The 461,373-nt window shown below is 44.4% G+C and carries 412 protein-coding genes, 5 tRNA genes, 4 rRNA genes, 1 other RNA gene, 2 pseudogenes and 1 riboswitch (2 of these 425 only partly in view); of the genes and pseudogenes, 251 read left to right on the forward strand and 173 right to left on the reverse strand.

Annotated features, from left to right (window positions below):
* Together nfuA and AAGA51_RS00795 are read right to left on the reverse strand one after the other, a co-directional pair.
* Positions 1-551, reverse strand: partial view of a Fe-S biogenesis protein NfuA gene (nfuA, locus tag AAGA51_RS00790; RefSeq protein WP_042485419.1) — the 5' portion only. It extends 34 nt beyond the left edge of the window; the window shows 551 of its 585 coding nt (coding positions 1-551); the start codon lies at positions 549-551; its stop codon lies beyond the left edge, outside the window.
* A 101-nt stretch (positions 552-652) separates the two neighbouring features.
* On the reverse strand, positions 653-1,384 hold the full coding sequence (locus AAGA51_RS00795; protein ID WP_042484852.1) for a ComF family protein: 732 nt from the start codon (positions 1,382-1,384) through the stop codon (positions 653-655).
* A gap of 84 nt (positions 1,385-1,468) precedes the next feature.
* On the opposite strand from AAGA51_RS00795, the gene bioH reads away from it, so the two are divergent.
* Together bioH and AAGA51_RS00805 are read left to right on the forward strand one after the other, a co-directional pair.
* Positions 1,469-2,236 (forward strand): pimeloyl-ACP methyl ester esterase BioH, encoded by a 768-nt coding sequence (bioH, locus tag AAGA51_RS00800; RefSeq protein WP_042484855.1) that lies wholly within the window; start codon positions 1,469-1,471, stop codon positions 2,234-2,236.
* Between the two features lie 148 nt (positions 2,237-2,384).
* Complete coding sequence (locus AAGA51_RS00805; protein WP_042484858.1) at positions 2,385-2,855, forward strand: hypothetical protein; 471 nt, start codon at positions 2,385-2,387, stop codon at positions 2,853-2,855.
* A gap of 117 nt (positions 2,856-2,972) precedes the next feature.
* On the opposite strand, the gene AAGA51_RS00810 is transcribed toward AAGA51_RS00805, so the two are convergent.
* Positions 2,973-5,348, reverse strand: a complete 2,376-nt coding sequence (locus AAGA51_RS00810) for a Tex family protein (RefSeq protein WP_042484862.1) — start codon at positions 5,346-5,348, stop codon at positions 2,973-2,975.
* Positions 5,349-5,449: 101 nt separating this feature from the next.
* Positions 5,450-5,926 (reverse strand): transcription elongation factor GreB, encoded by a 477-nt coding sequence (gene greB / locus AAGA51_RS00815; RefSeq protein WP_042484864.1) that lies wholly within the window; start codon positions 5,924-5,926, stop codon positions 5,450-5,452.
* Positions 5,927-6,078: 152 nt separating this feature from the next.
* Between greB and ompR the strand changes: the two genes are divergently transcribed.
* Together ompR and envZ are read left to right on the forward strand one after the other, a co-directional pair.
* Positions 6,079-6,798: a two-component system response regulator OmpR gene (gene ompR / locus AAGA51_RS00820; RefSeq protein ID WP_042484867.1), complete on the forward strand. Its 720-nt coding sequence runs from the start codon at positions 6,079-6,081 to the stop codon at positions 6,796-6,798.
* A gap of 193 nt (positions 6,799-6,991) precedes the next feature.
* Positions 6,992-8,296, forward strand: coding sequence for a two-component system sensor histidine kinase EnvZ (envZ, locus tag AAGA51_RS00825; protein ID WP_042484870.1), 1,305 nt, complete (start codon positions 6,992-6,994; stop codon positions 8,294-8,296).
* Between the two features lie 70 nt (positions 8,297-8,366).
* On the opposite strand, the gene AAGA51_RS00830 is transcribed toward envZ, so the two are convergent.
* The 6 genes from AAGA51_RS00830 to gmk all read right to left on the reverse strand — a co-directional run bounded on the left by AAGA51_RS00830 (position 8,367) and on the right by gmk (position 16,099).
* Positions 8,367-9,773, reverse strand: coding sequence for a uracil-xanthine permease family protein (locus AAGA51_RS00830; protein WP_042484872.1), 1,407 nt, complete (start codon positions 9,771-9,773; stop codon positions 8,367-8,369).
* A 221-nt stretch (positions 9,774-9,994) separates the two neighbouring features.
* Positions 9,995-12,073 carry an ATP-dependent DNA helicase RecG gene (recG, locus tag AAGA51_RS00835; protein ID WP_042484876.1) on the reverse strand — a complete coding sequence of 693 codons (2,079 nt, stop codon included), beginning with the start codon at positions 12,071-12,073 and terminating at the stop codon, positions 9,995-9,997.
* A 67-nt stretch (positions 12,074-12,140) separates the two neighbouring features.
* Positions 12,141-12,827, reverse strand: coding sequence for a tRNA (guanosine(18)-2'-O)-methyltransferase TrmH (gene trmH, locus AAGA51_RS00840; protein ID WP_042484880.1), 687 nt, complete (start codon positions 12,825-12,827; stop codon positions 12,141-12,143).
* A 116-nt stretch (positions 12,828-12,943) separates the two neighbouring features.
* On the reverse strand, positions 12,944-15,064 hold the full coding sequence (gene spoT, locus AAGA51_RS00845; protein WP_042484881.1) for a bifunctional GTP diphosphokinase/guanosine-3',5'-bis pyrophosphate 3'-pyrophosphohydrolase: 2,121 nt from the start codon (positions 15,062-15,064) through the stop codon (positions 12,944-12,946).
* 41 nt (positions 15,065-15,105) lie between these two features.
* Positions 15,106-15,378 carry a DNA-directed RNA polymerase subunit omega gene (gene rpoZ / locus AAGA51_RS00850; RefSeq protein WP_004728487.1) on the reverse strand — a complete coding sequence of 91 codons (273 nt, stop codon included), beginning with the start codon at positions 15,376-15,378 and terminating at the stop codon, positions 15,106-15,108.
* Positions 15,379-15,475: 97 nt separating this feature from the next.
* Positions 15,476-16,099 (reverse strand): guanylate kinase, encoded by a 624-nt coding sequence (gmk, locus tag AAGA51_RS00855; protein WP_042484885.1) that lies wholly within the window; start codon positions 16,097-16,099, stop codon positions 15,476-15,478.
* A gap of 397 nt (positions 16,100-16,496) precedes the next feature.
* Between gmk and AAGA51_RS00860 the strand changes: the two genes are divergently transcribed.
* The gene (locus tag AAGA51_RS00860; RefSeq protein ID WP_042484887.1) at positions 16,497-17,168 is read left to right on the forward strand and encodes a 7-cyano-7-deazaguanine/7-aminomethyl-7-deazaguanine transporter; all 672 of its coding nucleotides are present in this window, start codon (positions 16,497-16,499) and stop codon (positions 17,166-17,168) included.
* A 95-nt stretch (positions 17,169-17,263) separates the two neighbouring features.
* Here the strand turns inward: AAGA51_RS00860 and AAGA51_RS00865 are convergent.
* A pseudogene (locus AAGA51_RS00865) lies at positions 17,264-18,927 on the reverse strand (sodium:solute symporter family protein).
* Positions 18,928-18,939: 12 nt separating this feature from the next.
* Entirely contained in the window at positions 18,940-19,206 is a 267-nt protein-coding gene (locus AAGA51_RS00870) for a DUF4212 domain-containing protein (RefSeq protein ID WP_020329362.1), read from the reverse strand.
* 378 nt (positions 19,207-19,584) lie between these two features.
* Here AAGA51_RS00870 and AAGA51_RS00875 point away from each other — a divergent pair, with 378 nt between their 5' ends.
* Entirely contained in the window at positions 19,585-21,330 is a 1,746-nt protein-coding gene (locus AAGA51_RS00875) for a potassium/proton antiporter (RefSeq protein WP_042484891.1), read from the forward strand.
* A gap of 14 nt (positions 21,331-21,344) precedes the next feature.
* On the opposite strand, the gene AAGA51_RS00880 is transcribed toward AAGA51_RS00875, so the two are convergent.
* The 12 genes from AAGA51_RS00880 to AAGA51_RS00935 form a co-directional block, all read right to left on the reverse strand.
* Positions 21,345-21,974 carry a response regulator gene (locus AAGA51_RS00880; RefSeq protein WP_042484894.1) on the reverse strand — a complete coding sequence of 210 codons (630 nt, stop codon included), beginning with the start codon at positions 21,972-21,974 and terminating at the stop codon, positions 21,345-21,347.
* 175 nt (positions 21,975-22,149) lie between these two features.
* The gene (locus tag AAGA51_RS00885) at positions 22,150-23,952 is read right to left on the reverse strand and encodes a protein-disulfide reductase DsbD (RefSeq protein WP_415679601.1); all 1,803 of its coding nucleotides are present in this window, start codon (positions 23,950-23,952) and stop codon (positions 22,150-22,152) included.
* A gap of 191 nt (positions 23,953-24,143) precedes the next feature.
* Complete coding sequence (locus AAGA51_RS00890; protein WP_042484899.1) at positions 24,144-25,451, reverse strand: anaerobic C4-dicarboxylate transporter; 1,308 nt, start codon at positions 25,449-25,451, stop codon at positions 24,144-24,146.
* A 287-nt stretch (positions 25,452-25,738) separates the two neighbouring features.
* Positions 25,739-26,233 (reverse strand): arginine repressor, encoded by a 495-nt coding sequence (locus AAGA51_RS00895; protein ID WP_042484903.1) that lies wholly within the window; start codon positions 26,231-26,233, stop codon positions 25,739-25,741.
* Positions 26,234-26,582: 349 nt separating this feature from the next.
* Positions 26,583-27,047, reverse strand: coding sequence for an aspartate carbamoyltransferase regulatory subunit (gene pyrI, locus AAGA51_RS00900; protein ID WP_042484905.1), 465 nt, complete (start codon positions 27,045-27,047; stop codon positions 26,583-26,585).
* Between the two features lie 17 nt (positions 27,048-27,064).
* On the reverse strand, positions 27,065-27,994 hold the full coding sequence (gene pyrB, locus AAGA51_RS00905; RefSeq protein WP_042484909.1) for an aspartate carbamoyltransferase: 930 nt from the start codon (positions 27,992-27,994) through the stop codon (positions 27,065-27,067).
* A gap of 409 nt (positions 27,995-28,403) precedes the next feature.
* Positions 28,404-29,414 (reverse strand): ornithine carbamoyltransferase, encoded by a 1,011-nt coding sequence (locus AAGA51_RS00910; RefSeq protein ID WP_042484912.1) that lies wholly within the window; start codon positions 29,412-29,414, stop codon positions 28,404-28,406.
* Between the two features lie 79 nt (positions 29,415-29,493).
* The gene (gene arcC / locus AAGA51_RS00915) at positions 29,494-30,405 is read right to left on the reverse strand and encodes a carbamate kinase (RefSeq protein ID WP_042484915.1); all 912 of its coding nucleotides are present in this window, start codon (positions 30,403-30,405) and stop codon (positions 29,494-29,496) included.
* A gap of 63 nt (positions 30,406-30,468) precedes the next feature.
* Positions 30,469-31,689 carry an arginine deiminase gene (gene arcA, locus AAGA51_RS00920; RefSeq protein WP_042484918.1) on the reverse strand — a complete coding sequence of 407 codons (1,221 nt, stop codon included), beginning with the start codon at positions 31,687-31,689 and terminating at the stop codon, positions 30,469-30,471.
* An 868-nt stretch (positions 31,690-32,557) separates the two neighbouring features.
* Complete coding sequence (locus AAGA51_RS00925; protein ID WP_042484920.1) at positions 32,558-34,003, reverse strand: YfcC family protein; 1,446 nt, start codon at positions 34,001-34,003, stop codon at positions 32,558-32,560.
* Positions 34,004-34,509: 506 nt separating this feature from the next.
* A complete protein-coding gene (gene aspA, locus AAGA51_RS00930) occupies positions 34,510-35,961 on the reverse strand; it encodes an aspartate ammonia-lyase (RefSeq protein ID WP_042484923.1) in 1,452 nt (483 codons plus the stop codon).
* Between the two features lie 178 nt (positions 35,962-36,139).
* On the reverse strand, positions 36,140-38,050 hold the full coding sequence (locus tag AAGA51_RS00935; RefSeq protein WP_042484924.1) for a sensor domain-containing diguanylate cyclase: 1,911 nt from the start codon (positions 38,048-38,050) through the stop codon (positions 36,140-36,142).
* 109 nt (positions 38,051-38,159) lie between these two features.
* Here AAGA51_RS00935 and AAGA51_RS00940 point away from each other — a divergent pair, with 109 nt between their 5' ends.
* Positions 38,160-38,660, forward strand: coding sequence for an FxsA family protein (locus AAGA51_RS00940; RefSeq protein WP_042484927.1), 501 nt, complete (start codon positions 38,160-38,162; stop codon positions 38,658-38,660).
* A gap of 89 nt (positions 38,661-38,749) precedes the next feature.
* Here AAGA51_RS00940 and AAGA51_RS00945 read toward each other — a convergent pair whose 3' ends face one another.
* From AAGA51_RS00945 to AAGA51_RS00955, 3 genes are all read right to left on the reverse strand, one after another.
* Positions 38,750-39,223, reverse strand: coding sequence for a tRNA (cytidine(34)-2'-O)-methyltransferase (locus tag AAGA51_RS00945; protein WP_042484930.1), 474 nt, complete (start codon positions 39,221-39,223; stop codon positions 38,750-38,752).
* A gap of 123 nt (positions 39,224-39,346) precedes the next feature.
* The gene (gene cpxA, locus AAGA51_RS00950) at positions 39,347-40,747 is read right to left on the reverse strand and encodes an envelope stress sensor histidine kinase CpxA (protein ID WP_042484934.1); all 1,401 of its coding nucleotides are present in this window, start codon (positions 40,745-40,747) and stop codon (positions 39,347-39,349) included.
* Positions 40,747-41,430, reverse strand: a complete 684-nt coding sequence (locus AAGA51_RS00955) for a response regulator (protein WP_042484937.1) — start codon at positions 41,428-41,430, stop codon at positions 40,747-40,749. The genes cpxA and AAGA51_RS00955 overlap by 1 nt, the downstream gene beginning before the upstream one ends.
* Positions 41,431-41,677: 247 nt before the next feature.
* Here AAGA51_RS00955 and AAGA51_RS00960 point away from each other — a divergent pair, with 247 nt between their 5' ends.
* The 3 genes from AAGA51_RS00960 (at position 41,678) to pfkA (ending at position 44,528) form a co-directional block, all read left to right on the forward strand.
* Positions 41,678-42,262, forward strand: a complete 585-nt coding sequence (locus tag AAGA51_RS00960) for a CpxP family protein (protein ID WP_042484940.1) — start codon at positions 41,678-41,680, stop codon at positions 42,260-42,262.
* Positions 42,263-42,409: 147 nt separating this feature from the next.
* Positions 42,410-43,318 carry a CDF family cation-efflux transporter FieF gene (gene fieF / locus AAGA51_RS00965; RefSeq protein ID WP_042484942.1) on the forward strand — a complete coding sequence of 303 codons (909 nt, stop codon included), beginning with the start codon at positions 42,410-42,412 and terminating at the stop codon, positions 43,316-43,318.
* Between the two features lie 247 nt (positions 43,319-43,565).
* Positions 43,566-44,528: a 6-phosphofructokinase gene (gene pfkA / locus AAGA51_RS00970; RefSeq protein WP_042484945.1), complete on the forward strand. Its 963-nt coding sequence runs from the start codon at positions 43,566-43,568 to the stop codon at positions 44,526-44,528.
* Between the two features lie 67 nt (positions 44,529-44,595).
* On the opposite strand, the gene glpX is transcribed toward pfkA, so the two are convergent.
* The gene (gene glpX, locus AAGA51_RS00975; protein WP_042484947.1) at positions 44,596-45,603 is read right to left on the reverse strand and encodes a class II fructose-bisphosphatase; all 1,008 of its coding nucleotides are present in this window, start codon (positions 45,601-45,603) and stop codon (positions 44,596-44,598) included.
* Positions 45,604-45,924: 321 nt separating this feature from the next.
* Between glpX and zapB the strand changes: the two genes are divergently transcribed.
* The gene (gene zapB, locus AAGA51_RS00980) at positions 45,925-46,167 is read left to right on the forward strand and encodes a cell division protein ZapB (RefSeq protein WP_042484949.1); all 243 of its coding nucleotides are present in this window, start codon (positions 45,925-45,927) and stop codon (positions 46,165-46,167) included.
* An 89-nt stretch (positions 46,168-46,256) separates the two neighbouring features.
* Here the strand turns inward: zapB and metF are convergent, their stop codons facing one another.
* The 3 genes from metF to AAGA51_RS00995 all read right to left on the reverse strand — a co-directional run bounded on the left by metF (position 46,257) and on the right by AAGA51_RS00995 (position 50,998).
* The gene (gene metF, locus AAGA51_RS00985; RefSeq protein WP_042484951.1) at positions 46,257-47,144 is read right to left on the reverse strand and encodes a methylenetetrahydrofolate reductase; all 888 of its coding nucleotides are present in this window, start codon (positions 47,142-47,144) and stop codon (positions 46,257-46,259) included.
* 276 nt (positions 47,145-47,420) lie between these two features.
* Positions 47,421-49,832: a bifunctional aspartate kinase/homoserine dehydrogenase II gene (locus tag AAGA51_RS00990; protein ID WP_042484956.1), complete on the reverse strand. Its 2,412-nt coding sequence runs from the start codon at positions 49,830-49,832 to the stop codon at positions 47,421-47,423.
* Entirely contained in the window at positions 49,832-50,998 is a 1,167-nt protein-coding gene (locus AAGA51_RS00995; protein WP_042484959.1) for an O-succinylhomoserine (thiol)-lyase, read from the reverse strand. The genes AAGA51_RS00990 and AAGA51_RS00995 overlap by 1 nt, the downstream gene beginning before the upstream one ends.
* Positions 50,999-51,288: 290 nt before the next feature.
* Between AAGA51_RS00995 and metJ the strand changes: the two genes are divergently transcribed.
* Positions 51,289-51,606, forward strand: coding sequence for a met regulon transcriptional regulator MetJ (gene metJ / locus AAGA51_RS01000; RefSeq protein ID WP_042484962.1), 318 nt, complete (start codon positions 51,289-51,291; stop codon positions 51,604-51,606).
* A gap of 132 nt (positions 51,607-51,738) precedes the next feature.
* On the opposite strand, the gene AAGA51_RS01005 is transcribed toward metJ, so the two are convergent.
* Positions 51,739-53,016, reverse strand: coding sequence for a malic enzyme-like NAD(P)-binding protein (locus AAGA51_RS01005; protein WP_042484965.1), 1,278 nt, complete (start codon positions 53,014-53,016; stop codon positions 51,739-51,741).
* 191 nt (positions 53,017-53,207) lie between these two features.
* Positions 53,208-53,426 (reverse strand): 50S ribosomal protein L31, encoded by a 219-nt coding sequence (gene rpmE, locus AAGA51_RS01010; RefSeq protein WP_042484967.1) that lies wholly within the window; start codon positions 53,424-53,426, stop codon positions 53,208-53,210.
* Between the two features lie 246 nt (positions 53,427-53,672).
* Between rpmE and priA the strand changes: the two genes are divergently transcribed.
* From priA to rraA, 7 genes are all read left to right on the forward strand, one after another.
* Positions 53,673-55,874 carry a primosomal protein N' gene (gene priA / locus AAGA51_RS01015; protein WP_042484972.1) on the forward strand — a complete coding sequence of 734 codons (2,202 nt, stop codon included), beginning with the start codon at positions 53,673-53,675 and terminating at the stop codon, positions 55,872-55,874.
* A gap of 310 nt (positions 55,875-56,184) precedes the next feature.
* Positions 56,185-57,192, forward strand: coding sequence for a DNA-binding transcriptional regulator CytR (gene cytR / locus AAGA51_RS01020; protein WP_042484975.1), 1,008 nt, complete (start codon positions 56,185-56,187; stop codon positions 57,190-57,192).
* A gap of 112 nt (positions 57,193-57,304) precedes the next feature.
* Positions 57,305-57,847, forward strand: coding sequence for a cell division protein FtsN (gene ftsN / locus AAGA51_RS01025; RefSeq protein WP_042484977.1), 543 nt, complete (start codon positions 57,305-57,307; stop codon positions 57,845-57,847).
* Positions 57,848-58,015: 168 nt separating this feature from the next.
* Positions 58,016-58,570, forward strand: a complete 555-nt coding sequence (hslV, locus tag AAGA51_RS01030; RefSeq protein ID WP_042484980.1) for an ATP-dependent protease subunit HslV — start codon at positions 58,016-58,018, stop codon at positions 58,568-58,570.
* Between the two features lie 31 nt (positions 58,571-58,601).
* Entirely contained in the window at positions 58,602-59,933 is a 1,332-nt protein-coding gene (gene hslU / locus AAGA51_RS01035; protein WP_042484984.1) for an HslU--HslV peptidase ATPase subunit, read from the forward strand.
* 141 nt (positions 59,934-60,074) lie between these two features.
* Positions 60,075-60,992 carry a 1,4-dihydroxy-2-naphthoate polyprenyltransferase gene (locus AAGA51_RS01040; RefSeq protein WP_042485422.1) on the forward strand — a complete coding sequence of 306 codons (918 nt, stop codon included), beginning with the start codon at positions 60,075-60,077 and terminating at the stop codon, positions 60,990-60,992.
* Positions 60,993-61,067: 75 nt separating this feature from the next.
* Positions 61,068-61,595 (forward strand): ribonuclease E activity regulator RraA, encoded by a 528-nt coding sequence (rraA, locus tag AAGA51_RS01045; protein WP_042484987.1) that lies wholly within the window; start codon positions 61,068-61,070, stop codon positions 61,593-61,595.
* An 83-nt stretch (positions 61,596-61,678) separates the two neighbouring features.
* Here rraA and AAGA51_RS01050 read toward each other — a convergent pair whose 3' ends face one another.
* Both AAGA51_RS01050 and tpiA read right to left on the reverse strand, forming a co-directional pair.
* Complete coding sequence (locus AAGA51_RS01050) at positions 61,679-63,043, reverse strand: MATE family efflux transporter (RefSeq protein ID WP_042484990.1); 1,365 nt, start codon at positions 63,041-63,043, stop codon at positions 61,679-61,681.
* 135 nt (positions 63,044-63,178) lie between these two features.
* Positions 63,179-63,949: a triose-phosphate isomerase gene (gene tpiA / locus AAGA51_RS01055; RefSeq protein WP_042484993.1), complete on the reverse strand. Its 771-nt coding sequence runs from the start codon at positions 63,947-63,949 to the stop codon at positions 63,179-63,181.
* A gap of 250 nt (positions 63,950-64,199) precedes the next feature.
* Here tpiA and AAGA51_RS01060 point away from each other — a divergent pair, with 250 nt between their 5' ends.
* Positions 64,200-64,550 carry a 5-carboxymethyl-2-hydroxymuconate Delta-isomerase gene (locus AAGA51_RS01060; RefSeq protein ID WP_042484995.1) on the forward strand — a complete coding sequence of 117 codons (351 nt, stop codon included), beginning with the start codon at positions 64,200-64,202 and terminating at the stop codon, positions 64,548-64,550.
* Positions 64,551-64,555: 5 nt separating this feature from the next.
* Positions 64,556-64,984 (forward strand): DUF805 domain-containing protein, encoded by a 429-nt coding sequence (locus AAGA51_RS01065; RefSeq protein ID WP_042484998.1) that lies wholly within the window; start codon positions 64,556-64,558, stop codon positions 64,982-64,984.
* Positions 64,985-65,048: 64 nt separating this feature from the next.
* Here AAGA51_RS01065 and AAGA51_RS01070 read toward each other — a convergent pair whose 3' ends face one another.
* Complete coding sequence (locus tag AAGA51_RS01070; RefSeq protein WP_042485000.1) at positions 65,049-65,396, reverse strand: DUF3135 domain-containing protein; 348 nt, start codon at positions 65,394-65,396, stop codon at positions 65,049-65,051.
* A gap of 178 nt (positions 65,397-65,574) precedes the next feature.
* Complete coding sequence (locus AAGA51_RS01075; protein ID WP_042485003.1) at positions 65,575-66,192, reverse strand: helix-turn-helix transcriptional regulator; 618 nt, start codon at positions 66,190-66,192, stop codon at positions 65,575-65,577.
* A gap of 356 nt (positions 66,193-66,548) precedes the next feature.
* Here AAGA51_RS01075 and AAGA51_RS01080 point away from each other — a divergent pair, with 356 nt between their 5' ends.
* From AAGA51_RS01080 to modF, 3 genes are all read left to right on the forward strand, one after another.
* Complete coding sequence (locus AAGA51_RS01080; RefSeq protein WP_042485006.1) at positions 66,549-66,839, forward strand: co-chaperone GroES; 291 nt, start codon at positions 66,549-66,551, stop codon at positions 66,837-66,839.
* An 85-nt stretch (positions 66,840-66,924) separates the two neighbouring features.
* Positions 66,925-68,562, forward strand: a complete 1,638-nt coding sequence (groL, locus tag AAGA51_RS01085; protein WP_042485008.1) for a chaperonin GroEL — start codon at positions 66,925-66,927, stop codon at positions 68,560-68,562.
* Positions 68,563-68,783: 221 nt separating this feature from the next.
* A complete protein-coding gene (gene modF, locus AAGA51_RS01090; protein WP_042485010.1) occupies positions 68,784-70,235 on the forward strand; it encodes a molybdate ABC transporter ATP-binding protein ModF in 1,452 nt (483 codons plus the stop codon).
* A gap of 42 nt (positions 70,236-70,277) precedes the next feature.
* Here modF and AAGA51_RS01095 read toward each other — a convergent pair whose 3' ends face one another.
* Both AAGA51_RS01095 and epmB read right to left on the reverse strand, forming a co-directional pair.
* Positions 70,278-70,751, reverse strand: a complete 474-nt coding sequence (locus AAGA51_RS01095) for an MgtC/SapB family protein (protein WP_042485014.1) — start codon at positions 70,749-70,751, stop codon at positions 70,278-70,280.
* A gap of 101 nt (positions 70,752-70,852) precedes the next feature.
* On the reverse strand, positions 70,853-71,875 hold the full coding sequence (gene epmB / locus AAGA51_RS01100; RefSeq protein WP_042485017.1) for an EF-P beta-lysylation protein EpmB: 1,023 nt from the start codon (positions 71,873-71,875) through the stop codon (positions 70,853-70,855).
* 31 nt (positions 71,876-71,906) lie between these two features.
* Here epmB and efp point away from each other — a divergent pair, with 31 nt between their 5' ends.
* Positions 71,907-72,473 (forward strand): elongation factor P, encoded by a 567-nt coding sequence (gene efp, locus AAGA51_RS01105; RefSeq protein WP_042485020.1) that lies wholly within the window; start codon positions 71,907-71,909, stop codon positions 72,471-72,473.
* Between the two features lie 130 nt (positions 72,474-72,603).
* Here the strand turns inward: efp and frdD are convergent, their stop codons facing one another.
* From frdD to frdA, 4 genes are read right to left on the reverse strand one after another with little or no spacing between them, the layout of a single operon-like run.
* Complete coding sequence (gene frdD / locus AAGA51_RS01110) at positions 72,604-72,972, reverse strand: fumarate reductase subunit FrdD (protein WP_042485024.1); 369 nt, start codon at positions 72,970-72,972, stop codon at positions 72,604-72,606.
* A gap of 10 nt (positions 72,973-72,982) precedes the next feature.
* A complete protein-coding gene (frdC, locus tag AAGA51_RS01115; RefSeq protein ID WP_042485027.1) occupies positions 72,983-73,366 on the reverse strand; it encodes a fumarate reductase subunit FrdC in 384 nt (127 codons plus the stop codon).
* Positions 73,367-73,368: 2 nt separating this feature from the next.
* Positions 73,369-74,127, reverse strand: coding sequence for a succinate dehydrogenase/fumarate reductase iron-sulfur subunit (locus AAGA51_RS01120; RefSeq protein WP_042485030.1), 759 nt, complete (start codon positions 74,125-74,127; stop codon positions 73,369-73,371).
* Positions 74,124-75,941, reverse strand: a complete 1,818-nt coding sequence (frdA, locus tag AAGA51_RS01125; RefSeq protein WP_042485032.1) for a fumarate reductase (quinol) flavoprotein subunit — start codon at positions 75,939-75,941, stop codon at positions 74,124-74,126. The genes AAGA51_RS01120 and frdA overlap by 4 nt, the downstream gene beginning before the upstream one ends.
* Positions 75,942-76,246: 305 nt before the next feature.
* Here frdA and epmA point away from each other — a divergent pair, with 305 nt between their 5' ends.
* The 5 genes from epmA (at position 76,247) to cysE (ending at position 80,582) form a co-directional block, all read left to right on the forward strand.
* The gene (gene epmA / locus AAGA51_RS01130) at positions 76,247-77,221 is read left to right on the forward strand and encodes an elongation factor P--(R)-beta-lysine ligase (protein WP_042485035.1); all 975 of its coding nucleotides are present in this window, start codon (positions 76,247-76,249) and stop codon (positions 77,219-77,221) included.
* Positions 77,222-77,382: 161 nt separating this feature from the next.
* Positions 77,383-77,817 (forward strand): rhodanese-like domain-containing protein, encoded by a 435-nt coding sequence (locus AAGA51_RS01135; protein WP_042485040.1) that lies wholly within the window; start codon positions 77,383-77,385, stop codon positions 77,815-77,817.
* A 163-nt stretch (positions 77,818-77,980) separates the two neighbouring features.
* Entirely contained in the window at positions 77,981-78,454 is a 474-nt protein-coding gene (gene secB, locus AAGA51_RS01140; RefSeq protein ID WP_042485043.1) for a protein-export chaperone SecB, read from the forward strand.
* A 187-nt stretch (positions 78,455-78,641) separates the two neighbouring features.
* Positions 78,642-79,676, forward strand: a complete 1,035-nt coding sequence (gene gpsA, locus AAGA51_RS01145) for an NAD(P)H-dependent glycerol-3-phosphate dehydrogenase (protein WP_042485046.1) — start codon at positions 78,642-78,644, stop codon at positions 79,674-79,676.
* Positions 79,677-79,760: 84 nt separating this feature from the next.
* On the forward strand, positions 79,761-80,582 hold the full coding sequence (gene cysE, locus AAGA51_RS01150; protein WP_042485048.1) for a serine O-acetyltransferase: 822 nt from the start codon (positions 79,761-79,763) through the stop codon (positions 80,580-80,582).
* Positions 80,583-80,675: 93 nt separating this feature from the next.
* Here the strand turns inward: cysE and AAGA51_RS01155 are convergent, their stop codons facing one another.
* From AAGA51_RS01155 to argE, 3 genes are all read right to left on the reverse strand, one after another.
* Complete coding sequence (locus tag AAGA51_RS01155; RefSeq protein ID WP_042485053.1) at positions 80,676-81,215, reverse strand: PadR family transcriptional regulator; 540 nt, start codon at positions 81,213-81,215, stop codon at positions 80,676-80,678.
* Positions 81,216-81,604: 389 nt separating this feature from the next.
* Entirely contained in the window at positions 81,605-84,238 is a 2,634-nt protein-coding gene (gene ppc, locus AAGA51_RS01160; protein ID WP_042485424.1) for a phosphoenolpyruvate carboxylase, read from the reverse strand.
* Positions 84,239-84,481: 243 nt separating this feature from the next.
* Positions 84,482-85,618 carry an acetylornithine deacetylase gene (gene argE / locus AAGA51_RS01165; RefSeq protein WP_042485055.1) on the reverse strand — a complete coding sequence of 379 codons (1,137 nt, stop codon included), beginning with the start codon at positions 85,616-85,618 and terminating at the stop codon, positions 84,482-84,484.
* Between the two features lie 156 nt (positions 85,619-85,774).
* Between argE and argC the strand changes: the two genes are divergently transcribed.
* From argC to argH, 4 genes are all read left to right on the forward strand, one after another.
* The gene (argC, locus tag AAGA51_RS01170; protein ID WP_042485058.1) at positions 85,775-86,779 is read left to right on the forward strand and encodes an N-acetyl-gamma-glutamyl-phosphate reductase; all 1,005 of its coding nucleotides are present in this window, start codon (positions 85,775-85,777) and stop codon (positions 86,777-86,779) included.
* A gap of 9 nt (positions 86,780-86,788) precedes the next feature.
* A complete protein-coding gene (gene argB, locus AAGA51_RS01175; RefSeq protein WP_042485062.1) occupies positions 86,789-87,580 on the forward strand; it encodes an acetylglutamate kinase in 792 nt (263 codons plus the stop codon).
* A 131-nt stretch (positions 87,581-87,711) separates the two neighbouring features.
* Positions 87,712-88,926 (forward strand): argininosuccinate synthase, encoded by a 1,215-nt coding sequence (locus AAGA51_RS01180; protein WP_042485065.1) that lies wholly within the window; start codon positions 87,712-87,714, stop codon positions 88,924-88,926.
* A gap of 149 nt (positions 88,927-89,075) precedes the next feature.
* A complete protein-coding gene (argH, locus tag AAGA51_RS01185) occupies positions 89,076-90,950 on the forward strand; it encodes an argininosuccinate lyase (protein WP_042485068.1) in 1,875 nt (624 codons plus the stop codon).
* 236 nt (positions 90,951-91,186) lie between these two features.
* On the opposite strand, the gene AAGA51_RS01190 is transcribed toward argH, so the two are convergent.
* On the reverse strand, positions 91,187-91,441 hold the full coding sequence (locus AAGA51_RS01190; protein ID WP_042485071.1) for a DUF3624 domain-containing protein: 255 nt from the start codon (positions 91,439-91,441) through the stop codon (positions 91,187-91,189).
* A gap of 137 nt (positions 91,442-91,578) precedes the next feature.
* Here AAGA51_RS01190 and oxyR point away from each other — a divergent pair, with 137 nt between their 5' ends.
* Positions 91,579-92,472, forward strand: a complete 894-nt coding sequence (gene oxyR / locus AAGA51_RS01195; RefSeq protein ID WP_042485075.1) for a DNA-binding transcriptional regulator OxyR — start codon at positions 91,579-91,581, stop codon at positions 92,470-92,472.
* Between the two features lie 64 nt (positions 92,473-92,536).
* Here oxyR and AAGA51_RS01200 read toward each other — a convergent pair whose 3' ends face one another.
* Positions 92,537-95,014, reverse strand: a complete 2,478-nt coding sequence (locus AAGA51_RS01200; protein WP_042485078.1) for a penicillin-binding protein 1A — start codon at positions 95,012-95,014, stop codon at positions 92,537-92,539.
* Between the two features lie 142 nt (positions 95,015-95,156).
* Between AAGA51_RS01200 and pilM the strand changes: the two genes are divergently transcribed.
* The 12 genes from pilM to trpS all read left to right on the forward strand — a co-directional run bounded on the left by pilM (position 95,157) and on the right by trpS (position 106,623).
* Entirely contained in the window at positions 95,157-96,167 is a 1,011-nt protein-coding gene (pilM, locus tag AAGA51_RS01205) for a type IV pilus assembly protein PilM (RefSeq protein ID WP_042485081.1), read from the forward strand.
* Positions 96,157-96,744, forward strand: coding sequence for a PilN domain-containing protein (locus tag AAGA51_RS01210; protein ID WP_042485084.1), 588 nt, complete (start codon positions 96,157-96,159; stop codon positions 96,742-96,744). Before pilM ends, AAGA51_RS01210 begins: the two co-directional genes overlap by 11 nt.
* A complete protein-coding gene (locus AAGA51_RS01215) occupies positions 96,737-97,336 on the forward strand; it encodes a type 4a pilus biogenesis protein PilO (protein WP_342291518.1) in 600 nt (199 codons plus the stop codon). Before AAGA51_RS01210 ends, AAGA51_RS01215 begins: the two co-directional genes overlap by 8 nt.
* Positions 97,333-97,848 (forward strand): pilus assembly protein PilP, encoded by a 516-nt coding sequence (locus AAGA51_RS01220; RefSeq protein WP_042485090.1) that lies wholly within the window; start codon positions 97,333-97,335, stop codon positions 97,846-97,848. Before AAGA51_RS01215 ends, AAGA51_RS01220 begins: the two co-directional genes overlap by 4 nt.
* Positions 97,849-97,866: 18 nt before the next feature.
* Entirely contained in the window at positions 97,867-99,612 is a 1,746-nt protein-coding gene (locus AAGA51_RS01225) for a type IV pilus secretin PilQ (protein WP_042485093.1), read from the forward strand.
* Between the two features lie 186 nt (positions 99,613-99,798).
* The gene (gene aroK / locus AAGA51_RS01230; RefSeq protein WP_042485096.1) at positions 99,799-100,317 is read left to right on the forward strand and encodes a shikimate kinase AroK; all 519 of its coding nucleotides are present in this window, start codon (positions 99,799-99,801) and stop codon (positions 100,315-100,317) included.
* A 27-nt stretch (positions 100,318-100,344) separates the two neighbouring features.
* Entirely contained in the window at positions 100,345-101,430 is a 1,086-nt protein-coding gene (gene aroB, locus AAGA51_RS01235; protein WP_042485100.1) for a 3-dehydroquinate synthase, read from the forward strand.
* Between the two features lie 46 nt (positions 101,431-101,476).
* Complete coding sequence (locus AAGA51_RS01240) at positions 101,477-103,000, forward strand: AAA family ATPase (protein ID WP_042485103.1); 1,524 nt, start codon at positions 101,477-101,479, stop codon at positions 102,998-103,000.
* Positions 103,001-103,070: 70 nt separating this feature from the next.
* On the forward strand, positions 103,071-103,892 hold the full coding sequence (locus AAGA51_RS01245) for a Dam family site-specific DNA-(adenine-N6)-methyltransferase (RefSeq protein WP_042485105.1): 822 nt from the start codon (positions 103,071-103,073) through the stop codon (positions 103,890-103,892).
* 184 nt (positions 103,893-104,076) lie between these two features.
* On the forward strand, positions 104,077-104,751 hold the full coding sequence (rpe, locus tag AAGA51_RS01250) for a ribulose-phosphate 3-epimerase (RefSeq protein ID WP_042485107.1): 675 nt from the start codon (positions 104,077-104,079) through the stop codon (positions 104,749-104,751).
* 35 nt (positions 104,752-104,786) lie between these two features.
* The gene (locus tag AAGA51_RS01255; protein ID WP_042485109.1) at positions 104,787-105,467 is read left to right on the forward strand and encodes a phosphoglycolate phosphatase; all 681 of its coding nucleotides are present in this window, start codon (positions 104,787-104,789) and stop codon (positions 105,465-105,467) included.
* A 136-nt stretch (positions 105,468-105,603) separates the two neighbouring features.
* Positions 105,604-106,623 (forward strand): tryptophan--tRNA ligase, encoded by a 1,020-nt coding sequence (gene trpS, locus AAGA51_RS01260; RefSeq protein WP_042485112.1) that lies wholly within the window; start codon positions 105,604-105,606, stop codon positions 106,621-106,623.
* 79 nt (positions 106,624-106,702) lie between these two features.
* On the opposite strand, the gene AAGA51_RS01265 is transcribed toward trpS, so the two are convergent.
* Positions 106,703-107,977, reverse strand: coding sequence for an NAD(P)/FAD-dependent oxidoreductase (locus tag AAGA51_RS01265; protein ID WP_042485116.1), 1,275 nt, complete (start codon positions 107,975-107,977; stop codon positions 106,703-106,705).
* Between the two features lie 193 nt (positions 107,978-108,170).
* Between AAGA51_RS01265 and AAGA51_RS01270 the strand changes: the two genes are divergently transcribed.
* From AAGA51_RS01270 to AAGA51_RS01290, 5 genes are all read left to right on the forward strand, one after another.
* Positions 108,171-108,749 carry an aminodeoxychorismate/anthranilate synthase component II gene (locus AAGA51_RS01270; RefSeq protein ID WP_042485426.1) on the forward strand — a complete coding sequence of 193 codons (579 nt, stop codon included), beginning with the start codon at positions 108,171-108,173 and terminating at the stop codon, positions 108,747-108,749.
* Between the two features lie 502 nt (positions 108,750-109,251).
* Complete coding sequence (locus AAGA51_RS01275) at positions 109,252-110,463, forward strand: aspartate aminotransferase family protein (RefSeq protein WP_042485119.1); 1,212 nt, start codon at positions 109,252-109,254, stop codon at positions 110,461-110,463.
* Positions 110,464-110,548: 85 nt separating this feature from the next.
* The gene (astA, locus tag AAGA51_RS01280; protein ID WP_042485122.1) at positions 110,549-111,568 is read left to right on the forward strand and encodes an arginine N-succinyltransferase; all 1,020 of its coding nucleotides are present in this window, start codon (positions 110,549-110,551) and stop codon (positions 111,566-111,568) included.
* A 20-nt stretch (positions 111,569-111,588) separates the two neighbouring features.
* Positions 111,589-113,046: a succinylglutamate-semialdehyde dehydrogenase gene (astD, locus tag AAGA51_RS01285; protein WP_042485125.1), complete on the forward strand. Its 1,458-nt coding sequence runs from the start codon at positions 111,589-111,591 to the stop codon at positions 113,044-113,046.
* A 150-nt stretch (positions 113,047-113,196) separates the two neighbouring features.
* A complete protein-coding gene (locus tag AAGA51_RS01290; RefSeq protein ID WP_042485128.1) occupies positions 113,197-114,000 on the forward strand; it encodes a DUF1338 domain-containing protein in 804 nt (267 codons plus the stop codon).
* A 102-nt stretch (positions 114,001-114,102) separates the two neighbouring features.
* On the opposite strand, the gene crp is transcribed toward AAGA51_RS01290, so the two are convergent.
* The 6 genes from crp to AAGA51_RS01320 form a co-directional block, all read right to left on the reverse strand.
* Complete coding sequence (gene crp, locus AAGA51_RS01295) at positions 114,103-114,735, reverse strand: cAMP-activated global transcriptional regulator CRP (RefSeq protein ID WP_004728582.1); 633 nt, start codon at positions 114,733-114,735, stop codon at positions 114,103-114,105.
* Between the two features lie 240 nt (positions 114,736-114,975).
* Positions 114,976-115,845, reverse strand: a complete 870-nt coding sequence (locus tag AAGA51_RS01300) for a phosphoribulokinase (protein WP_042485131.1) — start codon at positions 115,843-115,845, stop codon at positions 114,976-114,978.
* A 95-nt stretch (positions 115,846-115,940) separates the two neighbouring features.
* Positions 115,941-116,150, reverse strand: coding sequence for a YheU family protein (locus tag AAGA51_RS01305; protein ID WP_042485134.1), 210 nt, complete (start codon positions 116,148-116,150; stop codon positions 115,941-115,943).
* Between the two features lie 93 nt (positions 116,151-116,243).
* Positions 116,244-117,224 (reverse strand): hydrolase, encoded by a 981-nt coding sequence (locus tag AAGA51_RS01310; protein WP_042485137.1) that lies wholly within the window; start codon positions 117,222-117,224, stop codon positions 116,244-116,246.
* A 119-nt stretch (positions 117,225-117,343) separates the two neighbouring features.
* The gene (locus AAGA51_RS01315) at positions 117,344-117,814 is read right to left on the reverse strand and encodes a TIGR02444 family protein (protein ID WP_042485140.1); all 471 of its coding nucleotides are present in this window, start codon (positions 117,812-117,814) and stop codon (positions 117,344-117,346) included.
* Positions 117,811-119,733 (reverse strand): ABC transporter ATP-binding protein, encoded by a 1,923-nt coding sequence (locus AAGA51_RS01320; protein ID WP_042485143.1) that lies wholly within the window; start codon positions 119,731-119,733, stop codon positions 117,811-117,813. Before AAGA51_RS01320 ends, AAGA51_RS01315 begins: the two co-directional genes overlap by 4 nt.
* Before the next feature lie 275 nt (positions 119,734-120,008).
* Here AAGA51_RS01320 and kefG point away from each other — a divergent pair, with 275 nt between their 5' ends.
* The 37 genes from kefG (at position 120,009) to rplQ (ending at position 144,195) form a co-directional block, all read left to right on the forward strand.
* Positions 120,009-120,587 (forward strand): glutathione-regulated potassium-efflux system ancillary protein KefG, encoded by a 579-nt coding sequence (kefG, locus tag AAGA51_RS01325; protein WP_042485146.1) that lies wholly within the window; start codon positions 120,009-120,011, stop codon positions 120,585-120,587.
* Positions 120,580-122,385, forward strand: a complete 1,806-nt coding sequence (gene kefB / locus AAGA51_RS01330; protein ID WP_042485149.1) for a glutathione-regulated potassium-efflux system protein KefB — start codon at positions 120,580-120,582, stop codon at positions 122,383-122,385. The genes kefG and kefB overlap by 8 nt, the downstream gene beginning before the upstream one ends.
* 29 nt (positions 122,386-122,414) lie before the next feature.
* A complete protein-coding gene (locus AAGA51_RS01335) occupies positions 122,415-122,615 on the forward strand; it encodes a YheV family putative zinc ribbon protein (protein WP_102962870.1) in 201 nt (66 codons plus the stop codon).
* Between the two features lie 98 nt (positions 122,616-122,713).
* Positions 122,714-123,295, forward strand: a complete 582-nt coding sequence (gene slyD / locus AAGA51_RS01340; RefSeq protein WP_042485154.1) for a peptidylprolyl isomerase — start codon at positions 122,714-122,716, stop codon at positions 123,293-123,295.
* 113 nt (positions 123,296-123,408) lie between these two features.
* Positions 123,409-124,368 (forward strand): isoaspartyl peptidase/L-asparaginase family protein, encoded by a 960-nt coding sequence (locus AAGA51_RS01345; RefSeq protein ID WP_042485157.1) that lies wholly within the window; start codon positions 123,409-123,411, stop codon positions 124,366-124,368.
* 127 nt (positions 124,369-124,495) lie between these two features.
* Positions 124,496-125,812: an adenylosuccinate synthase gene (locus tag AAGA51_RS01350; protein ID WP_042485160.1), complete on the forward strand. Its 1,317-nt coding sequence runs from the start codon at positions 124,496-124,498 to the stop codon at positions 125,810-125,812.
* A gap of 223 nt (positions 125,813-126,035) precedes the next feature.
* Entirely contained in the window at positions 126,036-126,671 is a 636-nt protein-coding gene (gene motX, locus AAGA51_RS01355) for a flagellar protein MotX (RefSeq protein ID WP_042485162.1), read from the forward strand.
* A 217-nt stretch (positions 126,672-126,888) separates the two neighbouring features.
* Positions 126,889-129,336, forward strand: coding sequence for a ribonuclease R (gene rnr, locus AAGA51_RS01360; protein ID WP_042485166.1), 2,448 nt, complete (start codon positions 126,889-126,891; stop codon positions 129,334-129,336).
* Between the two features lie 7 nt (positions 129,337-129,343).
* A complete protein-coding gene (gene rlmB / locus AAGA51_RS01365; RefSeq protein WP_042485169.1) occupies positions 129,344-130,087 on the forward strand; it encodes a 23S rRNA (guanosine(2251)-2'-O)-methyltransferase RlmB in 744 nt (247 codons plus the stop codon).
* A 439-nt stretch (positions 130,088-130,526) separates the two neighbouring features.
* The gene (gene rpsJ, locus AAGA51_RS01370; protein WP_001181007.1) at positions 130,527-130,838 is read left to right on the forward strand and encodes a 30S ribosomal protein S10; all 312 of its coding nucleotides are present in this window, start codon (positions 130,527-130,529) and stop codon (positions 130,836-130,838) included.
* 14 nt (positions 130,839-130,852) lie between these two features.
* A complete protein-coding gene (gene rplC / locus AAGA51_RS01375) occupies positions 130,853-131,482 on the forward strand; it encodes a 50S ribosomal protein L3 (RefSeq protein WP_042485177.1) in 630 nt (209 codons plus the stop codon).
* Between the two features lie 16 nt (positions 131,483-131,498).
* The gene (gene rplD, locus AAGA51_RS01380; protein ID WP_042485179.1) at positions 131,499-132,101 is read left to right on the forward strand and encodes a 50S ribosomal protein L4; all 603 of its coding nucleotides are present in this window, start codon (positions 131,499-131,501) and stop codon (positions 132,099-132,101) included.
* Complete coding sequence (rplW, locus tag AAGA51_RS01385; protein ID WP_042485182.1) at positions 132,098-132,400, forward strand: 50S ribosomal protein L23; 303 nt, start codon at positions 132,098-132,100, stop codon at positions 132,398-132,400. Before rplD ends, rplW begins: the two co-directional genes overlap by 4 nt.
* A gap of 16 nt (positions 132,401-132,416) precedes the next feature.
* Complete coding sequence (gene rplB / locus AAGA51_RS01390) at positions 132,417-133,241, forward strand: 50S ribosomal protein L2 (protein WP_042485185.1); 825 nt, start codon at positions 132,417-132,419, stop codon at positions 133,239-133,241.
* A gap of 20 nt (positions 133,242-133,261) precedes the next feature.
* Complete coding sequence (gene rpsS / locus AAGA51_RS01395) at positions 133,262-133,540, forward strand: 30S ribosomal protein S19 (protein WP_042485188.1); 279 nt, start codon at positions 133,262-133,264, stop codon at positions 133,538-133,540.
* 10 nt (positions 133,541-133,550) lie between these two features.
* Positions 133,551-133,883: a 50S ribosomal protein L22 gene (gene rplV, locus AAGA51_RS01400; protein WP_042485189.1), complete on the forward strand. Its 333-nt coding sequence runs from the start codon at positions 133,551-133,553 to the stop codon at positions 133,881-133,883.
* Positions 133,884-133,902: 19 nt separating this feature from the next.
* Positions 133,903-134,604 (forward strand): 30S ribosomal protein S3, encoded by a 702-nt coding sequence (gene rpsC / locus AAGA51_RS01405; RefSeq protein WP_042485192.1) that lies wholly within the window; start codon positions 133,903-133,905, stop codon positions 134,602-134,604.
* 11 nt (positions 134,605-134,615) lie between these two features.
* On the forward strand, positions 134,616-135,026 hold the full coding sequence (gene rplP / locus AAGA51_RS01410; protein WP_004728605.1) for a 50S ribosomal protein L16: 411 nt from the start codon (positions 134,616-134,618) through the stop codon (positions 135,024-135,026).
* Positions 135,026-135,217, forward strand: a complete 192-nt coding sequence (gene rpmC, locus AAGA51_RS01415; RefSeq protein ID WP_042485196.1) for a 50S ribosomal protein L29 — start codon at positions 135,026-135,028, stop codon at positions 135,215-135,217. The genes rplP and rpmC overlap by 1 nt, the downstream gene beginning before the upstream one ends.
* On the forward strand, positions 135,217-135,471 hold the full coding sequence (gene rpsQ, locus AAGA51_RS01420) for a 30S ribosomal protein S17 (protein WP_042485199.1): 255 nt from the start codon (positions 135,217-135,219) through the stop codon (positions 135,469-135,471). The genes rpmC and rpsQ overlap by 1 nt, the downstream gene beginning before the upstream one ends.
* Positions 135,472-135,632: 161 nt before the next feature.
* Entirely contained in the window at positions 135,633-136,004 is a 372-nt protein-coding gene (gene rplN / locus AAGA51_RS01425) for a 50S ribosomal protein L14 (RefSeq protein WP_042485201.1), read from the forward strand.
* A 15-nt stretch (positions 136,005-136,019) separates the two neighbouring features.
* On the forward strand, positions 136,020-136,337 hold the full coding sequence (gene rplX, locus AAGA51_RS01430; protein ID WP_042485205.1) for a 50S ribosomal protein L24: 318 nt from the start codon (positions 136,020-136,022) through the stop codon (positions 136,335-136,337).
* 23 nt (positions 136,338-136,360) lie between these two features.
* Positions 136,361-136,900 carry a 50S ribosomal protein L5 gene (rplE, locus tag AAGA51_RS01435; RefSeq protein ID WP_042485207.1) on the forward strand — a complete coding sequence of 180 codons (540 nt, stop codon included), beginning with the start codon at positions 136,361-136,363 and terminating at the stop codon, positions 136,898-136,900.
* 17 nt (positions 136,901-136,917) lie between these two features.
* Positions 136,918-137,223: a 30S ribosomal protein S14 gene (rpsN, locus tag AAGA51_RS01440; RefSeq protein ID WP_042485209.1), complete on the forward strand. Its 306-nt coding sequence runs from the start codon at positions 136,918-136,920 to the stop codon at positions 137,221-137,223.
* 29 nt (positions 137,224-137,252) lie between these two features.
* Positions 137,253-137,645 carry a 30S ribosomal protein S8 gene (gene rpsH, locus AAGA51_RS01445; protein WP_042485211.1) on the forward strand — a complete coding sequence of 131 codons (393 nt, stop codon included), beginning with the start codon at positions 137,253-137,255 and terminating at the stop codon, positions 137,643-137,645.
* 14 nt (positions 137,646-137,659) lie between these two features.
* The gene (gene rplF, locus AAGA51_RS01450) at positions 137,660-138,193 is read left to right on the forward strand and encodes a 50S ribosomal protein L6 (RefSeq protein WP_042485213.1); all 534 of its coding nucleotides are present in this window, start codon (positions 137,660-137,662) and stop codon (positions 138,191-138,193) included.
* Positions 138,194-138,202: 9 nt separating this feature from the next.
* Positions 138,203-138,556, forward strand: coding sequence for a 50S ribosomal protein L18 (rplR, locus tag AAGA51_RS01455; protein WP_005435088.1), 354 nt, complete (start codon positions 138,203-138,205; stop codon positions 138,554-138,556).
* 14 nt (positions 138,557-138,570) lie between these two features.
* Positions 138,571-139,074, forward strand: coding sequence for a 30S ribosomal protein S5 (gene rpsE / locus AAGA51_RS01460; RefSeq protein ID WP_004728614.1), 504 nt, complete (start codon positions 138,571-138,573; stop codon positions 139,072-139,074).
* Between the two features lie 7 nt (positions 139,075-139,081).
* Complete coding sequence (gene rpmD, locus AAGA51_RS01465; protein ID WP_000201159.1) at positions 139,082-139,258, forward strand: 50S ribosomal protein L30; 177 nt, start codon at positions 139,082-139,084, stop codon at positions 139,256-139,258.
* Positions 139,259-139,263: 5 nt separating this feature from the next.
* On the forward strand, positions 139,264-139,698 hold the full coding sequence (gene rplO / locus AAGA51_RS01470) for a 50S ribosomal protein L15 (RefSeq protein WP_042485219.1): 435 nt from the start codon (positions 139,264-139,266) through the stop codon (positions 139,696-139,698).
* A 20-nt stretch (positions 139,699-139,718) separates the two neighbouring features.
* Entirely contained in the window at positions 139,719-141,053 is a 1,335-nt protein-coding gene (gene secY, locus AAGA51_RS01475) for a preprotein translocase subunit SecY (protein ID WP_042485221.1), read from the forward strand.
* A gap of 42 nt (positions 141,054-141,095) precedes the next feature.
* The gene (gene rpmJ / locus AAGA51_RS01480; RefSeq protein ID WP_000868186.1) at positions 141,096-141,209 is read left to right on the forward strand and encodes a 50S ribosomal protein L36; all 114 of its coding nucleotides are present in this window, start codon (positions 141,096-141,098) and stop codon (positions 141,207-141,209) included.
* A gap of 149 nt (positions 141,210-141,358) precedes the next feature.
* Positions 141,359-141,715, forward strand: a complete 357-nt coding sequence (rpsM, locus tag AAGA51_RS01485; protein WP_005450559.1) for a 30S ribosomal protein S13 — start codon at positions 141,359-141,361, stop codon at positions 141,713-141,715.
* 18 nt (positions 141,716-141,733) lie between these two features.
* On the forward strand, positions 141,734-142,123 hold the full coding sequence (gene rpsK, locus AAGA51_RS01490) for a 30S ribosomal protein S11 (RefSeq protein ID WP_001118870.1): 390 nt from the start codon (positions 141,734-141,736) through the stop codon (positions 142,121-142,123).
* 27 nt (positions 142,124-142,150) lie between these two features.
* Positions 142,151-142,771 (forward strand): 30S ribosomal protein S4, encoded by a 621-nt coding sequence (gene rpsD / locus AAGA51_RS01495; RefSeq protein WP_042485224.1) that lies wholly within the window; start codon positions 142,151-142,153, stop codon positions 142,769-142,771.
* Positions 142,772-142,795: 24 nt separating this feature from the next.
* Positions 142,796-143,788 (forward strand): DNA-directed RNA polymerase subunit alpha, encoded by a 993-nt coding sequence (locus AAGA51_RS01500; protein ID WP_042485227.1) that lies wholly within the window; start codon positions 142,796-142,798, stop codon positions 143,786-143,788.
* Positions 143,789-143,814: 26 nt separating this feature from the next.
* Positions 143,815-144,195, forward strand: coding sequence for a 50S ribosomal protein L17 (gene rplQ / locus AAGA51_RS01505; RefSeq protein ID WP_042485229.1), 381 nt, complete (start codon positions 143,815-143,817; stop codon positions 144,193-144,195).
* Between the two features lie 225 nt (positions 144,196-144,420).
* Here the strand turns inward: rplQ and AAGA51_RS01510 are convergent, their stop codons facing one another.
* The 3 genes from AAGA51_RS01510 to AAGA51_RS01520 all read right to left on the reverse strand — a co-directional run bounded on the left by AAGA51_RS01510 (position 144,421) and on the right by AAGA51_RS01520 (position 147,025).
* Positions 144,421-145,689, reverse strand: coding sequence for an O-acetylhomoserine aminocarboxypropyltransferase/cysteine synthase family protein (locus AAGA51_RS01510; RefSeq protein WP_042485232.1), 1,269 nt, complete (start codon positions 145,687-145,689; stop codon positions 144,421-144,423).
* Between the two features lie 136 nt (positions 145,690-145,825).
* Positions 145,826-146,305 carry a DUF2780 domain-containing protein gene (locus tag AAGA51_RS01515; protein WP_042485234.1) on the reverse strand — a complete coding sequence of 160 codons (480 nt, stop codon included), beginning with the start codon at positions 146,303-146,305 and terminating at the stop codon, positions 145,826-145,828.
* Positions 146,306-146,404: 99 nt separating this feature from the next.
* The gene (locus tag AAGA51_RS01520) at positions 146,405-147,025 is read right to left on the reverse strand and encodes an FKBP-type peptidyl-prolyl cis-trans isomerase (protein WP_042485236.1); all 621 of its coding nucleotides are present in this window, start codon (positions 147,023-147,025) and stop codon (positions 146,405-146,407) included.
* A gap of 233 nt (positions 147,026-147,258) precedes the next feature.
* Between AAGA51_RS01520 and AAGA51_RS01525 the strand changes: the two genes are divergently transcribed.
* Entirely contained in the window at positions 147,259-147,822 is a 564-nt protein-coding gene (locus AAGA51_RS01525) for a LysM-like peptidoglycan-binding domain-containing protein (protein ID WP_042485240.1), read from the forward strand.
* Between the two features lie 23 nt (positions 147,823-147,845).
* On the opposite strand, the gene AAGA51_RS01530 is transcribed toward AAGA51_RS01525, so the two are convergent.
* Positions 147,846-148,715 (reverse strand): DMT family transporter, encoded by an 870-nt coding sequence (locus AAGA51_RS01530; protein WP_042485242.1) that lies wholly within the window; start codon positions 148,713-148,715, stop codon positions 147,846-147,848.
* A complete protein-coding gene (locus tag AAGA51_RS01535; protein WP_042485245.1) occupies positions 148,715-149,167 on the reverse strand; it encodes a GNAT family N-acetyltransferase in 453 nt (150 codons plus the stop codon). The genes AAGA51_RS01530 and AAGA51_RS01535 overlap by 1 nt, the downstream gene beginning before the upstream one ends.
* A gap of 170 nt (positions 149,168-149,337) precedes the next feature.
* On the opposite strand from AAGA51_RS01535, the gene dbpA reads away from it, so the two are divergent.
* Entirely contained in the window at positions 149,338-150,741 is a 1,404-nt protein-coding gene (gene dbpA / locus AAGA51_RS01540; RefSeq protein WP_415679589.1) for an ATP-dependent RNA helicase DbpA, read from the forward strand.
* 70 nt (positions 150,742-150,811) lie between these two features.
* On the opposite strand, the gene AAGA51_RS01545 is transcribed toward dbpA, so the two are convergent.
* Positions 150,812-151,378, reverse strand: a complete 567-nt coding sequence (locus AAGA51_RS01545; RefSeq protein ID WP_174435416.1) for a Crp/Fnr family transcriptional regulator — start codon at positions 151,376-151,378, stop codon at positions 150,812-150,814.
* An 87-nt stretch (positions 151,379-151,465) separates the two neighbouring features.
* On the reverse strand, positions 151,466-153,373 hold the full coding sequence (gene cpdB, locus AAGA51_RS01550) for a 2',3'-cyclic-nucleotide 2'-phosphodiesterase (protein ID WP_255209379.1): 1,908 nt from the start codon (positions 153,371-153,373) through the stop codon (positions 151,466-151,468).
* Between the two features lie 361 nt (positions 153,374-153,734).
* On the opposite strand from cpdB, the gene cobA reads away from it, so the two are divergent.
* The 4 genes from cobA (at position 153,735) to cysC (ending at position 157,700) form a co-directional block, all read left to right on the forward strand.
* Positions 153,735-154,616 carry a uroporphyrinogen-III C-methyltransferase gene (cobA, locus tag AAGA51_RS01555; RefSeq protein WP_042485254.1) on the forward strand — a complete coding sequence of 294 codons (882 nt, stop codon included), beginning with the start codon at positions 153,735-153,737 and terminating at the stop codon, positions 154,614-154,616.
* Between the two features lie 81 nt (positions 154,617-154,697).
* Positions 154,698-155,606 carry a sulfate adenylyltransferase subunit CysD gene (gene cysD / locus AAGA51_RS01560; RefSeq protein WP_042485256.1) on the forward strand — a complete coding sequence of 303 codons (909 nt, stop codon included), beginning with the start codon at positions 154,698-154,700 and terminating at the stop codon, positions 155,604-155,606.
* 17 nt (positions 155,607-155,623) lie between these two features.
* A complete protein-coding gene (gene cysN, locus AAGA51_RS01565; RefSeq protein WP_042485257.1) occupies positions 155,624-157,054 on the forward strand; it encodes a sulfate adenylyltransferase subunit CysN in 1,431 nt (476 codons plus the stop codon).
* 25 nt (positions 157,055-157,079) lie between these two features.
* Positions 157,080-157,700, forward strand: a complete 621-nt coding sequence (gene cysC / locus AAGA51_RS01570; protein WP_042485261.1) for an adenylyl-sulfate kinase — start codon at positions 157,080-157,082, stop codon at positions 157,698-157,700.
* 46 nt (positions 157,701-157,746) lie between these two features.
* On the opposite strand, the gene AAGA51_RS01575 is transcribed toward cysC, so the two are convergent.
* The 8 genes from AAGA51_RS01575 to msrA form a co-directional block, all read right to left on the reverse strand.
* Positions 157,747-158,643, reverse strand: coding sequence for a TIGR03899 family protein (locus tag AAGA51_RS01575; RefSeq protein WP_042485265.1), 897 nt, complete (start codon positions 158,641-158,643; stop codon positions 157,747-157,749).
* Positions 158,644-158,941: 298 nt separating this feature from the next.
* A complete protein-coding gene (locus AAGA51_RS01580; protein ID WP_042485268.1) occupies positions 158,942-159,442 on the reverse strand; it encodes a DUF3299 domain-containing protein in 501 nt (166 codons plus the stop codon).
* A gap of 13 nt (positions 159,443-159,455) precedes the next feature.
* Entirely contained in the window at positions 159,456-160,715 is a 1,260-nt protein-coding gene (locus tag AAGA51_RS01585; RefSeq protein ID WP_042485270.1) for an ABC transporter permease, read from the reverse strand.
* Positions 160,712-161,428: an ABC transporter ATP-binding protein gene (locus AAGA51_RS01590; RefSeq protein WP_042485273.1), complete on the reverse strand. Its 717-nt coding sequence runs from the start codon at positions 161,426-161,428 to the stop codon at positions 160,712-160,714. The genes AAGA51_RS01585 and AAGA51_RS01590 overlap by 4 nt, the downstream gene beginning before the upstream one ends.
* A gap of 65 nt (positions 161,429-161,493) precedes the next feature.
* The gene (zrgA, locus tag AAGA51_RS01595) at positions 161,494-162,126 is read right to left on the reverse strand and encodes a zinc uptake protein ZrgA (RefSeq protein ID WP_042485275.1); all 633 of its coding nucleotides are present in this window, start codon (positions 162,124-162,126) and stop codon (positions 161,494-161,496) included.
* Positions 162,127-162,183: 57 nt separating this feature from the next.
* On the reverse strand, positions 162,184-162,480 hold the full coding sequence (locus AAGA51_RS01600) for a DUF2607 family protein (RefSeq protein ID WP_042485278.1): 297 nt from the start codon (positions 162,478-162,480) through the stop codon (positions 162,184-162,186).
* Between the two features lie 126 nt (positions 162,481-162,606).
* The gene (locus AAGA51_RS01605) at positions 162,607-163,158 is read right to left on the reverse strand and encodes a YtfJ family protein (protein ID WP_042485280.1); all 552 of its coding nucleotides are present in this window, start codon (positions 163,156-163,158) and stop codon (positions 162,607-162,609) included.
* 116 nt (positions 163,159-163,274) lie between these two features.
* Entirely contained in the window at positions 163,275-163,913 is a 639-nt protein-coding gene (msrA, locus tag AAGA51_RS01610) for a peptide-methionine (S)-S-oxide reductase MsrA (protein WP_042485283.1), read from the reverse strand.
* A 178-nt stretch (positions 163,914-164,091) separates the two neighbouring features.
* Between msrA and AAGA51_RS01615 the strand changes: the two genes are divergently transcribed.
* Genes AAGA51_RS01615 through AAGA51_RS01625 form a run of 3 tightly spaced genes read left to right on the forward strand, consistent with a single transcriptional unit; the run spans position 164,092 to position 169,991 of the window.
* Positions 164,092-165,807, forward strand: a complete 1,716-nt coding sequence (locus AAGA51_RS01615; RefSeq protein ID WP_042485285.1) for an autotransporter assembly complex protein TamA — start codon at positions 164,092-164,094, stop codon at positions 165,805-165,807.
* Entirely contained in the window at positions 165,804-169,586 is a 3,783-nt protein-coding gene (locus tag AAGA51_RS01620; protein WP_042485289.1) for an autotransporter assembly complex protein TamB, read from the forward strand. The genes AAGA51_RS01615 and AAGA51_RS01620 overlap by 4 nt, the downstream gene beginning before the upstream one ends.
* A 57-nt stretch (positions 169,587-169,643) precedes the next feature.
* Positions 169,644-169,991, forward strand: coding sequence for a gamma-glutamylcyclotransferase family protein (locus tag AAGA51_RS01625; RefSeq protein ID WP_042485292.1), 348 nt, complete (start codon positions 169,644-169,646; stop codon positions 169,989-169,991).
* A gap of 91 nt (positions 169,992-170,082) precedes the next feature.
* Here the strand turns inward: AAGA51_RS01625 and ppa are convergent, their stop codons facing one another.
* Both ppa and fbp read right to left on the reverse strand, forming a co-directional pair.
* A complete protein-coding gene (gene ppa / locus AAGA51_RS01630; RefSeq protein WP_042485295.1) occupies positions 170,083-170,613 on the reverse strand; it encodes an inorganic diphosphatase in 531 nt (176 codons plus the stop codon).
* Between the two features lie 251 nt (positions 170,614-170,864).
* Positions 170,865-171,875: a class 1 fructose-bisphosphatase gene (fbp, locus tag AAGA51_RS01635; protein ID WP_042485297.1), complete on the reverse strand. Its 1,011-nt coding sequence runs from the start codon at positions 171,873-171,875 to the stop codon at positions 170,865-170,867.
* A gap of 260 nt (positions 171,876-172,135) precedes the next feature.
* On the opposite strand from fbp, the gene mpl reads away from it, so the two are divergent.
* The 5 genes from mpl (at position 172,136) to thiQ (ending at position 177,825) form a co-directional block, all read left to right on the forward strand.
* Positions 172,136-173,494, forward strand: a complete 1,359-nt coding sequence (mpl, locus tag AAGA51_RS01640; RefSeq protein WP_042485300.1) for a UDP-N-acetylmuramate:L-alanyl-gamma-D-glutamyl-meso-diaminopimelate ligase — start codon at positions 172,136-172,138, stop codon at positions 173,492-173,494.
* 14 nt (positions 173,495-173,508) lie between these two features.
* Positions 173,509-174,129, forward strand: coding sequence for a flavin prenyltransferase UbiX (locus AAGA51_RS01645; protein ID WP_042485303.1), 621 nt, complete (start codon positions 173,509-173,511; stop codon positions 174,127-174,129).
* 371 nt (positions 174,130-174,500) lie between these two features.
* Positions 174,501-175,508 (forward strand): thiamine ABC transporter substrate binding subunit, encoded by a 1,008-nt coding sequence (gene thiB / locus AAGA51_RS01650; RefSeq protein WP_042485305.1) that lies wholly within the window; start codon positions 174,501-174,503, stop codon positions 175,506-175,508.
* A gap of 20 nt (positions 175,509-175,528) precedes the next feature.
* The gene (gene thiP / locus AAGA51_RS01655; protein ID WP_042485429.1) at positions 175,529-177,127 is read left to right on the forward strand and encodes a thiamine/thiamine pyrophosphate ABC transporter permease ThiP; all 1,599 of its coding nucleotides are present in this window, start codon (positions 175,529-175,531) and stop codon (positions 177,125-177,127) included.
* Positions 177,121-177,825, forward strand: a complete 705-nt coding sequence (thiQ, locus tag AAGA51_RS01660; protein ID WP_042485307.1) for a thiamine ABC transporter ATP-binding protein — start codon at positions 177,121-177,123, stop codon at positions 177,823-177,825. The genes thiP and thiQ overlap by 7 nt, the downstream gene beginning before the upstream one ends.
* A 48-nt stretch (positions 177,826-177,873) precedes the next feature.
* Here the strand turns inward: thiQ and yjgA are convergent, their stop codons facing one another.
* Positions 177,874-178,404 carry a ribosome biogenesis factor YjgA gene (gene yjgA, locus AAGA51_RS01665; protein ID WP_042485309.1) on the reverse strand — a complete coding sequence of 177 codons (531 nt, stop codon included), beginning with the start codon at positions 178,402-178,404 and terminating at the stop codon, positions 177,874-177,876.
* Between the two features lie 383 nt (positions 178,405-178,787).
* Here yjgA and pmbA point away from each other — a divergent pair, with 383 nt between their 5' ends.
* The gene (gene pmbA, locus AAGA51_RS01670) at positions 178,788-180,131 is read left to right on the forward strand and encodes a metalloprotease PmbA (RefSeq protein WP_042485313.1); all 1,344 of its coding nucleotides are present in this window, start codon (positions 178,788-178,790) and stop codon (positions 180,129-180,131) included.
* Between the two features lie 89 nt (positions 180,132-180,220).
* On the opposite strand, the gene mgtE is transcribed toward pmbA, so the two are convergent.
* The 12 genes from mgtE to AAGA51_RS01730 all read right to left on the reverse strand — a co-directional run bounded on the left by mgtE (position 180,221) and on the right by AAGA51_RS01730 (position 189,526).
* Positions 180,221-181,576, reverse strand: a complete 1,356-nt coding sequence (gene mgtE / locus AAGA51_RS01675; RefSeq protein WP_042485317.1) for a magnesium transporter — start codon at positions 181,574-181,576, stop codon at positions 180,221-180,223.
* Between the two features lie 226 nt (positions 181,577-181,802).
* Positions 181,803-182,081: an HPr family phosphocarrier protein gene (locus tag AAGA51_RS01680; protein ID WP_042485320.1), complete on the reverse strand. Its 279-nt coding sequence runs from the start codon at positions 182,079-182,081 to the stop codon at positions 181,803-181,805.
* A 10-nt stretch (positions 182,082-182,091) separates the two neighbouring features.
* The gene (rapZ, locus tag AAGA51_RS01685; RefSeq protein WP_042485326.1) at positions 182,092-182,952 is read right to left on the reverse strand and encodes an RNase adapter RapZ; all 861 of its coding nucleotides are present in this window, start codon (positions 182,950-182,952) and stop codon (positions 182,092-182,094) included.
* 19 nt (positions 182,953-182,971) lie between these two features.
* Positions 182,972-183,430: a PTS IIA-like nitrogen regulatory protein PtsN gene (gene ptsN / locus AAGA51_RS01690; protein WP_042485329.1), complete on the reverse strand. Its 459-nt coding sequence runs from the start codon at positions 183,428-183,430 to the stop codon at positions 182,972-182,974.
* 2 nt (positions 183,431-183,432) lie between these two features.
* Positions 183,433-183,720: a ribosome hibernation promoting factor gene (gene hpf, locus AAGA51_RS01695; protein ID WP_042485332.1), complete on the reverse strand. Its 288-nt coding sequence runs from the start codon at positions 183,718-183,720 to the stop codon at positions 183,433-183,435.
* A gap of 23 nt (positions 183,721-183,743) precedes the next feature.
* Positions 183,744-185,207 (reverse strand): RNA polymerase factor sigma-54, encoded by a 1,464-nt coding sequence (locus tag AAGA51_RS01700; protein WP_042485335.1) that lies wholly within the window; start codon positions 185,205-185,207, stop codon positions 183,744-183,746.
* A gap of 43 nt (positions 185,208-185,250) precedes the next feature.
* Positions 185,251-185,976, reverse strand: a complete 726-nt coding sequence (lptB, locus tag AAGA51_RS01705; RefSeq protein ID WP_042485337.1) for an LPS export ABC transporter ATP-binding protein — start codon at positions 185,974-185,976, stop codon at positions 185,251-185,253.
* 2 nt (positions 185,977-185,978) lie between these two features.
* Positions 185,979-186,476 carry a lipopolysaccharide transport periplasmic protein LptA gene (gene lptA, locus AAGA51_RS01710; RefSeq protein ID WP_042485338.1) on the reverse strand — a complete coding sequence of 166 codons (498 nt, stop codon included), beginning with the start codon at positions 186,474-186,476 and terminating at the stop codon, positions 185,979-185,981.
* Positions 186,457-187,020: an LPS export ABC transporter periplasmic protein LptC gene (gene lptC, locus AAGA51_RS01715; RefSeq protein ID WP_042485343.1), complete on the reverse strand. Its 564-nt coding sequence runs from the start codon at positions 187,018-187,020 to the stop codon at positions 186,457-186,459. Before lptC ends, lptA begins: the two co-directional genes overlap by 20 nt.
* Complete coding sequence (kdsC, locus tag AAGA51_RS01720) at positions 187,017-187,574, reverse strand: 3-deoxy-manno-octulosonate-8-phosphatase KdsC (protein WP_042485347.1); 558 nt, start codon at positions 187,572-187,574, stop codon at positions 187,017-187,019. Before kdsC ends, lptC begins: the two co-directional genes overlap by 4 nt.
* On the reverse strand, positions 187,574-188,548 hold the full coding sequence (locus AAGA51_RS01725; RefSeq protein ID WP_042485350.1) for a KpsF/GutQ family sugar-phosphate isomerase: 975 nt from the start codon (positions 188,546-188,548) through the stop codon (positions 187,574-187,576). The genes kdsC and AAGA51_RS01725 overlap by 1 nt, the downstream gene beginning before the upstream one ends.
* A 12-nt stretch (positions 188,549-188,560) precedes the next feature.
* Entirely contained in the window at positions 188,561-189,526 is a 966-nt protein-coding gene (locus AAGA51_RS01730; RefSeq protein WP_042485352.1) for a calcium/sodium antiporter, read from the reverse strand.
* Between the two features lie 328 nt (positions 189,527-189,854).
* On the opposite strand from AAGA51_RS01730, the gene mlaF reads away from it, so the two are divergent.
* The 8 genes from mlaF to AAGA51_RS01770 all read left to right on the forward strand — a co-directional run bounded on the left by mlaF (position 189,855) and on the right by AAGA51_RS01770 (position 195,261).
* Positions 189,855-190,658, forward strand: coding sequence for a phospholipid ABC transporter ATP-binding protein MlaF (mlaF, locus tag AAGA51_RS01735; protein WP_042485354.1), 804 nt, complete (start codon positions 189,855-189,857; stop codon positions 190,656-190,658).
* Positions 190,648-191,439: a lipid asymmetry maintenance ABC transporter permease subunit MlaE gene (gene mlaE / locus AAGA51_RS01740; protein ID WP_042485357.1), complete on the forward strand. Its 792-nt coding sequence runs from the start codon at positions 190,648-190,650 to the stop codon at positions 191,437-191,439. The genes mlaF and mlaE overlap by 11 nt, the downstream gene beginning before the upstream one ends.
* A 2-nt stretch (positions 191,440-191,441) precedes the next feature.
* Positions 191,442-191,933, forward strand: coding sequence for an outer membrane lipid asymmetry maintenance protein MlaD (gene mlaD, locus AAGA51_RS01745; RefSeq protein ID WP_042485358.1), 492 nt, complete (start codon positions 191,442-191,444; stop codon positions 191,931-191,933).
* Positions 191,934-191,936: 3 nt separating this feature from the next.
* Positions 191,937-192,575, forward strand: a complete 639-nt coding sequence (gene mlaC, locus AAGA51_RS01750) for a phospholipid-binding protein MlaC (protein WP_042485361.1) — start codon at positions 191,937-191,939, stop codon at positions 192,573-192,575.
* On the forward strand, positions 192,572-192,901 hold the full coding sequence (locus AAGA51_RS01755) for an STAS domain-containing protein (RefSeq protein WP_042485362.1): 330 nt from the start codon (positions 192,572-192,574) through the stop codon (positions 192,899-192,901). Before mlaC ends, AAGA51_RS01755 begins: the two co-directional genes overlap by 4 nt.
* Positions 192,894-193,148 (forward strand): BolA family iron metabolism protein IbaG, encoded by a 255-nt coding sequence (gene ibaG, locus AAGA51_RS01760; protein ID WP_042485365.1) that lies wholly within the window; start codon positions 192,894-192,896, stop codon positions 193,146-193,148. Before AAGA51_RS01755 ends, ibaG begins: the two co-directional genes overlap by 8 nt.
* 9 nt (positions 193,149-193,157) lie before the next feature.
* Positions 193,158-194,423, forward strand: a complete 1,266-nt coding sequence (gene murA / locus AAGA51_RS01765; protein WP_042485368.1) for a UDP-N-acetylglucosamine 1-carboxyvinyltransferase — start codon at positions 193,158-193,160, stop codon at positions 194,421-194,423.
* A 109-nt stretch (positions 194,424-194,532) separates the two neighbouring features.
* Positions 194,533-195,261: a 1-acylglycerol-3-phosphate O-acyltransferase gene (locus tag AAGA51_RS01770; protein WP_042485370.1), complete on the forward strand. Its 729-nt coding sequence runs from the start codon at positions 194,533-194,535 to the stop codon at positions 195,259-195,261.
* Positions 195,262-195,356: 95 nt separating this feature from the next.
* On the opposite strand, the gene AAGA51_RS01775 is transcribed toward AAGA51_RS01770, so the two are convergent.
* The 5 genes from AAGA51_RS01775 to AAGA51_RS01795 form a co-directional block, all read right to left on the reverse strand.
* Positions 195,357-195,746, reverse strand: coding sequence for a RidA family protein (locus AAGA51_RS01775; protein ID WP_042485372.1), 390 nt, complete (start codon positions 195,744-195,746; stop codon positions 195,357-195,359).
* Between the two features lie 117 nt (positions 195,747-195,863).
* Entirely contained in the window at positions 195,864-196,331 is a 468-nt protein-coding gene (gene pyrI / locus AAGA51_RS01780; RefSeq protein ID WP_042485375.1) for an aspartate carbamoyltransferase regulatory subunit, read from the reverse strand.
* Positions 196,332-196,343: 12 nt separating this feature from the next.
* Positions 196,344-197,273 (reverse strand): aspartate carbamoyltransferase, encoded by a 930-nt coding sequence (gene pyrB, locus AAGA51_RS01785; RefSeq protein WP_042485378.1) that lies wholly within the window; start codon positions 197,271-197,273, stop codon positions 196,344-196,346.
* A gap of 233 nt (positions 197,274-197,506) precedes the next feature.
* Positions 197,507-198,511 (reverse strand): ornithine carbamoyltransferase, encoded by a 1,005-nt coding sequence (gene argF, locus AAGA51_RS01790; protein WP_042485381.1) that lies wholly within the window; start codon positions 198,509-198,511, stop codon positions 197,507-197,509.
* Between the two features lie 116 nt (positions 198,512-198,627).
* A complete protein-coding gene (locus AAGA51_RS01795; RefSeq protein WP_042485383.1) occupies positions 198,628-200,004 on the reverse strand; it encodes a PhoH family protein in 1,377 nt (458 codons plus the stop codon).
* A gap of 422 nt (positions 200,005-200,426) precedes the next feature.
* Between AAGA51_RS01795 and rapA the strand changes: the two genes are divergently transcribed.
* Positions 200,427-203,336, forward strand: a complete 2,910-nt coding sequence (rapA, locus tag AAGA51_RS01800) for an RNA polymerase-associated protein RapA (protein ID WP_042485386.1) — start codon at positions 200,427-200,429, stop codon at positions 203,334-203,336.
* Positions 203,337-203,461: 125 nt separating this feature from the next.
* On the opposite strand, the gene AAGA51_RS01805 is transcribed toward rapA, so the two are convergent.
* Positions 203,462-204,736 carry an Nramp family divalent metal transporter gene (locus AAGA51_RS01805; RefSeq protein ID WP_042485388.1) on the reverse strand — a complete coding sequence of 425 codons (1,275 nt, stop codon included), beginning with the start codon at positions 204,734-204,736 and terminating at the stop codon, positions 203,462-203,464.
* A gap of 267 nt (positions 204,737-205,003) precedes the next feature.
* Here AAGA51_RS01805 and AAGA51_RS01810 point away from each other — a divergent pair, with 267 nt between their 5' ends.
* Together AAGA51_RS01810 and AAGA51_RS01815 are read left to right on the forward strand one after the other, a co-directional pair.
* Positions 205,004-205,741 carry a pseudouridine synthase gene (locus AAGA51_RS01810; RefSeq protein ID WP_042485391.1) on the forward strand — a complete coding sequence of 246 codons (738 nt, stop codon included), beginning with the start codon at positions 205,004-205,006 and terminating at the stop codon, positions 205,739-205,741.
* An 82-nt stretch (positions 205,742-205,823) separates the two neighbouring features.
* Entirely contained in the window at positions 205,824-206,786 is a 963-nt protein-coding gene (locus AAGA51_RS01815; protein ID WP_042485394.1) for a D-2-hydroxyacid dehydrogenase, read from the forward strand.
* A gap of 68 nt (positions 206,787-206,854) precedes the next feature.
* Here the strand turns inward: AAGA51_RS01815 and AAGA51_RS01820 are convergent, their stop codons facing one another.
* From AAGA51_RS01820 to pepA, 4 genes are all read right to left on the reverse strand, one after another.
* Positions 206,855-207,754: an AraC family transcriptional regulator gene (locus AAGA51_RS01820; protein ID WP_042485398.1), complete on the reverse strand. Its 900-nt coding sequence runs from the start codon at positions 207,752-207,754 to the stop codon at positions 206,855-206,857.
* Positions 207,755-207,936: 182 nt separating this feature from the next.
* Positions 207,937-210,798: a valine--tRNA ligase gene (locus AAGA51_RS01825; protein WP_042485400.1), complete on the reverse strand. Its 2,862-nt coding sequence runs from the start codon at positions 210,796-210,798 to the stop codon at positions 207,937-207,939.
* 114 nt (positions 210,799-210,912) lie between these two features.
* Positions 210,913-211,362: a DNA polymerase III subunit chi gene (locus AAGA51_RS01830; RefSeq protein WP_042485402.1), complete on the reverse strand. Its 450-nt coding sequence runs from the start codon at positions 211,360-211,362 to the stop codon at positions 210,913-210,915.
* Positions 211,363-211,427: 65 nt separating this feature from the next.
* Positions 211,428-212,936 carry a leucyl aminopeptidase gene (pepA, locus tag AAGA51_RS01835; protein ID WP_042485404.1) on the reverse strand — a complete coding sequence of 503 codons (1,509 nt, stop codon included), beginning with the start codon at positions 212,934-212,936 and terminating at the stop codon, positions 211,428-211,430.
* A gap of 191 nt (positions 212,937-213,127) precedes the next feature.
* Here pepA and lptF point away from each other — a divergent pair, with 191 nt between their 5' ends.
* Both lptF and lptG read left to right on the forward strand, forming a co-directional pair.
* Positions 213,128-214,231 carry an LPS export ABC transporter permease LptF gene (lptF, locus tag AAGA51_RS01840; protein WP_042485407.1) on the forward strand — a complete coding sequence of 368 codons (1,104 nt, stop codon included), beginning with the start codon at positions 213,128-213,130 and terminating at the stop codon, positions 214,229-214,231.
* Between the two features lie 3 nt (positions 214,232-214,234).
* Positions 214,235-215,305, forward strand: a complete 1,071-nt coding sequence (gene lptG / locus AAGA51_RS01845; RefSeq protein ID WP_042485409.1) for an LPS export ABC transporter permease LptG — start codon at positions 214,235-214,237, stop codon at positions 215,303-215,305.
* A 54-nt stretch (positions 215,306-215,359) separates the two neighbouring features.
* Here the strand turns inward: lptG and AAGA51_RS01850 are convergent, their stop codons facing one another.
* The 3 genes and pseudogenes from AAGA51_RS01850 to AAGA51_RS01860 form a co-directional block, all read right to left on the reverse strand.
* Positions 215,360-215,830, reverse strand: a complete 471-nt coding sequence (locus tag AAGA51_RS01850) for an RDD family protein (RefSeq protein ID WP_042485412.1) — start codon at positions 215,828-215,830, stop codon at positions 215,360-215,362.
* A 63-nt stretch (positions 215,831-215,893) separates the two neighbouring features.
* Positions 215,894-216,016: pseudogene (locus AAGA51_RS01855) on the reverse strand (IS3 family transposase); the annotation flags it as partial.
* A 70-nt stretch (positions 216,017-216,086) separates the two neighbouring features.
* Positions 216,087-216,209: an AraC family transcriptional regulator gene (locus tag AAGA51_RS01860; RefSeq protein ID WP_342291523.1), complete on the reverse strand. Its 123-nt coding sequence runs from the start codon at positions 216,207-216,209 to the stop codon at positions 216,087-216,089.
* Positions 216,210-216,254: 45 nt separating this feature from the next.
* Here AAGA51_RS01860 and AAGA51_RS01865 point away from each other — a divergent pair, with 45 nt between their 5' ends.
* Positions 216,255-217,286, forward strand: coding sequence for an IS630 family transposase (locus AAGA51_RS01865; RefSeq protein WP_167828628.1), 1,032 nt, complete (start codon positions 216,255-216,257; stop codon positions 217,284-217,286).
* On the opposite strand, the gene AAGA51_RS01870 is transcribed toward AAGA51_RS01865, so the two are convergent.
* Entirely contained in the window at positions 217,264-217,815 is a 552-nt protein-coding gene (locus AAGA51_RS01870) for a hypothetical protein (RefSeq protein WP_342291524.1), read from the reverse strand. The genes AAGA51_RS01865 and AAGA51_RS01870 overlap by 23 nt on opposite strands.
* Positions 217,816-217,876: 61 nt before the next feature.
* Entirely contained in the window at positions 217,877-218,629 is a 753-nt protein-coding gene (locus tag AAGA51_RS01875) for an EAL domain-containing protein (protein ID WP_042490337.1), read from the reverse strand.
* Between the two features lie 729 nt (positions 218,630-219,358).
* On the opposite strand from AAGA51_RS01875, the gene AAGA51_RS01880 reads away from it, so the two are divergent.
* From AAGA51_RS01880 to rrf (AAGA51_RS01975), 21 genes are all read left to right on the forward strand, one after another.
* Positions 219,359-219,443: transfer RNA gene (locus AAGA51_RS01880), tRNA-Leu, on the forward strand.
* Positions 219,444-219,607: 164 nt separating this feature from the next.
* Positions 219,608-220,840: an integrase arm-type DNA-binding domain-containing protein gene (locus tag AAGA51_RS01885; RefSeq protein WP_042490335.1), complete on the forward strand. Its 1,233-nt coding sequence runs from the start codon at positions 219,608-219,610 to the stop codon at positions 220,838-220,840.
* 453 nt (positions 220,841-221,293) lie between these two features.
* Positions 221,294-221,509, forward strand: a complete 216-nt coding sequence (locus AAGA51_RS01890) for a helix-turn-helix transcriptional regulator (RefSeq protein ID WP_042490332.1) — start codon at positions 221,294-221,296, stop codon at positions 221,507-221,509.
* Between the two features lie 87 nt (positions 221,510-221,596).
* Positions 221,597-222,724, forward strand: a complete 1,128-nt coding sequence (locus tag AAGA51_RS01895) for a hypothetical protein (protein ID WP_042490330.1) — start codon at positions 221,597-221,599, stop codon at positions 222,722-222,724.
* Positions 222,717-223,142 (forward strand): hypothetical protein, encoded by a 426-nt coding sequence (locus AAGA51_RS01900; protein WP_042490328.1) that lies wholly within the window; start codon positions 222,717-222,719, stop codon positions 223,140-223,142. Before AAGA51_RS01895 ends, AAGA51_RS01900 begins: the two co-directional genes overlap by 8 nt.
* Positions 223,139-223,945, forward strand: a complete 807-nt coding sequence (locus AAGA51_RS01905) for a phage antirepressor KilAC domain-containing protein (protein ID WP_052404648.1) — start codon at positions 223,139-223,141, stop codon at positions 223,943-223,945. The genes AAGA51_RS01900 and AAGA51_RS01905 overlap by 4 nt, the downstream gene beginning before the upstream one ends.
* 119 nt (positions 223,946-224,064) lie before the next feature.
* On the forward strand, positions 224,065-224,604 hold the full coding sequence (locus tag AAGA51_RS01910) for an ash family protein (protein ID WP_156102093.1): 540 nt from the start codon (positions 224,065-224,067) through the stop codon (positions 224,602-224,604).
* Entirely contained in the window at positions 224,601-224,936 is a 336-nt protein-coding gene (locus tag AAGA51_RS01915; protein WP_042490325.1) for a hypothetical protein, read from the forward strand. The genes AAGA51_RS01910 and AAGA51_RS01915 overlap by 4 nt, the downstream gene beginning before the upstream one ends.
* Positions 224,937-225,007: 71 nt before the next feature.
* A complete protein-coding gene (locus AAGA51_RS22015; RefSeq protein ID WP_425304594.1) occupies positions 225,008-225,160 on the forward strand; it encodes a hypothetical protein in 153 nt (50 codons plus the stop codon).
* A gap of 2 nt (positions 225,161-225,162) precedes the next feature.
* Entirely contained in the window at positions 225,163-226,023 is an 861-nt protein-coding gene (locus tag AAGA51_RS01920) for an ArsR/SmtB family transcription factor (RefSeq protein WP_042490321.1), read from the forward strand.
* 431 nt (positions 226,024-226,454) lie between these two features.
* Positions 226,455-226,853 (forward strand): type II toxin-antitoxin system MqsR family toxin, encoded by a 399-nt coding sequence (locus AAGA51_RS01925; RefSeq protein WP_342291525.1) that lies wholly within the window; start codon positions 226,455-226,457, stop codon positions 226,851-226,853.
* Positions 226,854-226,924: 71 nt separating this feature from the next.
* The gene (locus tag AAGA51_RS01930) at positions 226,925-227,923 is read left to right on the forward strand and encodes a type II TA system antitoxin MqsA family protein (RefSeq protein ID WP_042490319.1); all 999 of its coding nucleotides are present in this window, start codon (positions 226,925-226,927) and stop codon (positions 227,921-227,923) included.
* A gap of 465 nt (positions 227,924-228,388) precedes the next feature.
* Complete coding sequence (locus tag AAGA51_RS01935; protein WP_042490317.1) at positions 228,389-229,357, forward strand: isopenicillin N synthase family dioxygenase; 969 nt, start codon at positions 228,389-228,391, stop codon at positions 229,355-229,357.
* A gap of 155 nt (positions 229,358-229,512) precedes the next feature.
* The gene (locus tag AAGA51_RS01940; protein ID WP_042490315.1) at positions 229,513-231,921 is read left to right on the forward strand and encodes an EAL domain-containing protein; all 2,409 of its coding nucleotides are present in this window, start codon (positions 229,513-229,515) and stop codon (positions 231,919-231,921) included.
* A gap of 257 nt (positions 231,922-232,178) precedes the next feature.
* The gene (locus tag AAGA51_RS01945; protein WP_042490313.1) at positions 232,179-233,444 is read left to right on the forward strand and encodes an HD-GYP domain-containing protein; all 1,266 of its coding nucleotides are present in this window, start codon (positions 232,179-232,181) and stop codon (positions 233,442-233,444) included.
* A gap of 549 nt (positions 233,445-233,993) precedes the next feature.
* A 16S ribosomal RNA gene (locus AAGA51_RS01950) occupies positions 233,994-235,536 on the forward strand.
* A 67-nt stretch (positions 235,537-235,603) separates the two neighbouring features.
* Positions 235,604-235,679: transfer RNA gene (locus tag AAGA51_RS01955), tRNA-Glu, on the forward strand.
* Between the two features lie 314 nt (positions 235,680-235,993).
* A 23S ribosomal RNA gene (locus AAGA51_RS01960) occupies positions 235,994-238,883 on the forward strand.
* 90 nt (positions 238,884-238,973) lie between these two features.
* Positions 238,974-239,089, forward strand: a 5S ribosomal RNA gene (gene rrf, locus AAGA51_RS01965).
* A gap of 62 nt (positions 239,090-239,151) precedes the next feature.
* Positions 239,152-239,227, forward strand: a tRNA-Thr gene (locus tag AAGA51_RS01970).
* 73 nt (positions 239,228-239,300) lie between these two features.
* A 5S ribosomal RNA gene (gene rrf, locus AAGA51_RS01975) occupies positions 239,301-239,416 on the forward strand.
* Together the 16S, 23S and 5S rRNA genes with 2 tRNA genes alongside form the textbook arrangement of a ribosomal RNA operon.
* A 62-nt stretch (positions 239,417-239,478) precedes the next feature.
* Here rrf (AAGA51_RS01975) and AAGA51_RS01980 read toward each other — a convergent pair.
* From AAGA51_RS01980 to leuA, 5 genes are all read right to left on the reverse strand, one after another.
* Positions 239,479-240,261: a DUF547 domain-containing protein gene (locus tag AAGA51_RS01980; RefSeq protein ID WP_042484714.1), complete on the reverse strand. Its 783-nt coding sequence runs from the start codon at positions 240,259-240,261 to the stop codon at positions 239,479-239,481.
* A gap of 106 nt (positions 240,262-240,367) precedes the next feature.
* Positions 240,368-240,970 (reverse strand): 3-isopropylmalate dehydratase small subunit, encoded by a 603-nt coding sequence (gene leuD / locus AAGA51_RS01985; RefSeq protein ID WP_042484711.1) that lies wholly within the window; start codon positions 240,968-240,970, stop codon positions 240,368-240,370.
* Positions 240,971-240,987: 17 nt separating this feature from the next.
* Positions 240,988-242,385, reverse strand: coding sequence for a 3-isopropylmalate dehydratase large subunit (gene leuC / locus AAGA51_RS01990; protein WP_042484708.1), 1,398 nt, complete (start codon positions 242,383-242,385; stop codon positions 240,988-240,990).
* A gap of 79 nt (positions 242,386-242,464) precedes the next feature.
* Positions 242,465-243,556 (reverse strand): 3-isopropylmalate dehydrogenase, encoded by a 1,092-nt coding sequence (gene leuB / locus AAGA51_RS01995; protein ID WP_042484706.1) that lies wholly within the window; start codon positions 243,554-243,556, stop codon positions 242,465-242,467.
* Between the two features lie 135 nt (positions 243,557-243,691).
* Entirely contained in the window at positions 243,692-245,245 is a 1,554-nt protein-coding gene (gene leuA, locus AAGA51_RS02000) for a 2-isopropylmalate synthase (RefSeq protein ID WP_042484702.1), read from the reverse strand.
* Between the two features lie 495 nt (positions 245,246-245,740).
* Here leuA and AAGA51_RS02005 point away from each other — a divergent pair, with 495 nt between their 5' ends.
* The 6 genes from AAGA51_RS02005 to ilvN all read left to right on the forward strand — a co-directional run bounded on the left by AAGA51_RS02005 (position 245,741) and on the right by ilvN (position 253,324).
* Positions 245,741-246,274, forward strand: coding sequence for a phosphatase PAP2 family protein (locus AAGA51_RS02005; RefSeq protein WP_042484699.1), 534 nt, complete (start codon positions 245,741-245,743; stop codon positions 246,272-246,274).
* Entirely contained in the window at positions 246,271-247,317 is a 1,047-nt protein-coding gene (locus tag AAGA51_RS02010) for an MJ1255/VC2487 family glycosyltransferase (RefSeq protein WP_042484696.1), read from the forward strand. Before AAGA51_RS02005 ends, AAGA51_RS02010 begins: the two co-directional genes overlap by 4 nt.
* Before the next feature lie 400 nt (positions 247,318-247,717).
* Positions 247,718-248,677 (forward strand): transcriptional regulator LeuO, encoded by a 960-nt coding sequence (gene leuO / locus AAGA51_RS02015; protein ID WP_042484694.1) that lies wholly within the window; start codon positions 247,718-247,720, stop codon positions 248,675-248,677.
* A gap of 197 nt (positions 248,678-248,874) precedes the next feature.
* Positions 248,875-250,677, forward strand: coding sequence for an AMP-dependent synthetase/ligase (locus AAGA51_RS02020; RefSeq protein ID WP_042484691.1), 1,803 nt, complete (start codon positions 248,875-248,877; stop codon positions 250,675-250,677).
* A 429-nt stretch (positions 250,678-251,106) separates the two neighbouring features.
* Positions 251,107-252,828, forward strand: a complete 1,722-nt coding sequence (locus tag AAGA51_RS02025; RefSeq protein WP_042484688.1) for an acetolactate synthase 3 large subunit — start codon at positions 251,107-251,109, stop codon at positions 252,826-252,828.
* 1 nt (position 252,829) lies between these two features.
* A complete protein-coding gene (gene ilvN / locus AAGA51_RS02030) occupies positions 252,830-253,324 on the forward strand; it encodes an acetolactate synthase small subunit (RefSeq protein ID WP_042484685.1) in 495 nt (164 codons plus the stop codon).
* Between the two features lie 119 nt (positions 253,325-253,443).
* On the opposite strand, the gene serA is transcribed toward ilvN, so the two are convergent.
* The 5 genes from serA to zapA all read right to left on the reverse strand — a co-directional run bounded on the left by serA (position 253,444) and on the right by zapA (position 257,002).
* Complete coding sequence (gene serA, locus AAGA51_RS02035; protein WP_042484681.1) at positions 253,444-254,673, reverse strand: phosphoglycerate dehydrogenase; 1,230 nt, start codon at positions 254,671-254,673, stop codon at positions 253,444-253,446.
* A gap of 250 nt (positions 254,674-254,923) precedes the next feature.
* On the reverse strand, positions 254,924-255,580 hold the full coding sequence (gene rpiA / locus AAGA51_RS02040) for a ribose-5-phosphate isomerase RpiA (RefSeq protein WP_042484678.1): 657 nt from the start codon (positions 255,578-255,580) through the stop codon (positions 254,924-254,926).
* A 323-nt stretch (positions 255,581-255,903) separates the two neighbouring features.
* Entirely contained in the window at positions 255,904-256,488 is a 585-nt protein-coding gene (locus AAGA51_RS02045; protein ID WP_042484676.1) for a 5-formyltetrahydrofolate cyclo-ligase, read from the reverse strand.
* Positions 256,489-256,490: 2 nt separating this feature from the next.
* Positions 256,491-256,674: non-coding RNA, 6S RNA (ssrS, locus tag AAGA51_RS02050), on the reverse strand.
* Between the two features lie 19 nt (positions 256,675-256,693).
* Complete coding sequence (gene zapA / locus AAGA51_RS02055; RefSeq protein ID WP_042484675.1) at positions 256,694-257,002, reverse strand: cell division protein ZapA; 309 nt, start codon at positions 257,000-257,002, stop codon at positions 256,694-256,696.
* A gap of 242 nt (positions 257,003-257,244) precedes the next feature.
* On the opposite strand from zapA, the gene AAGA51_RS02060 reads away from it, so the two are divergent.
* The 3 genes from AAGA51_RS02060 to AAGA51_RS02070 are packed head-to-tail and all read left to right on the forward strand — an operon-like array spanning position 257,245 to position 260,257.
* Positions 257,245-257,820, forward strand: a complete 576-nt coding sequence (locus AAGA51_RS02060) for a YecA family protein (RefSeq protein ID WP_042484671.1) — start codon at positions 257,245-257,247, stop codon at positions 257,818-257,820.
* Between the two features lie 11 nt (positions 257,821-257,831).
* A complete protein-coding gene (gene ubiH, locus AAGA51_RS02065) occupies positions 257,832-259,016 on the forward strand; it encodes a 2-octaprenyl-6-methoxyphenyl hydroxylase (protein ID WP_081878699.1) in 1,185 nt (394 codons plus the stop codon).
* An 11-nt stretch (positions 259,017-259,027) separates the two neighbouring features.
* Positions 259,028-260,257, forward strand: a complete 1,230-nt coding sequence (locus AAGA51_RS02070) for an FAD-dependent 2-octaprenylphenol hydroxylase (protein WP_042484668.1) — start codon at positions 259,028-259,030, stop codon at positions 260,255-260,257.
* A gap of 96 nt (positions 260,258-260,353) precedes the next feature.
* Here AAGA51_RS02070 and AAGA51_RS02075 read toward each other — a convergent pair whose 3' ends face one another.
* The 3 genes from AAGA51_RS02075 to ygfZ form a co-directional block, all read right to left on the reverse strand.
* Positions 260,354-260,560 (reverse strand): DUF1107 domain-containing protein, encoded by a 207-nt coding sequence (locus tag AAGA51_RS02075; protein ID WP_042484665.1) that lies wholly within the window; start codon positions 260,558-260,560, stop codon positions 260,354-260,356.
* Positions 260,561-261,127: 567 nt separating this feature from the next.
* Positions 261,128-261,610: an aminoacyl-tRNA deacylase gene (locus AAGA51_RS02080; protein ID WP_042484658.1), complete on the reverse strand. Its 483-nt coding sequence runs from the start codon at positions 261,608-261,610 to the stop codon at positions 261,128-261,130.
* Positions 261,600-262,574 carry a tRNA-modifying protein YgfZ gene (gene ygfZ / locus AAGA51_RS02085; protein WP_042484655.1) on the reverse strand — a complete coding sequence of 325 codons (975 nt, stop codon included), beginning with the start codon at positions 262,572-262,574 and terminating at the stop codon, positions 261,600-261,602. The genes AAGA51_RS02080 and ygfZ overlap by 11 nt, the downstream gene beginning before the upstream one ends.
* Before the next feature lie 165 nt (positions 262,575-262,739).
* Here ygfZ and AAGA51_RS02090 point away from each other — a divergent pair, with 165 nt between their 5' ends.
* Entirely contained in the window at positions 262,740-263,000 is a 261-nt protein-coding gene (locus tag AAGA51_RS02090) for a succinate dehydrogenase assembly factor 2 (protein ID WP_042484651.1), read from the forward strand.
* A 412-nt stretch (positions 263,001-263,412) separates the two neighbouring features.
* Here AAGA51_RS02090 and nadB read toward each other — a convergent pair whose 3' ends face one another.
* On the reverse strand, positions 263,413-265,026 hold the full coding sequence (nadB, locus tag AAGA51_RS02095) for an L-aspartate oxidase (protein WP_042484648.1): 1,614 nt from the start codon (positions 265,024-265,026) through the stop codon (positions 263,413-263,415).
* Between the two features lie 425 nt (positions 265,027-265,451).
* Here nadB and rpoE point away from each other — a divergent pair, with 425 nt between their 5' ends.
* The 11 genes from rpoE to acpS all read left to right on the forward strand — a co-directional run bounded on the left by rpoE (position 265,452) and on the right by acpS (position 274,651).
* A complete protein-coding gene (gene rpoE / locus AAGA51_RS02100) occupies positions 265,452-266,024 on the forward strand; it encodes an RNA polymerase sigma factor RpoE (RefSeq protein WP_042484645.1) in 573 nt (190 codons plus the stop codon).
* A 48-nt stretch (positions 266,025-266,072) separates the two neighbouring features.
* Entirely contained in the window at positions 266,073-266,690 is a 618-nt protein-coding gene (locus tag AAGA51_RS02105) for an RseA family anti-sigma factor (RefSeq protein WP_042484641.1), read from the forward strand.
* Positions 266,687-267,652 carry a sigma-E factor regulatory protein RseB gene (gene rseB, locus AAGA51_RS02110; RefSeq protein WP_042484638.1) on the forward strand — a complete coding sequence of 322 codons (966 nt, stop codon included), beginning with the start codon at positions 266,687-266,689 and terminating at the stop codon, positions 267,650-267,652. Before AAGA51_RS02105 ends, rseB begins: the two co-directional genes overlap by 4 nt.
* Positions 267,649-268,119 (forward strand): SoxR reducing system RseC family protein, encoded by a 471-nt coding sequence (locus tag AAGA51_RS02115; RefSeq protein ID WP_042484635.1) that lies wholly within the window; start codon positions 267,649-267,651, stop codon positions 268,117-268,119. The genes rseB and AAGA51_RS02115 overlap by 4 nt, the downstream gene beginning before the upstream one ends.
* A gap of 114 nt (positions 268,120-268,233) precedes the next feature.
* Entirely contained in the window at positions 268,234-270,027 is a 1,794-nt protein-coding gene (gene lepA / locus AAGA51_RS02120; RefSeq protein WP_042484632.1) for a translation elongation factor 4, read from the forward strand.
* Positions 270,028-270,122: 95 nt separating this feature from the next.
* Entirely contained in the window at positions 270,123-271,022 is a 900-nt protein-coding gene (gene lepB, locus AAGA51_RS02125; protein WP_042484629.1) for a signal peptidase I, read from the forward strand.
* A gap of 36 nt (positions 271,023-271,058) precedes the next feature.
* A complete protein-coding gene (gene rnc, locus AAGA51_RS02130) occupies positions 271,059-271,736 on the forward strand; it encodes a ribonuclease III (protein ID WP_042484626.1) in 678 nt (225 codons plus the stop codon).
* The gene (gene era / locus AAGA51_RS02135) at positions 271,729-272,706 is read left to right on the forward strand and encodes a GTPase Era (protein WP_042484624.1); all 978 of its coding nucleotides are present in this window, start codon (positions 271,729-271,731) and stop codon (positions 272,704-272,706) included. Before rnc ends, era begins: the two co-directional genes overlap by 8 nt.
* Positions 272,707-272,787: 81 nt before the next feature.
* Positions 272,788-273,519 carry a DNA repair protein RecO gene (gene recO / locus AAGA51_RS02140; RefSeq protein WP_042484621.1) on the forward strand — a complete coding sequence of 244 codons (732 nt, stop codon included), beginning with the start codon at positions 272,788-272,790 and terminating at the stop codon, positions 273,517-273,519.
* A gap of 17 nt (positions 273,520-273,536) precedes the next feature.
* Positions 273,537-274,268 (forward strand): pyridoxine 5'-phosphate synthase, encoded by a 732-nt coding sequence (pdxJ, locus tag AAGA51_RS02145; protein ID WP_042484619.1) that lies wholly within the window; start codon positions 273,537-273,539, stop codon positions 274,266-274,268.
* Positions 274,269-274,273: 5 nt separating this feature from the next.
* Positions 274,274-274,651 carry a holo-ACP synthase gene (gene acpS / locus AAGA51_RS02150; RefSeq protein ID WP_042484615.1) on the forward strand — a complete coding sequence of 126 codons (378 nt, stop codon included), beginning with the start codon at positions 274,274-274,276 and terminating at the stop codon, positions 274,649-274,651.
* Between the two features lie 83 nt (positions 274,652-274,734).
* Here acpS and barA read toward each other — a convergent pair whose 3' ends face one another.
* Positions 274,735-277,521: a two-component sensor histidine kinase BarA gene (barA, locus tag AAGA51_RS02155; protein WP_042484613.1), complete on the reverse strand. Its 2,787-nt coding sequence runs from the start codon at positions 277,519-277,521 to the stop codon at positions 274,735-274,737.
* A gap of 162 nt (positions 277,522-277,683) precedes the next feature.
* On the opposite strand from barA, the gene rlmD reads away from it, so the two are divergent.
* The 5 genes from rlmD (at position 277,684) to eno (ending at position 285,480) form a co-directional block, all read left to right on the forward strand.
* The gene (gene rlmD / locus AAGA51_RS02160) at positions 277,684-279,003 is read left to right on the forward strand and encodes a 23S rRNA (uracil(1939)-C(5))-methyltransferase RlmD (RefSeq protein ID WP_042484611.1); all 1,320 of its coding nucleotides are present in this window, start codon (positions 277,684-277,686) and stop codon (positions 279,001-279,003) included.
* A 116-nt stretch (positions 279,004-279,119) separates the two neighbouring features.
* The gene (gene relA / locus AAGA51_RS02165; protein ID WP_042484608.1) at positions 279,120-281,342 is read left to right on the forward strand and encodes a GTP diphosphokinase; all 2,223 of its coding nucleotides are present in this window, start codon (positions 279,120-279,122) and stop codon (positions 281,340-281,342) included.
* A gap of 107 nt (positions 281,343-281,449) precedes the next feature.
* On the forward strand, positions 281,450-282,253 hold the full coding sequence (mazG, locus tag AAGA51_RS02170; RefSeq protein WP_042484605.1) for a nucleoside triphosphate pyrophosphohydrolase: 804 nt from the start codon (positions 281,450-281,452) through the stop codon (positions 282,251-282,253).
* A 204-nt stretch (positions 282,254-282,457) separates the two neighbouring features.
* A complete protein-coding gene (locus tag AAGA51_RS02175; RefSeq protein WP_042484602.1) occupies positions 282,458-284,098 on the forward strand; it encodes a CTP synthase in 1,641 nt (546 codons plus the stop codon).
* An 80-nt stretch (positions 284,099-284,178) separates the two neighbouring features.
* Positions 284,179-285,480, forward strand: coding sequence for a phosphopyruvate hydratase (gene eno / locus AAGA51_RS02180; protein WP_042484599.1), 1,302 nt, complete (start codon positions 284,179-284,181; stop codon positions 285,478-285,480).
* A 234-nt stretch (positions 285,481-285,714) separates the two neighbouring features.
* Here eno and AAGA51_RS02185 read toward each other — a convergent pair whose 3' ends face one another.
* The gene (locus tag AAGA51_RS02185; RefSeq protein ID WP_042484595.1) at positions 285,715-286,932 is read right to left on the reverse strand and encodes a multifunctional CCA addition/repair protein; all 1,218 of its coding nucleotides are present in this window, start codon (positions 286,930-286,932) and stop codon (positions 285,715-285,717) included.
* 88 nt (positions 286,933-287,020) lie between these two features.
* Here AAGA51_RS02185 and AAGA51_RS02190 point away from each other — a divergent pair, with 88 nt between their 5' ends.
* Both AAGA51_RS02190 and AAGA51_RS02195 read left to right on the forward strand, forming a co-directional pair.
* Entirely contained in the window at positions 287,021-288,646 is a 1,626-nt protein-coding gene (locus tag AAGA51_RS02190; RefSeq protein WP_042484593.1) for an ExeA family protein, read from the forward strand.
* The gene (locus tag AAGA51_RS02195) at positions 288,646-289,431 is read left to right on the forward strand and encodes a general secretion pathway protein GspB (RefSeq protein WP_042484589.1); all 786 of its coding nucleotides are present in this window, start codon (positions 288,646-288,648) and stop codon (positions 289,429-289,431) included. The genes AAGA51_RS02190 and AAGA51_RS02195 overlap by 1 nt, the downstream gene beginning before the upstream one ends.
* A gap of 80 nt (positions 289,432-289,511) precedes the next feature.
* On the opposite strand, the gene AAGA51_RS02200 is transcribed toward AAGA51_RS02195, so the two are convergent.
* The 3 genes from AAGA51_RS02200 to AAGA51_RS02210 all read right to left on the reverse strand — a co-directional run bounded on the left by AAGA51_RS02200 (position 289,512) and on the right by AAGA51_RS02210 (position 292,354).
* Positions 289,512-290,120, reverse strand: coding sequence for a TIGR04211 family SH3 domain-containing protein (locus AAGA51_RS02200; RefSeq protein ID WP_042484586.1), 609 nt, complete (start codon positions 290,118-290,120; stop codon positions 289,512-289,514).
* 156 nt (positions 290,121-290,276) lie between these two features.
* Positions 290,277-291,536 carry an inorganic phosphate transporter gene (locus AAGA51_RS02205; protein ID WP_042484583.1) on the reverse strand — a complete coding sequence of 420 codons (1,260 nt, stop codon included), beginning with the start codon at positions 291,534-291,536 and terminating at the stop codon, positions 290,277-290,279.
* 137 nt (positions 291,537-291,673) lie between these two features.
* Positions 291,674-292,354 carry a TIGR00153 family protein gene (locus tag AAGA51_RS02210; protein ID WP_042484580.1) on the reverse strand — a complete coding sequence of 227 codons (681 nt, stop codon included), beginning with the start codon at positions 292,352-292,354 and terminating at the stop codon, positions 291,674-291,676.
* 205 nt (positions 292,355-292,559) lie between these two features.
* Here AAGA51_RS02210 and AAGA51_RS02215 point away from each other — a divergent pair, with 205 nt between their 5' ends.
* Positions 292,560-294,077, forward strand: a complete 1,518-nt coding sequence (locus tag AAGA51_RS02215) for an inorganic triphosphatase (protein WP_042484751.1) — start codon at positions 292,560-292,562, stop codon at positions 294,075-294,077.
* Positions 294,078-294,131: 54 nt separating this feature from the next.
* Here the strand turns inward: AAGA51_RS02215 and AAGA51_RS02220 are convergent, their stop codons facing one another.
* Positions 294,132-294,908, reverse strand: coding sequence for a potassium channel family protein (locus AAGA51_RS02220; RefSeq protein ID WP_042484577.1), 777 nt, complete (start codon positions 294,906-294,908; stop codon positions 294,132-294,134).
* Positions 294,909-295,006: 98 nt separating this feature from the next.
* Between AAGA51_RS02220 and AAGA51_RS02225 the strand changes: the two genes are divergently transcribed.
* The 3 genes from AAGA51_RS02225 (at position 295,007) to hldE (ending at position 300,773) form a co-directional block, all read left to right on the forward strand.
* Entirely contained in the window at positions 295,007-296,263 is a 1,257-nt protein-coding gene (locus AAGA51_RS02225) for a methyl-accepting chemotaxis protein (protein WP_042484574.1), read from the forward strand.
* Between the two features lie 148 nt (positions 296,264-296,411).
* Positions 296,412-299,258 (forward strand): bifunctional [glutamate--ammonia ligase]-adenylyl-L-tyrosine phosphorylase/[glutamate--ammonia-ligase] adenylyltransferase, encoded by a 2,847-nt coding sequence (gene glnE, locus AAGA51_RS02230; protein WP_042484570.1) that lies wholly within the window; start codon positions 296,412-296,414, stop codon positions 299,256-299,258.
* Between the two features lie 84 nt (positions 299,259-299,342).
* The gene (gene hldE, locus AAGA51_RS02235; protein WP_042484567.1) at positions 299,343-300,773 is read left to right on the forward strand and encodes a bifunctional D-glycero-beta-D-manno-heptose-7-phosphate kinase/D-glycero-beta-D-manno-heptose 1-phosphate adenylyltransferase HldE; all 1,431 of its coding nucleotides are present in this window, start codon (positions 299,343-299,345) and stop codon (positions 300,771-300,773) included.
* Positions 300,774-300,857: 84 nt separating this feature from the next.
* Here the strand turns inward: hldE and tolC are convergent, their stop codons facing one another.
* On the reverse strand, positions 300,858-302,192 hold the full coding sequence (tolC, locus tag AAGA51_RS02240) for an outer membrane channel protein TolC (protein ID WP_042484565.1): 1,335 nt from the start codon (positions 302,190-302,192) through the stop codon (positions 300,858-300,860).
* Between the two features lie 249 nt (positions 302,193-302,441).
* On the opposite strand from tolC, the gene nudF reads away from it, so the two are divergent.
* The 6 genes from nudF (at position 302,442) to parC (ending at position 309,355) form a co-directional block, all read left to right on the forward strand.
* The gene (nudF, locus tag AAGA51_RS02245) at positions 302,442-303,071 is read left to right on the forward strand and encodes an ADP-ribose diphosphatase (protein WP_042484561.1); all 630 of its coding nucleotides are present in this window, start codon (positions 302,442-302,444) and stop codon (positions 303,069-303,071) included.
* Positions 303,059-303,508 carry a DUF1249 family protein gene (locus AAGA51_RS02250; RefSeq protein ID WP_042484558.1) on the forward strand — a complete coding sequence of 150 codons (450 nt, stop codon included), beginning with the start codon at positions 303,059-303,061 and terminating at the stop codon, positions 303,506-303,508. Before nudF ends, AAGA51_RS02250 begins: the two co-directional genes overlap by 13 nt.
* 18 nt (positions 303,509-303,526) lie before the next feature.
* Positions 303,527-304,348, forward strand: coding sequence for a 3',5'-cyclic-AMP phosphodiesterase (gene cpdA / locus AAGA51_RS02255; RefSeq protein WP_042484556.1), 822 nt, complete (start codon positions 303,527-303,529; stop codon positions 304,346-304,348).
* A 1-nt stretch (position 304,349) separates the two neighbouring features.
* A complete protein-coding gene (yqiA, locus tag AAGA51_RS02260) occupies positions 304,350-304,937 on the forward strand; it encodes an esterase YqiA (RefSeq protein ID WP_042484553.1) in 588 nt (195 codons plus the stop codon).
* 254 nt (positions 304,938-305,191) lie between these two features.
* Complete coding sequence (gene parE, locus AAGA51_RS02265) at positions 305,192-307,072, forward strand: DNA topoisomerase IV subunit B (RefSeq protein WP_042484551.1); 1,881 nt, start codon at positions 305,192-305,194, stop codon at positions 307,070-307,072.
* Positions 307,073-307,075: 3 nt separating this feature from the next.
* On the forward strand, positions 307,076-309,355 hold the full coding sequence (gene parC, locus AAGA51_RS02270; RefSeq protein ID WP_042484549.1) for a DNA topoisomerase IV subunit A: 2,280 nt from the start codon (positions 307,076-307,078) through the stop codon (positions 309,353-309,355).
* A gap of 75 nt (positions 309,356-309,430) precedes the next feature.
* Here parC and yacG read toward each other — a convergent pair whose 3' ends face one another.
* The 8 genes from yacG to nadC form a co-directional block, all read right to left on the reverse strand.
* Positions 309,431-309,634 carry a DNA gyrase inhibitor YacG gene (yacG, locus tag AAGA51_RS02275; RefSeq protein WP_042484546.1) on the reverse strand — a complete coding sequence of 68 codons (204 nt, stop codon included), beginning with the start codon at positions 309,632-309,634 and terminating at the stop codon, positions 309,431-309,433.
* A 45-nt stretch (positions 309,635-309,679) separates the two neighbouring features.
* Complete coding sequence (zapD, locus tag AAGA51_RS02280) at positions 309,680-310,420, reverse strand: cell division protein ZapD (RefSeq protein WP_042484545.1); 741 nt, start codon at positions 310,418-310,420, stop codon at positions 309,680-309,682.
* Between the two features lie 31 nt (positions 310,421-310,451).
* Positions 310,452-311,060 carry a dephospho-CoA kinase gene (gene coaE / locus AAGA51_RS02285; protein ID WP_042484543.1) on the reverse strand — a complete coding sequence of 203 codons (609 nt, stop codon included), beginning with the start codon at positions 311,058-311,060 and terminating at the stop codon, positions 310,452-310,454.
* Positions 311,061-311,063: 3 nt separating this feature from the next.
* The gene (locus tag AAGA51_RS02290) at positions 311,064-311,933 is read right to left on the reverse strand and encodes a prepilin peptidase (RefSeq protein ID WP_042484541.1); all 870 of its coding nucleotides are present in this window, start codon (positions 311,931-311,933) and stop codon (positions 311,064-311,066) included.
* Between the two features lie 79 nt (positions 311,934-312,012).
* On the reverse strand, positions 312,013-313,239 hold the full coding sequence (locus AAGA51_RS02295) for a type II secretion system F family protein (protein WP_042484537.1): 1,227 nt from the start codon (positions 313,237-313,239) through the stop codon (positions 312,013-312,015).
* Positions 313,240-313,257: 18 nt separating this feature from the next.
* Positions 313,258-314,946: a type IV-A pilus assembly ATPase PilB gene (gene pilB, locus AAGA51_RS02300; protein WP_042484535.1), complete on the reverse strand. Its 1,689-nt coding sequence runs from the start codon at positions 314,944-314,946 to the stop codon at positions 313,258-313,260.
* A 10-nt stretch (positions 314,947-314,956) separates the two neighbouring features.
* Complete coding sequence (locus tag AAGA51_RS02305) at positions 314,957-315,418, reverse strand: pilin (RefSeq protein ID WP_042484533.1); 462 nt, start codon at positions 315,416-315,418, stop codon at positions 314,957-314,959.
* A gap of 255 nt (positions 315,419-315,673) precedes the next feature.
* Positions 315,674-316,561: a carboxylating nicotinate-nucleotide diphosphorylase gene (gene nadC / locus AAGA51_RS02310; protein WP_042484530.1), complete on the reverse strand. Its 888-nt coding sequence runs from the start codon at positions 316,559-316,561 to the stop codon at positions 315,674-315,676.
* A 133-nt stretch (positions 316,562-316,694) separates the two neighbouring features.
* Between nadC and ampD the strand changes: the two genes are divergently transcribed.
* Positions 316,695-317,237, forward strand: a complete 543-nt coding sequence (ampD, locus tag AAGA51_RS02315; protein WP_042484527.1) for a 1,6-anhydro-N-acetylmuramyl-L-alanine amidase AmpD — start codon at positions 316,695-316,697, stop codon at positions 317,235-317,237.
* Positions 317,238-317,239: 2 nt separating this feature from the next.
* On the opposite strand, the gene fldB is transcribed toward ampD, so the two are convergent.
* Complete coding sequence (gene fldB, locus AAGA51_RS02320) at positions 317,240-317,758, reverse strand: flavodoxin FldB (protein ID WP_042484525.1); 519 nt, start codon at positions 317,756-317,758, stop codon at positions 317,240-317,242.
* A 180-nt stretch (positions 317,759-317,938) separates the two neighbouring features.
* Here fldB and xerD point away from each other — a divergent pair, with 180 nt between their 5' ends.
* The 7 genes from xerD (at position 317,939) to lpdA (ending at position 328,883) form a co-directional block, all read left to right on the forward strand.
* Positions 317,939-318,847 carry a site-specific tyrosine recombinase XerD gene (gene xerD / locus AAGA51_RS02325; protein ID WP_042484523.1) on the forward strand — a complete coding sequence of 303 codons (909 nt, stop codon included), beginning with the start codon at positions 317,939-317,941 and terminating at the stop codon, positions 318,845-318,847.
* Positions 318,848-318,858: 11 nt separating this feature from the next.
* Positions 318,859-319,614 (forward strand): bifunctional protein-disulfide isomerase/oxidoreductase DsbC, encoded by a 756-nt coding sequence (gene dsbC / locus AAGA51_RS02330; protein WP_042484522.1) that lies wholly within the window; start codon positions 318,859-318,861, stop codon positions 319,612-319,614.
* A 60-nt stretch (positions 319,615-319,674) separates the two neighbouring features.
* Complete coding sequence (gene recJ / locus AAGA51_RS02335; protein ID WP_042484747.1) at positions 319,675-321,414, forward strand: single-stranded-DNA-specific exonuclease RecJ; 1,740 nt, start codon at positions 319,675-319,677, stop codon at positions 321,412-321,414.
* 394 nt (positions 321,415-321,808) lie between these two features.
* A complete protein-coding gene (pdhR, locus tag AAGA51_RS02340) occupies positions 321,809-322,579 on the forward strand; it encodes a pyruvate dehydrogenase complex transcriptional repressor PdhR (protein ID WP_042484520.1) in 771 nt (256 codons plus the stop codon).
* Positions 322,580-322,631: 52 nt separating this feature from the next.
* Positions 322,632-325,292, forward strand: coding sequence for a pyruvate dehydrogenase (acetyl-transferring), homodimeric type (gene aceE / locus AAGA51_RS02345; protein ID WP_042484519.1), 2,661 nt, complete (start codon positions 322,632-322,634; stop codon positions 325,290-325,292).
* Between the two features lie 19 nt (positions 325,293-325,311).
* A complete protein-coding gene (aceF, locus tag AAGA51_RS02350) occupies positions 325,312-327,207 on the forward strand; it encodes a pyruvate dehydrogenase complex dihydrolipoyllysine-residue acetyltransferase (protein ID WP_042484517.1) in 1,896 nt (631 codons plus the stop codon).
* A 251-nt stretch (positions 327,208-327,458) separates the two neighbouring features.
* Positions 327,459-328,883 (forward strand): dihydrolipoyl dehydrogenase, encoded by a 1,425-nt coding sequence (gene lpdA / locus AAGA51_RS02355; protein WP_042484515.1) that lies wholly within the window; start codon positions 327,459-327,461, stop codon positions 328,881-328,883.
* A gap of 81 nt (positions 328,884-328,964) precedes the next feature.
* On the opposite strand, the gene AAGA51_RS02360 is transcribed toward lpdA, so the two are convergent.
* Positions 328,965-329,573, reverse strand: coding sequence for a LuxR/HapR/OpaR family quorum-sensing transcriptional regulator (locus AAGA51_RS02360; RefSeq protein WP_042484512.1), 609 nt, complete (start codon positions 329,571-329,573; stop codon positions 328,965-328,967).
* A 310-nt stretch (positions 329,574-329,883) separates the two neighbouring features.
* Between AAGA51_RS02360 and hpt the strand changes: the two genes are divergently transcribed.
* Entirely contained in the window at positions 329,884-330,414 is a 531-nt protein-coding gene (hpt, locus tag AAGA51_RS02365) for a hypoxanthine phosphoribosyltransferase (protein WP_042484511.1), read from the forward strand.
* A gap of 71 nt (positions 330,415-330,485) precedes the next feature.
* On the opposite strand, the gene can is transcribed toward hpt, so the two are convergent.
* Positions 330,486-331,154 (reverse strand): carbonate dehydratase, encoded by a 669-nt coding sequence (gene can / locus AAGA51_RS02370; RefSeq protein ID WP_042484510.1) that lies wholly within the window; start codon positions 331,152-331,154, stop codon positions 330,486-330,488.
* Between the two features lie 252 nt (positions 331,155-331,406).
* Here can and AAGA51_RS02375 point away from each other — a divergent pair, with 252 nt between their 5' ends.
* Entirely contained in the window at positions 331,407-332,318 is a 912-nt protein-coding gene (locus AAGA51_RS02375) for an ABC transporter ATP-binding protein (RefSeq protein WP_042484507.1), read from the forward strand.
* A gap of 9 nt (positions 332,319-332,327) precedes the next feature.
* Positions 332,328-333,098 (forward strand): ABC transporter permease, encoded by a 771-nt coding sequence (locus AAGA51_RS02380; RefSeq protein ID WP_042484505.1) that lies wholly within the window; start codon positions 332,328-332,330, stop codon positions 333,096-333,098.
* Between the two features lie 114 nt (positions 333,099-333,212).
* Here the strand turns inward: AAGA51_RS02380 and panC are convergent, their stop codons facing one another.
* The 7 genes from panC to sfsA form a co-directional block, all read right to left on the reverse strand.
* Positions 333,213-334,079: a pantoate--beta-alanine ligase gene (panC, locus tag AAGA51_RS02385; RefSeq protein ID WP_042484502.1), complete on the reverse strand. Its 867-nt coding sequence runs from the start codon at positions 334,077-334,079 to the stop codon at positions 333,213-333,215.
* A gap of 10 nt (positions 334,080-334,089) precedes the next feature.
* Positions 334,090-334,884, reverse strand: coding sequence for a 3-methyl-2-oxobutanoate hydroxymethyltransferase (gene panB, locus AAGA51_RS02390; protein WP_042484499.1), 795 nt, complete (start codon positions 334,882-334,884; stop codon positions 334,090-334,092).
* Between the two features lie 36 nt (positions 334,885-334,920).
* A complete protein-coding gene (gene folK, locus AAGA51_RS02395; RefSeq protein WP_042484496.1) occupies positions 334,921-335,403 on the reverse strand; it encodes a 2-amino-4-hydroxy-6-hydroxymethyldihydropteridine diphosphokinase in 483 nt (160 codons plus the stop codon).
* Positions 335,400-336,761, reverse strand: a complete 1,362-nt coding sequence (pcnB, locus tag AAGA51_RS02400) for a polynucleotide adenylyltransferase PcnB (RefSeq protein WP_042484493.1) — start codon at positions 336,759-336,761, stop codon at positions 335,400-335,402. Before pcnB ends, folK begins: the two co-directional genes overlap by 4 nt.
* Before the next feature lie 89 nt (positions 336,762-336,850).
* Positions 336,851-337,741, reverse strand: a complete 891-nt coding sequence (gene gluQRS / locus AAGA51_RS02405; protein ID WP_042484490.1) for a tRNA glutamyl-Q(34) synthetase GluQRS — start codon at positions 337,739-337,741, stop codon at positions 336,851-336,853.
* A 143-nt stretch (positions 337,742-337,884) separates the two neighbouring features.
* Positions 337,885-338,331, reverse strand: coding sequence for an RNA polymerase-binding protein DksA (dksA, locus tag AAGA51_RS02410; RefSeq protein WP_042484487.1), 447 nt, complete (start codon positions 338,329-338,331; stop codon positions 337,885-337,887).
* Between the two features lie 125 nt (positions 338,332-338,456).
* Complete coding sequence (gene sfsA / locus AAGA51_RS02415; protein WP_042484484.1) at positions 338,457-339,212, reverse strand: DNA/RNA nuclease SfsA; 756 nt, start codon at positions 339,210-339,212, stop codon at positions 338,457-338,459.
* A 74-nt stretch (positions 339,213-339,286) separates the two neighbouring features.
* Between sfsA and hrpB the strand changes: the two genes are divergently transcribed.
* From hrpB to AAGA51_RS02465, 10 genes are all read left to right on the forward strand, one after another.
* A complete protein-coding gene (gene hrpB, locus AAGA51_RS02420; protein ID WP_042484481.1) occupies positions 339,287-341,770 on the forward strand; it encodes an ATP-dependent helicase HrpB in 2,484 nt (827 codons plus the stop codon).
* The gene (mrcB, locus tag AAGA51_RS02425) at positions 341,767-344,127 is read left to right on the forward strand and encodes a penicillin-binding protein 1B (RefSeq protein ID WP_042484478.1); all 2,361 of its coding nucleotides are present in this window, start codon (positions 341,767-341,769) and stop codon (positions 344,125-344,127) included. The genes hrpB and mrcB overlap by 4 nt, the downstream gene beginning before the upstream one ends.
* A 90-nt stretch (positions 344,128-344,217) precedes the next feature.
* Positions 344,218-346,494 carry a patatin-like phospholipase family protein gene (locus AAGA51_RS02430; RefSeq protein ID WP_415679590.1) on the forward strand — a complete coding sequence of 759 codons (2,277 nt, stop codon included), beginning with the start codon at positions 344,218-344,220 and terminating at the stop codon, positions 346,492-346,494.
* A 243-nt stretch (positions 346,495-346,737) separates the two neighbouring features.
* A complete protein-coding gene (gene acnB, locus AAGA51_RS02435) occupies positions 346,738-349,335 on the forward strand; it encodes a bifunctional aconitate hydratase 2/2-methylisocitrate dehydratase (protein WP_042484473.1) in 2,598 nt (865 codons plus the stop codon).
* Between the two features lie 153 nt (positions 349,336-349,488).
* Positions 349,489-349,860: a YacL family protein gene (locus AAGA51_RS02440; RefSeq protein ID WP_042484742.1), complete on the forward strand. Its 372-nt coding sequence runs from the start codon at positions 349,489-349,491 to the stop codon at positions 349,858-349,860.
* A gap of 215 nt (positions 349,861-350,075) precedes the next feature.
* A complete protein-coding gene (locus AAGA51_RS02445; protein WP_042484738.1) occupies positions 350,076-350,414 on the forward strand; it encodes a P-II family nitrogen regulator in 339 nt (112 codons plus the stop codon).
* Positions 350,415-350,439: 25 nt separating this feature from the next.
* Complete coding sequence (locus AAGA51_RS02450) at positions 350,440-351,669, forward strand: ammonium transporter (RefSeq protein WP_042484470.1); 1,230 nt, start codon at positions 350,440-350,442, stop codon at positions 351,667-351,669.
* A gap of 142 nt (positions 351,670-351,811) precedes the next feature.
* Entirely contained in the window at positions 351,812-352,825 is a 1,014-nt protein-coding gene (locus tag AAGA51_RS02455; protein WP_042484469.1) for a Fe(3+) ABC transporter substrate-binding protein, read from the forward strand.
* A 95-nt stretch (positions 352,826-352,920) separates the two neighbouring features.
* On the forward strand, positions 352,921-354,546 hold the full coding sequence (locus tag AAGA51_RS02460; RefSeq protein ID WP_042484468.1) for an ABC transporter permease: 1,626 nt from the start codon (positions 352,921-352,923) through the stop codon (positions 354,544-354,546).
* Positions 354,546-355,574, forward strand: a complete 1,029-nt coding sequence (locus tag AAGA51_RS02465) for an ABC transporter ATP-binding protein (protein ID WP_042484465.1) — start codon at positions 354,546-354,548, stop codon at positions 355,572-355,574. Before AAGA51_RS02460 ends, AAGA51_RS02465 begins: the two co-directional genes overlap by 1 nt.
* A gap of 299 nt (positions 355,575-355,873) precedes the next feature.
* On the opposite strand, the gene AAGA51_RS02470 is transcribed toward AAGA51_RS02465, so the two are convergent.
* From AAGA51_RS02470 to AAGA51_RS02530, 13 genes are all read right to left on the reverse strand, one after another.
* Entirely contained in the window at positions 355,874-357,286 is a 1,413-nt protein-coding gene (locus AAGA51_RS02470) for a phosphoglucomutase/phosphomannomutase family protein (RefSeq protein ID WP_042484462.1), read from the reverse strand.
* A 156-nt stretch (positions 357,287-357,442) separates the two neighbouring features.
* Positions 357,443-359,845: a GH36-type glycosyl hydrolase domain-containing protein gene (locus tag AAGA51_RS02475; protein WP_042484459.1), complete on the reverse strand. Its 2,403-nt coding sequence runs from the start codon at positions 359,843-359,845 to the stop codon at positions 357,443-357,445.
* 117 nt (positions 359,846-359,962) lie between these two features.
* A complete protein-coding gene (locus AAGA51_RS02480; protein ID WP_042484734.1) occupies positions 359,963-361,876 on the reverse strand; it encodes a beta-N-acetylhexosaminidase in 1,914 nt (637 codons plus the stop codon).
* A 39-nt stretch (positions 361,877-361,915) separates the two neighbouring features.
* Positions 361,916-362,791 carry an N-acetylglucosamine kinase gene (locus tag AAGA51_RS02485; RefSeq protein ID WP_042484457.1) on the reverse strand — a complete coding sequence of 292 codons (876 nt, stop codon included), beginning with the start codon at positions 362,789-362,791 and terminating at the stop codon, positions 361,916-361,918.
* Positions 362,784-364,547, reverse strand: coding sequence for a glycoside hydrolase family 9 protein (locus AAGA51_RS02490; RefSeq protein WP_042484455.1), 1,764 nt, complete (start codon positions 364,545-364,547; stop codon positions 362,784-362,786). Before AAGA51_RS02490 ends, AAGA51_RS02485 begins: the two co-directional genes overlap by 8 nt.
* Positions 364,548-364,655: 108 nt before the next feature.
* A complete protein-coding gene (locus AAGA51_RS02495) occupies positions 364,656-365,651 on the reverse strand; it encodes an ABC transporter ATP-binding protein (RefSeq protein WP_042484453.1) in 996 nt (331 codons plus the stop codon).
* A gap of 51 nt (positions 365,652-365,702) precedes the next feature.
* Positions 365,703-366,686, reverse strand: coding sequence for an ABC transporter ATP-binding protein (locus AAGA51_RS02500; RefSeq protein WP_042484450.1), 984 nt, complete (start codon positions 366,684-366,686; stop codon positions 365,703-365,705).
* Position 366,687: 1 nt separating this feature from the next.
* Positions 366,688-367,713: an ABC transporter permease gene (locus AAGA51_RS02505; RefSeq protein ID WP_042484447.1), complete on the reverse strand. Its 1,026-nt coding sequence runs from the start codon at positions 367,711-367,713 to the stop codon at positions 366,688-366,690.
* Positions 367,714-367,715: 2 nt separating this feature from the next.
* Positions 367,716-368,702 (reverse strand): ABC transporter permease, encoded by a 987-nt coding sequence (locus AAGA51_RS02510; protein ID WP_042484444.1) that lies wholly within the window; start codon positions 368,700-368,702, stop codon positions 367,716-367,718.
* A gap of 144 nt (positions 368,703-368,846) precedes the next feature.
* On the reverse strand, positions 368,847-370,517 hold the full coding sequence (locus AAGA51_RS02515; RefSeq protein WP_042484441.1) for an ABC transporter substrate-binding protein: 1,671 nt from the start codon (positions 370,515-370,517) through the stop codon (positions 368,847-368,849).
* Positions 370,518-371,312: 795 nt separating this feature from the next.
* The gene (locus AAGA51_RS02520; protein ID WP_042484730.1) at positions 371,313-374,699 is read right to left on the reverse strand and encodes a hybrid sensor histidine kinase/response regulator; all 3,387 of its coding nucleotides are present in this window, start codon (positions 374,697-374,699) and stop codon (positions 371,313-371,315) included.
* A 162-nt stretch (positions 374,700-374,861) separates the two neighbouring features.
* On the reverse strand, positions 374,862-375,887 hold the full coding sequence (gene rsmC, locus AAGA51_RS02525; protein ID WP_042484439.1) for a 16S rRNA (guanine(1207)-N(2))-methyltransferase RsmC: 1,026 nt from the start codon (positions 375,885-375,887) through the stop codon (positions 374,862-374,864).
* 87 nt (positions 375,888-375,974) lie between these two features.
* Positions 375,975-377,060 carry an AI-2E family transporter gene (locus AAGA51_RS02530; RefSeq protein ID WP_042484437.1) on the reverse strand — a complete coding sequence of 362 codons (1,086 nt, stop codon included), beginning with the start codon at positions 377,058-377,060 and terminating at the stop codon, positions 375,975-375,977.
* 37 nt (positions 377,061-377,097) lie between these two features.
* Here AAGA51_RS02530 and AAGA51_RS02535 point away from each other — a divergent pair, with 37 nt between their 5' ends.
* Positions 377,098-377,256, forward strand: coding sequence for a hypothetical protein (locus tag AAGA51_RS02535; RefSeq protein WP_156102032.1), 159 nt, complete (start codon positions 377,098-377,100; stop codon positions 377,254-377,256).
* A gap of 44 nt (positions 377,257-377,300) precedes the next feature.
* Here AAGA51_RS02535 and hemL read toward each other — a convergent pair whose 3' ends face one another.
* Entirely contained in the window at positions 377,301-378,596 is a 1,296-nt protein-coding gene (gene hemL, locus AAGA51_RS02540) for a glutamate-1-semialdehyde 2,1-aminomutase (RefSeq protein ID WP_042484433.1), read from the reverse strand.
* Positions 378,597-378,888: 292 nt separating this feature from the next.
* On the opposite strand from hemL, the gene erpA reads away from it, so the two are divergent.
* The 3 genes from erpA (at position 378,889) to AAGA51_RS02555 (ending at position 383,563) form a co-directional block, all read left to right on the forward strand.
* The gene (gene erpA, locus AAGA51_RS02545; RefSeq protein ID WP_042484430.1) at positions 378,889-379,230 is read left to right on the forward strand and encodes an iron-sulfur cluster insertion protein ErpA; all 342 of its coding nucleotides are present in this window, start codon (positions 378,889-378,891) and stop codon (positions 379,228-379,230) included.
* A gap of 104 nt (positions 379,231-379,334) precedes the next feature.
* Positions 379,335-380,468, forward strand: a complete 1,134-nt coding sequence (locus AAGA51_RS02550) for an efflux RND transporter periplasmic adaptor subunit (protein ID WP_042484426.1) — start codon at positions 379,335-379,337, stop codon at positions 380,466-380,468.
* 8 nt (positions 380,469-380,476) lie between these two features.
* The gene (locus tag AAGA51_RS02555; protein WP_042484423.1) at positions 380,477-383,563 is read left to right on the forward strand and encodes an efflux RND transporter permease subunit; all 3,087 of its coding nucleotides are present in this window, start codon (positions 380,477-380,479) and stop codon (positions 383,561-383,563) included.
* A 100-nt stretch (positions 383,564-383,663) separates the two neighbouring features.
* Here the strand turns inward: AAGA51_RS02555 and AAGA51_RS02560 are convergent, their stop codons facing one another.
* Positions 383,664-384,953 carry a peptidoglycan DD-metalloendopeptidase family protein gene (locus AAGA51_RS02560; protein WP_042484421.1) on the reverse strand — a complete coding sequence of 430 codons (1,290 nt, stop codon included), beginning with the start codon at positions 384,951-384,953 and terminating at the stop codon, positions 383,664-383,666.
* Positions 384,954-385,084: 131 nt separating this feature from the next.
* Between AAGA51_RS02560 and tyrS the strand changes: the two genes are divergently transcribed.
* Positions 385,085-386,272 carry a tyrosine--tRNA ligase gene (tyrS, locus tag AAGA51_RS02565; RefSeq protein ID WP_042484417.1) on the forward strand — a complete coding sequence of 396 codons (1,188 nt, stop codon included), beginning with the start codon at positions 385,085-385,087 and terminating at the stop codon, positions 386,270-386,272.
* Between the two features lie 93 nt (positions 386,273-386,365).
* On the opposite strand, the gene dacB is transcribed toward tyrS, so the two are convergent.
* The gene (gene dacB, locus AAGA51_RS02570) at positions 386,366-387,766 is read right to left on the reverse strand and encodes a serine-type D-Ala-D-Ala carboxypeptidase (protein ID WP_052404588.1); all 1,401 of its coding nucleotides are present in this window, start codon (positions 387,764-387,766) and stop codon (positions 386,366-386,368) included.
* Positions 387,767-387,946: 180 nt separating this feature from the next.
* Positions 387,947-388,963: a porin gene (locus tag AAGA51_RS02575; RefSeq protein ID WP_042484414.1), complete on the reverse strand. Its 1,017-nt coding sequence runs from the start codon at positions 388,961-388,963 to the stop codon at positions 387,947-387,949.
* A gap of 560 nt (positions 388,964-389,523) precedes the next feature.
* Here AAGA51_RS02575 and greA point away from each other — a divergent pair.
* A complete protein-coding gene (gene greA, locus AAGA51_RS02580; protein ID WP_042484411.1) occupies positions 389,524-389,997 on the forward strand; it encodes a transcription elongation factor GreA in 474 nt (157 codons plus the stop codon).
* Between the two features lie 90 nt (positions 389,998-390,087).
* On the opposite strand, the gene yhbY is transcribed toward greA, so the two are convergent.
* The gene (gene yhbY, locus AAGA51_RS02585) at positions 390,088-390,384 is read right to left on the reverse strand and encodes a ribosome assembly RNA-binding protein YhbY (protein WP_042484407.1); all 297 of its coding nucleotides are present in this window, start codon (positions 390,382-390,384) and stop codon (positions 390,088-390,090) included.
* Positions 390,385-390,503: 119 nt separating this feature from the next.
* Here yhbY and rlmE point away from each other — a divergent pair, with 119 nt between their 5' ends.
* From rlmE to nlpI, 15 genes are all read left to right on the forward strand, one after another.
* Entirely contained in the window at positions 390,504-391,133 is a 630-nt protein-coding gene (gene rlmE, locus AAGA51_RS02590; RefSeq protein ID WP_042484404.1) for a 23S rRNA (uridine(2552)-2'-O)-methyltransferase RlmE, read from the forward strand.
* A gap of 98 nt (positions 391,134-391,231) precedes the next feature.
* Positions 391,232-393,196 (forward strand): ATP-dependent zinc metalloprotease FtsH, encoded by a 1,965-nt coding sequence (gene ftsH / locus AAGA51_RS02595; protein WP_042484402.1) that lies wholly within the window; start codon positions 391,232-391,234, stop codon positions 393,194-393,196.
* A gap of 86 nt (positions 393,197-393,282) precedes the next feature.
* A complete protein-coding gene (gene folP / locus AAGA51_RS02600; RefSeq protein WP_042484400.1) occupies positions 393,283-394,116 on the forward strand; it encodes a dihydropteroate synthase in 834 nt (277 codons plus the stop codon).
* A 37-nt stretch (positions 394,117-394,153) separates the two neighbouring features.
* The gene (gene glmM, locus AAGA51_RS02605) at positions 394,154-395,494 is read left to right on the forward strand and encodes a phosphoglucosamine mutase (RefSeq protein ID WP_042484398.1); all 1,341 of its coding nucleotides are present in this window, start codon (positions 394,154-394,156) and stop codon (positions 395,492-395,494) included.
* Between the two features lie 258 nt (positions 395,495-395,752).
* Complete coding sequence (secG, locus tag AAGA51_RS02610) at positions 395,753-396,091, forward strand: preprotein translocase subunit SecG (protein WP_042484726.1); 339 nt, start codon at positions 395,753-395,755, stop codon at positions 396,089-396,091.
* A 26-nt stretch (positions 396,092-396,117) separates the two neighbouring features.
* Positions 396,118-396,200, forward strand: a tRNA-Leu gene (locus tag AAGA51_RS02615).
* A 54-nt stretch (positions 396,201-396,254) separates the two neighbouring features.
* Positions 396,255-396,331 (forward strand) — tRNA-Met (locus tag AAGA51_RS02620).
* A gap of 216 nt (positions 396,332-396,547) precedes the next feature.
* The gene (gene rimP / locus AAGA51_RS02625) at positions 396,548-397,003 is read left to right on the forward strand and encodes a ribosome maturation factor RimP (RefSeq protein WP_042484396.1); all 456 of its coding nucleotides are present in this window, start codon (positions 396,548-396,550) and stop codon (positions 397,001-397,003) included.
* A gap of 35 nt (positions 397,004-397,038) precedes the next feature.
* Positions 397,039-398,526, forward strand: coding sequence for a transcription termination factor NusA (gene nusA, locus AAGA51_RS02630; protein ID WP_042484394.1), 1,488 nt, complete (start codon positions 397,039-397,041; stop codon positions 398,524-398,526).
* Between the two features lie 22 nt (positions 398,527-398,548).
* On the forward strand, positions 398,549-401,254 hold the full coding sequence (gene infB, locus AAGA51_RS02635) for a translation initiation factor IF-2 (protein WP_042484391.1): 2,706 nt from the start codon (positions 398,549-398,551) through the stop codon (positions 401,252-401,254).
* Between the two features lie 144 nt (positions 401,255-401,398).
* Positions 401,399-401,794 (forward strand): 30S ribosome-binding factor RbfA, encoded by a 396-nt coding sequence (gene rbfA, locus AAGA51_RS02640; RefSeq protein ID WP_042484387.1) that lies wholly within the window; start codon positions 401,399-401,401, stop codon positions 401,792-401,794.
* Positions 401,794-402,735: a tRNA pseudouridine(55) synthase TruB gene (truB, locus tag AAGA51_RS02645; protein ID WP_042484384.1), complete on the forward strand. Its 942-nt coding sequence runs from the start codon at positions 401,794-401,796 to the stop codon at positions 402,733-402,735. Before rbfA ends, truB begins: the two co-directional genes overlap by 1 nt.
* Positions 402,736-402,899: 164 nt before the next feature.
* Complete coding sequence (gene rpsO / locus AAGA51_RS02650) at positions 402,900-403,169, forward strand: 30S ribosomal protein S15 (protein ID WP_042484382.1); 270 nt, start codon at positions 402,900-402,902, stop codon at positions 403,167-403,169.
* 469 nt (positions 403,170-403,638) lie between these two features.
* Positions 403,639-405,771: a polyribonucleotide nucleotidyltransferase gene (gene pnp / locus AAGA51_RS02655; protein WP_042484379.1), complete on the forward strand. Its 2,133-nt coding sequence runs from the start codon at positions 403,639-403,641 to the stop codon at positions 405,769-405,771.
* Between the two features lie 117 nt (positions 405,772-405,888).
* On the forward strand, positions 405,889-406,812 hold the full coding sequence (gene nlpI / locus AAGA51_RS02660; protein ID WP_042484376.1) for a lipoprotein NlpI: 924 nt from the start codon (positions 405,889-405,891) through the stop codon (positions 406,810-406,812).
* 71 nt (positions 406,813-406,883) lie between these two features.
* Here nlpI and AAGA51_RS02665 read toward each other — a convergent pair whose 3' ends face one another.
* Positions 406,884-409,232, reverse strand: a complete 2,349-nt coding sequence (locus AAGA51_RS02665; protein ID WP_042484374.1) for a PilZ domain-containing protein — start codon at positions 409,230-409,232, stop codon at positions 406,884-406,886.
* Positions 409,233-409,360: 128 nt separating this feature from the next.
* Here AAGA51_RS02665 and radA point away from each other — a divergent pair, with 128 nt between their 5' ends.
* Positions 409,361-410,740 (forward strand): DNA repair protein RadA, encoded by a 1,380-nt coding sequence (radA, locus tag AAGA51_RS02670; protein WP_042484372.1) that lies wholly within the window; start codon positions 409,361-409,363, stop codon positions 410,738-410,740.
* Between the two features lie 195 nt (positions 410,741-410,935).
* On the forward strand, positions 410,936-413,023 hold the full coding sequence (gene fusA, locus AAGA51_RS02675) for an elongation factor G (RefSeq protein ID WP_042484369.1): 2,088 nt from the start codon (positions 410,936-410,938) through the stop codon (positions 413,021-413,023).
* 205 nt (positions 413,024-413,228) lie between these two features.
* On the opposite strand, the gene AAGA51_RS02680 is transcribed toward fusA, so the two are convergent.
* Together AAGA51_RS02680 and AAGA51_RS02685 are read right to left on the reverse strand one after the other, a co-directional pair.
* Positions 413,229-414,914: an AMP-binding protein gene (locus tag AAGA51_RS02680; RefSeq protein ID WP_042484366.1), complete on the reverse strand. Its 1,686-nt coding sequence runs from the start codon at positions 414,912-414,914 to the stop codon at positions 413,229-413,231.
* Positions 414,915-415,023: 109 nt separating this feature from the next.
* The gene (locus AAGA51_RS02685) at positions 415,024-415,770 is read right to left on the reverse strand and encodes a helix-turn-helix transcriptional regulator (protein WP_081878695.1); all 747 of its coding nucleotides are present in this window, start codon (positions 415,768-415,770) and stop codon (positions 415,024-415,026) included.
* A gap of 514 nt (positions 415,771-416,284) precedes the next feature.
* Here AAGA51_RS02685 and AAGA51_RS02690 point away from each other — a divergent pair.
* Genes AAGA51_RS02690 through AAGA51_RS02755 form a run of 14 tightly spaced genes read left to right on the forward strand, consistent with a single transcriptional unit; the run spans position 416,285 to position 428,872 of the window.
* Entirely contained in the window at positions 416,285-416,458 is a 174-nt protein-coding gene (locus AAGA51_RS02690) for a Flp family type IVb pilin (protein ID WP_156102031.1), read from the forward strand.
* 34 nt (positions 416,459-416,492) lie between these two features.
* A complete protein-coding gene (locus AAGA51_RS02695; RefSeq protein ID WP_042484362.1) occupies positions 416,493-416,999 on the forward strand; it encodes a prepilin peptidase in 507 nt (168 codons plus the stop codon).
* A gap of 26 nt (positions 417,000-417,025) precedes the next feature.
* Positions 417,026-418,378 (forward strand): ATP-binding protein, encoded by a 1,353-nt coding sequence (locus AAGA51_RS02700; RefSeq protein ID WP_042484359.1) that lies wholly within the window; start codon positions 417,026-417,028, stop codon positions 418,376-418,378.
* Positions 418,375-419,121 carry a Flp pilus assembly protein CpaB gene (cpaB, locus tag AAGA51_RS02705; RefSeq protein ID WP_042484357.1) on the forward strand — a complete coding sequence of 249 codons (747 nt, stop codon included), beginning with the start codon at positions 418,375-418,377 and terminating at the stop codon, positions 419,119-419,121. The genes AAGA51_RS02700 and cpaB overlap by 4 nt, the downstream gene beginning before the upstream one ends.
* Positions 419,122-419,129: 8 nt before the next feature.
* Positions 419,130-420,584, forward strand: a complete 1,455-nt coding sequence (locus tag AAGA51_RS02710; protein WP_042484355.1) for a type II and III secretion system protein family protein — start codon at positions 419,130-419,132, stop codon at positions 420,582-420,584.
* A 13-nt stretch (positions 420,585-420,597) separates the two neighbouring features.
* Positions 420,598-420,855, forward strand: a complete 258-nt coding sequence (locus tag AAGA51_RS02715) for a hypothetical protein (protein WP_042484351.1) — start codon at positions 420,598-420,600, stop codon at positions 420,853-420,855.
* A gap of 12 nt (positions 420,856-420,867) precedes the next feature.
* Complete coding sequence (locus tag AAGA51_RS02720) at positions 420,868-422,241, forward strand: pilus assembly protein TadG-related protein (protein WP_042484349.1); 1,374 nt, start codon at positions 420,868-420,870, stop codon at positions 422,239-422,241.
* Position 422,242: 1 nt separating this feature from the next.
* Positions 422,243-422,683 (forward strand): TadE/TadG family type IV pilus assembly protein, encoded by a 441-nt coding sequence (locus tag AAGA51_RS02725; RefSeq protein WP_042484347.1) that lies wholly within the window; start codon positions 422,243-422,245, stop codon positions 422,681-422,683.
* Complete coding sequence (locus AAGA51_RS02730; RefSeq protein ID WP_042484344.1) at positions 422,680-423,171, forward strand: TadE/TadG family type IV pilus assembly protein; 492 nt, start codon at positions 422,680-422,682, stop codon at positions 423,169-423,171. Before AAGA51_RS02725 ends, AAGA51_RS02730 begins: the two co-directional genes overlap by 4 nt.
* Positions 423,172-423,191: 20 nt before the next feature.
* A complete protein-coding gene (locus AAGA51_RS02735; RefSeq protein WP_042484342.1) occupies positions 423,192-424,412 on the forward strand; it encodes an AAA family ATPase in 1,221 nt (406 codons plus the stop codon).
* 17 nt (positions 424,413-424,429) lie between these two features.
* On the forward strand, positions 424,430-425,920 hold the full coding sequence (locus tag AAGA51_RS02740) for a CpaF family protein (RefSeq protein WP_042484339.1): 1,491 nt from the start codon (positions 424,430-424,432) through the stop codon (positions 425,918-425,920).
* 11 nt (positions 425,921-425,931) lie between these two features.
* Positions 425,932-426,894 carry a type II secretion system F family protein gene (locus tag AAGA51_RS02745; RefSeq protein ID WP_042484337.1) on the forward strand — a complete coding sequence of 321 codons (963 nt, stop codon included), beginning with the start codon at positions 425,932-425,934 and terminating at the stop codon, positions 426,892-426,894.
* Positions 426,895-426,897: 3 nt separating this feature from the next.
* Positions 426,898-427,842: a type II secretion system F family protein gene (locus AAGA51_RS02750; RefSeq protein ID WP_042484334.1), complete on the forward strand. Its 945-nt coding sequence runs from the start codon at positions 426,898-426,900 to the stop codon at positions 427,840-427,842.
* A 10-nt stretch (positions 427,843-427,852) separates the two neighbouring features.
* Complete coding sequence (locus tag AAGA51_RS02755) at positions 427,853-428,872, forward strand: tetratricopeptide repeat protein (RefSeq protein WP_081878694.1); 1,020 nt, start codon at positions 427,853-427,855, stop codon at positions 428,870-428,872.
* Here AAGA51_RS02755 and AAGA51_RS02760 read toward each other — a convergent pair.
* The gene (locus AAGA51_RS02760; protein WP_042484329.1) at positions 428,866-430,020 is read right to left on the reverse strand and encodes an HD domain-containing phosphohydrolase; all 1,155 of its coding nucleotides are present in this window, start codon (positions 430,018-430,020) and stop codon (positions 428,866-428,868) included. The genes AAGA51_RS02755 and AAGA51_RS02760 overlap by 7 nt on opposite strands.
* A 350-nt stretch (positions 430,021-430,370) precedes the next feature.
* On the opposite strand from AAGA51_RS02760, the gene galE reads away from it, so the two are divergent.
* The 4 genes from galE to galM are packed head-to-tail and all read left to right on the forward strand — an operon-like array spanning position 430,371 to position 434,701.
* Positions 430,371-431,381 carry a UDP-glucose 4-epimerase GalE gene (gene galE, locus AAGA51_RS02765; RefSeq protein ID WP_042484720.1) on the forward strand — a complete coding sequence of 337 codons (1,011 nt, stop codon included), beginning with the start codon at positions 430,371-430,373 and terminating at the stop codon, positions 431,379-431,381.
* A gap of 21 nt (positions 431,382-431,402) precedes the next feature.
* Complete coding sequence (locus AAGA51_RS02770) at positions 431,403-432,455, forward strand: UDP-glucose--hexose-1-phosphate uridylyltransferase (protein ID WP_042484327.1); 1,053 nt, start codon at positions 431,403-431,405, stop codon at positions 432,453-432,455.
* An 11-nt stretch (positions 432,456-432,466) separates the two neighbouring features.
* Positions 432,467-433,618 (forward strand): galactokinase, encoded by a 1,152-nt coding sequence (galK, locus tag AAGA51_RS02775; RefSeq protein ID WP_042484324.1) that lies wholly within the window; start codon positions 432,467-432,469, stop codon positions 433,616-433,618.
* A 12-nt stretch (positions 433,619-433,630) separates the two neighbouring features.
* Positions 433,631-434,701, forward strand: coding sequence for a galactose-1-epimerase (gene galM / locus AAGA51_RS02780; RefSeq protein WP_042484321.1), 1,071 nt, complete (start codon positions 433,631-433,633; stop codon positions 434,699-434,701).
* A gap of 243 nt (positions 434,702-434,944) precedes the next feature.
* On the opposite strand, the gene AAGA51_RS02785 is transcribed toward galM, so the two are convergent.
* The 4 genes from AAGA51_RS02785 to AAGA51_RS02800 all read right to left on the reverse strand — a co-directional run bounded on the left by AAGA51_RS02785 (position 434,945) and on the right by AAGA51_RS02800 (position 439,343).
* Positions 434,945-435,964: a substrate-binding domain-containing protein gene (locus AAGA51_RS02785; protein WP_042484318.1), complete on the reverse strand. Its 1,020-nt coding sequence runs from the start codon at positions 435,962-435,964 to the stop codon at positions 434,945-434,947.
* Positions 435,965-436,146: 182 nt separating this feature from the next.
* Positions 436,147-436,698 carry a gamma-glutamylcyclotransferase family protein gene (locus AAGA51_RS02790; RefSeq protein ID WP_042484316.1) on the reverse strand — a complete coding sequence of 184 codons (552 nt, stop codon included), beginning with the start codon at positions 436,696-436,698 and terminating at the stop codon, positions 436,147-436,149.
* 108 nt (positions 436,699-436,806) lie between these two features.
* Positions 436,807-437,745 (reverse strand): zinc transporter ZntB, encoded by a 939-nt coding sequence (locus tag AAGA51_RS02795; RefSeq protein WP_042484313.1) that lies wholly within the window; start codon positions 437,743-437,745, stop codon positions 436,807-436,809.
* Between the two features lie 146 nt (positions 437,746-437,891).
* A complete protein-coding gene (locus AAGA51_RS02800) occupies positions 437,892-439,343 on the reverse strand; it encodes a RimK family protein (protein ID WP_042484311.1) in 1,452 nt (483 codons plus the stop codon).
* 475 nt (positions 439,344-439,818) lie between these two features.
* Here AAGA51_RS02800 and AAGA51_RS02805 point away from each other — a divergent pair, with 475 nt between their 5' ends.
* Positions 439,819-440,913, forward strand: a complete 1,095-nt coding sequence (locus AAGA51_RS02805) for a GNAT family N-acetyltransferase/peptidase C39 family protein (protein WP_042484308.1) — start codon at positions 439,819-439,821, stop codon at positions 440,911-440,913.
* 62 nt (positions 440,914-440,975) lie between these two features.
* Here AAGA51_RS02805 and AAGA51_RS02810 read toward each other — a convergent pair whose 3' ends face one another.
* On the reverse strand, positions 440,976-441,983 hold the full coding sequence (locus AAGA51_RS02810; RefSeq protein WP_042484307.1) for an adenosine deaminase: 1,008 nt from the start codon (positions 441,981-441,983) through the stop codon (positions 440,976-440,978).
* 113 nt (positions 441,984-442,096) lie between these two features.
* A riboswitch (purine riboswitch) is annotated at positions 442,097-442,196 on the reverse strand.
* A gap of 169 nt (positions 442,197-442,365) precedes the next feature.
* Positions 442,366-443,511: a Na/Pi symporter gene (locus AAGA51_RS02815; protein WP_042484304.1), complete on the reverse strand. Its 1,146-nt coding sequence runs from the start codon at positions 443,509-443,511 to the stop codon at positions 442,366-442,368.
* A 397-nt stretch (positions 443,512-443,908) separates the two neighbouring features.
* On the opposite strand from AAGA51_RS02815, the gene nhaR reads away from it, so the two are divergent.
* On the forward strand, positions 443,909-444,799 hold the full coding sequence (gene nhaR, locus AAGA51_RS02820) for a transcriptional activator NhaR (RefSeq protein WP_042484300.1): 891 nt from the start codon (positions 443,909-443,911) through the stop codon (positions 444,797-444,799).
* 374 nt (positions 444,800-445,173) lie between these two features.
* On the forward strand, positions 445,174-445,467 hold the full coding sequence (locus tag AAGA51_RS02825) for an ArsR/SmtB family transcription factor (protein WP_042484297.1): 294 nt from the start codon (positions 445,174-445,176) through the stop codon (positions 445,465-445,467).
* A gap of 83 nt (positions 445,468-445,550) precedes the next feature.
* Here AAGA51_RS02825 and rpsT read toward each other — a convergent pair whose 3' ends face one another.
* Complete coding sequence (gene rpsT / locus AAGA51_RS02830; RefSeq protein WP_042484294.1) at positions 445,551-445,811, reverse strand: 30S ribosomal protein S20; 261 nt, start codon at positions 445,809-445,811, stop codon at positions 445,551-445,553.
* A gap of 259 nt (positions 445,812-446,070) precedes the next feature.
* Here rpsT and murJ point away from each other — a divergent pair, with 259 nt between their 5' ends.
* The 6 genes from murJ (at position 446,071) to ispH (ending at position 453,646) form a co-directional block, all read left to right on the forward strand.
* Positions 446,071-447,633 carry a murein biosynthesis integral membrane protein MurJ gene (gene murJ / locus AAGA51_RS02835; RefSeq protein ID WP_042484291.1) on the forward strand — a complete coding sequence of 521 codons (1,563 nt, stop codon included), beginning with the start codon at positions 446,071-446,073 and terminating at the stop codon, positions 447,631-447,633.
* A 71-nt stretch (positions 447,634-447,704) separates the two neighbouring features.
* Positions 447,705-448,640, forward strand: a complete 936-nt coding sequence (gene ribF / locus AAGA51_RS02840) for a bifunctional riboflavin kinase/FAD synthetase (RefSeq protein ID WP_042484288.1) — start codon at positions 447,705-447,707, stop codon at positions 448,638-448,640.
* A 63-nt stretch (positions 448,641-448,703) separates the two neighbouring features.
* Positions 448,704-451,565, forward strand: coding sequence for an isoleucine--tRNA ligase (ileS, locus tag AAGA51_RS02845; protein ID WP_042484286.1), 2,862 nt, complete (start codon positions 448,704-448,706; stop codon positions 451,563-451,565).
* Positions 451,566-451,579: 14 nt separating this feature from the next.
* A complete protein-coding gene (lspA, locus tag AAGA51_RS02850) occupies positions 451,580-452,086 on the forward strand; it encodes a signal peptidase II (protein ID WP_042484282.1) in 507 nt (168 codons plus the stop codon).
* A gap of 143 nt (positions 452,087-452,229) precedes the next feature.
* Positions 452,230-452,661 (forward strand): FKBP-type peptidyl-prolyl cis-trans isomerase, encoded by a 432-nt coding sequence (fkpB, locus tag AAGA51_RS02855; protein ID WP_042484279.1) that lies wholly within the window; start codon positions 452,230-452,232, stop codon positions 452,659-452,661.
* Positions 452,662-452,683: 22 nt separating this feature from the next.
* Positions 452,684-453,646 carry a 4-hydroxy-3-methylbut-2-enyl diphosphate reductase gene (gene ispH / locus AAGA51_RS02860; RefSeq protein WP_042484277.1) on the forward strand — a complete coding sequence of 321 codons (963 nt, stop codon included), beginning with the start codon at positions 452,684-452,686 and terminating at the stop codon, positions 453,644-453,646.
* 88 nt (positions 453,647-453,734) lie between these two features.
* On the opposite strand, the gene AAGA51_RS02865 is transcribed toward ispH, so the two are convergent.
* Entirely contained in the window at positions 453,735-455,219 is a 1,485-nt protein-coding gene (locus tag AAGA51_RS02865; protein WP_042484272.1) for a carbon starvation CstA family protein, read from the reverse strand.
* A 268-nt stretch (positions 455,220-455,487) separates the two neighbouring features.
* Here AAGA51_RS02865 and AAGA51_RS02870 point away from each other — a divergent pair, with 268 nt between their 5' ends.
* The gene (locus AAGA51_RS02870; RefSeq protein WP_042484271.1) at positions 455,488-455,829 is read left to right on the forward strand and encodes a DUF2799 domain-containing protein; all 342 of its coding nucleotides are present in this window, start codon (positions 455,488-455,490) and stop codon (positions 455,827-455,829) included.
* 60 nt (positions 455,830-455,889) lie between these two features.
* A complete protein-coding gene (locus tag AAGA51_RS02875; protein ID WP_042484268.1) occupies positions 455,890-457,680 on the forward strand; it encodes a cation:proton antiporter in 1,791 nt (596 codons plus the stop codon).
* A 69-nt stretch (positions 457,681-457,749) separates the two neighbouring features.
* On the opposite strand, the gene AAGA51_RS02880 is transcribed toward AAGA51_RS02875, so the two are convergent.
* Both AAGA51_RS02880 and AAGA51_RS02885 read right to left on the reverse strand, forming a co-directional pair.
* Positions 457,750-458,073 (reverse strand): hypothetical protein, encoded by a 324-nt coding sequence (locus AAGA51_RS02880; protein ID WP_042484266.1) that lies wholly within the window; start codon positions 458,071-458,073, stop codon positions 457,750-457,752.
* A gap of 62 nt (positions 458,074-458,135) precedes the next feature.
* Entirely contained in the window at positions 458,136-459,248 is a 1,113-nt protein-coding gene (locus AAGA51_RS02885) for an anhydro-N-acetylmuramic acid kinase (RefSeq protein ID WP_042484263.1), read from the reverse strand.
* 99 nt (positions 459,249-459,347) lie between these two features.
* Here AAGA51_RS02885 and nagZ point away from each other — a divergent pair, with 99 nt between their 5' ends.
* A complete protein-coding gene (gene nagZ / locus AAGA51_RS02890) occupies positions 459,348-460,337 on the forward strand; it encodes a beta-N-acetylhexosaminidase (RefSeq protein ID WP_042484260.1) in 990 nt (329 codons plus the stop codon).
* A gap of 49 nt (positions 460,338-460,386) precedes the next feature.
* Here the strand turns inward: nagZ and btsR are convergent, their stop codons facing one another.
* Together btsR and AAGA51_RS02900 are read right to left on the reverse strand one after the other, a co-directional pair.
* The gene (gene btsR / locus AAGA51_RS02895) at positions 460,387-461,103 is read right to left on the reverse strand and encodes a two-component system response regulator BtsR (RefSeq protein WP_042484258.1); all 717 of its coding nucleotides are present in this window, start codon (positions 461,101-461,103) and stop codon (positions 460,387-460,389) included.
* A 26-nt stretch (positions 461,104-461,129) separates the two neighbouring features.
* Positions 461,130-461,373 carry the final stretch of a sensor histidine kinase gene (locus tag AAGA51_RS02900; protein WP_042484254.1) on the reverse strand. 1,433 nt of this gene lie beyond the right edge of the window, so only the last 244 of its 1,677 coding nucleotides appear in the window; its start codon lies beyond the right edge, outside the window — the gene reads right to left on this strand; the stop codon is at positions 461,130-461,132.

A 461,373-nucleotide genomic window follows, 5' to 3' on the forward strand; every position in this document is an offset into this window, starting at 1 on the left:
GTTGCGTCGCGAACGGCAGTAAGTTCACCTTCGAACTGAGCCAGTAGCTCTTTCTCAATACCTTCTTTTAAGGTGACATCGACCATTGAACAGCCGTTACAGCCGCCACCAAAGGCAACAATTGCAACGCCTTCATCGGTGATTTCAACTAGGCTAACGTGGCCGCCGTGACCTGCAAGTTGTGGGTTCACTTGAGTTTGAATCGCATATTCAACACGCTCAATCAGACTTGCATCGTCAGACACTTTACGCATTTTCGCGTTTGGTGCTTTCAGCGTTAGCTGTGATCCCATTTTGTCGGTAACAAAATCAATCAGCGCATCTTCAAGGAAAGGTAGGCTTAGCTCGTCAACATAAGCAGAGAACTCGTTAAATGGAATCTCAGTATCTGTAGCTTCAACCGCTTCTGGTGGGCAGTAAGAAACGCCACATTCAGCGTTTTGTGTTCCTGGGTTTACGACAAAAACACGAATGTTTGTGCCTTCAGGTTGCTGAGAAAGCAGTTTTGCAAAGTGAGACTGAGCTGATTCAGTGATAGTTATAGTGTTAATATTTGACACGACGAATACCTGAGTGCATTTGTAGGTTATTTGGTCACCATTCTACTCCTGTGATTAGAAGAATCCAGCCCTTTTGATTTCAAGCGAGGGCTTTACTTATGATCTTCTGGCTCTGGAGTGCGGCATATGCAGTAAATATCAATCCTTTCGACGCCCACTTCAAGTAGCAGTTGACATAAATGCTGCACAGTACTCCCTGTGGTGACAACATCGTCTACGATTCCAACATGAAGGCTGTTGGGATGAGCGTTGAGACGAAAGGCTTTAGTTAAATTACGTTTACGTTGAGCCTTGCTTAGTCCCTGCTGTGATTGGGTGTTGAGTTCTCGGCAAAACAGTTTCGTTTGATGTTTAACTCCCAGATATGCTGCCAAGTGTTTGGCAATCAGGTCACTTTGATTAAACCCTCTGCGCAGATATCGCTGCCAATGCAAGGGGACACTGGTTATCACGGGAGCCGGAGTATCAATACATTCTGAGAGACGTTTCGCGAGCGGTTGCGCTTGCCAGAACTGACGCTGATATTTGAGCTGATGGATACTATTGCTTAACGGGAACTGATAATCACCGATACAATACAATCTGTGCCAAGGTGGTGGTTTTGAAAGGCATTGACCACACATGTCTACGGGTGTCAGCGTCGCTAAACCGCAACGTTGGCAGCGAGGTGTAGAGGCATACCAAACCTCACAGGCAGAACACACACCGTAAGGATCTTCGTTATTTAATGGCAACTTACAAATGGGGCATTGCGGAAATAGCCAATGGGCGGTCTTGCTCTTGAATTTCAACAGCGTAGCTTTTTGAAACCAATCGGATAACATGCTTTTTGCCTCAAAAAGAAGGAATAAATACCTTGTGCCTTCTGTAAAATGGATTGAATGAATAAAGTAGGAGAGAGTGTGACTATGACTTCAGAGTTGTACTGGCAAGTCAGTGGTAGTGGGACAGACATCGTATTAGTGCATGGCTGGGGAATGAATGGCGCAGTTTGGCAACAAACAGTAGATGTTCTTGAGACTCAGTTTCGTGTTCACGTTGTCGATCTACCGGGATATGGTCACAGTGCAAATTGTCATGCTGAAAACCTTGAAGAGATCGCTCAGGCTCTGATGGTTCAGGCACCTAAAAGTGCGATTTGGATTGGTTGGTCACTTGGTGGACTCGTCGCGACCCATATGGCGCTTCATCATAGCGATTACGTCAGCAAGCTGGTGACAGTTGCCTCTTCACCAAAGTTTGCAGCAGAAAAACCATGGCGAGGCATTCAACCCAATGTGCTTGCGGCATTTACGGATCAGTTGGTTGAAGATTTCCAACTCACCATTGAGCGCTTTATGGCTTTGCAGGCAATGGGTAGCCCTTCCGCAAGACAAGATGTAAAGACGCTGAAGCAAGCGGTGTTGTCTCGTCCTACTCCTAACCCTAACGCTTTGCTTGCAGGGCTCAAGATGCTGGCTGATGTCGATTTACGTGAACAACTGCCTCATATTTCTGTTCCTATGTTGCGCTTATACGGGCGTTTAGACGGTCTGGTACCAATTAAAGTCGCTCAAGACTTGCAGCAAGTTGTACCACACAGCGAACAATACATTTTCACCGAATCTTCCCACGCACCATTTATGACCGAACTGGATGCTTTCTGTCAGCAGTTGATCACATTTGCCCGTAGTTAATAGTTAAAAAGAAGCTAGCTGTCTGATATGAATATGTTTTCTTTTTGTGCTAAATATTTACACGGATTGGTCGATAAATAAGCTAACCCGATGAAACAAAGTAGAGCTCTGTTTTATTGGGCTGGGCGATACTGAGGAGGTTTCGGCTATGATTGTGTCACCGACTAACGTTAGTGTGCCACTTATCGCCCCATCAGTGAACGTTCAGACTGAACAGGTTGCTCGAGATAATAAAGTTCGAGAGCCTGTGATGCCGACCGTTGAGCTGGTTAAAACCAACTCGGAACGTAATGTAAGAGCTGATGATAAAAGGCGAAAGCGGGCGTCGTGGGATCCGTCAGAGCATCCAGATTATGATGTGGTGACTGAACATGAAGCACAATCCTCTTATCAAGAAGAGCGACACAGCGAACTAGATAGGCTATTTGAGCTGTTAGCACTCGCCACATATAGTGAAGAGCAGGGTAAAGGCTATGCAATGCGGTTTCGTTTACCGAAACGTGTCATTGATGATGCGGTAACTGCTGGAAAAATGGCTCGAAGGCGTACTGTAATTAAGTATCACTATGGTCACGCTGTAGCGCCAAATATTCCGTCAGAAGTGATCGCGATATTATGAATATCGTCATTTCTCAGCAGACAAAATAAAATCCCCATAGCAAATGCGATGGGGATTTTTATTTGTAGAGCTTAACTCTTTTGATTCGAATTCGCGCTACGTGTTCACCTATCAGTGTTAGCGCTTCGCTTTAGCAAAAGCGTCTGCAAAGGCGCTATTAAATCCACCACCTTGAGATTCATTACGACCACGAACAGATCCATTCCCTTGGGAAGAACGGTTGTTTCCGCGTGGTTGATTGCCTCTAGGTTGATTCCCCTTAGGTTGATCGTTCCTTGGCTGAGCGTTGTCAGATCGAGCTGGACGACTGTCTTGACCCGGTTCATCGTTCAGGCGCATAGAAAGCGCGATACGTTTACGCTGGACATCTACTTCCATCACTTTGACTTTAACGATATCGCCAGCTTTCACCACTTCACGTGGATCGGATACATAACGATCGGTCAGCGCAGAGATATGCACTAAGCCATCTTGGTGAACACCAATGTCCACAAAGGCACCAAAGTTCGCCACGTTAGACACGACGCCTTCCAGCACCATACCCGGTTCAAGATCAGAAACTTTGGTAACACCATCAGCAAAAGTGGCTGTTTTAAACTCAGGACGAGGGTCGCGTCCCGGCTTATCAAGCTCTTTAATGATGTCGCTAACGGTTGGCACACCAAAGTTTTCATCGGTGTAATCCACGGCACGTAAACGACTGAGGAAATCACTGTTACCAATCAAAGCTTTAATGTCTTGCTTGTTTTTTTCAGCAATGTTTTTCACCACAGGATAGGCTTCAGGGTGCACTGCTGATGCATCAAGCGGGTTCTTGCCATTCATAATGCGCAAGAAGCCAGCACACTGCTCATAAGCTTTAGGTCCTAAACGTGCGACCTTCTTAAGATCAGTACGGGCATTGAAACGACCATTTTCATCACGGTAGTCGACAATGTTCTGCGCTAGCACAGTTGAAAGGCCAGCAACACGAGTTAACAGAGCTGGAGAAGCGGTATTCACATCTACGCCGACGGCGTTTACACAGTCTTCAACAACCGCGTCCAGACGTTTTGCCAATAGAGATTGGCTCACATCGTGCTGATATTGACCGACACCGATTGATTTCGGATCAATTTTCACCAACTCAGCCAGAGGGTCTTGTAGACGACGAGCAATTGATACTGCACCGCGCAAAGACACATCCATATTCGGAAATTCTTTTGCTGCTAACTCAGAGGCAGAATAAACCGAAGCGCCCGCTTCGCTGACCATGATTTTTTGCACTTTCAGACCATCACGTTTGATCATCTCAGCCGCAAAGGCATCGGTTTCACGAGAAGCAGTACCGTTACCAATCGCAATCAAATCTACGTTATGTTTTTTGACTAATGCCGACACAGTCTGCATTGCACGGTCATATTGGTTTTGCGGTTGGTGCGGGTAAATGGTATCGGTCGCAAGCACTTTACCGGTTGAATCAACCACCGCCACTTTACAGCCAGTTCGTAAACCCGGGTCTAAACCTAAGGTAGCGCGAGGGCCAGCAGGTGCCGCCATGAGCAGGTCTTTCAGGTTAGTTGCGAAGACGTTGATTGCTTCGATCTCAGCACGCTCTTTCATTGTGCCCATTAGCTCGGTTTCCATATGCATAGAAACCTTGATACGCCATGCCCAGCTAATGACTTGCTTGCGCCATGTGTCTGCTGGTGCTTGGCTCAAATGAATGCCGTAATGTTCCGCAATAATGGTTTCACAATGAGACTGACGTGCGGTTTCTTCAAGCTCTGGATCTGCATTTAGAGTCAGAGTTAAGAAACCTTCGTTACGTCCTCGAAGCATTGCCAACGCGCGGTGAGACGGCACTTTGCTCACAGGCTCTTGGTGCTCAAAGTAGTCTTTGAATTTCTCACCTTCTTGCTCTTTTCCTGCAACCACGCGAGAAACCAGCTCAGCATTACGAGTCAAGTGACGGCGGATTTTCTCCAGCAAGTCAGCATCTTCAGCAATACGTTCCATGATGATGGCGCGAGCACCGTCCAGAGCCGCTTTGGTGTCTTCGATACCTTTATCTACGGCAATATAGCGCGCAGCTTCAGATTCTGGGTCTGTCTGTGGCTCATTCCAAAGCTTGTCTGCTAAAGGTTCTAAACCTGCTTCGATCGCGATCTGACCTTTGGTTCGACGTTTTGGTTTGTATGGCAGATACAGATCTTCAAGGCGGGTTTTGCTGTCGGTTTCAGAAATGGCTTTCTCTAATTCAGGTGTCAGTTTACCCTGATCCTGAATCGATTTAAGAATGGTTTGACGGCGGTCTTCAAGTTCACGCAAATAAGAGAGGCGACTATCCAGAGTACGCAGTTGGGTATCATCCAGACCACCAGTCACTTCCTTACGGTAACGAGCGATAAAAGGAACTGTGTTGCCATCATCAATTAGGTTGACGGCTGCGATGACTTGCTCTGAGCGAACGTTTAGCTCATTGGCAATCAATTGGCAGATAGCTTTGCTCATCCGTAGATCTCTTTAATTCATTGGTACTAATAGGGCTATATGGGGCTGTGAAGCCGAAATTTCCAGTCTTGAACTATATGCGGCTTCACTGTTTGAAAATATTAATCTTGGTAGCGAATAGAGTTTACAAACCACTCTTTCGGTCCTTCAGGTGTGTGAACAACAAACTCATCGTCCACCTCTTTTTTCAGCAGTGCACGAGCCATAGGCGAATCAATGGAAATATAACCTTTCGCATCGCCGTAGATTTCATCAGGACCGACTATACGAAATGCTTTTGAATCGCCATTCTCATTTTCAATCTCTACCCAAGCGCCAAAGAACACTTTGCCTTCCTGTTGAGGTGAGTAGTCGACGACTTTCACCTGCTCAAGACGTTTGCGCAGGTATCGAACACGACGGTCTATTTCACGCAATCGTTTCTTGTTGTACTGGTAGTCAGCGTTCTCGCTGCGGTCACCTAGGCTGGCTGCCCAAGTCACTTTTTTTGTTACTTCAGGGCGTTCTTCGCGCCATAATGTATCCAGTTCTTTTTTTAGACGATCAAAGCCTTCACGTGTAATAAGGTTTGTCTTCATGTTCCTGACTTATGGTAATTGCAACTGGCTGCTACATTAGCTAAAAAAGAAATAAACGTTAACAATTCTTTGAATTACTTTCGTCAGAACGGTGTTACATTTCACTATCCCAGAAGTGTATGGGGTCGAATAACGAAATAGGTAGGGCGTAAATGCAAGAAAACTTTAAAGTCTTAGTGGTCGATGACGATGCACGTCTGCGTGCGCTGTTGGAACGTTACTTATCTGAGCAAGGCTTCCAAGTTAGAAGTGTTGCGAACAGTGAGCAAATGGACCGCCTATTAACTCGTGAAACCTTCCATATCATGGTGCTGGATCTGATGTTGCCTGGGGAAGACGGATTATCTATCTGTCGTCGTCTGCGCAATTCAAACAATATGATTCCTATTCTGATGCTGACTGCAAAAGGCGATGAGATCGACCGTATCGTTGGTTTAGAAATTGGTGCGGATGATTACCTGACCAAGCCTTTTAACCCGCGTGAGCTATTAGCGCGCCTTAAAGCGGTATTGCGTCGTCAGACTATTGAAGCGCCGGGAGCGCCAAGCTCTGAAGAGTCGTTGGTCGAGTTCGGTGAATTCCGTCTGAACCTAGGTACCCGTGAAATGTTCCGTGGTGAAGAGCCAATGCCTTTGACCTCAGGTGAATTCGCCGTACTGAAAGCGCTGGTAATGAATGCGCGTGAGCCGTTATCTCGTGATAAGTTGATGAACATGGCTCGTGGTCGTGAATATTCAGCAATGGAACGCTCAATTGACGTACAAATTTCACGTTTACGACGTATGCTGGAAGTTGACCCAAGCAAACCACGCTACATTCAGACTGTGTGGGGCTTAGGTTATGTATTCGTTCCCGACGGTAAATTAAACTAAGCGTAAGTTTAACTTATGCTGCTGTATCCACGCGTCGGCTGATTAAACTCAATGGCGCGTGTTATCTCTCTTCTCTAGGCGCGCCTGACGGTAAACCTCTGTCTGCAACAATCAGTATGTGACTTCGGGCTGTATGTCACACCGGTCTGTCAAAGCAGTTTGAACAACTCGTCGATAAAAACATAGGCAAAATATGCGTATTCGTAGCTCGTTTACTCAATCCATTCTTCTCTTTTTAAGCCTGCTCATTGCCAGTCAGGTTTACTCGTATTACGCCGTTTTTAATTACGCGCTGATGCCAAGCTTAAAGCAGTTCAACAAAATCCTCAGTCATGAAATCAACCTGATGCTTGATGATACGGTCAATCAAGATACGGGCGTGCCGATGGATGCACTTTTACGTCGTCGTGTTCTCGAACAACTTGGGGTGACCATTCATCCTGAAGACAGCCCAATTGCCAGTGAATTTGAGCATGCAGTTAGTATTGATCTAATGAGCGAAGATATGAGTCTGGAACTGGGTTCGCCCACGGAAGTTCGTATGATGTCTGGTGCAGAAAGTTATGTTTTGTGGATGAAAATCGAGGCGATACCGGGACAATTACTTCGAATTCCTTTATCTGAGTTACGTGAAAAAGATTTTTCTCCTCTATTCCGTAACAGCATTATCATGGCATTAATGATTATTTTTGGCGGCTGGTTGTTTATCCGGATGCAGAACAGGCCGCTAATCGCTTTGGAAAAAGTGGCACAAGCTGTTGGCCGCGGGGAGGTTCCGCCGCCATTGCCTGAAAGAGGCGCTTCTGAAATTCGCTCAGTAACGAGAGCATTCAATCAGATGTCAAAAGGCATTCAGGCTTTGGAAGAAGATAGAGCCTTGTTGATGGCGGGTATCAGTCACGACTTGCGTACACCGCTCACTCGTATTCGTCTTGCCACAGAAATGATGTCACCGGAAGACAGCTATCTGGCAGAAGGGATCATCAGTGACACTGAAGAGTGCAATGAGATTATCAGCCAGTTTATGGATTATTTAAAGCCAGTGAATAAGCAGACCTTCGAAGTCGTCAACGTGAATGATATTGCGCAGGACGTGGCAAGCTCTGAAGGGGGATACGAAGTTCAAATCGAAGTCGAACTGCACAAAGGCAAAGCGAATGCGTTTGGTAACCCCATCGCGATTAAGCGTGCGGTCAGTAACTTGGTGGTGAATGCCGTTCGTTACGGTAACGGCTGGGTGAGAGTCAGCTCTGGCGTGACTGCGGACAACAGTATGGTTTGGGTGTGTGTTGAGGATAACGGCCCCGGTATTGAACCAAGTCAGGTGAATAAGGTGTTTGAACCATTTACTCGTGGTGATACGGCTAGGGGCAGTGAAGGCACAGGTCTGGGGTTAGCCATTGTTAAGCGTATTATCAGTCAGCACAGAGGCTCTGTGGTGGTGAGTAATCGCAGCGAAGGCGGCTTACGTGCTCAGATTAGTTTTCCAACTAAATAGCTAATTAACTGAATATACAAGAAAAAGGCTCGCATAAACGCGAGCCTTTTTCTTATTTCAAGATTACAGATTACGAATCTAAAGCTTGTTCAAGCTCTTGTTCTGGCTGTTCTTTTCTTGCTGGTTTCGTTTCTGGTAGCAGAAGGTTCAACAAAATTGCTGTGATACCGCCAGCGGCGACACCTGTTGAGAAAATGCTTTTCACAAAGTCAGGCATGAACTGCAGAATTTCTGGTTTCTGAGCAATGCCAAGACCCATAGAAAATGACAGAGCCATGATCAGAATGGCTCGGCGATCTAAATCCACACGAGCGATGATGCGAATACCCGCTGCGGCGATAGTCCCGAACATTACGATGGTCGCTCCGCCTAATACCGGTTCTGGAATCAGCTGTACAAAGCTAGCCACTCCTGGGAACAAACCTAGCAGCACTAACATACCAGCGATAAAGTAACCGACATAACGGCTAGCAACGCCAGTCAGTAGAATCACACCATTGTTCTGACTAAAGGTTGAGTTCGGAAAGCTGTTGAATACCGCAGCAAGTGCAGAGTTGAGACCATCTGCCAATACACCACCTTTGATACGCTTCATGTAAACCGGACCTTTCACTGGTTCACCAGAAACTTCAGATGTAGCAGTAATATCTCCGATCGCTTCCAATGCCGTGATTAGGAAAATCAGCACCAATGGAATAAACAGCGACCAGTCGAAACTTAAGCCATATTGCATTGGTACAGGCAGAGCGATAAGCGCTGTGTCACTCATTTTGCTGGTATCAACCATACCCATGAAATAAGCCAAGGCGAGGCCAACAACCATCGCAATCACAATAGACGCTACGCGAATGTATGGGTTGCGAGCGCGGTTAAGCAGAACGATGATGGCAAGAACGGTTCCCGCAAGGGCAAGTTTATCTAGGCTGCCAAAAGTGCCGTCACCCATCGCTGCGTAACCACCACCCATAGAGACTAAGCCTACTTGAATCAGAGTCAAACCGATCAATGTCACCACAATGCCTGATACCAGCGGAGTGATAACGCGCTGAGCGAATTCCAATACACGAGAAAGCAGAATTTCAGCAGAGGAAGCAACAAGGATAGTACCGAAAATAGCGGCCATCATAGTTTGAATATCTGCGCCGCCAGCTTTAAGCGCTAAGCCAGCACCAATGATTGGACCTAAGAAGTTAAAGCTGGTGCCTTGAATCGACAGCAAGCCAGAGCCGATAGGACCAATGGTTCGAATTTGAATGAAAGAAGACACACCTGAGGCAAACAGTGACATGCTGATGATGGTGTTTGTTTCTGCTGCTGGTACGCCTAAACTTTGGCAAATAATAAGGGATGGCGTGATAACAGCTACAAACATAGCTAGCAGGTGCTGAAGAGCAGCGAATAAAGTGTGTGGCAAAGGTGGTCTGTCATTGAGTTGATAGACAAGATCGGACTTACGAGCCGCGTTTTCGGTTGTCATTTTTATTTTCCTAATTGAGTCGTACACAAAAATGCGCTGAATGGGCATTGCTTGTGGAGCAGAATGGTTGTCTGTGATTGCTGTTAATCAGATTCCGCTCTGGAAATTAGTCTTAAAAAATATAAGGCTAAATTTTGCGGCGATTATAGAGTAATAACTGTAAAAAGCAAACGTTTGCTTTAAGTTGGCGCAAAGGAAAATATGATGAATAAATTCAAGGGTTAAGCTTTCGCGTAAACGTCTCGTTCGCCAAGCCAACGATCAATAATTGCGGTTGCGTTTGTTGGGTAGTTATCGTGAATATGACGAGCTATGCGCTGAACTTCTGGAATTAAGCGTTGATCTCGCACTAAATCTGCAATTTTGAAGTCAGCCAAACCGGTTTGCTTGGTACCGAGTAGTTCACCGGGACCACGAATTTCCAAATCTCGTTGCGCGATAACAAATCCATCGTTACTTTCGCGCAGTACACCTAGGCGTTTTTGCGCTGTTTTTGAAAGTGGCGCGTGGTACAGAAGTACACAATGACTGGCAACAGAGCCTCGGCCAACACGACCACGCAGCTGGTGGAGCTGGGCTAAACCAAGTCTCTCTGGGTTTTCGATGATCATCAAGCTTGAGTTGGGAACATCAACACCCACTTCAATCACAGTGGTGGCGACCAGAAGATGCAGCTCATTATTTTTGAATGCCTGCATGACCTGTTGCTTCTCGGCAGGTCTCATTCTGCCGTGAACTAAACCGATTTTGACATTAGGCAGTTTGCGTTGCAGCTCTTCCGCAGTGTCTGCTGCGGCTTGCGCCTCCAAGACTTCTGATTCATCAATCAGAGTACATACCCAATAAGCTTGCTTACCTTCATTCAGACAAGCATTACGTACTCGTTCAACGATATCACCGCGTTTGGTATCCGGAATTGCGACGGTTTGAATCGGTGTTCTGCCCGGAGGAAGTTCATCGATAATTGAGGTTTCCAAATCCGCATACGCTGTCATCGCCAGCGTTCGAGGAATAGGGGTTGCTGTCATGATCAATTGATGCGGATACGCGCCTTGTTTAGCGCCTTTTTCGCGTAGTTCCAAACGCTGGTGGACACCAAAACGGTGCTGCTCATCGATAATCACCAAGGCTAAATGATCGAATACCACGTGCTCTTGAAACAGTGCGTGAGTACCCACTACCATTTTTACTTCGCCACTGGCAATACGCGCGAGCTCGGCTTCTTTGGCTTTGCCTTTGAGTTTGCCTGCTAACCAGCCAACCTTGATACCCATAGCTTCAAACCACTGGCTGAAATTAATGGCGTGCTGCTCTGCGAGCAACTCTGTTGGTGCCATCAAAGCGACTTGGTAGCCGTTTTCAATCGCTCTTGCTGCTGCCAGTGCCGCAACCAGTGTTTTACCTGAACCTACATCCCCTTGGACTAAACGCATCATTGGGTGAGGTTTCGCAAGGTCTGCTTCTATCTCGTTAACCACGCGAGTCTGGGCATTGGTTGGTGAAAAAGGTAATTGTTCCAGCAATTGATTTTTCAGCGTGTCAGAGGCTTTAAGAGGAAGGGCAACATCTTGCTGTCCTTTACTGCGAACTGCCAACATTGAAAGGTTCTGTGCCAGTAGTTCTTCCATAATTAAACGAATCTGCGCTGGATGGCGACCATCATCAAAAAGACTTAAATCGATATCCGATGGCGGGCGATGAATGGTATGCAGCGCTTGCGCCAGAGTTATTTGATGATCGTATAAACCGGATGGAAGCAGTTCTTGCACTGCTGCCTTATCAAGTAGAGATAGCGCCTGATCAGTCAGGTTGCGCAGAGTGAGCTGACGCAGACCTTCAGTGGTTGGGTAGACCGGAGTTAGATTGGCTTCGACATCGGGTTTCTGTTCTGGAAAGTAAAACTTATATTCAGGATGGATGATTTCCAACCCTGTATTGCCACGCTTTATTTCGCCGTAAGCGTGTACTAACTTACCTTCGGTAAAGTTGTTTTTTATCCCAGCGGTAAAGTTGAAGAAGCGCAGAGTAAGTGTGCCGTTTCCGTCGCTTATTTTTACAGTCAGCATTTTGCGACGGCCGAAGGTGGTATCGACCGCCATCACTTTACCTTGCACCGCTGCCCAAAGGCCTGGGTGCAGTTTTACAATCGGGTAGATTCGAGTGCGATCTTCATAACGTAGCGGCAGGTGGAACAGTAAATCTTGTACTGTAGTAAGCCCAACTTTCTCCAGTTTTTCGGCCACTTTTGCGCCCACTCCGGAAAGTGAGGTTAATGGAATTGCAGATAAAAGCTGGGACATAATCAACCATTTAGCTGTTTGAAATAAGGGTTATTCAAACATTAAGCTGTGTTTTTGTACAGGGGAATTATTTGCTCTGCATCGCTTTCCACCAAGATTCATTCGCAACAATTTGACCTTCGTCATCCAGAGGTGGGTAAGGCAGCTTTTTGCGTTTAGCCACTTTGGCTAATACAGGGTGGCCACGTTCAAATAGAATTCGGTGAATGGTTTCTTCAGGAAGCGGGCTTTTTTCTTGCTGATACATGCCCGCAGCTTGGCGTTGACGTTGTGCTTCATACAGAATCAGTGCGCTAGCAACAGAAACATTGAGTGATTGCACCATTCCAACCATAGGGATAACGATGTCTTGATCGGCCAGCTCAAGAGCTTGCTTTGATATACCCACTTTTTCACTACCCACGATAATTGCTGTCGGTTTGGTGTAGTCAATTTCACGAAAGTCTATGGCAGTTTCTGAAAGGTTGGTGACTAATACCTGCATGTTCTGTGCTTTTAGCGCTTTTACTGCATCTTGAATATTGTCATGAGTGTCCACTTCGACCCAGTTACGAGCGCCTGCTGAGGTATGACCAAGAGTACGCATTTGTTTGCTCGGCCAAACCGCATGGATTTTGTGCAATCCAATTGCATCGGCAGTACGAATGACCGCGGAGACGTTATTCGGCTTGTGTACTTCTTCTAAACATACGGTCAGATCAGGTTGGCGTGCTTTGAGCACTTCTTGAATTCGAGTGTAACGTTCTAAGTTCATAACAAATTTTCTATGCTTTAGTCTGTGGTTAGAAAAGGCTTACCACATAAAATAAAAAAGCCCTTGATAGGCCATATCAAGGGCTACATCGTTAGGTTACTTGAGCATCGGCGCTATTAGTGCCTTCTGCGTCTCACCTTCGGTGCGTTTGGCATTGCACGAATTTTCTTCATAATGCCAGCAAGATGAACACGATCTTTGGTGGTAAGTACCACAGTTACTGTGTACAGACGACCATCACGTTCTTCTGTCGACAGACCATGAATATTGGAGCCTGTCTTGGAAATTACATTGGTCAATTCAGCTAGCGCGCCTTGGCGGTTTTGCATATCGACTTTCAGTTCAGTGATGAAGTCCTGATCGTAATCTTTGGTCCATTCCACTGCCATGTACTTATCAGGCTCTTTCTGATGCCCGCGTACGTTAGGACAGGTTTCACGGTGCACGACAAGTCCACGCCCCGGAGAAACGTGCGCAATAATGTGGTCATCCGGAATAGGGTGACAACAGTTAGCGAAGGTTAACAGAATACCCTCTGCACCTCGGATAGGCAGTTTCTTCTTAGGTTGACCGTCTTTGCTTTCTACTTCTGTTAATTCATCAGCATTGCCTAGCAGACGACGGGCAATCACGATACTCATCAGTTCGCCAAGACCAATCGCGGCTAACAAATCATCAACGCTGGAAAGTTTCAGATCGCTGAGAACATGCTGAATGCTCTCTTGGCTGATAGTAGTGATTGACTCTTCACCCAAGGCATGATTAAGCAGGCGACGACCCAAGCTGACCGATTCTTCACGACGCATGGTTTTCAGAACCTGACGGATCTTAGTACGAGCACGTGAAGTCACTACGTAGTTAAGCCAGGCTGCATTTGGACGCGCACCCGGAGCACTGATAATTTCAACAGTTTGTCCGTTTTTCAGAGGCTTGCTTAATGGGTACGGATTGCGGTCAACGCGAGTACCCACACAGGTGTTACCCACGTCGGTATGTACCGCATACGCGAAGTCTACCGCGGTTGCGCCAACAGGCAGTTCAACGATACGACCTTTAGGAGTGAAGACGTAAATCTCATCAGGGAAGAGATCAGACTTAACGTTTTCGATAAATTCGAACGAGTTACCTGCGCTTTGTTGTAGCTCAAGTAAGCTTTGCATCCAGCGCTGAGCTTTAATCTGTGCAGTGGTGCCAGTGCGGTCACCATTGGCTTTATATGACCAGTGTGCTGCCACACCTTTGTCTGCCATTTGATCCATGTCTTCGGTTCGAATCTGAACTTCAACCGGAACGCCGTGTGGACCGACCATCGAGGTATGCAGAGACTGATAGCCATTCGCTTTCGGAACCGCAATATAGTCTTTCATGCGACCCGGACGTGGTTTATACAAGCTGTGTACTTGGCCGAGTGCTCGGTAACAGGTGTCAGCGCTATCAACCACAACACGAAACGCATAGATATCCATAATGGTGTGGAAACGCTGCTCTTTGGTCTTCATCTTGTTGTAGATGGAGAAGAGGTTTTTCTCACGACCAAACACACGAGCCGGTAAGCCAACTTCTTGTAAGCGGCCTTCGATCTCACTGTGAATACGTTGGATCATCTCTTTACGGTTACCACGTGCCGCTTTTACGACTTCTTTCAGAACCCGATAACGGTTTGGATATAACGCTTCAAAACCCAGTTCTTCTAACTCAGTTTTTATGTTGTGAATACCTAAACGGTGGGCGAGTGGTGCGTAAATCTCTAGGGTTTCTCGGGCAATTCGACGTTTTTTATCCGGACGAAGAGCGCCTAGCGTGCGCATGTTATGCGTGCGGTCGGAGAGCTTAATAAGAATCACGCGGATGTCTTGCACCATAGCAAGAACCATTTTGCGGAAGTTCTCTGCTTGAGCTTCTTTGCGATCGCGGAACTTTAGTTTGTCGAGCTTAGATACACCGTCAACCAGTTCAGCTACGGCTTGACCAAATTGAGCTTCTAAATCTTCTTTGGTGACATCACAGTCTTCGATAACGTCGTGAAGGAGGGCTGCTTGTAGTGTTTCCAAATCCAAGCGCATTTCAGCCAGAATTCGAGCTACTGCCACTGGATGGATAATATAAGGTTCGCCGCTTGAGCGGGTTTGCCCTTCGTGGGCATCTCTTGCCACTATATAAGATTGGCGCAGAGCCTCAAGTTGAGGCTCTGTGAGATATTCCTGGGCAACGTCTTTGAGGCTATCGAATAGATACAAATTATAGGCCCGAGAGTTGTCTATTTTCTTACTTGCAGGGATTAACGGTTGTGAACAATGCTGCTCACTGCTGCTAATTCAGCTGCTTCTTGCTCTTGCTGCTCTTGACGCTCACGAGCGTCAAGTACGTCTTTAGTGATAAGACCTTCTTCGATTTCACGAAGAGCGATAACCGTTGGCTTATCGTTCTCTTCAGGCACAAGTGAATCTTTACCACCAGTTTGCATTTGACGAGCGCGGCGAGCCGCAATCAGAACTAGGTCGAAACGGTTGCCAACTTTTTCAACAGCGTCTTGAACAGTTACGCGTGCCATGAGAACTCCAATATAAACAAAAATGTTGAATGACGAGAAAGTATACAACCTTACGGTAGCGGTTTCTAGCTAGTAGGGTTGTTAATAATACGTTTAATTACTCTGCGAGTAGTGCTTTAAGCATACCTTTGTATTTTTCAGCTTGCTTATCTTGCTTTAATCGCTCTGCACGAATGATCGCTCTAAAATCGGTTAGGGCGGTATCGAAGTCATCATTGATGATGATGTAGTCGTATTCGTGGTAGTGAGAAATTTCAGATTTAGCTTCTGCCATACGCTTAGCAATAACAGCTTCGCTGTCTTGGCCACGTGCATTCAAACGACGTTCTAACTCGCCGTTTGAAGGCGGAAGAATAAAGACACTCTTCGCTTTTGGCATTTGCTCACGGATTTGGCGAGCACCTTGCCAGTCGATATCTAAGAAGACATCAATACCTTTATTAAGGGTCTCTTCAATCCAGACACGTGAAGTACCGTAGTAGTTACCAAAGACTTCTGCGTATTCCAGAAATTCGCCTTTTTCGATCAACGCTTCAAAGTGTTCCTTCTGCACAAAATGGTAGTGAACACCATCTTGCTCACCCGGACGCATACCACGAGTAGTGTGCGACACGGATACTTTCATCGCATAGGCTGGATTGTGTTCCAACATTTCTGCGATCAAGCTTGATTTACCTGCGCCGCTTGGTGCAGAGACAATATACAGAGTACCTTTGCCCATTTATTTGGTTCCACTTTGGTTTGGGATTGCGTGATCGGATTGTGCTCCGACACTCTTAAAGATAGCACTAGCTTAACTATTTCATCGAATTGACGAAATTTAGGCTAGAAAAATGGAGCGGAAGATTAGCATGATCTTGAGGATCTTCTCAAGGAAAAGGTCAAAAGTGGCGCAATTATTGACCCGTCAACGTCATTATTTCTAACCATACCAAGCTTATATATTTAACGGCGGTTGGAAAACGTTTGCTATTTTGTGAACTATTGCAGGCAAAATTGATTAATGTATAATCGCCGCCCTTAGCTCGGGAGAGGTAAATCTTCCGAATGACAATCAGTGAGAAGCGCAAGCTTCATTTGGGTTCCCTCGCCCCCAAATCAAACTAAAAAGGTACAATATGAGTAACTTTACCCCTGCGCAACAGCGCAAAGCCCTGACATTTCTGGTTTTGTTCCACTTAATGATCATTGCATCAAGTAATTATCTGGTACAAATCCCATTTACCGTATTCGGTTTGCATACCACTTGGGGCGCTTTCACTTTTCCATTTATCTTCTTAGCGACTGACTTAACGGTACGTATTTTTGGTGCTGGCCTTGCGCGTAAAATCATTTTTTACGTGATGCTGCCTTCACTTGTGGTGTCGTATCTGCTTTCCGTAGTGTTCTATGAAGGTCAGTTCCAAGGTTTAGCCCCATTAAGCGAGTTAAACATGTTTGTCGCGCGTATCGCGATTGCAAGTTTTATGGCTTATCTACTTGGTCAGATCATGGATGTACATGTGTTTAACCGCTTGCGTCAAATGAAGCAGTGGTGGGTAGCACCGACCGCATCAACACTATTTGGTAATGCTTTAGATACTGTCGCTTTCTTCGGTATTGCATTCTACCAAAGCCCAGATCCATTTATGGCGCAGCACTGGACGGAAATCGCTTTAGTCGATTACGGCTTTAAACTGGTGATTAGCCTTGGTTTGTTTGTGCCTATGTATGGTGTTTTGCTGAACTACCTGATCCGCAAACTGACCACTGTAAATCCAAGTTTTACTGCGGTGGATGCTAACGCTTAATTTGCACCGAACGAAAAAGAGAAAGCCCAAAGCAATGCTTTGGGCTTTTTTGTTATCGCAAGAGTTGAGACGCTGTCGCTCAACCTTTTTGCGTATTAATGGTCGTGAGCTGTGCCTGCACCTTTAGGGAAGCGGATTGACTCAACCATGTCTTGTACTTCAGTTGGTACTTCTGCAGTGAATTTATTCACCACAATAGAGACCACAAAGTTCAAACACATACCTAGAGTACCGATACCTTCTGGGCTGATGCCGAAGAACCAGTTGTCAGGTGTACTTGCTGCTGGGTTAATGAACTTGAAGTAGATGATGTACGCCGCTGTGAACACGATACCTGCAACCATACCTGCGATAGCACCTTCTTTGTTCATCTTCTTGTAGAAAATACCCAAGATGATGGCAGGGAAGAAGGATGCCGCGGCCAAGCCGAAGGCGAAGGCGACCACCTGCGCTACGAAGCCCGGAGGGTTGATGCCCAAGTAACCTGCGCCAACGATAGCCACAATTGCAGCCAGACGAGCGGCGAGCAGTTCTTGTTTATCGGTCATGTTTGGCTTGAAGCCTTTCTTCAACAAGTCATGAGAGATAGATGTAGAGATTACTAGTAGTAGACCTGCTGCTGTAGATAGTGCTGCAGCTAATTAGCCAACTCAGGAGAAGCTAGTACGATGATGTCGCGGTTGATGTTCATCTCGTTACGAGCGTCACCAGAGTAGAACATACGACCATCGGCGTTTTTATCTTCCCATTTAACTAGACCAGTGCTTTCCCAGTTTTTATACCAGCTTGGTGCTTGTTCAGCAGGAACACCTTGCATATCAGGACCGTTAATCGTTTCGATTAGGTTTACGCGAGCAAACGCAGCAACGCCTGGTGCAGTAGTATAAAGTAGCGAGATAAACAGTAGCGCCCAACCCGCAGAGATACGCGCATCACGTACTTTTGGTACTGTGAAGAAGCGAATGATTACGTGTGGAAGACCCGCAGTACCCACCATCAGTGCAGCACAGATGAAGAATACATCCACCATGCTCTTGCTGCCTTCAGTGTACTGAGTAAAGCCAAGTTCTTGCGTTAGACCATCTAGCTTATCAAGAAGATAAACATCGGTTCCTGCGATGGTTGAACCCATACCAATTTGTGGTAGTGGATTGCCTGTCATCATGATTGACGTAAAGATTGCAGGTACAAGGAAGGCGAAAATGAGAACACAGAACTGAGCTACCTGCGTATAAGTGATGCCTTTCATGCCACCAAGTACAGCGTAGAAGAACACAATCGCCATACCGATAACGATACCAACGTTAATGTCTACTTCTAGGAAGCGAGAGAACACTACGCCTACACCGCGCATTTGGCCTGCAACGTAAGTAAACGAAATGAAGATCGCACAGAATACCGCTACCATACGAGCAGTTTTCGAGTAGTAACGTTCACCGATGAAATCTGGCACAGTGAACTGACCAAATTTACGTAGGTAAGGTGCTAAACATAGAGCCAATAGAACGTAGCCGCCTGTCCAACCCATTAGGTAAACCGCACCATCGTAACCGATGAATGAGATGATACCTGCCATTGAGATGAAAGATGCTGCTGACATCCAGTCTGCGGCTGTCGCCATACCGTTCGCTACAGGGTGTACACCGCCGCCAGCGACATAGAATTCACTGGTTGATCCCGCTCGAGCCCAAATGGCGATGCCAATGTAGAGAGCAAAAGAGAGACCAACAAGAATAAACGTCCAAGTTTGAATATCCATTTCTAAAACCTCTTAGTCTTCATGCACGTTATATTTCTTGTCGAGCGAGTTCATGCGCGCAACGTAAATAAAGATTAAAGCGACGAATGTGTAGATTGAGCCCTGTTGTGCAAACCAGAATCCAAGCTTAAAGCCGCCTAAATGAATGCTATTTAGCGCATCAACGAATAAAACGCCTGCGCCATAAGACACCAAGAACCACACTGCGAGCAGTGATCCCATAATCCCCAAGTTTTCTTTCCAGTAGGCTTGAGCATGTTCTGTAGATTCGAACGCCATGGCCTTCTCCTTCCTGTTAAGTGTTGTGTTAACGTAATGTTACGATTTATACATTAGCAGTGTTAAGGCAAGAGATCTGTGCAACTTTAGTCTGTAAATTTTTATTTATAACTTATTGTATTTATGTGGTTTTGGTTTGTTTCTGTTTGCTTTTTGAATGTTAATTAACTGTTAAATTAGCCGAAAGTATAAGGTCGGAGTGCAGAAGTGGGGAAATAACTGTGTAAGTAACAGGCATTGACGACTAATGATAATGAGGGAGAAAACGTTGCAATTATTTACACAGACTTTTCTGACGTAGGTAATAAAAATGTGCACAATGGAGAGCATAATAAATATGTATCTATAAACGTTTGAGTCAGTTGGAAAGGTGAAAGATTGGATGCGATAACGATAAACGGCTTTTTTCTAGTTGGTGCACTGTTGATCGCGCTGAGTGTACTGCTCAGCCCTGTATCTTCGAAATTGGGTATTCCGATTTTATTGGTGTTTCTTGCCGTTGGCATGCTTGCGGGTGAAGACGGGCCCGGAGGAATACTATTTGATAATTATCCGTTAGCGTATTTAGTCAGCAACTTGGCTCTTGCAATTATCCTCCTTGATGGTGGTATGAGAACGCGAGTAGCGAGTTTTAAAGTTGCTTTCTGGCCCTCGGTTTCGTTAGCGACCTTTGGTGTCGCTTTGACCACTTTGATTACAGGTGCATTAGCCACTTGGTTGTTTGATCTGTCGCTGATGCAGGGCATCCTGGTCGGCGCTATTGTAGGCTCGACCGACGCTGCCGCTGTATTCTCCTTGCTCAAAGGACGCAGTCTCAATGAACGTGTGGGGGCTACTCTAGAAATAGAGTCGGGAACTAACGATCCGATGGCGGTGTTTTTAACCGTCACAATGATTGCCATTCTGGGCAGCGTTAGCGGTGATTTCAGTGTCAGTTTCCTAGCACTTAACTTCGTTCAGCAGTTTGGAGTGGGGGCGGTATTAGGGCTATCTGGTGGTTGGTTACTATGGAAAGTTATTAACACGACTAAGCTCCCAGAAGGTCTGTATTCCATTCTTACCGTGAGCGGTGGACTGATCATTTTTGCTCTGGCGAATGCACTTGGTGGCAGTGGGATTCTGTCCATTTATCTGGTGGGCCTACTGTTAGGAAACCGACCAACCCGCAGCCGCCATTCAATTTTAAACGTGTTGGATGGCATGACATGGCTGGCACAAATTAGCATGTTCCTTGTGCTTGGTTTGTTGGTTACTCCGACAAACTTGTTAACCATTGCACTGCCGGGCCTCGCATTAGCGTTTGGTATGATTCTGTTTGCTCGACCGATTTCAGTTTGGATAAGTTTGCTGCCGTTTAAAAGCTTCACCTCAAGAGAGAAATGGTTCATTTCATGGGTAGGATTGCGCGGCGCAGTACCGATCATTCTTGCGGTGTTCCCTATGATGGCGGGTTTACCGGATGCTAAGCTTTACTTCAATTTGGCCTTCTTCGTAGTGATGGTATCGCTGATAGTTCAAGGTGGCTCTTTGACTAAGGCAATGAGTCTGGCGAAAGTGGAGCTGCCTTCGAAACCTGAACCCATTTCGCGCTCTGGGCTTGAGATCTTTCCAACCAGTGAGTGGGAACTGTTTGTTTATCAGCTAAAGAAGGAAAAATGGTGTATCGGCGAGCCAATTCGTAATCTCTTTATGCCTGAGGGGACGCGAATTGCGGCATTGTTCCGCGACAAAGCCTTACTTCATCCTTCCGGTAGTACTCGATTAGAATCCGGCGATATTCTTTGTGTTGTTGCTCAAGAGAAAGATTTGACCGCGTTGAGCCAGCTGTTTAGTGAAGCGCCGATGAAAGAGTCCTTCGCACGCTTCTTTGGTGATTTCTTCCTAGATGTAGACTCGAAACTGGTTGATGTTGCGATGATATACGGTCTGGAATTAGGTCCATTCCGCGCTGATATGACACTAAAGGATTTAGTGACAGAACATTTGGGTACAACCCCAGTACTAGGTGACCACTTTGAGTGGTATGGATTACATTGGGTGGTTGCAGATGTTGTCGACTGGCAAGTAACTAAAGTAGGTTTGCGTTTGCCAGCCGAGGAAGACGTTGTTGAGTCAAGCGAGTAACGTTGGACACGTGATTAGTTGTTCAGCTCTTTGAGTAAAATAACCGCCTGAGTCCTACTTTTTACTCCCAGTTTTCGGAAGATCGCTGTCATATGAGCTTTGATTGTGGCTTCCGAAACATTCAACTCATAGGCAATTTGCTTATTCAGCAAGCCGTCAGAAAGCATACCAAGCACCTTGTACTGCTGAGGTGTTAAGGTGGCAATTTTACCCGCCAGATCATCACAGGCTTCGTTGTTGGTAATCAGGCCTTCAGGGAAGTAGGGTTCACCGTTAAGTACCTGATTTAAAGCGCTGATCAAAGCGCGCATGTCACTGGATTTAGGAATAAAACCGAACGCACCATGGCTCTTCACCTGTGATACCACAGAAGACTCTTCGCTGGCAGAGATCACTACAATCGGTAAATCCGGATATTCCGCACGTAATTGAATAAGGCCAGACATGCCATTAGCGCCGGGCATTTTAAGGTCCAGCAGCAGTAAGTCCGGTTCAGGATCTTTTTCAAGTAGTTTGAGTAAAGCATCTAAAGAGTCTGCTTCAAGCAAATTTGCACCGCTTATCGCCATATGGACGGATTGAAACAATGCGTTTCGAAACAGCGGGTGATCATCAGCGATGATGATGGTGTATGTCGAATCCATGACGTTAAACACTTTTAACAATTACGTTAAATAAATTATTGTCTGGTTTGAGGTTTGGAACAATGTCCATAGACTAAAAGTCTGAACTATATCCAGTTTTTATCTGCATGAAGATGAATACCACAACAAGGTTTGACGTATAGGGTCAAACCTTGTCGCGTGAGGAGATGAAAATTTAGATCTGATGGTCTTTTAGGTGTTGTAAAAAACGCTCTGCTTGCATGAAACCTGTTATTCGCGCATTCGGTACTCTCTCGCCCTTATCGTTCCAAAACTCGATGGTGGGTAAGCCAAGCACATCCATCTGTTTAAGTAGTTCGATATCTTGTGGCTGATTGCGAGTGACGTCTGCCTGCAGTAGCACGACATCTTTCAGTTTTTGTTCAACATCTGGCTGGTGGAAGGTGTATTTTTCGAACTCTTTACACGCCACACACCAATCGGCGTAGAAGTCGAGCATCACTGCCTTACCCGCTAATTTGGCTTTTTCCAGTTCAGCGTTCAGTTCATCTACATTCGCAATGCGCTTGAAGCTGATGGTTGATTGCTGCTGTTCTGTCTGAGCACCATTAAACCAGTAATTCAAAGCAGGCTGAGCTGAGGCCAGTAATCCAAGAATCGCAATGATACCGAGCGTACTCTGTTTCCAGCCACCAAAAGGTAAGCTGTTTTTAACATGATAGAGCCAAGCAAATGCAGTGAAGCCCAGTGCAGACCAAAGTGCTGTTGCCCAGATTTCTGGCAGTAATCGTTCCAGCAGGAAGATCGGTGCAGCAAGAAGAATGAAACCAAACGCGGTTTTTACTTTGCCCATCCAAGCGCCTGCTTTCGGCAACAAGCGGTTACCAAAGACGGCGACCAGAATCAGTGGAATACCCATCCCAATAGCCAGTGCATAAAGCGCGACACCACCGGTAAGTAAATCACCACTTTGCGCCACATAGAGTAAAGCACCAGAGAGCGGTGCGGTTGTGCATGGTGAACACACTAAGCCAGAAATTGCGCCCATAGCAAAAACGCCTGCAAGACGGCCACCTCGTTGTTGATTGCTCAGATTGCTTAACCAAGTTTGCAATGAGCTTGGCAATTGAAGTGTGTACAAGCCAAACATTGACAGTGCGAGTAACACAAACATTACGCTCAGGCCAACCAAAACATAAGGGTGTTGGAGCGCAGCCTGAAATTGCAAACCAGCAGAAGCAACAATCAAACCTAATAGAGTGTAGGTCAGCGCCATACCTTGAACGTAAACCACGCTCAATAACAAGGTTCGTTTATGAGTTAACTGCCCATTACCTAAAACGATACCCGTCAAAATCGGGTACATAGGCAGAACACATGGTGTGAAAGCCAAACCAACGCCTAATGCTAAGAACAGTAAAGGTGTCCACCAGTTTTGTGACAGTTTGCCAGCTAACGAGTCTTGTTCTGAAATCGGTGCATTTTTAATGCTCACAGGCTGTGACTGGTTTTGTGTATTGTTATTTTGCCCGGCGGCAGTTTTCTCAGAATCAACAGGTTGTGAAAAGTCGAACTTACTGATTTCCACCACTCGTGTTTCTGGTGGATAGCAGAAACCTGCTTTAGCACATCCCTGATATTGAACGATAATACGCGCACCAAGTTGGTAGTCACTCAATGGCAGCTCAATAGAAAGCGGTGTGGTGTAGATGGTGACATCACCAAAGAATTCATCATGATAAGGCTCGCCATCAACCAGTTCATAGTCACCTAATATGACGTTTTCAGCACTGATTGTGATGCGATCTTGATATAAGTAGTAGCCATCTTTTACTTGCCAGTCAACGAAAAGGCGATCGCCTTGCTGGAAGGTATTAAACGAGAAAGCTTGATCAATAGGGACAAACTTATTGCCGTCATTACTCACCGAAAGTGTATTGTTGTTACCGAATACAGCAAATGCTGAATGGCTAAATACAGGTAGTGTCAGTAGCAAAAAATAGAAAAATTTACGTATCATCTAATCAATTTCTGGTTGAGAGTGAATGGCACAGGCGACAACTTATTGTGCCATATTACCTCAATCAGACCGAGATGAGAGCGAATAAGTTTCATCTAAGTAAAACAAAACCCGCGAATTCATCCAACTTTAAGTTGTTTGAACCTCGCGGGTTATTTCTTATCTGGCTTTTAACAGACTTGTCAGAACTAGATGAATAGTCCGCCAAATAGGAAGCCGAATGTTACTGCTGAAGCAATTGTCGCCACACCTGGAATGAAGAATGGGTGGTTGAACACATACTTACCAATGCGCGTTGAACCCGTGTCATCCATCTCAACCGCAGCAAGTAGCGTTGGGTAAGTTGGCAGAACAAACAGAGCACTAACCGCTGCGAAAGATGCGACGGCTGTAAGAGGAGCCACACCGATTGCTAGAGCCGCAGGCATTAGTGCCACTGTGGTTGCACCTTGTGAGTAAAGCAGCATAGAAGCAAAGAACAATACGATAGCCAGCATCCATGGATTTTCAGCCAATAGTGCGCCAGCCACATCTTTGATGTCTGCAACGTGAGCATTTACGAAGGTTGAACCTAACCAAGCCACACCCAGTACACACACACATGCAGTCATACCTGAACGGAATGTTGGTGCACTTGAAATTTTCGCTGCATCAATCTTAGTGACTAATACGATCAGTGCCGCTGCTGCCAGCATTACTGTCATAATTGCTTCGTTACGGCCTAAAGCTGGGTTTTCAATCAAACCAACAGATTTAGAGATTGCTGCTGCGTAGCAAACAACGAAACCAATAGCCGCTAGGAAAATATAAGTCGCTGTTTTCGCTGTTGGCAAAATAGTACGTTGCTGTTTATCGGCAAGTTTAATCAAGCCTTTCTCTAAACGGTCTTGGTAAACAGGATCATTTTTCAACTCACCGCCCATGAAATTAGAAACAAGCGCACCAACCATACAAGCCGCAAACGTCGTTGGAATACACACAGCTAAAAGCGTTAAGTAATCAACGCCAAACGGAGTAAGCATTGCTGCAAAAGCAACAACAGCCGCAGAGATTGGTGAAGCTGTGATAGCGATTTGTGATGCAACAACTGCAATAGAAAGAGGGCGTGATGGACGAACCCCTTGTCCTTTTGCAACTTCAGCAATCACTGGAAGAGTTGAGAACGCGGTATGACCTGTACCAGCCATCAAAGTCATGATGAACGTTACAATTGGCGCATAAAACGTAATACGTTGTGGATTTTTGCGCAGGAAGTTTTCTGCAATCTGTACCAGCCAATCCATACCACCAGCCACTTGCATCGCAGCAATTGCTGTGATTACAGACATGATGATAAGAATGACATCAACAGGAATATATGCTTGGCTGGTTGGTACACCAAGACCCAGAGAAAGTGCAATAACACCTGCACCACCTGCTAAGCCAATACCAATGCCGCCAATGCGTGCCCCTACAAAGATGAAGAGAAGAACGACTAATAGCTCGACCCAAACCATAGTGATACCTCGTTTAGTAAATGAAAAAGAAATATTGGTTTGCAGTCCGTTGCAGTTATTTTTATCAATTTGTTTTTACAGTTTTTTTTACTATAAAAGGTTCTTTATCAGAACCCTTTGTTTGAATCACTGACTCGTAGCGCTTCGCTTTATACTGTGGACGCATCAGGTTTTCAATAAAGAATATGTTATCTAGCTCTTTAACTGTCAGTAATCCGCAATCTAGTACAACTTATTGGGCACTCTTACCTGTTTCGGTGCAGACTTTTCCTACAACACTCTCGTCGCTAAGACGCGGAAAGTAATCCCAAACGTTCTCTAACAACCGTTTCGCATTTCTCTATTTGTGTTACGTCTCTGGGAATAATCAGTACCGTATCGTTTCCACCTATTGTGCCTAGTATTTCGTTATGAGGATCTATATCAACAAGACGAGCGACCAGTTGAGCACTGCCGGGATGCGTTTTGACAATGACGTTAGATTGATTATGTGTAATTAACTCGATTTGCGAGGAGATAGAAGATTCGATGCGAACAGGAGCGGTTTCAACGGTAATACAGTAGACCTTTTTACCGCAGGCGTTTTGTACCTTTACAACACCTAACTGTGATAGCAGACGAGATACCGTAGATTGGCTGATACCTGTGTAACCGATTTCGACAAGCTTCTCACGTAACTCATTCTGGTTGGTGAAGCTTTGTTGATGTAATAAACGCTTACAAGCATTAGCTAATGAGTCATCTTCGGATTCAAAAGTAACGAGTGGAATGTGTCTATTCACGGGTAACTCCTCATCTAACTACGCTCTTGCGTGAAAAATAGTGGTCATCCCTTTTCTGTTACACACTCAGATCCTTAGAGTGACGATGGCATCTAACGAGAGATTCATTAGGACCAGATGTATCCTAATTCAAAGAAAATTGCTTTCGCATATTATTTTGAAAACTAATCGATGAGCAGAATAGCATCGATAAATAATTGGGTTTTTGAATAAGATCACCAAATAAAAAACTATTAATTTAATAATATTTTGGATAATTATGTTGATTTTGAAAGATTATGCATATTAGGGAAAAGCGAAAAACCACACAGTGTTTAGCGTCGGACTGAACACTGTGTGGTTGTGGGTACTATTTTGATTCAGTCATTATTTCGCGAGAGAATACTTTTTCACAATAATGGCATTTTAACTGCACATTTTTTTCTTTCTTAAAGACGTTAAATTGACTATCGACCGGCTCTCCATGCGAGATACAGTTACTGTTTGGGCAGCTAAATATTCCCGTAATCTGTTCAGGTAGAGTCAACTTTAGTTTATTGACCACCATATAGTTCTCAATTTGATTGACGGTGGCATTAGGGGCATAAAGAGCCAATTGATTTGCCTGACTTTTGCTAAGGTAAACATTTTCAATCTTTATCAGGTCTTTTTGTACAAGCTCTGATGAAGGCAGGTTTAAACCAATGGTAATACGTTGATTTGTTTCATTTATCTTGAACAGAGATAATATTTTGATTCCCAGATTTGCAGGGATATGGTCGATGACAGAGCCGTTGCGAATGGCTTCAACTTGCAATTGATGTTTTTTAGTCATGATGGTGTCTCCTGCATTTAAATCGTTTCGTTGAGAACTAGAGCTAAAAGGGCTTCGCGAGCGTAGACCCCGTTTTCTGCTTGCTGAAAGTAGTAGGCGTAAGGTGTTTTATCGACATCGGTAGTAATTTCGTCGACGCGTGGAAGCGGATGCAGAACTTTCAAGTTATCACGAGCTTCTGCTAACGTATCAGCCGTCAAAATAAACGCGGACTTGATGTGTGCGTATTCAGACTCGTCAAAACGCTCTTTTTGCACGCGGGTCATATATAGGATGTCTAGCTCCGGAACGACGTCTTCAATACTGTTATGCAAGCTGAACTGTATTCCTTGTTCTTCCAACTCCTGACAGATGTATTCAGGCATCGCAAGTACTTCTGGTGCGATGAAGAAGAACCTTACGTTATTAAACTTCGCTAGGGCTTGGGTTAGAGAGTGAACGGTACGTCCGTACTTTAGGTCTCCAACAAGAGCGATATTTAGGTTGTCCAGATGCCCTTGGGTTTCATAAATAGAAAACAGGTCTAACAGTGTTTGAGTCGGGTGTTGGTTTGCTCCATCACCACCATTTACGATTGGCACACCGTTAGAAAACTCTGCAGCTAAGCGTGCAGCACCCTCCTGGGGATGACGCATAACAAATGCGTCCACATAAGAAGAAATGACTCGTACTGAATCTGCAAGCGTTTCCCCTTTCTTGGCCAAAGAAGTATTTCCCCCATTGTCGAAACCAATCACACTTCCTCCCAAGCGCTCAACGGCTGTTTCAAAAGAGAGGCGTGTACGAGTTGATGGCTCAAAAAAACAGCTCGCGACGACTTTATTCTTTAACAATGTAGGATTAGGCTCAGCTTTTAATCTTGCTGCCGTGTCCACGATGAGTTCTAGTTCACTTCGAGTAAGCTCTGGAATTGAGATGATGTGTCGGTTAAATAACGAATGCGCCATAACGTTTGTTCCTTTTTGTGTTTTATACGCTTCATCATGAGAGCGAAATTTAAGTAAAAAAAAGCCCCCTAAAATAGGAGGCTAGAAATTGGATAAAAACGGAAAAACAAAACAGGATATCCCGTCTGATTCAGACGAGACTTGCAACACGATGGTAAGAAAAAGTTGCTCATGTCATGCCTCCGATTAAAAATTTTTGAGGATTATACGGACAAAAATAGCGCTTTCAATGTTTTGGCGAAAATATCCAGAAAATGGATTTTTATGCGAAAATGCCTTCATGTTTGAAACATATGGACGCACATTGATGCTACTAGTCTCTATAACAAAAACGTGTATTTAGGCTTTGGAAAATAATGCGAGCTTTATTCAGCTCGCATTGGGATAAGTGAAATGGCTCACTTGGGCATTAATCACCCAAAGTTGAAACCATCACGGCTTTTATGGTGTGCATGCGGTTTTCCGCTTCGTCAAACACAATAGAATGATCAGATTCAATGACCTCGTTGGTGACTTCAACACCATCTTTTAAAACAGGGTATTCACGCGCTAGTTCTCTGCCGACCGTTGTGTCTTCACCGTGAAATGCTGGTAAACAATGCATAAATTTCACATGTGGGTTACCCGTTGCTTTAAGCATTCCCATATTGACCTGATAAGGAAGCATAAGGTCAATACGTTCAGCCCATGCTTCTTTGGCTTCACCCATAGAGACCCAAACATCTGTGTAAAGGAAATCACATCCCATAACGCCTTCATTAACATCGTCTGTTAATGTAATTTTTGCACCGGTGTCTTTAGCAATAGAACGGCAGGTTTCAACAAGTTCTTCCGTTGGCCAGAACTGTTTTGGTGCGACAAGGCGAATATCCATACCCATTTTGGCCGCACCAACCATGAGAGAATTACCCATATTGTTTCTAGCATCACCAAGATAAGCGAACTTAATTTCATGAAGCTGTTTACCGCGTCCATGTTCTAGCATGGTCATAAAATCAGCAAGAATTTGGGTTGGATGGAATTCATCAGTTAGCCCGTTCCACACTGGAACACCGGCATATTTGCCAAGTTCTTCTACAATACTTTGGCCAAAACCTCTGTATTCAATACCGTCGTACATACGGCCCAGTACTCGAGCTGTGTCTTTCATTGACTCTTTGTGACCAATTTGTGAGCCTGAAGGACCAAGATAAGAGACTTGCGCGCCTTGATCGAACGCGGCGACTTCGAATGCACATCGTGTTCTGGTTGAGGTTTTTTCAAAGATCAGAGCGATATTTTTTCCTTTTAAACGCGGTTGTTCATAGCCGTTATATTTGGCTTTTTTGAGTTCCACGGCTAAATCCAACATGTGTTGAATTTCGCGTGGAGTGAAGTCGAGTAATTTTAGGAAGTTACGATTACGTAGGTTAAAAGCCATGATGTTATCCTCTTGTTCGGCGGTTACTTGATTGAAGTAACCGCTCGAATAATCATTAAGTTATCTTGTTAATTTGTTTTTAGTCGCGAGTAATATTGGTTCCCGCTTCACCTTGTAAAATTCGAAGGCCATCTTCTAAAGCGCCAATACCTACGACGGTGCCGCCTTGTTTGATGAATTCACAAGAGGCTTCAATTTTGGGACCCATTGAACCTTCATCAAATTGGTAATGAGATAGCTCACTTGGTGTTGTACTGCGTAAGGCTGTTTGAGTTGGCGTCCCCCAATTCAAATAGACAGCATCTGCATCGGTCAAAATTAACAGCGCATCAGCGCCAATCTGTTTCGCAAGGAATGCAGCAGACATATCTTTATCAATGACGGCCTCTACTCCTATCAGCTTTCCGTTCTCTCGTTTGACCGGAATACCGCCGCCGCCAGTGCAGATTACTAAGTGGCCTTGGTTAATTAATTGAGTGATGGCTTCATGTTCAATGATTCCAGTTGGTTTTGGACTTGGAACCACTCTGCGAAAGTGGCTACCATCAGGTTTCACTGTCCAACAGTATTTTTCTGCTAACTCACGGGCTTCCGCTTCTTGGTAAATAGGGCCAATAGGCTTCGTTGGGTTAATAAATGCAGGATCTTTGGGATCAACTGTCATTTGAGTAAGCATGCAAGTGACATTTCTCTCTGGTAACCGATTTTTGAACTCCTGCATTAGCATGTAGCCAATCATGCCTTGTGTTTCACTACCTAAAACATCAAGTGGATAAGGGTTTACTTTCTTGTATTCCAGTCCCTGTAGCGCTAGGAGCCCAACCTGAGGGCCATTGCCATGCACTAATACCACGTTATATTCCTGAGCTATTTCAGAAATCGTTTTGACGGCGATTTCAATATTGTGGCGTTGAATGTCTGCTTCTAAAGGCTCACCCCGACGGAGTAAGGCATTGCCACCTAAAGCGACGACGACTGTTTGTTTAGTCATGAGTTATTATCCTTGTGCTTAGGTTGTGGTAGGGATAAACGCACCACAACCCGAATTTAATGATTAGATATCGTCACGTTCAATTGGGCAGCTCATACAGCGAGCGCCGCCACGACCACGGCCTAACTCATCTCCAGGAATAGGCAACACTGTGATACCTGCTTTATCGTATTTCTCATTGGTATAGGTATTTCGTTCGTAACCAATCACGACACCAGGACGCACGGTTAGAACATTGTTCGCATCGTTCCACTGTTCACGTTCCGCTTCAAAACTGTCGCCACCTGTAGTGATCATGTTTAACTTGTCGATGCCTAACGCAATTTCAATGGTGTGAATGTAGGAGTCTTTCTGAGTTGCTTTTACTCTTCCTGATTCATCGCCTGTTAAGCTCCAGCAATTCACATCATCAGGAATTACATTGGGATACACAGAGAATGTATCTTCACGCATGTGTGTCATTACCGTATCCAAGTGCATGCATGAGCGATCTTTTGGCAGTTCTAGAGCAATCACTTCTTTCGCTTGTCCGTGTTTAAATAGGGATGATGCTAGTTGTTCAACCCCTTGAGGTGTCGTGCGTTCTGACATACCAATCAAAACAGCGCCACGACCAATAACCAGAACATCACCGCCTTCAATTGTAGATTTGTCGTAGCTATGTTCTTCATCACCGAAGTACTTAACAAAATCTTGACCTGCGAAAGTTGGATGCCAGCGATAAATTGCGCGTAAGTGATTCGTTTCTCTTTGACGAGCGACTTTAGCCATCGGGTTGATTGAAACACCGCCATAAACCCAGCAAGAGGTATCACGGGTAAACAAGTGATTTGGCAATGGCTTAATAATGAAGTCATTGGTTTTGTTCATTTGCTGAATAAAGGAAGATGACTTCATAGGCATTTCACCGAATGAAAGCCCACCCGTGAGTATTTTGGCTAATTCGATAGTTGGTAGATCATTTAGATAACAGCGAAGGTCGTTGGCAAACGTTGGACCGAAGCGATAGTCAGAAATTTGCGTGTTGAGTAGCCATTCTTTGGCTTCAGGAACGTCCAATGTTTCAGCGAGCAAATTAGTGAGTAGCAGTACTTCAACACCTTCGTTACGTAGAGTATTGGCAAAAATATCGTGTTCTTTGCCCGCACGTTCGATATCCAATACATCATCAAACAATAAATCATGGCAGTTTGATGGAGTTAAATGACAGAGCGCACGTCTTGGGCGGTGAATTAAAACACGACGTAGCTGACCGATTTCTGAACCTACATATAACTTACTCATAATCGTATCTCTCTATATTCTTTGTTTCCAATCCTATTAAATACATAATTATTTAATAGCGTTTATAGGGTGTTTTATAATTAGTTTTTTCTTTGTTCTGATATTTATATTAAGGTGGGTTTCCTACCTTTCTTGGATATTAATCACAAATTGTTATTTATGGATTTATTGTGGTTGAAAGGTGTTTTTAACAAAAATTATTCATTTTGTTTTTCTATTTTTGTTTGGGTAAATGAAGTGATTTAATGAAAAATAAGTCGATTTACTCATTGGCGAACGCATGTATTTATCTATTGTGTATATGCGTGCGGTGAATCAATGGGAATTTTATTCACTGTTCTAGATGTTTTTTGCATGGTTTTTTTATTTTTATATGCAGGAAATCAGAGTAGCTAGTTACTTCTTTAGTCTTTATTTTGTGTTTGTTAATAAAATAAATTGATGAAATTTGATCTAAAGCAAGTTGTTTTTTAGGTGTGTTTTAGAGTGGTTTCTATCTTCGGATTACATTTTGTATTCTATTAATTATAAAAAGTAATCTCATAATTATTGTGATAAATATATTTAGAATAATATTTCCGATATATGTGCTAATTATCCCGAATATCAAATTTTCTTTTAAAAAAGGATGGAAGTGAATGAGCGACGTTGTTGGGCAGATGGAAGCTGCCTCGTTGGAAAAGGGGCTATCAGCATGCTTGATATCTGAACGACAGGAGTCGTATTTATTTGAGCCGCCTTGTTTAAGAGAAATTGCGGCAATAAATATAAGTGGGAGTGTTGGAGGAGGGCGCTAACGCATTGACGTGAAGTCTACATTCGGCAATAAAAAAGCCGCGCTTAGCGCGGCTGATGGGGCAGGAAAGTTCTACAGGAAAACACCAATGCTTAGTGTAGCCATAATTAAAATACACAGAATACCCAATAAAGGTGCAACCCATTTTATCCAACGAACATAAGGAACACGCGCAATTGCTAAACCACCCATAACAACAGCTGAGGTTGGAGTTATGAGGTTCACAATACCCGATGCTGATTGGTAAGCGGTGACTACCAACTCTCTTCCTACTCCAGCAAAATCGGCTAGTGGAGCCATGATAGGCATGGTTAGCACCGCTAAGCCTGATGATGACGGGACGAGGAAAGAGAGTAGAATTTCTAATAAATACATTACATTGATGAAAATTACTGAAGAAAGCCCAGTCACTGCTTGTTCAGCAGAGTTTAGGATAGTATCGGTAATCATTCCCTGATCCATTACTACGACTATCCCTCGAGCAATCCCAATAATTAATGCAACGCCTAGTAAATCTCGAGCTCCGTCTATAAAGCTACTAGTGAACTCCTCTTCACTCATGCGTGCTACCAAACCAATGATGATAGTTGCACCTAAGAACATGGCTGATATTTCTGCCATCCACCAACCTGCAACGGAAACACCATAAATCATCACACCGAATGCAGCGGCAAATATCGTTAGGATAAGCTTTCGAGTGCCAGTGAATTCGATAGACTCATCGCTTTGGCTCCCGAGGAAGTGCGCTTTGTTTTCCTCAAATTTGTCAAACACAATAGATTTTGTTTGGTCAGCTCGAACCATTTTTGCGTAACGCATAACGTAGAGCACGCAAACAACCCAGCCAATGATAAGCATGGCGGCTCTTAACAAAATGCCATCAGTAAACGGGATTCCTGCCGCATTGGCGGCAATAACCGTTGCAAATGGATTAATGGTTGAACCGAGAGTGCCAATGCCCGCGCCAAGTAGCACTGTTGCTGCAGCAACAACGGGGTCAAATCTTGCAGCCATCATGACTGGCACTAACAGGGTATAAAACGGTAGTGACTCTTCTGCCATGCCATAGACAGTTCCTCCTGTGGCAAATAGGGCCATTAGGATTGGAATCATCAGTTCTTCTCTGCCTTCAAGGCGCGCTGTTACTCGTGCAATGCCCGCATCTATAGCCCCTGTCTTTGTCACAAGGCCTAGAAAACCGCCAATAACCAAAATGAACAGCGATACGTCAATAGCCGCTGCTTCGTAGCTATTATGATTGTAGAAGCCATCAATCGGTGCCATTAAAACATCAATGATTCCTTGAGGGTTTCCTTCGGTTGGCTGATATGTACCAGCAATAGGAACCTCTCGGCCTAAATCTTCGTTCATTGTGCGCTCGTATTGTCCGGCGGGAACAACCCAAGTAAGGGCTGCTACGAGAGCAATTAATAAAAATAAGATTGTATAAGCAGAAGGAAATTTAAAGTTAGAAAAGAATCCACCTTTAGGTTCCGTAGATACTGTTTGGGTTGTCATAGCTATCTCCTTACATTTGGACCTATAATCCCAATGTTTTCAGTGGCTAAAATTGTTATTCCCTATTTCAATAAATTGGATATTAAAATCTTATGAAGTAGTGAATTAATTACTACGCATTAGAAAAGTATTATTTTTCATTATAAAAATAATAAGTTTATTTAGTTGTTAGGCTTTCGATTTAATTCTTATTGGGATTTTAATTTGGCTAGATATAACTAACTTTGCATTTCCTCACAAAACAATGGAGGGTTGATTTGGGAAGAGAATAATTGAAAAATAATTTCGGGGTATTTTGTTATATTTAATGAAATTCTATTCTTTAGTTTTCTTTGCTCTCTTTTTCTTTTGGCTGTTATTGTTTTCTTTTAAGATTTTTATGGAATTTTATTCAAGAGTATGTAGTTAAAGTTATTAGTGATTTTTTTGATATGAATCAATTTAATTGTTATAGAAGAGAAAAAAGGAGCCTAAGCTCCTTTTTTATATCAACAATGAACAGAGAATTACTCGTAGCGTTTAGCTTTATATTGCGGGCGCATTAAGTTCTCTACAGAGAAAATGTCATCAAGCTCATCTTCCGTAAGTAGTCCACGCTCTAAAACCACTTCTCGGACACTCTTACCTGTTTCGGCGCAGATTTTGCCTACAATGTCACCTTCGTGGTGACCGATGTATGGGTTCAAGTAGGTCACGATACCGATAGAGTTAAACACGTAGTTTTCGCAAACTTCTTTATTGACTGTAATACCGTCAATACATTTGTCGCGAAGGTTTACACACGCATTTGAAAGCAGTGAGATCGATTCAAACATCGCTTGAGCAATTACTGGCTCCATTACGTTCAACTGTAATTGACCGCCTTCAGCTGCAAAAGACACAGTGTTGTCGTTACCAAGTACTTTAAAGCACACTTGGTTTACCACTTCTGGAACAACAGGGTTTACTTTCGCCGGCATGATAGAAGAACCTGCTTGAAGTTCAGGAAGGTTTATCTCATTTAAGCCTGCGCGAGGCCCTGAAGAAAGCAGACGTAGGTCATTACAAATTTTAGACAGTTTCACTGCTAGGCGTTTTAACGCACCGTGAGCCATTACGTATGCACCACAGTCTGACGTTGCTTCGATAAGATCTTCAGCCGGTACAACTTCTAAACCTGTTACTTCTGCTAAGTGTTTTACTGCCAAAGCTTGGTAACCCGGTGCTGCGTTTAAGCCAGTACCGATTGCGGTTGCACCTAGGTTAATTTCAAGCAGTAGCTTAGAGGTGTATTCCAGAGCACGAATTTCTTCGTTCAATGTTACCGCCCAAGCGTGAAACTCTTGGCCCACAGTCATTGGTACAGCATCTTGCAGCTGTGTACGACCCATCTTGATTACAGTGGTGAATTCTTGGCTCTTAAGTTCGAACGCGCCTTTCAAATACTCAATCGCTTCAATCAGTTTTAGCACGCTGTTGTATACAGAAATGCGGAAACCCGTTGGGTAAGCACAGTTGGTAGATTGGCTGCGGTTTACGTGGTCATTCGGGTTAATGAACTGGTATTGGCCTTTTTCTTTGCCCATTAGCTCTAGCGCTAAGTTGGCAATGACTTCGTTGGTATTCATGTTGACTGAAGTACCAGCGCCGCCTTGGAATACATCTGTCGGGAATTGATCCATGCACTTACCTGTTTCAAGGATCACATCACACGCTTGAATGATGTAGTTTGCGACATCTTTTGGAATAACGGCTAACTCTTTGTTTGCAAGAGCGGCCGCTTTCTTGGTCATTACCATGCCACGAATGAACTCAGGAACATCAGATATCGTTGCACTGGAAATGTTAAAGTTTTCAATTGCTCGAAGTGTATGGATACCGTAGTAGGCATCAGCAGGGACGTGACGTTGACCTAGTAGATCTTCTTCAATACGATTGGCTGGTTGAGCTGTTTGTGTAGCTTCAAATAGAGTAGCCATAGTTGGATCCTTAGAGAATAATTCTATTGATATTGATTACAGTAAGCCGTATCTGTATTAAGAATCCATTCATCAGAATAATTGGCTGGAAAACCGTCCTGATATAGCAACGTATGATACTTAAGTTGTAATTAAAAAATAGTAACTTCGTCACCTTTTATGTCAGTAAAAATCAAGTTTATCGGGAATCTGACCCTAAAACGTGCAAAGTCTCTTGCCCGTGAATGGAAATACAGTTCTTCCCTTTACGTTTAGAACGGTACATGGCTTGGTCTGCATTTGAGAATGTTTGATTTGCATCTGAAGTGACTTCAGCCAACCCCACGCTGATTGTCACATCATAAAGTGTCCAGTTACTGATGTCCGTGGCTACTCGCTGCATAAGTGCTTTGGCTTTTTCAAGATCCGTGTGTTGAATCAGAACGGCAAACTCATCGCCACCAATTCGTGCAATAAAATCGGTATCGCGCAGTACCATGCGCAGTTGATTAGCGATATACAAAATGACCTCATCGCCAACGGTGTGCCCAAATGTGTCGTTAATTTGCTTGAACGAATCTATATCCAGCACAGCAAGGCAGCAAGTTGGATGATTGGCATAGCGTTGTTTTAAGCGACTTTGATATTGGAGGTTCTGGTCGAATTTCTTCTTGTTCCACAAAGACGTCGCAGGGTCGCGTTCTGTGCGCTCCTTGAGTGTGATAATGGTGTTGTGATGCTCGGAAATGTCGGTAAAGGAATAGACATAGTATTGAATGTTTTTCAGTTTACCCAAAATCGCGTGTATTTCAGTTTGGCAAATGACTTCTTTATTATCAGTCGTGTGTAAGGATAGGTGTCCTTGCCACATCCCGCGAATCGAAAGCTGCCTTTGAATCAGACTTTGTTTCGTTTGAGACTCAAAGAAATCGATGATGTTGCCACCATGCAATAAGCTTACATCGCTGTTTACCAAGTTACAAAAGCCAGTATTAACCCTCAGTATTCTCATATTCTTATCGGTGACCACCACTGCCATACTGTTCTCTATCGCATATTCAGCATAGGTTTGGTCGGCCTTAATGCGTCGAAACGCATCCATAAACATCGCAATTATAATTGAGAGAAGCCCCAGAAATAACCAAATAACCGTGGCTTCAATTTTGAGCTGTTTGGTTCTTTCTGAAAGTAGCCCTGAAATGGCAGACGGTGGATACATGGTCAGCATGGTTAAAGTATTCTGTGAACCAAATAAGGGACTACTAAAGCGCTGGAAAATATATAACCCTCTGTCTGTTAAGACGCTATTACCGGAACTTTGGCTCTGTTGAATGGCTCGCCAAACCTCTCCGTTTTTTAAGGATAAATTGTTATCTGAGCGAGACTGAATTAGATCACCAAACAATTTATTTTTGTCGCTGCTAATGATGTAGTAACCGTGATTATCGATGAAATCGACATTCAGGTTTTGGGTGTTGCTGGTGATTTGTTCGATGATGGTCATAACATCTAGATTGGCAACGAAGTACCCTTGTCTGACTGAGTTGGCAATAATTGGGTAAATGATTCTGTATCCGGGTTTGTAGGGAATGATGGGTTTATCGTTCTCAAATTCTAAGTCAATACCGAAATGCCCTTGCTCTCCATTCGCCAGTTTTTGGGCGTAAAGGAAATAGTCGCGATTGCTTTTGTTTTGTAGTCGGTCATTGGGTACCACATAGGGATGGGACATGTTGGGCATGTAATCAACCCGAATTACCTCGTAGCCTCGGTTATCGATAAAACGCAATTGGTAAAAAAGCGTTGAGTTGAAGGCTGCCAGATACCACTGGCTTTCAAGATAATGACGAAATTGAGGATTTCTGTTCACGGCAAAATCATTGAGCAGAGACGAATGGCTTAATTCATAAAAAGTCTGTTGAATTTGCGAGTGTGTACGCCGAGCCTTGGAGTCTACATACGAGAGGAACTGCAGCCCTTGTGCTTCTAAGTGAGCGATAAAAAACTGATGAGCTTTGTCTTTAAGATGAAAGTAATAGGCGAGCGGAACGAGTGACAACACAAGCCACAACACAATACCGGTTTTGATAGTGCTGGAAATTCGCTTCATAGTTATAGTTCTGGCTCAAAATCTACTTAAAAGGTAGTTGAGCCTAAGACGCTTTTCCATTGCGCTGGCGAATTGTTGGCGCTAAGGTGTAGCAAAATAAGGAGGAGCCGTGTTTCCGATTTTACTAATTCTATTTATTGCTGTGCCTATTATCGAGATTGGCTTGTTTATTCAAGTCGGCGGTATGTTGGGCTTGTGGCCGACGATTGCTTTGGTTTTGATTACCGCGTTTGTCGGGGCTTCCTTAGTCAGAAGTCAAGGTTTGCAAACGCTGCTTACTGTTCAACAACGCATGCAACGCGGTGAAATGCCAGCACAGCAAATTGTTGAAGGTGTGATGCTTGCGGTTGCGGGTGTTTTACTTCTCACCCCAGGCTTTATGACAGATGCGATGGGTATGTTGGTTCTATTACCAGCGCCGCGTGCGATGATTGCTAAATACCTAATGAGCAAAGTGGTGGTGTCAAATCTGTCAGGTGGTTTTCATTCCAGCCATTTTGAGCGTGATCCTCACCGTCCGCATGATTCCCATCAGGGACAGACCTTTGATGGTGAATTCGAGAAAAAAGACGATGATGATGATCAGAATTCAAATCATCGCCTTCACTGAGTATTGAATCCCCAATAAAAAAGCTCTGGTCTGTGCCAGAGCTTTTTTGATCTATCATTTTTTACCGCTATGAGCAGAGTACACAGAGATTACAACGCTCCTTCAAATCCCATTTGTCGCCACGCTTCAAACGCAATAATGGCAACAGCGTTAGACAGGTTCAGGCTGCGCGCATCTGGCATCATTGGAATACGGATGCGCTGTTCCATCGGTAAGCTCTCGATAACTTCGGCTGGAAGGCCGCGTGTTTCAGGACCGAAAAGCAGCACATCACCTTTTTGGAATTTGGCATCCACATGATGCCCTGTTGTTTTGGTAGTACAGGCGAAAATGCGGTAGTCGCCACGCTCAGCTAGGTAGTTCAGAAAGGCGTTATAGTCTTTATGGCGAGTCACTCGTGCTAAGTCGTGGTAATCCAGACCGGCGCGGCGTACTTTTTTTTCTTCTAAATCAAAGCCAAGCGGTTCGATTAAATGAAGGTTCGCACCACAGTTTGCGGATAAACGAATAATGTTTCCTGTGTTAGGGGCGATTTCTGGCTCGTACAGAGCAATATCAAACATAACGGTTAATTTCCTTACCAGGTTTGTGAAATCACAAGACCTAATCTTTTGTGGTGGGACTGTTAAATAAGGGGCGAGTATAAATCTCTCGCCCCATAAATCACAAGTTACAGTGAATCTTGATTAGATTGGCAAGGTGAACTGAACTTTTAAGCCATTGAGTGAGCTGCGGCTAGCTTCAATCACGCCACTGTGCTGGCGAATGGCACTTTCGGTGATGGCTAAACCTAAACCTGTGCCGCCACTGTGTCTGTCTCTCGCTGTTGAAACGCGATAAAACGGGCGAAAAATTTGCGACAACTCGTCGTCGGGTACGCCATCTCCGTCATCTTCTACCGATACTGTCAACTGATTATCAGTGGCAGAAAAGTGCACAACGATGTTGTCTTTACTGTAATAAATAGCATTACGAACGATGTTTTCTAAGGCACTCATTAATAGTTTTGGGTTACCAGAAATAGTGACATTAGGAATATCATCAAAATGCAGCTTTTTATTCATTTGCTCTGCTTCAAACTGAGCATCGCTAAGCAATTCTTCCCAGAGGCTACGCAGAGGTTGCTCTTCACTACTCAGGTGACTATTCGTCTGCATTCTCGACAGTTCGAGCAATTCACCAATCATCTGTTCTAAGCGCTGAGCTTCGGTGTCTATTCGCTCAAGTTCGCTACTGGTACCTTGTTTGCGGGTTGCCAGTGCGTTAGCCATACGTAAGCGGGTAAGTGGAGAACGCAGCTCGTGGGAGATATCAGACAGTAGTCTCTGCTGGCCAGAGATCATTAGGTTTACGGCTTCAACCATTTGGTTGAAGCTACGGCCAGCCTGACGAAACTCCATAGTACCTTTCTCAAGATCTGGGTCTGCTTCAAATTGTCCACGCGCCACGCGCTGAGCGGCTTGTGCCAGACGTTGTGCTGGCTTACTCAGTGCCCAGGCAAGCCATAACAGAAGCGGAGTACTGACTAACATAACGGCTAACAGCAGTTGTACTGGTTTATCAAACAACTGAAGTAACAAAGGTGGTGGTAGATCCCAGCGGAAACCGACATAGAGCAACAGGTTTCGTTTGGCTAAAACAACAGGCACAGGCCCAGCAATCATGTATCGACCATATAGGCGTTGCTGCGGCTTATCGATGGATTCAATACTGGTCGCAAAGTTTTGCAGTGCCTTGTATTTGAAATCTGGGCGCTCGCGAGCGGTTAACACGTTACCGTCTAAATCAGTGACAAAGAAACGTGGTCGCTCATCTCGGTCTTCATTATGCTTCATCGGCCCGAAACCACGGTTTCCATTTCCCTCAAGGAACATCAGAATACGCGTGAGATTGGTTTCGTCTCTAAAATGCTCTTCAAGCATCTCTTTCTGCACGATGATGCGTTGATGCATCTCTGGCGGTAAGTCGCGAGATTTTCGTGGATCTAAATGGGGAATGGCCAATACTGCCAGCAACACCAAAAACATGGTGAGCCAGAATATGGCAAAGATACGTCCATAGAGATTGTTGAATGTTGGTAAACGCATTAATCCTCCAACACCATTAGGTAACCTCTTCCTCGAAGTGTTTTGATTCTCGCTTTTCCATCTGCGCGTTCAGGCAGTTTTTTACGAAGGTTTGAAACATGCATGTCTATGGCGCGGTCAAAAGCGGCTAACCTTTTGCCCAGTACATCAAGACTCAGATCTTCTTTGGTGATGGTGTTGCCCGGGTTTTGAACAAAGTGGGTTAATAGGGCGAACTCTGTGGACGTGAGATCGAGCAGTTCACCTTGGCAGTAAGCTTCTTGCTTACCCGGAAAAACCTGAATATCTTGGCATTCAATCATGTCTGAATGTTTGTTTTGGTGTTGCTGAGTACGGCGCAGTACTGCACGAATTCTTGCCAATAATTCTCGATCACTAAACGGTTTTGGAAGATAGTCATCAGCCCCCAGTTCTAAACCTATCACGCGATCAATTTCTTCACCTTTGGCGGTGAGCATCAGCACGGGTGTCTGCCATTTTTCGCGTATTTTTTTCAGCGTTTCCATGCCGTTGAGCTTAGGCATCATGACATCGAGCAAAATTAAATCGACACTGTCATTGACCGCGTGTAGCCCTGCTTCTCCATCGTTAGCTTCGGATACGTCAAACCCTTCATAGCTTAAAACTTCTTTCAGCAAGCCGGTTAATTCTGTGTCGTCATCAATCAGTAGGATGTGTGCCATGGTTACCTCAAAACATTACGAACTGCCAATCCATTGTTTACTGCCAACAGTCGTTCAATATAAACCGTTCAATCAAAACGGTGGTTGCTGAATATAGTGTACTGTGAATTAAGCTTTGGGATCATAGCTAAACTCGCCCTTTACGATTATTTACGCTTCTTAAACACAGCTTTACATGCCAAGTCGTATTATAAATTTAAGCGCTGCACAGGCAGCCGATTCAAGTCCCAACGAGAAGGAAAAGATTATGAAACTGGCAAAAAGAATGATCCTTGCAGCTATTGTTCTACCAATTACTTTAGGCTCAGCCGCTGTATTTGCAGCTGGTGGCGGTAAAGGTCCGGGTCGCGATTTTGGTGGTGACTGTGGACGTGGTGGCATGATGAACCCAGAAATGTTTTCTCAATTGAATGTCACTCCTGAGCAGAAAGCAAAAATGGCAGAGCTTCGCCTAAAACAACGTGATGCGATGCATGCACAACGCAGTGGCAAACACTCTGAAATGCGCGCTTTGAAACAGCAAGAACGCGATTTGGTGATGTCATCAAACTTCGATGAAGCCGCAGCGAAAAAACTGGCAGAACAAATGGTTCAACTTCGCGCAGAGCAGCGTGTGGCTATGATGCAGCACCGCAACGAGATGATGAACGTGTTAACTGCAGATCAAAAAACAAAACTGGCATCAATTCAACAAGACCGTATGAACGAATGTGTGTTGTTTGGACAAGGTGGTCCTAACGGTCAAGGTGGAAAAGGTGGTCAAGGTCCACGCGGCCAAGGCATGATGCGTGGAGGCCCTCAAGGCCAATCCATGGCACCTATGATGCAATAAGTCACGTATTGAATGCGTGCAGTGATTCAAAGGCAGCTTAGGCTGCCTTTTCTTGTCTGGTTAAACCTGTGACTAATTTTATTCTCAAACAAGCATCCTGAGAGCTTTTAGGTATAATCAATGCATTGTTTGTTAAGGTAAGACGTTATGAAAAAGGAATACGCACGTTTAGTCACAATTGCTGCGTGGACAGCAACCTGTGTTGCTACCTTACTTTTGATCATTAAAGTTGCGGCTTGGTGGGTAACCGGGTCGGTCAGTTTACTGGCATCTCTCATCGACTCAATGTTGGATATCGCCGCTTCTGTGGTAAACCTTGTGGTGTTGCGCTATTCCCTTCAGCCGGCTGACAGAGAACATGCATTTGGTCATGGCAAGGCGGAATCGTTGGCTGCACTTGCTCAAGCTATGTTTATCTCCGGTTCTGCTTGTTTCCTCATTCTTAATGGTGTTGATCGCTTTTTCCGCCCGCATGAACTGCAAACTCCTGAGTACGGTATTTATGTCAGCTTATTGGCGATCATTGTGACCTTTGGTCTGGTGCTTTTTCAGCGTCATGTGGTTAAGAAGACAGGCAGTCAGGCAATTGCTGCGGATTCACTGCATTATCAGTCAGACTTATACATGAATGGCGCTATTATGATTGCATTAGGCCTAAGCTGGTTTGGTGTGACACAAGCAGATGCGGTGTTTGCAATTGGTATCGGCTGTTTTATCCTATTCAGTGCTTACAAAATGGTGCAAGAAGCCATTCAAACGTTACTCGATAGGCAACTTCCTGAAGAGGAAAGGGAACAGATACGTCAGATTTCTCTGTCTGTAGAAGGTGTTATGGGGGTTCATGATCTGCGAACTCGCATGTCAGGGCCAGTGAGATTTATTCAGCTACACTTAGAACTGGATGACAAGATGCCTTTGATTGAAGCGCATCGGATTGCAGACGTTGTCGATGACAAATTATGTAAGGCTTTTCCGGGGGCGGATGTCTTGATTCACCAAGATCCGTACTCGTTAATGTTTGGCCCTGAGAGGAAACAAAAACTTCAACCGTGGTAGCGACAAAGCTTGTCAGATCGACTATATTTTTTTGCGGTATGAATAAAATGCATGAATCTGATGTGAATCAACGATGGGATAGTGCAAAACTGTAATACTGTTTCTGGGTAAAAAGCTTTATAGCAGCGCATGCTAAGCAAGTTAGTTCTTCTAACATACAAACATAATTACAAGATTCTGCTGTTCGAATACAATTTCGGGCAGCGCCAAAAATAGCTATACAAATTTCAAAAAATTGAGGGTGATCATGATAAAAAAGATCGGTGTTTTGACTAGTGGTGGCGATGCTCCGGGTATGAACGCGGCAATTCGCGGTGTAGTACGTACAGCGTTAAGCGCAGGCATTGAAGTCTATGGTATCTATGACGGTTACCACGGTCTATATGAAGACCGCATTAAGAAACTTGACCGTTCAAGTGTTTCTGATGTAATCAACCGTGGTGGTACTTTCTTAGGTTCAGCTCGCTTCCCTGAGTTCAAAGAAGTCGCAGTACGTGAAAAAGCTATCGAAAACTTGAATAAGCACGGTATCGAAGCGCTCGTTGTTATCGGTGGTGATGGTTCGTACATGGGTGCTAAGAAACTGACTGAAATGGGTTACCCATGTATCGGTCTTCCGGGCACAATTGATAACGATATCGCAGGTACTGATTACACTATCGGTTACTTAACAGCACTTAATACTGTTATCGAATCTATTGACCGTCTACGTGATACTTCTTCATCTCACCAACGTATTTCTATCGTAGAAATCATGGGTCGTCATTGTGGTGATTTAACTCTGACATCTGCAATTGCGGGTGGTTGTGAGTACATCATTACTCCTGAAACAGGATTAGATATGGATAGCCTGATTTCAAACATTCAAGACGGCATCAAAAAAGGTAAGAAGCACGCAATCATTGCTCTTACTGAGTTGATGGTGGATGCAAATGTACTGGCGAAAGAGATCGAGAAAGCAACTAAGCGTGAAACTCGCGCAACAATTCTTGGTCACATCCAACGTGGTGGTAAACCAACAGCGTTTGACCGTGTATTGGCTTCTCGTATGGGTAACTACGCAGTTCACCTATTAATGGAAGGCCACGGTGGTCGTTGTGTTGGTATCCAAAAAGAAGAATTGGTTCACCATGACATCATCGATGCGATTGAAAACATGCGTCGTCCAGTTCGTACCGATCTTTACAAAGTGGCTGAAGAGTTATTCTAAGCAACGTTTGAAGACAAAGATTAAACACAAAAAGACCGCTAGTGCGGTCTTTTTTTATGCTTAATTCTTAGAGAATAATGTCGCGAATTTCTGCGTCTTTACGTTCTAAGTAGTGAATCGATTTGATACGACGAATAGTACGGCAACGACCACGAACCAACAGAGTTTCGGTTGTTGCAATATGGCCTTTACGCGAAATACCTTCTAGCAGATCACCTTTAGTGATACCTGTCGCTGAGAAGATAATATTGTCACTGCGCGCCATATCTTCCATCTTCAGAACCACGTTTGCTTCAACACCCATTTGTTTGCAGCGTTCAAGTTCGCTTGCGCCCCAAATACGGTTGTCTTCTGTGTCACCTTTCACTTGATGACGAGGAAGCAGACGTCCATGCATATCGCCGTCAAGAGCACGAATAACAGCAGCCGAAACCACACCTTCAGGTGCACCGCCGATGCAGTACATTGCATCCACTTCGCTATCTGGCATACATGTCAAAATAGAAGCTGCTACATCGCCGTCTGGCACAGCAAATACACGAACACCCATTTGCTGCATTTCCGCTATTACCGCGTCGTGGCGAGGTTTTGCAAGCGTTGTAACAACAAGCGTATCAAGTGATTTACCTAAAGCTTGAGCAATGTTTTCTAAGTTTTCTTTTAGCGGTTTATTCAGATCGATACAGCCTTTCGCACCCGGACCAACAACCAGTTTTTCCATGTACATATCTGGCGCTTTCAAGAAACTGCCTTTTTCGCCAGCCGCAAGTACCGCTAGTGCATTCGATTGTCCCATCGCCGTCATACGAGTGCCTTCGATTGGGTCAACGGCGATATCGACTTCATCACCACCTAAACCAACTTTTTCACCGATGAACAACATAGGAGCATCGTCGATTTCCCCTTCACCAATAACAATTTCGCCTTGGATTTCTGTTTGATTCAGTAGTGTACGCATGACTTCTACGGCTGCGCCATCAGCAGCATTTTTATCGCCACGACCAAGCCATTTATAACCGGCTAGTGCAGCACCTTCTGTGACTCGGGAAAAAGCCATTGCTAAATCACGTTTCATTTTCACTCCAACTCAGAACGATAGGGGATAATTTTGGGCGGCATTCTAACATAATAGTAGGAAAACGTTTGCTAATTAGCCTAGCAGAGAGTTGTATTGGATCAAAAGATAGTGAGATTTAACACGTTACTGGGCGTATTCCGATCGAGCTGTAGTCACTTTCTTAGATGAAAGTTAGCGTTAGGTAAAATTGCGCTGTTTTTTTAAGCGAATAGCGAAAAAGATCGAATATAGTGAGTGTTTCTCTGGGCTGGGCTGAGTAGAATGGGGCAATCAGTGACGTTTTGTCCATTGCAACCGAATCAATAAAGGGTAAGTACCATGTCTTTTGAAGTACTAGAACAACTAGAAGCAAAAATTCAAACTGCGGTTGACACAATCGCTCTACTGCAAATGGAAGTTGAAGAGCTTAAAGAAGAGAAGCAAAAGCTAGTAGAAGAAGCGAATGAGTTAAAAGCAAACCACGAAGCTTCTATTCAAAAAGCACAACAAATTCAACAAGAGCACGACCAATGGCAAGAACGCATCCGTAACCTGCTTGGCAAAATGGATGATGTGGAATAAGCCTACGCTTTTCACAAACAAAAAAACGCCGAAGATTATCGGCGTTTTTTTATGTTTCGAATATCCAGTTAGAACAGCTTTGTTTGATGTTAGCGAGTAGGGCGAACACCTAAAGTATGGCAAAGCGCATAAGTCATTTCTGCACGGTTTAGCGTATAGAAATGGAAGTCCTTTACGCCTTCGCGTGAAAGAACACGAACCATATCAATTGCCTGACTTGCACCTACTAGCTGGCGTGTCACAGGATCATCTTCCAAACCTTCGAATTGTTTTGCCATCCAGCTTGGTACTTTCACATTGTTTTGTGCAGCAAAGCGAGATGCTTGAGCAAAGTTAGATACTGGCAGAATACCCGGTACGATTTCCACATCAATGCCTGCCGCTACACAGCGGTCACGAAAACGCAGGTAGCTTTCTACATCGAAGAAGAACTGAGTAATGGCACGGTTTGCACCTGCATCGACTTTGCGTTTCAGGTTCAGTAAATCCGCTTGAGCACTTTTTGCTTCAGGGTGTACCTCTGGAAATGCCGCTACTGAGATATCAAAATCGTGGCGAGATTTCAGTAACTCAACCAGATCGGATGCGTACATTTCAGGTTTGCCACCGCCAGGAGGAATGTCACCTCGCAGGGCCACAATGTTTTGAATGCCGTTTGCCCAGTAATCATCAGCGATGTTGATCAGTTCTTCACGAGAAGCGTCAATACAGGTCAAGTGTGGCGCAGAAACAAGGCCAGTTTGCTCCTTGATTGCTTTGATGATCGAGTGGGTACGGTCACGTTCACCAGAGTTTGCACCATAGGTAACAGAGACAAACTTTGGTTGAAGAGTTTTTAGACGGTGTACAGAGTTCCACAAGGTTTCTTCCATTTTTTCTGAACTAGGCGGAAAAAACTCAAAAGACACATTAATGTTAGAAAGTTCAGAAATATTCTGATTTAAAGCGTCGATATGGCCTGCGTGTGTGTATCCCATCTTTTTTCTCCTTGTAGCTTGCACTACAAACGCTGATATTCGTTTAGATTGACGTTTAGACGTCTATATGGCTACAGAATGTATTGAATACGTTTTAATGTCAACTTAACTATTATGAATTTTTCTCATGTTGATCGTGAAGCCAATTCAACTCTTTTAAACTCCAAAAGTTGATATTTCATATCAAAAGCCGACAACTTCGAGTGATATTCTGGCTTGAGAGAGTTTGCTAGCTATAAACAATAAAACTCGCCAGTTACGGCGAGTTTTATAAAGTTATAAGAAGCTGGAAAGTAGGTTGAGGTCAGACTGAATTGCTCCAGCAGTCACTTCTCGACCAGCCCCAGGCCCGCGAATGACCAGCGGATTGTCTTTATACCATCGGCTTTCGATAGCGAAGATGTTGTCACAAGGCAATAAGTTCGCCAGTGGGTGATCTTTTTCCAGAGCTTCAACGCCGACGCTTGCTTTACCGTTTTTTTCCAGACGAGCAACATAGCGAAGCACTTTGTCCTGCTTTTGCGCTTTAGCCAGACGCTCAGCTAATCGTTCATTGAGTAACTGACTGTTGTCGAGGAAATCATCCAACGAGATATCGCGCAGTTCTTCTGGAACCAAAGACTCAACGCGAATGCTCTGAGGCTCAACGTCTAGACCGGATTCTCGGGCAAGGATAACCAGCTTACGCATGACGTCTGAACCGTCTAAGTCGTTACGTGGGTCCGGTTCAGTCAGCCCTTGCTGCCATGCGAGATCAACCAGCTCACTAAACGGAATTGAGCCATCGTATTGTTGAAACAGCCAAGACAAAGTGCCAGAGAAAATACCTGACAAGGCAGTAATGTCATCGCCACTCTCTCGTAAATCACGAACAGTGTGGTTAATAGGCAAACCAGCGCCTACCGTTGCGTTGTACAACCAGTGACGGCTGATCTTTGCAAAGGCATCTTTCACTTGGTTGTAGTATTCAGTCGATGCGGAGCCCGCTACCTTATTGGCGGAGATAAGGTGCATGCCTTGCTCTGCGATATCCAGATACTGGTTAGCCAGAACTTTACTTGCAGTCACATCCAGCACAATAGCATCGTCGTAGCCTTGCAGTTTGCCAACTTTGTACAGCCAGCTATTGTCCTCATTCGGGATCGCTTCATCGTGGTAACGATTCAGCACTGTCTCAGGGTCTATACCTTGTGGATCAAACCAGTAAGTCTGACTGTCCACGACCGCGACCAGTTCAAAGTTCATTCCGCGACGCTTTTCGAGTTCTTCTTTCTGTTCTGCAAACAGCTTCAGCCAGCTAGAACCGATGTTGCCTTTCCCGCATAGAACAAGTGCTACGCGTTTCTGAGCTTGGAAAATCTGATTGTGTACACCGACGACGAGTTTCTCTACTGGCGCTTGGCGGAGTACCGCCACTAAGCTCAGTTCTGACTCGGCTTCGCAGATAAATTCAACGGGTGCATTTTTCAACTGTTGGTAGAAACCGTAACTGTGATTTGGATTTTTGGTGACGCCAGCACCGACAGCACCGACTAAGGTGTAGCCTTCTCTCAGTTTTATATCTGCAGCAGTCGCAATGTCTTGCAGATATGACAAAGCACCCGACGCGATCTCTGCGGTATAAGCCAAGCGGAGTTGGTGCTGGTCTGCTTGGGCTTCAAATGCGAGAGGTTCAAGTTGCTCGCGTTTTAGCTTCTCAAGTGTCTCATCGTAAATGCGGGCGAAATCATGTCCGTGACCGAATTCCAGTTCAATCAGCAGCACTTCATCCAATGAGGTGATGATTTTAGCACCACGGCCAGAGGCTAATACACGTTCAATTTTGGTTGAACCGGACTCTGGCTTATGGCTACAGCGCAGTTGAAGATCCATTGCACTTTGAGCTACGGGTTGTAATGTGCGGCTGTGTAACACAGGAGCGGCAAGGCGAGCCAGTTCATTCGCTTCATCTAAACGCAGCAGAGGCAGCAGACAAGCATTCGCTACGATGCGAGGGTCTGCGCTATAAACACCGGCAACGTCACTCCAAATTGTGACACGAGAAACATCGGCTAAAGCACCAATAACTGTTGCTGAGTAGTCAGAGCCATTACGTCCAAGCAGTACAGTATCGCCATTGTCATTCTGCGCCATAAAACCGGTAATCACGATGCGATGATGTGCATGCTGCGCCAGTACTTTCTTAATAAGTGGATAAGAGCGTGAGCGATCCACTTCTGGTTGCGTACCTGCTTCTGCACGAAGAAATTCACGAGCGTCTTGAGAAACTGCAGGTAAGCTGTTTTGGTTGAGTAACGCCGCTAACAGACGAGCAGACCATACTTCACCGTGGCCGAGAACAGCGGCTTGCTCCGCTTTTGACAACGGAGCCGTCAGTTCGCCTAAGCGAATGAATTCGCCATTCACTTGCGTCAACAAGTTATCTGCGACTTCACCTTCCAGTAAGTCTTCAACCAATTTGCATTGAAACTGACGCAGTGATTGCAATGTTTCATGGGCCACACGGCCGTCTTTGTTCAATGCTTCTAAAAATGCAATCAAGCGGTTGGTTGTTTTGCCTGCCGCTGAAACAACCACTAAATCTTCAGGTTGTGAGTACTCTTTAAGAATGTTCGCTACGCGTAAATAACATTCAGGATCCGCTAAGCTACTGCCACCAAATTTATGTAGTTGGCGTGAAACCGTCATTAAAACTTCTCCTTAGCTTTGGTAAAGGCCTGATCCAAATCAGCGATAAGATCAGAAGCATCTTCTAAGCCAATCGATAAACGCAATAACAGATGCGAAATACCTGCTTCAGCAAGAGCAGCTTCGCCCATAGCGCGATGAGTCATACTCGCTGGGTGACAAATTAAACTTTCCACACCACCAAGAGATTCAGCGAGTGAGAAGAGTTTTAACTCTCCCACAAAGAATTTTAGTTGATCGAAGCTACCTGCAAATTCAAAACTGAGCATTGAACCAAAACCAAGCTGCTGTTTCTTCGCAATCTCATGCCCTGGGTGCTCTGGTAGGCTAGGGTGGTATATGGTTTTAATCAATGATTGAGATTTCAAATAATCCAAAATTTGCAGAGAGCTTTCTTCATGCACACGCATGCGTGCACCTAGGGTGCGAATACCACGCAGTGTCATATAGCTGTCAAACGGTGTTCCCGTAGCGCCAATACAGTTCCCCCACCAAGCAAGCTCTTCAGCATGAGCCTTGGTTTTACTGATCACGACACCACCAATCACATCTGAGTGACCATTGATAAATTTAGTCGTAGAGTGAATGACAAAATCAGCGCCCAGTGTCAGGGGCTGTTGGTATATAGGGGTTAAGAAAGTATTGTCTACCGCCACTAAAGCACCAACCGCTTTTGCTTGCTGGCAGATTTGTTCGATATCAACCACTCGCACTAGTGGATTAGAAGGTGTTTCTAACAACACCAGTTTTGGTTTTTTCGCCAATGCTGCTGCAAGTGCTTGCTGATCCGATTGATCAACAAACTGAACTTTGAAGTCGCCTTTATTCGAACGGGTGTTGAATAAACGGTAAGTTCCGCCATAGCAATCATGAGGAGCGATAATTAAGTCGTTAGGACTAAGAAACGTTGACGCAAGCAAGTTTAAAGCTGAAGTGCCGCAGTTGGTCACTACTGCACCCTCACCGCTCTCTAATTCGTATAACGCTTTTTCTAGCAGACCTCTGTTAGGGTTGCCAGAGCGGGTATAGTCATATTGTGGAACTTCGCCAAACGCAGGAAAGCCGTAGTTAGTCGAGAGATAAATGGGTGGAACGACCGCGTGGTATTGAGTATCTGATTCGATTCCGGTACGAACGGCGATGGTAGCTGACTTACGTTTGGTCATGAGTGTTTCCTTTCCTAAGACTCTTAAATATACCCGTCCTATTTGAAGCTGCATTGTTGCTGACTCGCTTGTCACTTAACTGCAACTACAATTAGTTTGTGTATAGACATCCAAATTTACAGTAAGAATACATGTGTTCGTCTATATTGGGGAATTGCATCATACTTTACTTATCTTATTTAAAGACGTCAACACTTCTAGACGTCTATATGTCTTTGCTTATGGCGGTAAATCCCGCTAAAATCTAGCCTTTGGAATTATTACTCGAATTCGAACAATGAAGGTGCGCAATGGCAGACTGGAACGGTGAATATATTAGCCCCTATGCAGAGCATGGGAAGAAAAGTGAGCAGGTGAAAAAAATTACCGTATCAATTCCTCTTAAGGTATTGAAAATTCTCACAGATGAGCGTACTCGCCGCCAAATCAATAACCTGCGTCATGCGACCAACAGTGAGCTTTTATGTGAGGCGTTTTTGCACGCATATACAGGCCAGCCGCTACCAACGGATGAAGACCTGCGTAAAGACCGTCCGGATGATATTCCAGCTGAAGTGAAAGCGTTAATGACTGAAATGGGTATCGAATTCGAGGCTTACGACGACTAATTGTTGTCGATAATCTGTTTTTACGCCTAATTGTGCAGATAGATATAAAAAGCCCTGATACGAATCAGGGCTTTTTTGATGCAATGCATTAGCAAGTGGCATTAGCGAGTAATTAAACCACTAGGCTCAAAACTAGTTCGCCATGTAGTTTTCTGGCATCTCGATACGTGCAACACCAGAATCAATAGCCGCTTGAGCCACAGCTCTTGCCACACGAGGAAGTAAGCGTGGGTCCATTGGTTTAGGAATAATGTATTCTGTGCCAAAACTTAATGTATCAACACCAGCGGCTTTTAACACTTCTTCAGGCACAGGCTCTTTCGCTAACTCGCGAATGGCTGCAACTGCTGCCAGTTTCATTTCATCGTTGATCACTTTCGCGCGCACGTCTAACGCACCACGGAAAATAAATGGGAAACAAAGCACGTTGTTAACTTGGTTTGGATAGTCGCTTCGGCCTGTACCCATAATCAAATCGTCACGCACAGCATGGGCCAGTGCAGGTTTGATTTCTGGATCTGGGTTTGAACAAGCAAACACTACAGGTTTATCCGCCATCAATTTGAGTTCATCAGCCGTCAGTAGGTTAGGGCCTGAAACGCCTAAGAACAGATCAGCGCCTTTAATCACATCTTCCAACGTACGTTTGTCTGTGTTATTGGCAAATAACTGTTTGTATTCATTGATGTCATCGCGACGAGTGTGGATGACGCCTTTACGGTCAAGCATGTAGATCTTTTCACGCATAGCACCACATTTAATCAGCAGCTCCATACACGCGACAGCCGCTGCACCTGCGCCTAGACAAACAATAGTACATTCGTTGAGTTCTTTGCCTTGCAGTTCAATCGCGTTAAGCATGCCTGCTGCCGTAACAATCGCAGTACCGTGTTGGTCATCGTGGAAGACGGGTACATCACAACGTTCAATCAGGCGACGTTCAATTTCAAAACAGTCAGGTGCTTTAATATCTTCTAGGTTGATACCGCCAAAGGTATCAGCAATGTTGGCTACGGTATCAACAAATTCATCGATAGTGCGGTGTTTTACTTGGATATCGATGGAATCTAGGTTTGCAAAACGTTTGAACAGCAAAGCTTTACCTTCCATAACTGGCTTTGAAGCCATCGGTCCAAGATTACCTAAACCAAGAATGGCGGTACCGTTAGAAATAACGGCGACGGTATTGCCTTTTGCTGTGTATTTATAAACGTTATCAACGTTCTGTGCGATTTCGCGAACAGGTTCTGCAACACCAGGGCTGTAGGCGAGTGCTAAGTCTTTTGCTGAATCTGCTGGTTTTGTGAGAGCGATGGCAATTTTGCCTGGAATTGGCAGAGCGTGGTAGTCGAGGGCTTGCTGACGAAAAGCTTCTTCCTCGTTGAGTTCATGGCGATCATTATTGGACATTTGGTGGAGCCTTATTGTTTTTGTTAAGGCCACTCATTCTAGAGTATGTCAATGGGTCTTCATAGTTATGATAAGTGAGAAATATAGCTCCTAAGACCAGATTATTGAGTTCGACATGTGTCTGGTTGAAGAAAGCGAAAACTAAAAAGGACGCCGTAGCGTCCTTTTTTAAATCTTTGCGTAAAGTAAAATTACTTCTTGCTAGATAGAGCGCCGAAACGCTTGTTGAAGCGATCAACACGACCACCAGTATCAACGATACGTTGCTTACCAGAGTAGAATGGGTGGCATTTGTCACATACGTCTAGGTGCATTGAATCTTTACCTAGAGTAGATTTGAAAACGAAAGAGTTGCCACAAGAGCAAGTCGCGTTTACTTCTTTGTATTCTGGGTGGATACCAGTTTTCATGGGATAACCTCAAATTAGGCCGTGTCGCTATCCGAATCTGAGCCGGACACCACACGTAAATTAATAAATAATTGGTGACACTTGAAGAGCGTTCTTACAAGCGTCTCATCAAGGCGCGATATATTAATGAATCCTGAGTTTCTGATCAACCGCTTTCGCTGTTATTTTCACCACTTTAGTTGCTCGAATTTAATGGCGTCATCCAGTAGACTGTATTTTCTCTGATTTTTACCCTCTAAAGTAATTATGCGCCCAACGATAGCTCGTGTTGCACTACCTGTACCGTTAGACAAACAGTTTGATTATCTCATTCCAAGTCATCTGTTTCCGATTATTGGTGGGCGAGTATCTGTGCCTTTCGGCCGTCAAACATTGGTGGGGGTTGTAACGGAATTCGCGCAGGAGTCGGAGTTCTCAGCAGATCAGCTTAAATCGATCAAAGAAGTCTTAGATTCTCAACCGCTGTGGTCAGATACACTCTATTCACTCTTAAAGTGGTGTAGTCAGTTTTATCAGTTTCCTCTGGGCGACACTCTTGCTAATGCGATGCCGAGCGCGTTACGAAAAGGAAAGCCCGCAGATTTTGCCAGTAGTAAAGAGTGGCAGATAACCTCTAGCGGTCGAGATCAAATGATGCAAGGCTTTGGCCGAGCCTTCAAACAGGCTCAGGTGATGAATCTTCTTGCATCTGGTCCTGTGTCTCACTCTACACTGCTAGAAGAAGAAGTCAGTGCAACCACGCTTAAAACTTTGCAAGAGAAGGGGTGGATAGAGGTTAGTGAGCATAAGCCGCAATTCAAAGCCTGGCCTAAGCAGATTGAAGCGGATGTTGAAAAGCCGAAATTAAACCAAGAACAAGCTATCGCGATTGCTTCAGTTAATAGTAATAAAGGTTTTGGCTGCTATCTGTTGGAAGGGGTTACTGGTTCAGGTAAAACAGAGGTTTACCTCAATTTGATTAAACCTGTACTGGAACAAGGAAAACAGGCTCTAGTGCTTGTGCCGGAGATCGGTTTAACACCACAAACCATCAACCGCTTTAGAAAGCGTTTTAATGTGCCTGTGGAAGTGGTTCACTCTGGGCTCAATGATACTGAGCGCTTGAATGCGTGGTTATCTGCGCGAGATAAGGTCGCTGGGATTGTGATAGGTACGCGCTCTGCGTTGTTAACTCCGTTTGCTTCACTTGGCATTATCATTGTCGATGAAGAGCATGACAGCTCGTATAAGCAGCAGGATAGCCTGCGTTATCATGCTCGCGATGTGGCAGTGATGCGTGCTAATCAAGAACAGATTCCGATTGTACTCGGCTCTGCAACGCCTGCGTTAGAAACGTTACACAATGCGTTAACGGGTAAATATCATCATTTGCAACTGACTGAACGAGCAGGGGTGGCTGTACCCACTCGCAACCGTGTACTGGATGTAAAAGGTTTATATTTGGAAAGCGGCTTATCGGCTCCTTTGATTGCCGATATGCGTCGTCATTTGTCGGCGGGTAACCAAGTTCTGCTGTTTCTCAATCGTCGTGGTTTTTCACCCGCTTTGATGTGTCACGAATGTGGCTGGATTGCAGACTGTCAGCGTTGTGATGCTTATTACACCTTCCATCAGTACAGCAATGAAATGCGCTGTCACCATTGCGGCTCACAACGACCCGTTGTGCATCAGTGTCAAAGTTGTGGTTCAACGCAGTTGGTCACTGTGGGAGTTGGTACAGAGCAGTTAGAGAAGCAACTGGCGGAGCTATTTCCTGATTACAAAACCATTCGCATTGACCGAGACAGTACTCGCCGCAAAGGCAGTTTAGAGTCGGCATTACAGTCGATACGTAAAGGCGAGTATAAGATTTTAATTGGCACTCAAATGCTGGCGAAAGGTCATCACTTTCCGGATGTGACTTTGGTGGCGTTGCTGGATGTGGACGGTTCTCTTTACAGCAGCGATTTTCGAGCGTCTGAGAGACTCGCTCAGTTATTTATTCAGGTAGCAGGAAGAGCAGGACGAGCAAGTAAACCCGGTGAAGTGATATTGCAAACGCACCATCCTGAACACAGTCTTTTGCAGGATCTTCTGCAACGTGACTATCACCATTTCGCTTTGACTGCTTTGGCTGAGCGCAAACTTGCAATGCTACCTCCATACACGTATTTAACCTTGTTCCGAGCGGAAGCGAATCAATCGCAAATGGTGGAAGATTTCTTGCGTCAGGTGCGGCAAACGTTGGAAGCGCATCCATTGTTTGATCAACACTGTATGGTGCTAGGGCCAACCCCCGCGCCTTTGGCCAAACGTGCGGGGAAATATCGCTGGCAACTTCTTTTGCAAACGGAAGCTCGATCGGTGATGCAAAAATTGTTGATGAGCGCTAAACCTGCTATTTCAATGCTGCCGTTGGCGAGCAAAGTTCGTTGGACTCTGGACATCGAGCCTCAAGATTTAAGCTAATTTCGACAGTTTATAATGGCTTAAAATAGTGAGCTGAATATGCTGTACTATATAAAGATTCTCTAATGTGATAAAAATCACGCTTGTAGTGCAATATTTGTTAATTTGACCGTAACTTTCTGCTTAGAAATGAATAGACTAACGGTACAATTTCCTCAGTGAATCGTTTTCGTTTTGTGAAATGTATTTTTCTCACTGGAAGGCTAGGTGTGTATCCCACAACTTATACGCCATTAACATAATTACAAAAGGTGTTTTAAGCGCAGTTTGCTTAAGCATCACAAAGGAATAGAAAAGAGGGCTATTTAACATGGCGACAATGAAGGATGTTGCCCAGCTTGCTGGCGTATCGACCGCGACGGTGTCGCGAGCTCTGATGAATCCTGAGAAAGTATCGTCTTCGACTCGCAAACGCGTAGAAGAAGCGGTTTTAGAAGCTGGCTATTCACCGAATTCTTTGGCGAGAAATCTGCGTCGAAATGAGTCGAAAACGATCGTAGCGATTGTCCCGGATATTTGTGATCCTTATTTCACAGAAATTATTCGTGGTATTGAAGATGCGGCAATGGAGCACGGATATCTTGTTTTGCTGGGGGATAGTGGTCAGCAAAAGAAACGTGAAAGCTCATTTGTTAATCTAGTTTTCACCAAACAAGCGGACGGAATGCTGTTACTAGGTACAGATTTACCATTTGATGTGAGTAAGCCTGAACAGAAAAATCTTCCACCAATGGTGATGGCTTGTGAATTTGCTCCGGAACTGGAGTTACCAACGGTTCACATTGATAACCTAACCTCTGCATTTGAAGCTGTAAATTATTTAACTCAGCTTGGACATAAGCGAATTGCTCAAATCTCTGGTCCAGAAAGTGCGACACTTTGCCAATTCCGTCATCAAGGTTACCAACAAGCACTGCGTAGAGCGGGTATCACTATGAATCCGACTTATACAACTTATGGTGATTTCACTTTTGAGTCAGGGGTGAAGGCTGTACGTCAGTTACTTTCATTACCAGACGCTCCAACTGCCATCTTCTGTCACAACGACACTATGGCAATTGGTGCCATGCAAGAAGCTAAGCGCTTAGGTTTGCGTATTCCTCGTGACCTTTCTGTGGTCGGATTCGATGACATCCAGTTCTCACAATACTGTGATCCACCGTTGACTACGATTTCTCAGCCTCGCTATGAGATTGGTCGTCAAGCTATGTTGATGATGTTGGAACTGTTGCGTGGTCATGACGTGCAAGCGGGTTCTCGCCTATTAGAAACCCATTTGATTGTGCGTGAGAGTGCTGCACCTCCTCGTTCTCACTGAAATTAATAAGATGAATGGCAGTACGAAAGACAGTACTGCCCTGAATACTCTGTTAACTCGCTTTAAACTGCTTTAACATGTGGGCAGATTTTATAACTATTGAACATTTCCAGTGGCTAATAAAGATTATGTAAGACGCGGTCGTAGTCAGAAAAAGCCGGCCCCTAAGAAAACAACATCTCGTCGTAAACCTTGGCGTAGTGGACTTATTGCAATCGTGTTAGTTGGACTTCTCGGTTACGGTTTATATACCTTAAGTAATGATCCTGAGCCGAAGAAACCAGTTGCGGTGAAAACTGAACCTAAGCCAAAACCAAAGAAAACGGAGACCATTCCACCACCTCCAACCGAGAAGTGGGATTATGTGGATACTCTGCCAAAACGCGAAATTGAAGTGATACCGAAAGAACAAGAAGTCTCAGACATTCCATATATCATGCAGTGCGGCGCATACAAGAATATGCAGCAAGCAGAATCACGGAAGCTGGATATCGCATTCCAGGGTATCAACAGTAAAATTCGTAAGAAAGAAGACAGCAGTTGGTTCCGAGTTGTATTAGGTCCTTACAAATTTAAGCGTGATGCTGAACGTGATAAACACAAACTGCAGCGAGCGAAAATCGAGCCTTGCGCAATCTGGAAAGAGCGGCAGTAAATTCTTTCACTGAAATTTGACCTGTAAAAATTTAGAAGACGCCCAGTCAGTTAGCGATAAAAGTTAACAATGATCTGGGCGTTTTGCTTTCTCTCTCCCTTGATTTTTTTTCCTCTTATCCTCATATAACTTGCATCTCCATCGTGAAAATAATTAAGAGGCCCTCTCGTGACTACCATCGTATCTGTACGTCGTAACAATAAAGTTGTCATCGCAGGTGACGGGCAAGTATCGCTCGGTAATACAGTAATGAAAGGCAACGCGAAGAAAGTTCGTCGTTTGTACAACAATAAAGTATTAGCTGGCTTTGCAGGCGGTACAGCGGATGCGTTTACACTATTTGAACGCTTTGAAAGCAAGCTGCAAATGCACCAAGGCCATTTAACCAAAGCTGCGGTTGAGCTGGCAAAAGACTGGCGTAGCGATCGTGCATTACGTCGTTTAGAAGCCATTTTGGCGGTTGCCGATGAAACGGCATCTTTGATCATTACAGGTAACGGTGATGTGGTTCAGCCTGAGCATGATTTAATTGCGATTGGTTCAGGTGGTAATTACGCTCAAGCCGCTGCGATTGCACTGATTGAAAATACTGACTTAGACGCACGTTCAATTGCGGAAAAAGCGTTAAACATTGCTGGCGATATTTGTGTCTTCACCAACCATCATCACACCATCGAAGAGCTAGAAATTCCTCAAGAGCTCATCGCTAAAGACCAAGCATAAAACAGTGTGATTAGAATTAAAGGAATTCATTATGTCTGAAATGACTCCTCGTGAAATTGTTCATGAACTTAACCGCCATATCATCGGTCAAGATAAAGCTAAGCGCGCTGTAGCGATCGCTCTTCGTAACCGCTGGCGTCGTATGCAACTTGAAGAGAGCTTGCGCGTAGAAGTAACACCAAAAAACATTTTAATGATTGGCCCTACTGGTGTCGGTAAAACAGAGATTGCTCGTCGTTTAGCGAAACTGGCGAATGCCCCCTTCATTAAAGTTGAAGCCACTAAATTCACCGAAGTGGGTTATGTAGGTAAAGAAGTTGAAACGATTATCCGTGACCTGACGGATGTGGCGGTAAAACTGACTCATCAACAAGCCACCGAAAAAGTCAAATTCCGTGCTGAAGAGTTAGCTGAAGAACGCATCCTTGATGCTCTTCTTCCTCCTGCTCGTGATGCTTGGGGCAAGGCAGAGCAAAATGAAGAGAGTTCAAATACTCGTCAGGTATTCCGTAAGAAATTACGCGAAGGTAAGTTAGACGACAAAGAGATTGAGTTAGACGTTGCTGTACCGCAAATGGGCGTGGAAATCATGGCGCCTCCGGGTATGGAAGAGATGACTAACCAGCTACAGGGTATGTTCCAGAACTTAGCGGGTAACACTAAGAAGAAACGTAAACTGAAAATTAAAGACGCCTTTAAAGCGTTAACGGAAGAAGAAGCGTCGAAGCTTGTTAACCAAGACGAGTTGAAAGAGCAAGCGATCTACAGCGTTGAAAACAACGGTATCGTGTTTATCGATGAAATCGATAAAATCTGTAAACGCGGTGAAGTGTCTGGTCCAGATGTTTCTCGTGAAGGTGTTCAACGTGACTTACTGCCTCTTATCGAAGGTAGCACAGTGTCTACTAAGCACGGTATGGTGCGAACTGACCACATCCTGTTCATTGCTTCAGGTGCATTCCAAGTGGCAAAACCGTCGGATCTGATCCCAGAGTTGCAAGGTCGTCTGCCAATTCGTGTCGAACTTGAAGCGCTTTCGAGTGATGACTTCAAACGCATACTTACTGAGCCTAAAGCGTCATTGACCGAACAATACATCGCTCTGATGAAGACGGAAGAGGTGGATGTTGAGTTTACCGAAGACGGTATTAAACAAATCGCTGAAGCTGCGTGGCAAGTGAATGAAACTACCGAGAACATCGGTGCCCGCCGTCTGCATACTGTGATGGAGCGTCTGATGGACGAAATATCATTCGATGCAACGGATAAGTCGGGTTCGTCACTAACCATTGATTCGACTTACGTGAAGAGCAAACTCGGTGATTTAGTTGCCGACGAAGACTTAAGTCGCTTCATTCTGTAAACCCCAAAAGCCCGCTGATATCGAAGCGGGCTTTTTTACAACTAGCCATTTCTCGTTCTGAGCCAAGGGTACTGAGCCCGCTGACACCGTATGCGCTTTGGGTATATACTGGCAACATTGTTTGAACTACTTAGCATAATCATGAATAACTCTCTGCAAATATGGTTTGATGCTGCGCGACCGAAAACACTTCCTCTCGCATTAGTATCGATTTTTACCGGAAGTGCTTTAGCTTTTTCTTCTGGACACTTCTCTTTGCCGATCGCTCTTCTGGCGCTGCTGACCGCGACTCTATTGCAGATTTTATCGAACTTAGCCAACGACTATGGTGATGCTGTTAAAGGGACTGATAACGAAAAACGTATCGGCCCGATGCGCGCTATACAGTCTGGTGCTGTGAGTTTGAGTGACATGAAGAAAGCCATTGCTATCAACGTATTTATGACGGTTGTGGCTGGATTGATGCTGGTTTTTTATGCTCTGGATAGTCTGCAAAGCATTCTTGCGTTTATTGGTTTAGGCGTGCTGGCTATGTTGGCAGCGATTGCTTATACCGTCGGAAACAAACCTTATGGTTATCTGGGACTAGGCGATTTATCGGTTTTCCTGTTCTTCGGTTTGCTAGGGGTGTCTGGGACATATTTTCTTCACACAGGCAATATAGACTGGAGTCTGTTTTTACCGTCACTGGGTTGTGGTTTGATGGCGGTTGCGGTGCTGAATGTCAACAACATGCGAGACATCGAAAATGATGCAGAGTGTGGCAAACGCACGGTTCCTGTTCGTTTAGGGCAGATGAGAGCAAAGAAATATCACTTCCTGCTTTTATCAGGTGCGGTGATCGCTTTTGGCGCTTATCTCCTTATGCAAGGTAAGCCGCTGTGGATTAGCCTGCCGTTCTTGCTCAGCCTGATTTTTGTGGCGAAGCATGGACGAGATGTGTGGCAAAGTGAAAAGCCAGCACAGATCGCACCTATGCTACCTGTGATAGTAAAGTGTTCTTTGATTACTAACTTATTGTTTGTTGGCGTGGTTATCGCTCAAACTCTGACAAGTTAATTTGCGCTGTATCATTGCATTGGCTTCATCACCCGATATACTCGTTGGAAGACTTTTCGTAAAGAGAGCAAGGCTATGGAATACAACACCTCTGCACTATGTGATATCTACATCGATCAAGTTGATGTGGTTGAACCTATGTTTAGTAACTTTGGTGGTCGTGCATCGTTTGCAGGCCAAATCACAACAGTGAAGTGTTTTGAAGACAATGGGCTGATTCGTGAAACACTGGAGCAAGATGGTGTGGGACGCGTGCTGCTTATTGACGGTGGCGGTTCACTGCGTCGTGCTTTGATTGATGCTGAGTTAGCAGCGCTTGCGGAAGAAAACGAGTGGGAAGGTATCGTTGTTTACGGCTGTGTCCGCGAAGTGGATGAACTGGAAGACATGAGCATCGGTATTCAAGCTATGGCTGCAATTCCAGTAGGCGCAAACAGCCAAGGTATTGGTGAAGTGGATGTGCCGGTGAATTTCGGCGGTGTCACCTTCCTGCCTGAAGACTACCTGTATGCCGACAATACTGGCGTAATTTTGTCTCAAGAGCCTCTAAACGTCGATCTTGATACTGAAGAAGACATAATTGAAGAAGATGATATTTTGTAATCTTCGACGATAAAAAAATCAGAGCCGATGCCCATGCATCGGCTTTGTTGTTTTACCGCTGAGCCCAACAGCGATAAAAGATTTTAAGACGCGGAGTTTTCGCTTGGCGAAGCTTCAACGCAATGCGTTTTTCTCAGCCAAAGCGCGTAGAGATAGCCCAGTAATCCACCTGCTATGTTCCCTGCCGCAATCCCGATAAATAGCCCTTCGATGCCATAAATTTCAGAGCCTATCCAAGCCACAGGAAGTGTGAACACAAACAGACGCATGAAACTCCACTGGAATGCTTTAATCGGTAGATGAAGAGCATTGAGTGCAGAGATAAGCATCATAACCACTCCTTGGAAGCCGTAACTGAAAGGCACAACGAGCAGGTAGTGCCAGAGCAAATCTTGAACAGCCGCTTCTTGAGAAAACAGTTTTGAGAGTGGAATGCTTAACGGCACCATCATGACAAATATCATTAACTGGAAGAGCAGGGAAAACCGCAGACTGATGAATAGCCCTGCAAAACTCCGAGTGGGGTTATTCGCCCCCAGATTCTGCGCCATAAAAGGTGTCAGAGAGGAAGTCAGAGACATCAACACCAGAATCAGAATTGATTCAATTCTCTGCGCTGCACCGTAAGCCGCCACAGCCGCTGTACCATGGCTAGAAAGCATCATCATGAGTAACGCCCCAGAGATGGGATTCATCGCTGTTGAGAGCGCAGCAGGCGTCCCTATCTTTAAGATTTGATTCCAATCCTTGTACAAACTCGGGAAGTGCGGAATGGCGAGCAATTTCACTCGTTTAATCAGCACATAGAAGGAGCAAATCAGAGCACCCAGCCAAGAAAACGCACTTGAAATGGCAGCACCTTGGATTCCCAGCTCAGGAAACGGCCCATAACCAAAAATAAGCATAGGGTCTAATACGCCGTTGATGATGCCTGCCAACATCATGATCTTCGCCGGTGTTTTGGTATCACCTGTTGCTCGAATGACGCTGTTCCCTGTCATAGGAACAACCAAAAGAGGGATGGTGAGATACCACACCTGCATGTATTGCTCGATAAGCGGGATAAGCTCTTGCTTAGCTCCGAGCAATAAGAACAGCGGCTCTATGGTGATAAAACCAATTGAAGAGGCGACGATAACTAAAACGACAGCCAGCAAAATGCCGTGACTGGAGAAGCGGGCTGCATTGTTTGCAGAGCCTTGGCCGAGCAATCGTCCGATATTGGTGGATAGACCGATACCGATGCCCATGGTAATACAGTTGACGATAAAGGTGACTGGGAAGGTGTAGCTGATCGCAGCCAGCGCCTCTGTACCCAGTAAAGAGATAAAAAAAGTATCGACCAGATTGAACATCAGTATCGCAACTAAGCCGAATATCATCGGTACCGTCATTTGACGCAATACTGTGGGAATGGGCGCAGAAAGCAGGCCGTGTTTATCGTGCATAAAGACAACAGGTTGGCGATAAATTAGTTGCTAGAATACTCTATCTTGACGTTATGGACTACCCAGTGCGGTTGCTTGTTGCGGGGATATGAAAAAGGCCAGCAATGCTGGCCTTAGATATTTTGTAAGCTTTAATTAAGCTTTTGCTGCCGCTGCTGCTTTAGCAATTGCTGCGAAGCTCTTAGCATCTAGAGATGCACCACCAACTAGAGCACCGTCGATGTCTGGTTGAGAGAAGTAAGCTTCAGCGTTTTCTGGCTTAACAGAACCGCCGTATTGGATGATTACTTGCTCAGCTACTGCTGCATCTTTCGCTGCGATTAGCGCGCGGATAGAAGCGTGGATGCGTTGTGCATCTTCTGCAGTTGCTGCTTTACCAGTACCGATAGCCCAGATTGGTTCGTAAGCGATGATTGCACCGTTTAGCGCTTCAACACCGTATGCATCGATAACAGCATTGATTTGACGAGCACATACTGCTTCAGTTTCGCCAGCTTCGTTTTGCGCTTCAGATTCACCGATACAGAAAACAGGTTTTAGGCCGTTCTCTTTTAGGAAAGCGAATTTCTTAGCAATGAACTCATCAGATTCGTTGTGGTACTCACGACGCTCTGAGTGACCGATGATGATGTGTGTAGCACCGAAATCTTTCAGCATCGCTGGAGACATATCACCAGTGAAAGCACCGCTGTTGTTTAGGTCAGTGTTTTGTGCACCTAGGATGATTTTGTTGCCACCTTCAGCGATTAGACGCTCAGCTAGATCGATGTAAAGCGCTGGTGGAGCGATAGCTACGTCAACACCCGTTACACCTTCAAGTTCAGCATTAAGGCCATTTAGCAGCTCAGTTACCATTGCTTTGCTGCCATTTAGTTTCCAGTTACCCATTACGACAGGACGACGCATAGAAAGATCTCCAATATCTAAAAAATGAAAGTCTATAAAAATATAAACGAAATGTGATTGCGACAGAATATAGCAGATAAAATTTAGCAAATCATGACTAGGGTCATGACTTTCTTGGATCTTGATAACTGCTTAGACCTCATTCGCCGTGATCCCTCTGACATAATCAGCGGTCTATACTCGGTTTTTACCCGTTACCTTGTTATTACTGAGTGTCAATTATAGTGGAAGATAAACAAAGGAAGTGACTATGCCCAATTTAGTGCTGGAGTACTCCAACTCCGCTGAAGAGCGAATAAATGTTCAGGGACTGCTTGAAGATTTACATCAAGTAGCATTAAACAGCGGACTTTTTGAAACTAGCTCAGTAAAATCTCGCACTTTGCGATGTCACCATTGGTTGGTGGGTGACGTCGCGGATAGCGAAGACTTTATCCATGTTCAATTTGAGTTGCTTGAGGGCAGAACTCCTGCGCAAAAACGAGAATTATCACAACAACTCATGGATGTGCTGGTATCTCAGGCGAGTCATATCTACAGTTTGACGGTAGATATGCGTGATATGGATAAAGACTACTTTATGAAAGTCATTAACGGGTAACACTGATGCCAATAACCACTTTACTCTTTTCCTTCCAAGGCCGAATAGGGCGCCAGACTTATTGGATTTGGAACTGTTGCTACTATGCCATGATCCTTGGCTTTGTTGTCGGTGTGAATCGGCTTTTTCCGGGATTGGCTTCGCTGATTTTGCCGGTTTTTTTACTGCTGATATTGATTCCTGATTTAGCGATCACGGCGAAGCGTTGGCATGACAGAGATAAAAATAGTTGGTGGTTACTGCTGAATATTCCTTTGGTTATTGGTCGTATGAGTGTGCCTGTTGGCGCTAATGCTCTGACTGCCAATGAACCCATGTTGTATGAAACCATTATTTCTGTGGCTGCGTTAATCTGTGGCAGTTGGATTCTGATTGAGTGTGGCTTTATGAAAGGCACTCATGGTGACAACCGATTCGGCAAAGAGCCTGTTTAATTTCAGCTGTAATGAACAACAAAAGGGAGCATAGGCTCCCTTTTATATTCTTAGAATTTGGTTCTTAGCGCCATTCTTCATCACTGTTGCGTCTGAAAGGAATGACAACAGCCTGTTGTTGAGAAACTTCGCCTTCCAAGGCATCACGGAATTTCACCATTTGAATGGTCATTTCCCGCATCAAAATGACGTTAATGTGATTAGGGTTTTTGCACTGGCTTACAACTAAATCAATATGACTTTGTTGTGCCCGTAATCTCTGTTGCATGTTCAGTGAAGCTGACGAAATCATCTCTTCACACATTTGGCGTTTGAATTGAGAGAAAGCCTCCGGATTTTGCTTTGCCAACGCAACGAGTTCGTCAAATGGAGGAAGTTCTTGTTGATATGGTTGCGACTGAGGTTGGGGCATAAAAGGCTCCTCTTCGATTCCCAACCCATTGAACTGCTGTGATGACCGATATGAGGGTTGGGAGAACAAATTAGTGATGAAATAATCAACACTATAAGCTTAAGCGAGGATTTTTAGCGTGGTGCGGGGAAAATCCCAATTCTCGAATTTAAGACAGATTTGCCAGTGTGAGCAGTCACTATGCTTTGGTGATGAGATACGTACAGCGACGTTCACCTTGGATAATATGTTCTTGGCGATCGACTTGATAATCATGGCCTAACAAGTGCTGGAATATATTGAGTTCAGATTGACACAGATTTGGGCAACGGGTTGCGGCTTTGCAGATAGGGCAATGGTTTTCAATCAGCATAAAACCGTGCTCTGTTGTCTCAAGCTCCGCCATGTAACCTTCTCGCTCACGTAAGGTGACGAGAGCGTTCAGTTTTTCTTCGATATCCGTGAGATCAGCCAGCGCTTTTTTATACGTCGACAAGGTTTGCGCTTCGCGCTCTGCTGCAACTTTAGCGAGCCCTTCTTTGCCAAAGATATGCTCGACTGCATCCATCACCTGAATAGTGAGTTCACTGTGTCTGTCGGCAAATTGATCGTGGCCTTGTTTGGTTAAGGACCAGTGACGAGTGGGGCGACCGACTTTGACTTTCACATCATGAAACGACAAGATTCCGTCTTCTTCCAAACTTTGCAGGTGTTGACGAGCGCCCATTGTGGTAATGGAAAGATCATCGGCAAGCTGTTTGGCAGTAACTGCACCTTCGCGTTTGATGGTGTGCAAAATCCTATCGATAGTTTTCATTATTTCCCTCTCTAGACACTGCTTATTATGAATTCAGTTCTTAATAAAGCAAATTATTTACTATGCTCTTGGCTTCTATGCTCTCGACTTCGGCTGATTTGGCTGGTCATTGCTCTCCGGTTGTTTTCATCTGCCCGTTTTTATCGCAGGGAATTTTTTATCGGGTGCCAGCACTGAGGTTAATTAGAGTACTTCTCCATTGAATCGTTAATTTCGTCACATTTTTTTCGCGTTTGCCCCTTGGGTTATCATCGAGTATCCCCCACATATCATTCACAAGCTGTTTGGGTCTGGTGACCCATTTATTAACTCAGTGTTTATTAACCAAATGGAAATCTAATCAGGAGAGACGACCGATGAATATTCGTCCATTACATGATCGAGTTATCGTTGAACGCCAAGAAGTTGAATCTAAGTCTGCTGGTGGCATTGTTCTTACTGGTTCTGCTGCGGAAAAATCAACGCGCGGTAAAGTGCTTGCTGTCGGTAAAGGCCGCATTCTAGAAAACGGTACAGTTCTTCCACTGGACGTAAAAGTTGGCGATTCTGTGATTTTTGCTGAAAGCTACGGCACTAAATCAGAAAAGATCGACGGCAAAGAAGTTCTTATTCTGTCTGAAAGCGACATTCTAGCAATCGTTGAGTAATTGCTCTGAGCTCTTATGTTCCCAAAAGAACTAAAAGTTCGCTCTATCATTTATCAATAAACGAATTCTTAAGAGGAAATACAACATGGCTGCTAAAGACGTAAAATTTGGCAATGACGCACGTGTAAAAATGCTGGAAGGTGTAAACATTCTAGCTGACGCTGTAAAAGTAACTCTTGGCCCTAAAGGTCGTAACGTAGTTCTAGACAAATCTTTCGGTGCACCAACTATCACTAAAGATGGTGTATCTGTTGCTCGTGAAATTGAATTGGAAGACAAGTTCCAAAACATGGGCGCACAAATGGTTAAAGAAGTTGCATCTCAAGCAAACGATGCAGCGGGTGACGGTACAACAACAGCAACTGTACTAGCACAATCTATCGTTAATGAAGGTCTTAAAGCAGTAGCTGCGGGTATGAACCCAATGGATCTTAAGCGCGGTATTGATAAAGCAGTAGTAGCAGCCGTTGAACAGCTTAAAGCACTATCAGTGCCATGTGCAGATACAAAAGCAATTGCACAAGTTGGTACTATCTCTGCTAACTCAGACTCAAGTGTGGGTAACATCATTGCTGAAGCAATGGAAAAAGTAGGCCGCGACGGTGTTATCACTGTTGAAGAAGGTCAAGCTCTTCAAGACGAACTAGACGTTGTTGAAGGCATGCAATTCGACCGTGGTTACCTATCTCCATACTTCATCAACAACCAAGAATCGGGCAGTGTTGACCTAGACAACCCATTCATCCTATTGGTTGATAAGAAAGTATCTAACATCCGTGAACTTCTTCCAGTTCTTGAAGGTGTTGCAAAAGCTTCACGTCCACTGCTAATCGTAGCGGAAGACGTTGAAGGTGAAGCACTAGCAACGCTAGTTGTGAACAACATGCGTGGTATTGTGAAAGTGGCAGCGGTTAAAGCTCCAGGTTTCGGTGACCGTCGTAAAGCTATGCTACAAGACATTGCTATCCTAACTGGTGGTACTGTGATTTCTGAAGAAATCGGTCTTGAGCTAGAGAAAGCGACACTAGAAGATCTAGGTCAAGCTAAGCGTGTCGCTATCACTAAAGAAAACACCACTATTATCGACGGTGCTGGCGAAGAAGACGCGATCAAAGGTCGTGTATCTCAAATTCGTCAACAAATCGAAGAAGCAACTTCTGACTACGACAAAGAGAAACTACAAGAGCGCGTTGCTAAGCTAGCAGGCGGTGTTGCAGTAATCAAAGTTGGTGCAGCAACTGAAGTTGAAATGAAAGAGAAGAAAGACCGCGTAGAAGACGCTCTACACGCGACTCGTGCAGCGGTTGAAGAAGGTGTTGTAGCTGGTGGTGGTGTTGCACTTATCCGCGCAGCTTCAATGCTAACTGACCTTACTGGTGACAACGAAGAGCAAAACGTGGGTATCCGCGTAGCACTTCGTGCAATGGAAGCGCCAATTCGTCAAATCGTGAAAAACGCAGGTGATGAAGAATCTGTGGTTGCGAACAACGTTAAAGGCGGCGAAGGTAACTACGGTTACAACGCGGCAACTGGCGTGTACGGCGACATGATCGAAATGGGTATCCTAGATCCAACTAAAGTAACTCGTAGCGCACTTCAGTTCGCAGCATCAGTTGCTGGTCTAATGATCACAACAGAAGCTATGGTAACTGAGAAACCTAAGTCAGACGGTCCAGCGATGCCAGATATGGGCGGCATGGGCGGTATGGGTGGAATGATGTAATTCCCCTTATGCTGACGAGACCTGATAGTTAGGTCGAGCATAAACCTTTTAAAGGCAGAACGTGTTTTACATGTTCTGCCTTTTTTATTGGACTCCATTCCATCAACAGTCGTTTTAGTCGCTTCGCATCTGCCGCTTTCACTCACTCAGACTATCGGATAACTAGAAATTAGCCGCTAAGTTATGCACTATGAAGATTGGTTTTCCATGGAAGGTTACTAATGCAAATTCAGCAGCTTAAACATCAAACAGAATCGGTATCTTTGGTTATAGATAACTGGCAGTTACAAGCCGGAGAGCATTGGGGCATGTTTTCAACTCATAGCCATGCGGCATCGCTACTGGTGCGAGTGCTGAGTGGCGAGTTGCAACCTCATCAAGGTGAGGTCTCTGATCTTCCTGAAAAAATTGCTTGTGTCTCTTTACATGAGCAGCAACGATTGCTGGATTTAGAGCTGGAAAAAGATGATACCGATTTTATGGATCGTATTGACTACGGTTCAACGGTGGAAGAGCTGGTGGAAGAAGCGGGTTGTACTGGTGATGAACTTGAGTCGCTTTTAGCGACAACGGATTTATTATCCATCAGAACTCGTGGGTTTCGTCAGCTTTCCACAGGAGAAACACGCCGAGTGATGCTTGCCCGTGCGCTCGCGTTGAAGCCACAAATGATGATCTTGGATGAGCCTTATTCCGGTTTAGACATTGCTCACCGTCAGCACCTTTCCGAGCTGTTACAGCAGTGTTCGAACCATATTCAATTGATCATCATTACTTCTAGGGAAGACGAGTTACCTTCATTTATCACGCATGTGGCCTTGTTCGACGAGCAGAAACTTGCTCAAACATTAAGTCGTGAAGAGTGGCTGAACCACCCTGTGATGGCGCAGATGCTGGCGTTATCTGAGCAAAAGAGTGATGCGATGTTTGAGCTTCTGCAAGCGCATCAGTCACAGCATCAATACCCAAATCCGTTAGTTATTATGAACGACGTCACTGTGGAATATGTGGATGCCAAAATCTTTTCAGGTGTGAATTGGCAGATTGAGCAAGGGCAGCATTGGCAAGTGCGAGGTCCTAACGGCTGCGGGAAAAGCACGCTACTTGGACTAATTCTTGGGGATCATCCTCAGTGTTACAGTAATGATGTGACGGTATTGGGCATGAAACGAGGCAGCGGTGAAACAATCTGGGATGTGAAACGTCACATTGGTGTGGTTTCTTCGGCTTTGCATCTTCAATATCGGGTCAATTGTACCGCTCTCGAAGTGTTGATTTCCGGATTCTACGACTCAATTGGCCTCTATCAGCAGCCGAGTAAGAAAGAGATTCTGTATGCGCGCGAGTGGTTGCAGCTGTTAGAAATGAGTCAGTTTGAAAAAGTGGGTTTTCGAAATCTGGACTACGGACAGCAGCGACTGCTGTTAATTGGTCGAGCCTTAATTAAGCAGCCCGCGCTGCTGATTTTGGATGAACCTTATCAAGGGTTGGACTTCCTCAACCGCAAGTTAGTGTTCAGAGCGCTAAATCGCATAGCTTCTGCAAATATCAGCCAATTGCTATATGTGACTCATCATGAAGAAGACGCGCTAGACGCAATCCATCACTTTGTGGATTTTGTTGCCCAACAAGGTGAGGGATACCGAGTCAACATTTACTCGAATCAGCCATAACTCCCAGAAAAAAAGCGTTGCCAGAGCAACGCTTTTCAATGGTTAGTGACGACGTCTGAGTTTCTGGTGTACGCCACGACGCAGACTGTGGAAGGTGTTTTCTACCTTATCGACGCCGTAAAGCACACTAAGTGCAAGAAAAGTAATGACGACGGACTGTGTTAAATAGCCCAAACCGATCATTAACCCTAAGGCTGCCAATACCCAGATAACTGCCGCAGAAGTAACGCCGTGAATTTTGCCATCCAACGTCATCATTACCCCCGCACCTAAAAAGCCGACACCAGTGATGATTTGCCCAAGCACGCGAGCTTGGTCAAGGGTGTTCGGGGACAGAGATACCGCCATCGCCATGAAAAAGTAAGTGCCGGAAATAATCAGTATTGAGGTGCGGATACCTACAGGCTTTCCTCGGGTTTGACGCTCAATACCGATAAGTAAGCCGTTGATCATACAGCAAAGCAAAGCGGACCATTGGAATGGCCCAAGATCGAAAATAGAATCTAAAGTTAGCATGACAGCCTCAATGCATAGGCGTGAAGAAGCGCAGTATGCAGCGAATCTTACTTGCGATCTAACAAAAGCTTTTATGGGCTAGATAATCAATATCTATAGAACTACTCAAGATGTAAATCGAGCGGCGTTTTACTGCTTCGTCCGCCGATTTCACGGGTGAGCTTAGGTACTAAATAACCCGAGACACGTTCAATGACGCCGGCCATGATGGTTTTTGCCGTGTGATCATCAATAAAGAAGTGAGCCGCACCCTGCACTTTGTCCAAAACATGGATGTAGTACGGTAATATTCCAGCATCAAACAGGCTTTCACTGAGATTTACCTGAGCTTCTACCGAGTCGTTCACCCCTTTTAGCATCACTCCCTGATTGAGTAGGGTCACGTTAATGGCACGCAGGCGAGCCATTTGTTGCTTTAGCTCAAGGTTGATTTCATTAGCATGATTGATGTGAGTGACAAGTATAACTTGTAAGCGTGTCTGTGCCAGTGTGTCTACCAGCTCATCGGTAATACGCGCAGGGATAACCACAGGCAGGCGAGAGTGGATGCGCAGACGCTTGATGTGAGAGATCGCTGCGATCTTGTCGATCAGCCAAGTCAGTTCGTGATCTTTTGCCATTAACGGATCACCGCCAGAGAGAATGACTTCATTAAGTTCAGGATGCTTGGCAATGTAATCCAAGCTCTGCTGCCAAACCGATTTGGTGCCTTTGTTATCTTCGTAAGGAAAATGACGACGGAAACAGTAACGACAGTTAATAGCACAGCCACCTTTCACTATCATGAGCGCTCGGTTACGGTATTTATGCAGTAATCCGGGGATGTCATTATTCTGCTCTGAAAGAGGGTCGTTTGAATAACCTTGGTGTACTTCAAACTCTTCGCTCAATGGCAAAACTTGGCGCAGCAAAGGATCGTGCGGGTTGCCTTTTTCCATTCTGCTGACGAAACTTTGCGGTACACGCTGAGCAAATAATTTGCGCGCAGCAAACCCGTCCTGCCAAGGCGTAGGATCAATACCCAGCTCGTTGAGCAATTGAGTGGGATCTGAGATAGCATTTGCTAGTTGTTTGATCCAGTTTTGCTCAACAGAATCGACTTTTCGGGTTATGATGTGCGGCATTAATTTTAACTCGAAGAATGTAAGAGGAAATATGGCTACTGTTAGCACGAATGAATTTAAAGGCGGTCTTAAAATTATGCTTGATAATGAGCCTTGTGTCATTCTCGAAAACGAGTATGTAAAACCGGGCAAAGGTCAGGCTTTCAACCGTGTAAAAATCCGTAAACTGCTTTCTGGCAAAGTTCTAGAGAAAACTTTTAAGTCTGGTGACTCTGTAGAAACTGCGGACGTAGTAGATATCGACCTAGATTATCTATATTCAGATGGCGAATTCTACCACTTTATGAACAACACCACGTTCGAACAAATTGCAGCAGACGTTGCAGCTGTTGGCGAAAACGCTAAGTGGTTGGTAGAAAACAATACTTGTACTCTGACACTTTGGAACGGTAACCCAATTTCTGTTACTCCACCAAACTTCGTAGAGTTAGAAGTGACTGAAACAGATCCAGGTCTGAAAGGCGATACTCAAGGCACTGGCGGTAAACCAGCAACGTTAGCAACAGGTGCTGTTGTACGTGTACCTCTATTCATCCAAATCGGTGAAGTAGTGAAAGTGGATACTCGTAGTGGCGAATACGTAAGCCGCGTGAAGTAAGTATTGCTGTAGTTTGTACGGAAATTTCTAGTACAAATTATTGAATACAAAAAAAGACCAGCTATCTCAGCTGGTCTTTTTGTATGTGTTATATCTGGCTCTTGGTTTCAATAAGCCAGCTATATTTCCACTAAAGCATTAGCATTCCAATAAACACGACTGCAAGCAGTGTGATGAATCCGGCAAATGCATAACAGGCAATTTTGCCGATAATACCAGTGTGGAATTTTAGGTCGTGCATACCGTGGTGAATACGGTGCATCGCGTGCCACATTGGTAGTGCTAGAGTACCAATAATGAACAGCGCGCCAATAATATTAGTCGCAAAGCCGGTGACACGTTCGTAGCTCAGTGCGTCAGCATCAATAATGCCTAGCGGAACCAAGATACCTAATACGAACACAGTGATCGGGGTAATCATAGCGAACCAAGTGCCGCCAGCACCAAACAGTCCCCACCATACAGGTTCATCTGAACGTTTTGGATTGGTATTAATCACAATAAGCTCCTTACACCACAATCAGAACAATGAGAGAGATGAAGGCAACTGCGGCCCACTGACTCAATACGATGATTTTCTTATCCAACAATTTGCCTTTGATGCGAATTGGCATCACTTGCGGCATCATGCTGAAGAAGGTTTGTGCATGAAATAGGCTACCTGCCAGCGCAACAATATTGATTGCGATAACGACTGGATTTGCCATAAATGCAAGCCAAGTGTTCCAAGCTTCAGGGCCTTTAACTAATGCACCCAACCCTGCGGTCAGGAACAGGGTGAAAAGAATGAGCGGTAGAACAGTTGCTTCACGTACCATGTAAAAGCGATAGAAAGGATGATCTTTCCACCAAGTACGTTTCATCTGACGAACATAAGGTTTACGGTTACTCATCCTTAGCCCTCCACTTTGTTTGTTGAACCGTCTGGTTTCAACATTGCAATCACGAAGTCCATTGACGATTCCACTTTACCTTGGTTTACCGCCGCCGCAGGGTCGACATGTTTAGGACATACTTCAGAGCAGTAACCCACAAAAGTACAACCCCATGCGCCATTCTCGCCATTGATAAGCTTCATACGTTCTGCTTTACCATTGTCACGAGAATCTAGGTTATAACGATGAGCCAATGTCAGCGCCGCAGGACCGATAAACTCTGGGTTAAGACCAAACTGTGGACACGCTGCATAACACAAACCACAGTTAATACAGCCAGCGAACTGTTTGTATTTAGCCATCTGCTCAGGTGTCTGGTTGTTTGGACCATCTTCAGGTGTACGGTCATTACCGATAATGTAAGGTTTGATCGCTTCTAAACGTTCGATAAACGGAGTCATATCGACAATCAAATCTTTTTCAATCGGGAAGTTCGCTAGCGGCTCGATTTTTAAGCCATTCGGGTAGTCACGAAGGAAGCTCTTACACGCCAGTTTTGGCACGCCGTTGACCATAATGCCGCATGAACCACAAATCGCCATTCGACAAGACCAGCGGTATGAAAGCTCTTTATCTAAGTTGTCTTTCACATAACCGATGGCATCGAGTACTGACATGGTTTCGTCAAAAGGTACTTCAAATTTTTGTAGATAAGGTTCAGCATCTCTCGCTGGGTCGTAGCGTAAGATCTCTACTTTTTGAATACGATTCGCCATTATTCTTGATCCTCCGCACTTGCACTTGCATCTTGCGCCGCTTCTGCAGCTGCGGCTTTTTCTGCAGCTTCACCGTAGAGTCGTGCTTTAGGTTGAGACTTAGTGATGGTCACAGGGCTGTAATCAATTTTCGGCGCATCGCCATTTTGATAGAACGCAAGTGAGTGTTTTAGGAAGTTCTCATCATCACGTTCGGTACAACCGTTATCTAAACGCTGGTGGGCACCGCGAGATTCTTTACGCAGCAATGCAGAGTGAACCATCGCTTCTGCTACTTCTAAACCGTAGCCAACTTCAATCGCATAAAGCAGGTCAGTGTTGAATACTTTGCCTTTATCTTTGATGCTGATTTTCTTGTAGCGCTCTTTAAGCTCGGTAAGTTTATCGATGGTTTCTTGCATCAAGTCTTCTTGACGGTAGATACCACAACCCGCTTCCATGGTATGACCCATTTCAGTGCGGATATCCGCCCAGTTTTCATCGCCTTCTTGGTTTAGCAGCGCTTGAATACGAGCTTCAACAGCTTTCACTTGTTCATCGATAGCTTTGTCATTCCAGCCTTTGAATTCTTGCGCGCGTTTCACAGCATGTTCGCCTGCAACGCGACCAAATACCACGAATTCTGCCAGTGAGTTAGAACCCAGACGGTTTGCACCGTGAAGACCGACAGATGCACACTCACCTACGGCAAACAGACCGTTAATACGAGTTTCACATTGACCATTGGTTTCAATACCACCCATGGTGTAGTGCACTGTTGGGCGAATTGGAATTGGCTCTTTTGCTGGGTCTACGTTTACATAGGCTTTTGCCAGTTCACAAATGAATGGCAGACGCTCTTGCAGGTACTCTTCGCCTAAATGGCGTAAGTCGAGATGCACAACATCACCGAGTGGGTGCTTGATGGTGTTGCCTTTTTGCTGTTCGTGCCAGAATGCTTGTGAAACTTTGTCGCGAGGACCCAATTCCATGTATTTGTTTTTCGGCTGACCCACAGGTGTTTCTGGACCCATGCCGTAATCTTGCAGATAACGGTAGCCGTTCTTATTAACGATGATACCGCCTTCACCACGACAACCTTCGGTCATTAGAATACCAGTGCCTGGCAGACCTGTTGGGTGGTATTGAACGAATTCCATGTCACGAAGAGGCACACCATGGCGATACGCCATTGCCATACCGTCGCCAGTTACAATGCCACCATTAGTGTTACAGTGATAAACACGGCCTGCGCCACCCGTTGCTAATACAACTGATTTCGCTTTGATAAGGACTAATTCACCCTCAGACATATGAATGGCAACAAGCCCTTGAACTTCACCATCAACAACCAATAGGTCGACAACAAAATACTCATCAAATCGTTTGATTTGAGGATACTTAATTGAAGTTTGGAAGAGTGTATGTAGCATGTGGAAGCCAGTTTTGTCGGCCGCAAACCAAGTACGCTCGACTTTCATACCACCAAAACGACGAACGTTAACTTCGCCATTTTCTTTACGGCTCCATGGGCAACCCCACTGCTCCATTTGAATCATTTCGCGAGTGGAATTTTTTACAAAATATTCCACAACATCCTGTTCACATAGCCAGTCGCCCCCGCCAACGGTGTCGTTGAAGTGGTTGTCTAGGCTGTCTTCTTCCTTGATAACTGCTGCGGAACCGCCTTCAGCGGCTACCGTGTGAGAACGCATCGGATAAACTTTAGATATCAGGGCAACTTCTAGGTTCGGGTTCGCTTCAGCTGCTGCAATTGCAGTACGAAGACCCGCACCACCTGCGCCGATGACTGCGATATCTGTGGTAATTGTCTGCACAGTTATCCTCCAGTGTATTGTATGTTGATGATGAGCTATGGTGCTCATTCCTCGTTATATTGGGTGGTTGTCCGGTGAGCACCAAAAAATCTGGAGTCTACGAATCAAACCAAATCCACTTATAAAGTGGTAGGCTCAGTTTAGGAGAGGTCAGAGAGGAAAAAATTGATTCTGTTGGGTTTTTGCTTAGGTAGTGCAAACATAAGCATACAAATTTTATCTTGTGTGATTGGCATCACGTTTGGGTTTTGTATTTTGATCCGAAAAGGTAAAATCTATTCAATCCTGATTAAGTGAATAACCAAATGAATAAGTCCGATTGGATGCCAACAGCATCAATAGAGCAACTTAAGCAACGTGCACAGCTCTTAACGTCAATACGTCATTTCTTTGCGCAAAGAGATGTGCTGGAAGTCGACACCCCTGCAATGAGTCACGCTACGGTGACGGATATCCACTTGCATACCTTTCAAACGGAGTTCGTCGGTCCTGAGTATGCTAAAGGAAGTCGACTGCATCTTATGACAAGTCCTGAATTCCACATGAAGCGATTATTGGCGGCAGGAAGTGGCTCTATTTATCAAATCAACAAAGCGTTCCGTAACGAAGAGAATGGTCGTTATCACAATCCTGAGTTCACTATGCTGGAGTGGTATCGTGTTGGATTTAACCATCATGATTTGATGGATGAAATGGACGACTTGTTGCAGTTGGTATTAAATGTAGGCGTTGCCGAGCGTATGACATACCAACATGCGTTTTTAACGGTATTAAAGATTTGCCCGCTAGAAGCTTCTATGGCGGAACTGAAAAAGGTGGCTGCGCGATTAGGCTTAAGTGATATTGCAGAACCCGAGGAAGACAGAGATACCTTGTTGCAGCTTCTGTTCAGTATTGGTGTTGAACCGCATATCGGGCAGCAAGTACCGGTATTTGTTTTTGACTTCCCTGCTTCTCAAGCGGCATTAGCGAAAATTAATCTGCAAGATCCTAGAGTTGCTGATCGTTTTGAAGTCTATTTTAAAGGGATTGAACTGGCGAATGGATTCCATGAGCTGGACAACGCGAAAGAACAGTTAGCGCGTTTTGAGCAAGATAACCGTAAGCGTTTGCAGATGGGGCTGGAGGAACAACCTATCGATTATCACTTGATAGAAGCTCTTGATGCGGGTCTGCCAGAATGCGCCGGTGTTGCTTTAGGTATTGATCGTTTGATTATGTTGGCGTTGGGCGAGGACCATATTGATAAAGTGACAGCATTTCCCTTCCCACGAGCGTAGTTTGCTTCATATTGCCTTAAATGTGGGGAAAGAAGCTGAAACCATGACACATGCCAAGGATTATACGTGGTAACTACTCGCCTCAGGCGTTTAACCTCGTTATACTCCTTGTCTGATTTTGAACCACCATTTTTTGATATACAACGGTAAGAGCGCAGGACATGCAAGAATACATTCAGTTTTTCCAACAAAATATGATCCTATCACTAGCTTGGGTCGGTATTTTAGTTGCATTGATTTTCAATATTTATAAATCAGCAACAGCAACATACAAAGAGCTCACAGCACCACAAGTGACTCAGCTTTTAAACCGCGAGAATGGTGTTGTTGTCGATATTCGTGCGAAAGACGAATTCAAACGTGGTCACATTACTGACGCACTTCACATTTTGCCGACTGATATCAAAGCGAATAACTTTGGTGCGCTTGAAAGTCATAAATCTGACCCAATCATTGTGGTATGTAAGATGGGACAAACTGCTCGTGAAAGTGCAGATTTACTTACTAAAGCTGGTTTTGAGAACGTCAGTGTTCTTAAAAACGGTATTACAGGCTGGGTTGATGCAAAACTTCCGCTTGTTCGTGGTAAGAAATAACGCCCATAACCGATTTGAAATGCTGTCTAAAAAGGCAGCATTTGATTGAAAGAGATGTGATGTTTTCCACGTATTGGTGTCTCAGCCTCGTGATTCAGAACGTTCTCGGTTAGTCTCAGGGTATCAACCTTGACCGGAATTTATCAGTATTAAGGATTCAAAAATGGCTGAAGCAGCAACACAAGACGCACAACAAAACTTCGCAATTCAACGTATTTTCCTAAAAGATGTTTCTTTTGAAGCGCCAAACTCTCCAGTAATGTTCCAAAAAGAGTGGAACCCAGATGTAAAACTGGACCTAGACACTCAAAGCCGTGAACTGGGTGAAGGCGTTTACGAAGTTGTTCTACGTTTAACAGTAACCGTTAAGAATGCTGAAGAAACAGCTTTCCTATGTGAAGTTCAACAGGGTGGTATTTTTACTGTTGAGAATATGGATGCAGGTCAGCTAGCTCATTGTCTAGGTGCATTCTGCCCGAACATTCTATTCCCATATGCGCGTGAAACTATCTCTAGCCTAGTGGTTAAAGGTACGTTCCCACAATTGAACTTAGCACCAGTTAACTTTGATGCATTGTTCATGAACTACCTACAACAGCAAGCCGCTGGTCAAGGTACAGAAAGCGCTGAAGCTTAAGGCGATAGCGGTTTAAATATGTAGCCATTCGTGGCAATGAATGCACAGCGTACTTGATGAGTACGATGTGCATTTTTATTTTGACCCAAACTCAGCCAAATCATTAACTTGTTCCTAAGTAGGATTGGCATATTGAACTTTGGGTATAAAATTAGTGTTAACAAACGATTATTCATCGGGCGGAACAATGACAGACGCACAAGTAAATAATGCTTACGGTAAAACGGTATCCATGACAGTTATTGGTGCCGGCTCTTACGGAACCTCGCTAGCAATTTCATTAGCACGTAATGGCGCTAACATTGTTCTTTGGGGGCACGAAGAAGAGCACATGGCTAAATTACAGGCTGATCGCGCTAACCAAGCGTTTTTACCGGGTATTGATTTCCCTGACTCTTTGATTGTTGAATCTGATTTGAAAAAAGCGGTGGAAGCGTGTCGTGATCTACTGGTGGTTGTGCCGAGCCATGTGTTTGGTATCGTACTGAAAAGTTTGAAACCGTATTTGCGTCCTGACACTCGACTTTGTTGGGCGACGAAAGGCTTGGAACCAGAAACAGGCAGACTGCTACAAGATGTCGCTAATGATGTGATTGGTGACTCTCACTCATTGGCAGTGTTATCTGGGCCAACGTTTGCCAAAGAATTGGCAATGGGCATGCCGACAGCAATTTCAGTGGCTTCCCCAGATGCGCAGTTTGTGAAAGATCTGCAAGAGAAAATCCACTGTAGTAAAACTTTCCGAGTCTATGCAAACAGCGACTTTATTGGTATGCAGCTTGGTGGCGCAGTGAAGAACGTTATTGCGATTGGAGCGGGGATGTCTGATGGTATTGGCTTTGGTGCCAATGCGCGTACAGCACTGATTACTCGTGGCCTTGCTGAAATGACTCGCCTAGGTATTGCGTTAGGCGCTGAAGCTGAAACCTTTATGGGTATGGCTGGTTTAGGTGACTTAGTGTTGACCTGTACTGATAACCAGTCACGAAATCGTCGCTTTGGTTTGGCTTTAGGCCAAGGCAAAGATGTCGATACTGCCCAGGTGGAAATAGGTCAAGTTGTTGAAGGTTATAGAAATACCCAAGAAGTGTGGGCGCTAGCTCAGCGTATTGGTATTGAAATGCCTATAGTTGAACAAATTTATCAAGTATTGTATCAAGGGAAGGATGCACGCTTAGCCGCACAAGATTTGCTTGCGCGAGACAAAAAAGCGGAACGTTAACCTTGTATCATAAGTCAGGATCTCACTCGATATTACAATAAATACAGACCTGACTTTGAATGAACGTCCGGGACACATAAACCAATGAAATTGTGCGAAAAAGAGAAAGTTTGGCAGACCATCGTTAAGGAAGCTCGCGAACAGTCTGAACAGGAGCCAATGCTCGCCAGTTTCTATCATGCAACCATCATTAAGCATGATAGTTTGGCTTCTGCATTGAGCTACATTCTTGCGAATAAATTAAACACTGCTTCAATGCCTGCCATGGCCGTGCGTGAAGTGGTTGAAGAAGCCTTTGCGGCGGATCCTAGTATTACGGAAGCAGCTGCGTGTGATATTTGCGCGACGGTTAATCGTGACCCAGCGGTGTCGATGTACTCAATGCCCCTGCTTTACCTCAAAGGTTATCATGCTTTGCAAGGATACCGCGTTGCCAACTGGCTTTGGAAACAAGGCCGTGTGGCGCTGGCTACTTACCTGCAAAACCAAATTTCGGTTGCTTGCCAAGTGGATATCCATCCGGCTGCGCGTATTGGCCGAGGCATCATGCTTGACCACGCAACAGGGATTGTCATTGGTGAAACGGCTGTGGTTGAAAACGACGTTTCTATTCTTCAAGACGTGACCCTTGGTGGTACAGGTAAAGAGTGTGGTGACCGCCATCCGAAAATTCGTGAAGGTGTGATGATTGGTGCTGGTGCCAAGATTCTGGGCAATATTGAAGTCGGTGAAGGGGCGAAAATTGGCTCGTGCTCTGTGGTACTGCAAGCTGTTCCTCCGCACACGACAGTGGCTGGTGTACCAGCACGTATCGTAGGACGCCCGCGTTCTGAGAAACCATCCTTCGATATGGATCAGCAGTTTAACGGTCGCGTGCAGACATTTACAGGTGGCGACGGCATTTAGCTCGTGGCGTAAACAGAAAAACAAAAAGGGATAATGCTGAGCATTATCCCTTTTCTTTATCTCGTAAAGCAGATTAAGTATGACGCTGGCGTATTAGCCAATAGCATCAAGCTCAGCCATGACTTCTTCTGCCCACTCAATCCAAGTTTGACGAAGAAGTAGATTACGACGCAGCGTCAAACGCTCTAAACGTTGCTGCTTATCTAGTACCGCAGGTGTAGCGTAGTAGGCAGCTTCGATTTCTTGATAGTGTGCAACTAGTTTGCGAGACTCTTCAACCAGTTCACCTAGTTGAGATCTAAAAGGTGCTGAAGGTTGAACTGAGCAAGCAATAAGCTTTGCACTAAATTCATCTCGTACCGTAGGGTGAGCTGTTGGTTGCTCAAACCAATCGCCCAATGCGCTACGTCCAGAATCTGTAATTGAATAGACTTTTCTATCTGGTTTACCTTCTTGCGGCTCCAAAACACAAGTGACCAAACCTTGTTGGCCCATTTTGTTTAGTTCGCGGTAAACTTGTTGATGACTGGCTTTCCAGAAGTAACCAATACTTGCTGAAAACTCTTTAGTGATGTCGTATCCCGTCGCATCACGTGTGCTAAGAACAGTGAGAATTACGTGTGGTAATGACATGTCTTTTTATCCAAATTGGTTAAGTAAGTTTAAAAATTGCTTAACTATCGTTTGTGCTTCTGTTGGCACGCTTTTTTTTAACTTAAATAGTTAAAAACTTAATAGTTAGAAAACTTAAGCAAATTCAGCACAAGTGTGCTGTTCATGTCACCTTTAAAGCCGTTTATCACCTAGAGGTAGTTATGCGTATGCATACCTCGCTACGATGTATTTTTATTAGTCTCGGTATCGCAGAGGTGCAGTAGTATATCTAAATAATAAGCATAAAGTAGAATACAAGGACGTTTTGATACAAAAAACTGATATTATTCTCAATAAAATCTCCAAGCAAAATAAAAGGTCGCTAAGTTGCGACCTTTTGGTGTTTTTATAAAATATTATACTGCTAATTAGCCTGTGTTGCGCATACCTGCTGCGATACCTGCAATGGTTACCATCAGAGCTTCTTCCAGCTCTGTCGCAGGTGTTTCCGTTTGACGAGTACGGTACAGCAGTTCTGCTTGTAGCATGTTCAATGGCTCTACATAGATACTGCGTAGACGAATGGATTCCTGACCCCAAGGATCGCTTTGCATCAGGTTTTCGTTGTTCTCTACATTCAGCACCGTCTTGATGTCTTTTTGTAGCTGATCACGCAGACGTTGACCGAGTGGGCGTAGCTTCTCATCAACCAGACGCTCATCATAGTAACGAGCCAAATCAACACTACATTTGGTGTACACCATTTCAAGCATGCCAAGGCGAGTTGAGAAGAATGGCCATTCACGACACATCTCTTCAAGCAGAGCTTGGTGACCTTTATCAATCGATAACTGAATTGCCTCACCAGCGCCTAACCATGCAGGAAGCATCAAACGGTTTTGACTCCAAGAGAAGATCCAAGGAATCGCACGTAAGCTTTCTACGCCGCCATTCGGGTTACGTTTGGCAGGACGAGAGCCCAGAGGTAATTTGCCTAGCTCAAGCTCAGGTGTTGCTTGACGGAAGTAAGGAACAAAATCAGGCTCACCGCGAACCACTTGACGATAGGCTTCACAAGAAACTTCTGAAAGTGCATCCATCAAGTCACGCCAATCTTGTTTTGGCTCTGGTGGTGGCAATAGGTTTGCTTCAAGAATTGCACTTGCGTACATGTTGAAGCTATTCACGGCAATTTCAGGTAAGCCAAGCTTAAAGCGAATCATCTCACCTTGCTCGGTTACACGCAGACCACCTTTAAGACTCTTCGGTGGCTGAGAAAGCAGTGCCGCGTGTGCAGGTGCACCACCACGACCGATTGTACCGCCACGACCATGGAATAGAGTCAGTTCAATACCTTCTTGGTCACACACTTTCACCAGTGAATCCATTGCACGGTATTGCGCCCAGCCAGCAGACATTACGCCCGCATCTTTCGCTGAATCTGAATAACCGATCATCACCATTTGATGGTTTTGGATAAAGCCTCGGTAAAGGTCGATACTCATCAGTTGCTTGATAACGTCTTCAGCGTTGTTCAAGTCATCCAACGTTTCGAATAGCGGACACACGTCCATACGGTAAGGACAGCCTGCTTCTTGAAGCAATAGGTGCACGGCAAGCACATCTGAAGCAGTGCGAGCCATAGAGATGACATAAGCACCGAACGCTGCGCGTGGTTGTGCAGCAATGATCTTACAAGTATCAAGAACTTCTTGAACTTGCTCAGAAGGCTGCCAATCACGAGGAAGAAGAGGGCGCTTAGAGCTTAATTCATTGGTTAAGAATGAAATCTTGTCTTGTTCGCTCCAGTGATTGTAATCACCGATGCCTAAGTAACGAGTTAGCTCAGACAGAACATCCGCGTGGCGAGTACTTTCCTGACGGATATCAAGACGAACCAAGTGGACGCCAAATGCTTTGATACGGCGTAAAGTGTCTAGCAGTGAACCGTCAGCGATAACGCCCATACCGCACTCATGCAGTGACTTATAACACGCGTAAAGTGGGTCCCAAAGCTGGCTGATGTCCTGCAGTGGTGCTTTCTTCGGAAGTTTTTCTCCGTGCACTTTAGCATCCAGAACTTCGAGAGTTTCTTGGAGCAGTGAGCGTAAGCCTTTTAGAATTGCACGATACGGTTCGTGCTCATTTTCACCCGCAAGTTGGCGTAACTCATCACTGCATTTGGTCATCGATAGCTCGCTAACCAGCTCGTTGATGTCGCCTAGATAAAGGTCAGCCGCTTTCCAGCGAGAAAGTAGCAATACTTCACGAGTGATGGTGTGAGTTACAAATGGGTTACCGTCTCGGTCACCACCCATCCAAGATGAGAAGTGAACTGGACGAGCGTCTAGAGGTAGACCTTCGCCCAAGTATTCTTTTGCACGTTCATTAAGATCACGTAGGAACTCAGGTACGGCTTGCCATAGAGAATTTTCTACAACAGCGAAGCCCCATTTGGCTTCGTCTAACGGTGTTGGGCGTTGTTGACGAATGACGTCTGAGTGCCAGCTTTGAGCAATTAATTGCTCTAGACGGCGTTCAGTTTTATGACGTTCTTTAGAAGAAAGCTCAGTTAACTCGAGTTTAGATAGACACTCATTTATTTTTACCAACTTGTTGATCATCGTACGACGAGTGATCTCTGTTGGGTGAGCGGTCAATACTAGTTCAATGTTGAGTTCGCGTAGTGCCTGTGCGGTATCGAGTTTACTAATAGAATTTTGGCTGAGTTTTGAAAACAGAGCATGGATTGAATCTGGTTCACACACATTCTCTTCACAATGACGTGAAATGGTGTGGTACTGCTCAGCGATATTGGTCAAATTCAAAAATTGGTTAAAAGCACGAGCCACTGGAGTCAACTGCTCGTTGGGAAGGCTTTTTATCTCTTCAATCAGTAGATTCCGATCCGCTTGATTACCTGCCATTGCAGATTTTGAAAGCTTACGAATGGTTTCCACTTTCTCTAAAATAACGTCGCCATCTGCATCTTGAATGGTTTTACCCAATAGATGCCCAAGCATGCTTACGTTACTTTTGAGTGCAGAGTATTGTTCGTTCATTGTCATCCTGCCTTGTAAAAAAATTACATCCTGTGTTCCTTGTTAGAAAGACAATTTATCTAAGTTTGCCCAGTATAGTCAAATGATGCTGGTGATATCTTTGCCAGTTTTTACCTGTTTGTGTGCAATGTAAGTTTGCTCAATTTGAGTGGTTTGTTGGAATTTTCTTACAAAACAACAAGACGTTAATCACATTGTTATTAATGTGTTACGCCTTGTTATTTGGTGGTTATAAGTTGTGAGCTAGAAGCAGTACTTGTACATCGCCTTAGAAAGGATGTTAATGGTTGGGTCGATAAACTCGAAGGCCAAAAATTCGTCTGGCTGGTGAGCTTGGTCGATAGAACCCGGTCCCATGACCAATGTCGGACATAACTCTTGTAGGAAAGGAGCTTCAGTACAATAGTTTACCGTTTGAGCTTCAACGCCGGTGATTTCGCTGATCCCTGCAATAAAAGGATGGTCATGTTCACATTCATAGCCAGGAATGGCATCGTGCAGCGGTTCGATCTCAATTCGTCCCGGCCATTTCTCTTGTACTTGTGTCAGTGCGCTTCGTAGCATGTTGTCCAAACCATCAAGGCTAATGCCGGGGAGAGGGCGAACATCATAGTGCAGTTCACAACAGCCACAGATACGGTTCGGACTATCGCCTCCGTGGATATGTCCTAAGTTTAAGGTTGGACTTGGGATATCAAAACCGGGGTGGTGATACTCTTTGACTAATTTGTCGCGTAGTTGCATCAGTGCATAAAGTACTTCATGCATAATCTCAATTGCATTCACGCCTAGTGCAGGGTTTGAAGAGTGACCCGATTTCCCCGTAACACGAATGGCATTTGCCACATGTCCTTTATGACCACGAACTGGCACTAAGCTGGTTGGCTCACCAATAATGCAGTAATCAGGTTTGAATGGCGTATTTTGCGTGAAATGACGCGCTCCGAGCATGGTTGTTTCTTCATCACACGTAGCCAATATATAAAGAGGCTTTTTTTGCTTGCTCCAGTCCACTTTCTTCACTGCTTCTAAAATAAAAGCAAAGAAGCCTTTCATATCCGCAGTGCCTAAACCGTAAAAGCGGTTATTTGCTTCGGTCAACGCATGCGGATTAAAGTTCCAGCGACCTTCGTCGAAAGGAACGGTATCACTGTGACCGGATAGTAATAAGCCACCTTCACCTTCGCCTTTTTTAGCAATCAGGTTCTGTTTTCCTGGCGCAACTTGAACCACGTCCACTTGAAAGCCTAAAGCGCTGCACCAGTCTGCCAATTTAGAAATGACTTGTTCGTTGCCTTCATCCCAACGACTATCGGTGGAGCTGATGGATGAGGTTGAAATAAGACCTTCATAAACCTCAAGGAAACTTGGCAATTGCATATATTATTTGCTCCTACTATTGACAGAATTACGTTGAAACTGTAAAACACATATTAAATCACTTTTAGTGAATAAAAAACCGATAAAAGTGCCAATTTTAAAGATTTATAGTCATTTTTAATTGTCGATTTTTTACTCGATTTAGGACGTTTTGAGATGTTAAAAACCACCATCATCGGCGCAAGCGGCTATACCGGAGCAGAACTGGCTCTTATGGTGCACAAACACCCTGAGCTCACGCTATCAGGTTTATACGTTTCAGCCAACAGCGCTGATGCAGGAAAGTCTATTGGTCAGTTACACGGCAAGCTAACAGGTTTGCTCGATTTACCAGTACAACCTTTAGTGGATGTTGAGAAAGTGGCACAAGAGAGTGACGTAGTCTTTCTCGCGACTGCACATGAAGTCAGTCATGATCTTGCTCCTGTTTTTCTGGCCAACAACTGCCAAGTTTTCGATCTTTCTGGCGCTTACCGTGTGGATGGTGAGAGTTTCTATACTCAATACTATGGCTTTGAACATCAGCATGCTGATTGGTTAAAAAAAGCGGCTTATGGCTTGGCTGAGTGGAACCTAGAAAACATCAAACAGAGTCAACTGATTGCTGTAGCTGGTTGTTACCCAACCGCGTCTCAACTAGCAATTAAGCCTCTGATTGAAAATGATTTATTAGATGTACAACAGTGGCCTGTGATCAATGCTACCAGTGGTGTTTCGGGTGCTGGTCGTAAAGCGACACTGACCAACAGTTTTTGTGAAGTGAGCTTGCAACCTTATGGCGTGTTTAACCATCGTCATCAACCAGAAATTGCTACTCACCTTGGTCGTGACGTGATATTTACACCGCATTTGGGCAATTTTAAACGCGGTATTTTAGCCACGATTACGATGAAGTTAGCTCAAGGTGTAACGGCAGCACAAGTGCAGCAAGCATTTACTCAAGCTTACCAAGGTAAAGCGGCTGTGCGTCTGCGCTTGGATTCATTGCCGCGCATCCAAGATGTTGAATTTACTCCGTTCTGCGATATCGGTTGGAAAGTGCAGGGCGAACATATCATTGTCGTTTCAGCAATCGACAATTTATTAAAAGGTGCATCGAGTCAAGCGATGCAATGTTTAAACATTCATTACGGTTTCGATGAGCTAACTGCTCTGGTGTAAGGGTTATATATGACGGATACAAAACTAGATCCATTGGTGATTAAGTTAGGCGGCGCAGCTCTGTCTTGTTCAGAGACGCTAAGTAAGCTTTTCAGCGCAATCGCACAGTATCAAGCCCAAGCTCAGCGACGAATTGTTATCGTTCACGGTGGCGGTTACCTTGTGGATGATCTCATGGCGAAGTTGCAGTTACCAACCGTTAAAAAAGACGGTCTACGTGTAACTCCTTACGACCAAATTGGTGTGATTGCTGGTGCGCTAGCGGGCACTGCGAATAAGATGCTACAAGGTCAGGCAATTAAAGATGGCTTAAACGCTGTGGGTTTATGTCTGGCTGATGGTGGTTTATGTGTTGTAGAAGAGCTGGATCCGGAACTGGGTGCTGTAGGTAAATCAACAGCGGGTGATGGCGCTGTGATTAAGCTTCTGCTTGAAGCTGGCGTAGTTCCTATTATCAGCTCGATTGGTCTGACAAAAGACGGTCAAATGATGAACGTAAATGCAGACCAAGCAGCAGTCTCTGTTGCCAGCGCACTGGATGCAGAGTTAGTTCTTTTATCTGACGTGAGTGGTGTGCTGGATGGTAAAGGTCATCTGATTGCAACCCTTGATGAGTCAAAAGCAAAAAGCTTAATTGAAGGTAAAGTGATTACCGACGGCATGATCGTAAAAGTAAATGCCGCATTGGATGCAGCGAAAGAGCTTGGTCGCCCGATTGAAGTCGCGACATGGCGTTATCCAGAAAAGCTTGCCAAGTTGTTCTCAGGTGAAAGTATCGGTACTCAATTTTTACCTCAGTAATCATTTAGAAATAGCTATTAAAGAACAACGAATTTAAATCGATTAGTTAACGTTGTTCTTTAAACAAAAGAATTTAAAGGAATCCTGAGCCCTGACCGCCAAGTGCAGAGCCAGAAATTTGGAGATATAAAATGAGCAAAGTTCAAGTCAAAAAAGTTGTCGTAGCCTACTCTGGCGGTCTAGATACATCTGTAATCATTCCATGGTTAAAAGAAAACTATGGCTGTGAAGTAGTGGCATTCGTTGCTGATGTTGGTCAAGGCGCAGAAGAATTAGTTGGTATCGAAGAAAAAGCTATCGCTTCTGGTGCATCAGAGTGTTACGTCGTTGACCTGAAAGAAGAGTTAGTAAAAGACTATATTTACCCAACGCTAAAAACAGGTGCATACTACGAAGGTAAATACCTACTAGGTACTTCTATGGCTCGTCCTGTGATTGCAAAAGCGCAAGTAGAAGTAGCACGTAAAGTAGGTGCAGACGCACTTGCTCACGGCTGTACTGGTAAAGGTAACGACCAAGTTCGTTTCGAAGGTGCATTTGCAGCACTAGCACCAGATCTACATGTTATTGCTCCTTGGCGTGAATGGGACCTTGTTAGCCGTGAAGAGTGTCTTGACTACCTAGCAGAGCGCAATATCCCATGTGCAGCATCACTGACTAAAATCTACTCTCGTGATGCAAACGCATGGCACATCTCAACAGAAGGTGGTGTGTTGGAAAGCACTTGGAATGCACCAAACGCAGATTGCTGGGCGTGGACTGTTGACCCAGAGCAAGCGCCAAATGAAGCGGAATACGTTACTCTGAAAGTGCAAAAAGGCGAAGTGGTAGCTGTAGATGGTAAAGAACTTTCTCCATACCAAGCGCTTATTGCTCTGAATGAGAAAGGCGTGAAACATGGTATTGGTCGTATCGATATCGTTGAAAACCGTCTGGTAGGTATGAAGTCTCGTGGTTGTTACGAAACTCCGGGAGGCACGATCATGATGGAAGCGCTACGTGCCGTTGAACAACTTGTACTGGATAAAGCTTCATTTGAATTCCGCGAAGAAATCGGTATCAAAGCTTCTCACCTAGTTTATGACGGTCGTTGGTTCACTCCACTACGTAAATCAGTGTTTGCTGCGGCAGATGCACTAGCAGAAGACGTTAACGGTGAAGTGGTGATCAAACTTTACAAAGGCCAAGCAACTGCAACACAAAAACGTTCTGAAAACAGCTTGTACTCAGAAGAGTTTGCAACCTTCGGTGCTGATGAAGTTTACGACCAAAGCCATGCAGGCGGCTTCATCCGTCTTTACTCTTTGGCTAGCCGTATCAAAGCATTGAACGAAGCTAAGAAGTAATCCCTAAGTTCCCGTCAAAGGGAACTAAGATAGAAACAAAAAAAGGATCGCTCAAGCGCGATCCTTAATTATAAAAAACACTTAAACACTGGCAGAAATGAAGTATTCTTTGGTCAATTAACCAAGGAATTAGATGCAGGAGAAGCACAATGGCATTATGGGGCGGAAGATTTACCCAGGCAGCAGATACGAGATTCAAAGAGTTTAATGATTCATTGCGCTTTGACTACCGATTGGCTGAGCAAGACATTGTGGGTTCTATTGCGTGGTCGAAAGCTCTTCTTTCTGTCAATGTTCTGAGTGAAGACGAACAGCAAAAACTTGAGTTGGCATTGAATGAACTCAAGCTTGAAGTGATGGAAGACCCTGAGCAGATTTTGCGTTCAGATGCTGAAGATATCCACTCATGGGTAGAGCAGCAGCTGATCGGTAAAGTTGGTGACTTAGGTAAAAAGCTTCATACTGGCCGTTCACGTAACGACCAAGTAGCGACTGACCTGAAACTTTGGTGCCGTCAGCAAGGTCAACAACTGCTTATCGCACTTGATCGTTTACAAAGCAAAATGGTTGCAGTAGCAAGAGAACATCAAGGCACCGTGCTTCCTGGTTATACCCACTTGCAACGTGCTCAGCCTGTGACTTTTGCTCACTGGTGTCTAGCTTATGTTGAGATGTTTGAGCGTGATTATTCACGTGTGAGTGATGCAATTAAGCGTCTTGATACTTGTCCGCTAGGCTCTGGTGCTCTTGCTGGTACAGCGTATCCAATGGATCGTGAAAAGCTGGCTCATAACCTTGGCTTCCGTCGCGCGACTCGTAACTCACTGGATTCCGTTTCAGACCGCGATCACGTGATGGAGTTAATGTCTGTTGCGTCTATCTCAATGCTGCACCTTTCTCGTCTGGCTGAAGATATGATTTTCTACAACTCAGGTGAGTCTGGTTTCATTGAGTTGGCGGATACTGTGACTTCAGGTTCATCACTGATGCCACAGAAGAAAAACCCAGATGCGCTTGAACTTATCCGTGGTAAAACTGGCCGTGTTTACGGTTCGTTAGCGGGCATGATGATGACGGTTAAAGCGCTACCTTTGGCATACAACAAAGATATGCAAGAAGACAAAGAAGGTCTGTTTGACGCTTTGGATACTTGGAACGATTGTATGGAAATGGCTGCGCTATGTTTTGAAGGCATCAAAGTGAACGGTGAACGTACATTGGAAGCGGCAAAACAAGGCTATGCAAACTCAACCGAGCTAGCGGATTACCTAGTAGCGAAAGGCATTCCATTCCGTGAAGCGCACCATATCGTGGGTGTCACTGTGGTTGCTGCCATTGCAAAAGGCTGCGCGTTGGAAGAGTTAACGCTAGAAGAGCTGAAAGCCTTCTCGCCAGTGATTGAAGACGATGTGTATGCGATTCTAACCATTGAGTCTTGTCTAGAGAAACGTAGTGCTCTGGGTGGCGTAGCGCCTCATCAGGTCGCTTATGCGGTCGAGCAAGCAGAGTCGCGTTTATCTAAACGAGATGCCACATCTGTTAAGGTGCGTCCTGCTCGTCTAACAGACATCGAAGCATTAGAGGGCATGGTAACTTACTGGGCGAATATGGGTGAAAACCTACCGCGTTCTCGTAATGAAATCGTGCGCGACATTGGTTCATTTGCTGTGGCGGAACATAATGGCGAAATCACAGGCTGTGCTTCTCTGTATGTCTATGACTCTGGTTTAGCTGAAATTCGTTCACTCGGCGTTGAAGCGGGCTGGCAAGGTCAAGGGCAAGGTACGGCGATTGTTCAATATCTAGTGAGTAAAGCGCGCCAAATGGCGATCAAGAAAGTATTCGTTCTGACTCGTACTCCTGAGTTCTTTATGAAGCTAGACTTTATTCCAACGTCAAAAACTTTATTGCCTGAGAAAGTTCTTAAAGATTGCGAGAAATGTCCTCGTCAGCATGCTTGTGATGAAGTTGCGCTTGAAGTGAATGTTTCAGAGCAGCTTATTACTAAGATGAAAGTTGCATAAGCTATTGAATCCTAAGTCCGGAAAATAAGATCGAAAAAGATCAAAATTTTCCGGAACCAATCAGAAAAAGCACGGTCTACTTTAATACCACTGCTTTTTCTTAGAAGAATCTAAGAGAGCCCTAAAACAATTATTGATTTTAGGGCTTTTTCTTTTTCTAGAAGCGCCATTTTCTCCTCCGTCACTTTTTTCCTCCGCCGCGATGCCGTGACGAATTAATGTTTCTTCAAGAGTGTTTAATCATCTTTCCCCTGTCGTTTTCGCCAAGGAAGAATGACGAATTTCATCCATAAGTGAAGAAAAAGCAAAGCGTTAAAGGCAAAGCCTGCGATCATCAGTGCGATAGATTCAATACTGCGTGGATTTTGCTTAAAGAAGAAAAACCATATCACCCAGCATAGTACGGACAAAACGGTGAGCTGATCCATACAGCGCTGGCATTTACCTATCTTCTTCCAAAACCAATTTTGTTGGCAGTTATTGCAAGCCATCTCTCTTACCTTAAAGAAATCATCGTATCGGGTTTAACCTCATTATCGTCATATAGATTAAATTAGTCACAAAATCTTTGATAGACCCAATCAGTTGATGTTATGGTTTTGATAGTTCAATTCTATCGGGGTGAATAATGAATATTCGGGACTTTGAATATTTGGTTTCGTTGGCTGAGCACAAGCATTTTCGTAAAGCAGCGGAAGCGTGTTTTGTCAGTCAGCCAACACTAAGTGGTCAGATTCGTAAATTAGAAGATGAACTGGGCACGGTTTTACTGGAACGAAGCAGTCGACGGGTACTTTTTACTGAGTCTGGTCTGCAATTGGTTGATCAGGCAAAACGCATCTTAAGTGAAGTAAAAACTTTCAAGGACATGGCGAGTAAGCAGACGGGCGCAATGACGGGGCCGATGCATATTGGCTTTATTCCGACTCTTGGTCCTTATTTGTTGCCTAGGATTGTGCCATCTCTGAAAGAGCATTTCCCTGAACTGGAGCTTTTTCTGCACGAAGCTCAAACTCACCAGCTTGTGCAGCAGTTGGAAGATGGTAAGTTGGACTGTTTAGTTCTGGCTGCAGTGGATGAAACCGCTCAGTTTAAAGAGATTGAAGTTTATGACGAACCAATGAGCATCGCTGTTCCATGTGATCATCCTTGGGCGGTTCGCGATGAAGTCGACATGTTAGACCTTAACGGTAAGACAGTGTTAGCGCTTGGTGATGGACACTGCCTGCGAGATCAGGCATTAGGTTTCTGTTTTGCAGCGGGCGCAAAAGATGATGTTCGCTTTAAAGCCACCAGTTTAGAAACGCTGCGCAATATGGTCGCCGCAGGAGCAGGAATTACCTTGCTGCCGAAGCTTTCTCTGCCTAAAGAAAAGGTCAAAGACGGTGTTTGCTATATAAAAGCGGTAAACCCTGAGCCTTCACGTCGGCTTGTGGTGGCCTACCGACCGGGTTCACCTTTGCGTCAGCGCTTTGAAACTCTAGCTAAGTTGATGAAAGAAACTTTAGAAGCTCAAGCCTGACAAGAATAACGTGCATAAAAAAGAGGCTGTTAAGCCTCTTTTATGTCTTGTGCGGCAGAGTTGTCTAGAACAACTCGTCGCCACCGCTATTTGAGTAAATATCACCAGATAGGCTTTCTTGAACGTACTCTTTTGGTTCCGTACCTTTCAAGAAATACTCGAACATTGAGGTCTCATCCTGTTTGTTCGTCAGTAAGCCTGTATCGCGGTCAATACGCACGCGAACAATGTTGTTTGGCAAAGCTTTCTCTTGTTCTGCTACACCTTCAAGTGCTTGGCTCATAAACTCAATCCATGCTGGTTGAGCCGTTTTTGCACCCGCTTCAGCGCCTGCCACATCATCTTCGATATTTGGATTTGGTATTGTCTTACCTAGGTTTCGGCTGTGTTCATCAAAACCTACCCAAGCAATCGCAACAATGCCCGGAGCATAACCGTTGTACCAAGCATCTTTAGAGTCGTTGGTTGTACCTGTTTTACCGCCGATATCTCTGCGCTTAAGGGCTTGAGCACGCCAACCTGTGCCGTTCCAACCTGTTTTCTCAGCCCAGTTACCGCCACCCCAAATGTTGCTGTACATCATTTCGCGAACAAGGAATGCAGTTTGTTCGGAGATAACTTGTTTAGCAATGTGAGTTTCAGCGTCTTGCTCATCAAACTCGTTTGTAGCTTTTGGACAGTTTTGACGACAAACAATCGTAGGCTCGGCTTCAAATTCTAATTCACCGTATGGGCCTTCTACTTTTTGAATGTAGTATGGCTCAACATAGTAACCACCATTGGCAAATACCGAATAACCTTGCGCCATTTTTACTGGCGTTAAACTGCCTGCACCAAGCGCAATAGTCTCAGATTTTGGTAGTTGGTCGATATCAAAACCAAAGCGAGTTAGGTATTGGCGAGTATCTTCCAAGCCTACTTCACGCAATACGCGAACGGCCATTACGTTCTTAGATTGCGCCAAACCGATACGTACACGCGTTGGACCTGTGTATGTTGGTGGTGAGTTCTTAGGACGCCATGCTGTGCCTTGGCTTTCGTCCCATTGGTTAATCGGCGCATCGTTGATGAGTGTTGCCAGTGTTAATCCTTTATCTATAGCTGCGGCATAGATAAACGGCTTAATACTTGAACCCACTTGGCGTACCGATTGAGTCGCGCGGTTGAACTTGTTGTGAACAAAGTTAAAACCACCGACAAGCGCTTCTATCGAACCGTTTTCTGGATCCATAGCAACAAAAGCCGTGTTGGCATTCGGAACTTGGCTTAACTGCCAAACCGGATTTTCGGACTCATCTTCAGAGACTTTACGTACCCAGATTTGTTCACCAGCTGTTAGGATTTCTTTGGTACTGGTTGGAAGAGGACCTTGGCGATCGTCAGTAACAAAGCGACGAGCCCAGTTCATGTTATTCCAATCGATAGTGAATTCACCTTGGTTCTTAACCCAAACTGTCGCTGATTTTGCTTCAGTGCTCAGAACAACCGCTGGAGAAAGTTCACCATAAGTCGGTTCGTTTTTAAGATGTTCAACAATTTGTTCTTCAGTCCAAACCGCTTGACCAGATTTCCACAACTCTTTTTCTGCTCCACGGTAGCCGTGGCGTTCATCGTAGGCAATCAGGTTATGAATTGCGGCCAAGTTCGCCGCCTGTTGGCGTTTAGAATCTACCGTGGTGTAAATATTCATACCTGAGGTATAAGCATCTTCGCCGTAGCGTTCAATCATCCACGCACGTGCAATCTCTGCCACATAAGGAGCGTTAAGTTCGATCTCTGCGCCGTGATAGTTGGTTGGCAGAATCTCGGCACGAGCTTGTTCATACTGTTCTTGAGTGATGTACTTTTCAGAAAGCATACGAGCCAGAACCACATTACGGCGGTTGGTTGCGCGCTCTAAAGAGTAGATAGGGTTCATCGTTGATGGTGCCTTTGGCAGACCTGCGATAAGCGCGATTTCACCTAAGCTTAAATCTTTTACTTCTTTGCCGAAGTAAGACTGCGCGGCCGCCCCAACACCGTATGAACGGTAGCCCAAGTAGATTTTGTTCAGATATAGCTCAAGAATTTCTTCTTTTGATAACAGCTGTTCAATATGGATTGCGATAAAAATCTCTTTGATTTTACGCATAATTTTCTTCTCGTTAGACAAGAAGAAGTTACGAGCCAACTGTTGGGTGATAGTACTTGCACCTTGAGATGCACTACCTGATGCAACAACCGCAAATGCGGCGCGGGTAATACCAATTGGGTCAAAACCGTAATGGTCATAGAAACGAGAGTCTTCGGTCGCAATGATCGCCTCAATCAGCTCTTTTGGCATCTCTTCCAGTTTAAGAGGAATACGACGCTTCTCACCGAACTGAGCGATGAGCTTGCCATCTTTACTAAAGACTTGCATTGGCGTTTGCAGCTTAACGTCACGCAAAGTAGCGACATCAGGCAACTCTGGTTTTACATATAAATAGAAACCAAAAATTGTACTGACTCCAAGAGCTGTGCAAATCAATGAAAAAATTATTAAACGCTTTATGAACTTCACCGGAGAATCCCTGTTTAGTAGAGGCTGCCTTAATGCAAACCCTAGTACTCTAAGCTAAAAATTTAGCTCTCAAAAGTAGTTACCGCTTATTTCCCATTTAATAGGCGTAATGAGCGGAGCTTTCTTATTGGAGTAGAGCTATATGGTTCAATCATTAGTTATGGGTGTCGATATCGGCCACCATAGTATTAAAGCAGTGGTCCTAAAACCTGCAGGCAGTAAGTATACGCTGTTAGGTTATAAGGAAATACGAATTGCTGACGATATTTTCGCTGATAACCATGCCTTGGTTTATCAGAAAATTGTAAAGAAACTCAAAGAACTAAAAAAGGGTTTACCTTTATTTAGTCGAAAAGTTGTTATTGCCATCCCCGATAACACCGTAATTAGTAAAGTATTACAAATAGATAGTGAGCTTGAACCTAATGAACGCGAGTTCGCTATTCATCAAGCGTTTTCTCATCAATCTCCTTACCTGATGGAAGAGGTCAGTCTGGATTTTATTCCAGTCATAAAGCATCCATCGCCTGAAACAAAGACTAGCCAAAATAATATAGCAGCCTACCAAGTGTATGCCACTAAGCGAGACGTTGTAGAGAGCCGTACAGTGGCTTTGGAAAAAGCGGGTTTTAAGCCGATTCTGGCTGAAGTGCAAACCCATGCTTTAGTTCAGTTGTGGCAACTGTTCAGCAAAACTTATGCACGCACTGATTGGTTGCTGGTGGATGTCGGTCATACCCAAACCACCTTGTGCTTAGATTTTGCCAATAAAGCACCTTTTTATAAGCAGATTTCAGAAGGTGTTTCTCAGGTATCGACTCAATCAGAAAATGAAGATTCTGTAGTAATAAAAGACAACGTCAATGAGCTGGTGGAGAAGATCGCCAAGCAAATTCAGTTGTTCATATCGGTGAACGGTGCGGCAAGTCTTACCGGAATCTGGTTAACCGGTGGTGGGGCAAATATCGACGCGATACAAAGCGCGTTGACAGAGAAGGTCGATCTCATGTGCGGCGTGTTAGACCCATTTAGCGTATTCCATGACAAAGCGAGCAAGCGTTACCGTTCTGAATTGCCTGTAGCGGCTTTTGCCACAGCGGCAGGACTTGCCGCACGCGGCATCAATTGGTTGGAGGTTGAACATGCTGCATAGCATTAACCTTCTTCCGTGGCGAGAGGCTCAAAAGAAAGCTCACAGGCAGCAATTTATTCATATCTCTTTACTGGCGGTTGGTCTCGCTGTCGGTATGCAATGGGCTGCGGGATGGTATATCGATGATCAAGTGACTCAAGAGAGAGATCGTGTTGAGTTTTTAAATCAGCACATCGCCGAACTGGATAGACAAATCAATTCACTCAAGCAAGTTGAAAAAGAGTATCAGGACCTGATGGTTCGTTTCGATATGGTTGAGTCACTGCAGAAAAAGCGTAACAAAACCACTCAGTTTATGGATCACATTCCCCGACTCATTCCAGAGGGTGTGTACGTAGACCAAATGAGCATGAATGGTCACAACATTGAGCTTCGGGGTATCAGTGACAGCACTGCACGACTTGCGACTATGTTGGATCTGTTGGAGAACTCTTCTTATATCTCGGATGTTGAAATGCATTCTATCGTGTCTGGCAGCCATCGGTTTGGCAAGCAATTTCAGAGCTTTCAAGTGTCGTTTTCGTTCCATATGGAAGCAAGTGACGCAGCACCTTTAAAGGAGGTGACGAATGGGTGATTTTAAAAACCTAGAGCTTGACGAAATATTGGATTGGCCACGATTGCCACAGCTCGTGGTGTTGCTACTTGTCGTGGTGCTGATTCAAGGTGCGGGATATTGGTTTTATCTTTTGCCCAAGCAAGAGCATTTGAGCGCGCTCATTGAAGAAGAACAAACGCTAAAGTCCACCATTCGAATTAAAGCGCATAAAGCTGCAACTCTGCCGCAACTCAAAGCTCAACTCGATGAACTCTCAGAACGTTATGACTATTTGTTACAGCAACTACCCGAGCAGAAAGAGCTGGCCAGTATGTTGGCGGCGGTGAATGAGTTGGGCATCAAACATCAACTGAGTTTCAATCGGATGGATTGGGGTGAAAAAGAACAACAAGCATTTTTATATCGCCTGCCTTTGAATCTTGAACTGACAGGTGAATATCACCATATTGGCCAGTTTTCACAAGCGATTGCACAGTTGCCAAGGATTATCTATTTCGAGCACGTAGACTTTCAGCGAGCCAGTCAAGACAGTCAGAAATTGAGCGTCAATGTACGAGCCTTTACCTATCAGTATCAGCCGGATTCGCTAACCTCAGGAGGTCAACAATGAAGAGTAAATCCTGTTGTTGGATCTTGATATGTATCGGATTGATGGGGTGTCAGGCGAATGAAGATTCACTTTCAGATTATATCGAGCAAGTCACGCTTCAAGCGCGAAAGGAGATCGTTCCACGGCAACCAATCGTACCTTTTGAAGCCTTTTTATACGTGAATACCAATGCAAGAGAGCCTTTCGGTCTTCCAAGAGAAGCGGTGATTCAAAATCAACCCAAGGCGAAAAAAGATTGTTGGCAACCTGCGCTGCGTAAGCAAAAGGATCCTTTAGAAAGCTTTGCGCTAAGCCAATTGAAGTTTAAAGGCGTAATGAGTAATGGCAAAAGTACGTCAGCACTGATTCAGACTCCAGAAGGAAAGCTGGCTTATGTAGCAAAGGGACAATACATCGGCATCAATCATGGAAAAGTGTATGAGGTCACCAAGCAATACTTGTTAATCAAAGAGACTTTGCCAGATGGCTTAGGGTGTTGGAATCAGCGCAGCATCAAGCTGGCTCTGAAGTAGATTGTGGAGAAAACGATCATGAATAAATGGCTTCAAATAGGGCTTCTAGCTCTCAGGCGTGTGTTGGTAACCACCAGTCTTTGTCTTATTGCACCTGTGGTACTAGCAAATGGCGATAATGCGATTCCAAACCAACTCAACAATATTGATTTCAAAATTAATGCAGATAAAGCGGCGGTCATCATCATTGAGCTAGCCTCTGCATCGTCAGTTGTGGATGTCTCAAAAAACGACAAAGGTTTAAATGTTGAGCTAATCAATACACAAATTTCAGACGATAAATTGTTTGTTCTGGATGTCTCTGATTTCGCTACTGTTGTAGAGACGATTGAAGTATTTCGTCAGCAACCAAATGGTCTTCTTGAGGTGAAAGTGAAAGGGGATTATCAATACGACTACCAGCTAAATAAGAATGTATTAGAGGTGGTGATCCGCAAGTCTGAGCCACAACCTAAACAAGAGCAGAAAGCTTTGTTAGAACAAGACAACAAGCCAATCTCGTTTAATTTTCAAGATATCCCGGTTCGCAATGTATTACAGCTCATTGCGGACTATAACGGCTTTAACCTCGTGGTTTCTGATTCGGTAACAGGCAATATGACACTGCGCTTGGATGGTGTGCCTTGGCAAAAAGCACTCAATATCATTCTTGAAGCGCGAGGTTTGGACAAACGAATTGATGGTAATGTCATTTTGGTGGCACCAAAGAGCGAGCTTGACTTGCGTGAGCAACAAGAACTTGAGAAGGCGCGAATGGAAGAAGCGTTGGGCGATTTACAGTCCGATATCATTAAAATTAGCTTTGCCAAAGCCTCAGATATCGCCGAGATGATTAATGGCGAAGGAACGCTAAGTATGCTTTCTGAAAGAGGTTCAATCAGTATTGACGAAAGAACTAATGCACTATTGATTCGTGAATTACCAGAGAATATTAGCGTGATTCGAGACATCGTAAAGTCTTTGGATGTGCCAGTGAAACAAGTTCAGATTGAAGCCCGAATCGTGACGGTCAATGAAGGTGACCTAGAAGAACTTGGGGTTCGCTGGGGATTCACGTCAACTAATGGCAGTCATACATCCGGAGGAAGTATTGAAAGTAATCTGTTTGTCTCGGATCTGTATGAATCTGGCGGTGAAGGAGGTGATAGCGGGAAAGGTATGGTTCCGCTAGACGATTTTCTGAATGTAAATTTAGCCGCGACTACTGCGGGCGCATCAAGCATTGCTTTCCAAATCGCTAAGTTGGGTGCAGATACACTGTTGGATTTGGAGCTTTCTGCGTTGCAAAGAGAGTCTAAAGCCGAAATTATTTCCAGCCCGAGACTGATCACTACCAATAAGAAGCCTGCATATATCGAGCAAGGTACGGAATTACCTTATTTAGAAGCCTCTTCCAGCGGTGCGACCACCGTTTCATTTCGTAAGGCGGTGTTGAGCTTAATGGTAACGCCACAAATAACACCCGATAACCGTTTGGTTCTCGACCTCAGTGTGACTCAAGACCGTGTAGGAGATGTCGTAAAAACAGGTACAGGTGAAGCGGTTGCGATTAATACTCAGAGAATCGGTACCCAAGTATTGGTCAACAATGGTGAAACAGTCGTATTGGGTGGTATTTTTCAGCACAGTCTAACCAGCTCGGTTGAGAAAGTGCCTTTATTAGGTGATCTTCCGCTATTAGGTGCTTTATTCCGTCGAAGCTACGAAAAAATGGGCAAAAGTGAACTACTAATATTCGTTACGCCTAAGGTGGTTATTCAATAACTTATCGCCTTTATTCATTATCAAAGAAAATTAAAGTTGCATTAGTGCCACCAGATCTAGATAATTTCGGGTCTTATCACGAAATATCTGTGAGGAATAGGTGCCACAAGCATTCCTATCGTTGACTTATGTCCGGCGAATTTTGTGGCGATGTCATTGAATTAACGTTGTAAATTACTGCTAAACATGGCTGAGAAACGCAATATTTTTCTTGTCGGTCCTATGGGCGCCGGCAAAAGTACAATTGGTCGACACCTAGCTCAACAACTGCATATGGAGTTTTTAGACTCTGATACAGTGATCGAAGAGCGCACTGGTGCAGATATCGCATGGGTATTTGATGTTGAAGGTGAAGAAGGTTTCCGCAAGCGCGAAGAAACTGTGATTAACGATCTCACCGAACAGCAAGGTATCGTTTTAGCGACGGGTGGTGGCTCAGTATTGAGCAAAGAAAACCGTAACCGCCTATCTGCACGTGGTATTGTCGTATATTTAGAAACCACCATTGAAAAGCAACTTGCTCGCACAAACCGCGACAAAAAGCGTCCTTTGCTACAAACGGATAGCCCGCGAGAAGTTTTAGAAAGTCTCGCTGATGATCGTAACCCACTGTATGAAGAAATCGCGGATATTACCGTGCGTACAGATGATCAAAGTGCAAAAGTGGTAGCCAACCAGATCGTAAAAATGCTAGAAGAACATTAATTTGTTTTTTTTATTGGAGTGCAGACCATGGAACGGATCACGGTCAGCTTAGGTGAACGTAGCTACCCAATCTCAATTGGTGCCGGATTATTTAATGATCCGGCTCTTCTTTCTCTTTCCCCAAAACAAAAAGTCGTTGTCATCACTAACCATACAGTGGCGCCATTGTATGCAGATAAGATCACAGCGTTACTCGACCAGAAAGGTTGTATCAGTTCTGTCTTAGAGCTGCCTGACGGTGAAAAATACAAAACCTTAGAAACATTCAATACGGTTTTGAGCTTCCTGCTTGAGCATAATCACAGCCGAGATGTTGTAATTATTGCGTTGGGTGGTGGTGTTATTGGCGACCTTGTTGGTTTTGCTGCGTCTTGTTACCAGCGTGGTGTCGATTTTATTCAGATACCGACGACCTTGCTTTCTCAAGTGGACTCTTCTGTTGGTGGTAAAACCGCAGTTAACCATCCTCTGGGTAAAAACATGATCGGTGCGTTTTACCAACCGAAAGCGGTCATCATCGATACAAACTGTCTTGCCACTCTTCCTGAGCGAGAATTCGCCGCAGGCATGGCTGAAGTGATCAAGTATGGTATCATCTACGACGAAGCTTTTTTCGTTTGGTTAGAACAACATATGGATGAACTCTATGCGTTGGATGAGCAAGCTCTGACGTATGCGATTGCTCGTTGTTGCCAGATTAAAGCAGAAGTTGTTGCTCAAGATGAAAAAGAGTCAGGCATTCGTGCATTGTTGAATTTAGGTCATACATTCGGTCACGCGATTGAAGCGGAACTGGGTTATGGCAACTGGTTACATGGCGAGGCAGTTTCTGCTGGCACCATGATGGCGGCGAAAACTGCCCAACTACAAGGTTTAATTACCGAACAACAAGTTGAGCGAATCCTATCTATATTTAAAAGAGCAAAATTACCGGTACATACCCCAGAAAGTATGTCTTTCGATGACTTCATGAAACATATGATGCGCGATAAGAAAGTACTAGCGGGTGAGTTACGTTTGGTATTACCAACCAGCATTGGTACTTCTGACGTAGTGAAAGGCGTGCCGGAAACCATTATTGAGCAGGCGATAGATTATTGCCGCACCCTATAGCGGGGTGCTTACTTCAGGGTAATGCTGTTTTCCTTTAGGATGAACGATGAATTTGGCACATGTACTGGAGTTAGATTCTCAGACCGAGTTACTGGAGCGTTTGCAGCTTCTTACTCGTTTTAGCTCAAATTTAATCAATGTTTGTGGTAGCCAAGGTGCAGGTAAATCTTGGCTGGCACAGCGTTACCTTGAAGCGTGGGCAAATGACAAGAATCAGTCTTTGCTCATGTGTCATCCTAATCAAGACGACGAACAACGCCGTACCACCATTCTCTCTCAGCTTAGCTCTGAATCTCTGTTCAATCCCAAAGACTCTCTAGTCGAAAGTTTTTCACACCTGTTCGATCAGACGCAATGCGACATTGTGGTTGTGATTGATGATGCGCACTTGTTGTCTGAGACGTTGGTCTCTGAATTGTGGATGTGGATCTTAGAATCTCAAACCAATCCATTATGGACAGTGAACGTAGTATTATTCGCTCAGTCTACCGGTTTAGACGCCGTCCTAACGCGTTTAAGCTACGGACAGGAACACAAACCAGTTGATTTAGAAGTTGAACTTTTAAGCCGGGATGAAGCAGATCGCTTGTTTGAACAACGAGTTATGCGTTATGTTGATGATGAACATGAACGCCGCGTAAGAGCTGCTTATAAAAAAGTGAAAAACTTACCGGGAGAAATTATGGCGCTGGGAGAACAGAAAATGGAAAAACGTATTGTGATTCGTTCAATCATTGGCTCGCCAATGAAAGCCGCGCTACTGGTACTGGCACTGATTCTATTGATTGGTGGTGGTTACTGGTGGTGGTTATCACAACCTTCCCCAGACGACAAAGCGCAGCAACTGACACTGACAAAAGAACAAACGGTTATTCCAACGTTGAATGAAGAAAATCAGACGGTGGACACGAACAACGAAGCCGACAGTAACTTGTCTAGTCTAACAAGTAATGGTGCTACTGATGATTCTGGTGCGCTTCCTCCAGATGTTGTTGAGGATAAACAGGGCGTGGGTATGTCTGATGACGAACAACAACGCGTTGTCATCACGTCTGATGTCGTTGATGCGCTGCTAGAAGGCAAACCAGAAAACGTTGATACTTCGAAGATTGATAATCTAGTGGAAGAAAGTGCGGTTCCTCAAACGTTTGGATCTCAAACCACTGAAACATCTACACCAGCACAGACGGTAGATATTGAACAGCCTAAACAAGTTGAGACTCAAGTCGCACCAGCGGCAGAGAATCCACCTGAAGTGAAAATTACCTTCTCGTTTGCACGTGAAGAGTTAAAAGCGATGTCTCCTCGTAGCTATACCTTGCAATTGGCTGCGGTAAATTCGCTTCCTGATGCGCAGCGCTTTATCAATCAGTATCAGCTACAAGGCAAAGTCAATGTTTACCCGACATTAAGAAATAATGTGGAATGGTACATCATTACTTATAGCAACTATCCAACTATCCAGTTGGCAAGAGATGCGGTGGAAACCTTGTCGAAACCTTTGCAACAACTTGGTCCTTGGGCAAAATCTTTAAGCCAAGTGCATAGAGAGATAGATCGTGCGAAATAAACCTGAGCTCACTGATAAAATGTGTTACATTTCGCAGCCTTATTTTTGTGGTAAAGAATTAGAGCAGTAGATGAAAAAGCAGCGTGCCTTTCTGAAATGGGCTGGTGGTAAATATGGCCTAGTCGAAGACATCCAACGCCACTTACCATCTGCTGAAGAGTTGGTAGAGCCATTTGTTGGTGCAGGCTCTATATTCTTGAACACAGAGTATAAGCACTATCTGTTGGCGGATATCAACCCAGATTTGGTCAATCTCTACAATCTGTTGAAAGAGAGCCCACAGCACTATATTTCAGAAGCCAAACGTTGGTTTGTGGCTGAGAACAACCGCAAAGAGTTCTATCTCGATGTTCGTTCGCAGTTTAATCGTACTGATGATGTTTTGTATCGTTCACTGGCATTCTTATATATGAACCGCTTTGGATTTAACGGTCTTTGCCGTTACAACAAAAAAGGCGGATTCAACGTCCCATTTGGCTCGTATAAAAAACCTTATTTCCCTGAATCAGAGCTGGAATTTTTTGCTCAGAAAGCGCAGAGAGCCACCTTTATCTGTGCGGGATATGAAGAGACATTCCGTAAAGCTGCTAGTAACAGTGTGATTTACTGTGATCCACCGTATGCGCCATTATCAAACACGGCGAACTTCACCTCTTATTCGGGTGCCGGTTTTACGTTAGATGACCAAGCTGCTTTGGCGGATATCGCAGAAAAAACCGCGACAGAACGTAATATTCCAGTCTTGATTTCTAACCACGATACGATTTTGACCCGCCGTTTGTATCACGGTGCTCAGTTAAATGTGGTTAAAGTGAAGCGTACCATTAGCCGTAACGGCTCGGGACGTAACAAAGTGGATGAGCTGCTGGCTCTGTTCAAAGCGGGTTGTTAACGGTCGCAATTAGTTGTTAAAGCATGGGAAGGTTTCCTTATACGAATCTTCCCCAAGTCTCTTCCTACCATATCCCTTCTTCGATAAACGAAAAAACCTTAACGCTAGGATCTCCAGCCACCCTTAGGTAGAATGTCGCACACATTGTGTTCAGCTTGCATTCAATAAGCCTAAGAGGTCAGGTATGAAAGATTTTCTCATTGCTCCATCCATTCTTTCCGCAGATTTAGCTCGTCTGGGAGAAGACGTCGAAAAAGCGCTCGCAGCGGGTGCTGATGTTGTGCACTTTGATGTGATGGATAATCACTACGTTCCTAACCTGACTTTTGGTGCTCCGATTTGTAAAGCTCTGCGTGACTATGGCATTACCGCCCCAATCGACGTGCATTTGATGGTTAAGCCGGTCGATCGCATCATTCCTGATTTTGCTAAAGCGGGCGCATCAATGATTACTTTCCATGTGGAAGCTTCAGAGCACGTAGACCGTACACTGCAACTGATTAAAGAACACGGCTGTAAAGCGGGCGTGGTTTTAAACCCTGCGACATCGTTAAGTCACTTGGATTACCTGATGGATAAAGTAGATATGATTCTGCTTATGTCGGTAAACCCAGGTTTTGGCGGACAGTCATTCATTCCTCACACTTTGGATAAACTGCGCGCGGTACGTAAGTTGATTGATGAAAGTGGCCGTGACATTCGCCTAGAAGTGGATGGTGGCGTGAAAGTGGATAACATTCGTGAAATCGCTGAAGCAGGTGCAGATATGTTTGTTGCTGGCTCAGCTATTTTTGACCAACCAGATTACAAAGCAGTCATTGATGACATGCGCGCTGAACTGGCTCGTGTTGAAAAATAATTATTAATACAAAGAGAAAGTTAGGGAAGTAGATAGTGAACCAAATTAAGCTGATAGCTTTTGATTTAGATGGCACTTTATTAGATAGCGTTCCAGATTTAGCCGTTGCAGCTGACCAAGCAGCACAAGCGTTAGGTTACCCGGGTGTCACTGAAGTTGAAGTGAGAGATTACGTTGGCAACGGTGCTGATATTCTTATCGGCAGAACTCTGAGCCGCAGCCTGGTGATCGATCCTGAATTGGATAAAGATGTGCATGCAAAAGCTCGTGAGCTGTTTGATGATTTTTACGAAAAAACAGGGCACAAGCTAAGTCACCTTTACAGCAATGTGAAAGAGACGCTAGCCTCTCTGCATCATGCGGGTTTCACTCTGGCGTTGGTCACCAACAAACCATCAAAGTTTGTTCCTCACGTACTGGAACAACACAACATTGCTCAGTACTTTACTGATGTGATTGGTGGTGACACTTTCCCAAATAAAAAGCCTGACCCTATGGCTTTAAACTGGCTTTTGGAAAAGCACCAAGTTGATGCTAGCCAAATGCTGATGGTAGGCGACTCTAAGAACGACATTCTTGCGGCCAAAAACGCGGGTTGTGCATCGTTTGGTTTAACTTACGGTTACAACCACGGTGAGCCTATTGCGAATGCGAAGCCAGATTTTGTCGCTGATGATATTGCACAATTACTCGATATCGTTGCAGTTTCGGCATAAAAACCATTTTCTAAACTAGAAAAATACTCGTTAATGAGTACACTGCTAAATCGCGCTGAAATAATCAGGTATAGACCGAATCAGCGCATTAGATTGTTAGACCTTTATTCTTATTAGTAACAAGGAAATCATACCCATGAGCAAACCCATCGTATTGAGTGGTGTTCAGCCATCCGGCGAACTAAGTATCGGTAACTACTTGGGTGCTCTACGTCAATGGCAACAAATGCAAGATGACTATGATTGCCAATACTGCGTTGTTGATTTACATGCAATTACGGTTCGCCAAGATCCTAAAGCACTGCATGAAGCGACTCTGGACGCGTTGGCGATTTGTTTGGCAGTTGGTGTTGATCCGAAGAAGAGCACGCTTTTTGTTCAGTCTCACGTACCGGAGCATGCTCAACTTGGTTGGGTATTGAACTGTTACACCCAAATGGGTGAGCTGAGTCGTATGACTCAGTTTAAAGACAAATCAGCACGTTACGCTAATGATGTGAACGCCGGTCTATTTAATTACCCAGTGCTGATGGCTGCTGATATTCTGCTTTATGGTGCGCACCAAGTTCCTGTGGGCAGTGACCAGAAGCAACATTTAGAGTTAGCACGCGACATCGCAACGCGTTTTAACAACATCTATGCGCCAGAAGCTCCAATCTTCACAGTACCAGAGCCTTACATCCCAACGGTCAATGCACGTGTGATGAGCTTGCAGGATGCAACGAAGAAGATGTCTAAATCAGACGATAACCGTAAAAACGTAATTACTCTGCTGGAAGACCCTAAGTCGATCATCAAGAAGATCAACAAAGCACAAACCGATACAGAAACACCGCCACGTATTGCACACGATGTGCAGAACAAAGCGGGTATTTCTAACCTAATGGGTTTGTACTCTGCGGCAACAGGTAAAACTTTTGCTGAGATTGAAGCAGAGTATGCAGGTGTTGAAATGTACGGTCCGTTTAAGAAAGATGTGGGCGAAGCATTGGTTGCTATGCTTGAACCTGTACAGGCGGAATATGCCCGTATCCGTAATGATCGCGAATACTTAAACAGTGTTATGCGTGACGGCGCGGAAAAAGCATCGGCTCGTGCACTGCAAACGCTGAAAAAGGTATACGAAGCGGTTGGTTTCGTTGCGCGTCCATACTAATTTCGTGTTGTACCGATAATCGGTTTCAATATCAGAAGGCCAGCATTTGCTGGCCTTTGTTGTATCTGACGTATCTGGATTACTCTTTAGTTCGGGTAATTCCGGCAGCTTTGAGAATGTACTTCTCATAAATAGGCTCGCTGGTGCCTTTTTTCACTTTGTAGAGGAAGTATTTCTCATAGGCAATTTTGGCTATGTGAACCCATTGCCCCATTGAGGTCCAGTTGGTATTACGTGGCGGGTTCTGTGGCAGAGCAATAAACGCCGCACCTTTATCACCCATGTCTGCCAAACACAGTGCATTTAACGTAGGTTTGGTGTGCATTTCTTCGCCTCGTTCTAGGCTAAGAATGTTTTCGACAATCGCAGTGGTCATTGACTCAATCATAAAACCTGTCTTCGGCGCGCCGACTGGAACGGGGGTATCTTCCAATGGTGGAATGGCGACGCAAACACCAGCAGCAAAAATCTCCGGATAAACAGGACTACGCTGGAACTGGTCTGTAATGACGAAACCTTTCGGATTGCACAGTTCAGGAACAGCCGCTACAGCTGGAGATCCTTTAAATGGCGGTAAGAACATCGCCATGGAGAAGGGGAGGTTATGCTCGAAATCCACTTCGCCTTTACGGTTGAGTTCTTCGATATGCGCCATACCCGATTCAAATTCTTTGACCCTAGAGTTACATATCCATTTGATTCCGCGTTCACGGAACTCATGCTCCATAAGCGCTTTTGAGTCACCGACACCACCCAATCCCATATGACCAATATAAGGTTCGCTGGTCACAAAGGTAATGGGTATTTGATCTCTGACCCTGAGCTTACGCAGATGAGTTTCCAATGAAAGAATGTATTCGTATGCAGGGCCGAAGCAGCTTGCTCCTTGTAGTGCTCCGACAAGAACGGGGCCGGGATTTTTAACCAACTCTTCCAATGCCTGATGTGATTTGACGGCATGGTCGACAGTACAGATCGAATGAGTAAATCCGTTGTCTGGTCCGGCACCTGTTACGGCTTCGAATGCTAACTTGGGCCCAGTACAAATAGCCAGATAGTCATAGCTGTATTCATTACCGTCACCTGTGATTAAACGCTTTTCCTTCGGTAAGATCTCTGCAACCCCAGAGGTATTGAATGGGATATTGAATTTATCCACATAAGGTCTGAGATCGAGTACGACCTGTTCTTTTTTTCTTTCGCCTAACGCAACCCAAGGGTTTGATGGAATAAAGTGAAACTCTTCACTTTCATTAATGATCATAACCTCATGGTCTTTAGGCAGTTTTTGTCTGAGTTCATACACGATTGACATACCGCCTAATCCGGCACCGATAACTATTGTCCTTTTCATGTTCTCGTCCTTCTTATTTAAATTAGATTTGTCTAATTTAATGTTAGCTAATAAATTGGCGGGGAGAGAGGATTGTTTAAAAAATGTGCACGGAGAGCGATTATCAATGTAACAGCAGTAAACTTATTGATTGAATCTTAGCGGTGGATTCGTAGAATGCGGGGTGTTTTCATTGCAGCAGATACCTTGGCTTATGCTACTCATCATCGATAACTACGACTCTTTTACGTATAACTTGTACCAATACTTCTGCGAGCTTGGTGCGGACGTGAAAGTTGTGCGCAATGATGAGATCACCTTGCAACAGATTGAGGATTTGAACCCTTCCCATCTCGTTATTTCTCCGGGACCTTGTACACCCAATGAAGCCGGAATCTCTTTAAAAGCGATTGAATACTTTGCTGGAAAATTACCGATTCTGGGCGTGTGTCTGGGGCACCAAGCGATAGCGCAGGTATTTGGTGGAGAAGTAGTTCGTGCGCGCCAAGTGATGCACGGAAAAACTTCGCCAATTACGCACACGGGGAAAAGTGTCTTCGCCGGTTTGAATAATCCTCTCACTGTTACTCGTTATCACTCTTTGGTCGTGAAAACAGATTCTCTGCCAGAATGCCTAGAGTTAACCGCATGGACTGAACTACCAGATGGTAGTTTGGATGAAATCATGGGCTATCAACATAAGAGCTTACCGATTGATGCGGTTCAGTTTCATCCTGAGTCGATCAAGACAGAGCAGGGCCACGAGCTGCTTGCCAATTTTCTGCGTCGCTAGAGTCTTCGACTGACAAATATAACTATTTGTCGGAAGTAGGGGGCATTTCTCAGGTCTAATTACTGCATAACCACTATTTGCGAAGTAATTACCGCTGCTACAATATTTTTCTGTAGCAAATAAGTGAACTTTTCCTGACCGCGATCACTATTCTTCATTTTCCTAATATCAAAAACACGATTTGTCTTTGATGAAATTTTATTCGTGATATTTCCTCTCGATTTAGTCTGACTCCTTGTTTCTTATGGGGTTCGACTAATTATTTTGTGACGGGACAAAGAAAATACTTCATAAAAGCGATGGCTTGTTGCATAAATACTCAACGGTGGTGTCATTTATTAGTCTGAAAATGGCTGGCAAAGGATAAATCACTATTGAAATAGTTAATAATTTGTAAATACAATGCTGCATTAACTGAAATGCAATACAAAATTTCAAGCTTATACTTTTGTAGTTAGGTCGACGATCTACAAAGCATGCGGTATCAAGAAAGGGACGAACAATGACAACTGAAATTAATGTAGAACGCGGTCTGTTTGATGAGGTAATGGTACCTTGTTACAACCCGATGGAATTCATCCCGGTTAAGGGACAAGGCTCACGAGTATGGGATCAACAAGGCAATGAGTACATTGACTTTGCTGGCGGTATCGCTGTGAGTTGTTTAGGTCATTGTCACCCTGCGTTGGTTAATGCGTTGACTGAACAAGGCAACAAGCTTTGGCACTTAAGCAACGTTATGACAAATGAACCAGCACTGCGTTTGGCAAAGAAACTGACACAAGTCAGCTTTGCAGAAAAAGTGTTCTTTTCAAACTCTGGTGCAGAAGCAAACGAAGCAGCACTAAAGCTAGCTCGTCGTTATGCTGCAGATAAGTTCGGCCCAGAAAAATCTGAAATCATCGCCTTTAAACAAGGTTTCCACGGTCGTACTTTCTTTACCGTTACTGTCGGTGGTCAAGCAGCTTACTCTGATGGCTTTGGTCCAAAACCGGGAGACATTACTCACCTTGAGTACAACAACGTTGAAGCGTTGCGTGCACAGATTTCAGATCGCACTTGTGCTGTGATGATCGAGCCTCTTCAAGGTGAAGGCGGCATTGTGTCTCCAACACCTGAGTTCATTCAAACTATTCGTGAGTTGTGTGACAAGCACAATGCGCTACTGATTTTTGATGAAGTTCAAACTGGTAATGGTCGTACTGGTCACTTCTTCGCTTATCAAGGTCTAGGTATCACTCCTGATATTTTAAGCACAGCTAAGTCTCTTGGTGGTGGTTTCCCTATCGGTGCAATGCTAACCACAACTGAGCTGGCTGAGCACTTTAAGCCAGGCACTCACGGTTCTACCTACGGTGGTAACCCACTAGCATGTGCAGTAGCAGAAGCGGTAGTAGACATCATTAGCCAGCCTGAAACTCTAGCGGGTGTTATTGTGCGTGAAGCGCTATTCCGTGAAGGTTTAGAGAAAATCAATGCTAAGTACCATGTGTTCTCTGAAGTTCGTGGTAAAGGCTTACTACTTGGCGCAGCTCTAAATGAAGAGTGGCAAGGCCGTGCGCGCGACATTCTTGTTGCCGCTGGTAAACAAGGTCTGATGATCCTGATGGCAGGTGCAAACGTGGTACGTATGACTCCATCACTCATTATCGAAAAAGAAGAAATTGAAGAAGGCTTAGCGCGTTTGGATAAAGCAATCGCATCACTTATGTAAAAACTAAGCTAAAAGGCTCACATCAACTTGTGAGCCTCAAAGGGCCTAATGATTAGGCCCTAAATGCATCTGGAGGGAAGTATTGATGCTAGTTGTACGCCCAATTTCTATGTCCGATTACGACGCGTTGCACACTTGTGCTGTCGAATCTGGTCATGGTTTCACTTCATTACCGGTTAACGAAGAACTGTTAACCAACCGTATCAAACACTCTGAATACAGTTTTACTAAACCAGACGTTACTTCACCATCGGATGAAGGCTACCTGATGGTCGGTTTTGATTCAGAAACGGGTGAAGTGGCTGGGACAACGGGAATTGAAGCCGCTGTCGGTTGGGATGTTCCGTTTTATTCTTATCACATCAGCACCATAGTGCATTCATCACCAAAGCTGAATGTAAACAATGTGGTTAAGTTGCTGACTTTTGGCAATAACTACACTGGTTGTTCGGAAATCTGCACACTGTTTTTACGCCCAGAATTTCGTCAAGGTCTAAACGGCAGACTGATGTCTAAATGCCGATTCTTGATGATGGCCGAACACCCACATCGATTCTCTAAGACTATTTTCGCTGAGATGCGTGGTGTCTCCGACGAAGATGGCAATTCGCCATTCTGGCAATGGCTGCAAGAACACTTTTTCTCAATTGATTTCACCATGGCTGACTATCTGACCGGCATTGGTAAGAAAGGCTTTATTGCGGATTTGATGCCTAAACTGCCGATATATATCAATTTGCTCAGCAAAGAAGCACAGGAAGTGATTGGTCAGGTGCATGAAAAGACACGACCTGCTCTTAAATTGTTGGAGAAGGAAGGGTTTACCTGTCGCAATTATGTCGACATCTTTGATGCGGGCCCAAGTGTGGAGTGTGATATCAACAATATCGACTCGGTACGTAACTCAGTTCGAGTGAAGGTCATTATTGCTGAACACTCAAGCTCGCAAGATTTTTTAATCTGTAATACATCGTTTGAAAACTTTCGAGCGACCGCCGCAAAAGCAGCATTCAACCGTGAAAACGGCAGCGCAATTATCTCTCCAAAAGTAGCAAATGCACTGAAAGTAGATAATGGCGACTTTATTCGAATTTTGGCTCAGTAAAAGAATTTAAGGAACACATTATGACTCAGTGGATCGCAGGACAGTGGTTGGAAGGTAAAGGTGAAATGCTTTCATCTTTAAGCCCTTATAACGATGAGGTCATTTGGCAAGGTCAAAGTGCAACACAAGAGCAAGTAGAAGAAGCCGTTGCTTCTGCTCGCAATGCATTTGTTAGCTGGAAAAAACTGCCTTTCGCAGAGCGTGAAAAAGTGGTTCTCGCTTTTGCTGAAAAAATTAAGGAGAACAGCGAGCAAATTGCAGAAGTGATCGCGAAAGAAACGGGTAAACCAATTTGGGAAACTCGCACTGAAGCGGCTGCTATGGCTGGCAAAATTGCTATCTCTATTCGTGCGTACCATGACCGTACTGGTGAAACCGTGCGTGAAGCTGCGGGCAACCAAATTGTACTGCGCCACCGCCCACTGGGTGTTATGGCCGTGTTTGGTCCTTACAACTTCCCTGGCCACTTACCGAATGGGCATATTGTTCCTGCTCTTCTTGCGGGCAATACCGTTGTGTTCAAACCTTCAGAGCAAACACCATGGACGGCAGAAGTCACTATGAAGCTCTGGGAAGCAGCAGGTCTACCAGCAGGCGTTATCAACCTTGTACAAGGTGGTAAAGAAACCGGTATTGCTCTGGCTCAGTCTAAAGGTATTGATGGCCTGTTGTTTACGGGTAGCGCGAATACAGGGCACATTCTTCATCGCCAGTTTGCTGGTCAGCCAGACAAGATGCTGGCGCTAGAAATGGGTGGTAATAACCCAATGGTGATTTCTGAGAGTTTTGGTGATTTGAACGCAACGGTCTACACCATTATTCAGTCTGCATTTATCAGTGCTGGTCAACGTTGTACTTGTGCACGTCGTCTGTATGTTCCTGTTGGTGCGAAAGGCGATGAACTGGTTGCTCGCTTAGTAGAAGCGACGAAGAAGCTGCGTATGGATCAGCCATTTGCTGAGCCAGCACCATTTATGGGGCCTCAAATCTCTAAAGCGGCGGCGGACTTCATTCTTAATGCCCAAGCCAACCTACAATCTCTAGGTGGTAAGAGCCTTGTTGAAGCGCAAAGCAAAGGTGCTGCGTTCGTATCACCGGGTATCATTGATGTTACGCCAATCGCGCAACTGCCTGACGAAGAATACTTCGGCCCACTACTGCAATTGGTTCGCTACGAAACTCTAGAGCAAGCGGTTGAGCTGGCTAACGATACTCGCTTTGGTCTGTCTGCTGGCTTAGTTACAACAGAAGATACGGAGTGGGAATACTTTGTTGACCATATTCGTGCAGGTATCGTGAACCGCAACCGTCAGCTAACGGGTGCGAGTGGTGATGCTCCATTTGGTGGTCCGGGTGCTTCGGGTAACTTACGTCCAAGTGCATTCTACGCTGCGGACTACTGTGCTTACCCAATGGCGTCAATGGAAGGTTCTGCAACCGAGCTTCCTGCGACACTAAGCCCAGGTGTAGAGCTATAACAAAGTTATTCAGGCTTCATCGAAAGGTGAAGCCTGTTTGTTTAAACCTGAAAACTAATAACAACTTAAATCTATAAAAGAATAGTAACCGGCTTTAGTTAGCCTCTTTTCCAATCCAATACGTCGTGTTCATGAAGCCAAGGAGGCACTATGACGCCAGAAGTTCTGTTTCAATCATTGTGGAATGATTACATCACTCGCCTTTGTCCTTCCGCAGATAAAGTTCATAGCTTGTTAGAAGAAGATGAAGCGCTAATCAATGACCATATTGCACTACGTACTTTCAATGTTGCTCCTCTTGGTCTAGAAACGTTAGCAAAACCTTTCTTAGCCCTCGGCTACAAAGATTGTGGTGACTATGTTTTTGAAAGCAAAAAACTGGTCGCAAAACACTATGAGCATCCTGATCCGCTTCAGCCAAAAGTATTCATCAGTGAACTGAAAGTTGAAGAGTGTTCACCACAGCTTCAAGAGATTGTTGCTAAGTTGGTTGAGCAAGTAGATGCAACTAAACTTGAAGGTGATGCATTCCTTTATGGTGGTCGTTTGTGGGATATCAGTTTTGCAGATTACCAGTTGCTGGCAGAAGAAAGCGAGTACGCTTCTTGGTTGGCGGCGCATGGTTATGGGGCTAACCACTTTACGGTTAACGTAAACCAGCTCAAGGCATTTACAGAAGTAAAACAAGTGAATGACCATTTGCGTGGCGCAGGTTTTACTATCAATGAATCGGGCGGTGAAGTGAAAGGAACGCCAGAAGTATTGCTTGAGCAGTCTTCAACCATGGCAGATAAAGTTCCAGTAACATTTAGTGATGGCACTGAAACGGTTCCTGGTGGCTTCTATGAGTTTGCAAAGCGTTATCCAATGGCAAACGGAGAGCTATATACAGGATTTGTAGCTGCATCTGCAGATAAGATTTTTGAAAGTACCGATAGTAAATCTCTTGCCTAGTTAAGAGTGATCACTTACCGAGCTTTATGTGTTAGCGAATAGAGCAGAAAAAAGAAAAGCCACCAGAAGGTGGCTTTTGAATTTTTGTAATAGCGTTAGCTATTAACGAGTTCCGTACACAACGATAGTCTTACCGTGAGCTGAAATTAGATTCTGCTCTTCAAGCATCTTCAGAATACGACCTACTGTCTCACGAGAACAGCCAACGATTTGACCGATTTCTTGACGAGTGATCTTGATCTGCATGCCGTCTGGGTGAGTCATTGCGTCAGGCTGTTTCGCTAGGTTAAGAAGCGTTTGTGCAATGCGGCCTGTTACGTCTAGGAACGCAAGGTCACCAACTTTCTGGCTTGTTACTTGTAGACGACGAGCCATCTGACCAGAAAGACGCATTAAAATATCTGGGTTAACTTGGATAAGCTGACGGAACTTCTTAAATGAAATTTCAGCAACTTCACATGGAGATTTAGCTCGAACCCATGCTGTACGCTCTTGACCTTCTTCAAACAAGCCAAGTTCACCGATGAAGTCACCTTGGTTTAGGTAAGAAAGGATCATTTCCTTTCCTTCTTCATCTTTAATCAGTACCGCAACAGAACCTTTAACAATGTAGTACAAAGTTTCTGCTTTCTCGCCCGCGTGAATCAGCGTGCTTTTTGAAGGGTACTTATGAATGTGACAATGTGAAAGAAACCACTCTAATGTTGGGTCGGTTTGAGGTTTACCTAGAACCATAATATCTCACTTCCTCTGCAGGGTACGCTTGCTGCTATCCATATTTAGCAAAGCTTAAAATAGATTTACTAGAATAAGAGGACTTTATGGTCGCTGCAAGCTATCTTGTGTTTCGGTTAAGAATAGTATCCTTTTTCAGCGACATTTTCTTGATTTTAATCGTGTCCCTACCTTGATTTTTTACGCAAAAATGTGCACATGGTCACGGTATGGAAACTAAACGCAAAAAGCTTGTTTCGATTAGCCGATTTTCCCCGTTTCAATGAGTTGCTGTAGGATTGGTCTTACAATCAATTCCATGGCAAAACTCATTTTTCCTCCCGGAACCACAATGGTGTTGTGGCGAGACATAAAGGAGCCGTCGATCATTGCCAGTAAGTATGGGAAGTCGACATTTTTAATTCCACGTAGGCGAATGACTACAAAACTTTCGTCCAGACTAGGAATGCCTTTGGCATTCAGTGGGTTGGATGTATCTACGGTCGGCACCCGTTGAAAGTTAATATGCGTGCGCGAAAATTGTGGTGTGATGTAGTTGAGATAGTCATCCATTGAGCGAACTATCGAATCCATCACGGCTTCGCGCGAGTGCCCCCGGTCACGGGTGTCACGGACATACTTTTGAATCCACTCAAGGTTAACAATCGGTACCATGCCAATCAGGAAATCGACATGCTGCGCCACATTAACCTCACCGTCTACTACACCACCGTGTAGCCCTTCATAGAAGAGTACGTCTGTACTAGCTGGAAGCTCTTGCCATGGAGTGAATGTTCCGGGCATTTGGTTATAAGGCACGGCCTCATCAAAGGTGTGCAGATAGCGTCGGATTTGGCCTGTTCCTGCTTTACCGTATTGACGGAAAAACTCGCTCAAAGCACCAAAGTCGTTGGCTTCTGGGCCGAAGTAGCTGATATGACGACCCTGTTCGCGGGCTTTACGGATTTCAATATCCATTTCTGGACGAGTGAAACGGTGAAAACTATCACCTTCAACCCAAGCGGGTTTAACACTCATCATGTTGAACATTTTACGGAATGCTTCTGACGTTGTAGTAGTGCCTGCACCTGATGAACCAGTTACGGCAATAATTGGGTGTTTTGCTGACATGACTAACCTTGTCCAAAAATCCTATAATAAGGCGTTGAAATCTGTTCATCGCCCGAGTTGAAGCCACTATAACATGGAATTTCAATTATCACTGATTATCGATTATTAACTTTGATATCAATACTTTCGTGTAATTCTGAATAGACAATCACCGCATCGCCGCTCCTTAGTAATGCTTTGATTTGGTCGATCTTATGCTCCAGAGAAACTTCAACTTCGCCATAATCTGTGCCTTCTCTGAGCACAAATTCGCTGATGAGGTTTTCTAATGTTTCTGGTGCAATATCTTGCCAAGGTACAATCATAACTTGCTCGTAATTCTTCTTAATGTTGTTTCGTCAATATAACGCACGTCAGCCTATTAATGGAGGGGCGAATTTTTTATTGCTGACGAATATTTAATCCTGAGCGTCTTTCAAACTTTCATAATAAGCAGGCAATGCTTTTTCCAGCCAAAATTCAGGCTTTAGGATGCTTCCGGATACAAAGCCAACGTGCCCGCCTTGCTCAAACAAGCGATAGTCGATGTTGTCAGGTAGGATGAATTTGGGAATCACAGATTCATTCATAAATGGATCGTCTTTAGCATGAATGATCTGAGTGGGTACTTTAATTTGCTGTAGTTTGTTAATACCAGAGCATTTCTCGTAGTAGTCTTGCGAATCTTTAAACCCATGTAGGGGCGCTGTGATTAAGTCATCGAAATCACTGAGGTGAGTGACGCGTTTAATGCTCTGATAGGAAAGCCCTAGTTCACCTTTGAGCAGATGATGCTTTTTCATTGCACTGTTTTTCAGTGATGAGACCAGATAACGGCGATAGATTTTTGAAAAACCGTGTTCAATCCGTTGAGCACAGGCAGCTAAATCTAAAGGGGCGGAAACTACGGTCGCAGCTGTGACTATCGGATCTTCATTGTAATCGGCCAAGTAGTTCACCAGCATGTTGCCTCCAAGAGAAATACCAGTAGCGACGATAGTGCGATTCGGAAACTGTTCTCTCAAATATTCCAGAACTAAACGGGCATCTTCCACCTCACCGGAATGGTATGCGCGAGCCAAATTATTCGGCTTACCGCTACAACCGCGGAAGTGCATCATGACCGATAACCAGCCATCTTTGGCAAAGGCTTGCATTAAGCCATTGGCATAAGGGCTATAGAAGCAGCCTTCCAGACCATGAAATAGGATGAAAATGGGCTTTTTCGCTGCGCTTTCACTATGTGCATCTTCACTCCACGCTAAGTCGAGGAAATCGCCGTCAGGTGTATCGAGCGTTTGCCAGACTGGTTCAAACAGCGCTTTCTTACGAATAAAGCGCGGGACTAATGTCTGTAAATGTGGGTTCTTCAAGCCTGTAGCGGCAACAAATTGGGTCATCGGCTAACCATCAAATTAATTCAATTATTTTTGCCTATTTAATGATGCAGTTTTGGTGACTGCAACTTTAAGTGGTCTGTTTATATTGAGTATATACCCAATTAAATAAGCGGGAAGATTCAGTTCTTGGGTACAGGTTTGGCAAACTGTTTAGCGAGGTTTTCGGCACCGAGTTGTCGGCAGTAACGTTGGGTAAGAGGTGTGTCTTCATTATTCATCAAAGTCAGACTATTGATGCAGTCCACTAAGTCAGACTGTTGCTGCTTTTCCAACTGCAATTCGAATTGCAGTGCTTCGCGATATTGGGTGTCCGGCAGAGTGGCTTTTAATTTACGGCGTAACTCTCGGTAGCTATGTAGTAGCGTTTCCGAGCGTCCGATACAGTCAATAACCGTTTGCCAATCTTGCTCATGAAACGCTACTTGCTGCTCATCAAGCCATTTGAGCAGCAAGAGCAAATTTACGTTGCCGTTATAGTGGTTTTGCAGGTGTAAGCACGCCTCTTTGACTTCTCGAACGCTGTAGTACTGCAAGCTGAATTGCCATAGTCGTTCCAACGTGAGTGAAATTCTGACGTGCTCTTGGGTCATTGACTGTTGAACTCCTGTTCCATTTCTTCCAGCGTCTCTTGCTCGCTCATCCACTCCATTTCGATCTCTTCGAGTTCGGATTTCGCCTGAGCTTGTGTAGCGAGAACTTGGTTAAGTTTAGCTTTGTTTTCTGCATCATACAGTGAGGACTCCGATAATTGTTGTTCAGAGTCCGCGACAATTTCGTTCAACTTATCCATTTTCGCTTCGAGTTGTGTCAGCTTTTTGCGAATTGGCGCAGTCAGCTTGCGAAGTTCTGCTTCACGACGTTTTTGATCTTTCTTCGCTGCAGCGCTGTTAGCATTGTCTTTTGGTGCAGCTTGAGCTTGTTGTTCTTTGCGTTCTGCTTTTTGCTGATCCTGAAGCCATTTATAGTAATCTACTAAATCACCATCAAACGGTGCCACTTGGCGGTCATGAACCAGATACAAATCATCGGTTGTAGCGCGCAGTAGGTAGCGGTCGTGACTGACAATAACCATCGCACCTTCGAAGCTTTGCAGTGCAAGAGTCAGGGCTTGACGCATATCCAAATCAAGGTGGTTGGTTGGTTCATCAAGTAATAGCAGGTTTGGTTTTTGCCACACAATAAGAGCCAACACGAGGCGCGCTTTTTCACCGCCCGAGAACGGTCCAACTTTCTCTAGTGCTTTATCACCGTTGAAGCCGAAACTACCCAGATAGTTGCGCAGTTCTAATTCGTTTTTCTCAGGCGCGATTTGCATCATGTGTTGCAAAGGTGTCTCTTCTGGATGAAGCGTTTCAAGCTGATGCTGCGCGAAGTAACCAATTTTCACCCCTTGTGAGTAGGATAGGTCACCACCTTGCGGAGTCAGTTCATTGGATAACAGCTTAATTAGGGTTGATTTACCCGCACCGTTACGACCAAGCAGACCAATACGGCTGCCCGGAACGAGATTAAGACGAATCTTCTCTAGGATAAGGTTATCGTCGTATCCCGCACTCACGTCATCCATCATCAAGATTGGGTTTGGCAGTGCAGACGGTTCGCGAAACTCAAAACTGAATGGGTTATCAAACTGTGCTGGCAACACTTTTTCCATTCGTTCTAAAGCTTTAATCCGGCTTTGCGCCTGGCGAGCTTTAGACGCTTTGTAACGGAAGCGATCGATGTAGCTCTGCATGTGGCTCATCTGCTTTTGTTGCTTCTGATACATAGCTTGCTGTTGCAACATCTTTTGCGCGCGTTGATTTTCAAACGAAGAGTAGTTGCCCGTGTATTCATTCAGCTTCTGATTCTCAATGTGAATGATACGGTTGATGATCGGGTCTAAGAAATCTCGGTCGTGGGAAATCAGAATCAAAGTTCCCGGATAGCTTTGTAACCAGCGCTCTAACCACATCACGGCATCTAAATCTAAGTGGTTAGTTGGTTCATCGAGCAATAGCAAATCAGAGCGGCAAATCAGTGCTTGTGCAAGGTTAAGGCGCATACGCCAGCCACCTGAAAACTGAGTCAGGTTCCATGACATCTGTTCTTGGCTAAAGCCTAAACCGTCCAGTAGCTCTGAAGCGCGAGCTCGGATGCTGTAACCGCCAATAGTTTCGATTTTGCCATGCAGCTCAGCTACTAGTGTACCGTTGTCTGCAACTTCTGCGTCACTAAGCTGACGTTCTAAATCTCGGTATTCTCGGTCGCCATCGATAACGTATTCCAAAGCACTGCGTTCTAAAGCCAGCGTTTCTTGCGCTACCCAAGCCAGTTCCCACTGAGCAGGTTTACTGAATGAGCCAGCATCAATAGACAATTCGTCTTTCAAGAGGGCAAATAGGGTGGATTTACCACAACCGTTTTTACCCACTAGACCCACTTTGTCGCCTGGGTTGATGGTTGCTGATGCTTGGTCGAGCAGAGGTTTTCCGCCACGTAGTAGTTGGATGTCCGAGAAGATAATCATAAATTTGTTTTAGCTATTAATAGAGTTGCCGTTGAGATTTCGCCCAGAATAGTAGGGGCAACGAGGATAAATGTCGATCATTATGCAATTTACGTTATGATGCTTATGCCCTTCCTACTTGAAGGTGCAGCGGTGTTGGCTACGTTCGTTCACCCCAATTACATAGTTATCTATGCTCATGGGGACTCACTCACTTGCCGCCTAGCTGCAACTCCAACTAGTTTGGGGATAGCAACAGTTACCAATTTGATAACGTTACGGAGTGCCGTCAAGGAATGACACAAGATACGCCGTCTGCTTTACAAAAGCCTAAAGTATTAGTGATTTATGCTCACCCTGAGCCACATCACTCCATTGCAAACCAAGTGATGATTAAAAAGATCTCTTCACTTGAGCACGTCTCTATTCTTGATCTCTATGCCACATACCCAGACTTTTTCATCGATGTTCAAGCTGAGCGCCAGCGCTTGTTAGAGCATGATGTGATTGTGTTTCAGCACCCTTTGTATATGTATTCCTGTCCGGCGCTACTTAAGGAATGGATGGATAGAATACTGGCAAAAGGATTCGCCTTTGGTAACAGAAGTGCGCTGCGGGGTAAAGTCTGGCGTAGTGTCATCACCACCGGCGGTAACATCGATGCTTTTGGTGAGAAGGGTTATAACCGTTATCCGTTGAAAGACATTTTACAACCATTTGAACTGACGGCGGCATTGTGTCGTATGCAATGGATAGACCCTATGGTGCTGTATTGGTCGCGCAATGTTAGTGACATTGAGCGATATCAACACGCAGAAGCCTATAGACAGTGGTTATTGGACCCGTTAGCTGAGCAAGGAGAGCATCATGGCTGAAGTAAGCAGTGATTTTCTACAAAGCACAGCCGTTTTCCTTACCGCAGCTGTGGTGGCAGTACCTTTAGCGCAAAGGGCGGGGCTTGGTTCTGTTCTGGGGTATTTACTGGCGGGTGTGATCATCGGACCTTGGGGATTGGGCTTAATCAGCGATGTTGAAGCGATCATGCACTTTGCTGAGTTTGGCGTGGTTTTGCTGCTGTTTCTGATTGGCTTAGAGTTAAATCCGAGAAAACTGTGGCAAATGCGTGGGCCAATTTTGGGACTGGGTGGCGCGCAGGTTGTGGTGACGACAGCCGTGATTGCAAGCTTGACTTCGTTGCTGGGCATCGGCTGGCAAAGCAGTTTAGTTATTGGTATGGGGTTGGCGCTCTCTTCAACCGCAATTGCATTACGCGTGATAGAAGAAAGAGGTTTAACTCGAACGGAAACGGGGCAATCCGGTTTTGCTGTTCTGCTATTCCAAGATATTGCTGTTATTCCTATGCTGGCGTTGTTGCCCGTACTGGCAGGTAATACTGGCGGAAGCTGGCTTGATGTCGTCTGGATGTTATGTGGCATTGTCGGTTTATTAGTGGGCGGTCATTACCTTCTGAGCCCTCTGTTTCGCTACATCGTATTAAGTGGTGTGCGAGAGCTGTTTACTGTTGCCGCGCTATTGTTGGTGATTGGTATCGCACTGTTGATGCAGCAATTAGGCTTGTCGATGGCGCTTGGTACCTTTTTAGCTGGGGTATTGTTAGCCGAAAGTGAGTTCCGTCACGAGCTGGAAATTGCTATCGAGCCCTTCAAAGGCTTGTTGCTTGGCCTGTTCTTTATCTCTGTCGGAATGGCGGTTGATATAGGGTTGTTGGCTCTTGAACCATTAAGCATATTGCTGGCTGTGATCGCTCTGGTGACAGTCAAAGGTTTACTTCTTTATGTGCTCGCCCGTTTTTCTGGCACGCGGGCTAAAGCTCGTAGCCGAATGGCTGCAATACTGAGCCAAGGCGGTGAGTTTGCTTTTGTTATCTTTACTGCCGCTAGCAGCCAAGGGCTGCTCAAATCAGAGCAAGTCGCCTTTTTATTAGTAGTGGTGAGCTTATCGATGGTGACCACGCCGTTATTGCTATCAGCACAAAATCGCTGGTTCGCACGTAATTTGAATAGTTCCGATGAGGAAAAGTTGGCATCGGACGTATTTGATAAAGAACCGAGAGTCATCATTGCTGGATTTGGCCGTTTTGGGCAGATTGTTGGCCGCTTGATGTATGCCAACAAGATCAAAATTACGGTATTAGAAAGTGATGCCAGCCAAATAAAATTACTACGCAAATACGGATATAAAGTATTCTATGGCGACGCCACTCAGCTTGAGTTATTGCGAGCGGCGGGTGCCGATGAAGCAGAGGCAATTGTTATCTGTACCGACGCGCCTGATGAAGTGGTGAAAATAGTAGAGCTTTGCAAGCATCACTTCCCTAAATTGAAGATATTGGCTCGTGCACGTAGCCGTGTTGAAGCCTACCAACTAATGAATCACGGTGTAGAGCGTTACTCTCGCGAAACCTTTTTAGGTGCGTTGGATCTTGGTCGACAAACGTTAATCTCGCTGGGTATGCATCCTTATGAAGCTAAAAGAGCCGAAGCTCATTTTCGCAAGTTGGACATGGCAATGCTTAAAGAGTTGCTACCTCAACATAATGAAGGTAAACGGCTTAACTTAAGAGCCAAAGAAGCTCGTAAAGAATTGGAAGAAATTTTTGGCCGCGAGATGGACGGTGATAAACAGTCTCGTAGCTATTGGGAAAAAGACTAAAAGAACAAGTAAGTAGTAGGAACCAATACGTGAATATAAAAAAACGCTTTATTGCAGGGGCGAGTTGTCCGAGTTGTAAAGCTCAAGATACCTTACGCTGGTGGATAGAGAACAACATAGAGCTGGTGGAATGCGTTGAGTGTGATTATTCAGAACAGCGTAAACCAAAAGCTGTAGAGAAAAGTGAACACGGTCAAGAGCAAATGATCGGTATTTTTAAGCCGGAATAATTGAGTTTCTGCTCACGATCCCCATAATATCCACCATTAGATTATTTTTAGGCATGACTTTATGTGTCTAAAAGCACCAAAACCGCCCTGGAGCCGTTATGAAAATTGAAAAGAACGTGGTTGTAAGCCTTGCTTACCAAGTAAAACTGGAAGATGGCATCGTTGTTGACCAATCCACAGTGGAAGCACCACTAGATTACCTACATGGTCACAACAACCTAATCACTGGCCTTGAAAAAGAGCTAGAAGGCAAAGTAGCAGGTGACAAGTTCACTGCAACTATCGCACCTGAAGATGCATACGGTGAGCACAGCGATGATCTTGTTCAGCGCGTTCCTGCAAACGTATTCCAAGGTGTTGATGAGATCGAAGTAGGTATGCGCTTCCTAGCGGATACAGACCAAGGTCCAATCCCTGTAGAAATTACAGAAGTTGATGGTGATGAAGTTGTGGTTGACGGTAACCACATGCTTGCTGGTCACACTCTGACTTTCGATGTAGAAGTTGTTGCAGTTCGTGAAGCAACTGCTGAAGAACTTGAACACGGTCACGTACACCAAGCGGGTGGCTGTGGCGGCCACGGTCACGATCACGATGACCACGAATGTTGTGGTGGTCACGGTCATGATCACGACCATGACCACAAAGATGGTTGTTGTGGCGGCGGTCACTGCCACTAAACTGTGCGGTGGGCTTGCTATAAGCAGCTCCTAGCCCTATAAAAGAAAGCGTGAGTCGAGCAATCGGTTCACGCTTTTTTTATTTTCGCTTTATCAATATGTAAGGACTTTTTATGCCGCAACCTTTTTCTATTGCGATTCATGGTGGTGCCGGAACAATTTTGCGTGAACAAATGAGTGATGAACTCAAAGGTGAAATAGAGGCTGCGTTAGAGAAATCGGTTAAAGCGGGGCATGCCATTCTTGCGCAAGGGGGCGATGCTTTAGATGCTGTAGTCGCAGCGGTAAAAGTGTTGGAAGATGCGCCCCAGTTTAATGCAGGCAAAGGCTCGGTATTAACCAATAAAGAAATGGTTGAGATGGATGCTTCCGTGATGCATGGACGAGAGATGGATGCAGGTGCCGTAACGGGAGTTCGCCATATTAAAAATCCGATTGAACTTGCACGTGATGTGATGTTGAAAAGCGACCATGTTTTGTTGATGGGTGAAGGAGCCGAAGAGTTCGCTTTTAGCTTGGGTTATGAGTATACCGAGCAGGATTACTTCTTTACTGAACGCCGCTATGAACAACTGCAGTCCATGAAAGAGAAAGGCCTGTTTGCACTATCGGAAGCTAAGTACTCGACAGAAAAACAGTATCCAGACGACAAAAAATTTGGCACGGTTGGCGCGGTAGCGCTTGATCAGCAAGGCAATTTAGCAGCAGCTACAAGTACTGGTGGCATCACCAACAAAAAGTTTGGCCGCATTGGTGATTCGCCAATCATAGGTGCAGGTACGATTGCTGAAAATGGCAATGTTGCTGTATCAACAACGGGGATGGGCGAGTTCTTCATTCGCAAAATGGTCGCATCAGATGTAGCGGCGAGAATGCGCTATTTAAAAGAAGATATTCACACCGCCTGTGAACACATTATTCAAGGTGATTTGAAGGCAATTGGCGGTGAGGGCGGCCTTATTGCGGTTGATGCTAATGGTGAAATTCACTTTGCGATGAATAGCTTAGGAATGTATCGAGCAAGTGTTGATACTAAAGGTGATCTGCTCATCAAAATATATGCAGATGATTGAGTTTTAATCTGAAAAACGAGAATGGCTGCGCACGAATTTATTCGACTATTTTTTGCCTAAAAAATGACTGCAACGAATCAAATTCGATGCTAGAATCCATTTTTAACTAGCAATCAGATTTGGAAAGATGGGTAATAACGTAGTCGTTCTTGGCACCCAATGGGGTGATGAAGGTAAAGGTAAAATCGTAGACCTTTTAACTGAAGATGCAAAATATGTGGTTCGCTACCAAGGTGGTCACAACGCTGGCCATACTCTAGTTATTGATGGCGAGAAAACAGTTCTTCACTTGATTCCATCAGGTATCCTTCGCAATAACGTGAAATGCATTATCGGTAACGGTGTTGTACTTTCACCAGATGCACTAATCAAAGAAATGACAGGTCTAGAAGACCGTGGTGTTCCTGTTCAAGAGCGTCTTTTCATTTCTGAAGCTTGTCCTCTAATTCTTCCATACCATATTGCTCTAGACCAAGCGCGTGAAACTGCTCGTGGTAATAAAGCAATTGGTACGACTGGTCGTGGTATCGGTCCTGCTTACGAAGATAAAGTTGCTCGTCGTGGTCTACGTGTTGGTGACCTATTCGATCGCGCAGCATTCGCTGAGAAACTAAAAGAAGTCATAGCTTACCATAATTTCCAACTAGAAAACTTCTACAAAGTTGAGCCAGTAAGCTACGAAGACGTGCTTGAGCAAGCAATGGGTTATACTGACCTATTAACGTCAATGGTTATCGACGTAACTGACGAACTTGATGCAGCGCGTAAGCGTGGCGATAAGATCATGTTCGAAGGCGCTCAAGGTACTCTACTTGATATCGACCACGGTACTTACCCATATGTAACTTCTTCTAACACGACAGCTGGTGGTGTTGCTGCAGGTTCTGGTTTTGGTCCTCGTCACCTAGGTTACATTCTAGGTATCGCTAAAGCGTACTGTACTCGTGTAGGTTCTGGTCCTTTCCCGACTGAACTTTATGATGGCAAAGAGAAGCAAGATCCAGTTGGTAAGCATTTAGGTACTGTAGGTGCTGAATTTGGTGCAACAACGGGTCGCCTACGTCGTACCGGTTGGTTCGATGCTGTTGCAATGCGTCGTGCAATTCAAATCAACTCAATTACAGGTTTCTGTATGACGAAACTAGACGTATTAGACGGTCTAGAAGAAATCAAAATCTGTACTGGTTACCAAATGGCTGATGGCTCAATCGCTGAAGTTTCACCAATGGCAGCAGATGCTTACGATAACGTAACGCCAATCTACGAAACCATGCCAGGTTGGTCTGAAAAAACTTTCGGTGCTAAGTCTATCGACGCGCTTCCTCAAGCTGCACTTGACTACATCAAGCGTATTGAAGAGCTAACAGGCGTTCCAGTAGACATCATCTCTACAGGCCCTGACCGTAACGAAACAATCATCAAAGTACACCCATTCAGCGTGTAAGCTAGATACTTGTTTACAGAACCGGTTCATTGAGCCGGTTTTTTTATGCCGCAAGTGATGCTATTTTGTACGTCGGTGGCAATTAATTGCCGATTATTTACAAGATTGACCTAAAGAGATTCACTTAATCGCCGATAAAAAATCAAACCAGCCATTATGCGTAATAACGCTATACTCAAAAAGCGGTGTTGTGTGGCTATCGGAATTAAGTAAGAGTGCATGTATGAAGCTACGAACGGTGGCAGCTTCTCTATTATTGGCATTGCATTCCTCGTTTAGTCACGCTGCTGTGGCCGATGTGGGGGAGCCTGTACCAATTTATACAGAAGCTGAACTCATAAAATTGATTGAAGAAAACAAGCATTTGGAGCGTGTCAAAGCCGACAATTGTCAGTTGGTGGAAGATATCGTTGCACGTGCCACTCGCATCAATTTACCGTCATACGAGTTTTTGTATGGCGATATGCTGGCGTGGGGTGTCTGTGTCGATCAGGATGTCGAGCTAGGTCTGTATTACATGGAAAATGCTGCTCATCAAGGTTTGCCAACCGCACTTGAGCAGTTAGGTCGTTATTACTCGCGCGGAACGTTAGTGCAGCAAGATAAAGAGCGCGCTATACCTTATTTGCGTGAAGCTGCTTCTATGGGTAACTTGAATGCCCGTATTCAGTTGGCTGAATTGCTGTTGAGAGACTACGGCAGCCCTCTAGATTACGAAGATGCTTATCGTTGGCTCTATAACTCTGCAACGGCAGATCAAAGAGTGCATAGTCGTATTAATATCTTACGACAGGGGTTAGAGATGCGAATGCCAGAGAACATTATTGCGCGCGCGAAGCGTCGTGAAACCTTCTGGTAAAGCTCGTAATTGATTCTGCAAACACATTTATCTGTTCATGTTCAGCCTCTAGGGTTGAACATGAATTTATTACCTTTCCTCACTGTATTTCACTTTTATTACTTCAAAGATAGTGCAACAGAACTATCTTATTAGTATTACTCACTTTTTATCCTTAAGCTTAACCACGCAGTAGGATATACTTTAATTCCCCCTCTTACTTTAAGTAGGTCTGCCTATGTCTGATTCCACCCATATTGATCCGTTTGCGGATCGCGAAGCCGATAATTACGAAAATCCGATCCCGAGTCGTGAGTTCATCATCGAATTTTTAACTCAAGCTAATGTGCCAATGAATCGCAACGATTTGTTTGAAGCACTAAAACTCACCGGCGAAGATCAGTATGAAGGCCTACGTCGCCGTCTTCGTGCCATGGAGAGAGATGGACAACTCATCTTTACTCGTCGTCAATGCTATGCACTGCCTGAAAAACTAGAACTAATTAAAGGGTATGTAATTGGTCACAAAGATGGCTATGGTTGGGTACGTCCAGAAGGCAACACCAACAAAGACAACGACATTTTATTACCTCACCATCAGATGAGAACCATCATCCATGGTGATTACGTGTTGGTTCAACCAGCAGGTACAGACAAGCGCGGAAGAAAAGAGGGGCGCTTAGTTCGCGTATTGGAAGAACGTAAAACACAAATCGTCGGCCGCTTCTTCTTCGAGCATGGGTACTCGTATGTGGTGCCAGACGACTCACGTATTCATCAGGATATTTTGATCCCTAATGAGCAGCGTAGCGGTGCTCGAATGGGCAATGTAGTGGTGATTGAGATTACAGACCGAGGCTCACGTAGTCGCGGTATGATGGGTAGCGTGGTTGAAGTACTCGGAGAAAACATGGCACCGGGAATGGAAACACAAATTGCCATCCGTACGCATCAAATTCCTCATGTGTGGCCGGACGAAGTTGAAAAACAGGTTGCAGGCTTAGGCGAAGAAGTGCCAGAAGAAGCTAAGGTGGGACGAGTCGATCTGCGTGAACTACCGTTAGTGACCATTGATGGCGAAGATGCGCGAGACTTTGATGATGCGGTTTTCTGTGAAGCGAAAAAAGGTGGCGGCTGGCGTTTATGGGTAGCGATTGCAGATGTAAGTTATTACGTTCGCCCTGATACCGCGCTAGATAAAGAAGCGATTAATCGTGGTAACTCGGTTTACTTCCCGTCACAAGTCGTGCCTATGCTGCCGGAAGTGCTTTCAAATGGCTTATGTTCACTGAACCCACAAGTGGATCGCTTGTGTATGGTGTGTGAAATGACCATTTCTGAAAGTGGTAAGTTATCGAGTTACAAACACTATGAAGCGGTGATGAACTCACATGCTCGCCTGACGTACACTAAAGTGCACGAGATCTTAGAAGGTGATGAAGAGTTACGTGAGCGTTACCGTGATTTAGTACCGCACCTTGAAGAGCTGCATAAGATGTATCAAGTATTGAAAGTGGCGCGCGAGCAGCGTGGTGCAATCGAATTTGAAACCGTTGAGACCAAGTTCATTTTTACGCCAGATCGTAAGATTGACAGTATTGAGCCACTTATCCGTAATGATGCTCATAAGCTGATTGAAGAGTGCATGATCATGGCGAACATTGCTTCTGCTTCATTGGTGGAAAAAGCAAAAGAGCCAGCGTTATATCGTATTCATGAAACTCCGGGTGAAGAGCGTCTGATGGGCTTCAGAGATTTCCTTGGTGAATTAGGCCTAGAGCTGTCAGGTGGTCTTGAACCATCCCCAACCGATTATGCACATTTGATGCAACAGATCGGTGAGCGTCCAGACAAAGAACTGATTCAAACTATGTTGCTGCGCTCGATGAAGCAAGCGATATACAGCCCTGACAATGCTGGTCACTTCGGCTTGGCGTTGAAGCGTTATGCTCACTTCACTTCGCCGATTCGTCGTTATCCAGATTTGTTGTTGCATCGTGCTATCAAGTATCTGATTGCCAAACATGAAGGGCGTAACCAAGACCGTTGGACACCGACGGGTGGTTTCCACTATTCATTTGACGATATGAATTATTACGGCGAGCAGTGTTCAATGACTGAACGCCGCGCAGATGATGCTACTCGTGAAGTATCCGATTGGCTGAAATGTGAGTACATGCAAGACCATGTTGGTGAAGAGCTAGAAGGTGTCATTGCCAACGTGACTGGATTTGGCTTCTTCGTTCGTTTAGCTGATTTGCACATTGATGGTTTGGTGCATATTTCTACTTTAGCGAATGACTACTACCGATTTGACCCGATTGGTCAAAGACTTATCGGTGAGTCGTTTGGTAATACCTACCGCTTAGGCGATTCAGTCAAAGTTAAAGTGTTGTCAGTGAACCTTGATGATAGACAAATTGACTTTGAAATCGTTGAAACAAGTCGTAAGCTACGCGGCGCTGGTAAGACTGCTAAGAAACGAGCGACAGAATCGAAAGCAAAAGCGAAAGGCAAAAAAGCGGCTGCAAACCTTGGTAGTAAAGCTGTACCAATGATAGAACCCACTAAACGTCCAGATGACGGTAGTGGTAAGCAAAAAGACAAAACGAGTAAATCCGCTAAGTCTCGTAAACAGAAAGCTCGAGCTCAAGCTGGCAAAGCAAGAGCAAAAAAGAACAAATAGGTAACTCATGAGTAACGAATTAATTTATGGCATCCACGCAGTAAAAGCGGTGTTAGAACGAGATCCTGCTCGTTTTGTGGAAGCTTATGTACTGAAAGGTCGTCAGGATGATCGATTACTGCCTGTTCTGAATGAACTTGCACGTCTAGGCGTGTCGATTCAAGAAATGAACCGTAAAGTTCTGGATGACAAAGCACAAGGTGCTAACCACCAAGGCGTGATAGCCAAAGTAAAACCAGCTAAACAGCTCAACGAGCATGATTTAGAGCTTATCGTTGACCAAGCTGAGCAACCGCTATTCTTAGTTCTTGATGGTGTCACTGACCCACATAACTTAGGCGCGTGTCTGCGTAATGCTGATGCCGCGGGTGTGGCTGCGGTTATCGTACCAAAAGACAGATCAGCGCCATTGACTGCGACGGTAAGCAAAGTGGCATGTGGCGCAGCAGAAACGGTGCCACTTGTTCGCGTAACTAACTTAGCTCGTACCATGCGTGCGATGCAGGAAAAAGGCGTATGGTTTGTCGGTACGGCTGGTGAAGCGACTCACGATATCTACCAAAGCAAATTAACAGGACCGTTAGCCATCGTCATGGGGGCTGAGGGAGACGGTATGCGTCGTTTAACCCGAGAAACTTGTGATGACCTGATAAAGATTCCAATGGCGGGTTCAGTATCAAGTCTGAATGTTTCTGTTGCTTCGGGAATTTGTTTATTTGAAGCCGTGCGTCAGCGTATTGCGGCTAAATAAAAAGCTCATATATCTTATATATAAAGAGGGTTGATAGTCATTATCAACCCTCTTTCATTCCACTTATCCTGTCTTTTGTTTGGTTGAATTTTGTTCGTTTATTTTTCAAACAGCCCTTGCATGTAAAATTGTGATCTGTATAATGCAGCGCACTGGTTAAGCCAGTTGTGAACCAATGAGCAGCGAGGAGCTGATAAATCCTAGGTTTTTTATAAAATTCAGGTTTGTCAGGTAATGTATACTCAGCTTATGTTCGCAGTTAATTAAAATTTAGCTCATAGTTATCTAATTTAGATAACTGAGGTTAATCACCTATTAGCTGACAATGTGCCCAATCTGGGTACTACGGTTTCACATAAATCAATCGGCATTCTCTCGTTTTAACGAGTTTGAGTGGCGATATTGTTTGTGTAATTTTTAATTATTGGAGCTCTGTCTCATGCAGAACCAACGCATCCGTATCCGCCTAAAAGCTTTCGATTACAAACTAATCGACGCTTCTACAGCGGAAATCGTTGAAACAGCTAAGCGTACCGGCGCGCAGGTTCGTGGTCCTATTCCACTACCTACTCGTAAAGAGCGTTTCACTGTTCTTATCTCTCCACACGTAAACAAAGATGCACGTGACCAGTACGAAATTCGTACTCACAAGCGTCTGATCGACATCGTTGAACCAACTGACAAGACTGTAGATGCTCTAATGCGTCTAGACCTTGCTGCTGGTGTTGATGTTCAAATCAGCCTAGGTTAAGGGAGATTAGAAGAATGATTGGTCTAGTCGGACGTAAAGTGGGTATGACCCGCGTATTTACTGAAGAAGGCGTTTCTATCCCAGTAACTGTTGTGGAAGTTGAAGCGAACCGCGTTGCTCAAGTTAAAACTCTTGAGAACGATGGTTACACAGCTATCCAGGTAACTGCTGGTGCTAAGAAAGCTAGCCGTGTTTCAAAGCCAGAAGCTGGTCACTTTGCGAAAGCAGGTGTTGAAGCTGGTCGTGGTCTTTGGGAATTCCGCTTAGAAAGCGGTGAAGAGTTTGAAGTTGGTGCTGAACTAACTGTTGAACTTTTCAACGAAATCAAAAAAGTAGACGTTACTGGTACATCTAAAGGTAAGGGCTTCCAAGGCGTTGTTAAACGTTGGAACTTCCGTACTCAAGATATGACTCACGGTAACTCTTTGTCTCACCGTGCTCCTGGTTCTATCGGTCAATGTCAGACTCCAGGTCGCGTGTTTAAAGGCAAAAAAATGTCTGGTCACATGGGTGCTGAGCGTGTAACGACTCAAAACCTTGAGATCGTACGTGTTGACGCTGAGCGCAATCTGCTTCTTATTAAAGGTGCAGTCCCTGGCTCAATTGGCGGTAACGTTATCGTCAAACCAGCAGTTAAAGCATAACGTCTAGGAGTAAGTAATGGAATTGATGGTTAAAGGTGCTAACGCACTAACTGTTTCCGAAACTACTTTCGGACGTGAGTTCAACGAAGCTCTTGTACACCAAGTAGTTGTTGCGTACGCAGCAGGTGCTCGTCAAGGTACTCGTGCTCAAAAAACACGTTCAGAAGTTTCTGGCGGTGGCGCTAAGCCATGGCGTCAAAAAGGTACTGGCCGTGCGCGTGCTGGTACTATCCGTAGCCCAATCTGGCGTACAGGTGGTGTTACTTTTGCTGCGAAACCACAAGATCACAGCCAAAAAGTAAACAAAAAAATGTACCGTGGTGCTATGAAGAGCATCTTCTCTGAGCTAGTTCGTCAAGAGCGTTTAATCGTTGTTGAAAGCTTCTCAGTTGATGCACCAAAAACTAAAGAGCTAACAGCTAAGCTGAAAGAACTTGAACTTAACGATGTTCTAATCGTTACTGGTGAAGTAGACGAGAATCTATTCTTAGCTGCGCGTAACCTGTACAAAGTTGACGTGCGTGACGTTACTGGTATCGACCCAGTTAGCCTAATCGCATTTGACAAGGTTCTTATGACTGCTGATGCAGTTAAGCAAGTTGAGGAGATGCTGGCATGATCCGTGAAGAGCGTCTACTAAAAGTTCTACGTGCACCGCACATCTCTGAAAAAGCAACTATGGCTGCTGAGAAAGCGAACACTATCGTTTTCAAAGTATCAATGGATGCTACTAAAAAAGAGATCAAAGCAGCTGTAGAAAAGCTATTTGAAGTTGAAGTTAAGTCTGTAAACACTCTTATCACTAAGGGTAAGACCAAGCGTCAAGGGCTACGCCAAGGCCGTCGTTCAGACGTGAAAAAAGCGTACGTTACTTTGAACGAAGGTCAAGATCTTGACTTTGTTGGCGGCGCGGAATAACAGGAGTAGTTGAAAAATGGCTATTGTTAAATGTAAGCCGACTTCGGCTGGTCGCCGTCACGTTGTTAAGGTTGTTAATGCTGACCTACATAAAGGTAAGCCTTACGCGCCACTTCTAGAGAAAAACTCTAAGAACGGCGGTCGTAACAACAACGGTCGTATCACAGTACGTCACATCGGTGGTGGTCACAAACAACACTACCGTCTGATTGACTTTAAACGTACTAAAGATGGTATCCCAGCGAAAGTTGAGCGTCTTGAATACGATCCAAACCGTAGCGCAAACATCGCTCTAGTTCTGTACGCAGACGGTGAGCGTCGTTACATCCTAGCACCTAAAGGTGTTCAAGCTGGTGATGCTATCCAGTCTGGCGTTGATGCGCCAATCAAAGCTGGTAACGCAATGCCAATGCGTAACATCCCAGTAGGTTCAACTGTACACAACGTTGAACTTAAGCCTGGTAAAGGTGGTCAGCTAGCTCGTTCGGCTGGTGCATATGCTCAAATCGTTGCTCGCGACGGTGCATACGTAACTATCCGTCTACGTTCTGGCGAGATGCGCAAAGTATTGTCTGAAGGCCGTGCAACAATCGGTGAAGTAGGCAACGCAGAGCACATGCTACGTGAATTAGGTAAAGCTGGTGCAAGCCGTTGGCGTGGTGTTCGTCCTACCGTTCGCGGTGTGGTAATGAACCCGGTTGACCACCCACATGGTGGTGGTGAAGGCCGTACGTCTGGTGGTCGTCACCCAGTTTCTCCTTGGGGTATGCCAACTAAAGGCTACAAGACTCGTAGCAACAAACGCACTGACAAGTACATCGTACGTCGTCGCAATAAGTAATCTATTTAAGAGGATAAGCCATGCCACGTTCTCTCAAGAAAGGTCCATTTATTGACCTACACTTGCTGAAGAAGGTAGAGAAAGCGGTGGAAAGCGGAGACAAAAAGCCTATTAAGACTTGGTCCCGTCGTTCAATGATCATTCCTACAATGATCGGTTTGACCATCGCTGTCCATAATGGTCGTCAACACGTTCCAGTTTTCGTAACTGACGAGATGATCGGTCACAAACTTGGTGAATTTGCACCAACTCGCACTTACCGCGGCCATGTCGTGGATAAGAAAGCTAAGAAGCGTTAAGGAGTAAATGATGGAAGCATTAGCTAAACATAACTTTGCTCGCATTTCGCCTCAGAAAGCTCGCTTAGTTGCAGATCAAATTCGCGGTAAGAAAGTTGACCAAGCTCTAGAACTTCTAACATTCAGCAACAAGAAAGCTGCTGAGCTAGTTAAGAAAGTTCTTGAGTCAGCAATCGCTAACGCGGAACATAACGAAGGTGCTGACATTGACGATCTACGTGTCGCTAAAATCTTCGTAGATGAGGGCCCTGTCATGAAGCGTATTATGCCTCGTGCTAAAGGCCGTGCGGATCGTATCTTGAAGCGTTCAAGCCACATTACTGTGGTTGTCGCAGATCGCTAAGAGACTAGGAGAGTAAGCAATGGGTCAAAAAGTACATCCTAATGGTATTCGTCTAGGCATCGTTAAGCCTTGGAATGCTACATGGTTTGCTAATACCAAAGATTTCGCTGACAACCTAGACGGCGACTTCAAGGTACGTCAGTTCCTAACTAAAGAACTGTCAAAAGCGTCTCTTTCACGTATCGTTATCGAGCGTCCAGCGAAGAGCATCCGTGTGACTATTCACACTGCTCGTCCTGGCGTTGTTATCGGTAAGAAAGGCGAAGACGTTGAGAAGCTACGCACAGCTGTAGCTAAAATTGCAGGTGTACCAGCGCAAATCAACATCGCTGAAGTACGCAAGCCTGAGCTAGACGGTCAATTAGTGGCTGATAGCATCGCGTCTCAACTAGAGCGTCGCGTTATGTTCCGTCGTGCTATGAAGCGTGCGGTACAAAATGCTATGCGTCTAGGCGCTAAAGGTATCAAAGTGGAAGTAAGTGGCCGTCTAGGCGGTGCTGAAATTGCACGTTCTGAGTGGTACCGTGAAGGCCGTGTGCCTCTACACACTCTACGTGCTGACATTGATTACGCAACTTCTTCAGCTCACACCACATACGGTGTAATCGGCGTTAAAGTTTGGATCTTCAAGGGCGAAATCCTTGGTGGTATGCCAGCTGCAAACGCTGTTGAGCCTAAGGCTGACAAGCCTGCGAAGAAACCGCGTAAAGGCCGTAAGTAAGGAGTCGACAGATGCTACAACCTAAACGTACTAAGTTCCGTAAGGTTCATACTGGTCGTAACCGTGGTCTAGCAAAAGGTACTGAAGTTAGCTTTGGTTCTTTTGGTTTGAAAGCTGTAGGCCGTGGTCGCCTAACTGCTCGTCAAATCGAAGCGGCACGTCGTGCGATGACACGTCACATTAAGCGTCAAGGTAAAATCTGGATCCGTGTGTTCCCAGACAAACCAATCACTGAAAAACCACTTGAAGTTCGTCAAGGTAAGGGTAAAGGTAACGTTGAGTACTGGGTAGCCCAAATCCAACCTGGTAAGGTTATGTACGAAGTTGATGGTGTACCTGAAGAATTGGCACGTGAAGCGTTCCGCCTAGCGGCTCGTAAACTGCCATTCAAGACTACATTTGTAACTAAGCAGGTGATGTGATGAAAGCACAAGATCTACGCGAAAAGAGCGTTGAAGAGCTTAACACTGAGTTATTAGCGTTGCTTAAAGAGCAGTTCAACTTGCGTATGCAAGCTGCGACTGGTCAACTACAGCAAACTCATACTCTGAAAGCTGTCCGCCGTGATATCGCACGTGTGAAAACTGTTTTGACTGAGAAGGCAGGCGCATAATGAGCGACAAAATTCGTACCCAACAAGGTCGTGTTACTAGCGACAAGATGGACAAGTCTATCACTGTTGCTATCGAGCGTTTCGTAAAGCACCCAATCTACGGTAAATTCGTTAAGCGCACGACTAAAATACACGCACATGATGAGAACAACGAATGTGGCCTAGGCGACTTAGTTGAAATCAAAGAGTGTCGTCCACTGTCTAAGACTAAGTCTTGGACTTTGGTTAAAGTTCTAGAGAAAGCTAAGATTTAATTAGTTTTTTCTGACTGAATAAACGGCTCCAAAAATAATTTTGGGGCCGTTTATTTTTTGACTACCCAATGTAAAAAAAGGGTGGTACAATTCGCGTCCCTTTAAAGAGGCAGCCCGACCCGAGATGGGTCTAGTTTTTTAATATTTAGCGGAGCACTAACATGATCCAAATGCAAAGTATGCTGGACGCAGCTGATAACTCAGGCGCTCGCAGCGTAATGTGTATTAAGGTTCTGGGTGGCTCTCACCGTCGTTACGCCCACGTTGGCGACATCATTAAAGTTACTGTTAAGGAAGCAATTCCTCGCGGTAAAGTTAAGAAAGGTGATGTACTGAAGGCGGTGGTAGTTCGCACCCGTAAAGGCGTTCGTCGTCCAGACGGTTCTGTCATTCGCTTCGACCGTAACGCTTGCGTACTGTTAAACAACAACAGTGAGCAACCTATCGGTACACGTATCTTTGGTCCAGTGACACGTGAACTTCGTACTGCGAAATTCATGAAAATTGTCTCACTGGCTCCAGAAGTTCTGTAAGGAGCACGTAAAAAGATGGCAGCTAAAATCCGTCGTAATGACGAAGTAATCGTTCTTGCTGGTAAAGATAAAGGCAAGAAAGGTAAAGTAACTAAGGTACTAGCAACTGGTAAAGTTATCGTAGAAGGTATTAACCTTGTTAAGAAACACCAGAAACCTGTTCCTGCACTAGGCATCCAAGGTGGTGTTGTAGAGCAAGAAGCAGCGATCGACGTTTCTAACGTGGCAATCTTCAACGCAGCTACTGGTAAAGCTGACCGTATCGGTTTCCGTTTCGAAGATGGTAAGAAAGTTCGTTTCTTTAAATCTAACAACGAAATCGTTTCTAACTAATAGAAGTAATTTGGAGTTCTACTATGGCGAAACTGCATGATTACTACAAGTCGTCTGTAGTCGCTGATCTGACCAAACAGTTCAGTTACACAAGCGTCATGCAAGTCCCTAGAATTGAGAAAATCACCCTCAATATGGGCGTTGGTGAAGCAATCAACGATAAGAAACTACTAGAAAACGCAGCTTCTGATATGGCGACCATCTCTGGTCAAAAGCCACTTATCACTAAAGCGCGTAAATCTGTTGCTGGTTTCAAAATCCGTGAAGGCTACCCAATTGGTTGTAAAGTAACCTTGCGTGGCGAGCGCATGTGGGATTTTCTGGAGCGTTTGATTTCTATCGCTCTTCCACGTGTACGAGATTTCCGTGGTGTTAGCGCTAAGTCTTTTGACGGTCGCGGTAACTACAGCATGGGCGTTCGCGAGCAAATCATCTTCCCGGAAATCGACTATGATAAAGTCGATCGAGTACGCGGTCTTGATATTACTATCACGACGTCTGCTGCTACCGATGAGGAAGGCCGAGCTCTGCTGGCTGCCTTTAACTTCCCATTCCGCAAGTAAGGTGACGGGTTACTGTTATGGCTAAAAATTCAATGAAAGCGCGCGAAGCTAAGCGTGCGAAGCTAGTAGCACAGTTCGCTGAAAAGCGTGCAGCGCTTAAAGCTATCATCAGCGATGTAAACGCATCAGAAGAAGATCGTTGGAATGCGGTTCTTAAACTGCAAACTCTTCCACGTGACTCAAGTGCATCACGTCAGCGCAACCGTTGCAACCAAACTGGTCGCCCACACGGTTACCTACGTAAATTCGGTCTAAGCCGTATCAAAGTTCGTGAAGCTTGCATGAAAGGCGAGATTCCTGGACTTCGTAAGGCTAGCTGGTAATTGCCACTTAATCATTTGGAGTAAAGACTATGAGCATGCAAGATCCGATTTCGGATATGCTGACCCGTGTTCGTAACGGTCAGGCAGCAAATAAAGTTGCTGTAAAAATGCCTTCTTCAAAGCTTAAAGTTGCAATTGCTGCACTACTTAAAGCTGAAGGTTACATCGCAGACTTCGCTGTAGAAAGCGGAGCAAAACCTGAGCTAGAAATCACTCTTAAGTATTTCCAAGCTAAACCAGTAATTGAGCAAATCAAACGTGTTTCACGTCCTGGTCTTCGTGTTTACAAGAAGAAAGGCGAACTACCTTCTGTAATGGGTGGTCTTGGTATTGCTGTTGTTTCAACGTCAAAGGGTCTTATGTCTGACCGTGCTGCTCGTAAAGCAGGTCTAGGCGGCGAAATCCTTTGCTACGTAGCATAATTAAGGAGTAGAACATGTCTCGTGTTGCTAAAGCACCTGTCGCTATTCCAGCTGGCGTAGAGGTGAAATTGAACGGTCAAGAGATCACTGTAAAGGGCGCTAAGGGTGAATTAACTCGCGTTCTTAATGATGCAGTTGTGATCGCTCAAGTTGAAAACAACCTAACATTCGGCCCTAAAGAAGGTGTCGTGAATGCTTGGGCACAAGCAGGTACTGCTCGTGCACTAGTAAACAACATGGTTGTTGGTGTTACTGAAGGCTTTACTAAGAAGCTAACTCTTAAGGGTGTTGGTTACCGTGCTGCTATGAAAGGCAACGCTGTAGCATTAACTCTAGGCTTCTCTCACCCAGTTGAGCACGAGTTGCCAGTGGGTATTAAAGCCGAGTGTCCAAGCCAAACTGAAATTGTTCTAACTGGTTGCGATAAGCAAGTAGTTGGTCAAGTTGCGGCTGACATTCGTTCTTACCGCGCGCCTGAACCTTATAAAGGTAAAGGTATTCGTTACGCAGATGAAAATGTGCGTACTAAAGAAGCTAAGAAGAAGTAAGGTAACACTATGGATAAGAAAGCATCTCGCATCCGTCGTGCTACACGTGCACGTCGTAAGATTGCAGAACTGGGTGCAACTCGCCTAGTAGTACACCGTACTCCTCGTCACGTGTACGCACAAGTGATTGCAGCTAACGGCTCTGAGGTTATCGCAGCAGCATCTACTGTAGAAAAAGCGATCCGTGAGCAAGTTAAATACACTGGTAACGTTGATGCAGCTAAGGCAGTTGGTAAAGCTGTTGCTGAGCGCGCTCTTGAAAAAGGCGTAACAGCTGTTGCATTTGATCGTTCTGGTTTCCAATACCACGGTCGAGTAGCGGCGCTAGCAGAATCTGCTCGCGAAGCTGGTCTGAAATTCTAAGGTAGGGTTGGAAGATGGCTAAAGAACAACAAGTTCAAGCGAATGATTTGCAAGAAAAATTAATCGCTGTTAACCGTGTTTCTAAAACGGTTAAAGGTGGTCGAATCATGAGCTTCACTGCACTAACTGTAGTTGGTGACGGTAACGGTCGTGTAGGTTTCGGTTACGGCAAAGCTCGTGAAGTACCTGCTGCGATTCAAAAAGCAATGGAAAAAGCACGTCGTAACATGACTACGATCGCGCTTAACGAAGGCACTCTTCACCACCCGGTGAAAGGTCGTCACTCGGGCTCTAAAGTTTACATGCAGCCAGCTGCTGAAGGTACGGGTGTTATCGCAGGTGGTGCGATGCGTGCAGTACTAGAAGTTGCAGGTGTACACAACGTTCTATCTAAAGCATACGGTTCAACGAACCCTATCAACATCGTTCGTGCAACGATCGATGCTCTAGCTAGCGTTAAGTCACCAGAAATGGTTGCTGCTAAGCGTGGTCTAACTGTTGAATCTATTTCGGAGTAAGAACACGATGGCAACTATTAAAGTAACTCAAACTAAAAGCTCAATTGGTCGCCTACCTAAGCACAAAGCTACTTTGCGCGGATTAGGCCTTCGTAAAATCAACCATACAGTAGAACTTGAAGATACTCCGTGTGTACGCGGTATGATCAACAAGGTTTACTACATGGTTAAAGTTGAGGAGTAATCATAATGTTTTTGAATACTCTAGCACCAGCTGCGGGTTCAAAGCCTTCTAAGAAGCGCGTTGGCCGTGGTATTGGTTCAGGCCTAGGTAAAACTGGTGGCCGTGGCCATAAAGGTCAAAAGTCGCGTTCAGGCGGTAAAGTTCGTCCAGGTTTCGAAGGCGGTCAGATGCCATTGAAACAACGTCTACCAAAATTCGGTTTCACTTCTCGTAAGAGCCTAGTGACAGCTGAAGTTCGTCTAGCTGAGCTAGCGAAAGTAACAGGTGACGTGGTTGATCTAAACAGCTTGAAAGCTGCAAACGTTGTTACAAAGAACATCGAGTTTGTTAAAGTTGTTCTTTCTGGCGAGATCAGCAAGGCAGTGACTGTAAAAGGTCTGCGTGTAACTAAAGGCGCGCAAGCTGCAATCGAAGCTGCAGGCGGTAAAATCGAGGCATAATCTCGAGGATTGAGGTACAGATGGCTAAGAAACCAGGACAAGATTTTCGTAGTGCTCAGGGCGGCTTGGGTGAGTTAAAATCGCGCTTATTATTCGTAATTGGTGCACTTTTAGTATTCCGAGCGGGCTCTTTTGTGCCGATTCCTGGTATTGACGCAGCTGTACTTGCCGATTTGTTCGAACAGCAAAAAGGTACCATCGTTGAAATGTTTAACATGTTCTCCGGTGGTGCTCTTTCGCGTGCATCTATCTTTGCATTGGGCATCATGCCGTATATTTCGGCATCTATTGTTGTTCAATTGCTTACAGTAGTTCATCCAGCGTTAGCGGAACTCAAGAAAGAGGGTGAAGCAGGCCGTCGTAAGATTAGCCAATATACGCGTTATGGCACGCTTGTACTTGCAACATTCCAAGCTATTGGTATCGCAACAGGTCTACCAAACATGGTCAACAATCTGGTTGTTATCGACCAAACCATGTTTACCCTAATTGCTACCGTGAGTTTAGTAACTGGCACCATGTTTTTGATGTGGTTAGGTGAACAAATTACAGAGCGCGGAATTGGTAACGGTATTTCGTTACTTATCTTTGCAGGTATTGTTGCTGGATTGCCTTCAGCAATCGGACATACTATCGAGCAAGCGCGTCAAGGTGAACTGCATGTACTTCTTCTGTTGTTGATTGCGGTAGTTGCTTTTGCTGTTATTTACTTCGTTGTTTTCATGGAGCGTGGTCAGCGTCGAATCGTCGTTAACTATGCGAAACGTCAACAAGGTCGTAAAGTCTTTGCAGCTCAAAGCACGCACTTGCCATTGAAAATTAATATGGCTGGTGTGATACCTGCGATTTTTGCATCAAGTATTATCCTGTTCCCAGGAACACTGGCTCAGTGGTTTGGTCAGAACGGTGAGAGCAGCACATTTGGTTGGTTAACTGATGTGTCTTTGGCTCTTAGCCCAGGTCAACCTCTGTATGTAATGCTTTATGCTGCAGCGATTATATTCTTCTGTTTCTTCTACACAGCGTTGGTATTTAACCCACGTGAAACAGCAGATAACTTGAAGAAGTCAGGTGCATTCGTACCCGGTATCCGCCCAGGAGAACAGACAGCGAAATATATCGATAAAGTGATGACACGTTTAACCTTAGCGGGTGCGTTATACATTACCTTTATCTGTCTGATCCCTGAGTTCATGATGGTCGCATGGAACGTACGTTTCTATTTCGGCGGAACATCACTACTTATCGTAGTTGTTGTAATCATGGACTTTATGGCACAGGTTCAGACACATATGATGTCCAATCAATATGAGTCTGTGTTGAAAAAAGCGAACCTGAAAGGCTACGGTCGATAATTCGACTATACTACCTTCAGGTCAGATTTACGGAGTTTAGCAATGAAAGTTCGTGCTTCCGTTAAAAAAATCTGCCGTAACTGTAAAGTTATCAAGCGTAACGGTGTCGTTCGCGTGATTTGCAGTGAGCCAAAGCACAAGCAACGCCAAGGCTAATTAGCAGAAATTTTTACTTGAAAATTAAAGGTTGGTCGAGTATATTCCTCGGCCTACCTTTTGCGTGCAAAAGAAGTAGTATGCCGCAGCGTATCCTCTACGGGCTTTGCTGCGGATAATTCTTTATATAAAGTACCTAGGAGTGAATAGTGGCCCGTATAGCAGGCATTAACATTCCTGATCAAAAGCATGCTGTTATCGCATTAACTGCGATCTACGGCATCGGTAAAACTCGCTCGCAAGCTATTCTTGCTGAAGTGGGTATTGCTGAAGATGTTAAGATCAGTGAACTAACTGAAGAGCAGATCGATCAACTGCGTGATGGTGTAGCTAAATACACTGTAGAGGGTGATCTACGTCGTGAAGTTTCCATGAACATCAAGCGTCTTATGGACCTTGGTTGTTACCGTGGTCTTCGTCATCGTCGCAGTCTACCACTACGTGGACAGCGTACTAAAACCAATGCTCGCACCCGTAAGGGTCCGCGTAAGCCGATCAAGAAATAATCGGGAAGGGTAAGTACAATGGCTAAACAACCAACACGCGCACGTAAGCGCGTACGCAAGCAAGTTGCTGATGGCGTAGCGCATATCCACGCATCTTTCAACAACACAATCGTGACTATTACTGACCGTCAAGGTAACGCTCTAGCATGGGCTACTGCAGGTGGTTCAGGTTTCCGTGGTTCTCGTAAGTCTACTCCGTTCGCTGCACAGGTTGCTGCAGAACGTTGTGCTGAAATGGCTAAAGAATACGGTCTAAAGAACTTGGAAGTTATGGTTAAGGGTCCTGGTCCAGGTCGTGAATCTACTGTTCGCGCACTGAACGCAGCTGGTTTCCGTATCACTAACATCGTTGATGCGACACCAATCCCTCATAACGGTTGTCGTCCACCTAAGAAACGCCGCGTATAACGTTTCTGGGAACATTGGAGAAAGATCATGGCAAGATATTTGGGTCCTAAGCTTAAGCTTAGCCGTCGCGAAGGCACTGACTTATTTCTTAAGTCTGGTGTACGCGCGATCGATACCAAGTGTAAAATTGAGAACGCACCAGGTGTACACGGCGCTCGTCGCGGTCGTCTATCTGAGTATGGCGTTCAGCTTCGTGAGAAGCAAAAAGTTCGTCGTATCTACGGCGTACTAGAAAAACAATTCCGTAACTACTACAAAGAAGCTGCTCGCCTTAAAGGCAACACGGGTGAAAACCTACTTCAGCTTCTAGAAGGTCGTCTAGACAACGTAGTTTACCGCATGGGCTTTGGCGCAACTCGCGCAGAAGCACGTCAGCTAGTTAGCCACAAAGCTATCCTAGTTAACGGTAAAGTTGTAAACGTTCCTTCTTTCAATGTTGCGGCTAACGACGTTGTTACTATTCGTGAAAAAGCTAAAAAGCAATCACGTATCGCTGCTGCTCTAGAAGTTGCAGAACAACGCGAAAAACCAACTTGGATTGAAGTAGATGCGAGCAAGATGGAAGGTACTTTCAAGCGTTTGCCTGAACGTTCTGATCTATCAGCTGACATCAACGAACAATTGATCGTCGAGCTTTACTCTAAGTAAGGTTTAAACTAAAGAGAGGACACAATGCAGGGTTCTGTAACAGAATTTCTTAAGCCACGTCTTGTTGACATCGAACAGATCAGCACGACACACGCAAAAGTAACTCTTGAGCCATTAGAGCGTGGTTTTGGCCACACTCTTGGTAATGCACTTCACCGTATTTTACTATCTTCTATGCCGGGTTGTGCCGTAACAGAAGTAGAAATTGAAGGCGTACTTCATGAGTACAGCACTAAAGAAGGCGTTCAGGAAGATATTCTTGAGATCCTACTGAACCTTAAAGGTTTGGCTGTTCGCGTTGCCGAAGGCAAAGATGAAGTGTTCATTACACTAAACAAATCAGGCTCGGGCCCTGTGGTTGCAGGTGACATCACCCATGATGGTGATGTAGAGATCGCTAACCCAGAACACGTTATTTGCCATCTAACAGATAGCAATGCTGAAATCGCTATGCGTATTAAAGTAGAACGTGGTCGTGGTTATGTTCCAGCTTCAGCCCGTATCCATACTGAAGAAGATGAGCGTCCAATCGGTCGTTTGCTTGTAGATGCGACTTTCAGCCCAGTAGACAAAATTGCTTACTCGGTTGATGCAGCTCGTGTTGAACAGCGTACTGACTTAGACAAGCTTGTTATCGATATGGAAACAAACGGAACTTTAGAACCTGAGGAAGCAATCCGTCGTGCAGCAACTATTCTTGCTGAACAATTGGATGCGTTCGTAGATCTACGTGATGTACGTGTACCTGAGGAGAAAGAAGAGAAGCCGGAATTCGATCCGATCCTACTCCGTCCTGTAGACGATCTTGAACTAACAGTTCGCTCTGCTAACTGTCTGAAAGCAGAAGCGATTCACTACATCGGTGATCTAGTACAGCGCACTGAGGTTGAGCTACTTAAAACGCCTAACCTTGGTAAAAAATCTCTTACTGAGATTAAAGACGTGCTTGCATCACGTGGTCTTTCTCTGGGCATGCGCCTAGAAAACTGGCCGCCAGCGTCTATCGCTGAAGATTAATCGATATTAGTTAGAAGGATTAGGTCATGCGCCATCGTAAGAGTGGTCGTCAACTCAACCGCAACAGCTCACATCGTAAAGCGATGTTCAGCAATATGGCTAGCTCTCTTGTACGTCATGAAGTTATCAAGACTACATTGCCAAAAGCAAAAGAGCTACGTCGCGTAGTTGAGCCATTGATTACACTAGCTAAGACTGACAGCGTTGCTAACCGTCGTCTTGCATTTGCTCGCACTCGTGATAACGAAGTTGTAGCAAAATTATTTAACGAACTAGGTCCACGTTTTGCTGCTCGTCAGGGCGGTTACACTCGTATCCTAAAAGCTGGCTTCCGTGCTGGCGATAAAGCTCCAATGGCTTACATTGAGCTTGTAGATCGTCCAGAAGCAGAAGTTGCTGCTGAGTAATCAGTAAGTTCGCTAAACAGAAAGCCGAGCATTTATGCTCGGCTTTTTTGTATCTGAAATTTGAGATGGTTGTTCTTCATTTTTTAACAAGAATAGCCACCATTTCCCCGTCTACAGGTTTAGATGTTGTCACTGCTGAAAATGCCTGAATCGAATAAACAAGCCTGCGTAAATGAACCGTATCCCCGTTTTCACAGGGATATAGGCTATCTTGCTGTACTTCTGTTAAGCGTTTAACGCTTGTTCCAAATCTTCAAGAATGTCATCAATGTGCTCAATGCCGACCGACAGACGAATCATTTCTGGAGAAACGCCTGCTTGTTTCTGTTCTGCTTCAGATAGCTGACGGTGTGTCGTTGAGGCAGGATGACAAGCCAGTGATTTTGCATCACCGATGTTCACTAAACGTTTAAATATCTTCAGAGCATCGTAGAAGCGAACACCGGCGTCGTATCCATCCTTAAGGCCGAAAGATAAAATTCCGGAAGGTTTGCCTTTCATGTATTTCTGGGCAAGTGGATAGAATTGTGAGTCTTCTAACCCTGCATAGCTCACCCAACTCACTTTGTCGTGGTTTTGCAGATACTGAGCGACTTTGAGGGCGTTTTCACAATGACGTTCCATGCGCAGTGATAAAGTTTCCAAACCTTGCATCAGCATAAATGCGTTCATTGGTGACATGGCAGAACCGGTGTTGCGAAGTGGTACGGTACGAGCACGACCAATAAATGCAGCAGGTCCGAAAGCTTCAGTATAAACCACATCATGATATGACGGTTCAGGGCTGTTTAAGGTTGGGAAGCGTTCTTTGTGTTCAGTCCAAGGAAACTTACCTGAATCAACGATCATTCCACCGAGGGTAGTGCCATGACCACCTACATACTTGGTTAATGAATGCACCACGATATCTGCACCAAACTCAATCGGTTTACATACTGCTGGTGAAGCAACGGTGTTATCTACAATAACTGGAACCCCTTGCGCGTGTGCGAGCTCAGCCACTCGTTCTAAATCAACAATATTACCTGCTGGGTTACCAATAGATTCACAATAAACGGCCTTGGTTTTTTCATCAATCAATGCCGCTAGGCTTTCAGGACGGTCATCTTTGGCAAAGCGTACTTCAATGCCCATGTTAGGGAACATGTGGGCAAACAAAGTGTAAGTACCACCATAGAGTTGCGGTGTGGAAACAATATTATCGCCAGCTTGAGCCAAAGTTAGAATTGCGTAATGAATCGCGGCGCTTCCTGCACTAACAGCCAGACCTGCAATGCCACCTTCTAATGCAGCCATCCGCTTTTCTAGTACATCATTAGTTGGGTTCATGATGCGAGTATAGATGTTACCCGCGACGGCGAGGTTAAACAGGTCAGCGCCGTGCTGAGCATTATCAAACTCGTAGGCGACTGTTTGATATATAGGTGTTGCCACAGATTTAGTGGTGGGATCGGTCTCGTAGCCGAAATGTATAGCTAAAGTCTCGTCTCTCATTACTCTTTTACTCGTCCTTGGGAAAAATAAAAGAATTGCACACAGATTAGGCAACAGACAAGAAGAAGTGTGTTTGTTTTTTATGCAGTAATAAACGCGTCACAAATGTGTTTATGTGACGCGCTAGTGCGAAGGGTTATTGCCACAAAGAGCTTAGTGAACCCAACAAATCTGAAGATGCGCCTTGGCTGGTTAAGTACTGCAAGACCTGCGGAGCAAATTGGGAAACCATACTGGAATCTAATCCAAGTTTATTGAACACATTATTCACCGCTTCCATATCGGCAATTTTGGCTATTGCACTGCTTGATTCAGACAGGCTGGTCAGTTGATTTAGCCCGGGCAATAAGGTTTCAAGTTCAGAGCTGTTAGCGTCCGAAAGTTGGTTTTGAGCAAGAGCCAATAAGCTACCAACACCTCCGGCTGCTTGTGTATCAGAAACAGGAATCTGACTGGTAATTTGTGTCAGTAAAGCAGAGTTAGATTCTGTTTGAGATAAAGTACTGCTAACCATACTTGAGAGATCGTTACTTTCACTGAGTTTGCTCAAGAATGCATAGCTAGGAGCGGTAAAAATGGTGCTAGCAAGCACAGTGACTATGATGGATTTTTTCATTCTGATTCTCGCGGACGAATAAAGTTGAATATCTTAAGTCTAGATAAAAAAAGCGACGCAGAGCGTCGCTTTAATCATCAAATTTCGCAATGTTCTGAATTACAGAATAGCAAGTAGTTCTACTTCGAATACTAGAGCTGCGAATGGAGGAATCGCTGCACCTGCGCCACGCTCGCCATATGCAAGGTCGTGTGGGATGTACAGTTTCCACTTAGAACCAACAGGCATCAATTGTAGAGCTTCAACCCAACCTTTGATTACGCCAGTTACAGGGAATTCAGCTGGCTGACCGCGAGATACAGAGCTGTCAAATACAGTACCGTCTACTAGCTCACCGTGGTAGTGAACACGTACAGATTTGTCTGCTGATGGGATTTCACCAGTACCTTCAGTAATCACTTCGTATTGTAGACCTGAATCTAGAACAGTAACTTCTGAACGTAGCGCGTTATCTTGAAGGAACGTTTCGCCTTCAGCTGCAGCTACTTTAGCCGCTTCTTGGCGAGCTTCTTCTGCACGAGTGTGCATCGCTTGTAGAGCTTTGTTGATTTCGTCTACTTCGATAGCTGGCATGTCGCCAACTAGCGCTGTTGCGATACCAGCAGCAATAGCGTCAACGTTAAGACCTTCAAGGCCACTACCTGCTAGTTGCTGGCCCATTTGTAGACCGATACCGTAGCTAGCTTTCTGCTCAACGGTTTCAAATTTAACTTCAGACATAAATGTCACTCTTTTTAAGATAAAACAAAGTTCAAAGGATACCAGTTTCGAGCTAGTGATGAAACGCCAGATAATAATTCCTTTTATAATCATGGTAAGGTGTGACTGAGCGCAGAATACAAAGGAAAAATCTTCAAGATTGTGTCAAGCTTTCTTAGATAACAGGGCGATGCTCTATACTCTGAGCTCATGAGTTTTTATACTGAGCCTATAAAGTTAAGGAACGGATAAAAATGAATCGTCGACATAAGAAAAAGCAGCAGACAGATTATCTCGCACTGATTCAGACTAAGTGGAGTGCCATCGATTGGCAGGATTATCTAAATAAGGCGAAGTCTTCTTGGGGACAATTACCCAGATTTCACCAGCGAGCATTAATGGTGTTAGTGCCCATAGTGTTCATTATTACGGTTATCCCATTTCCCAATATGGCGGAATCGGGTTCCAGTGAACCAGCTAATAAGCGAGTTGAGTTAGACATCAATACGCGAGGTCTTAGTGAGCAGAGAGAAACAACTGACTCTTCGACCAACTTGAATGCCTGGCGCGAATACACCGTTCAGAAAGGCGATACGCTTTCTCAGGTATTCCGAGTCAACAATCTACCTATGGCGGACTTAAATGCTTTAGTGAAGATCGAAGGTTCAGATAAGCCCTTAAGCCATATTCAGCAAGGTCAGCTCATTCGCTTTAAAATGGCAGAGCAAGGAAGGTTAGATATCCTTCAGTTGGAAAAAAATGGTCAATCCGTGATGTTTTTCCGGCTTTCAGAAGGCGGTTTTGGCCGTAGTAAATAATACCAGTGCCAGCAACGATCTGATTACTGGCACTGATATGTTTTTTTCTTGTCGCGTTTTCCAAATATTTTTATTTTAGGAAGCAGCGGCAACACTATCATCCCTATTCCCAACCATGTTAGTGCATCGGGTATTTCATCGAACCAGATAACACCAAAGAACACGACGAACAGTAAACCAGAGTATTCAGCCAGAGCAATCTGGTTTGCTGCCGCTTTCTGATACGCAAATACAGCTAATCCATTGTATGACAAAATTAGTAAAGCGCTGAACGCGATCCAGCCAGCTTGACCGAACGTCATTGGCTGCCAGTTGGATGAAGCGAGTATCGCGGCTATGGGGAGTGAAAACATGCTGGTCCACATTAATGTCGTGACAACGGTTTGTTGAGCAGGAATACGTTTGGCTAAAATATTAAACAGAGCCAACGTAAATGCGGTCACCAAAGCAAACCCCGCAGCCCAATGAAAATGTTCCGGACGCAATACAATCAGTACGCCACAGAAACCAAACAACGTCGCCAATATTTTATTATTAGTGGGCTTTTCTTTTAGTAACCACATGGAAAGCGGCAACATTAAGATTGGTGCGGCATAGAAAACTGCATTCGCCGTCGCCAGAGGCAAATAGGTGATAGCCACTAACATACAGCCACTACCAATCAGTACCAGATGAGCACGCAGTGCCGTTGTTTTTATATTCGATAGCTGTCTTTGTTGACGAGGTTGCCTAAGCCAAAGTGGCAATATGATGAGCAGTGAAACTAATTGGCGTACAAACATATATTGGAATGGCGATACATTACCATTAAGCATTTTTACTGAAACGTCAGAAAGCGATGCTGCAAGATTGCCAAGAATAAGTGCAACTAAAGCAACTGAGTAAGCTGACATCAAAGGTCACGCTTCATTTCAATGTGCGGGATATCATCTTCTAAATACATTTCGGACGTTTGTACAAAGCCATGTTGGAGATAAAAATCGGTTAAATGTTGCTGAGCACTGATTTGTATCTCTTCATTTGGCCAGCGTTGCTGGCACTCTTGCAGAGCTTGTGTCATGAGTCGGTGACCTAAACCGCTACCACGTGCATTTTTTTTGGTCACAACTCGGCCGATACTTATCGTGGCGTGACTAACGCCTTTCGGTAATAAGCGCGCACAAGCAACCAGTTCCTGTCCTTGGTACCCAAGCAGGTGAAAAACACCATCAATTCTATCTTTGTTATCCAGTTCGGGATATGGACAAGTCTGCTCTACAACAAACACATCGACACGTAATTTAAGTAATTCATAAAGTTGCGTGGTGGTGAGTTCTGAAAACGAAAGGCACTGCCAATTGAGCATGACTACTAACTCCTTGTATTTATGGTCGGCAATAATCTATCAGCTGGATACTTATATGGCATTAACAAAAGTTAATTGGATAGCCATTGATGAAATTAATCCAATATTCATTGGTGGTAAGAGGTAAAAGTAACGATAATAGGCGACTATTTTTTTGTATAGCTAGGGCCATGAGCCTAAAGGACGTCCCCTTGAGTGATACTTCATTTTCGGCTTTAGATTTAAAGCCAGAATTGCTTTCTAACCTTGATACTATCGGTTTTACCAAAATGACTCCGATACAAGCACAATCGTTGCCAGCGATTCTTAAAGGACAGGATGTCATTGGCCAGGGTAAAACCGGTTCAGGTAAAACTGCCGCTTTTGGTCTAGGTGTTTTGCAAAACTTGGACGTGAAACGTTTTCGTGTACAAGCCCTTGTTTTGTGTCCAACACGCGAATTGGCGGATCAGGTAGCGACAGATATTCGAACATTAGCTCGTGCTATTCACAATATTAAAGTGCTCACTCTTTGTGGTGGTATGCCTATGGGGCCTCAAATTGGTTCTTTAGAGCACGGTGCGCATATACTGGTAGGTACTCCGGGCCGGATACTCGATCACTTGGGTAAAGGACGTATTGATCTGAGTGAGATGAATACATTAGTTCTGGATGAAGCCGACCGTATGCTGGATATGGGATTTCAAGATGCGCTCGAAGCCATTATTGATGAGGCACCAATACAGCGTCAGACGCTATTATTTAGCGCGACTTACCCTGCATCAATTCAGCAGATAGCTCAGCGCGTAACAAAAGATGCGTTGATGATTAAAGTGGCAGCGGCTCTCGATACTTCCAGTATTAAGCAGTACTTCTACAAAGTAGAAGGCAGTGAAGCGCGTGATGAAGCACTAGAAACCTTGTTGCTGAAACATCAACCTGAGTCTGCCGTTGTATTTTGCAACACTAAGCGAGAAGTTCAGCATGTGGCTGACGAACTCCATCACCATGGGTTCAGCGTGATTGAATTGCATGGCGATATGGAACAGCGTGAACGAGATCAGGCATTGGTTCAGTTTTCTAACAAGAGTATTTCTATTCTGGTGGCAACCGATGTAGCCGCTCGTGGCTTAGACGTAGATAACCTTGATGCGGTATTTAATTTTGAGTTATCACGGGATCCAGAAGTGCACGTTCATCGTATAGGTCGAACCGGTCGCGCTGGCAGTAAAGGTTTAGCGTTCAGCTTTTTTAGTGACAAAGAAATGCACCGCGTCGCGCAAATCGATGAGTACATGGACATAGCTATAGAGCCTTCGCCTCTGCCCGAAAAGCCAGCAGGTGCTACTCCTTATCAATCATCAATGGTAACGATTCAAATTGATGGTGGTAAGAAGCAAAAAGTACGCGCGGGCGACATTCTGGGCGCTCTCACTTCTGATGGTGAAATTGCCGGCAGCCGTATCGGTAAAATTAACTTATCCGCAATGCGTTCATACGTCGCTGTAGAAAAGAGCATTGCTAAAAAGGCGCTCAATAAGTTGTTAAACGGTAAGATGAAAGGGCGTCAGTTCCGCGCTCGTTTTATAAAATAGTTTGCAGCATTGAACGGGTATCGAGTTTATTTATCGATACCCATTCTTTTTTAGCTCTGGCTAAAAATATCTAAGCATCCCTTATGCGCGCTTTGATACGGCTTAAACTAATAGGGGTTATCCCTAAATAGGCGGCTATATGACTATCACTGAGCCGCTTCATTAAGTCAGGAAACTGCTGACACATAATTTGATAGCGCTGTTCAGGGCGATACAACAACATAAACCTTTCTTTGTTCTCCTTATGCATCAATTGAGTTTCTAGTAACTTGATATAAAGCGGATGCGAAGTCTCTCTCCACTGGTTCAGGTACATTATTGGCAGGCATAGCAGAGTGACTGGGCTGAGTGTTTCAAGCAAATATGGGTATGGCGTTTGTTTTATTAAGCTTTCAAATCCAATGATCCAGTCCTGTTCCCAATAAAATTCTTTACTGAACGTTTTGCCCTCTTCTGTGAGATAGCTGGCGTGACAAATTCCGTGACTGACAAAATAAAGATGGCTGGCCATTTGTCCTTGATTGACCAGAATGTGACGAGTAGGCAGCTCAAGCGGTGATGAGACTTCAAATAACTGGTGCGCTTCTTCACTACTGAAACCGTATTCCAGCATTTGTTTTATAAAATTATCGTAGATAGCTTGATCCTGTATCGTCATTACTCTTTTGCCTCGAATAAAAAAGCCGCAGCGGATGCTGCGGCTGATACTTTACGGAATCTGGATTTATTTTTGTAGGTCTATGCGGTAAATACCGAAACCTACATCATCCGTTCCTATCAGTTCCATTGGGTACTGACCTTTATCTTTGATGAACTTCGCTGCTTTTTCACTTGGTGACGTTTCGAAGCGAATATCCAGTTTGGTCTGAGACTTAATTGGCGCAAATGACCAGTTATTGTCTGCACTTGGTGTCACTTCACCTTGCTCTTTGCTTACGCGAGCAATGTAATCTGCGACTACAGTACGGTTTTCATCTGGTGAATCAAACGCGATGAAATCTGAACCTGTTCCTGGGAACTTGTTGCTGTATGCACGGTAGTTGTTAGTCGCAATCAGGAACGTCTGCGCAGTATCAATTGGCTTACCTTTGTAAGTCAGGTTAACAATACGCTGAGAATCAGGATTGATAACTTTACAGTCGCCGTCGTACTTCGCTGGTTTAGTTATATCGATTTGGTAGTTTACGCCATCGATAACATCGAAGTTATAAGTGCGGAAGCCATCCCAGTCGATTAGCGATTGCGGCTCGCTAGAGTTCACATCAATTTGTTTAAACTGACCCGCTGAACATTCCAGCCACTCTTTAACTTCTTTACCTGACACTTTCAAAGTGACTAGTGTATTAGGGTATAGGTATAAGTCCGCTGCGTTACGGAAAGTCAGTTCACCCGATTCTACTTCAGTAAAGTTTGATGGGTCATTCTTACGACCGCCCGCTTTGAACGGCGCAGCTGCTGAAAGCACTGGCAAACCGTCTAGGTTTGGATCGCCTTGAATAAAGCGTTCTACGTAATCTTTTTGTGCCAAGCTTACGATTTGAACTGTTGGGTCATCTTGTACTAACGCTAGGAAGCTGTACATCACGTCATTCGATTTACCAATCGGTTGGTTAACGAACTCACGAGTGCCTTTATGGTCTGCTTCAAGGGCTTTTACGATCCCCGCATCCGCTTCAACCAGAGCTTTCTTGCTCGCTTTATCAAAGATTGGACGAGCTTCAGATTGACCATTGGCTACTGCCCATTTGCCATCTTTTTGCTCCAGAGTCAGATCCATTACCCCAACGTGGCTGCCCCAACGTCCCGGCATAACGGCTGTCACGCCATTGATGGTGCCTTTCTCAATGTCTGCACCAGCAACTTTTGCAAATTCTTTACTTGGGAATACCGCGTGCGAGTGACCGAATGCAATAGCGTCAATGCCTGCTACTTTTGTTAAGTAGTAAACCGAGTTTTCCGCACCTGATTGATACTCTTCGGTTGAGATACCAGAGTGTGGAATCGCCACAATGACGTCAGCGCCTTTCGCTTTCATTTCTGGGATCAGCTTTTCAGCTGTCTTCTTAATGTCGCGGGCAATCACACGGCCATCAAGGTTCTTCTTATCCCACACCATGATTTGTGGTGGAACGAAACCGATGTAACCGACTTTAACTTCGTGTGCTTTACCGTCAGTATCTTTGAAGGTGTGCGTTTTAATGATGTAAGGCTGGAATAGGTGCTCACCAGTTGATGCGTTGTAAACGTTGGCGTTGACGTAAGGGAACTTAGCATCGTTGATGGTTTCTTGGAGGAAATCCAAACCATAGTTAAATTCGTGGTTACCAATGTTACCTACATCGTAAGAGAGTTGGTTCATTGCTTTGTAGACAGGGTGAACTTCGCCAGCTTTAATACCTTTCGCTGCCATGTAGTCACCCATTGGGCTACCTTGGATCAAGTCACCGTTATCAACCAGAATACTGTTGGTTGCTTCTTCGCGTGCTTGTTTTACTAACGTTGCTGCACGAGTCAAACCAATTTGTTCTGATGGCTTGTCTTTGTAATAGTCATAATCCATCACGTTAGTGTGAATATCAGTTGTCTCGATAATACGTAGTTTGATCGTATCCGCCATAGAGGGACCGGCCATGGTCAACAAACCACCTAAAATGGCAATCGATAGAGGTTTGACTGCAACTGTCATTGTGTACTCCAATTGATAGGGAAAGTGATAACTCGATAAATGTATCAAGTTATTATGAAACAATGATTTCATATTCTATAAAAGTGTGACATTAGGCATTTAAATGGTCCGATTTGGTGCCAGTTGTCACTATTTCGCCCCAAGATGTCACACTCCTAGTTTCTTAATATAGAAGCTCTTTTTCCCTTTGCTGCCTCCCCATGCCAACTACTTATCAGCTTTTCGAATAAAAAATGAAATTTTAGAATTTCAGGTAATAAGAAGAAGACACCATAATGCTTTCATCAATTGGTAAAGGATGACAATCATGGCTGGCTCAGAAAACGTTTCAACGCTGCCAAAGCAGAAAAAAACACGCTTAGTCGCTGTTGATGGCGCTGCACCAGAAAGCAAATGGACGAGTCTTTCTCGCAGCCAGCTTCAGGCGGGTGAAGTTGCATTAGTCGGAGCAGGACCGGGAGACCCAGAACTGCTGACGATTAAAGCGCTTAACTTGCTGCAACAGGCGGATGTGGTTTTGTACGACTACCTCGTCTCTGACGACATCATGGCTCTCGTTCCAACGGACACTATTTTGGTTTGTGTCGGTAAGCGAGCAGGTCACCACAGCGTTCCTCAGGAAAAAACCAATCAACTGTTAGTGGATTTTGCTAAGCAAGGTCATCGAGTGGTTCGCATTAAAGGTGGTGATCCATTTATGTTTGGTCGTGGTGGTGAAGAGCTGGAAGTGTTGTTTGACGCGGGTATCAAGTTTCAGGTCATTCCGGGAATTACCGCAGCAGCAGGGGCGACCGCTTATGCTGGTATACCTCTCACTCACCGTGATTTTGCTCAGTCTGCTCTGTTTGTCACTGGTCACCTCAAAGCTGAAGCGGCGGACATGGACTGGTCTACGCTGGCGCGTGGTAATCAGACTTTAGTGATTTATATGGGTTTGATGAAATCGAGCACCATCGCTCAGCAGCTTATCGAGCATGGACGAAATGCATCAACACCGATTGCGATTATTGAACGTGGTACTCAGTCATCCCAGAAGGTGTTCCGTGGTCAGCTTAGTGAATTACCCCAGCTTGCCGCTCATGCCGAGTCTCCGTCATTGATTGTTATTGGTGAAGTAGTGGCCTTGGCAGACAAACTTCAATGGTTCAACGACAGCTCAACACGTCAAGAACAGTATCAATACGCATAAATACATTTATTGGTTGGGCTCTTTAATTTTATAAACCAAAAGCCCGCCAAGCCATAAGGCAGCTAAAAGGAAGCACGCAAAATGGATCAACAACGCTTAACCCATTTAAAACAGCTTGAGGCCGAAAGCATTCACATTATTCGTGAAGTTGCTGCGGAGTTTGCAAACCCAGTGATGATGTATTCCATCGGTAAAGACTCATCCGTGATGCTTCATTTGGCACGTAAAGCGTTTTATCCGGGCAAAATCCCATTCCCTCTTCTCCATGTTGATACTGACTGGAAATTTCGCGACATGATCGCGTTCCGTGATGCGACAGCGAAAAAGTATGGTTTTGAGCTTTTGGTACATAAGAACCCAGAAGGTATTGAAATGGGCATCAGCCCGTTTGTTCACGGTTCTTCAAAACATACCGACATCATGAAAACTCAGGGCTTAAAACAAGCATTAAACAAGTACGGCTTTGACGCCGCATTTGGTGGTGCTCGCCGTGATGAAGAGAAGTCTCGCGCAAAAGAGCGTGTGTATTCGTTCCGCGATAAGAACCATACCTGGGACCCTAAAAATCAGCGCCCAGAGTTGTGGAAAACCTATAACGGTCAGATTAACAAAGGCGAGAGCATCCGTGTGTTCCCGCTTTCAAACTGGACTGAGCTGGATATCTGGCAATACATCTATCTGGAAAATATCGAAATCGTTCCACTGTATCTCGCTGCGGTTCGCCCAGTCGTGGAAAGAGACGGCATGCTGATCATGGTGGATGACGAGCGTATGGAAATCCAGCCTCATGAAGAAGTTCAACATAAGAGTGTTCGATTCCGTACTTTAGGTTGTTACCCACTAACAGGGGCTATCGAATCAGAAGCCAACACGTTGACTGAGATCATCGAAGAGATGTTAGTGGCTACGTCGAGTGAACGTCAGGGACGTGCGATCGACCATGATCAGTCTGGATCAATGGAATTGAAAAAACGCCAAGGTTATTTCTAAGGATCTAAGGAAATAGAATGAATAGTGCAGTTCAAGCAGAGCTTTTAGAGCTCGGTATCGAAGGTTACCTGAGTCAACACCAACACAAATCGCTACTTAGATTCCTAACCTGTGGTTCAGTAGATGATGGCAAAAGTACTTTAATTGGTCGTCTGCTACACGACTCAAAACAGATTTATGAAGATCAACTTGCGGCGGTTCACTCTGACAGTCAGCGCGTTGGTACAACCGGTTCCCGTCCTGATCTCGCATTGCTGGTGGATGGTCTGCAAGCAGAGCGTGAGCAAGGCATTACCATTGATGTGGCTTACCGTTATTTTTCTACCCAGAAACGTAAGTTCATCATTGCAGATACTCCGGGACACGAGCAATACACCCGCAACATGGCTACAGGCGCTTCAACCTGTGATTTGGCGGTTATCTTGATTGATGCGCGTAAAGGCGTTTTGGATCAGACTCGTCGCCACTCGTTTATCTCAAACCTATTGGGCTTGAAGCATTTCATCGTTGCAGTAAACAAGATGGATCTCGTGGATTACTCACAGCAACGTTTTGAAGAGATTCGTGCAGAATATCTGGAGTTCTCTAAACATCTGCAAGGCGAGACAGATATTCAAATCATTCCTATCTCTGCTTTAGAGGGAGATAACGTTGTTGAGAAAGGTGAAAATCTCGGCTGGCATAAAGGTCCTGCACTGCTTGAGCTATTGGAAACAGTCGATATCGACCATGAAAAAGGCAGCGGCGAATTCCGTTTCCCTGTGCAGTACGTTAACCGCCCAAATCTCGACTTCCGCGGTTTTGCTGGGACTATTTCGTCTGGCTCAGTCAGTGTTGGCGACAAAATCAAAGCGTTACCATCAGGAAAAACCTCTACCGTTAAGCGTATTGTAACCTTTGATGGTGATTTAGAGACTGCACAGGCAGGTTTAGCGGTCACGCTGACTCTGGCTGATGAAATTGATATCAGCCGTGGTGATTTGATCGTGCTTGAAAACGCGCAGGTGGAATCAACTAACCATCTGCTTGCCGATGTGGTGTGGATGACTGAGCAGCCGCTCAAGGTTGGCCGCGAATACGACATTAAGATCGCAGGTAAGAAGAGCGTAGGTCAGATTACCTCTATTCGTCATCAGTACGATATCAATAACCTGTCTACTTTCCAGACTGAAGAATTGCCACTGAATGGTATTGGTCTGTGTGAATGGACATTTAACGCTCCGATTGCTTTAGACAAATATCTGGATTGTGCCGATACCGGTGGCTTCATCGTGATTGACCGTCTGACTAACGTTACCGTTGGTGCGGGTTTGGTGCGTGATAGTTTACAGAATGTAGCGCAACAACAAGGTCAGTTCTCTGCGTTTGAAGTAGAACTCAATGCATTGATTCGCAAACATTTCCCACATTGGGATGCGAAAGATTTAACTCAGCTGCTAAAGTCATAACAGTCAGAAGAATAAGGAAAAGGTTATGGATTCTTCATCAAGTGCTAAAGATGAGAATATCGTTTGGCATCAGCACTCGGTAGATAAAAACCTGCGTGCAGAGTTAAAGCAGCAAAAGCCCGCTGTTCTTTGGTTTACCGGACTTTCTGGCGCGGGTAAATCGACGATTGCGGGCGCACTTGAGACGCGTCTCGCTCAGTTGGGGTACCACACCTACTTACTGGATGGCGACAATGTCCGTCATGGTTTGTGTTCTGATCTCGGCTTTTCTGAGCAAGACCGCCGTGAGAACATTCGTCGCATCGGTGAACTGGCAAAGCTGATGGCGGATGCAGGGCTTATCGTGTTGACGGCGTTTATTTCACCTCATCGGGCAGAGCGTCAAATGGTACGTGATTTATTGCCTGAAAGTGAATTTATGGAAGTGTATGTGAACACCTCTCTGGAAGTGTGTGAACAGCGTGACCCGAAAGGCTTGTACAAAAAAGCCCGAGCAGGAGAAATTGCCAACTTCACTGGCATTGATTCCGCTTATGAAGCGCCTTTAGAGCCAGAAATTGACTTACCCGCAGGTGACGAGAATATCGATACGCTGGTTGATTTATGCATTGCTGAGATGGCAAAACGCAAAATCATCTTTCAATAGAAATCGCATTAAGTAAAAAGTCAGGCCTAGAGCCTGACTTTTTCTTTTATACGGTGTGGTGGATGGAACTTTTCACGTCGGTATGTACCGTAAATTTCTGATTCAACATCGCGACCACCTGATCGTAATACTGGGAGTTCGGTTTGTGGCCGAGTAATCGACACAGCTCATTACCCGTTGGACTAAAACGGTAGTAGAGCAATCTCACGCCTTTAGTTGACGCTTGCAAGGATAAGCTCGTGCCTTGATAAGTGAGTAATAGTGGCGGGTCCAGTTCAATCTCACCGGATTCCAACTCTGTGGCGTGCACAAGTCCTAGCTCGATTAACACCAGTAAACTGGAGTAGGGAAGCTGGTGGTTCCCGATATTAATCGTTGTCACTGAGTCTCTTTTACTGAGGCTGAATATACCACTGGGTACCTTCATCCCAAACAGCAGCTTCAAGCTCGAATCCGTACCAAAACTGCATGCAAGTGCCGCTGCTCGCTGAAGAATTTGCGCCTCTTTCGGCGTCATATCTTTGAGGATTTTTAACGCCTTCATTGAGGTGAACCCCGGATTGGTGGTTTCGCGTTTTAGCACTTGAGCCCAAAGACGTTGCATTGAGGAATTGTGGATGTCTTGTGCCATTTCGAAAAAACGGTAGAGCCAATCCTGATCGGGATCGCCAGCGGTTTCGTTTCTACAAGAGACATGCGCCAGCTTTACAATTTGTTCCAGATTCTTCTGCTTCTGAGCTTTAATCTCTTGTTCACGCTTCAATGCGCGTTCTAAAGGTGTTTTTTGCGGTGGAACTTTATGTAGCAGAGCATCAATACCATGTTGTTGAGCGATCGCGTATATACGGCTCGCGCTGTCTTTTACATAGTTAGATTTGTTGTCTTGGCTGTTTTCCGTTGTTGCTTCGTGTTCAATAACAACAGGTTGTTTCTGTTCGGCCATGGGGTCCCTGAGGATGCTACTTTCAGACATGGAATAAAATGTACTCTGTAAAAGTAGAGTCGGCTAGTGAAACTATTGAATAATGTGCATAAATTTGCGCTACCACAAATGATAATAAGTTGTTAAAATTGTTATCGCGTTTGTGAGGTGCTTATGAAGTATTGGAAAGATAATAGATTTAAAAAGCACCTGTCGACAGCTTTACTCTTTGCGGTATACATATCAGTATTGGGATATTTGTCTACCTACATTTCCTAGAGTTTAGTCACTAAACAGGTGCTCAATTTTTTAACAAAATTTACATGTCATCGTATTCGGCTATTTCTGTGCCTTCAATGACATAACCTGTGTCCGCCAGTTCAACGCTCATAGACTCTGTCTTGAGCGTTCCTATCACGTACACCACATCCCAAAGTTGTTGGATTGGCGCTCCTTGTGGGAATTTCACGTAAATAATTTGATTTGGCGGCGGTGGTGGCACATGAATACAGGCTCCAAAGTACGGGACCAACAAAAACTCGGTCACTGTATTCTCATCCCCTTCTAAAGGGATCACAAAGCCCGGAATTTTTACCGTGCTGCCATTTAACTCAGGGCGAACCGCTCCTAGCTGAGACTGCTGTGCCGGAGCCTCACCTTCATGATTCGCCGCAGGCATGCCTTGCTGATTGAACTGGTTGCGCTCACTTTCGGGAACCAAGTCAATCCAATCTAAAGTTAGAACATCCTCAGCGCTTTGAGCTGTTGCTGTAAAAGCTGGTAGCAGTACCAGCATAAAACTTAAAAGCAGTTGTTTCATATTTGTTCCTAGACTAGAGCCTGATCGTCATACCATCACTCAGTGACTGTCTGTAAGCTCTGATTGCTGGAATAAACCCAATTAAGATGCCAGCGCTCTGCACATAAGCAAGAAGCAGCCATTCGTATCGGGTAATTCCATTGAGTTCGATCTGAATACCGTATTGGCTTTCAATCAATGGCGCGGCGATACCCAGCAGGCCATATAAACCGACAAGACCAACAGTAATTCCGAGTAAAGTTAAGACGCTTGCTTCACTGACTAGCAGGGAGAATACATGTTTTGGCCTTGCGCCCATAGCCCTCAGTATCGACATTTCACGTCTGCGTTCTTGCAAGCTGGTTAACAGGCTGCTGAGCATACCAAGTAAGCCTGCGACAACAACGAAAATCGATACCGCCATCAACGCCTGCTCAGCCACTGACATCATGCCCCATAACTCGTGTAACGCGACACCCGGCATAATCGCGCTAAGCGGCTCTTTACGGTACTCATTGATTTGTCTTTGCAAAGCAAAGGTCTGAATTTTGGATTTTAAACCGATCATCATGGCAGTGACCTGTTTAGGTTCAAATTGGTGATGCTCCAGTTGAGCTTGGTCTGGTGAGTGACCTAGGTGTGCGCCAGATTCCCAACCAACATGGATAGCTTCAATGGCTTGCAGAGAAACGTGCACAGTTTTGTCTACCGGAGTGCCGGTTGGCGCAAGAATCCCTACTACTTTAAAAGGCAAGTTGTCGTGACGGCTGAAACCGACATCACTGATACCGTGAGCGATAATAATTTCACTGCCGATGTGATACCCCAGTTTCTTGGCAACATCAGAGCCCAAAACCGTCTCAAATAAGCCTTTAAACTCTTTACCTTGGGTAAAAGTGAGTGGTTGCTTACTTCCATAACGGAAGTGTTCAAAATAACTCTGGTTCGTTCCCATTACTCGGAAACCTTTGTGCGAGTCACCCAGTGAAATAGGAATCGCCCACTTAACGGATTTATGCTGACTAAATTCTTGGTAGCTTTTCCAGTCAATATTGTTGGTGGCGTTGCCAATGCGGAACACTGAGTAGAGCAGTAAGTTCACCTGACCAGAACGACCACCGACGATAAGATCGGTTCCTGATACGGTATTGGCAAAACTACTTTTTGCCTGAGTACGAATACGTTCAACACCCATGAGAAGAATAACGGAAATAGCCACCGTCATAATGGTTAGCAGAGCCGTGGTTTTACGATTAAGTAAACTTTTCCACGCTAAACTGGCGATCACTTTCATTGTTGGTCTCCTGCTCGGTTGAGTGTTGGCAGGTGTATGACTCGCTCAAACAGACTTTCCAATGTCGGGTCATGGCTGACAAACACCAGCGTTGAACCAACACGGTTAGCTTCTTCCATCAGCAGTTCTATGAAAGCGCTGCGATTATCGTAATCGAGTGCAGACGTTGGCTCGTCAGCAATAACAATTTTAGGCTCACCAATTAATGCTCTTGCCGCTGCAACTCGCTGCTGCTGACCAATACTGAGGTCAATGACCGGCTTTTCTCGTACCGATTTAGGTAAATGAAGTTTGTCTAATAACTCATGGGCTCTTTGAGTGAGGCTGCCGGTGACATTGCTTTTACGTTGGCTGGAAAACTGGCAGGGAAGAACAATGTTTTCCACTACAGAGAGATAAGGCAGTAAATTAAATTGTTGAAAAATATAGCCAATATTATCGGCGCGAAAGCGGTCTCTTTGACTCGAAGAGAGCTGGGTAAGGTTGCTATCAAGTAGCTGCACTTCACCTTGAGTCGCGACATTGATTCCTGTTAACAGGCCGAGCAGAGTGGACTTGCCGCAGCCACTAGGGCCTTTGATAAATACGTGCTCATTTGCTTTTACGCTTAAGTGTTCAATGTCGAGTGTTGCGCTATCGCTATTCGGCCACTGAAAGATCACTTTATTCAGTTCAATTACTGCTTGGTTTGAATCGATTTGAAAACTGGACATCACTGCTCCCTATAAAAATGGGTAAGTGAGTGCTTACCCATAGATCGAATTTTATAAAGGATTCTTTACAAAGAAATGATGGTGTTGCTCGGTTTTAGTTCCAAAGCGGTCTGTGCTTTGTCTGTTAGTAAGTTCACATCAATTTCCTGAGTTGCAGGGAACAGCTTAAACCACTGAGTTTCGATCTGGCTCAGTTTAGCAATGTCATCACAGTGGAAGCTGTATTGAACGGTGAACGAACCGTGTGAGCTGCCTTCTTCATGCTCATGACCTTCGTGCGACTCATGCTCATGGTTTGCGTGGTCATCATGGTCTTTATGATCATCGTGGTCGTGCTCTTCGTGCTCGTGACCTTCATGCTCTTCGTGTTCACCACCCAAATTGTGCTTAACGCTGGCACTTTCGATATGACATTTTGCCGCTGCTGATAAAGTGAAAACAGAATCGGCCTGATTTAATGTTTCTAATGCTTTAGAGAGAACTGCCTGTTGCTCATCGTTCTCAGGGGCATGCTCAAAGCCCACAACATCGGCACCCGGTGCGGTGATTTCCATCAGTAGCTCGTGACCATCCTGTGCAATATTAAATTCAACATGGCCATGAACATGTGCTTCATGTTGACGAAATTCATCCTGAGCAAAAGCAGAAGTGGCGAAAGCAGCGGTAATGCTGAGGGCTAATAGTGGTTTAGTAAACATCGGAAACTCCAAATAAAAATAGTAATACTGGTTATCAATTGATTTGAACGTAAGTGATTACACTGGAGTTGGCGGTGAACGTGCGAGATAAGCCAAGTACAAGGTCGAGATGTTAGCGATTTGAGTTACAGGCTCAAGGTAGTTATGCGAAACCCAAATCGGTAACTCAGGAATATGCTGCGCTAACGCTTGGTTGGCACTAGAAAAAAGTTGGCAATGATGCTCGCTGTGATGAGCTGGAGAGGCGTCGAGCTGATGTTCAATAAATGCAATATTTAGCCACACCATCAACAAGATAGCCGGAATAGCGACTATCTTAGCTTTAGCGCGTAAAGAGTGCAGGTTCGAAAACATTGACATCACAGAGTTAAAATAAAGAATTGTTATAATATAACAGTAAAAAAATCAGGCAAGCGATGATTTAGGTGAGAAGACGATCTTCTCACCTAATTGTAGGGAGGTTTTCAAGTTGAAAGAGAACTAGAGAGAGGCTTTTACAAGCTCTAAAACTTGTTGGATCTCTTGTTCATTTAACGCACCCTCTTTAACGAACAGTACGTTACCTTGCTTGTCCTGAACGATGATAGCGGATGACTCAGGTTGAAGATCCCAACCCTTCGCTACGTTGCCAGATTCGTCCAAAACAATCGACGACCAAGGAAATTCAAGTTTGCTGTCTTGTGCTGACGACTTAACAAAAGAGCCTGTTCCCCAGATAGCATCATCCTGATTGATGATGGTCGTTGTTTGATATTCCTGCTCTGGAAAATGAGCAGCAGTAATTGCCGCCATAAGATCAGCGTTCATCGCTTTCGCCGCGCTACGACCCGCTATAGCTTGGATGATTCGAACTTTGCCTTTCATTTGTTCGCTATTCCAAGCTTGGAAAGTTGTGTCTTTACCTTCAACCAGTATTTCGCCGTATGTTTCAACCTTCACGTTTGGCACAGAACTATTCAGTTGAATGTTGTGTGCGAACGCGATCGCTGGCGAGCAAGCTAGGATAAACGGCAGTAGTGCTTTCATTTTCATGTGTTTGATTCCTTTATAATAAGCACAGAATGTATAGCACAGAATTTTGAGTGTATTTTAAGGAGAAGTAAAAATTGCAGGACGGTGCCTGCAATTTTTTGCTCTGAATAGAGTGATTACTCACTCAAACTTGGCGGGAAACAAACACCAGTACCACCCAAACCACAGTAGCCTTGAGGGTTTTTAGCTAGGTATTGCTGGTGGTAAGTTTCAGCAAAGTAGTAAGGACCTGCTGGAAGAATCTCAGTGGTGATCTGCGCCTTCTCCTGTTGTGAAAGAAGTGCCTGATATTCTGCTTTGCTCTGTTCAGCGATAGACTTTTGCTCTTCATCGTACACATAGAGTGCTGAACGGTATTGAGTGCCTAAGTCTCCGCCTTGGCGCATACCTTGAGTTGGGTCATGACGCTCCCAGAAATGGTTAAGCAACTGTTTTAGTGGCAGAACACTAGGGTTGTAAATTACACGAACGACTTCAGTGTGCCCCGTGTGTCCTGTGCAGACTTCTTCATAGGCTGGGTTTGGAGTGAAACCACCTGAATAGCCCACGGAAGTCGAAACGACACCTTCTAGTCCCCAAAACAGGCGTTCTGCGCCCCAAAAGCAGCCCATACCAATTAAGATTTGCTCTTCACCGTTTTTTGGCGCTGCGCTCAGGCTTGATTGATTGACAAAGTGAGTGTCTTCGATAGCCATTGGAGTATCACGTCCAGGCAGTGCGGAGTCTGCCGTAACCATAGTTTGTTTATCTAACATGGAACTTCCTTTGTTTTAAAAGCTGGGTTTGAAAATACAGGCTTGCGATGATTATTTTTTTAATTAATAGCTATAGACCTGATAATTGACTGATTTCGTACAGACTATTATGAGCATTGGCGTTATGATTTCACTAACTCTCAACAATAAGCCTAGTATAACGACGCCATAATTAAGCATGAGACGAAAATCATTACCAGTGCTATTCGCCGCTTTACTCTTTTCTGCTGCTTCTTTCGCCAAGGTTAGCTTGGAGATTGATGGCTTAGAAAAAGAGCTGAAAGATAACGTCGATGCTTATATCTCTTCAATTCCCGAATCTGATTATTCCACTCAGTTACGCTTTCAATCGCGTTTGCAAAAAAATATCGTTGAAGCGCTCAATGCCCTTGGCTATTACCATCCGGAAATTGATTTTGAAGTGAAAGAGTCCGGAGATGTTCTGTCTGTTCATGTCGATGCTGGTGAAGTGACGCGACTAGAGCTGGTTGACATTGTGATCACAGGTGAAGCTGAAAATGACCCCGATTTTATCCGAGTGATTAGCCAAAGTGGTCTTAAACAGGGCGAGTCGCTCAATCACGGTCAATACGACAGCTTAAAATCGTCGTTACGTAATCTTGCTCTGCAAAAAGGTTATTTCAACGGTACGTATATAGCTAGCCGCCTTGAAGTCGCGCCTGAACTCAACCAAGCCTTTGTGCGACTTCATTACGACAGTGGCATTCGATATCAATTTGGCGCGACGAGCGTTGAAGGAAGTCAAATCGATGAGAATCGTGTCGCTTCGTTGCAGCCATATAAAGAAGGCGACCCATATTTGGTGTCTAAAGTCGGCGAACATAACCAGAACCTGTCGAGTACCGAATGGTTTTCTTCAGTATTTGTCGAGCCGGACTTAAACAACTTGGATGGTGGGCGTGAGCTGCCGATGAAAGTCTCTGTGGCACCACAGGCGCGCAATAAATTTGAAACGGGTCTTGGCTACTCCACAGACGTTGGCCCCCGAGGCACGTTTAAATGGAAGAAGCCTTGGATCAACTCGCGCGGACACAGCTTTGACAGCAGCTTTTCTATTTCAGAACCTGAGCAGTACATTACTGCCGGCTATAAAATCCCACTGGAAGATGTCCTGCATGAGTATTACCGAGTTCAGTATGGCTTGAAGAAAGTCGATAACCGCGATACGCAAAGTCTGGAGTCCAATCTGTCTGTAGAAAGGCATTGGCTAGTGGACAGTGGTTGGCACCGAACCATGTTTGTTCGTTATCTTATCGAAGGCTATGAACAAGGTGTGCTGGATGATGTTGGTCAATTCGTGTTGCCCGGTTTTACCTTTAGTCGTACCAGAGCCCGAAACAGTGGTTCACTGATTACTTGGGGTGACAAGCAAACCGTTACTATTGAATATGGCTCAGACTCGTTTGTGTCAGAAACGAATTTGGTACGGGTTTTAGCGGGAACGTCTTGGATTCGTACCGCTGGTGAAAATCATCGTGGCGTGTTCCGAATGGGGGGGGGGGCTAACTTTGTCGAGGACTTCGATAAACTGCCGCCTTCTTTACGTTTCTTCGCGGGTGGAGACAACAACTTACGTGGTTATGAATATGAGTCGATTTCACCTCGGGACTCCAGTGGTGCATTGGCTGGTGCGAAATATATGGCAACTGGCTCGGTGGAATATCAATATCGTCTCGCGGGAAACTGGTGGGGAGCGGTATTCGTCGATGGCGGTGATGCGTTTGATTACACGCCCAGATGGAAAACGGGTACGGGTTTTGGTGTTCGCTGGGTATCTCCAGTGGGGCCACTCCGTCTCGATTTCGCATGGGGGCTGGAGTCTGACCCCGGTGAGCGTTTCCGAATTCACTTCTCATTAGGGCCAGAGCTATGATTAAGCTGGCTTTGAAATGGAGCAAATGGATTTCTCTGGGGGTGATAGCACTGCTGGTCGTCTTAGTGCTGTCTGTTGCCGGGCTTTTGTTTACCAATACAGGGCTTAATTTTGCCTTGTGGGGCGTGAATCAATTTGTTCCACAGCTCGAAGTGAAATCAACCCGAGGATCTTTGTTCCCAAGATTCACTTTAAATGAAGTGAGCTATGTTGATCCTTCTTTGAATGTTGATATGCAGTTGCAAAGTGCAACTCTGGCGATCAATGGCAACTGCTTTTTAGAACCTTCTGTTTGTATTAATGACATTAGTCTTTCGGGGCTGAAGTTCTCTTTGCCGTCTCTTCCAGAAACGACAACCACTACAGATGAACCAAGTTCAGAGCCACTGACCAGCATTACGACACCAGTGCCTATCCGTCTCAATCGTCTAACGCTAAATGACATTGATCTCGATATCTTAGGCAATCGTGTGGTTTGGCAGCATTTCTCTACTCAAGCTTCGTTTCAAGGCAACAACCTCACCATAGGGAAAACCTTATGGAACAAGATTGAAGTCACGTTGGCGCAAAGCCAAGACGAGCCTCAGGCTGAAAAAGCTGAACCCCTACAAAAAGCAGAGCCTGCAGCCCAAAGCGAACCTCAGGCGATAGTGTTACCGGATGTATTGATTCCGCTGAGAATTAATTTAGCGCGGTTAGACATCAATGACTTCACGCTGCACCAAGAAATACCTGTGGTGGTAAATCATCTCGGCCTTAAAGCTAAGGCTTATCAATACGATGTGTCGGTTGATACGCTGGAACTTGATACCCCAGAAGTAGATGCTCAGCTAAATACCAAAGTAAAACTCAAAGATAACTATCTTCTGTCATTAGATTTGACCTCGAAAGTCAAGTTGGCTGAAGCCAAGGGGCAAGCGCTTAGTTTGAATGCATCAGGCAGTGTGGCGGATTTAAGTGTACAAGCAGAACTGACCGATCTGGCAAAAGCCAGTATTAAAGCTAAATTGAAGCCGCTTGATCCTCAATTACCGTTTGATATCGACATAAAAGATCTGCACGGACAATGGCCGCTGGTTGGCAAAGGGGATTACTTTATTGATGCTTCCCATTTCTATGGTAAAGGTTCGCTAGAGCGCTATCAGCTTGGCTTAGTCGGGCAACTGAAAGGGAAAGATCTGCCAGATGTTGCGATTGACACCAAAGGTGAGGGGAATTTAAGCGAAATTGCCTTAAGTGATATCAAGATTGATACACTCGGCGGACGTATTCTCGGTGAGATAAAAGCCAATTGGAACGAGCCGATTAACTGGCAAGCAAAGCTGGACATGAATCTAATTCAACCCGGTCTGCAATGGCCAGAAGCGGAAGGTATTGTCAGTGGTGAAATCGAAACCTCAGGCGAATTGACTAGCCAAGGCGGTTGGATAGTGAAAGTCCCGCAACTTTCCGTCAATGGTTTAGTGCGTGATTATCCGTTGCATTTAAATGGTCAGATTGATGCTTCAGATATTTCAGGTAAAGGGCGATATGAGGTTACTACGCAGGGAATCAATCTTGCTCATGGTCCAAATAAGGTCACGGCTAAGGGTAAGCTAGATAAAGAGTGGCGAATGTCTTTGTCACTTAATTTAGCGGATTTGTCTAAAAGCGTGCCGGATCTTAAAGGCAAAGTGATTGGTGATGTATTACTGCGTGGCGCAATGAGCGAGCCGCAAATAAAACTCTCTTTGGATGCAGACTCTATCGCTTGGCAGCAAGACGCCAAGGTGAAGCACGTTACTTTAACGGGCAATGTGACGCCATTGCCTAAGCCGCAAGCTGACTTACGTCTAAAGGTGACTGAGGCGTCTTATCAAGATCAATTGATCAATTCCGTTGTGATGCGTTTTAGCGGTGAGCAGCAAGAGCATGAACTCACTCTGGATGTGCAGTCTGACATTGTATCGACCAGTTTAAACATTCAAGGCGGTCTTAAAGATAAGCCCTCATTGTTGTGGGATGGTCAGTTAAACCGTATGACGCTGGAAACTGAGCAAGGTGTCTGGGCATTGGATAAACCGATGAGTATTAATGTGGATGTTGATAAACAAAACGCCACTCTTGCTGCTCACTGCTGGATTCAGTCTGGCGCGTCGGTATGTCTCGACAAGCCATCCATCGTTGGTGAAAGCGGTGAAGTTCAGCTTTCTGTAAATCAGTTTAATTTCTCTCAAGTGAAAGCATTCATGCCGCCAGATACCAATATCGATGGCGAGGCGAATGCGACAGTTTGGGCAAAATGGCAAGCAAACCAGCCTCCTCAGGCTAAGCTAGAATTGAATTTACCTAAGGGCTCTGTTAGTCAAAATCTAGAACAGCCGTTAACTGTGGGGTGGGATAAAGTCTCTCTGCAAGCCTCTCTGATTCGTAATCGTCTGCAAGCTTATTGGAATGTCGATATGACGGACAATGGCGACTTGTCTGGGAAAGTTATCATTGCGGACGTCACCAAAGAAAACAAACGCATGGAAGGGAATCTTAAGCTATCCACGTTTAACTTAGATTTTCTTGCACCTTTGGTGGGTGAATACAGCTCTCTGAAATCGAATATTGAATCTGACCTCAAGTTTAAAGGCGACATGCTTCATCCGCAGGTGGATGGTGTGGTCAGCGTTGATGGTATTCAGGTGAAAGGGGATATCTCTCCGGTAGAAGTTGAATCAGGTCTCGTCACTTTGACTTTCAAAGGTTATCAGGCAAGTTTAAATGCCAATGTGCTGACACAAGACGGTGAACTTGAGATCACAGGGGATGCAGACTGGCAAAACATCGATGATTGGAGATTGAATAGCCACGTATTTGCCAAATCATTGCTGGTGGATTTACCACCGATAGTCAAAGTTAAAGTTGTACCAGATCTGACACTGAACATGCAGCCAAAGTTGGCTAAAGTTACTGGGAATATCGCGCTGCCTTGGGGACGCATTGTTGTCGAAGAATTACCACCAAGTGCGGTGAGTGTGTCAAAAGATCAGGTGTTACTGAACGAGGACTTAACGCCGGTAAGTGAGCAGAATACGCTGCCGTTTGATATTGAAACGGATGTGTCGATTACTATTGGCGACGACTTCAAGCTAGAGGCGTTTGGTCTGGAAGGCGATTTGGTTGGCCGTGTCAACGTTGTTCAAAAGGACAAAGGACCACTGGTTAACGGTGAGGTCAATATCCTGAACGGTAAATATCGCTCCTTTGGTCAGGATCTAGTTATTCAAGAAGGGAAGATTTTAATGAATGGCCCTGTCGATCAGCCTTATCTGTCGATCAAAGCGATTCGAAATCCAGAGAATACTCAGGATAATGTGATAGCAGGTGTACAGGTGACCGGCCCTGCGAACGAGCCTCTTGTTTCGATATTCTCAGAACCGAGCATGCCTCAAGCAAATGCTCTGTCATACTTACTGCGCGGGCAAGATATCGACAGTGAAACCAGTGGCGATGCCATGACCACCACATTGATAGGTTTGAGCCTTGCGAAAAGCGGTAAAGTAGTGAGTGAAATTGGTAGTGCTTTTGGTGTACAAGACTTGAAGCTGGACACTGCTGGATCCGGTGATGAATCTCAGGTGACGGTGAGTGGTTACATTCGTCCGGGGCTGCAAGTAAAATACGGCGTAGGTATTTTTAACTCGGTAGGGGAATTTACAGTCCGCTATCGTTTAATGACAGATTTGTATGTGGAAGCGGTATCGGGCTTAGATAGTGCGGTTGATTTGCTGTATCAATTCGAATTGAATTGAGGCTGTTATGCCCATGAGTCTTGCGATGACTCGGGTGTATATCTAAAGGAGAAGTAAGTGCAACATTTAGTTTTTGTTTATGGCACTTTACGCCAAGGAGAAAGCAATCATAGCTTTTTGGAAAGTAGTCAATTGCTGGGGCAATACGTTACCAAGCCAGAGTATGCTCTTTATGACTTAGGTCCTTATCCGGGCTTAATCGAGGGGCACCATACCATTTCTGGAGAAGTGTATTTGGTGGATGAAGAGACGTTGGCTAAGTTGGATATTTTGGAAGACGTTCCAGTGGAATATCGCCGAGATACCATTGAAACTCCTTTTGGCACTGCATGGATATACATTTACCAAGAAGTAACGTCACAAGAAGCTCTGATTGATTCTGGAGACTGGTGTCAACGAGTGTAAGCTTCTTCAGCTTTGGAGATAATTACTTCAGCCATGTTTTGGCTCAAAAAAAAGCCAGCGAAATGCTGGCTTTTTCATTCGTTCGGTACGCTTATTTTTGCTGTGCGCGCTCGTATGAAGTTTTGATCTCTTCACGAGCTGCAGCTGCGTCTTCCCAACCTTCAACTTTCACCCATTTGCCAGCTTCAAGGTCTTTGTAACGCTCGAAGAAGTGAGTGATTTGTGCTTTTAGAAGCTCTGGAAGGTCGTTCACATCTTGAATGTGGTTGTATTCTTTAGAAAGTTTCTCGTGTGGTACAGCGATAACTTTCGCATCTTCACCAGACTCATCGCTCATTTTTAGTACGCCAACTGGACGACAGCGAATTACTGATCCAGGCATTAGTGGGAATGGCGTTGGTACTAATACGTCTACGGGGTCACCGTCTAGAGATAGAGTGTGGTTCACGTAACCGTAGTTACATGGGTAGAACATAGGAGCAGACATGAAACGGTCTACGAATACAGCGCCAGAATCTTTGTCTACTTCGTATTTGATTGGGTCTGCGTTAGCTGGAATTTCGATGATAACGTAGATATCGTCTGGAAGAGATTTGCCTGCTGGCACATTGTTTAAGCTCATTAAAGGTTTCCTTTTCGTTAGCCGGACTTCAAGAATCAAGACTTATTGTTATGAATGTTATGTATGGGCATCAAAGGGCCGCTACATAGCAAAGGCTAGAGTTTACCCGTAAATGAGTCGATCCCCAAGCAAACCTAAGCCTAATTGATGCAATTGTAGGTCAAAAAATGCGTAATTGATTGATGAAAGAGAGATAAAAAAAGCGCCTCTGTAAGGCGCTTTCTTGTCAGTCAATAGTTATCGGATCGTTCTTAGTCTGGGTAGTTCTCTAAGAACTCTTCGACTTTGTCGACCATAGTTGGGCTACCAACAAAGAAAGGCACACGTTGGTGCAGTTCGGTTGGTTTGATATCCAGAATACGATTCTTACCATCAGAGGCAATACCGCCAGCCTGTTCCATCAAAAATGCCATTGGGTTGCACTCGTACAGAAGGCGTAATTTTCCATTTGGATGGCTCTCTGTGCTCGGGTACATGTAGATGCCGCCTTTGAGCAGATTGCGGTGGAAGTCAGCAACCAAAGAGCCGATATAACGTGATGTATAAGGACGATTATCTTCAGGCACATTCTCTTGGCAGAATTTGATGTATTTCTTCACGCCAGTCGGGAAGCGGATGTAGTTACCTTCGTTAATCGAGTAAATCTTACCGCTTTCTGGAATACGCATATTTTCATGCGATAAACAGAAAGAACCAATCGAAGGGTCATAGGTAAAGCCATTGACACCGTTACCAGTGGTGTAAACCAACATGGTCGAAGAGCCGTAAATCACATACCCTGCGGCAACTTGTTTGTGGCCAGGTTGTAAGAAGTCTTCTGCTGTCGGTGGAGCGCCGACCGGAGAAATACGACGATAAATGGAGAAAATTGTGCCAACTGACACGTTCACATCAATGTTTGACGAGCCATCAAGCGGATCCATCAAGACAACGTATTTCGCATTTTTGTTGAGGTCTTTATTAAAGGCTACAGCTTCATCTTCCTCTTCACTGGCTACGCCACAAACTTGGTCACGCGCTTCAAGCGCGGCTTTAAATTTGTCGTTGGCATAAACATCCAGTTTTTGCTGCTCTTCACCTTGCACATTATCCTGACCAGATGCACCTGTGATATCAGCAAGGCCAGCCTTATTGATTTCACGGTTTACAATCTTCGCGGCAAGACGAATAGAAGCCAGTAGGGACGATAGTTCACCACTTGCATGGGGGAAGTCGTGTTGTTTCTCAACAATGAACTCACCAAGGGTGCGCATCTCAGACATGTTATTTCCTTAACACTATATTTTCGGGGGGATTTTTAGTGGGGCTGTGAGGTGTTCTCTGTTGGAACTTTTTTGACACGCGCGCCCGCAAAGAGTTTAGGTCTTTTATCTTTTTACGGGTACTGAACTAACTGTTTGATATCTCATTTTTTATGTCGACTTATTACAAATTACATTGCTCTGATCTTCGATGCTCGCTTTTACGATGCGAATGAGGATAATGGGAGCCAATACAGTAAAGCGTGAAGAGATTAAGCTCGATGCATATTCATATCTTAGGAATTTGTGGCACATTCATGGGTGGCGTTGCGATGTTGGCGCGTCAGTTGGGTCACAAAGTTACCGGTAGCGATGCCAATGTTTATCCGCCAATGAGCACCATGCTCGAGTCGCAAGGGATCGAAATAATTGAAGGTTTTGACACGACCCAGTTTGAGCCGAAGCCTGACTTGGTGGTGATTGGTAACGCGATGAGTCGTGGTAATCCATGTGTTGAATATGTGCTTAACAACAACTTGCGCTATGTTTCAGGACCTCAGTGGCTACAAGAGTTTCTTTTGCATGACCGTTGGGTACTGGCTGTTTCAGGAACACACGGTAAAACGACCACGTCCAGTATGCTGACATGGGTGCTTGAGCACTGTGGCTACCAACCGGGTTTTTTGGTTGGCGGAGTACTGGGTAATTTCGGTGTTTCAGCGCGTTTGGGCGAAAGCATGTTTTTTGTCGTGGAAGCTGATGAATATGACAGTGCTTTTTTCGACAAGCGTTCTAAGTTTGTTCATTACCATCCTAGAACATTGGTGATGAATAATTTGGAGTTCGATCATGCAGATATCTTCGACAATCTTGAAGCGATCAAGCGTCAATTCCATCATTTAGTCAGAACTGTGCCGGGCAACGGTCGTATTTTCGCACCAATGCAAGATGAAGCATTACAAGATGTTTTGCAGCGTGGTTGTTGGAGTGAAACTGAGTTCAGTGGTGACAATGCTGACTGGCAAGCAGAAAAAATCACTAAAGATGGCTCTCAGTTCCATATTCTGTTTAAAAACACGCGTGTTGGTACGGTTAAGTGGGATTTAGTCGGTGATCATAACGTCAGCAATGCTCTGATGGCGGTAGCTGCGGCACGTCATGTGGGAGTCACGCCTGATCTGGCTTGTGAAGCCTTGGGGTCTTTTATCAACACCAAACGCCGCTTAGAGCTCAAAGGCGAAGCCGCGGGGGTGACTGTGTATGACGATTTTGCTCATCATCCAACGGCGATTGAACTGACTTTAGGTGGTCTGCGCAATAAAGTGGGTGACAAGAAAATCATCGCGGTATTGGAACCTCGTTCAGCGACAATGAAGCTGGGCGTACATAAAGAAACCTTGGCTCAGTCACTTCACGCGGCAGATTCGGTTTACTTGTTCCAGCCAGCAACGATCCCTTGGTCTGTTCAGGATGTGGCAGAGCAGTGTGCACAGCCGGCTCGGGTCAGCGATAATATTGATGAATTCGTTGCAATGATCTGTTCTGAAGCACAAGCCGGCGATCAGATTCTGGTGATGAGTAACGGTGGCTTCAATGGTATTCACGATAAGTTACTCACCGCACTCAAAGCTAAACAGTAGAATATGAGAACGATATGAACCAAAGCAAAGCGATTACCTTAGCGTGGACGGGGGCATCAGGTGCTCCCTACGGGCTGCGTCTGTTGCAATGTCTACTCGCTGCCGATTACACCGTCTATCTGTTGATTTCGTCTGCGGCGCGCGTGGTGTTGGCGACAGAGCACGATCTGAAACTGCCAAGTGGTCCTGATGCAGCGAAAGCGGCACTAGTCGAACATCTTCAGTGTGATGCTGAGAAGTTGATCGTTTGTGGTAAGGAAGATTGGTTCTCTCCTGTCGCGTCTGGATCTGCGGCACCAAAACAGATGATCGTTTGTCCTTGCTCTACAGGTAGTGTGGCCGCTATTGCTCATGGAATGTCGGACAATCTTATTGAGCGTGCTGCGGACGTGGTGATGAAAGAGCGTGGTCAGCTTCTGCTGGTGGTGCGAGAAACGCCATTTTCGACGTTGCATCTGGAGAACATGCATAAGCTTTCGCAAATGGGCGTCACGATTATGCCTGCTGCTCCGGGTTTCTATCATCAACCTAAATCGATTGATGATCTGGTTGATTTTATGGTCGCTCGTATATTGGATCATCTGGGCATTGAGCAAACTCTTGTACCGCGCTGGGGGTATGATCAACGTAGTTAACGTAGATACTCAAACTACTTGGAGTTGCGGTAGGCGGCAAGTAAGTGAATTCCCATGAACATAGATAAACTATGTGATTGGGGTGAACGAACGCAGCCAACACCGCTGCAGCTTCAAGTAGAAAGAGTATAAGTAGCATCTATTTTCGTTTACATTTACAATCCACTTTACTCACGGGGGGCTAACCATTCACCAGATGAATGGCGCTGAGATCAAGCAGAGCTTGGGACCCGAAGTCCATTATTATTTTAATAGTGGTATTTACCTGAACCAGATAATGCTGGCGTAGGAATTGAGTTGGGAATGTGATAATCAAACATCCGATTATTCCTGTCCTCCCTCAAGCCTGTCAGCTCTGAGGAGAGCGAGCCTTGAACACCAAATTTTCTGCCATTGCTTTGGCAACTTTATCGTTTATTGCAACATCATCTAGTACAGCTTTCGCTGCCGATAACACTCTAACTGTCTATACCTATGACTCATTTGCTGCTGAGTGGGGACCTGGTCCTGCTATTGAGAAAGCATTTGAAGCTCAATGTGGCTGTGATTTAAATTTTGTCGCTCTGGATGACGGTGTGTCTATCTTGAACCGCCTGCGTCTAGAGGGCGATAAAACCAAAGCAGACATCGTATTGGGTTTAGACAACAACCTTATGGTAGAAGCGAAACAAACCGGCTTGTTGGCACCACACTCTGTTGATACACAGTCTCTTCAAGTGCCGAACGGCTGGAGCGATGATACTTTCGTTCCTTACGACTATGGCTACTTTGCTTTTGTTTACAACAAAGAAAAATTGGCCAATCCACCGAAAAGCCTAAAAGAGCTGGTTGAAAGCCGTGATGATCTGAAAGTGATTTATCAAGACCCACGTACTTCGACACCGGGTCAAGGCCTGTTGCTTTGGATGAAGTCTGTTTATGGCGACAACGCCACAGAAGCATGGAAGAGCTTAGCGAAGAAAACGGTGACTGTGACTAAAGGTTGGTCTGAGTCTTATTCTATGTTCTTGAAAGGCGAGTCGGACCTAGTTCTTTCCTACACCACTTCTCCTGCATACCACCTGATTGCTGAAAATGATGCTCGCTTTGCAACGGCTGACTTCTCTGAAGGCCATTATATGCAAGTTGAAGTGGCTGCGAAGGTGAAAACCAGCCAGCATCAAAAACTTGCTGATGAGTTTATGAGCTTTATTCTTAGCAATGATTTTCAGTCTGTGATTCCAACTGGCAACTGGATGTATCCGGTGACAAACACGGAACTACCAGAAGGGTTTGATTCACTTTCAGTACCACAAAAATCGTTAACTTTCACCGCAGACGAAGTGGCAAAAGAGCGTAAGGCTTGGGTTCGTGAATGGCAAAACGCCTTAACTTTTTAACGTCTAAGGTTTAAGTGAGTTTGAACTCTGTACCTAAAATAGGCATTGGGGTCGCGATACTGGTCGCGACCTTTGTCATTTCTGCATTGTGCGCGTTACTTCTCCATGCACCTAGCCTGAACTTTGCTCAGGTCTGGCAGGATCCGTATTATCGCCACGTCACTCAGTTTAGCTTTTATCAAGCCAGCCTATCGATGTTGCTGAGTGTCGGCTTCGCGGTTCCGGTCGCCCATGCGCTATACAGACGGCGATTCTGGGGGAGAAGCCTGCTGATCAAACTGTTTGCCACAACACTGGTGCTTCCTGTACTGGTGGGCGTGTTTGGTCTGTTGGCAATATACGGCAATAGTGGATTGCTGGCGGAGGTACTGAGTTGGTTTGAACTGAACCTGCCTTTTTCTATCTACGGATTGAACGGTATTTTGCTGGCACATTTTTTCTTTAACCTTCCCTACGCCAGTCGTTTATTACTGCAAGCATTAGAATCCATTCCTGATGAACAGCATAAGTTGTGCGCGCATTTGGGGATGAGTCACTGGCATAAATTCCGTTGGGTGGAGTGGCCACGGATTCGTCAGCAATTACCTCATGTTTGTGGTTTGGTCTTTATGTTGTGTTTCACCAGTTTTGCCACTGTGATGGCGCTGGGGGGAGGACCAAAATCGACAACCATTGAACTCGCCATCTACCAAGCGATTAAGTTTGATTTCGACCTGCAAGCAGGTGCTCTATTAGCGCTATGGCAGATCATTCTTTGCAGCGTTTTGTATTTATCGATTCAGAAACTCGCCAAGCCTGTAGCAGTAACCGCAGGTAATGTGGCAACGCACAACGTGGTTAGCCGAGATTCAACCAAGACGCGTTGTTGGGACGGGTTCTGGATTCTGTTCGTTATTGTGCTTGTGGTACCGCCGTTATTGATGGTTTTGCTAAGCGGTATTAACTGGCAGGTTCTCTCAGTGTTATCGGATAGCCTGTTCTGGAATGCGTTTTCTGCATCCATACAAGTGGCGGTTCTTGCGTCTTCATTCGCTTTGGTTGCGGGCATTGCTATTTTGATGACTACCCGTTTTTGGCGTATCCGATATCAAACGGCAAAAGCGACCACGCTTGAACTAACCGGAACCATCATTCTTGTTACTCCGGGATTAGTCGTCAGTACCGGGTTATTTTTGTTGCTGCGCAGTTTTACCGATGCGTTCAGTTTTGCATTTTGGGTTGTAGTGGCCGTTAATGCTCTGATGGCTTTACCTTATGTGTTGAAAACACTGGCTCAGCCCATGCTGCATATTGAGCAACAGTATCAGCTTCTTTGCGCGTCCTTGGGTATCCGCGGCTGGCATCGAATCAGATTAATTGAAGGAAAAGCGTTGAGTAAGCCGATGGCGCATGCGTTTGCAATCAGCTTTTTGCTCTCTATGGGTGATCTCAGCGCGATAGCTTTATTTGGCAGCCAAGATTTCCGAACTCTGCCACTGTATCTGTTCCAGCTACTCGGTAGTTACCAAATGGAGTCTGCTGCGGTGGTGTCACTCACCTTGTTACTTATGAGTGTCTGCTGCTTTGTTGTGATCGAAAAACTCTTTATTGCTCATTCTTCCAGAGGTCGTGAATGTTAGTTTTAGAAAACGTACGCTATGAATATCAAAATGAGTGGTTTGAGTTTTGTTTGACTATCCCTCGAGGCGCGATTGTTTCTTTGATGGGACCAAGTGGTGCAGGCAAATCGACTTTGCTCAGTTTGGTGGCTGGATTCATTGAGCCGAACAGTGGAAACGTGAGTGTTGCAGGCGAGTCACTTCTGGGTAAAGAACCCTATCAGCGCCCATTCTCAATGTTGTTCCAAGAGCACAACTTGTTTGCCCATTTGACGGTACGAGAAAACATCGCGTTGGGTTTGAATCCAAGCCTGAATTTAACCGCGCAGCAAAAAGAACAAGTTGATATTGCGGCAAAACAGGTAGGGGTAGAGGAGTTCATGAATCGTCTGCCTCAAAGCCTTTCCGGTGGTCAGCGTCAGAGAGTGGCTCTCGCTCGATGTTTTGTTCAGTCGCATCCCATTTGGTTGCTTGATGAACCGTTTTCAGCGTTGGATCCTTTGTTACGTGAGGAGATGCTCAGCTTAGTCAAACGCTTAGCAACTGAGCGCAATATTACCGTGGTGATGGTGACTCACCATCTGAGTGATGCGAAAGCGATAGCCTCACATTTTGCGTTTCTGGCTGAGGGGCGGGTACAAGTGTTTGATGAGGTTGATGCGCTGTCATCTTCGCATCCACATCCATTGCTCAGTGACTTCGTCAGAGCGGGAGAATAATAAAAAGCCTCACATTGGTGAGGCTTTTTTAATGCACAATTAATCGCGTTACAAAATTGATGCGTCGTTATGTTCTTTCAATACTTGGAAGATTTCACGAGACGCTTTTGGTGGCTTATTCGCTTCTTTCTCTTTCTTCGCTTGGCGAGCAAGTTGACGTAAGCGTTGGCGATCCATTTCTGGATATAAAACCATTGCGTCGTTAATAGCATCATCACCTTGCTCAACGATACGATCACGCATCTGCTCAAGCTTGTGTAATACCGCAGTATTTTGTGAGTGTTTGTTGCGTAATTTGTCCAGCGCCGCTTGGATTGGCTCAGGATCGATAGTACGCATCATTTTACCGATGTATTGCAGTTGACGACGTCTAGCTTCCATGTTGAAACGTTGCGCATCTTTGATTGCCAGTAGCAAATCTTCAGGCATCGGTATTTTTGATAACTGTGATGATTTCAAACCAACCAGTTCTTCACCGAGCTTTTGCAGCGCAGTCATGTCATTTTTCATTTCGGTTTTACTAACCCAAATGATCTCCTCTTCTTCTTCCCAAGGAGCTTTTTGGTTTTTACGTGCCATTTTCTTCAACTATTGAGGTGTATATGTCAGCTATTTTAGCAAGAATCGTGGGGAGAAAGCGAAATTCTTGTTACTCTATAGCTAAGTAATTAGGGTCTGTTAACCTTTTGCGATGATTTTTGCAGCAATTTATGAACAGCTTATACAAGGCAGAGCTTATGCCGTGTAGTATTCTCCACAAGTAAGCGATAACGCGGTAGAAGCTGTTCATAAATGCTGCCCGAAGGGTTCGGCTAAAAGCGTTTTACTCTTTGTTGCAAGCTATTCACTTAGAATAACTAAGTTATATATCTTGCGCCGCGATTAAAACGCTTTTAACTCGAACAAAATTTAACCTCAAAAGGTCAACAGACCCTATCAAAAGCTCAATAGTTGGATGAGATATGGATGTAAAACAGCAAGTCGCTATGCAGCGTACCGAACTTGAAGCCGCAGTTGCGAAAGCGCTAGAGATGGCATCAGCCAGTGCAGATGCAGCTGAAGTTGCCATTACCAAGAGCACTGGTTTAAGTGTTTCTACTCGCATGTGCGAAGTAGAGAATGTTGAATTTAATAGTGATGGTGCTTTAGGTATCACTGTATATCGTGGGCAACGTAAAGGCAGCGCCTCAACTTCTGACTTGAGTGAAAAAGCGATTCAGCAGACGGTAATGGCTGCTTTAGATATCGCGAAATACACGTCGGAAGATCCATTCGCTGGACCAGCACCTAAAGAGATGATGGTAAAAGAGATCCCTGATTTAGATCTGTTTCACCCCAATTCGATTGATCCAGACAGCGCGGCTAAGATTGCAATAGCCGCTGAGCAAGCCGCACTGAATGTTAGCGACAGAATCAAACAAAGTGATGGTGCAAGTTATGACAGCCATTACGGCGTTAAAGTGTACGGAAACAGTCACGGCCTGCTGGGTAGTTATGCGTCCAGTCGTCACAGTATTAGTTGCTGTGTGATTGGTGAAGGCAAAAATGGTGAGATGGAACGCGATTACAGCTACACCGTAGCTCGTCATTGCGATGATTTGTGGTCTCCAGAAGTCGTGGGTAAAGATGCGGCTGAGAAAACCGTAAGCCGACTAGATGCGCAGAAATTGAAAACAGGTAAGTTCCCTGTGATGTTTGCAGCCAATGTGGCTACGGGACTGCTTGGTCACTTAGTGATGGCTATCAGCGGCGGCAACCTATACCGTAAGTCATCATTCTTACTTGATCACTTAGGTAAACAAATTCTTCCTAGCTGGTTTAACGTTTCAGAACGCCCCCATATTCTGCGAGGTCTTGCGTCGAGTCCGTTTGACAGTGAAGGGGTGAGAACCGTTGATACAGAAATCATCACTGACGGTGTGCTTTCAACTTATCTTCTCACCAGCTACGCGGCGAGAAAAATGGGGATGACACCAACAGGTCATGCTGGTGGTATTCACAACTGCTTTGTGAAATCGACAGGGCAGAACTTTCAGCAAATGCTGAAAGAGCTTGGTACCGGTCTGCTAGTGACAGAAGTCATGGGGCAAGGCGTGAATGTTGTCACTGGTGACTATTCTCGCGGTGCGGCTGGTTTTTGGGTTGAAAACGGAGTGATTCAGTATCCGGTATCGGAAATCACCATTGCTGGTAATCTGAAAGATATGTTTAATCAGATTGTGGCTGTGGGTAGCGATGTAGAAACGCGTTCGCAAATCCAGACGGGTTCTATTTTGCTTGAGTCGATGAAAGTCGCAGGCGAGTAAATTGAGAGAACAAAAAAGCGCTGATGAAATGTCAGCGCTTTTTTATGTTTGATTTTCAGATAAACAGATCTTTTAGATAAGCAGACTTTTCAGATAAAAAGGGTAGCTAAACCTAAAAATACCGATAAGCCAACCACATCGGTAATGGTGGTCAGTGCCATACCGCCAGCCAGTGCTGGGTCGATGTTCATTTTCTTCAGTATAACTGGAATCATTACACCTGCGACACCTGCCACGAAGAGATTGGTCATCATGGCTGCTGAGATAATGCCACCCAACATCCATTCACCTTTCCAAGCGACGACAATGGCACCAATGATCAGAGCCCAAAGGATACCGTTTAGAAATCCGATAGAGGCTTCTTTGAGTAATAACTCGCGTTTGTTACTGTCACCGATATGACCTAAAGCTAAGCCACGAATGACCAGTGCTACAGTCTGGTTACCGGCCACACCGCCCATCGACGGCACAATGGTCATCAACACGGCAATCGCCGCCATTTGGTCCAAAGTGGCTTCAAACATGTTTGATACAGAAGCTGCCGCTAATGCCGCTAATACGTTCGCACCAAGCCATATACTGCGTTTACGAGCGGATTGAACAACAGGAGCGAAGGTATCTTCGTCGTCATCCATACCGGCCATACTCATCATCGAGTGCTCTGCATCTTCACGGATAACGTCAACCACGTCATCGATGGTGATACGGCCAACAAGATGCTGGTTTTCATCAACCACAGGTGCTGAGACCCAGTTACGACGTTCGAACAGGCTTGCTACATCTGAGTCTTTTGTATCGACTTTAATCGCTTCGTCTGCGTCTTCCATAATATCGCTGACAGACACATCTACTTGAGCGGTGAGCAGCGCTGTTAACGATAGGTGGCCAATTAGACGGCTTTCCGAGTCGATAACATAAAGAGCATCGGTGGCTTCTGGAAGTTCACCTTTCATTCTCAGGTAACGTAATACAACATCGACATCAACATCACCACGGATGGTGATAACGTCGGTGTTCATCAAGCCGCCAGCGGTATCTTCAGGGTAGGACAGCGCCGTTTCTACACGCAGACGGTCAGCGGAGTCCATCTGATCGAGAACTTCGCGAGAGAGATCGTCAGGTAAGCTACGAAGAACATAGGCGACATCATCAGTGTCCATGCCTTCGGTTGCTTCTGCCAGTTTCTCAGGCGCCATTTTCGATACGAGGGCATCTTTGACGTCTTCGTTTAGTTCATCAAGAATTTCACCGTAATCTTCAGGATCGGTCAGTTGCCACAGTACGTTACGTGCTTTGCGAGGCGAGGCTTCAAGTAGATGTGCAATGTCTTCTGGCTCCATGTCTTGTAGTTGTCTACGGACATGGACGAAGCGACCATTTTCTAATGCTTCTGTGATTTCTTGGAGGGTGTTATGTGCTTGGTCAAACTCGATTTGCTCGGCCATGGCTTCCTCCTCGTGAATGAATACTTACAATGCGCAGCATAGTAACTTAATTCTATGCCTTATTTAATAGTAACTTGTTGGCAAAGATTAATTATTTGTCTCTCCATAACTTAACGATGACATTCGATGGGGTAATTCTATTCATCGCGATCATGAATTGCATTCACTTATCGGTGTCTTGACTGAATACTCCTGCACTTGTGCAGGTAACATTCATTGTGGCGTGTTATTCGTCTTCGTCGAATTTATCTTCAATTAGATGGCAAACGGCATCGAGGGCTTGTTCTGCTTGTGAACCTTCGGCTGAAATGGTTACGTTCTGACCTTGTGCTGATTCCAGCATTAGCAGTCCCATCACACTGTCTGCCGTTGCTTCTTTGCCCTCTTGGCTTTGAATGGTCAAAATGGCATCGAAGGATTGTGCTAACTCCACTAGTTTGACTGCCGCTCGTGCGTGTAAACCAAGGCGATTCTGGATAAGAACAGTACGGCTAGATTGCGGCATAGGGCATCCTCTATGAGTGATTTTTTTCCAGTGAAGTATGGCGAATTTGTACTTGATGACCCAACAGTGAGAAGTATTCTCCCAGTTGTTGCGTCAAATAAACGGAGCGGTGTTTACCGCCAGTACAACCAATGGCAATGGTTAGGTAACTGCGGTTATTTTTCTCTAACAGTGGAAGCCAATACTCAAAGAAGTGCTGAATCTGCTGTTTTAGTTCAATCACTTCTTTATGGCTCTCTAAAAAAGATTTAATCGGAGCATCTAACCCTGTCAACGGGCGAAGCTCAGGCTGCCAATGAGGGTTCGGTAAAAAGCGAACGTCGAACACGTAATCGGCATCACTCGGTAAGCCGTATTTAAAGCCAAAAGACTCAAACACCATCACTAGGTCTTTACGACCTCGGCCTTCGATACGCATTCTGACCGTTTCACTCAGATCGTGCAGCGATTTACCTGTGCTGTCTAACAGTAAATCTGCTTGTTCTTTCAGAGGCTCCAACAAGCGTTTTTCAAGCTCAATGGCTTGTTCTAATGTTGGCTTCTTGTTACTGAGTGAAAGGGGATGGATACGGCGAGTTTCGCTGTAGCGTTTGAGTAACGTCTCTTTGCTTGCATCGAGAAACAATACGCTCACATCGTTGTTTTGCTTGAGTTGCTGAAGGATATCTTCAACCAATGTCGGTTCTTTTGGTAGGTTTCGAATGTCGATACTGACGGCAACGTTTTGCTTACTGCCTTTTACCGATTGGATAAATGAATCCAATAGCACAACAGGCAGGTTATCAACGCAGTAATAACCCAAATCTTCCAAAACTCTCAGCGCAACGCTTTTGCCTGCGCCGGATTGACCACTAACAACGATTAAACGCATAAGGCATACCTTAGGGTGGTTATTGAACCATTGGTGGCTGAACCATTATGTTGTACAGCTCTTCGTCGCTTTGAGCGTTGCGAAGCTGTTTTAACGTTTGTTTGTCGTTCAAGCGCTCCGCCATGCAGGAAAGGGTTTTCAAATGCTCTTTGCATTGTTCTTCAGGAACAAGTAGTGCAAATAGAAGGTCAACAGGACGATTATCGATAGAATCAAATTCGATAGGTTCTTCACATTGAAGTAATACCGCAACAGCGTTATCACTTGATGCCATTCGGGCATGTGGAATGGCTATGCCATTACCAATACCGGTACTGCCCATCTTTTCACGGCTGAGCATGCATTCGAATAGTTCAGTTGCATTTTGTCCGGTGTATTCTGCAGCGATTTCGCTGATGATTTCTAGGGCTCTTTTTTTACTAGAGCATTGAACTGCACTTTTTGTGCAGCTCAATGAAAGTACTTCGCTTAATTGCATGATTAATGGCTACTTAGCTTTTCTTTATGCTTGTTGAGTTGTCTAACGAGTTTATCCACCAGGCCATCTATCGCTGCGTACATATTTTCGTTGTCCGCAGTGGCGTGGATTTCCCCTTGATTTACGTGGAGCGTAGCTTCGGCGATCTGGTGCAATTTTTCAACACGTAAAATCACTTGAATGCTGTTTATATGATCAAAAAAGCGTTCTAGTTTTTCGAATTTGGAGTGAACATAGTCTTGCATTGAATCGGTAAGATCAATGTGATGGCCTTGGATATTGATTTGCATAGACTTTCCTTCTCTGTTTGGCCTTAAAGCAGGCGTTTACGCTGACTAGAGGGGGCTATTCCCAAAGATTCACGGTATTTCGCAATCGTTCGTCTTGCGACCTGAATCCCCTGATCAGCAAGTAGAGCCGCGATCTTACTGTCACTCAACGGTTTTGCTGGGGTTTCCGCAGCAACCAGTTTTTTGATCAGTGCACGAATCGCGGTAGATGAACATTCTCCACCATTGTCAGTGCTGACGTGACTAGAGAAAAAGTACTTCAGTTCAAATATACCTCGTGGGGTATGCATATATTTCTGTGTCGTAACACGAGAAATGGTTGATTCATGCATTTCCACGGCTAAAGCGACGTCATTTAGGACCATCGGCTTCATGGCTTCTTCGCCATATTCAAAGAAATCACGCTGGTGTTCAACTATGCATTTGGCAACTTTGAGCAAAGTCTCGTTTCGACTTTCTAAGCTTTTGATTAACCATTTTGCCTCTTGCAAATTGGTGCGGATATAGTTGCTGTCTGCACTGTTACCGCGTCCAAGGTTTGCGTACTGCTGGTTCACTTTCAATTTTGGAACGCTGTCTGGATTGATGGTGACAATCCATTTGCCATGCTCTTTGTACACTGAAACGTCTGGAATGACGTACTCTGCGTGCTCAGTGGCAATGCGGCTACCTGGTCGTGGATCCAACTGTTGAATCAGTTGAAGCACTTCGCGTAAGTCCTCTTCTTTGAGTTTAGTCTCTTTCAATATGAGTTTGTAATCGCGATTACCAAGTTGATCGATATGATTAGCCAATATTTGTTTAGCACTGTCTAACCAAGGAGTATCTTTAGGGTAGGTTGCCAATTGTAAGAGTAGGCAATCTTGGAGGTTTAGAGAAGCAACTCCGAGTGGATCAAACTGTTGAATACGCTTTCGTACTGCTTCAATTTCGTCTAGTTCAATTTCTTCGCTGTGGAAGTTCTCTTGGATATCTTCTAAAGAAACGGTGAGATAACCGTAGTCGTCAATGGCATCGATTAACGCGAGAGCAATTGAGTGATCGTTTTCGCTGAAGGGCGTAAGATCGAGTTGCCACAAAAGATAGTCTTGCAGTGTTTGTGTCGTTTCGCCTTGGTACACAGGCATATCATCATCTAATGCGATACCTGTGCTACCTGTATTCGCGCTGTATACGTCATCCCACGTAGTGTCGATTTCCAATTCTGCGCTGATTTCGGATTTTTCAATCAGTTCAGAACTATCTTGAGGTTCAATCTCTAAGATATCGGCACTGTTATCTTTTTCCTCATGACTGTTCGTCAAGCTTTCAACCGATGACAGCTCATCTCCTGGTTCTTCAACATCCAATAGGGGATTTGAATCCAACGCCTCTTGGATCTCTTGTTGCAGATCAAGTGTTGACAGTTGCAATAAGCGAATGGCTTGCTGCAACTGTGGTGTCATAGCTAACTGTTGGCCTAACTTAAGCTGTAATGAGGGTTTCATTCAGTAACGACTACCTTGTTGTTAGAATTGCCCATGATATTAATCATAGACGGAATTGTTCACCGAGATATACCTGCTTAACTTGTTCGTTGTTCAGCACTTCCTGCGGCGTTCCTTCAGCGATGAGCTGCCCTTGACTTACAATATAAGCCTTTTCACATACGTCCAGAGTTTCCCGTACGTTGTGGTCAGTGATCAGGACTCCCAGTCCACGATCTCTTAAGTGTTCAATGATTTTTTTAATGTCGATAACGGAAATAGGGTCAACACCGGCGAAGGGTTCATCCAGCAAAATAAATTGCGGATTTGCAGCCAAAGCACGGGCAATTTCAACACGACGACGCTCACCACCAGACAATGCCATACCTGCACTGCTTCGGATATGCTGAATGTGGAATTCGTCGAGCAGATCTTCAAGCTTGTCTTGACGTTCTTCTCGGCTCAATTCTTCACGTGTTTGCAATACGGCCATGATGTTATCTTCCACTGAAAGTTTGCGGAAGATGGACGCTTCTTGTGGCAAATAACCAATTCCCATACGAGAACGGCTATGCATTGGTAAAATACTGATGTCTTTATCATCAATACTGATGGTACCTTCGTCACGAGCTACCAAGCCTACAATCATGTAGAAAGAGGTTGTTTTTCCGGCACCGTTCGGCCCTAGTAATCCAACAATCTGGCCTGATTCTACTTTTAGGCTTACGTCAGAGACGACTTTTCTTTTTTTGTAGCTTTTCGCTAAATGTTCTGCTTTTAGGATCGCCATAGTTATTCTTTTGGTGCTGCTTGTGGCTGAAGAACAGTGGATACTCGACCACCGCCATTGCCGTCAGCAATAAGTTTTTGCGATGAAATTTGGTAGCGAATTTTGTTACCACGAATTTCACTGTCATCTTGAGACAGTAAGGCTTTATCTACCATGGTCAACTCATCGGCAGCCATTTTGTAATACAGCTCTTTTGCTTCACCGTACAGTGTTTTTCCATCGTCAGTCAGCTGAGAAAAAGTTGCTACATCACCATAGCCTTCTATTTCTTCAATTTGTCCGGTTTTTGCATCACGAATGACGATCAACTTATCAGCGTTGATATTAATGCTGCCCTGTTTCAGCTTTACATCGCCAAGGAAAGTAACTCGGTTACTTTTCATATCTAACTGTTGGCTGTCAGAGTCAATGTACACAGGTTGCTGGCTATCGGTTGATAGAGCAAGAGCCTGACCAGAAGTCAGTAAGCAAGCAATAAGACTAAGGTGTGAGAGTTTCATATCTACCTTGTACATGGTTATAAAGAACAGCCGAATGGTCACCAAAGTTACCTTTCATCGCCTGTCCATTTGTTTCAAATTGCGGACCGTTCAAATCTACTGGATTATCAGCCCAAAAATCACGGTTCTTGAGATGAATGCTCATTCTTGTTGTTGTGAGCTTATCAAAACCAGAATCGTCGAGTAAATTCTTCACGATAACGTCATCATACAGCGTTAAGACGTTATCTTTAGCTAAAATACCGCGCTTTGCTGTGATCTCCCACTCTTGATTGCTTCCTTCTCGATAGATTTTTAATATCGGAGTATCAAAAATGGTATTGCCACTCTTGGCATAGTGATCCAAATGTGTTGATGTGATCACATAACTTCTTACGCCACTCTCGTTGTAAGAGACGTTATCTAAATTGATTCCGCTAAACATCGGTAGTTCCAAATTAGGAGCTACTTGGATGTCAGCCGTTTGTTCTTTGTCGAACAGGTAATAAGCAGACCATGAAGCGACAAACAGAAGTATCGTATAAAGAATACGAGACAAACTCATATACTTAAGCCTTTATGAACGTCCAACTCGTTACGTGCTTGTAGAATCAAATCACACACTTCACGCACTGCGCCACGTCCACCGTTAATTGTTGTTACATAGTTAGCGCGTTTGGCAAGCAGCGGATGCCCGTCAGCAACACAGACTTTAAGCGCTACTTTTTCCATTACTGGCCAATCGATTAAGTCATCACCAATATAGCCTGTATGTTGCGGTTCTATGGCTAATTTTTGGCAAATATCGTTGTACGCTTTCACTTTATCGTCTTGGCCTTGGTAAATAAGTTTTATACCAAGCGCATTCATGCGGTTTTCAACGATTTTTGATTGGCGACCAGTTATGATGGCGACTTCAATTCCCGCATTCATCAGTGATTTTACGCCATAGCCATCACGGGTGTGGAATGTCTTCAGTTCTTCGCCATCATTGCCCATATAGACTAAGCCATCGGAAAACACACCATCGACATCGCAAATTAGCAGTTTTATCTCTTTTGCGATAGCAAGAATAGAAGCGTCAACCTTGCCATAAAGCGTTTCGACAGTCTGAGCCATTACATCACCCCTGCTTTAAGCAAGTCATGCATGTTTAATGCGCCCACCACTTTACCATCTTCCACCAGCATTAAGCCGTTAATGCGCTTTTCCTGCATCAGGTTTAGACCTTCAACAGCCAGCAAGTTTGGTGAAGCCACAGTCGGGTTCTTCGTCATTACTTCACTGATGGTTGCGGTATGGATATCAATGCGTTTATCAAGAATTCGACGTAAATCGCCATCAGTAAAGATGCCGATAAGATGATCGTCTTCATCGGTTACCGCTGTCATTCCTAAGCCTTTCTGGCTGATTTCTAACAGTGCTTCTCTGACCAATGCTGTTGGTTTTACTTTTGGCAGAGCTTCACCGAAATGCATGATGTCGGCCAGTTTCATTAGCAGTTTACGGCCTAAGGCACCACCTGGGTGAGAAAGCGCAAAGTCTTCCGCAGTAAATCCACGAGCCTGCAATAATGCGACAGCTAATGCATCACCCATCACCAAAGTTGCTGTGGTGCTGGATGTCGGAGCTAAACCAAGAGGGCAAGCTTCTTTTGGAACCGTAATTTGTAGATGAATATCAGACAGTTTTGCCATGTTTGACTGAGGGTTACCTGTCATACTGATAATGCGGTTATTTAATCGTTTTAGCACCGGAAACAGAGAGAGAATTTCAGCTGACTCCCCTGAGTTTGATATCGCTAAAACGATGTCACCGTGTTCGATCATACCCAAATCGCCGTGAGATGCTTCTCCGGGATGAACAAAAAATGCTGAAGTGCCAGTACTGGCAAGTGTCGCCGCTATTTTTTTACCAATATGGCCGGATTTACCAATACCCATCACCACAACTTTGCCATTTTTATTGTCCAGCATCATTTCACAGGCGCGGACAAAGTTGTCATTGATGTATTGATCTAGCTGCTGTAATGCTTCGATTTCCGTTGTCAGAACTTGCTGAGCAACACTGCGGTAGTCAAAGTTATTAGACATATTACGCTCCAATTACGCTGCCATATTCATAAATAGATAAGTTTGGTACGCCAGAAAGGTGACACACAGAATCGCGCCTTCAATACGATTTATGCTGCGTGATTTACCCAACGCCATCACCACGAGTAGAAGAGAAACGCCAAGCATGACCCAAAAGTCTCGTCCCATCGCGTGTTCACTCAGGAGTGAAGGGTTCAAAATTCCCGGAATACCCATCACGGCTAAAATATTAAATACGTTTGAACCGACAATGTTGCCAACTGCCATGTCGTCTTCACCTTTTAGAACACCTGCAACAGAAGCGGCAAGTTCTGGAAGGCTGGTACCGACTGCGATAATCGTCAAGCCGATCACAAGATCACTCATTCCAAAGTATTTGGCGATAATTACAGCATTGTCGACCAGTAAACCCGCAGAGATAGGAAGCAGAACCAAACCAATCGCGATCCACATGGCTGCTTTAGGATTACTTACGCCGTCAGGAATTTCAGATTCCTGTTCTTCCAATAGAAGATCGCCATTTTTTTGTTCGTTGCGGCTGATTTTTAGCATTGCGAGAATGAATACGCCGAACAAAACAAACAGCAAAACGCCTTCATAAAAGCCTAGGTGGTTATTCCACATAATCACACCCGCTAACAGAGTCACAGCGATCATCAGAGGGAACTCTCTGCGAAGCACTGGAGAACTGATAGCAAGTGGTTTAATCAATGCTGTAATACCCAAAATCAGGGCGATGTTCGCAATATTGGAACCCAGTACGTTGCCCACGGCGGTATCTGTTTTGCCATCGAGTGCTGCTGTTGCTGAAACCATCATTTCAGGAGCAGAAGAGCCCATGGCCAGAATTGTCATACCGATAACAAGTGGTGAGATTCCGAAGTTGCGTGCTAAAGCTGCAGAACCGAAGACAAGTTTATCGGCACTCCAAACTAAAATAATGAGACCTACAATTAGAAACGCAACAGCTTCGATCATGGTGATTCCTATACTTAATCAGCGACTAAAATGTTTAACCGCCGATTTTGACGCTTTGATAGGGAAAAGGGAAGTCGAAGTTCCAATTTATTGTTTTTAGTCTTGGGCAAATTTGTATACAAATGTAGAGGTAATGAAAAAATGCGCCTACGCTTGATGTAAAACGTAAAGATGGGCCTTTTATCAATAAATTGACCGATAAAACTGGAACTAAAGTCAGATTTTAGTTTCAATGTGGCTGCAATTGAACAGTGCTTTTAATTTGGGATGAATATGCTTATTATGGCCTATCACATGGATGAGAATCTTACAGCAGCGAATAGCCAGTATGTCTGACACTGACTTAGTCACTATAAATAATCTAACCTTTTCCCGATCTAACCGAATCATTTTTGATGACATCAGCCTTCGTGTCCCTAAAGGTAAAATTACCGCCATCATGGGACCATCTGGAATTGGTAAAACGACGCTTTTACGACTTATTGGTGGTCAGCTGTATCCTGAAACAGGGGAGATCTGGTTTGATGGCAGTAATATTCCAGCGTTAAGTCGAAACAAGTTATATAAAGCGCGCAAAAAAATGAGCATGCTTTTTCAGTCTGGTGCTCTGTTTACAGATCTCAACGTATTCGACAACGTCGCTTTTCCTATCCGAGAACACACTGACCTTGATGAGTCTTTGATCCGCACTTTAGTACTTTTGAAGCTTGAAGCTGTAGGACTTCGTGGCGCCGCTTATTTGATGCCTAGTGAACTTTCCGGTGGTATGGCAAGACGAGCAGCACTGGCTCGCGCGATTGCTCTCGATCCTGAACTTATCATGTATGACGAACCTTTTGTTGGTCAGGACCCTATCACTATGGGTGTATTGGTTGAATTGATTCGAAACTTAAACCAAGCACTCGGTGTCACTTCTGTTGTTGTTTCCCATGATGTGCCGGAAGTCATGAGCATTGCAGATTGGGTGTACTTATTGGCAGAAGGTAAAGTGATCGCTCAAGGTACACCACAAGATTTGTATAAGACTGAAGATCCTCGCGTTCAACAATTCTTAAAAGGTGAAGCGGATGGCCCTGTGCCGTTTCGTTATCCTGTTCAACCAATCGAAAAGGATCTTTTCCATGTTGGCTGATTTATTACAACGGGTTAGCCTATTAGGGCGTCGCTTTTTTGCCATTTGTGAATCATTTGGCCGAGCAAGCTTAATGGTTTCTGGGGCGCTGTTTGGGCCTCCTCATCCCATCAAAAATTTTCCTCTTCTCGTTAAACAGCTCTACAGCATTGGTGTCCAATCTTTAGCGATCATTATCGTATCCGGGTTGTTTATTGGTATGGTTCTGAGTCTGCAAGGCTACGTGATCCTTGTTGATTACGGGGCCGAAACCAGCTTAGGGCAAATGGTTGCTCTTTCATTATTACGTGAGCTTGGGCCAGTGGTGACTGCACTTTTATTTGCTGGTCGAGCGGGCTCAGCGCTAACGGCTGAAATCGGATTGATGAAAGCCACAGAACAAATTTCCAGCTTGGAAATGATGGCCGTAGATCCTCTAAAGCGCGTTATTGCGCCAAGATTATGGGCTGGTTTGATTTCTATGCCGCTACTCGCCATGATTTTTATGGCTGTAGGCATATGGGGCGGTCAGTTGGTTGGTGTTGATTGGAAAGGCATCGATCACGGTAGCTTCTGGTCCACAATGCAGGCATCGGTGGAACTGGGTGAAGATATTGGTAACAGTTTGATTAAATGCGTGGTGTTTGCCATCACTGTCACTTGGATCTCACTGTTTAATGGTTATGACGCGGTTCCAACTTCGGAAGGGATCAGTCGAGCAACGACAAGAACTGTTGTGCATTCGTCTCTAGCTGTATTGGGGCTAGACTTTGTATTGACTGCATTGATGTTTGGGAACTAATCATGCAACAGACACGTAAACTAGAATTTTGGGTAGGCAGTTTTGTGCTAGCGGGGATTTGCGCAATTCTGGTAATGATTTTTCAAGTCGCTGACGTGAAGGGGTTGGGAACAAACGATACTTACTCACTCCGAGCAGAGTTTGACAACATTGGTAGCTTAAAAGTCCGAGCACCAGTCAAAGTTGGTGGGGTCGTGGTGGGACGAGTCTCATCCATCGTTTTGAACAAGAATAGCTTACTTCCGGTTGTAACTATGGCTATTGATAGCCAATACAATCAGTTTCCTGACAATTCGAGCTTACACATTTTAACTGCTGGATTGATCGGCGAACAGTACATCAGCCTTATTCCTGGCTTTGTATTTGAAGATGAAGAGATGCTGAAAGATGGCGATCTCATTGAAGATACGAAATCAGCACTCATTTTAGAAGATTTGATTGGTCAGGTGCTGTATAGCGTGGGCGGTTCAGAAAGTAAGGCTAGTAAGGAGTAAACCATGTTGAAACGTTATGTCACCATCTTGTTGGTATTGCTCTTTTCATGGACAGTGAACGCACAAGAAATTGACCGCACTGACCCGTACAAAATGATGAAGCAAGTTGCAGAGCAATCATTTAAGCGTTTGAAAGCAGAGCAACCCAAAATTCAAGACAACCCAGATTACTTAAAAGTGATCGTTGAAGAAGAGCTAATGCCTTACGTCAATGATCAATATGCGGCACTAAAACTGCTTGGTTCAAATTTGAAAGGTGCAAAAAGAGAAGATGTGGGTGAGTTTGTTTCAGCATTCCGTGCTTATTTAGTAACAAACTACGCGCAAGTTTTGACTCAGTACACCAACCAAGAAATCGAGTTTGGTCCAGAGCCTTTGCTTGAAGATGACCGCCGAATTTCGAGCATTAAGGTGGACATCATTGATTCACCTCGTCCAAACATTAAGCTGGAATTTAAGTTACGCAAAGAAAAATCCGGTGATTGGAAAGCGTTCGACATGATAGCCGAAGGCATCAGTTTCCTGACGAGTAAACAATCTGAATGGAATGGCAAAATTCGCCAAGAAGGCATTTTGGCTGTTGCAAAAGAATTGCAGGATTTGTCGAAACAACCGATTCGATTTGAGAGCAAAACCCAATGACGCATCCGCAATGGCAGATGGTTAATTCCGCGATAGCGAAGCTGACCGGAGCGCTGGATCGTGATAAGGTGCCGCTCTTGTGGCAAACGTTGCAGCAATGGCAGCCGGAAAAAGAACAGTTTGAAGTCTCTTTACAGAACGTTGAACGTATTGATTCTGCTGGTATGGTGATGTTGATTCACCTAATAGAGCATGCAAAAAAACGAAATTGCCATATAATGCTCAGCTTTGTGCCAGAAGAGCTGCGCACACTAATTCAGTTGAGCAATATTGAAGAGTTGATGTCTCAACATATACAAATTTCCAACGGGGTGAATTGTGGATAGCACACAACTTAAAGAAATCTTAGATCAAGCGCTCAACCTTCAAGAGATCCATTGTAAAGGTGAAGGTAGCCACTACGAAGTTATCGCTGTGGATGAATGCTTTGAATCAATGAGCCGTGTGAAGAAACAACAGCTAATATACGGCCCATTAATGGAATATATTAAGCGCAACGATGTTCATGCCGTTTCTATTAAAGCGTTCACGCCTGCAGAGTGGGCTCGCGATAAAAAATTGATGTCACTTTAAGGTTAGTGAATGGATAAGTTTCGAGTAATTGGGTCAGACAAGCCGCTACAAGGTGAAGTGACCATTTCTGGTGCTAAAAACGCAGCACTACCAATTTTATTTGCGTCTATTCTGGCAACTGAGCCAGTAGAGGTGGGCAATGTTCCTCACCTGCGTGATATTGATACCACAATGGAACTGCTTAAGCGCTTAGGTGCAAAGGTAGAACGTAATGGTTCAGTTCACGTTGATCCTAGCCAGATAAATCAATTCTGTGCTCCATACGATTTAGTAAAAACAATGCGAGCTTCTATTTGGGCTTTAGGTCCACTGGTTGCTCGTTTTGGTGAAGGTCAGGTATCGCTGCCTGGCGGTTGTGCTATCGGTGCTCGTCCTGTGGATCTTCATATTCACGGTTTAGAGCAACTGGGTGCAACGATTGTTTTAGAAGACGGTTATGTAAAAGCCAGCGTTGATGGCCGCCTTAAAGGTGCACACATTGTAATGGACAAAGTGAGTGTTGGTGCAACGATCACTATCATGTGTGCAGCAACATTAGCCGAAGGTAAAACTATTCTAGATAACGCAGCGCGTGAGCCTGAAATCGTCGATACCGCTAAGTTCTTAAATCAACTTGGTGCGAAAATTTCGGGCGCAGGTACTGACACTATTACTATCGAAGGCGTTGAGTCTCTTGGTGGTGGTAAGCATACCGTTGTGGCAGACCGAATTGAAACCGGTACTTTCCTAGTGGCTGCTGCGGTTTCTAAAGGCAAAATCGTTTGTCGCAAAACCAACGCCAAATTACTGGAAGCAGTTATCGCTAAGCTTGAAGAAGCGGGTGCAGATATCGAAACTGGTGAAGATTGGATCAGCTTGGATATGACAGAACGTGAGTTGAAAGCGGTATCTATTCGTACGGCTCCGCATCCGGGTTTCCCAACTGATATGCAAGCTCAGTTCACCTTGCTTAATATGATGGCAAAAGGTGGCGGCGTGATTACTGAAACCATTTTTGAAAACCGATTTATGCACGTTCCAGAACTTATGCGTATGGGTGCGAAAGCGGAAATCGAAGGTAATACAGTAATTTGCGGTGATGTAGAGTCATTAAGTGGTGCACAAGTGATGGCTACAGATCTACGCGCGTCTGCAAGCTTAGTGATTGCTGGCTGTATTGCTCACGGCGAAACCATTGTTGACCGTATTTACCATATTGATCGTGGTTACGAGCGTATTGAAGATAAGCTTTCGGCACTTGGCGCAAATATTCAGCGCGTGCATGCAGCAAGTTAATTTTTAATTTGGTATATAGGCCGAAGTCTCTTGATTTCGGCTTTTTATTTTGACCTGAGTTTTGATTTTTGTCTGAACTAGGGTTGTAAAGCTCCTTTGGAGAAAACAGATGATTGCATTATTTCGTATCATTGCTGTCGCTATCTTTGCGGTGGTGATGTTTGTATTCGGATGTGGTTACTGCTTGTTAAGCCCGCGTAATCCGAAGCATGTATTCACTTTTGGTCGCATGTTTGCAGCGATGTCGAAAGTGTTTGGCATTAAGTTGGAACTTCGTATTCCAGAAGATGCTTACAAGCGTGGACAGGCTATTTACATTGCGAACCACCAAAACAACTGGGACCTTTTCACTGTGTCGGCAGCAGTGACACCGAAAGTGGTTACTGTAGGTAAGAAAAGCTTAGCGTGGATGCCACTGTTTGGTCAGTTGTACTGGTTGACGGGTAACATTCTGATTGACCGAGCAAACAAAACAAAAGCGAAAGGTACAATCAACCAAGTCGTTGATAGTATTAAAAACAGTGATGTATCAGTGTGGATGTTCCCTGAAGGTACTCGTTCTCGTGGTCGAGGCTTATTACCATTTAAAACCGGCGCTTTCCATGCTGCAATGGGCGCTCAAGTTCCTGTTATTCCTATCGTTTGTAGTTCAACCTATAAGCTACGCTTAAATCGTTGGAATAACGGCCATGTGATTGTTGAAATGCTGCCACCTGTAACAGTAGAAGAATACAAAGATAAGTCAGTACGTGAACTTTCAAATCAGTGTCATGAAGCGATGAAAGTGAAGCTGGAAGAGCTTGATAAAGAAGTCGCTCAGCGCAACGCGAAAAAATAGCGTTTATTCTTTGGGAATAAAAAAGGGTTGCTGAGGCAACCCTTTTTGTTTGTACAATCATACGCTATAGAACAGATCTGATTGCTCAAATCAAATTATTTACGAACGGCAATCGCTTCGATTTCGATACCTACATCTTTTGGTAGGCGGGCCACTTCCACACATGAACGTGCTGGGTAGTGAGCGACGTTGTGCTCGTCAAAGAATTTACCGTAAACTTCGTTCACTGTACCGAAGTCGTTTAGGTCTTTTACGAATACAGTCATTTTCACGATATCGCCAACAGTTAAGCCAGAAGCTTCAACCACAGCTTTTACGTTGTCTAGAGATTGACGCGCTTGGACTGCGATATCGTCAGAAACTTCACCAGTTACTGGGTTTACTGGGATTTGACCAGAAGTTAAAACCATATTGCCAAGGTCAACACCTTGAATGTATGGACCAATTGCCGCTGGAGCAGATTCTGTGTGCAAAACTTTTGTCATGGTTCTTATTCCATTCATTATTCGAATTAAAAAGGTCTGTTTACTTGCGGTGCGATCAACACTCAAATAACAGACCCTAGCAGTTTGCCTTTTATACCCTAGAACGTAAAGCCTTGATTAGTTCTCGCGTTCGGTCACGATTTCGCGGGAGAACACTTTCTCACAGTACTTACATTTCAGGCGAATATCGTTATTTTTTTCGACAATACGGAAGCTGCTTTCTACCGGTTCATTGTGAGAAATACAGTTGCTGTTTGGACAAGCAAACACGCTGTTGATCTTCTCTGGCAGCTCCAGAGCAAGCTTTTTCACCACTTCGTAGTTTTCGATTTGGTTTACCGTTGCGTGTGGAGCGTAAAGTGCAAGCTTGTTCGCTTGTTCTTCGTTGATGAACACGTTTTCAATCTTTAGCAGATCTTTATGCCCAAGAGCAGACGATGGCAAATTTAAACCAATAGTCACTCGCTGCTGGGTATTGTGCATATCAAACAGTTTGAGAACTTTGATGCCCACTTGTGCCGGAATATGGTCTATCACTGTGCCGTTTTTGATGGCTTCGACTTGTAGTTTGGTTTCTTTACTCATGACAGTCTCCGATTACAGTGATTCGTTTAAAACTAGGGCTAACAGTGCTTCACGCGCATAAACACCGTTGTTCGCTTGCTGGAAGAAATAAGCATGAGGTGTTTTATCAACGTCGGTGGTGATTTCGTCAACACGAGGAAGCGGGTGAAGAACCTTCATATTTTCACGGGCATTTTCAAGCATTGAAGCGGTTAGAACGAAAGCTGACTTAATATGTAAGTATTCAGATGGGTCAAAACGTTCTTTCTGTACGCGAGTCATGTACAGGATATCGAGTTCTGGGATCACGCTTTCCATATCACTGTGTAAGCTGTATTCCACACCCGCTTCATCCAGTTCTTCACAGATGTAATCAGGCATTGCTAATGCGTCTGGAGCAACAAAGAAGAAACGGTTGTTATCAAACTTAGCCAAAGCTTGAGCAAGTGAATGCACGGTGCGTCCGTATTTTAAGTCACCGACAAAAGCAACGTTCAGATTGTCTAGTCGACCTTGAGTTTCATACAGAGTAAACAAATCGAGAAGAGTTTGAGTCGGGTGTTGGTTTGAACCGTCGCCAGCATTGATGACCGGAACGCCATTCGAAAACTCAGAAGCTAGACGTGCAGCACCTTCTTGTGGGTGACGCATAACAAACGCATCCACATAAGAGGTAATAATCTGAACGGAATCCGCCAGTGTTTCCCCTTTGTTTGCTAACGAGGTGTTACCGCCATTATCAAAGCCAATGACGCTGCCACCGATACGCTGAATCGCCGTCTCAAATGATAAGCGCGTACGAGTCGACGGCTCAAAGAAACAGCTTGCAACGACTTTGTTTTTTATCAGCTCAGGTTTTGGTTCAGCTTTAAGCTGGCCGGCAGTTTGAACAATCAATTCCAATTCTTGTCTTGAAAGCTCAGAAATGGAGATGATGTGCTTTTTATAAAGCGAGTTAGCCATGATCTTCTTCCCTATCATTTTCTTAAAGTCATAAAAAAGCCCCCCAAGAAGGGAGGCTTTAAAATTCAACAACGGGGGAAAACACTTTGCCCTGTAAGCGTAATTGCTTACCGAAATTTTTAGCTGCACGATAGTCAATATGCATCAATTTCATTGGGTCCCCCTAGACAAATTGCTGGGAATTATACGCTTTGTTTTTAGTGACGCAAGCGATTACGTAATTTATCTCCTCGCTAATCGCCCAGCGTTGCAACCATCACTGCTTTAATGGTGTGCATGCGGTTTTCTGCTTCATCAAACACAATTGAATAGTCGGATTCAAACACATCTTCTGTCACTTCCAAGCCTTTCATACCAAACTTTTCAGCCACTTGCTTACCAATAGTGGTTTCATCGTTATGGAACGCTGGTAAGCAGTGCATGAACTTCACATGTGGGTTACCAGTGGCTTTAATCACATCCATATTGACCTGATAAGGCTTCATTAGAGCGACACGTTCATCCCATGCTTCTGGCGCTTCACCCATAGAGACCCAAACGTCGGTGTAAAGAAAATCACAACCTGTGACGCCCTCAGCAACATTTTCCGTGAGGGTGATTTTTGCGCCGCTCTCTTTGGCTAATTCTTGGCATGTTTGCACCAACTCGGCATCCGGCCAGTACGCTTTTGGTGCAACCAAGCGGATATCCATACCCATTTTCGCCGCGCCAACCATCAGTGAATTACCCATGTTGTTACGGGCATCTCCTAGGTAAGCGAACTTAACTTCGCTGAGTGGTTTGCCGCGAGAGTATTCTTGCATGGTTAAGAAGTCTGCCAGAATTTGAGTTGGGTGAAATTCATCAGTTAAGCCGTTCCAGACTGGTACGCCAGCATATTTACCCAATTCTTCTACTATTTCCTGGCCGAAGCCGCGATATTGAATGCCATCGTACATACGGCCTAATACGCGAGCGGTATCTTTCATCGATTCTTTATCGCCAATTTGCGAGCCTGAAGGGCCAAGGTAGCTGACCTGTGCGCCTTGATCAAAAGCGGCCACTTCAAAGGCACAGCGGGTACGAGTAGAGGCTTTTTCAAAAATGAGCGCGATGTTTTTACCGATTAGTTTTTTTTGCTCAGTGCCCGCTTTTTTTGCTCGTTTTAAATCAGCAGAGAGATCCAGTAAGAATTGGATTTCTTTCTGCGTAAAATCAAGCAGTTTAAGATAATTGCGGTGACGTAAATTGAAAGCCATGACTCAGTCCTTAAATACAAATAACGAGTAGGACTAGTTAAACATAGAAATGCTATAAAAGTGAATAATTATTTTAAATAAAAGGCGAGATGTGCTTAACATCTCGCCAAATGTGCTTATAAATTCTCTTCGGCGAATTCAGCCAAGCGGCTGCGAACGACACCGTTGAGATGGATGTTGGCGCTGCCTTCAAAGTTTTTGAAGCGCTCAACCATATAGGTTAAACCAGATGTAACAGGGGTTAGGTATGGTGAATCGATCTGTGCAAGGTTACCTGAGCATACAATCTTGGTGCCTTCACCACAGCGAGTGATGATGGTTTTGATTTGTGAAGCCGTAAGGTTTTGACACTCATCAAGCAACACAAAGGCGTCTTGTATTGAGCGCCCGCGCATAAAGTTAATCGATTTGAACTGAATATTGGCTTTATCGACAATGTATTTCAAAGAGCCTTCAGTACAGTGGTCGTTCTTATGTAGAGCTTCCAGTGTATCTGTAACGGCTGCCAGCCAAGGCATCATTTTTTCTTCTTCCGTACCCGGAAGGAAACCAATAGACTCACCGATATCTGGTGTGTTACGAGTGACGATGATCTTATCAAACATCTTTTTCTCTACGGTTTGCTCTAGTGCTGCCGCCATCGCGAGCAAGGTTTTACCACTACCGGCAGCACCCGTCAGAATTACCAAATCAATTTCAGGGTCGAGCAGAGCATCTAACGCCATAGCCTGATAGATATTCTTTGGTGTGATATCCCAAGCTTTGCGGTGCATCATGCGCTCTCGGCTCAGGTCTCGCAGGGTAATTTTGTCTTCTGAGATGGTTTCTACTCGCGCAGCAAAATCACTCTCTTCGTCAATCACATATTGGTTGATGTAAGTGGGTTCAAATGGTTCCCGATCGAGTTTGTGGTAGGTTTTGCCTTCGAGTGCATAACTATCTACATTCTCAATGTCATCCCAGAAGTTTCCCGGTCGAGTTTGGAAACCTTTGGTGAGGTACTGGACGTCATCGATCAGTTGGTCAGTACGATAGTCTTCTACATAACGTACGCCAGCGCCTTTGGCACGCAGACGCATGTTGATGTCTTTAGTGATCAGGACAACCGAGCGAGGAGCACGTTTGTTCTGTAAATGGAGTACAGCGTTAAGTATACGGTTGTCGCCTTCTTTGTCGGTGAAAGCTTTCACGCTTTCATGAACGTCATAGTCGGCTAAGATTGAAATGGTGCCGGTCGCACTGCTTTGTTTGGTAAAAGGGATCCCTTCTGATATCTCATCTGGTGTTGCATCGTGAAACAAATTCTCTAACGCACGAATCGCCACACGAGCATCACGCGCAACGTCGCGTTTGCTGTCTTTGATTCGGTCGAGTTCTTCGAGGACGGTCATGGGGATGACCACATCATGTTCTTGGAAGGAGTAAATGGCTAGAGGTTCATGAAGTAGGATATTGGTATCCAGTACAAACAGTTTCCGATCGGTATCGCCCATAAGCGTCTCCTTGCTATCGCATAGCTTGCTATCAGAGGATGTCTGCAGCCAGAGGTCGCAACGAATCGTACGCTTTGGGTAGGCTTTCGATCTATTGCGACTTACTGCAAACCCGAGTTGATACTCACTGTTTTGATAAGCAGACTTTGTGCCAAATTTTCACTCGGTTTTATCTGTTTATCTGAGTTGAGTATAGCAACGTCTTATCTAAGAAATGCCACTGGTTTCTTACAGTTTGATGTCATCTGACATTTGAAGAAAAAATGCTGGGAATCAACGTGACCTGTATCACGCCATCAAGTAAGATTAGCGACCTTTTTCTGCTGCACCCTCCTAAAGCGATCATAATTAGGAGCTGAATTCTCTATGCGGCAGATTTCTACTTATAATTATCCAATCCAAATTGATGAGGTAGTCGATTAATGACTTTTGCTTTGGGGCAACGCTGGATTAGCGATACGGAAAGCGATTTAGGTTTAGGTACCGTCGTAGCAATGGATGCGCGAACTGTTACTCTTATGTTTGCAGCGTCAGAAGAAAACCGAGTGTACGCTCGCAATGACGCTCCGGTAACACGAGTGACATTTAATGTCGGCGACGTTATTGATAGCCAAGAAGGCTGGTCACTCAAAGTTGAGCAAGTGGTTGAAGATCAGGGCTTGCTTACCTACCTCGGAACTCGTGAAGATTCGCAAGAGTCAGGTGTGGCTCTACGTGAAATCTTCCTGAGCAACCAAATTCGATTCAACAAGCCACAAGACAAGTTGTTCGCAGGTCAGATTGATCGCATGGATAACTTCGTGTTGCGCTACCGTTCTTTGACTAACCAATTTCAGCAACACAAGAGCCCAATGCGTGGCTTGTGTGGTATGCGTGCAGGTTTGATTCCTCACCAGCTTTATATTGCTCATGAAGTGGGTCGCCGCTATGCGCCGCGTGTTTTGTTGGCTGATGAGGTGGGTTTGGGTAAAACCATCGAAGCAGGCATGATCATCCACCAACAGGTACTTTCTGGTCGCGCGGAACGCATTCTGATTGTGGTTCCTGAAACACTGCAGCACCAATGGCTGGTAGAGATGATGCGCCGCTTTAACCTGCATTTCTCTATCTTTGATGAAGAGCGTTGCGTTGAAGCTTTCGCGGAAGCTGACAACCCATTCGAAACGCAACAATACGTATTATGTTCGTTGGGCTTTTTACGTAAGAGCCGTCAGCGTTTTGAACAAGCATTAGAAGCTGAGTGGGATTTACTGGTTGTCGATGAAGCGCACCACCTTGAGTGGTCTCAGGATAACCCAAGCCGTGAATATCAGGTAATTGAAGGTTTAGCTGAACGTACACCGGGTGTGCTTCTTCTAACCGCAACACCTGAGCAGCTTGGTCGTGAGAGTCACTTTGCACGTCTACGTCTGCTGGATTCTGACCGTTTTTACGATTATGACGCTTTTGTTCAAGAAGAAGAGCAGTATGCGCCTGTTGCCGATGCGGTAAGCGCACTGCTTTCAGGGCAAAAGCTCAGTGATGAAGCGAAAAACCAAATCACCGAACTGCTATCTGAACAAGACGTAGAACCGCTATTCCGCGTTCTGGAAAGTCAGGCAAGCGATGAAGAGAAAGCTTCTGCCAGCCAAGAGTTGGTTGATAACTTAATGGATCGTCACGGAACGGGGCGTGTTCTGTTTAGAAATACACGTGCAGCGGTGAAAGGTTTCCCAACGCGTAATGTGCATTTGATGCCGATGCAAATTCCATCTCAGTATGAAACGTCTATGCGTGTGTCTGGACTGATTGGCGGCAAGATCACTCCTGAAGCTCGCGCGATGAAAATGCTTTATCCAGAAGAGATCTTCCAAGAGTTTGAAGGTGAGAACTCAAGCTGGTGGCAGTTTGATTCACGTGTGAACTGGCTGATTGAAAAAGTAAAAGAAAAACGCAGCGAGAAGATCCTAGTGATTGCTTCACGCGCGAGTACCGCATTGCAACTAGAGCAAGCGCTTCGTGAACGCGAAGGCATCCGCGCAACGGTATTCCATGAAGGAATGTCGATCATTGAGCGAGATAAAGCGGCTGCGTATTTTGCACAGGAAGAGGGTGGGGCTCAGGTTCTTATCTGTAGCGAAATCGGCTCTGAAGGTCGTAACTTCCAGTTTGCTAGTCAGCTGGTGATGTTTGATCTGCCATTTAACCCTGACTTGCTTGAGCAACGTATTGGTCGTTTGGATCGTATTGGTCAACAGCGCGACATTGATATTTTTGTTCCTTATCTTGAAGGCACATCTCAAGGCATTCTGGCTCGTTGGTACGATGAAGGTCTGAATGCTTTTGCTGAAACTTGTCCGACGGGTCGAGCGGTTTATGATGCATTTGTATCACGCTTAGTTCCTGTGTTGGCTGCTGGTGGCGGTGATGATCTGGAAGAGATCATCGAAGAGTCAGCAAAGATGAACAAAACGCTAAAATCTCAATTAGAGCATGGGCGCGATCGTCTGCTAGAAATGCATTCGAATGGCGGTGAAAAAGCGTTGGAAATCGCAGAGAAGATTGCTTCGACAGACGGTGATACTAACCTAGTGACTTTTGCTTTAAGCCTGTTTGATACCATTGGTTTGAACCAAGATGACCACGGTGAAAATGCGCTTGTTGTGACGCCATCCGAACATATGATGGTGCCAAGCTATCCAGGTTTACCTTACGAGGGCGCGACGATCACTTTTGATCGCGATACTGCTTTGTCGCGTGAAGATATGCACTTTATCAGTTGGGAACACCCAATGATCCAAGGTGGTATTGATCTGCTGATGAGTGAAGGTGTGGGTACGTCTGCGGTATCTCTGCTGAAGAACAAATCTTTGCCAGTAGGTACGATTTTGTTGGAGCTGGTGTACCTAGTGGATGCTCAAGCACCTAAGCGCAGCGGCATTTCTCGTTTCTTACCGCAAACACCGATTCGTATTCTATTGGATGCTCGTGGTAATAACCTTTCAAGCCAAGTTGAGTTTGAAGGCTTTAACCGTCAGTTAAGCCCTGTGAATCGTCATTTGGCGAGCAAACTGGTTAGCAGTGTACAAAACGATGTACATCGCCTGATCACAGCAAGTGAAGTTTTTGCTGTTGAAGAAGTGAAAGCGATTCGTGAACAAGCACAGAAAGAGATGGAGCACAGCTTAAACTCTGAACTAGAGCGTTTGCAGGCGCTGAAAGCGGTCAACCCGAACATTCGTGATGAAGAGATTGAAGTCATAGAGCAGCAAGTTAATGAGCTTTCTGGCTACATCACACAAGCGCAATATCAGCTAGATTCGCTTCGTCTGATTGTGGTTGCACACAACTAAGCAGCATTTTCAGTAGTAAAAAGCTGAGTAGTAAAACACTAAATAGTAAAAAGGCCTTCATCTGAAGGCCTTTTGTTTATCTATTGGTACATCCAAACGACTTGAAATTCAAGGCGCAGGCTAAATTACATAATCCACTTCCACCAGATGAACAGTGCTAGGAAACCAAACAAGTACACCAGACCTAGGATAGACAGTGCTTTCAGTTTCGGACCAACCGCTAGCTCTTTTGGCAGTACAGTTTTAGTGACTAGGATGTAGTTCAGTAGAGCGAAAATTGGTGTCGTCATAAACGCCATGACCATAGCGAAGTCCAGCATTGGTAATAGCGCTGACGCGTAGAACACAATAATTGCTAACGAAGCTGCAGAAACCACAATCATCCAAGTTTGAAGTACTTTCGGGTTTTGCTCTTTGTCTTCTTTGATCAAGCGTTGTGATTCTGCGATTACACGTGAGTAGCCATCAATAACCGTAATCGTACTACCGAAGATACAGAAGAAGGCGATAACCGCGATTAGGTAGCGAGACCATTCACCGATGGTTGACGCGTAAAGACCCACAAGCTGATGCGAGAAACCAATACCTGATTTTGATAGTTCCACACCTGTACCGTTCAATACCAATGCACCCAATGCTAGGAAAACTATCGCTAGAATTGCTGTACCGATATAACCAACATTGAAGTCAAACAATGCAGATTGAGCTGTTACTTTTTGATGGCGGCATTGAGATTTTAGCCATACAGAAGTCAGGCTAGATATTTCAATAGGTGCAGGCATCCAACCCATTGTTACTACTAGGAAACCAATCGCAGCGATCGTCCATGGAGAAGGTGTTTCTGCGGCTACAGAGCTTACTGGTGCAGCGTTTGCCGCCGCAATAACGACAGCCAGCAATGTTGCAATGGTCAGCACTGCCATGATCACTTTAGATAACGTGTCCAAAGCCTTGTAATGACCAGCAAATAGAATCACTAAGCAGGTGACTAATACAATGCCGCATAACACAGGAAGCGAAAGATCAAACGGAACGAAGTAGCCAAGTAAACTCGCACTGAACATCAGAAGTGCTGCTGTGTTTACTACTGCGGAGAATACAGCAAGGATTGTGAATACCCATAGGTAAGGTTTTCCGAGCTTGGCATAACCTTCGACAAGGCTTTCACCTGTGCCCATGGTGTACTGAACACCTGCTTTAAAAAATGGGTATTTAAATAAGTTTACCAGCAGAATCAGTATCGCTAATTGCCAGCCATAAATAGCGCCAGCTTTGGTTGATGCAACGAGATGTGAGCCACCAACAGCCGCTGCAGCCATCATTATCCCTGGCCCTAAAGAGCGTAGTAATTGAGATAAAGATAGCCGTTGTTCTGATGGATATGATACGGCGTTTTCCATTCTTGTTATTCCTTCGAATTATGATGTTGTGTTCAATATTTTTTATAGCCCGCCAGCTGAACTGGTCAGGATGACTTTAATGTCAATACTACACATCAATATCATAGTTGCTTATTGTGTCAATTTATATTTACAAATCATTCTGATCTTTTTTCGGATTCCGTATGGGTGAGATATTTTGCGTGAAAATTGTTACTCCATTTTGCAGCTAACAGTGGGCTGTTTAGCTGCTATAATGCGGCGTTTTTTTTATTTGAGATGACTTTCATGGCGATGACTGAGTACCACCCACCAACGGATCCGTGGATTGATGTGGTATATGAGGATGACTACATTATTGCGGTTAATAAACCGTCTGGATTGCTGTCTGTTCCGGGGAGACTGGAAGAGCACTATGACAGCATGTGGAGTCGCCTAGTTGAACAATACCCAGACGTGAAAGTCGTGCATCGTTTAGATATGTCGACATCCGGTTTGATGCTGTTTGGCAAAAATACCTATATGGAATCGGCATTGAAAAAGCAGTTCCAATATCGCCTGACGCATAAAATCTATTATGCCCGAGTGTGGGGTATTGTTGAGCAGGACGAAGGTATGATTGACCTTCCATTGATTTGCGACTGGCCAAATCGTCCGAAACAGATGGTTTGCTTTGAAAACGGTAAACCGTCGCAAACTATGTTCCATGTGGTTAAGCGTGAAGAAAAAACCACAGTTGTGCGTTTGCTTCCTATCACAGGTCGTTCTCATCAATTGCGCGTTCATATGATGGCATTAGGCCACCCTATTGTTGGCGATGAGTTTTACGCACCTCAAGAAGCCATTGATTATACAGACCGCTTGGAGCTACACGCTGCTGAGTTGAGTTTTTATCACCCTCGCAGCCACTGGCTACGAAGTATTTTTGTACCTTGTGACTTTTATCCCGAAGCACAGGAAGAAATTTTGCAGCACTTCGATCCTGAGAGAAAATTGCCGGATTATAAAACGCTACCTAAAACTTAAATCGAGGTAGCTACCCTAACTTGTTGGCGTTGCAGGCTAGATTGCTGCAAGTTCAACGAGAAAGGGTAATAAAGGAGAAACTATGTCAGCCCCAAAAATTGTCTTCCTTGATCGTGCAACCATTCCCAAACATATCGAGTTACCTCGCCTTACCGTAGAACATGAGTGGCAAGAATACGACTTTACCAGCCCAGAACAGGTATTTGAGCGCATTTACAATGCAGATATCGTCATAACTAACAAAGTCGTCCTCACTGGTGATGTTTTGGCGCAGCTGCCAAATATTAAGCTGATTGCAGTTTCAGCCACAGGCGTGAATAACGTAGATATTGAGCATTGCCGAGCCAACAACATCGCGGTTAGTAATGTTCAAGGGTATGCCACTCGTTCTGTACCAGAGCATGTCATTGGAATGATGTTTGCCCTTCGCCGTAATCTGATGGGCTATCACCATGATATCGCTGCTGGAGAATGGCAGCGTAATAAGCAGTTCTGTTTCTTCACCCATCCTATTGGTGATATCGCGGGCTCAACAATGGGCATTATTGGCGGTGGAGCCTTAGGTCGAGCAACGGCTGAGTTGGCTAAAGCCTTGGGGATGAATGTTGTATTTGCAGAGCGTAAAGGTGCAGCAGAATGCCGAGATGGCTACCTGCCATTTGAAACGGTTTTAAAGCAGGCGGATGTGATATCACTGCATTGCCCGTTAAGTGAAGAGACGCGTAATATGGTTGCCGAGCAAGAATTTGCCCAGATGAAGCCTAACGCGATTCTTATTAATACTGGTCGTGGTGGATTGGTGGATGAAATTGCGCTGGTGGATGCGCTGAAGAAGCGTCAAATTGCAGGGGCAGGCGTGGATGTCTTCACCCAAGAGCCTGCCGATATTGATAATCCGCTGTTAGCGAATATGGATCTGCCAAACTTGCTACTGACCCCTCATGTCGCATGGGGCAGTGATTCCGCAATCAGCCAGCTTGCACAGATTCTGATCAGCAACATTGAAGCGTTTGTGGCTGGCAAACAGCAAAACAGAGTGGTTTGATTTCGTTACGAGAGAAACAAAAGGCAGCCAGTTGGCTGCCTTTTTGGGTTTATTTGCGCCTTTGTGTGTTACTTAATCGCGGTACAAAAGCTGACATCGGCATGGTTTGTTTGAAGATCGTAGCTGTGATACAGCTCGAAACAAGGACGTTCGTCGCTCTCAATTCCAGATTCTATTAACTTAGCCATTAACTCATCCCAAGCTTTCGGGTACTGGCTGATATCGGTGATGGTTTGACGCATAACCGCATATTGACCACCGGGAAAATCTTGCAGCTCTATGCCTTCAGGTGTCTCTGTATCACTTGGAACCATCAAGCAAATATCGGTGCGACATTTTTCATCAGGGGTAATTTCCGGATTGTCGTGATAAATAAAAATACAGGTGTTATTGGCTAAGCCTTTAATACCAGCCCATTGATACAGACGACGGCTGGCATCTTCATATCCTTTGCCGTATGGGCCGTTAACATGAATATAAGCGAGTTTGGCCGCTTCAAAATGTTGAGTATTCACTGTAATGCTCCATGTTATTGATTCGGAGTCAGTATATGTACTAACCGTTTTAATATCGTTTCCAGTCTTGCGCAGTACGTGTCCAATCTTGCTACTTCGTGTTAATTCAGCAAATTGCTGATGGTTAGCGCAATTTCGAAAATCAGTAGGTGTTACACCATAATGCTGCTGGAACGCTTTAGCTAAACTCTGTGAACTAGAGAAACCATATTTAAGTGCGATGTTGAGGACAGGCTGCTTTGATTTAAACAGATCGTCCGCAGCAGCTTCTAGTCTTAATCTGCGGATGAAATCAGCCAGAGTCTCACCTTGAACAGCCTTGAAAGTCCTGTGGAAATGGTAGGCAGACAAGTGCGCAAGAGCGGCAACTTCAGGCAAGTTCAAAGGTTCATTAAAGTTTTGTTCTAGATAGCGAATTACCGGAACCAATCTCTTTTGATAATCAATGCGCATCATCAGGCTCATTCTGGCTAAGTTGACAAAAGGATACTGTAACTAATGAATGTTGCAACGTTGTGGGGCAGAAATGCGCGTTGGGTTGGGCTGACTGAAATAGGCTGGTGAGTTTGGTGTGAAATAAAAAAAGTCCCTCACAGGGAGGGACTTTTCAATCAAGCTTTAGTTGCTAGCAGAACTTATAGAGCAGCAATCGTTGCTTTCTGTTCTTCTAACTTCGCTAGAGTGTCTTTGTAACCTTCAAGCTTTTCACGCTCTTTTGCGATAACCGCTTCAGGCGCTTTAGCAACGAAGCCTTCGTTACCTAGCTTACCTTCGATGCGTTTGATTTCGCCTTCGGTTTTCGCCACTTCTTTCGCTAGACGAGCCAATTCTGCATCTTTATCAATTAGACCAGCCATTGGGATCATCAGCTCAGATTTCGCTACCAGTGCCGTTGCACATGCAGGTGTGGTTTCACCCGTTGCAAGCACGCGAACACTTTCCAGTTTCGCTAGAGAAACCAGTACTTGTTTGTTCGCTTCAAGACGCGCAGCATCTTGCTCGTTAGCAACTTTCAACATCACTTCAAGCTGTTTACCTGGATTGATGTCGTACTCTGCACGTAGGTTACGAATCGCAGTAATAAAGGTTTTCACCCATTCGATGTCATCTAGTGCTTCTTGGTTGAAGTTCGCAGCATCGTACTGAGGTAGAGCCTGTAGCATGATAGTGTCGCCTTCAACACCGTCTACTAGCGGCTTGATGCTTTGCCAGATAGTTTCGGTGATGTATGGCAATACTGGGTGAGCCAGACGCAGCGTTTTCTCTAGTACTGTGATTAGCGTGCGACGTGTTGCGCGTTGCTGTGCTTCAGTACCTTTCCACAATACAGGTTTGGTTAGCTCTAGGTACCAGTCACAGAATTGGTTCCAGATGAACTCGTACAGAGTGTTTGCTGCCATATCCAGACGGTAGTTGTCGATGTGCTCGTTGAATGCTTTCGCTGCAAGTTCAAACTGAGACTCGATCCATTTGTCTGCCAGAGAGTATTCAAGCTCAGCACCCGCTGCGAAACCGCAATCTTGCTCTTCTGTGTTCATCATTACGTAACGGCTAGCGTTCCATAGTTTGTTACAGAAGTTACGGTAACCTTCCAGACGCTTCATATCCCAGTTGATATCACGGCCAGTAGAAGCCATTGCTGCTAGGGTAAAGCGAAGTGCGTCAGTACCGTATGGTTCGATACCGTTTTCGAATGTTTTACGTGTGTTTTTCTCGATCTTCGCAGCAAGTTGCGGCTGCATCATGTTACCAGTACGCTTAGTTACTAGTGACTCAAGATCAATACCATCGATCATATCGATAGGATCCAGCACGTTACCTTTCGATTTCGACATCTTGTCGCCGTTTTCGTCACGGATTAGACCGGTAACGTAAACAGTCTTAAATGGTACTTGCGGTTTGCCGTCTTCATCTTTGATGAAGTGCATGGTCATCATGATCATACGAGCAACCCAGAAGAAGATGATGTCAAAACCTGTCACCAATACTTCTGATGGGTGGAATACTTTCAGTGCGTCTGTTTTTTCTGGCCAGCCAAGAGTGCCGAACGTCCAAAGCGCAGAAGAGAACCAAGTATCCAGAACGTCTTCGTCTTGGTTTAGTGCAACATCTTCTGGGATATTGTTATCCGCACGAACTTCTTCTTCAGTACGACCTACGTATACGTTGCCTTCAGCGTCATACCAAGCTGGGATACGGTGACCCCACCATAGTTGGCGAGAGATACACCAGTCTTGAATATCACGCATCCAAGAGAAGTACATGTTTTCGTATTGCTTAGGTACGAACTGAATGTCGCCGTTTTCAACCGCTTCAACCGCTGGCTTGGCAAGAATACCTGCGCGCACGTACCATTGGTCTGTCAGCATTGGTTCGATAACCACACCGCCACGGTCACCGTAAGGAACGGTTAGATCGTGATCTTTGATTTCGTCTAGTAAGCCAAGCTCTTCAAATTCAGCAACGATCGCTTTACGTGCAGCAAAGCGCTCCATACCTTGGTATTTAGCTGGAAGTTCAGTGCTGTATGCTTCGCTCGCTTCACCGTTTGAGTTGAATACTTCCGCAGCATTACGCACGTTAGCATCAAAAGTGAAGATGTTGATCATTGGTAGCTGGTGGCGCTTACCAACTTCATAGTCGTTGAAGTCGTGCGCAGGTGTGATCTTCACACAACCCGTACCTTTTTCCATATCGGCGTGCTCGTCACCCACGATAGGGATGCGACGACCAACGATAGGAAGGATAATTTCTTTACCGATAAGCTCTTTGTAACGAGGATCTTCTGGGTTTACCGCAACACCCGTATCACCAAGCATGGTTTCTGGACGAGTGGTTGCAACAACAATGTAGTCTTTACCGTCAGCAGTCTTAACACCATCAGCTAGAGGGTAGCGGAAGTGCCACATGTTGCCCTTAACGTCTTTGTTTTCAACTTCAAGATCAGAAATTGCGGTGTGCAGTTTTGGATCCCAGTTAACCAGACGTTTACCACGATAGATAAGATCATCTTTGTATAGACGAACGAACACTTCCTGAACCGCTTTGTAGAAGCCGTCATCCATAGTGAAACGTTCACGATCCCAGTCAACCGATGCACCTAAGCGACGAAGCTGCTTAGTGATGGTGCCACCTGACTCGTTTTTCCATTCCCAAATTTTATCGATGAATGCATCACGGCCGTAATCGTGCTTAGTTTTGCCTTCTTCTGCAGCGATCTTACGCTCAACAACCATTTGAGTTGCGATACCAGCGTGGTCAGTACCCACTTGCCAAAGGGTGTTTTTTCCCTTCATGCGTTGGCAACGAATCAAGGTATCCATAATGGTGTCTTGGAATGCGTGACCCATGTGAAGGCTACCAGTGACGTTCGGTGGCGGGATCATGATGCTGTATGCGTCTTTTGATGTGTCACCGTGAGGCTTAAAGTAGCCTTTTTCTTCCCAAGTCTTATACAGATCTTGTTCGATTGATGTTGGGTTGTATGTCTTTTCCATAGTGCTCTTAAATGGATACTTTGATGGTTAATTTAAGTCTATCGCTATAAGTGAGTTCTCTTTTTCAAGAGAGCTTAACTATAAGGATGAACATGTGTTCTTATCCAGTTGGTGTTACGGATACTGGATTTCAATTGTCTGCAACTGATAACCGGCTTGGCGGTACATTTTGTAACGTTCACGCGCCAATTGTTTTGCTTTTTCTTCGCAGGGGACGAAGTCTACCACCTCTGTGAAGGCGTTCGCAAAGGTTGTATGATTATCGGCCAAATTTATTACCAGTTGGCGGTTCCAAGAAGGTTTCACGCCTACATGACCAATCTCAATGTGAGTGCCGTATTTCGGACCTTCTCCCACTAGATTATGCGCAACAAAATCATTAGCTTCCACCTGCCAAAGGCATTCCGCAATTCTTTCAGCATGCGCTTTATCGCCACATTGTAGGTACACTTTTGCGCCTTGACGGGAAAAGTGTTGGCAGAGATAAACCACGTAATCATTGAACCCTTGTGCAGAGCTTTGCGGGCTATCTTCTTTGACGATGTAGAACGTTGCTGTAGACATAGTGTTTCTGTATATCGAACCGTATTACTAAAAAAGGGCCTTTCGGCCCTTTTTATCTATGAGGATTATTCCTCGGTCTCTTGGCCACTGCGGTTTAGCAAGAATTGGACAAGCATTGAGACCGGACGGCCCGTTGAACCTTTCGCTGCGCCAGATTTCCAAGCGGTACCAGCGATATCTAGGTGCGCCCAGTTATATTTCTTGGCGAATTTAGACAGGAAACAACCCGCGGTAATTGCACCACCCGGACGACCACCGATGTTTGCCATATCCGCAAATGGGCTCTTTAGCTGTTCATGGTATTCGTCAGCCATTGGTAGACGCCATGCACGGTCACTTGCTTGCTCGGAAGCATTCACAAGTTCATGAGCTAGAGGGTTGTGGTTAGAAACCACGCCACTGATGTGGTGACCCAATGCGATAACACATGCGCCAGTTAGCGTTGCTACATCAACAACACAGTCTGGTTCGAAGCGCTCAACATAAGTCAGTGCATCACAAAGAACCAAACGGCCTTCAGCATCTGTGTTCAGTACTTCAACGGTTTGACCCGACATAGTCGTTAAGATGTCACCTGGGCGGTAAGCGTTGCTACCCGGCATGTTTTCACAGCCCGCCAGAACACCGATAACGTTTAGCGGTAGGTTCAGTTTCGCCAATGCTTTCATTGTGCCGAATACAGAAGCTGCACCACACATGTCGTACTTCATCTCATCCATGCCTTCGCCTGGTTTAAGAGAAATACCGCCTGAATCGAAAGTCAGACCTTTACCAACAAGAACGATCGGTTTTGCTTCTGAGTCAGGGTTACCCTTGTACTCAATGATGGACATCATGGATTCGTTTTTCGAACCACGACCAACCGCTAGGTATGAACTCATACCCAGTTTTTCCATCTCTTCTTCACCAATAATCTTGGTGGTTACGGTTTGGTAATCATCCGCAAGGCGACGTGCTTGAGAAGCTAAGTAAGCTGGGTTTGCTACGTTTGGCGGCATGTTACCCAAATCTTTACAAGCTTTAACACCCGATGAAACAGCCAAACCGTGAGAAATTGCGCGCTCACCTAGGCTTAATTCACGACGAGTTGGTACGTTAAATACCAATTTACGCAGTGGACGGCGAGTTTCAGGCTTGATGGTTTTGAACTGATCAAAGGTGTATAGGCCATCTTTGGTTGCTTCAACAGCTTGACGAACTTTCCAGTAAGTATCACGACCTTTTACGTGTAACTCAGTCAAAAAGCACACCGCTTCCATTGAACCTGTTTCGTTCAAAGTACTGATGGTTTTTTGGATGATTTCTTTGTATTGTCGCTCACCTAGTTCGCGCTCTTTACCGCAACCAACTAGTAATACGCGCTCAGAAAGAACACCCGGTACTTGATGCAGAAGTAGCATCTGACCTGGTTTACCTTCTAGGTCACCACGACGAAGTAGTGAACTAATATAGCCGTCGCTGATTTTATCGAGCTGTTCTGCGACTGGAGAAAGGCGACGTGGTTCGAATACCCCAACAACAATACATGCACTGCGTTGTTTTTCAGGGCTACCACTTTTAACACTGAACTCCATGCGTACTCCTACATCTTGAAGACAAATAGAACTAAATGTTAGATAATGCATCTACACTTGTTGAATCCTTATCAGGATTACATCTTTGTTAAGTGTACTAACAGTTAGTCAAAAATTAAAAAAATAAAAGATTCAACGAGAAATTATAGTGATTCCATCAAAAAAACAAGTTTTGTATAGGTAATTTCAGCGTGATTATTGTTAGATATTTGATCCGCGAGACACTAAAGAGCCAATTTGCGATATTTTTCGTACTTTTTTTAGTGTTTTTAAGCCAAAAGTTTATTCGCGTTTTGGCTGATGCTTCCGACGGTGAAATTCCAGCTCGAATGATTTTATCCATTGTTGGTCTAAACATGCCGGCAATGGGTTTATTAATGCTGCCTTTAAGTCTCTATATCGGGATTTTGCTTACTTTTGGCCGTTTATACGCTGAAAGTGAAATAACAGTCATGAATGCAACGGGTATCGGGAATAAGTTCTTGGTACGCGCTGCCTTGTATCTTGCAGTTATTACTGCAAGTGTGGCTGCTTTTAACTCGATGTGGTTATCTCCTTGGAGTCAAGATAGAGAAGCACATTTGATGGAGAAACTGGCGTCTGAAAATAGTGTTGATTTGTTGCAAAAAGGACAGTTTCAACGTTCACCGGACGGTTCTTCGGTCGTTTTCATCGATAATATTGAAAACCGTAAACTCTCAAATGTGTTTGTAGCACAATTGGCGCCGCGTGAGTCGATTCTTCCAAGTGTGATGTTTTCAAATTATGGAAATGTGAAAGAGTTAAGTGATGGTCGACAAGTGATCACCATGTACGAAGGTACCCGTTACGAAGGTGTGCCAACTCGCGTCGATTATATGGTGACCAAGTTTGATGAATACGAAGGTTTGATTGGGCAACGCGAAGTCAAAGATCGTGGTCGAGACTGGGAAGCGATACCGACTCTTGAACTGGTGAAGAATTCAAGCAGACAAGCACAAGCCGAGCTTCAGTGGCGTATTTCTCTGGTTGTCTGTATTCCATTGCTAACTATGTTGGTTGTTCCTTTATCTGCAGTTAACCCGCGCCAAGGACGTTTTGCCAAGATGGGGCCAGCAATATTAATTTATCTCACTTACTTCTTGGCAATCAGTGCGACCAAATCGGCGATTGAAGATGGCAGCATTCCTACCATTGTTGGTATGTGGCCGATAAATGCAGCTCTGTTATTAGCGGCGATTATGGCCAACCTAATGGACAGCGTTGCAGTGAGAAGATTGAAAGACAAATTCAAACAAAAGAAAAGGGTAGCTTAAGTCGTGTTTAAGATTTTAGATTGGTATATCGGACGAACAATCATAGCCACGAGCACCTTGGTACTGATTACTTTTGTCGGTTTGTCTGGAATTATCAAATACGTTGAACAGCTGCGTAAAGTTGGTGAAGGAACGTATGATTTGATTCAGGCACTGATTTTCGTCCTGCTTAGCGTACCTCGCGACATTGAGATGTTCTTCCCGATGGCTGCCTTGCTCGGTGCTTTGATTGGTTTAGGTGCGTTAGCGGCAAGTTCGGAGCTTGTGGTAATGCAAGCGGCGGGTTTCTCAAAGCTGGATATCGGTTTATCGGTTCTTAAGACAGCAGTCCCTCTCATGATCATCATTACTCTTTTAGGGGAGTGGGGTGCTCCACAAGCGCAGAAAATGGCTCGTGATTTGCGTTCTTTTGCGACGTCAGGTGGACAGATTTTATCTGTTCGAACGGGTGTCTGGGCTAGAGATGCCAATGATTTTATCTTTATTGGTAAGATCAATGACAACCGACTTTACGCTATGAACATGTGGCGTTTTGATGAGAACAAGCAATTGCGTCAGGTATATAACGCAAAGCAAGTAGACTATATTGGTGAAAATAACTGGTTAATGAAAGATGTTGTTGTGACAGATATGAATGACGATATCGTGATTTCAAAACACTCATTGCCGGAATACCGCTGGAAAACCGCTTTAGCACCAGATAAGTTGGCCGTGGTGACGGTAAAACCAGAAGAGTTAGCGTTAAGTGGGCTTTATGATTATGTTCACTATCTTAAAGCATCCGAACAAGACTCATCCCGTTATGAGTTGGCGTTCTGGCGTAAGATTTCTCAGCCATTTTCTATTGCTGTAATGATGTTGATGGCGCTCTCATTTATTTTTGGTCCACTACGAAGTGTGACAATGGGGGCTCGAATTTTGTCTGGTGTAATTGCAGGTTTCACCTTCTACATTTCCAGCGAATTCTTTGGACCTCTTAGCTTGGTATACAACATACCGCCTGTGTTTGGCGCTATAGCTCCAAGTTTGGTGTTCTTGACCATTGCTCTGTTGTTGTTAAGAAGAAAACTCTAAATAAAAAGGAAGGCTAAGCCTTCCTTTTTATTGTCTGTAAATCGTGAATTGGTATTAGCGAACCTTTGGTAACACCACCACTTCTGTCTTTGCCCACATATCTTGGAAACTGCGTTTCTGTGGGTCAATTAAAACCGTCAGATTGCCTAAACCAAAACATGCCGTCGCTAGACGAATTAGCGCTTGCGTAACCGTGATTCTATTGCCGTCAGTATTTCGAACAACAATTTTCCAAGCTCTCATTCCGAGTGTTTGTCCAGCTCGAGTCCAAAAATAAACAAAGAAAGATAACCAAGCTAGCGCAAGGTAAAGTGTATAAACAGGGCTCCAAATGGGATGGCCTGTTAATAGATCACTGGCATCTTGATAAGGCGCGTAGCTCACTAAACCAGCGGCAACCAAAGCTTCCATCAAGGCCACGACAACGCCACCAGCTATCATTAGAATGGCCAGCACGATCAACGAGTCATAAATTAAAGCGCCTAAACGGCGAAAAAAGCCAGCGGGTGGCAAAGTAGTATTCATAGCGAACGAGTATTCCTTATTAGATAGCCGCAGGATATTGATCCAGCCAGATTGGACACTTCATTAAGCGTCATTTTGTTTTTCAAAGTTAACAGGGCTTGGATATCCAACAGCACTTTGCCTTCTCGTCCGATGATAATCAACCTCAATATACTAAAATATCGTTTGATACATATCGTCTCTGGTCTTCATATCCTCGGCAAGGTCAACGGTAAGTGCAGACTAGTCTAGATTAAAAGGAGTTGGTCAAGAGTATTTAATCATCTAGAGTTCGATACACTTTTGGAGGGAACCCATAAGAGTCTTTAAACTTTTTGCAAAAATACGAGCTACTATTGAACCCGCACTTATCCGATATGGTAGATATACCCGTGATCATTGAAGATGCTTGATTTTCGATAGAATCAGGATCATGCTACGAACCATGAAAATTACACTGACTCCTCAACAGAAACTGCAACTCGAACAAATGCACGACATTGAACGTGATAGTCGAGTTTGCGACCGCATTAAGGCTGTTTTGCTGGCTTCTGAAGGCTGGAGTCAGACTATGATTTCACAAGCTCTTCGTATTCATGAATCGACCGTTGCTCGTCATCTCAGCGACTACGTTCTTTCTGAAAAACTTAAGCCTGAAAATGGCGGAAGCCAAAGCAAGCTTTCTGCTACTCAAACCATGCACCTAATCGAGCATTTGACTGAGAAAACCTATTCTCATACGCATCAAATTGTCACTTACGTTAAAGAGACATTTGGACTGGATTACACGGTTTCTGGTATGAATAAATGGCTTCACCACAATGGTTTTAGCTACAAGCAACCGAAAGGCGTACCACACAAGTTTGATGAAGCACAACAGCAAGCATTTATAGAGGCTTATGAAGCGTTAAAGGCAAGCTGTGGCAAGGATGAATCGATAGTCTTTATCGACGCAGTTCACCCAACACTATCAACAAAAATATCTCATGGCTGGATACGAACTGGTCAGGATAAAGTGATTGAAACAACGGGTAATCGTAGCCGATTGAACATTATTGGCGCACTGAACTTGTCGGATATTGGAGCAACCATTGTTCACAACTATGAGATCATTAACAGTGAATCGATTGTTCGCTTTTTCTGTGAGTTAAGAAAGAGTTATCCCTTAGCCCATAAGCTTCATATCATCTTGGATGGTGCGGGATATCACCGCAGTGACTTAGTCAAAAATGCGGCGTTTGTCCTGAATATTGAACTGCATTATCTTCCACCTTACAGTCCAAACCTCAACCCAATCGAACGGCTATGGAAAGTAATGAATGAGAAGTCGAGGAACAACGTTTACTTCAAAAGAAAACGGGACTTCAAGGCGGCAATAGACCAATTTTTTGCAGTGACTCTTCCAGAGATCGCAGGCTCTTTGACATCTCGAATTAATGATAATTTTCAGGTTCTCAAGCCAGCATCTTCAAGTTGATTCGGTATATAGGTAAATAGCTATGTTTCAATAAATGCGCTGCTTTAGCCATCCTTGCTGTCGTTAGAAGTTGTGAAAGAGAAGTATTTTCTTCCTTTAATCTTCTACATAAAGTTGTTTTAGATAGATAGAGAATACAACATATATCTTCAAGCTCCCAACGCCTACATAAATCCTTTCGAATAACACTAAATACTTTTCCAGAATAAGAACGGTCAGATATCCGGTTTTCATTAGATAGTGAATGATAAATTTTTTCATGTAGAGCATCTATTAAAACTGACTTTGATAATAAATTTGAATTTTCAACCTCAGCTAATGCAGATATGTTTTCAAAGTTTATTTTTAAAAATATGTCTCGTCGGACTCTATGTATTTTATAAATGTTTATATAAAACTCACACCCATTTATAGGTACAATAGCGCAATTAACTAAACTGTTTTTAGGAACAAGTACACATCCATTATTAGGGATTTTTATTACATTCCCTATATAAGAGATATATCCTATAGCACCTTGAATTGACACTATGTGATAATGCTTTGAAAAAAATCTAACTTTAAAATTGCTGTTATATATTTTAATTTTTCTAGTAAGTAGCATTTTTATCTTTTTTCAGCTGAAATGTATTATCTTCGAATGAGTTCAATGTATCAGGATAGGCGTAATAATACCCCTGACCTAAAATATTCTCTCCTTTAACAACATTGTGTTGAAATGAGCTCTCGATCCCTTCAAAAATCAAGCCATCTTTGCAGTATGGCTGCAATACATAGTATATAGAATCGGCCAATAAACTAACGTCTGAGTTATGATGTAAAACACTTTTGTCGATTTTAATTCTATCCCACGTAATTAAACCAAATGTGAGATTTGCACTATTGTACTCATGGTAATAATCATCTAACCATATCTTTATTCCAGATCTCTGTAGTTTAGCGATATTGTTAAGTAGGATGGTACATCTAACATCATGGTTTACGTCATTTATTTCTAAAATGAAGTTCTTCTTTTTGAAACTCAACAAGCTCAATATAAACTGTTCGTCAAGTAGGGTTGACATTGTTAAGTTAATAGAAAATTCTTTACCTATACCATGTCTCTGAAAGTAATAAATCTGATGAATGGATACTAGCTTTATAAATTCATCATCAATTTCACTAAAGAAGTCTTCGCTATTTAACTGTTCCCCCGAATGTTTACTTACTCGAGATAAAACTTCAAAATATCTAATCTCTGAACTTTCGGTATCAACGATTGGTTGTACTAAAAAATCTAATTCTGCATAAGTAGAGCCTTTTTTTATTATTATTCCACTTTTTACATTTTCAACTGAAAACATGATGAGCTCCATTATCATTAGATGTTATCAGAGTGACCAATACTAACCCTCAAACAAGCGTACATCTACAAAACACAACAAAATTACAATAAATTGGATATTTTTTTATACACACAATAAAAGTGTCAATATTCTGTATTGTTAATACTCCGGTAATTGTATTGCGACTCGAATCCGACTTCGTAGTGTGAGCATCTCTCCATTCTTTTATGAGCTTTGTCTCATATAGTGCCAGATGAAATTTAGGTCAAAACTGAAAACCGCAATGCTTTGTTGAAAATTTTGCGCAGAATATCACGAATATTTTTTTTAAAGCAGTAGAGGATTGTATTAAATGTGATTTTTGTCGCTTTAATTGATTCTTGTATGTTACTGGTGTCGTATCTAACAACTGTATGAAATCTAAGGATCTTTGGTGAGTTCAGAGAAGCGAGTTGGAAGAATTTGGATACTTGCAGCTTCAAGAACGCAGAAGATTCGAGCAGAAATGATACATGGTGTTCTAGCTAACATTGGTAACGGCTAGGCTTCGGGTATTACGGTGAATAGCCTTTAAAACTTTCTAGATGGGAGGCTTTTTGGGGATATGAATTTAATTTTCTCTTCTGAGCTTAGCTTTGTCACACTATATGGCGAAATATTCAGCAAACGATTTTGTTTTCAGTATATTGCTATTGCACCCGTTAGTTTCTTCCGTATAATCCAACCATCAAAGGCGATAGCCTAGATGCCGGTATGGTGAAATTGGTATACACGACGGATTCAAAATCCGTTGCCTTCGGGCGTGGCGGTTCAAGTCCGCCTACCGGTACCATATTTAAGATGAAGACGTCCTAGGACGTCTTTTTTCGTTTTATAACCCCATGAAAAATCAATATCTTAATTCCGAGTAGGTCGAAGAGGTATTGTTGCAGCCAGTGATTTATGTAACCCTGTTAGTAACCCCAGCGGTATATTTCCCAAACACGGAACTGAATTATGGCGCGTCTCACCACCAGCTTAACAGCGACTCAAATCAAGCAAGCGAAACCAAAAGAGAAAGAGTATTCGTTAGTCGATGGAAACGGATTATCTTTGCGTATCCGCCCAAATGGCGCAAAAGCTTGGATGTTTAACTACTACGTCCCAATAACTAAGAAACGTAATAAGATCAGTTTCGGGAATTATCCTGATGTATCTTTGGCTTTTGCTCGGGAACAGAGAGACGAGGCTAGAAAACTACTTGCCCAGGGAATCGACCCAAAAGCTCATAAGCTAGCATTAGAGCAATCTAAACTTAATGAGCTCACTAGTACTTTTTCAGCGTTCGCTGATGAATACCTAGCTATTAAGAAAGAAACTACCGTTATCACGACATATAACAAGCGTGCTCGAATGGTGGATAAATATTTAAGACCTGCAATTGGTCATGTGCCGGTGACAGAGATTAAGCCAATGTTGATGAAAGGCGTTCTCGACCCGATCGCTAAGCAAGGCAAAATAGAAACGGTTAAACGTATTTGTATCATTGCTAATGAGATAATGCGTATTGCTGTGGTTAATGGCGCCATTGAATTTAATCCTCTTGTTGAGCTTACTAAGCTGTATCCATCTCAGAAAGTAAAACATAACCCAGCACTAACCCCTGAAGAACTCCCTGAACTAGTTGCATCAATAGATAGCGCTAACCTCTCAACAACGACTAGAAACCTTATTTTGTGGCAACTTCACACCATGGTGAGACCGAGCGAAGCAGCAACCGCTAAATGGTCACAGATAGATTTTGAAGAAATGGTTTGGGTTGTACCAGTTCCTAAAATGCACACTACCCACACTGTACCTATTACTCCTCAAGCTTTATCCATTATTGAAAACATGAAACCAATTTCTGGCCACAGAGAATATATTTTCCCTGCAGACCGAAACCCTAAGACTCATGCTAACACCCAGACAGCTAACGCTGCACTTAAACGCATTGGCTTTAAAGACAGGACTACAGCTCATGGTTTACGTGGTCTAGCGAGTACGACATTAAATGCTCAGGGCTTTGATGGTGATGTTATCGAGAGTGCATTGTCGCACCAGGAACCAAACAAGATAAGACGTGCGTACAACCATTCCGACTATTTGGAGCGAAGGAAACCAGTTATGTGCTGGTGGAGTGATCGCATTGAACAAGCGAGCAAAGGCGAAACATTAAAGGTTGGTATCCGGGGCTTGAGAATTGCGTAAGTTTAGTAGGATAACTCGGAAGAAAGGATGTAGTGGCTTTCAGACTGTTGTGACTGAGTTTTACACCAATGGTGGAAACGATTAAGGTTGGTGCATTGTGTGAATTCTTATTGGCTGCGTTTATAAGGCTTACGATTGCCCAAGGAGCGTACCTTCCAACAGGATTCCGTAAAAAGCATCTTAGTAGCGGTAAGGTGTGTCAATTATGGGGCTGGATTACTTCTTTACACCTTACCGTCAAAAGTGTTGACATCGAAGAGAGTTGCGCGATAATTCCCAATGATGGCAGAGCTGTAATAACTCTGCTTTTTTTATATCTGAAATTTGTGTAACCGCCTTTAACTGGCGGTTTTTTTGTATCTATATTTAGCTACATTCAGCACAAGCTCAGAGCGTTGAACTTACTTCTAACCTCCTATTTCGGGAGGTTTTTTTGTATCTGGAGATAGCAGAATGAAAAAAGAATCAACTAGTGCACGTCGCTTTATTCGTCTACATGAAGTTTCAAAGATGACTGGTTTGTCGAAAAGCTCGATTTACGACTATATGAGCGCAGGGTTATTTCCCAAGAGTTGTTCTCTCGGGATTCGCTCAGTAGCTTGGATTGAATCAGAGGTTGAACAATGGATGGATGACCAAATTGCACGACGTGATCAGGCGGTAGCGTAATGGAATATAACGAGAACGCTAGCACTTGTTGTTATGCAGTTAGCGGTAAGTTGTCTGGCGAAATTCTGAACCGAATGCGAGGTTAATATGGGGTATACACCAAGAGATACGTATGGCGGTGGTTCGTCTGAAAGCCGCGAATCTGTTCAAGGTAATAGAGAGCGTATAGAACGAGATCGTGACAGAGATAGGAATAACAATTACTCCCAGCGTAAAACCCAACAAGAATCCGAAGCAAAGGCTAAAGCAGAGGCAGAACGTAAGGCTCAAGAGGCTGAAAGAAGAGCTCAAGAGCAAGCGGAGCGAAAAGCTAAAGCCAAAGCTGAAAAAGAAGCTAGGGAGGAGGCGGAAGCTTCAATAGAAGGGACTTCGGGCTTTTCACCAATTGGGGGGCTTAGTAGCTATGGACTCACGTATGCAAATGGTGGTCGTGGTATTTTGGCAAATATGCGTGCGGCTAGTAACCCAGAGGAAGCCGCTATCGCTGAACGAATCAATAAGCCAACGGAGTATGGTTCCATTCATTTCCGTGAGCCCACTCAAGCTGAAAAGAACGCTGGTGCTTACACCAATGAAACGGCATATACGGGTCAAGCAATCTCACAGGATACCAGTAAGGCTAATATTGCAAGACTTACGGGGGATGCAATTGACGAAAAAGGGTTAGATATTGCGACTGACTTTGTAACTAGCCCTGCAGGCATTATTGGGAAAGGGTTTGCTGAAGTTTCGAAGTGGGCTCGTGATCTTTTTGATGACAGTACTGATTGGGAAAAGGCAGTAAAAGGGCAAGCAAAAAAAGCGATGAGTGGTAATGGTTTTTTAGGGAACGTAGCTAGTGGTGTTCAAGGTACAACAATGCTGGGCTCCTTGGCTGGTAATGGGTTAGCGCAGTCACTATCACCGATAGTATCAAGCACTCCTGTTTCTGCTATTGCTGGTGTTGCTGATGATGCTTATGCGTTGAATAATTGGATTGACAACAATAGGCAGTATTTGGAAGCAAACAGCCTTCTTAATGCACCTAACTCTCCTAAATCTGGTGGCAAGAATGACAGCCGGCAGTCAAAAGGCATCCTAGCCAATATGCGCGATAACGTTACATCCTCAGTAGCACAGCAAACGATATCACAAACTGATCTACCCGAATTTGAATGGGCTTCTGGTGACGATTTCAACTTTAACTACGGAATGGGGTTTAAACGAAATGCTTAATCAAACACAGCAAACCGAGCAAGCAAAGGTCCAAAGTGAATCAGCCGGAAGATGTCACGAGAATGGCAGCAAGCTAATGATGACTATTGTTGCACCTAGTCGACAGTTGGACGACAGCGCACGACCGGCTAAAACCTTTCAAGATGAGTTGCTAGCAATGGACTATGCCCAGAACGGTGATGAGCTGTTAGAGGTGTTTGAAGATGGCTCAATCTATCGTTCAACCAGAGGCGCAGACAGTGGCGCAGAGTGGGGTATAAACATTGCTGAGAGCTACCTGTATTCAGGGTTGCCAATGGACAAACAGAACATCATGGATATGTGCTTTCACGAAGATACAGAAGCGGCTAAAGCCTTTGTTGACTCGCTGGTGGATTACGTCATTGAGTGTCACGAAGAGAGGGAAGGGGAGCTATGAAAAAAGAAAACGCCCAACAAGGGGCGCAATCAATATCCGATAGCAAGTATAACACTATTCATCCCGTAGCCAATACTTGTGAACCAATTGCAATGAGTAGTCGAGAAATTGCAGAGCTAACCAGTAAGCGTCATGACAACGTAAAGGTTGACGTAACCAAGATGCTTGGTGAATTAAATCTGGATGTCCTGAATTTTCAGGATATCTATTTTGATGCTCAGAACAGGGAGCAAACGGAATATAAGCTGGATAAAGAGTTAACACTAACTTTGGTCTCTGGTTACAACATCAAGCTACGCCACGCTATTATCAAAAGGCTCGATGAGTTAGAAAGAGCATCACGGCCGCATCTGCCTCGCACCAGAACGGAGGCTATTGAAATGATGTTAGAGCAAAGCCGAATGCTCGATCACCAGCAAGCCTATATTGAAGAGACAAAGGATGATGTTGAGTTTGCTCATGCTGTTAGTTCGTCTAAGTCAGGTGTGAATCTTGAGGTGTTTGCTAAGTCGGTAGGTATTGGGCGCAATAAGTTATTCGCCTGGTTACGCAAAGAAAAGATATTAATGTCAGACCCTATCACGAAATACAGCAAGAGCCATAATATGCCATATCAGCACTTTATTGATGCTGAGTATTTCACTATTAAGCGTAGCGTGTTTAACACCGCTCACGGCAGAGAACGGAGTTTTACCCCATTGATCACGGGCAAAGGTGAGGTATGGCTCACTAGGAAGCTGATCAAAGCCGGTCTCACTGGTAGTACTGCCAATACCTACCCAGTTTTACCCCACCAGCAATAACAGTAACAACTCCCTTTAGTTAACCATCTCAATACGAATGTTCCTCAAAATAGGGACACCTCAACAGGCTTAATATGATGATAAATACAATGTATGCGACTCGTTCGCAGGGGTTCGGCTTGCCCAAATTCACCCTATTCAGATTGACAGTAATTATTGAATACGTTTATTCTCTGTTCGCTGCAGCAAAATCTGTAGCCGGGATTGGTACCCCGTTTATTCGTAAGGCGCATAGACGCCAGCTTGTTATTGCTGGTTTTTTTATGCGTAAAATCTGTGCACATCAAAGCAATTCCCCAGGGAAGTTGCATTCAAATTATGGTGGGCTGGATGAGGCAGCTGAAAGGCTGGCCGTGTCCTTGCGAGCGGTAGTACCAACCTTGTTCAGTTCACCACCAGTTATGAGATTGGTACCTCTTGGTGGTGATAGTACATCATCGCAAGAGGCTGTCATCATGACTACTACCCCTACTCAAGCTGTAACTACAGCTATGATCTACACATTCATTATCGCTGGTGGCGTTCGTGCGCTGTCAGACTTCAAACGTATTCGCACTATCTCAGCAGTAGCTACCAGTGAAGCTCGTGCCAGAAAACAACTAGCTGGCTTACCGTTAGTGTTTGTGCGTCAGACTCCTATCAAGGAGGGGGCGCTATGAATCAAGTAATACATTTAGGCGAAAACTTCCTACAAACCAAATCCCTTATATCGGTCATGCAACTTGCAGCCGACAGTGATCATGGAGGGACGTTATATCACACACTGCCAGATGCGTTAGGCGTGGTAATGGAGAATCTGCGAGTGATGGACAGTGAGCCACTGCTTGCTGATGAAGTAATTCAAGCCAAAGCCATTGTATCCATAACGCAGCTAGCGGCTGAGAGTGGCGAGTCATTGAATGATACGCTCTCTGACGTGTTAGGCGTTGTTCTCTCTATTTTGGTTGCGATAGAGGAGAAGGTTGCGAGTATGGAAGGAGAGCTGTTATGAGGACATTCAGCAAGAACAATTCTGAACACTCGGTATCTATAACGATTGAAGAGATAGCGCGTCAAACCTGTATGTCTATCCCGGAATTAAACGCTGCGATAAAGCAGTTAGAGGAGCGAGGGTTTGTCACGGTAGTTAGACACCCGTTCTCGATACCCCGCTACATCATCAATCTTGAGGAGATTGAGCGGCTGGCAAAGCAAAGCCAATCAAGAGAGGGGTAGCCATGTCTATTCCAAATGAATATTGGGACTTTGTTGATAACATTGGCGGCATGAAAGGGACAGAGAAGCATGTGCTAACGTTTTTATGTCGCAAAGCCAACTCAAAAGAAAACTATTCTTCATGGTATAGCGTGTCTGAAATGGCGCGGATATTGTGTATTTCGATTGCGTCAGTTAAGAACGCTACCAAAGCATTGTCTGATATGGGGCTAATTACGAAACGGTTAAGAAGGGATTCATCCAGTATTTATACGCTCAATCTTGAGCGTATTTCTCAACTTGGTAGGGCTAATATTTATCCCTACCAAAATGAAGACGAAGCGGATAATCCGACGGACAAACCACAACAAGAGATTGGTAGGGCTAATAATTATCCCCCGTACAGCCAAATATTAGCTGGGGGGGAGCTAAATAATAGCTACAAAGACGTAAATGAATACGTAATAGAAAACGTAATAAGATCTACAGGGGTGCAGGAACAAGTCACGCACTGTGAAAACCTCTCTCAAGATGTGAACTCATTTTGGAGAATAATTCATACTCATGTGAAAGAAGTCTACCAGGTTGATAATTTACCATTACAACCTAGCCGTGAAGATGTTGAATCAATCGAGTGGGCAATAGGAGAGATGTTACTTGATAGAGTGAGCGACAAAGATTGTCGATTGCTTTGTTTCTTTGTAGATGAAGACCTCGGTGTGCCTCACAGCGTTCTTAATCCAATAGTTAGGCTAAGGCTTGCCTATTGTGGTCATGAATGGCCTGAGATGCGTTTTAGGGAGCGATTCAAGCAATACCTAGAAGAGCACAAACTGACTAACCATAACTCATCGAGTTACCCGGTTTACCTAAATGTGAGATAAACCATCAGCGTATATTCACCATTGAACTGCGAATAATGGGTTGTGCGGAGGTTATGTCGCAAAGGGGATTCAGTTCGTGGGTGCTGGGAAAGTGGTTATGCCTTATTTGGTAAGGGTTACTGAGCTGCGATGTTTGTATAGTGTAACGCTAAACATGTCGCAGCAAGGTGAAGGCTTCACCGTGCTAATAGTTTCTTCCAAAGGAAGGGCACACTTTGAGTTTGAAGGATTATATGACTCGTAATAACTGTATCTTCTGCAATGGAGGCAATGCCTTTAAACTTGAAGTGGTACGGAACGGCAAGTCTAGTTGGCCAGTGACATATGCAGCTTTTCACTGGTGGATATTTTTCGATCTTTGATTAAATGACCCTAACTTTCATAGGGTAACTCCCAAATGGATTAACTAGTTTCAAAATCAACTTGAAAGATTGGATTTATCAATTGATAATAATACTGCGGCTTATCAATTGATAATAAAGGGAGCGCTGGTGACAGTAAGTGAGGCGTTAATAACAATTAAAATGTGTGTCGCTCAAGGACGGTTTCACTTAGTACCAAGGGCAAAAAACCAGTCAGGTATGATTGAATTAGGATTAACCTTTAATACTCTTAAATCAGTCATTCTAAATCTAACGAAAAATAATTATTACTCTGGGCCTAGTAAGGATTTTGATCAGTCTGATGGTGAAATATGGGTGTATGCAGAGGATTTGAACGGTACTGAAGCATATATCAAACTTAAGATATTTCACGTTGATAGTGTCGCACACACAAAGTGTCTTTCTGTCCATCCATCAGAAAGGTCCATGGGGTTTGTAAAGGATTAGACCCATTTTCTCACTAATATGTGAGGTTTATTTCAAGGTGTTAACATGCGGATTAAATTGGAGGATATATCATGATTGAAAAAGTATGTCCTTATTGTGAAAAGGTAACGTCACAAGAAGCTATAACGGTTAAAGAAGAGTACAAAATTAGGAATGAGCCTATAACTGTAAATTCGACCATTTATAAGTGTGCTTGCTGTGGCGAAGAATTGGATGGCGATAATGATCCTTTAGAGAAAGCTTATCGTGCTTATAGAGAGCATAAAGGACTTATCCAACCTGAAGATATTGCTATGTTTAGACAAAAATATGATTTAACTCAAAAGGAGCTAAGTCATATGTTGGGTTTTGGAGCTGTAACCCTTAGTCGATACGAAAATGGCGCATTGCAAACAGATGCTCACAATGTATCTCTTGAAATGGCAATGCAGCCAGCATCTTTAAGAATGCTGGTAGAGAAAAATCGTTCTTTATTTTCTCAACAAAAGTATCAATCTCTAATACAACTGATTGATAGTGAATATCAAAATCTATATTGCGGAAATAGTGGTGAGTTGACTCGTCAGCTAGAGCATAATTCTGTTGACGAGTTTTCTGGATTTACTGGTCTTAATGTACAGAAAATGATTGAAGTCATTATCTTTATGTGTCAATTCGATGGTGCGTTGAAGACAATATTAAATAAGCTGATGTTCTATAGTGATTTTTATGTTTTTAAAGATAAGACTCGTTCTTTGACTGGCCTAAAGTATGTTCATCTACCATATGGTCCAGTTCCTGATAACTTTGACTTTGTGTATGCGCAATTAGTTAAAGATAAATATCTAGAGAAGGTTGAAGATGTTTATCCCAATGGATATGTCGGGGAAAGGTTTATAGCAACGAGATCTTTCGATTCATCATTATTTGATAAAGACGAGATTGATATCCTTAATAAAGTGAAAGAAAAGTTCTCTGGGTATACGGCAAAGGCTATTACTGATTACTCACATGAAGAGCAAGCGTATAAAAAAACTCATGCTAACGAAGGCATATCATATTTGTATGCCTGTGACTTAAGTGATTTTTAATTTGAATTTTGTTCTTGGTACTTTCTTGTAGGCTGGAATCTCCGGATTTTACTGTTTGTGAGTTTTGTTACTTTGGTAACTTTTTATAATAGTAACCCCATTGGTAACCCTTGGTCTTAGTTTGGATGTTAAGTTTATTTAATATCATGTGGTTACCTGTTTTTATCAAGTCCGCCTACCGTACCATATTTAAACAACAAAGCCTCGACGAAAGTCGGGGCTTTGTTGTATCTGGTTCAAGAAAGTTTCATCCCTACTCATTCGCTCTCTACAGGCTAGGTTGGTGCATCCCTTCATTTACTTGCATTAATCTAGTGCAGTATTCCCTCTTCTCACTACTCAATATTTACTCCAAGCTTTATTGGTTCTCGATTGATACTACTTGTCTACTTGGTCGGCTTTTTGCTTATTTGGTTACAAATTAGAAAGTTGCTCGTAGAAGAGAGTTGTCTACAAGGAGAAAGTATGACGCTACCGATTATCGATATTTCCCCACTGAATTCTGACAATAAAAAAGATTGGCAGCCTGTTATTCAACAGATAGACAGTGCTTGCCGTGAACTTGGCTTTTTCTATGTTATTGGTCACGGCATCCCTCAACAGCAGTTCGACCATATTCAATCAATGGCCAATTTATTGTTTAGTTTGCCCGAGGAAGAGAAACAAAAAATTTCTATCGAAAAGAGTTCTAACCACCGAGGTTGGGGACGGCTGAGTGCAGAAAAACTTGATCCGTTAGGAGAACTGGATTGCAAAGAATCATTTGATATGGCTTTGGATCTTTCCCCATATCATTCTCAAGTAGGCCGTTGTGCCAAATTATATGGTCCAAACCAATATCCTAATATTGAGGGTTTTGCTCAGGCTGTGGGACAGCATTATTCCCTCACTCTTGATGTAGGATTAAAAATCTTGAAAGCGATGGCATTGGCATTAGGTGAAAAGGAAAACTTCTTTTCTCAAAGCTTCAGTTTGCCCATTTCAGTGTTAAGAATGCTCCATTACCCCAGTCAAACTGAGGAGACGAATGGAGCGGGAGCTCATACTGATTACGGATGTATTACGTTGCTGTATCAAGATCAGAGTGGTGGTTTACAAGTCTTGAATAAGCAAGAAAAGTGGGTTGACGCAACTCCTGTTGAGGGATCTTTCGTTGTTAATATCGGTGATTTAATGCAGCGTTGGACGAATGATATATACCGTTCGACAAAACATAGGGTGGCTAGTCCTACTTCAGGTAAGACACGCTTTTCTATGCCTTTTTTTGTTGAGCCTAACTATGACACTCCTATTGTAACTTTAGATTCATGTTTGGCTGAAAAACAAGGACAAGGTGGATATCCACCGATTACAGCAGGGGACTGGATATTCTCCCGCTTTGAAGATACCTATTCGTATCGTCGACAAGTCGAAGACGGTGTAGTCGAGGTTTGATTTGCAAGCTTCTTTGTTCTTTTGAAGCAGAGTTTAATGTCACGAAATTGAATTTGCTCAATCAATCTAAAGCGCTGGTCAACTATAGTTAAGTAAAGCCACTCAGATCATGAGTGGCTATCTTGGCTGAAGTTTTTGCAACTTAAGGTGAATGTATGCAAGAAGGTCTTGGTTCAGCGGCTGAGCAAAGAAAAGCGGTGCCTTTTAATTGGACTTTAAATATTGCTACTCAGGAGTTTAGTTACGACAGAGAGGCAACTCATCCTTTTTTATTCCCCAATCATTCTATAAATAGCTTTGGTGATTGGCTTGCATTAATGAGTCCTTCTTATCGGCACGATATTGAGCAACTGCTTGAATCTGTGTGTCAAGACCAACACAAACGTACGTGTGTTGTTGCTCTTTGGGAAGATAGGCATCATGGTTTTTATGCCTCGTTTTCTGCTGAAAAACTCTCTCAGTATGTTGTTCAGGGAGAAACGCAACTAATTTTTGAAGTGAAGCAAGATCGGCAGACCATGCATTGGTTTGATTTTATGTTGAGGCAGGATAATTGCGGGGTATTGATTACCAATAGTGAAAACAAGATCTTAGCCTGTAATAAAAAGTTCGAGCAATTATCTGGGTTTGGTTTGGCCGATCTTGTGAGTTTGAATAGTATTCTGCTGTTTGAAGAAGATCCTAGCTCACTAAAAACACCTAAACCTTCAGCTAGCAGAAATTTCTTAATTAAGCATTCGTCAGGGGAGCTTAGACAGTGCAGAGCTGCATCTATTCCGCTCGCCTTTTTACAGCATCCTGATATTTCTTTTACCATATTCTCTTTGTTGCCTAGCATTAAGCATTCAATTGAAAGCAGTATACTGACGAAAAAAGCATTTGGTGATCAATTGGATGTTATTTATCAGCGACAAATCGCTAATACTATCTATGTGGTAATGACGTTGAGTATTGAAAGCCGCATTTCCAATTTCGAAAACACACTTAATGATGTTATGGCTCGACTCAAAGAGTGTCGGATGTTTGGCAAAATAAAAGACAATTTCTATTTGGCTTGTATTGAGTGTTCTGCGCCTGTGAACGAAAAACCATATCGCTACCTTCATCGACAGATCAACTATTTCTTTCAGGAATTGAAATCGTCACATTCAGAAATTTATCAATCTGTTGCAAAAGGTAGAGTTGGTATTTCTGTTCTTGGTGTAGACGCCAGCAATGCAAAAATGGCTGTTACTCATTCTGTTCAGGCGATACTAGAACAGCATTCAGAGGATCGCGGACAGCATATCCGTTTTTTTGATAGTGATTTACATCGTCAAATAAAGAAAAGGAAGCTACTGGAAGAATTGATCTCTGATCTTATTGAAACAAAGCAAGTAGAAATAAAATATCAACCTATACTAGATACTCAATCATGGAACATCTCCGGATACGAAGCTCTATTTGAACTTCCTTTACCTCCGGCTCTATCTTCAACTCGTGTGGAATTAGAAAGTATTATTCAGGACCTAAATTTGTCGGCAGAGTTAGATGTCATCGTTCAGGAAAAGGTATTTAAAGAACAGGCGTTGCTTCAGTCTTATCATTCGTCACCAATAACGGTAACTTTAAATATTCTGTGCCAGCACGAAGCTAAAAATTTTGTCGATGTCTTGTACTGCTTGGTTCGCCAGATGCGGGATTATAAAGTGGACCCCCATCAGTTTTATTTGCAGGTTGCTCCTGATGCACTTCGTTCTATAGCTACTCAAGATATAAATATGTGGCAGCAGTTAGGAATCAAATTTGTGATGGATAATGTTGAGATAAGTAACACTATCTCAACTAGCCTACCAACCGAACGCTATAATTTGTTCAAAATCAATCCTAACTATCTAGAGTCACTGGCTCACTCACAAATGATTCATAAAGTCATTAAAACCTTGGTGGATGAATGTCATTCGCTGAATGTGTCTGTAGCAATAGACACAGTTGCAGCCATTAATGATGCAAAATTGCTGGCTTATTTGGGTCTTGATTATATGAGTGGTGGATGCCTTTCTGGTCCAGAAAGCGTGGATGCGATTCCGACAGTGATTAAGAAGATTGAATCGTTAAAGCCGTCATTACTTAAGGATGAGGGCGTTGTTGGGAAAAATATCAGCACCTTACAAAACCTGTGTCATGCACAGATGCCACACCTCGACCCAAGTGATACCGTAGCTGCAGCACAGCAGTATTTTTTATCATCAGAAATTGAAGTCCTTCCGGTCATTAACCACCGAGAATGTGTCGGTATTATTGACCGAGCTTGTTTGAACCTACACCTTACTCCACGCATGGGGACTGATCTTGAAACTACTCAGGAAAACTTAATGTGGCATCGACCAGTCAGTCAAATCATGCAGCTCTCATTCACCAAATTGGACGCAAAAATGGATATCAGTAACGTTAGTTCTTTGATTGAAGAAGAGGAACTGGCATTTCCATGGGTTCTTACTGAAGGTAAAATCTTTAAAGGTATTGTTACTCCAAACTGTGTTATTCAGCATTTTGCTTCTTCAAATTTAAAGCGTAATTCCTAATGAATGTTCGTTTTTGCAATGCAATAGCGCATTTACTTGAGTTTTCTATCGCTCAATATTGCATAAAGAGCTCGCAAATTTAGGCAAAAGTAGTCACAAAGGCTGATAGCACTATCTTGTGACTATTTTCTCTCGCTAAGGATAGTGTCTATAATTGTCGCTAATAAATAGTGTTAAAAGTTGTACCTTTATAGACGTTGTTCAAATATCAACTTCTAAGTAAGAGTACCTGAAGTTATCAGAGGTTTTAGTAAATTGTGGCGAGCATAAAAATTACGGTCGATAGATTACAACCAGGGTTACATATACGCTTGCCAGTAAAGTGGAACGAGCATCCATTTTTATTCAATAGTTTTAAGATTAAAGACCAAGAACAAATTCGCTTGATTAAACACTTGGGAATACAACATGTGTTTCTCAATCCTAGCCAAAGTGATACCCAACCACTTCCACCTGTAACGAATACTGCTCCTGTTGATGATCAAGAAAATGAAGTCGAAAGCGATATCAATAGTGAAGCTGATAAATTGTGGCAAGAAAAACAAAACAGAATTGAAAAACTCAGTGCCTATCGTCGTCGGGTGATCAGTTGTGAAAAAGAATTCGAACGTTCACTTGCTCGCATGCGTGCGGTAATGAACAAGATTCGCAACCGACCAATGGATGCTGTCGATGAGGCTGCTCAGTTGGTCGATGATATTGTTGATAAGCTGCTCGGCGATGATAGCGTCACCTTACATTTAATGAATGGTAAAAGTGAGTTTGAAGATATTTACTTCCATTCGTTAAACGTATCAGTAATCGCGATGATGATAGGCAGAGCGAAAGGATATCCTGCAGATAAGATAAAAGAGATAGCTTTTGCCTCTCTCTTTCACGATATCGGTAAAATCCGAATTCCTACAGCTATCGTTCGTAAACAAACACCTTTAACTGAGCCTGAAAAAAACTACCTAAAAATGCATACCAAATACGGATTGGAAATTTCTCAGAACATTAAAGAGTTTCCTGATAGTGCAAGAAGAGTGATTGAACAGCATCACGAGCTGCTTGATGGCTCTGGGTACCCTCTAGGTTTGAAAGGGGATGATATTGACGAACTCGCTCAAGTTATTGCTGTTGCTAATGCCTTTGATAACTTGTGTCACCCTAATGTACCAAGTGAGCAAAAAATCCCTTATGTCGCTCTTTCTTATCTATATAAGAACTGTAAGCACATTTATAACAATGAGAACTTGAACATTTTAGTTAAGTTTATGGGTGTGTTCCCGCCGGGGACAGTAGTGCAGTTGTCTAATGAAATGGTTGGTCTGGTAATTTCAGTGAATGCGAACAGCCTTTTATATCCTAATGTCCTTATTTACGATCCGTCGGTACCTAGAACTCAAGCACCTATTATTGACTTAGCAGATAAAGATATAAAAATCGTTAATGCTATTCTGCCTCATAAACTTCCCGATAAAGTGAGAGAGTATTTAAATCCACGCTCAAGGATCTCTTACTTCTTTGATAGTGAAGAATAGTTATCCACAGCATTTTGTGAGTAACCTGTTCCTTTCTTGAGGGTGAAGAGTACATAAAATGACGTTCGTTGTTTATTTAAACAAACGAACGTTTTTTTTAAATAAATTCACCTTTTTCGCTTGCTAAGTTTATCCATCTCCCTATAATGCCGCCTCACTGACACGGCAGACGTCGCAAGGCTTCAGCAGGTGTTGGTAGAGGATAAGACTTCTAAAAAGAAAAATTGAAAAAGTGTTTGACACTGACAGTTATCTAGCTAGAATGCACCTCCGCTTTGAGAAGAAAGTTTCTGCAAAGCAACGCTCTTTAACAATTTAAACCTATCAATCTGTGTGGGCACTCGTTGATGAAAATCAAAGTTAAGTCTTTGTTCTAGTAACAAAGCAACTTAGGTTTCAATGAACTGAGTGACCAATACAAATAACTTCGGTTATTTGGCACAGTCAATTCATTACCATTCTGTTGGAATGGTAATAGCTTTAAAATTACGTCTTACTTTCGAGTAAGAGCAGTTTTGAAGTCAGTATTCGTTGAGCCGACAAAATCTTAAATTGAAGAGTTTGATCATGGCTCAGATTGAACGCTGGCGGCAGGCCTAACACATGCAAGTCGAGCGGCAGCACAGAGAAACTTGTTTCTCGGGTGGCGAGCGGCGGACGGGTGAGTAATGCCTGGGAAATTGCCCTGATGTGGGGGATAACCATTGGAAACGATGGCTAATACCGCATAATAGCTTCGGCTCAAAGAGGGGGACCTTCGGGCCTCTCGCGTCAGGATATGCCCAGGTGGGATTAGCTAGTTGGTGAGGTAATGGCTCACCAAGGCGACGATCCCTAGCTGGTCTGAGAGGATGATCAGCCACACTGGAACTGAGACACGGTCCAGACTCCTACGGGAGGCAGCAGTGGGGAATATTGCACAATGGGCGCAAGCCTGATGCAGCCATGCCGCGTGTGTGAAGAAGGCCTTCGGGTTGTAAAGCACTTTCAGTCGTGAGGAAGGTGGTGTTGTTAATAGCAGCATCATTTGACGTTAGCGACAGAAGAAGCACCGGCTAACTCCGTGCCAGCAGCCGCGGTAATACGGAGGGTGCGAGCGTTAATCGGAATTACTGGGCGTAAAGCGCATGCAGGTGGTTTGTTAAGTCAGATGTGAAAGCCCGGGGCTCAACCTCGGAATAGCATTTGAAACTGGCAAGCTAGAGTACTGTAGAGGGGGGTAGAATTTCAGGTGTAGCGGTGAAATGCGTAGAGATCTGAAGGAATACCGGTGGCGAAGGCGGCCCCCTGGACAGATACTGACACTCAGATGCGAAAGCGTGGGGAGCAAACAGGATTAGATACCCTGGTAGTCCACGCCGTAAACGATGTCTACTTGGAGGTTGTGGCCTTGAGCCGTGGCTTTCGGAGCTAACGCGTTAAGTAGACCGCCTGGGGAGTACGGTCGCAAGATTAAAACTCAAATGAATTGACGGGGGCCCGCACAAGCGGTGGAGCATGTGGTTTAATTCGATGCAACGCGAAGAACCTTACCTACTCTTGACATCTACAGAATCCTGCGGAGACGCGGGAGTGCCTTCGGGAACTGTAAGACAGGTGCTGCATGGCTGTCGTCAGCTCGTGTTGTGAAATGTTGGGTTAAGTCCCGCAACGAGCGCAACCCTTATCCTTGTTTGCCAGCGAGTCATGTCGGGAACTCCAGGGAGACTGCCGGTGATAAACCGGAGGAAGGTGGGGACGACGTCAAGTCATCATGGCCCTTACGAGTAGGGCTACACACGTGCTACAATGGCGCATACAGAGGGCAGCGAACTAGCGATAGTAAGCGAATCCCAAAAAGTGCGTCGTAGTCCGGATTGGAGTCTGCAACTCGACTCCATGAAGTCGGAATCGCTAGTAATCGTGAATCAGAATGTCACGGTGAATACGTTCCCGGGCCTTGTACACACCGCCCGTCACACCATGGGAGTGGGCTGCAAAAGAAGCAGGTAGTTTAACCTTCGGGAGGACGCTTGCCACTTTGTGGTTCATGACTGGGGTGAAGTCGTAACAAGGTAGCGCTAGGGGAACCTGGCGCTGGATCACCTCCTTACGTAAAGATTCTCTTGATGAGTGTCCACACAGATTGATTAGGTTTAGAAAGATAAGAGTATCTTAGTGTCCCGTTCGTCTAGAGGCCTAGGACACCGCCCTTTCACGGCGGTAACAGGGGTTCGACTCCCCTACGGGATACCATCTTTAAGCATTCTTACGAGTGTGTTTAAAAATGGTTTTCGTAAACTCTTTGTTTATAAAAACTCTTGCTCTTTAACAATTTGGAAAGCTGACAAATAACGATTTGATTAATCGTTATTTATTAAAAGTTCTCAAATCCTATGTCTCTTAGAGATGTAGGTACCAATACACATTCAAGTGTTCTTGGGAATAACATCATTGATGTTGTTCATATTTGAGTCCGGCAAAATCGAAATGTCTCTCGCTCATTCAAATAATGAGAGACAACTAAACCTTGGTTGTTTGCCATACATAAAGACCTCTTGGGGTTGTATGGTTAAGTGACTAAGCGTACACGGTGGATGCCTTGGCAGTCAGAGGCGATGAAGGACGTATTAACTTGCGATAAGCGTAGATAAGGCAGTAAAAGCCACTTGAGTCTACGATTTCCGAATGGGGAAACCCACTCACATAAGTGAGTATCATTAACTGAATACATAGGTTAATGAGGCGAACCGGGAGAACTGAAACATCTAAGTACCCCGAGGAAAAGAAATCAATTGAGATTCCGAAAGTAGCGGCGAGCGAAATTGGATTAGCCCTTAAGCTTTTAATGACACAGGTGAAGATTCTGGAAAGTATCGCGATACCGGGTGATAGCCCCGTAACCGACATGTCATTTTGAGTGAAAACGAGTAAGGCGGGACACGTGATATCCTGTTTGAATATGGGGGGACCATCCTCCAAGGCTAAATACTCCTGACTGACCGATAGTGAACCAGTACCGTGAGGGAAAGGCGAAAAGAACCCCTGTGAGGGGAGTGAAATAGAACCTGAAACCGTGTACGTACAAGCAGTAGGAGCCTCTTCGTGGGGTGACTGCGTACCTTTTGTATAATGGGTCAGCGACTTATATTCAGTGGCAAGGTTAACCGTATAGGGGAGCCGTAGGGAAACCGAGTCTTAACTGGGCGTTCAGTCTCTGGATATAGACCCGAAACCGAGTGATCTAGCCATGGGCAGGTTGAAGATTGAGTAACATCAATTGGAGGACCGAACCGACTAATGTTGAAAAATTAGCGGATGACTTGTGGCTAGGGGTGAAAGGCCAATCAAACTCGGAGATAGCTGGTTCTCCCCGAAAGCTATTTAGGTAGCGCCTCGGACGAATACTACTGGGGGTAGAGCACTGTTAAGGCTAGGGGGTCATCCCGACTTACCAACCCTTTGCAAACTCCGAATACCAGTAAGTACTATCCGGGAGACACACGGCGGGTGCTAACGTCCGTCGTGGAGAGGGAAACAACCCAGACCGCCAGCTAAGGTCCCAAATGATTACTAAGTGGGAAACGATGTGGGAAGGCTCAGACAGCTAGGATGTTGGCTTAGAAGCAGCCATCATTTAAAGAAAGCGTAATAGCTCACTAGTCGAGTCGGCCTGCGCGGAAGATGTAACGGGGCTAAGTAATCAACCGAAGCTGCGGCAATGCAATTTATTGTATTGGGTAGGGGAGCGTTCTGTAAGCCGTTGAAGGTGTGTTGTAAAGCATGCTGGAGGTATCAGAAGTGCGAATGCTGACATGAGTAACGATAAAGGGGGTGAAAAACCTCCTCGCCGGAAGACCAAGGGTTCCTGTCCAACGTTAATCGGGGCAGGGTGAGTCGACCCCTAAGGCGAGGCCGAAAGGCGTAGTCGATGGGAAACGGGTTAATATTCCCGTACTTCTTACAATTGCGATGGGGGGACGGAGAAGGCTAGGTGGGCCTGGCGACGGTTGTCCAGGTTCAAGTGCGTAGGCTTGAGAGTTAGGTAAATCCGGCTCTCTTTAAGGCTGAGACACGATGTCGAGCTACTACGGTAGTGAAGTCATTGATGCCATGCTTCCAGGAAAAGCCTCTAAGCTTCAGATTGTAAGGAATCGTACCCCAAACCGACACAGGTGGTCGGGTAGAGAATACCAAGGCGCTTGAGAGAACTCGGGTGAAGGAACTAGGCAAAATGGTACCGTAACTTCGGGAGAAGGTACGCTCTTGACGGTGAAGTCCCTCGCGGATGGAGCTGATGAGAGTCGCAGATACCAGGTGGCTGCAACTGTTTATTAAAAACACAGCACTGTGCAAAATCGTAAGATGACGTATACGGTGTGACGCCTGCCCGGTGCCGGAAGGTTAATTGATGGGGTTAGACTTCGGTCGAAGCTCTTGATCGAAGCCCCGGTAAACGGCGGCCGTAACTATAACGGTCCTAAGGTAGCGAAATTCCTTGTCGGGTAAGTTCCGACCTGCACGAATGGCGTAATGATGGCCACGCTGTCTCCACCCGAGACTCAGTGAAATTGAAATCGCTGTGAAGATGCAGTGTACCCGCGGCTAGACGGAAAGACCCCGTGAACCTTTACTACAGCTTGGCACTGAACATTGAACCTACATGTGTAGGATAGGTGGGAGGCTTTGAAGCGCAGACGCTAGTTTGTGTGGAGCCGTCCTTGAAATACCACCCTTGTATGTTTGATGTTCTAACTCAGACCCGTTATCCGGGTCGAGGACAGTGCCTGGTGGGTAGTTTGACTGGGGCGGTCTCCTCCCAAAGAGTAACGGAGGAGCACGAAGGTGGGCTAAACACGGTTGGACATCGTGTGGTTAGTGCAATGGCATAAGCCCGCTTGACTGCGAGAATGACAATTCGAGCAGGTGCGAAAGCAGGTCATAGTGATCCGGTGGTTCTGAATGGAAGGGCCATCGCTCAACGGATAAAAGGTACTCCGGGGATAACAGGCTGATACCGCCCAAGAGTTCATATCGACGGCGGTGTTTGGCACCTCGATGTCGGCTCATCACATCCTGGGGCTGAAGTCGGTCCCAAGGGTATGGCTGTTCGCCATTTAAAGTGGTACGCGAGCTGGGTTTAGAACGTCGTGAGACAGTTCGGTCCCTATCTGCCGTGGGCGTTGGAGAATTGAAGGGGGCTGCTCCTAGTACGAGAGGACCGGAGTGGACGAACCTCTGGTGTTCGGGTTGTTACGCCAGTAGCATTGCCCGGTAGCTAAGTTCGGAATTGATAACCGCTGAAAGCATCTAAGCGGGAAGCAAGCCCTGAGATGAGTTCTCCCTGGCGCTTTAAGCGTCCTAAAGGGTTGTTCGAGACTAGAACGTTGATAGGCAGGGTGTGTAAGTGCTGTGAGGCATTGAGCTAACCTGTACTAATTGCCCGTGAGGCTTAACCATACAACACCCAAGGGGTTTTGTGGGCTCAAATAAGAACATAAACTTGATTGTGTATAAGAACGAAAACAGCTTTCCGAATTAAAGAATTTGCTTGGCGACCATAGCGATTTGGACCCACCTGATTCCATGCCGAACTCAGAAGTGAAACGAATTAGCGCCGATGGTAGTGTGGGGTCTCCCCATGTGAGAGTAGGACATCGCCAGGCTCATATTTAAAAAGAGCCCGTCTAACGACGGGCTTTTTTAGTCTTATAAGACACAGCTTCTTGCTGATATGGCTCAGTCGGTAGAGCGCATCCTTGGTAAGGATGAGGTCCCCAGTTCGATTCTGGGTATCAGCACCATGCATTCGACACGCACTGTAAATTTGTCTTCATCTTTGAAAAAGATGAAAGTCAAAAGCGGTCACAAAATTTGCTTAGCGACCATAGCATTGTGGACCCACCTGATTCCATGCCGAACTCAGAAGTGAAACACAATAGCGCCGATGGTAGTGTGGGGTCTCCCCATGTGAGAGTAGGACATCGCTAGGCTTTATTTCCAAGCCCCTGTAGAGATACAGGGGCTTTTTCATATCCGTTATTCTAAACGTTCGTTATTTCTTCTCATTCAATTTCCAGTCGTACTCATATTTTATTTTCCCTTCATAATGAGTTACTCCCGTTCGGTATTTGCTCAGATGGTCAAATAATTGAGTTCTGCTACCAAAATCTTGCGCAAACCAATCATAAATAGAAGAAAGGGTCAGTTGGCCATCTTGATACGAAACACCCTTATGACTATTGATGAAATCACGAGCCGCCTTTTCTAACAGAAGCTCAGTATTTTCCGCGGTGAATGCTTTTGGTTGCAGGTTGGGGCATCCTAGGCTGGCACAATTGATTGCATAATGTGTTCTCGGGTCACCCCAAATAGGCCTTAAAATTCGATGTTCTATATCATTGAGCGTTAAAGGCTTTCCTGCCACATTTGCGATTTCATCATCCCATGGACCAAAACCAAACCAACTACCGATTTTGGTGATTGAGGCTACAGGGTAATTATCCAATATGAGTTGCACTGTGAGTGCGTTATAGAGGTTTACCCAATATGCATACTGTTCTTTTTTGTTCAGTTCTCTTGGGTCAGTATTTGATAAATCAGATAAATATTGTGTGAGTTTCTCTTTATCGGATGGCGTGACTAGGGCGTATTTAAACAAGGTGTAATCGCCCTGAGAGATAAGATAAATGTCTAGGATGGCTTGCCATTTGTGGTGAGATAGTGAAGTACTGCTTTGTTGATTGCTGACATTCCAATAAGGCCATAAATCGGATTTAGGTGCCGAAAACGAAAGTGGTGAGAACAGCAAAAGTGCATACGCAAGGAGTCTTTTCATAAACAGTGTCAGTTAAAGGGTATATAGACAATAAGACCAAGGTTACTACGCTTTTATTTCAGCGATAAAAAAGGGTTGCTTGTCTGCAACCCTATATTCATTTTCGCTATCTTAAGAATGAAGGAATTTTCGCTTCATACTCTGCGATTTTAGCTTCGTGTTGCAGAGTCAGACCAATGTTGTCTAGGCCATTTAGCAAACAGTGACGACGGAATTCATCGATTTCGAATCCATATTCTTTACCGTTTGCTGTCACGATCATTTTTTCCAGATCAACGGTAACCTGCGCACCTTCGTTTGCTTGAACATATTGGAAAATCTCATCAACTTCTTGCTCGGTTAAACGAACAGGAACCATTTGGTTGTTGATAGAGTTGCCATAAAAAATGTCTGCAAAGCTTGGAGCGATCATCACCTGAATACCATAGTCAGCAAGTGCCCATGGTGCGTGTTCACGAGAAGAACCACAGCCGAAGTTCTCACGCGCTAGCAGAATACTCGCACCTTTGTAACGAGCTTGGTTCATGACGAAATCTGGATTTGGTTGCTCACCAGCATCATCAAGGAAGCGCCAGTCATGGAAAAGGTGCTTACCAAAACCAATGCGATTTACTTTTTGTAGAAACTGCTTAGGAATAATTGCATCTGTATCGACGTTCGCTGCATCTAGAGGAACAACTAAGCCTGTATGTTTTTGAAAACCTGCCATTTAAATTTCCTCTATCCTTATTTGTTACGAATATCGACAAAGTGACCAGCAATCGCTGCTGCTGCAGCCATCGCAGGGCTAACCAGATGGGTTCTACCATCACGACCCTGACGTCCTTCAAAGTTACGGTTTGAGGTTGATGCACAACGTTCACCGGCACCTAAACGGTCATTGTTCATAGCCAGACACATAGAACAACCTGGTAAACGCCACTCAAAACCAGCTTCGATGAAGATCTTGTCTAAGCCTTCAGCTTCTGCTTGAGCTTTTACCTGCTCCGATCCCGGAACAATTAGCGCCTGTACATGTGATGCGACTTTTTTACCTTTCGCAACGGCGGCGGCTGCACGCATATCTTCAATACGAGAGTTCGTACAAGAACCGACAAAGACTTTATCGACTTTGTAATCCGACAGCATTTTGCCAGCTTCTAGCCCCATGTATGCCAAAGCTTTTTCAGCAGATACACGCTCGACTGGATCGCTAAACGATTCTGGTGAAGGAATAGGTGTATCAACCGCAATAACTTGACCTGGGTTGGTTCCCCAAGTGACTTGAGGACGAATACTTGCTGCATCTAGCGTTACAACTGCGTCAAACTTCGCATCTTCGTCTGTTTTTAGTGTTTGCCAGTATTCAACCGCTGCATCCCAATCTGCGCCTGTTGGAGCAAACTTACGGCCTTTGATGTAATCAAACGTTGTTTGGTCTGGAGCGATCAATCCCGCTTTTGCACCTAGTTCGATAGCCATGTTACATACTGTCATACGACCTTCCATAGAAAGATCGCGAATCGCTTCACCGCAGAATTCAACTACGTAGCCTGTACCGCCCGCTGCCGTCGTTTTACCGATAATCGCTAGAACGATATCTTTTGCTGTGATACCCGGAGCGACTTTGCCTTTGACTTCGATTTTCATGGTTTTAGCGCGAGCTTGTTTCAGCGTTTGAGTTGCCATTACGTGCTCAACTTCAGAAGTACCGATGCCGAATGCCAAAGAACCAAATGCGCCGTGCGTTGCTGTGTGAGAGTCACCACAAACAATAGTCATACCAGGAAGCGTAATGCCTAATTCAGGGCCCATTACGTGAACGATACCTTGGTATTTGTGGTTAATGTCATAAAGGGTAACGCCAAACTCTTCGCAGTTTTTCGCTAGGGTTTGCATCTGGATTCGAGCCATTTCACCCGATGCATTGATGTCTTTAGTTGTGGTTGAAACGTTGTGATCCATGGTTGCGAAGGTTTTGCTTACTTGGCGCAGTTTGCGTCCTTTCTCGCGTAAGCCATCAAACGCTTGAGGTGAAGTTACCTCATGAACCAAGTGACGGTCGATGTATAGAATTGGGTTTTCGCCTTCCGCGGCAACTACGACGTGGGCGTCGTAGACTTTTTCATATAATGTTTTGCCCATGTGTTTGCTTCCTTGTCTCGCTCTCCTTGAGTAGCCAATGACTGGTAAATCGGTCATTGGCTGGCGAGAGTACTAATTATTATGAATTAAGAATGTATTCAGCGATTTTGTCGCCCATTTGCGAGGTGGTCAGCGCAGGCTTGCTACCGGATAGATCCGCCGTTAATTCGCCAGCTGATAGTGCTTTGCCTACCGCAGCTTCAATATCTTGTGCAGCGGCTTCTTCGCCTAAGCTGTAACGAAGCATGAGTGCAGCAGAAAGGATTTGAGCGACAGGGTTAGCAATGTTTTTACCTGCAATATCAGGAGCACTGCCGCCCGCTGGTTCATACAGACCAAACTTACTTTCATTCATACTTGCAGAAGGAAGCATACCCATTGAGCCAGTGATCATGGCACATTCATCAGAAAGGATGTCGCCGAAGATGTTTGAACATAGCATGACGTCAAACTGAGAAGGATCTTTGATCAACTGCATAGTCGCGTTATCAATATACATATGTGATAACTCAACATCTGGGTAATCTTTTGCAATTTCAGTGACGACTTCGCGCCATAGAATCGAGCTTTGAAGTACGTTTGCTTTATCGATAGAACAGACTTTCTTGCGGCGCAGACGAGCTGATTCAAAAGCAATCTTAGCGATACGCTCGATTTCAAAGCGATGGTAAACCTCAGTATCAAACGCTTTCTCGTTAGCGCCTTCACCTTCACGGCCTTTAGGTTGACCAAAGTAAATGCCGCCCGTTAGCTCACGAACAACAACAATATCAAAACCACGATCAGAGATATCAGCACGCAGAGGTGAGAACGCTTCTAGCCCTTTGTGGATCTGTGCTGGTCGCAAGTTACAGAACAATTGGAAATGCTTACGTAGAGGTAGAAGTGCGCCACGCTCAGGTTGTTCGTTTGGTGGAAGATGTTCCCATTTAGGACCACCAACAGAACCGAAAAGTACAGCATCGGATTCTTCACAAGCACTCAATGTGCTATCAGGAAGTGGGCAGCCATGGTTATCAATCGCAATACCGCCTACGTCATGTTCTTCACGCACGAAAGTTAACTTGTGTTTTTGTTCGATAGCATTAAGTACTTTATGTGCTTGTTGCATTACTTCTGGGCCGATGCCGTCACCTGGTAATACGGCAATCTTATAAGTTTTGTCTGTCATGCGAGTCCTTCACTAATTTTGATAATATTCGTTCAATGTTGTGTTTGCTTTACGTCCTTCCAACTGAAGTTACAGAAGTGGTGTCTGGGTTCATTCAACACTCTGCAACTCCAAGTATTCAGGAGGCTATGTTATTTAAACGCCAGCAATTACTTTCTTCTTCTGTTTTATTTCTTCAATTTGGTTTGCGCGATGAATGCTGTTGATAACATGCAATAGCGCTTGACCAGAGGCTTCAACGATATCCGTAGATACGCCAGTGCCGTGGTACTTGCGTCCTTTGTAGTTGGCAATGATGTCTGCCTGACCTAAACCATCTTCGCCTTCACCTTTTGCGGTTAAGTCGAATTTGTCTAGCACGATGTCATAACCAGTGACGCGGTAGATACATTGATATAAAGCATCTACTGGACCATTACCGACTGCCGCTTCACATTTCTCTTCGTCACCACAAAGCATTTTGACGCTGGTTGTCGCCATAACACTACCAGATTGAACACTCAAATAGTTCAACTTGTAGTAATCGTCTTCATCGCGAAGATTTGAGAAGTGCATTAATGCTTCCAAATCATAGTCGAATACTTGGCCTTTGCGGTCAGCAAGTTTCAAGAAGTCTTCGTATAGCGCGTTTAGGTTGTATTCGTTTTCGTTGTAACCCATGGCGTCCATATGACTCTTCACAGCGGCACGACCACTGCGACTAGTCAAGTTAAGCGCTTGGTTTTTCAAGCCAATAGACTCAGGCGTCATGATTTCGTAGGTATTCTTGTTTTTCAACATACCATCTTGGTGAATACCTGAAGAGTGGCTGAATGCGTTTGCACCAACAATCGCTTTGTTGCTCTGAATCGGCATGTTGCAAAGCTGGCTAACCAATTTGCTGGTTCGGTGAATTTCTTCATGCTTGATACCAGTGTGAACACCCAAGAACTCTTGACGAGTTTTGATGATCATGGCGATCTCTTCTAAAGCACAGTTACCTGCACGTTCACCGATACCATTAATCGTACCTTCGATCTGGCGAGCACCAGCTTGAACTGCTGCAATGGAGTTCGCCACAGACATGCCCAAGTCATCGTGACAGTGAACAGAGATAATCGCTTTATCAATGTTTGGCACACGGTTAAATAGGGTTTGGATGATGCCACCAAATTCACTTGGTACTGTGTAACCGACAGTGTCTGGAATGTTGATAGTACGAGCACCAGCATTGATTGCAGCTTCAACCATACGGCATAAGTTGTCGATTGGTGTACGACCAGCATCTTCACAAGAAAATTCCACATCATCAGTATATTGGCGAGCATGTTTCACAGCGTTCACCGCCATCTCTACGACATCGTCATAACTACGACGAAGCTTGTCTTGAACGTGAATGGTCGATGTTGCCAAGAAAGTGTGGATTCGGAACTGATCTGCCACTTTTAACGCTTCAGCTGCTGCATCGATGTCTTTCGCAACGGCACGTGAAAGAGCACAGATTCGGCTATTTTTGATATTTTTCGCGATAGTTTGTACAGATTCGAAATCACCCGGTGAGGAAACAGGGAAGCCCGCTTCGATCACGTCAACACCTAAGCGTTCCAGTGCGTAAGCGATTTGCAGCTTCTCTTTTACCGTTAGGCTTGCTGACAACGCCTGTTCACCGTCGCGCAAAGTTGTATCGAATATGATGACCTGATCGTTCATGTTTGCTTCCTTACTCGAAGAGTTAATCGTTTACTTCCTGAATTTAGTTATAAAAAAACCCGCATCGTGTGCGGGTTCTTGTAAATCTGTTGTGGTGTCTTCCGTCCACTCATTACCCGCGCGATTGATTCACGATAAGGAGCAGGTTCAGGAGTAGAGAAGAACGAATTGTCATTATTAACATCCACAAATTTGAATTAACAAATTAGTACCGTACTCAACCGAGCGCGTCAACCCTAAAGTTGTTTTTTTGTTCATATCGGAGCAGTTACTTCGTCAACAAGGCAAAAATTAGCAGTTTGTTGTTGAAAGCATGTCGCCAATGTAACGCCTTCGAGCCTCAGTGTAAGACTAAGGTTAAAAAAAATTGTTGAACTACGACTAACTGTCATCCATTTACAAACAAACAGTCACGGATTTGCAATCTATTGCTTTTAGCTTGGAGGTAGGAACATTTCTATCTGAAGCACTTTCAATTGAAAGTAAGGGGATGCCATGAAAACCATCAAGCCCATCGCAAAGCTTGATTTAGCTTTTTCGATGCTTTGCCTACAACATAGATTCAATCAGCCAGTTGCGAGGATCAGTAAAGCGGTCTCTCATACCGGAGATGGACATTTATACGCTCTATTTGGTGTTTTAGCTTGGGCGATTGGTGGTAGCCATGGCTCAAATTTCTTAGCGGCGGGGTTAGTAGCATTTGCTATCGAACTGCCTTTGTACTGGTTATTAAAAAACAGCTTCCAACGCCGACGCCCTCAAGAACTCTCACCAGTATTAACCGCTTTTATTACTCCTTCTGATCGTTATAGCTTGCCTTCAGGCCATACTGCTGCGGCATTTGTTATGGCGACCTTGATAGGTCAGTTCTATCCAGATGGCTATGGGATTGCCTTTATGTGGGCAGCACTTATTGGCAGTGCGAGAATTTTGCTTGGCGTCCATTTTTTAACGGATGTGATTATTGGCGCCATTCTTGGTGCTAGCTGTGCAACGATTTCAATGCAGTTGTTGGAGATGAATATTTGAAGATTCTGTATGGTGTTCAAGGTACCGGTAATGGTCATATTGCGCGTGCTCGGGCAATGAGTGAAGCTTTCAAAAATACCGATGCGAAAGTGGATTTCTTGTTTTCCGGTCGCGAAGCACAAAAATTTTTCTCTATGGAGAGTTTTGGTGATTACCAGATCCGTCGTGGATTAACCTTTGTGTTTGAACAAGGACGAGTAAACTATCTCCAAACCGCGCTCAACAATAGCCCCTTACAATTAATGAATGAAATTCGCCAATTGGATTTGTCGGGTTATGAGCTGATTCTGAATGATTTTGAACCCGTGTCTGCATGGGCGGCAAAACGCCAGAAGAAGGATGTCATTGGTATCAGCCATCAAAATGCATTTCGCTATCCAGTACCGTTAAAAGGTGCAAGCTGGCTAGATAAACAAATTATGCAGCGTTTCGCGCCAGCAAATTATAATTTAGGCCTGCATTGGTACCATTTTGATCAACCGATACTGCCTCCGATTGTTCATACCACAGTGCAAGACATGCTCAACCAAGACTTCATTTTGGTTTATCTGCCTTTTGAAGATGTTGACCAGGTGTGTGAACTGTTATTCCGCTTCGTGAACAAATCTTTCATTTGTTATCACCCTCAGGTTATAGAGCCGGAGACGGTGGAAAACGTTGAGTTAAGACCTCTGTGCCACAGCAGTTTCCAATACCATCTCCATCGCTGTGATGGTGTGATTGCCAATGGCGGTTTTGAGCTGCCTTCTGAAGCTCTTTCATTAGGCAAAAAACTGTTGTTGAAACCTTTGATTGGACAGTTTGAACAGCAGAGTAATGTTGCGACTTTGGAAACGCTTGGTCTGGCATCTGCGATGGACTTTCTAGACGTATCAGCGGTGAGTAAATGGCTTGATGAAAAACAGGCTGAAAGAGTTATTTACCCCAATGTAGCCCAAGCAATTGTTGAATGGATCTTGCAAGGTAATTGGTCTAATCAACAAGATTTATGTGATGGTTTATGGCAACAAGTCGATTTCCCTAGTTACGCTTCAGTAAATTAACGCCTAGTCATTAACTCCTAGCCGTTAGACATGAAAATTAAAAGTTGCAGCTTATAGGCTGCAATTTTGATTTTCCGGTACTGAGAATCCCTGAATGATTGGATTTAAATATAGTTAATATCAATGCGTCTATTCCACATCCTCGCTTTCTGACATTGGTTTTTATCTTTTTTTATACTTGCGATAGAGCTTGATAAAGCTTGTATCTTGTAGGTTTATTCCTCTTTTTAGTATCAAAAAATCTGACTTTTCCTTAATGCTATTGCTATTCGGCAAACGAATGAATCATAGTTGGGTCAGCTTAAAAATATCCAAGCAACCAATAATAAAAGTACAGGTTATCTATTCGCTAACGAATGTTTGATATTTGATTGGATAGATTAATTTAGAGGTATAGCGAATGTTAGATAAAAACGGCGGCATGGGAGCCATTTCTAGTTATCGTATGGAAAGCGTTTTACGTGGTGTCGATTTAAACCTGCTGACGGTTTTTGATGCTGTAATGCAAGAGCAAAATATTACTCGTGCAGCTCATAATCTGGGTATGTCGCAGCCTGCGGTAAGTAATGCGGTTGCTCGTCTTAAAGTAATGTTTAATGACGAACTCTTCATGCGCCAAGGTCGTGGTATTCAGCCTACTCAGCGTGCTCGTCAGTTGTTTGGTCCAATTCGCCAAGCTCTTCAACTTATCCGTAATGAGTTACCAAGTTCTGTGTTTGCGCCAGAAACATCCAGTCGCTTATTCAAACTGGCTATTTGCAGCCCGTGTGATATTCGTTTTGCACCGAAGATCATGGAAACCATTCATGAAATTGCGCCAAGTATCCAATTGCACTTAGATGCAGAATTTGACCGCATGTTGGCGGAGCGTATGCGTTATCAAGATACTGATTTTGTTATCGACTACGCACATTTCGATGGACAGGGATTCTCAAGCACAGAGCTTTTCCAAGATGAGTTAGTGGTTGTTGCAGCAAAATCTCACCCTCGTATTCAAGGCAAAGTGACTCGCGAAGAGCTGACACAAGAGAAGCACGCTAAGCTATCAAAAATTCACGGCCAACGCAGTTTTTCAGAGCAGGCTTATCAAGAGCTATACTGCTCTTCAAGTTACGAAGGCACGAGCTTAAGCAACGTTTTGTACGTGGTTGGTCAATCTGAGCTTGTTACTGTTGCGCCTCGCTGGATGGTAGAAAACGTGGCAAATGCAGATATGCTACAAATCCTAGACTTCCCGTTTGATAACGCGAAAATCAGCGGTTACTTAAGCTGGCATGAATCGAGTGAAAAAGACCGTGGTCACATTTGGTTACGAGACCAATTGATGATGATTTGTCGCGAAGTGATTGCCCGCAAATAAGACGTGATTCCACGTTAACTATTTAAAACAGGACGTTAAGAAAAAGCCTTGGGAAGGGAGACCAACTCAAGGCTTTTTTATTGTTCGCTAAGTCTAAAATTATCCATAAGTTTGATGTTTGTCAGTTGCCTTTTGTAGTTCAATCGGTACACTTGTGCGCTCGATTAAGCTTACAGGTGTAAGCTATAGGTAGATAGATGACTAATTTAGATTTTCATATCGTTAAACGTGTTCGTGAGCAAGTCTCTCACAACGGTGATCGTAGTGCCCTGAAACACAAAATAGGGGATGCATGGAAAAGCATTAGTTGGACGCAATTTGGACAGCAGATGGACGCGTTATCATTAGCGCTTCTTTCTCAACATATTGGCGTTCAGGATAAGGTTGGTATTTTCTCCAACAATATTCCTCAATGGACCATTGCGGATTTTGCAGCATTGCAATTGAGAGCAGTGACTGTCCCTATCTATCCGACCAATACCGCCGATCAATCTGCTTACATTTTACAAGATGCAGATGTCAAAATTCTCTTTGTTGGTGAGCAGCCACAATACGATATCGCTTTAGACATTTTCGAACAATGTGAACAACTTCAGCTTGTCGTAGCTATGGACGACAGCATTGACCTGAAAGGCTTTGAACATGCCATTCGTTGGTCACAATTTATCGCGATGGGGCAAGAGTCTGATCGTGAAGAGCTGGAAACTCGCGTTGCTCAAGCCAATTTTGAAGATCTGATTACCTTAATCTATACCTCTGGTACAACCGGTCAGCCAAAAGGTGTCATGCTTGATTACCGTAATATCGGTTCACAGTTAGAGGGACACGATCAGCGTCTTAACTTAACTCAAGACGATGTTTCCTTGTGTTTCCTTCCGCTTTCTCACGTGTTTGAGCGAGCTTGGACTTTCTACGTGCTTTATAAAGGTGCGACCAACTGTTACCTGCATGATGTTTCTCACGTTCGTGAAGCATTGAGTGAAGTTCGTCCGACAGTAATGTGTGCGGTTCCTCGTTTCTACGAGAAGATTTTCTCTGCTATCCATGAAAAAGTGGCTAGAGCTTCTTTCATTCGCAAAGTGATGTTTACTTGGTCTGTGAACATGGGCGCGAAGATGGCGGTATGTCATCAAGAGCACCGTAAACCGTCTTGGTTGCTTACTCAATGCTACGGTATCGCGGATAAAGCGGTTCTGTCTAAATTGAGAGGATTATTAGGCGGGCGCATCAACTTTATGCCATGTGGTGGAGCGAAGTTAGATGAAACCATTGGCCGATTTTTCCATGCCATCGGAATCAATGTAAAACTTGGCTACGGTATGACCGAAACAACCGCGACGGTTTCTTGTTGGGATGACAAATGCTTCAATCCTGATTCTATTGGTCTGTCTATGCCTGGGGCTCAGGTTAAGATTGGCGAAAATAACGAGATTTTAGTTCGTGGTCCAATGGTGATGCGCGGCTACTACAAAATGCCGGAAGAGACGGCAAAGACATTTGATGAACACGGCTTCTTAAAAACTGGAGATGCTGGTCATATCGATGAGCATGGCAACCTGTTTATTACCGATCGCATCAAAGAACTAATGAAAACTTCAGGTGGTAAATATATTGCTCCTCAGGTTATTGAAGGCGCGATCGGTAAAGATCACTTCATCGAACAAATTGCCGTTATTGCAGATACACGTAAATTTGTGTCGGCGCTGATTGTTCCTTGTTTTGATGCGTTAGAAGAACATGCTAAAGAGCTGAATATCAAATATCACGACCGTTTGGAACTGCTAAAAAACAGTGAAGTGTTAGAGATGTTTGAAAAACGTATTAATGAACTTCAACATGGTTTAGCGAAGTTTGAACAGGTGAAAAAATTCAAGCTGCTACCTAAAGCATTCTCTATGGATGAAGGTGAGTTAACTCCGACGCAAAAGCTGCGCCGTAAGGTGATCAACTCTCGATATCAAGATGAGATTGAAGAGATGTATCAGGAAAAGAAAAAGTAGTTATTGCTACCGTTTTTTAAACACTGACAATAAACATCGATCCCCAGTGAGATTTTCTCTTACTGGGGATTTTTTTATATGTGGCAGAAAGAGGAGAGTAGCGCAGTTCATTGCCCAACAGCTGTTAATATTTTGTTCCGTTTTTTATGGTCGTTATAACACTATCCTCTGTGTCGGTGCTTTGCGGTAATCGTTGATACTTGTTGAATAAGCTTCTGCAATATATCGCCGAGATTGCATCAAATTAGTGGTTAGACCTAATGCTAAGAAAGGGTTAAAGTTGTTGCGTTACCTTAGCTTTTGTTATGACAAAAGCGGGACATAGCTGAAAGCGGAAAGTTTTCGAATTAGGCTACGAATAAGCCCTAGACTATGTATAACCAGACCAATTAACCGACCGCGTTAATCGGATTCTGGTAAGGAGAAAATATGGCAATGTTATCCGGCGCAGAGATGGTCGTTCAGTCTCTGATCGAAGAAGGCGTAGAACAAATTTTTGGCTACCCAGGTGGTTCCGTTCTTGATATCTACGACGCCCTCCACGAAAAAACCGAAAAAATAAAGCATGTTCTTGTTCGTCATGAACAAGCTGCAACTCACATGGCTGACGGCTATGCACGTGCTACGGGTAAACCGGGTGTTGTGTTAGTGTGCTCTGGCCCTGGTGCAACAAATACAGTTACTGGCATCGCAACGGCATACATGGATTCGATCCCGATGATCGTAATCTCTGGTAACGTGGCAACCAATTTGATCGGTAATGATGCTTTCCAGGAGTGTGACATCGTTGGTGTTTCTCGCCCGATCGTTAAGCACAGCTTCTTAGTGAAGAAAGCGGAAGATATTCCAGAAACGATCAAGAAAGCGTTTTACATTGCATCGACTGGCCGCCCTGGTCCAGTGGTGATCGATCTACCTAAAGATGTAATGAATCCGCAGATTAAGCTTCCATACCATTACCCAGAATCAATCAAAATGCGTTCTTATAACCCGACGACTTCAGGTCACAAAGGGCAAATCAAGAAGGCGTTAAAAGCACTATTAGAAGCGAAAAAACCAGTGCTTTACGTGGGTGGTGGTGCATCTATCGCTGGTGCTCACGAACAAGTGCAGCAGCTAGCAGAAAAACTGAATTTGCCAGTCGTTAGCACTCTTATGGGGTTAGGCGTGTTCCCTGGAACACATAAGAATGCCCTAGGTATGCTGGGTATGCACGGTGTGTATGAAGCTAATATGGCTATGCACAATTCAGATTTGATCTTCGGTGTGGGGGTTCGTTTTGACGATCGAACTACCAACAATCTTGAGAAATATTGCCCGGATGCGAAGATCATGCACATCGATATCGATCCGTCTTCCATTTCCAAGAACGTTAAAGTTGATCTACCAATCGTAGGTTCTGCGGATCAAGTTTTGGAAACTATGTTGCAGCTTCTTGGTGAACAAGAAGGTGGCAACGATGTGGAAGCCATTGAACAATGGTGGAGCGAAATTCAAGTGTGGCGCGATCGCAAATGTTTGTCTTACGAAACATCAAGCGAACGCATTAAGCCTCAGCAAGTGATTGAAACCTTATTTAGACTGACTAATGGTGATGCGTATGTAGCATCAGACGTTGGCCAGCATCAGATGTTTGCAGCACTTTACTATCCGTTTAATAAACCACGTCGTTGGATCAACTCTGGCGGCTTAGGCACTATGGGCTTTGGTCTGCCAGCTGGTATGGGCGTTAAGTTTGCTATGCCACAAGAAGAAGTGGTAGTAGTAACCGGTGATGGCAGTATCCAGATGAATATTCAGGAGCTATCCACTGCGTTGCAATACGATATTCCGGTGAAAATCATTAACCTGAATAACCGTTTTCTAGGCATGGTAAAACAGTGGCAAGACATTATTTATCAAGGGCGACACTCTAACTCCTACATGAGTTCAGTACCGGATTTTGCAGCTATCGCAGAAGCTTATGGTCACGTTGGTATTCGCATCAACACACCTGATGAGCTAGAAGCTGGCCTGCAAAAAGCATTGGATATGAAAGACCGATTGGTTTTTGTTGATATCAATGTAGATGAAACTGAACACGTGTACCCAATGCAAATCAAAGGCGAGGGTATGGATAAAATGTGGTTGAGCAAAACGGAGAGAACCTAAGATGAGACACATTATTTCAATATTGATGGAAAACCAACCTGGTGCTTTGTCTCGCGTTGTTGGCCTGTTCTCTCAACGTGGCTACAACATAGAGAGTTTGAACGTATCTCCAACTGATGATGGCACTTTATCTCGTTTAAACTTGACCACGACCTCTACAGAAATGCAGCTTGAGCAGATTCAGAAACAACTGCATAAGCTGATTGATGTGCTGAAAGTTCAGGAGGTGACAGAGTGTGACCACATCGAACGTGAACTTATGCTTATTAAAGTGAAAGCGACAGGTTTCGCTCGCACAGAAGTTAACCGCACAACGGATATTTTCCGTGGTCAAATCGTCGATGTCACAGCATCTCAGTATACGGTTCAGCTTGCAGGAACCAGTGAAAAGCTTGATGCCTTTATTCAGGCAATGGCTGAAGTGACAGAGGTGGTTGAAGTCGCTCGTAGTGGCGTGGTTGGTATCGCACGTGGTGAGCGAGCATTACGTAGCTAATCCCCTCTCAATTTAGCAGCAGATCCATTAAATTAAAAAACCAGCCAATCGGCTGGTTTTTTCTTTTCTATCACTTAACCACCAGTTTCAGCTGGTGGTCCGTTTTAGTCACTGAAGGATTAGTGAAGGATACGTGCGCGAATAGTGCCTTCGATACCTTTTAGTTTATCCAGTGCTTCTAACGAGCGATCCGCTTCAACGTCAATAACCACATAACCGATGTTTCCGGTTGTTTGTAGGTACTGAGCAGCGATGTTGATGCCTTCTGATGCAAAAATGGTGTTAATTTGCGTCAAAATACCAGGGCGGTTTTCGTGAATGTGCAGCAGACGTGAACATTGACGATGCTCTGGTAGAGAAACTTCAGGGAAGTTAACACTTGAAAGCGTAGAACCGTTGTCTGAGTATTTCGCTAGCTTGCCTGCAACTTCAATACCGATATTCTCTTGTGCTTCCTGAGTTGAACCACCCACGTGAGGAGTCAGAATAACGTTATCAAATTTCATCAGCGGAGATTCAAACGCTTCTTTGTTTGAACCTGGCTCTGTTGGGAATACGTCGATAGCAGCACCTGCTAGGTGACCAGATTCCATCGCATCACATAGCGCAGGGATATCAACAACAGTGCCACGTGCTGCGTTAATGAAGATTGAACCTGGCTTCATGCGGTCAAATTCGTCTTTACCCATCATGTTCTTTGTTTCTGGTGTTTCAGGAACATGAAGAGAGATAACATCACATTTATTCAGTAGTTCGCTCATGGTGTGAATTTGAGTTGCATTACCCAGTGATAGCTTGTTTTCGATATCGTAGAAGTACACGCGCATACCTAAGTTTTCAGCGATGATACCTAGCTGAGTACCGATGTGGCCATAACCGATGATACCTAGAGCTTTACCACGAGCTTCGTATGAGTTATCTGCGCTCTTCTTCCAAATACCACGGTGCGCAAGTGCATTCTTTTCAGGGATGCCACGTAATAGAAGTAGGATTTCACCCAGAACAAGTTCTGCAACACTACGCGTGTTTGAGAATGGCGCGTTGAACACTGGAACACCGCGCACAGCAGCGGCATCAAGATCTACTTGGTTTGTACCAATACAGAAACAGCCAATCGCTACCAGTTTATCTGCAGCGTTAATCACTTTTTCTGTTAGGTTAGTACGGGAGCGAATACCAATGAAATGAACATCTTTGATAGCTTCAATCAATTGCTCTTCGTCTAGCGAACCCTTGTGGTATTCAATGTTGGTGTAGCCAGCAGCTTGCAGAACTTCTACCGAAGATGGGTGAAGTCCTTCAAGGAGTAGTATCTTAATTTTTTCTTTTTCCAGTGAAACTTTGGCCATTATTCTCGTCCTTAAAATGGAAAGGGAGGGCTGATGCGTGAAACATCAAGCGAACTACACAATTATTAATCTAAATTAAAAAAGCAAACGTTTTCGTTGCGTTTGTTCTGACCATTAAGTTATCAAATTTTTTTGTGATTGGGTAAGAAAATTACGGAATAAGGAATAATTTTCTTAATGGAAAAGCAACAAAAACGGCACCAGAGGTGCCGTTTGTAATCAAATAACGAAAATTGTTCGATTTTTAGAATTATTCTTCGATTTTGGCGCCTTCAGGAGTACCTGTGATCACCACATCGGCTCCGCTAATAGCGAACAGACCGTTGGTTACAACACCTGCGATACCGTTAATTTTAGCTTCTAGGTCTTTAGCATGAGTAATGTGTAGTCCGTGAACGTCAAGAATAACGTTACCGTTATCGGTCACAACCCCTTGACGGTAAACTGGATCGCCACCAAGTTTAACCAGTTCGCGAGCAACGTATGAACGAGCCATCGGGATTACTTCAACTGGAAGTGGGAATGTACCTAGTACATCAACGGCTTTGGTACCATCAACGATACAAACAAATTTATCTGCAATAGCGGCAACAATTTTTTCACGAGTCAGTGCAGCGCCACCACCTTTGATCATCTCACGTTGAGGGTTGATTTCATCTGCACCATCAACATAGATGTCTAGGCTCATAACATCGTTACAATCGAAGACTTCAATGCCTAAACCTTTAAGCTTCTCAGTTGAAGCGATAGAGCTTGATACGGCACCTTTAATATCATCTTTGATTGAACCCAAAGCATCGATGAAGTGATTCACTGTTGAACCAGTACCAACGCCGACAATGCTGCCTTTTTCTACGTATTTAAGTGCAGCCCAACCGGCAGCTTTTTTCATTTCATCTTGAGTCATGCCCATCTCCTGAGACGATTTTTTGCGAAAACTTGATTTCTAAGTGAAAGCTGTATGTTTTATATAAACGTTAGCGTGCGCGGGATTATATACGCAAAAGATTGAGAGATGTACTTCGGTTTCTGAATAATTGAAGTTATCCCCTTCCTACTTGAAGCTGCAGGGCTTTATGTTTTGCTATGGGGGGTACGTTCGTTCACCCCAATCACATAGTTATCTATGCTCATGGGGATTCACTCACTTGCCGCCTACCTTCAACTTCAAGCAGTTTGGGTATACGTCACTTCAGTGATGTTTGGTCTTGTAAGTGGTAAATAAGGAGCTTACCACTGCCAAATTTGGCTAGGAGTAACGATTTTAGGCAAGGGAACATCCCACTCTTCTGTTGGCAGTTCGTCTACATGCTGGCAATCATGAGCTAAACCTAATGGAGATGCCCCTTTACCTGTAGTAAACCAAGGTTCGAGAGTTCGGTCATAATAGCCGCCGCCCATGCCTAATCTATGGCCCTGAGAGTCAAAAGCAACCAATGGTGTGCAGATAAGATCCAGTTCTTTGACCGGACAAATGAGGGTTTGATTGAGTTTAGGCTCAAGAATGCCAAATTTGTTGTAAGTCATCGGTGTCTCTGGCTGACAATGCAGAAACAGTAAATGACCAGCAGAAAAAGGGTGTAAGACAGGCAGGTAAATACTTTTACCTTGTGACCAAAGCCATTCAATTAACGGTTGGGTATCCAGTTCGCCATCGGTTGAGAGATAGAGAGCAATCTTCTGGCATGTGCGCATTTCTGGCAGAGTGGAAAAACGTTCAATAAGCTCTTGGCTTGCCTGAAACTGAACATCACTGGCAAGTTGATTACGTTTATCGCGGATAAGTGTTCTTAGTTCTTGTCGTGAATACAACATTAGGGAACCCCAGAGTGCCGTTGTAGATTGTGGCCCTTGAACCAGCTAGTTCAAGGCGGATCAGCAATGGTAACCGTAGGCTTCTCGGTACGAGCCAAGCTTGCTCAATAGCTACTAAGTACTAATCCTTGGGTATTGCTTATCGGCTCGGGGACTTAAATCCACTGACAAACACCCCAGGGTAAATACTTTTGATGGCGGACGTCTAGATTCGTTCTAGTGTCACCTTATTGAGAGCTTCTTCTAGAGAAACGGTGAGCTTTTCCATGCGTTCACTGATTTCTTGCTGTTGACCATTGTTTTGCTGCTGATAAGTTTGCAACTCATAGCAAATGTTCAACGCCGCAATAGTTAAGAGCTTCACTTCATTAGTTACTTTTGTGCGGTCAGCCATTTCTTTTAATCGTCGGTCTAGATCTTGGGCTGCACTAATCAGAGAGTCTTCCTGACCCGCTGGGCAATTTACCCGTGTCATTTTACCTAAAATTTCAACGTCAACCGCTTGATTACTCATGATAAATGAACTCTATTCATATCGCCAAAGATGATACTTCTCAAGTGACCATCGTTGGGGGAAACTATAGGTAAAGCGCTCTCAAGATTCAAGCTTTTCCCGATTATCTATCAAAAATGAGTAACGAAAACTCAGTTCTTAGTCAATTTGCGTAAAAGCTAGCCACAATTGGCAACTTGAGCGTTTTCGCATGAGTGTTGAAGTGGTAGGATTGGGCTTATTTTTCTGATTATGAGCCCGTTATGAGCGACATTACATTTCCGACTTACGACATTTTATCTGGCGAGCTGAAGTCAGCTTCGTTAGGCATAAATCCTGCTGAACTGCACGGTTTGTTGACTGGCATGTTAGCTGGTGGATTAAGTTTGAAAGACGACAGCTGGCAGCCTTTGATTTTCGATTACACCAATGAAGGCATGGGTTGGCCGGTTAAAGCGCTTGAAATGGCAAAACAACTTTTAGTGGCAACCAATGCTGAGTTGACGGACACCACTCTAGAGCTGAGTCTTGTTCTTCCGGTTGGAGAAGGCCCAGAGGCGCTGTTTGATTTTGCTGATGGAGTCGCGGATTGGGTAAACCACTTTATTTCAGGTTTAGGTTTAGCGGGTGCTTCTCTGAACAAAGCGTCATCTGATGCAAAAGAAGCACTAGAAGACCTTGAAGAAATTACCAAGCTAGGCATTGATGAAGACGATGATCTGGAAGAGCAAGCACACCTTTTAGAACAGGTGCTGGAGCACGTTAAAGCTTGTGCTCTGCTTCTGCATGCTGAGCTAGGGATTAAACCAGAGCAAGACAAAGCACCGACCATTCACTAAGGACAAGGACTGTGAGCCAAGTAAAATCGTTTGATGTGATTATTGCTGGTGGTGCTATGGCTGGAGCGACGCTGGCTCTGGCATTGCATCAATTGAGCCAAGGACGCTTATCTGTTGCGGTTGTTGAGCCGTATCAAACCGATCATCAGCAACATCCCGGTTTTGATGCTCGTTCTATTGCTCTGTCTTATGGAACCGTCCAAATCTTGCAACGCTTTGGACTTTGGGAATCGCTTCAGTCTGTAGCCACACCTATCGAGCATATTCATGTCTCTGATCGTTCCCATGCCGGAATGACGGATATCACGAAAGAAGAAGTGGGCGTTAACGCATTAGGCTATGTGGTTGAGTTGGCTGATGTTGGACGAATCTATGCAGAGAAGATCGAGAAAACATCCAGCATTACTCTGTATTGCCCGCAAAGTATTCAAAGCGTAGAGCGCAACATCAATAAAGTCACAGCGATTTTATCTAATGGTGAACAAATAGAAGCTAAGCTACTAGTAGCGGCTGATGGTGCGGTGTCCACTTGTTGTGAACAAGTCGGCTTACCACTGCAAGAACACGATTTTGAACAGGTAGCCATCATTGCCAATGTGGTTACGAGCGAAGCTCATCAAGGTCGTGCGTTCGAGCGATTTACCTCTCATGGTCCGATAGCGTTATTGCCGATGAGTGACAATCGAATGTCGTTAGTTTGGTGTTTACCGCCAGATAAAGCACAAGCTGTTATGGCTTATGACGACGACGTGTTTCTCAATCAATTGCAAGCTGAGTTTGGCTGGCGTTTAGGTAAGCTTGAAAAAACGGGTGCAAGAAGCGCGTATCCGTTGCTATTGAGATATCGAGAACAAAATATCTCACATCGTTTTGCCATTGTGGGGAACGCCGCTCAATCACTTCATCCTATTGCTGGGCAAGGTTTCAATCTTGGCATCCGTGATGTTGCCAGTTTGGCTGAAGAGATCGTTCATGCTGAGGATGTGGGAAGTTACGCACTTCTGACAAAATTTAAGCGCAGACGTGACAACGACAGAACGGCAACGATTACGCTAACTTCCAGTCTGGTTCATCTGTTTTCAAATGACTGGCTAACTCTGCGTATTGGAAGAAATTTAGGATTAGCAGTGATGGATAACATTCCGGTGCTAAAAACTCCGCTGTTACGCCGCACCTTGGGTGTGGTTAATCGATAAGGTACTCGAAAATGATGCGAAGTGTAGATATTGCAATTGTCGGTGGCGGAATGGTTGGCCTAGCTTTAGCTGCGGCCTTTAAGCATACCGATTTAAGAATTGCAGTGATTGAAGGAAATCTTCCTCATGAAGGATTGGGTGAACAACCTGATACCCGAGTGTCTGCTTTAAGCCGCTCAAGTGAAGTGATTTTAAGAAACTTAGGCGCGTGGCAAGGTATTACCATGCGACGAGCTTCGCCATATCAAGCTATGGAAGTGTGGGAACAAGACAGTTTTGCTCGTATAGAGTTTGATGCGAACAGCCTCACTCAACCTGATTTAGGTCATATCGTCGAAAACCGCGTCATTCAACTGGCATTACTTGACCAAGTGAAGCTGCAAGACAACGTTTCTCTATTTATGCCTGCAAGTTGTGAAAAAATGGCGATCGGAGAAAGCGAAGCGTGGCTAACCCTAAATAATGGACAGACACTTACGGCCAAGCTAGTCGTCGGCGCTGATGGCGCAAACTCTTGGGTTCGCAAGCAACAGGACATTCCATTAACTCATTGGGATTACGGACACAGTGCTGTCGTGGCGAATGTTCACACTCATAAGCCGCATCAGCAAGTGGCTCGTCAGGTATTCACACCGTTAGGTCCACTGGCTTTTCTGCCTCTTGGCGATCCGAATATGAGCTCTATTGTTTGGTCGACTGATCCAAACCGAGCAGAACAGTTAGTCGCCATGGGCGATAGTGAGTTTAATAAGACACTGACAGCAGAATTCGATTCGAGACTCGGGCTGTGTAAAGTTGTCAGTGAACGAAGTGCTTTTCCTTTGAAGATGCGTTACGCGCGAGATTTCGTTGCAGAACGAGTGGCTTTAGTTGGCGATGCTGCGCACACCATTCATCCGCTGGCAGGTCAAGGCGTGAATCTCGGTTTTCTCGATGCCGCGAGCTTAGCTCAGGAAGTGATTGAACTCTGGAAGCAGGGGGAAGATATTGGCAGCAAGCGCAATCTACGCAGTTATGAGCGTTGGCGTAAAGCTGAAGCGGCAAAAATGATTGCAGCCATGCAAGGGTTCAAGGACTTATTTGAAGGTAACAATCCTGCGAAGAAATTGATCCGTGGTATTGGTATGCGTTTAGCGGGGCAACTGCCGGGCGCTAAAGATGAAATCATGAAGCGAGCGCTTGGATTAAAAGGCAACCTGCCTGATTTGGCCAAAGTGAATAACGCGCAACCTATGATTTAAAACGCTCTGTGAGTGAGATGCATCAAAAACGTTAAAGGGTTGGCAATTGCCAACCCTTTTAAATTTGATCAGAAACTCATTCGCGAGAAGCGTTATTTAAGCGTACGCACAGCGTAATTTTTTGATTTCTAGATTCACTTCTTTCACGGTCTGAAAATGTCGATGCTCAGCGCGTTCTGGCAAAATCAACTTACCGTTATCAAATTCGAATGTTCCAATTCCGTAGATATAAATTCTTCCCTTAAAAAGACGACTAACATGTTTAGCAATCATTCCAGGCATGTAGCGCTTAAACAGTCTCATACTTCGATCCTTACGTTGTTCAGCACCTTAAGTATAGTAAAACCAGCATAAAGTAAGTGTGACTTAAATGGTGCTTTATGCAGTTTTTGCTGACGTATTTATATTAATGTGTGGTTCTATGCAAAATTTTGGATAAATATCCTTATTTGTGTGACCAGAGCCTCAAATGAAAATGAACAATGGAACCCAAGGTTTTCTGGCGTGCTTATTGAGCCAGATGAATATTACACAAAAAAGAATAATCCAATTTACATTCCCTTAATCAATGTAAATGCGAAATGCGTGCCAGCTTTAGGTAAAAAAGTGCCCGCAAAGATGTGCGGGCAAAAGTCACAGATGCATTACACAAAAAGTGGATGTCCTGAAACAATCAGTGGATTCACTTTTTTGTTGGTGAAGGGTACCCAGAATCACACATTCTGAATGAGCTTTAACCAACGGTTGGAGATTACTTTAAAATTTTATAAATGACTATTTATTGATCTTAAATGAGTAAAAATTCAGTTGGTGATTTTTATTTGTGTGATTTTGATCGCTTTAAATTGTAATGCATTGCATCAATTTAGTTCATTCTTCGCGCTGAATGTGTGCAAAGCTCGGGCAACAAAGCTGAATCAGGTCGTGAGTTTGAAGGGCTATACCAGCCATTGAGGAGCCGCTACTGATGGTGACAACAGGTTGTTCAAGAATTTGATGATCAAAAATGACGGGCATTGACGTTTTAAGCAAAAGAGGAGTCACTGTTCCAATTTGATATCCGGTGATTGATTCGACATCTTTCATATTTACGCACGTCATGCGTCGCCATTGCAGAAAGGTTCTAACTTTTTTCGGATCAACACTCTTGTCTCCTTGAGCACAAGCTAGAGCTAGTTGACCGCCCATATCTCTAAGCAGGATGCACTTAACCATTTGATTTGGGGTGATACCACGCTGATTTGCCGCATCTTCAATGGTGGTCGCGGGTGTTTGATGATGCAGCAAGCGGAAAGCCACTTGCTGCTGCTCAAGGAATTGAGTGAGTTTTGTCTCGCTAACTTTATTCGTCATCGTTTAATGAATAAGGAAGCGCTTCGATGGTCCAGCGAGTGTCCGGTTGCGAAGACAGCCTGAATTCTGTGTCTTCATCTAAATTGTTTGGCAGTACGACTAAACCAATCGCTGTGTTATTAGCAAATGTGTAATGAACCATAAGTTGGCCTGCTGAACGCCAGTTTTCACCGACAGAACGTTCCAACTGAACGACTTCATCACTGTTCAATGGCGATTCTATGTTGCCTTTGACGATATACATTGCACGCTTGTTAATACCACGGTATTTGGCACGAGCTACGGTTTCTTGGCCTGTATAGCAACCTTTGCTAAAGCTGATGCCATTTAGCGCTTGAAGGTTGAGTGCTTGAGGAATGTGCTCATTTTGCTCGGCTTGTGTTACCACAGGGTAAGCTTGCTCTATTTCAAATCTTGCCCAGAGTGTTTCATTAACTTTAGCGGCTTCAATACCATTGATTATCTTTTCTGCTTGCTCGCTATCAACCAATAGTAGCCAGCGTTGCGAATCAATTTTTACAGCACTTCCGCCTTCGATAGAGCGAACATCGCCACGAGTTTCGCTATGAGAATCAATCCAAGCTTGGGCTTGTGCACCCATTAAACCCAGAGCAATATCGCTGCTGTGGGTTATCTCTGCTTTGGAGAAAATTGCATATTTCTTAAGTTCGCGCAGTTCTACGTCGATAGATGAAAGCGGCTGAAACATCGTATAACCACCGTTATGGTGGAAAATGCGAAAGACAGACCAGACTTTTCCTTTTGCGTCGCAATGTGCGCCGAAAGTCATTTGTTCAGCTTCCAGAGAAACCACGTTACAGGTAACTTGGCCTTGCAAATAAGACTTAGCATCTGTACCTACAATTTGAATAGCGCCCCAAGATGCTAGATGTGTGAGCATGAGCTCAGGCAAAGCGTCATCAGCATTGACAGATAGGGGAGAGAAAGTGTTTTTCCAATCCATGATACTCACCATAGTGAACGATATTGATCTATGGTAATCCGGATAAGTTTTTTTGTCAGCTTGATTGGGACTGTGATTGAGACCCTAGTTGATTTTTCTGTCTGTTGGTAGACTTAGCAAAATTACCGTTTGTTAGCCCAAATAACTATAAAGTGAGAAAGGTAGATGTATAACGCTGAAGAAAAAGCTCGAATTAAATGGGCATGTCGTCGTGGTATGTTGGAACTGGACGTCGTTATTATGCCATTTTTTGAAGAGTGCTTTGACTCCTTAACTGAATCCGAGCAGAAGGATTTTGTCTCTTTGTTGGAATGTGATGACCCAGATTTGTTTACTTGGATTATGGGACATGGTCGCTCTGAAAACTTAGGGCACGCAGCTATCGTTGATCAAATTGTCGCTCATAACCTCAGCAAAGTCCGTTAAGCTAGAACTCTGCTATTCCTATACTGCCCAAGTATTCGCTGCCATTTTTTTCATGGTGTTGATATGGGCAGTCATTGTTTCTGCCATTCCTCTTACTGCCTCTGCGTGGTTATTATCTCTTTTCATATTGCGCCCGTTGAGTACTTTTCTGCCGGATTCTTTACACGGTTCTGTTGAGATTGGTTTTGATGGCTATTTAAAAATGAATAATCAAAAACAGTCTTTCCTGTCAGTCAGCGATCTTCATTCTTTTGCTTTCTTATCTTTTCACGCCAGAGGAAAACATTGGTTGCTGTGGAGAGACAGTTGCGAGGAAGTGACTTACCGTCAGTTATTGGTGAGATTGAAAAGAAAACAGGAGCCTTAGCTCCTGTTTTCTTTTTTAGACATGATGCTTTTGCTTAAAGAAGGGTTACTCTTTTGGCGAAAGAATTGTCGGGCCACTATTTTCTAACTGGTCTGGGTAATCCAAGGTGTAATGCAATCCGCGACTTTCTTTACGTTGCATTGCGCAGCGCACCATCAGTTCAGCCACCTGCAATAGGTTACGCAGTTCAAGCAAGTTGTTGGAAACTCGGAAATTGCTGTAGTATTCCTGCGTTTCTTGTTGTAGCAACTGGATGCGGCGTAGTGCTCGCTCTAAACGTTTATCTGTGCGCACAATACCCATGTAATCCCACATAAACAGACGCAGTTCGTGCCAGTTATGCTGGATCACAACTTCCTCGTCAGAGCTGGTTACTTGGCTCTCATCCCAAACAGGAACCGATGGTGGCATGTCGATATTCTTAATGTTTTTAACAATATCTTTCGCCGCAGACCAAGCATAAACCACACATTCCAACAGTGAGTTTGAAGCCATGCGGTTTGCACCATGCAGACCGGTATAGCTAACTTCACCAATTGCATAGAGGTGTTTGAGGTCAGTTTGACCTTGTTGGTTTACCATGACACCACCACAGGTGTAGTGCGCAGCCGGGACAATTGGAATTGGCTCTTTGGTGATATCAATACCCAAATCCATCAGACGGCGATAAATAGTCGGGAAGTGTTTTTCAATAAAATCCGAAGGCTTATGGCTGATGTCGAGATACATACAGTCTGCACCCAAGCGTTTCATTTCAAAGTCGATAGCTCGAGCCACCACATCACGTGGTGCCAGCTCTGCACGCTCATCAAAATCAAGCATAAAGCGAGAACCATCGGGACGACGCAGGTAAGCTCCTTCGCCACGAAGTGCTTCAGTTAAAAGGAAGTTGCGAGCCTCAGGATGGTACAAACAAGTAGGGTGGAACTGGTTAAATTCTAAGTTCGCCACGCGGCAGCCTGCACGCCAAGCGATAGCAACACCATCACCGGAGGAAACATCAGGATTTGAGGTATATTGATAAACTTTCGAAGAACCACCAGTTGCAAGAACCACGTATTTAGCACGAATGCTTTCAACGTGCTCTTCATTACGGTTCCAAACATACGCACCAATGACTTTATTTTTATCGCCACCGACTTTGTCTTCGGTAATCAGATCTAACGCGTTGTAGCGTTCAAAAATAGAGATGTTTGGATGTTGGTGTGCATTGTCCTGCAATGAAGTTTGCATTGCCATACCGGTTGCATCAGCAGCATGAAGGATTCGACGGTGGCTATGGCCGCCTTCACGGGTTAAGTGATAACGAGGGTTGTCATCGTCGTCATCACAGTCTTCTTCTTTATCGAATGGTACACCACCGTCGATCAGCCACTGCACACACTCTTTTGCATGTTCAGCGATAAAGCGAACGGTCTTTTCTTCACAGATACCATCGCCAGCGATGAGCGTATCCTGAACATGAGAATCAATACTGTCAGATTCATCAAATACAGCGGCAATGCCACCTTGAGCGTAGAAAGTTGCACCTTCACTACGAGGTCCTTTACTCAGTACGATGACTTTGCAATGTTTTGCGATACGCAAAGCTAACGACAAGCCTGCTGCACCGCTCCCTATCACTAATACATCACATTGATGCTCTCGGTTTTCGTTCATAAAACTTTTAAATTCCCGAACTATAGTAGAATCGTCCTACTCTATATTGAAATTTTTCACTTGCTGATTTGATGAGCCTGATTGAAAAAGAGCGTCATACCAATGACTAAACTATAAGATGAATCAAGCAATTAGGAAACCGAGCTACGTGAGTCCCGCATTTATAATGTGTTTAAAAAATAATAGTTTTTAAAAGCTATTGTTTTTATAGATTTGTATCCGCAAAATCGTTTCGGGGTTACAAACCTCGATTACATCACATTGTGCATTATGTTTGGCAATTAAATTAACACATAATTGAACTTTATCTTTTTTACTGAGTCACAATAGTGCTCATGTAAACAGTGGTGTCAATACTACATTCTGGATAATTAAAGCCCATATCTGAGAAGGTAAGGGAGATAACAATAGGAGTAACCGCTCGAATGAACGAGCAGCTAACCGATCAAGTATTGATTGAGCGAGTTCAGAATGGAGATAAGCAAGCATTTAATCTTTTAGTTTTGAAATATCAAAATAAAGTCTGCAATCTTATTTCTAGGTACGTGAGCAATTCAGGAGATGTTGCTGATGTAGCACAAGAGGCTTTTATTAAGGCTTATCGCGCTATACCAACCTTTAGAGGTGAAAGTGCGTTCTACACTTGGCTATATCGTATTGCTGTCAATACCGCGAAAAATCACATCGTAGCCCAAGGGCGTAGGCCTCCAGCCACCGATGTTGATGCTGAAGAAGCTGAATTTTACGAAACAAACAATGCGTTAAAAGAAATATCGAACCCTGAGAACATTACGCTGTCGAAAGAACTGAAGAAGGCAGTGTTTAGTGCGATAGACGCGTTGCCTGAGGATTTAAAAACAGCAATGACTTTACGAGAGCTGGAAGGCTTAAGTTATGAAGACATTGCTGAAATTATGGATTGCCCTGTTGGTACGGTACGTTCTCGTATATTCCGTGCTCGTGAGGCGGTAGAAAAGAGAATCAAATCTCTTTTGTAGCGTTGGAACCAGTAAGACCCCAGTAATTGGAAAATAATGGTGAAAATAATGGCGGACAAACAACAACTTTCAGCTCTCATGGATGGAGAGATGGTCGACAAGTTGCTAATTCAAGAATTAGCCAACGATCGTGAAAGTATCGAAACGTGGAAGAATTACCACTTGATTGGTGATGTAATGCGTGGCGATGCACCCGAAAGACCTGAATGGAATATCGCTGAAAGTGTGGCATTAGCGTTGGAAAATGAACCAGCTCATACCCCATACAATACCAATGTTACCGATTTAGATAGTATGCGAGTGTCAGAGGAACAACCTGCACCGCATAAAGCGCGCCGACAACTACCAAAATGGTTATCGCCGTTTGGTCAGGTGGCGGTTGCTGCTTGTGTGTCTTTGATTGCTATCATCGGTGTTCAACAATATGGTGCAAGTGGTTCTTCAGCTGCGGATCAACCTTTTCCCGTACTGCAAACAGTTCCTTTATCTGGCAGTGTAGAACCTGTGAGTCTGACTCGTGAGTCAGTAAGACCAAGTATAGAATCAAATGCTCAGGAGCAGCGTCGTCGTGTTAACGCTATGCTTCAGGATTATGAACTGCAACTGAGATTAAACAGTGAGGGCTTGGGACAACACCAAGACTCAATCGAACCGGTAACTGAATGAAAAAATTTCTGATCAGTGTGTTGGCGCTGTTCAGTTTGAGCTCTACTTCAGCCTTTGCAGAGGACGAATCTGCAGAGGCTTTATTGCATCAAATGAACGAGGCCAGTCAACATCTCAATTATGAACTGTCTTATATCCTGATTAAGAAAAACAGTATTGAACCTTTGCTGTATCGTCATGCTCGACATGAGCAGAAGGAATACGCTCATCTTGTTTATTTGAGCGGCCCTATGCGTGAAGTTTTTCAGCGTGATAATGAAGTGAGCTACATTGAACCTGGAGTAGAACCTTTCACTATCGAATCTGGTAACATGGTTGCTCCAACCATACCAATGCTCAATAGCAATGTTACTGAGCTTAGCCAGTTTTACGACTTCGTTAAAATGGGACGAGCGCGTGAAGCGGGAACCCCTTGCCAAGTGGTGCGCATTGTTCCTAAAGACGGTTTAAGATATTCCTACATGCTTTGGGTGGACGAGAAAACACACCTGCCGTTGCGGGCTGATCTTGTTGATCGTTACGGTGAAGTATTAGAGCAATATCGATCGATCTCTTACTCAGTCAGTGACAAACTGGCAGAGTTGATGGCAGGTTTTGATAATGTTCAACTGCCGGAAGTGCTATCCTTACCTAAAAGTAAGGTAAACGAGACATTCTGGTCGGTAGGGTGGAAGCCGGATGGCTTCAAATCTGTCAATCTCAATCGCTACCGAATGATCAATACTGAAAGAGTGGTCGAGAATCAGATGTTCTCAGACGGTTTATTCAGTTTCTCTGTCTATGTTTCTTCTAGTGATGAACACTCACTGCAAGGACAGTTGGTAAGGCAGGGGCGTCGTACTTTACAAACGTTTATTAAGGGTGATCGTGAGGTTTCTGTTGTGGGTGATATTCCACCAGAGACGGCTAAACGTATTGCTCAATCGGTTGTATTTGATAATTCCAAGGCTACACCACAATGATGACAGCACTTGCCACAGTGATGGCTGTACAAACAAAAGAACAAGGTTTTCATGTTGAGCTAAGTTGCGAACAGAAAACCAGTTGCAGCAGCTGCTCATCGGCGAAAAGCTGTGGTACAGGCATTGTGTCTAAAGCAATTGGTGGTAAGTCATTACGCTGGCATTTAGATACGGATAAGAGCGTATCTCAAGGTCAGGTGGTTGAAATTGGTTTTCCAGAAAAAAGCCTGTTGCAGTCCGCTGCGTTGGTTTATTTAGTCCCTCTATTAATGATGATCCTTGGTGCCTGGCTTGCTGACAGCTGGCTTGCCCCCATGCTCGGTATGGGAGAAGGGATCATCATTTTAACTTCACTTGTCTTTATCGGTTTAGGTATACGCCTTGCTAAAACTTGGTCTGGCTCGCTGGAAAAGCGTACAGAGCAAGAAGTTGTTCTGCTAAGAGTGCTTGGAGAGCCAATTGCCTAAATTATGATGCGATCCCAAAGGAAATTGGGTAGAATCGCCCAACTTGAATGAAAGGGCACTTCAAATCGCCTTTCATATGTCCTAATTTGCAAAGAGTTTAGTCATCCCAAACCTATGAAGCACATTCGTAACTTTTCGATTATCGCCCACATTGACCATGGTAAATCGACTTTATCTGACCGTTTAATCCAAGTATGTGGTGGATTAAGTGATCGTGAAATGGCAGAACAAGTTCTTGATTCTATGGATCTAGAACGTGAGCGTGGTATCACCATCAAAGCACAGAGTGTGACACTCGATTACAAAGCAAATGATGGCGAAACATACCAACTTAACTTCATCGACACACCTGGACACGTTGACTTCTCCTACGAAGTATCTCGCTCTCTAGCCGCGTGTGAAGGTGCATTACTTGTTGTTGATGCTGGCCAGGGCGTAGAAGCACAAACCCTAGCTAACTGTTATACGGCTATCGAAATGGATCTGGAAGTAGTGCCAATCTTAAACAAGATTGACCTACCAGCAGCAGAGCCTGAACGTGTAGCCGAAGAAATTGAAGATATTGTCGGTATCGATGCTATCGAAGCGGTACGCTGTTCAGCGAAAACTGGTCTTGGTGTTGACCTTGTTCTTGAAGAAATCGTTGCAAAAATTCCAGCGCCAGTCGGTGATCCAGACGCGCCACTGCAGGCTCTGATTATTGACTCATGGTTTGATAACTACTTAGGTGTTGTATCCCTAGTACGTATCAAACACGGCAGTTTGAAGAAGAACGAAAAGATCAAAGTCATGAGTACTGGTCAGGTTTGGAACATTGACCGTTTAGGCATTTTTACACCTAAGCAGATTGATACGACCGAACTAAACACTGGCGAAGTGGGTTGGGTTGTTTGTGGTATTAAAGACATCCTAGGTGCGCCTGTTGGTGATACGCTGACTTGGGCTAAAAACGGCAGTGAAAAACCGCTACCGGGCTTTAAGAAAGTGAAGCCTCAGGTTTATGCGGGTCTCTTCCCTGTATCATCAGATGACTATGAAAACTTCCGTGATGCGCTAGGTAAACTTAGCCTGAACGATGCGTCTCTGTTCTATGAGCCAGAAACTTCAGCAGCACTAGGTTTTGGTTTCCGTTGTGGCTTCTTAGGTATGCTACATATGGAGATCATTCAAGAGCGTCTAGAGCGCGAATATGATCTCGACTTGATCACCACCGCACCGACGGTAGTGTATGAAGTGGAAATGACCAACAAACAAGTCATGTATGTTGATAGCCCAGCGAAGCTACCAGCGATCAACGACATCGAAGAGATTCGTGAACCAATCGCGCGTTGTAATATCTTAGTACCGTCGGAATACCTAGGTAACGTTATTACCTTATGTATCGAAAAACGCGGTATGCAGGTGGACATGGTTTACCACGGTAACCAAGTGGCACTGACTTACGATATTCCAATGGCAGAAGTGGTACTGGACTTCTTTGACCGATTGAAATCAACGTCTCGTGGTTATGCGTCACTGGATTACGGTTTCCAACGTTTCGAAGCGTCGAAGATGGTTCGTGTAGACGTACTATTGAACGGTGACAAAGTGGATGCATTGGCCATCATTACTCACCATGAAAACGCTCAGACTCGTGGCCGTCAGCTAGTTGAGAAAATGAAAGAGTTCATTCCTCGCCAAATGTTTGATATTGCGATTCAGGCTGCTATCGGTAACCACATCATCGCGCGCTCAACAGTGAAACAGCTACGTAAGAACGTAATCGCTAAATGTTACGGCGGTGACGTGAGTCGTAAGAAGAAACTATTGAAGAAACAGAAAGAAGGTAAGAAACGTATGAAGCAAATCGGTAACGTTGAGCTTCCACAAGAGGCGTTCCTTGCAATTCTTCACGTAGGTAAAGACTAATCGTTTTGTCTTATCTGCCGATTTGTTACATGTAAACTCGCAAGTGAAAGAGTCTCGGCTCTTTCACTTTCGTATTTTTTAGATAAGGGAAGTCAATGGCTAATACATTCTCACTCATCTTAGTTCTTGTAACCTTGGTTACCGGAATTGTGTGGGCGTTGGAAAAATGGGTTTGGGCGAAGAAGCGCCATGAAAACGTGGCACGTCAGTTAAAAGCCGAACCCGACAGTATTGATACCAGTTTGACGACCAAAGTCGCACCACAGCCGTGGTGGATTGAGAATTCCGTTTCAATTTTCCCAGTGATCGCATTCGTGTTAGTTCTGCGTTCGTTTGTATTTGAACCGTTCCAAATTCCATCAGGCTCTATGATGCCAACGCTGTTGGTAGGCGATTTCATTCTTGTTGAAAAATACGCATACGGTTTGAAAGATCCAGTATGGCGCACACAGTTAGTGGAAACGGGCAAGCCTGAGCGCGGTGACATTGTGGTGTTCAAGTTCCCGCAAAACCCAAGCATTGATTATATTAAGCGTGTGGTTGGTATGCCGGGTGATATTGTGCGTTATAGCCGTGATAAACAGATTTGTGTGCAAAGTGCTGGTGAAGCAACTTGTAAACCTATCAAGTTATCAAACGTGCAGGAAAGTGAGTTCACTCAGAACAACATTCCAATGATGCAACTTGATGAACAGCTAGGCGAAGTAAAGCACAATATTTTGATCAACCCTCTACGTATTGATGATGTACGTAGTTATGCGCCACGTAGTGGTGTGAATGAATGGGTTGTTCCACAAGGGCACTATTTTGTGATGGGTGATAACCGTGACAACAGTGCTGACAGCCGTTTTTGGGGCTTTGTTCCAGAAGCCAACTTAGTGGGTAAAGCTGTTGCTATCTGGGTGAGCTTTGAGTTTGACCGAGATCCTAATAGTGTAATTCCTGCTTGGATTCCAACTGGTGTGCGCTTAAGCCGCATCGGTGGCATTAACTAGGGCTGATTTTTCAGCCCCGCAACACATCGAGAGAGTATGACTTCTCCAGTAAGTAGATTAGAAAAAAAGCTCACGTATCAGTTTAAAGATCCTGAGCTTCTTGATTTGGCACTGACTCACCGCAGTGCCAATGGTAAACACAATGAACGTCTTGAATTTCTGGGCGATTCAATTTTAAGTTTTGTCATTGCTGACGACTTGTATCATCGCTTCCCTAAGATCAACGAGGGCGATATGAGTCGTATGCGTGCTACGTTAGTTCGTGGTCACACACTGGCTGAACTAGGTCGTGAATTCGAGCTAGGAGATTACTTAAAATTAGGTCCAGGCGAGTTGAAAAGCGGTGGTTTCCGCCGTGATTCGATCCTAGCTGATGCAGTGGAGGCCATTATAGGTGCTATTTATTTAGATAGTGGTACTGAAGCGGTTCGCGGTATTATTTTAAGCTGGTATCAAACTCGCCTTGATGCGATCAAGCCTGGTGTGTCACAGAAAGATCCCAAAACTCGCCTGCAAGAATTTTTGCAAGGCAGAAGAAAGCCTCTACCTGTTTACACAGTGACTAATATTAAAGGTGAAGCACACAATCAGGAATTCACTGTATCGTGTGATGTAGCAGGTATTGGAATGCCTGTGATTGGTAAAGGTACCAGCCGCCGCAAGGCAGAACAAGCGGCTGCTGAGACTGCACTAGAGCAATTAAGCAATGGCTGATAAAGAATTTGATATTGATGCATTCTTTGCATCAGAAGGTGACGACGCCAAAGTTGAAGCGTCAATACCAGAAAACCAGCACTGTGGTTTTGTTGCGATCGTAGGTCGCCCGAACGTGGGCAAATCTACGTTACTGAACAATATCCTCGGTCAGAAGATTTCGATTACTTCGCGCAAGCCGCAAACTACTCGCCACCGTATTATGGGTGTCGACACAGAAGGTGATTATCAGGCAATTTATGTTGATACACCGGGGTTACATATTGAAGAGAAGCGTGCGATCAACCGTTTGATGAACCGTGCGGCGAACAGCTCTCTGAGTGATGTTAACCTAGTTCTGTTCCTCGTTGACGGTACGCATTGGACTGAAGACGATGAAATGGTTCTGACGAAGCTTCAAAAAGCGAATTTTCCTGTGATTCTTTGTGTAAACAAAGTCGACAACGTGAAAGATCGCAACGACGTGATGCTGCACATGCAGGCGATGTCTGAACGCATGAACTTTGTTGATGTGGTGCCAATTTCTGCGAAACTAGGTAAAAACGTTGATGTACTGCGTAAGCATGTACGTGAGCATTTACCAAAAGCGGTTCACCATTTTCCTGAAGAGTATGTGACAGACCGTTCGCAACGCTTTATGGCTTCGGAAATCATCCGTGAAAAGTTGATGCGTTTTACTGGTGAAGAACTGCCTTATTCGGTAACGGTTGAAATTGAGCGTTTCGACTACAACCCTGATACCGATGGTTTCCATATTAACGCCTTGATTCTGGTTGAACGTATTGGTCAGAAGAAAATGGTGATTGGTAAGAACGGCGAAAAGATCAAAACCATTGGTCGTGAAGCTCGTTTGGACATGGAAGAACTGTTTGGCCGCAAAGTTTACCTAGAAACTTGGGTCAAAGTGAAATCAGGTTGGGCTGATGATGAACGAGCTCTTCGTTCATTAGGCTATATCGACGACCTATAATCCTGTAATCTGGCTCCATGTATTGGGGCCAGTTTACTATTTCCCCCTTGGTATATATTTCCGCTTACGGATTTCCACACTATGTCTGACGGTTTACAGCGCTGCTTTGTATTACACCGCCGCCCATACAGCGAGACGAGCTTAATTTTGGACGTATTCAGCGAAGAATATGGCCGTTTAAGCATTATGGCAAAAGGGGCGAGAAGTAAGCGATCTACAACCAAAGGCGCATTGCAGGCATTCACGCCACTACTATTAAAGTGGTCGGGTAATGGCTCAATGAAAACCTTACGTCAGGCAGAAGCCATCAGCCTTGGATTACCTTTAACTGGTATATGTTTGTATTCAGCCATGTACGTGAATGAACTTATTGGCCGAGTCTTGATGCCTGAAGTTCCTTCTCCCGGATTATTCCATGACTATCTTACCGCGCTGACCGAACTCGCGCAGAGTGATAACCCTGAGCCAGCATTGCGCCGTTTTGAGCTGGCTTTGCTGTCAGCCATGGGCTACGGCGTTGATTTTATGCATTGTGCGGGAACCGGAGAACCGGTTGACCCCAATATGACTTATCGATATCGAGAGCAGAAAGGGTTTATTGCATCGGTGAGGCGCGATAATCTAACATTTCTCGGTAACGAATTAATCGCGATCAGTGAGCGGCGCTTTAGCACGAAAGAGCAACTTCAGGCGGCAAAACGCTTTACACGTATCGCTTTAAAGCCGTATCTTGGCGGCAAACCATTAAAAAGCAGAGAGTTGTTTAGACAAGCAACTCCCCTAAAATTAAATTCAAGAGGGACTCTCTCTTGAGCACGGAGTGTAGGAAAATGAGCTCAATTTATTTAGGCGTTAATATTGACCATATCGCGACAGTGCGTAATGCACGTGGTACTCAATACCCAGATCCAGTTCATGCAGCGGAAATTGCTGAGCGTGCGGGTGCTGACGGTATTACGATTCACCTTCGCGAAGACCGTCGTCATATCAAAGATCGCGATGTGCGTATTCTGAAAGAAACCATCCAGACTCGCATGAATCTGGAAATGGCGGTAACAGATGAGATGGTTGAAATTGCTTTAGAAACAGCGCCTGAGTTTGTTTGTCTTGTTCCTGAAAAACGTGAAGAGCTAACCACTGAAGGTGGCTTGGATGTGATTGGTCAGTTTGAAAAAGTAAAAGCGGCAACGCAAAAACTGACAGAAGCAGGCATCAAAGTGTCTCTGTTTATTGATGCTGACCGTGAGCAGATCGATGCGGCTAAGAAATGTGGTGCACCGTTTATCGAGCTTCACACTGGTCATTATGCTGATGCGAAAACTGAAGCGGATCAACAAGACGAACTGAAAAAGATTGCTGCGGCAGCAAGCTACGCGGCTGACCAGGGCATCACAGTCAACGCAGGTCATGGTCTGACTTACCACAACGTTGCTGCCATTGCTGAAATTCCAGAAATTTATGAATTGAACATCGGTCACGCAATCATTGGTCGTGCCTTGTTTGATGGCTTACCAAAAGCGGTAGCAGACATGAAAGCCATCATGCTGGACGCGCGTCGCTAATTGGTATGATTGTTGGATTAGGAACAGACATAGCGGAGATTGAGCGCATAGAAAAGGCGTTCAATCGCAGTGGTGAAGCTTTTGCGCAGCGAATTCTGACTGAAAGTGAGCTGGAAGTGTTTACTAACCTAAAGCAGAAAGGACGTTATTTGGCTAAGCGTTTTGCGGCTAAGGAAGCGGCTTCAAAAGCATTAGGAACAGGTATCGCTCATGGTGTGAGTTTTCAGGATTTTGAAATCAGCAATGATGAGAATGGTAAACCGGTTCTTACGCTATCTGGAAAAGCGCAGCAAATTGCTCAAGCCTCTTCGGTGCGTTCTGTACACCTTACTATTTCAGATGAACGTCACTACGCAGTAGCAACGGTGATTCTCGAATCTTAATCCGTATAAGAGTTTTCAAATTCAATAAAAAGAGGTGCTTTAAGCACCTCTTTTTTACACGCTAAATAAAGCCGTTATAGCGTTTAAACCAAGTATGGGTCAGCGCTTGCTACCACTTTCTCCATTTCATCCTGAAGCTCAAATAGTTCTGGCTCGACATCTTGCACTCGGGCTCCTGAACGCAGGGTGTGCTCTAAGGTCTCACAAACTTTCTTCAGACGAGGTACGCCACTGTATGAGCAGCTACCGTGGAGCTTGTGAATATGATGCAGTAAATCTGTGGCAGGGTATTCATCATCGTTGAGAGCTATCTCAATCACTTGATTGATCTCTTTGAAAGAGGCGAGCAACATCTTGAGCATGTCTTTAGCCAAATCTTCCTTGTTTGCCGCCTGCCTTAATGCTAGCGACCAGTCGATAGCAACCGTCGCATTTACTGGTGTTGGTTTTTCAACTTGAATCTCTTCCAGTTCAATCGGTTCTTGAGGTTCAAGCGTGATGGTTTCATCCGTTTCTGGTTTCGGACTCCAGTGCAGTAACACTTGCTGCAAGATATGCTCTTCAATCGGTTTAGTGAGGTAATCATCCATACCAGCTTTCAGTAATCTCTCACGCTCTCCGACCATAGCATGTGCAGTCACGGCTATAATCGGTGTATTGGTGTTGAGCTTAAGTTTCTTGATTTCGTGGCAAGCAGTGACACCATCCATCTTCGGCATCTGAATATCCATCAGGATGATGTCGAAGTGGCACTCTTTTGCTCGAACAATCGCATCTTCGCCACTATTGCATGAGAACACCGTTTCCACACGTTCTTGCAGCAGTGCGGTGATCAGTTTTAGGTTGGCGGGGTTATCGTCAACGGCCATAACGGTGAGTGGCAATTTTTCAATATGAGGAATGACCTCAATCGCTTTTTCAGTTCGAGCTGGCTGATTGGCGATCAGAGTTTGTAGCAGTTTCTTACGTGACAATGGCTTGGTAATACATTGCACTGGATACTTCTGCATTAACAAATCCGCCAGAGCCAATTCGGTACTCGGCGTGCCTATAACTACGTTTGCTGCGATTGATAGCGCTTTCTCTACCCACTGCTCAACCAGTGATTGGTCCGTTTCCTTGCTTGGTGCAAGGTTCAACAGAACATAGTCGTACTGTTCAGATTCGGCTGGAATCGCTGAGCGATAAACCACATTCAATCCAGCTTGAACTAAAGTGTGCTGAACAATAGAGGCTGCTTGCATGTTTGGCTCAACAAGCAGCAGTTGTTTATTGCGCAGAGCTTGAGGATCAAGCCAGTCGTGCATCGGCAAATCCGTAGTCATCAAACGCAGGTTAAACCAGAAAGTAGAACCTTGGTGTAGTCGACTGGTTAAACTGATTTCACCGCCCATTTGGCTGACCAATTTTTGGGTAATAACCAGACCTAGACCTGTACCACCATAACGACGTGAAATGCTTGCGTCGGCTTGACTGAAAGCTTGGAAAAGCTGAGCTTGTTGACGCTCTGAAATACCGATACCGGTATCACGCACCATGAATTGCAACTCAACGAAGTCATCGCGTTGAGAACGCATTTCCACACTGATATCAATGTTGCCGCGCTCGGTGAATTTAATGGAGTTACCCACCAAGTTAGTGAGTACTTGCTGAATACGCAGCGGATCCCCCACCAAGCCTGCTGGAATTTTTGGATCCACTTTGAGCGTGATTTCCAGCCCTTTCTCGTGTGCACTTGCCGCCTGTAAGTTGACCACCTCTTCCAGCGAGTCTTGGAATTCAAATGGAATATTTTCCAGTGCCAGTTTACCTGCTTCGAGTTTCGAGAAGTCGAGAATATCGTTGATGATGGTCAGCAGGTTATTGGCTGATTTCTCGATGGTTTGCAGATAATCCGCTTGGCTGTTGGTCAGCTGAGTTTTCAACATCTGACGTGTAAAGCCGATTACACCGTTCAACGGGGTACGCAGCTCGTGTGACATGTTGGCGAGGAATTCAGACTTCACGCGTGCGGCTTCTTGCGCGCGTTTTTTCGCAATATCCAACTCAACGTTTTGAATTTCTAGCTGTTCCAGAGTTTCACGCAAGTCAGAGGTTGCTTGGTCGATACTGTGCTGCATCTCCACATGGTATTCCGACAGCGACACCGCCATGGCGTTGATACCTTTTTTCAGGTCATCCAACTCACCGTGCATTCGTCCTTCAATTCGCACATCCAAATGCCCGCGACGGATACGGTCAACCACGTTTTTCATATGAATAATTGGGCGGGTAACATCGTGCATCAAGCGGAATGCAAACACGCCAGACAACACCAGTCCAAGAATCAACACCAAACAGGCTGAGAAAATTTCCTGATACTGCTGTAAACGCAGTGAAGACAGGTCGAGCTCAATAGCGATATAGCCTAAAACCGGCGCAGACGATGTTTTTGCCGCGCTGTCACTGAACAGAGTTTCTGCCAGAATAGGGGTGCGCAAAATAAGCGTATTTTCATCGAGCTGAGAACTGCTGAGTACCGGAATCGGTTTATCTTTCGGATACATCAAAGATTCGAAGTTCGGATGGAAGTTCGACGTGACAAAGAGTTCGTGGTTGGCATCAAACACCGCAATACTGCGCACTATGGTCGAATTTTTACGATGTGCGTAGCTGATGATGCGTCTTACCGATTCACGGCTTTGGTTTTTTAACGATTCTTCACTGGCAATTGCCAATGGTTCGATAATACTTGCACCCGAGTTGAGCACTTGTGTCTCTAAATCGTGATATCGGTTGAATGAGAATAACGCACTCAAAAGTAACCCGATTATCAAGGTTGGAGCCAAAGTGAGTGTAATTACACGTGCGCGTAAGCCGTATCTGGTCATTATTGTCTAAACATCATGGTGTGGATATGGGAAAATAGCCAACTTTGCAGCTAGCCAACTACTCAAATTATGGTTAGCTTAATTCAAGAACCTTAGCTTCGACAATGCTCCCCAAGCAGAATAGTGACGCTGGGGCAAAAACTAATACATTAGGCACAGAACATGGCACGTTTCTTCCAACCGAAAAAGCGCAGCGCTTTAGAGACTAAACATCAAGCAGTGAGCGTTCAGAAGCTCGACCATTTAGGCGCAGGTATTGCCTATCTGGATAAGAAACCCGTCTTTATCGATGGCGCATTAGCGGATGAAGAAGTGCTAATTCAGCTGACGGAAAGTAAAAGTAAGTTTGCACGCGCAAAGCTGATTAAAGTGCTTAAGCCAAGCCAGCAGCGCACTGTACCTTTCTGTCCTCATTATGCTCAGTGCGGTGGTTGTGATTTGCAGCATCTGTCGCGTGACGCTCAGATTGAACATAAGCAGCAAACCCTGAGCCAGTTGATGACTAAATTCGCAGGCCAGGAACTTGCGCTTTCCGCTCCGGTTTCTGGTGTCGATAAAGGCTACCGTCGTCGTGCACGTATCAGCATTATGTGGGATAAGAAAAGCCAGCAACTTCAGTTCGGTTTTCGCCGTAAGCAGAGTAAAGAGATTGTCACCGTGACGGATTGCGCTGTGCTAGAACCCAGCTTAAATGCGTTGTTACCGGAACTGAAATCTCTGCTCAGTGTCTTTAAAAAGCCTGACCAGCTTGGTCACGTTGAACTGGTGAAAGGCGACAATACGTCGGTATTGGTGCTGCGTCATTTATCACCTTTAGCGGATAAAGATCTTGCTGCGCTAAAAGAATTCGCGCAGCAGCATCAGTTAACCCTTTATGTTATGCCGAATGCTAATCAATTGGATAAAGTGCTGGGTGAGCAGGCTTACTATCAAGAAGTGGACGTCACTATCCCGTTTCTGCCAAGCAACTTTATTCAGGTAAACCAGCAGGTTAACCAAGAAATGGTTGAACAGGCGCTTGAGTGGTTGGACGTTCAAAAAGACGATCGTGTGTTAGATTTGTTCTGCGGTTTAGGTAACTTCAGCCTGCCGTTAGCAAAGTTAGCCGATAAAGTTGTCGGAATTGAAGGTGTCGATGAAATGGTGGAGATTGCGAAAAGCAATGCTCTGCACAACAAGATTACGAATGTTGAATTTTATCAGGCAAATCTTGAACAAGAGTTCGCAGGGGAAATCTGGGCACAGCAGCAGTTTAATAAGGTTCTGCTTGATCCTGCACGTGCAGGCGCGGTAGGTATTGTTGACCAACTTGCCAGTTTAGGTGCTGAGCGAGTTGTGTATGTTTCGTGTAATCCTGCTACGCTTGCTCGTGATAGCCAAAGCTTACTTGAGCAGGGATATCAGCTGAAAAAACTCGGTATGTTGGATATGTTCCCACATACCAGCCATTTAGAATCAATGGCTCTATTTGTAAAAATATAGCTATTTGTAAACAGTAAAAGTAAAAAAGCAAAAGTGTAAAACTTGGTTAGGTAACGGACTTCCGTTGTCTAACCAGAGTAGAATAGCTCGCAAATTATAAGAATTAGGATAAAAAGATGGTCGCGGTACGTAGCGCACACTTAAACCCAGACGAACAGTTTGAGCTAGAAAAGTGGATTTCTAGTTTACGGCAAGACCCAAAAACAGCGGCAAAGCTTACAGAGGTGTATCACCAATGTGAGCAATTCTTGGTGGGCAATTCTAAAGGCCCGCTATTGTTGTGGCGTGGCCGCGAAATGATCGAAATTCTGATCACTTTATCGATGGACCGCCCAACGTTGGTGGCAGCGTTGTTGTTCCCAATTGCGACCAGTGGCTTAGTGGATCGCGAAGAAGTCGAAGAACATTACGGTAAAGAGATCATTAAATTAATTGCTGGCGTCGAAGAGATGGCAGCGATTGGTCAACTGAATATCACCATGCAAGGCAGTGAAGCGTCAGCACAAGTCGATAACGTACGTCGTATGTTGCTGGCGATGGTCGACGACTTCCGTTGCGTGGTTATCAAGCTTGCAGAGCGAATCTGCAACCTTCGTGAAGTGAAAGATCAACCGGACGAAGTTCGTCGTTCAGCGGCAAAAGAGTGTGCTAACATCTATGCACCACTGGCGAACCGATTAGGTATCGGTCAGCTGAAGTGGGAAATCGAAGACTACGCATTCCGCTACCAACAACCCGACACTTATAAACAGATCGCGAAACAGCTGTCTGAGCGTCGTATCGTTCGCGAACAGTACATCCGTGACTTTGTGGATAACTTAAGCGCGGAAATGAAAGCGGCGAATATCAATGCTGAAGTCAGCGGTCGTCCGAAGCACATTTACAGTATCTGGCGCAAAATGCAGAAGAAGAATCTGGCATTTGATGAGCTGTTTGATGTGCGCGCAGTGCGTATCATCGCGGATAAGCTGCAAGACTGTTATGCGGCGCTTGGTGTGGTTCATACCCAGTTTAAGCATTTGCCGAGCGAGTTTGATGATTATGTCGCAAACCCGAAACCGAACGGGTATCAGTCGATTCATACGGTGATTCTTGGCCCTGAAGGCAAAACCATTGAGATTCAGATCCGCACTAAGCAGATGCATGAAGAATCTGAACTTGGGGTTGCTGCGCACTGGAAATATAAAGAAGGCGCAAGCAGTGGCCGCAGTGGTTACGACGAGAAAATTACTTGGCTGCGTAAACTGATTGATTGGCAAGAAGAGATGTCTGACTCCGGCGAGATGTTGGATGAACTTCGCAGCCAAGTATTTGACGACCGCGTTTACGCCTTTACACCGCGTGGGGATGTTGTCGACCTGCCAATGGGAGCAACGCCACTGGATTTCGCATACCACATTCACTCTGAAGTGGGGCATCGCTGTATCGGTGCCAAAGTAGGTGGGCGTATTGTGCCATTCACCCACAAACTTCAAATGGGTGACCAAGTCGAAATTATCACAGCGAAAGAACCTAACCCGTCACGTGACTGGCTAAACCCTGCAACGGGCTTTGTTCATTCTGGCCGTGCTCGTGCGAAGATCAATGCTTGGTTCCGTAAACAGAGCCGTGAGAAAAACCTTGAAGCTGGACGCGAAATTCTAGAAACAGAGTTAGCTAAAATCGGTGCGACGCTCAAAGATGCGGAGCAATATGCTCTGAAACGTTTTAACGTTAACAGTGCTGACGAACTTTATGTCGGTGTTGGTAGTGGCGATTTACGTATTAACCAGATCGTTAACCACATCAATGCGCTAGTGAATAAGCCGACGGCGGAAGAAGAAGACAAACTGGTACTTGAGAAGCTCAAGGGAGATGAGTCGAAATCCGCAACTCTTCATCGTCCGCAAAAAGATGCCGTCGTGGTTGAAGGCGTCGATAACCTGATGACCCATCTAGCGCGTTGTTGTCAGCCGATTCCGGGTGATGAAATCAAAGGTTATATCACTCAAGGTCGGGGCATTTCGGTACACAGAAGCGACTGTGAGCAGTTGGAAGAACTGAGTCACCACGCACCAGAACGTATTATTGATACCGTTTGGGGGGCTGGATTTATGGGTTCTTACATCCTGACCTTACGAGTGGAAGCGATGGAGCGCGTGGGCTTGCTAAAAGATATTACTAGTCTGCTGGCGAACGAGAAGGTGAAAGTACTTACCATGAAGAGCCGTAGTGACTACAAACGTCAAATCGTGATCATGGATTTCGAGCTAGAGGTTAACAACATCGAAATTTTGGCTCGTGTGTCTAAGCGACTAGAACAAGTGAAAGACGTTATGCTCGTCAAACGCCTTGGCTAGCTCTAAATAACAGATTGAAATGAAAGGTAAGTGGTTCGCCACTTACCTTTTTCTTTTCTATCTCTAAACCACTGGTTTTTCTGGTGGATATTTATAAGGAAACAGATATGAGTCATCCAATCGAGCAGTTAGTCGACATTATGGCGAAATTGCGTGACCCGGAAACAGGGTGTCTTTGGGATAAGAAGCAGACCTTTGAAAGCGTTGTTCCATATACCATTGAAGAAACCTATGAAGTGGTAGATGCCATTCACAATCAAGATTGGCCCAATTTAAAAGAAGAGCTGGGTGACTTACTGTTTCAGGTGATTTTCTACAGTCAGATGGCTCAGGAACAAGGGTTATTCGATTTTCGCGATGTAGTGGAGACGGTGAATGAAAAGCTGACTCGCCGTCATCCTCATGTTTTTTCAGATGCAAAATTTGCTGATGAAGCAGAACTGAATGCCAATTGGGAAAAGGAAAAATCCCTCGAAAAAGCCCAAGTAGGCAAAAGCGAGCAAAGTATTCTAGACTCTATACCACAATCGCTACCAGCGTTATCGCGAGCGAATAAGATTCAAAAAAAATGCGCAAAATACGGATTCGACTGGGAGACTTTAGGTCCGGTTGTAGACAAAGTGCATGAAGAAATTGAAGAAGTGGTTGCCGAAGCCATCAATATCGATGTTGATGAGTCGAGAGTTGAAGAGGAGCTGGGGGATTTGCTGTTTGCCACGGTGAATTTAGTTCGTCATCTCAAGAAAGATCCTGAGGTCGCTCTTACCAAGGCTAACCGTAAATTTGTAAAGCGTTTTCAAGGTGTTGAGGCTCAAGTAAGAGAGCAGAATAAAACCTTGACGGACTTTTCATTGCAAGAGTTAGATGGCATGTGGGAGCGAGTAAAAAGACGGGAAAAAGGTCTAGAGTGAAGCCCTGAATATGGGCTTTTGAGACAAAATTAACCCAATTAAATTACTTTGTTTGCATTCTGCGATATGGCTATTTGATTTGAAGCAAAAAATTAAAAACTGAGTGTGATAGATTTCACGTTGTGGCGGTAATTGGGTTCTGGTATAGTTTTGTCCCGTCCAGAAGAAATCCATTTCCCTCATTCAACCAATTTCAGGTTAAACATGACGACAAATTATATTTTTGTTACTGGCGGGGTTGTATCCTCACTAGGTAAAGGTATTGCAGCAGCATCGCTTGCGGCTATTTTAGAAGCTCGTGGTCTTAAAGTGACTATGATGAAGCTTGACCCTTACATCAACGTTGATCCAGGCACAATGAGCCCTACTCAACACGGTGAAGTGTTTGTCACGGAAGATGGCGCTGAAACAGACCTTGACCTTGGTCACTACGAACGCTTTATTCGTACTAAGATGACCAAGCGCAATAACTTTACTGCTGGTCGTGTTTATGCTGACGTTTTACGTAAAGAGCGTCGTGGCGATTACCTAGGTGCAACCATTCAGGTTATCCCGCACATCACTAACGCTATCAAAGACCGTGTAATCGCGGGCTCCGAAGGTCACGATGTGGCTATCGTTGAGGTTGGTGGCACAGTTGGTGATATCGAATCTCTACCATTCATGGAAGCGATTCGTCAGTTGGCAATCGAAGTAGGTCGTGAACACGCAATGTTCATGCATTTGACTCTAGTACCTTACCTTGCTGCGGCAGGTGAAGTGAAAACTAAGCCAACTCAACACTCTGTAAAAGAACTGCTATCTATCGGTATTCAGCCAGACATCCTAGTATGTCGTAGCGACCGTATGATCCCAGCAAACGAGCGTAAGAAGATTGCACTTTTCTGTAACGTTTCTGAGAAAGCAGTAATTTCAATGAAGGACGTAGATTCTATCTACAAGATCCCTCAATTGGTTAAATCTCAAGGCTTGGATGATTTAGTTTGTGCTCGTTTCGGTATCAATGCTCCTGAAGCTGATCTGTCAGAATGGGAACAAGTTATTTACGAAGAAGCGAATCCAACGGGTGAAGTCACCATTGGTATGGTTGGTAAGTACATTGAACTACCAGACGCTTACAAATCGGTAAACGAAGCACTGAAACATGCTGGCCTAAAAAATCGTTTGAATGTAACGATTAAATATGTAGATTCTCAAGACGTAGAAACTCGTGGTTTCGAAGTTCTGCATGGTCTTGATGCAATCTTGGTTCCGGGTGGCTTTGGTGACCGTGGTATTGAAGGCAAGATTATGGCTGCTCAATATGCACGTGAAAACAAGGTTCCTTACCTAGGTATCTGTCTAGGTATGCAAGTAGCGCTTATTGAGTTCGCTCGTAACGTTGCTGGTATGGAAGGTGCACATTCAACAGAATTTAACAAAAACACTAAGTACCCTGTGGTAGGTTTGATTACTGAATGGGTAGATAGTGAAGGTAACGTTGAAGAGCGTACAGAGACTTCTGATCTTGGCGGCACAATGCGCCTAGGTTCTCAGTTATGCCACCTAGAAAAAGGTACTAAAGCTTACCAACTATACGGTAGCGCGACGATCCATGAACGTCACCGTCACCGTTATGAAGTAAACAACAATCTTCGTCCGCAGATTGAAAAAGCTGGCCTAAAAGTATCAGGCTTATCTGCTGACAAGAAATTGGTTGAAGTGATTGAGAACCCTGCTCACCCATGGTTTGTAGCAGCGCAGTTCCACCCAGAATTCACATCAACCCCTCGTGATGGTCACCCATTATTTGCTGGTTTCGTGAAAGCAGCGGGTGAGTTCCAACGCGGTGAATCTGAGAAGTAACAAGGATACGGACAGTTGCTTTAAGTTGTGCAGCTGTCCTTTATAGTTTTGACATTTAAATTCAACGAGAGGAAACATTAATGTCTAAGATCGTTAAAGTTCTAGGTCGTGAAATCATCGACTCACGTGGTAACCCAACTGTAGAAGCTGAAGTACACCTAGAAGGCGGTTTCGTTGGTATGGCGGCAGCTCCATCTGGCGCATCTACTGGTTCTCGTGAAGCTCTTGAGCTACGCGATGGCGACAAATCACGTTTCCTAGGTAAAGGTGTTCTTAAAGCAATCGCTGCTGTAAATGGTCCTATCGCTGACGCTCTAGTTGGTAAAGATGCTAAAGACCAAGCTGCTATTGACCAAATCATGATCGACCTAGATGGTACTGAAAACAAATCTAACTTCGGTGCTAACGCAATCCTAGCTGTATCTCTAGCAAACGCTAAAGCAGCAGCAGCAGCTAAAGGCATGCCTCTATACGAGCACATCGCTGAGCTAAACGGCACTGCAGGTCAATTCTCTATGCCTCTACCAATGATGAACATCATCAACGGTGGTGAGCACGCAGATAACAACGTTGATATCCAAGAATTCATGATTCAACCAGTTGGTGCTGCAACTCTTAAAGAAGCTGTACGCATGGGTGCGGAAGTATTCCACAACCTAGCTAAAGTTCTTAAGTCTAAAGGTTACAACACTGCTGTTGGTGACGAAGGTGGTTTCGCTCCTAACCTAAAATCTAACGCTGAAGCGCTAGAAGTTATCGCAGAAGCAGTTGCTGCTGCTGGTTACGTTCTAGGTAAAGACATCACTCTAGCTATGGACTGTGCAGCATCTGAGTTCTACGACAAAGACGCTGGCATCTACAACATGAAAGGCGAAGGTAAAACTTTCTCTTCTGAAGAGTTCAACCACTACCTAGCTGGTCTAGTTGAGAAATTCCCTATCGTTTCTATCGAAGATGGTCTAGACGAGTCTGATTGGGATGGTTTCGCACACCAAACTCAACTTCTAGGCGACAAGATCCAACTTGTTGGTGACGATCTATTCGTAACTAACACTAAGATTCTTGCTCAAGGTATCGAGAAAGGCATTGCTAACTCTATCCTAATCAAGTTCAACCAAATCGGTTCTCTAACTGAGACTCTAGCTGCAATCAAGATGGCTAAAGACGCAGGTTACACAGCAGTAATCTCTCACCGTTCTGGCGAAACTGAAGATGCAACTATCGCTGACCTAGCGGTAGGTACAGCTGCAGGTCAAATCAAAACTGGTTCTATGAGCCGTTCTGACCGTGTTGCTAAGTACAACCAACTTATCCGTATCGAAGAAGCGCTAGCTGGTCGTGCTCCTTTCAACGGTCTTAAAGAAGTTAAAGGCCAAGCTTAATTATTAGCTTAGCTTTATAGTTCTTTATAAATACCTCGCTTAGGCGAGGTATTTTTTTGCGTAAAGAAAAGTAAGGTTGGATTCAAAACAGGATTGATTCCACAAAGCGCTCAAGACTTCCCTGTGCGCTTAGACAAGGGAAGTCATGCCCTTGTAAATTTGTTCCATCAAACCTGTCTTGAAAATTAACTTCTTTTGGTAAATAAGATTAGGGATACTCATTCCCTGTTTCGACTATTTAGAAAGTAACGAAATCGCCTCAATCCGTCTTTTCTCTAATTCATCGCGAATCGCTTTGCCCTGAAAGCCATCGGCAATAATATCCCTCACATCGATACTGAGTGCGGCTTGATAGGCAGCGTCAAATATTGCTTTTTGAGGGTAAGGATTCTCTTCACAGCCTAAACGACCTGAATGGTCAGCCTGACAACAAAGTAACACTTCTTCTAAACGCTCTGGCTTTCGCCATACGTCGAGTTTATTGAGAATTTTGAGTTTGGTACTGGCTTTCAGCTCTGCCGCTCTGTGGACGTTTGAGTGCTGCTCACAAACCAATAGCGCCAGTTCTTTAAATTCATTCGGCACGCGTACTCGTTCGCAAAGTTTCTTGATGATTTTAATGCCTGTATGGCAATGCATTTTATGGCTTGGCCATTCAGACTCAGGTGTTACACCTTTCCCTAAATCATGCACTTGCGCGGCAAATCGCACTGTCAGAGACGAAGAGAGCTGAGCAGCTTGCTTCGCTACCATAAGTGTATGAATACCTGTATCAATTTCTGGATGCCACTTTTCCGGTTGAGGAACACCAAACAGACGATCGAATTCAGGAAGTACTACCTTTAACGCGCCACAATCTCTCAGTACAGACAGAAATACTTCAGGATTCTTAGTCGAAAGGGATTTATGCCACTCCTGCCATACACGTTCCGCGGTTAAATGCTCAAGCTCGCCACTACTCGCGATTTGAGCCATAAGAGCCATGGTTTCTTCTGCAACCCTAAAGCCAAGATGAGAAAGTTTTGCTGCGAAGCGGGCTAAGCGTAGAACACGAAGAGGATCTTCAATAAAGGCGTCGGATACATGGCGTAGAATGCGATCATTAAGATCACGCTGTCCGCCATAAGGATCGATAAGTGTGCCATCTTCAGCTTGTGCCATCGCATTAATCGTGAGATCGCGTCTGATCAGATCTTCTTCCAACGTAACATCTGGTGCAAAGTGACATTCGAAGCCTGTGTAGCCGGCACCTGATTTTCGCTCGGTACGGGCAAGCGCATATTCTTGCTTGGTTTTAGGGTGCAAGAAGACAGGAAAGTCTTTGCCAACGGCGGTAAAGCCTTGGCTTAGCATTTCATCAGGGCTACTTCCCACCACAACCCAGTCCTTATCGTAAACAGGGATGTCGAGTAGTTTGTCGCGAACGGCGCCGCCAACTAGGTAAACTTGCACTAAACCGCCTCAAAAATCATTAATGTCATTGGATAATCATCAGTGGCAATGATACTTTGCGCTTAATCACTTTGATAGAGGCAGGAGTATGTATCAACAATTTTTCGGTTTAGCTGAGTTACCTTTCTCAATTGTGCCGAATTCTCGCTATTTGTATTTAAGTCAACGTCACCAAGAGGCTATTTCCCATCTGCAAGAAGGATTGGGTGACGGTGGTGGTTTTGCCATGTTGACTGGCGAGGTTGGTACGGGGAAAACGACCGTAGCGAAAGCGATTCTGGATAATTTGCCTGCCAATACTCAAGCTGGATTTATTCTTAATCCAACCTTTTCAGAACAAGAGCTACTGGAAGCCATTTGTGATGAATTTTCCGTTAGTTTCGGGAAAAAAGCGACGCTCAAAAAACTCAGTCAGGCTCTTAACCAATTTCTTTTGGAAAAGCACGCCGACGGTATTCAGGTCCTGCTGATTATCGATGAAGCACAGCACCTTGCACCTGATGTGTTAGAACAACTAAGACTGCTGACCAATCTAGAAACAGACAGCCGAAAGCTGTTGAAGGTTTTACTCATAGGTCAGCCTGAACTGCAACAGAAACTTCAATTGCCTCAGCTTCGCCAACTAGCACAGCGAATTACTGGTCGATATCATCTGCTACCTCTCGATGAAGTCGAAACGGCTCATTACATACGTTTTCGCCTGCAGCAAGCGGGTGGCGATGGGAATTTGTTCTCTAACAAATGCGCCAAGTGGATTGCTCGTGAAACCCACGGAATTCCGCGGCTGATTAATTTAGTCTGTGACAACAGCTTGAAAGGTGCATTTAAAGCTGGTGAAAAAGAACTCGGTTTAGAGCGAGTAAAATGGGCTTGCCAGCAAGTGATGAGCTTTCAATCAACGGTCTACCAGCGCTCGGATGCAAAACCTTCTTCTCCGCGTTTCCCTTTCGTTGCTGTGACGTGCAGTTTAATCGGCCTTTCTTTAGCTGCCGCAAGTGCGTATTGGCTTTCACCTATCATCAATGAGCAGGTGGCTCATCATTGGCCTCTGCCAGAAGCAAAACCAGCGCTGCAAGAAACGGTATTTCCAAAACAGGTGGAAGACTCTCTCATTCAAGCAGAGAATTTAAGTATCGCCTTGCGTGCTCTTTATGCGGTATGGGGATATAAGGCATCAGTAACAGATACCTTTTGTCAGTCGGATAGCTCATCGCTTTTGCAATGCATGCCAAGTCTAGGTGACTGGCAGACTCTCTCTCAGCTAAATATGCCGGTGGTACTAACGCTTGAGGTTAATAACAAACCGAGTTATGCGGTGTTGTATCGCTTAAATGGAGATGAGCTAGAACTTCTGGTGAATGACGAGCATATACGTATTGATAAGCAGTGGATATCGCCGTTGTGGAATGGTGAGTTTCATCTAACTTGGCAAGCCAGTTTTAAACAAACCTTAAAGAGCGGAATGAAAGGGCAGGAAATAGCTCTTCTTGACCGCAAGTTATCGCAAATTCTGGGCGAGCCTGAACGGGAAACACAAGTGTTTGATCACGAAGTAAAGCGTAAGGTTTCCTTATTCCAGCGTTGGCAGAATATGTATGTGGATGGCATCGCGGGGGAGCAAACTCTGCGTCGTCTAGAGCTACTTACTCAGCAAGATGCACCTAAGCTGGACGCTCCTAAACTCGGTTCGTTACACTTGGTAGGAGGTGCGTAATGTCGCAAGTAATGAATGCGCTAAAATCGTCACACCAAGGTTATCAGTCTAATAGTATGACTCATGGGTATAGCTCTGCGACTATCTCAGCTGAGAAGCCCCAGCTTTTCCGCTGGTATCACAGCTTATTATTGATTGTACCGAGTGCAGTAACTGTATCGCTGCTGAGCTATCAAAGTTATCAACTTCAGCAACAGAATATCAGGCAAGTAATGAACCAGCCTGCGTTAGTGGAACAAATTCCAGCACCTGCTGAGTTTCTGCCTTATCCTGAGTTTACTGAGCTAAAAAGTACCTATCTGATTCCTGCTCAAACTGAACCGGTTTTAGCTGAAACGGAAGACTCACCATCATTCGATATTAAGCAAACCAATGAAACGACAGCCGATAAAACATCAGAGCCCTCAACCTCAGTGCAGAAAGAGAATGCCCCGTTAAATCTCGAACAACTGGATCTGAGTGGCTTATCTCCTGCGCTTGCGATGAGGGTAGAGTCTGCAATAAAAAGCAGTGGCACAGCTTCAAAAAGCAGTCACTCAAGAGCGATATCCTTGGTGCAAAATGCTGATAAATACTCAGGTCATCTACCCGAGATGGATTTTCAGACCCACGTTTATGCTAGCTCTGAAAGTAAACGCTGGATAAAAATGAATGGTGTGGAATATCACGAAGGGGATATGTTGTCAGATGGTGTGATGTTGGTAGAAATTAACCCTCAAACAACACTGGTGCAGTTCGAGCAACAGTTGATAGAAATTCCTGCGCTCTACCACTGGCAAGGATAGTTTTACTGCCTCTCAGTCAGCACTGGTCAGCGTAAACAAAAAAGGTCACTAGCGAGTGACCTTTTTCAATTTGAGAGCGTTTATGCCCAACCTGCAGGGTTGCGCTTACGTCGTGGAATAATGTGCGGAAGAATGAGACCCAGCAGTAAACCGATACCTGCAACACCACCACCATAAGTGAAGTATTTCAGTAGTAAGTCTTCTTTCTGTGTATCCAGTTTTGCACGTAATTCACGAATCTCAGTTTGAGACGCTGTTAGCTGCTTGCTGATTTCACCGTAGTTTTGTTCCAATTGTGCAATTTGTTGGTTGCGAACATCCAAAGATTCAACCAAACCAGCTTTTTCAGAATCTGCACTTTGGCGTGCATTCGCTAGTTGTGATTTTACCTGAGCCAACTCTTTTTCAAGTTGTGGTAAACGCACTGCCATACTGATATCGCGAGTCACAAAACGGCTCTCCACCCAACCCCTTCTACCGCGAGAGTCTACAACTTCGCTATAGTCGGATTCTTTATTGGTTGAAACTAGCTGAACTTTCTCACCTGCGTCAATGCTGCCGATAATACGATATTGGTTGCTTGGACCAGAATGCATATAAGTAAACAGCTTATCGGCGATGTAACGGTCTTGTGCAAACGCTGGGCTTGCTAACATGGAAAATAACACCATGCAGATAAGTTTTTTCACGGTAAATCCCTTAGTTATAAAATGTAGCTTTACACTCATGTGGCAAATAGTAAAAAGTTTCTTATTCGCGTGCAACAAAGAAGGGAGGCAAAGCCTCCCTTTATGTGCGTTTGAGTCAATAATGACATCACCTTAACAAAGCGCTGACTTAATAAATTAAGCGAAAACGCCTTGAATAGCGTAGAAGAACACAACAGCCAATAAAGCACCAGCTGGCAGCGTTACAATCCAAGAAGCTACGATGTTACGTACAACACCTAGGTTAAGTGCTGCGATACCGCGCGCAAAACCTACACCCAGAACCGCACCAACAAGTGTCTGAGTCGTTGAAATCGGCAGACCAGTACCAGACGCTAATACTACTGTAGACGCTGTTGCAAGCTGAGCTGCGAAACCACGGCTAGGTGTTAGTTCTGTAATACCTGTACCAACGGTTGCCATTACTTTGTGACCCATAGTAGCAAGACCAACAACAATACCGAAACCACCTAGAGGCAGAATCCACCAAGCGATAGTGCTTTTCGCTGCAACTTCACCCATGTGCTCAATAGTAGAAACAACCGCAGACAGTGGGCCGATCGCGTTCGCAACGTCGTTTGAGCCGTGAGCAAATGCCATTGCACAAGCTGTGATTACCATCAAGACGCTGAAGATACTCTCTACGCCAGAAAAACTGTGGTCGTCTTCGCGGTTTGCAAATTTCTTCTGAATGTACAGGTAGCCACCAACCATCACTACCGCTGATACGCCAGCAGACCATAGCCAAGCTTCTGTGCTTGAAAGGTGTAAACCAACGTGTTTAAGACCTTTTTTGATCGTTACAAGTGCAATTACCATCGTTGTGATGAACATGTACACAGGAACAAAGCGCTTAGCATTGAGAAGCGGCTTTTCTGTATCGAAAATCAGTCGTTGTGCACTGATGAATATGAAATATGCAAAGATACCGGAAATTAGAGGGGTAACAATCCAGCTACCAACAATACCTTTCACTGAACCCCAGTCCACCGCTTCTGTACCGAAAGATACACACGCGAAACCGATGATTGCACCGATGATTGAGTGAGTGGTTGATACTGGCCAGCCCATATAAGAAGCAAGCAGCAACCAAGTGCCCGCAGCTAACAGAGCTGACATCATGCCGTAAATAAGAACGTCAGGATGACTAGCAAATAGCGATGTATCAATCACGCCTTTGCGGATTGTGTCAGTTACTTCACCACCGGCTAAGTAAGCACCTGCAAATTCGAACACCATCGCGATAAGAATCGCTTGTTTAACGGTTAGAGCTTTAGAACCAACTGATGTTCCCATTGCGTTCGCAACGTCGTTTGCACCAATACCGATAGCCATTAAGAAACCAAAAATGGCAGCAACAATAATCAGGACAGTGCCGTAGTTAGCAATGATATCCATCTTTATACCTAGTTGTTTATAACAAGCGGAACTATTTTTTCGTGTTTTTAGGCACGAATTTACACCGTTGGCGATAAAAACTTAACGCTTACTTCAGTTGTATAAAATAGCTCTTAGTTATTTGGTTAACTTTAAATTTATGAGCGAGAAAGCATCACTTCTAGACGTGCACCAACGCGCTGCGCCTGATCAGCGATACCGCCAACCCATTCAAAAATCTTGTATAAGAACATTACGTCAATCGGATTAAGCGAAGATTCTAGGGTTCTCAGCTTTTGACGTAGACGTATCTGAATGGTGTCAGTATCGTCTTCGATTTCATCCAATTGATTAATCATTTCAGCAACGAGTGTTACTTCACGGCCTTTGAAACCAGTCTCTAACAATTCGTCTAGCTCGTTGATAACTTTCTGTGCTTGATCCGCTGCATCTAAGCAACGTTTCACATAGATAATAAAGTCAGCTTGAAGAGGTTCAGGAATAATAAGCTCACGACCAACAACACGACCAGAAATGTCTTTTGCTAGGTTCGCAAGTTTATCTTGCTGAGTAAGAAGTTCGAGCATGTCTGTACGGTCTACAGGCATAAACAAACCACGAGGAAGTTTAAGGCGAATTTCGCGCTTTAACACGTCAGCTTCTTTCTCTAAATGAGAAATCTGTGCGCGGATCTCAGATGCTTTTTCCCAGTCTCCAGTCGCACAAACTTCAAAGAAAGGCACTAGATAAGAACAGCATTCATTCACACACACTACGTGTCGTTGCAAAGGCTTTATAGGGGACTTTGCAAATAACCCCATAATTGTATTTACTGGCATGGTCATTCAACCTAATAACTATAACCTTAAAAAAACATACACCATTGTATGGCTAAATGTTGAGCGATGGCTATAAAGGCGCGCATGTTAACCCATTAACAGTGTCATGAAAACTGTTTTAGATCATCAAACGCTCTATATTTCACTCTTGCTCAGCCGCGTTTTAGGCAATATCCTTTCGGTATCTGCTTTGAAAGGGTTAAATATGGAAACCGAGATAGAACTGAAGTTTTTTGTGTCACCAGAGTTTTCAGAGATTTTACGTCAAAAGATTTCTGATACAAAAGTACTTCAGCACAGTTGTCGAGAGTTAGGTAATACGTATTTTGATACTCCTGATAACTGGTTACGTCAACACGATATTGGGTTAAGAATCCGACGTTTCGATGATGTGTATGTCCAAACAGTCAAGACCGCAGGACGCGTCGTTGCTGGCTTACATCAAAGACCGGAATTCAATGCTGAACATCAGAGCAACGAACCTGAACTATCGCTTCACCCTGCTGATATTTGGCCTCAAGGTAAAGAGGTTGACGTTCTGCAATCTGAGCTTAGCGCGCTCTTCTCTACTAATTTTACTCGTGAACAATGGTTAATCGGCATGCCGGACGGTAGTCAGGTTGAAGTCGCTTTTGACCAAGGTTTAGTGGTCGCGGGGGATAAAGAGTATCCAATTTGCGAAGTGGAGTTAGAACTGAAGTCTGGTCAAACCGATGCGTTGTTTACCTTGGCTCGCCAGTTCTGCGATAACGGTGGTATGCGTCTAGGTAACTTGAGTAAAGCCGCAAGAGGTTATCGTCTGGCCGCCGATTATCAAGGCGATGAAGTTAAACCACTAAGTTTAGTGAATACCAGTAATCAAGACACGGTTGAGTATTGTTTGATTAACTCACTGGAACATGCGCTTTCTCATTGGCACTACCATGAGCAAATCTATACAGAGCGTGATTCCATCCCTGCATTGCATGAAATCAGCAACAGTATTCGTTTTATTCGCCAGATTTTAAGCATCTACGGCGGCGTCGTTCCTCGTCGAGCAAGTGCGATTTTGCGTCAGGAACTGAAGTGGTTGGAAGAAGAACTGAGCTGGTTAAAGTCTTATGACTATCTCGATGATCTTCTTGAAGACAAAGGTTATGCGCTGCGCAAACTGGATGCTCGTAAGTTTTTAATTGCTGAACTGAAAGAGCAGCAAGATAATTTACCTCAACGGGAAGAAAACCTACGTTTGCTCAACTCTGCTCGTTATACCGGTTTGTTGCTTGATTTGAGCCGCTGGATTCTGACTCGCGGATGGCAGCCGTTTCTCGATGAAAAAGCGCGTGAAAAAATGGCGACCAACATCCTTCGATTCTCTGCCAAGCAGTTGGATCGAACTTGGGCTGAACTGATCGAGTCGTTCCCGCCAGAGCATCATTTGAGTAGCCAAGAGTATATTGATCAACAGTATCGTTTGATGCGAAATCTTTATACCGGAATTGGTTTCGCAAGTTTGTACGATGCTGAAGAACGTAATTCTTTCCGCATGCCTTGGGCGGATTTGCTACACGGTATCGACGATTTGTTAACCTTAAGAACGTTAGAACCGTTTGTTGAGAAGCTCGAAGGTGAGGAAAAAGAGCAGCTACAACGTTGGTTGATTCGCCAAGAGAATTCGATTTTACATGCCATGGAGCAGACTCGAATTATAGGCGTAGAAGCTCATCCTTACTGGCGTGACTAGCTAAGACACTGAGTTTTGAAATCAGGGATACTTGTGAGTATCCCTTTTTGTTTTCTATTTCGTTGGTTTACTTTGTGGCGGATTATCTGGTTTGTTTTCCAGCTCTCCAATCCGGCGCAAAATTTCATTTTGCTGCACAACTATCTGATGCAGCATCTGCTGTTCTCTCTGTGCATTTAAGAGCTGTTTTTTATCAGGAGAGGTAAGCAGTGAGGTGATCAAACCTGAAACCATACCGAAGATCCCCACGCCGCACAGAATCATTGCTGTCGCGATCAAACGTCCTGCCGTAGTGACTGGATAATGGTCACCATAACCTACGGTTGAAATGGTCACTAATGCCCACCACAAAGCATCACCACCGGATTGAATATTCGCATGCGGATCTTTGGTTTCGAAAAAGAGCATAAAGCTTGAACCCAGCGTTATCATCAAAACTAACAGCAATAATATGGACGCTATAGTGGTTTCTCTGCGGTTCGAAAGTAGCTGTTTGGCGATCGCCCTTCCTGAACGAACAACTAAAATGATTCTTAGAATGTGAAAGATGCGCGCGTAACGCAGAGGCTCGATCATAGGAATACTGGCAAGAAAATCGATCCAGTGTCGTTTCATAAATTGCACCCGATCTGTCGAACGGATCAAATCTACGCTAAGTTGTAGGATGAAAATACTACATATAAGAAAGTCTAGGCCGATAAACAAATGGCGCATTTCTGGCTCTATTGGAAAAAATAGTAAGCCTGAGATCACAAATAGAGCTAAGAAAGACAAAATGAGTGATAACAATCCCATAGGTTTCGTTTCATCTTTGATACTATCTTTTTTCATACGAGGCTCGAAATAATTCAAAGTGCGTGAAGATTTTTTCACTGTATTAGTGATTAATAAGTGATTTTCAATATATAAGACATTGTGGAGGCATGACAATGACAACAATGGCATTTAAGCCATGGGAACGAGTAATAACGAATGTTCGCCTTGTTCCTAAGATGGTAATGCTGATGGTGTTCAGTACTTTTCTGATCATCGGTAAGCAGCTTTGGGATGCTCACACCTTTTATAATGCTCTTTTGGCGGCAACTCAAAATGTAGAAGTCGCACAGAAACATTATGACGACTACATTGTGCAAGTGGTTTGGCAAACCGGTTTGATGATAGCTGTATTTGTCGTATTGCTTCTTTTTGCAGCACGTATCATGCTGCGTCAAACACATTATCTTAGCGACTCAATCAAACAGATGGCGCGTCGTGACTTATCTGCGGCTATCGAGATGGATTGTAAAGATGAATATGGTGAGTTGGCTAAAGAACTGGAAAAGACACGTCTTCAACTAAAAGAATTGATTCTTGCTCAGGTCGATGCTTCACAAGAACTTACGGCTATGACGGAAATCATGACATTGAGCATGTCTGAAACCAAAGAGTCAGCCCAAGAAGAGTTCAATGAAATCGACCAGCTAGCGACAGCTATGAGTGAAATGTCTTCAACGGTGCAAACCGTGGCAGGACATGCGCAAAGTGCTTCTTCGTTAACTGAAGACGCCTCTAAACAAGCTCAGACTGGCCAACGATTTGTGAAAAGTACTGTAGGTAAAATGAGTGAGCTATCTAAAGATATCTCTAAATCTGCTCAGGCTGTAAATCAAGTTGAAGAGCGTGTTGAGTCAATCAGCAGTGTTGTTGGTACTATCCAAAGCATCTCTGAACAAACAAACCTATTGGCACTTAACGCAGCGATTGAAGCGGCTCGTGCTGGTGAAGCTGGACGTGGTTTCGCTGTCGTTGCTGATGAAGTTCGCAATCTAGCCCAGCGTACTCAAACGGCAACGGTAGAAATTCAAGACATGATTTCACAACTGCAAAGCAGTGCGAATTCAGCGGTAGAGTTGATGGAAAAGAGTGTTGTTGAGGTTGCTGAAGGCGTTGAGCTGGTGACTAATGCGGGAACCGAGCTTGACGGTATCGTGGCTCAAGTTCAGCAAATTAACGATATGAACTTCCAAATTGCTACAGCAGCGGGCCAACAAAGCAGTGTTGCAGAAGAGATGGACCAGAACTTAACTAACGTGAGAGAGCTGGTTGAAGCATCGGTTACCGTTGTTACTGAGCTGCTTGAAACCTCGGAAGTGATGCAGGCAAATGCACAAGTATTAGACAGCAAAATCACTGAATTTAAAGTTTAATTCCTTCTAGCATCAATAAGTCATGCATAAACGCCCACAATTCGATTGTGGGCGTTTTTTATTACACTAATTTTGATATACCCTTCAATGAGTTTGGGTATAGTTACATCATCTTTCTTCGGGCTACTAGCATCAACAAGGACATATCATGCCATTGCCATCTCTTCTTGAAGATTATGCGAGTCAACAGTTCAGCCACTTGCTAGAACAGCAGCCAGTGATTGCTCAATGGAATAGCGATCTACAAACTCAGCTAAAAACCGTTATCGGGTTGAGCAAGTTTGTCCATGAAACGCTGATGCGTGACGACGCTTTGTGTCGTGCTCTGCCTGAGATACTTAGCGAAAATTCTCGTTGTGAATCGTATCGAGAGCATCTTTTTGAGCAGCTTTCCGCCTGTGAAGATGAAACAAGTGGTTTACGCATTTTGCGTCAGTTCCGCAATCAAGAGATGGTTTATATCGCCTGGCGTGATTTTTTAAGTACCTGGACATTGAATGAGAGCCTAGAGCATTTATCGCAATTAGCGGAAGCACTGATATTCGAAACTTACCAATGGCAATACAAAGCCTGTTGCCAAGAGTGGGGTGCGCCATGTAACGCTCAAGGTGAGGCTCAGCCGATGTTGATCATGGGTATGGGTAAACTCGGTGGTGGTGAGCTGAATTTCTCCTCCGACATCGATTTGATTTTCACCTATCCAGAGAATGGAGAGACGCAGGGGCAGCGTCGAAGTATTGCTAATGCTCAGTTTTTCACTCGCCTAGGTCAACGGATCATTAAAATGCTCGATCAACAGACCTTCGATGGTTTCTGTTATCGGGTGGATATGAGATTACGTCCTTTTGGTGAAAGTGGCCCGTTGGTGATGAGTTATGCTGCGCTTGAAGATTACTATCAGGAGCAGGGCAGAGACTGGGAACGTTACGCAATGGTCAAAGCGCGCGTTATGGGGCGTGAGATGTATTCTCAGTATCAAGAGCTGCGCCAAATGCTGCGTCCGTTTGTCTTTCGTCGCTACATTGATTTCAGCGCAATTCAATCACTGCGTCGAATGAAGTCGATGATCAGCAGCGAAGTCCGTCGTAGAGGGCTCACTAACAACATTAAGTTGGGAGCTGGTGGCATTCGAGAAATTGAATTTATTGCCCAAGTATTTCAACTGATTCGGGGCGGAAGAGAGCCGAGCCTGCGTCACCGAGGATTACTCGAAACGTTGCAAGCTATTGATGAGCTGCAATTGTTGGAAAGAAAGGAAATTGAACAGTTAACCGAAGCGTATTACTTCTTGCGCCGTCTTGAAAATCTTCTTCAAGCTTTAGCAGATAAACAAACACAAACCTTGCCTGATAAAGCGGATGATCAGTTGAGACTCGCTTTTGCTATGGGTTTTGAATCTTGGGAGCAACTTAACGCTCAAGTAAAACATCAGATGGCGAATGTGCATGCGGTGTTTGCTGCTCTGATTGGTGAAGAGGACGAGCAAGACGAAAATACGCTTGCCGCTCACTTCCACGAATTATGGGACATGAGCCATAACCGCGAGTTAATAGAAAGCATTGTTGAGAATGAACTCGCTATGCAAGATGGAGCCGAAATCGTTGGTACCATCATCGGCTTCAAAGAGGACTTAGCGAAACGTACCATAGGTCCTCGCGGAAGAGAGGTGCTTAACCGTTTGATGCCAAAGGTGTATCAAGCGATTTTCAATCACCCTGAGGCAAAGTTTGGCTTATCAAGAGTATTGTCTTTGCTGCACAGCATTGCTACTCGTACTACTTATCTGGAACTGCTCGATGAGCATCCAGCGGCATTGGTGCAGTTGGTGCGTCTGTGTACCGCGAGTTCGATGATCTCTGAACAACTGGCTCGTTACCCGATTCTTCTTGATGAGTTGATTGATCCACAGCATCTCTATAATCCGATTCCTTTGGAAAGTTACAAAACCGAGCTGAGAGATTTTCTCGCACGTATTCCAGAAGATGATATGGAACAGCAGATGGAAGCGCTGCGTCAGTTTAAGCAAATATGTATTTTGAAGATTGCTGCCGCTGATATCGCAGATGTTTTGCCTGTGATGAAAGTGAGTGACCACTTAACTTATCTTGCTGAAGCGATTGTTGACGCTGTGGTCAATCAAGCTTGGTTGCAGGTAACAGCGAAATACGGTGAGCCGACCCATTTAAAAGATCGTGAAGGGAAAGGGTTTGGCGTGATTGGTTATGGCAAAGTTGGTGGTTGGGAACTTGGCTATAACTCTGATCTCGATATTGTTTTTATGCACGACTGTCCAGTTAGTGCCTACACTGATGGTGTTAAAGAGATAGATGGTCGTCAGTTTTATCTGCGTTTAGCTCAACGTATCGTTCATATATTCTCTGTGCGGACCGCTTCTGGAATACTATATGAGGTCGACACACGTTTAAGACCGTCTGGCGCTTCTGGGTTGCTTGTCAGTCCAACAGAAGCTTTTGAAGAGTACCAGCGCAATGATGCGTGGACTTGGGAACATCAGGCGTTAGTCAGAGCTCGCATGATTTATGGTGATGCTCCTTTGCTGCAAGCCTTTGACAAGATTCGCCATGACATTTTGTCTATGCCGAGAGAAGAAGCAAAACTCAAGCAGGAAGTTGTTGATATGCGTATAAAAATGCGCGATCACCTCGGCGGCAAAAAGCCCGGCCGTTTCATGATAAAACAAGATGAAGGCGGTATTACGGATATTGAATTTTTGGCTCAGTACTTGGTCTTACGTTTTAGCCATCAACAGCCTAAGTTGACCCGATGGTCTGATAACGTGCGTATCTTTGAGTCATTGTTGATTCAGGGGGTGCTGGATGAAGAACAAGCGATGGCATTAACTCATGCTTATACGGCGATGCGAGATCAAATCCATCACCGCAATTTAGTGAATCAAGACGCGGATGTGGATGAAAGCAAATTTGTCCACGAGCGTGAAATTGTAAAACATGTTTGGAATCAGTGGCTAGGTTAATAACAGAGTTCTGATATTAGATAACTTTAGCCGCTCATAGGGCTGTGATAAACTTCGCCCAGAAACAGTTATTGGAGATCCATAATGAAACCAATCCTACCTGACTACAGTGATGCAGGGGTATTAATTATTGGCGATGTCATGCTTGATAGATACTGGCATGGCCCTACTGGCCGCATTTCGCCAGAAGCCCCAGTGCCGGTAGTAAAAGTAGAGAAAAACGAAGAGCGTCCGGGCGGTGCTGCTAACGTAGCAATGAACATCGCTTCGTTAGGTGGTCATGCGCATCTCGTTGGTTTAACAGGGATTGATGAGCCAGCTCAGGTGCTGAGTGAGAAGTTAACTTCACTGAAAGTGACATGTGATTTTGTTGCTTTGCCAGACTATCCAACGATTACAAAACTGCGCGTACTGAGCCGTGGTCAGCAACTTATCCGTTTAGATTTTGAGGATAAGTTTGAGAACACCGATCCTGAATTGATCCTATCGCGTATGGAATCAGCGCTGCCAAATGTGCAGGCGGTGATCTTATCGGATTACGCGAAAGGCGCTCTTGAACATGTACAGCAGTTTATTCAAAAAGCACGATCAGCGAATGTACCAGTGTTTATTGATCCTAAAGGCGCAGACTTTGAACGTTACCGTGGTGCAACGTTATTAACTCCAAACCTTTCTGAGTTTGAACACGTAGTGGGCAAAGTGAAGTCTGATCAAGACTTAGTTGAAAAAGGTTTAGGCTTGATTGAAGAGTTCGATCTTGATGCTCTGCTGGTGACTCGCAGTGAGCATGGCATGACACTACTGCGTCGTGGTATGGAACCTTTCCATTTACCAACTCAAGCCAAAGAAGTGTATGACGTAACGGGTGCGGGCGATACGGTTATTTCAGTATTAGCTTCTTCGGTTGCGGCGGGTAAACCTCTAGATGAAGCGTGTGCGTTGGCAAATGCAGCCGCAGGCGTGGTAGTCGGTAAACTCGGTACTTCGACAGTATCGACTATTGAATTGGCTGAAGCTGTTCACGGCAGCAAAGATACTGACTACGGTGTGATTGGTGAACAGGCTCTGATCGAAGCCGTTCGCAAAGCGCAAGCTCGTGGTGAGAAAGTTGTAATGACCAATGGTTGTTTCGATATTCTTCATGCAGGCCATGTTTCTTATCTGAATCATGCTGGTGAGCTAGGCGATCGCCTGATTGTTGCCGTCAATACGGATGAATCTGTAAAACGTTTGAAAGGACCTGGTCGTCCAGTGAACCCGACCGATCGCCGTATGGCAGTATTGGCAGCGCTAGGCGCTGTGGATTGGGTTGTACCGTTTAGTGAAGATACGCCACAACGTTTGATTGCTGAAGTGCTACCAGACTTATTGGTTAAAGGTGGCGACTACAAACCAGAAGATATTGCTGGTGGTAAAGAAGTGATCGCGGCTGGTGGTCAGGTTAAAGTACTGAACTTTGAAGATGGCTGTTCAACCACAGAAATTATCGAAGCGATTAAAGGTGGCAGAGGTTAATTAGCCTTTGTTGCATTTTTAGATATGCCGAGAAAGAAAAAACGCCAGCATGCTGGCGTTTTTTTATGTCCTTAAAAACCAATCTTAAGATTTAGTCTTTGCTGATTTCGCTGCTTTTAGGCCGCTGTTGATATCAAGGATGTCTTGTTCAGACAGAGAACCCACAGCTTGGCGAAGTTGCAACACACTAAGAATGTAGTTGTAACGAGCTGATGATAGGTTTTTGTTCGCGTTGTATAGGCTACGAGTTGAATCAAGTACGTCTACGATTGTACGAGTACCAACATCAAAACCAGCTTCAGTTGCTTCTAGCGCTGATTTAGCTGAAATTACCGACTGTTCGTAAGCACGCAACGCACCGATTGAAGCGTTGATGTTGTTGTTGTTTGCACGAACAGCTTTAATCACACTGCGGTAAGACGCTTCTAAATCTTGGCTTGCAGCAACGTACGAAAATTCCGCTTGTTTAGTTTGCGAAGTCACGTTACCACCTGTGTATAGAGGCACAGATAAGTTCACGCCGATGTTTAAATCGTTGTAGTCGTGACCGTCAAAATTATAACCACTGCCGCTACTATCCATTTGCTTGCCATAGCTGTATCCGCCATCAAGAGTTAACGATGGTAGGTGGCCTGAACTCGCTAAAGAGATGTTGTCTTTCGCTACATCTTGCGCAATGCGAGATGACAAAAGAGACAAGTTCTTTTGTTGAGCTTCTTCAACCAGTGCATCCATTGAAGTTGCTGACGGGCTAGCAGAGAAACGATTAGTATCGAGAATGCTTAGATCTTTGTGATCTTGACCAGTGATTTCACGCAGTGACTCATAGCTGTTAACCAGAGTATTTTCAGCTAACACTTCATCTGCCAAAACGCTGTCGTATTGTGCTTGAGCATCATGTACGTCAGTAATTGCTGAAAGACCTACTTCAAAGCGTTGCTTAGTTTGTTCTAACTGGCGACCAACCGCTGCTTTTTCTGCGCGGACAAACTCTAGGTTATCTTGAGCACTGAGCACTGAGAAATAAGCCTGAGCGACACGCAGGATTAATGACTGTTGAACAACCGCGTATTGTGCATCTGCTTGGCGAGCTTGTTTCTCTGCAGTATCTAATGAAACCCAGCTTGAACGATTGTAAAGTTCTTGAGAAAAGGAAATTCCTGCAGATAGCAATTCACTATCTTTTGGTTCGTCACTGCTAGTAACGTTGTAACCCGCCGTTAAGTTGATCTGTGGTAGTAAGCTACTACGACTTGAAGTTACTGCTTCAAATGCCGCGTCACGTTGTGCCGCTGCGCTCAGTAATTGAGGGTCATTTTCTTTTGCTTGATCGTAAATTTGAGCAAGATCGTCAGCCGATACTGCAGCACTGAAGCTGCCAAGAGCTACGCTAATAAATACTGGAAGCAGTTTTTTCATTGGTCCTATTCCTGCCTATTATGAAGTTAGGGTGGGCGTTTCAAGAGTTTACCCCATTTTGGTCGTAATTTACTCGAAACTTTGCACTTTTTTACACTTAACTATCCATGTGTGCAATATAAATTTTTCTTTACTTAAAAATATATATAAATTTTGTATAAAAAGTTGAGCAATGTCCTTGGAAGTCACCTGTTACCACGAGTAAACTACGTCGTTTAACCGTCCTTTATTCATGTCGGGAGCTCTCGAATGTCACAAACCGATAAACCATTAGGTCAGTTTTCGTCACAAGACATTGAAATCGTCTCAAAAGAGACACTGTTTCAAGGTTTTTTCCGAATGGTGAAATATCGCTTCAAACATAAGCTATTTCAAGGCGGATGGAGTGAACCTATTGAGCGTGAACTTTTCGAACGTGGGCATGCGGCAGCCTTATTGCCTTATGATGCAGTTCGAGATCAAGTCGTTATCATTGAACAGATTCGAGTTGGAACACTTGAACAACAACGACCTTGGCAACTGGAGATTGTGGCTGGCATCATCGACCGTGATGAAAGCGCTGTTGAAGTGGTACGAAGGGAAGCGGTAGAAGAGGCGGGTGTAGACATCGGCCGAATTGAATCGGTGACTTCATATTATCCTTCTGCTGGCGGATGTTCTGAAAAATTAGACGTTTACGTTGGAGAAGTTGACTCCTCTCAAGCGAAAGGTATTCATGGTTTAGACTATGAAGGAGAGGATATTAAAGTGCATGTAATGAGCCGTGAGCAGGCTTACCAGTTGGTAAAAGACGGCGTCATTGAAAATGGAGCATCGATCATTGCACTACAATGGTTGGAACTGAATTACGAGAATTTGAGAACTCAATGGCTGAAGTAATGGTGAAAAAACCATATCACGTAGATCTAAAAGAATTAATGCGAGTTTATGAAACAAACTACGCCAAGTTAAACGCTTTGTTGCCAACGCAGCCAAGTGTCGATGATTTACGTTGCTACCAAGCTGCTCAAATGACTTACCAACTTCAAGTGCTAGAAGTCACAAAGTACACAACTTTGGTGGAGATTTGTCAAAGTGATGATATTTCAGTGTTTCCATTGCCAACCATGTCTGTCAGGCTGTACCACGATGCTCGTGTAGCAGAAGTGCACACCAGCGATCATCTCAGCAGGATAAAAGCTCGCCATGATTATCCGAATGAGAAAATGGTACAAAAAGACGAAAAGGCACAAATTAATCGCTTTTTAGGTGATTGGCTTACCTTCTGTTTGAAGCATGGTATTAGCCGTCAGCCGATTAATTTTAGTCATCCATAATAGTTAGGTTTATCGAGTTTGAACGTGTCGCCCAGTATAGACAATCCAGATAGCATAAAGCTTGTACAGATAACGGATACTCACTTATTCGCGCCCGACGATGGCTGTTTACTTAGCGTAAATACCGCTGACAGTTTTCGCGCCGTGGTGAAAGAGATTTGTTCTCAGCAAGTTCAGTATGACGCCGTTCTCGCAACGGGCGATATTTCGCAAGATCATAGTGCTGAATCATATCAACGTTTTTCAGATAGCATTCAAATGCTGGAGAAAGACTGTTTTTGGCTGCCTGGAAATCATGACTACAAACCGAACATGGGCGCAGTGTTACCATCACCTCAGATTCGCACCGAGGAGCATGTGCTGCTTGGTGAGCACTGGCAAATGATATTGCTAGACTCGCAAGTTGTTGGTGTCCCTCACGGCCGTTTAAGCGATCACCAGTTGGCTCTGTTGGATGATAAATTGACTCAGTATCCTGATAGATACACCTTAGTGCTTTTGCATCATCATCCTTTACTGGTAGGCAGTGCTTGGCTTGACCAACATACATTGAAAGACAGTGAATCATTTTGGGAAGTTGTACAACGTCATTCCAATGTGAAAGCGGTTTTATGTGGTCATGTACACCAGAATATGGACAAAGAACATATGGGCGTGAGAGTCATGGCGACACCTTCGACCTGTATCCAGTTCAAACCTAACTCGAATGATTTTGCGTTAGATAAAACCTCACCAGGTTGGCGTGAACTGGAGTTATGTTCCGATGGCACAGTGAAGTCAGCAGTAAAACGCTTAGCAAATGGTGTGTTTCAGCCTGATTTTGATGCGAGCGGTTACTAATATGTCAAAGCGTCCATCTTTACTTCTTTATATTCATGGTTTTAACAGTTCACCTCTGTCGCATAAGGCGCAGGTCATGAGTGAGTACTGCAAGAATCATCGTCCTGACATCAAAGTGGTTGTTCCCAAATTGCCGAGCTTTCCTGCTCAGGCAGCGCATCATCTTTTGGATGTTGTAAATCAGTATAAAGATGATTATCAAATTGGCTTGGTAGGAAGTTCATTAGGTGGCTACTTTTCCACTTGGTTAAACGCAAAATTTGGCTTTCGTGCAGTGTTAGTCAATCCAGCTGTGAAACCTTTTGAGCTTTTAGCATCGTTTCTTGGTGAACAAGAGAATCCGTACACCCAAGAGCGTTACATTTTAGATGAGTCCCACATTCAAGAACTCATAGAGTTGGATATTCCAGAATTACATTCGCCTCAAGATTTTTGGCTACTGCAGCAAACGGAAGATGAAGTACTCGATTATCGTCAAGCTGTGGAAAAGTATGCAGATTCAAAACAGACGGTGGAAACAGGTGGCGACCACAGTTTTATTGATTTTGAACGTTATCCAGCCCAAATCATCAAATTCTTAGACTTATAGCCTTTTCATTGAGGTTAGAGTCATAATTTTGCTTGCCACTGACTGATGTCTCTTGACATCAGTCGTTCTCTTCCAGACTATGTTCCTCTTAGACTTTTCTCGTTTAGGTGTTAAAAAACACGTTAATTCTTAGCGTATTGTTATAAAAATAAAGCGTTAATAAACGAGATGTAAAGTTTCTAGGGTCTATTGAAGTTTCGAATATTTTTAGTCAACAGACCCTCCGTTATTTATCGATAAAAGCATTACATATTATGACTGAACAATATAATGCTGGAGCCATTGAAGTCCTTAATGGCTTAGAACCAGTGCGTCGCAGGCCTGGGATGTACACGGATACAACGCGCCCGAACCACCTTGGGCAAGAAGTTATCGACAACAGTGTCGATGAAGCGTTGGCCGGACATGCCACAAAGGTTCAGGTAATCCTTCACGCCGATCAATCATTAGAAGTGATTGATGATGGTCGAGGCATGCCTGTAGATATTCACCCAGAAGAAAAAATTTCTGGTGTCGAGCTTATCTTCTGTAAGCTTCATGCTGGCGGTAAGTTTTCGAACAAAAACTATCAATTCTCCGGTGGCCTTCACGGTGTCGGTATTTCAGTAGTAAACGCACTTTCAAAACGCGTTGAAGTTGCTGTACGTCGCGATGGTCAAATTTACGAAATTGCTTTCGAACACGGCAACAAAGTTTCCGATCTTACTGTGACTGGAACCTGTGGTCGTCGCAATCGTGGTACTAGCGTTCACTTCTGGCCTGAAAGTTCTTATTTCGATTACGCGAACTTTTCGGTGTCACGCTTAGTTAATAACTTGCGTGCCAAAGCGGTATTGTGTCCGGGTTTAGAAATCACTTTTAGCGATAAAGTCAACGATAAAGAGTACCGCTGGCTGTATGAAGATGGCTTAAAGGACTATTTAGTCGAAGGTGTTAAAGATTCGATTGTTCTACCTGAAGAACCATTCACTGGAGAATTTAAGGCTGAAACTGAAGCGGCAACTTGGGCGCTTATTTGGCTGCCTGAAGGTGGTGAGTTAATCACAGAGAGTTACGTTAACTTAATTCCGACCGCGCAAGGTGGTACTCACGTCAATGGTTTACGTCAAGGCTTACTCGAAGCAATGCGTGAGTTCTGTGAATTCCGTAATTTGCTGCCACGTGGCGTTAAGCTAACGGGTGAAGATGTATTTGACCGCTGTGCGTATGTTCTTTCGGTGAAAATGCAGGATCCGCAATTTGCAGGACAAACCAAAGAGCGTCTCTCTTCTCGTCAAACGGCCGCATTTGTTTCTGGTGTGGTGAAAGACTCGTTTAGTCTGTGGCTGAATGAAAAACCGCAACTTGCAGAACAGCTAGCAGAAGTGTGTATTGCGAATGCTCACAGCCGTATGCGTGCAAGTAAGAAAGTGGTCCGTAAGAAAGTGGCTTCTGGCCCGGCTCTACCGGGCAAACTCACCGACTGTTCAGTGCAAGACCTTAGCCGTACTGAAATCTTCTTCGTCGAAGGGGATTCTGCGGGTGGTAGTGCGAAGCAAGCTCGCGATCGCGAATTCCAAGCGGTTATGCCACTACGCGGTAAAATTCTTAATACTTGGGAAGTGTCTGCTGATCAGGTGCTAGCGTCTCAAGAAGTGCACGATATTTCTGTTGCTTTGGGCATTGACCCAGATAGTGATGACTTAAGCGGATTGCGTTACGGCAAGATCTGTATTCTTGCCGATGCGGACTCGGATGGTCTTCATATCGCAACTCTGCTTTGTGCTCTGTTTACCAAGCACTTCCAAGCACTGACCAAAGCGGGTCATATCTATGTTGCTATGCCTCCTCTTTACCGAATCGACTGTGGTAAAGAAGTGTTCTATGCGTTAGATGACGCAGAGAAAGATGGCATTTTGGAAAGACTAAGCCAGAAAAAAGCCAAAATTAACGTTCAGCGATTCAAAGGGTTGGGTGAGATGAACCCACTTCAATTGCGTGAAACAACCATGGATCCAAACACTCGTCGTTTAGTACAGCTCACGATTGATGATGAAACGGCAACGGATGAGATGTTGGACATGCTTTTAGGCAAGAAACGTGCGGATGACCGTCGTACTTGGCTACAAAGCAATGGCGATTTGGCTGAGGTGTAATGAATGAGTACTGAAATTAACTTCGAGGGTGTTGAACAACTTCCGATGCGCAAGTTTACGGAAGATGCTTACCTGAACTACTCGATGTACGTAATCATGGACCGTGCCTTGCCATACATTGGTGATGGTTTAAAGCCGGTCCAACGACGCATTATTTATGCAATGTCGGAGCTGGGGCTTTCGGCTGCGGCAAAATATAAAAAATCAGCACGTACCGTTGGTGACGTGTTGGGTAAATACCATCCGCACGGTGACTCTGCATGTTACGAAGCAATGGTATTGATGGCTCAGCCTTTCTCTTACCGCTACCCTCTGGTGGACGGTCAAGGTAACTGGGGTGCGCCGGATGATCCGAAATCTTTCGCGGCAATGCGTTATACAGAAGCAAAGCTATCTAAATTTGCTGAAGTTCTATTAGGCGAACTTGGCCAAGGTAACGTGGATTGGCAACCAAACTTTGATGGCACGATGAAAGAGCCACAAATGTTGCCCGCGCGTCTACCACATATTCTGCTAAACGGTGTTACTGGTATTGCCGTTGGTATGGCGACTGATATTCCGCCACACAACGTGCGCGAAATTGCAGAAGCAACTATTCATCTGATTGATAACCCGAAATCGGAACTGTCAGATGTGATGCAGTTTGTGAAAGGGCCGGATTATCCAACCGAAGCGGAAATTATTTCTCCTCAAGCTGAGTTGGAAAAAATCTATCGCACTGGTCGCGGCAGTATTAAAGCGCGTGCAATTTGGCACAAAGAAGGTTCTGATATCGTTATTTCGGCTCTGCCACATCAGGTTTCTGGTGCAAAACTTCTGGAGCAAATTGCCAACCAGATGCGTGCGAAGAAACTGCCTATGGTTGACGATCTACGAGATGAATCGGATCACGAAAACCCGACTCGAATCGTGATTGTTCCGCGTTCAAATCGTGTCGATTGCGATTTGCTGATGAGCCATCTGTTCGCTTCTACTGATTTAGAGAAAAGTTTCCGTGTAAACCTGAATATGATTGGTTTAGATAACCGTCCTCAGGTTAAAGGTCTAGTTAACATTCTTAATGAATGGATCGAATTCCGTCGCACTAGCGTTCGACGTCGTCTTCAATTCCGTCTTGATAAAGTCATGGCTCGTTTACACATCTTGGAAGGTTTGTTGGTTGCATACCTTAACCTTGATGAAGTGATCGAAATTATCCGTACTGAAGACGATCCGAAAGCAGTATTGATGGCTCGCTTTGGTATCACTGACATTCAAGCCGATGCGATTTTAGACACCAGACTTCGTAACTTAGCGAAACTGGAAGAGATGAAGATTCGCGGTGAGCAAGACGAGTTAGAGAAAGAACGTAAAAAACTGGAAGATCTTCTAGGCTCTGAACGCCGTCTGAATACATTGCTGAAAAAAGAGATCAAAGCGGATGCTGAGAAATACGGTGATGATCGCCGCTCACCATTAGTAGAGCGTGAAGAAGCGAAAGCGCTGACTGAACGTGACTTGATGCCTAGTGAACTAATCACTGTGGTTCTGTCAGAAAAAGGTTGGATTCGTCATGCGAAAGGTCATGACGTTGATGGCACCAGCTTAAGCTACAAATCAGGCGATGCTTACTTAGCTCAAGCAAGTGGTAAGAGTAACCAGCAAGCTGTGTTCTTTGGTAGTGATGGCCGTAGCTACTCGCTCGAGTCACATACCTTACCTTCAGCTCGTGGTCAGGGTGAACCGATTACAGGACGATTGAACGTTGCTGAAGGAACGACGATCCGTCAGGTTATTATGGGTGAAGAAGATCAGCTATGGCTGGTTGGCTCTGATGCCGGTTATGGTTTCGTCTGTAAGGGCACCGATCTGCTTTCGAAAAACCGCAGTGGTAAAGCTCTGGTGAACTTACCTGAAAACGCAGAGATTATGGAACCTCAAGCGGTCATCAACCTTGAAACTGATGAGATCCTAACCATTACCAACTTGGGACGAATGCTGTTGTTCCCAATTAAAGATTTGCCACAGTTAGGCAAAGGTAAAGGTAATAAGATCATCAATATTCCGGCTGCAAAAGCAAAATCTCGTGATGAAGTTGTGTCACATCTGATTGCGTTACCAAGTGGTGCTTCAGTTACTCTGTATGCTGGTAAGCGTAAGCTTGGTCTCAAACCGAGTGATTTAGATAACTTCCGAGGTGAACGTGGCCGTCGTGGTGGACTTCTGCCAAGAGGTTTGCAGCGCGTAACAGAGATCGAGATTGATACTTCAAATATAGAAGCGAGCTCGGAGTCCGAAGAGTAACGCTAACGTTGACGAGTATAAGTAAAAAAGCCCCGAAGATTCGGGGCTTTTTTGTGGTTCAAATTCAATATCGGATTAAGAGTTGTAGTCTTCTGTCCATCCGTCAGAGTCAGACATATCTGGTGCACCAGCAATGGCTTTTTCTTCATCAGCCCATTCACCAAAATCAATCATTTGGCATTTTTTACTACAAAAAGGGCGATAAGGACTTTGCTCATTCCATACAACTTCTTGCTTGCATTGGGGACATTTCACCACAGTAGGCTTTGGGGACGACATCTATATTTCCTATTAATGATGGTTTAGCTGCTAAGAAACGTTTAATCAGCAGCACACAGCAAGGTCAAAGGGTATCTCTTCAGAGCTGGCTTGCCCAGTTTTAAAGTCGATAAATTTAATCGCGAAACGATTTTTATGCCCAGAGATCATTGGGTACACACCATATTCGAGCGGAATGGATAGACGTAAAATATTGGCGTCTTCTGCGTCGCTTTGGAAAAATCCAGATTGAGCGACACGAGGTTTAAAGCTACCGGTTTCACGAGTCAGTTTGAGCCAAAGAGTTAACGCATCTAACAATGGTTTTAAGGTACTCATCCATTTGTTGGCGTCTTGAGACTTTTTCTCTGGTGATAGGTGAAGCCAGTAATGCAAAGCAGGAAGATCAAAACAGCATGAACCGCCGGGTAGGTTGAAACGCTGTCGGATGGCAGATAAGAAACGATCTTCTTTAAGTGACTGACCAAAACGATCAGCGCTCATTAGGTTGCGATGCACTTCATCCACTTCAGCAAGCAGTGTTGAAAGCATCTCTTGGTCTACACCGTCAACGTTTAACCAACTGCGATAAGTGAGGCGCTGTTTTTCGATATCTTTCGCCAGTTCACTCTTAAGTTGTATCTGCTCAAAAATTTCGAGTAGATCAAATAGAGAACGGAAAAATAACTGGTGCTGAATACTGTCAGCAAAGGCTGATGCTTTTTCCATCTGGTGCAGCAAAGCTTCAACTCGTAAGTAAATACGTGTTTTTTCATTCAGAGGGTGTTCAAACTTGTGTGTCGTCATCAGATTTGCCTTGCGTCCTTTCGGCTTATTCTCACAGATTTTTACGGCTGATGGCTAGGTACTTTTTGTGTAATTCTGTGATTTGAGGCAAAAGTTTCTGGTTTTTCGCGTCATTTTTAATCACATCGTCGGCAATGGCTAAACGTTGTTCACGACTGGCTTGTGCAGCTAAGATCGATTTTGCTTGTTCCATCGGCACCTTGTCTCGACTCATTGTCCTTTCAATTTGTGTTTCTTCATCGACATCCACAACTAAAACTCTGTCCGCCATATGCTGTAAATTGTTTTCCGTAAGTAACGGAACGACCAATAACGCATAAGGCGAAGTGACTCGTTGCAGGTCTCGCTCCATTTGTTGGCGAATCATTGGGTGAAGCAACTGATTAACCCATGTTTTTTCATCTTCATTGGCAAATATTCGTGTTCGAAGCTCAGCGCGGTTGAGTTCTCCCTCTGTCGTTAAGATCTCATCGCCAAAATGCTGATGGATGGCTTCGAGGCCGATACTGCCTTTTTCCACCACTTGTCGAGCAATCACGTCAGCATCAACGATTTCAATACCAAAGTGGTCGCGAAACATATTGGCGACAGTGGTCTTTCCGCTTGCGATGCCTCCGGTTAAGCCAATCACTAATGCCATCGTTTAGTACCCCAATAAGTAAGAGTAGTAGCTATCAATGATTTCGTGTCCCCAAAGCAGAGCTATCCATCCAGCAATGGCAATATAAGGTCCAAACGGGAAGGCTTTATCAATACCTTGTTTCTTTAATCGCAATTGAATAATACCGAACACCAGCCCGACAAGAGAAGAAAGCAAAATAATCAAAGGTAGTAGTTGCCACCCCAACCATGCTCCGAGCGCTGCGAGTAGCTTGAAATCACCGTATCCCATACCTTCTTTGCCAGTCGCAAGTTTAAATAGCCAATACACTGACCACAAAGCTAAGTAACCTGCGATAGCGCCTATCACCGCATCTTGAAGCGTAACAGGACTGATACCCAATAATGACAGTGATAATCCAGCCCAAAGTAAAGGCAGTGTCAACTGATCCGGTAGCAGCATGGTGTCTAAATCGATAAAAGTTGCTGCGATAAGGACATAGCTGAAAAACAACAAGGCAATAGTGAAGTAACTAAAGCCAAAATGTTGTGCGACAAGAAAGCTCATCGCTGCTGTAAGGAGCTCAATCAACGGGTAACGTGCACTGATGGGAGCCTGACAATGGGCACATTTACCACGTAATAGCAGCCAGCTAATCACGGGTACGTTATCAATAATGCGCAGTGGTGTTTGGCAACTCGGGCAAGTTGAGCGTGGTGTGCTAAGGGTCAGCTTGCCTTCTGGCGGTTGAATGTTGGATTCTGGAAAATAGTCCGTACATTCCTGACGCCATTCTCGCTCCATCATTTTCGGTAGCCGATAAATCACCACATTAAGAAAGCTGCCGATAATTAAACCAAGTACACAGGCAGATGCTACGAAAAGCCAAGGATAGTATTCAAAAATTTCCATTTGTTCGCTCATTTGCCGCAGTAAAAGGGAGGATATTGATTAAAAAACTAAGCGGTTGAATGCGTTAGTGATGGTTATATTACCCTAACACACTCATTAAGTTAAAGATTGGCAAGTACATTGCCACTACTAACCCGCCGACAACCACGCCAAGAAACACAATAATTAAAGGTTCGAGGATTTTCCCCAGATTATCGACGGTATTATCCACCTCAAATTCGTAGATCGAAGCAATTTTATTCAGCATGTCGTCGAGTTTCCCTGACTCCTCTCCGATCATTACCATTTGCAATACCATCTCAGGAAAAGCTTCCGTATTTCGCATCGCGATATACATAGGCATACCCGACGCGGTATCACGATGAACTTCATCTATGGCGTATTCAAAGTGGACATTGCCAGCGGTTTTAGCAGTGGTTTTTAAACTGGAGAGAATCGGAATACCCGCGCTGAAACTGGTTGCCAGTGTGCGGCTGAATTTGGCGATAGCGGCTTTGGCTAACACGCTGCCGATAACCGGACATTTTAATCCTAGGCGGCTGGTTTTTAGGCGAAACAGTGAGGATTTTTTCCTTGCAGCACGAAAGGCGACAACAGACGCAATGGTAACAACAAGAGCAACCAAGCTATAAGCTTGAACGCCGTGCGAAAGTTTTAAAACCTGCTGCGTAAACCAAGGGAGTTCAGCGCCAAAGCCACTGAACATGGCTTCAAACTCAGGTATCACCATGGTTAACATCAAGTACGAGACACTTAGGGCAACAAGCACAACCATCGCTGGGTAAATCAATGCTTTGATTACTTTTGCTCTTAGCTCTTCGCTTTTTTCGCGGTACGTGGCTAAACGTTCAAAAACTTCAGCTAAGTTTCCGGACTGTTCACCAGTCTGAATTAAGTCAACATACAAGGAATCAAAGTGGCTGCTGGTGTTACGCATAGCTTTTGAAATGGGAGTACCGGCTTCAACTCCTTTGGATATTTGAGTCAGAATCGATTTCATTTCTGGCTTACGGTGATTGTCACCAACCAGTTTCAGTGCTTGAACAATAGGAACTCCCGTCGTCAGCATGGTAGAAAGTTGGCGAGTGAGTATGGTGATATCGTTTCCCTTAACTCGGTGAAACAGTCGAGTAAAGAGTGGAGCACTGCTTTTCTTGAGCTTTTTGACTTTAATACTCTGTTCACTTAGTTTGTCTCGAACCTCGCTTTCCGTCAGCGCCAGAAGCTGACCAGACACTTTTTTACCTGTGCTGTTTATTCCGCTCCAACGAAAGCTACTGAGTTGAGGGCTAGAGTTCTTTTTCATATAAATACTCACTAATGATTAGAAATACAAAACACGTTGTAACTCGGCAAAACTGGTGACACCTTGCTTTAATTTCTGTACGCCTGAATCCAGCAAAGTGCTCATGCCATTGGCTTTAGCTATGGTTTCGATTTGCGCCACACTTGCCTTATTCATGACGGCTTCAGCAAGAGCTTCATTGAAAGCCATCACTTCATAGATTCCGACACGTCCAGAATATCCTCCGGTGCACTCGGTACAGCCTAAGTGGTTGGCTTGGTAAATGGTTTCGTCGGCTGACAAGTTAAACTGAGCTTGCAAGGTGACGGATGGCGTGGTGGCTATTTTGCAGTGGCTGCATAAACGACGAGCTAAACGCTGGGCGATGATTAAACTCAGAGACGAGGCGAGGTTGAAGGGTTCAACACCCATGTTGGCTAAACGTATGACGGTTTCGGCGGCAGAGTTGGTATGGAGTGTTGATAACACCAAGTGTCCTGTTTGAGCTGCTTTCACCGCTATTTCCGCAGTCTCGAGGTCTCGAATCTCACCCACCATCACCACATCTGGGTCTTGACGCAGAAAGGAACGTAGCGCATCAGAGAAGCCAAAACCTATCTTAGGTTGTACCTGCACCTGATTAACGCCAGAGAGGTTGATTTCTATCGGATCTTCTGCGGTGGAGATATTAATTTCGGAGGTATTGAGTATGCGTAGCCCTGTATAAAGAGAAACGGTTTTGCCGCTTCCTGTTGGACCTGTCATCAAGATCATGCCTTGCGGCTTTTTAAGGGCATATAAATAGTGCTGCTTTTGCACTTCGTCATAGCCGAGTTTGTCGATGTTGAGATTGGCAGCGCTGCTATCAAGCAGACGTAATACAATCTTCTCTCCCCATAAAGTTGGTAGCGATGAAACACGCATATCAATTGCAGTATCGCGATTTAAGCGAAGTTTAATTCGTCCGTCCTGTGGAAGTCGTCGTTCGGCAATATCCAGCTTTGAAAGTATTTTAATACGCGCTGCAAGCCGCCGACTGAGATGGCTCGCAGGGCGGTGAGTTTCGACTAAAATACCGTCACAACGCAGGCGAATACGATATACATCTTCATAGGGTTCAAAGTGAATATCGGAAGCCCCTTTGCGCACAGCATCAAGCAACACTTGGTTGATAAATCGGCTTACCGGTGATTCGTCTTTACTGAGATCCTCAATCGATTGCAGCTCATCATCAGAAAGTTGAACTAAGCTTGCCAGTTCATCTTGGCTGATCTCTTTGTTCTGCTTAGCTTCGTCGTTGATTGTTTTTCCATATAGGCGACGAATGGCGGCTTGCAATGATTTATGATCGGCGAGTGCCAGCTCGACGTTTAAGCCAGTTGTAAAGCGAAACTCATCTTCTACACTCGGGTGAGTGGGATCAGATACCGCCAGAAGCAGTTGGTTATTTTGGTTTTGGATAGGAAGGGCATTAAAGCGAGTGATCAGTTCTCGTAATCCAAGTTGCTGGCAGACATCAGCATAATCAAACTCACTAAGAGCCGTCACAGGCATTCGTAGCTGCTGACTTAAATGGTTCGCAAGATCGGATGATTCTATTATTCCAAGTTGGATCAAAGCTTCCGGCACACTAGCGCCAGAAGCTTCAATATGACTCACCACGCTGTGCTCATGCACCAAGCTCAATAGCTCCGCTTGGCGCAAAAGTGCGATAAGGTTGGTTATCATAGGCTATGGTTTACTGAGCATTACTTGCTTGATTAGCATTACCAGCCTTAGGACAACTTGTCGTTTTTATCACTTCATCACTTACCGCACACTTCCAACCAGCCTCAGCTTCTCGTGTATAGGTGATTTTTGTGTCTTTAGGTACAGCGGAACCTTCTTTGAAGGTGAATGTAAGCTTGTTGTCCGCTTCAACTTCAATTTTACCTAAAGGGCTCGTATCAGATTTAACCCCAAGATTCTTTAAAATTTCTGTCTCGCTATCTTTTTTAAACGAGCCTTTTTCCTGATACCAAAGCTCTGCTGAAGTGATTAGAGACTTCATTGTTGCCAGTGCCGTTGCCCCTTCAGATTTCTTTACGTAATCCTTATAGGCTGGAACTGCAATTGCAGAAAGTACGCCGATGATTGCAACCACAATCATCAATTCAATTAAGGTAAAACCTTTCTGTTTTTTAAGCTGATTTGTTTTCATTGCCTCTCTCCGTTTGTTTTGGCTATTCGGAGCAAGAGGTTATGTGCTTAGTTTGATATTTAGAACGACAGCAGTTCAGTTGCGCGAGTGATGAGATTTATTTATTGAACGACTTTCATCTCCTCAACAAAAGCTTTCGACCAGCTTCGCATTCGTTTGGAATGGAGTATCAAGAAGGAACGAAAAACCCGCCGAAGCGGGTCTTAAAATTGAAACAAATTTGGGCTCAAATCTGCTGATGCTTATTTACAGCGCTTATTTGAAACGCATAGAGAGATCCATGGCTCTAACGTGCTTAGTTAACGCACCCACAGAAATGTAATCAACACCTGTTTCCGCGTATTCGCGCAGTGTTTCTAAGGTGACGTTGCCTGAATTTTCTAACGCCGCACGGCCTGCATTAATCGCAACCGCTTCACGCATCATATCCATGGTGAAGTTGTCGAGCATGATGATATCAGCGCCAGCTTCAATCGCTTCACGCAGTTCTTCTAGGCTCTCTGTTTCAACTTCAACTGGTTTACCCGGGTTAAGTTCTTTCGCTGTTTTAATCGTTTGAGTAATACCACCATTGGCGATGATATGGTTCTCTTTAATTAAGTAAGCATCAAACACACCGATACGATGGTTATAACCGCCGCCACAAGCGACTGCGTATTTCAGAGCACTACGTAAACCCGGTATGGTTTTACGCGTATCCAGTAAACGACAGTTGGTACCTTCTAACGCTTTCGCATATTCAGCGGTTGTCGTTGCACAACCTGAAAGTGTCTGAATAAAGTTCATTGCGTTACGCTCGCCTGTAAGAAGGATTCGCGCTGGGCCAGAAAGCGTACAAAGCGTTTGGTTTGGTTCGACTTTGTCACCATCTTCCACATGCCAATCGATTTTGACTTCACCACCCAGTTGTTTGAAGACTTCATCCGCCCAAGCTTTACCGCAGAACACACCGTGTTCGCGCGTGATAATGGTGGCAGTGCCTTGCACATCCGCAGGGATAAGATTTGCTGTCAGATCAGCCGCAGGGTCGAGAGTTCCACCTAAATCTTCCTTTAGGGTCGCTTCAACGGTGCGAGCAATTTCCAATGGTAGTTGTTGTTTTAGGTAATCGAGGCGCTCTTGGCTATTGTGAGTATTTTTCATCGCAAATCTTAGTCCGGATTAACAGAGGCAGGCATAATACGATGAGTCGGATTTAAATTCAGCCCTTAATCTCGCATTTCATCGCTAGACAGTTAAAATCAAAAGCTCTGAATGAATAAATAAAGGTCTCTTTATGATTGATAACCAAGGTTGGTATCACACAGCGCGCAAAGTGCCGTCACCGTATTTTGATGAGAGAAGCGATGTTAACGATATCTCACTGCTGGTGGTGCATAACATTAGCCTGCCTCCGGGCCAGTTTGGTAGTGATCATATAGAGCAGTTCTTTACCGGTAAGCTTAATCCGGATGAGCATCCATTTTTCAAAGTGATCCATAAAATGGAGGTGTCTGCGCATTGCTTGATTCGAAGAGATGGTGAAGTGGTGCAGTTTGTTCCTTTTACCGCCAGAGCGTGGCATGCAGGGCAGTCTTCTTTTGCGGGCAGAGAGCGCTGCAATGATTATTCGATAGGTATTGAGCTGGAAGGTACAGATTATGTCGCTTATACCGAAGAGCAATATCAGGCACTAGCCAAGCTCAGCCAAGAGTTGATGGTTGCGTATCCGCAAATCTCGGTGCCAAGAATAACGGGGCATCAATATATTGCCCCGATGCGTAAAACAGACCCAGGTTTGGTCTTTGACTGGTTAAAGTACCGCGCTTTACTTGAATGATTTTAGAGAGACTCTTGATACTCAGTCAGAACTTGTTCAATCCAAGTGGCAATGCGTTCATCGCTGAGTTCATACTGAGAGTCTTCATCCAACGCTAAGCCAACAAACTGAGTCCCATCTTCAGTCAGTGCCTTTGATGCTTCAAAGGTATAGCCTTCAACAGGCCAGTAACCGATGATGTTAGCTCCCGTCTTCTTGATCTCGTCGTGTAGCAGTCCCATCGCATCCAGATACCATTCGCCATAACCTTCTTGATCGCCTAAGCCGAACAATGCGACGGACTTGCCGTTTAGCGGTACGCCATCTATTTGATCCCATAATTCGTTCCAGTCCTCTTGGATCTCTCCAAAGTCCCACGTCGAGATGCCTAATATTAGCAGATCATAGTCACTCATTAAGCTGAGCGGTGTTTCTTTTACATTGTGAATGTCGAGCAGATCATCACCGATAATCGCGCGCATTTTTTCGGCGGCCATTTCGGTATAGCAGGTCGTTGAGCCGTAAAATAGACCAATCTTCATACGTTATTTAGTTCTTTCTTTCTCTGGGATGGTAGATTCTAAACATAAAATGACCGAGAGTGCAGCGAATATCCTGAGCATGCCCGATTTTTATGGTATATCCATGCGATATCTCGTAGCCTTAGTGGCTATTTAGCATATTGTCGATATCTCGCATAATGATAAGAAAAAGAGGAACACGTGTCGGAATTATTTTTGCCTGACCAAGGAATCATGGAGCAGTTCTTAGATACTCTTTGGCTGGAAAGAGGCTTGTCAGAAAATACGGTAGTTTCATACCGTAATGATTTAACAAAGCTTTTAGGCTGGATGAATAAGAATAACTACCGTCTGAACTACATCAGTTTATCGGGTCTGCAAGAGTATCAAACATGGTTAATTGACCAAGACTACAAGCAGACCTCACGTGCGCGAATGCTCTCTGCAATACGACGTCTGTTTCAATATCTGCATCGTGAAAAAATCCGCAGTGATGATCCAACGGCTTTGATGGTCAGCCCGAAACTACCTAAACGCTTGCCGAAAGATTTGACTGAAGAGCAAGTCGAAGCGCTGCTCAATGCCCAAGATCTTAATGACCCCGTTGAACTTCGAGACAAAGCCATGTTGGAGCTGCTTTATGCGACAGGGCTGCGTGTAACAGAACTGGTGTCTCTGACCACAGAAAATATCAGCCTGCGCCAAGGGGTTGTGCGCGTAATCGGTAAAGGCGGAAAAGAGCGCTTGGTTCCGATGGGAGAAAACGCGATTGAGTGGATTGAAACTTTTTTCCATCAAGGGCGGTCTGAATTATTAGGTCAACAAACCTCAGACGTGGTCTTCCCGAGTAAACGATCGCAGCAGATGACCAGACAAACGTTCTGGCACCGAATCAAACATTATGCGGTGATTGCTGGCATTGATGTTGAGAAGCTTTCTCCGCACGTTTTGCGTCATGCTTTTGCGACTCATTTGTTAAATCACGGCGCGGATTTACGTGTGGTACAGATGCTTTTGGGGCATAGTGACTTATCGACAACCCAAATTTATACTCATGTTGCAACTGAGCGACTTAAACAAATACATAGTGAGCACCATCCAAGGGCTTAAAGGTGATTTTAATGAGCGTATTACGCCGACTGACTTTATCTCTCTTACCATTATTCGCTTTAGCCGGTTTTTCAACAGGCTCTTCTGCGGCGACTGATATTGATAAAGAAGCTTTCATCAGCAAATTTGAAAAACTGGGAATGCCTGTGATTGATGTTGTTCCTTCCTCTATTGACGGCTTGGTTGAAGTCAATACCGAAGGCGGTGTGTTATTTGCGTCTCCTGACGCCAAATACCTGATTGCCGGCACACTTTATGAGCTGAGTGAAGACGGCTCTTATGTTGATGTGATGGCAAAGCGCCAAGCGCCAATCAATGCTGAAAAAATTGCTCAGTTCAGAGACAGCATGATCGAGTACAAAGCGGAAAATGAAAAATACGCTGTGACTGTGTTTACCGATATCACCTGTGGTTACTGTGTACGTCTGCATCAAGAGATGAAGGAATACAATAAGCGCGGTATTACCGTTCGCTATCTGGCCTTCCCTCGTCAGGGACCAAGTGGACAAGTCGCTGACAATATGGCGAAAATCTGGTGTGCGGCAGACCCTGCATCAGCGATGCACAGTGCAAAAGTGACCCGTGAGCCCGCCGAAGTCGCGAAAGGTAAAAATCTCGCTCAATGTAAACAAACGATCACTGACCATTATCAGCTTGGACGTCAGTTAGGTATTAGCGGTACACCAGCCATATTCTTACCTTCGGGTGATATGGTGGGCGGTTACTTGCCTCCATCACAACTTGAACAACGCCTACAACAGCAATAATTACTGAGGATACAGGCTTGAGGTGACTCAAGCCTGAGCATGTATGACAGAAATCCAGCCATGATCGAAATTCAACGCAGACCAGAACCTGATTTATCTCTTCTTCCTGATTCTATTCCGCCCATCTTAAAACGTGTTTATTTAAACCGTGGTGTTACCGATTTAGAACAACTGAATAAAGCCGCTAAAGCGTTGCATTCATACCAAAAACTGCATGGTATCGAGCAGGCGGTTGAACTTTTATATCAAGCAATTAAAGAGCAAAAGCGAATCATCATCGTTGGTGATTTTGATGCCGATGGCGCGACCAGTTCTGCGCTTTCGGTGCTGGCTTTGCGTATGCTTGGCAGCCGTAATGTGGATTATCTGGTTCCGAACCGTTTTGAAGATGGATACGGATTAAGCCCCGAAGTGGTTGATCAGGCGATCAGCCTCGGTGCTGAGATGATCATGACTGTCGACAACGGTGTGTCTTCAATCGAAGGCGTCCGTTATGCCAAACAAAAAGGTTTGCAGGTATTGGTAACCGACCACCACTTACCGGGAAATGAACTTCCTGAAGTGGATGCAATGGTGAACCCAAACCTTCAGCAGTGTGCTTTTCCTTCAAAAGCATTGGCGGGTGTGGGCGTTGCTTTCTACCTGATGATGGCTTTATGTGTACACATGCGCAAAGTTGGCTACTTTACCGAACAAGGTATGCAAGAGCCTAAATTGATGGAACTGATTGATTTAGTCGCTTTAGGCACGGTCGCTGACGTAGTCGCACTCGATGAAAACAACCGCATTCTGGTACATCAAGGGCTACAGAGAATTCGTGCTGGTTTGGCAAGGCCGGGCATTCAGGCTTTGATAGAGGTCGCCAAACGCGATGCCACTAAACTGGTTGCGGCAGATTTCGGCTTTGCGCTCGGCCCGCGTATAAATGCAGCAGGTCGCTTGGATGATATGTCCTTTGGGGTAGAGCTTCTGCTGTGTAACAACATCCATGCTGCGCGCAGAATGGCGAGCGAACTGGATGGTTTAAACCAGACTCGTAAAGATATCGAAGAGGGAATGAAGCAAGAAGCGATGGCCTTTTGTGAACGTCTGGAGTTCGGTAAAGACAGTGAACTGCCGTATGGCTTAGTGCTGTTCCAAAGAGATTGGCACCAAGGCGTTATCGGTATTCTGGCTTCACGTATCAAAGAGCAATATCACCGTCCTGTGATTGCTTTTGCTGATGGCGGCGATGGTCTGATTAAAGGTTCTTGCCGCTCTGTTGCTGGGCTGCATATGCGTGATGCGTTGGACAAAATAGATACTCAGAACCCGGGAATCATCAAAAAATTCGGTGGGCATGCAATGGCAGCAGGCTTGACGATCGCTGAAAAAGACTTCGAGCGCTTTTGTAAGTTGTTCGATGAAGTGGTTCGCCAAGAGCTTGATGATGCGATGCTGAAAGGCGTGATTCTGACGGATGGTGAACTCAAGCCCGAAGAGTTCGCTATGCACACCGCAGAAACGCTGCGTGCTGGTGGTCCATGGGGGCAAGCTTTTCCAGAACCGATCTTTGATGGTGAATTTAAAGTATTACACCAGAAGTTGGTGGGAGAGAAGCATCTCAAGTTGATGCTTGAACCGTTACACAAAGGTCATCCAACCAACATCATGATTGATGGAATAGCCTTTAATATTGACTTGCGACGTTGGCCAGATGCTTCCGTCAAAACGGTACGATTAGCCTACAAATTGGACATCAACGAGTTCCGCGGAAATCAGTCTTTACAATTAATGATTGATCATTTAGAAGCAAAATAAACTTAACATTTCAATAACTTCTCTTTTTAGCAGCTTGATCCAGAGCCGCTTTCAATTCATCAAGTATTTGTGACAACTCTCTTATTCACAGGCTGTTGTTCGGTAATTATTTGTGATTCCAATCTTAAAAACCTTGTTGCTCCATTCATGCAATGAATTGGTAACACTTCTTACTCATAACTTAAGTTCTGTATCTGTTTTGTAATTGGTCTTACCAATAATATGTCAAAAGTGGTTTATTATTGTTAACGAGCTGTTTGTATAGGTCCGGTTTTATGATTTAGGTCAATAATTGGCTGGACACTAACACGTTGGATATGTTAATTTCTTCGTTAATTTGAAATTGGTATTACCAATTGCCAGCAAGGCATAAAGAGTAGAAGAATAATAAATTATGGCTTATCAAAGGATTCGTCAGCCGAAACTCTCTGATGTTATTGAACAAGAGTTGGAACGACTGATTATTGAAGGAACTCTGTCCCCGGGACAGCAACTGCCACCAGAACGCGAGTTAGCTAAACAGTTTGAAGTCTCTCGTCCATCGGTTCGTGAAGCTATTCAACGCTTAGAAGCTAAACGTCTACTTACCCGTCGCCAAGGCGGTGGTACGTTCGTCAGTGAGCATATTTGGAAAAGTTTCTCTGATCCTCTGCTAAATTTATTGTCAAATCATTCAGAAACTCAGCTGGACTTACTTGAAGCGCGACATGCATTAGAAGGTATTTCTGCCTATTTTGCGGCTTTACGTGGTACAGCAGAAGATTTTGCTCGTATTCAATCAAGCGTATTGAAAATTAGCGAAGCGCAAGAGAAACACGATTTTGAAGCAGAAGCTTCAACCGTAATGGAGTTTTTGATTGCCATTACCGAAGCGACTCACAATGTGGTCATTCTGCATATCGTTCGTAGTCTTGCGCCTTTGCTTGAGCAAAACATTTTACAGAATTTTAAATTACTCCGTCACCGCCCAGAAGCGGTTGAGAAAGTAAACAAGCACCGAGCTAACATCGTGGATGCGATTGTTTCTGGTGAGCCTGATATGGCGCGCGAGATGTCACATTCTCATTTAGCTTATATTGAAGAAACATTGTTGGAACTGACCCGAGAACAATCTCGTCGTGAGCGTTCTTTACGTCGTATCCAACAGGGTAATGAGCCGCAGTAAGCGGTTTATTGCGATTATAAATAGAATCCAACCAATAGAAGGATAGATCGCCATGTCCGACATGAAGCATGACGTAGACGCACTGGAAACTCAGGAGTGGTTAGCTGCCCTTGAGTCAGTTGTTCGTGAAGAAGGTGTAGAGCGCGCGCAGTTCATTCTTGAAGAAGTGCTAGAGAAAGCTCGTTTAGATGGTGTTGATATGCCTACTGGCGTTACAACAAATTACATCAACACGATCCCAGCAGCACAAGAGCCAGCATATCCGGGTGACACAACGCTAGAGCGTCGTATTCGCTCTATCATCCGTTGGAACGCAATCATGATCGTTCTACGTGCATCTAAGAAAGATTTAGAGCTAGGCGGCCACATGGCGTCTTTCCAATCTTCGGCTGCATTCTACGAAACCTGTTTCAACCATTTCTTCCGTGCTGCGAACGAGAAAGATGGCGGCGACTTGGTTTACTACCAAGGCCACATTTCTCCAGGGATCTACGCACGTGCATTCGTTGAAGGTCGTCTAACTGCTGAGCAACTAGACAACTTCCGTCAAGAAGTAGACGGTAAAGGTATTCCTTCATACCCACACCCTAAATTGATGCCTGAGTTCTGGCAATTCCCAACGGTTTCTATGGGTCTTGGTCCAATCTCTGCAATCTACCAAGCTCGTTTCCTTAAATACCTAGACGGTCGTGGCCTAAAAGACACTTCTGAGCAACGTGTATACGCGTTCCTAGGTGACGGTGAGATGGATGAGCCAGAATCACGCGGTGCTATCTCTTTCGCTGCTCGTGAAAAACTAGACAACCTATGTTTCCTAATCAACTGTAACCTACAGCGTCTAGACGGCCCTGTTATGGGTAACGGTAAGATCATTCAAGAACTTGAAGGTCTGTTCAAAGGTGCTGGTTGGAACGTAGTGAAAGTTATCTGGGGTAACAACTGGGATTCTCTACTAGCAAAAGACACTAGCGGTAAGCTTCTTCAACTGATGAACGAAACTATCGATGGTGACTACCAAACATTCAAATCTAAAGATGGCGCGTACGTACGTGAGCACTTCTTTGGTAAGTACCCAGAAACTGCAGCTCTAGTTGCAGACATGACTGACGACGAAATCTTCGCACTTAAGCGTGGTGGTCACGAGTCTTCTAAACTGTACGCAGCATTTAAAAATGCACAAGACACTAAAGGTCGTCCAACTGTAATCCTAGCGAAAACAGTTAAAGGTTACGGCATGGGTGAAGCGGCAGAAGGTAAGAATATCGCGCACCAAGTTAAGAAGATGGATATGACTCACGTTCTACACCTACGTGATCGTCTAGGTCTTCAAGACATCCTAACTGACGAAGCAGTGAAAGAACTTCCATACCTAACTCTGGAAGAAGGTTCGAAAGAATACGAATACTTACACGCTCGTCGTAAAGCTCTGAAAGGTTACACGCCTAAGCGTCTGCCTAACTTCACTCAAGAGCTAGTTATTCCACCTGTTGAAGAGTTCCAGCCGCTACTAGAAGAACAGAAGCGTGATATCTCTACAACAATGGCGTTTGTACGTACTCTAAACGTACTGCTTAAAGATAAGAACATTGGTCAAAACATCGTTCCTATCATTGCTGACGAAGCTCGTACATTTGGTATGGAAGGTCTGTTCCGTCAAATCGGTATCTACAACCCGCACGGCCAGAACTACACACCACAAGACCGCGACATCGTTTCTTACTACAAAGAAGCAACGTCTGGTCAGGTACTACAAGAAGGTATCAACGAGCTAGGTGCTATGTCTTCATGGGTTGCTGCTGCAACTTCATACAGCACTAACGATCTACCAATGATCCCGTTCTACATCTACTACTCTATGTTCGGTTTCCAACGTGTTGGTGACATGGCATGGATGGCTGGTGACCAACAAGCTCGTGGTTTCCTACTAGGTGCAACAGCAGGTCGTACAACGCTAAACGGTGAAGGTCTACAACACGAAGACGGTCACTCACACATCATGGCTGGTACTGTACCGAACTGTATCTCTTACGACCCAACATTCGCATACGAAGTTGCGGTAATCATGCAAGACGGTATCCGTCGTATGTATGGTGAGCAAGAGAACGTGTTCTACTACCTAACTCTGATGAACGAAAACTACGCAATGCCAGCAATGCCAGAAGGCGCTGAAGAAGGCATCCGTAAAGGTATCTACAAGCTAGAAACTTACGCTGGTAACAAGGCGAAAGTTCAGCTGATGAGCTCTGGTACTATCATGAACGAAGTACGTAAAGCGGCTCAAATCCTAAGTGATGACTACGGTATTGCTTCTGACGTTTACTCTGTAACGTCTTTCAACGAAGTGACTCGTGATGGTCAAGCGGTAGAGCGTTACAACATGCTTCACCCAGAAGCGGAAGCACAAGTACCTTATATCCAAACGGTAATGGGTACTGAGCCTGCAATCGCTGCGACTGACTACATGAAGAACTATGCTGAGCAAGTACGTGCGTTTATCCCAGCTGAATCATACAAAGTACTGGGTACTGATGGCTTTGGTCGTTCTGACAGCCGTGAGAACCTACGTCGTCACTTCGAAGTGAACGCAGGTTACGTTGTGGTTGCAGCTCTAAGCGAACTAGCGAAACGTGGTGATGTTGAGAAATCTGTGGTTGTTGAAGCAATCAAGAAATTCGACATCGACACTGAAAAAACAAACCCGCTATACGCTTAATTGAAGATAGGAAAGAATAATGGCAATCGAAATTAATGTACCTGATATCGGTGCGGATGAGGTTGAAGTTACTGAGATTCTTGTAAGCGTTGGCGACAAGGTTGAAGAAGAACAATCTCTTATTACGGTAGAAGGCGACAAAGCTTCTATGGAAGTACCTGCTTCTCAAGCGGGTATCGTAAAAGAAATCAAAGTTGTTGCTGGCGATAAAGTAACAACGGGTTCACTTATCATGCTTTTCTTAGAACAAGAAGGCGAAGAAGCGGGCGCAGCTGCGCCTGCTCCAGCGGCAGAAGCGGCTCCAGTAGCTGCACCTGCAGCTGCGGCAGCAAGTGAACTGAAAGAAGTTTGTGTTCCGGATATCGGTGGCGACGAAGTTGAAGTGACTGAAATCCTAGTTGCTGTTGGCGATTCAATCGCTGAAGAGCAATCTCTACTGACAGTAGAAGGTGACAAAGCTTCAATGGAAGTACCTGCACCATTCGCTGGTACTCTAAAAGAAATCAAAGTTGCAGCTGGCGATAAAGTATCAACTGGCTCACTAGTGATGATCTTCGAAGTTGCAGGTTCAGGCGCAGCAACTCCTGCACCAGTTGCAGCGGCAGCTCCGGCAGCGGCACCAGCAGCATCTGGCGTTAAAGAAGTTAACGTTCCAGATATCGGCGGCGATGAAGTTGAAGTCACTGAAATCATGGTAGCGGTTGGCGATACAGTAACTGAAGAGCAATCTCTGATTACTGTAGAAGGCGACAAAGCTTCTATGGAAGTACCTGCTCCATTTGCTGGTACGGTTAAAGAAATCAAAGTTGCAGCTGGCGATAAAGTATCAACTGGCTCATTGATCATGGTGTTCGAAGTAGCCGGTGCAGCTCCTGCGCCAGCAGCACCAGCTCAAGCAGCGGCTCCTGCGGCAGCTCCAGCTCCTAAAGCTGAAGCTGCAAAACCAGCAGCAGCTCCGGCAGCAACTGAGTTTGAAGAGAACAACGACTACGCTCACGCTTCACCTGTTGTTCGCCGCCTAGCGCGCGAATTCGGTGTAAACCTAGCGAAAGTGAAAGGTTCAGGCCGTAAGAGCCGTATCCTGAAAGAAGACGTACAGAACTACGTGAAAGAGGCACTTAAGCGTCTTGAATCTGGTGCTGCAGCTTCTGGTAAAGGTGACGGTGCAGCTCTTGGTCTACTTCCTTGGCCGAAAGTTGATTTCAGCAAGTTTGGTGAAACTGAAGTTCAACCTCTATCTCGTATTAAGAAGATTTCTGGTGCGAACCTACACCGTAACTGGGTAATGATCCCTCACGTTACACAGTGGGACAACGCAGACATCACTGAGCTAGAAAACTTCCGTAAAGAGCAAAATGCGATTGAAGCGAAGAAAGACACTGGCATGAAGATCACTCCACTTGTGTTCATCATGAAAGCTGTTGCTAAAGCGCTTGAAGCGTTTCCTGCATTTAACTCTTCTCTTTCTGAAGATGGCGAAAGCTTGATTCTGAAGAAATACGTGAACGTAGGTATCGCGGTTGATACGCCAAACGGTCTAGTTGTTCCAGTATTCAAAGACGTGAACAAGAAAGGCATTTACGAGTTGTCTGAAGAACTAGCAGTAGTGTCTAAGAAAGCTCGTGCAGGTAAGCTGACTGCAGCAGACATGCAAGGCGGCTGTTTCACTATCTCTAGCCTAGGTGGCATTGGTGGTACTGCATTCACGCCAATCGTGAATGCGCCAGAAGTAGGTATCCTTGGTGTATCTAAGTCTGAAATGAAGCCTGTTTGGAACGGTAAAGAGTTCGAAGCTCGCCTACAACTTCCACTATCTCTATCATACGACCACCGTGTGATCGATGGTGCTGAAGGTGCACGCTTCATCACTTACTTGAACAACTGCCTAAGCGACATTCGTCGTCTAGTGCTGTAATCAAAAAGAGACAAGGCGGCAATAGCCGCCTTGATTCAGTATTTATCCAACCGATTTGAAAAAAGGCAGTTTTCTTGAAAATGGAAAATTTTCCTGCATTTGAATTGTTGGCTAGCTCACAGGCTAAATGGATTTACTTTTCACACCATTAACATCTCTGTAAACTGTTGCGGTCTGAAAAATAAACGTATTATACAAAAAGATATCATACCCACTCAGCCTGTTAGGGATATTGACTACAAGAGGTCGAAATGAGCAAAGAAATTAAAGCCCAAGTTGTTGTACTTGGTGCAGGTCCTGCTGGTTACTCCGCTGCATTCCGTTGTGCAGACTTAGGTCTGGAAACTGTACTTGTTGAACGCTACAGCACTCTTGGCGGTGTATGTTTGAACGTGGGTTGTATCCCATCAAAAGCACTGCTACACGTAGCGAAAGTTATCGAAGAAGCAAAAGCACTTGCAGAACACGGTATCGTATTTGGCGAACCTCAAACGGATATCGATAAAATCCGTCTATGGAAAGAAAAAGTAATTAACCAGTTAACTGGCGGTCTTGGCGGAATGGCTAAGATGCGTAAAGTAACGGTTGTTAACGGTTTTGGTAAGTTTACTGGCCCTAACACTATCGAAGTGGAAGGTGAAGACGGTAAAACAACAGTAAACTTCGACAATGCTATCGTTGCTGCGGGTTCTCGCCCAATTAAACTTCCATTTATTCCACATGAAGATCCACGTATTTGGGACTCAACTGATGCTCTTGAGCTGAAAGAAGTACCTGGAAAACTGTTGATCATGGGTGGCGGTATTATCGGCCTAGAAATGGGTACGGTTTACCACGCACTAGGTTCACAAATCGACGTAGTTGAAATGTTCGACCAAGTGATCCCTGCTGCGGATAAAGACATCGTTAAGGTTTACACCAAGCGCATCAAAGACAAGTTCAACCTGATGCTAGAAACCAAAGTAACAGCGGTTGAAGCGAAAGAAGACGGTATCTACGTTTCAATGGAAGGCAAAAAAGCACCAGCGGAAGCTGAGCGTTACGATGCTGTTCTTGTTGCTATCGGTCGTGTACCAAACGGTAAACTTCTTGATGCAGAGAAAGCAGGTCTTGAAGTTGATGAGCGTGGCTTCATCAATGTAGACAAGCAAATGCGTACTAACGTACCTCACATCTTCGCTATCGGTGACATCGTTGGTCAACCAATGCTTGCTCACAAAGGTGTTCACGAAGGTCACGTTGCTGCAGAAGTTATCTCTGGTAAGAAACACTACTTCGATCCTAAAGTTATTCCTTCAATTGCGTACACTGAGCCAGAAGTTGCCTGGGTTGGTAAGACTGAGAAAGAAGCGAAAGCTGAAGGCATCAACTACGAAGTTGCAACATTCCCTTGGGCAGCATCAGGCCGTGCAATTGCGTCTGACTGTTCAGATGGTATGACTAAGCTAATCTTTGATAAAGAGACTCACCGCGTTATTGGTGGCGCTATCGTTGGTACTAACGGTGGTGAACTACTAGGCGAAATCGGTCTTGCTATTGAGATGGGCTGTGATGCTGAAGATATCGCTCTAACTATCCACGCTCACCCAACTCTACACGAGTCTGTTGGTCTAGCGGCGGAAGTGTTTGAAGGTACAATTACTGACCTGCCAAACGCAAAAGCTAAGAAGAAATAATTCTTCTTGAGAGTCAAAAAAACCGCTGAAGATTCAGCGGTTTTTTTACATCTAAACGTTAAGTTTTAGCTCAACAGTTAGTTATTTATAGATGCACAGCATATCCATGTAGGTGTTCGCTAACTGGTTGATGCTATCTTTGTCTCCCACTCGGTTTGCCTGAACAAACAATGAGTAGCAAAGACCATGGAACAGCATAGTTAGTTCTTCTGGATCATGCTTATCGCACACTTCACCACGTTCAATCGCTTTGCTGAAGATGTTCTTCACTAGCATTTGATTGGTTCGGTTGGTCGACATGAAGAGTGGCCATACTTCATCACGAGTTGAAGCACTCCATTCAAACCATACTTTTAGCCAATAGCAATCCTGATAGCTGATTTCCACTAGCTCTTTGGTGATGTTGCTTAGGTTCTCTTTGGCTGGTAAGTCTAAATCAATATTATCGGTTAAGAAGTTAGAGAATTGACGAACCACGTGAGTAAGAACTTCATCCACCAAGTCTTCACGAGTAGGGAAGTAGTTGAATACCGTAGCTACTGAGACTTGAGCGATTTCAGCGATATCAGCATGTCCGCCACGGCCAATGCCGCGTCTGGCGAAAACCTCTAGCGCGATTTCCATTAGTTGAAGTTTACGTTTCTGGGGAGATAGCCGTGTTCTCGGGCGTTTCTCAATAGATGCGTCCATAGTTGTAAGTCCTGCCATTTTTCGTTGTTACGTTGTTAGTTGAGTGTTTTTCACTCTAATGATTATTTTGTTAGTTGCTTAAAGCTCTATGAGTGTACTGGTGCATATATTGAAGGTCAATGTTTGAACTAGGTATTCGCTCCCATTATTAAAAATGAGCTTTATCAACAAGTTCAAATTATATAGATATAGGCTCATCATCTAGGGGGAGAAAAGGTTAACTCTGCCCTCCGGCAGTGTTACTATACGCGCCGAATAAATTCTGCGGCGCGTCTATTATTGAAATGTGCCCCAAGCAAACGAGAATGGTATGAAGCATACAGTTGAAGTAATGATTTCTGAGCAAGACGTTCAGGAACGTATCCGTGAACTAGGTAAGCAAATCTCTCAACACTACCAAGGCAGCGAAGATTTGGTGCTGGTTGGTTTGTTGCGTGGTTCTTTTGTTTTCATGGCTGACTTGGCTCGCTCAATTGAGCTGATTCACCAAGTAGACTTTATGACAGCATCTAGCTACGGCAACTCAATGACGAGTTCTCGTGATGTTCGCATCCTGAAAGATTTAGATGATGACATCAAAGGTAAAGATGTTCTGCTTGTTGAAGACATCATTGATACCGGCAACACTCTAAATAAAGTGAAAGAAATCCTATCTCTACGTGAGCCTAAATCAATTCATATTTGTACTCTGCTTGATAAGCCTTCTCGTCGCGAAGTGAACGTAGAAGTTTCTTGGGTAGGTTTTGAAATTCCTGATGAATTCGTCGTCGGTGTGGGCATCGATTATGCTCAAAAATACCGTCACTTGCCTTATATCGGTAAAGTTGTTCCTCAAGAATAATCGCCTTTGTTGTTAAAAATGAAAAAGCCCACATCAGTGGGCTTTTTGTGTTCTTAGCTTTTAGTAAGCAATTAGCGACAAAGCAGTTGGTGTTCTGGATTAAGGATCTTTTCCATGGCTTTGTTGTAGCTGTTATTAATGGTTTTGCGAGAGTTGCAGCGTACACCCAAGTACTCTAACTTGCCGTCTTCGATACCATAAACCACACCATGAAGTTCAACCTCTTGGCCTCGCTCCCATGCACTTTGCAGTATGGTCGAGTTCGCAAGATTATGAACTTGCTCTGCTACGTTGATTTCCGCCAATTTGTCAGAACGATCCGTTTCCGGCATCTGTTCAATGTATTTGCGGTGCTTAAAGTACAAATCACGAATGTGCAGTAGCCAGTTGTTGATCAAGCCCAGTTGCGGGTTGTCGATTGAGGCTGTCACACCACCACATCCATAGTGTCCACAAACAATAATGTGCTTCACTTTAAGCACATCAACTGCATACTGAACAACAGAAAGGCAGTTTAAGTCGGTGTGAATGACTTGGTTGGCAACATTACGATGAACGAACAATTCGCCTGAGTATAGACCAGTTAAACGTTCTGCTGGTACACGGCTGTCTGAACAACCAATCCATAGGAAATCAGGATTCTGTCCTTCAGCGAGCTTTGTAAAGTACTCTGGGCGATCAGCTTTAATCGACTCTGACCACTTTGAGTTGTTTTCGAATAGTTGTTTAATCTCTGGCATGTTACTTCCTTTAAATTGCTGTTCCAACTATACACAATGTCATTCCTTCTATCTCTGACTATTTCGCCTCGAGATTACTCATCTGAGCAGTGTTGAAAATTATCCATGATTGCTATCAATTAACAACATTCAGTTAGCAAGGATATTTAAATGTACTGTTGTGAAGGTTTATGAAAACTATTTAATGCTTGGGGTTGAAAACAGCCGTTAAAATCGGCACATATACGGTATCTCCAAAAAAAGAGCTCCATTATGTACGCATTAGAAATAGATCAGCTGCGTAAAACCTACGCTGGTGGTTTTGAAGCGCTGAAAGGCATCAGTGTGTCTGTCAAAAAGGGCGACTTCTACGCCTTACTAGGGCCTAACGGTGCAGGTAAATCGACGACTATCGGTATCATTTCTTCGTTGGTTAACAAGACGTCAGGCAAGGTGAAGGTGTTTGGTTATGACATCGATACACATCTTGAACAAGCGAAACAACAACTGGGTCTAGTTCCTCAGGAATTTAACTTTAACCAGTTTGAAACCGTAGAGCAGATTGTCATTCAGCAAGCGGGTTTTTATGGTGTCTCCAAAGCGGTAGCCAAAGAGAGAGCAGAGAAGTATCTCACCCAACTGGATTTGTGGGAGAAGCGCAAAGAGCGTGCTCGTAACCTGTCTGGTGGTATGAAGCGCCGTCTGATGATCGCTCGGGCATTAATGCATGAGCCACAACTGCTGATCCTTGATGAACCTACTGCAGGGGTTGATATCGAATTACGTCGCTCTATGTGGGAGTTTTTGAAGAAGATTAATGCGCAGGGTATTACGATTATCCTGACGACTCACTATTTGGAAGAAGCAGAAATGCTGTGTCGTAACATAGGTATTATCAACCGTGGTGAAGTTATCGAAAATACCACCATGAAGGGCTTGTTATCTAAGCTTCACGTCGAAACTTTTGTCTTGGATATCGAGAACGAAAGCCAGCTAACTGAGCTTGATGGCGTCATTTCACAAACCTTGAAAGACGGTTCTCTGGAAATTGAAATCGAAAAAACTGAAGGGCTAAACCACATTTTTAGCCAGCTTACAGAGCAAGGCGTAAGAGTGTTGTCGATGCGTAATAAAGCTAACCGTTTAGAAGAGCTGTTTGTTCGAATTGTTCGCGAACAGAGTTAAGGAACCACTATGTATCAAATTTATTGGACAGCTTTTGTTAGCTTGTTAGGTAAAGAAGTCACTCGCTTTACGCGAATTTGGGTGCAAACTCTAGTTCCACCAGTCATTACCATGTGCCTCTATTTCATCATTTTTGGTAACTTGATTGGTTCTCGTATCGGTCAGATGAATGGCTTCAGCTATATGGAGTACATCATTCCCGGCTTGATTATGATGTCGGTGATTACTAACTCCTACTCGAACGTAGCGTCTTCATTTTTTAGTGCCAAGATGCAGAAGAATATTGAAGAGTTGCTGGTGGCACCTGTGCCTAACTACGTCATCATTGCTGGTTATGTCATGGGTGGTGTAACTCGTGGTTTGCTGGTCGGTACGTTGGTAACCTTTGTTTCTTTATTCTTTGTGCATCTGAATGTGGAACACTGGGGGGTGATCTTCCTGACCGTATTTATGACCTCCGTCGTTTTTGCGTTGGGCGGCTTAATCAATGCTGTATTTGCAAAAACTTTTGACGATATTTCAATTGTTCCAACCTTCGTTCTTACTCCGTTGACCTATTTAGGCGGCGTATTTTATTCGATCAGCTTGTTGCCAGAGTTCTGGCAAGGCGTGTCAAAGGTTAACCCAATTGTTTATATGGTGAACGCGTTCCGCTATGGCTTCTTGGGTGTGTCAGATGTGGATATTGTCACTTCTTTCAGTGTACTCAGTGTGTTTGTTGTCGTGCTTTACTGCGTCGCTCACTACTTGGTCACTAAAGGTAAAGGTCTGCGCAGTTAATCATTTATCTTCGCAATAACTTATTTAGATGCTCATTTTAGCTCAATAAAAAAGGTCAACGTAAGTTGACCTTTTTCTTTTTAAACCAAAGTATTATGGCATTTAAATATCAGCTTAGCTTTGTTGTTCTGATACGAAATCGACAACTTTATTGTCGATCAGTCTGACTTTACCCAAGAATGCAGACATCAGAATCACGACTTGCTTGGTTTCTTCAGAAACCGGTAGCAAAGTGCGGGAATCACGAATAAATATTTGATCCGGTTCTAGTCCTGCCGCACGCAACTGGTCTTGAGCATCGACAACGATAGAGTCGTAATCACGACGACCACCGCGTAAAGCGCTGCTGATCCAGTGCATAGTACGGGCAAGCACTGGTGCACGTTGACGTTCGTTTAGAGACAGCAAGTTGTTGCGAGAACTCATCGCAAGACCATCCATCTCACGTACAGTAGGTACGCCGACAATCTCAATATCCATGCATAGGTCTGCAACCATTTGGCGAATCACAGCTAGCTGTTGGAAATCTTTTTCGCCAAAGCAGGCTACATCAGGTTTAACGATGTTAAACAGCTTTGTTACCACAGTGGCGACACCGCGGAAATGACCTGGACGCGACGCGCCTTCAAGCATGGTTGATAACCCAGGAACTTCAACGGAAGTCTGCTTATCAAGGCCATGTGGGTACATGATTTCTGGGGTCGGTGTGAATACAATTTCCACATTTTCACTGGTCAGTTTGTTATAGTCTTCTTCCAGTGTACGAGGGTAACTATTGAGGTCATCCGCGCGTTCAAACTGCATAGGGTTAACAAAGATACTCACGATAACAACGTCGGCTAATTCGCGAGCTTTACGCACGAGAGTCAGGTGACCTTCGTGTAAGTTACCCATAGTTGGAACAAACGCCACTTTTCGACCATCACGCTTATACTGTTGGATCTGCTCGCGAAGAGCTGAGATATCAGCATATGTCTGCATGAACTACTCCTTAGGCAATAGTATGTGCTTCATCAGGGAAGCGTCCGGCTTCTACGTCAGCAATGTAAGCTGCAACAGCTTTATGCATGTCGCCTGTTTCAGCAAGGAAATTCTTTGAGAATTTTGGCATGTAATTGGCTGAAATTCCGAACATATCGTGCATCACCAGAATTTGGCCGTCAGTGCTGTTACCCGCACCAATACCGATAACCGGTACATCCAAAATTTGGGTAATACGTTCAGCCAAACCAGCAGGTACACACTCAAGAAGAACGATTTGCGCGCCAGCTTCTTGCAGTGCAATAGCGTCTTTCACCATACGGTCTGCTTGTTCTTGGTCACGGCCTTGAACTTTGTAACCACCAAAAATGTTCACTGACTGAGGCGTCAAACCTAGGTGTGCACAAACAGGTACAGCACGTTCAGTGAGCATTTTAACGGTATCGACTAACCAGTCACCGCCTTCGATTTTCACCATGTTCGCGCCAGCGCGCATGATTTTTGCTGCATTTTCACATGCTTGCTCAGGGGTTGCGTAGCTCATGAACGGCATATCCGCCATCAGCAAGCAGTTAGGGCTACCTTTACGTACACAACGCGTGTGGTACGCGATATCGTCAACGCTGACGGGTAGAGTGTCAGTCTCACCTTGTAGAACCATACCCAGTGAATCGCCCACTAAAAGAACAGGCATCTCTTGGCTTTCAAATAGTTGCGCGAAGCTCGCGTCATAGGCAGTAGAAGTAGCAAATTTACGACCTTCTTTTTTCCACTTCATTAGGTCGTTGATCGTTATTTTTTTCATTGTATGTCCTTACTAAGTCAATTGGTCAGAGCTTGGCTATCGCCAAATGCTCAGCCCATTGAGCGGAACAGATTTAATTAACTCTTGAAGCGAAGTGCCATCAGGAAGTTGCAGCTCAGGTGCGATTTCTGCAAGTGGATAAAGGACAAATTCTCTGACACGCATGCCGTAGTGGGGTACGGTTAATCGCTCAGAATTGATGGTTTCGTTGCCATAAAGCACGATGTCGAGGTCGAGAGTTCTTGGTCCCCAACGCTCATCTTTACGGACTCGCCCTTGTTCCTGTTCAATCGCCTGAGTGCAATCAAGCAGCTCAAGAGGTGTTAATTCTGTCTCAACTGCAACAACAGCATTGATGTAATCGGGTTGATTTTGCGGACCCATAGGTGTGCTGCTGTACAGTGATGAAGCCGCGATAAAACGCGACTTCGGTAACTTGGTTAGTGCTTCAATAGCATTGTTGGCTTGAGTCACAGGGTCGCTGAGATTACTGCCTACTGCGATATACGCTACTGTCATGCTGCTGGTTTGCTCTTTTTCTTGCGTGTCGATGGACGACGGCGACGAGTACCAGAAGGCTTAGCAACGCTGTCTAGATCGGCCACCATTGCTTGTCGCATAGTACGACCCGCAGTTTGGAACGTTTGCCACCAATCTGCCAGTTGCTTCACTTCACCATCTTCGACTTCACCGCGCATCTCTAGGAAATCGAAACCAGCTCGGAATTTATTCAGTTCCATCAAACGGAAAGCACGTTTACCGTTACGACGAGGTAGACGTAACTGTAGCTGCCAAATTTCACGCATAGTGGCGGTGTGACGGCGAGGAATCGCAATCGACTTAACCACTTCATCAAGAATCTTGTTGCTCGCTTCCATTACCGCATCGTAGAAGTTGAGGTTATGGCTTTCCATCATCTCTTCTGCGAGTTTTACCATCGGATACCAGAAGATTGCGGCAAACATAAAGGCAGGGTTAATGCGTTTGCCTTCTTCAATTCGCAGATCCGTCGAATCAAGCACTAAGTCGAGCATGTGCTCTGCCTGTGATGAGTAATCTTCGGTGAAATGACGCGATATGGTCGGGAATACTTGCTGGAACAGGTTGTACTCACGCATCAGGTGGTATGTTTCCAAACCGTGCCCTGATTGCAGCATTTTCAGCATCTCTTCATAGAGACGAGCAGCAGGAACATCGCGTAATAGTGGTGCCAAATCTTCAATTGGTGCTGCGGTATCTTCTTCGATATCGAAATCCAGTTTTACAGCAAAACGAACCGCGCGAAGCATACGCACAGGATCTTCGCGGTAACGAGTTTCCGGATCACCGATAAGACGAACTAGCCTATCTTCAAGATCTTCCATGCCACCAGCGTAGTCATGGATAGAGTAGTCAGCGATGTTGTAATACATAGCGTTGATAGTGAAGTCACGGCGTTCTGCATCTTCATCAATGGTGCCGTAGACGTTATCACGCAGCAGCATACCAGCTTCTGACTGCACAGCCAGCTGTTTGTTTGTCTCCTGATGATGACCACGGAAAGTGGCAACTTCAATGATGTCACGTCCAAACATGATATGTGCAAGTCGGAAACGGCGACCAATCAAACGACAGTTGCGGAACAACTGACGAATTTCTTCTGGCGTCGCATTGGTAGCGATATCGAAATCTTTTGGTACTTCTTCGAGTAATAAATCTCGAACACCACCACCGACTAGGTAGGCGTCAAAACCCGCACCCTGAAGACGATACAACACCTTTAACGCGTTATCGCTAATCTGCTTACGCGAAATGTTGTGCTCTTGGCGCGTGACGATATTCAAAGCTAAGCTTGGATATATGTGATGTTCGCTTTCTTTTAAGTCGTTGTTATTCATGTATTTTTTACAATGATTGGTGTTGCCTTTTGTGTTGTTCATCTTTTAGATTACAACCCAAACTGGCTGGATTTGCGGCTAATAATAGCTTACAAGGCGTCATTTGAGAATCTTGGTGTGATCTCGATCTGCTGTGGAAGCTGCTCAATATGCCAATTCTTTGTTCCCCAATGGATGATCTCATCAATTCGACCATCAGCGATTTCCTTGGGGAGTTTAAACCCTAAAAACTGCATCGCTTTTATTAGCGTTGGTTTAGGGGTGTTAGGATCGATCGCTGTTGCATGGTTTTGTTTGGATAACTTATTGCCGTTGATGTCCATTGCAAGCGGCAAATGCAGATAGCTTACCGGCGCTTGGTTGAGCGTTTTATACAAGCTGATTTGACGGCCTGTTGGCTCAATCAGATCTGCGCCTCGTACAACCTCTGTGACGCCTTGGTCAATGTCATCAATCACTACTGCTAAGTTATAAGCGTACAAACCATCTCGACGCTTAATAATGAAATCTTCTCTGCTTAGTGCTTCTGGTATTGTCATCTCACCGTGTTTCAGGTCGATGAATGACGCAACCGGATGATCCATCCGTAGTCGCACTGAGCATTCAGAGCGGTTTGTTAACCCTTTACCTCGGCATGTTCCAAGATAGAAGTCACCCGCTGCTTTAATTTGTTTACGCGTGCATTGGCAAAAGTAAGCTTGGCCAGATGCGAGCCATTGATCGATTTGCTGTTGATATAAATGGTGGCGCTGACTCTGATATACAACCTCTCCATCCCACTCTAATCCATACGCCTCTATTGCTTTTAATATAAGGCTGGCGGCGCCGGGCATTTCTCTTGGCGGATCGAGGTCTTCAATTCTTACTAACCACTGGCCAAGTTTCGATTTGGCTTGGAAGTAACTGCCTAAAGCGGCGACTAATGAACCAAAGTGTAATGGCCCAGAAGGAGAAGGGGCGAAACGACCAACGTAACTCATAATGCCTATATTTGCTTAACAAAATGGATAGAAGAAGTGTAAGTATCAAACTTTATGCTGTTATTGGCTATCTTTAGTGACATTTGTGAAAAAATAGCAAAACAAAAAGGGAGCAATTGCTCCCTTCGTGACATCTGTTGGGGTTAACCCATCATCTGTTTTTCTTTGATTTCTGCAAGCGTTTTACAGTCGATACAAAGATCAGCAGTAGGACGAGCTTCCAAGCGACGAATGCCGATTTCAACACCACAAGACTCACAGAAGCCGAAGTCATCTTCTTTTAGTTTGTCGAGTGTCTTTTCAATCTTCTTAATCAAACGACGTTCACGGTCACGATTGCGAAGTTCTAGGCTAAATTCTTCTTCTTGAGAAGCACGGTCAACAGGGTCTGGAAAGTTTGCCGCTTCGTCCTGCATATGGTGAACAGTGCGATCAACTTCTTCCCTGAGCTGGTTGCGCCAAGCTTGTAAAATTTTCGTAAAATGAGCCACTTGCTCTGGTGACATGTACTCTTCACCGGCTTTTTCTTGGTATGGCTCAACACCTGCAATGGCTAGGATGCCTAGCGTTTTCTTTTTGGATTCTGGCATACAGCATCTCCTACTAACACCTAGTCAACTGCTATCGCAGTCAATTTAAGGCGGGTATCTATAGCAAAAAGAAGTAACTGAGGCAAACACTGTTTTACAAAGTTATCGTCAATGTGGAGGTTTCATCAATTTTTTGACGATTGATGGGAAAATTCGACTGCCGATACAAGTTGTATTTCATTGTCTGAAAGTTCTGCTTTGTAGCACAGAACTTCCACGCCCGCTTCTTGTGCCATTGTTAACAATTGTGAATAGTTCGCGTCTATATGGCGAGCTGGTGAGACTTTTTCAATCCCCGAATGTAAAACAGTGAACAAAAGTATGGCTCTGCTCCCATTTTGTGCCATTTCCGACAACTCTCGTAAATGTTTTTGCCCACGAGTGGTAACGGCATCGGGGAAATAGCCTTGTCCAACCCTTTGATTCTCTTCCCCTGTCTCGATATTGCGCTCATCCAAAAGAGTCACGCTTTTCACTTCTACATAACAGTTTGGTTTAGATTCGCTACAGAGCAAGATATCAATGCGACTATTTTCAGCACCATATTTAACTTCTGTGCGTAATTGCTCATAACCTTGCAGTTCTTTAATTGTTCCGTTTTGGATTGCTTCGACCGCAAGTTGGTTTGCTCGCGCGGTGTTGATGCAAATTCGATGGCCTTGTGCTGTTTCTGTCAGTTCCCAACTATTAGGATACTTGCGCTTAAGATTATCGGAGGTTGAATACCAAACTTGGTTTCCAGGTTCAGCACATCCCGTCATCGCACCGGTATTGGCACAATGAATAGTGATTTGCTTTCCATCTTTTAACTCAACATCCGCCAGAAATCGTTTGTAGCGTTTAATTAATGTGGCGCGTTCAAGCGCTGGTGTAAATTGCATCGAGATCCCTGTACTGTTTTTATGTACAATGCTTTGGTTGTTAATCTGGGATATTTAAACATAAGGACATTCTCTTGTCACAGCTGCCGATTCTCGCAGTAATACCTGATTTGCTAGCAGGTGTTGAGCATTCTCCCCAACTGATTTTAAAAGCGGCTCCCGGTGCGGGTAAGTCGACCTATTTCCCACTCGCGTTGCTCAACTCTGGTTTAGTCGACGGGAAAATCATCATGCTTGAACCCAGACGATTGGCGGCGAGAAATATTGCTCGTTACCTGTCCCAACAATTGGGTGAGTCAGTCGGGAAAACTGTCGGTTATCGGGTGAGAGGAGAAACAAAGGTCAGCAGTGATACCCGCTTGGAAGTGGTGACTGAAGGCATCATGACGCGCATGATTCAAAGCGATCCAGAGTTGGATGGCATCGGCGCATTGATCTTTGATGAATTCCACGAGCGGAGCATTCATGCCGATACGGCTTTGGCGCTGAGTTTAGAAGTGCAATCCGTGCTTCGCGACGATCTTAAAATCATCGTGATGTCCGCGACGTTAGATCAAACCGCTCTGCAACAGTTATTACCTTTAGCGGAATATGTTGAGTCACAAGGTCGCGGTTATCCCATCGATGTCCGTTATCAGCCCATTGGCGTTAACGAGCCTTTGGTTCCTGCAATGGCAAAACAAATCAGAACCTTAATGTCTAACGAACAAGGTTCTCTGCTCGCTTTTTTGCCGGGTGCTGCCAGCATCACCGCGTTGGCTGATCAGCTCGGTGATCTTCCAAGTGATGTTGATGTTTGCCCGATTTACGGGCAGATGAGTTTTGCTGAACAGCAAAAGGCGATTTCAGCTGCACCGCAAGGAAAGCGTAAAGTGGTTCTGGCTACCAACATTGCAGAAACATCGCTGACCATTGAAGGTATTCGCATAGTGGTGGATTCTGGTTTGGAACGCGTGGCTCGTTTTGATTTGAAAACCGGAATCACCCGCTTAGAACAGGTTAGGATTGCCCAATCGTCCGCTGAGCAGCGCGCTGGTCGTGCAGGCCGACTAGAGGCGGGTATTTGCGTCCGTTTATATAGTGAAGCCCAGTTTAATCAGCAGCCGAAAGTTTCAGCGCCGGAAATTCTGCAAAGTGACTTAGCACCGCTGATGCTGGAGCTGGCTCAATGGGGTGTTAAAAACGCCAATGAGCTGCAATGGTTAGATTTACCGCCGGCTTCGGCGATGAATCAGGCTTCATCACTGTTGCAATCTTTAGGGCTGATGGATAAGCAAAATCAGTTAACAGCTATGGGTAAAGAGGCGCATCGCTTGGGTGTTGAACCCCGAATTGCAGCCATGTTGCTAAAAGTGGAAAACGAGAATCCCGCACTTTTTAATAGCGCAGTAGCATTAGCCGCGCTGCTTGAAGAGCCTGAAAGACAGATACTCGATTTGCAACACAGTTTGCATCGCTGGCAACTGGGAAGTCATCCTAAATCTAAACCAATGACGCAAAGAGCGAACACCTTAGCCAATAAGCTGGATGCCGTTTTTTCTCTTAGTCAGGTAAAGAGTTCATTGTTGCCTCTGGTCGCTTGTTTAGCTTTTCCAGACCGTATTGCTCAGAAGCGAGGTCAGGGATATGGTCAGTTTTTGCTGGCAAACGGACATGGTGCTTTTATCGATGAGTCACAACCTTTGGCGGGATGTGATTATGTGGTCGCCCTTGATCTTATGCGTTCGCTGGGTTCTTCAAACCAAATAAGCAAGTCCAGCCGGATCTTTTGCGCACTGGATCTGGATATCGATGCTTTGGAATCTCAGTTTGGCTTTTTGTTTGCCACCAGTGAGCAGGTGGATTGGGATGAAAAAGCCGGGCGGCTTGTCGCCGAAGAGCGTTGCTGTTTGGGTGAAGTCGTTATTCGACGTCGGGCCTTACCTGAACCTGATAAACAAAAAATGACGCAAGCCTTGCTTAATTATGTCGAGCGTAAAGGTCTTTCGGTTTTAAACTGGAACGAACAAACCGTGCAGTGGTTGGAACGAGTGCGCTGTGGCATTGAATGGCTCGATGATGAAGAGTGGCCAGCAATGGATGACGCGAGCTTATTAAGCGAGCTAAGAGAGTGGTTAGAGCCTTACTTGATTGGCATTACCTCAGTGAAAGCTTTGCAGAAAGTACCGCTTATTGAAGCACTTAATGCTCGGCTGGGGTGGCCGCTCAATCAGCAGATAGATGAATGGTTGCCGGTTGACCATGTATTGCCAACCGGAACACATAAGAGAATACGTTATCAATGTGGTAAAGAGCCGGTGTTATCGGTTCGAATGCAGGAAGTGTTTGGCGAAAAAACGTCACCCGTTATTGCCAAAGGGCGTCAAGCGATCGTGATGGAACTTCTGTCACCAGCGCAAAGACCATTACAGGTGACGCGCGATCTCGCTGGCTTTTGGGCTGGTGCATATAAAGAAGTGCAAAAAGAGATGAAAGGCCGATACCCGAAACATGTTTGGCCAGACGATCCTGCAAATCACGTTGCAACAACTAAAACAAAACGACAATTGAATTCATGACAAATAAACGCAGTAACCCGAAATCGGAAAGTAAAAGAAAAACGGCGGCTAAACCGTCTTCAAGATCTCGCACTCCGTCAAACAAACCGAACCGCCCTAAGTCTTGGTTAAAGCGGTTGTGGGGGATTGGCTGGAAAGTAGGTGTCGCCGTCATTGCTTTGTTGGTCTTTGCTGGTATTTATCTCGACAGCGTGATTAAGCACCGCTTTGAAGGGCAGCTATTTGATCTGCCTACGGTTGTTTACGCCAGAATTCTGGAGATTGCACCCGGAGACAACTTAAGTATTAAAGAGCTTCGTAATGAGCTTGATGTACTGAACTACAGAAAAGTCGCTAACCCAAGATATGCTGGCGAGTATTCCGCGTCTTCAACACGTATTGAAATGATTCGTCGTCCGTTTGAGTTCTCTGACGGACCAGAGCCAGATCGTCACGTTATGATCAACTTCGATGAAAACGGTGTACAGCGTATCCAGTCATTGGAGCAAAAGGGCGAACTTGGCTATCTGCGCTTAGAACCCAAGATGCTTGGGATGCTTGAGAAAGATGTTCAAGAACAGCGTCTATTTTTACGTCGCGAGCAGTTCCCTGAAGTGATGATCGATGCACTGTTGATCACCGAAGACAGACACTTCTATCAACACGATGGCGTCTCTCCACTAGCCATTGCGCGCGCTATGATGGTGAACCTCAAAGCGGGTCGTACAGTACAAGGTGGCAGTACTCTGACTCAGCAGTTAGCTAAAAATATCTTCTTGTCCAGCGACAGAACCTTGTGGCGTAAGCTGCGTGAAGCGTACATGGCGCTGATCATTGATTACCGTTACAGCAAAGACCGCATTCTGGAAGCGTATCTGAACGAAGTGTATTTAGGTCAGAATGGTAAAGAAGGCGTGCATGGTTTTGGTCTGGCGTCTCGCCTTTATTTTGGTCAGCCGCTGCAAGAACTGCGCATTGATCAACTGGCACTGCTGGTGGGTATGGTCAAAGGTCCTTCCTATTACAACCCAATGCGTTATCCAGAAAGAGCAAAAGAGCGTCGAGACTTAGTTCTGCGTCTGATGATGGATCAAGACATCCTAACCGCTAAGCAGTACGAGCAAGCGGTGACACGTCCGTTAGATGTGCAAAAAGTGGCGCGCATTGCCAGCCGTCAGCCTGCCTATTTCCAGCAGCTTTCTATTGAACTGAATGAAAAACTGGGACGTGATTTTAAATCAGATTCAGGATTGCGTGTTTTCACTTCTCTTGACCCTGTATCGCAAGCCAAACTGGAACAAGCGATCGCGAATAAAGTTCCAGAGTTAGAAAAAACGGCAGGCAAAGATTTGGAAGCCGCAGCGATTGCTGTTGACCGTCATAGTGGTGAAATTCGCGCTATGGTGGGCGGTAAACGAGCGGGCTATGAAGGGTTCAACCGTGCGCTTAATGCGCGAAGACCGATTGGATCTCTGGTGAAGCCAGCGGTTTATCTCACCGCATTGGCTCAGCCTGAAAAATACAATTTAGCGACCACCCTAGTGGATAAACCCATCTCATTAAAAGGCAGTGAAGGCAGCGTTTGGAGCCCAAGAAACTTTGATCGCCAGTATCGCGGTGATGTGCCTTTGTACATGGCTCTGGCTAAATCTTTGAACGTGCCAACGGTGCAATTGGGGATGTCACTGGGTATCGATAAGGTTTCAGATACCTTGCAGCAACTGGGTGTCGATAAAAGTGAAATTCGCCCGGTGCCATCGATGTTGCTTGGTTCATTCTCGCTCTCACCTTATCAGGTGGCACAGATGTATCAGACGTTAACCAACTCAGGTAAAAGAGCACCGATGTCTGCGCTACGTTCGGTATTGGATTTAGAAGGCAATGTTCTCTACCAGTCGATTCCTAAAGTGTATCAAGCTGTCGATCAACAAGCGGCTTGGCTCACCACATACGCCATGAAACGTGGGGTGTTAGAAGGAACAGGACGTTACCTGCAAAACCAGTTTGCTTGGGCTGCGCTTGCAGGAAAAACCGGTACCAGTAATGACAGCCGAGATAGCTGGTTCGTGGGCGTTGATGGCCGAGAAGTTACGACAATCTGGCTCGGACGAGATGACAACAAACCCACGGCTTTAACTGGCTCAAGTGGAGCCCTGCGTGTTTATGCTCAATATCTGCAGTATCGGATTCCAGAGAAACTGATCCTGCCATGGCCGAATGGTGTCACCACGGTGGGTTTTTCGAACAAGAGCAGCGGTGCTCTTGCTCTGGACTGTGGCAACGACTTTAAACTTCCGGTATGGGATCCTAATGGCGACTGGAAAAAGCAGTGTGAAAATCGCCCTGTGGAATGGATAAAAAAACTCTTCCAGTGGTAGAGACCGAAGTTTATAGTATTTTGAATTTTAAGGGATTGAGGGCGTAGTGTGACTTATAAGTTACTCTGTTTTATCTGCTTGGCGAATGTGGTGGCTACGTTTAGCGTTTTCGCTAACGCTGCGGATCCACAAACGGAATCTATTCAAATAGAACAGCCCCAAACCAAGCGTCCTAAAATTGCGTTGGTGCTCGCAGGTGGCGGCGCTAAAGGCGCGGCACATATTGGTGTGCTAAAGGCGCTGGAAGAAATGCACATTCCTGTCGATATTGTGACTGGCACCAGTATGGGGGCTTATGTTGGTGGTTTGTACGCCACGGGTATGAGCGCTTCTGAAATAGAAAGCCTGATTTATAGCGTTGACTGGAACAGTGGTTATCGCGATCGCGTAAGTCGTAGTCAACGTCTTGTGCGCGATAAAGAGTACGAAGACCGTTATCAACTGACAACGGATTTGGGTATCCACTGGTGGGAAGTGCGCGCTCCTAAAGGTGTGGTTCAAGGGCAGAATATGTTACGCATTCTGCGAGTGACCACTGGGAACTTATCTCCGTTTGAATCTTTCAATCAGCTTGCCATTCCTTATCGCGCGGTAGCAACGGATATTGTTGAACTTCAACCTGTGGTGCTCGATAAAGGCTATCTGGTTGACGCCATGATGGCGAGTATGTCCGTTCCCGGCGCCTTACCCCCTTATGAAGTTGATGGACATCTGCTGGTGGACGGTGGCGTCACCAATAACATGCCTGTTGATGTTGCCAGAGAAATGGGCGCGGACATTGTCATCGCGGTAGATATCAGTACCGACTACAAAGCTCAGGAAGACTTTACCAACTTCTTAACCATGGCTGATCAACTGTCAAACTATCTTGTTCGCCGCAGCACTCAAGACCAAGCTGATATGTTGACGGACGACGATGTTTTTCTGAAGCCTCAAGTGGGGCAGATGGAGACCACTGAATTTGATCGTATGCCAGATGCTTTTGAAAAGGGCTATCAGGCAGCCATGGAAAATCAGCAGGTGTTATCTCATTTGTCACTGAGTAGTGCTGAGTATCAGAAATACATTGATGAAAAAGAAGAAAGAAGACGTGAACTGAAACATGGTGATGAAGTTGTTGTCGACAAAGTTATTCTTCATAACAACACTCATTACAGCGATCTATTGCTGCAAAACCTTTTGGATCTTGAAGAAGGTAAAGCATTGACGACCGAAGAAATTGAAGCGCGCGTTGAAAATCTTTATGCATTAGATAGATTTGAACTGGTCAGTTACAAATATCAAGAAAATGAGGGTGATGAAGAGCTGGTCGTCGATGTTAGAGAAAAATCGTGGGGGCCAAACTATGCCAATTTCCGCTTTTTCTTAGAAGACGACTTTACCACTGACAGCCAATATTCGATTGGTATCTCGACTAACTTTACTGATCTGAACTCTAGTGGTGCAGGAGTGATGATTAATTTGGATGGTGGTACGGATAAACGTCTTGAAGCTGAATTTTATTCTCCTTTATTCTCCACTCAAAAAGCATTTACCACTCTGTTAGGTCGCTACACGAACGACAAGCGAAATGTTCCGGTTAGTGGATTTGATGATACTAATTTAGAAGCGAGCAAAAATTATGTACCTGTCTCTTATTTGGAGTGGGTAGCAGAAGCGGCGGTTGGGTATCAGACAGCATTGTGGAATGAAGCGAAAATCGGTATTCGTTACACAGACGGTAGTGCGGAATTGTCAAATTTACCTGATGTTGGTGATGTCTCTTTTAAACGCCAAGGGCTATTTGCTAGTTATCGGGTCGACACCTTAGACAGTTTCAGTTTGCCGACTCAAGGTGTTTATTTTGACTTGGAATTTCTCATTTCTCATGATGATTCCTACTCTAATTCGTCTGTGTTGGAAGACGATGGCGAAGATACTGTGTATGAAATGTCGTCTAAATTCGTCGCCGCAGAGAGCTATAAACGCCATACTTTGGTCGGAAATGCAGAATACGGAATTGTAAAAAGTAAGAACTCTTCCACACCCATTGATCCTAAAACTATTGGTGGATTCTTGAATTTATCCGGCATTCCACGTAACAGTTTGATTGGACAAAACAAAGCGTATACTAGCCTGATTTACCGTTATCGCTGGTTTGACAACGATTTCGGACTCTTCACGTCACCGGTATATCTTGGGGCGTCGATAGAGTACGGAGGCGTTTGGTCTGACCCTGATTTACGTCTACATTCGGCCCCTTTGTATGGTGCAGCGTCTGTGTTTACAGGTGTTGATTCACCAATAGGGCCAATTATGTTCGGTTATGGACGTACAGAGCGCAATTTTGATTCTTTATATTTGATTCTGGGAACAACATTTAAGTAATGCAGTGCAAAGTTTAATGATGAGAATCGTCAAACTTTAGTCTTAAGTTGCTATGTTGGTCAAAATGATGAGATTTTAATTTATCGTTAAATTTGCTATTCTGTCGCCCACAGTTTGGCCTCTAGGGCGCTGTTTCTCAGTCAAATTTGAATGAAAACAAGGGCAACGGAGAGCCAAGTTTCCAAGGATGTTCACTTACATTTTTATAATTATTAGGTGAACCGCAATGAGAGGAAAAAAGTCGTGCTTGAAGCCTACCGTAAACACGTCGAAGAGCGTGCCGCTGAAGGAGTTGTACCTAAACCCCTAGATGCAGAGCAAGTTGCTGGACTTGTTGAACTGTTAAAGAATCCCCCTCAAGGTGAAGAAGAATTCATCCTTGATCTACTTGAGAATCGTATCCCTCCGGGCGTTGATGAAGCTGCTTATGTAAAAGCGGGTTTCCTAACCGCTATCGTGAAAGGGGATGTAACCTCTCCTCTAGTCAGTCGTGCAAAAGCTGCAAAGCTACTAGGCACTATGCAAGGTGGCTACAACATCGAGCCACTGGTTTCACTTCTTGATGATGCGGAGCTTGCATCAATTGCTGCTGAAGCTCTATCTCATACTCTGCTTATGTTTGATGCTTTCTATGATGTAGAAGAGAAAGCAAAAGCAGGCAATGAATTCGCGAAACAAGTCCTTCAATCTTGGGCTGATGCAGAATGGTTCCTGTCTAAACCTGCGCTACAAGAAAAAATCACTCTGACTGTATTTAAAGTGACAGGTGAGACAAACACGGATGATTTGTCACCAGCACCAGATGCATGGTCTCGTCCTGATATTCCTGTACACGCTTTAGCAATGCTGAAAAACGAACGTGACGGCATTAATCCTGATCAACCAGGCAGCATTGGTCCAATTAAGCAAATCGAAGCGCTTAAAGAGAAAGGCCACCAGCTAGTGTACGTTGGTGACGTTGTAGGTACGGGTTCATCTCGTAAATCAGCGACTAACTCTGTGCTTTGGTTCATGGGTGACGACATCCCATTCGTTCCAAACAAACGCGCTGGCGGTTATGTGCTGGGCGGTAAGATTGCTCCAATCTTCTTTAACACTATGGAAGATGCTGGCGCGCTACCAATCGAAGTTGACGTATCGAAAATGAACATGGGTGACGTAATTGACGTTTATCCATTCGAAGGCAAAGTATGTAACCACGAAACTGGTGAAGTACTGGCTACCTTCAAACTAAAAACTGACGTATTGATTGATGAAGTACGTGCTGGCGGTCGTATCCCATTGATCGTTGGTCGTGGTTTAACAGATAAAGCTCGTCAATCTTTAGGCTTGAGCGCATCTGACGTTTTCCGTCGCCCTGTACCTGTTGCTGACAGCGGCAAAGGCTTTACGCTTGCTCAGAAAATGGTGGGTAAAGCGTGTGGCGTAGAAGGTATTCGTCCGGGTACTTACTGTGAACCGAAAATGACAACGGTTGGTTCTCAAGATACGACTGGCCCTATGACTCGTGACGAGCTGAAAGACCTTGCGTGTCTAGGCTTCTCTGCAGACTTAGTTATGCAGTCATTCTGTCATACTTCAGCGTATCCAAAACCAGTTGACGTGAATACTCACCACACACTGCCTGATTTCATCATGAACCGTGGTGGTGTATCACTACGTCCTGGTGATGGTGTTATCCACTCATGGCTAAACCGTATGCTGCTTCCTGATACCGTTGGTACCGGTGGCGACTCACATACTCGTTTCCCATTGGGTATCTCTTTCCCTGCGGGTTCTGGTCTGGTTGCGTTTGCAGCAGCAACAGGCGTTATGCCTCTTGATATGCCAGAGTCTATCTTGGTTCGTTTCAAAGGCGAAATGCAGCCGGGTATCACACTACGTGACCTAGTACATGCCATTCCTTACTACGGCATCAAGCAAGGTCTACTGACTGTAGAGAAAGCAGGTAAGATTAACGAATTCTCTGGTCGCGTACTAGAAATTGAAGGCGTTGAGCACCTAACGGTAGAGCAGGCATTCGAACTTTCAGATGCTTCTGCAGAACGTTCTGCAGCGGGTTGTACAGTGAAACTGTCTCAAGAATCAATCGAAGAGTACCTAAACTCTAACATCACTATGCTTAAGTGGATGATCGCTGAAGGCTACGGTGATGTGCGTACGATTGAACGTCGTATTAAAGCGATGCAAGAGTGGTTATCAAACCCTGAGCTAATGAGTGCAGATAAAGATGCTGAGTACGCTCACGTAATCGAAATCGATCTTGCAGACATCAAAGAACCAATTCTTTGTGCGCCAAACGATCCAGATGATGCTCGTCTTCTATCTGACGTTCAAGGCACTCAAATCGATGAAGTGTTCATTGGTTCATGTATGACAAACATTGGTCACTTCCGTGCGGCAGGTAAACTGCTTGAGAAGTTCAATGGTCAGCTAGAAACGCGTCTATGGGTGGCTCCGCCAACTAAGATGGATCGCGATCAGCTAACTGAAGAAGGTTACTACGGTATCTTTGGCCGTGCTGGGGTTCGTATTGAAACTCCGGGATGTTCACTATGTATGGGTAACCAAGCTCGCGTAGCGGACAAATCAACGGTAATGTCTACGTCAACACGTAACTTCCCGAACCGTCTCGGTACTGGTGCAAACGTGTATCTATCTTCAGCAGAACTTGCGGCTGTTGGTGCAATTCTAGGTCGTATCCCGACTAAAGAAGAGTACCTACAATACGCAGAGCAAATTAACGCAACTGCTGCGGATACATACCGTTACCTAAACTTCCACCGCATGGCGGATTACACCAAGAAAGCTGACACGGTAATTTTCCAAGAGCCGGCATAAGTAACTATTAAAAGTTGTGAATGGAAGGCCGCTTTTTAGCGGCCTTTTTGTATCTGCTGACAATGCCATTTGACATTCTCCTATCGCTTCTCGTCATAAAAAAGCTTGGCAGGTATACTCCAAGCAAAATTAAGTATGCTTGGTATTAATCCCATGGAATTTGAATTTACGAAAAACACCTTAATGGGTGAGTATTACGTTAGCTGCAATATGGAGCACCAGATAGTGGCTCGTTGGTTGCAGGAAGAGATAGGTAAAGATCGCACAAAGATTGAGCAAGTATTTTCGTTACTCGACCAAGTGCACCAAAGTCCAGCAAAAGAGTGGAAACTGGCAGGAAAAGAGATCTCTCTTTCGGTGTTAGGTAGTGAAGTGACCGTGCAGGAAAACGCGCTTGGCTACAGTCATGATATTGAGTTTGAAAGCGAATTTGAGCTTTACGATAGTGAAAGCACCGCAGAATGTGGCTTGGAAGATTTTGAATCAATGATGAGACAGTGGAGTGAATTCATCCAAAACTATTAGTTGACTGACTTTTACAATGTGCACTTAAGTGGTGAAGAATGGCTTTAACGCATTGTTATTGGGAAAGGGTTGCACAATATTTGTGCAACCCTTTCTTTTTTTGGGGTCGACATCAATCTAAATCTATATATATCAATGGTTTGAAAAGTTGGCACGTACCTTGGATTACTAGAATGGGATTAGAGTTAATGGACTACAGCTTCAGAGAGGACGCGATGAAACTCATAAACGCAATCATCAAACCATTCAAACTTGACGATGTACGCGAAGCGCTAGCTGATGTTGGCATCGAAGGGATGACAGTATCAGAAGTAAAAGGCTTCGGTCGTCAGAAAGGTCACACAGAGCTTTACCGTGGTGCGGAATACCAAGTGGATTTCCTACCTAAAGTAAAAATCGAAATCGCTACACAGGCAGACAACGTAGACCGTGTTGTTGAAGCAATCATCAAAGCTGCTCATACAGGCAAAATTGGTGACGGTAAAATATTTGTTTATGACTTAAGTCAAGCTGTTCGTATTCGCACTGGCGAAATGGACATAGAAGCACTATAAGAATCAGGGATTGGAGACAACTATTATGGAACTGTCAGTAACTGTAGCGGAGTTACGCTACGCACTGGATACTTTCTTCTTCTTAATTTCAGGCGCACTAGTAATGTGGATGGCAGCAGGTTTTGCAATGCTGGAAGCAGGTCTGGTTCGTTCAAAAAACACCACTGAAATTCTGACCAAAAACTTTGTGCTTTACGCTATCGCGTGCACTATGTACTTAATCGTTGGTTACAACATCATGTACGTAGATAACGCAGAAGCGGGTTGGTTACCTTCATTCGGTACACTAATCGGCTCTCAAGCTGAAGGCGCTGACCACTCTCTAGAGTCAGATTTCTTCTTCCAAGTAGTATTCGTTGCAACTTCAATGTCTGTAGTATCAGGTGCCGTTGCTGAACGTATGAAGTTATGGGCATTCCTAATCTTCTCTGTTGTTCTAACAGCATTTATCTACCCAATGGAAGGTTACTGGACTTGGGGCGGCGGTTTCCTATCTGAAGCTGGTTTCAGTGACTTCGCAGGTTCTGGTATTGTACACATGGCTGGTGCAGCAGCAGCTTTGGCCGGCGTTATCCTACTAGGTGCTCGTAAAGGTAAATACGGTAAGAATGGTGAGGTTTACCCAATTCCAGGTTCAAACATGCCACTCGCTACTTTAGGTACATTTATCCTATGGTTCGGTTGGTTCGGTTTTAACGGCGGTTCACAGTTGATGGTTTCTGATTTCGAGAACGCAACTGCAGTAGGTCAAATCTTCCTAAACACTAACGCAGCAGCAGCAGCGGGCGCAATTGCAGCACTACTTGTGTGTAAAACAACTTGGGGTAAAGCTGACCTAACTATGGTTCTAAACGGTGCGTTAGCTGGTCTAGTTGCTATCACTGCAGACCCACTATCACCATCACCACTTTACTCTGTGGCTATCGGTGTGGTTGCGGGCGCAATCGTAGTGTTCAGCATTATTGCTCTAGATAAACTAAAAATCGATGATCCAGTGGGTGCTATCTCTGTACACGGTGTGTGTGGTTTCTTCGGCCTAATGGTTGTTCCACTAAGCAACTCAGGTGCATCATTTGGTTCTCAGCTTCTAGGAGCAGTGGTTATCTTCGGTTGGGTATTCGCAGCAAGCCTAGTGGTTTGGGCTATCCTGAAGGCGACAATGGGTATCCGAGTATCTGAAGAAGAAGAGTTAGAAGGCATGGACATGCATGACTGTGGTGTTGAAGCCTATCCAGAGTTCTCAGTAATTAAATAATCAATAATTAGAACTTCGTCTAAAAAACCTGCTCATGTAGCAGGTTTTTTTTATTATTTACGATTGTGTTCCGGAAAAATGCTCAATATAATTTATGTAAATAAAAAACGTTATCATTATCACTACATATTAGGTTTAATTGATGAAAAAGATGCTTACCCTTTCTGCACTTGCATTAAGCACTTTAGCCCCTTCTGTAATGGCTGCTGAAGAAGTGAATGTTTACTCTTACCGCCAACCTTTCCTTATTGAACCAATGTTTAATGAGTTCACCAAAGAAACTGGTATTAAGGTAAACGTGAAGTTTGCAAAAGAAGGTATTGCAGAGAAGTTGGCGCAAGAAGGTGAATACAGCCCTGCTGATATCGTATTGACTTCTGAGTTTAGCCGTCTGTTTGAACTGTCTGATAAGAAATTAACTCAGCCAGTGAACAGCTCTGTCATTGATGAAAACATTCCTGCTCAATACCGTGATAGCAACGATGAGTGGTTTGCACTCACCATTCGTACTCGTAGTGTGTACTCTTCACGTGATCGCGTTGGTAAATTGGGCGACGACTTTAACTATCTTGATTTAGCAAAGCCTGAGTATAAAGGTAAAATTTGTACTCGTAGCGGTAAGCACCCATACAACATCGCTTTAGTTGCATCTATGGTTGCTAACTACGGTGAAGCAGACACCAAAACTTGGTTGGAAGGTTTGAAAGCGAACCTTGCTCGTAAACCTCAAGGTAACGACCGTGATCAAGTGCGTGCAATTAAAGAAGGACTATGTGATCTTTCTTTAGGTAATAGCTACTACTTGGGTAAAATGCTTCAAGATAAAGAGCAAAAAACTTGGGCTGAGTCAGTATACATCAACTTCCCAGGTCAAAATGCGCAAGGTACACACGTAAATGTGAGCGGTATGGCTATGGCTAAATACGCTCCAAACCGTGACAATGCTTTGAAACTGATGGAATTTTTGACGGGTGAAACAGCTCAGCATATGTATGCAGAAGTGAACTTCGAATACCCTGTGAAACCAGGCGTGAAGCGTTCTGAACTTGTAGCATCTTGGGGTGATTTTAAGTCTGATTCACTACCTTTAGAAGAAATTGCTGACAACCATACGGTAGCCATCAAGCTGCTGGATGAAGTAAAATTCGATCTTTAGTTTTTTAGGGGGAGTATTTCCCCCTTCTTTTAAAAGCGATATGAGATGTCTTTGCACCTGTTTATGCATCTCAAATTGTCTTGTTGTAATAGGCAATGAAAGAAAAACATCTTGTATGGAAAACCAGTAGTGTTGTTTTGGCAGCACTACTGGTTTTGCCGATCTTAGCCATATTTTTTACCGCTGTTGGCCACACGGATGACGTCTTCGCTCATCTGATGGCAACAGTGATGCCCACCTATGCTCAAAATACCATTGTTCTTGTCGTCAGTGTGATGGCTTTATCTCTGCTATTTGGGATACCAAGTGCATGGATTATGGCAATGTGTAAGATTCCCGGAGAAAAAGTTCTTCAATGGGCTTTGGTGCTCCCTTTAGCCATTCCCGGCTATATTGTTGGCTATATTTTTACTGGCTGGTTTGACTATGCCGGCCCAGTACAAGTGTGGTTAAGAGAGTTAACCGGTTGGCAAGCCGGAGAGTATTGGTTTCCTGATATCCGCAGTTTAACCGGAGCCAGCCTTGTGCTGGCTTTAGTGCTTTATCCTTACGTCTATTTATTGTGCCGAGCAACGTTTATGGAGCAAAACGTTTCTCTACTACAGTCAGCGCGACTGCTCAAATGCACGCCATGGGAAAGCTTTAGACGCATCTCTCTACCGTTGGCTCGTCCCTCTATTGCGGTCGCTTTATCGCTGGTGGCAATGGAGACTATCGGTGATTTCGGTACGGTTAATTACTTTGCTATCAGCACATTAACCACTGCGGTATATGACACTTGGTTAAACTATTCCAACCTTAATGCCGCCGCTAAAATTTCAGCCATTATGTTGGTAATAGTGCTGCTATTGCTTAGCGCTGAACGTTATAGCCGACGCAAGCAGAAGCTTTACCAGACTCAGTTTAATAGCCATGAAGATTTCCGTTACGATTTGAGCGGATGGAAAAAATGGCTTGCCCTGTTCTGGTGTTGGGGATTAGTCGCAACAGCTTTCATTTTTCCTCTGATGCAGCTGATCAGCTACGCTTATACCTACTTTGAGCAGAGTTGGACTGAAGAATTTCGCCAATATGCGTTTAATAGTTTGAAAGTGTCGCTAACAGCGGCGATTGTTGCTGTTAGCGTTGCTTTGGTTCTTAATTTCTATGCCCGCCTAAAACAGAATCGAACCAGTGTTGCTTTGATGCGTTTATCTTCTATGGGGTATGCAGTTCCGGGAACTGTACTCGCTATCGGCGTAATGGTTCCGGTATTAACGCTAGACCACACTGTCAACGATATCGCTAAAGCGATGCAGTGGGGCAGACCGGGGCTGATATTCTCTGGCACAATGTTTGCGATTATTTTCGCCATGCTGGTACGTTTCTCTGCTGTTGCGATTGGCAGTATAGAAAGCAGTCTAAATAAAGTCTCCCCATCACTGGATATGGCCGCCCGTACAATGGGATGCCAGTCAAACAGTATGTTGTGGCGAGTGCATTTCCCACTGGTACGTCGTGGAGCTCTGATTGCTGGTTTGCTGGTGTTTATTGAGTCGATGAAAGAACTCAATGCTTCTCTGTTACTCCGTCCATTCAACTTTGAAACGCTGGCTACCTATGTCTATAACTATGCTTCTGATGAGCATTTAGAACTTGCCGCTTTGCCAGCCGTATTATTGGTTCTGGTTGGTTTAATCCCACTTGTAATTGTTAACCGTTCTCTGGAGCAAAATCACTGATGAGCTGCGCACTTTCCATTCAAGACCTCACTTGTCAGTACGACACTCAAACGGTACTGGAGTCTCTATCGCTTGAAGTTGATAAAGGTGAGATTGTTTGCTTACTTGGGGCAAGTGGTTGTGGCAAAACAACACTGCTTAAAGCGATTGCAGGACTACTGCCTTTAACTTCAGGACATATGAGCCTAAATTGCGTGACCATCGATGATGGATCTAATTGGCTTGCGCCAGAAAAGCGCAATATTGGTATGATTTTCCAAGATTACGCGCTATTTCCACATCTAACCGTTGAAGAGAATGTTGGCTTTGGGTTGCGAACCTTATCTGCGGTTGAACGTAACAGCAAAGTTCAGGAGATGTTGGATCTGGTCCATCTTAGCTCATTTGGTGACCGTTACCCTCATCAGCTTTCTGGTGGACAACAGCAACGTGTAGCCATTGCTCGTTCGCTGGCTTACAAACCGGATCTTCTTTTACTTGATGAACCGTTTTCCAATATCGATACTCAAGTACGTCACGATTTGATCGCAGAGATTCGTAAAATCTTCAAAAAGCAGGGCGTGACAGCGATTTTCGTCACTCACTCTCGAGAAGAAGCCTTTGCCTTTGCCGATAAAATGGCCGTGATGAATCACGGTGTCATTGAACAGTTTGGCACTGCCTCTGAGCTCTACTATCAGCCTTCAAGCAAGTTCGTTGCGGATTTTCTTGGTGGTGGTAGCTATCTGCCAGCGACTCGTAATACACAAGGTCTGTTCGACACGGCTCTTGGAACTTTGGAAGCGCAAGTTCAGACTGAAATTGCGGTTGGCGGCTGCTGTGAATTATTGCTACGTCCTCAACAAATATTGATTCAGTCTTCAGATAAAGGTGAAGTCACCGTTCTAGAGCAGCAATTTATGGGCGACCACTGTCGTTACGTGATTGATGTGCACGGTACTAAACTTCTTGCGACGTCAGCTCAGGCTATTTCGGTAGGGCAGAAAGTAGTAGTGGAGATTGATGAGCAGGGTATTCTCGCATTCTGATCCTCTTCGTATTTGACGCTGCAGCGTTGTTGGCTGCCTTCGTAAACCCCAATCACATAGCGACCTATGCTCATGGGGATTCACTCACTTGCCGCCTAGCTGCAACGCCAACTACTTTGAGGAATACTAACTAAGTTACTCGATATTTGACGTTGTAGTGTTGTTGACTGTAGTTGTGCGGTGAATGAAAGTGGAGATGATTACGCAAACCGCTCAAGACTTCCTGTTCGCTTAGACAAGGGCATCCATGCCTTTGTCTATTTGCTTCATCATAACCACTTTGATTATTTTAAGATTTCTTACAAAGACAAAAACGTCTTCATTTGTAGCAGAACACGCTCAGCGGTGGGTTTGTCTTCCATCTCTGCGAAAATACGCAACAAAGGTTCAGTACCTGAGAAGCGGGCAATAACCCAACCACCATTTTTGAAATAGACTTTTGCACCATCTTCGTAGCTGACTTTTTCAATTTCAAACTCAAAGTCTGGCAATTGTTTCTCAACATAGATTTTGTTGTACAGTGCTTGCTTCTCTGAAGCTTTAAATTTGCAGTCACCTTCAGCGGTATAGGCGTAGCCATAACGAGCGTAGATTTCGTCCAGCATTTCAGACAGTTTCTTGCCTGTTACGCTGATCATTTCCACCAGCAGGCTGGAAGCAAACACGCCATCTTTACCTTTGATATGGCCGCGAATGGTTAAACCGCCAGAGCTTTCGCCGCCTAACAGTGAATCATCAGCTTCCATTTGCGAGCTAATATGCTTAAAGCCTACAGGAACCTCAAAGCTCTTTTCGTTGTGATCTGCGGCGATTTTATCGAGCAGATGAGTGGTTGCGATGTTACGTACCACTGAGCCTTTCCAGCCCTTGTATTCAAGCAGGTAGTAGTACAGCAGCATCAAAACTTCATTAGGGTGAATGAAATTACCTTTCTCATCAATAATGCCAAGGCGGTCAGCATCACCATCGGTACCAATACCAATATCGTAGCCTTCGTCTTTAACCAGATGCTGCAAGCGATACAAGGTCGTTGCGTTTGGTGATGGCATCAAACCTCCGAAGTCGGGGTTTTTACCATCGTTAATCACATCCACATCACAACGGCCATTGATCAATACTGTTTGCAGCGCATTTTTCGCCACGCCAAACATAGGATCGATCAATACGCGCAAGTTGGCTTTTTTGATCGCTTCAATGTCGATAAAGTCGATGATCGAATCCACGAACTCATTCATTGGGTTGATCGCAATAATCTGTTTTTCCTGAATCGCTTGATCAAATTCAATGGATGTTACGTCACTTAACATCAGTGTCGAGATCTGCTGTTCGATCTTCTTCGTGATAATTTCATCGGCATCGCGGCCGCCACGGATAAATACTTTTACGCCATTGTAATCAGCAGGGTTGTGAGAGGCGGTAATACACGCAGAGTAAGCACAGTCGAGCTGCTTTGCCTTATACATCACTACAGGTGTCGGCACGAATTTGTCGATAAAGCTGACGGTAATTCCGTTGCCAGCCAACACTTCTGCAAACCACTTTGCGGCTTTGTCGGAAAGGAAACGGCGGTCATAGCCAATTACAAAACCTTCATTTGCCACATTTTCACTATTGATGATATTGGCTAACGCCTGGGCGACTAAACGCACGTTGTCTTTGGTGAACTCTTCACCAATGAATGCGCGCCAGCCACCAGTACCAAATTGAATCATGTTCTGTTCTCCTTATTGGACTTGCTTAGAGCGGATATTGAACACAAACACGCATTTATTTGTTCATAAACAAGCGTCCATGGAGCTTCGATGTGCCATCCATGGCACATAGAGTTTGTTTATCAATATCCACTTACGCTGAACGCAAAGTGCGTACTAGCCCATTACTACTGTTATTTGGTTAACGCTGCCTTGTGGTTGAGCGTTGATTGCATCAACCTGCTCACCATTCACCGTTATTGACTTAACGCCTTTGCTTACACCATTCGGGTTTAGCACTTTGATCTGGTAAGTTGCGCCGCGCCATTGACGAGTCACTTCAAATTCCGGCCATGAGGTTGGAATACAAGGGTCAACAATTAAGGTATCAAAGCCAGTACGCACACCTAGGATGTAGTTAGTCGCTGCATAGTAAGCCCAGCCTGATGTTCCGGTTAACCATGGGTGGTTTGCTCGACCATGATCCTGATGATCGCGTCCCATAATGAACTGCACATAGGAGTAAGGCTCAGTAACGCGAGTCTCAATCATATCGTTCTGGTTATATGGGTTAAGAGCGTCATAGAATTCCATCGCTCTGTCACCACGGCCTAATTTCGCCTCTGCTACCCAAGCCCAAGGGTTTGGATGAGAGAAAATCGCGCCGTTTTCTTTTACGCCCTGATAAACACGAGTCACAAAACCGATGTCATCATTCGGAGTAGCGAATGATGGCGCATTCAGGTGTAAGCCGTATGGTGAGAACAGGTATTTGTAGACTGCATCCATGGCCTTTTCACCGCGCTCTTGAGAAACCGCGCCTGATAAAACGGCCAGAGAGTTGGACTCAAGATGCACTTTGCCTTCTACCTGTTCAAAGGTGCCGATCTTGTCGCCATCTTTGGTGAGACCACGGATATACCACTCGCCTTGTCCATCCCATAAGTGGGTTTCACAAGCATCGCGTACACCGTCAGCCATTGCTTGGTATTTTCTTAACGCCTCGCTATCGTTGCGGTAGTTGGCTAATTCAAGGAACGCTTCCAAAGCCCAGAAATGAAGGAAAGAAACCATTGCTGATTCACCACCGCCTAAGTTCAGACAATCATTCCAGTCAGCGCGCAGGCCTTTACAAATCCCCGTTTGTCCGACGTATTCGGCTGAGAAATCCAGAGCTGCCATCATGTGTTGGTAAACCGTTGCGTTACCACCATCAGCATAAGGGATCACTTCATCAATAAAGCCGAAATCACCCGTCTCTTTTACGTAGTTAAGAATGGTTGGCACTATCCATAGATGATCGTCAGAGCAGGTATCTTTAATGCCGTGGATCTTATCTTCGTCAGAAGGTGTTGGAACGACAGTCGGTGATTTTGAAGGTTTTACATCGGCTTTTTCTGGATCAAACCAGTCTGGATCGAACAGGTGTAAACCGTAGCCCGCTTTCACTTGCCCACGCAGAAGATCCACTAAACGTTTACGAGTCATCGCTGGGTTCGTATGCGGTACCGAAATCGCATCTTGCGCAGTATCACGATAGCCAAGACCAGTACGCCCACCCACTTCAATGAAAGAGGCGAAGCGTGACCAAACCACACAGGTTTCTGCTTGATAGAGCGTCCAAGCGTTCAGCATAGTATCCAAGCCTGCATTCGGAGACTTCACTTGGAACTTACTGCAACGTTCATCCCAGTGTTGTTTGATACCTGCAAAGGCTTTATCCACTTCGTTCAGGTCTTGGTATTTAGCTCTAAGTTTCTCGCCATTACCTTTGCCGACACCGAGTATGACTGCAAAGCGTACTTTCTCGCCCGGTTGTAGTGTGAATTGCTTATGTAAAGCACCGCAGTGGTTGTAACAGGTTTGTGTGCGGTTAGAACACTGTCCCTTTTCAACAGCGATTGGGTTAGCTTCGTCACGGTACATACCTAAGAAGGTATCTCGTTGTCCGTCATAGCTGTCAGCATCGAACGTTGCAGTTAGGTAGTAGTAACCAAGGAGGTCGTCAGTGTTGTAGTAAAGATCGTACTCAATGACGCCATCTTTGTAGTCTGTACCCGCAGAGTAAAGGGACATCTGATGGTTCTGATTGTCCGAAGCAATATGACTGAAAGAGAACTCTACATAGTTAAATGCACTGATGGTACGAGGACGATCAGAGGTGTTTTCAATCACAACATCCCAAATTTCCGCATCTTCACCTTTAGGTACAAACAGCGTTTTGCTTGCGACAATGCCGTTGTAGTCACATTTAAATTTTGAGTATGACAAGCCGTGGCGAACTTCGTAGTTGGCTTGCTCTAAACTTTTTGCTACTGGCTGCCAAGAAACAGACCAGAAATCACCAGTTTCGTCGTCACGCAGATAAACATAGTGACCCGGACGATCTTGGGTAAAGTTAGGACGGAATTTGGTGACTCGGTTGTACTCAGGTGAGTGATAAAACGAGTAGCCACCTGCGTTGTGAGAGATAACGCTGCAGAATTTCTCCGTTCCCAAATAGTTGGTCCATGGCGCAGGTACGTCTGGACGTGTGATGACGTATTCACGATTATCGTTATCGAAATAGCCGTATTTCATGGTGATTTCCTTTTTCTAAAACTGCGAATAACGCAGTCAATGTCGATGCTAGCGAACTTGAATATGTACTTACTTCCATCTCATGCTTTGGCATGGGAATGGCAAAAATGAATAACGTTATTTCCAAGGAGATCGATAGTGGATCTCCTGTTTATCCAGCAATGGTAAGTGCCCTTTGAGGCGAGCCAGATAATCAGGCCAGTCACGTAATGAATTCTGTGTCCATCCTGCTTCCGCTAATGCGGTGAGGCGAGGGTAGAGCATGTAGTCCATACGAGATTGGTCATTGATAATTTCGCACCACAGTGCGCTTTGCATGCCTAAGATGCGTTTGCGAATCGGGTGGTCGGCAGGAACTTCAGCCAAAGGTTCGTAGCTGTATGCGCGTTCCAATGGTGTGACGCCAGCCCAGGCAACACCGGGTTCTTCTGGTGCATAGTCCTGAACAATATCGAGATAGGTGTACTGACCCGGTTGCAAGATGACATCAAAACCTTGCTTGGCGCAGTCCAGTGCTGCTTGTTCCGAAAGCCAAGAATAGATAACCGTGTCTTTACTGACTTTGTTGCCATGTTGCGCCTCTTCCCAGCCCACCATACGTTTGCCTAAAGAACGTAATTTTTTCTCAACGTAGCGCAGTAAGTGACCTTGCAGCTCTTTGGCATCTTCATAACCATGTTCCGCCATTAATGCCTGACATTTTGGGCTGTTAATCCATACGCCATCAGGGACTTCATCAGCGCCGATATGGAAAAAGTGACTTGGGAACAGAGCGGCGACTTCTTCCAAAACAAGATCCAAAAAGCGATACGTTTCAGGAAGGGCTGGTGATAAAACGTTGTCGCTATAGTTTTGGATACTGCGATATTCAGAGCGATCTTCAGTATCTAACAGCCATTCAGACAGCGAACGGATCGCAGCGCGACAGTGACCCGGAATATCGATCTCTGGAATAACTGTGATTCCTCGATCTTCGGCATAAGCGATCACTTGCTTGATCTCTTCTTGGGTGTAATAGCCACCGTGCTGATCGGTGACAGTACTGAACTGCGGGCCAATCTCTTTGTCTACACCACGCCAAGCGCCGATATTAGTCAGTTGAGGCAGTGATTTGATCTCAATGCGCCAGCCTTCATCATCGGTGAGATGCCAGTGAAAAGTACTGAACTTGTAGTGAGCCAACTGATTGATCAGACGCTTTACGCGTTCAACCGGATGAAAATGACGAGCGCAGTCGAGCATCATGCCGCGATATTTGAATCGTGGTGCATCGCTGATTTTGACGCACGGAACAACCAAGCCGTCTTGTGTGCGTTTAATGAGTTGCAACAGTGTCGCCGAAGCGTGCACAAAACCCACGTGACCGCTGGATTCTAAGAGTATGCCTTTGGCATTAACGGTCAGGTGATAGTGTTCTTCATCCAAAATTGGGTTGCTCTGATAGACAATATCCGCATTGCCAATTGGTTGAGGTTCAAATTCATAAAGATGTTTGAGTTCTTGTTGCAGCCAAGAGGCAGCTTGTTCTGCATTAGCAGAGTGCAGTGTAATCTGGCTGGTGGAGGCTAAAACATAATGTCCGGCCAGCTTTTCAACCTTGTTCGGTTTAGGGATCAAACATAACTCTGCGTCTTCTGTCGCAGGGATCTCACTACGTTCTTGATACGGAGAAGCCAGAACAATCGGAGTGACAGCGACATCGTAGCGAACCGTTGCTTCAGTATGATTGAGCTGTACAAACGCCTCTTTAATTCCGTCACTGTAAAAGCGGAACGGTGCTGTTTTTATGCGAAATTCACAGTAATAGTGACCATTAGCTGGCAATACCGCTTGATGCGGTAATAGGCTGCAGAAGCTGCCTACCTGATGGAGTTCGCCGTTGGAGACACTGTCAGGCTGGATAAAGCGATCCATGATGAAATGCAATGACCAATCACTTAGATCTTGCTCACTTAAGTTGTGTAGTGTCAGGCCAAATCGGCAATCATTTTTCTGTTCTGAAAGTACAGCAAAGTCAATTCGATAGTTCATCATTAACCCTTAATAGAAATTCTCTTAATACAACTTCTTCTAATACAAATTGTGTGCTGGTTTGCCAGCAAACATCAGTGCGCCCTCAATAGCGTCGAACTGAGGTGTAACAATCCATTGTTGAACGGGCGGAGATAGCCAATCCAAAATGCGTTCTGCAATACTGCCCATCAGACAAATTTTCTCTGCACCCTTGCGGTGTAAAGCATTGAGAAACATTTCGATATCTGCAGCGGTTTGTTGAAGAAGCTCAATCGCCAGAGGATCGTGTTGTTGAGCATGAGAAAAAATGGCTGGAGAGAACTGTCCGTAATCACGAGGTAAAGCCGATTTGGACCATTCGACAATCTGGTCTACATCGTTATCAAAGTGCTCCATTACATGCTGACTTAGAGGGGAATGAGGACGAATGCCATCTTGAGTCAGAATGACCTTTTGAATCAGGTTCAGTCCCATCATTGCACCGCTGCCTTGGTCTGAAATTGGAAATTCTCTGCCTCCAACCACATGTTGTTGACCGTCTTTGAGTAAAATTCCACAAGAGCCAGTACCGGCAATCATAATCGCTCCATCATCGCCGTTATGAGCACCGAGACACGCCCCGTAGGCATCAGTGTTCAAGGTGACAGAAGCGAACGGGTGAGGCTGCTGCATAAAAGCAAACCATGCGGACTTTTGTTCCGCTCCCGCTAAAGCAAGGCCGACATGCATTCTGTGTAAATAGGTTTCATCCAAGCCACCTTGTTTTGCGGCAATACGAATGGCTTCAGTGATTGAACGCAACGCAATATCTACACCCAGCAGGATGTTTGCGCTGCCACTTTTGCCTTCACCGATGAGGTTGCCGTCGATGTCACGAATGCGAGCTCGACAAGAGGTACCGCCGCCATCAATGCCTACGAAATAATTAGTCATAGTTTTGCTCCTCTAGCGGAGCAGAGCTGGTTGTTTTGAAGTGTACAAATTGGCTCATAATTGCCATTAAGTACCAAGCTCCGTGTGGGATCCATTGTTCTCCCCAGCGCCAGTTTTGCATCATGTCGTCTTTCTGTTTTTCAGGATTGAACGCAATGCCCTGCGGATCATCAAAACCTGCGGTGATGCCATTGCAGACACCGCCCTTGGCATTGAAAAATCCTAGGTGTGGTAAGTAGTCAGGATTGTTGCGTCCATGCCCGTCGAGCATGCACATGTCGTATGGGTTTAAGCCTGTAACCCAGTTAAGCGAATTTTGTGCAAAGCTGAGCAGCTGGTTTTTTAGTTGTTGGTCTTGTAAGTACGGTTGTACTTGATAAGCCATTGCTGCCAGCGAAGCCAGACGGGCATTTTCGCCCTGCCACCAATAGCCTGATTCGTTGTTTTGTGAAATAAAGAATGCGCTGCGCTTTTCTCCATCGACGTCTTTAACGTATTGACGTGGGTAGCCAAACGGGTTGCAAACGGACTGAGTAATCGTGAGTTCAAACTGACATGCTTGAGCCACGACAGTGCGAACTTTTTCCAAACGCTCTTTGTTCGTTTCAATATCCAGATACTCGCACAAAGCAATGACAGGAAGCCCTGCTTCCGATGCGTGATAGTAGGGACGGCTGCCATCGCTGTTGGCAGACCAGAAACCTAGATGATTTTCATCGTTGTGTTGTCTTGCACACAAGCGTTCAGCCCATGCTTGAGCTTCTTGTAAATACTCTTGTTTTGAACTGCTTGAGCGATACAACTCGCATGCTGCGAGTAGGGCGCAGTATTCATCAATGATGTTCTCTTCACCGTCATTGAGATAGCGGGTATTGCACTTTTTTAAATGCCAATAACCTTTCTCTGCGGCAGCGAGATATTGTTCACGGCTGAATTCGCCATCAATATCGCATCTTGCAGCGGCCGCAAGCGCGGCTATTGCCACTCCGCCACCTTGACGAAAACCGGCTTGATAATCGTTGGATTTGTGACCCTGCTGAGTTTCATAAGCACAGATTTCTCTGCGCTTAATGTCCTTACTCCACTGGTCGAAAATCGTCATATAAAAAAATCCCTCGGAGTGCTGCATACGAACTAAGAAATCAGCACCAAACAACGCCTCTTCCTTAAGGCGAGTGCGAGAAAATGCAGCAAACTCCGAGCGATGGTCTAAAATCGCTAACCCTTTGAATAGGTTCCATACCACAATGGGGGTTTGTTGTGGATTCAAATAGTTAGCGTAAGAAAGGTGACTTAAATATTTGCTAACGTCACCTGAAGCGTCGTACCAGCCACCATGCACATCGGCAGTGGATGATGTGCCTAACAGAGGTACCGACTTATCTTGCTTGTCAAAAATTCCGCCACAGCGTTGTGACTTGAAATAATGCAGCACGTCTGAAAAAGTGCGCTGCATCAGTAGACCCTGAGCAATAGAAAAAACTTCAGATTGCGTACTTTCAGATTGAGAGTTTTCAACACGTAAGTAAAAGCTGCCTTCTCCAGTAAACTGAGAGAAGTCGATACGGTGAAAATATCCGTGATGCCAATTCGCCACTTTACCGTGTCGCTCAATGGTGAGTTGAGCGACAGTCTTATGGCTATAACTGCAAACAAGTTGAGCAAAAGTAGCGTGTAGCTCTGAGGTTCTACTCAAAAGCACTGCCTGCTTTGGTCCCAATGTTTCATAGCCAATGTGGTTGATCAGTAACTGCATTTAGGTCTCCAGTTGCCTTTTGACCAGCACTGCTTAGCAGCGCTGAGCCTTCTTAATACATCAGGTCCGCCCAAGACGAAGGCGAGCCTATTAATTGTTATTAAACGCTTAGTTTTCGTATAAATAGCAACGGACAAAGTGGTTATCCGCCAGTTGGGTTATTGCTGGTAATTGCTCGCGGCACTTGCTGGTGGCATGAGTACAGCGTCCAGCAAACGGGCAGCCAACTGAAGCAGGTGTCCACAACGGGATCTCACCTTTGTTGCCTTTCAGTTTTTCGTGGATCGATTTTTTGGGATCCGGAACCGCTGAAACCAGTAACTGGGTGTAAGGGTGCTGCGGATCGTGAATGATCTGCTCGGTATCTCCCCATTCCACCATGTGACCGACATACATCACGGCCAGATCTTCTGCGATGTAACGAGCGGTGGCGATGTCGTGAGTGATGTAAAGAAGTGACATTTTCTTCTCAAACTTCATCTCTTCCATCAAGTTCAAAACACCAGCACGGATTGATACGTCAAGCATTGAAGTCGGTTCGTCAGCCAGCACAACTTCAGCACCTACAGCAATGTTACGAGCTAAGTTGACACGCTGACGCTGACCGCCTGAAAGCTGGTGCGGGTATTTCGCTGCCGTCTCTTTTGGTGGAATTAATCCCACCTGTTCCAACAGGTCATACACACGTTCCTGAAGCTCTTTCTTATTGCCTGATTTCACTTTCTTATGAATCAAAAGTGGGCGGGCAATATGGTGGAAAATGGTATGAGTCGGGTTTAGCGAGCCAAACGGATCTTGCCAAACCATTTGTATGCCTTCGCGGTAATGCATCAGATCAGAACGAGATTTGATCTCTTGAATGTCACGACCTTTGTACTCAATGTTGCCTGAAGTCGGAGCGTACATTTTGGCGATCATTTTAGCGGTAGTGGATTTACCAGAACCGGATTCGCCAACCACGGAAAGCCCACGGCTTTTGTACATCTTGAATGACACGTCGTTGATAGCTCGCATCATTGGTTGCTTTAATGTGTTGCTGTTGATCGGGAAGTCTTTAACCAGATTCTTCCCTTCAATTAATAGATTTTCGTTTTGAATATTCATATTTCTTTCCACCCCTAACTTTTCGAATAGCGTTGCTGTACACGTCTCAAGCTATAGCTTTACCTGAGCAATCGGCTCACCATAGAGGTGGCAATTGGAAAAGCGTCCCAGCTCTATTTGACGCAGCTGAGTTGGTACTTTGGTACAGGTTTCATGGACACGGTCACAACGAGCCTGAAAACGACAACCTTGCGGAATTTCAAGTAAGTTCAGAGGGTTACCCGGAATTCCCGTAAGTTTAGTTTTTGGCCCCGTTAGTGGTGGAAATGAGCTTCCCAGACCTTTGGTGTAAGGATGGAATGGGCTTTGTAGAATCTCTTTTGAAGGCGCAACTTCAATCAGTTCACCGGAATACATGATGCCAATGCGGTCTGAGAACTCGACCATCAGTGACAAGTCATGAGTGATAAACAAAATAGAGAAGCCGAACTCTTCTTTTAGTGCGTAGATTTTTTGCAGAATTTCACGCTGAACCACCACATCAAGCGCTGTGGTTGGCTCATCCATAATGATCATTTTCGGATTAAGCGCTAACGCAATCGCAATCACCAGACGCTGACGCATACCACCAGAAAATTGGTGTGGGTAGTCGTTCAAGCGACTCGGGTGAATATCCACAATTTCCAACAAGCCTTCAGCGCGGCGTTTAGCCTGCTCTCTGGTCAAATTGGTATGGCGCATAATCACGTCACAGAACTGCTCTTCCATGGTGAGAACAGGGTTGAGAGCATTCATTGCACTTTGGAAGACCATCGACATTTGGCTCCAGCGAAATGACTGCATTTTTTCGTCGCTGTATTGAAGAATGTCTTCGCCATTGAAGATCACTTCGCCACCAGTAATAAACGCAGGCGGCTTATGTAGGCGCATCAGCGAGAAGGCGACGGTTGATTTACCACAACCAGATTCACCCGCTAAGCCAAACACTTCGCCCGGTGCGATATCAAAGCTGACGTTGTTACAGGCGCGAACATCGCCTGCATCAGTAATGTAGTCCACGCATAAGTTGCGGATTGAGATAAGTGGTGCTGTCATGTTATTTGTCTCCGCTCCATAGTGCATTTTGAGGTGGTAGGTTAGGCTCACGCTGCGATTTGTCTTGTTGAGCGAGTTTCTTCCAACGCTTCATCCCTTTATGAGAACGCAATTGTGGGTTAGCGATTTCGTCTACCGCGAAGTTAAGCAGTGCCAGACCAGTGACGAGTAACGTCAGTGATAAACATGGAGCTAACAGTTCCCACCAAGCGCCAACCAACATAGATGAAGAGGTTTGCACGTTGTAAAGCATGATGCCCCAACTGATGGTGTTCGGATCACCCAGACCGAGGAAGGAGATAGTGGCTTCCATCATCACTGCGTACATTACTGAGCCGATAAAGCTTGCGCCGACAATAGAGATAAGGTTTGGCAGGATTTCAACGAAGATAATGCGCCATGAACTCTCACCTAATACTTCAGCCGCTTTTACAAACTCTTTTTCACGCAGTGCAAGTGTCTGAGCTCGCACAACTCGGGCACCCCATGCCCAGGAGGTACACCCGATAATGAGGGAAATGGTCAGTGGGCCAGCTTCACCAATGAAAGCGGCAACCACGAACAACAGTGGGTACTGAGGGATAACCAACATGATATTCATTGCTGCGGTTAAGAAGTCATCCACCTTGCCACCGAAGTAGCCCGCTGAAACACCAATGATGGTTGCCAAGAAACAAACGGTGATACCTGCACCGAAACCTACTGCTAGAGATACGCGTGCGCCGTAAGCAACTTGTGACCAAACATCGCGTCCCATGCGTGTTGTACCTAGTGTGTGATCCGCTTTCTTTGACATAGTCAGAGTTCGTCTGTCTGTCGCCAAATTTTCAGCAACCCAGCCATTTGGGTCACTTTTGGCAGCTTTTACAATAAACGACGGGTATTCATGTGGGTTGCCAGTTCGTTTATCTGGTGCGTGTTTCGTGATCAGCGGTGCAGCAAGTGCGATGAACAAGAATACAGAGAGAATCGCGACACCTATCATGGCGACTCGGTTGCCTGATAACAGTTTCCAAAGTGCTTTCATGATTATTTACCTCCCTTACGTAGACGAGGGTCGAGTACGACATACAGCATGTCTGCGAGCAGGTTAAAGAACAGCATAAACAGAGTCATGATAAGAAGTTGGCCTTGTAGAACTTGGTAGTCACGAGATGTAATAGCGTTAAACAGAACCGTACCAAGACCTGGGTAGTTGAAAATGATTTCGATAATGAGCTGACCACCGATAGCCATACCTAGTGACATTGAAAGCGCAGTGACACTTGGCAGTAATGCGTTACGAGCTGCGTAGTTGAATACAACGCGGTTTTCACTCAAGCCTTTGCCTTTCGCCATCGTGATGTAGTCTTCAGCAAGCAGGTTAATCATGTTGTTACGCATGTTGACCAAGAAACCGCCGATTTGAACGATAGAGGCACAGATAAGTGGCAATACTGCGTGGTAACCGACATCTTTAATAAATGTCCAGCTTGTCCAGTCAGGCATGGTACCGGCTGTGTATGCGTAACCCGTTGGGAACCATTTCAAGCCGATAGCAAAAATGAACATGGCAAGCATGGCGATAACCACTTGAGGAACCGCTTGAATAACCAGCATACCCGGAGTGATGAAGGTGTCGTAACGGCTACCGCGTTTCCACGCAGCAAAGATGCCGAGAATTGAGCCGATTGAGAAAGAGATAATGACGGCAGTACCGGCAAGGAAAAGTGACCAGCCAAATGCACCACTTAAAAGATCATTAACGCTCAAAGGGTAGAACTTAATTGAAGTACCCAGCTCCCAGCTAAAGATACTTTTCATGTATACGGCATATTCCACGTACCAAGGTCCGCCGACGAAGCCTAGTAGCTCCTTCATTGCGGCGATACGCTCAGGTGTTACCTGTGTTGTTGCGTTAGCAAACATCATGGTAACTGGGTCACCAGGCATTGCTCGTGGAATAATGAAATTGATGGTGGCTGCAACGAGCAGCGCGGCAAAATAAAATGACAAACGTCTTAAAAAATAACCCATAACTTACACCTTACTCACCCGATATTTGTTTACGTGCTAGCGAAATTTAGAGCGAGAAATCCCCTGACGCATGGCGCCATCTGTTTTTCAAATAGTGGGGATTTAAATAGGCGGCGCACGAAGTACGCCGCAAAGAACTAACGTTTACTTAACTGGTTTTAGGTCCAGTACGTGAAGTAGACGTTCTGGGATACCAGCCCATACGCTTGGACGACCTTTCGGGTTGTCTTCGCTCCACCAACCAGTGAATCGAGTGGTGTTGTACTGGTACATCCAAGCGCCTGACAATACAGGGATAGTAACTTGGTTTTCAGCGATGATTTTCTGAATACCGTGAGCAATTTGTACCTGCTCGTTCTTATCTGCTGTTTTGTAGAAGCTATCTAGTAGACCGTCTAGCTTGTCGTTTTTGTAGAAGTGCATTGCGAAGCGAGGCATACCTTCACCACCTTGAAGTGCTGAGTGATATGCACTGTTCCAGTATAGGTAAGGGTCAGCACCGTGGAAGTAGTTTGTGTATGCTACGTCGTAAGTACCTTTCAGCATTGCTTCGTTGTAAACAGCAAACTCAGGAGTACGAGCTTTCGCTTGGATACCCACTTCATTAAGCTGTTCTACTGCAAGTTGAACTGTGTTGTTGAAGTCAGTCCAACCGTTTGGAGATTGAATCAGTAACTCAAAAGATTTACCTGAAGGCGTGTCGACGAAGCCGTCACCGTTCACATCTTTAAAGCCTGCTTTAGCTAGAAGTGCTTTTGCACCTTCAGCATTGTAAGTGTTAAAGCCTTTGTACTTGCTGTGTACTTCTTCATCAGACCAAGCTTCAAATGCATAACCTAAACCAGACGCGAAGTCGTTCACTGTACCGCCACCGTAGAACGCGATGTCGATAATGGTTTGACGGTCAATCGCCATGGAGAATGCGCGACGGAAATCTACATTGTTCAGAGCTTCTTGTTTTGCTGGATCTGGGTTTTTGAAGTTAACCACAAACGCTTGAGTACCAGATGCTGGGTACCAGTAGTGGTGGTTAGGGCTTGCTGCTGCGTAAGTACGGTCAATGTCAGGAATGAATGATGAAGTCCAATCCAGCTCAGAGTTCACGACTTTACCTAATAGCTGATCGTTGTTTGCGATTTGTGGAACGCGTAAACAGTCAACTTCTAGGTTTGCTGCATCCCAGTAGTTAGGGTTACGGCACTGAATGTAAAGTTGCGGAGTGAAGGTGTCGATTTCAGTAAACGGACCAGTACCAACAGGGTTTTCATTGGTGAAAGTGGTAGGTTCTTTGACATCTTTCCAGATGTGCTCAGCTACGATTGGAACAAGCGAAATTTCGTATGGTACGTTTGAGTTCGCTTCAGTCAGTTCGAAGCGTACGGTGTATTCATTTACTCTCTCTACACTCTTAACCCATTTGTTGATACCGCGTTGGTCAAGCTCAGGTTTATTCTTCAGTAATTGGTAAGAAAATAGGATGTCATCTGCAGTAAACGCTTGGCCATCAGACCATTTCACGCCTTTACGAACGTTAAATGTCACGCTCATTAGGTCGTCAGCCATTTTGTAGCTTTCTGCAAGACGCATCACAGGAGTGTTGCCTTTCATCTCGTTGAAAACCACTAATGGCTCATAGATGAAATCTGTGGTTGTACGTAGGTTTGTTGCTAAGTACGGGTTGAAGTTACGAACCATAGTTGGGTAGAAATCAGGTACTATGGTTAGCTCACTGCGTGCTAGGGCAGGAGCTGAGACGCTAATTGCTCCAGCGATAACGGCTGTTGCGAGTGCTGTCTTTTTAATATTGGCAAGCATAGCTGTTCCTTACTGTTTGCTTCATTTCACGAATGGATATGAATGTCATCATGGGATGAACAATTTCCAAAGGTTTACCTCATATTGAGTTCCACCAGCGGAGGAGCAGGGGGAATATGAGTGGCCTGTAAACCGTTGGCTGAGGTAAGAAAACACTTTGTACGAACATTTAGCAATTCCATTTCTCGTTAAAAACGTCAAAACTCATCCATTCTCCGTCATTAACGTCAAAACTTGTTATGGTTGATGATGTTTTAACCGTTTAATGTCAGTGGTAAAAACTTCTTTGCTGTGTGTTTTTTGCTCATTAGTTAGTGGTTGCTTACTTTTGGTTTCCTGTTTTGATTGGTTTTGGTTTTATTTTCAATAAAGTGAGATTATTGTCACTACCGCTTTCCTCCGTTAATTTGTCTGTGTAAATTAATTCTGGCGAATTGTTGTGATTCAAATCCCACAGCCAAACAATTTCTTCTTTTTTAGCTAATGATAGGGGCTTTCTGGGGCTGGAAGTGGATTAATTCTAACGACAATAACTAAAAATAAATGCATTAATTTTCTTCGTAAATTAACTTAAGTGAAACGTGTCTACAGCATGGTTAAGTTTGAACTCTAGGTTACTGATATGAAGTCTGGAGTGCCTCTAAAGAACGCTGATGGTCGCTTTTGTAGTGAAGTCCTCTAGCTAAGAGTCTTACCGAAGAGGGTGAGAATGGGTGGGACGTGTTTTAATTAACACGTATAAAAAAGCCCACGTTAGTGGGCTATTAGAGTTGATGATTATCGCTGCTAATGGTGTTACATAGCAGCGATAAGTTTCTGCAACTTGTTACGCAGGGCTTCAAGGTGAGTGCGCTCTGACCCCTGCTCATTGTGATGCTCAAGGATGTAATCGAGCGAGTTTAGTACGGTACGCCAGCGTGGGGTTTTCGGCAGCGTTTCGATACGCAGATACTTGTCGAGTGTACGTGTTTGTAATGTACTTCTGTCCAAGTAAACACGCCACAGTCCGCTTTGTTCTGCAAAAGTGAACTTGGTTTGGCCGGGAGCTTTCTCCCAGTAGTTGAGTGCGCTTGTCATCGCATCAACAAGCACTGCACGCATAAGCTCTTGCTTGGATTGATTGTCGCCTTCGGCTTTATCTGCAATTCTGGTAAACTCTCCGCCTAACTCTTTAAGTTGCTGCAGTCTTTCTTTATCGCCACTAAACGCATAACTCGATAGGGCATCAACCGCTGTTTCTAGGTTATGTATTCTTTGTGCGCTCTGAGCACCGCCAATATTTAAAATATAAATCGCCTGCATACCAGAGCCTTTAGGGAGCTTTAGAATATCCGCTGGTAAATGAAGGCGTGAATCACCAACAAAAATATCGACTTCGCCACAATAGTGTTCTTGAGTAATATTGAGATGTTTATGGGAAAACAGCTCTTCAGCACTAGAACGTTTCAGCTGCTCTTGTGTGCGCTTAAACAGTCTGGATGCCGCTTGGTTAGCGAACAGAACTTTATTGTTTTCTTTGAGGCACACAATGGCTTCTGGTGCAGATTCTAACTGTTCCAGCAATCGTTCTTGTGTTTCGAGTAAATCAGCTTCGACGACATTTCTCTGCTTGAGTTCGTTTTGCAACTCAAGATTTTCCAATCGCCGTTGTTCTGCCTGACTTGCGGCCATATGAGCATGAATCCTAGCTGCTAACTCTTTTTTATTGAACGGTTTTGACAGATAGTCATTCGCGCCAGCGGCAAAGCCTCTCAAGCGATCTTCTGTTTGATTCAGCGCAGTAAGCATGATGATAGGTAAATCGGTGAGGCTGTATTTTTCTCTTAGCTTTTCACACACTTGGTAACCACTCATGCCCGGCATCATGATATCGAGCAGCAGTAGCTCTGGCTTTTCGTTCTCAACGGCCCTTAGCACTTCGTTACCATCAGCAACGGTACGTACGCGATAACCTTCCAAGCGTAAGAAGCTGTCCAGAATTCGCAGGTTTACAGGTTCGTCATCGGCAACCAGCAGTAACGGTCCGTCACTGTTCTCCGGCAAATTGCTGGTATCGGGCAGCTCAACCTCTCCAACTTCAAGTACTTGGTAGTGAGGCTGTTCAGTCAGTCTCGCGCGCTCAATATCTTCTGCCGAAGCAATAGGCAGCGTGAAGCTGAATGTTGTACCAACCAGCGGTTGGCTGCTGACATAAAGAGTGCCGTTCATCAGTTCAATCAGTTGTCGGCTAATCGATAAGCCTAAACCTGAACCTTGGCGATAGCGGTTAGTTTCTACGGTTCCTTGGATGAGCGGTTCAAAGATATGTTCCAACTGCTCGGCGGGAATGCCTTGACCGGTATCGACAACTTGGACGCGAACCTGATCATCAATTTGAGAAGCAGAGATAACAATCTTACCTTCCGACGTATATTTGATCGCGTTACCAATCAGGTTATACAGCACTTGCTCTAAACGCTGCGGATCTGCGGAAACCCAGAACTGATTGTCTGAAATTTGATTGATGATTCTTATAGGCTTCTTACCCAACAGGTGGTTAGAGAGTTCTAACACCAAGCGCGTTGAGCTGGACAGATCAACCGCATCACACTGAATATCCAAGTCGCCATAACGCATCTTATGGTAGTCGAGTAAGTTATCGACCAGTCGAGCAAGGCGTTGTCCACTGGTGGCAATAATATCCAACTGATATTTGTGATCAGAAGTAATAGGACCGTTAGCGCCGGATATTAAGGCTTCTGCAATACCAATCATGCCGTGCAGAGGAGTTCTCAGCTCGTGAGAGGTTGTGGCCAGAAATTCATCTTTCAGCTTGTTCGCAAGTTGCAGTTCATCGTTTTGTTTTCTAATGATTTGGATGTTTTTTTCCAATTCACTGTTTTGCGATTTGATGAGTTGGATTTTTTCACGGATAGAACGCTGCATACGTTCAAAGCTCACCGCAAGACGACCAATCTCATCTTTACGATCGGTATTAATCATACTTTCATCGAGATCTCCAGCGGATGCTCGTTCAGCTGCCCACGTTAGTCTTAACAGTGGTGAAGTAATGAAGTTTGAAAGCATGTGTGACGCGATAACCACTAGCACGATGGCGGTCAGCATGGCAAAAATGAACAGTTTTTCTAACTGGTTTACGCGCGCAAAAGCCTCTTTTTCGGGCAGTTCTACGACAATAGCCCAATGTGTGCTGTTTAGGTTGATCGGAGCATAAGCTGCGATATTTTTTTCACCAACGGCGTCAGTGTAGGTACCTACTTCTTTCTTGCCAGATAAGGCTAAATTTATGACTTCACGACTTTTATCTATATCGTCTTGTAGGTAAGAAAGCGTTCGGGAGCGGTGATCTGGCCCGACAAGAAGCGTCTGCATTGGTGAGTTGTTGCTATCAGCGATGAGTTTGGTGATTCCCTTGTTTGGCAGGCGGAACATCGCATAGCTGTGTAGATAACCTTGTTGAATGATCGGTGCGCCAAACCAGGCGTATTGTTGTCCGTTTTCCTCAACAAAATCGGAAAGAATGACAGGGGTAAAATCTTCGTTGTTTTTTCTCTGTTCGGAAACAGTTTCTTCTAAGCGCTGAAAGGTCTGACCTAAGTTCGCGTCTTTGAATTTTCCGCTAAACAGGTTGGTACCGTACTCTTCGTTTTTATTGATTGAGTAAGTGATATTCCCTTGTAAATCGACCAATAAAATATCATCAAAATCAGAGCGTTTGAGCAGTTCCATGTATGCCCAGTGATAGCGTTTATGCAAAAGGCGGTAACGCTCACTTCCGACATAGCTGCTGGATTGAGGTAACACCGACGTTTTGACCTGATCTCCGGAACCTAAGATATAGCGCTGTTGAGCGTTCTCTCTGGCTTGTTCTATGTTTTCGCCCAAACGTGTAAAAGCATTGACTAGGCCATAAAATCGTCCACCACTGGCATAGGCGAGTTCTGAGCGGACAAAACCCATCACCTCAGACTCTTTGGCGCTGAGGTAGTCGATAACTTGTTGTTGTTTGGTGTCCCGAACTGACAGCAGGTGGGAGGTACTTTGTTCTTGAAGATCGTCAATATGAGACTTCAAGAAGAAAATAGCTGTGACAGTCAGAGGAGTAATGCTGAGAACCAGAAAGGCCAGCATCAAGGTGTTTTGTAAGCGTTTAAACTTTTGCCTGCGATAAAACCTGAACATATCAAAGAGAATTCTTTCAATGAAACTTGCAGGAAAACCTGCAAGTTGTGTGATTGAGTAAAAACGGGTTACGCAGAAGTTAACAAGTTTTTTTTCTTTGACAAGTAAGTCCCACTTAAAGCGTGGACATAGGCTCATTTTTAACTAAATTATCACCAAGTGTTAGGATTTTTTTGCGTGATAAATAGAGAATTTGCTGGTCTTATTTAACGTCTCGCAATTACCTAGCGACTGTTCAATAATCGGCGGGTATTTCAAGAAACTATTGGCCACTACGAACAGTTCACCATTAGCGGTTAAATAGCCTGGTGCTTTTTCTAATAAGGTTTCCGTTGCGTTATAGCTGGTGTCTAAGCCGGCATGGAACGGAGGGTTAGTGACGATGAAGTTATAGTCTGTCGCGGTATCTGAGTAGATATCTGATGCGAATACACGGCCAGATAATTGATTGGCTTTCAGTGTTTCTTCACTTGAGCGTACAGCCAACGCACTGATATCACACATTTCCAGCTGAATATCCCTGTTCAGTGTCGCCATCACGCAGCCAAGAACACCGGCGCCACAACCAAAATCAAGCACTTTACCACTAAGCTTAGGCAAACTATCGAGCAGTAATCGACTGCCTAAATCAAACTCACCATGGCTAAATACGCCAGGCAAACTACGAATGGTAAGTTCATGTTCTTGATATTGAACGGTATAAGACTTGAACCAATCTTCGATCTGGAAAGCTTTTGGCTGTTCTAAACATTGACCCCAATAGAAAGAGCAACGGCGGGCTGAATCGAACTTTGTCACACTGCCATAGTCTGCAAACATCTTTTCGATGCTTTTTACACCAGAGCGGTTTTCACCAACCACCACGATCTCTGTGTTGACCCCAAGTTTTGCCATCAACATAGCGAGCAGATATTCCGCTTCCATCTTTGCTTTTGGCCAGTAGAGAAGCACCATATCTGCATCGATATCGCCTTCTAGCTCGGCACCAAAATGGACGCTAATCGCTGACTTTGATTTAAGCTGACGGTAGTAGCCATAGTTGGTGGTAAACACAGAAACGGAAACACAGTGTTTGGCAAGTTCGACAGGAAACAGATCTTCGGCTTCACCCGCTACGAGTACTTTTTTATTCTCAAAGTACGCAAGCTGGCGTTGAGCAATTTGGCTTGGGGTAATGTAATTAGACATTTAGAGCCTGTTATCTTTTAGGTTCAATTAAGCTAGGTTCAATTTTGGAGCCGATTCTCGCATAGTCGGCTCCAAGCATGAAGCTTTTTAGCTGTTGTCTTGGTTATCGAGGAAGTTATGGAACTCTTCTTCGTAAATGTTAAACAGTACGATGGCAATCGCGAAGATCAGAGGACCATAGATAAGGCCAATTAAACCAAACAGCTGAATACCACCCAGTAGCGAGAAGAAGATCATCAGGGTGTTCATTCCTGCACTGCCTTGCATCAGGAAAGGTCTGAGCAAGTTGTCGATAGAGCCAACAATAGCCACGCTCCATACGGTAAGGAAGATAGCCCAAGTTGTCTCACCCGTGAGGAATAGATACGTCGCGGTTGGGATCCAGATAAGCGCGGTACCGACAACAGGAATAAACGACGCAAAACCCATCATGGTTCCCCAGAACAATCCAGGAAAGCCTGCTAACCACATACCAATACCACCAGCAACGCCCTGAGCGATCGCCGTAAGGAAAGATCCCATCACTGCTGATTTGGACACGCTTTCAATCTCATCCAATAAGCGGTCTTCTTGGCTACGAGACAACGGCAATATATGACGAATAGTTGAGATGATCTTTTCTCTGTCTCTTAGCAAGAAGAACAGAACAAATAGCATCAAGAAGAAGCTCATAATAAAACTTGTCGCATCACCTAATATCTTGGCGCTGATGCCAACCAGATTAGTGCCAAAGCTGGTGGCGAATTGTGCAATTTTCTGTGCAATTTGTTGTGGGTTAATACCATCAAAAGGTAAATACTGATTAGCTAAAGCTAATCCTTTTACCACCCAAGGATGGTTAAACAGAGTCTGAATGCCGCCATGGGTTACCCACTGATAAACGTTCTGAGAAAACTTAGATCCTTGCTGAACGATCGCCGCAAATACGAAAAGCAGCGGAATGACAATAATAAATGTCAGAATAATGCAGGAGAGCAATGATGAGATGTTTCTATGAGTGGGCATCATGTTGTCTAGTTTTTCATGCAGAGGAATCATAAGCATGGAAATAATGAATGCCATAACAATCGAATTGATATACGGTTCTACGAGTAAGTAGCAGGCGAAACCAGCGACGAGTAGGGCAATAACAAGAACCCAATGACTGGATGAAATTTTGATTTTTTCTGGCACTTTTGGCTGTCCTTGGAATCAAATAAGTATGTTTATAATGGCTGTAATTCAGTCGGTTAGCAATGAAGAGGGTTATATGGGATGTTGCAATGATGAGAAGTGTTGCGAAACTAAGAATGTAAAACGTCGCAGAATTTCATGGATCGGCGTTGTTGTTGCCGTACTAGTTGTACTAGTTATTGCCAACTGGAAATAAAATAAGGCTGCCAAAGCAGCCTTATTGTTCAAACTGGTTGTACGTTATTTTGCTTCAGCGGCAATAATCGCTAAACATCGATCCGCTGCTTCAAGTGTCGCTTCAATTTCTCTTGAACCGTGAGCCAGAGAAGTAAAGCTTGCTTCAAATGCCGACGGCGCAAGGTAAACACCTTTATCCAGCATTAAGTGGAAGAAGCGCTTAAAGCGTTCGATATCACATTTGGTCACGTCTTCGTAGCAGGTAATGCTTTCCTGCTCAGTGAAGAAGAAGCCAAACATACCGCCCACTTGGTTCACGACCATTGGGACACCATGTTTATCTGCAAGGTATTTAAAACCGTCAGCTAATTGCTTAGTTTTAAATGCAAGACGTTTCTCGTTACCTTCTTCTTTCAGAAGACTCAGACACGCAAGGCCCGCAGCCATCGCTACTGGGTTTCCTGACAATGTACCAGCTTGGTATACAGGGCCTGTTGGTGCGATAAATTGCATGACATCTTTACGGCCACCAAATGCGCCGACAGGCATACCGCCGCCAATCACTTTACCTAATGTTGTTAAGTCTGGCTTGATATTGTAATGAGCTTGAGCGCCGCCTAGTGCAACGCGGAAGCCAGTCATCACTTCATCAAAAATCAACAATGCGCCTTCTTGGTCACAGATCTCACGTAGACCTTCGTGGAAGCCTTCCACTGGTGGAATACAGTTCATGTTGCCTGCAACAGGTTCAACGATGATACATGCAATTTCACCTTTATTTGCAGCGAACAGTTCACGCACTGATTCAAGATCATTAAAGCGTGCTGTTAATGTGTGTTTTGCAAAATCAGCAGGTACGCCAGGGGAGCTTGGTTGACCCAGCGTCAAGGCACCTGAACCTGCTTTTACTAATAAGCTGTCAGCATGACCGTGGTAACAACCTTCAAACTTGATGATCTTGTCACGACCAGTGAAACCACGCGCTAGGCGAATTGCACTCATGGTCGCTTCTGTACCAGAGCTCACCATACGTAGCTGTTCCATTGAAGGAACTAACTCAGACACTAGCTCAGCCATCGTGATTTCGATTTCAGTCGGAGCGCCGAAACTCAAACCACGGTTTGCCGCGTTGATCACTGCTTCGCGGATAACGGCGTGGTTATGACCAAGAATCATAGGTCCCCAAGAACCTACATAATCAATGTATGCTTTACCATCAGCATCAAAGATGAATGCGCCGTCTGCTCGCTCAATAAAAATTGGAGAGCCACCAACGCCGTTAAACGCACGAACAGGAGAGTTAACGCCGCCAGGAATCTTTGATTGAGCTTTGTTATAGAGATCAGCTGATTTGGTCATGGAATCTTCCTCTTTATTATGTCTCGGACCAAGTTGCTGTGCATTGTACGCTTGTGAGTGCAGAGGTGAAACGTTTTAACTAAATTTCTGACCCTTCTCACTGAGTTATCTAGTTTAATCAGCAAAAATGGAGCTCATCATTTCTGAAGACTCTGAACTAAGTATCGGTGAATACTTGAACGTATAGGTCAGGTATTAGATAATCGCCGCATTATCAAAAAAGAGTCATGTCCATCAGATTGATCTAGTGAATAATATCTGGTGTACATTTACGCGACTGAGAGAGGTCATTGTGAGTGATGTAAATGTACCGTTATCCTTTTCGGATGCAGCAGCAACACGTGTTAGAGCGTTGATTGCTGAAGAAGAAAACCCGGCACTGAAACTACGTGTGTATATTACAGGTGGTGGTTGTAGTGGCTTCCAATACGGATTCACATTTGACGAGAATGTAAATGATGGAGACACCACAATCGAAAATAGCGGAGTAACCCTAGTGGTTGACCCTATGAGTCTGCAATATCTGATTGGCGGAGTGGTTGATTATACGGAAGGGCTAGAAGGTTCTCGCTTTTTTGTAAACAATCCAAACGCAACAACCACATGTGGTTGCGGTGCATCGTTTAGTGTTTAACTAATGATGTAGAGTGAATTAGCTATCTAAATGAAATTTCAGCTGATTCACTCTCCTTGCATATTTAAGTTGTTGTGCAGGGACATATATATAAAGGATTGTCCATGTCTCATGTCTCATTGAGAAGCTTACTTGGGGGGCGACATTTTACACAAAAGCCCTGGCTCGTTTCTTTCATTCTTATCATATTGTTAACCCTCTGGCTGAGTCTTGGTTCACTTAACGCACAAGAGCAAGCACCAGAAAAATCTGCAGATACTATCCCACTTGCTAAAGTGATGTATCAAACCTTCCATGCTGAACCAACAGAAAAGAAAATCGATCTTTACGGCCGCACCGCGCCTGATAAGCAAGCTCGATTATCTGCGGAAATCGCAGGCAAGATCTTACTCACTAAAATCGACAAAGGTGACAAAGTCTCTAAAGGGCAAGTAATTGCGCTTATTGATCAAGGTGATTTGCAATCTCAGCTTGATCGAGCAAAGGCTGTGTTGTCGGTAAAACGTCAAGAGTTCAAAGCGGCAGAGTCGCTTAAAAATCGTGGATTGCAGGGCGAAATCGCTTATACAAACGCTCTTGCAGAACTTACCGATGCAAAATCCAGTGTGAAAACGGTCGAAATGCACTTGGCGCACACTTCAATTGTTGCACCTTTCGATGGTGTGGTTGAAAACTTGTTTATTGAACAGGGCGATTTCGTTGGGGTTGGCGACCCAGTAGCAACCTTGATTGATCTTAATAAATTGGTGATAGAAGCGAATGTAAGTGAACGCCACATTCAGAGCATTACTAAAGGTCAACCAGCAACCATTCACTTTATTCAAGGTTCTCAAACTCAGGGAACCGTGCGTTATTTATCTCAGCTTTCTTCTCCTTCAACTAATACTTTTGCTATTGAGGTGGAAGTGCCTAATCCGAATCAGCAGATCCCTGCAGGGGTAAGCACTCAAGTTGAATTGAATTTAGAAACGCAAATGGCAGTGAAAATTACTCCAGCCATGCTTGCGCTTGATGATCAAGGAAACTTAGGGGTGAAAACCTTGGTTGAAGACAGGGTTCATTTCGTTCCTATTCAACTGGTCAAAGCGGAGCAAGACGGTGTTTGGCTAACGGGCTTAGGCGAAGAAGTTAACATCATTACTCGTGGTCAAGGTTTTGTGCGTGATGGTGATAAAGTCGCAGCGGTTAAGCACACAACAGATATAGAAACCCAACCGTTACAGGGCAGTAAGCCTTAGGAGGCGACATGTTTGCGTTAATTGACGCGGCACTGTCGCGTAGTCGAACTATGCTCGTGCTATTGGTGTTTATTCTTGTAGCGGGTGCATTAACTTATGTCACGATTCCTAAAGAATCGAGTCCAGATATTACTATCCCAATCATCTATGTTTCTGTTTCTCACCAAGGTATTTCACCGGGAGATGCGGAGCGTTTGATTGCCCGTCCTTTAGAGCAAGAACTACGGTCCATCGAAGGCATTAAGGAGATGACGTCTAATTCTTCTGAAGGCCATGCTTCTGTTGTTCTTGAATTCAACGTCGGTGTCGATCTGGATAAGGCGATGGCGGATGTGCGAGATGCGGTAGATTTAGCTAAGCCGAAATTGCCAGCCGACAGTGATGAGCCAACCGTAAACGAAGTGACGTTGGCAAATGCCCAGCCAGTATTGTCTGTCGTTTTATACGGCACGGTGCCTGAACGAGGCATAGTGCAGATCGCTCGTCTCTTGCGCGATAAGTTGGAGAGTTTCCGTCAAGTTCTAGAAGTGGATATTGCCGGTGACAGAGACGACATCGTTGAGATCATTGTCGATCCACTGCTCATGGAAAGTTATGGATTAGATCAGGGCGATATTTACAACCTGATAGCGTTAAATAACCGTGTCGTTGCCGCAGGCTTTGTAGATACGGGATATGGCCGCTTCTCTGTTAAAGTTCCTTCAGTGTTTGACTCGATAAAAGATGTCTTAGAGCTGCCAGTGAAAGTGGATGGCAAGCAAGTTGTCACATTCGGTGATATTGCAACAGTACGACGCGCATTCAGAGACCCAAGCTCGTTCGCCAGACTAGACGGCAAATCCGCCATCGTTTTGGATGTTAAAAAGCGAGCGGGCGAGAACATCATTGAAACGGTAGAACTTGTCAAAACCGTTATACGTGAAGCGCAAAAGAGAGAGGATTGGCCATCCAACTTATTGGTCAAGTACACATGGGATGAATCTCAAGATGTCGAGATGATGCTTAATGACCTACAGAACAATGTGTTATCAGCCATTATTCTTGTCGTTATCGTTATCATTGCCGTATTGGGTGTGAGAACTGCATTGTTGGTTGGTGTTTCTATCCCAGGTTCATTCTTAATTGGTTTGCTGACACTTTCGGTATTTGGATTAACCGTTAACATCATCGTATTGTTCGCTCTCATTATGGCGGTCGGTATGCTGGTGGATGGCGCGATTGTTGTGACCGAGTTTGCCGACAGGCGAATGCAGGAAGGAATGCCAAGAGGGGAAGCGTATCGCGATGCTGCGAAACGCATGGCTTGGCCTATTACAGCTTCAACAGCCACCACTCTAGCAGCGTTTGCTCCTTTGCTTTTCTGGCCGGACGTAACAGGCGAGTTTATGAGGTATTTACCTCTGACTTTGATTGCTACCTTGACCGCTTCATTAATTATGGCGATGTTGTTTGTGCCAGTTTTAGGTAGCGTTATGGGGCGTCCTCAAAACGTAACTCCCGAAGCGAGAGCCAACATGGTGGCGTTACACGAAGGAGAGTTTGATAAAGCAACGGGTATCACTAAGCTTTATTACCAAACGCTTTCTATTGCATTACATCACCCGCTGAAAATTCTTCTGAGTGCGATTGTCATGTCTGTCGCAATAGGATTTGCCTATGTCAAAGCCGGAAACGGCGTGGAATTTTTCCCAGAAGTTGATCCGCCATATTTCAATGTAAAAGTTCGCTCTTACGGTGATCTGTCGATCAATGAGAAAGACACCATCATGCGCGAAATTGAGCAGGTAATGCTAGGTCATGATGAATTTGAGAGTGTTTACACTCGAACGGGTGGGGATGATGTTATCGGCCAAATTCAAGTTAAACCTGTGGAATGGCAGTATCGTCGTAAAGTCATGGCAATTATTGATGAGCTAAAACAGACCACAGATAAGTTCTCTGGCGTTGAAATCGAATATAAGTTTCCGGATGCGGGACCGCCAGTCGATCACGACGTGGTTATAGAGCTTTCTGGTAATAATGCTCAAGAGCTGGAGTTGGCGGCTAAAAAAGTTCGCCACTGGGCTGACAGTAATGATGCGTTTACCAATATTAGTGATTCATCTTCAAAACCTGGTATCGACTGGCGGATAGATATTCGTCGTGATGATGCTTCTCGTTTTGCTGCTGATGCAACTTTGGTGGGGAATACGGTTCAGTTTGTCACTAATGGTCTTAAGATTGGTGACTATTTGCCAGATGATGCCAATGAAGAAGTCGATATTCTTGTTCGCTACCCAGAAGACAAGCGCGATATCGGGCGGTTTGATCAGCTTCGGGTAAAAACACCTGCGGGTTTAGTTCCGATTACCAATTTTGCTGAAATCAAGCCAGATCATAAGCAAGATACGATAGAACGTATTGATGGACGTCGAGTTATCAACGTGATGGCTGATTTAAACGAAGGCTACAACTTGGCGCTAGAGTTACCGAAAATCGAGCAAGCGTTGGCTGAGTTAGGGTTACCACCAAGCGTTGAGTTTAGAATGAGAGGCCAGAACGAAGAGCAAGAGCATTCGGCGGCTTTCCTAGAAAAGGCGTTTTTAGTTGCATTGGTGGCTATGGCTGTAATTCTGATTACTCAGTTCAACAGCTTCTACCAAGCATTTTTAATCTTGAGTGCGGTACTGTTCTCGACGGTTGGAGTTTTCGCTGGTTTGCTGATATTCCAGAAACCGTTTGGTGTCATTATGTCGGGCATTGGCGTTATTTCACTGGCAGGTATTGTGGTAAACAATAATATTGTTTTAATCGATACTTATAATCAGCTGATAAAACGTGGGTTGGATAAGAAAGAAGCAATACTCCGAACTGGCGTTCAGCGCTTACGTCCGGTACTGCTCACCACCATCACCACTATCCTTGGCTTATTGCCTATGGTGTTGGAAATGAATATCGACTTAATCAATCAGAAGATTGAGTTTGGTGCACCAAGTACTCAGTGGTGGTCTCAATTAGCCACAGCCGTTGCTGGCGGCTTAGCATTTGCAACGGTTCTGACTCTGGTATTGACACCGTGTCTATTGATGCTGGGACGGAACAAGCACCAAGAATAGCGGTTTTAAAAAGCGCATAAAACAAAGGGCTGAGTATTTATACTCAGCCCTTTTTGTCTCTGTAGGCATCTCTTCGCTCTATCCAGAAAAAGACAGCTCGTTAATTGGCGTAGAGTAACTGTCCATATCTGTCTAAACGTTTCAATCTAATTTCGGCATTAGCAATGAAAGTTTGCTTAGCTTTGCCTGTTAATGATTGAGATTGAGGCAATGACACTGTTCGTGGGTTTTTGTGAACACCATTGACCAAGAATTCGTAATGCAGGTGAGCACCTGTTACTCGACCAGTTCTGCCTAAAGTACCAATGACTTGCCCTTGTTTCACTCTTTGCCCCGTTTTCACGGTTCGCTTAGTTAAATGCAGGTACTTGGTAATGTAGGTGTTGCTGTGACGGATAAATACATAATTCCCGTTGAACTGGTTGTAGCTCGATTTCTCCACCACACCATCGCCCGCGGCCCATATTGGTGTACCAATAGGTGCGACATAATCAGTACCTCGGTGAGCTTTCACCTGTCCTGTTACTGGGTGTAAACGGCTTGGGTTAAAGTTGGAAGACACCCGACGAAAATCAAGTGGTGAACGTAAGAAGGCTTTCTTCATTGCCCGACCGCTTGGATCGTAGTAGTTACCCGTGTTGTCATCGAGCACTGCGGTAAAGTTGGTACCTTGGTTGATGAAGGTTGCGGCGATGATATTTCCGCGATCAACCACTTCGCCTTCAACGATCTTTTCTTGATAGAGTAGCTTGAAACTGTCGCCAGAACGGATATCCAAAGCAAAGTCGATATCCCAACCAAATATTCCCGCCAACTCCATAATTTGGTTCGCGCTTAAGCCTGCAGACATTGCTGCGTTCCAGAAGTTTGACGTAATTTCCGCTTCAGCATAGTTGTATTGGTAGAAGACTTCTTTCTTGTCTATTTCCGAGGTGTAACCATTTTCAGATTGGGTTATCACAAAGGTTTCGTAAGCACTCAGTTTACGTTTCAGCTGAACCAACTCATTGTTGTCATTAAAGCCGAACTGCAATTCATCACCGGGACGTAAACGGCTTAGCTGATTATTAATCTCTTCGTTGCTAGACGTTAAGCTATACAGCTGCCTTGCAGTGAGTCCAATTCGTTGGAACAGAACTGCTGCGCTTTCTCCAGAGCGAACTTTGTATTTTTCCCAGCGAAGAATCGCTGAAGGAAGAATCGTTGAGCCCGGAGAGAGAGCTTCACTATTAATAGCAAGAGGGTAGTGGCGACCTACCTGTAGTTTGTTTGGATTCTTTTGCAAAGACTCTGGGCTAGGCAAAAATAAAAGAGCAAAAACAATCAGCGCACTGCATAACGCGATTAAAGTTCGATGAATCCATGGAAGACGAGTGAAAATAGAAAGCATACTCGGAAGTCATTCAGTCAATAATTAATAAAAAATCCAGTTACGTAGTCTAACTGGTTTCAAAATGCATCGCTATTCAAGTAATATGTCGAACTATTAAATTTTTGCCAAATCTGTGGGAGTGAACAAGAATGGCGAGTATTGAAGCGGCTTTAGCTGAAATTAAACGTGGTGTTGAGGAACTGATTCCTGAAGAAGAGCTGATTGCTAAGCTTAAAGAAGGCCGTCCTTTACGTATCAAATTGGGTGCCGATCCAACAGCACCAGATATTCATTTAGGTCACACTGTGATTCTGAATAAGTTACGTACTTTCCAAGACTTAGGGCATGACGTTACTTTCCTTATCGGTGATTTTACGGGTATGGTCGGTGACCCAACGGGTAAAAATACTACTCGCCCACCGCTAACACGTGAAGACGTTCTACGTAACGCTGAAACGTACAAGCAGCAAGTGTTTAAGATCTTAGACCCTGCGAAAACTAAAATTCAGTTTAACTCTGAATGGTTATCTGAGCTTGGTGCAGAAGGTATGATTCGTCTGGCTGCAAACCAAACGGTTGCTCGTATGCTAGAGCGTGATGACTTCAAGAAGCGTTATGCAGGCGGCCAGCCAATTGCTATTCATGAATTCATGTACCCACTCCTACAAGGTTATGACTCAGTAGCGATGGAAACTGACGTTGAACTGGGTGGTACTGACCAAAAGTTCAACCTACTGATGGGACGTGAACTGCAAAAGTCTAGCGGTCAAAAACCTCAAGTTGTACTAATGATGCCACTATTAGTTGGTTTAGACGGTGAAAAGAAAATGTCTAAATCAGCCAATAACTACATTGGTATTAGTGAAGCTCCGAGTGAGATGTTCGGTAAGATCATGTCTATCTCTGACGATCTGATGTGGAGCTACTACGAGCTACTGTCATTCCGCCCTCTTGCTGAGCTTGAAAAACTGAAATCAGACGTAGCGAATGGCGCGAACCCTCGTGACGCTAAGATTCTTTTGGCTAAAGAGATCATTGCTCGTTTCCATAGTGAAGAAGATGCTGAAGCAGCAGAACAAGAGTTTATCAATCGTTTCCAAAAAGGTGCGATGCCAGATGAGATGCCAGAATTCGAATTTGAAGCTGGTATTGCAATCTCTAACCTACTTAAAGATGCTGGTCTTGTTAATTCAACATCCGATGCAATGCGAATGATCAAGCAAGGCGCGGCTAAGCAAGACGGTGAAAAAATCGAAGATGCTAAGCTAGTTCCAACTGCGGGCACTTATGTTTACCAAGTTGGTAAGCGTAAATTTGCACGAGTAACTGTGAAGTAATTTGCTGCATATCGAACATCAAAAAGCGCCGACAGGCGCTTTTTGTGTTTTAAGGATACGTATGTTTAATCAACGCGCTTCTTAGCTCTAAAGCTATTTACTGAGCTCAACAATTTGTCGATAAAAGCTTTTTTCAAACGTCACCAGAGGAGCTTCTACAGGGACTTCGTTTTCGACTTCTGGTGGGAAGTAATCCGTAACAAACTGGATGAAGACAGCACTTGGTTTCCCTTTTTCATCTAAACCATATCCAGCCATATTGTGCGTTCCGTAGAGAGAGCCGCTCTTGGCTTTGATTCTTCCTTTAATCATCTCTTCTCGCATGCTACGGCGATACTGCAATGTCCCTGATTCTCCAGAACTCGGTAATAGGTTAATTAAACCTAAGGTTTTGTCGTGTTTCCAAATGTAATGCAGGATTTGAAGCATACTTGACGCTTGAAGCCGGTTATTACGTGATAAACCAGAGCCATCGACCAGTTGCTCATCTTTAAGAGAAATACCGGTCTGCTTGCTGATCACTTCCTTTATGGCTTCTGTACCGTTGTTAAAGCTACCTGCTTGTTGGTAATAATGTCTGCCTATAGATTTTGTTAACGTATCCGCTATCAGGTTGTCAGAATCTTTGAGCATGGTATCGAGCAGAACGGGCAGAGGTTCTGATTGATGAGTTGCGATGACTTTTCCTGTCTTTGGCATCTTTCCTATTTTTATCTCACCTTTAAGCTGAAGTCCCAATTGATTGAGCAATTTATACACGACTCTTTGTGCATAAAGATTGGTATTTTGTACCGCAAATTTTAGAGGCAGTGGCTTTGCTCGTTCAGCCAAACATCCGGACAGTTGATAGTGGTTTTCTTGTGTCGGATAGAGTTCTAAATCACAGTATCGTGACTCTTGTTGTTGTTCAGAAACCGTTTCAGCATCGGTCATTACATAAACAGGGTATTGTTCAGGTACGTAAACACGAGTGGTTCCATCTTTCTCTGTATAGATCGAAGATTGAATGCAGTTACCATCGATATTGATCGCACTTGCTGGTGCGCTATAGCAGACCCCTACAATATCCCAAGGCCAACCTACGGCTTTGTCATATCCGGTGAATGCTGTGTTATCTAACCAAATGTCGCCAGAGATTAACCCCGAGTTTGTGGATTTTATATTGCCCAGCAGTTGCTTGATGTTTTCTGAAGATAAAGTTGGGTCTCCAGAAAATACCAGAGAATAGCTATTACCTGACTGTGATAAGGCTGTTTGGAAACGAAACTCATCGCCCAATTCCAGTTTTGCGGCAAGGGCTGTTACGATTTTTAACGTACTGGCAGGAGGGAAGTATTGGTTTGTCGATTGAGTGTCTGTTTCAATCTTGTCAGTAAGCTTTTTCGCAATAAGTGCATAACGAGTAGCAGGGGGGAGCTGAGCAGCAACTTGGTTAGCTTGCGCCTGAAAGGAAAGTAGGGTGATCGTCAATCCAACCACAAAACTAAAAACGATTTTTTCAAAGGTGAGTTTGGCTAAAAAGATACGCTGCATACGGACTACAAAATTGCCTAAAAGTGCAGTCAGTATAATGTGTTAAGCAGCAAGTTTCATTGCCGTTTTGGTTAAACTTTTATGTGTCAAAAACAAAAACGCCTGCAAAGCAGGCGTTTTAAGAAAAGGCATTATTTACGATTAGAAGTCGTAACGCATACCTAGCACAACTTCGTCTTCAGCATCAGCTTTTGTCGCAGTACCTTGCGAGTAAACACCGTTTGAGTCTGAAGATGTGAATGCATCACCAGCGTCAATTAGGTTGAAGTTGTATGACACATAAGCACGGAAGTTAGGCTTGAAATAGTATGATGCATCTACTGCAATATTATCTGCTGTAGTATTGTCCCAAGTTTCTTCGTTGTTGTAAGTAGTTGTGAATACTGTTTGACCTAGTTTATAAGCCGCAGCAAATTCGTAACCTGTGTAATCTACGTTTGTATCTTTTTCACCGTCAGTGAAAGTACCCGCTAAGTAGAAATCTGAGATTTTGTAAGATACAGCTAGCATATACTCGTTTTGAGTATCTTGGTCTGCATAACCAGCACCTAGTTTCAGGCCTGTATCACCGAGTGCATAGATAGCTGATAGAGAGTAGCCATCTTGACCGTTATCATCGTAGCCACCATCAGCCGCTTTATCATTGCGGTCTGCAAAGCGGTAGCTAGCTTTTAGTGAAAGGTCAGAAAATGCACCTTTATAAGAAATCATGTTGTCAGTACGGTCCGCTACAGCAATTTTATCTGCTGCTGAGTTACCGTGGAAAGCCATGATATCGGTAAAGTCAGTGATAACACCTAGAGCACCTTCGTTTTTACCGTAAGTTACTTCACCGAAGTTACCGCCGATACCAGCATAAGCGTAACGGTTCATTAGGCTATCTGAACCTGAACTGTCAGTTTCACCTTGATCCGATGTTGTAAACTCACCTTCGTAGAAACCAACACCGTATAGGCTGTCGGTGATCATGCTTTTACCAAGGAAGTTTAGACGGACGCGAGATAGGTCGTCTGCTTTGCCATCTTTAAGAGATAGACGTGCTTCTGCACGGCCACCCATAGTAAGAGTGTCGCCATCTTTGTTGTATAGTTCGTTAGCATTTGCGCCTGTTGCCACTGCTGCGCCTGCCACTGCTAGAGCAATTAGAGTCTTTTTCATTTTTTAATCCTAATTTACTGTCCATAAATAGAAATAGAGTGTGAATATACTACAACGCACATATCTATCGTCGTTTGAATACTTAAGCCGATCAAGATTCCTATGTCATGTTTATGTGAAAGTTGCATAAACAAGTTTAGAGATCTTACGGATATTGCGTAGTTAGATTTAAACCGCAAAGTTCCCGTGCTTGTTAGTAAAATGATGTAAAAAACTCAATCGAACGATGTTTTATTGCACTTAAAAAATATCAAGTGTATGTATTAAAGGGATTTATTTGTTTTTCTAATCTTTTTTTAATCGAATGTTAAGTGCAAATATTTATGTTTTTTTATTTTAATGGTGGGAATGTGAGCTGGATAAAATGTGAACTAGATCGCTGTGGAATCTAGGTTTGTGCGCGGAAAGCCAATTCTTGTATCTAATTTTTAATTTGGATGATTTCGACAGAAACTTTGTTTACACTTAGACGAAATACATTTATCTAATACAGCCTATCTCTCTAGGGAGGTTAGGCTGTTTCGTTTTGTCCAAAGGCAGCTTTGGCGTAGAGGTATAAAATGGAAAAAGTTCCTATGACAGTACGCGGTGAGAAATTACTGCGTGATGAACTTGAAAGATTATTGAAATTGCGCCCACAAATTTCTCAAGCTATTGCAGAAGCTCGTGAGTTAGGTGACTTGAAAGAGAATGCTGAATATCACGCTGCTCGTGAAGAGCAAGGCATTTGTGAAGCGCAGATCCGTGATATTGAATATAAGCTCTCTGTGGCTCAAGTTATCGATGTAACGAAAATGGATAAGACAGGTAAGGTTATTTTTGGTTCTACAGTGACACTGATCGATGTAGATACTGATGAAGAAAAAACTTACCAAATTGTTGGTGATGATGAAGCAGATATCAAAGCAGGTCGAATTTCTGTTAGTTCACCTATTGCTCGCGGATTGATTGCAAAAAGCGAAGGTGACGAAGTGACCATCGTGACGCCTGGTGGCGAAAAAGTATTTGAAATTGATAGAGTAGATTACATCTAACTTTAGAGTTTGAGTTCTCTTAAAATATAAAAGGTCGCTAAGGCGACCTTTTTGTAATCTTAAGTAACACTTTTTACTGCAGAACAGTTATTACTTACGAGGTAGTTCAATCTTACGTTGCTCTGAAGGACGATACAGAACCAGTACTTTACCAATTACTTGTACTTTCTCTGCTTTAGTCTCTCGAACGATCGCGTCAACAATCAGTTGTTTTGTTTCGCGATCTTCAGATACCACTTTCACTTTAATCAGTTCATGGTGGTCAAGCGCAATTTCGATTTCTGCCAGAACAGCTTCGGTCAGCCCGTTAGCGCCCATTAATACGACTGGGTTTAAATGGTGTGCTAGACCTTTTAGGTGCTGCTTTTGTTTGTTGCTTAGGTTCATTACGCGCCCAAATTTCTTTATTATCAGGGTTGAAAAAAGCTATTTTAGCGCCATCTATCTTTGAAGACTATATTTTCTACCATACTTTCTCAGATAGACGCTGTTTGATTAGGATTAGAATGAGTAAACAAAAACATTCAGCGAGCTCTGGCCGCTGGTTGAAAGAACATTTTGATGACAAGTATGTGAATGAAGCTAAAAAGAAAGGTTATCGTTCACGTGCTATCTTTAAAATTGAAGAAATTCAAGAAAAAGACAAATTGTTGAAGTCCGGAATGACAGTGGTTGACTTGGGGGCCGCTCCTGGTGGATGGTCACAATATGCCGCTGGTATTGTCGGTGATAATGGGCAAGTTATTGCTTGTGATATTTTGCCGATGGATTCAATTGCTGGTGTATCGTTTCTTCAAGGTGATTTTCGTGAAGAGGCGGTTTTGGAAGCGCTTTTAGAGAGAATTCAGCCTGATATGGTCGATGTTGTAATGTCCGACATGGCACCTAATATGGCAGGTAACCTTTCTGTTGACCAACCTAGGGCGATGTATCTGGTGGAATTAGCATTAGATATGTGTCGACAAGTTCTTGCGCCTAATGGTAGTTTTGTTGTCAAAGTGTTTCAGGGCGAAGGATTTGACCAATATGTTAAAGATGTCCGCGATATGTTTAACGTTGTGAAAATTCGTAAACCAGATTCTTCAAGGGCTCGCTCTCGAGAAGTTTATATCGTCGCCACTGGTTACAAAGGTTAACTATTTTACCTTGGTGAGAAAAGTTAACACTATGGCTACAGCCTAGAAACTGTAGTACCCTACCTTTAATTACAACTAGTTATCGAGAGGCTTACACCTTGAGTGACATGGCAAAAAATTTAATTCTGTGGCTTGTAATCGCTGTTGTGTTGATGTCTGTATTCCAAAGTTTTGGTCCAGGTGATAACAACGGTAGAACTATCGATTACACGACCTTTGTACAAGAAGTTGGTCAAGGCCAGATTCAAGAAGCTCAATTCAATAACAGTGAGATAAGCTTTACTCGTAGAGGCAGTAGTGCACGTTACGTGACTTATATGCCTGTATATGATGAAAAATTACTTGATGACTTGATCAATCAAAATGTGAAAGTTCAAGGTACTGCTCCAGAAGAGCAAAGCCTACTTGGAACTATTTTCATTTCTTGGTTCCCAATGATTCTGCTCGTAGGTGTGTGGATTTTCTTCATGCGCCAGATGCAAGGTGGCGGTGGCAAAGGCGCGATGTCCTTTGGTAAGAGCAAAGCCCGCATGATGAGCGAAGAGCAAATCAAAACCACATTCGGCGATGTCGCAGGTTGTGATGAAGCAAAAGAAGATGTAAAAGAGCTGGTTGATTATCTGCGTGATCCAAGCCGTTTCCAAAAACTGGGTGGTAAAATTCCAACGGGTGTGTTGATGGTTGGTCCTCCAGGTACAGGTAAAACATTGCTTGCTAAAGCGATCGCTGGTGAAGCCAAAGTACCCTTCTTTACCATCTCTGGTTCTGACTTCGTAGAAATGTTTGTTGGTGTCGGTGCATCTCGTGTACGTGACATGTTTGAACAAGCGAAGAAAGCGGCGCCTTGTATTATTTTCATTGATGAGATCGATGCAGTAGGCCGTCAACGTGGTGCTGGTGTTGGTGGTGGTCACGATGAACGTGAGCAAACACTAAACCAAATGCTGGTTGAAATGGATGGTTTCGAAGGTAACGAAGGTATCATTGTTATTGCAGCGACTAACCGTCCTGACGTACTTGACCCTGCACTTCTTCGTCCTGGCCGTTTTGACCGCCAAGTGGTTGTTGGTTTACCAGACGTACGCGGACGTGAGCAAATCCTTAAAGTTCACATGCGTAAAGTTCCTCTGGCAGGTGACGTTGAGCCTTCATTAATTGCTCGTGGTACTCCGGGTTTCTCAGGCGCTGACTTAGCGAACCTTGTCAATGAAGCTGCTCTGTTTGCTGCTCGTGGTAACAAGCGAAATGTTTCTATGGTCGAGTTTGAGCTGGCTAAAGACAAAATCATGATGGGCGCAGAGCGTCGTTCAATGGTGATGTCAGAAGAAACAAAAGAATCAACCGCTTACCATGAAGCAGGTCATGCCATTGTTGGTCGTTTAGTGCCTGAACATGATCCAGTTTATAAAGTGTCGATCATTCCTCGTGGCCGAGCTCTTGGTGTGACTATGTACTTACCAGAGCAAGATCGTGTGAGTATGTCAAAACAGCATCTAGAGTCGATGATCTCAAGCTTGTACGGTGGTCGTCTTGCTGAAGAACTGATTTACGGTGTTGAGAAAGTGTCGACTGGTGCATCTAACGATATCGAACGAGCTACTGATATTGCTCGTAAGATGGTCACTCAATGGGGTTTCTCTGAGAAGTTAGGTCCAATGCTTTACGCTGAAGAGGAAGGCGAGGTTTTCCTTGGACGTAGCGTAACGCAAACCAAACATATGTCGGATGATACCGCTAAGTTGATAGATGACGAGATTCGTATCATCATTGACCGCAACTACGAACGTGCTCGCAAGATTCTGCTCGAAAATATGGATATCATGCATTCAATGAAAGATGCATTGATGAAATATGAAACGATCGATGCCGGTCAGATTGATGATCTGATGGAGCGTAAATCAGAGATTCGTCAGCCTGCAGGTTGGGGCGATCAAGCTAAGTCTCAGCAAGAAAATGCTGAAGAGGCTTCTAAAGTTTCTGAGCCTGTTGAAGAGAAAAAAGAAGAGTCGAAAGCAGAAGATAATTCTGAAGACTCATCTGCTGAGAAAAAAGATTCAGAGTAATCTTATATCACCTATAAAACCCCGACTTGTTCGGGGTTTTCTGTTTCCGGGTTATGGAAACATGGTTATGGAAACATTCATCGTTTATGAAATTAACAACAGCAACTAAAGAACTCATTCTAGACCGTCCTCATGTTATGGGGATTCTGAACACGACTCCGGATTCATTTTCAGATGGCGGCAGTTATACGTCGATAGATAATGTCATTGTTCGTGCCAAACAAATGATAGAAGCGGGTGTAAGCATTATCGATATTGGTGGAGAATCTACCAGACCGGGTGCTCCTGATGTGAGCCTTGAGGAAGAACTTCGACGCGTCATTCCAGCAATCAAAGCGATTCGAGAGTTTAACCAAGATGTTTGGATATCAGTTGATACCAGTAAAGCTGAAGTGATGCGACAATCGATAGCGGCTGGTGCAGACCTAATCAATGATGTTCGTTCCCTGCAAGAGCCGGGGGCTTTGGAAGTTGCAGCTCAAGCGCAAGTGCCTGTTTGTATCATGCACATGAAAGGACAACCGAAAACGATGCAAATCAATCCGGAATACGATAATGTTCTGGATGAAGTTGAAAGCTTTCTGCTAGAGAAATTAGCAGCTTGTGAAAAAGCTGGAATTCCAAGAGAGAACGTCATTTTAGACCCAGGTTTTGGCTTTGGTAAATCAATTGAGCACAACTATCATTTACTCGCCAACTTAGAAAAACTACATCGCTTGGGGTTACCTATTTTGGCTGGAATGTCGCGTAAATCGATGATCTTTAAGCTTCTTGAGAAGAAACCAGCGGAATGTATGGTTGCAAGTGTGACTTGTGCAACGATTGCCGCTATAAAAGGCGCACAGATTATTCGCGTTCATGATGTCGAAGAGACATTGGAAGCGATGAAAATCATCCAAACGATGAACAGCAATTTATAAGTAACAATAAGTTATAAAAATTAGTTAAGGATACATTATGTCTGACGAAAGACGTTATTTTGGTACTGACGGCGTGCGTGGCAAGGTAGGTCAATACCCGATTACTCCTGATTTTGTACTTAAGCTTGGTTGGGCTGCTGGGCGCGTACTTGCTAAACAAGGTACTAAGCAAGTGATCATTGGTAAAGATACCCGCATATCTGGTTACATGTTGGAGTCTGCTCTAGAAGCTGGTCTTGCAGCTGCGGGTTTAAAAGCTGTATTGACTGGCCCAATGCCAACGCCAGCGGTAGCGTATTTGACTCAAACATTTCGTGCAGAAGCGGGGATTGTTATCTCAGCGTCCCATAACCCGTATTACGACAACGGCATTAAGTTCTTCTCATCGGATGGTACAAAGCTGCCTGATGAAGTGGAGTTGGCTATTGAAGCTGAGTTAGACAAAGAGATCACTTGTGTTGAATCTGCTCTACTAGGTAAAGCTTCACGCTTAGTTGATGCTGTTGGTCGTTATATCGAATTCTGCAAAAGCACTTTTCCAAATAAATTAAGTTTGGCCGGACTGAAAATTGTCGTTGATTGTGCACACGGCGCGACTTACCACATTGCTCCGAATGTGTTTAAAGAACTGGGTGCCGATGTTATTGCTATGGGTATTGAACCTAATGGTACAAATATCAACGATAAAGTAGGTGCAACGGATGTCGCTGCACTACAAAAACGTGTTGTGGAAGAGCAAGCTCATCTAGGTCTGGCTTTTGATGGCGATGGCGACCGTTTAATTATGGTTGATGAGAATGGCAATAAGGTCGACGGCGACCAAATCGCTTATATCATTGCTCGCGATGCGTTGCGTCGTGGAGAATTAAAAGGAGGTGTTGTTGGTACGCTAATGACAAACCTAGGAATGGAAAATGGTCTAAAACAACTGGGTATTCCATTTGTTCGTGCTGCAGTTGGTGACCGCTATGTAATGGAGCAATTACTGGCAAAAGGCTGGAAGATTGGTGCAGAGAACTCTGGGCATATTATCCTGCTGGATAAAGTCACCACTGGTGATGCGATTGTTGCCGCGCTACAAGTTTTAGCTTCAGTTGTAGGTAGTGAAATGTCACTAGGCGAGTTGTCCAAAGGAATGACTCTCTATCCTCAAGTGCTGGAAAATGTGCGTTTTAGTGGTGATACCAATCCGTTAGAAGCAGAAGCTGTGATTGCGAGTGTTAAAGAAGTTGAAGCAAAACTTGGCGCTAAAGGCCGTGTTTTACTACGCAAGTCAGGCACTGAGCCTTTGCTTCGAGTAATGGTGGAAGGTGAAGATGCTGAACTGGTTAAATCTTCCGCTTTAAAAATTGCAGAAGCTGTAAAAGCTAACTGTTAAGTCTTGTTTTTGTTGGTTCCTAAGTTTTTAACCGAGTTAGAAATTTGGAGCCAAGTTTAAACTAATATCACTTTGAGCCTTTTTTGACCGTTTGATAAGCAAACGGGATATTTTTAACAAATATCCCTTGTCAGTCATACTCGCATTCGATAGTATTGCGTCCGCCTTCTGTTAGGAGGTCGCTAGCCTTGTTCTTGTCGATGATTGCAAATGATTAGAACGGCGCTGGCTCAACAATTTGGAACATAGGTGGAAGCGATGTTTACAGTTCTACTTGTGATTTACCTGTTGGCAGCGGTTGGTATCATTGGCCTAGTGTTGATCCAGCAAGGTAAAGGCGCAGATATGGGAGCCTCATTCGGTGCTGGTGCTTCAAACACAGTGTTTGGCGCGAGCGGCTCAGGAAATTTTCTAACCCGAATGACTGCAATTTTTGCAACAATATTTTTTATCTTTAGTCTTGTGCTAGGCAACATGTCTACACATAAAACTGAATCACAATGGGTTGACCCTGCTAAAGGTCAAGTGATTGAGCAAACTACTGAAGGTACATTGAGTGAAACTCCAGCCTCAACAGGCGACGAAATTCCTCAATAATCTTACTTTTAAGTAAGAAAGGTTATGCCGAGATGGTGAAATTGGTAGACACACTAGCATGAGGTGCTAGCGCTTCGGTGTGAGGGTTCGAGTCCCTCTCTCGGCACCATGTTTACAAACTTGTAAAACACCTTGTTGAGCGTATAATTGCTCACAAGTCGGACGCGGGGTGGAGCAGCTTGGTAGCTCGTCGGGCTCATAACCCGAAGGTCGTCGGTTCAAATCCGGCCCCCGCAACCAATTATTTTCTATTTTATAGAGAGTTAATTGTTGCAAGTTTGGCAGTGCTTACCTCACTGCAGTTGAGAAGAAATTCTCAATTTATCAGGGTCCAGCAGCAAAAACCCCGACTTTCGGGGTTTTTTGTTATCTGTGTTTCTTAATGTGAAATACAGGTGCTTTGCTTGGAATTTAAATTGGGCTCTATGCCCTTTTTTTGTTTCTGGAGTGGTTTAAATGACTGGTTTAGAAAGACAATTAACAGAAATGCTTGACGCGCCTGTAGCGGCATCAGGTTATGAGTTAGTTGGATTGGAGTTTGTCCGCGCAGGACAACACTCAACACTACGTATCTACATTGATCATGAAAACGGTATTAACGTTGACGATTGTGCAGAAGTAAGTCACCAAGTGAGTGCTGTATTGGATGTTGAAGATCCAATCACTGTTGCTTACAACTTAGAAGTGTCTTCGCCAGGTATGGAAAGACCACTCTTTAAAGCTGCACATTATGATCAATTTATCGGTCACGAGGTCAGCATCGTTTTGAAAATGGCTGTAGCAAACCGTCGTAAATGGAAAGGCATCATTCACTCAGTTGATGGTGAAACTGTTGCTATAACTGTAGATGGTCAAGAAGAACATTTTGCGATTAGCAACATTTCAAAAGCTAACCTGATCCCTAAATTTTAGTTCTCCTAGAGAAAAGAGCTTAAGAGGCTATAACAATGAGTAAAGAAATTTTAGCGGTTGTAGAGGCTGTTTCGAACGAGAAAGCAGTACCTCGTGAGCGTATCTTTGAAGCGCTTGAAATTGCGCTAGCAACATCGACTAAGAAAAAATACGAAATTGACGTAGATGTTCGCGTTGCTATCGACCGCAAAACGGGTGAGTTTGAAACTTTCCGTCGTTGGTTAGTTGTAGACGAAGTGGAAAACCCAACAAAAGAGATGTCTCTAGACGCTGCATCTTATGATGATGATTCAGTTGAGTTAGGTCATTACTACGAAGAGCAAATCGAATCTGTAACATTTGACCGCATCACGACGCAAACAGCGAAGCAAGTTATCGTACAGAAAGTACGTGAAGCCGAACGCGCACAAATCGTTGAGCAGTTCATCGACAACGAAGGTGAGCTAGTAACAGGTGTGGTTAAAAAGGTTAACCGTGAGACTGTTATCCTAGATCTTGGTAACAACGCTGAAGCGGTTATCTTACGTGAAGACCAACTGCCACGTGAAAACTTCCGTCCTGGCGACCGTGTTCGTGGCCTACTTTACAAAGTGGCTCCAGAAGCTCGTGGTTTCCAACTATTCGTAACACGTTCTAAGCCTGAAATGTTGGCTGAACTGTTCCGTGTGGAAGTGCCAGAAATTGGCGAAGAGATGATCGAACTGAAAGGTGCGGCTCGTGATCCTGGTTCTCGCGCGAAAATCGCTGTGAAAACAAACGATCGCCGTATTGACCCAGTAGGTGCGTGTGTCGGTATGCGTGGTGCACGTGTACAGGCTGTATCTAGCGAACTTGGTGGTGAGCGCATTGATATCGTGCTTTGGGATGATAACCCTGCACAATTTGTGATCAACGCAATGGCTCCAGCTGACGTTGCTTCTATCATTGTTGATGAAGATGCACACTCAATGGATATCGCTGTTGAAGCAGATAACCTAGCTCAAGCAATTGGCCGTAACGGTCAAAACGTACGTCTAGCGTCTCAACTTTCTGGTTGGGAACTGAACGTAATGACAGTTGCAGATCTAAACAAGAAACACCAAGAAGAATCAATGGCAGCTATCGAGCGCTTCATGAAGTACCTCGATGTTGAGCAAGATTTTGCTGAGCTGTTGGTTGAAGAAGGTTTCTCTACATTAGAAGAAGTTGCGTATGTTCCTGTCAACGAACTACTAGAAGTAGACGGTCTGGATGAAGACCTAGTTGAAGAACTGCGTAACCGTGCGAAAGATGCATTGACAACAATTGCATTGGCACAAGAAGAATCGTTCGAAGGCCTAGAGCCAGCTGAAGACCTACTATCTCTAGCTGGTCTTGAGCGTGATATGGCATTTAAACTTGCTGCTAAAGGTGTAGTAACACTAGAAGATTTAGCAGACCAAGGCATCGACGATCTTGAAGGTATTGAAGGTCTAACCGAAGAACGCGCTGGCGAGCTCATTATGGCAGCTCGTAACATTTGTTGGTTCGGTGAAGACGCATAATTTCAGCAAGGGAGGAAGCGGCATGACACAACTTACAGTTAAAGCACTGAGTGAAGAAATTGGTACTCCAGTTGACCGCTTATTAGAACAACTTGCTGATGCTGGCATGAAAAAAACGAGTTCAGACAGCGTATCAGAAGAAGAAAAAAGCAAACTTCTGAATCACTTACGTAAGGAACATGGAGAGGGCTCAGGATCTGAGCCAACTCGTTTAACGCTCCAGCGTAAAACCCGTAGTACACTAAGCGTAAGTGCTGGTGGCGGTAAAAGTAAGGATGTTCAAGTTGAAGTGCGCAAAAAACGAACGTATGTTAAGCGCAGTGCAGTTGAAGATGAAGCAAAACGTGAAGCAGAAGAAGCTGCTAAGCGCGAAGCTGAAGAATTAGCGAAACGTGAAGCTGAAGAAGCTGCGAAACGTGAAGCCGAAGAAAAGGCAAAACGTGAAGCAGAAGAAAAAGCGCAACGAGAAGCAAATGAAAAAGCAAAACGTGAAGCAGAAGAAGCTAATCGTGATGCACAGGGTGGGGCGAAACGTGAACGTTCTGCTGAAGATAAAATGAAGCAAGAAGCAGCGCGAAAAGAAGCCGAAGCACTGAAGCGTCGTCAGGAAGAAGAAGCTAAGCGTAAAGCTGAAGAAGAGAGTCTTCGTCAGCTTGAGAAAGCACGTGAATTGGCTGAACAGAATAATGAGCGTTGGTCTGCTGAAGAAGAGAAAAAGGGTAAAATGGAAGAGAATACAGATTACCATGTGACCACATCGAGCTATGCTCGTGCGGCAGAAGATGAAGCAGACCGTCGTGAAGAAGGTGCTCGTCGCCGTAGTGCTGCTGCTAAGACGAAAAAGACGAAAATGTCTAATCGCGACGATAAGCAAGAGCGTGATACTCGTCGTGGTGGTAAAGGTCGTAAAGCTGGCAAGATTGCTAAGCCATCGTCAATGCAACACGGCTTTGATAAGAGCGCAGTTGTTGCTAAATCCGATGTTGTGATTGGTGAAACTATCGTAGTTTCTGAACTGGCAAGCAAGATGTCAGTAAAAGGGACTGAAGTCATCAAAGTGATGATGAAGATGGGAGCAATGGCGACGATCAACCAAGTGATTGACCAAGAAACAGCACAACTTGTTGCTGAAGAAATGGGTCACAAAGTGGTTCTTCGTAAAGAAAATGAACTTGAAGAAGCGGTAATGCAAGACCGTGATAACGAGTTCGAAAAAGTTGCTCGTGCTCCAGTCGTTACCATTATGGGTCACGTTGACCATGGTAAAACCTCAACGTTGGACTACATTCGTCGCACACACGTTGCTTCTGGCGAAGCAGGTGGTATTACGCAGCACATTGGTGCATACCATGTAGAAACACCAAACGGCATGATTACGTTCCTTGATACTCCTGGACACGCGGCGTTTACGTCAATGCGTGCTCGTGGTGCTCAAGCGACAGATATCGTTGTTCTTGTTGTTGCAGCAGATGATGGCGTAATGCCACAAACAGTTGAAGCTATCCAGCACGCAAAAGCGGCAGGTGTGCCTTTGATTATCGCTGTGAACAAGATCGACAAAGAAGATGCTAACCCAGATAACGTTAAGAATGAGCTAGCTCAATACGATGTTATTCCTGAAGAGTGGGGCGGTGAGAATATCTTCGTTCATATCTCTGCAAAACAGGGTACAAACATTGATTCACTACTTGAGTCTATCCTTTTACAAGCAGAAGTTCTTGAACTCACTGCAGTTAAAGATGGTATGGCTTCTGGTGTTGTCATCGAATCACGCCTAGATAAAGGCCGTGGTCCAATTGCAACTGTTCTTGTACAGTCAGGTACTCTGAACAAAGGTGATATCGTACTTTGTGGTCAGGAATATGGCCGTGTTCGCGCAATGCGTGATGAAGTTGGTAACGAAGTTAACGAAGCTGGTCCTTCTATCCCGGTAGAAATTCTAGGTCTTTCTGGTGTTCCTGCGGCGGGTGACGAAGCGACAGTTGTACGTGATGAGCGTAAAGCGCGTGAAGTTGCAAACTATCGTCAAGGTAAGTTCCGTGAAGTGAAACTGGCTCGCCAGCAGAAATCTAAACTAGAGAACATGTTCTCTAATATGACTGCGGGTGACGTTTCTGAACTGAACATCGTACTGAAAGCTGACGTACAAGGTTCTGTTGAAGCAATTTCTGATTCATTAGTGAAACTATCTACTGATGAAGTAAAAGTGAACATTGTAGGTTCAGGTGTTGGTGGTATTACAGAAACAGATGTAGTACTAGCAGCAGCTTCAAACGCTATCGTTGTTGGCTTTAACGTTCGTGCTGATGCATCAGCTCGTCGTGCAGTTGAAAACGAAAATATCGATCTACGTTACTACTCAATCATCTACCAATTGATTGATGAAGTTAAAGCGGCAATGAGCGGTATGCTTGCTCCAGAATTCAAGCAAGAAATCATTGGTCTTGCTGAAGTTCGTGACGTGTTTAAGTCACCGAAACTGGGTGCAATCGCTGGTTGTATGGTTACTGAAGGTACAATCAAGCGTAACAGCCCAATTCGTGTACTACGTGATAACGTGGTTATTTACGAAGGTGAACTTGAATCGCTACGTCGCTTTAAAGACGACATGCAAGAAGTTAAGAACGGTTATGAGTGTGGTATCGGCGTTAAGAACTACAACGATGTTCGCGTAGGCGACCAAATTGAAGTATTCGAAACGGTTGAGATTCAACGTACCATCGATTAATTCGTTAAAATTGATGAGACCTAATGATTATTCGTTAGTCATAATGGCTCATCAACTAGAACAAACGGCAATGTTCGGTTGTTGAATACGCCATGGGGGAGTGGGATTACCATTCCCCCATTCTTTCTATTTAGTGAGAAAATTATGCCAAAAGAATTTAGCCGTACTCAGCGTGTGGCTCAGCAACTACAAAAAGAACTAGCGATGATCCTTCAACGCGAAGTTCGTGATTCTCGATTGGGAATGGTGACCATTTCTGATGTAGAAGTTTCTCGTGACCTTGCTTACGCTAAAGTGTTCGTCACTTTCTTATGTGTAGGCGAGCAAACACCAGAATCATGTTTAAAAGCATTACGTGAGCATGAAGCTCATATTCGTATGATGCTTGGTAAACGTATTCGCTTACGTCTAACACCTGAAATTCGTTTCCACTATGACAGTACCTTAGTAGAAGGTATGCGTATGTCGAACCTTGTTTCTGAAGTAGTCAGTACCGATAAGCGTAAGCAAAAAGATGCGGGTCGCGAGGACGAAGAGTAATGGCTCGTCGTAAAGGGCGTCCGATAAATGGTGTGGTGCTGATTGATAAACCAACCGGCATCTCATCAAATGATACCCTGCAAAAAGTTAAGCGCCTTTTCTTTGCAGAAAAGGCAGGACATACCGGTGCGCTAGATCCTCTAGCAACGGGTATGCTTCCGATCTGCTTGGGTGAAGCAACTAAGTTTTCTCAGTTTCTGCTCGATTCCGATAAACGTTATCGCGTGATCGCAAAATTGGGTGAGCGTACTGACACATCAGATTCAGATGGTGAAGTAGTTGAAACTCGTGAAGTGAACGTAGACCGCGAAACTCTGATCCGTTGTATCGAAAAATTCAGGGGTGAAACTGACCAAGTACCTTCAATGTTTTCAGCATTGAAATACCAAGGTCGTCCTCTGTATGAATATGCTCGTCAAGGTATCGAAGTTCCTCGTGAATCTCGCAAAATCACCGTTTACGATATTGTTCTGCATCGTTTTGAAAACGATGAAGTTGAGATGGAAGTACACTGCTCAAAAGGTACCTACATCCGCACTATCGTTGATGATTTAGGTGAAATGCTAGGCTGTGGCGCGCACGTCACTATGTTACGTCGTACTGGTGTTGCTAAATATCCATATGAAAATATGGTGACACTAGAGCAGCTTAACGAGCTTGTTGAACAGGCTCATCGTGAAGATAGCTCACCTTATGATGCTCTTGACGCTTTGTTGTTGCCAATGGATACCGCAGTACAAGATTTACCAGAAGTAAATCTGGTCGCTGAGCTGGTTGATATGGTTCAGCACGGTCAAGCTGTCCAAGTCTTTGGGGCTCCAACTGACGGTATCGTTCGCATGACGAGTGGTGAAGACAAGCTATTCCTAGGTGTTGCTGAAATCGATAACGATGGGAAAGTAGCGCCGAAGCGTTTAGTGGTTTATCCACCGCGTACTTGATGCTGCAAGGTCAATGACTGATTTATAGTGCGAAGTTACGAATTTTATTACGTGAAATAGCGCTTGTGTGATTACAGGATATTCCCTATAATCCGCCCCTCACGTGTCGGCTGAATCAGAGATTGGCTGACACAAATATAAACTTAACTCTTTAGGAGAGAATTATGTCTCTGAATGCAGAAACTAAAGCAGCAATCGTAGCAGAATATGCACGTGCTGAAGGCGACACTGGTTCACCAGAAGTTCAAGTAGCTCTACTTACAGCTTCTATCAACCACCTTCAAGGTCACTTCAAAGAACACAAAGGCGATCACCACAGCCGTCGTGGTCTTCTACGTATGGTTTCTAGCCGTCGTAAACTTCTAGATTACCTAAAAGGTAAAGATCTAGATCGTTACCACGACCTAATCAAACGCCTAGGCCTACGTCGTTAATTCGCGTCTGCCAAGCAGGTTTGAAGAAAAAGGGGCTTTTTAGCCCCTTTTTTGTGTCTGCAAATTGAGAGTGTGACACTCAGTTACTTAACGGTGTCATTCTTGAATTCCGCCACGAAATATCCAGAATCTAATATAATCGCGCGCTGTAGCTAGATTTCAGCCTACGTTTTAATGGTAAATAAGGCATCAGGAATACCGGAAAAAGCACACCAATTATCTCCTGAAATTAGCATCTTGAAGCAAGCGGGTATATACTACGCACGGCGAAATCCTCTGTAAGGATTTCCAATCAATACTCACTACATTACAGTCAACCACGTCGACCAAACGGTCGCGGCTATTCAAAGCGTGTTTTGCGGACGTTTCTTGCAATAAAGAACTGAGCACGTTTTTACTAGTCGCGATTCGTAATGTGTGAGATTCATTTAATAAATCTGAGCATCTGCTCAGAGCAAGGAATATTTACATGTTCGAAAAACCAGTTGTTAAAACGTTTCAGTACGGCAACCACACTGTAACGCTAGAAACAGGTGTTATTGCACGTCAAGCGACAGCAGCAGTTATGGTTACTATGGATGACACCGCAGTATTTGTATCTGTTGTTGGTAAAAAAGAAGCGGTAGAAGGTCAAGACTTCTTCCCTCTAACAGTAAACTACCAAGAGCGTACGTACGCTGCAGGTAAAATCCCAGGTGGCTTCTTCAAGCGTGAAGGCCGTCCTTCTGAAGGCGAAACACTGACTGCTCGTCTAATCGACCGTCCTATTCGCCCTCTATTCCCAGATGCATTCAAAAACGAAGTTCAAGTCATCGCTACTGTTGTTTCAGTTAACCCTGATGTACAACCAGATATCGTAACTATGATTGGTACTTCAGCAGCGCTTGCTATTTCTGGTATCCCATTCAATGGCCCTATCGGTGCAGCTCGTGTTGGTCACATTGATGGTCAATTAGTACTTAACCCAAGCAACACTGAGCTTGCTGCGTCTAAGCTTGACCTTGTTGTTGCTGGTACTTCATCAGCAGTATTGATGGTTGAATCAGAAGCAGACAACCTAACTGAAGAAGAGATGCTTTCTGCTGTTGTATTTGGTCACGACCAACAACAAACAGTTATCAATGCTATCAACGAATTTGCAGCAGAAGTTGCAACTCCAGCATGGTCTTGGGAAGCTCCAGCAGAAAACACAGAACTTAAAGCGAAAATCGCTGAGCTAGCTGAGACTAAACTTGTTGAAGCTTACCAAATCACTGAAAAAATGGCGCGTTATGACCGTATCCACGAAATCAGTGCTGAAGTGAATGAAAAGTTACTTGCTGAAGATGAAGAGCTGAACCTAAAAGAAGTTCACACTATTTTCCACGATCTAGAAAAAACAGTTGTACGTCGTAGCATCATCGCGGGTAACCCACGTATTGATGGTCGTGAGAAAGACATGGTTCGTGCACTTGATGTACGTACTGGTGTTCTTCCTCGTACTCACGGTTCTGCGCTATTCACTCGTGGTGAAACTCAGGCGCTAGTAACGGCAACTCTAGGTACTCAACGTGATGCGCAAATCATTGATGAGCTAACTGGTGAGAAGAAAGATTACTTCCTACTACACTACAACTTCCCTCCATACTGTGTAGGTGAAACTGGTTTTGTAGGTTCTCCTAAGCGTCGCGAAATCGGCCACGGCAAACTGGCTAAGCGCGGTATTGCAGCAGTAATGCCTTCTCCAGAAGAATTCCCGTACACAGTACGTGTTGTTTCAGAAATCACTGAATCAAACGGTTCTTCTTCAATGGCATCTGTGTGTGGTACTTCACTGGCTCTTATGGACGCTGGTGTGCCAATCAAGTCTTCTGTTGCGGGTATCGCAATGGGTCTTGTTAAAGAAGGCGACGATTTCGTTGTTCTTTCAGACATCCTTGGCGACGAAGACCACCTAGGTGATATGGACTTTAAAGTAGCAGGTACTAACACAGGTATTACTGCTCTTCAAATGGACATCAAGATCGAAGGTATCACTAAAGAGATCATGCAAATTGCACTTAACCAAGCGCAAGGTGCACGTAAGCACATCCTATCTGTGATGGATGAAGCTATCTCTGGTGCTCGTGACGATATTTCACAATTCGCTCCACGTATCCACACAATGAAGATTAGCTCAGATAAGATCAAAGATGTTATCGGTAAAGGCGGCGCAGTTATCCGTCAGCTAACTGAAGAAACGGGTACAACAATCGAAATCGAAGATGACGGCACAATCAAGATTGCAGCAACTTCTGGTGAGCAAGCGCAAGAAGCGATTCGTCGTATCGAGCAAATCACTGCTGAAGTTGAAGTTGGTAAGATCTACACAGGTAAAGTTGCACGCCTCGCTGATTTCGGTGCATTCGTAACCGTTCTTCCTGGTAAAGATGGTCTTGTACACATTTCTCAAATCGCTGACCAGCGTGTAGAGAAAGTATCTGATTTCTTAACTGAAGGCCAAGAAGTTCAAGTTAAAGTACTTGAAATCGACCGCCAAGGCCGTGTTCGTCTGAGCATGAAAGAAGCAGTAGAAAAGCCAGTTGAAGCAGCTGCAACTGATTCTGCTCCAGAAGCGGAATAAGTTTACGCAAAAGATGGAATGCGAACTGTTTTCGCATTTTATCTAGAAAGCGTGTTATAAAGGGAGCGTGATTCGCTCCCTTTTTCATGCGTTTGGGGTATACAGGAGTATCTATTAGTGAAATGGTTCAAAACCGCAGCGGCCAGTGTAGCGTTAATGCTATTAGCTGGATGTGCGAACAATTCATCAGAATCGGATCAATCCTTACCTTGGGTTTATCCACCAATGGCTATTCCTTTACAGGCTAGTGTGCAGCAGGAAGTTCAAATAGCGCGTTTGACTCAGCTATTACAGCGCTCTGATTTAACCGACGAAGTTCGAGCAAAAATGCTTTTTGAACGTGGCAACGCTTATGACAGTGTCGGCTTACGTGATTTAGCTCGTTTAGATTTCACCCAATCGTTAGCGTTAAACCCCGCACAATCAGATATCTTTAATCTGTTAGGTGTTTATTACACTGAAACTGGTGAGTTCGATGCAGCTTACGAGTCTTTTGATTCAACATTAGAGCTTGATCCGAACAATGAATATGCAATGCGTAACCGAGCGGTTGCGCTTTATTACGGTGAGCGCCCACAGCTCGCATTCGATGAAGCGGACAAACATTATCAAATGGATCCTAACGATCCGTTTCGAGCTCTTTGGCGCTACATTATTAAAATGGATCTCGATCCAAATACTGCAAAAGCCGAGCTAAGCCAACAGTTCAAATCTCACAATGAAGAGTGGGGATGGTTGTTGGTTGCTATGATGTTGGACGAAATATCTGAAGAGCAACTATTCAAAGCGATATTAGCGAGTACGCGTGACAACAATGTATTAGCGCAGCGTTTAACAGAAGCCTATTTCTACCTAGGTAAGCGTTATCACATGCAAGGTGATTATGCTCATGCTGTGTCACTTTATAAGTTGGCTATCTCGTTCAATGTGTATGAGTACGTAGAACATCGTTACTCGTTTATTGAGTTGGGGCGAATCTACAAAGATGTGCGCGAAGCTCAGCTAGCGAAAGAGAAAGCTGAGCTTACGGCTAACGAGTAACCTAAGTTAAATGAGAATAAAAAATCCAGTGTATTAGCACTGGATTTTTTATTTGCGTAACAAGAAAAGTTTTAGCTCGTTAATTCCAACCGGATAAGAACTTCTTCAGTAATATCGATAATCTCACCATATCCGACAATGGCACCGATTTCTTTCTCTAAGTTTTTGGCTTGATGGAGGCTGATTTGTGCCAGTTCATCAATATCTCGTCTCAACAGTACTGTGAATGGATCAAACACTGGAGCCCCGCAAAGTCTTAGAATGAAAATCTCACCCATCAATTGTGCCTTTTGAATGAACTTAATGCGTTCTTTTGTATTGGCAAAATCTGATAACAATCGAGTCTCAACAGACTGGATGCGTGAGCCAAATTTGATTGCAGCAATATAGACTTCATTGTGTTGAGCTTCAGCACCATCAATTCGCTTCATTGGTGTCGCCAGTAAGGTGTTGGTGTGACCTTTAAAGATTGGCTCAAGAGATATCTGACCTTCTTGCCCCAATTTGGCCAGCAAAGCCAAGTGAGGTGGAAGAGGGTAATTTACACCAATCACTTTAGGCTTCAGGCTAGGACCGCTCTTCTCGACAAAAATAGGTGCGCTAACAATCTTATCCAACAAAATATTGTGTAAGCCTTCAAGTAACTGTGGGCTAGGCAGAACTTCTTCTTTTGCTTTTAACTTGTCTTGATTGCTTTCGATGATGCTATTGAAAAAAGCGATGGTTTTCATCGTTTGCGCATTTTCATCGATCACAAGATGCAACCGCTGTCCTTCAGGGCTGATTCTAATTACCCGATACGGAACATTATTGAGAGGTAAATTTTTGTCGTACAGCTTCAACTCGAGATAATCGATGTTGATCATGTCCCCCGCTTTCAATTGTAAAGGGGTATTCACAATCACATTCAGTCCGCGTTTGGAAAGATCTACAGTGGCACCTTCTCCAAGAACTTGGTCATTGAAAATGACATTCACAGGGGTTTTCAGTGTGTAGCGAGGCTCTTTACGTCGTGAGCGGGCGTCAAAATAGATACCTGTAGGAGAGCCAATAACCTTACGGGGATGACGAAATGGGTTGAGATCACTGGTTGGCAACTGAGGTTTGTCGACTAGTAAATAGTCCTTCGCCGAGCTGAAATCACTGATTTCTTGTAATACACCGCAGTGAGTGAGTTTTTGCGACTGGTTCGCAAGTTCACTGGAATGATTAGCCAGTTCTTCTCGCTCTGACTGAGAAAGCTCAAATACCGATAAACGGAAAGCTTTCCAACTTTCTTTACGTGCACCGACATGCCAAAACAGTTTACGTTGGTCGCTAGTGGCTTCGGGCATCATCATAGAGAAGAAGAACGTCTTATCTTGATGCTCGTGTTTAAAAGCATAAAGGACATTATTACTGCCGCTTACACCTGGTTTGGTGAGCATGTCCATACGAGTCTGGTTAAACAAGCTACTTAAAGATTGTTGGTTTCGCTCGTCGTGCCAGTATTGCCAAAGCTGATGATTGTGTTCGGTGAGCAGTGCCAATTTCAGTTCGCTGCCACTGAAAAATACAGGCAAGTTACAAGTATGTTTTAAATAGCTGTGTTCGTAACCACGAGTCCGAGCGCGGATAATTTTATCTTGGTTGTCGTGACGAGCTTTCTGGCTGTTATTTTTTAGCGATTCTTCAATCACCTTTTCAATAATTAGGCTCTCTGACAGTTTCAAAGCACGCAAATACTTTATCGCGTCATTATCGTAAGATTCATCAACACCAAGAATACGATATTCAATCGGTTTGTTTAGCTCTTCCAGCTTGCTGCTTTTAGTGAGTTCGGTGAATTGAACCCAAATGGTATCGCCAAGTTTGTAGTTGAATGCTGAAGGAACTTTGAATTTGGCGCCAGATGCTGATAAATCGACACTCAAACCGTGAACCACTTGCTCATTACTTGGCAGATGGATTTTGACCTGAGTATTAATTTTTAAGCGATTTTCTAAGCGTTTAAGGTCATAACCCAATTTAATCGGTTCAACTTCAAAGCTACCATCTACAGTGACACTCTTACCTTTGTTCAATGTGCCTTGCTGATTCATAACGCGAAAGTTGTTGCGAGTATTAATTAAATTCTCCCAAACCCCTTCGGTGTAACCGCCAAACTTCTTAACACTCTTGTGATAAGTATTAAATGCAACATCATCCAGCCAATGTTTTTTGCCGTCTAACTCATATTCTCTGCATTCACCTTGAACTCGCCCGCGTAAATCAATGCTTTTGGAGCATGGAGCCATGACTCGATTCAATTCCATCTTCACCAGAAGTTTGACAGACGGCGGCTGTCCCCCCGTGAATTTATTCAGGAGTTGCTCAAAGTCGGCTGATTTATAAGCGGGAATTAGCCGTTCAGCGAGGGAGAGAATTTCAGATTGCTGCATAGTTTTCTGTTAGAGTAATGTCCACTTAATAAAATCGGCATTGATAATGATTTCTTTAGCAATATGTTGCATTGATTCAACATATTATTAAAGTCTCTATGTCACAACTTAGATGAATTTGAGGAAGCATGGTAAAAGCAAAACGCGCTTACGTATGTAACGATTGCGGCGCAGATTTTCCCCGTTGGCAAGGTCAGTGTAACGCTTGTGGCGCATGGAATACCATATCTGAAGTAAGGCTGGCTGCTTCACCACAGGTTGCGCGTAATGAGCGACTCAGTGGTTATGCGGGAAGTGCTACAGAATCACAGGTTCAAACACTTTCAGAAATCAATCTACAGGAAGTTCCTCGTTTTAGTAGTGGCTTTAAAGAACTGGACCGTGTACTTGGTGGTGGTGTGGTGCCTGGCGCTGCAATTTTAATCGGTGGTAACCCTGGTGCTGGTAAATCTACACTTTTGTTACAAACCATGTGTTTGCTCTCACCTCAAATGCCTACGCTTTATGTCACTGGCGAAGAATCACTTCAACAGGTCGCAATGCGTGCATCTCGACTGGGGTTGCCTAAAGAGCATCTGAAAATGCTCTCTGAAACCAACGTTGATAAAATTTGTCAGGTCGCTGAAAAAGAGCAGCCAAGAATTATGGTGATTGACTCGATTCAGGTGATGCATGTTGCTGATGTTCAGTCATCTCCCGGAACGGTGGCTCAGGTCCGAGAATCAGCAACAACGTTGACTCGCTATGCAAAACAAAACAATGTTGCGGTATTTATTGTTGGTCACGTTACAAAAGATGGCTCTTTAGCTGGTCCGAAAGTACTGGAACACATTATTGACTGTTCAGTATTGCTTGATGGTGGTTCAGATACACGATTCCGAACTTTACGCAGTCATAAAAACCGCTTTGGTGCTGTCAATGAGCTTGGCGTATTTGCTATGACAGGCCAAGGGCTGCGCGAAGTAAGTAACCCATCTGCCATTTTCCTTTCTCGTGGAGAAGAAGAGACTTCAGGCAGTTCAGTGATGGTTGTATGGGAAGGTACACGTCCATTGCTTGTTGAAATACAGGCGCTAGTGGATTATTCGCAGTTGGCGAATCCAAGGCGAGTTGCAGTTGGGCTGGAGCAGAACCGTTTGTCATTATTGCTTGCGGTGTTGCACAAACACGGTGGGCTGCAAATGGCTGACCAAGATGTGTTTGTCAATGTAGTAGGTGGCGTGAAAGTAACGGAAACCAGCGCTGACTTGGCATTGTTGATGGCTCTTTTATCCAGTTTTCGTGACAAACCGCTACCGAAAGACGTTGTTATTTTCGGTGAAGTGGGGCTGGCCGGAGAAATTCGCCCTGTACCAAGCGGGCAAGAACGTTTGAATGAAGCGTTCAAACACGGCTTTAAAAGGGCCATTGTTCCTGCTGCAAATATGCCTAAAGGTGGTATTGCAGGAATGCAGATACATGGCGTTAAGAAGCTTTCAGAGGCAATTGAAGCATTTGATGAACTTTAGGTGTGTTATTCCCAAAGATGAAAGTCGAGAAAATATTTTTGATTTAGCTCGCGTCTTGGGATGGAATCGCCTATATTTCACGATCATTAGCTGTAGTTAAATATTTTTTAAGGGCAGCGGTTTGCGGGGGTATCAGTCTTGACAGATTGTGATATACTCTGCGCGCATTTTATATCCTATTAACAGAGTAAGACAATGGCAGATTTATCGAAATACAGAAACATTGGTATTTTCGCGCACGTTGACGCGGGTAAAACCACTACCACTGAGCGTATTCTTAAGCTTACTGGTAAAATCCATAAAACTGGTGAGGTTCACGATGGTGAATCTACTACAGACTTCATGGAGCAAGAAGCTGAGCGCGGTATTACTATCCAGTCAGCAGCTGTAACGTGTGAATGGAAAAATCACCGTCTAAACGTTATCGATACTCCTGGACACGTTGACTTTACAGTTGAAGTATACCGTTCACTTAAAGTTCTAGATGGCGGTATCGGTGTATTCTGTGGTTCTGGCGGTGTTGAACCTCAGTCAGAAACTAACTGGCGTTACGCTAACGAATCTGAAGTATCACGTATCATTTTCGTAAACAAACTAGACCGTATGGGTGCAGACTTCCTTAACGTTGTTGAGCAAGTTAAAAAAGTACTAGGTGCAAACCCACTAGTTATGACTCTACCAATCGGTCGTGAAGACGATTTCGTTGGTGTTGTTGACATCCTAAACCGCCAAGCATATGTGTGGGATGATTCTGGTTTACCAGAGAACTACGAAGTCAAAGAAGTTCCAGCAGACATGGTTGATGATGTAGAAACATACCGTGAAATGTTGATCGAAACTGCTGTTGAGCAAGATGATGAGCTAATGATGGCTTACATGGAAGGCGAAGAACCTTCTATCGAAGACATTAAGCGTTGTATCCGTAAAGGTACTCGTGACCTAGCGTTCTTCCCAACATTCTGTGGTTCTGCATTCAAAAACAAAGGTATGCAACTTGTTCTTGACGCAGTAGTAGATTACCTACCAAGCCCAACAGAAGTTGAACCACAAGATCTAACTAACCCAGAAACTGGTGAACCAACTGGTGAGAAAGCGATCGTTGACGCTGAACTTCCACTTAAAGCTCTTGCGTTTAAGATCATGGATGACCGTTTCGGTGCTCTAACATTCGTACGTATTTACTCAGGTCGCATTAAGAAGGGTGACACCATTCTTAACTCTGCAACTGGTAAAACTGAGCGTATCGGCCGTATGGTTGAGATGCAAGCGAACGATCGTACAGAGATCACTGAAGCTCAAGCGGGCGACATCATCGCTATCGTAGGTATGAAGAACGTGCAAACTGGTCACACTCTATGTGATCCTAAGCACGAATGTACTCTAGAGCCTATGATTTTCCCTGTACCAGTAATCTCAATCGCTGTAGCACCTAAGGATAAAGGTTCTACTGAGAAAATGGGTATCGCGATCGGTAAAATGGTTGCAGAAGATCCATCTTTCCAAGTTGAAACTGACGAAGACTCAGGTGAAACCATCCTTAAAGGTATGGGCGAACTACACCTAGACATCAAAGTAGACATCCTTAAGCGTACTTACGGTGTTGAACTGACTGTTGGTGCTCCTCAAGTTGCTTACCGTGAAACAATCACTAAAGCGGTTGAAGATAGCTACACGCACAAGAAACAGTCTGGTGGTTCAGGTCAGTTCGGTAAGATCGACTACCGCATCAAACCAGGTGAGCCAAACTCTGGCTTCACGTTCAAATCAACAGTTGTTGGTGGTAACGTACCTAAAGAATTCTGGCCTGCAGTAGAAAAAGGCTTCGAAAGCATGATGGATCACGGTGTTCTTGCTGGCTTCCCTACGCTAGACGTTGAAGTTGAACTGTTCGACGGTGGCTTCCACGCAGTTGACTCATCTGCTATTGCATTTGAAATCGCAGCGAAAGGCGCATTCCGTCAATCTATGCCAAAAGCTGGCGCGCAACTTCTTGAGCCAATCATGAAAGTTGACGTGTTCACTCCAGAAGATCACGTTGGTGACGTAATCGGTGACCTTAACCGTCGTCGTGGTATGATCAAAGACCAACAAGCTGGCGCTACTGGCGTACGTATCAAAGCAGACGTTCCACTATCTGAAATGTTCGGCTACATCGGTACACTACGTACAATGACTTCTGGTCGTGGTCAGTTCTCTATGGAGTTCGCACACTACGCACCATGTCCTGCTAACGTAGCAGAAAAAGTTATCGCTGAAGTTAAAGAGCGTAACGCTAAGAAATAATGCCTAATTAACTCGTCATTAGTTAAATAAGTATTTTAAGCCCCATTCGTGAAAGCGAATGGGGCTTTTGTTTTATTGGTGATTCCAATACAAGCTTGAATCAAATGACGGAGAATAATTTATCTTAGGTGGGGTAAGATGTTCTCTCCCAGATAAAGACGACTCATTCACTGGGAGAGAGGATGCTAGCGGTGGGTTAATTGACTTACTTTTCCCAGACGATCAATTGATCTTTAGGCCAGTTTTGTCCAATTTCATGATACTTTTTCTCTAAAACATGGCGCTTAATTTTTAACGTCGGCGTGAGAATACCATTGGCTATTGACCATGGTTCTTTGATCATCAAAACACCTTTAATTTGTTCGTGAGTCTCTACCTCAGAATTAATGCGTTTAATGATTTTCTCGGTCGTCCTTTCGTAACGCGAACGGTCAAAATTTGGAAATGCGTGAGGAACCACTAATAGTATTGGCGCGGGTAAGCCTAAACCAATCATACACATCATTTCTACACGCGAATATTCAAACAGTTTCTTTTCAATAGGTACGGGTGCTACGAACTTACCTTTAGCTGTTTTGAAGGTGTCTTTCTTACGTCCTTGAATGCTGAGATAGCCGTCGCTATCTATCGAGCCAATATCACCCGTGTGCAGCCATCCTTCACTATCAAATGACTCTTTAGTTGCAATATCATTTTTGTAGTAACCAGAGAAAAGCCCTTTGCTGAGAACAAGAATCTCACCATCTTGAGCAATTTTTATTTTTACTCCAGGCCCTGCATTACCGACTGTACCAATTTTATCTGCGCGGAAAGGGTAGTTGATAGTGCTGTAGGCAAATGATTCTGTCATTCCCCATGCTTCGGTTATGTTTAATCCCAATTGGTGATACCAACTAAGCAAAGAAGGAGATACAGGTGCAGAACCACAGCCTAATATCCTTGCATTGTCTAACCCTAAACCATCGGCTATCTTGCGTTTTACTATTGAGTTTACAAACGGAATCTTTAGCAATAAGTTCAGTTTTCGCTGAGGAAGCTTATCTAGAATTCTTTGTTGGAACAGTGTCCATAAACGTGGCACCGAAATAAAGAAGGTTGGACGGTGCATTCTGACGTCTTCAATAAACGTATCAAGTGATTCAGGAAAGGCGGTTTGAACCCCACCCTGTATAGAGGTTCCGAAAATGTACACGCGTTCAGTGATGTGTGCTAACGGTAGATAAGAGAACAAACGATCGTTGTCTTCGATCTGTATCAGCTCTATCAATTGCTGCACAGACCAAGTAAAAGCTCCGTAGGTGAGCATAGCGCCTTTTGGCTGACCTGATGTTCCAGATGTATAGACCAACGACATCAGCTTGTCATCGTGGTGCTGAGCTCTTTCTCTGCTTGGTGGGTACTGTTTAATTAGCTCTTGATACTCGTATTGGCATTTTGGAGCAGAACTGTAAGGTAAAGCGATACTGACGATGTTCGGGGTTGCCTTCATAGCTTCAATAACCGCTTCATTATCATCCAGCTTACCGATGATTATGTGTTGGCTGCCGCTATGATTCAGACAGTATTCGATTGTGTCAGAACCTGCGGTTGGAAAAATGGGAACGCTGATATAGTCACCCAGCATCATCGCCAAATCGCAAATAAACCACTCCGCACAGTTTTTAGAAACAAGCGCGACTTTATCGCCGGGCTTGGCTCCTAGGGCTCGCAATGCTGAAACCAAGCGCAAAGCCTTGTCTGCAACATCAGCATAAGTAAATTCGACGAATTTTCGGTTGATTATCTGTTTCAGATAAACGTCATTAGGTCGCTCTTCGGCCCATTTCAAAATCATTTCGTTTGGTGGTGGGAGAGAGCAGTAAGGTTGATGTGACTCATTTGGCAGAATCATGTTCGAACTCCATACAACAGCTTATTATTGTTGTAAAAATGTTAATTCAACTTAACATTAGCACGGGTTTGTTGGTTCGAAAAAGATCAAAACGTGAAAATTTGTAAATTTAAGGAGCGTTGATTTGCCTAAACACTCCCGGACTTATACCTGTTTTCTTCTTAAAAATACGGGAAAAGTACGATACATCATGATACCCGCACTGATAGGCAACAAAGGCGATTTTTGCATTTGGCTCTTCGAGTAGAAGCCGCTTTGCAAGTGTGATTCGCTTGCTACAAATGTAATCTCTGAAGCTTACCCCCACCATTCTTTTGAACAGCTTGGAAAAATAGGAGATTGAGTAGTGGCAATAGCTTGCGACATCTTCTTCCCTAATTTCTTGCGTAAGGTTGAGATCAATATGTCGCAAGATGTCTAACATCTCCTTACTCATTGTATGAGGATGTGGCGGAGTATGTTGTAACCTTGGATCCAAGGCTCTTCGGCCAGAAGAAAAACTGAGATTAAGCTTTTCACTGATCAAACTCGCTGCGATATGAGGATCTTCTTTTGATATATCAATAATGCCAAAAATAGCTTCGTTTCTATTAATTGAGTTTAGAAAGTTCCCTTCATGAATAACGACCAAATACTTGTTGAGGTTTGCACAAATTCTTAGCGCAGTGAGCAATAACTCTTGGCATTTATCTCTGTGTAGAAAAAACACTGCATAGTGGATGTTGGGTTCACTTAAAACAGAGACATCGTTGCCGTGTTCAATCACGGTAAAAAAAGAGTTACATGCGTGTTGCGCTCTCAGGGGCAATTGATTCACAGGGCTTCCAAGCCAGTGAGCGACATGTTTTGTTGCCATAAGTGAGTTTTTATCCTTCCGTAGATAATCAACTAGGTTCTTAGTTTCTTTTTGTCAGAATAATGTCAGCATTGTCATTTTGTTGTCATGGTAATGTAAGCGTAGAGTTGTGACTGGAAAGTGCAAGTTGTCATCTAAAAGTTGTAGGTTTTACCTAGAGAAATGGCGTGTTGATGTAAGTATTAATAGTGATATTGCTTCATATTGTCGATGTAATTTTTTTCAATAATTTCAAGAATGAGAAAGTACAAGTATAAATAGTGTGGCTTGTAATCTAGGTAATATGCTCAGCTCTAACTGTTTGTCTCAACTTATTTGAAACTTGTTTTATAAAGGCTTTGCTATGAATTTAACACTTTGTAGTTAGTACAAATCCATCCTAAAGGTTGAGCTGTTTTTCCTATGATGACCGTTTTTAAGTATAAAAAAGTGCCAAAAGAGAACAAAAAAGTCCTAACTGCAAATTTAAGAACTCTCTACATTAGAAATGAGCCATTTAAAAAGGAGGCCTCTAATGAATAAGTTTATTGAGCAAGTTAAAGCTTTTTGGGCAGACGAGGACGGACTTAGTGCTGTTGAGTATGTTGTTGCTGGTTCGTTGATTGTAGTCGGTCTAGCTACTGCATTTGGTAATCTTGGTAACGCTATTATAAACGGTATTGGCAATATTATTAACTCTATTGGATAACCTGTATTTTCAGGTTTTAAGCTAGGAGGGAAGGGTGCAACTCTTCTTTTGGTGTACTCTATTGGTAATTGGTGTATTTGATGCTAGAGAGTATCGTATACCCAATTACCTAGTAATTATTTTATTTTTTTTAAATTTTTTTTCGTTACTTATTAGATATTTTAATAAAGACGTTGAAAATGTTTTTATTATTAATAGTTGTTTGGGTTTATTCGTTTTTTTTGTTGTTGGTATGATTCTTTATTTCGGGAAAGTTTTAGCTTCGGGAGATGTCAAATTACTTTCTGTAATCGGTTTTTTTGTTGGTATTAAAGGATTTTTTGATACTTTTTTATGTATAGCTTTATCATGTATTTTTGTTGGTACTATGTATTTGTTATTAAACAGAAATAGTTACGTATCTTTACATTTTTCTTTAATCTCTAATGGAGATTACAATAGGTTTATCAATTCGGAGTTGGACAGTAGACATATTACTAAAATGCCTTTTGCCCCAATACTCGTTATTGCATTGGCTATGTATCAGTATTTTCAACATTAATTTTTATTAAGCTTAAGGATGCAGCTATGGCAGAAACGCTACAAGAGGTATTACCTAAAGCAGCGCTCACACCTCAGGCTGCTGCACCTAAAGTTCCGACTACTTTCGATGAGCTTCATATTCCTCAAGCTGTTCTCGAAAATTTGCTACTTAAACAGCTAGCGGCTTACCCTAAATCTGACATTTTGCAACTCACTCGCTTGATGGCTATCAGCAGCCATATGATTGAAGAACTCATCGCTGTGTTACGTAAAAAGTCGCTGGTAGAAGTCTATCAAGCTGAATCTAACTCTTATTTAGCCCAGTCATCTGGACATGTACGTTATGGTTTGTCAGAAACAGGCATGCAAGAGGCAGATAATGCTTTTCAACGAGATGCCTATTTAGGACCTGCTCCCGTTTCATTACAAGATTATAACGCTATGGTGAAGGCGCAAGATGTGCGCGCCAAACTGGTTACGCGCCCTGATGTTACTCGCGCTATGAGCGATGTGTTTGGCGCAGAGAGGATGATTTCAGTATTGGGGCCAGCCATTAATTCCGGCCGTGCGTTATTACTGTATGGCGATGCGGGTACAGGTAAAACTTATGTCGCGACTCGGCTGCTCAATTCGCTCAACACCTCGGTCTACGTTCCCTACGCGGTTTATGCTGCGGGTAACATTATAAAAGTACTTTCACAGCAGCATCATAAACCTGTAGTTGACAAAGATACGCAATCGCAAACCCTAACCTACAAAGATCAATATGATCGTCGTTGGGTGTTGTGTGAGCGCCCAAGCATTCAAGTAGGCGGTGAGCTCACCATGGATATGCTTGAGGTTAACCATACCGAACACAACAGAGTTTGGATGGCACCACTGCAAATGATGGCGAATAACGGCATTCTGGTTATTGACGATTTAGGGCGTCAGCCTATGCCTGTGGACACCATTTTGAACCGTTGGATTGTGCCTATGGAGTACTTTTTTGACCATCTTTCTCTGCCTAACGGTCAGCAAATTACGATCCCTTTTATTTTGACTTTAGCGTTTTCTACCAACTTGGATCCTGAGAAGATCAGTGATCCCGCATTTCTTCGCCGTTTGGGCTACAAAATTCAGTTCCACCCTTTACATCAATCTGAATACCACGCGCTATGGGAAAGCATGGCGAGTGGTCGTTCGCTATCAGTACAGCAAGCGTCTTTTGAAAGTTTATATAACTTACACAGTTTACATGGTGTGGGCTTTTATCCTTGTTTACCAAAAGACATTATTGGAATCAGTCGAGACATCATCGCATTTGAAGAAGCAGAACCGATTATTACGCCAGAAATACTTGAGCGTGCATGGGAAGTTTACTTCACGGCAGATGGAAAAGGAGGAGGCGCTCGATGAGTCGCAATCAGATCATTTTACTGTTTTTGCTGTCGATCATTTTTGGTCTTGGAGCTGTTTTTTTTGCTAAGCAGTGGATGGATAGGCAATCTCAACCTCAAACGGAAGTTGAAGTCGTTGAGCGAGAACCAGTTGTAGTGGCAGCCATAGAAGTACCTGCAGGTACTATTCTTGACGAGCAACACTTTACCACTAAATTATTGGAAAAAGCGTGGCGTTCGGAACATCAGTTTTCTGATGTATCTGAGTTGGTTGGTATGGTTGCCGCAGATAACTTATACCCTGATGAAATTATTATTGCTCAACATGTGAATGCTCCGGGGCAAGGTGCAACGCTCGCCACACTCATTCCTGAAGATAAGCGTGCGGTGACCATTCGAGTCAATGATGTTATCGGTGTGGCAGGGTTTCTTCTTCCGGGAAATCGAGTTGATATTCTCAGTACAGTGAAATTCGGCCAAAACTCTGCATCTACAACCACCGTTTTAAAAGATATTAAAGTGTTAGCTGTCGACCAAACGGCTAGAACCAAAGAAAACAAACCCATCATTGTTCGGGCTGTAACTCTTGAAGTAACCCCTAAAGAAGCAGAGAAGTTACTCAGTGCCAATACTAAAGGGGCTATACAACTGGCTCTGCGTAATCCACAAGCAATAGAACCTAAAGTGGTTCAACCGTATGTTGCTCCACGAGTGACAATCATTAAAGGAACGAATTCATCAAGTGTTCGGGTCAGGGAGTGAGGTGAGTGATGAAAAGAATAATAACGGCACTTACACTGTGTTTTGCACTGAATCACTGGGTAATAGCGGCTACTCAAAGTGGTAAAACGGTCAATGTTCCACATCATAAATCGACCTTTGTAGAATTGGCGGGAAAAGCGACACGAGTCTCTTTAGGGGATCCAGATGTTTTAGATATTGTGATGTTAAAAGCTGATGAGCTGTTTTTAATTGGTAAGAAACTGGGTTCTACCAACTTGATGGCTTGGGATAGCCGAGGGCAGTTAATCGAGTCCATCAATATCGAAGTGACTCATGATGTGAATAATCTCAAAGCCAAGCTGTTTGAAATAATGCCGGATGAAACCGTGAGTGTGCAAAGTGCGCAAAATCGTCTGATTTTAAGTGGTCAGGTAAGTTCACTAGAAAAAATGAACTTAGCATTACGTTTGGCCGAAACTTATGCTGCTGGTCAGGCTGCAGATAGTGAAACTGCAACCCGTAACGAAGAAAGTGGAAGCACGGGCGTAGTTAACTTAATGACGATAGGTGGCGCTCAACAAGTGATGTTGGAAGTAACCGTAGCAGAAGTGCAACGTAGTTTAGTGAGGCGTTTTGGAACCAATTTTAATTTCTTTCAGACCAACGGTAATTTCTCCATTGGTGGCACCTCTGTCGGTGGTGGCTTCCTTGGTGTAAATCCTGTGCTTGGTGCCCCTCTAGCGGAAAGTACGGGCATCCTATCTTCGTTTATTGATGGGAATACTCTGTTTACTCTAGCTCTTGATATCGCAAAAGAAACTGGAGTAGCTAAGGTTTTGGCCGAACCAAACTTAACCGCTTTAAGTGGTGCAAAAGCCGAATTTTTAGCTGGGGGGGAATTCCCTATACCAGTCCCAGACGAGGACGGGATTACCATTGAGTATAAAGAGTATGGTGTGGGTGTGAAATTTATCCCTACGATTCTCAGTGATAAGAAAATTAACTTAAATTTAGCTGTTGATGTCAGCGAAATAGCGACTTCCACAACTCTATCCTTAAGCACTACAGGGACAAATGCCACTTACTATATCCCACCAATTACCCGTCGCAGCGCCTCGTCTACCTTGGAGCTTGCTGATGGACAAACCATTGGTATTGCAGGTCTTCTTAGTGAAAATGTTCGTGACTCGGCCTCTAAATTTCCTGGATTAGGAGATGTGCCAGTTTTGGGGCAATTATTTGGTAGTCAGGAGTATATTTCTGGGGAAACTGAGCTGGTCATTTTGGTCACGCCTAGACTGGCTAAACCTATCGATCGTTCTAGAATTAAATTACCAACTGATGCTTTCGTTGAGCCAAGCGACGTTAAATATTACCTATTAGGTAGAGGTGCTTATATCGCTAAACCGGATGATGTGCATAAAGCTGAACCTCAGAAATATGACGAGTTGCAAGATAACTCTCGAGGTGGTGCTGAAGGATCATTTGGTCACGATATGTAAGGAGAAGCTTCAAATGAAATACACATCATTGATATTAGTGTCATTGAGCATTTTGCTTACTGGTTGTGCCAATCAACATCGTTTGGGAACACACGTTGCTCAGCTTAGGGTGCAACAAACCTATGACACGTCAGCCACTCTCAATAACTTAGAAGTTATACCATCTGGTAATGGGGAGCGTATGGAAGACGCTTACAGTTCTTATACTGGCAAAAGTGGTGAAACTCTAGAGGGCGGCTCTAGCAGCCAAGTGCTGTTAGGCTTTAATTAAGTTGAGGCCAATATGAAAACACACCATCCAGTTCGCGGAATGCGAAAACAGCGAGGTCTGGTTGCTGTGATTGTAACAATAGCACTGTTTTCCTTTATGGGGATTGCAGCGTTAGCCGTTGATATCAACCATGCGCTTATGAACCGGACTAAGCTGCAAAACAGCGTTGACTCTGCTGCATTAGCTGCGGCTTTAGTGCTCGATCGCTCTGATTTTACTAGTGGAACAGCAACAAGTGCTCTTGCCATCGCATCAGGTGCTGCCAAAGATGCTCTCGCTCAAATGGCGACGGCAAACGGAAATGCTGAGTTAGATTTTGTCTCCGCACCCGTTGAAGTGAATATTACTTTGGCAAATCGCGCTGATATGACCGGTGGATATGATCCGGCGGGAGAAGATCATTATGTAAGGGTTGCTGTAAATAACTTATCTTTAAACAGTTTTGTTATGCAGATGTTTGGTCTTGATAAGCAGTTGTCGGCCAGCGCTGTTGCAGGACCTAGTGCTGGTGGCGGAAGTTGTAATCTGGTGCCTATGGCTGTTTGTGAAATAGACGCTAGCGACACCAGTAATTCTGGCTATGAGTACAACAGTATTTATGCGCTTAAACTGGCAACCAACAACTCTGAAATGGGACCAGGAAATTTTCAGTTACTTAATTATGACCCAGATGATCCTAATACCCCTTCAGAGACAGAAAACTACAAGCTCAGTGAACAATTAGCTGGGGCATATAAAGGATGCGCGGTACCGGGAAGAACCGTTCGTTCAAAACCGGGTAATACCGTAGGGCCTGTTGGTGACGGGCTTAATATGCGTTTTGGTGATAGATCTAATCTCGATGCTGTGCTTTTTCCTGCTGACTCAAATACCACCGAAGCTGAACTCAATGATATTTATAAGAATGATCATAAGGATGTAAACACGATAACTGATGTATTTGAAAAAATAGCAGAAGCCGAAACCGCATTAGCGACCAATGTTAACCCTAAAAATAACAAAGCACTTACTGATGCTGAAATTGCTCAATATGAATCGGTATTGGCAGACTATCCACTCGATAGCCAAGAAGATCTCACTTTCAATTATAATCAATATAAAAGCACTGGAAACGACCGGCGACGCTTAGCAGTGCCTATCATTGACTGCAGTGCTGATGCCTACGGTGATCCTTCTCCCACAGGTGCGAGTGACTACAATGTTAAGTCAGTGGGTTGTTTCTTCTTGTTGCAACGAGCGCCAACTAATAATGGCGATAAACAAGAGATATACGGAGAGTATTTGGAAAAATGCCCTACGCCGAACGTTCCTTATAACGGGGTCAGTAACAGCTTAGGTACATATCGTATTGTGCTTTATGACGATCCTTTTAATAAGGAATCATGAAATGCGTAGCTACGTTGATAAACAATCGGGTATTGCTGCAGTAGAGTTTTTGGTGACTTTACCTGTATTGCTGTTGATATTTACTGTTGTGATTGAGTTTGGTAACGCTTTTATTCGCTACAGCGTTTTAAACAAATCTGTACAAAATGCAGCTCGTTACGCGGTGGTGGATATCTATGGCACAGCCACGTCAGGTTCGATTGCGAATGAAAGTGACATCAAGAAAATGGTGATGTACGGAAAGACCTCTTTTGTTCAGGGGGAAACGCCCACTCCTATACTTGACTCATTGACACTTGACGATATTTCGGTGACCCCTGTGGGTAATTATGTCGTAGTCAGTGCTAATTATGATTACCAGTCGATACTTAATCTGTTGCCTATTGATGCTTTGGATAATTTAACAGTCCATTCTTCTGCTGTTATGAGGGTAGCACCATGAGGAGGGTACATAATCAACAAGGTATCACTATCGTCGAGTTCACACTGGTGGCTTCAACATTGTTATTGCTTGTCTTCGCCATTTTGGAGCTTGGATATTTCACGTTTAACTTGCAAGCTCTAAATGACTTAACACGCAGATCCGCTCGTATTGCTACGGTATGTCAGGTGGATGACGGGGATGTAATACGCAGTTTGGCAATGTCAGAATTTGTGCCTAAAGGATTCACTAATGCGAATCTGGCTATTGATTATTTGGATGCGGATGGCAAGTCAGTACCGAATATTTTTGCAGATGATGCACCTATACATTATGTCAAAGCTGAAGTTGTTGACTACAACTATGGCTTTTCAGGGATACTCAATTTTCTAGGAGATAACGGTGTTATATCTGTACCTGCGTTTGAAACTGTTCTGGCCGCCGAGTCACTAGGCATTGGGCGCACTGATTCATCAACAGGTGATGATGTTTATATTGACTGCAAATAAAAATAATCAAGGGAGCCTCTATGGGAGAAGCCGTTAAATTGTCTCGTAGTGACAGCAATAACATTCGAATTAAGACTAACTTGTCTATATGGGTTTTGTATTCAAGTGATGCTTTCAAACTTCATATGATGAGTGAGCTGTCTCAATGTAATAGTTTGAATTTTGAAGCTATATCGCTTCATGGAGTTGTTGCGGACAGTTTCAAACACTTCACACCACCCGATCTTATTTTTGTCGAAACCGGTCCTAACTGGGCACAAAAAGTCGTGGAGTTACAAAACTACGATGGACCGATGATTGAAGACAGCGAAGTCAGCACTTCATTAATCATATTTGGTGACGAAGGTGATAATGGTGCTTTAAAAATAGCACTTCGACTGGGTGCTACAGATTTTATATCCGATCAGGCCACGATTTTGGATTTAATGCCCTTGTTGAAGAATGTGGCAGAAGAAAAAATAGCGGCACGCAAACTTGGGCAGTTATTCGTTTTTATCAATACCAAAGGTGGTTCTGGTGCAACAACTGTTGCTCTGAATACTGCAGTTGAAGTTGCGATGCAAAACCGAGATAAAGTGTTATTGCTGGATTTGGATATCCACTTTGGTGTTGTGATGGATTATCTCAATATTAATCCAGCCTATAGTATTAATGACGCCATTGCTAACGCCTCTGATTTAGATGAAATTTCATTGCATGCTTTAGTCTCTAAGCATCCATCTGGTTTACATGTATTAAGTTTTAAACATGAAAATCATAATGAAAATTTTGATAAAGCGATGCAGATGGGTAAGTTGTTACCGACGTTATTAGAATACTATCCTTATGTATTTGTTGATCTTTCAGGTGGTGTTGACCGAATGTTTTCTCCTATTTTGTCGCGAGCTAGTAAAACATTTTTAGTTACGCAACAAAATTTAGTCGCGGTGAAAAACATGTCTCGTATTCTAAAAGCGATGACTTTTGAATACGGTATTCAGCGAGATCAAATTGAAATAATCCTTAATCGCTATGAAAAACGTCAGCAAATAAGGCTGAAAGACATAGAACAGACGATTTCAGGAGTTCCAATACATGTTATCCCTAATGATTTTAAAGCGGCTATTGAAAGTGCCAACTTAGGGAAACCATTTGTAGAGTCGAGAAAAGGTAGCTCAATTACTAAATCAATAGTGGATTTATCACAAACATTAGCGCCAGTTAAAGAGAAAAAAGGTTGGCTGAGACGTCTATTTTCCTGATGGATTAGGGAGAGGGTATGTTTTTTAAACGTAAGAATATTAGTTCTGATTTTCAAGAGGAGCTTTTAAAAGAAGAAAGCACCCCAAAAGCTGATATACCAGTAAAGCCTAAATCTAGTCCTGCACTGGGAAATCAAGAAAAGAGTGAAGCACCTAAACAGGATGAGAGCCCTCTTCAGCGCAAATTGCGTGAAGCCGAAGCAAAAAACAAACAAATCGATGATACCCGTAAGCAGCTTGAACAGGAGCAAGCAACGAAACACTATTATCATCGCCGGCTACTCGAAACATTAGATTTGGCATTGCTTTCTAGCTTGGAAAAGGACAGGGCTAAGAAAGATCTCCATGATGCTGTAGTGCAGCTAATGGCAGAAGACCAAAGTCACGCTTTGAGTGCAGAAGGTCGCAAACGGGTCATAAAACAGATCGAAGATGAAGTGTTTGGTTTGGGGCCTCTAGAGCCACTTTTAAATGATTCATCGGTTTCAGATATTCTGGTTAATGGAGCAAAAAGTGTCTATGTTGAGCGCCGAGGCAAACTAGAAAGAACGCCTTATACCTTTCTTGATGATAGGCATTTGCGCAGTATTATCGATCGAATTGTTAGCCAAGTTGGCCGTCGTATCGATGAATCTTCGCCTATGGTCGATGCTCGCTTAGCTGACGGCTCACGTGTTAATGCAATTATCCCACCCTTGGCACTTGACGGGCCTTCTGTTTCCATTCGCCGTTTTGCTGTCGATAAGCTAACGATGGAGAATTTGCTATCTTTCAATTCAATCTCCGAGCAGATGGCGCGCTTTGTCGAAGCCGCCGTGAAAGGCGAACTCAATATTCTTATATCTGGTGGTACAGGTTCGGGAAAAACCACCACTTTGAACATATTTTCAGGCTTCATTCCTAGTGACGATCGAATCATCACCATTGAAGACTCCGCGGAACTGCAATTACAACAACCCCATGTTGTTCGTTTAGAAACTCGCCCAGCAAACCTAGAGGGGAAAGGCGAGATTACCCAAAGGGATCTGGTTAAAAACTCATTACGTATGCGACCTGACCGAATAGTACTCGGTGAGGTGCGTGGTAGTGAAGCGGTAGATATGCTGGCTGCAATGAACACTGGTCATGACGGCTCGCTGGCGACTATCCACGCTAATACTCCTCGTGATGCATTAAGCCGTGTAGAAAACATGTTTGCGATGGCTGGTTGGAACATTTCTACCAAAAACTTACGGGCACAAATTGCTTCTGCGATTCATTTGGTTGTGCAGATGGAGCGTCAGGAAGATGGTAAGCGGCGAATGGTCAGTATTGCCGAAATCAATGGCATGGAAGGAGACATTATTACCATGTCTGAAATCTTCAAATTCCAACGACAAGGTATGGATGAAGAGGGAAATGTTATTGGCTATTTTACGGCGACAGGCGTAATTCCACAGTGCCATGATTCTTTGTCTAAACGTGGGTGGCATTTGCCTTACGAAATTTTTAATGAAACCTTTGAATAAGGGGTAATGCAATGGACCAACTGTATTTTTTTGCTTTGCTGTTTGTTGCAGTCTTTCTTATTTCCCAAGCATTTCTGATGCCAGCGGCTGGCAACAAAGCAAAACACAAAGCCATTAGTAAGCGGCTTAAAGAAAGCCAATCGCAGGTTGATGAGCAGAGTCGCTCATTGTTGAATGAACATTACATCAAAAGCTTGTCTCCTATCGATCAGAAATTGGTGAGCTACAGTTATTTTGCCAATATGAAAAAAAATCTTGAGCTTGCAGGTATAGGAAAATCATTAACACAGGTGGTGACCTATACGGCTTTGAGTCAAATATTGGTTCTGTTTGTTTTGATTTTTTTAGGTGCAGAGCTTTATATTTCTTTTGCAGTTAGTTTTATTGTTTGGTTGATTTTGTATTTTATTATTAGTGGCAAAATATCAAAGCGGTTAAGTAAATTTGAAGAACTATTTCCTGATGCATTAGATATTATGAAGCGAATGTTATCTGCTGGGCATCCCATTACCTATTCATTTAACGAAGTCGGCAAAGAATTACCAGAACCAATAGGTAGTGAATTTAAGAATACCTTTAACCTTTTGAACTATGGCTATGATATTAGATTAGCTATGATGCAAATGGTAGAGCGTAATCCAACCGTATCTATGTTTGCTTTTTCCAGCGCTGTTTTATTGCAGAAAGAAACCGGTGGTGATTTGGCTGAAAATTTAGATAAAGTGTCTAAAGTATTACGAGCCAGATTTAAGTTGCAGCGAAAAATAAAAACCTTGTCTGCTGAAAGTAAAATGTCTGCTTGGGTGTTAATGTTAGCACCTTTTGCTATCTTTATTATGTTAAGTTTTATTAGTCCAGGGTACTTGGACCCTCTATATAGTGACCCCCGAGGCCATCGTTTATTAATTTATGGCGGAATAGGGTTATCCATTGGCGCAGTGTGGATAAAAAAAATTATTAATTTTGAGGTTTGATATATGCAGGACCTAGTCAATTATCTACAGAACTTCAAATTAACAGAAGAGAACCTCATTCTTATTATGGTAATGTTCGCCAGTGTGCTGGTGGTTATTACTCTATTTTTACTTGTATTTGGCCGCTCTAAGCAGTCTAACGTTCGTAACCGTCTACAAACCTATAAAATGGAAGCGGAGATAACAAAGAAAAATAGCAAGATTGACAATGCGCTTGAATCTTTGTCACCGATTTTCACTTCCAGTAATACTAAAGAGAAAGAAACGGTGCGTCATCAATTGATGCATGCGGGGTTTCATAATGAGACGGCACTGACATACTTCTATGTTACAAAAACACTTTCCACACTAATTGGTTTTTTTGCCGGGTTGCTCTATTACATGTTTTCAGACAGTGGGCAAAATCCGCTTTTTATTTTAATAATCTGTGTCGGTGTCGGTCTCTTTGTTCCTAATGTGTTTTTACGACATTTAGTTAAAAAACGTCAGTCACGTATTCGTGCTGGTGTACCAGATATGCTTGACCTGTTAGTGGTTTGTACGGAATCCGGATTAGGCTTAAATGCAGGTTTGATGCGAGTATCAAAAGAGCTTGGCATGTCTCATATGGATTTAGCGGATGAGTTAGATACGGTGTGCCTGAAAATTAAGGCTGGCTATGATATGTCAGAAGCTTTTCAAGGGTTTGTTGAACGAACTGGTGTTGAGGAGTTGGCTGGTTTAATCAGCATGCTATCTCATGCATCAAGGATCGGCGGTAGCTTATCTCAAACATTGCGTGACTATACAGAAGACTACCGTGATAAACGAAATCAGGAAGTGGAAGAGATTGCTGCTAAAATACCCACCAAGATGATTTTTCCTCTATTGGTCTGTATTTGGCCTGGATTTTTTATTGTAGTTCTCGGACCAGCTATCATAAAAATAATAGAAGTTTTTGGTCAATAAAGGATAAATGATGAAAAAATATAACTATACCGTTCTTTTATTAATCGCTCTTTTAACCGGCTGCGCTAGCGATTCCGATAAACAATCTAAGTTTGATAGTGAACTTTATGATGGCAGGCCTGTTGAAACTTTTAGTACAGACGCTGCACCACTAACCGAAACGGAAGCGATAAAACGTGGTGACTATGCGTTAAGGCAAAACAATTCTGATCTGGCGCTTTACGAATATATTCGTTCTCTAGAGTTTCCTGACTCACAATATAGCGACAAAACCTTGTATACCATTGGCCGCATACATCAGTCTCGTGGCAATTATGAACTTGCAGAGCGAGCTTATCTGCTGGCGTTAGAGCACAACCCTAATAATGTTCAGGTTCTAGAGCAATTGGGTTCGAATTACAGTAAACAAGGTAAAGTTGATGAAGGTCGAAGCTACTTTTTACGAGCGATTAATGCGGATCAACTGCGCTTGAGTTCGAGATTAAAACTGGACGATGACGCGAGTGTGTCAGAGATAGAGGCATTAAGCAGCGACAACCTTTCACCGGCCAGTGCCTACATGGGATTAGGCATACTCGATGATGTCAAAGCGCAGCATGAAGTAGCGCAGGCGTTTTATAAACATGCTTTAAAAATTGAGCCTAAATCGAGTAAGGCGTTAATGAATATGGGGTATTCCCATTATATGAGTGGAAATTACACCGACGCGACGCGTTTTACCTTGGCCGCTCTTGAGCAAGAACCGGATAACGAGAAGGCGTTAAACAACTTGGCACTCATTTATTTAGCCAAAGGCGAAACCCAGCGAGCTTTAAATGTGTTTATGCGCCGAATGGATGCTCCAGAAGCGTTGAATAATGTGGGCTATTTTTTAATGCTTCAGGGCAAACCAGATGAAGCGATCCCCTATTTACAGCAAGCGATCGACAAAAAGCCTTCTTACTACAAAATTGCCAATGAAAATCTAGAACGTGCGTTGGCCGAAGTTCGCGCCAAAACCCCAGCAAAAGCAGAAATGATGTCTCAGTGACGGTCAAGCCTATCTTTGGGATCTGGCTCAGGATAGGCTTCAATCACTTTCTTCAAATATTCCTGATGGTACCTGAGTCCGTTAACGCAATGTCTGTCTAGCTTGCCGTTGGCAACCATCTTTTCTAATTCGAGTAACGCGAAGGGAACCGACCAAGCTTGTTTGTATGGTCGGTGACTGGTTAACGCATCGAATACATTGGCAACGGTGATAATGCGGGCAGATATTGGAATGTCTTCTTGGGTTAAACCGTAGGGGTAACCGCTACCATCCAAAAACTCATGATGGTAAGCGACGATCTCTTTTAGTACGGCTACACAAGGATGATCAGGTGAGCCCATTTCATTAATGATCTTGTTGATTATCTCTACGCCTTTTTCCACATGATCTTTTAACTGATCGCGTTCATCATGTCCCAGTGAGCTAGATTTGGTTAATAAACTCACCGGAATAGACAGTTTGCCGATGTCATGGCATTTAGAAAACAGGGTAATGTTTTCAATGGTTTCATCATCTAATTCGTAGATGTGTGCAACTTCAAGTGCTATGACTTTGGCATATCGACAGATTCTTTCTTTGTGTTCAGACGACTCTTGCCAGTGTTCTTGAGATTGTGAATGAACAAGGCTGGCTGAATCGATCAATGAGTGCACTAAGTCATATTCTGACGTCACAACAAAACGAATGATCTCCAAAAAAGGTTTGAGTGCTTCGGTCATGGACTGGTTGAATAAATCTTTTTGAAAAGAATTTAAGAATATAAAACCGATAAACTTCTTGTTTTGGTAAACAGGCACAGCCAGAGATGAGCGATACCCTTGATCTATAAGCCATTTAGAATGAGGGAATTTGGCATCTAGCTGATTTGGAATATCATTTAAATAACGACAATCGCCAGTTTCAGAACAGATTTTTAACGCTGGCAATTCTGATAAGGGAAACTCGTAGTGTAAGAGTTCAAAGCCATGAAAGGTGCTATCAGCATAGGTTTTTAGGTGATCATTCTCCTCATCGTAAAGCGCAAAAGAAATGCGATCGACTTCTGGAGCAGACACGCGCAAACGCTCATGAATATCAGTAAGCTGATTATTCAGAGTTCCCGCAGATGCGAAATAGCTGTGATCGCTATTTTTGCTGTGCGTGTCCATGGCATCTCCCCCTAATTTTTCCTCGGTGACAACTCAATTCATCAACCTAATTACGCAACTTATAGCTACTTAATAAGTTTAGTTGAGATTGCCCTTTTCTGTTCAATAAACAACCAGTAAATGTGCTTCAAAATGTTTATGTGAAATCGTTTACCGCCTATAGATAAAGGCATTTGAGCAATACCTTATGCCAGCCATAGATGTTTGTTATCTAAACTCCCCTTCTGTATATGACAATTTAGTGTTATTTGTGTAAACGTTTCCACTATGCAGCAGTGATCACAGAATGCTGACGATATAGCCTGCTAAACTCTTGCACATTAAATGAGATGTTGTTTGAGGTAAGTGAAGTGAAAGTATTGGTCACTGGCGGTATGGGATACATAGGTAGTCATACTTGCGTGCAAATGATTGACGCTGGGATGGAGCCGATCATTCTTGATAACCTGTGTAATGCTAAAAAGAAGGTGTTGGACAGAATTAAGATGATTTCTGGTGTAGCGCCAGTTTTTCATCACGGCGATATTCGTGATGAAGCGCTGCTCGATTCCATTTTTGCTGAGCATGATATCAAAACGGTTATTCACTTTGCTGGCTTGAAAGCCGTGGGTGAGTCGGTGGCTAAGCCTCTCGAATACTATGATAACAACGTTAACGGCTCTTTAGTTCTTGCGCGCTCTATGCGTAAAGCGGGAGTGAAAAATATTATCTTTAGTTCGTCTGCCACTGTGTATGGTGACCCAGCTTCAGTGCCAATTACCGAATCTTTCCCGACAGGTGCAACGACCAACCCTTATGGCCGTAGCAAGTACATGGTGGAAGAGTGCTTATCGGATCTTTTCAACGCAGATCCGAGCTGGAGCATTACTTTACTACGCTACTTTAATCCTGTTGGCGCGCATCCATCAGGATTGATGGGCGAAGATCCGCAAGGTATTCCAAACAATCTCATGCCGTATATCGCACAAGTGGCAGTAGGGCGCAGAGAGAAACTTTCAGTGTATGGGAATGATTACCCAACCCCCGATGGCACGGGCGTTCGCGACTATATTCATGTGATGGATTTGGCTGACGGCCACCTTGCAGCATTAACTCACGTTGGTCAGAAGAGTGGTTTACATATCTATAATTTAGGCACCGGTAAAGGCTCTAGTGTGCTCGATATGGTGGAGGCATTCAGCCAAGCTTGCGGCAAAGATGTGGCTTATGAAGTTTGCCCTCGTCGTGCTGGTGATATTGCTGAATGTTGGGCGAGTACTGAAAAAGCTGAGCGCGAACTGGGCTGGAAAGCAACTCGCAGCGTAAAAGAAATGACAGAAGATACTTGGCGTTGGCAGGTTGCTAACCCGCAAGGTTACTAGTTTGAGAGATGAATAAAAGTTATGTCGAATACTGAATTTAACCCTATAGATCATCCGCATCGTCGCTACAACCCATTAACTGGGCAGTGGGTGCTTGTTTCTCCTCATCGAGCTAAGCGTCCTTGGAGTGGTCAGGATGAAAAGCCATCTGTCGCTGAACTGCCTGCTTATGATGCGAAGTGCTTCCTGTGTCCAACCAACGAGCGGATTTCTGGCGATAAGAACCCAGACTACAAAGGCACTTATGTTTTTAACAACGACTTTGCCGCGTTAATGGCTGATTCTCCTGATGCACCTGAAAATGAACATCCCCTATTTAAGGTGCAAGGCGTTCGCGGTTTAAGTCGGGTTATCTGTTTTTCGCCAGACCACAGCAAGACTTTGCCTGAATTATCTCCTCAAGCAATTCGTGGTGTGATTGACACATGGAATGAGCAGATTGAAGAGCTAGGCAAAGAGTATCTCTGGGTTCAGGCTTTTGAAAATAAAGGCGAAACCATGGGATGTTCTCAACCGCATCCACACGGCCAAATCTGGGCAAATAGCTTTTTACCAAATGAAATAGAGCGTAAAGACAATAACTTACGCGCCTATTATCAAGAGAATAACTCAAACCTGCTGGTGGATTATGTACAGGCAGAGTTAAAAGACGGTTCCAGAATTGTCGTTGAAACAGAACATTGGGTAGCGCTAGTGCCTTACTGGGCGGCATGGCCATTTGAAACCATGTTATTACCGAAAACCCACATCCGCCGCATGAGCGAGCTGAGCGATGAAATGCGTGATGATCTGGCTATTGCGATTAAAAAATTAACCAGTCGTTATGACAACCTGTTCCAGTGCTCATTCCCATATTCAATGGGTTGGCATTACGCACCGTTTTTTACAGATGGTCAGAGCGTTGAACATTGGCAATTACATGCCTTGTTCTATCCGCCACTACTGCGTAGCGCAAGCATTCGTAAATTTATGGTTGGTTATGAAATGTTAGCGGAAACTCAGCGAGACTTAACTGCAGAACAAGCCGCAGAGCGACTACGCTCGTTATCAGACGTACATTACAAAGAACAATAAGTGGAACAATTATGAGCTTAATTAATAGTGTTGAAGCTGCATTTGAAGCAGTACTGGGTTATAAGGCAAGCCATCTTATTCAGGCTCCTGGTCGAGTAAATCTGATTGGTGAACATACCGATTACAATGATGGTTTCGTTTTGCCTTGTGCGATTAACTACCAAACTGTGGTTGCGGCCTCTCCTCGTTCTGATTCGAAGGTCAAAGTAGTTGCTGTGGATTATGGTAATGCGATTGACGAGTTCGATTTAACTCAGCCAATTACCTTTGTCGAAAACAAAATGTGGGCAAACTACATTCGTGGTGTAGTGAAATACTTGATGGAACGCGGTTACTCTTTTAACGGTGCCGATATCGCAGTGAGCGGTAATGTACCTCAAGGCGCGGGTTTAAGTTCTTCTGCTGCATTAGAAGTGGTTATTGGCCAGACATTTAAAGAGCTTTACTACTTACCTATTAGCCAAGCGGAAATCGCCTTAAATGGTCAGCAAGCTGAAAACCAGTTTGTCGGTTGTAACTGCGGCATCATGGATCAGCTTATCTCTGCTGAAGGTCAGGCAAATTCTGCGCTTCTTATCGACTGTCGCAGTCTAGAAACCAAAGCGGTTTCAATGCCTGAAGATATGGCGGTCGTCATCATCAACTCGAACAAGCAACGCGGCTTAGTCGACAGTGAATACAACACTCGCCGCCAGCAATGTGAAGAGGCAGCACAAATCTTTGGTGTGAAAGCGCTTCGCGATGTTTCTATCGAAATGTTTAACGACAAAGTAGAGCAGCTCGATCCTGTTGTTGCAAAACGTGCTCGTCACGTAATCACAGAAAATGAACGTACCCTGCAAGCGGCGGATGCTTTAAGCGCTGGTGACTTAAAACGCATGGGTGAACTAATGGAACAGTCGCATGCGTCGATGCGTGATGACTTTGAAATCACAGTTAAAGAAATCGATGCCTTAGTAGACATCGTGAAAGATGTGATTGGCGATCAAGGCGGCGTACGTATGACAGGCGGTGGTTTTGGTGGCTGTATTGTCGCGCTGGTTCCGCCATCATTGGTTGATGATGTGGAAAAAGCGGTTGAAACCCTTTACCCACAACAAAGTGGTCTTACTGCAACCTTTTATGTGTGTCAGGCAAAAGCTGGCGCTGGTTTGATTCACTAGAGGGCGTTAATGATGACCCATTCTTTATTTGAAACAATGACTCAATCACCCGCTTACGATGGCAAGCCTGCAATGCTGGTAGAGCTGACGAATGCGAGTGGTGTGCAAGTTGTGCTTATGGATATTGGTGCAACGTGGTTAAGTTGCCAAATACCTGTCGCAGGCGAAATGCGCGAAGTTTTGCTTGGCTTAAGCACTATGGAAGACTTCAAGCAGCATGGCAGCTTCTTAGGAGTGACGGTTGGTCGCTATGCAAACCGCATTGCAAACTCTCAATACTCTTGGCAAGGCGAAACCTATACGTTAGCAGCGAATCAAGGTGCGCATTGTTTGCATGGTGGTAAAGAGGGTTGGAGTCATCGTCGCTGGAATATCGCCAATCAAAGTAATCAGAAAGTTGAATTCTCAATTTTCTCTGCTGATGGTGACCAAGGATTTCCGGGTAATGCGACCGCATCGGTGACTTATGAGCTTACTGACGATAATCAGATCGTGATTAGCTACAAAGCATCAACCGATAAAGCGTCACCGCTGAATCTGACTAACCATGCTTATTTCAATTTGCTCGGCGCAGAATCTGGTACAGATATTCTTGAGCACAAACTGCAAGTTAATGCAGACTATTATCTGCCAACCACATCTGAGGGTATTCCTTTGGGTGAACTGGCGAGTGTTGAAAACACCAGTTTTGACTTCCGTACAGCGAAAACGGTCAAGCAAGATCTATTAACAGATGAACAGCAGAAAAACTGCAAAGGCTATGACCACAGCTTCTTACTTGATGACAGCTGTAAAACGGGACAAACGGTCGCAACCGTTGAAGCGCCTGACGGTTCTTTGTCTATGCAGGTGTTGACCGATAAACCAGCGATTCAGTTTTATGGTGGCAACTTCTTAGAAGGAACGCCTAACCGAAAAGGTTCCACATACAAACAGTATCAAGGTCTTGCTTTAGAAACTCAGTATTTGCCGGATTCACCGAATCATTCTGATTGGCCTCAGGAGAGTTGTTTTACTCTTCCAGGCGAAGAATACGCTTTTACCACTGTGTATAAGTTCAACGTTTTGGCGAACTATACCTAAACTAGTTGGAGTTGCAGGTAGGCGGCAAGTGAGTGAATCCCCATGAGCATAGATAACTATTTTGTTTATAAATAGATTGTGATTGGGGGGGAACGAACGTAGTCAACGCCTCTGCAGCTTCAAGTAGGAAGGGTATAACCCGTAGGGTGCATAGTGAACCCAAGGGCTGGGGGGATAAGGTTTACAGTTCTTGGGGGAAAGCGATTTTGCCCTCACTTCTGAAGAAGTGGGGGCTTTTTTTGCTTATTGAGACGAGCTTTTAGACGGTGCTTTGTCTACAGAATCTCGGCGTACTAACGTTGGAGAGAAACACATTGGTTCTTGTTCCAACGGTTCATCTTTAGCCAGTTGTAGTGCGAGTTTTGCCGCCTTCTCTGCCATCATTTGAATAGGGTAACGAATCGTTGTGAGGCGAGGGCGCACATAGCGTGCAATTAAACCGTCATCGAATCCGATAACCGAAACGTCTTGTGGTGTTTTCACACCATTTTCTTCCAGTACCGAAAGAGCGCCTGCTGCCATATTGTCGTTATAGGCAACAACACCGGTAATATCCAAAGATTTAGTCAGTAAGTTCGTCATGGCTTCTTCACCGCCTTCACTGTCTGGAGAGGCGAGTTCCAAATAACTTGCTGGCAGGGAAATGTTGTGTGCAGCGAGAGCGTCTTTATAGCCTTCAATGCGCTGATCAGCATCTTCAATGTGATGAGAAGAACTGATACAAGCGATCTTTTCATGTCCGTGGCGGATCAGAAATTCTGTCGCTAAGTAAGCGCCTTTGTAGTTATCTAGAGAGATACAACGATCCGCGAGCTCTGGAATATGGCGGTTGATCAGTACCAAAGCTTTGATCTCGTGAGCATAGGCAATCAGTTCTTCATCAGAAAGTGCTTTTGAGTGAATGACCAAAGCATCACAGCGACTGTTTATCAGCAGATCGATAGCTTGGCGCTCTTCTTCTGCTTCATGGTAACCATTACCTATCAGTAAGTGTTTACCCGCTTGATGAGCAACATTATCAACCGCTTTGACTAACGTACCAAAGAAAGGATCAGACACATCACTCACTAACACACCAATTGTGTTTGTACTTTGGCTTACTAAAGCGCGAGCAGCAGCATTCGGGCGGTAGCCAAGATCTTTCATCGCTTTCGTTACTGATTCGATCGAAGCTTTACTCGCTTTGGGAGATTTATTGATCACGCGTGAAACCGTTGCCACTGAAACGCCTGCTTCACGTGCTACGTCTTTTATGGTTGCCATGAGAGACCTCGCTACATAAGAAACGTTATTTAACAATGTGAGTGAAAATATGGCAACGAATCCGTTAAGTAATGTACAGATATGAGAGATTAAGCTTAGATTTGAGAAGGGATAATAGAGTGTGTAAACGTTTTTAGTAAACGTACTCTCCTCCTATCCGAAAATAGAAGGAGAAAAGAGATTTAACGGACGCTGGCAACAAGATTATCAATAAAAGAATGTTTAGATTGGCAAACGCCGGCAAGCCTCACGTATTTAGGATTATGGCGGTCATTGAGCAGTGGATGATGCCATCCAACAGTATGCTGAACGAAGTATTTGGCAAACGCTTCAGAGACTTCTAAACAACCACAAATCACGGTATCAACATAGCTTTGAACAATCGGACTTTTCTCGCAAGGATGAAGATGTTGCTCGGTGACATACACCCAGATCGCTTTGTTTCTGTCGAACTCAATATCAGTTTCAATTTGGTCAGGGTGAAGCGCAACGCGTTGGTAACCACTTTCTCGACGATCAAACTCAACCAGTGCCGCGTCATCAATTTCCAACAGCACACCGTTAACCTGACCTTCACCAGTGTTCACGACTAGCGGAGAGATAGTGTAAGTGTCATCAATTTTCCCCCAAGAGCGAACTAGCCCGTGCGCAATAACTGGAATGGCGCTTCCGGTTTGTCCAGTGAGCTGTCGGGAATGTGAATTCATTAGGCTTCCGTAGCCAAAAATATACATGTACTCATCCTATTTGAATCTGTAACTGCGTTGACTGCATTCATTCCCCCTAATTACATAGTGTCCTATGTTCCTATGGCAGAATTCATTTATTGCTTGTGACTGTTATTAATTTTTCGAGAAAAACTGTAGGCGTTTTAGTATCCAAAACTCTACAGCGAATATTCCTACTAACCCGAAGCAGAATAGTGCAAAGGCAATAGGGGATTCGGTTCCCGGAATGCCTCCTACGTTAACACCTAATAGACCGGTTAAAAAGCTGGTCGGTAAGAAGATAGCGGCAATCACAGAGAACAGATAAGTGTTCTGGTTCATCTTTTCTGCGTGGTATTGGCGCAACTCACCTTTAATGATATCTAACTCACTGAGGAAAAAGTCGAGTGTTTCATTAATACGGGTAATGGTGTTCACGCTATGGCGTAAGCGCATATTCTTGAAGTTAGCTAACGGTACATCTGAAGACAAATAGTCATCAATCGCGTACTGCTGAGGCTTGATGAAGCGTTTGATTTTGAGTAGGGCTTTATGAGTGTCCATCATGTCTTCACTGAGCTCTAGCTCACTGTCAAACGCTTCAATTCTGTCTTCAACAGAATTAAGGTAGTTATCGATGTTTTTGTTGAGCCCATCAATAATGTTCAGCACAAGATCCGCAAGCGTTTTTGGTCCTAGACCTTGCTTTAGAGATTCACGGATAGCATTGATGGTTTTAGATGGAATCTTACGAGTGGAAATCAGCACACCTTGATAATACAGAATGCGAACACTGAGCATATCTGCTGGATCGGCATTGTCGTTGAGATTGACGCCTCTTAGTATCAACAGAAAACTCTGTTCGTCATATTGCTCAAACAACGGGCGCGTATCTTCAGCTAACAAGCTGTCGACAATCGATGCGGGGATAGCGTTCTCTAGAAGCCACTCACGAACACCCGGTACATCTCGTTGGCAATGATACCAATGATGAGCCTCTAGCGAGGTTGACTTATCTGTTGGTTGAGTTGGTTGCTGCCCTGAAAACTGCCAGTGATCGATTAAAAAATCCATAGTGATCCTTTTGAAGCATTTGTTTCTTACAAATCGTGCTTTTTGAAAGCCTCTGTTTTGAAACTAGAGCTGAAAATGGCTTTGGTAAAGCTTATGTTTTTTACAAAAAGTAGCCCAAGATGATCTTGGGCTACGGGTGATTGCGATTAGAAGCCACGCATTTGAATGCGGCGCAGGAACTCAGTCATCACTCGGTCGTAAAGTAAGTCGCCCAAGAAAGCATCTTCTACGTGATGGTCAATACTTGGGTTGTCGTTCACTTCGATCACATAGACTTGGCCGTCAATCTCTTTTAGGTCAACACCATACAAGCCGCTACCGATAAGGTTGGCCGCTTTAACGGCGACATCCACCACATTTTTCGGTACTTGTTTTAAATCGAGTGTTTCAAAACCACCAGACGAAACTCGTCCGCTATTGTGGTGTTGATAAATCTGCCAGTGACCGCGACTCATCATATATTTACAGGCGAAGATTGGTTGTCGGTTCATCACACCAATACGCCAGTCAAAATCAGTAGGCATAAAGGCTTGAGCTAAAATCAGCGCACTCTTTTCAAACAGAGCGGAAGCTTCTTTTTCTAACTCTTCTTCCGTGCGCACCTTTACAACGCCGCGAGAGAAAGCACCATCAGGAATCTTCAATACCATAGGCAATTCGAGCTGAGAAAGCAGCTTCTCTTTCCAGCCTTCATCAAAGCTTTTCACAATCACGCCTTTTGGCGCTGGCACGTTGTTGCGTTGCAATAGCTCGGTCAAAAATACCTTGTTGGTACATTTCATGATCGATTCAGAATCGTCCATGACCACTAAGCCCATCTTTTCTGCGGTTTTGGCAAAACGATAGGTGTAGTTGCTGATGTTGGTCGTAGCGCGGATGAATAGGCCATCAAACTCACCTAAGCGAGATAAGTCGTCAGGTGAAATGGTTTCCAAGTTCATACCTAGGCGGTTTGCTGCACGAGCAAAGCGTTTCAGTGCTGAAGCATCTGAAGGAGGCATTTTCTCTTCAGAATCAACCAGCATTGCCACATCGTAGCGGTATTTTTTCTCTTGCTTCGGTTTACGCCATACTTTTGTTGAGAACATTTCCAGAGACTCGATGAAGAAGTCTTGCTCTTGATCTTCCAAATCTTGGAATGGGTATGGTGCAATTCGGTTAATCTGCCATTGACCTTGGTACTTGTGCATTTTCAGTTCAATAACAGGCACCATGAACTGCTCGAACAGGCGACGAGCAAGCTTATCCAACCCCGGCTCTGGCGTGCGTCCGAAGTAGATTTTACAGTGAATAGAATCGGTGTTTTTGCACAGTTTATTGAGTTTCAATAAACCGGAAGAGAGCAGAAATGGCTGGTTGATGTCGTTAATTGCCATGACGCGCGGAATAACGCGGTGCCCACGAGCCTCTGCCATCAATGAGCAGTAGTAGCCGTTGCTCATATAATCATAATCACGACACAAATTGACCACTTGAACGCTACGGAAGTTGTTTTTCCAGTCTGCATCAAGGTATTGGGCGACGCTGACAACTTGTTCGGAAGGGAAGTATTGTTGCCAGTCGCTTGCTTGGTCTGTCACGATTAAAAGGTTTGCCATATTATTTTGATTCCTATTGCTAGAGTCTATATACGCTAAAATTAGATTCCCGCATCACAGTAAACAGCTTTACTGCTCATCACTCCCAACGGTTCGATACGATTAAGTGTAGACAATCGTTCGAATTTTATTGTTCATTACCTAGCTGCATGCTTAGTTGCTTTGGGTGTATTATTGAGTTGCAATCTATTAGGGGCTGCTGACCTTTCAATATTGCATTTTGTTCGATTTAAAAACGTTTTAATCGAGGCGTAAGTTAGGAAGCTTAGTCATTCTAAGAGACGAACTTACAACGAAGAGTAAAGCGTTTTTAACCGAACCCTTTGGGCAGTTTTTGTAAGCCCTTTCTACTGCGTTATCGCTTATTTATGTAGATGACTACATTGCATAAGCGCTGCCTTGTATAAAGAACTTACAAAATACTGCAAAAACAATCTTGAACGGCCAGCAGCCCCTACAACCATAAGGACATCGTATGGACTTTCGTCTTGCGAAAAGTGCTGATCTCTCTGCGCTTAATGCGTTAGAACAACAGCTATTTGAAGGAGATAAAATTTCTCCTCGTCAAATGAAGCGTTTTTTACACTCCAACCAAGCTGTCATTTTTGTGGCAGATTCGGGTGAGGAATTGGCTGGATATGCATTGCTACTATTTCATCAAGGTACACAGCTATCAAGGTTGTATTCAATTGCCGTTAAACCTGATTTCAGAGGACGGAGAATTGCTCAGAATTTGGTCGAGCAATGTGAGCGTGCAGCTCTTGATCAAGGCTCCACTACATTAAGGCTAGAAGTTCGCGAAGACAATACGGCAGCAATAAATTTATATGAAAAAATGGGCTATAAAACACTGAAAGTCCTGATTCATTATTACGATGATTTGTGCAATGGTCGCCGCTTACAGAAACGTCTTACACCGCACGGTCCGAAAGTGCAGTTACCTATGCCGTTGTATGTTCAAACCACGCCGTTTACTTGCGGTGCAGCCTGTTTGCTAATGAGTTTTTCTTATCTGGATAAAACCTTTGAACCGACACGAATTCAGGAGATGCAACTGTGGCGTGAAGCGACGACCATTTTCATGGCTGCTGGGCATGGTGGTTGTAGCGGACAAGGTTTAGCACTGGCTGCGACGCGTCGAGGTTTCCATGTTGAATTGTGGAGTCAGTCTAAGAGCACCCCGTTCATTGATAGTGTGCGTGATGCGAACAAGAAAGCGGTGATCGAGTTGGTTCATCAGGATTTTTGTCAGCAATTAGAAACACAAGATGTGACGACCATTGACGCACCGCCAAGCCAAGAGCAGTTGGAAGAGTGGGTAAGACAAGGTGCATGTGTACTGCTGCTTATCAGTACATATCGTTTTGATGGCAAGAAAGAACCTCACTGGATTGTATTAAGTGGTATGAGTGAGAAGTTTTTCTTCTTCCATGATCCTCATGCTGAAGGCGAGGAACATGCTATTGCCTCAGCGTTTGTACCACTGGGTAAAAAGGCGCTGTGCCAGATTTTAGGTTTTGGTAAGCAGAAACATACCGCGTGCGTAGTCATTACCCCTAAAGCGTCTTAATTCATTTAGTATTATGCCTCTCTTGATGCTTTTGGGATCAGAGAGGCAGATTGTTTTGGTAACTATAGGTATTGAGCTAAGTAAGCTTTAGTTTGTTCGGTCATACGCGCTTTTTCCTGGTCAGAAATAAAGCTCGCTTCAATCGCATTCAAGGTGAATTGCGTTAACTCTTGGTAAGACATAGGGTGAGCATCCGCGACTGCGTTGAAGTTATCTGTCATGTAACCGCCAAAATACGCTGGGTCGTCAGAATTGATGGTGACGCAAAGCCCTTGACGCAGCAGTTGCACAATGTTGTGCTGTTCCATCTGCTGAAAAACTTTCAGTTTCAAGTTCGAAAGAGGGCATACAGTCAATGGCATACGAGTTTGTTTAAGTTCTTCCACTAATGCTGCATCTTCAACACAGCGCACACCGTGGTCGACACGTTGTACACCCAAAAGGTCGATAGCGTTACGGATATTCATTGCTGGACCTTCTTCACCAGCGTGAGCGACGGTAATAAAACCCGCGTTTCTCGCTTCACGGAACACATTCTCAAACTTCTCCGGCGGGTGACCTTGTTCAGAAGAGTCCAAACCAACGCCGATGATTTTATCTTTAAATGGCAATGCCTGAAGCAAGGTTTCCATCGCAGCGGGTTCGCTCAGGTGGCGTAAGAAACACATAATGATTTGGCTAGAAATACCTAACTCTTGCTGTGCTTTATCAAGTGCTTTGCTAATACCATTGATCACGGTTCCAAACGCGATTCCACGATCGGTATGAGTTTGTGGGTCAAAGAAAATCTCAGTATGGATAACGTTGTCTTGCTTGCAACGAAGCATATAAGCCCAAGTAAGATCGAAGAAATCCTGCTCGTGAATCAGAACATTCGCGCCCTGATAATAGATGTCGAGAAAAGACTGTAGGTTTGAAAACTGATAAGCCGCATGAACTTCTTCTGGAGAAGAGAAGGGGATGTTAATGTTGTTGCGTTTTGCCAGTTCAAACATCAACTCTGGCTCAAGAGAACCTTCAATGTGTAAATGAAGTTCAACTTTTGGCAGTTGTTGGATAAATCGTTTCATATATGCTCTTAATCCTCATGTGATTAATCGCTTTTCATCTTGAGTGGTGTTTTACCTTTATTACCTTATAGGTATGTGAGGTAAATGGAGCCCATACAAAGAGAAAGCGATAACCTATTCGCTTAACTCTTCGTAATCAGAATTTTACGGATTCTGGTAGAGACCCCCACACCGTATCAGTGGGGTTATACGAAGCAACTTTTGCTATTTTCAAATCTATAATCAGTAAGTTTTACTGTTAGATTTGAAAATAAGAAACTTTAAACAAATGATAACGCAATTATTTGTAATTGCCACTTTTAACAATAAGCAAAGATTCTGGTTTTACTTCTGATATAAAAAAAAGCTCCCCTTGTAGGAGAGCTTCTTGAAGTGATTCGATTTAAGACAAAGCAAGAATTACGCTTGGGATAACGATGAATACTGAGAGTAAGTATCCTGCAACCACAGACTTACTTTTCACCGCCATGTCTGAAATGTAATCGGCGCCTTTCAACGGAATTTCGCGTAAGAACGGAACACCGTAAATCAAGATTGTCGCAAGTACGTTGAACGATAGGTGTACCAGAGCAATCTGTAGTGCGAACACTGCAAACTCACCTGAAACCGCTGTTGCAGCCAGCAGAGCTGTAATACAAGTACCGATGTTAGCACCAAGGGTAAATGGGTACACTTCGCGAACTTTTAGTACACCAGAACCTACAAGAGGAACCATCAAGCTAGTTGTTGTTGAAGAAGACTGAACCAATACTGTCACAACAGTACCAGAGGCAATACCGTGTAGCGGACCGCGACCAATAGCGTGTTGCAGAATTTCACGAGCACGGCCAACCATTAGGCTCTTCATCAGCTTGCCAATCACGGTAATCGCAACAAAGATCGTCGCAATACCAAGAACCACTAATGCAATACCGCCAAACATGTCACCAAGAACCGCTAGTTGATGTTTTAGTGCGCCTACAACAGGGCTAGTGATTGGTTTGATGAAGTTCAGACCTTTCATGCTCATATCACCGCCAGCAAGGAATGGTGATACTAACCAGTGAGAAATTTTCTCTAGTAGACCGAACATGATCTCTAAAGGAAGGAATATGACAACGGCAAGCAAGTTGAAAAAGTCGTGAATAGTTGCACTTGCGAATGCGCGTTTGAACTCTTCTTTACAACGAATGTGACCAAGGCTAACGATAGTGTTGGTTACTGTTGTACCAATGTTCGCGCCCATTACCATAGGAATTGCAGTTTCGATAGGTAAACCACCGGCAACCAGACCTACGATGATTGATGTGACTGTACTTGAAGATTGGATCAGGGCTGTCGCCACTAAGCCAATCATTAATCCTGCAACTGGGTGTGAAGCAAACTCAAAAAGCACTTTTGCTTGTTCAGCTGCCGCCCATTTAAAGCCATCGCCTACCATTGTTACGGCAAGTAATAGCAAATAAATCATGAAAGCCAAGTTTGTCCAGCGAAGCGTACGAGTCGTTGACGAAATCGGAGCCGCTGTTGAAGCTGCTTGGTTTATCATTGTTTTCTCCATTGACCTTAATTAACTACATTTGGTCTGTTGTTGAATCTGTCGGCGATAGTAGAACCCGAATATTTCAGTAATATGACAGTTCTGTAATAAATAGATATTTTTGTTAATTAGATTCAATTTGGAGCATGTGAGCTTTTTGATGTGTTTTTATCTATATGAATAATAAGAGTATTTTTATGTGTTTTGGATTTGATTAGCACTAGGTAAAATGCCATTTTTTTGTTTATCTATTAGCTAAACATGACGCAAGAGTCACAAAGAAAATAACTGATGTAGAAAAAAATGTAGTTAATCTTTATTTTGTTCGGTTTTTTCGAGTTAATTGATTGATGCTGGGTGTTTGGTTTAACCTTAGCGATTATTTGGCTACTGAGTCTCGGCAACTATGTCTCATTTAAACTATAACCACCTTTATTACTTTTGGATGGTATGCAAGCAAGGTTCTGTTACTAAAGCGGCAGATGCTTTGTTCCTCACTCCTCAAACGGTAACAGGTCAAATCAAAGCTTTTGAAGAGCGTATGGACGGTAAACTGACCAAACGCAATGGCAGAAGTATTGAACCCACTGAGCTTGGGCAGTTGGTGTTTAAGTATGCAGACCGAATGTTTGGTTTAAGTTATGAGATGCTGGACATCGTTAACTACAGTCAGCGTTCCAATGTTCTTTTTGATGTTGGCGTTGCGGATGCGCTGTCTAAAAGGTTAGTGAGTAAGATTCTGATGACCACCATTCCAGAAGACAACAGTATTCATTTACGTTGTTTTGAATCTACTCACGAACTTCTCCTTGAGCAGTTATCCCAACATAAACTGGATATGATTCTTTCTGATTGTCCTGTTGATTCAAGCCAAAGCCCGGGTTTGTTTAGTAAAAAGCTGGGGGAAAGTAACATGGGATTTTTTGCTCGAAATCATCTTGGCAAAGTTTCATTCCCTGCGGTTTTAGAAGAACGTAAGTTGCTAATGCCGGGAAGTCGTACATCAATGGGGCGAAAAGTCCGTCAATGGTTCGATCACCAAGGTATTCAACCGAACATTCTTGGCGAGTTTGATGATTCTGCGTTAATGAAAGCATTTGCTCGATACCACCCAGAAGCGATTTTCTTAGCGCCACTGCTTTATGTAACCGAAGTGGTTGATGATTTTTCCCTGCAGTTGATCGCACCTATCGAAGAAGTGAAGGAAGAGTATTACGTTATCTTTGCTGAACGGATGATTCAGCATCCGGCGGTCAAAAATATATGTGACGCAGATTTCACAAAATTGTTCGAATGAGACTTTTGTCATTATTTACAGTTGGATTAACTTCACACAATTTGATAAAAAGAACAATTATTACACAGGGCTAATTAATTCGAGCAGAAATAAAGGCGCAAGTTATGAATCAATAAGAATTCAGATGCGTCGCAGAAATAAAATTAACTGATATTACCAAAACACTTTACCCCGCTAATATGCCGCATAACGATAGCCAAGCTAATTGAAGTAAAGGCAGGCGACAAGATCATGACCCCATGAGCATAGCTATTATGTTATTGGGTAAGTAAACGTCGTCAGCAAAGCTATTGCTTCAATAGAAAGGTTATTTTGAATTAGTTTATTATGCCGACTTAAGAGCGTTTTAGAAGTTGTTCCTAGGGGACTTATTCATGAATCTACAAGAAATGGAAAAGAATTCCGCTCAGGCGGTTGTTCTACTCAAAGCGATGGCGAATGAAAGGCGTTTACAAATTCTTTGCTTGCTGCACAACCAAGAGTTGTCGGTAGGTGAGTTATGCGGAAAACTAGAATTAAGCCAATCAGCACTTTCGCAGCATTTAGCATGGTTGAGACGAGATGGATTGGTCAACACGCGTAAATCTGCACAAACAGTATTTTATACTCTAAGTAGTGATGAAGTGAAAAAGATGATTGAGTTGCTTCACAATCTGTACTGTGAGTAGCTGATTTAGAAAATGAGTTAAATCAGAAAATAAAAAAACCGGCAAAAGCCGGTTTTTTTCATCGCTGATAATTCAAGCCAGAATTATAGTGCTTTGATAGCTGCAGCGAAGCGAGACTTATGACGAGCTGCTTTATTCTTGTGAATAAGGCCTTTAGTCGCCATGCGGTCTAGGATTGGTGTAACTACAGCAAAAGCAGCAGTTGCAGTTTCTTTGTCGCCTGCTTGGATAGCAGCAACAGTTTTCTTCATGTAAGTGCGCATCATAGAACGACGGCTAGCATTGTGCTGGCGACGTTTCTCAGCTTGGATAGCGCGCTTCTTAGCAGATTTACTATTTGCCAAGGGTCTAACTCCCAAAAACTTTTCGTTAGGTAACATTTTAAGGGCGAGGAATATCCCCTATTTGCTCTAAAATGTCAAATGATTTGTGCAAAAACCCACCTGAACCAAACAAGTTTGGTATAAGAAGGCCTTCGCGGTTAAGATGGCGTGGATTCTAACAGTATTTTTTTTTCAATGCTAATACTTATCTGCTCTCTGAATGACATTCTTTGCATTCAGTGGGCGACTATGTTGTTTTAGCTTGTTTTTCGAGGTTATCGTGAGCAAACGCTTACTCAAGTCTGGCATGATTGTCAGTGCCATGACGCTTATCTCCCGCGTGCTGGGATTAGTGCGTGATATCGTTGTTGCAAATCTTATGGGAGCTGGTGCCAGCGCAGACGTATTCTTCTTCGCCAACCGTATTCCTAACTTTTTACGTCGTCTGTTTGCAGAAGGGGCTTTCTCTCAAGCCTTTGTTCCAGTGTTAACTGAGTATCATGCCTCTGGTGATATGAACAAAACTCGAGATCTGATAGCCAAAGCGTCGGGTACATTAGGGGTATTAGTCTCTATTGTAACGGTGCTGGGTATTGTGTTCTCTGGTGTTGTTACAGCATTGTTTGGTGCAGGTTGGTTTCTGGACTGGCTAAATGACGGGCCCGCAGCGCCAAAATTCGAACTGGCGAGCCTGCTTCTTAAAATCACCTTTCCTTATTTATGGTTCATTACTTTTGTTGCTTTGTCGGGAGCCATATTAAACACCCTTGGTAAGTTCGCGGTTTCTTCGTTTACGCCCGTGTTCCTAAACGTCATGATGATCTTATCCGCTTGGTATATTTCGCCAAACTTGGATCAGCCAGAAATTGGTTTAGCAATAGGTGTGTTTTTAGGTGGTTTAGTTCAGTTTTTATTCCAACTGCCGTTTTTGATCAAAGCTGGAGCCTTAGTTAAGCCAAAATGGGGATGGAAAGATCCTGGAGTGGTCAAAATTCGCACTTTGATGATTCCGGCTTTGTTTGGTGTGTCAGTGAGCCAAATTAACCTTCTATTTGATTCGTTTGTTGCCAGTTTCCTACAAACGGGTTCTATCAGTTGGCTTTATTACTCTGATCGCTTACTGGAATTCCCGCTAGGTTTGTTCGGTATTGCGATCGCAACGGTTATTCTGCCGGCACTTTCACGCAAACACGTTGACGCGCACAGTGAAGGGTTTTCACATACCATGGATTGGGGCGTGCGCATGGTCACTCTGTTAGGTGTACCTGCCATGCTGGGGTTGATGGTGTTGGCGAAACCAATGCTGATGGTACTCTTCATGCGCGGCGAGTTCTCGGCCAATGACGTTGAACAAGCTTCGATGTCCTTGCTGGCTTATGCTGCTGGTCTGCTGAACTTTATGCTGATCAAGGTTCTTGCTCCGGGGTATTACTCGCGCCAAGACACGAGAACGCCTGTTCGCTACGGTATTATCGCTATGGTGAGTAACATGGTTTTTAACGCCATCTTTGCTTGGTTCTATGGCTTCGTAGGTTTGGCAGCGGCAACGGCACTATCTGCCTTCATTAATATGGCTTTGCTTTATAACGGTTTGCATCAGCAAGGTGTTTACAAGCTTTCAAGTAAAACAGTGCTGTTTTTTGCTCGACTGATTGTTGCTGGCGGCGCTATGGTAGCTGCTATTTTATGGCAGTTAGAAGATATGTCGGTTTGGCTTGAGTGGAGCTTCCACAACCGTGCATTAATGTTGGCCGCGCTGATTGCTTTAGGTGCAATTGTTTATTTGCTCACCGCATTGATTCTAGGCTTGCGCCTAAAGGATTTAAAAGCGGCGACAGAATAATGTTAATTAGGGTATAATCCGCCAGTTTCGCACCAATATAACTGAGAACTATAGGTTTTAAACGTATTCCAATGGAATTAATACGCGGTATTCATAATATCAAAGCACAGCATAATGGTTGTGTGTTGACGATTGGTAATTTTGACGGTGTTCACTTAGGACATCAGCAAGTTCTGCAGAAAGTCTCTGAACAAGCCAAAAAGCTGAATTTACCTTCAGTCGTAATGACATTTGAACCGCAGCCTATGGAGCTTTTCTTAAAAGATAAAGCCCCTGCTCGGTTAACACGTTTGAGAGATAAGTTTGTTCAACTGAGTAAACTGGATATTGATCGACTGTTGTGTGTGAATTTTAACCATCATTTTGCCAGTCTAGATGCGGACAGTTTTATCCGTGACTTGTTGGTAAAACGTTTGGGTGTTAAGTTTCTGGTTGTTGGCGACGATTTTTGTTTCGGCCGTGAGCGCAAAGGTAATTTTGCTATGCTCAAAGAGGCTGGGCAAAAGTACGGATTTGAAGTCGTCAGCACGGAAAGTTTCTGCTTAGAAGAGCTTCGTGTGAGTAGTACGGCGATTCGAGAATCGCTGGCCGAAAACGATCTGACGGGAACGTCAGAAATGCTGGGAAGAAACTATAGTATTAGCGGTCGAGTTTCCCATGGTCGAAAACTGGGTCGTACTATCGGATTTCCTACGGCAAATATTCCACTAAAACGCTGTGTTTCACCTGTGTCTGGTGTGTATGTTGTCGAAGCTTATGGGCTCGGTGAACAACCTATTGGTGGTGTGGCGAATATTGGCCAACGACCAACAGTAAATGGTGTTCGTCAGCAGCTAGAAGTGCACTTATTTGACTTCCAAGGCAATTTGTATGGAAAGCAGTTAGAAGTAGCACTTTTGCATAAGCTAAGAGATGAAAAGAAGTTTGAGTCGTTTGATGCGCTTAAACAACAAATAGAATTGGATGCTGAAGCGGCTAGGGTGTGGTTGCTTCAGTTTAAGAATTAGCCAGTTGATTCCACTGGTTAAAATAATGTCTAACTTCGCCCAATACAACGGAATTAAGAATCGATGAGTGACTATAAAAATACCCTGAACTTACCTGAGACAGGGTTCCCAATGCGCGGTGATCTGGCCAAACGTGAGCCAGCAATGTTAGAGCGTTGGTACCAAGAAGATCTATACGGTGAAATCCGTAAAGCTAAAAAAGGCAAAAAATCTTTCATCCTGCATGATGGCCCTCCATATGCCAACGGTGATATTCACATTGGTCACGCACTTAATAAGATTCTTAAAGACATTATTATTAAATCTAAAACGCTTTCTGGTTTTGACTCTCCATATATTCCGGGTTGGGACTGTCACGGCTTACCAATCGAGTTGATGGTCGAAAAGAAAGTGGGCAAACCAGGCCAAAAAGTGACTGCTGCTGAGTTCCGCGAAAAATGTCGCGAATACGCTGCGGGTCAAGTTGAAGGCCAAAAAGAAGGCTTCAAACGTCTTGGTATTCTTGGTGAGTGGGACAAACCGTACCGCACTATGGATTTTGCAACTGAAGCAAACATCATCCGTGCGCTAGGCAAAATTGCTGACAACGGCCACTTACTAAAAGGTTTCAAACCTGTTCACTGGTGTACAGATTGTGGTTCAGCACTGGCAGAAGCAGAAGTTGAGTACAAAAACAAAGTTTCTCCTTCTATTGATGTGCGTTTCAAAGCAGCAGATGAAGCGACACTTCTGTCTAAGTTTGATCTGAAATCTGATCATGCTGGGGAAGGTGATGTTTCAATCGTAATCTGGACAACAACACCATGGACGCTTCCAGCGAACCGTGCAGTGTGTCTACGTGACGATCTTGAGTACGTTCTTATTCAAGTAGAAGGCGATTCTGAAAAAGATCAGCAGCCTGAGCGTATTATTGTTGCTTCTGAGCTAGCAAAAGAAGTGATGGATCGTGCGGGTATCGAGCATTTCCATAATCTAGGTTTTGCTAAAGGTAGCGACCTTGAGCTGGCTCAGTTCCAACACCCATTCTATGACTTCACTGTTCCTGCGATCCTTGGTGATCACGTAACAACAGATTCAGGTACTGGTGTGGTTCACACAGCACCTGGACACGGTCAAGAAGACTTTGCCGTTGGTCAGAAGTACGGTCTAGAAGTGGCGAACCCAGTAGGTTCAAACGGTGTTTACCTTCCAGACACTGAGTTCTTTGCTGGTCAACACGTATTTAAAGCAAACGATGCTGTTGTTGAGTTGCTAAAAGAAAAAGGCGCCTTATTGCATCATCACGCTTATGAGCACAGCTACCCACACTGCTGGCGTCATAAAACACCAATCATCTTCCGTGCAACACCACAATGGTTCGTTTCAATGGATCAAGCGGGTCTTCGTGCACAAGCTCTGAAATCAATCAAGAGTGTTCAATGGATGCCTGAATGGGGTCAAAGCCGTATTGAAGGCATGATCGAAGGCCGTCCTGAATGGTGTGTATCTCGTCAACGTACTTGGGGTGTGCCAATTGCTCTGTTCGTTCATAAAGAAACGTCTGAACTTCATCCAAACAGCGCTGAACTGATTGAAAAAGTTGCGAAACTTGTTGAAGAGAAAGGCATTCAAGCATGGTGGGACGTTGAACCTGCTGAACTGCTTGGTGCGGACGCTGAGAAATACGAAAAAGTATTAGACACGCTAGACGTATGGTTTGACTCTGGTGTTACTCACTACGCAGTAGTTGATAACCGTGAAGAGTTCAACGGCGCGGAAGCGGACATGTACCTAGAAGGTTCTGACCAACACCGTGGCTGGTTCCAGTCTTCTCTAATTTCATCTATCGCGATGAAAGGCAAAGCTCCATATAAAGAAGTATTAACTCACGGTTTCGTGGTTGATGGTCAAGGCCGTAAGATGTCTAAATCTATCGGTAACGTGGTTGCTCCTAAAGATGTGACCAATAAACTTGGCGCAGACATTCTTCGTCTATGGGTTGCTTCGACTGACTACACTGGTGAAGTTGCGGTTTCTGATGAAATCCTGAAACGTAGTGCAGATTCATACCGTCGTATCCGTAACACGGCTCGTTTCTTCCTAGCTAACCTAAACGGTTTCAATCCAGCAACGGACATGGTTGCAGCGGAAGATATGGTTGCTCTGGATCGTTGGGCTGTGGCGCGTGCCTTTGCTGCACAACAAGAAATTGTGAAAGCATATGATGAGTACAACACTCACGCGGTTGTTCAACGCCTAATGCATTTCTGTTCTGTAGAAATGGGTTCTTTCTACCTAGACGTGATTAAAGACCGTCAGTACACAGCGAAAAAAGGCGGCCACGCTCAACGTAGCTGTCAAACAGCGCTTTACTACATCGTAGAAGCTTTGGTTCGTTGGATGGCGCCAATCATGTCGTTCACAGCGGATGAAATCTGGAACGAAATGCCAGCTAAGCAAGAAAACGGTGAAGAGCGCAGCAAGTTTGTATTCACTGGCGAATGGTACCAAGGTCTGTTTGGTCTTGTTGAAGGCGAAGAGCTTAACAACGAGTTCTGGACTGAAATCCAAGAGATTCGCGGTGCGGTGAACAAACTGCTTGAAAATGCACGTAACGAGAAAACTATTGGTGGTTCTCTGCAAGCTGAAGTGACTCTGTTTGCTGATGACGCACTAGCAGCGAAACTCAACAAGCTTGAAGATGAACTTCGCTTCGTACTACTGACTTCTAAAGCTGCGGTTAAACCAGTCTCTGAGAAGACAGAAGCTGCACATGAAACTGAGATCGAAGGCTTGTTCGTTCAAGTAAGCAAAACTGAAGCAGAGAAGTGTGACCGTTGTTGGCACCATACTGCAGACGTTGGCACTATTGCTGGTCACGAGAAAATCTGTGGTCGCTGTGTGTCGAACGTTGACGGCGAAGGCGAAGTTCGTAAATTCGCATAACCAAAGGCGTTTACATGACACAGCAAGCATTAACGCTAAAACAATCAGGAGTGCGCTGGCTATGGCTGGCCCTCTTGGTGTTTGTGGCAGACATTGGCATTAAATTAGTTGTAATGAATAGCATGGGCTATGGTTGGGAAAATCGTATTGAGATTCTTCCTTTCTTCAACCTGCTATATGTTCATAACTATGGCGCGGCTTTTAGCTTTTTGAGCGATCAAGCGGGCTGGCAGCGTTGGTTCTTTACTGCAATTGCATTTGTTGTAACAGGTTTACTCGCATTTTGGATGAGACGTCTACCTGCTAGCGATAAATGGAATAACATCGCTTATGCGCTGATTATTGGTGGCGCTGTGGGTAACGTGTTTGACCGCGTTGTTCACGGATTTGTTGTTGATTATCTTGATTTTTACTGGGGTAATTACCACTGGCCGGCCTTCAATTTAGCCGATAGCGCAATTTGTATTGGTGCTGCGATGATTATCTTAGATAGTTTCCGTAGCAGTAAAAAAGCGGCGTAAGTTCTATCAAAGCCTAATAACCCTAAGCGCTGTCCGTTGATTCGGAGAGCGCTTTTTGTTAGAAGAACAATCAATATTTGAAATTCAAATAAAAGAAATAAACGAGACGAAAAAGATCTCGAACAATCTAAAGGAAGCCCAACGTGACAACAATTAATCAGAACTCTGCTGTAACTCTGCATTTTACTATCAAATTAAAAGATGGCTCTGTAGCCGACAGTACACATAATTTAGGCAAGCCAGCTAAGTTTGTGATTGGCGATGGCAGCCTGAGTGAAAACTTTGAAAAATGCCTTATCGGAATGACTGCTGGACAAAGCCAAGCGATCGAATTGATTGCGGAAGATGCTTTTGGACAGCCAAACCCAGACAACATCCACCATATGGACCGAGCGAAATTTATCGGTGAAACAGAGGTGGAAGTGGGTACCATTATGGCGTTTAGTGGCCCTGACGGTATGGAAATTCCGGGGATCATCACTGAGATTGTCGGTGATTCCGTGACGGTGGATTTTAACCACCCGCTAGCCGGACAAGATGTTATCTTTGATGTCGAAATCTTGTCTGTCGAATAACTGATTACTTATTAATACATCCATGAGCAATAACATGAAAATACTGTTAGCTAACCCTCGCGGCTTCTGCGCTGGTGTTGATCGTGCCATCAGCATTGTAGAACGTGCATTAGAAATGTATCAGCCACCTATCTATGTTCGTCATGAAGTCGTACACAACCGTTTTGTGGTTGAAGGGCTAAAACAACGTGGAGCGGTTTTTGTCGAAGAACTGCATGAAGTTCCAGATAACAACATTGTGATTTTCTCTGCTCATGGTGTTTCTCAAGCTGTGCGTCAGGAAGCGAAAGAACGCGATTTAACCGTCTTCGATGCAACCTGTCCGTTAGTGACTAAAGTACATATGGAAGTGGCTCGTGCAAGCCGCAAGCATATGGAAGTGGTGCTTATCGGTCATGCTGGGCATCCTGAAGTTGAAGGCACTATGGGGCAATACGCCAGCGATAAAGGCGGTATGTATCTGGTAGAAAAACCAGATGATGTGATTGCTCTGGTAGAGAAAGTGAAAGATCCAAGTCATCTGCATTATGTCAGCCAAACCACCTTGTCTGTGGATGAAACGGCCGATGTGATCGATAAACTGCGCGAAGTGTTCCCTGAAATTCAAGGCCCGCGTAAGGATGATATTTGCTACGCGACACAGAACCGTCAGGATGCCGTTCGTATCCTTGCGAGTGAAGTCGATGTGATGATTGTGGTCGGTTCTAAAAACTCATCTAACTCAACACGATTGAAAGAGTTGGCTGAGAAATTAGGTACGCCAGGTTATCTGACGGACTGCCCTGAAGATGTACGTCCAGAATGGTTCGACGGTAAGAGCAAAGTGGGCGTAACGGCGGGTGCTTCAGCACCAGAAGAGTTAGTTAACCAAATTATTAATCGCATTAAAGAACTTGGTGCTACTTCTGTAGAAGAAGTGCTAGGCCGCGAAGAGAATATGTTCTTCGAAGTACCAAAAGAACTGCAAATCAAGCAGGTTGATTAATTTCATATCTTCTTGATACAAAACGTGAATAAGAAAAAGGGCTCCGATTGGAGCCCTTTTAGTATCTATAAGACTTTATTGATACAGATTAAACCGTTTCAGTCACACCTGTCGGTTTCTCTTCGTCAGCAAACTCAGTATCGCCTTTGCCTTTAGAGATTTTAATTACGTAAGCTGTGATAGCTAGCGCCGCGACAACACCAATGATAGTTGATAGTTGCATTGGCTGACCAAAGCCTAGCGTACCGTTGTTTAGGATAAAGGTGATACAAACTGAAGTCATGAATGCCGCTGGAACCGTTGTAATCCAGTGGAACTTGTTATGACGTAGTAGGTATGCAGAAGCTGTCCACAACATCATTACAGCTGTTGTTTGGTTAGCAAAACCGAAGTAACGCCAGATGATTCCGAAATCTACTTGAGTCAGTACGCCACCGATAATGAATAGTGGAACAGCCATTAGTAGACGGTTACGCATTGTTTTCTGTTCCATGTTGAAGTACTCAGCAAGGATCAGACGGCTTGAACGGAACGCTGTGTCGCCAGAAGTGATTGGCAGGATAACCACACCTAGGAATGCGATGATGCCACCGAATACGCCTAGTAGACCGAATGAAGCGCTGTAAACTACGTTACCTGGACCACCGTTAGCCACTGCAGCTTGAAGACCTTCAAGTGAATCGAAGAACGATAGAGCGATAGCACACCAGATTAGCGCGATGATACCTTCACCAATCATTGCTCCGTAAAATACGAAACGGCCATTAGTTTCATTTTCAATACAACGAGCCATTAGTGGAGACTGAGTAGCGTGGAAACCAGAGATAGCACCACAAGCAATGGTGATGAATAATGCTGGCCACAAAGGCATATCTTTAGGGTTCAGGTTGCTGAACATGTCGCTTGGTTCAAAGCCGCCTAGGATTTGGTGTTCGCTAGAGAATGCGATAGCTGTGATCAGACCAACAGACATGAAAATCAACAGTGCGCCAAACAGTGGGTAGAAGCGGCCGATGATTTTATCTACAGGAACGATAGTTGCGATAATGTAGTAAGCAAAAATGATGACTACCATAGTTGTCATGCTTACAGTCAGGCTAGTTTGTTCGTTGATTAGGTTAGTAATCATGCCAGCAGGCGCTGATACGAATACCACACCAACAAGCAGTAGAAGAACAATGGCAAAAATGTTCATAAAGTGTTTTGCGCCATTGCCTAAGTAACGACCTGTCATTGTTGGAACAGATGCACCACCGTTACGAATCGATAGCATACCTGAGAAGTAGTCGTGAACTGCACCAGCAAAGATACAGCCAACAACAATCCATAGCATTGCCGCAGGGCCGTATAGAGCACCCATGATTGGACCGAAGATTGGGCCAACACCAGCGATGTTAAGAAGTTGAACTAGGTAAACTTTAGGCGTTGACATGCGAACGTAGTCGACACCGTCAGCTTTTGTATGGGCAGGAGTTTTACGGCTTTCGTTGATGCCGAAGATTTTCTCTACGATAGCACCGTAGATGAAATATCCAGCTAGCAGTGCTGCTACACAAGTTAGGAACCACAACATAGCGATTGTCCTTTGTTATTGGATTATGAAATAAGCTCAATTTGCATAGTAAAGGGTTGCTAGGCTAGAAACATTCGCTTTCCTAGTGAGTGGTCGAATAGAGAATTAAGTGGTTTCTGAAGTAAATAAGCGGTCTCTGATATTGTTCAGTGGCAGTAAGAGAAAGTAAGCGGTTCTGTTGATGGATTTGAGGATTTAGCAGGAAAGAATGCACAATCAGTGGTATACCTAAAGAGCTAAAGATTATTAGCTAAGTTGAAGGTAAATAATGAAAAAAACAATAACAGTGGTAATGGTTTTAGGGCTTTTGGGGTGTGCGGCAACGGACAGCGAATTGGCGAAAGAGGGCAACTGGTATCAAATCGGCTATCAAGATGGCATGGTTGGACATTCACAACGTTCATACAAAATATTGTCAGAGCTTGGGGATGTTCAAGAATCGGATTATGAAAACGGCTATTCGCAAGGCATCGCGGAATATTGCAACCCTAACGTCGCTTATCAGATTGGCGTAAATGGTCAATATTACGAAGGTGTTTGTGAAGGAACTGATCAAGCGCAGCGATTTCGTATGGAATGGCAACGTGGCTGGAATGAGTACAATAACTAACTGAAATGTTTTACTTTCCCCTTTTATTACTCGTCAGTTGCAGGATGTTGAGGTGCTACTATGCACGATGAATCACTTGCGTTAGTTTTTGCTAGTGTCGGTGTTGTTGGTCTGTTTTGTCAGTGGTTAGCTTGGCGTTTACGTTTACCAGCGATTTTATTTTTGCTACTAGCAGGCATCATTGCAGGCCCTCTCACGGGCATTCTTGTTCCTCAACAACTGCTTGGTGATCTGTTATTCCCACTCGTTTCGTTAGCCGTTGCCGTTATTCTGTTTGAAGGTAGCTTAACTCTTAACTTCAAAGAGATACGCGGAGTCAGTAACACCGTATGGAGCATAGTTTCCATCGGTGCAGTGATCTCTTGGGCTATCACTTCCTTTGCGGTTCATTTGTTACTTGGGTTTGATTGGCCCCTCTCATTTCTGTTTGGCAGTTTGACTGTGGTGACGGGACCTACCGTTATCGTTCCACTGCTAAGAACGGTAAGACCAAATACAAGGTTGTCGAACATACTGCGCTGGGAGGGCATTCTGATTGATCCTCTAGGAGCATTGTTCGTTGTGATGGTGTATGAATTTATTGTCTCCAGCAGTGAAGCGCATAGTCTACAGGTCTTTGCTCTTATCATCGCGGTAGGTTTAGCGTTTGGCGTGTTGTCGGGAGCCGCGGTTGCTTATGTGTTACGCAAGGGGCTGATACCGGAGTATCTCCAACCTTTTGGCGTTCTGAGTGTGGTATTGGGAATTTTTGCTCTATCAAATCACATTGAATCCGAATCCGGTTTGCTGACAGTGACTGTGATGGGGATGTGGCTTGCCAATGCTAAAGACGTCAATATCCGCCACATACTGCACTTTAAAGAGAACCTGACTATCTTGCTGATAACAGGTTTATTCATTTTGTTGGCGGCGCGCATTCAATTGAGTGACTTCATGACATTAGGTTGGAGTGCGTTATTGCTGTTTGTTGTTATGCAGCTTATCTCCCGACCAGCGTCTATTATGCTTTCCACTTTACGCAGCAATTTGGCGTTCAAGGAAAAACTCTTCCTTGCATGGGTAGCGCCGCGAGGCATTGTTGCTGCGTCTATTTCATCATTGTTTGCCATTAAGCTGAGTTCTATTGGTATGACAGAGGCCGAGCTGCTGGTGCCGCTGACCTTTATGGTGATTATCGGTACTGTTGTTTTGCAAAGCGCTACGGCACGACCAATGGCATTAGCACTACAAGTGGCAGAACCGGCGCCTAAAGGTTTTCTTATTATTGGCGCGAATGATGTGGCTCGTCAGTTAGGCTTGGCGATCATGAAGTATGATTGTCGTGTGGTGCTTACCGATTCGAACTGGGACTATATCCGCCAAGCGAGAATGGCAGGATTAGAGAACTATTACGGCAATCCAATTTCAAGCCATGCCGATGAATATCTGAACTTAATTGGGATAGGGCATGTGGTCGCCCTCAGCCCTGATAAACACTTTAATATCATGGCGTGTATGCAGTTCTTATCAGACTTTGGTGAGAAACGCGTTTTTTGCTTGCATGATAAGGTCAACGGTAATACCAAAGATAAACACGTGGTGGCGCAGGAGTACCATGGTTTGTCATTTCTGGGCGCTGATGTCAGCTATAAGAAACTAGCAAGTTTGATCAATCAGGGTGGAGAGATCAAGCACACCAAACTGAGCGAAAACTTCACTTATGATGATTACTTGAAGAAACATCAGGAGAGTTATGTGCTACCACTTTTCTTGGTTGATGCTCGCAATAGAGTGCAGATCTGCTCTGATCTCAACGCGTTCGAGCCGAAAGAAGGTGAAACCGTGGTGTCACTGATTAAAGCCCCGTCTTAGAACGAACCGCATTGATAAAAAGCGAGCCTAATATTAGGCTCGCTTTCGATTCTTCAGAGTAGCGAGTTGCTACTGATTTTTGATTACTTTGTGCAGAACACCGTCAGATTCAGAAAGCTTCTCTTTTGCCAGATCCGCATCAACACCAGTCAACAACATCAAAATCGCAACCTTGGCGCTATATCCGCATTCCTGTAACAGAGACTGTGCGGTTTGGGTATCACAGTCTGTTGCTTGCATGACGATTCGCACGGCACGTTTTTTTAATTTTTCTTGTTCATTTTCAGCTTTGTGGTGAGGTTTTGGAGACTGAAAATGTTGCTCTAAATCATTGAGCTCTTGTTCTTTTGACACAATATGAGAAAGCGCGGATAAAAGTGCGTCGTTAGCCATGAATCACCTCAATAACCTCTAATTTAAGCCGTGATGGTTACTGCTATTTTTGAGTTCGAATATTAATTCGAAAAGTATACGACGCCTAAGCTTGCAAGGCGAGAGGCTCCAGTAACTGCGGGCAAATTACTTGGCAAATTATGCATTCTGCGCTGGGCAAGCCAAGCAAAGGCCATGGCTTCCATATAGTCACTGTCTACTCCTTTGCTAATCGTCGGGGCAATGACCCAATTTGGCAGAAGAGATTGGATTATTTCCATCAGCAGAGGGTTTTGCGCGCCGCCGCCACAGACTAACAACTCGGGTTGTGATCCAATCGCGAACTTAGCCACTTCGTCGCAGATAGTCACAGCGGTAAATTCACACAAAGTACGAAGAACGTCTTCCGGTGAGTAATGGGTGTTTTGGAGATGTTGTTCTAACCAAGGCATGTTAAACAGCTCACGCCCTGTGCTTTTCGGAGCGGGTTCAGACAAATAGGGCTCCTGACAAAAACGTGAAAGCAACTCAGGTATAACTTTGCCTTGTTTGGCTCTGGAAGCATCTTTGTCATAGCTTTCATTCCAGTTCACTTGGCACCAAGCATCCATCAGCATATTGCCCGGACCTGTGTCATATCCAATAACTTCACCATTAGGCTTAAGAACGGAGATATTTGAGATGCCACCAATGTTGAGTACTACAACACTGGAGTCTTTGACTTGGAAAATCGTGTGGTGAAAAGCAGGAACCAAAGGCGCGCCTTGACCGCCCAATGCCATGTCTTTTCGTCTGAAATCCGCAACGGTGGTTATGCCCGTTTTGGCGGCAATTATGTTGCTGTCGCCTAACTGCATCGTAAATGGTTTTGCACCATTAGGCTGGTGGAAGACAGTTTGTCCATGGCTGCCAATGGCGCGAATCTGTTGTTTATCAATATTCGATTTATTTACCAGAGCTAAAGCGGCGTCAGCAAACAGGTGACCAAGCTCATGATCGATTTCGCCAATTTCAGGTAAATGGGTTGCCTGACCAATACAAATATTCAAAACGCGCGATTTGAGCTCAGAGGGAAAAGGAAAGAAATCGTGGTCGATGAGTTCTATTTTATCGTCTTGTATCGCCACCAAAGCGGTATCCACGCCATCCAGACTCGTTCCAGACATAATTCCTATGTACAGTTCACGCTCACTCATTATGTAATCTCGCCGTCAGATCTAAACAAACTCATTGTAATTGAAAAATAAACTGAATAACCTCACCCGCAGTGACAAATTTTGAAATTAGGAGAAATAATGGGACCGTTATGGCTTGATGTGGAAGGCTATGAATTAACCGCAGAAGATCGCGAGATTTTGCAGCACCCTACGGTTGGTGGTGTCATATTGTTTGCTCGCAATTATCATGATAACCAACAGTTGTTGGCGTTAAACAAAGCGATTCGCCAAGCGGCAAAGCGTCCTATCTTGATTGGTGTTGATCAGGAGGGCGGCCGAGTTCAGCGTTTTCGCGAAGGATTTAGTAAGATTCCGGCCGCTCAGTTGTATGCAAAGAATGAGAACGGCGTTGAGCTGGCAAAGCAAGGTGGATGGCTAATGGCAGCGGAGTTGATTGCTCACGATGTCGATTTGAGCTTTGCGCCAGTACTAGATAAAGGCTTTGAATGTCGCGCAATTGGCAACCGTGCGTTCGGTGATGAAGTCTCGACTGTGTTGAAATACAGCAGTGCGTTTATGCAGGGAATGAAATCGGTAGGGATGGCAACAACAGGAAAACACTTTCCTGGTCATGGTGCGGTGATTGCAGATTCTCATCTAGAAACCCCTTACGATGAACGTGAAGTCATCAGTGATGATATCTCGATTTTCAAAGCGCAGATTGAGGCCGATATTCTTGATGCTATGATGCCTGCACATGTGATTTACCCGCATTTTGATGATCAGCCTGCCAGTGGTTCTCCTTACTGGTTGAAAAAGGTATTGCGCCAAGAGATGGGCTTTAAAGGCATTGTCTTCTCTGACGATTTAAGCATGGAAGGTGCGGCAATCATGGGATCGCCAGCAGAGCGTTCACAACAAGCGCTGGATGCAGGGTGTGACATGATTCTGATGTGCAATAAGCGTGAAGCTGCGGTTGAAGTGCTGGACAACTTGGCGATTGTTGACGTTCCTCAAGCACATCAGTTACTGAAGAAGCAAAACTTTAGCTATCAAGACTTAAAAGCGATGCAGGAGTGGAAACAAGCGGTTTCGGCGATGCAACGAATCATAGAACAGCACAGCTAATCAGCATGCGATCAGTGCGGCAAAGAAAAGGCTCCATAAGGAGCCTTTTTTAATGAAATCCGAGTTTTTCTTTTAACTCTTTCAGGTAGCGACGGCTGACCGGTACTTTATGCTCTGAACGGGTAATGATTTCCGCTAAACCATTTTCAAGCAACTTTATCTCTTTAATCGCTTTGAGATTAATTAAATACTGGCGATGACAACGCAGAAGCTGAGTTTTCTCTTCCAGAACCTTGAGCGTAAGCTGGCTGGTAGCTCTTTGGTTATGGGTTTGAACATGTACGCCACTGATATCAGTAAACGCGTATTCCACCTCAGTGGTTGGGATAATCATGATGCGGTTCAAGCCGATACAAGGCACTTGGTCGAGCATCGCGGGCGCAATGGAAGAAAAGTCTTGTTTCTGTGTTGTGCTGCGCTGCAGGCGTTGGATGGTCTTATTCAAACGTGCAATTTCAATCGGTTTAAGTAAGTAGTCAAACGCATTGTCTTCAAATGCTTGTAAAGCATATTGGTCATAGGCGGTGACGAACACAACCTTGGGCATGGTTTCTGGATCGAGCATGCTCAACATTTCAATACCAGTGATCTGTGGCATTTGAATATCGAGAAAGACAACATCGGGTTTGAGTTGGTTTATTTTTTTAAGACCTTCAATCGCGTTGTTCGCTTGGCCAATTACGTTGATTTCGCCACTTTCTTCAAGCAATTCCATCAGTTCTTCACGCGCGAATAATTCGTCGTCAATCACAAGTGCTGAAAGCATTTCTAAACCCTTACTTCTTTTCTAAATTAAGAATTTTCTAGATTAGGAATGAGGAAGCTCATTCGTGTGTATTGGCCCGGTTCAACTTCGATTTTCAGTGCGGAGTTGTCACCGAATTTATTGGTTAGCCGTTTCGCCACTATCTGCATACCCAGCCCATCATGATCATCACTTGGTGGTTGATAGCTGCCAGCATTGTCCTCAACCACTACTCGGTAGCCGCTTTCCGATGGTTCGCTGTATATACGAACTTTGCCATCTTCAAGCAGA

The sequence above is a fragment of the Vibrio diazotrophicus genome, assembly GCF_038452265.1.
In the GTDB taxonomy this organism is placed as follows: domain Bacteria; phylum Pseudomonadota; class Gammaproteobacteria; order Enterobacterales; family Vibrionaceae; genus Vibrio; species Vibrio diazotrophicus.

Coding starts and splice junctions, on each gene's coding strand:
- AAGA51_RS00795 (WP_042484852.1), bottom strand. CDS start 1,384: ATGTTATCCGATTGGTTTCAAAAAGCTACGCTGTTGAAATTCAAGAGC.
- bioH (WP_042484855.1), top strand. CDS start 1,469: ATGACTTCAGAGTTGTACTGGCAAGTCAGTGGTAGTGGGACAGACATC.
- AAGA51_RS00805 (WP_042484858.1), top strand. CDS start 2,385: ATGATTGTGTCACCGACTAACGTTAGTGTGCCACTTATCGCCCCATCA.
- AAGA51_RS00810 (WP_042484862.1), bottom strand. CDS start 5,348: ATGAGCAAAGCTATCTGCCAATTGATTGCCAATGAGCTAAACGTTCGC.
- greB (WP_042484864.1), bottom strand. CDS start 5,926: ATGAAGACAAACCTTATTACACGTGAAGGCTTTGATCGTCTAAAAAAA.
- ompR (WP_042484867.1), top strand. CDS start 6,079: ATGCAAGAAAACTTTAAAGTCTTAGTGGTCGATGACGATGCACGTCTG.
- envZ (WP_042484870.1), top strand. CDS start 6,992: ATGCGTATTCGTAGCTCGTTTACTCAATCCATTCTTCTCTTTTTAAGC.
- AAGA51_RS00830 (WP_042484872.1), bottom strand. CDS start 9,773: ATGACAACCGAAAACGCGGCTCGTAAGTCCGATCTTGTCTATCAACTC.
- recG (WP_042484876.1), bottom strand. CDS start 12,073: ATGTCCCAGCTTTTATCTGCAATTCCATTAACCTCACTTTCCGGAGTG.
- trmH (WP_042484880.1), bottom strand. CDS start 12,827: ATGAACTTAGAACGTTACACTCGAATTCAAGAAGTGCTCAAAGCACGC.
- rpoZ (WP_004728487.1), bottom strand. CDS start 15,378: ATGGCACGCGTAACTGTTCAAGACGCTGTTGAAAAAGTTGGCAACCGT.
- gmk (WP_042484885.1), bottom strand. CDS start 16,099: ATGGGCAAAGGTACTCTGTATATTGTCTCTGCACCAAGCGGCGCAGGT.
- AAGA51_RS00860 (WP_042484887.1), top strand. CDS start 16,497: ATGAGTAACTTTACCCCTGCGCAACAGCGCAAAGCCCTGACATTTCTG.
- AAGA51_RS00870 (WP_020329362.1), bottom strand. CDS start 19,206: ATGGCGTTCGAATCTACAGAACATGCTCAAGCCTACTGGAAAGAAAAC.
- AAGA51_RS00880 (WP_042484894.1), bottom strand. CDS start 21,974: ATGGATTCGACATACACCATCATCATCGCTGATGATCACCCGCTGTTT.
- AAGA51_RS00890 (WP_042484899.1), bottom strand. CDS start 25,451: ATGGTTTGGGTCGAGCTATTAGTCGTTCTTCTCTTCATCTTTGTAGGG.
- pyrI (WP_042484905.1), bottom strand. CDS start 27,047: ATGACTAAAAAACATCAATTGCAAGTTGAAGCCATTCGCAACGGCTCT.
- pyrB (WP_042484909.1), bottom strand. CDS start 27,994: ATGGCGCATTCGTTATTTAACCGACACATCATCTCAATTCCAGAGCTT.
- AAGA51_RS00910 (WP_042484912.1), bottom strand. CDS start 29,414: ATGGCTTTTAACCTACGTAATCGTAACTTCCTAAAATTACTCGACTTC.
- arcC (WP_042484915.1), bottom strand. CDS start 30,405: ATGACTAAACAAACAGTCGTCGTCGCTTTAGGTGGCAATGCCTTACTC.
- arcA (WP_042484918.1), bottom strand. CDS start 31,689: ATGAGTAAGTTATATGTAGGTTCAGAAATCGGTCAGCTACGTCGTGTT.
- AAGA51_RS00925 (WP_042484920.1), bottom strand. CDS start 34,003: ATGACAACCCAAACAGTATCTACGGAACCTAAAGGTGGATTCTTTTCT.
- aspA (WP_042484923.1), bottom strand. CDS start 35,961: ATGGCTACTCTATTTGAAGCTACACAAACAGCTCAACCAGCCAATCGT.
- AAGA51_RS00935 (WP_042484924.1), bottom strand. CDS start 38,050: ATGAAGCGAATTTCCAGCACTATCAAAACCGGTATTGTGTTGTGGCTT.
- AAGA51_RS00945 (WP_042484930.1), bottom strand. CDS start 39,223: ATGTTTGATATTGCTCTGTACGAGCCAGAAATCGCCCCTAACACAGGA.
- cpxA (WP_042484934.1), bottom strand. CDS start 40,747: ATGCGTTTACCAACATTCAACAATCTCTATGGACGTATCTTTGCCATA.
- AAGA51_RS00955 (WP_042484937.1), bottom strand. CDS start 41,430: ATGGCACACATCCTACTGATTGATGACGACACAGAATTAACCGGCTTG.
- AAGA51_RS00960 (WP_042484940.1), top strand. CDS start 41,678: ATGAAACTGGCAAAAAGAATGATCCTTGCAGCTATTGTTCTACCAATT.
- fieF (WP_042484942.1), top strand. CDS start 42,410: ATGAAAAAGGAATACGCACGTTTAGTCACAATTGCTGCGTGGACAGCA.
- pfkA (WP_042484945.1), top strand. CDS start 43,566: ATGATAAAAAAGATCGGTGTTTTGACTAGTGGTGGCGATGCTCCGGGT.
- glpX (WP_042484947.1), bottom strand. CDS start 45,603: ATGAAACGTGATTTAGCAATGGCTTTTTCCCGAGTCACAGAAGGTGCT.
- zapB (WP_042484949.1), top strand. CDS start 45,925: ATGTCTTTTGAAGTACTAGAACAACTAGAAGCAAAAATTCAAACTGCG.
- metF (WP_042484951.1), bottom strand. CDS start 47,144: ATGGGATACACACACGCAGGCCATATCGACGCTTTAAATCAGAATATT.
- AAGA51_RS00990 (WP_042484956.1), bottom strand. CDS start 49,832: ATGACGGTTTCACGCCAACTACATAAATTTGGTGGCAGTAGCTTAGCG.
- AAGA51_RS00995 (WP_042484959.1), bottom strand. CDS start 50,998: ATGACCAAACGTAAGTCAGCTACCATCGCCGTTCGTACCGGAATCGAA.
- metJ (WP_042484962.1), top strand. CDS start 51,289: ATGGCAGACTGGAACGGTGAATATATTAGCCCCTATGCAGAGCATGGG.
- AAGA51_RS01005 (WP_042484965.1), bottom strand. CDS start 53,016: ATGTCCAATAATGATCGCCATGAACTCAACGAGGAAGAAGCTTTTCGT.
- rpmE (WP_042484967.1), bottom strand. CDS start 53,426: ATGAAAACTGGTATCCACCCAGAATACAAAGAAGTAAACGCGACTTGC.
- priA (WP_042484972.1), top strand. CDS start 53,673: ATGCGCCCAACGATAGCTCGTGTTGCACTACCTGTACCGTTAGACAAA.
- cytR (WP_042484975.1), top strand. CDS start 56,185: ATGGCGACAATGAAGGATGTTGCCCAGCTTGCTGGCGTATCGACCGCG.
- hslU (WP_042484984.1), top strand. CDS start 58,602: ATGTCTGAAATGACTCCTCGTGAAATTGTTCATGAACTTAACCGCCAT.
- AAGA51_RS01040 (WP_042485422.1), top strand. CDS start 60,075: ATGAATAACTCTCTGCAAATATGGTTTGATGCTGCGCGACCGAAAACA.
- rraA (WP_042484987.1), top strand. CDS start 61,068: ATGGAATACAACACCTCTGCACTATGTGATATCTACATCGATCAAGTT.
- AAGA51_RS01050 (WP_042484990.1), bottom strand. CDS start 63,043: ATGCACGATAAACACGGCCTGCTTTCTGCGCCCATTCCCACAGTATTG.
- tpiA (WP_042484993.1), bottom strand. CDS start 63,949: ATGCGTCGTCCTGTCGTAATGGGTAACTGGAAACTAAATGGCAGCAAA.
- AAGA51_RS01060 (WP_042484995.1), top strand. CDS start 64,200: ATGCCCAATTTAGTGCTGGAGTACTCCAACTCCGCTGAAGAGCGAATA.
- AAGA51_RS01065 (WP_042484998.1), top strand. CDS start 64,556: ATGCCAATAACCACTTTACTCTTTTCCTTCCAAGGCCGAATAGGGCGC.
- AAGA51_RS01070 (WP_042485000.1), bottom strand. CDS start 65,396: ATGCCCCAACCTCAGTCGCAACCATATCAACAAGAACTTCCTCCATTT.
- AAGA51_RS01075 (WP_042485003.1), bottom strand. CDS start 66,192: ATGAAAACTATCGATAGGATTTTGCACACCATCAAACGCGAAGGTGCA.
- AAGA51_RS01080 (WP_042485006.1), top strand. CDS start 66,549: ATGAATATTCGTCCATTACATGATCGAGTTATCGTTGAACGCCAAGAA.
- groL (WP_042485008.1), top strand. CDS start 66,925: ATGGCTGCTAAAGACGTAAAATTTGGCAATGACGCACGTGTAAAAATG.
- modF (WP_042485010.1), top strand. CDS start 68,784: ATGCAAATTCAGCAGCTTAAACATCAAACAGAATCGGTATCTTTGGTT.
- AAGA51_RS01095 (WP_042485014.1), bottom strand. CDS start 70,751: ATGCTAACTTTAGATTCTATTTTCGATCTTGGGCCATTCCAATGGTCC.
- epmB (WP_042485017.1), bottom strand. CDS start 71,875: ATGCCGCACATCATAACCCGAAAAGTCGATTCTGTTGAGCAAAACTGG.
- efp (WP_042485020.1), top strand. CDS start 71,907: ATGGCTACTGTTAGCACGAATGAATTTAAAGGCGGTCTTAAAATTATG.
- frdC (WP_042485027.1), bottom strand. CDS start 73,366: ATGAGTAACCGTAAACCTTATGTTCGTCAGATGAAACGTACTTGGTGG.
- epmA (WP_042485035.1), top strand. CDS start 76,247: ATGAATAAGTCCGATTGGATGCCAACAGCATCAATAGAGCAACTTAAG.
- AAGA51_RS01135 (WP_042485040.1), top strand. CDS start 77,383: ATGCAAGAATACATTCAGTTTTTCCAACAAAATATGATCCTATCACTA.
- secB (WP_042485043.1), top strand. CDS start 77,981: ATGGCTGAAGCAGCAACACAAGACGCACAACAAAACTTCGCAATTCAA.
- gpsA (WP_042485046.1), top strand. CDS start 78,642: ATGACAGACGCACAAGTAAATAATGCTTACGGTAAAACGGTATCCATG.
- cysE (WP_042485048.1), top strand. CDS start 79,761: ATGAAATTGTGCGAAAAAGAGAAAGTTTGGCAGACCATCGTTAAGGAA.
- AAGA51_RS01155 (WP_042485053.1), bottom strand. CDS start 81,215: ATGTCATTACCACACGTAATTCTCACTGTTCTTAGCACACGTGATGCG.
- ppc (WP_042485424.1), bottom strand. CDS start 84,238: ATGAACGAACAATACTCTGCACTCAAAAGTAACGTAAGCATGCTTGGG.
- argE (WP_042485055.1), bottom strand. CDS start 85,618: ATGCAATTGCCAAGTTTCCTTGAGGTTTATGAAGGTCTTATTTCAACC.
- argC (WP_042485058.1), top strand. CDS start 85,775: ATGTTAAAAACCACCATCATCGGCGCAAGCGGCTATACCGGAGCAGAA.
- argB (WP_042485062.1), top strand. CDS start 86,789: ATGACGGATACAAAACTAGATCCATTGGTGATTAAGTTAGGCGGCGCA.
- AAGA51_RS01180 (WP_042485065.1), top strand. CDS start 87,712: ATGAGCAAAGTTCAAGTCAAAAAAGTTGTCGTAGCCTACTCTGGCGGT.
- argH (WP_042485068.1), top strand. CDS start 89,076: ATGGCATTATGGGGCGGAAGATTTACCCAGGCAGCAGATACGAGATTC.
- AAGA51_RS01190 (WP_042485071.1), bottom strand. CDS start 91,441: ATGGCTTGCAATAACTGCCAACAAAATTGGTTTTGGAAGAAGATAGGT.
- oxyR (WP_042485075.1), top strand. CDS start 91,579: ATGAATATTCGGGACTTTGAATATTTGGTTTCGTTGGCTGAGCACAAG.
- pilM (WP_042485081.1), top strand. CDS start 95,157: ATGGTTCAATCATTAGTTATGGGTGTCGATATCGGCCACCATAGTATT.
- AAGA51_RS01210 (WP_042485084.1), top strand. CDS start 96,157: ATGCTGCATAGCATTAACCTTCTTCCGTGGCGAGAGGCTCAAAAGAAA.
- AAGA51_RS01215 (WP_342291518.1), top strand. CDS start 96,737: ATGGGTGATTTTAAAAACCTAGAGCTTGACGAAATATTGGATTGGCCA.
- AAGA51_RS01220 (WP_042485090.1), top strand. CDS start 97,333: ATGAAGAGTAAATCCTGTTGTTGGATCTTGATATGTATCGGATTGATG.
- AAGA51_RS01225 (WP_042485093.1), top strand. CDS start 97,867: ATGAATAAATGGCTTCAAATAGGGCTTCTAGCTCTCAGGCGTGTGTTG.
- aroK (WP_042485096.1), top strand. CDS start 99,799: ATGGCTGAGAAACGCAATATTTTTCTTGTCGGTCCTATGGGCGCCGGC.
- aroB (WP_042485100.1), top strand. CDS start 100,345: ATGGAACGGATCACGGTCAGCTTAGGTGAACGTAGCTACCCAATCTCA.
- AAGA51_RS01240 (WP_042485103.1), top strand. CDS start 101,477: ATGAATTTGGCACATGTACTGGAGTTAGATTCTCAGACCGAGTTACTG.
- AAGA51_RS01245 (WP_042485105.1), top strand. CDS start 103,071: ATGAAAAAGCAGCGTGCCTTTCTGAAATGGGCTGGTGGTAAATATGGC.
- rpe (WP_042485107.1), top strand. CDS start 104,077: ATGAAAGATTTTCTCATTGCTCCATCCATTCTTTCCGCAGATTTAGCT.
- trpS (WP_042485112.1), top strand. CDS start 105,604: ATGAGCAAACCCATCGTATTGAGTGGTGTTCAGCCATCCGGCGAACTA.
- AAGA51_RS01265 (WP_042485116.1), bottom strand. CDS start 107,977: ATGAAAAGGACAATAGTTATCGGTGCCGGATTAGGCGGTATGTCAATC.
- AAGA51_RS01270 (WP_042485426.1), top strand. CDS start 108,171: ATGCTACTCATCATCGATAACTACGACTCTTTTACGTATAACTTGTAC.
- AAGA51_RS01275 (WP_042485119.1), top strand. CDS start 109,252: ATGACAACTGAAATTAATGTAGAACGCGGTCTGTTTGATGAGGTAATG.
- astA (WP_042485122.1), top strand. CDS start 110,549: ATGCTAGTTGTACGCCCAATTTCTATGTCCGATTACGACGCGTTGCAC.
- astD (WP_042485125.1), top strand. CDS start 111,589: ATGACTCAGTGGATCGCAGGACAGTGGTTGGAAGGTAAAGGTGAAATG.
- AAGA51_RS01290 (WP_042485128.1), top strand. CDS start 113,197: ATGACGCCAGAAGTTCTGTTTCAATCATTGTGGAATGATTACATCACT.
- crp (WP_004728582.1), bottom strand. CDS start 114,735: ATGGTTCTAGGTAAACCTCAAACCGACCCAACATTAGAGTGGTTTCTT.
- AAGA51_RS01300 (WP_042485131.1), bottom strand. CDS start 115,845: ATGTCAGCAAAACACCCAATTATTGCCGTAACTGGTTCATCAGGTGCA.
- AAGA51_RS01305 (WP_042485134.1), bottom strand. CDS start 116,150: ATGATTGTACCTTGGCAAGATATTGCACCAGAAACATTAGAAAACCTC.
- AAGA51_RS01310 (WP_042485137.1), bottom strand. CDS start 117,224: ATGACCCAATTTGTTGCCGCTACAGGCTTGAAGAACCCACATTTACAG.
- AAGA51_RS01315 (WP_042485140.1), bottom strand. CDS start 117,814: ATGACCCAAGAGCACGTCAGAATTTCACTCACGTTGGAACGACTATGG.
- AAGA51_RS01320 (WP_042485143.1), bottom strand. CDS start 119,733: ATGATTATCTTCTCGGACATCCAACTACTACGTGGCGGAAAACCTCTG.
- kefG (WP_042485146.1), top strand. CDS start 120,009: ATGACACAAGATACGCCGTCTGCTTTACAAAAGCCTAAAGTATTAGTG.
- kefB (WP_042485149.1), top strand. CDS start 120,580: ATGGCTGAAGTAAGCAGTGATTTTCTACAAAGCACAGCCGTTTTCCTT.
- slyD (WP_042485154.1), top strand. CDS start 122,714: ATGAAAATTGAAAAGAACGTGGTTGTAAGCCTTGCTTACCAAGTAAAA.
- AAGA51_RS01345 (WP_042485157.1), top strand. CDS start 123,409: ATGCCGCAACCTTTTTCTATTGCGATTCATGGTGGTGCCGGAACAATT.
- AAGA51_RS01350 (WP_042485160.1), top strand. CDS start 124,496: ATGGGTAATAACGTAGTCGTTCTTGGCACCCAATGGGGTGATGAAGGT.
- motX (WP_042485162.1), top strand. CDS start 126,036: ATGAAGCTACGAACGGTGGCAGCTTCTCTATTATTGGCATTGCATTCC.
- rnr (WP_042485166.1), top strand. CDS start 126,889: ATGTCTGATTCCACCCATATTGATCCGTTTGCGGATCGCGAAGCCGAT.
- rlmB (WP_042485169.1), top strand. CDS start 129,344: ATGAGTAACGAATTAATTTATGGCATCCACGCAGTAAAAGCGGTGTTA.
- rpsJ (WP_001181007.1), top strand. CDS start 130,527: ATGCAGAACCAACGCATCCGTATCCGCCTAAAAGCTTTCGATTACAAA.
- rplC (WP_042485177.1), top strand. CDS start 130,853: ATGATTGGTCTAGTCGGACGTAAAGTGGGTATGACCCGCGTATTTACT.
- rplD (WP_042485179.1), top strand. CDS start 131,499: ATGGAATTGATGGTTAAAGGTGCTAACGCACTAACTGTTTCCGAAACT.
- rplW (WP_042485182.1), top strand. CDS start 132,098: ATGATCCGTGAAGAGCGTCTACTAAAAGTTCTACGTGCACCGCACATC.
- rplB (WP_042485185.1), top strand. CDS start 132,417: ATGGCTATTGTTAAATGTAAGCCGACTTCGGCTGGTCGCCGTCACGTT.
- rpsS (WP_042485188.1), top strand. CDS start 133,262: ATGCCACGTTCTCTCAAGAAAGGTCCATTTATTGACCTACACTTGCTG.
- rplV (WP_042485189.1), top strand. CDS start 133,551: ATGGAAGCATTAGCTAAACATAACTTTGCTCGCATTTCGCCTCAGAAA.
- rpsC (WP_042485192.1), top strand. CDS start 133,903: ATGGGTCAAAAAGTACATCCTAATGGTATTCGTCTAGGCATCGTTAAG.
- rplP (WP_004728605.1), top strand. CDS start 134,616: ATGCTACAACCTAAACGTACTAAGTTCCGTAAGGTTCATACTGGTCGT.
- rpmC (WP_042485196.1), top strand. CDS start 135,026: ATGAAAGCACAAGATCTACGCGAAAAGAGCGTTGAAGAGCTTAACACT.
- rpsQ (WP_042485199.1), top strand. CDS start 135,217: ATGAGCGACAAAATTCGTACCCAACAAGGTCGTGTTACTAGCGACAAG.
- rplN (WP_042485201.1), top strand. CDS start 135,633: ATGATCCAAATGCAAAGTATGCTGGACGCAGCTGATAACTCAGGCGCT.
- rplX (WP_042485205.1), top strand. CDS start 136,020: ATGGCAGCTAAAATCCGTCGTAATGACGAAGTAATCGTTCTTGCTGGT.
- rplE (WP_042485207.1), top strand. CDS start 136,361: ATGGCGAAACTGCATGATTACTACAAGTCGTCTGTAGTCGCTGATCTG.
- rpsN (WP_042485209.1), top strand. CDS start 136,918: ATGGCTAAAAATTCAATGAAAGCGCGCGAAGCTAAGCGTGCGAAGCTA.
- rpsH (WP_042485211.1), top strand. CDS start 137,253: ATGAGCATGCAAGATCCGATTTCGGATATGCTGACCCGTGTTCGTAAC.
- rplF (WP_042485213.1), top strand. CDS start 137,660: ATGTCTCGTGTTGCTAAAGCACCTGTCGCTATTCCAGCTGGCGTAGAG.
- rplR (WP_005435088.1), top strand. CDS start 138,203: ATGGATAAGAAAGCATCTCGCATCCGTCGTGCTACACGTGCACGTCGT.
- rpsE (WP_004728614.1), top strand. CDS start 138,571: ATGGCTAAAGAACAACAAGTTCAAGCGAATGATTTGCAAGAAAAATTA.
- rpmD (WP_000201159.1), top strand. CDS start 139,082: ATGGCAACTATTAAAGTAACTCAAACTAAAAGCTCAATTGGTCGCCTA.
- rplO (WP_042485219.1), top strand. CDS start 139,264: ATGTTTTTGAATACTCTAGCACCAGCTGCGGGTTCAAAGCCTTCTAAG.
- secY (WP_042485221.1), top strand. CDS start 139,719: ATGGCTAAGAAACCAGGACAAGATTTTCGTAGTGCTCAGGGCGGCTTG.
- rpmJ (WP_000868186.1), top strand. CDS start 141,096: ATGAAAGTTCGTGCTTCCGTTAAAAAAATCTGCCGTAACTGTAAAGTT.
- rpsK (WP_001118870.1), top strand. CDS start 141,734: ATGGCTAAACAACCAACACGCGCACGTAAGCGCGTACGCAAGCAAGTT.
- rpsD (WP_042485224.1), top strand. CDS start 142,151: ATGGCAAGATATTTGGGTCCTAAGCTTAAGCTTAGCCGTCGCGAAGGC.
- AAGA51_RS01500 (WP_042485227.1), top strand. CDS start 142,796: ATGCAGGGTTCTGTAACAGAATTTCTTAAGCCACGTCTTGTTGACATC.
- rplQ (WP_042485229.1), top strand. CDS start 143,815: ATGCGCCATCGTAAGAGTGGTCGTCAACTCAACCGCAACAGCTCACAT.
- AAGA51_RS01510 (WP_042485232.1), bottom strand. CDS start 145,689: ATGAGAGACGAGACTTTAGCTATACATTTCGGCTACGAGACCGATCCC.
- AAGA51_RS01515 (WP_042485234.1), bottom strand. CDS start 146,305: ATGAAAAAATCCATCATAGTCACTGTGCTTGCTAGCACCATTTTTACC.
- AAGA51_RS01520 (WP_042485236.1), bottom strand. CDS start 147,025: ATGTCTGAAGTTAAATTTGAAACCGTTGAGCAGAAAGCTAGCTACGGT.
- AAGA51_RS01525 (WP_042485240.1), top strand. CDS start 147,259: ATGAATCGTCGACATAAGAAAAAGCAGCAGACAGATTATCTCGCACTG.
- AAGA51_RS01530 (WP_042485242.1), bottom strand. CDS start 148,715: ATGTCAGCTTACTCAGTTGCTTTAGTTGCACTTATTCTTGGCAATCTT.
- AAGA51_RS01535 (WP_042485245.1), bottom strand. CDS start 149,167: ATGCTCAATTGGCAGTGCCTTTCGTTTTCAGAACTCACCACCACGCAA.
- dbpA (WP_415679589.1), top strand. CDS start 149,338: ATGAGCCTAAAGGACGTCCCCTTGAGTGATACTTCATTTTCGGCTTTA.
- cpdB (WP_255209379.1), bottom strand. CDS start 153,373: ATGGCCGGTCCCTCTATGGCGGATACGATCAAACTACGTATTATCGAG.
- cobA (WP_042485254.1), top strand. CDS start 153,735: ATGGCTGGCTCAGAAAACGTTTCAACGCTGCCAAAGCAGAAAAAAACA.
- cysD (WP_042485256.1), top strand. CDS start 154,698: ATGGATCAACAACGCTTAACCCATTTAAAACAGCTTGAGGCCGAAAGC.
- cysN (WP_042485257.1), top strand. CDS start 155,624: ATGAATAGTGCAGTTCAAGCAGAGCTTTTAGAGCTCGGTATCGAAGGT.
- cysC (WP_042485261.1), top strand. CDS start 157,080: ATGGATTCTTCATCAAGTGCTAAAGATGAGAATATCGTTTGGCATCAG.
- AAGA51_RS01575 (WP_042485265.1), bottom strand. CDS start 158,643: ATGGCCGAACAGAAACAACCTGTTGTTATTGAACACGAAGCAACAACG.
- AAGA51_RS01580 (WP_042485268.1), bottom strand. CDS start 159,442: ATGAAACAACTGCTTTTAAGTTTTATGCTGGTACTGCTACCAGCTTTT.
- AAGA51_RS01585 (WP_042485270.1), bottom strand. CDS start 160,715: ATGAAAGTGATCGCCAGTTTAGCGTGGAAAAGTTTACTTAATCGTAAA.
- AAGA51_RS01590 (WP_042485273.1), bottom strand. CDS start 161,428: ATGTCCAGTTTTCAAATCGATTCAAACCAAGCAGTAATTGAACTGAAT.
- zrgA (WP_042485275.1), bottom strand. CDS start 162,126: ATGTTTACTAAACCACTATTAGCCCTCAGCATTACCGCTGCTTTCGCC.
- AAGA51_RS01600 (WP_042485278.1), bottom strand. CDS start 162,480: ATGTTTTCGAACCTGCACTCTTTACGCGCTAAAGCTAAGATAGTCGCT.
- AAGA51_RS01605 (WP_042485280.1), bottom strand. CDS start 163,158: ATGAAAATGAAAGCACTACTGCCGTTTATCCTAGCTTGCTCGCCAGCG.
- msrA (WP_042485283.1), bottom strand. CDS start 163,913: ATGTTAGATAAACAAACTATGGTTACGGCAGACTCCGCACTGCCTGGA.
- AAGA51_RS01615 (WP_042485285.1), top strand. CDS start 164,092: ATGAGACGAAAATCATTACCAGTGCTATTCGCCGCTTTACTCTTTTCT.
- AAGA51_RS01620 (WP_042485289.1), top strand. CDS start 165,804: ATGATTAAGCTGGCTTTGAAATGGAGCAAATGGATTTCTCTGGGGGTG.
- ppa (WP_042485295.1), bottom strand. CDS start 170,613: ATGAGCTTAAACAATGTGCCAGCAGGCAAATCTCTTCCAGACGATATC.
- fbp (WP_042485297.1), bottom strand. CDS start 171,875: ATGTCTGAGATGCGCACCCTTGGTGAGTTCATTGTTGAGAAACAACAC.
- mpl (WP_042485300.1), top strand. CDS start 172,136: ATGCATATTCATATCTTAGGAATTTGTGGCACATTCATGGGTGGCGTT.
- AAGA51_RS01645 (WP_042485303.1), top strand. CDS start 173,509: ATGAACCAAAGCAAAGCGATTACCTTAGCGTGGACGGGGGCATCAGGT.
- thiQ (WP_042485307.1), top strand. CDS start 177,121: ATGTTAGTTTTAGAAAACGTACGCTATGAATATCAAAATGAGTGGTTT.
- yjgA (WP_042485309.1), bottom strand. CDS start 178,404: ATGGCACGTAAAAACCAAAAAGCTCCTTGGGAAGAAGAAGAGGAGATC.
- pmbA (WP_042485313.1), top strand. CDS start 178,788: ATGGATGTAAAACAGCAAGTCGCTATGCAGCGTACCGAACTTGAAGCC.
- mgtE (WP_042485317.1), bottom strand. CDS start 181,576: ATGGCCGAGCAAATCGAGTTTGACCAAGCACATAACACCCTCCAAGAA.
- AAGA51_RS01680 (WP_042485320.1), bottom strand. CDS start 182,081: ATGCCGCAATCTAGCCGTACTGTTCTTATCCAGAATCGCCTTGGTTTA.
- rapZ (WP_042485326.1), bottom strand. CDS start 182,952: ATGCGTTTAATCGTTGTTAGTGGTCAATCCGGCGCAGGCAAAAGCGTT.
- ptsN (WP_042485329.1), bottom strand. CDS start 183,430: ATGCAATTAAGCGAAGTACTTTCATTGAGCTGCACAAAAAGTGCAGTT.
- hpf (WP_042485332.1), bottom strand. CDS start 183,720: ATGCAAATCAATATCCAAGGCCATCACATTGATCTTACCGATTCAATG.
- AAGA51_RS01700 (WP_042485335.1), bottom strand. CDS start 185,207: ATGAAACCCTCATTACAGCTTAAGTTAGGCCAACAGTTAGCTATGACA.
- lptB (WP_042485337.1), bottom strand. CDS start 185,976: ATGGCGATCCTAAAAGCAGAACATTTAGCGAAAAGCTACAAAAAAAGA.
- lptA (WP_042485338.1), bottom strand. CDS start 186,476: ATGAAACTCTCACACCTTAGTCTTATTGCTTGCTTACTGACTTCTGGT.
- lptC (WP_042485343.1), bottom strand. CDS start 187,020: ATGAGTTTGTCTCGTATTCTTTATACGATACTTCTGTTTGTCGCTTCA.
- kdsC (WP_042485347.1), bottom strand. CDS start 187,574: ATGGCTCAGACTGTCGAAACGCTTTATGGCAAGGTTGACGCTTCTATT.
- AAGA51_RS01725 (WP_042485350.1), bottom strand. CDS start 188,548: ATGTCTAATAACTTTGACTACCGCAGTGTTGCTCAGCAAGTTCTGACA.
- AAGA51_RS01730 (WP_042485352.1), bottom strand. CDS start 189,526: ATGATCGAAGCTGTTGCGTTTCTAATTGTAGGTCTCATTATTTTAGTT.
- mlaF (WP_042485354.1), top strand. CDS start 189,855: ATGTCTGACACTGACTTAGTCACTATAAATAATCTAACCTTTTCCCGA.
- mlaE (WP_042485357.1), top strand. CDS start 190,648: ATGTTGGCTGATTTATTACAACGGGTTAGCCTATTAGGGCGTCGCTTT.
- mlaD (WP_042485358.1), top strand. CDS start 191,442: ATGCAACAGACACGTAAACTAGAATTTTGGGTAGGCAGTTTTGTGCTA.
- mlaC (WP_042485361.1), top strand. CDS start 191,937: ATGTTGAAACGTTATGTCACCATCTTGTTGGTATTGCTCTTTTCATGG.
- AAGA51_RS01755 (WP_042485362.1), top strand. CDS start 192,572: ATGACGCATCCGCAATGGCAGATGGTTAATTCCGCGATAGCGAAGCTG.
- murA (WP_042485368.1), top strand. CDS start 193,158: ATGGATAAGTTTCGAGTAATTGGGTCAGACAAGCCGCTACAAGGTGAA.
- AAGA51_RS01770 (WP_042485370.1), top strand. CDS start 194,533: ATGATTGCATTATTTCGTATCATTGCTGTCGCTATCTTTGCGGTGGTG.
- AAGA51_RS01775 (WP_042485372.1), bottom strand. CDS start 195,746: ATGACAAAAGTTTTGCACACAGAATCTGCTCCAGCGGCAATTGGTCCA.
- pyrI (WP_042485375.1), bottom strand. CDS start 196,331: ATGAGTAAAGAAACCAAACTACAAGTCGAAGCCATCAAAAACGGCACA.
- pyrB (WP_042485378.1), bottom strand. CDS start 197,273: ATGGCTAACTCGCTTTATAAAAAGCACATCATCTCCATTTCTGAGCTT.
- argF (WP_042485381.1), bottom strand. CDS start 198,511: ATGGCTTTCAATTTACGTCACCGCAATTATCTTAAACTGCTTGATTTT.
- AAGA51_RS01795 (WP_042485383.1), bottom strand. CDS start 200,004: ATGGGCGATACCGATCGGAAACTGTTTGTACTGGATACCAATATCCTA.
- rapA (WP_042485386.1), top strand. CDS start 200,427: ATGACTTTTGCTTTGGGGCAACGCTGGATTAGCGATACGGAAAGCGAT.
- AAGA51_RS01805 (WP_042485388.1), bottom strand. CDS start 204,736: ATGGAAAACGCCGTATCATATCCATCAGAACAACGGCTATCTTTATCT.
- AAGA51_RS01810 (WP_042485391.1), top strand. CDS start 205,004: ATGGCGATGACTGAGTACCACCCACCAACGGATCCGTGGATTGATGTG.
- AAGA51_RS01815 (WP_042485394.1), top strand. CDS start 205,824: ATGTCAGCCCCAAAAATTGTCTTCCTTGATCGTGCAACCATTCCCAAA.
- AAGA51_RS01820 (WP_042485398.1), bottom strand. CDS start 207,754: ATGCGCATTGATTATCAAAAGAGATTGGTTCCGGTAATTCGCTATCTA.
- AAGA51_RS01825 (WP_042485400.1), bottom strand. CDS start 210,798: ATGGAAAAGACATACAACCCAACATCAATCGAACAAGATCTGTATAAG.
- AAGA51_RS01830 (WP_042485402.1), bottom strand. CDS start 211,362: ATGTCTACAGCAACGTTCTACATCGTCAAAGAAGATAGCCCGCAAAGC.
- pepA (WP_042485404.1), bottom strand. CDS start 212,936: ATGGAGTTCAGTGTTAAAAGTGGTAGCCCTGAAAAACAACGCAGTGCA.
- AAGA51_RS01850 (WP_042485412.1), bottom strand. CDS start 215,830: ATGAATACTACTTTGCCACCCGCTGGCTTTTTTCGCCGTTTAGGCGCT.
- AAGA51_RS01860 (WP_342291523.1), bottom strand. CDS start 216,209: ATGATCACGGGTATATCTACCATATCGGATAAGTGCGGGTTCAATAGT.
- AAGA51_RS01865 (WP_167828628.1), top strand. CDS start 216,255: ATGAAAATTACACTGACTCCTCAACAGAAACTGCAACTCGAACAAATG.
- AAGA51_RS01875 (WP_042490337.1), bottom strand. CDS start 218,629: ATGTTTTCAGTTGAAAATGTAAAAAGTGGAATAATAATAAAAAAAGGC.
- AAGA51_RS01885 (WP_042490335.1), top strand. CDS start 219,608: ATGGCGCGTCTCACCACCAGCTTAACAGCGACTCAAATCAAGCAAGCG.
- AAGA51_RS01890 (WP_042490332.1), top strand. CDS start 221,294: ATGAAAAAAGAATCAACTAGTGCACGTCGCTTTATTCGTCTACATGAA.
- AAGA51_RS01895 (WP_042490330.1), top strand. CDS start 221,597: ATGGGGTATACACCAAGAGATACGTATGGCGGTGGTTCGTCTGAAAGC.
- AAGA51_RS01900 (WP_042490328.1), top strand. CDS start 222,717: ATGCTTAATCAAACACAGCAAACCGAGCAAGCAAAGGTCCAAAGTGAA.
- AAGA51_RS01905 (WP_052404648.1), top strand. CDS start 223,139: ATGAAAAAAGAAAACGCCCAACAAGGGGCGCAATCAATATCCGATAGC.
- AAGA51_RS01915 (WP_042490325.1), top strand. CDS start 224,601: ATGAATCAAGTAATACATTTAGGCGAAAACTTCCTACAAACCAAATCC.
- AAGA51_RS22015 (WP_425304594.1), top strand. CDS start 225,008: ATGTCTATCCCGGAATTAAACGCTGCGATAAAGCAGTTAGAGGAGCGA.
- AAGA51_RS01920 (WP_042490321.1), top strand. CDS start 225,163: ATGTCTATTCCAAATGAATATTGGGACTTTGTTGATAACATTGGCGGC.
- AAGA51_RS01930 (WP_042490319.1), top strand. CDS start 226,925: ATGATTGAAAAAGTATGTCCTTATTGTGAAAAGGTAACGTCACAAGAA.
- AAGA51_RS01935 (WP_042490317.1), top strand. CDS start 228,389: ATGACGCTACCGATTATCGATATTTCCCCACTGAATTCTGACAATAAA.
- AAGA51_RS01940 (WP_042490315.1), top strand. CDS start 229,513: ATGCAAGAAGGTCTTGGTTCAGCGGCTGAGCAAAGAAAAGCGGTGCCT.
- AAGA51_RS01980 (WP_042484714.1), bottom strand. CDS start 240,261: ATGAAAAGACTCCTTGCGTATGCACTTTTGCTGTTCTCACCACTTTCG.
- leuD (WP_042484711.1), bottom strand. CDS start 240,970: ATGGCAGGTTTTCAAAAACATACAGGCTTAGTTGTTCCTCTAGATGCA.
- leuC (WP_042484708.1), bottom strand. CDS start 242,385: ATGGGCAAAACATTATATGAAAAAGTCTACGACGCCCACGTCGTAGTT.
- leuB (WP_042484706.1), bottom strand. CDS start 243,556: ATGACAGACAAAACTTATAAGATTGCCGTATTACCAGGTGACGGCATC.
- leuA (WP_042484702.1), bottom strand. CDS start 245,245: ATGAACGATCAGGTCATCATATTCGATACAACTTTGCGCGACGGTGAA.
- AAGA51_RS02005 (WP_042484699.1), top strand. CDS start 245,741: ATGAAAACCATCAAGCCCATCGCAAAGCTTGATTTAGCTTTTTCGATG.
- leuO (WP_042484694.1), top strand. CDS start 247,718: ATGTTAGATAAAAACGGCGGCATGGGAGCCATTTCTAGTTATCGTATG.
- AAGA51_RS02020 (WP_042484691.1), top strand. CDS start 248,875: ATGACTAATTTAGATTTTCATATCGTTAAACGTGTTCGTGAGCAAGTC.
- AAGA51_RS02025 (WP_042484688.1), top strand. CDS start 251,107: ATGGCAATGTTATCCGGCGCAGAGATGGTCGTTCAGTCTCTGATCGAA.
- ilvN (WP_042484685.1), top strand. CDS start 252,830: ATGAGACACATTATTTCAATATTGATGGAAAACCAACCTGGTGCTTTG.
- serA (WP_042484681.1), bottom strand. CDS start 254,673: ATGGCCAAAGTTTCACTGGAAAAAGAAAAAATTAAGATACTACTCCTT.
- rpiA (WP_042484678.1), bottom strand. CDS start 255,580: ATGACTCAAGATGAAATGAAAAAAGCTGCCGGTTGGGCTGCACTTAAA.
- AAGA51_RS02045 (WP_042484676.1), bottom strand. CDS start 256,488: ATGTTGTATTCACGACAAGAACTAAGAACACTTATCCGCGATAAACGT.
- zapA (WP_042484675.1), bottom strand. CDS start 257,002: ATGAGTAATCAAGCGGTTGACGTTGAAATTTTAGGTAAAATGACACGG.
- AAGA51_RS02060 (WP_042484671.1), top strand. CDS start 257,245: ATGAGCGACATTACATTTCCGACTTACGACATTTTATCTGGCGAGCTG.
- AAGA51_RS02070 (WP_042484668.1), top strand. CDS start 259,028: ATGATGCGAAGTGTAGATATTGCAATTGTCGGTGGCGGAATGGTTGGC.
- AAGA51_RS02075 (WP_042484665.1), bottom strand. CDS start 260,560: ATGAGACTGTTTAAGCGCTACATGCCTGGAATGATTGCTAAACATGTT.
- AAGA51_RS02080 (WP_042484658.1), bottom strand. CDS start 261,610: ATGACGAATAAAGTTAGCGAGACAAAACTCACTCAATTCCTTGAGCAG.
- ygfZ (WP_042484655.1), bottom strand. CDS start 262,574: ATGGATTGGAAAAACACTTTCTCTCCCCTATCTGTCAATGCTGATGAC.
- AAGA51_RS02090 (WP_042484651.1), top strand. CDS start 262,740: ATGTATAACGCTGAAGAAAAAGCTCGAATTAAATGGGCATGTCGTCGT.
- nadB (WP_042484648.1), bottom strand. CDS start 265,026: ATGAACGAAAACCGAGAGCATCAATGTGATGTATTAGTGATAGGGAGC.
- rpoE (WP_042484645.1), top strand. CDS start 265,452: ATGAACGAGCAGCTAACCGATCAAGTATTGATTGAGCGAGTTCAGAAT.
- AAGA51_RS02105 (WP_042484641.1), top strand. CDS start 266,073: ATGGCGGACAAACAACAACTTTCAGCTCTCATGGATGGAGAGATGGTC.
- rseB (WP_042484638.1), top strand. CDS start 266,687: ATGAAAAAATTTCTGATCAGTGTGTTGGCGCTGTTCAGTTTGAGCTCT.
- AAGA51_RS02115 (WP_042484635.1), top strand. CDS start 267,649: ATGATGACAGCACTTGCCACAGTGATGGCTGTACAAACAAAAGAACAA.
- lepA (WP_042484632.1), top strand. CDS start 268,234: ATGAAGCACATTCGTAACTTTTCGATTATCGCCCACATTGACCATGGT.
- lepB (WP_042484629.1), top strand. CDS start 270,123: ATGGCTAATACATTCTCACTCATCTTAGTTCTTGTAACCTTGGTTACC.
- rnc (WP_042484626.1), top strand. CDS start 271,059: ATGACTTCTCCAGTAAGTAGATTAGAAAAAAAGCTCACGTATCAGTTT.
- era (WP_042484624.1), top strand. CDS start 271,729: ATGGCTGATAAAGAATTTGATATTGATGCATTCTTTGCATCAGAAGGT.
- recO (WP_042484621.1), top strand. CDS start 272,788: ATGTCTGACGGTTTACAGCGCTGCTTTGTATTACACCGCCGCCCATAC.
- pdxJ (WP_042484619.1), top strand. CDS start 273,537: ATGAGCTCAATTTATTTAGGCGTTAATATTGACCATATCGCGACAGTG.
- acpS (WP_042484615.1), top strand. CDS start 274,274: ATGATTGTTGGATTAGGAACAGACATAGCGGAGATTGAGCGCATAGAA.
- barA (WP_042484613.1), bottom strand. CDS start 277,521: ATGACCAGATACGGCTTACGCGCACGTGTAATTACACTCACTTTGGCT.
- rlmD (WP_042484611.1), top strand. CDS start 277,684: ATGGCACGTTTCTTCCAACCGAAAAAGCGCAGCGCTTTAGAGACTAAA.
- relA (WP_042484608.1), top strand. CDS start 279,120: ATGGTCGCGGTACGTAGCGCACACTTAAACCCAGACGAACAGTTTGAG.
- mazG (WP_042484605.1), top strand. CDS start 281,450: ATGAGTCATCCAATCGAGCAGTTAGTCGACATTATGGCGAAATTGCGT.
- AAGA51_RS02175 (WP_042484602.1), top strand. CDS start 282,458: ATGACGACAAATTATATTTTTGTTACTGGCGGGGTTGTATCCTCACTA.
- eno (WP_042484599.1), top strand. CDS start 284,179: ATGTCTAAGATCGTTAAAGTTCTAGGTCGTGAAATCATCGACTCACGT.
- AAGA51_RS02190 (WP_042484593.1), top strand. CDS start 287,021: ATGTATCAACAATTTTTCGGTTTAGCTGAGTTACCTTTCTCAATTGTG.
- AAGA51_RS02195 (WP_042484589.1), top strand. CDS start 288,646: ATGTCGCAAGTAATGAATGCGCTAAAATCGTCACACCAAGGTTATCAG.
- AAGA51_RS02205 (WP_042484583.1), bottom strand. CDS start 291,536: ATGGATATCATTGCTAACTACGGCACTGTCCTGATTATTGTTGCTGCC.
- AAGA51_RS02210 (WP_042484580.1), bottom strand. CDS start 292,354: ATGCCAGTAAATACAATTATGGGGTTATTTGCAAAGTCCCCTATAAAG.
- AAGA51_RS02215 (WP_042484751.1), top strand. CDS start 292,560: ATGGAAACCGAGATAGAACTGAAGTTTTTTGTGTCACCAGAGTTTTCA.
- AAGA51_RS02220 (WP_042484577.1), bottom strand. CDS start 294,908: ATGAAAAAAGATAGTATCAAAGATGAAACGAAACCTATGGGATTGTTA.
- AAGA51_RS02225 (WP_042484574.1), top strand. CDS start 295,007: ATGACAACAATGGCATTTAAGCCATGGGAACGAGTAATAACGAATGTT.
- glnE (WP_042484570.1), top strand. CDS start 296,412: ATGCCATTGCCATCTCTTCTTGAAGATTATGCGAGTCAACAGTTCAGC.
- hldE (WP_042484567.1), top strand. CDS start 299,343: ATGAAACCAATCCTACCTGACTACAGTGATGCAGGGGTATTAATTATT.
- tolC (WP_042484565.1), bottom strand. CDS start 302,192: ATGAAAAAACTGCTTCCAGTATTTATTAGCGTAGCTCTTGGCAGCTTC.
- nudF (WP_042484561.1), top strand. CDS start 302,442: ATGTCACAAACCGATAAACCATTAGGTCAGTTTTCGTCACAAGACATT.
- AAGA51_RS02250 (WP_042484558.1), top strand. CDS start 303,059: ATGGCTGAAGTAATGGTGAAAAAACCATATCACGTAGATCTAAAAGAA.
- yqiA (WP_042484553.1), top strand. CDS start 304,350: ATGTCAAAGCGTCCATCTTTACTTCTTTATATTCATGGTTTTAACAGT.
- parE (WP_042484551.1), top strand. CDS start 305,192: ATGACTGAACAATATAATGCTGGAGCCATTGAAGTCCTTAATGGCTTA.
- parC (WP_042484549.1), top strand. CDS start 307,076: ATGAGTACTGAAATTAACTTCGAGGGTGTTGAACAACTTCCGATGCGC.
- yacG (WP_042484546.1), bottom strand. CDS start 309,634: ATGTCGTCCCCAAAGCCTACTGTGGTGAAATGTCCCCAATGCAAGCAA.
- zapD (WP_042484545.1), bottom strand. CDS start 310,420: ATGACGACACACAAGTTTGAACACCCTCTGAATGAAAAAACACGTATT.
- coaE (WP_042484543.1), bottom strand. CDS start 311,060: ATGGCATTAGTGATTGGCTTAACCGGAGGCATCGCAAGCGGAAAGACC.
- AAGA51_RS02290 (WP_042484541.1), bottom strand. CDS start 311,933: ATGGAAATTTTTGAATACTATCCTTGGCTTTTCGTAGCATCTGCCTGT.
- AAGA51_RS02295 (WP_042484537.1), bottom strand. CDS start 313,239: ATGAAAAAGAACTCTAGCCCTCAACTCAGTAGCTTTCGTTGGAGCGGA.
- pilB (WP_042484535.1), bottom strand. CDS start 314,946: ATGATAACCAACCTTATCGCACTTTTGCGCCAAGCGGAGCTATTGAGC.
- AAGA51_RS02305 (WP_042484533.1), bottom strand. CDS start 315,418: ATGAAAACAAATCAGCTTAAAAAACAGAAAGGTTTTACCTTAATTGAA.
- nadC (WP_042484530.1), bottom strand. CDS start 316,561: ATGAAAAATACTCACAATAGCCAAGAGCGCCTCGATTACCTAAAACAA.
- ampD (WP_042484527.1), top strand. CDS start 316,695: ATGATTGATAACCAAGGTTGGTATCACACAGCGCGCAAAGTGCCGTCA.
- fldB (WP_042484525.1), bottom strand. CDS start 317,758: ATGAAGATTGGTCTATTTTACGGCTCAACGACCTGCTATACCGAAATG.
- dsbC (WP_042484522.1), top strand. CDS start 318,859: ATGAGCGTATTACGCCGACTGACTTTATCTCTCTTACCATTATTCGCT.
- recJ (WP_042484747.1), top strand. CDS start 319,675: ATGATCGAAATTCAACGCAGACCAGAACCTGATTTATCTCTTCTTCCT.
- pdhR (WP_042484520.1), top strand. CDS start 321,809: ATGGCTTATCAAAGGATTCGTCAGCCGAAACTCTCTGATGTTATTGAA.
- aceE (WP_042484519.1), top strand. CDS start 322,632: ATGTCCGACATGAAGCATGACGTAGACGCACTGGAAACTCAGGAGTGG.
- aceF (WP_042484517.1), top strand. CDS start 325,312: ATGGCAATCGAAATTAATGTACCTGATATCGGTGCGGATGAGGTTGAA.
- lpdA (WP_042484515.1), top strand. CDS start 327,459: ATGAGCAAAGAAATTAAAGCCCAAGTTGTTGTACTTGGTGCAGGTCCT.
- AAGA51_RS02360 (WP_042484512.1), bottom strand. CDS start 329,573: ATGGACGCATCTATTGAGAAACGCCCGAGAACACGGCTATCTCCCCAG.
- hpt (WP_042484511.1), top strand. CDS start 329,884: ATGAAGCATACAGTTGAAGTAATGATTTCTGAGCAAGACGTTCAGGAA.
- can (WP_042484510.1), bottom strand. CDS start 331,154: ATGCCAGAGATTAAACAACTATTCGAAAACAACTCAAAGTGGTCAGAG.
- AAGA51_RS02375 (WP_042484507.1), top strand. CDS start 331,407: ATGTACGCATTAGAAATAGATCAGCTGCGTAAAACCTACGCTGGTGGT.
- AAGA51_RS02380 (WP_042484505.1), top strand. CDS start 332,328: ATGTATCAAATTTATTGGACAGCTTTTGTTAGCTTGTTAGGTAAAGAA.
- panC (WP_042484502.1), bottom strand. CDS start 334,079: ATGCAGACATATGCTGATATCTCAGCTCTTCGCGAGCAGATCCAACAG.
- panB (WP_042484499.1), bottom strand. CDS start 334,884: ATGAAAAAAATAACGATCAACGACCTAATGAAGTGGAAAAAAGAAGGT.
- folK (WP_042484496.1), bottom strand. CDS start 335,403: ATGACAGTAGCGTATATCGCAGTAGGCAGTAATCTCAGCGACCCTGTG.
- pcnB (WP_042484493.1), bottom strand. CDS start 336,761: ATGAATAACAACGACTTAAAAGAAAGCGAACATCACATATATCCAAGC.
- gluQRS (WP_042484490.1), bottom strand. CDS start 337,741: ATGAGTTACGTTGGTCGTTTCGCCCCTTCTCCTTCTGGGCCATTACAC.
- dksA (WP_042484487.1), bottom strand. CDS start 338,331: ATGCCAGAATCCAAAAAGAAAACGCTAGGCATCCTAGCCATTGCAGGT.
- sfsA (WP_042484484.1), bottom strand. CDS start 339,212: ATGCAATTTACACCAGCGCTTGAACGCGCCACATTAATTAAACGCTAC.
- mrcB (WP_042484478.1), top strand. CDS start 341,767: ATGACAAATAAACGCAGTAACCCGAAATCGGAAAGTAAAAGAAAAACG.
- AAGA51_RS02440 (WP_042484742.1), top strand. CDS start 349,489: ATGGAATTTGAATTTACGAAAAACACCTTAATGGGTGAGTATTACGTT.
- AAGA51_RS02445 (WP_042484738.1), top strand. CDS start 350,076: ATGAAACTCATAAACGCAATCATCAAACCATTCAAACTTGACGATGTA.
- AAGA51_RS02450 (WP_042484470.1), top strand. CDS start 350,440: ATGGAACTGTCAGTAACTGTAGCGGAGTTACGCTACGCACTGGATACT.
- AAGA51_RS02455 (WP_042484469.1), top strand. CDS start 351,812: ATGAAAAAGATGCTTACCCTTTCTGCACTTGCATTAAGCACTTTAGCC.
- AAGA51_RS02460 (WP_042484468.1), top strand. CDS start 352,921: ATGAAAGAAAAACATCTTGTATGGAAAACCAGTAGTGTTGTTTTGGCA.
- AAGA51_RS02465 (WP_042484465.1), top strand. CDS start 354,546: ATGAGCTGCGCACTTTCCATTCAAGACCTCACTTGTCAGTACGACACT.
- AAGA51_RS02470 (WP_042484462.1), bottom strand. CDS start 357,286: ATGATTCAATTTGGTACTGGTGGCTGGCGCGCATTCATTGGTGAAGAG.
- AAGA51_RS02475 (WP_042484459.1), bottom strand. CDS start 359,845: ATGAAATACGGCTATTTCGATAACGATAATCGTGAATACGTCATCACA.
- AAGA51_RS02480 (WP_042484734.1), bottom strand. CDS start 361,876: ATGAACTATCGAATTGACTTTGCTGTACTTTCAGAACAGAAAAATGAT.
- AAGA51_RS02485 (WP_042484457.1), bottom strand. CDS start 362,791: ATGACTAATTATTTCGTAGGCATTGATGGCGGCGGTACCTCTTGTCGA.
- AAGA51_RS02490 (WP_042484455.1), bottom strand. CDS start 364,547: ATGCAGTTACTGATCAACCACATTGGCTATGAAACATTGGGACCAAAG.
- AAGA51_RS02495 (WP_042484453.1), bottom strand. CDS start 365,651: ATGAATATTCAAAACGAAAATCTATTAATTGAAGGGAAGAATCTGGTT.
- AAGA51_RS02500 (WP_042484450.1), bottom strand. CDS start 366,686: ATGACAGCACCACTTATCTCAATCCGCAACTTATGCGTGGACTACATT.
- AAGA51_RS02505 (WP_042484447.1), bottom strand. CDS start 367,713: ATGAAAGCACTTTGGAAACTGTTATCAGGCAACCGAGTCGCCATGATA.
- AAGA51_RS02510 (WP_042484444.1), bottom strand. CDS start 368,702: ATGGGTTATTTTTTAAGACGTTTGTCATTTTATTTTGCCGCGCTGCTC.
- AAGA51_RS02515 (WP_042484441.1), bottom strand. CDS start 370,517: ATGCTTGCCAATATTAAAAAGACAGCACTCGCAACAGCCGTTATCGCT.
- AAGA51_RS02520 (WP_042484730.1), bottom strand. CDS start 374,699: ATGTTCAGGTTTTATCGCAGGCAAAAGTTTAAACGCTTACAAAACACC.
- rsmC (WP_042484439.1), bottom strand. CDS start 375,887: ATGTCTAATTACATTACCCCAAGCCAAATTGCTCAACGCCAGCTTGCG.
- AAGA51_RS02535 (WP_156102032.1), top strand. CDS start 377,098: ATGGCTGTAATTCAGTCGGTTAGCAATGAAGAGGGTTATATGGGATGT.
- hemL (WP_042484433.1), bottom strand. CDS start 378,596: ATGACCAAATCAGCTGATCTCTATAACAAAGCTCAATCAAAGATTCCT.
- AAGA51_RS02550 (WP_042484426.1), top strand. CDS start 379,335: ATGTCTCATGTCTCATTGAGAAGCTTACTTGGGGGGCGACATTTTACA.
- AAGA51_RS02555 (WP_042484423.1), top strand. CDS start 380,477: ATGTTTGCGTTAATTGACGCGGCACTGTCGCGTAGTCGAACTATGCTC.
- AAGA51_RS02560 (WP_042484421.1), bottom strand. CDS start 384,953: ATGCTTTCTATTTTCACTCGTCTTCCATGGATTCATCGAACTTTAATC.
- tyrS (WP_042484417.1), top strand. CDS start 385,085: ATGGCGAGTATTGAAGCGGCTTTAGCTGAAATTAAACGTGGTGTTGAG.
- AAGA51_RS02575 (WP_042484414.1), bottom strand. CDS start 388,963: ATGAAAAAGACTCTAATTGCTCTAGCAGTGGCAGGCGCAGCAGTGGCA.
- greA (WP_042484411.1), top strand. CDS start 389,524: ATGGAAAAAGTTCCTATGACAGTACGCGGTGAGAAATTACTGCGTGAT.
- yhbY (WP_042484407.1), bottom strand. CDS start 390,384: ATGAACCTAAGCAACAAACAAAAGCAGCACCTAAAAGGTCTAGCACAC.
- rlmE (WP_042484404.1), top strand. CDS start 390,504: ATGAGTAAACAAAAACATTCAGCGAGCTCTGGCCGCTGGTTGAAAGAA.
- folP (WP_042484400.1), top strand. CDS start 393,283: ATGAAATTAACAACAGCAACTAAAGAACTCATTCTAGACCGTCCTCAT.
- glmM (WP_042484398.1), top strand. CDS start 394,154: ATGTCTGACGAAAGACGTTATTTTGGTACTGACGGCGTGCGTGGCAAG.
- secG (WP_042484726.1), top strand. CDS start 395,753: ATGTTTACAGTTCTACTTGTGATTTACCTGTTGGCAGCGGTTGGTATC.
- rimP (WP_042484396.1), top strand. CDS start 396,548: ATGACTGGTTTAGAAAGACAATTAACAGAAATGCTTGACGCGCCTGTA.
- nusA (WP_042484394.1), top strand. CDS start 397,039: ATGAGTAAAGAAATTTTAGCGGTTGTAGAGGCTGTTTCGAACGAGAAA.
- infB (WP_042484391.1), top strand. CDS start 398,549: ATGACACAACTTACAGTTAAAGCACTGAGTGAAGAAATTGGTACTCCA.
- rbfA (WP_042484387.1), top strand. CDS start 401,399: ATGCCAAAAGAATTTAGCCGTACTCAGCGTGTGGCTCAGCAACTACAA.
- truB (WP_042484384.1), top strand. CDS start 401,794: ATGGCTCGTCGTAAAGGGCGTCCGATAAATGGTGTGGTGCTGATTGAT.
- rpsO (WP_042484382.1), top strand. CDS start 402,900: ATGTCTCTGAATGCAGAAACTAAAGCAGCAATCGTAGCAGAATATGCA.
- pnp (WP_042484379.1), top strand. CDS start 403,639: ATGTTCGAAAAACCAGTTGTTAAAACGTTTCAGTACGGCAACCACACT.
- AAGA51_RS02665 (WP_042484374.1), bottom strand. CDS start 409,232: ATGCAGCAATCTGAAATTCTCTCCCTCGCTGAACGGCTAATTCCCGCT.
- radA (WP_042484372.1), top strand. CDS start 409,361: ATGGTAAAAGCAAAACGCGCTTACGTATGTAACGATTGCGGCGCAGAT.
- fusA (WP_042484369.1), top strand. CDS start 410,936: ATGGCAGATTTATCGAAATACAGAAACATTGGTATTTTCGCGCACGTT.
- AAGA51_RS02680 (WP_042484366.1), bottom strand. CDS start 414,914: ATGATTCTGCCAAATGAGTCACATCAACCTTACTGCTCTCTCCCACCA.
- AAGA51_RS02685 (WP_081878695.1), bottom strand. CDS start 415,770: ATGGCAACAAAACATGTCGCTCACTGGCTTGGAAGCCCTGTGAATCAA.
- AAGA51_RS02690 (WP_156102031.1), top strand. CDS start 416,285: ATGAATAAGTTTATTGAGCAAGTTAAAGCTTTTTGGGCAGACGAGGAC.
- AAGA51_RS02700 (WP_042484359.1), top strand. CDS start 417,026: ATGGCAGAAACGCTACAAGAGGTATTACCTAAAGCAGCGCTCACACCT.
- cpaB (WP_042484357.1), top strand. CDS start 418,375: ATGAGTCGCAATCAGATCATTTTACTGTTTTTGCTGTCGATCATTTTT.
- AAGA51_RS02710 (WP_042484355.1), top strand. CDS start 419,130: ATGAAAAGAATAATAACGGCACTTACACTGTGTTTTGCACTGAATCAC.
- AAGA51_RS02715 (WP_042484351.1), top strand. CDS start 420,598: ATGAAATACACATCATTGATATTAGTGTCATTGAGCATTTTGCTTACT.
- AAGA51_RS02720 (WP_042484349.1), top strand. CDS start 420,868: ATGAAAACACACCATCCAGTTCGCGGAATGCGAAAACAGCGAGGTCTG.
- AAGA51_RS02725 (WP_042484347.1), top strand. CDS start 422,243: ATGCGTAGCTACGTTGATAAACAATCGGGTATTGCTGCAGTAGAGTTT.
- AAGA51_RS02730 (WP_042484344.1), top strand. CDS start 422,680: ATGAGGAGGGTACATAATCAACAAGGTATCACTATCGTCGAGTTCACA.
- AAGA51_RS02735 (WP_042484342.1), top strand. CDS start 423,192: ATGGGAGAAGCCGTTAAATTGTCTCGTAGTGACAGCAATAACATTCGA.
- AAGA51_RS02740 (WP_042484339.1), top strand. CDS start 424,430: ATGTTTTTTAAACGTAAGAATATTAGTTCTGATTTTCAAGAGGAGCTT.
- AAGA51_RS02745 (WP_042484337.1), top strand. CDS start 425,932: ATGGACCAACTGTATTTTTTTGCTTTGCTGTTTGTTGCAGTCTTTCTT.
- AAGA51_RS02750 (WP_042484334.1), top strand. CDS start 426,898: ATGCAGGACCTAGTCAATTATCTACAGAACTTCAAATTAACAGAAGAG.
- AAGA51_RS02755 (WP_081878694.1), top strand. CDS start 427,853: ATGAAAAAATATAACTATACCGTTCTTTTATTAATCGCTCTTTTAACC.
- AAGA51_RS02760 (WP_042484329.1), bottom strand. CDS start 430,020: ATGGACACGCACAGCAAAAATAGCGATCACAGCTATTTCGCATCTGCG.
- AAGA51_RS02770 (WP_042484327.1), top strand. CDS start 431,403: ATGTCGAATACTGAATTTAACCCTATAGATCATCCGCATCGTCGCTAC.
- galK (WP_042484324.1), top strand. CDS start 432,467: ATGAGCTTAATTAATAGTGTTGAAGCTGCATTTGAAGCAGTACTGGGT.
- galM (WP_042484321.1), top strand. CDS start 433,631: ATGACCCATTCTTTATTTGAAACAATGACTCAATCACCCGCTTACGAT.
- AAGA51_RS02785 (WP_042484318.1), bottom strand. CDS start 435,964: ATGGCAACCATAAAAGACGTAGCACGTGAAGCAGGCGTTTCAGTGGCA.
- AAGA51_RS02790 (WP_042484316.1), bottom strand. CDS start 436,698: ATGTATATTTTTGGCTACGGAAGCCTAATGAATTCACATTCCCGACAG.
- AAGA51_RS02795 (WP_042484313.1), bottom strand. CDS start 437,745: ATGGATTTTTTAATCGATCACTGGCAGTTTTCAGGGCAGCAACCAACT.
- AAGA51_RS02800 (WP_042484311.1), bottom strand. CDS start 439,343: ATGGCAAACCTTTTAATCGTGACAGACCAAGCAAGCGACTGGCAACAA.
- AAGA51_RS02805 (WP_042484308.1), top strand. CDS start 439,819: ATGGACTTTCGTCTTGCGAAAAGTGCTGATCTCTCTGCGCTTAATGCG.
- AAGA51_RS02810 (WP_042484307.1), bottom strand. CDS start 441,983: ATGAAACGATTTATCCAACAACTGCCAAAAGTTGAACTTCATTTACAC.
- AAGA51_RS02815 (WP_042484304.1), bottom strand. CDS start 443,511: ATGATAAACCAAGCAGCTTCAACAGCGGCTCCGATTTCGTCAACGACT.
- nhaR (WP_042484300.1), top strand. CDS start 443,909: ATGTCTCATTTAAACTATAACCACCTTTATTACTTTTGGATGGTATGC.
- AAGA51_RS02825 (WP_042484297.1), top strand. CDS start 445,174: ATGAATCTACAAGAAATGGAAAAGAATTCCGCTCAGGCGGTTGTTCTA.
- ribF (WP_042484288.1), top strand. CDS start 447,705: ATGGAATTAATACGCGGTATTCATAATATCAAAGCACAGCATAATGGT.
- ileS (WP_042484286.1), top strand. CDS start 448,704: ATGAGTGACTATAAAAATACCCTGAACTTACCTGAGACAGGGTTCCCA.
- lspA (WP_042484282.1), top strand. CDS start 451,580: ATGACACAGCAAGCATTAACGCTAAAACAATCAGGAGTGCGCTGGCTA.
- ispH (WP_042484277.1), top strand. CDS start 452,684: ATGAGCAATAACATGAAAATACTGTTAGCTAACCCTCGCGGCTTCTGC.
- AAGA51_RS02865 (WP_042484272.1), bottom strand. CDS start 455,219: ATGTTGTGGTTCCTAACTTGTGTAGCAGCACTGCTAGCTGGATATTTC.
- AAGA51_RS02870 (WP_042484271.1), top strand. CDS start 455,488: ATGAAAAAAACAATAACAGTGGTAATGGTTTTAGGGCTTTTGGGGTGT.
- AAGA51_RS02875 (WP_042484268.1), top strand. CDS start 455,890: ATGCACGATGAATCACTTGCGTTAGTTTTTGCTAGTGTCGGTGTTGTT.
- AAGA51_RS02880 (WP_042484266.1), bottom strand. CDS start 458,073: ATGGCTAACGACGCACTTTTATCCGCGCTTTCTCATATTGTGTCAAAA.
- AAGA51_RS02885 (WP_042484263.1), bottom strand. CDS start 459,248: ATGAGTGAGCGTGAACTGTACATAGGAATTATGTCTGGAACGAGTCTG.
- nagZ (WP_042484260.1), top strand. CDS start 459,348: ATGGGACCGTTATGGCTTGATGTGGAAGGCTATGAATTAACCGCAGAA.
- btsR (WP_042484258.1), bottom strand. CDS start 461,103: ATGCTTTCAGCACTTGTGATTGACGACGAATTATTCGCGCGTGAAGAA.